Below are 461,373 nucleotides of genomic sequence, written 5' to 3' on the forward strand. Positions count from 1 at the left end.
CCTACGGCATGGTCGTCCCGGGCAGCGCCCAGAACGGCTACGCCGCCTGGTGGGGCGCCAGCTTCCTCTGGTCCGGCGGCGCGAAGATCATCGAGCCGGACGGCAAGGGTTACCGCCCCGCCATGGACTCGGCCGCCGCCGTGCGCACCGTCACCTGGATGAAGGACAACCTCTTCTGCGGTGACAACGGTGTCATCCAGCCCGGCGCCATCAGCGCCGTCACCGGCACGGCCACCAACTTCCAGGACGGCAACGCCGGGATGTACCTCACCGGCCCGTACAACATCGCCACCTACGACACCACACCCGGCAAGGACAAGTACGAGGTGGTCCCGTTCCCCGCGGGCCCGGCCGGGTCCACCGTGCTCGCCGACGGCGAGAACGTCTACTTCGGGGCCAGGACCGGCAAGACGAAGCAGGAACAGGCCCTCGCCGCCTTCCTGATCTCCCCCGAGGGCCAGAAGCTCGCCATGACGGGCAGGAACCAGCCCGTGGTCCGCATCCCCGTCAACGCCACGCTCGACGCGGCCCAGGTGCGCGACGACCCGCGCTGGAGCGTCGTACAGAAGGCGTACGAGGACGCCTCCGAGCAGTTCCCCAACGCACCCGACTTCGCACCGATCAAGCAGGACACCGCCGACGCCCTCAACGCCGTCTTCACCTACTGCGGCAGCGACGTCGGCACCGGCCTCAAGGAACTCAACGACACCCTCGCCGGTGACCTCAAGGACCAGGACCTGTTGAAATGACCGCGACCACCGCGACCACTATCGCTCCGGACCGGCGCAGAGCGCTCGCCAAGCGGGTCCTCTCCAAGAAGGCCGTCCTCCCCTGGCTGTTCCTGGCCCCCGGTCTGCTGCTTGCCCTCGTCTTCAAGTTCGTGCCGATGGGCAAGGGCATCTGGCTCAGCTTCTTCGACGTACGGCCGTTCCTGGGCGACCGGTGGGTCGGCCTCGACAACTACACGCGGGTCCTGACCGACCACCGCTTCCAGGACGCGGTCGGCCACACCCTCCTCCTCGGCATAGGGCAGTCGCTCGGCGCGATCGTCGTCGGCTTCTTCCTGGCGCTGCTGCTCGAGGGCCAGGCCCGCTCGCTGAAGATCATCCGCGCGGCCGTCTTCCTGCCGGTCGTCACCGCCACCGCCGTGGTCGGTGAGCTGTGGCGGCTGATGTACTACCCGACCTCCGACGGCCTCGTGAACAGCGCCCTCGGCGTCCTCGGCCTCGGCCCGACACCCTTCCTCGACAACCCCGACACCGCGCTCTGGGCAACGATGGTCATGGGCGTCTGGATGGCCGCCCCCTACAACATGGTCATCATCCTCGCCGGACTCGCGGGCGTGGACCGCACGTTGTACGAGGCCGCCGCGATGGACGGCGTCTCACTGTGGCAGCGGCTGCGGTACGTCACCCTGCCGGCGATCCGTCCCGCCCTCGGCATCGTCCTCACCCTGGCCGCCATCCGTGGTCTGCGCGTCTTCACCGAGGTGTACGTCCTCACGGGCGGCGGCCCCGCCGGGTCCACCGAGGTGTGGATGACCCGCGCCTACACCCTCGGCTTCACCCGCAACGACATCGGCGGCGCGTCGGCGGCCTCCGTCGTCCTGCTCGCGGTGACGCTGCTGCTCACCGTCTCCGTCAACCACTTCCGCAAGAGGGGAGACCTGCGATGAGCGCACCCGCCCTCGATCCCGTCCGGACCCCGTCCGACCAGGTCACCGCCACCCCGTCCAAACGGTCCGGCAAACCGGCCCGTACGACGCCCGCCCGTTTCGACACCGCGCTCGGCTGGAACGACAGGCCCGGCGTCTCCTGGGCCCTGCGGATCCTGCTGTGCGCGATCGCGCTCGGCATCTTCGCCGCGCCCTTCCTGACGATCGTCTCCGGCGCCCTCAGTACCCACCCCAGCGGCTCGTCGCTGACCTTCCTCCCGCACGACAGCACGCTGCTCAACTTCCGGGTGGCCGGGGAGCGCGGTATCTGGGACTACTTCACCAACTCGCTCGTCATCGCGGGCGGCGGACTGCTCCTGCAACTCGTGGTGTGCGTGCTCGCCGCGTACGCGCTGGCCCGGCACCGCTTCCGCGGCCAGGCGCTGATCATGACCCTGTTCATGCTGACGATGATGCTGCCCGAGGAGGTCATCGCCATCCCGCTGTCCCTGGTACTCGGCCATGTCCCGGTGGTCGGCATCGATCTGAAGGGCACCGTGTGGGGCGTGATCCTGCCGCTGGGTGCCTGGGGTTTCTCGGTGATGCTGCTGACCGAGTTCATGAAGGACATACCCAGCGAGATCGAGGAGGCCGCCCGCCTCGACGGCGTGGGCGAGCTGCGGATGCTGTGGCAGGTCGTCCTGCCGCTGTGCAAGCCCGCGCTCGGCGTGGCCGGGGTCCTCGGCTTCATCATGATCTGGGACCAGTACCTGCTGCCGCTCATCGCGGCCAAGGACCCGACCGACTACACGGTCACCGTGGCCCTCTCGATCCTGCGGACCGACCCCGAGGTCGGCTCGGGCGTCGTCCTCGCCGGCGCGGTCATCGCGCTGGTGCCCAGCCTTGTCGTCTACCTGCTTCTCCAGCGCTCGCTGGTCACCGGCATCGCCGCCGGGGCCACCAAGGGCTGACCCAACCCCCCACGTTTGAGGGAGACATGAAGTTCCAAGGAGTGCTGTTCTTTCCGGTCACGCCGTTCGGTTCGGACGGTTCGCTGGACGAGGAACGGCTCGCACAGCACATCGAGGCCGGGGTCGCGGCCGGTGCCGGGGGCGTGTTCGTCGCCTGCGGCACCGGTGAGTTCCACGCGCTGACGCCCGAGGAGATCGAGCGGGCCACGCGGGTCGCCGTGGCGGCGACGGCCGGGCGGGTTCCCGTGCTGGCCGCCGCCGGGGGCCCGCCCCCGGTCGCCCGCGACCAGGCCGCCCGGATCGAACGCGCCGGCGCCGACGGCATCCTGCTGCTGCCGCCCTATCTGGTGAGCGCGCCGCAACAGGGCCTGGTGCGGTACGTCAGGGAGGTCACGGCCGCCACCGGCCTGCCGGTCGTCTTCTACCAGCGCGGCACCGCCCGTCTCACCGCGGACACCGCCGCCGAGATCGCCGCCCTGCCCGGGGTCGTCGGCCTCAAGGACGGCATCGGGGACATCGAGAGGATGCACCGGATCGTGCGCGCGGTCCGGGCCGTGCCGGGCACGGAGGGCTTCCAGTTCTTCAACGGACTGCCCACCGCCGAGATGACCGCGCCCGCCTACCAGGGCATCGGCGTCGGCCTGTACTCCTCCGCCGTGTTCGCCTTCGCCCCGGAGATCGCCCTCGCCTTCCACCGGGCGCTGGCCGAGGGCGACGAGGCGCTGGTCGCCACGCTCCTCGACGAGTTCTACGGTCCGCTCGTCGAACTGCGCGACGAGGTGCCCGGATACGCCGTGGCCCTGGTGAAGGCCGGGGTGACCCTTCGCGGCCTGGACGTCGGCGGTGTACGGGCCCCTCTCGTCGACCCGACCCCGGAGCACATCGCCCGGCTGGCGAAGCTCATCGACCACGGCCTGGAGGTGGTGGGCGCGTGACCGAGAACCGCACCGGCACACCGGGGACCAGGATCCGGGAGCTGATCGTCACCCCGATCGCCTTCCGCGACCCGCCGCTGCTCAACTCGGTCGGCGTCCACGAGCCGCTCGCGCTGCGGACCGTGCTCCAACTCGTCCTGGAGGACGGGACGGTGGGGCTCGGCGAGTCGACGGGCGGCACCGTCCGGCTGGAGCGACTCTACGCCGCCGCGAAGGCGGTGGTCGGCCTGGACGTCTTCGACACGACCGCCGTCGCGGCCGCGATCGACGCCGTGCTGCTGCCGACCGTGCCAGGCTCCCACGAACGCGGCTGGACCACCTCGGCGGTCGAGGTGGCCTGCCTCGACGCGCAGGGCAAACTGCTCGGCCGCCCGGTCAGCGATCTGCTCGGCGGCCGGGTCCGCGACTCCGTGCCCTTCGCCGCGTACCTGTTCTACAAGTGGGCCGAACACCCCGCCCTCGACGGCCGCCCGGCGGTCGGCGACGACTGGGGCGAGGCCCTGGACCCGGCGGGGATCGTCGAGCAGGCCCGGTTGATGCAACAGCGGTACGGGTTCGGGTCGTTCAAGCTCAAGGGCGGAGTCTTCCCGCCGGACGAGGAGATCGCCGCGATCGAGGCGCTCGCGGAGGCCTTCCCCGGGCAGCCGCTGCGGCTGGACCCCAACACGGCCTGGACGGTGGAGACCTCGACGTACGTCGCCCGTCGACTGGACGGCGTACTGGAGTACTTGGAGGATCCCACCGCCACCATCGCCGGTATGGCGGAGGTGGCGAAGGACTCGCCGATGCCGCTCGCCACCAACATGTGCGTGGTCGCCTGGGAGCAGCTGAGGCCGGCGGTCGAGCAGGACGCGATCCAGGTGCTGCTCACCGACCACCACTACTGGGGCGGACTGCGCCGCACCCGTGAACTGGCCGCAGTCTGCGAGGCGTTCGGACTCGCCCTGTCCATGCACTCCAACTCGCACCTGGGCATCAGCCTGGCCGCGATGACCCATGTCGCAGCGGCCATTCCCAACCTCGACCACTCCTGCGACACGCACTATCCGTGGAACTCCGCCGACGACGTGATCGTCCCCGGCGTGCTGGAGATCCGGGACGGGGAGGTCGCGGTGCCGACAGGGCCAGGGCTGGGTGTGGAGCTGGACCACGACGCCCTGGACCGGCTGCACCGGCTGTATGTCGACTCCGGCACGCGTTCGCGGGACGACACCGGGTACATGCGCCGGATCGAGCCGGGGTACGAGCTGCGACTGCCGCGCTGGTGAATCACCGCTGATCAGGGGCCGCCTTGGGCGGCCCCTTCTCGTGCGGGCGGAATCGTGCGCCCTGCGCGCCGGTCGCGGGAGGCGGACGACCGGCGCGCAGGCACGGGTCGGCCGGTGCTGTGCCTCGGTACTTGGTTTCCGCATCACCAGGGTGCGAAGCCGCCCCTTTCACGCGGTGCCCGACCGGCCGTCCCGCCTGTTTGGCTTGGACCGCGACGCACACCACCCATCCGTACGTACCGCCTCACCGCCGCACGTACCGCCTCACCGCCGTACGTATCGCATCACCGCCGTACGTGCCGCCCCGGCGTCGCCGTTCCCGTGTCGATCGCCTCGGAATCCGCCCACGACCACGTCGTCAGCGCGCCACACGAATTCCGCGCCACACGAGTTCCGCGCCTCCCGAATCCCGTTTCTCCGCAGCACCCGGCGTCCGCCCGTGTCCAGGCGCGTCCACGCACACACTCGCTCGCACGTCCACGCTCATCGGCTCACCGATCGGGAGGGAATGTGACCGCCCCCGTAAGCTCCTCCGAAAGCGCACCGGAACCCGCCGACGAACAGCAGTTCACCAGCCTCAGCACCCGGGCCGCGCGACAGCTCGCGACGACCACCAAGTCCGCGCCGCAGATGCAGGCCATCACCTCGCGGTGGCTGCTCAGGATGCTGCCGTGGGTGGACGTCAAGGGCGGCACCTACCGGGTCAACCGCCGTCTCCAGCTGCGCATCGGCCGAGGCCGGGTGCAGTTCGACCAGAACGGCGCCGACGACGTCAAGGTCATCCCGCAGACCCTCACCGAACTCCCCGCACTGCGCGGCTACTCCGACCTCGCGGCCCTGCGGGAGATCTCCTCCCGGTTCCGGGTGCGTGAGGTACGCGCCGGCCAGGTGCTGGTGGACGCCGGGCAGCCGGTGACCGAGGCGTACCTCGTGGTGCACGGCCGGTTCACGCGCTACACCACCGGCAAGTACGGCGAGGAGGAGGTCCTCGGCATCATCAGCGACGGCGACGGTCTGGGCGACGAGGCCATCGGCCACGCCGACCCGCTGTGGCTCAGCTCGGTACGGGCCGACACGGCGGGGGTGGTGCTGGCGCTCAACTGGGACGTGCTGATGGCGTTCGTCGAGCGCTCGCCTTCCCTCGCCGCCCAGTTCGACGCCTTCGCCGAGCGGCAGCGCATGCCCGTGAACCGCAAGGGCGAGGCCGATGTGCCCCTGGAGGCCGGGCATGTGGGCGAGTTGACGCTGCCGGGCGGCTTCGTCGACTACGACCTCGCGCCGCGCGAGTACGAACTCTCCCTCACCCAGACGGTGTTGCGCGTCCACACCCGGGTCGCGGACCTCTACAACAACCCGATGAACCAGACGGAGCAGCAACTCCGCCTGACCATCGAGGAGATCCGCGAACGCCAGGAGTGGGAGCTGGTCAACAACCGCGAGTTCGGGCTGCTGCACAGCATCGACTACGGCCAGCGCATCAGCACCTTCTCCGGGCCGCCGACCCCGGACGACATGGACGAGCTTCTTTCCATGCGCCGCAGGACCCGGCTGTACCTGGCCCATCCGAAGGCGATCGCGGCCTTCTTCCGGCAGTGCAACCGGCGCGGTCTGGTGCCCGGCACGGTGAACGTCGACGGTCACGAGGTGCCCGCGTGGCGCGGGGTGCCGCTCTTCCCGTGCAGCAAGATCCCGATCAGCCCGCAGCACACCACGAGCATCATCGCGCTGCGCACCGGCGAGAAGGACCAGGGGGTCGTCGGACTGCACCAGACGGGCATCCCCGAGGAGTACGAGCCCTCGCTGAACGTGCGGTTCATGGGTATCGACACCACCGCGATCATGAGTTATCTGGTCACCGCCTACCACTCGTTGGCCGTACTGGTGCCCGACGCAGCCGGGATCCTGGAGAACGTGCAGATCGGGCGGATGCCGGAATGAGCGAGTCGTCAGTGGCGGACACTCCCTCGCGTACACGGCTGCCGGGGCCGCCGAGCATCGCGCGTTCCCGGCGGGACCGGCGCAAGGGCGCGGTCCCCGGGCTGCGGTACCGGCCCGCCGCTCCCGCCGACCCGGCGAAGGTCGCGGAGGTCGATCGCAGGCTGGAGGCCTGGGCGGAGCGGCTGGACCTGTTCCCCCGGGAATGGAAGGGGCAGTTCGCGGGGTTCGGTATGGGCCGGGCGATCGTGCTCGCGTATCCGGGCGGGGCGGGACCGGAGCATCTCACCGCTGCCGGGAAGTTGCTGCTCGCCGAGAACCTGGTCGACAACCTCTACTGCGAGGTCGACGAGGGCAAGGGCGGCTCCCCGCGCGGTCTCGGCGGCAGGCTGGTCATGGCCCAGTCGGCTCTCGACCCGCTCCACAGCACCCCGGAGATGGAGGAGCGGTGGGGCAGCGGCGTACGGGCCGACGGGCCGCTGCGGTCCTACCACCACGCGCTGCGGGACTACGCCGTGCTCGCCACGCCCAGCCAGACCGACCGGCTCGTCCACGATCTGGCCCGGCTGCACCTGGGCTATCTCGGCGAGGCCGCCTGGGCGGAGACCGGCCACATGCCACAGGTGTGGGAGTACCTGGTGATGCGGCAGTTCAACAACTTCCGGCCCTGTCTCGCGGTCGTCGACGCCGTGGGCGGCTGGGAGCTGCCGGAGGCCGTCCACGCCCGGCCCGAGGTCCAGCGGATCACCGCGCTGGCCGGGAACGCGGCCACGATCGTCAACGACCTGTACTCCTTCACCAAGGAGATGTCGAACGACCCCGACCATCTGAATCTGCCCATGGTGATCGCCACCAACGAGCGGTGCGGGCTGAAGGCCGCCTATCTGGAGGCCGTGGAGATCCACAACCGGATCATGGGGGCGTTCGAGGAGGAGTCCGCGGCCCTGTCCGCGACCTCGCCGCTGATCGAGCGCTACGCCACCGGTCTCGCAGCCTGGGCGGCCGGCAACCACGAGTGGCACGCCACCAACACCGACCGCTACAGCCTGCCCGACTACTGGTAACGCCCCGACACGGCCGACGGCCGACACCACCGGAGGAGCCACCGTTGACCATCATCGACGCCCTCAGCTCGACCGCCGCACCACCGCCGGCCCCGTCCCCTGCCACCTCCCCGGCCCAGTCCGTGTACCAGAACCGCGTCGCGGACTACTGGAACGCCGAGGAGAACCCCGTCAACCTCGAACTCGGCAGGATCGACGACCTCTACCACCATCACTACGGCATCGGCGACGCGGACTGGTCCGTCCTCGACGACGACCCCGATCCGGTGCGCCGCCGCGCGCGCATCACCGCCGAACTGCACCGCCTGGAGCAGGCCCAGGCCGAACTGCTGGCCCGCCACCTCGGCCCTCTCTCCCCCGCCGACCGCGTCTTCGACGCCGGCTGCGGGCGCGGCGGCGGCAGTGTGGTGGCCCATCTGCGGTACGGCTGCCAGGCCGACGGCGTCACGATCTCCCGCAAGCAGGCCGAGTTCGCCAACGAGCAGGCCCGCAGGCGGGACATCGACGACCGGGTCCGCTACCACCACCGCAACATGCTCGACACGGGCCTGCCCTCCGGGGCGTACGCGGCCTCCTGGAACAACGAGTCCACGATGTACGTCGAGTTGGACCTGCTCTTCGCCGAGCACGCCCGGCTGCTGCGCCGCGGCGGCCGCTACGTCACCGTCACCGGCTGCTACAACGACACCTACGGTCGGGCCTCCCGCGAGGTGTCCCTCATCAACGCCCACTACATCTGCGACATCCACCCCCGCTCCGAGTACTTCCGCGCGCTGGCCCGCAACCGCCTCGTCCCCGTCCACGTCATGGACCTGACCCCCGCCGCCCTCCCCTACTGGGAACTCCGCAAACAGGCCGACCACCTCGTCACCGGCATCGAGGACACCTTCATCACCGCGTACGAGAACGGCAGTTTCCAGTACCTGCTGATCGCCGCCGACCGGGTCTGACGCAGGGGTCGGCGGAGCCCGTACGGTCGGCGGATCCGGGCCCCCGGCCCGCCGACCGCACGCGTCTGCGCCGGGCCCGGAATTGCCGCCGCGGTGTTCCTGGCGCAGGCTGGAACGAGGAGGGGTGGCGGACAGTGGGCGCCGGAAGAAGGGCGCGTGGTCATGCCCTCGCTGAAGCATCTCGTCCGGGAGACCGGCCGTGTCGTGTGGTCGTGGCCGCCGACGGGGGCACGTCGGGGGCGGCGGATCGCCCGGCTCCTCAGGGCCGCGCTCAGTGTCAACGCGGTCTTCGTGCCGCTCGCCGCCGTGCTGACCGCGCTCGTCGTGACGGGCGTGGTCGACGAATTCTCCGGGAAGTGGTCCGTGGCGGGGTGGGTCACGCTCGTCGTGGCCGTGGTCCTGGTGCTGCTGACGGTCAGCCGACGCGGTTCGCGGCCGGTCCGGATCCTCTCGTTCAAGAACCTGGTCGCCGGGGACGACGTCGGTGAGCTGGACAAGGTCGCCGCGGGCTTCGCCGAGTTGCTGCACAGCGAGATCGAGCGGATCTCGGCGCTGGTCGTACAGGAGCCGTTCATCACGCCCGCCGATGTGCTCAACCCGGCCGGGGAGCGGGGCGAGAAGGTGCTGCGGTCGTCCGCGCGGGTGCCCTTCAAGTCCGGTGTCGCGGCGACCGGACTCCACGGTGACATCAAGGAGACCGAGATCGGCACGGTCGCCCTGGGCCCGCTCCAGCTCCAGGTGGGCACCGTGCTCACACTCGTGGAGCGCGCGTTCGGCCGCACCCTGCAGGGCTCGCTGGTGGAGGCGGACGGGGTCCTGCGGGTCGTCGCCTCACAGTCCGGTCATGGCGGGCGCACATGGTCCGCGCAGACCGACATCGCCGGCGCCGACGTACGCCGGGCCAGCGCGTCGCTCGCCCGGGAGCTGGCCCACCGCATCGAACTGGAGCGGCCCGGGGCCGCCGAGTCGGGTGCCGACGTCGACAGTTTCCAGCGTCTGGTGGACGGCCTGGAGAGCTACCAGCGGTTCCAGCGGGAGGGCCTGCTGCACCATCTCGACGCGGCGGAGGAGCACTTCCGCGCGGCTCTCTCACACAGCCCCGGCTATGCGGCCGCCTACCACAACCTGGGCCTCGTCTATCGCGAGCAGCGCCGCATCCGCAGCGACATCGGGCTCCGGGCGTCGGCCGTGGTGCGCAGCGCGGCCACCCTCATGTGGCAGAAGGCGGTCGCCCTCGACCCGACCCTCGCCCCCGCCCGTATCCAACTCGCCCGGGCGGCCCTGGAACAGGCCGAGCACCCGGACGTGGACGACTCGAAACGGGCCGAACTCCTCGGCCAGGCGGCCCAGTCGGCCCACAGTGCCCTGCGGCAGTCCTCCGGCGGCCATCCCATGGACGGCGCGCTCGCCTCGTACTGGCTCGGGGTGTCCCTGCTGCGGCAGGAGGCCCAACTGCAACGGGAGACGGGGCCGGATCAGCGGGCCGTGGAGGCACGGGCGGACGGCAAGGTCCGGGAAGCCCTCCCTCTCTTCCACCGCACCGAGCAGGATCTGATCGACGAACGGGCCCGCCGACTGGTCGAGGACGGTGACGAGGTCGCGGTACAGCCGTTGACGGAGCGGATCGCCCATGTGATCGCGATGCGCTCCGAATGCTGGTTCCGGCTGGCCCGGGGCGCGGACGACGGGCCGGGGCGCCGCGCACGCAAAAGGGCGGACCGGTACCTTCGTACAGCCATCCGCTGGGCCCCCGACATGGCCGAACTGCACGCGCTGCGGGGCCGCATGCTGCAGCAGCACGACAGCGAGGGCGCGCTCTTCGCGTGTCTGGAGGCGATCCAGCGGGACCCGCAGAACCATCACGTGGCGGTCCGGGACGTCGGCCTGTTCGCGGCCGCCTCCCCGCACGTCGACGGCACGCACGAGCTGGCCACCGCCCTGTTCACCGTCGCCGCGCACCAACACCCCGACGACGCCGAGGCCTGGCTCCTGCTTGCCGTCAACCAGATGTTCTGGCGGGACAACCGGACCGCCGCCCGGGCTCTCGCGGGCATGGCCCTGACCCTCGAGCCCGGCCGGGAGGACGTACGGCGGATCGTGAACGCGTACTGGCCGTCGCCCGACGGCTCCGACGGCTCCGACCGGAAGCCCTTCATCCTGCGCTGGGCGCGGGCCTGGGCCCATGCCCGGGAGGCGGAGCAGCACTTCGACGCGGTCGGTCTGCGAGAGGCGCTGGCCCAGATCGAGTCGCTGCGGTGCGCGCCGGGGGCGCACGTGCCCGAAGTCTCGCTGGCCGCACGGGAGATCGGGCTGCTGCACGGCTCGCTCGCCGGGCTGATCCTGCCCTCCGACCAGCAGCGTCACCACTGGGCGACGGCGGTCGAGGAGCTGACCAGGGCGGTCACCGAGGGTCTGCCCGCCGGGCTGGAGACGCCGCCGCAGTGGAACGTCGAACTGGGTGACGCGCACGCGGCTCTCGGCGACTCCCTGTCCGACGCGGAGCACCGGCAGTTCGCCGCGGGGAGCTACCGGCAGGCCGTCGGGCAGTACGACATCGTCCTCGACCGGCCGCCGAAGACCGTCTGTCCCCGCTATCGCTCGGGCCGCCGGGGCCAGGAGAGGCTGACGGAACTGTCCGCCGAGCCGCCCGACCTGCCCACGCGGGCCCGGGCCCTGGCCGGGCGCGCGGCGGTGTACGTCCGGCAGGGGCGGACGAGCGATGCCGTGCGGGACTGCCGGGACGCGTTGAAGCTGGCGCCCCTGTACGCGTATCCCCGCTTCACCCTGGCGCGGCTGTACCGCGACCACCGGGCCCAGTACGACCTCGCCGAGCAGACGCTGCTGCGGTTGATCGAACTCCTTCCGGCCGGGGAGCAACGGGATCTGGCCCGTCTGGAGCTGGCCGTCACCCATCGCGGGCAGGCGGAGACCTCGCAGGGCGACGAGCGCGCGGAACTCCTGGAGAGGGCGCGGGAGGAGTTGGTCGACGCCACGCGAGAGGCGTCGCTGAGCGCGGACCTGGACGCCCGGATGCACGAGGAGCTGGCCAACGTCCTCGATCTGCTGGGGCGTTGTGACGACGCGATCGTCGCGCTGCGCTCGATCGGCGCAACGGGCCGGCAGTCGGGCGCCGGCCGGCACCACGAGTGGATCGCCCATCTGATCGCCGGGCGTGAGCAGCCGTGGGAGGTGGAGCAGGAGCTTCTCGAGGCCCAGGACGCCTGCGCGGCCCGGCTGACCGAGTTCCGCGGCACGGACGAGGAACCTCCGCTGCGGGCCGCGCTGGTCATCCTCACCGCACGGCTCGCCATGTTCTACGCGGAGCAGGGCATCCGGCTCGACGAGGCACGTCTGTTGGCGGAGGGTGCCCTGCAGAGTGCGCGCCGGGTGCTGGAGCCGAGCCGGATGGCCGTGTGCGAGGACGCCTGCGGATGGGTCGCCTTCCGGCAGGGGCGCCTCGACGAAGCCGTCGACCTCCTCCAGGACGCCGTCGAGCACTCCGGCGGCCACGCCCAACAGTGGGCGCATCTCGCCCGGGCCCTCGAAGGCCGCGACGACCCCGAGGGCATCGAGCGCGCCCGCGACATCTGGCAGCAGATCGCCGAACAGTTCCCCCACAGCGGCACGGCCGAACAGGCACGACGCCACCTCGACCTGCTGACACAGGGCTGAGCGGCCGGCGGGCCCGTCAGCACGACACGACCTTCCTGTTTCCCCGACGAACTCCTGGCCGCGTCACCAGCGCGGCCACGACCCTGTCCCGGGGCGGGCGTCCTGCCCCTCGCCTCCCTCGGCGCGGGCCGGCTGCTCACCACGCTCGGACCGCTCGGCTCGGACCTCGTCCTGACCGCCGTCTCACTCCTCCTCTCGCTCGCCGCCACCGCCGGCCCGGCCGTACGGCACTCGCCACCGCTGCCCGTTCGGCCTGCCAGTGCTGCGGCAGACAACGTTCGCCCATGGAGGAGCGGAGTCCGGTGCGTGCTCTCGGCGTGCCGACGGAGGGCCCTTGTGCCGGATGTACTCGGGTCTTCGGCCGGTGCGGCGAGTGGGGCACCTCCCACGCCCTCAAGGCACGGGGGGAGCGTGCCGGGCGTCGCGACGGGGCGAACGTCGCCTGCGGCACCACCAGTTCGGCGAACACGTCGCGGTGACGTCCGAGCCGCGCCCAGGGTCACGGCTCCGACGTCTCCGATTCGAGCGAGGTGCGGGTCGCCTCGCCGTAGACGCCCGACTCGTCCTCCAGGAGGACACGGGTGAGCTGGTAGCCGCGGACCGCGCTCTGGACCTCCGGGTCGTAGTCGCCGTCGGCGTCAGCGTTGTAGAAGCCGATCTGGCGCAGGCGGAGCTGGAGTTCGGTGACCTCCGTCCCCCGGTCCCCGAGGCCGAGTACCGGCGGCTGCCCGGCGGTCGGGGGCGGCGCGGGGGCCGTCGTGACGGTGGCGTCGCTGTTGGACGGGGTCCTGGTCGAGGTGCCGGAGCCGGTGGGCGTGGCCGGGCTCTCGGTCGGGGTCGCCGTGGGCGAGGTGGAGGCGGTCTCGGACGGGGATGCCCCGGAGGCCGTGACGGACGGGGTCGCCGCCGACGGCGTCTTGGCACCGGCCGCCGCTTCCGGGAGCCCCGCCCTGATGTCTTCGGGGCCCGAACCGTCGCGCGAGGGGGCCTCGTACGAGAAGAGTCCGCCGATGATTCCCACCGTCACCAGGACGGCCGCCGCGACGGCGCCCACGGCCGCGCCCAGCACCGCCCTGCGCCGTCGGCGGCCGGCCCGGGCACGGTCGTCGGGAGGCTGTTCGTCGACGAAAGGCTGTTCGTCGAGGGGAGGTTGCTCGCCGGAGGGAGGTCGGTCACCGAGGAGGCTCTCGTCGTCGAAGGGAGCGGCCGGTGCGTGGTGCGGCTCGGCAGGGGTCGCCGTCGGCGCGTCGCCGTTTTCCGGGACACCCGGCTGCGGCTCGCGTTCGTCTGCCTGCGGGGCGGCGACCGGCTCGCTGTCGTCACCGACCTTCACGAACGGCCTTATGCGGACCGGGTCGAAGTCCTCCGCCGCCTCGGCCTGCGCCGTACGGATGTCCCGATGAGCTTCTGACGCCAGGCGGCCGCAGGAGCAGGCCGGGGTACCGTCCGCCGCCCGGGGCGTACCGCATCGCGGACAGGCAGAGGCTGTCGGTTCACTCACGCTTGGACTCTCTTCGGACGGATTCCAGAGTTTAAACAGATCTTCTCCACGGAATCCCCAAAACTTGCTTGAATCTCAAACTTTTCTCGGCCAAGTACCGTTCGGCGACGACGAGTTCGCGCTCGCGATGTCTTCATGTGACGGGGCTGGCGCGCGACCCCGTACTCGGTGTGTCATGCCTCTGACATCAACCCGGTTCGCCGGAGTGGAAGGAACCCCGTGAGCCTGTCCCGTCCCCATCCCCGTCCCCGCTCGCGCCCTCGCGCCCGTGCCCGCGCCCTGGGCGCGGTCGCCGTGCTCGCCCTGGGTGCGCCCGTCGCGTTCTCGGGGAGCGCCGCCGCGGCGGTCCCCGCGTACTCGGTCTATCTGCAGAACGTCGTCACCGGTCTCAACGCGGCGGACAGCAGCGGCACGGTCGCCGCGCACAACCCCAAGGGCAACGAGGACCACCAGCAGTGGACTCCGGTCGCCGTCGGCGGCGGCCACCAGTTGCGCAACGCCGACGAGTCGGGGATCTGCCTCGGGCGCAGCGGCACCTCGGCAGTGACCGCGGCCTGCGGCGCGGACGGCACCACGTGGACGATCGCCGAGGCCACGAACAGCGCGTACACGATCGGCGTGCCCGGCACCTCGCAGTACCTGACGGGCACCTCCGCCGACTCCTCCCTCGTGCAGATCGGGTCGAGCGGCGAGCACGCCCGCTGGTACCTGACACCGGTCACCCACGCCACGACGGCCATGCCGTCCGCCGACACCCGCACCTTCGACCAGGTCTCGTTCCTCACCTCGCACAACGCCTACGCCAACGGCGTCGACGGCAACTTCGCCTCGTTCCCCGTCAGTCTCCTCCCCAACCAGTCGCGTGGTCTCAGCCGGCAACTGACGGACGGTGTGCGGGGGTTCATGCTGGACGCGTACACCGTGTCGGGGCAGGCGATGCTCTGTCACAACAGCTGTGACGGGGTCGGCAGTCCGGTTCCGCTGGCCACCGACCTGCAGCGCATGGTCGACTTCCTCAAGGCCAACCCCGGTCAGTTCGTGACCGTCTTCCTGGAGGACTACACCTCCTCCGACGTCCTGAAGTCGTCGCTGGCCTCCGTCACCGGTCTGTCCGACGTGCTGTACCGGCCCGACCAGGAGGGCGTGGCGACGGCCGGCTGGCCGAAGATGGCGGACCTCGCCGCGCGGGGCAAGCAGTTGCTGATCTTCAGCGACCGCACGCGCGCGAGCGACGTCTCCGCCGGCCACGCCACCCGGAACACCTTCGGGGTGATGTACCAGCGCGAGTGGACCGTGGAGAACTACTGGTCCATGGGCGGTGGGCTCGGTGGCTCCGACTGGTCCTGCTACAGCCGCTGGGGCACGAGCAGACCGCTCACCACGGACTCGACCGCCTTCCAGCCGCTGTTCGTCATGAACCACTTCCGCGACTACACGATCAGCGGCACGGCCGAGACGGACAACGCCAAGCTCCTCAACCGCGCGCAGAACTTCTGCACTCCGGCCGCGCGCAAGAAGCCCAACTACCTCGCGGTGGACCGCTACGAGCTGGGCTCGCCGTCACCGCTCACGACGGTGGGGAACCTCAACACGTACGTCCTCACGGCGGGCCAGTAGGCGTCGCCCCGGCAGACGGCCGTTCAGCAGCGGACGGCCGTCCGCCGACCGTCGCCGTGCCAGCTGCGCGCCCATCCTGCGGGGCGCCGTGCGTATGCCCCGCAGGACGGGCAGCTGGCTCGGGGACAACCTCGCTCGCTCCCCGCCGCCCGCGATCAGGGCGTTGACCGAAGCCATCGGGTCACCGCCGACCGACCGGGCCACCAACGCGCCGACCACCAGCGGCAACAGCACCACCGCGAGGGCCGAACCGGTGGCGGTGGCCGTGGCGGTGACGTTCCGGAGGGGGCGCGGGCGCGAAGGGTGCGTGTCCATGACGACAGTGGACCAGCGGCCCGTGGTGCGGTGCATCGGGCCACATACTCAGTCGCCCCGGCCGAAGTACTCAGGCCGCCGCCACGGCCTCCCGCTCCCCCGCCTCCCGCTTCCCCGCCTCCCGGTGGATCGGCGTCCCCGACCCGGTCAGTGGTACGCCCGTGCCGCCACGCCGGGCCGCGACGATCTCCGCCGCGATGGACAGGGCGGTCTCCTCGGGAGTACGGGCGCCGAGGTCGAGCCCGATCGGGGACCTGAGCCGGGCCAACTCGCGCTCGGTGAGGCCGACTTCGCGCAACCGCCGGTCGCGGTCGGCGTGCGTGCGGCGGGAGCCCATCGCACCCACGAACGCGACCGGCATCCGCAGGGCCGTCGTCAGCAGCGGGATGTCGAACTTGGCGTCGTGGGTGAGCACGCACAGGACCGTACGACTGTCCGTCCCGGTGCGCCGGAGGTAGCGGTGCGGCCAGTCCACCACGAGCTCGTCGGCCTCGGGGAAGCGAGCCCGTGTGGCGAAGACCGGCCGGGCGTCGCACACGGTGACGTGATAGCCGAGGAACTTGCCCGCGCGCACCAGCGCCGCCGCGAAGTCGATCGCCCCGAACACGATCATGCGGGGAGGCGGCACCCGTGTCTCCACGAGGAGGGTGAGGCCGCCGGGGCAGTGTGATCCGTCCGCAGAGAGTTCGATCGTGCCCGTGCGTCCGCTGTCCAGCATGGCCAGGGCCTCGGCGACGGCCGCCCGGTCCAGGTCGGGGTGCCCTCCGAGACCGCCTTCGTAGCCGCCGTCACGCACCCCGTCGTACGAACCGTCACGCCCCCCGCCGTACTCCCCGTCGGCGCGCACGAGCAGGGCCTGCCCGAGGAGTTCGGCCGGGCCCCGGACGACGCGGGCGACGGCGGTCGGTTCGCCCCGGGCGGCGGCCGACAGCGCGGCGTGCAGTACCGCTCGGGCCGGTGACCCGGCGGTGACGGGGGTGACCAGGATGTCGATGACACCGCCGCAGGTCAGGCCTACGGCGAAGGCGTCCTCGTCGCTGTAGCCGAAGCGCTGGAGCACGGTCTCACCGTCTGCCAGCGCCTGTTGGCACAGCTCGTACACCGCGCCCTCGACGCACCCTCCCGAGACCGAACCGACGGCCGCGCCCCGGCTGTCGACGGCCAGGGCCGCGCCGGGGCCGCGCGGGGCGCTGCCGCTCACCGCCACGACGGTGGCGACGGCGAAGTCCCGGCCCTCCTCGGCCCACGCGCTCAGATCAGTGGCCGCGTCAAGCATCCCGGCTCTCCGTGAGGACGCGGTCGGGTCGGATGGGCAGGTGGCGGTGGCGTACGCCGGTGGCGTGCCAGACCGCGTTGGCGACGGCGGCCGCCGCGCCCACGATACCGATCTCGCCGATGCCCTTGATGCCGACGGGGTCCTCGGGGTCGGGGTCGTCCACCCAGTCGGCCTCGATGGCGGGCACGTCGGCGTGCGCGGCCACGTGGTAGCCGGCGAGGTCGGCGCCGTAGTGGCCGCCGGAGGCCCGGTCGCGCACCGCCTCCTCGTGGAGGGCCATCGAGATGCCCCAGGTCATACCGCCGATGAACTGGCTGCGGGCGGTGAGGGGATTGACGATCCTGCCCGCCGCGAAGACGCCCAGCATGCGGCGCACGCGTACCTCGCCCGTGGCGGGGTCCACGGCGACCTCGGCGAACTGGGCGCCGTAGGAGTGGCGTTCCTTCTGGGCGAGGGCGCCGATGGCGGCGGTGGTGTCGGAGCGGACGGTGACGCCCTCCGGGGGGATGATGCCGCCGCCCAGAACGAGCCGTTCCCTCAGTTCGGTGCCGGCGGCCGTGACCGCCCAGGCCCAGGAACGCGTACCCATCGAGCCGCCGGCGATCATGGCCGGTCCGAAGTCGCTGTCGCCGATCCGCACCCGGACCCGCTCCGGTGCCACCTCCAGCGCGTCGGCGGCGACCAGGGTGAGCGCGGTGCGCGCTCCGGTCCCGATGTCCGCCGCGTTGATCCGCACGGTGAAGGTGCCGTCGGTCTCGGCCGTCAGGGTTGCCGTGGACGGAGCGGCTCCCGCGCCGAAGGAGGCCGCCGCCGTGCCGGTGCCGAGCAGCCAGCGGCCGTCGCGCCGCAGGCCGGGGCGCGGGTCGCGGTCGGCCCAGCCGAACCGGCGGGCGCCCTCGCGGAAGCAGGCGTGCAGATTGCGGCCGGCGAACGGCAAGCCGGAGACGGGACCGCGCTCCGGCTCGTTGCGGGCCCGCAGCTCGATCGGGTCGATGCCCAGTTTCTCGGCCAGTTCGTCGAAGGCCGACTCCAGTGCGAACGACCCCGGCGCCTCACCCGGCGCACGCATGAACGTCGGTGTCGGCACGTCGAGCCGTACGACCCGGTTGGCCGTGTGGTGGGCGTCGGCGTCGTACATCACGCGGGCCGGTCCGGCGGCCGGCTCGACGAACTCGTGGACGGTCGAGCTGAGGCACTGGGAGCGGTGCTCCAGCGCGCGCAGCCGTCCGTCGGGGTCGGCGCCGAGCCGGACCCGCTGGGTGGTGGGGCTGCGGTAACCCGCCAGGGAGAACATCTGGCGCCGGGTCATGACCACCCGGACGGGGCGCTGGAGGACGGTCGCGGCCATGACGGCGGCGACCTGGTGCGCCCGGACGCCCTTGCTGCCGAAGCCGCCGCCGACGTGCTCGGAACGCACCCGCACCGAGGCGGGATCGAGGGAGAACAGGTTGGCGAGTTCGCCCGCGACCCACATGGTGCCCTGGTTGGAGTCGACGACGTCGAGCCGGCCCGAGTCCCAGCGCACCGTCACCGCGTGGGGTTCCATCGGGTTGTGGTGTTCCTCGGGGGTCGTGTACTCGGCGTCCAGCACGACGGCGGACGCGGCGAGTTCGGCCTCCAGGTCGCCCTTCCCGGTCACCGCGGGGCCGAAGGCGCCCGCGTCGTACGCCTCCGGGTGATCGGCGGCGAAGGCGATGTCGTGCGGCTCCTGCTCGTAGTGCACCACCAGCGCCTCGGCGGCCTCCCTGGCCTGCTCGGAGGTCTCGGCGACGACCAGCGCCACCGGCCAGCCCAGGTGCGGCACCCGGTCGTGCTGGAAGACGGCGATGGTCGGATCCGGTGTCATCCCCATGAGACCCGTGTAGTCGGTCGTGACACGCGGGGCGTTCTCGTGGGTCAGGACGGCGAGCACGCCCGGCATCGCGAGCACGTCGGCGCTCTCGATCGCGCGGATCCGGCCACGGGCCACAGTCGACAGCGCCAGCCAGCCGTGGACGAGCCCGGCGAAGGGGATCTCCCCTGCGTAGCGGGCGGCTCCGGTGACCTTGTCACGGCCTTCGACCCGGGTGTACGCGGTGCCGACGGCGCCCTGGTGTGCCGTGGGGGCGGTGGTCATCGGGTGGCCTCCTCGGTGAGTTCGGACAGGACGGCCACGACGAGGTTGCGCATGAGCGTCACCTTGTATCCGTTGTGCGGCAGCGGCTCCGCGTCGGCCAGTTCTGCGTCGGCGGCGGCCGCGAAGGTCTCGGCGTCGGCCGGTGCCCCGGTCAGCACCCGCTCCGCCTCGTACGCCCGCCACGGCCGGGAGGCGACCGCCCCGAAGGCCAGCCGCACCTCGTGCGTGATGCCGTCCCGGACGTCGAGCGCGGCGGCGATCGAGCCGATGGCGAAAGCGTACGAGGCGCGCTCGCGGACCTTGCGGTAGCGGGAGTGGGCGGCGACCGGAGCGGCCGGCAGGGTGACGCCGGTGATCAGGGCTCCCGGCGGCAGGGCCGTCTCGATGTGCGGGGTGTCGCCCACCGGAAGGTAGAAGTCGGCGACCGGCAACTCGCCCGGTCCGTCGGCTGTTTCGTAGGTGACGACGGCGTCGAAGGCGGCGAGCGCCACACCCATGTCGGAGGGGTGGGTGGCCACGCAGTGCCCGGAGGCCCCCAGGACGGCGTGGTTGTGGTGCTCGCCCTCGATCGCGGGGCAGCCGCTGCCGGGGGTCCGCTTGTTGCAGGGTTGGGTGACGTCGGCGAAGTAGCCGCAGCGGGTGCGCTGCAGGAGGTTGCCGCCGACGGTGGCCATGTTGCGCAGCTGCCCGGAGGCACCGGCCAGGACCGCCTGGGTCAGCGCCGGGTAGCGGCGGCGTACGTCGGGGTGGGCGGCGAGGTCGCTGTTGGTGACGGTCGCGCCGATCCGCAGTCCGCCGTCCTCGGTGGACTCGATCCCGCCGAGCGGGAGTTCGCGGACGTCGACGAGGCGGGTGGGCCGCTCGACGCCGGTCTTCATCAGGTCGACGAGGTTGGTGCCGCCGCCGAGGAAGCGGGCTTCGGGGTCGGCGCCGAGCAGGGCGACCGCGCCGGAGACGTCGTACGCCCGCTGGTAGTCGAACTCCCTCACGCCACGGTCTCCTTGGTCTTCGCGGTGCTGTCGGCGGCGGCGCGGGCGACGGCCTCGACGATCGACACGTAGGCGCCGCAGCGGCACAGGTTGCCGCTCATCCGCTCCCGGATCTCCCCGGGCGTGAGCGGTGGCGGTCCCGCCTCGGGACGGACGTCGTCGGTGACGGCGCTGGGCCAGCCCGCCGCGTGCTCCTCGATGACCGCGATGGCCGAACAGATCTGGCCAGGGGTGCAGTAGCCGCACTGGAAGCCGTCGAGATCGAGGAACGCCTGCTGCACGGGGTGCAGTGCGTCCCCGTCGGCGACGCCCTCGATGGTGGTGATCTCGCGCCCCTCGGCCGCCACCGCCAGCTGCAGACAGGAGACGTTGCGGCGTCCGTCGACGAGGACGGTGCAGGCACCGCACTGCCCCTGGTCGCAGCCCTTCTTGGTGCCGGTCATGTCGAGTCGCTCGCGCAGGGCGTCGAGCAGGGTGGTGCGGTGGTCGACGGAGAGCGTGTGCTTCTCGCCGTTGATGTTCAGGGTGATGGCGCTGTACGTCGAGGAGGTGGCTGGGGACATGATCAGCCTTCTTTCGCGTATCCGGGGCATGTCGAAGGGACTCGCTCCGGCAGGCGGTGGAATCAGGGATGTGGACAGCGGGGTTGTCGACGCCGGTCACGCCGACGCTACGATGAAGCAACCGGACAGCTGTCCTCTCCGGGAAAACGTAACGGACAGTTGTCCGCTTAACAAGGACGGGTTTCGGCCAGGGACCCGCGAGGAGGCCGCGTGTGGCAGAAGAAGGGCGCCGCTCTGCGCTCGGACGCGCAGCGGAATCGCGAACGCATCCTCGCGGTCGCACTGGCCGAACTGACCCGCTCCGCCGACGCGCCCCTGAGCCGGATCGCCAGGAAGGCATGCGTCGGACAGGGCACGTTCTACCGCCACTTCCCCACCCGGGAGGCCCTGGTCCTGGAGATCTACCGGCACGAGATGAGTCAGGTCGCCGACTCCGCCGCCGAGCTGCTCGCCACCCGTGAGCCGGACCTGGCGCTTCGCGAGTGGATGGACCGTCTCGCCCGGTTCGCCATGACCAAGGCGGGCCTCGCGGACGCGATCCGCCAGGCCACCTGCGGCCCCGACAGCACAGGCAGACCGGCACACACCCCGGTGGCCGAGGCCGCCGAACTCCTGCTCCGAGCGGGCGAGAAGGCCGGGACCGTCCGCACCGGAGTCACCCCGGACGACTTCCTCCTCGCGATCGCCGGCCTCTGGCAGATCGACCCCCGGGACGACTGGCAGCCGCGCGCCACCCGCCTCCTCGACCTCGTCATGGACGGCCTGCGCACGGGGACGGCGGGAACGGAGCAGTGAGCGCCGCCCGGTCCGGCCGAGCGGCGCACGAGCGGTACCGGCGAACGGCCTGCGTCAGAACCGCGCCCCGACGTCCGCACCGTTCACGGGCCGCAGGAAGGCCGAGGACAGCACGGACCATCTACGCACCGGGACCCCGCGACACCTGGACACGCCTGGACACACCGGGACACCGGGAACGAGCAGCGAGGAGCGAGCGCCACCCGAACCGGCTGGGCGGCGCACAGACAGCACCACCCGACACCGTCCCTCAGAACCGCGCCCCGACGTCCGCACCGTTCACGGGCCGCAGGAAGGCCGAGGCCGAGATGGAGCCGTCGGCCGCCCTGGCTCCGGTGATCGTGGCCGCGTCGGTGCTCGCGAAGGACCAGGTGCCGCCGAGGTTCCAGGAGTTGCCGCTGCCGCCGGAGTTCGAGCCCAGCGAGACGTTCGTGCCGTTGGCCACCGCGAGGTTCTTCGTCAGGGTGCCGTCGGCGTCGGCGAAGTCGAACCCCGTGCCCTTGTTGCGCCACGCCGTGCAGCGCTCGGCCACCAGCGCGCCGGGGTTGGCGTTGTCGATGAACCCGCCGGCCGAGTTGTCCCACGCCGCACTGTTGCGTACGACGTGCGCGGCGGGCGGGTCCTCGTCGCCGCCACCACCTAGCTTGAAGCCGTTGCCGTCACCGGTGTAGTCCGGCAGGCTCCAGCGGTTGTAGCCGTTCCCGTACGCGACGCTCCCCTCGACGGTCACCGGGGAGAGGAACTCCCAGAAGTCCAGCCCGTCGTCGGCGTTGTTCCACAGCCGGGCCCCGCGTACCACGTTGCCCGCCCCGGAGCCCTCCTTGATCGCCAGGCCGTCGGCGCTCTCGCCGTTCTTGCGGGGATCCCGGTTGCCATGACTGTCCAGGTTGATGATCTGGTTGGAGCTCGACGCTCCCTGGAGGTGCAGGCCGGACTCGTAGTTGTTCCGCGTGACGAGCCGCTCGAAGACATTGCCGCTGGTGTCCACGCCGAAGATCCCGTACGGCCCGTTGACGATCTCCAGCCCGCTCAGCCGCCAGTGCTCCCCCTCGATGTGGATCACGCCCCGCTGGGCCCGGGGAATGCTGGACCCCACCGCGCCGGGCGTGTACGGCATCCCCTCGCCGTCGATGACGACCCGCTCGCCGTTGTAGTTGGCCAGCCTGATGGGCTGACTCGCCGTACCGCTCTTGAGCAGCTGGATGTTCGAGGTGGGCGCATAGGTTCCACCCCGGACGAGGATCGAGTCGCCGGCCTGCGCCAGGTCCACGGCGCGCTGGATGGTGCGCAACGGAGCAGCCGACGTGCCGGCGTTGCTGTCACTGCCGTTGGTCGCCACGTAGAGGCTGCCGGCGGCGTGCGCGGCGGGGGCGGACAGGACGAGGAGTCCGCCGGCCAGGACGGTCGACAGGCTTGCACACACGGTGGATCGCAGTGGACGCATGGTTCGTCTCCCGGACAACCGAAGGGGAAAGCGCTTTCCATCCCGGAAGCTAGAGCTGTTGTCCCGGGCACGTCAATATCCATGCAAGTGATCCGTGTTCTCATTCTTGAACGCGACGATCGCCATCGCCGGCTCCGGGCGGCCGGTCCGGACCCGGGAGGGCGGCGGCCACCGCGCTGCCCGTGCAGGCCTGGACGCGAAGTCTTCTCACGCGAACTCCTTCGGATGTGGCGGGAGTTGAAAGGGGTGCGGGTGCGAACGAAGAGAGGCGCGTAAAGCCATCGAAAGGATGATCCCTTTCCGAGGTGGCCGACTCGCTCTCTCGCGGACACATCAAGCCACCCGTGCAGCCGTCTTGACGCGTCAATGACAACGATGGCAAGTTCGGATGGGAGCGCTCCCATATCACCCAGGGTAGGGACCCACCATGCGCAGAACCCGCCACTCCCCCTTACGGCACCTGCCACTTCTCGGCCTTCTGACCGCCCTGCTGCTCCCCTTGGCGCTGACGTTCGCGCCGGTCGCCACCGCAGCCGACACCACCGCGGCCCCCGTGCGCGTCATGCCGCTCGGCGACTCGATCACCGGCTCGCCCGGCTGCTGGCGGGCGGTGCTGTGGAACCGGCTGCGGAACGCCGGCCACACGGACATCGACTTCGTCGGCACGCTCGGCCCGCAGGGCTGCGGGCAGGAGCACGACGGCGACAACGAGGGCCACGGCGGCGAGTTGGTGACCAATGCCGCCGACCAGAACCTGCTGCCCGCCCGGTTGGCCGCGACGCTTCCGGACATCGTTGTCATGCACTTCGGCACCAACGACGTGTGGAGCAGCATCGCCCCCGACCGCGTTCTCGCCGCATACACCAAGCTGGTCGGGCAGATGCGGGCCTCCAACCCGCACATGCGGATCATCGTCGCCCAGCTCATCCCCCTGAACCCCGGTAGCTGCTCGGGCTGCGCGCAGCGCGTCGTCGACCTCAACGCGCGGATCCCCGACTGGGCTCGGGCCACGAGCACCGGCGACTCGCCCGTGACCGTGGTCGACCAGTGGACCGGGTTCAGTACGGCGACCGACACGTACGACGGGGTGCACCCGAACGCCGCGGGCGACGACAAGATCGCCGCCCGCTGGTTCCCGGCGCTGAGCGCGGTGCTGGACGCGGGGGTACCGGGTGACCCGGGCGACCCCGGCGATCCGGGTGGCGGTCAGCCCGCGTGCGGCGCGGCCTTCCGGGCCGGCAACGTCTGGCAGGGCGGATACCAGGGCGAGGTGACGGTGACGAATACGTCCACGTCCACCGTCTCGGGCTGGACCGTGACCGTCCTACCGGCCGACGGGGCCCGTCTCACCCAGGTCTGGAACGGGACCTCGACCACGGCGGCCGACGGCACGGTCACGGTCACCAACGCCTCGTGGAACGGCACGCTCGCGCCGGGCGCGAGCGCCACGTTCGGCTTCGTCGCCACGACGTCCACGACGGCCGGGACGCCGTCGGCGACGGTCGGCTGTACGGCGAGGGGGACGGCCTCCTCATAACGACCGAGGCCTCCTCCCCCGTTCCCCTCCCCTCCCCCCTCCCCCTCTCCCCCACTCGCCTCCTCCTGGAGCCGCCATGAGATTCCGTACGCGCACGCCGGCCCTCGCCCGCACACCCCGCACAGCCACCCTCGCCGCGGCCCTTCTCGGTCTGCTCCTCCCCCTGTTCGCCTTCGGCGCGCCGGCGCACGCCGCGGCGCCCGGCTTCCGTATCGAGAACGGCCGGCTCCTTGAGCGCTCCGGCAACGACTTCGTGATGCGCGGCGTGAACCACGCCCACACCTGGTACGCGAACCAGATGGGCTCGCTCGCCCACATCAAGGCCAAGGGCGCCAACACCGTGCGTGTGGTCCTCTCCAGCGGTGACCGGTGGACCCGTAACGACACCGCCGACGTGACGAACGTCGTGACGCAGTGCAAGCGGAACCGGCTCATCTGTGTCCTGGAGGTGCACGACACGACGGGCTACGGCGAGCAGAGCGGGGCGGTCACGCTCTCACGGGCCGCCGACTACTGGATCGGTGTGCAGAGCGCGCTGACGGGTCAGGAGGACCACGTCATCGTCAACATCGGCAACGAGCCGTACGGCAACAACAACTACGCGGGCTGGACGGCCGACACCAAGGCGGCGATCCAGAAGCTGCGCACCGCCGGATTCGACCACACGATCATGGTCGACGCCCCCAACTGGGGCCAGGACTGGGCGTTCACGATGCGTGACAACGCGGCTTCCGTCTTCGCCGCCGATCCGGACGCCAACACGATCTTCTCCATCCACATGTACGGCGTCTTCGACACGGCGGCGGAGGTGAACGACTACCTCAACCGGTTCGTGTCGGCCCGGCTTCCCATCGTGGTGGGCGAGTTCGGGCACGACCACTCGGACGGCAACCCCGACGAGGACGCCATCCTCGCCACCGCGCAGCGGCTCGGCCTCGGCTACCTGGGCTGGTCCTGGAGCGGCAACGGCGGCGGCGTCGAGTACCTGGACATGGTCACGAACTTCGACCCGAACCAGCTGACCAGCTGGGGCCAACGCCTCTTCAACGGCGCGAACGGCATCGCCGCCACGTCCAAGGAAGCGGCGATCTACTCGTCCTCCGGCGGCGACACCACTCCCCCGACCGCCCCCGGGACCCCGAGCGCCTCCGCGGTGACCTCCTCGTCCGCCACCCTGACCTGGTCCGCCGCCACCGACGCGACCGGCGTCACGGGCTACGACGTGGTCCGCGTCAACGGCACGACCGAGACCGCCGCGACCACCACCACGGGAACCTCGGCCACGCTCACCGGCCTGTCTCCCGCCACCTCGTACAGCTTCGCGGTCTACGCGCGCGACGCGGCAGGCAACCGCTCGGCGCGCTCGGCAGCGGTGACCGTCACGACCTCCTCCGGCGGTTCCACGGCGGCCTGCGCCATCGGCTACCGGGTGACGGGCGAGTGGCCCGGCGGGTTCCAGGGCGAGGTCGTCATCCGCAACACCGGCACCTCGGCGGTCGACGGCTGGACCCTCCGCTGGACCTTCCCCGACAGCCAGCGCGTCTCCAGCCTGTGGGGTGGCACGGTGGCACAGTCCGGCGCGGCCGTCACCGTCACCGCCGCGGCGTACACCGCGAACATCCCCGCGGCGGGCTCGGTCACCCTCGGCTTCACGGCCACCCGCGGGAGCGCCAACCCGGCTCCGACCGCGTTCACACTCAACGGGGCCGCCTGTACGACTACCTGATCCCCATGGCCCTCGGATCCCCTTGACTCCTCAGCCCGGACCCGGCCCCACCCCGCCCTTCAGTCGCTCCAGGTCGGAGGGCCGGACCTGGATGGCCAGTACGGCGATCAGGGCGGCGACGACGGTGAAGACGGCGGCCATGACGAAGGCGGCCGAGACGCCTGCGGTGAGTACCTCGTGGGACCAGGGCGGCGGGAGCTGCCCGGTCTGTTCGAACCGCAGGCGCTCGGCCGGCGTCGCCTGGGAGAGGAACTCCGGGACCTGGTTCTCCGCCTCGTTGGTGCTGGCCGTGCCGTACATCGTGACGAGGATGGAGAGGCCGAGTGAACCGCCCACCTGCTGGGTGGCGTTGAGGAGTCCGGAGGCCGCGCCGGTCTCGGCGGTCCGGACGTCGGAGAGCGCCATCAGGGTCAGCGAGACGAACTCCATGCCCATGCCGAGGCTGAAGACGAGCATCGGGCCGAGGACGCTGCCGACGTACGTGGAGTGCACGTCGGTCAGGGTCAGCCAGGCGAGCCCGACCGCGCACAGGATCGCTCCCCCCACCATGAAGGGTTTGGGCCCGTAGGTGGGCAGGAACCTCGAGGCCAGTGCGGCGCCGACCGCGATGACCGCGCTGACCGGCAGGAAGGCGAGCCCGGCCTGCAACGGGCTGAAGTCCAGCACGTTCTGCACGAAGAGCGTCAGGAAGAAGAACATGCCGAAGATGGCGGCCGCGAGACACAGCATGATTCCGTAGGTGCCCGCCCGGTTCCGGTCGCGGAACATGTGCAGCGGTGTGATCGGCTGCTTCGAACGCCGCTCGACCAGGATGAACAGGGTGAGGAAAACGACGGCGCCGGCGAACGAGGCCATCGTGAGACCGTCCCGCCAGCCCTCCTGCGCGGCCCGGATGAAGCCGTACACCAGGAGCACCATGCCCAGGGTGGAGGTCAGCGCGCCGGTGATGTCGAAGTGTCCCGGGTGGCGTTCGGACTCCTTGATCCAGCGCGGCGTCGCCAGCACGATCAGCAGTCCGATCGGCACGTTGACGAACAGCACCCACCGCCAGTTCAGCCACTCCACGAGGATGCCGCCCGCGAGGAGCCCGATCGCGCCGCCGCCGGCCGAGACGGCCGCGAACACCCCGAACGCCCGGTTGCGCTCCGGGCCTTCACGGAACGTCGTACTGATCAGCGCCAGGGATGTCGGGGACGCGATGGCGCCGCCGACGCCCTGAAGGGCGCGGGCGGCGAGGAGTTGGCCGGCGTTCTGGGCGAGGCCGCCGAGAAGCGAGGCCAACACGAAGAGCAGTACACCGAAGACGAAGACCCGCCGCCGGCCGAGAATGTCACCGGCCCGCCCGCCCAGCAGCAACAGCCCGCCGAAGGTCAGCGTGTACGCGTTGACCACCCAGGCCAGGCTCGTCGTCGAGAAGTCCAGTGAACGCTGGATGTCCGGCAGCGCGATGTTCACGATGGTGATGTCCAGCACCACCATCAACTGACACGACGCAAGGACGAACAACGCCATCCCACTCCCACCACCACCCGTTTCCCGGGTGGTGGTGCGCTGTGGGGAAGTCGGCTGAGGATTGCTCATGGCGTATCGCAAAGGCAGGGTCCGGTGAACGGTTCCGTCCACCGCCGCGTTCACTGTTCGACCGTACGCCGGTGCTCTGGGCACCACCACTTGAGCCCGGCGTCGCTTTGGCGAGCGTACGGTGACCGTGTCGAGGGGGCGTTCGACGGGGCGAGTGCGAGGGGCCCGTCCAGGGTGTCAGCGGTGCGTACGCGCACCCGCACGAAAAAACAGGTGCGGGATCGGCACGGGTGGAGTTACGGTCACCGCGATGACTACACATTCCCTCGGCAGAACAGGAGTCCCGTCCGCGCAAGGTGAGTGCTGATGCTCACTGATGTCGCGAACGGGGATTCCCGGATTTCCCTCTGGTTGCGGGTGCGCGAGTTCGCCGTGCCACCCTCCATGATCGAGACTGCGACCGCCCGCCGTGCCGTCGGCGACTGGGCCGGGGCATGTGCCGCCGCAGGGATCGACCTCGACCTCGACATGCGTTCCCTGGCAAGCGGTCACGGCAAGGAACTGGCGGCCCGAGTCCGAGCCGATCTCCGGCACTTGGCTCCGGATCTGCTGCGCTGGCACATGCCGCGGATCGCTCCCGACGGGCTGTTGCGTCCAGGCCTGACCATCACCCTGGCTCGTTACCACGCGGCGGGGCTCGACGGCCCGGACCCCGTGCACCTCGTGGCCCGCACTCCGCCCGCCTGGGCAAACGCCGGGCAGCGGATCGGCCTCGCGTTGTGGGACGGATCCCGCTCCGGGGCCGGCTCCCGCGGTCATCCGCATCCGCGCCCCAGCCGCCGGTACCGGCTCGATCTGCACCGCCATCTGTGGGATGCGCGCAGGGCGGGTGAGCTGCGGATTCGTTCTGGATCCGAGCGGCCCCCGGGCCCGCGACCGCCGGGATGGGAGGAGTGGGGGGCGCCTGCCACGGAGCGCGGCTGTGCCGTCGAACGGTGGGTGGAGGAGGCGGCGATCGTGTTGCGCGCCGAGGGGCGGTCCACCGGGACGGTCCTCGTGCGGTGCGGCACCCGGCGTCGATTCCTCATGGACCTGGCCCTGAGCCCGGCCCCGGACCTGAACCTGGGCCTGGACATGGACCTGGAACCGAGCCCGGGTTCGGGCGCGGAGGCCCACACGGATTTCGGCAACGGGTCACCCGCCCCTCGGATCACGGCCGTATCCGGCGACGACGGTGCTTTCACCTCGCTGCCGGTCCTGCCCGACGCCGCGACCTGGGTGCTGCCCGATCTGGAGCTGATCCGTGCCGGTGCGATCGACGTCGGGCGGCTGCATCCGCTGGTCGCGTCGGCCCTGACACCGGGTCAAGCGCGCTCGGGCCCGCCCGAGGCTCCGGACCCGGCGGGGCGCCCACGGATCGTGGAGTGCCGGGGAGAGCGGCACCGCATCGGCCTGGTCGGCGGGGCACTGGTGGCACTGGACCATGACCCGGCCGAGCTCCGGCGGGAGGAACTGCTGGTCGAACTGACCGGTACTCCCCTCCCCTGTCTGCGGGCCATCGACGAGGCACACCGTCGCCCGGACTGTCTCTCCGGCGTGCGCGAACGCCTGGACCACGGGGACATCCCCGGTGCGCTGGCCGTCGTCGAGGGGCTCCTCGGCCCCGAGGCGGTGCTGCGCGACGGCCCGCTGCGGGACGAGCTGGAGTCGGCCGCGCGACGACGGATCGCCTACGGCCTCTACCGGGCAGGCCTCGCCGATCCAAGTCGCGGCCGGGTCCGCGCCGATGTCGGCCGCCGCCCTCCCCGCCACCGCCGCCCCCGCGTCGCGACCTTCTTCTGACCGAGGACCTCGACCCGGGACCTCGACCCGGGACCTGGGTCCCACCCGCCTTCAGCCCGCTACACACCAAGGTGATCAGACATGCCCACTTGCGCCCCGTTCGCCATGCCCATCCCCTTCCCCGATGCCGGTACCGGCCCCGACCCCGACCACATCTCCTCCCAACTCGACATAGCGGGCGACCTGTTGAGCCTGCTGCGCACCACGACCACCGAACCGCGCCCCGACACACAGCTGGAGGCGCTGACCCTGGCCGTCGCCGCGGATCTGCCCGTACTGCTGTGGGGTGAGCCGGGGATCGGCAAGACCGCGGCGCTGACACAGCTCGCCGCCGCCCTGGATCTTCCGCTGACGACCGTGATCGCCAGCGTGCACGAGCCGTCCGACTTCTCGGGGCTGCCGATCGTGGGAGACGACCCGGCCGAGCAGGGTGTGCCGATGGCACCGCCGGACTGGGCGGTGCGGCTGGTGCGGGCCGGCCGGGGGCTGCTGTTCCTGGACGAGCTGTCGACTGCGCCGCCCGCCGTTCAGGCCGCGCTGCTCAGGCTGGTGCTGGAGCGGAGGATCGGCGCGCTCCAACTACCTCCCGGCGTGCGGATCGTGGCCGCCGCCAACCCTCGTTCCTCGGCGGCCGACGGCTGGGAGCTGAGCCCGCCGCTGGCCAACCGGTTCGTGCACCTGCAGTGGACGCACGACCACGAGGTCGTCGTACGGGGTCTCGGCGGGACCTGGCCGCGGGCCACCCTGCCGCGGCTCGCGCCGGAGCGGCTGTCGGAGGCGGTGGACTTCGCCCGCCGCGCGGTGTGCGCGCTGCTGGCCGCGCGCCCCAAACTCGTACATCAGCTGCCCAGCAGCGAGACCCGCCGGGGCGGGCCGTGGCCGTCGCCCCGCAGCTGGGAGATGACACTGCATCTGATCGCCTTCGCGACCGCCTCCGGCGTCTCACGCGATGTGCTCTCCCTGCTGGTCAGGGGCACCGTGGGCGACGGTCCGGGGCTGGAGCTGCTGGCCGGCCTGGACCGGCTCGACCTCCCTGATCCGGAAACCCTGCTCGCCGATCCGGCGGGGGCGGACCTGCCCCAGCGGGGCGATCTGCGGCAGGCCGTGCTCGACGGCGTGGTCGCCGCGGTCCGGGCGCGGCCGGAGAAGGACCGCTGGGACGCGGCGTGGGCGCTGCTGGTCCGGGCGCTGGAGACCGGGGCCCCTGATCTGGTGGTCGTCCCCGCGACCACCCTCGCCTCGCTGCGCCGCGACGACTGGGACGTTCCGGCGGCGATCGAGAGCCTCGCCGGAGTGGTCACCCTGTCCCGCAGGGCCGACGAGGCGGCGGCCCGTGCCAAGACGGCGACACGGGCCCGCCGATGAGCACCGACATGGGTACGGAGGTGAGCACCCTCACGGGTGCGGAGGCTGGTACCGGTGTGAGGCCCGGTTCGGCGGGCACGCGGGGCCTGGACTTCGACAAGCTCTTCACCGCCCGGCTGCAGGCGGCGCGGGCCCGCCCCTATCTGGCGACGGCGCTGTTCGCGCTGCACACCGTCGAGTCCCGGCAGGTGCCCACCATGGGGGTGGACCGGTACTGGCGGTGCTACGTCTCCCCGGACTTCGTGGACCGTACGCCGGTGGAGGAACTGGCCGGGGTGTGGGTGCACGAGGTGTCGCATCTGTTGCGCGACCATCACGGACGCAGCGACCGGGTCGCCAAGGAGCGTGGGCTGACCGGTCCCGGGGAGCGGCTGCGGATGAACATCGCCGCCGACTGCGAGATCAACGACGACGCGTTCGGCGACGGGCTGGTCAAGCCCCAGGGGGTCGTCGATCCGGCGTACCTGAGGCTGCCCGAGGGGCAGTTGATGGAGGACTATCTGCGCCGGTTTCAACTGGGGTCGCAAACACTGGAGTTCGCGTGGCTGGACTGCGGCAGTGGCGCCGACGGTCTGGAACGGGAGTGGGAGCTGGGGCCGGACGGGGCGCACGGCCTGAGCGAGCAGGAACGGGACGCGGTCCGGTTCCGGGTGGCTCAGGGCATCACCGGCCGTCCGGGGTCCGCGCCCGAGGGCTGGAAGCGCTGGGCGGAGGAGGCGTTCCATCCGCCGCAGCCGTGGCGCGCGTTGCTGGGCGCGGCGGTCCGGTCGGCGGCCTCCGCGCCCGGCGCGGGCGAGGACTACAGCTACGGCCGGCCGTCGCGGCGCTCGGCCGGCGTGCCGGGAACCGTGCTGCCGAGCCTGCGGCGCCGGCCGCCCCATGTCTCCGTGATCATCGACACCTCCGGGTCGGTGAGTGACACGGAGCTGGGCAGCGCGCTCCTGGAGGTCGCGGCGATCTCCCGCGCCGTGGGCGGCCGAAGGGACCTCGTCACCGTCGTCCCGTGCGACGCGGCGGCCCGGATCGCCCACCCGCTGTGCAAGGCCGAGGGGATCCCCCTGCTGGGCGGCGGCGGTACGAACCTGCGCGCCGGCTTCGCCAAGGCACTCCGCAGTCACCCCAGGCCCGACGTCATCGTGGTCCTCACCGACGGACAGACCCCCTGGCCCGGCTCCCGGCCACCCTGCCGGACGGTGGTCGGCCTGTTCCCGCGCCATCACCGGAGGAATACGTGGAACGAGGACGACCCCGACTACGTACCGGACTCACCGCCGGACTGGGCCCGTGTGGTCGAGATCGGTTGAGCCCCGCCGAGCGTACCGCTCGGCGAACCCGGGCCGGACCGGTCCCCACATCCGGGAACACTCCTCCACCTCCCATCACAACCCCCCCATGACAATGAAAACGATTATCGATAAGGTGGGCATGTCAAGCCGGGCGCCCCCTCCTCGTCGAGGTGCCGTCGGGCTGCCCTGACGCCTGTCCGCACCGCACGAAAAGGGGAGCTGTGGCTCATCTGTTGGTGGTCGAGAGCTGGGTCGGATCGATGAGCAGACTGCTGCCACGGGCCATCCGGGAGGGCGGGCACGAGTTCACCTTCCTCACCCGCAACCTGCACCACTACCTGCGCTCGGCCCCCGAGGGCACGGCCCATCCGCTGCTCGGCGCGCGGAACGTGGTCACGGCCGACACCAACGACGTCGACACCCTCCTTCCGGAGGCGGAACGCCTGCACTCGGTGTTCGCCTTCGACGGGGTCGTCTCGTCCTGCGACTACTACCTGCCGACGGTCGCCCGGATCGCCGGGCACCTCGGCCTCCCCGGGCCGGGCCCGGAGGCCGTCGAGAACGCCTGCCGCAAGGACGCCACCCGCCGCGTCCTCGCCGACGCCGACGTGCCCGGACCCCGTTTCGCCCTCCACGAGGAGTGGGCCGACATCGCCCGGGCGGCGCGGGAGATCGGCTATCCGCTGGTCGTCAAGCCCGTCGACCTGTGCGCGGGCATGTACGTGCGACGCGTGGACGACGAGGCCGAACTCGCCTCCGCCGTACGATCATTGGCCGACTTCCCACTGAACGCGCGCGGGCAGCGAAGGGTACCCGCCGTCCTCCTCGAAGAGCTGCTGACCGGGCCCGAGGTGAGCGTAGAGACCGTGTCGTACGCGGGAGCCGTGTACGTCGTGGGCGTGACCGACAAGAGCATCGGCGGGGCACCCGCGTTCATCGAGACCGGACACATGTTCCCCGCGGCCCTGACGGGCGCCGACGTGGAGGCCGCCGAGCAGACCGCCCTGGGCGCGCTCAAGGCGCTCGGGCTGACCGACGGCGTCGTGGCCCACACCGAGATCAAGCTGACCCCGGCCGGTCCGCGCGTGGTCGAGGTCAACCCCCGGCCTGCCGGGAACCGCATCACCGAGCTGGTCCGCCATGTCACCGGCATCGACCTCGCGGCGGCCGCCGTGGAGGTCGCCCTCGGCCGCGAGCCCGATCTGCGGCGCCGGGAGACGGGGCTGCGCAGTGCCGCAGTCGGCTTCCTCGTACCGGAGACCTCGGGCACGCTCGAAGCACTGGACGGCGGCGGGCTCGCCGACCTGGCGGACGTGTTGGAGGTTCAGCTCGCCGAGCCGGGGCGACAGGTCAGGTCGGCCGGCAGCAACAACGAGTATCTCGGCCATGTCATGGTGGGCGACCCGGCCGGGCCGGGCGCGCGCGGGCGGGTCGAGGAGCTCTTGGGCGAGCTGCGCTCCGGGCTGGTGATCCGGTGACCGCGGTCGCGCCGGTGGCCGGCGTCGCCACGTACGAGGAGCTGCTGGAGCACTCCCGTACCGGCCTGCTCGGCCCGGACCCGCGGACGTTGCGCGTCGCGGTGGCGTTCGTGACGCGGCAGGCGGTGCGGCACGACGGGCGGGGCACCGGCTATCGCAATGAGGTGCTCAGTCTGCGACTCGCCGGCGCCGTGGGGTCCTGTGCGGTCGAACCCGGTGCCCTGCCGGACGCCGCGATCGACGACTGTGTCGGCGCCGACATCGCCCGGCTCCTGGAGCATCCGCTCCTCCCGGTGCGGGTGGCCGCGCTGGACGCCTATCTGATGCATGTCGGCCCGCACACACCGGAGAACGGGGCACACCCCTTCCCGCTGTCGGGCGGTACGTCGCTGGAGAAGTCGCGGGCGCGGGCGCGGGCCGTCGTCGAGCTGCTCGATCTGCCGACGGGCGCCACGGTGCTCGTGGTCGGGGTCGTCAACTCCCTGCTGGAGGACTTGCGTTCACGGGGCCTTCGCTATGTGCCGTGCGATCTGAAGGGCGGGGTCACCGAGTGGGGCGAGGAGGTCGTCACCGACGCGCTCGGGGCGGCCGACCGATGTGACGCTCTGCTGGTCTCCGGGATGACGTTGGGCAACGGCAGCTTCGAGCCGCTGCGGCGGCACGCGCTGTCGCACGGCAAGCAGTTGGTGATGTTCGCGCAGACGGGCAGTGCGGTGCTGCCCCGGTTCCTCGGTCACGGGGTGAGCGCGGTGTGCGCGGAGCCGTACCCCTTCTTCTGGCTGGACGCGGGGCCGGGCACGCTGCACCGCTACCGCCTGGACGGAGCAGACGCCTGCTCGGCTTCCCGTCCGGCATCGGGGGACGGCCAGTGACGTCGTCGACCGTCCTGCGTGCGGTCGCCCGCCCGGAGTTGCTGTCCCTCGTCGGGCGGACGCCGCTGGCGCGCGTGACCGCCGATCTGCCCGGCCCCCAGCCGGGGTTCTGGGCCAAGTTGGAAGGGCTCGCGGCGGGCGGCATGAAGGCGCGGGCCGCCGTGTCCATGCTGCTGGGTGCCCGGGAGCGCGGTGAACTGCTGCCCGGTGCCCCCGTGGTGGAGTCGACGTCCGGCACGCTGGGCATCGGACTGGCCTTCGCGGGACAGGCGCTCGGCCATCCCGTCGTGCTGGTCGGCGACAGTGAACTGGAGCCGTCCATGCGGCAGTTGCTGCGCTCCCACGGAGTACGGCTGGAGCTGGTGGACCGCCCGGCACCCCAGGGCGGCTGGCAGGCGGCACGCCTCGCGCGGCTGCGGGAGCTGCTCGCCGTACTGCCGGGAGCATATTGGCCCGACCAGTACAACAACCCCGACAACACCGCCGGGTACGCCTCGCTCGCCGCCGAACTCGCCGTCCAGCTCGATCACTTGGACATCCTGGTGTGCAGCGTCGGCACCGGCGGCCACAGTGCGGGCATCATCGGCCCGCTGCGGCGGCACTGGCCCGCACTGCGCCTCGTCGGCGTCGACTCCACCGGCTCGACGATCTTCGGCCAGCCCGCCCGGCCGAGGCTGATGCGCGGCCTGGGCAGCAGCATCCATCCGCGCAACGTGGCCTACGACGCCTTCGACGAGGTGCACTGGGTGGGCCCGGCGGAGGCCGTCGACAGCTGTCGCCGTCTCGCGCGGGGCAGCTTCGTCAGCGGCGGCTGGAGCACCGGCGCGGTCGCGCTCGTCGCCGCCTGGGCGGCCCGCGTCCACCCGGGCGCCGTCGTCGCCACCGTCTTCCCCGACGGCCCGCACCGCTACCTCGGCAGCGTCTACGACGACGACTTCGCCACCGCCCACGGCATCGACCCCGCCTCCGCCGCCGTCCGGCCCGTCGAGATCCCCCATCCCGGCGCCGCCGAGGCCGTCGGCTGGGTCCGGTGCGGCAGGGTCCGCGACCCGCTCGAGGTCCCCCATGAGGTCCCCCGTCCGGAAGAGAGTCTGTGAAGGTCACCCAGCGCACCGTACGTCTCGAACTCGCCGAGCCGTTGCGCATCTCCCGCTCCACCATGGCCGCACGTGACGCGGTGTGGCTGACCGTCGAGGACGACGACGGGGTGCAAGGCCACGGTGAGGCCGTCACCAGCGTCTACTACGGCCTCGACACCGACACCCTGGAACGCCTGTTCGCGGACGTCGCCGCGGACCTCATACGGTTCCGCGATCCGCAGAGCGCGCTGGAGGCGCTGCGGGACGGCGGGACGGCCGGTTCCCCGCAGACTCCGCCGGCCGTGACCGCCGCCGTCGGCGCCGCGCTCCTCGATCTGGCCGGCAAGCGGGCGGGCAGACCCGTTCACCGTCTGCTGGGCGCTCCGTCCGCTCCGGTGGCCGCGACCGCCCGAACCATCGGCATCACCTCGCCGATGCGTGCCGCGGCCGAGGCCCGCCGGCTGGCCGCGAGCGGCTTCGAGGTCGTCAAGGTCAAGGCCGGGGCGCCGGACCCGGAGGACGACGTCGAACGCGTACGGGTCGTCCGCGACGCCGCACCCCGGGTGAGACTGCTTCTCGACCCCAACGGCGCCTGGACGCAGGCGCAGGCGGTCGCCCTGCTGCCGCGCTTCGCGGAACTGGGCGTGGAGGCGGTCGAGCAGCCCGTCGCTCCGGGCGATCCGGACGCGCTCGCCGCCCTGGCCGAGCACTCGCCGCTGCCCGTCATCGCCGACGAGGACGCCGTGGGGCTGGAGGACGTGCGTCGTCTGGCGGGGCGGGTGCACGGGGTCAACGTCAAGCTCGCCAAGTGCGGCGGCGTCCACGCGGCACTGCGGATCGCCGAGGCGATCGAGGGCAGCGGCACCGAGCTGATGCTCGGCTGCCTCACCGCCAGCAGCCTCGGTCTCGCACCGGCCGTCCACCTCGCCGACCGGGCCCGCTGGGTGGACCTCGACGGGCATCTCCTGCTCGCCGACGACCCGTGGACCGGGATAGGCGGCGCCGACGGGTTCGTACGGACAACCGACGCACCGGGACTGGGAGTTCGACTCCGCGCGACCGACGAAACGGGGGAGACACGCCGTGCAGACGTGGCATGAGATACGCCGCTTCCCGTTCGCGGTCCGCCTCCTGCTGGTCAATCAGCTCGGCGTCAACATCGGTTTCTACCTCCTGATCCCCTACCTCGCCACCCACCTCACCGAGAACCTGGGCATGTCCGCGGCCGTCGTCGGCATCGTCCTGGGCGTCCGGAACCTCAGCCAGCAGGGCCTGTTCATCATCGGGGGCTCCGCCTCGGACCGGCTCGGCGCGCGGGGCGTGATCATCGCCGGGTGCGCACTGCGGACCGTCGGGTTCGGGCTGTTCGCACTCGGCGACGGGCTGCCGGTGCTGCTTGCCGCGTCGGTGCTCAGCGGGCTCGCCGGGGCTCTGTTCAACCCGGCGGTGCGGGCGTATCTGTCGCAGGAGGCCGGGGAGCGCAAGGCCGAGGCGTTCGCGCTGTTCAACGTCTTCGCGACGACGGGGGCCCTGATCGGGCCACTGCTGGGCAGCGTACTGCTGCTCGTGGACTTCCGTACGTCCGCGCTGACCGCCGCCGCGATCTTCGCGGTCCTCACCGTCGCGCAGGCCCTCGTCCTGCCCGCGCGGAAGGTCGAGCCGAGCGGGGGCGGTGTCCTCGGGGACTGGCGGGAGGTTCTCGGCAACCGGGCCTTCCTGGCGTTCGCGCTCGCCATGATCGGCATGTTCACCCTGGAGAACCAGCTGTACCTGCTGCTGCCCGCCGGGGCACGGGAGGCCACCGGCTGGGACGGCGCGGCCGGTCTCGTCTTCCTCGTCGGCACGCTCGCCAATCTCACGCTTCAACTGCGCATCACCAAGGCGCTCAAGTCGCGCGGCGACAGGGCCCGTTGGATCGGTGTGGGGCTCGCCGTGACGGGCCTGGCGTTCCTGCCACCGGCCGTGGGGGCAGGTCTCGGCACCTCCGGGTGGCTCGCCGCCGTACCCGTCCTGCTCGGCGCGCTCCTCCTCTACCTCGGCCTCATGATCGCCTCGCCGTTCGTGATGGAGCTGATCCCCCGCTTCGGTCGCCCCGAGCTGACCGGCACGTACTTCGGGATCTTCTACGTCGTCTCGGGCATCGCCGCGGCCGTCGGCAACACCTTCGTCGGGTGGGCCATGGACGCCGGGGAGCGGGGAGGCCATGTGTGGCTGCCCTGGGTGTGCTGCGCGCTGTTCGGGCTGCTCTCGGCGGCCGGCGTCGCCCGGCTGCGCCGACTGGGGGCACTGCCCGCGAACCCCGCGGCCGTCCTCCCCGCCTCGGCCGGCGAGAAGAGCAGCGCATGACGCACGGCAACCTCCTCACCGACAACCCCGAGCTGTACGAGGCCCGTTTCCCCGACCCCGAGCGGCTGGCCGGGCGTTGGGCCGAGGACTGTCTGCGGCGCCACGGGGCCGGACCACGGGTCCTGGACATGGGCTGCGGCACCGGACGCGACGCCGCCCACCTGCACGGCGCGGGCCGTACGGTGACCGGCGCCGACCTCTCCGAGGCGATGCTCGCCCATGCCCGCGCCCGGCACCCCGGCCCGGCGTACGTGCGGGCCGATCTGCACGGCTTCGACCTGGGCCGGGCGGCCTTCGACGCGGTCGTCTGCCTGGACAGCTCACTCCTCTACTGCCACACCGACACCGAGCTCGACGGCTTCCTCTCCTCCTGCCGCCGGGCGCTCGCACCCGGCGGGCTGCTGGTCGCGGAGATGCGCAACGGCGCCTACTTCCTGGGGCGCACGGACCTGCTCGACACTCCGGCCGTCAACGCCTTCACCTGGCAGGGCACCGCCTACCGGTCCACCACCACCCTCACCGTGGACCGCACCGCCCAACTGCTGCGCCGTGTCCGCGTCTGGACCTCGGACGACGGGACGCCACCCACCGAACAGCGTTCCGCCTGGCGGCTGTTGTTCCCGCAGGAGCTGCGCCACGTCCTGGCCGCACACGGTTTCGAGGTGCTCGAACTGCACGACGGGCCGGGCCCGCGCACCGAACCGCCCTGGCAGGAGGGGCGGTTGCCCGGCCGCTCGGCGGACGCGGACCGGCTGCACGTCGTCGCGCGACTCGTCTCCGCCCACTGATCTCTCCTTCCCTTCTTCGCCCCTTCGCCCCTTCACACCCAAGGAACCCTCATGCACGACGAACGTTTCCCCGGTCTGCGCCGACGCGGTTTTCTCGCCGCCACGGGTGCCGTCACGCTCGGCGCGCTCGCCCTGACAGCGTGCGGCGAGAGCGGCGGTACGGATGCCGAGGCGGACGGCGGCTCCAGTACGCCCAGACGCGGTGGGCGGCTGCGGGCCGCGTTCGCCGGCGGCGGCGCCAGTGAGACCCTCGACCCGCACCTGGCCAGTCTGTTCGCCGACGTCGCCCGAGCCAAGGCACTGTTCGACAAGCTCGCCGACTACGGCGCCGACCTGTCCGCGCAGCCGCGCCTCGCCACGAAGTGGGAGTCGAACAAGGCCCTGGACCGCTGGCGGGTCACCCTGCGCGAAGCCACCTTCCACGACGGCAGGCCGGTCACCGCGAAGGACGTGCTGTACAGCTACCGCCGTATCGCCGACCCCGAGAAGGCGTTCCGCGCCAAGGCGTCCCTGGAGCCCATCGACCTCGAGGCGAGCCGGGCCACCGGTGAGCGCGCCATCGAGTTCGTGCTGAAGCGGCCGACCGCCGAATTCCCCAACGTGCTGGCCGCGTTCGGCGCGTACATCGTTCCCGAGGACACCGCCGACACGGACTTCGACAAGAAGCCGATCGGCTCCGGCCCCTTCCGCTTCGTCTCCTTCGCCCCCGGCCGCTCGGCCGTCTTCCGCCGCTACGACGCCTACTGGGAGGGCGCCCCGCACCTCGACGAACTCGAGTTCGTCGTCGCCAACGAGGAGTCCGCCCGCGTCAACGCGCTCCTCGGCGGCCAGGTCGAGTACGCCCACGAGCTGAACCCGACCACCGCCCGCGCCCATGAGGGCAAGGGACAGATCGAGATCGTCCGGCTGCGCAACAGCGCCATGCAGGCCTTCTGCATGAAGACCGACCGGGCGCCCTTCGACGACAAGCGGGTGCGGGAGGCCTTCTTCCTGATCGCCGACCGTCAGGAACTCGTCGACGGTGCCCTGTCGGGGGCGGGTGTGATCGGCAACGACCTCTTCGGCAAGGGCTACGAGTACTACGCCGCCGACCTCCCGCAGCGCGAGCAGGACCTCGACCGGGCCCGTGCGCTCCTGAAGCAGGCCGGTGCCGAGAAGCTGAAGGTCCGCCTGGACACCTCGGCCGTCGCCGCCGGGTTCACCGAGGCCGCCAGCATCTTCCGCGACCAGGCCGCGAAGGCGGGCGTCACGATCGACGTGAAGATGGGCAGCAAGGACTCGTACTGGAGCGACATCCTCGACTCCGGCACCCTCGCCTGCTACCGCTCCGGTGCCATGCCCATCGAGGCACACATCTCGCAGCGGCTGCTCACCGACTCCACCACCAACGCCACCAAGTGGCAGCACAAGGACTTCGACGCGCTGTACCAGCAGGCGCAGTCCACTCGGGACAAGGCGGAGCGGACCGCCGTCTTCGAGCGGATGCAGCGCCGACTGTACGCCGAGGGCGGCTTCCTGATCTGGGGGTTCGCCGACTGGATCATCGGAACGGGCAAGACGGTGAAGGGAGTTGAGGCCAAGGCCCCCGCCAACACGCTGGACTGGGCGCGCTTCGACAAGGTGTGGCTCGCGTGAGCGGAAGCGATCTACGTTTTTTCGTCGCCCGGCGGCTGCTCCTCGGTGTCGCGCAGACCGTGGCCGTCGTGCTGCTGGTCTTCGCGCTCACCGAGGCGCTGCCGGGCGACGCCGCGGTGGCCCTGGCCGGTGACCAGCCAGACCCGGCTCGCATCGCCGCCATCCGCGAGGCGATGCACCTGGACCTGCCGGTGCACGAGCGGCTGGCCGACTGGGCGTTCGGCCTGCTGCACGGCGACTTCGGCACCTCCCTCACCTCGGGCCGTCCGGTCGGCCGGTACATCGCCGACGGCTTCGGGCCGACCCTGCTGCTCGCCTCGCTCACCGTGGCCCTGCTCGTACCGGTCGGCTTCGGGCTGGGCGTGCTGGCCGCCCGCCACGAGGGCGGCCTCGTCGACCGGCTGATCAGCTCCCTGACCCTCGCCGTGTACGCGGTCCCCGAGTTCGCCCTCGGTGTCCTGCTGGTGACCGTCTTCGCGCTGAAGCTGGGCTGGCTGCCGCCGACCGCCGTCGGCTACGGCACCGACCTGCTCGCCCATCCGGCCGCGCTCGTACTGCCCGTCCTCGTCCTGCTCTCCCGGCCGGTCTGCTCCCTCGTCCGTCTGGTCCGCGCCGGCATGGTCGACGCCCTCACCTCCCCGTACGTCGCCCACGCCCGCCGGTACGGCGTCCCGGGCGCCCGCGTCCGTTATGCCCACGCCCTCCCCAATGCTCTCGCCCCGGCCGCACAGCAACTCGCCCGCACCGTCGACTGGTTGCTGTGCGGCGTCATCGTCGTGGAGGCCCTCTACGTGATCCCCGGACTCGGCACCGTCCTCCTCAACGCCGTCGCCGAACGCGACGTACCCGTCGTCCAGGGCCTGGCCGTGGTCTTCGGCGTCCTGACCGTCGTCCTCAACCTGGGCGCAGACGTGGTCGCCCGGCGGCTGGCACCCCGGGCGGGGGTGGCGGCGTGACCACCGGCGCGGACATCGGCACGGCCGGCACGGGCGTCGCCACCCGTACCCGGCGGCGACGTACGGGCCGTTTCGCGCTCGGCGTCGCGATCATCGCCGTACCTCTCCTGCTCGCCCTCCTGGGACCGGTGTTCGCGGGAGAGCCGGGGGCGCGGGCCGCGTCCTTCACGCTCGGCGACGGGCACCGGCTCGGTACGGACTTCGTGGGCCGGGACGTGTGGCAGCAGGTGCTGCACGGCGGCCGACCGGTCGTGCTGACCGCGCTCGGCGCCGGAGCGCTGGCCTATCTCGTCGCCCTGCCGGTCGGTCTGATCGCAGCGCTCACACACCGGCGCTGGCTGGAGGAGTTGCTGTTGCGGCCCCTGGACGTCCTGATCGCCATCCCGTCGCTGCTGCTGATCCTGCTGGTCGCGTCCGTGTTCACGCCCGGAGCCGTCGGCCTCGCCCTCCTCGTGGCACTGGTCAACGTGCCGGACGCGGCCCGCCTCGTGCGCGCCGCCGCCACGGAGGCCGCCTCCCGGCCTGTCGTCGAGGCGCTGCGCCTCCAGGGCGAGACCTGGTGGCGTACCGCGGTGGGCTACGTCGGCCGCACCATCCTGCGCACGCTGGGCGCCGACGCCGGCACCCGGCTGACCGGTGTGCTGTACCTGGTCGCCACGGCCGCGTTCCTCGGTGTCGGGGTGGCCCCGGACGCCGCCGACTGGGCGGTGATGGTCGACCGCAACCGCACGGGCCTGTTCGTGCAGCCCTGGGCCGTGGTCGTCCCCGCCCTGCTGATCGTCGCGCTGACCACGGGCACGAATCTCCTCTTCGACGCCGCGCTGGAGAAGCCCGGTGGGCGCGATGGGCGTGGAGGGCGCGTCGGGCGCCGCGAGCGCAATCGGTGGCGGGTACGGAAGGAACGACGTTCGTGAAGCAGTACGACAACGGGACCGGCCGGGCCGCCCCGGCACCCCTGGCCGAGATCACCGACCTACGGGTCGAGGTGGGCGACCGGGCGATCGTCGACCGGGTGAGCCTTCGCGTGCTGCCCGGCAGGGTCACCGCGCTGGTGGGTGCCTCGGGCAGCGGGAAGACCACGACCGGGCTGGCGCTGCTCGGCGAGTTCCCGCAGGGCGCACGCGTCAGCGGCGACGTCCAGGTGGCGGCTGCCGGCCGCGTCGGATACGTGCCGCAGCATCCGGCGGCCGTGCTCAACCCCGCCCGGCGGATCAGCGCCCTCCTCACCGACATCGCCCGCGCCCAGGTACGTCATCTCCCCCGGGGCGCACGCCGGACAGCCTCCCGGGAACGTGTACTGCGAGCCCTGGCAGATGCCCAACTCGCGGACGCCCAGCTCCTGTTGCGTCGCTACCCGCACCAGCTCTCCGGTGGCCAGCAGCAACGTGTCGTCCTCGCCCAGGCACTTCTGCTGGGCGCCCGGGTCATCGTCGCGGACGAACCCACCACCGGCCAGGACGCGTTGACCAAGAGCCTCATCGTGGAGCAGTTGGCGACGGTCGCGGCGCGCGGTATCGCGGTCGTCCTGCTCAGCCATGACCTCGACGTCGTACGAGCGCTCGCCGACGAGGTCCACGTCATGCGAGCGGGACACGTCGTGGAGTCGGGTTCCACGGAGCGGGTGTGGGAGGCACCCCGGCACGAGTGGACCCGCCAACTCCTCAGCGCACGAACGTCGTTCACGGGGACGGCGATGAACGGGGAAGGGGACTCCGGGGTGGACGCGGGGGTGGACGCCGACACGGCCGTCGACACGTCCACGGGCTCCCACGACCGGGGCGCACGGGCGGCCACCGCGCCCGTGCTGCGCGTACGCGATCTCACCGCCCGCCATCGCGACGGCTCACGCGGCGCGAAGGTGACCGTGCGGGCCCCCGACCTCGTGCTGCACGCCGGGGAGTTGCTGGCCGTGGTCGGGCGCTCGGGCAGCGGCAAGACCACGCTCGCCCGCTGTCTCGCCGGGCTCCACCGCGACCACGACGGCGACATCCTCCTCGACGGCACTCCCCTGCCGCGCAGCCTGCGCGACCGCGGGCGGGGGCAGTTGGCGGCGGTGCAGTACGTCTTCCAGGACGCCCGCGCCGCCTTCGACGAGCACCGCCCGGTCGTGCACCAGGTGGCCCGCACCGCGGTCCGGCTGCGCGGTGTCGACGACCGCACCGCCGAGGCCGAGGCGCTGACCACCCTGACGCGCCTCGGCCTCGCACCGGAACTGGTGGGCCGCAACCCCGACCGGCTCTCCGGCGGCGAACTCCAGCGCGCAGCCCTGGCCCGCGCCCTCCTCGCCCGCCCCCGCGTCCTGATCTGTGACGAGATCACCTCGGGCCTGGACACGGTCACCCGACGTGGCATCCTCGACGTCCTCACGGGCCTGCTCGACGACGGCGAGGGTGCCGGACCGGCTCTCGTCCTGATCACCCACGACCTGGACACCGCGGCCGTCGCCCACCGCATCGCGGTCATGGATGCCGGGGAACTGGTCGAACAGGGTCCCGCCCGACAGGTCCTCACCGCGCCGCAGCACGCCTTCACGGCCTCACTCGTCTCCACGAAGGGCTGGCTCAGTTGAAAGGCTGGCTCAGTTGAAGTGCTGGCTCAATGGACTCACGCACGGGCCGGTTCGGCGTCGCGGTGGCGGCGGCCCTGGCGGTGGTACTCACCGACTGCTGCGCTCAGGACGACGGTTCCTGGGAGTGGACGAAGCCGTCGTACACGACCTCCGACGCCGACGACAGGGACAGTGCCCCCGAACGCCCCCGCTGACAGTGACAGCGCCGGGGATCGGGCCCGGCCGACGGCACCGACGCCGGTGCCTGCTTCGACGGCCGGTGCGAAACAGGGGCTCCTGCCGGTCACCGAGTATCCGACGGGACAGGCCGCAACGGCAGAGGACCGTACGGAATGCGAGCGGCACCGTTCCGGTGGGCCCGGTCCGAGGAGACCGGGCTCCGACCGGCCGGACGACGGCGCCGCCCGCGGGAGGGTCAGAGGATCTCGACCAGCAGGTCGCCGCCCTCCACCTGCTGGATCTTGTTGATCGCCAGGCGGGACACCCGTCCGGCCTTCGAGACGGTGATGGTGGCCTCCATCTTCATCGCCTCGATGGTGGCGACCGTCGCGCCCGCCGCGACCTCGTCGCCCTCGGCGACCGCGAGGGTGACCACGCCGGCGAACGGAGCGGCGACATGGCCGGAGTTGGAACGGTCGGCCTTCTCCGTGACGGGAATGTCGGAGGAGGCGGCCTTGTCACGGATCTGGATCGGCCGCAGTTGGCCGTTCAGGGTGGACATCACCGTGCGCATACCGCGTTCGTCGGCCTCGCCGACGGCCTCCAGACCGATGAGGAGCCGCACACCGGGCTCCAGGTCGACGGCGTACTCCTTGCCGGGGCCGAGGCCGTAGAAGAAGTCCTTGCTGTCGAGGACGCTGGTGTCGCCGTACGTCTGGCGGTGCGTCTCGAACTCGCGCGTCGGGCCGGGGAACAGCAGCCGGTTGAGGGTGGCCCGCCGGTCCTTCTCCAGTCCGGCGCGGTCCTCGGCACCGAGGTCCTCGACGGGCTTGGCGTCGGCGCGGCCCTGGAGGGCCTTGCTGCGGAACGGCTCGGGCCAGCCGCCGGGCGGGGTGCCCAGCTCGCCGCGCAGGAAGCCGATGACGGAGTCGGGGATGTCGAAGCGGTCCGGGGTCGCCTCGAAATCTGCGGGGGCCACTCCGGCACCGACGAGGTGCAGGGCGAGGTCGCCGACCACCTTGGAGGAGGGGGTGACCTTCACCAGGTGGCCGAGGATGCGGTCGGCGGCGGTGTACATCGCCTCGATGTCCTCGAAGCGGTCTCCGAGGCCGAGCGCGACGGCCTGGGTGCGGAGGTTGGAGAGCTGGCCGCCGGGGATCTCGTGGTCGTAGACACGGCCGGTGGGTGAGGCGAGGCCCGCCTCGAAGGGGGCGTAGATGCGGCGGACGCTCTCCCAGTAGGGCTCCAGGTCGCCGACGGCCCGCAGGTCGAGGCCGGTGGGGCGGTCGGAGTAGTCGGTCGCGGCCACGATCGCCGACAGCGACGGCTGCGAGGTGGTGCCCGCCATGGAGGCCACGGCCCCGTCGACGGCGTCGGCGCCGGCCTGGATCGCGGCGAGGTAGGTGGCGAGCTGGCCGCCCGCCGTGTCGTGGGTGTGGATGTGCACCGGCAGGTCGAACTCGCGGCGAAGGGCGGTGACGAGCCTGGTGGCGGCGGGGGCGCGCAGCAGTCCCGCCATGTCCTTGACGGCGAGGACGTGGGCTCCGGCCTCGACGATCTGCTCGGCCAGCCGGAGGTAGTAGTCGAGCGTGTAGAGCTGCTCGGCGGGGTTGGAGAGATCGGAGGTGTAGCAGAGGGCGACCTCGGCGACGGCCGTTCCGGTGGCCCGTACGGCGTCGATGGCGGGCCTCATCTGGCCGACGTCGTTGAGCGCGTCGAAGATCCGGAAGATGTCGATGCCGGTCTCGGTGGCCTCCTGGACGAAGGCGTCGGTGACCTCGGTCGGGTACGGCGTGTACCCGACGGTGTTGCGGCCGCGCAGCAGCATCTGGAGGCAGATGTTGGGCGCGGCGGCACGGAACGCGGCCAGGCGCTCCCAGGGGTCCTCGGCGAGGAAGCGGAGGGCGACGTCGTAGGTGGCGCCGCCCCAGCACTCCAGGGAGAGCAGCTGCGGCAGGGTCCGGGCGACCACGGGGGCGACGGCGAGCATGTCCTTCGTACGGACCCGGGTGGCGAGCAGCGACTGGTGGGCGTCCCGGAACGTGGTGTCGGTGACACCGATGGTCGGGGACTCGCGCAGCCAGCGGGCGAAGCCCTCCGGGCCCAGCTCGACGAGCTTCTGCTTCGAGCCGGCCGGCGGTTCGGCGACGGTGGGGAGCGGCAGCTTGGTGGACGGGTCGATCAGGTCGGGTCGTGCGCCGTTCGGCTTGTTCACGGTCACGTCGGCCAGATAGGTGAGCAGCTTCGTGCCCCGGTCGGCCGAGTGGCGGGAGGTGAGCAGGTGCGGGCGCTGCTCGATGAACGAGGTGGTGACGTTGCCGGACTGGAAGTCGGGGTCGTCGAGGACCGCCTGCAGGAACGGGATGTTCGTGGCGACGCCGCGGATGCGGAACTCGGCGACCGCGCGGCGGGCCCGGTTGACGGCGGTGGTGAAGTCCCGGCCCCGGCAGGTCAGCTTGACCAGCATGGAGTCGAAGTGGGCGCTGATCTCCGTACCGGCGTGGGTGGTGCCGCCGTCGAGCCGGATACCGGAGCCGCCGGGCGAGCGGTAGGCGCTGATGCGGCCGGTGTCCGGGCGGAAGCCGTTGGCCGGGTCCTCGGTGGTGATACGGCACTGGAGGGCGGCGCCGCGCAGGGTGACCGTCTCCTGGGACAGCCCGAGGTCGGCGAGCGTGGCCCCGGCGGCGATCCGGAGCTGGGACTGCACGAGGTCGACGTCGGTGACCTCCTCGGTGACCGTGTGCTCGACCTGGATGCGGGGGTTCATCTCGATGAAGACGTGGTTGCCGTCGCGGTCGAGGAGGAACTCGACGGTGCCCGCGTTGCGATAGCCGATCTCGCGGGCGAACCGTACGGCGTCGGCGCAGATCCGGTCGCGCAGGGCCGGGTCGAGGTTCGGGGCCGGGGCCAGCTCGATGACCTTCTGGTGGCGGCGCTGCACCGAACAGTCGCGTTCGAAGAGGTGGATGACGTTGCCGTGGCCGTCGGCGAGGATCTGCACCTCGATGTGGCGGGGCTCGACGACGGCCTTCTCCAGGAAGACGGTGGGGTCGCCGAACGCGGAGGCGGCCTCGCGGGACGCCGCCTCGATGGACTCGCGCAGCGCGGCGGGGTCCTCGACGCGGCGCATACCGCGTCCGCCGCCGCCGGCGACGGCCTTGACGAACACGGGGAAGCCGACGTCGTCGGCGGCGCGGACCAGTTCGTCGACGTCGGTGGAGGGCTCGGAGGAGCCGAGGACCGGTACGCCGGCGGCGCGGGCGGCGGCCACCGCGCGCGCCTTGTTGCCCGTCAGTTCCAGAATGTGCGCGCTGGGGCCGACGAAGGTGATGCCCGCCTCCTCGCACGCCCGGGCCAGCTCGGGGTTCTCGGACAGGAACCCGTAGCCGGGGTAGACGGCGTCGGCGCCCGCAAGGCGGGCTGCGCGCATGATCTCCTCGACGGAGAGATACGCCCGCACGGGGTGTCCCGGTTCGCCGATCTCATAGGCCTCGTCGGCCTTGAGCCGGTGCAGCGAGTTGCGGTCCTCGTGGGGGAACACGGCGACTGTCCGCGCGCCCACTTCGTAGCCTGCACGGAACGCGCGGATCGCGATCTCGCCACGGTTGGCGACCAGTACCTTGCGGAGCATTCCGGATCCCTTCGGCCTGCCTGGTGAGGAACACCATGGTCGCGGCAATACGGCCGACGTGCCATGAGAGCCCCGTCACTGACAGGTGATCGGAGGTCTGGCCTACGTGACGGGGATCGTGCGGGCAGCATGCCCGCACTCCGGTCACCCCCGCACCGCGAACTGACTCCCCGTCTTCTCGCCGTCGTCCGTGACCGCCGCGGCCACACAGCGGAAGACGCGCAGCCCCTTGTCCCATTCGGCCGCCGACGGCGGGATGATGTCGACGTTCCACTCGTCCGCGATGTCACGGCCGGCGGCGGTCATCGTCGCGGCCATCACCTTCTGTGAGCACAGCGCCTTGACGTCCGGGTGTTTGATCAGGTCCCGCGCGTTGTTGGTCATGCCGTCCTCCGGCAGCGGCGCGATCGCGAAGGTCTCCCACACGTGCTTGGTCTGGCAGTCCGCACGGCTGACGGTGACGATGCCGGAGATGTCGACGATGCCGCTCCAGCACTCCGGGGTCGCGACGCACCGGCCACCCACGCCGTCGACGTCGGTCGCGGGGCAGTTCTCCGTGGTGGTCGCCGCCCCGAACCCAGAGGTGCCTTTGTCCTCGGCGGTGGCACCGGCGGACGGCGAGTCGGCGGTGGCGGAGCCGCCCCCATCACCGTCGTCCGTGCCGCCGTTCTGGTACGTCACCACGGTGACCGACACGCTCACGGAGACGGCCACGGCCGCCAGTACGGCGATCACCGCCGGCCGACGCCGCGCCGCCCCCTTCCGCCCACCGTCGCCGTCGCCACCGGGCCCGGGGACGACGGTGGTACCACCCGCACCGCCCGCCTCAGGGACCACGGTCGTACCGCCCCCGTACGGCGGCGCGTCCCCGTACGGCGGCTTCGTCGTGGGCGGCACGGCCCCGTACGGCGGCATCGTCGTGGGCGGGGCACCCCGGTAAGGGGGCATCGTCGTCATGCCGGGCGCCGGCCCGAAGCCACCGCCACCTCCCGCTCCCCCACCGCCGCCTCGCAGGTCCACTGTGTCGAGGTCGACGGCGGCGAGGGCGTCGCGGAACGCGCCCGCGTCGGACATGCGGTGGGCGGGGTCGGCCGCGAGGGCGTACCGGAGCGCCGAGTTGAAGGCGGGCGGCAGCCCGGGGAGGTCGGCGTACGGCCAGGTGTGGCGCACGATCAGTTCGGCGAGGCTGAGCTGGGTGCCGTCCTCCGGGTAGTGCGGCGGGCGGCCGCACAACAGGGCGTAGACGGTCGCGGCCAGTGAGTACACGTCGCCGGCCGGGGTGGGGTCCGCCATGTGGAAGGCCTCGGGCGGCGCGTACGCGGGGGTCAACGCCTCCCGGGTCACGGACAGTTCTCGTCCCGGCTGAGGCATGGCGGCCAGGCCGAAGTCGGTGAGGGCGACACCCCCGTACCGGTTGACCATGACGTTGCCGGGCTTGATGTCGCGGTGCAGCACCCCGGCGGCGTGGGCGGCGGCCACCGCGTCGGCCAGGCCCACCCCGATGTCGCGTGCCTCCTTGGCCGGGAACGCGCCCTGCCGGTGCAGCCGGTCGCCCAGGGAGCCGCCGGGGCACAGCTCCAGCACCATGTAGGGGCGGTTGTCGGCGAGGACCCCGGCGTCGTACACCGGAACCACATGGGGGTGTCCGGACAGTTGCCCGGCGGCCGTGACCTCGCGCATGAAGCGCTGCCGGTCGCGCGGTGTGGACAGCACCCTGCTGTCCACCTTCAGCGCGACCTCCCGACCCACGGCCAGCTGCCGCGCCCGGTACACCGTGGCGAATCCGCCCTGTCCCAGGACTTCGTCGATCTCGTATCCGGGCAGGTCCGTTCTTCCGGGCCCCATGGTGTCGTACCCCCAGCGCGCAGCCCCGGCCAGGACGTCCGCCCGAGGTGAGGCGAGACTCTAGCCGAGCCCGGTGACACCGGGACGCCGGGTTCGGCCACCGAGCGGCGCCGTCGTTCGGACCAGGGGGCCCAGGTCGCCCTCGAGGACGGTCCGGGTGATCTCCGGGTGATCGGGGGGCGGTCCCACAGGGCGAGGATCTCGGCGCTGGGGTCGACGGCCCGGAGGGGGTGCCGGTCGCCGTGCACCACGATGGAGGCAGCCGGCATCCGGCGAACGTGGCGAAGCGACCGTCACGGAGGGCCGTCCCCCGGCCGAGCCCACACCTCGCGAAGGCCCAGCTGAGCGCCACCACGCAGCTAGTTAAATCGTTTCATTCCCCGGGAATTCACTTGCGCCCCACCTATTGACCGGATTCGACGCGGAACCCTAACCTCCGGGCAATCGCATTGAAACCTTTCATGATGCGACTCTCATGAACCGGCCCCTACGACCGAAGGTGCACCATGGCTCAGGACGTCTCACGGCGAAGACTTCTCCAGTTCGGCGGCATCGCGGCCGCCTCCGTCGTCCTGTCCGGGCCCCGGGCCTTCTCCGCCTCCGGCCCGGTGGGCATGGCCGCTGCCGCGGAGGCGACGCCCGCGCCGACCGGGATGCTCACGGATCTGCTGCCGCAGGCCCTCGGTACCAGCGCCGGGCAGAACCCTCGCTTCAGCTGGCAGGTGCCGGACCTCCGCGAGGGCACCGTGCAGCGCGCCTACCAGCTCCAACTGGCGGCCACCCCGGGCGGTTTCGAGGACGACGACCAGTTGGTGTGGGACTCCGGGAAGCTGGACTCCGTCGACTCCACGGCCGTACCGTACGGCGGACCGGCGCTGAAGCCCCGTACGGCCTACTGGTGGCGGGTCAGAAGCTGGGTCAACAAGCGTTCGGCCTGGTCGGAGCCCGTCCTGCTGGCCACCTCGGTCGAGGACGAGTGGGAGGCGAAGCCGATCTGGGTGCCGGCCGGGCCGGTGATGACCGACGGCACCTTCACCGTCCGCGTGAAGATCACCGCCGTGGCGGCCGGCCTGTGGTTCCGGGCCACGAGCACCGCCAACAACTACATGTGGCAGCTACGCGCGGGCACCACCGGTGTGCTGCGCAAGCACGTCTGCGTGAACGGCACGTACACCGTGCTCGGTGAGGTGAAACTGCCGTTCGCGGTCACCGCCGGGGAGTGGGTCGACCTGGGCGTCACCATGACGGGAGCCACCTTCACCACCACCGTCAACGGCACCGTCGTCGACACCACCACCGACAGCCGCTACGCCTCCGGCAACGTCGGCCTGCGCAACGGCAGCACCGAGTCCCAGACCTATGACCGGGTCACCTTCACGGCGGCCGACGGCACGGTCCTCCTCGACGACGACTTCGCCTCCGACAAGGGCACCTTCGCCACCGGCACGGTCTCGGGGGGCGTTCTCACCTTCCCGACCGGTGCCTCCTCGCTCTCCTCCTACGGGGCCGACGACACATGGGCGCTCCTGCGCCACGAGTACGACACGAAGGCCGGCAAGGAGATAGCGGCGGCGATCCTCTATGTGGCGGCCACCTCGCCCGATCCGGCCCGGCAGTACGTCGCGAAGGTGTGGAGCAACGGCACGACGGTCGGCTACGCCTCCGTCCGCTCCGGCGCCGGGACCGCCTACCAGGCCTTCGACGTGACCTCCACCCTGCGGGCGGACGGGAAGGCCAACGCGCTGGCCGCACTGTGCTGGACCACCTCGCAGCAGAAGTTCCTCGCCCAGCTGGAGATCACGTACACCGACGGCAGCCGGTCGACGGTCGCCTCCGGGGACGGCTGGAAGGCGCGCCGCCAGGCCGGGCTGCTGCCCTCGAAGGGCAGTGCGGGCAGCAGCTACTTCACCGTTCCGCAGGAGTACTGGGACCTGCGCCGCGAGCCCGTGGGCTGGACGAAGCCCGGCTTCGACGACGGCGACTGGCTCAAGCCGGTGGTCCGTACCGCGATCGACGGTCTCGTCCCCGCGCTGATCGAGGCGATACGGCCGCACGACGTCACCCCCGCCTCCGTCACCGAGGTGGCCGACGGCCGCTGGCTGGTCGACCTCGGCCGGGAGATCGTCGGCGGACTGGCCCTGGAGGTCACCGGCGGGGCGGGCGACACCGTCGAGGTGCGGCTCGGCGAGGAGCTGAACACGGACGGCACGGTCAAGTACCAGCTGCGCGCCACCAACACCTACCGCGAGGTGTGGACCCTGCGGGACGGCGAGCAGCGCTTCGAGCACTGGGGCTACCGCGGCTTCCGCTGGGCCGAACTGCGCACCACGCTCGACCTGTCGAAGGCGGTCGTCACCGGCCGCGCCTGGAAACTCGACTGGAACGACTCGGACGCCTCGTTCCGCAGCTCCGACGCCGACCTGGACCGGGTGTGGGAGCTGTGCCGCTACTCCATCGAGGCCACCCGCGGCGACCTCTACACGGACACACCCACCCGTGAGCGCGGCCCCTACGAGGGCGACGCGCTGATCAACCAGCTCTCCGAGTACGGCGTGCAGCGCTCGTACGCCCTGGCCCGCTGGTCGAACGACTATCTGGCCCGCAAGGGCACCTGGCCCACCGAGTACCGGCTGATGTGCGCGATCTCCGCGTGGGAGGACTATCTCGCCACGGGCGACGACCGCCAGCTCGCCAAGGACTACGACCTGCTGACCGCGAAGAACCTCACCTCGTACCTGGACTCCCAGGGACTGGTCCGCAAGGCGCCCGGCAGCACCAGCCAGAACCTCGGCGACCTGGTCGACTGGCCCGCCGCCAGCAGGGACGGCTATGTGTTCACCAACGTCAACACGGTCGTCAACGCCTTCCAGTACGCGGCCTTCGAGGCTCTCGCCGGGTGCGCCGCGGCCCTCGGCAAGGACGCCGACGCGACCGCCCTGCGCGGCAGGGCCGACACCCTCGCCACCGCGATGCGCGCCACCCTCCTCGACAGTGCGGGCGGACGCTTCCTCGACGGCGTCGGCACCACTCACAGCGCCCAGCACGCGACCGCCTTCCCGGTGGCGCTCGGTGTCGCGGACGCCCTGGACGACAAGGTGCTGGCCAGGCTGGGCGACACCCTGGCGGCGGGCGGCATGAAGGTGAGCGTGTACGGGTCGCAGTTCCTGCTCGACGCGCTGTTCCGGCTGGGCCGCTCCGACGCCGCCCTCGCCCTGCTCACCTCCACGGCCACCAACTCGTGGCTGCACATGCTGGACGCGCTCAAGGCGACCATCGTCACGGAGGCGTGGGACCCCGCGCTGAAGTCCAACATGACGCTCTCGCACGCCTGGGCGTCCGCGCCGGCCAACGCCGTGGCCCGGCACATCCTCGGCGTGCAGGTCACCGAGCCCGGCGCGGCCGGGTTCCGGATCCGGCCCAGGACCGGGTCGCTGACCGAGGTCGACGGTACGGTGCCCTCCCTGCGCGGGCCGGTCTCGGTCCAGGTGCAGCGCTCCGGGGACACGCACACCACCCGGGTCACCTTGCCACCGAACTCCACTGCCGTGCTGGAGGTGGAGATCGGGGACGCCTCCCCGAAGGCGTACCGGGTGAAGGCGGTCACGCCGCGCGGGGAGGGAAGCGCGAAGGTCGAGTCGTTCACCGACCTCACGGGCACGGTGCTGCGGATAGGCCTGCTCGGCTCGGGTACGACGGAGGTGCGCCGCAAGACCTCCTGAGCCTCTCGCGGGGCGGAAGTGGCCGAAACCCGGAATGCGCGCCCCCGCTGAGCTAGCCTCAACATCCTTGGGGGCGAACTGACGTACGCCAAAAGTCATTTCGGGGGTGTTGTGTCAGACCAGCGGCCGGTGCCGCCATCATCGACGGCGGACAGGGCTCCGGCGCTGCGGCAGGCAGGTGCTCTGCCTCTGCGCCCCGGCGACCCGGACCGTATCGGTCCCTATGTGTCGCTGGGGCTGCTCGGCAGCGGCGGAATGGGGCGCGTCTACCTGGCGCGCCCCGCGGACGGCAAGCCCGACCTCGTCGCGGTGAAGGTGATCAGACCGGAATACGCGGAGGACATCCGGTTCCGCCGCCGATTCGAGCAGGAGGCGGCGGTGCACAGCCGGGTGCGCACGCCGCGCATGCCGCGCCTGGCCGGCACGGGCTTCCGGGACGAACTGCTGTGGATGGCCACCGAGTATCTGCCGGGGCTCGATCTGGCGGTGGCCGTGGACGAGGACGGCCCCCTGCCGGCCGTCGCCGTCCGGCGGCTGGTGGCGGAGCTGGGACAGGCCCTGGCCGACCTCTCCGCCGCGGGGATCGTGCACCGGGACCTGAAGCCGTCCAACGTGCTGCTGTCCGCCCAGGGCGCGCACGTCATCGACTTCGGCATCGCGAAGGCCGCCGACGCGAGCGCGATCACCGGCACCGGCAACCGGGTCGGCACCCCGGCCTACATGTCTCCGGAGTACCTGCGGACCGGCGAGTGCGACACGGCCTCGGACGTGTTCTCCCTGGCCTGCACCCTGGTCTTCGCGGCGACCGGCAGCGCCCCGTTCGGCGACGGCACCGGCGTCGACGTCATGCACCGGGTGGCGTTCGAGGAGCCCAACCCGGATGTGCTCGCCGAGATCGCGACGACCGACGCGAAGCTCGCCTCGCTGCTCTCCGCCTGCCTGGCCAAGGAGCCGGGACAGCGGCCGACACCGGGGCAGCTGATCGAGGCGGTCGCGTCCGGCTCCCCGGGCTCCGAGGCGGCCGGGCACGACTTCCCCGGTTCCGAGGCGGCCGTACCGTACGGGACGTTCGACTGGCCCGAACCACTGGGCGGCCGCGTGCTCGCCCGGCAGCGGGCGTGCGAGACGCTGCGCCGCGTCCCCCTCGAACAGCCCGGCCCCGAACCGCTGGGGAAGGCGGCGGGAGCGGCCGCCGCCGACGTGGCGCCGAGTCCGTCCGCCGACGTGTCGGCCCCGCCGTCACGTCCGACGCCGCGCGGCACCCGGCCCCGGAACCGCCGCAAGCGGGTGCTGATCGGCGCCGCCGGGCTGGCGATGTGCATGGCGGTCGCCGGTGGCGTTGCACTCACCCTCCTGAGCCCCGCCACCACCACGGCCTCACCACAGGGGGGTACGACGGTTTCCGCCGACGCCCTGCCCGGCGACGCGGCCTCGGCGTCGGCGACAGCGCGCTCGGACCGTACGGACACCACCCCCGACGGCGGATCGGGGACCTCGGAGGTGTCCGGCAAGGACGAGCGAGCCTCGGCCGACGGCGACACCCCGCGCCCCGACTCGTCCGCTTCCGGCACCGACTCCGGCACCGACGAGGACCCGGACACCGGGTCCTCCGCGCCCGCCCCGGGAACCAGCGCGCCCCCCGAGACCACGCCGACCCCGAGCGACGCGCCCACCGAGCCCACGACCCCGGCCTGGCTCACGGACTGCACGTACTACTACGGCAACGGACGCACCCGCCTCGGGGACAGCGGCCAACGCGTCCTACAGGTGCAGTGCATGCTGTCCAAGCGGGGCTACGGCCTCGGAGGCGGCGGTGTGGACGGCGAGTTCGACGACGGGACGAAGGCCGCGGTGCAGAGTTTCCAGCAGGACAAGGGACTGCTCGTCACCGACGGCGTCGTACGTCCGCGTGTCTGGAAGGCGTTGCGCTCCACGGAGTGAGGCGGGCGGCTCGCACAGCCGTGCCGGTCAGTCGACGAACAGTCCACGCGCCGCGGCCCGCGCGTCGAACTCCTCCAGGTGGGCCTGGGCGTCCGGGAGGGCGTCGCACATCGCCTCCAGCAGGACCTGACCCAGCAGCATGGGGGCGCCGACGGTGTCGAAGACCAGGCCGGTACCCACGGCGGCGGGGAGCAGCAGGTCGCTGTGGGCGGCGACCGGGGCGAAGGTCCCGTCGGCGACCGTCACCACCGTCAGGCCCGCGGCACGGGCATGGGCGAGGGCGTCGAGAAGTTCGCGCGGGTGGCGGGGCAGTGCGAAGCACAGCAACGCGCTCGCCCCGGCCTGCCGGGTAGCGTCGATGCGGTCGGCGAGCAGTGAGCCGCCCTCGTCGAGCAGCCGTACGTCGGTGTGGACCTTCGCCGCCAAGTAGGCGAAGCCGCGTGCCTGGGCGGCGGAGGCGCGCAACCCGAGCACCGGCAGCGGCCGGGAGGCGGCGAGCAGGCGGCCCGCGCGTTCGACGGGTTCGGGGTCGGTGAGCAGGGACGCCAGATGACGCAGATTGTCGATCTCGGCCTGCACGGCGCGCTGGTAAGGGTTGGCCGACCGTCCGTCGAAGCCCTGCCCCGCGGGTGCGACCGTTCGCAGATGGGCGCGCAGTGCCGGATAGCCGTCGAAGCCGAGGGCGACGGCGAAGCGGGTCACCGACGGCTGGCTCACACCGGCCAGGTGGGCCAGTGCCACGCTCGACAGATAGGGCACGTCCGCCGCCTGCCGGACGAGGCAGTGCGCGATGCGGCGCTGTGTCGGGGTGAGCCGACGGCCCTCGAAGAGCTGCTGCAGCCGCGCGGCCGCGCCGACTCCACCGTGTCCTTCGGTGCCGACGCCCTGAGGTCTCCCGGTGCCGACTCCGCCGGACCCTTGGGTGTCGACGGCGTCCGTCATCTGGTCTCCCGGCCGGTCGTCGTGTTCGGTCCCCTCCCCCTGCCCGGCGGGGTCCACGGTGCCGGGCAGGAGCGGGGGCGGACGGTGTGGGCGTGGCCGAGAACGGTCAGCCCGCGAGGCCGGTGGACGTCAGCCAGTCCTTGGCGACGATGTCGGCGTCCTCCTTGTCGTTGGCGAGCCTCTTCATCATCTCCAGCAGGTCCTCGGTGGTGAGCTTGGCGGAGACGGCGTTGAGCGCTTCCTTCGCCTTGTCGTTCACCGCGTCCTTGTAGACGAGTGGCGTGACGTTCTGCGAGGAGAAGAGGTTCTTCGGGTCCTCCAGGACGACCAGCTTGTCCGCGACGATGGCGGGGTCGGTGGTGTAGAGGTTGGCGGCCTGCACCTTGTCGTCCTTCAGCAGCTTCACCAGGGTGGCCTGGGCACCCGCGTCGAGCGGCTGGAACTTCCCGAACTCCACGCCGTAGACCTTCTTCAGGCCTACGCCTCCCTGCGTGCGGGTCTTGAACTCCGACCCGGCCCCGATCGTCATGTCCCCGGCGACCGGCTTGAGGTCGGCGAGGGTCTTGAGGTTGTACTCGGCGGCGGTCTCGGCGGTGACCGTCACCGAGTCCTTGTCCTCGGCCGCGGCGGAGTCGAGGATCTCCACCGACGCCGGCAGCTTCGCCTTCAGTTCGGCGTTGATGTCCTCGGTGCTGGTCGCGGTGCTGTTCTTGTCGACCGCCACCGTCAGCAGGGCGCCGTTGTACTCGGGGAAGACGTCTATGCCGCCCTTGACCACCTGGTCGTAGTAGACCTCGCGGGCGCCGATGTCGAACTTCCGGGTCACCTTCAGGCCCTTGCCCTCCAGGGCCTGTGCGTAGATCTCGGCGAGAAGCTGGTTCTCGGGGAAGTTCGCCGAGCCTACGACGATGGCGTCGCCGCCGGCGCCGGCGCTGTCGCCCGCCAGCGGATTGTCGTCGCTGTCACCGCCACCGCCGCAGGCGGTCAGCGTGAGCGCGGTGATGAGGCCGAACGCGGCGCCTCGGTACATGCCTCGCATGGGTTGTCCTCTCTCGGAGCCCGGAAGCTCGAAAAATTCAGAAACAGAAACAGAAACAGATTCGGGATGCGGGATGCGGGTCTGGGACGCGCGAATTCAGGACTTGGACGCCGTGGCCCTCAGACCCGGCGAGACGATCAGGCGCCGCAGCGCGGTGAACACCATCTGGACGACGAGCGCGAGGGCGACGACGACCGTGGAACCACCGATGACCAACTCGTAGTCGTTGCGGGAGAGTCCGTCGACGATGTAGCGGCCCAGGCCGCCGAGGCCGGGGTAGGCGGCGACGGTGGCGGTGGCCACGACCTGGATCGCGGCGACCCGCAGTCCGAGGAGGATCAGCGGCAGCGCCATCGGTACCTCGACCCGGGCCAGGACCTCCCACTCGGTCATGCCGACCCCGCGCGCCGCGTCCCGGGTGGCGGGGTCCACGCCCCGTACCCCCTCGAAGGTGTTGATGAGGATCGGCGGAACCGCGAGCGCGACCAGCGCGACCAGCACGGGCGCGGTGCTGAGCCCCGCGAGCGTGACCACGAGGACGACCAGACCGAAGGTGGGGATCGCGCGGGCGAGGTTCGCCACGCTGGCCACGGCGAAGGCGCCACGGCCGGTGTGGCCGACGAGCAGTCCGAATGTCAGCCCGATGACGGCGGCGAACAGCAACGACAGCCCGCTGTAGGTGAGATGCTCCAGCAGCCGCTGCGGGATGCCCTCGTCGCCGTGCCACTGCGCCGAGGACGTCAGCCAGTCCCCCACGAGCTCCATCTGGTTCAGGAAATCGTTCATGCCGACGTCACCTTGTTCCGGGACCACGGGGTGAGCAGCCGCTGCGCCAGGACCAGCAACGCGTCGGTGGCGAGCGCGAGCAGCATGATCAGGACGATCGCGGTGACGATCGGGGTGGGGAAGTCGAGCTGGAGACCGCGGGTGATGTAGTAGCCGAGGCCACCCTGTCCGATCAGCTGTCCTACGGCGACGAGGCTGATGGACGAGACGGCGGCGACCCGTACGCCGGCGATGACCACGGGTACGGCGATGGGCAGCTCGACCTGGACGACCCGGCGTACGGCGCCGAATCCCATGGCGGTGGCCGCGAGCCGGACGGGCTCGGGGACCGAGGCGAGGCCGTCGACCACGTTGGGGACCAGCACCGACAGGGTGTAGAGCGTCAGCGGGATCATCACCGTCTGTTCGGTCAGCCCGGTGTAGCGGACGAAGATCATGAACAGGGCGAGGGACGGGATCGAGTACAGGATGTTCGACACGGTCAGCACCGGCGGGTAGAGCCAGCGCCAGCGGTGGCACAGGATGCCGAGCGGCACGGAGATGATGAGCCCGAACAACACCGGCAGCAGGCCGAGTCTGAGGTGGATGCCGGTGTACTCGGCGAGTTCGGCCGTGTGGTCGGCTATCCACTGCCACCGGACCAGCGGTTCGTCGTCACTCATCGGTCACCTCCGCCCGGGGTGTCGGGGGCGGCCGTCCTGTCCACGGGCGACGCGGGTCCGGCCGGCGCGGGCTTCGAGGGTGTGGACTCGGCCGGCGCGGGCTTCGAGGGTGTGGACCCGGCCGGCGCGGACTCCTTCGAGGCGCTCGCCGTCGACTCCCTTTCCGTCGACGCGACTTCGGCCGGCGCGACTTCGGAATCCTTTGCGGCGGTTATCTCGGCAGTGGCGGCCCTGGCGGCGACCGCCCCGGCGGACAGCTCGTACGCGTCCGCGACTCCGGCGACCGCGCCCTGCGCGTCGACGGCCACCGCGAGGCGGGCGGGCGACAGGAGGGCGGAGTCGAGGGCGGCGCGTGCCGAGTCGCCCACGAGGCTGAAGGTGTGGCCGAGGGGGGCCAGGGACGCGTCCGCGAGGGTGCCGGTGTCCGGCAGCGCGGCGGTCTCGGCCCAGCCGAGCGGCCGTCGGGCGTCGTCGACGACGAGCACCCAGGGCGCGTCCACCGTCCGTGCCTCGGCGACGGAGGAGGTGGCCGGCAGCACCGGGCCGTCGCGCAGCGGCAGTGCGGCCGCATCGACGAAGGAGAGCCGGCGGATGCCCCGGTCCTGCCCCACGAAGTCGGCCACGAAGTCGTCGGCGGGGCCGGCGAGCAACCGCTCGGGGGTGTCGAACTGGGCGAGCTTGCCGCCGGTGCGGAACACCGCGATGTTGTCGCCGAGTTTGATCGCCTCGTCGATGTCGTGGGTGACGAACACGATCGTCTTGTGCAACTCCTTCTGCAGCCGGATGAACTCGGCCTGCAGCTCCGCCCGCACGATCGGGTCGACCGCGCTGAACGGCTCGTCCATCAGCAGCACCGGCGGGTCGGCGCCCAGCGCCCTGGCCACCCCGACGCGCTGCTGCTGCCCGCCGGAGAGCTGGTTCGGGTAGCGCTTGGCCATCTCGGCGGGCAGGCCGACCAGTTCGAGCAGTTCCGCCGCCCGGGACCGCGCCTTCTTCCTGCCCCAGCCCAGCAGCAGCGGAACGGTCGCTATGTTGTCCAGGATGGTGCGGTGCGGGAACAGCCCCGCGTGCTGGATCACGTACCCGATGCCCCGGCGCAGCTCGGGCGCGTTGACCTCCCGGATGTTCCGGCCGCGCAGGCTCACCGTGCCGACGGTCGGCTCCACCATGCGGTTGATCATGCGCAGGGTGGTGGTCTTGCCGCAGCCGGAAGGACCGACCAGGACCGTGATGCCACCCTCGGCCAGTTCCAGGGAGAGGTCGTCCACCGCTGTCGTGCCGTTCGGATATTTTTTGCTCACCGCGTCGAATCTGATCAAGACTGCCCCTTACCCGACTGCATATGGTCATGCAGAGTTGTCGGTGACTGAATGACAGTCAATGGAATTCAGTGAACGGCACGTTACGTTCACACCAAGCTCCACCGGGGATGCCTGGACTTTTCACCCTATGCAACTTTTGATCATCTTGATGACGAGGCGGCACAGAGGAAAGGGAGCCACCCCATGCGGTGCGTGACGGGGACGAACGAAGGCCCGCAGGTCGTCGCCGACGGGCGGACACCGTCGTACGAAGAGGTCATGTCCACCGCCCGGCACGGAGCCCGGGTCGTCCTCGCGGACGAGATGCTCCCCCGGCCGGCACATGACCGGGCCGTCGTCGAGGACGTCGTGGACCGCCGGGTACCGGCGTACGGCCATGCGCTCGTCGCCGAGATCCGCAAGCCGTCCGTCCGGGTGTCCACCGGCCCCCGGCACGGCGCGGCCGGCGTCGAGGACGAATCCACCGACGCGGCGCCGGGCGCCCGGCGCCCGACCACGATGCTCACCCGGCTGCGGCAGGTGCTCACCGTGGAGGCCGGGGGCGCCGCGCAGGCGGTGGATCCGGCGGTGCCGACCGTACTGGGGAGGGGACCGGAGTTCCTGCGGCGCTCGATCAGGGAAGTTCTTCCCCGCCTGGACGACGACCGACCGTGCGGGGTGGACGTGGAGACGGTACGCCGCGACATCCCCGAGTCCGACGACGTCCGGAGCACACTGCGCGCCCTGACCGGGGAAGCGTCGGCCTTGGTGGGAGGAGCGGCATGACCAACTGCGACGTGCACCAGCATCTGTGGACCCCCGCGCTGGTGACGGCCCTGCGGTCACGCCGCGAACCACCGTTCCTGGACGGCTGGACCCTGTTCCTCGACGGTGAGCCGCCCTACGCGATTCCGCCCGCCGACCACGACATCGACGGCCGTACACGGCTCGCCGACACCGACGGCCTCGGCCGGGCCCTCGTCTCGCTCTCCTCCCCGATCGGCGTGGAGTGGCTGCCCGCGACCGAGGCGCGCCCCCTGCTCGACGCCTACCACGAGGGCTCGGCCGCGCTCCCCGAACCGTTCGGCGCCTGGGCCGCCGCCTGCGTACGGGACGTCGACGCGAAGGCGACGGCCCAGGACCTCGACCGCGGCTTCGTCGGCCTCCAGCTCCCGGCGAACGCCCTTGCCGACGCGGCCGGTTACGCACGCTGCGCCCCGCTCCTCGACCTCCTCGAAGAGCGCGGCCTCCCGCTGTTCGTGCACCCGGGGCCCGCGCCGGGCGGCGCCGAGGGGCCCGGCTGGTGGCCCGCGATGGTCCCCTACGTCCAGCAGATGCACTCCGCCTGGTTCGCCTTCCGCGCCTTCGGCCGCCCCCGCCACCCCCGCCTGCGGGTGTGCTTCGCCCTGCTGGCCGGGCTCGCCCCGCTGCACGGGGAGCGCTTCGCCGCCCGGAGCGGCGGGAGCGACGCCGGGGTGGACCCGGACGTCTTCGTCGAGACGTCCTCCTACGGTCCGACGGCCGTCGAAGCCGTGGTCCGCGCCCTCGGCGTGGGCGCCGTCGTCCAGGGCTCCGACCGCCCCTACGCCGAGCCCCCGCAACAGCCCGGCTTCGGTCTGGGCGGGGCGGCGGCGTACGCCTTCCGCATCGCCAATCCACGGCGGCTGCTCACCGGGAAGGACAGCTGAAGCCGACGTGGTCACGGGCCCGAGGAGCCCGTGACCACGTGATGCCCCGGCGGTGACCTTCCAGCCGCCGGTGATCGCCCGTCAGCGGCCGGGGCGGATCAGCCCCGTGAGATAGCGCCACAGCGAGGAACGCTGTCGGGCGGACACGTCCGGCACCACCGTCTCCACCGTGCCCTCCACGCCCGCGTCCCCCGCCGGCTGCGGCGCCGGGTCGTCCACCGGTGGCCGTTCGGCCGTCGGCACGAGTTCGTACCGTACGGGCAGCGAGCGCAGGCCACGCATGAACGGCGAGGAGCGCCAGGGCAGTTGGTCGACGGGGAGCGCGAGGTCCAGGTTGGCGAACCGCTCGAACAGCCGGCCCACTCCGACGGCGGCGACCGTCGAGGCGAGCTCGCGTGCCGGGCACTGGCGCGGGCCCGCGCCCCAGGACAGGTGCGCCCGGGTGCTGACCGTGGTGCTGGGTGCCACGTGGTCGGCGAAGAGCGGGTCGGCGTGGGCCGCGGCGGAGGAGACCCAGACCGGGTCGCCCGCGCGGATCGTGTAGTTGCCGAGCCGGGTGTCCGCGGCCGCGAACCTCGGCACGAAGTTCACCAGCGGAGGCTTGCGCATGACGACCCGGTTCATGGCCTCCCGGACCATGCCGGCGGAGAGGCTGGCCCGGACGCTGTCCTCGCCCGAGAGGACCTCGACGACCGTGTTGGAGACGAGGATGCCGACGTGGTCGGACGTCATGCCCAGCAGCATGAACAGTTCGCGGGCCAGTTCGTCGAGCGAGAGGTCGGGGTGGGCGGCCAGCAGGTAGGAGGGGAAGTCCTCGCCCGGCGTCTTCAGCTTCAGCTCCGCCAGTTCCGCCAGCGCGCCCAGCAGCCGGTCCAGGGCGGGCCCCGCGTCCGGGCCCGCGTCCAGCACCCGCCACATGTCCATCAGGGCGTCGTCGCCCTGGGAACCGGGGAAGCCGAGCAGATGGCTGGCCACCATCAGCGGCAGGGGCCGGGAGAACTGCGCGGACAGGTCCGCGAGCCCCGTGCCGCCCGCCTGCCCCATCAGGGTGATCAGCTCGTCGGCGTAGACGGTCACGGCCGCCTTCAGCCGCTTCGCCTGGGGGTTGCGCGGGTCCTGGAACGGCTTGAGCGCCTGGTCCCACGCCATCCGCAGCGACCGGTAGCCGGGGCCGCCCTGGATCAGTACGTGGTTGACCTCCAGGGAGGGCCCGAGCGGCCAGTCGGCCGGGACCCTGCCCTCGGTCCGGGCCCGCCAGTTCTCCAGGCCCTTGGGCCATCCGGCGTCGTCCTGGAGCACCTGGAGCGCCTCGCGGTAGCCGAGCACCAGCCAGGCGGGCACGCCCAGCAGGTCGACCGGCGCCACCGCGCCGTGCCGCTGCCTCAGCCGCTCGTACACCAGCGAGGGGCGCGTCTCGTAGTCCCGGGTCAGCAGCGGTTCGGGAGACATCGCCTCCAACCCCGCGCCGTCCAGCTCCACGGACACACCCTCACCCGACTGGGTTTCCCTCACCATGCCGCCCCTCCGACACTCCCCGTACCGGACCACCTTCAGTCGGTAGCCGGAACCGTGGGGACCCTACCCCAGGGTCACTTCCGGGGGAACGCCGGGCATCACCACTCACAGGTCCAGCCCCGTGACTCACAGCCGTGAACCGGGCGGCGGCACAGCCACCCATCACTGCCCGGCGCGGGCCGCCTTGATGAAATCCCTGATCAGACCGGGGTCCTTGACGCCTCGACTCTGTTCGACGCCGCTGGAGACGTCCACGCCCCAGGGATCGGTGGCGGCGACGGCGTCGCGTACGTTCTCCGGAGTGAGACCGCCCGCGAGGAGCCACCTCTCCCCCGCGACCGCCAGCGGCCTGCTCGCCCAGTCCCAGGCGATGCCCGAGCCGGGGACGGGCGCGTCGACGAGGAGCATGTCCTCGCCGAACTCCCCGCAGCGCGGCACCGAGTCGCCGAACGCCGCGGCACGGATCAGGGTCCAGTCGCCGGTCGCCAGGTCGTCGTAGTAGGCGCGGTCCTCGGGGCCGTGCAGCTGGATCGCCCCGATCCCCGACTCGGTCGCCAGGGACCGCACGTCGCCGAGGGGCTCCTGGCGGAAGACGCCGACCGTCAGGACGTGCTCGGGCACACGGCGGCTCAGCCGGGCGGCGGTGGCGGCGTCGATCCGGCGCGGGCTGGCCGAGAAGACGAAGCCGATGGCGTCGGCGCCCGCCTCGACGGCCGTGTCGACGTCCTGCTCGGTCTTCAGGCCGCAGATCTTGATGAAGAGGGAGTCACTGGAGTTGCTCACGGCCACAGCCTGCCGTATCGGCGGCTGCGCGGGGACGGCGGCCACCTGGTCCGGCGCACCGGGCACGGTCAGCGCCACGCTCCCGACAGACGCCGGGTGACGACCGCGCTGAGCGTCCGCACACCCCGGGTCGAGCCCGGGTCGATGCCGGTGAGTTCCCTCACCCGGCGCAGACGGTAGTCCAGGGTGCGGGTGTGGACGTTGAGGGCGGTCGCCGTGGCGCCGCGGTGCATGTCGTGGCAGTAATACGCGTCGAGGGTGAGCAGCAGGTCCGGGCCGGAGTCCAGACGGCGGGCCAGCGAGCGCAGCCACACGTCGACGAACGGCACGTCCGCGGAGGCGAGTTCGACGAAGACGTCCGCCAGGGTGTGCGGCCGCAAACGGCCGGAGGCGGGTCTCAGCGGGGCCGCCCGGCTGATCCGCCGAGCCCGGTCCAGGGCGTCGGCCGGCGCGGACAGCGGCGCGGTGGCGGTGCCGACGGCGCAGGGGCGGCCGAGAGCGAGGGCGAAGTCCCGGACGAGATCCGGCAAGTGGTCGGGGGCCAAATCGGGCAAGAGGTCGGGAACGGCGTGCGGCGGGACGTTCTCCGTCCCCGCGGCGCCGGAGAACAGGGGCACCAGAGCGATCAGCTCACCGCTCCCGTCGCCGCCCTCCGGGCCCCACATGACCGGCGCCCGGTGGGCCTTCACCAGTGTCTCGATCTCGTTTTCCAGGAAACGGTCGACGGCGGGCGGGTCCGACAACCGGAACACCGTCACGGTGCAGTAGTCCGGCAGTTCCATGTCGACGGCTGCGGCGAGTTCCGTCGATATCGGATCGCCGTTCAGTAATGACCGGGCCAGCAGGGCGACCTGCTCGGTGTACGGCATTCGGCGGCGCAGTACGCGGACGAATCCCTGGCGGTAGGCGCCGATGCCGCGCTCACCCTGCGGGGCGAACCACGTCATCATCCGCATGAGTTCGTCGACACCGCCGCCACGCTGGGCGTCGGTCGCCTCGTTGATCTCGCGCAGCATGAGCGCGGTGTGCACACGCAGCACCTGCTGCCGCGCGTCGAGCGACATCCCCGCACCCGCCCGCAGCTCTCCCATGGACGCGATGCAGCCAAGATCGTCATCGCTCAACTCGCTGTTGTTCGGCGACAGTTCGACCGTGCGATGCCGTAGCCACATCGCGTGTTCCAGCGTCTCGGCCCGAGCCCGGGGGTCGTTGTCCAGAAACCCGAACTCCGGGATCTCGCGCGTGTACGTCTCGACCTCCCGGCGGGCGTTGGTCGACGCCTGACGGGCCAGTTCGGCGAAGAGGCTCCCCATGCAGGCGAGCATGCCATTCCGGACGAACGGGCCGACAGACGAGATCCGGACGGCGTTCATCACTGCGCATAAATCGGCGGCAAGTATGCCGACAGGGTTTTTGTCACAGTGCGCAAAATTCCCGGATCGGTGCGTTCCCCTCCCGGCTTCCGCTTGTGGAGGGGTCGTAAAGCGGCCTTAATGAGAACCGCGTGAACGCCCGTGGGGGAAGACCGGGACAATCATTCCGGCGCGACTCCGGAACGGCTCCGGCAATCAGTACGGGCGCGGATACGAAATTCCTCGGCCAGGCGCCCCGCAATGGCGCTCACCCAAACGGGAGGGAAACCCGATGAGAGCAGGCACGAGAAAGAGAATCACGGCGGCGATGGCGGTCGTGGTCACGTCGACGGCGCTCATGCTCGGCATGCCGGGCACCGCTTCGGCCGCCCCCGCCGCCGTACCCAGCTTGCGCGCGTTCGGGATCAGCGGCGACGGCACCCTGATGGCCACGTTCACGACGGACCGGCCGGACGTGCTCAACTGGGTGCGGGTCATCACCGGGCTCAGCGGCGACACGGCCCTGGTCGGGATCGACTTCCGGGTGCAGAACGGCGTGCTGTACGGCGTCGGCAACAAGGGCGGCATCTACACGATCAAGACCCCTCCGGCCACCGTGGACGTCGTGGTCACCAAGGTGTCACAGCTCCAGTACGCACTGCACGGCACGGTGTTCGGCGTCGACTTCAACCCGGCCGCCGACCGCCTCCGTGTGATCAGCGACCAGGGCCAGAACCTGCGGCACAACCTCAACGACCACACGACCATCCAGGACGTGAACCTCACCACCCCGCCTGCCGAGGGCACGACCAAGGGCGTCACCGCCGCCGCGTACACGAACAACGATCTCAACGGGTCCACCGCCACCACGTTGTTCGACATCAACACGACCTCCGACGAGGTCGTCATCCAGTCACCGGCGAACAACGGCACGCTCGCCCCGACCGGCAGCCTCGGCATCGACGCGCAGCTCAAGGCCGGCATGGACATCTACAGCACTCTGTCCGGCGGAAAGACGGTCGACAACGCCGCCTTCGCCTCCCTGACCCCGTACGGTGCCGGCACCCCGTCGCTCTACAGCGTCAACGTCCTCACCGGACAGGTGAGCTCCATCGGTCAGTTCCCACTGAACATCACGGACCTCGCCATCAGCCTCACCGGCTCCTGACCCCTCGACGACCCCGCCCTCGCCGCGGCCCGGCCACGACCGGACCGCGGCGAGCCACGTCCGGATCCCCCTTATGCTTCTACACATCTGTAGAGGAATGGGCCTCAACAGCACACGCACGTACGGACGTTGAAGGAGTGGACGCCACGATGGTGTTCAAACGACTGCTCGGTTCGCTCGGAGTGGGCGGCCCCACGGTCGACACGGTTCTCGATCCCGGCGCGGTCCTGCCGGGCTCCACGCTGACCGGCCGGGTCCGCCTCAAGGGCGGTGACACCGACTTCGAGATCGAGCACCTCACCCTGGAGCTGGTGGCGCGGATCGAGGCCGAGCACGAGGAGGGCGAGAGCGAGGGCATCGCCGTCTTCGACCGGACCACCGTCGGCGGCGGCTTCCGGCTGGCCGAGGGCGAAGTGCGCGAGGTCCCGTTCACCCTCGCCCTGCCGTGGGAGACCCCGATCACCGAGCTGTACGGGCAGGCCCTGGGCATCGTGCTCGGCGTACGCACCGAACTGGCCGTCTCCGGCGCGAAGGACAAGGGCGACCTCGACCAGCTCAATGTCACCCCGCTGCCCGCGCAGGAGGCGATCCTCGAAGCCCTCGGCCAACTCGGCTTCGGCTTCAAGTCCGCCGACCTCGAACAGGGGCGGATCCACGGCACCGGCCAGCAACTCCCCTTCTACCAGGAGATCGAGCTCACCCCGTCCCCGCGGTACGCCCACCTGGTCAACGAGATCGAGCTGACCTTCCTCGCCGGTCCCGGCGGCATGGACGTCGTCCTGGAGGCCGACAAGCGCGGCGGGCCGTACTCCGCAGGACAGGACACTCTCACCCGCTTCGCCGTCTCCCACGCCGAGGTCGCCCACCAGGACTGGAACACCCTGGTCGACGGGTGGATCGGGCAGTTGGCCGGACATCGCACCGCCGACGGCTCCACCTCTCCGTATGAGCAGGAGAGTTCCTACGACAACGGGTACACCGAACATCACGGCGACGACGGCCACCGCTCCGGCCCCCGCACGGCCGTCGCCGGCGCGGCCGGGCTCGCCGCAGGTGTCGTCGGGGGCATGGTCGCCGCCGAAGTCGTGGACGAGGTCGGGGACTTCTTCGAGGGCGAGAACGAGGAAGAGGGGGAAGAGGAGGAAGAAGAGAGCTGACGGGTCTACGGACCCGTCACCGCAGCTCCTCCAGGTCGAGGTCCGACCCGACGACCAGGGTCACCACCCCCGCGGCGGCGTCCGCGGACGGCGTGGCCTTGGTGTCGGGCAGCCGGGAGGCGAGGACCTTCGCATGCTTGGTGAGGTCGGCGGGATGGGCGACCGTGGTGGTGTCGGTGTTCTCGGGAGCGTTGCCCGTGCCCACGACGGTGAAGCCGGCCTCGCGGAGCTTCTCGGCGACGGCAGCGGCGCGCCCGCTGACACCGGTGCCGTTGAGGACCTGGACGCGTACCTTGGACGCGTAGATCAGGTCGTTCTTGGCCTCGGCCTGCAGCCGCTTCTTGTCGACCTCCTTGTCGTTGGCGAGGGAGGTGAACAGGTCCGCGGCCTGCGGGTACTGCCAGACGATGTTGGCCTTGTCGGTGGGGACGTCGGCCTCGCGCGGGTAGTTGGGGACGGTCAGGAAGGTCAGCCGGTCGCTCGGGATGCTCTTGAGCTCGGAGGCGAGGTCGTAGAGCGGGTCGATTCCGGCGAGATCCTCGTCCGCGGTCAGGGACTTGGTGGCGGACTGCATGAAGTCGTAGAGCGAAGTGGGGCTGGTCAGCTTCGACTTGGCCTTGGCCGCCAGTGCCTCCATGAACTCCTGTTGACGACCGATGCGTCCGATGTCGGAGCCGTCGCCGACGGCGTAGCGGGTCCGTACGTAGCCGAGCGCGGTCTCGCCCTGGACGGTCTGGCAGCCCGCCTCCATGTCGAGGCGAGCCTTCTCGTCGTAGATGGCCTGTTCGGGGCAGACCTCGATGCCTTCCAGGGCGTCGACCATTCCCTTGAAGCCCTGGAAGTCGACGGACATGAAGTTGTCGATGCGCAGACCGGTGTTGGCCTCGACCGTCCGGATCGAGCAGGCCGCCGCGCCGGCGACCTCACCACCCGAACCACCGATCGCGAACGCCTCGTTGATCTTCGCCAGGTGCGGACCGGATGTGCCGCCGTCACCCTTCTCGCACGCCGATATCTCCACCCACGAGTCACGCGGAAAGGACACCACGGTTGCCCATTCCCGGTTCGCGGGGAGGTGCAGCACCATCAGCGTGTCCGACTGCATGGTGGTCAGGTCCTTGCCGTACTTCGCGTTGGCCCCGTCACGGCTGTCCGAACCGACGACCATGATGTTCTTCGAACCCGGACTGAGATTGACCGGGCGGTCCCCGCCGATCTTGCCGTCCACGTCGGCGCCCGTGATGTTGTTGTCCAGGTCCTTGTAGACCCAGGCACCGACACCACCGACACCGAGGACGAGCAGGGCCGCGCCGCCGGCGAACCAGCTCACCCTCCGGCCCCGCCGCGTCAGCCGCGTACCCCCGCCTCCGGCACCCGCGCGCCGCCTTCCCGTACCACTCACCGGCCTTCCCCCGCCTCGGCCGCACCCGGCCGGTCGACTACCCCCTGGACGTCCGGTACTTGTGATCACCGAACCCGCAGGACTCTACATGCATGTAGATATACGGATCGGTGCCGCACACGTCTCATCACGCCCTGTGGTCACGAAGGTCGCAGAGGCGTCGCAGCGTACAGAATCAGGGCCACCGTCACGGCGGAGTTCGCCGATGCCATCGCCGAGAACACCGCCCCTACGGCCGCTCCGCCGTGTACGACACGGCCGTAGGCAGAACTCGCAGGAGCGCGCGGCCGACCGGACGCCCGGCAGCAACCGGTGGTGCCCGGCGCAGAGATGGGCCCGCTCGTGGGTGAACAGCGCGCGCCGCGCGGCCGGTTCCCGGTACCACCAGGGTCGTGGTGACCACCGCCCGGTCGTGCCGGTCACCCGGCAGCGCGTACGCGTTCGCGCACGGCGCATCGTCGGGCAGTACGGCCACCTCGGTGTCCGGCAGGCCTGCCAGGGCGCGGCGGCGCACCCGGCCGTGCCGCCGCGGGGGCCGGCCGCAGACCGGCAGCACGGTGAGGAGCGCCGGGACGGCCAGTCGCCCGGCGACCTCGTCGTACGGCACTGCCCGCGCGTCGGCGTCGGACCAGCCGTCGGGCAAGGGGTTGCCGGGCAGTCGGGCCGCGCCGACCACCATCAGCAGGGCGAGGCAGACCGTGCGGCACACCACCGAGAAGGACGAACACCCACGAGGCCTCAGTCGCCCCCTTCGGCCCTCGCCCGACCGAGCAGCTCGCGCAGCAGGCGCTCGTCATCCGGCTCCAGCGAGGTGACGAAGCTGGCCAGCACCGCCTCGCGGTCACTCTCGCCGTCGAGGACCCTGCGCATCCGGCGCGCGGCCAGGCCCGCCTGGTCGGAGGCCGGGGTCCACGCGAAGGAGCGGCCGGAACGCTCCCGGGTCACCGCGCCCTTGGCCAGGAGCCGGGTCAGGATCGTGATGACCGTCGTGTAGGCGAGGTCCCCGCCGAGGCGTTCCTGCACCCACCCCGCGCTCTCGGGGCCGTGCGCCTCGCGCAGCGCGGACAGGACGAGCGCTTCCAGCTCACCCTGGCCCCGCCGCCGGGGACGCTGCTGGTCCGTCACGCCTGTCCCCTTTCCGCCTGCCGGTCGATCCGCATCGTAGTCTCTACAGGATTGTAGAAGGGGGATTGCCGAAATACCCCCACCCATCTTCTACAGTGCTGTAGATTTCGAATCACGCGGAACGTCAGCAGTGCAACCAAGACATCAAGAAGGAGTCCACCGTGGGAGTTTCCCTGTCCAAGGGCGGCAACGTCTCGCTCAGCAAGGCGGCACCGGGCCTGACGGCCGTCCTGGTCGGTCTGGGCTGGGACGTACGCACGACCACCGGCACCGACTACGACCTCGACGCGTCGGCACTGCTGCTCGACGCCTCCGGGAAGGTGCTCTCCGACGGGCACTTCATCTTCTACAACAACCTCACCAGCCCGGACGGTTCGGTCGAGCACACCGGCGACAACCTCACCGGTGAGGGCGAGGGTGACGACGAGTCGGTCAAGGTGAACCTCGCGGCCGTGCCCGCCGAGGTCGACCGGATCGTCTTCCCGGTCTCGATCCACGACGCCGAGAACCGGGGCCAGAGCTTCGGCCAGGTGCGCGGCGCCTTCATCCGCGTCGTGAACCAGGCGGGCGGCGCCGAGATCGCCCGCTACGACCTGTCCGAGGACGCGGCCACCGAGACGGCGATGGTCTTCGGCGAGCTGTACCGCAACGGAGCCGAGTGGAAGTTCCGTGCCGTCGGGCAGGGTTACGCCTCCGGGCTGGCCGGGATCGCCTCGGACTTCGGCGTCAACATCTGAGGAGACCCGGTGACGGGGCCGTGTCGCCCGACCGGCCTCCGTCCCGAGGACCGGGCGGACTTCGGGGCCGTGCTGTGCCAGGCGCTGGACGCCCCGGACATCCGGGACGTCCTGCGCGCCGACCCCGGCGGTGTGGCCGTACGGCGGCTGCGGGTCCGGGCGTCGGCGGACGCGGACACGACCGTGGCGGCGGCGCGGGGTGAGTACCACACGTATCGCACCGCACTCGCGTCCGCCGCCGGTGCCGGGCGGAGGGGCGAGGACGCGAACGCGGTCGTGGCCGGGCGGACCGGTGACACACCGGATGCCGTCGCTGCCGAGGACGCCGAGGCGCGGATGTGGCGTCGCACCGCCGGCGCCGAGTCGCTGTAGCTGGTGGCGGTGCTCACGCCCTCCCTGGCCGCCTGTTCCGCCGCGGTCGTGCTCGCCCTCGGTCGCCTCCTCCGACTGGCGGGTGTGCGGGGCACGTTGCCCGGTGCGCTCGTGGCCGCCGGCTCGACCCTCGCCCTCTTCGCAGCCGCGCGCCCCTGCCGGCGTTCGCCGCGCTGTGCCGTACGGCGCTGCCGCGGTCCCGGTGACCCGGCGCCGCCCGCTCGGCCGGGGCAGGCCCGACTGGTCTGGCAGCAGGCGCTGTCGCACCGCGGCATGCTCCCTCAGCTGCGCCAATGTCTCCACGAGGACCCGTCCCTCCGTCCCCTGCGGCGGACAGGTCCCGTGGGTTCGGACTGAGCGGACGCACCGTCCGGCCGGGTCAGTTGAGCGAGCCCCCTAATCGTCCCGCTTGACCACGCACAAGGCCCAGATGATGAAGGCCGAGAAGGCGATCATCACGATGGACCAAACGGGGTAGTACGGCAGGGACAGGAAGTTCGCGATGATGATGAGGCCGGCGATGGCGACTCCGGCGACGCGGGCCCACAGGGACGCCTGGAAGAGACCCAGACTGACGAGGACGGCCACGGCGCCCAGGGCGAGGTGGACCCAGCCCCAGCCGGTGAGGTCGAACTCGAAGACGTAGTTGCGGGTCGTGACGAAGACTTCGTCCTCGGCGACGGCCATGATGCCCCGACAGACGCCGAGGACGCCCGCGATCATCAGCATGATCGCCGCGAAGACTGTCAGCCCCTCCGCGAAGGGCCGTGACCGCTTGGTCTGATGCATGTGCCCGGTGTGTGTGGCGGTCATACCGCTACCTCGATTCGGTGTCGTGCGGTGTGCTCAACGCCCGGCGGCGGACGGGCCTGCGCCCGTACCCGCCGAAGGGCCGTGGCCGCTCAGGACCAGTTCCTTCGCGCGGCGGAACTCGTCGTCCGTGATGTCACCGCGTGAGCGGATCTCGGACAGTCGGGCGAGTTCGTCGACACTGCTGGGGTGACCGTCTCCGCTCCTGGCCGTCTCCCGGACGTAGGAGTCGAAGGCCGCCTGCTGCGCACGCGCCTGTGCCACCTCGCGGCTGCCCATGTTCTTGCCGCGGGCGATCACATAGACGAACACGCCCAGGAACGGCAGCAGGACCGTGAAGACCAGCCAGCCCGCCTTGGCCCAGCCACTCATGTCGTCGTCGCGGAAGATGTCGACGACGACCCGGAAGAGCAGCACGAACCACATGATCCACAGGAACAGCAACAGCATGGACCAGAAGACGCTCAGCAGCGGGTAGTCGTACGCGAGGTACGTCTGACCACTCATGTCTCTCCTCCGTCCCCGGGCGATCACCCGGCAGGTGTTCTGCCGTCCCAGGCGCGCCCATGGCACCGTCCCCGGCGCCGGTCCCAGCGTGCACACGGCCGGGGCCGGGCGGCCTCACCCCGGGCGGGTGAGACCGGGCTCGTCCGGCGCGGGGTCCGCCGCGGCGGCGAAGACCGCCACGGCCGCCAGTACGACCATGACCAGGACGGCGACGAGCACGACCGCGCCGACCGTGGGCCGGTTCCACAGGAGGAGCGCCAGCGCGCCCGCCCCGAGGACGATGCCGCTGGTCCAGCGGGGGTGGGCGGCCAGCCGGCCACCGGTCCGCCCGGTGCTCACTCCGGCGCTGCGCAGCGCTCGCCCGGCTGCCGTGGTGCCGCGCCGGGCCAGGGCCCGCGCCCGGCGGGCGACCCGCCCAGGGCCGTACAGATAGGCGGCGAGTGCCGTGGCCAGGAAGACGACGAGAAGGGTGCGGGTGCTGTCGCGCAGGAAGCGCAGGAAGGTGTCGAAGATCGCCGAGGCGGCGTCGGGTGGCAGTACCGAGGAGGGTACGGCGTCCAGGTAGACACGTCGGACGACGGCCAGCGCGACGAGCAGCACCGCCATCATCAGGGTGAGGCCGAGGGCCGTGATCAGCAGCATCACCCGGTGGCCGGGTGCGGTCCACACGGCCAGGGCGGCGAGTGCGACGGTGATGACGGGCAGCCAGGTGCCGAGGATGTCCAGCAGCCGCATGGCGTCCTGTGCCTTGCCCAGTTCGTCGGTGTGGAACAGCGTGATCGTCCGGTCGCTGTCGGGGATGGCGGCGGCCTTGTCGAAGCCCGCGTCGACGAGGCGCTGCCGTACCTGGTCGACGACGGAGCCGACGTCGAGCTGGATCGTGTCGCCGGTGGCACGCAGGGCGCCCTCCTGTTCACCGGTGAGCATGTGCACCACCGCGGCGTGCGCCCGCCGGTTCGAGCCCTCCCATGCCTGCCGGAAGAGCTCGCTGTCGATGACCCGGGTGACGTTGCGCTCCACGACGGTGTGGACCACGGAGCGCAGCGGGCCGTCCAGGGCCCCGGCCCCCGCCACGACCTGTGATGGCGCGCCGTTCTCGGCGAGCACCTTGGTGAGGGCGTCCGTGACCGCCTTGACGTCCACGTTCTTGACCACCTCGTCGGTCAGCCGGTCGATCACGACCTGCTGGACGGCGGGTTCGGAGGCCAGCGGGGCGACCGTCTCGACGTACCGGTCGGTGTCGGCGACCGTCTCCTGCACCCAGGCCGCGACAACGGCGAGAGGCGCGAGGAGCAGGGTCACCACCAGCAGGACGGTGGCACCCGCCTTGCGCAGCCTGCGATGTCGTACGCCCGCGTGCCGGCGCAGCCGCTCGTACTCGGCGCGCTCCGCGGCGCTCAGCGCGTGACCCGCGCCACCGCCCGATCCGCTCTTGTCGTCCGAGCCGCTTTCGCCGCCCGGTCCGGAGTGGGGTGGTACGGATTCCTTGCCCGGAACCATGGCTCCTCCTTGCTCAGGCAGGGGTTCAGGCGGATCCGGCGGTGGTGTCCCGCAGGCCCGTGGGGGCCGCCCGGTGGAGGGCGGCCCGCCAGGCGAGGGCGACCGCCACCTCGGCAAGGCCGAGCAGGACGAGCCACAGGCCGAGCAGCCGGGTCAGCGCCGTGGCCGACTCGGTCGGCAGGGCCAGCACCACGATCCCCGCGACGATGCCGAGCAACGCGGCGACGAGGACGAACCCGCGGTGGGGCAGGCTCTTCGCGGCGAGGGCGGTGTGCAGGGTGAGGATGCCGGTCGCCAGCCAGACGATCCCGACGATCAGCGAGAGCGCGGCGATCGTCTGCAGCGGGTTCCGCAGGCAGAGCACACCGGCCAGGACGTACAGCAGCGCGAGGAGCAGCCCGGAAAGCCGCTCCCCCGGCTCCTCCCGGGCGAAGACGTCGACGAACCGGAAGGCTCCGATCGCGAGCAGGTACAGGCCGATGAGGACCGCAAGGACGTGCAGGGTCTCGTCCGGCCAGACCAGGACGACGATGCCCGGCACCAGCATGGCCAGCGCCGCGCCGAGGATCCATTTCCAGGACCGGCCGACCCGCGCCAGCGTCTCCGCCGGGTCTCCCATCGCTCCGGGTACCGCCCCACGGGGTATGGCGCCCGTTCCGCCGGGCCTGTCGGCGGCCCCGCCGGGCCGCTCGTCCGGCCCGGTACGCGGTTCCGGGCCACGGGACTCGGTCATGGATCCTCCTCGCGGCCGAGCGGGCCGCTTCCGCACCGTCGGCACGCGACGGTGTGCGCTGACCTCACGGGGCCAGCGTCCCGCCGCCCGCCGCCCGCCGGATCACCCCCGGCGGGTGATCCCCGCGTGCCGCGGGCACGGTGAGGTGGGAGACATGCCTGGCCGACGGTTCAGGAGGTGTGTCATGACGCAGTCGAGCGCATTCACGGCATCGTTGTCCGTGCCCGAGCGGGACTTCGACGCACTGGGCGTCGCTTCGCACACGGGCAGGGTTCGCGCGGAGAGCCTCTGACACGGCGTCTTCCGCGGCCCACTGAGCCACTGAGCCACTGACTCAGTGGCTCAGTGGCTCGCTGACTCACTCCGGCAGCTGGCGCATCTCCAGGACCCTTAGGCCCAGGGACTGGCAGCGGGCGAGCAGCCCGTACAGGTGCGCCTCGTCGACGACGTGTCCGAACAGGACGGTGTGGCCGGACATCTCGACGTGGTCCAGCTCGGGGAAGGCACTGGTCAGCGCCTTCGACAGCTGTCCGTCGACGCGGATCTCGTAGCGCATGAGCGGTGTTCCCCCATGGCTCGGTGCGGGCGGGCTGCGCCCCTTCTGTGCGATGTGTTCTGTGCGATGTGTTCTCTGCGATGCGCTCTTGCGGTGTGCTTGCGGTCCCTTCTCTGCGATCGTCCGTCCTGGAGGCACTGCCGGGCCTCACCCCCGGAAGGTGAGTCAGTGGGTCAGATAGAGCTTGAAAGCGATGATCAGGAGACCGAGCAGCAGGTTCACCGAGCCCGTGACGGCGACCAGCCCCCACGAGGCGTCGGCCCGGCGGGCAGCGGCAGCCGACCAGCCCACCTGTCCCGCCACGGCCACCGAGAGCGCCAGCCACAGGGCTCCTGACACGTCGAGACCGAGGACGGAGCTGACGGCCACGGCGGCGGCGGGTGGGAGGGCGGCGTTGACGATCGGCCACTCGTCGCGGCACACCTCCAGAACGATCCGGCGGTCCAGGCCCCGCTGCGCCAGCCGCGCTCCGAACAGCTGGGCGTGCACGTGCGCGATCCAGAACACCAGGGCGGTGAGCAGCAGCAGGAGAACGAGTTCCAGACGGGGATAGGACCCCAGAGTGCCGGCGCCGATGATGACGGAGGAGGCGAGCATGGATCCGTAGACACCGCCGGTGTAGTCGGCACGGGCCCGGTGCTCGGCGCCGCGCTCGGTATGGGACCTTGCAGACCCGGTCGCGGACATCGTCTCGGCCTCCTCCCGGGGCAGCGCGTCGAGCCGCGCTTCCGGTGTGCCGGCTCGGTTCCGGTCGGCCGCCGTCCCGGTTGCCGTCGCTGTTGCCTTCTGCAGCCCTATCGGCTTCCGTCCCGGTTGCCGTCCGCGTGGGTCGAGCCGCGTGCGGCCGGGGCAGCGCCGGTGCCGGGGGGTGGCTTCGAGTGGCCCGTCCCGGACGGTCGCGCACGGTCCGTCCGCCCGCTCGGCAACCGCGGGGTGACCAGGAAGGCGGCGAGGGTGATGCCGCCGGTGGCGAGGATGGCCGCCTTCAAACCGTCCAGCTGGGCCGACGCGTAGGACTCGGCGACGGCGTCGACCTCGGACGGCGGCAGCCCGGCGCGCTCCGCCGCCGTACGCACCTGCTCGGTGGAAACGAAGCTGATCCCGGCCTCGAGCGCGACACTCGTCTGCTGCCGGGCCTCCTGCGACAGCCTCGGGTCGTCCTCCACGTGCGCGGTGAAGGCATGGGCGAGGGAGCCGATGAGCAGCGATCCGATGAGCGCGGTACCCAGGGCGGAACCCAGGTTCTGGGCCGTGAACTGCAGCCCGCCGACCTCGCTGCGTTCCTCCTCGCCCACGCTGGACTGCACGACGTTGCCCAGTTGCGAGGCGAGCAGCCCCATGCCGACGCCGAGCAGGGCCATGGCGAGGGCGAACTGGGTGTCGTCGATGACGGGGTCGATGGTGGCGAGCAGCCACACGATGGCCGCGGCCAGGGTCGCCAGGGCCAGCCGCACCACCAGACGGGGTCCCGCCAGCCGGCCCAGCCGGGAGGCGACCAAGGAGGCGGCGAGCATGGTGATGGACACCGGGAGCAGCCGCAGTCCGGTCTGGAAGGCGTCGAAGCCCTGCACGACCTGTAGGTAGAGCGGGATGGTGAAGAACAGCCCGAGCAGGATGAGGTTCTGGCAGAGCAGGGCCGACAGGCCCGAGCGCAGCGCCGGTCGTCGTAGCAGGGGCAGGTGGACGAGGGGGTCGGTGCCGTGGGCGACCCGTCGGTGCTCCCAGTGCGCGAAGGCGGCCAGGACGAGCGCTCCGGCGCCGATGACGAACAGGGTCGGCGCGAAGCCCATGACGGTGAAGGGTGGGTTACGGGGCTGCACCCAGCCCCAGGTGCCGCTCTGCAGCACACCGAGCACGCCCAGTCCGAGGCCGGTCGCCGACAGTGCGGCACCGACGCCGTCCATCGCGGGACGTGGGCCGGTCCGGGGGGCTTCGGTGATCACGCGGCGGAAGCACAGGACGGCGACGACCACCACGACCTCACCGGCGAAGACCAGCCGCCAGGTGAGGTACGTCGTCACCCAGCCGCCCAGCAGCGGGCCGACCGCGATCCCCGCACCGGCCAGTCCGCCGATGACTCCGTAGGCGACGGCCCGGTCCTTGCCCCGGTAGGACTCGGCGACGAGGGCGGCCATGGCCGGCAGCACCATGGCCGCGCCCAGGCCTTCGATGACCGACCAGCCCAGCGCGAGGACCCACAGCGTGGGTGCGACGGCGGTCAGGGCCGAGCCGATGCCGTAGACCACGAGGCCGAGGAAGAAGAGCCGACGGCGGCCGAGGATGTCGCCGAACCTGCCTCCGATGATCATGAAGGCGGCCATGACCAGCGCGTACAGCGTGATGACGGCCTGAATGGCGGTGACCTCGGTGTCGAAGTCCTCGACGAGTTGACTGATGGAGACGTTCATGACGGACGTGTCCAGAACCATCAGGAACTGGGCTGTCCCCAGGACGATCAGAGCCCGCCAGTGCTTCACGGTGTTCTCCTCGCCGAGTGGGCCCGGACGCCGGTGGGCGCCCGCCGGTCAGCGACCGCAACCGACCGGTCGCCACCCTCCATCGCAGCTCAGAAACCTTTTCGGCGCCTCACCCGCCACGGGGGATCTGCCCACCGCGCTGCCGGTGACCGCAGACCGGCGGAGCCGAGAAGAGATCATGGCAACGGCAGCTCGCGTGCCAGGCGGCACGGCCTCGGAATCGCCCACGATCAGCCCTGGGGAGAATCTGGGGGAGCTTCGACCGGCAGGCCGGTCCCCCCTGCCTCCCGAGCAGTCCGTCGACGACGGTGCGCCCCTTGCTGCCGGCCTGCGGAATGAAGTGGGCGTAGTGACGAAGCGTCCGTTGTGGCAGGAACGGCATCAGGCCAGGCCGGCCTCCCGGCCGCGGAGGCGAGGCGTGGGCGCCGGTGCGAAGCACCGGCTGGTGTTCGTCGACCGGCGCCTGGCCACGCTCGTCCGTCCGGCGAGAGACCCGGTGCCTCCCCAACTCATTCGACATCACCCGACCGTGGATCGGGGCGCCTCCCGAACCGCCTCCCGAACCCATCGACAAGTGACGTCACGACACCACTGCTCGACAAGGCCATCGGCGAGGACGGTCAGACGGTGGGGACCCGTAGCTTGTCCCAACTGGTCTTGCCGGGGATGCCGTTGGCATCGTCACCTCCGAAGCCGAGCTTCTGCTGCCAGGTGGCGAAGGACTTCACATCGCCCGGACCCCATACGTCGGCACTGGCGCTCGACTGGTCCCGGTTGCAGCCTTCGGCGACGAGCCGATGGTGCATTGCGGCGATGATCGGCGACTTCTTTCCGGTGCGGAAGAACGACGCACCAGGGAACGGCTCGGTATCCGACCCGGGGACGGGGTGTGAATCCTTGAAGTGGTCGTACGCCTCCTGAGTCGCCGCGAGGACCTTGTCGTAGATCTTGTCCATGTGCGGGCCGGCGCATACGGTCGAGGACCAGTGGTGGTGGTAGAAGAGGTTGCTCTTGCTGGGGCGTTCGCCGATCACCTTGGCGAAGAGCCAGCCGGCGAGACGTGCGGCGTTCTTCCAGGTGACCTCGGCGACCGTCCAGGCGGGCGCGAGCGTTGCGTTCGCCATTTCGATGCTGATCGAGCGCTGGTTGCCGGCCGTGTTGCCGACGGCCCAGGCGTACTCGTTCACCTTGACGTACTGAGCGACGGCACCGACGGCGTCCACGTCGAAGTGGGCCGAAGCCGGACGCGTCTTCCAGAGGTCGAGCAATCCCTGGTGCGAAAACCGGCCGGCGTTGTGGTGCAGCGTGACCGACGTCTTCTTGTAGGACTTGTGAGTGACGTGGCCCGTCGCGCTGAGTTTGTCGATGAAGTTCGAGACGGGACGGTCGTAAGCGATGGTGGCGGTCGCTTGGGGGCCTCCGTCGTTCTCGACGCCGTCCTCGGCGAAGGCGACGAAGTCGCTCTCCGGAAGGGCATCCAGGTTGTCGGTGCCGGGTCCATCGGCGGTGTCGGTCCTCTCGAGGGCCGCCTTCAGGTCCTCGTAGTCGAAGTTCTTCTCGGGCATGACGCCGTCCTTTCACTTACCACAACTTTGCGTCGCCAGTTGTACGTTCGACGCGCGGCCGGGGAGGAATTCTTTCCTCGCCATGGTGAATGACATTGTGGGTTCGATGGGTTGCTGAGATCAGGTATTCAGGATCAGGGGTGCTCGCGTCACCGGTCGATGCCGTCAACCGTCATCGGATTCATTGTGGTGGATGCAGATACGGTCGCGAATTTCGCCGTCCACACCAACATCACGTCCGTTGCCACGGAATGACGATCTGTTTTCGAATCTGAGGTTCTGAGTCGAGGTGTAGAACTGCCGGTTGACACGGCAAGTCGCGTCATGCCCAAGTCCTAGACGTTGGGGACTTCACATCTGTCGTGCCGAGCTCAGGTCCATGGCCTGCTGGTGGGACAGCAGTCCGGCGATTACCTGGATGGTGTCGCTCATGACGATCCTGCGGGAGCCACTGGCCCCGACCGGCACCGCCCCTTGGCCGATCGAGGAAGCGGCGGTCACCGCGCGACACCCCTTGGGAATACGAAGAACGGGCCCGTTCCCTCACTTTGGTGAAGCCCACTGTTCGCCAAGGCGCGAATCAGACCTCACACTGCTCGTTGCAGAGGCCGTCGTCGTTGCGCGGCCACTCGCAACAGCCGCTGGAGGAACGCTCGGCCTTGTCGCGATCGAGGAACTCCGTGACGATGCGGCCGTCCTCGATACGCTTGACCCCTACTTGCTTGCTGAAGTCGATTTTCAGTACTTCGACCTCCAGCCTTCTGCACTTCACCGCATATCTGCCGGCGGCCTCAGGGTATTTGGCGAAGAGTCTGTCCACTTCGTCGAAGAACTCAGGGTCGCGCTCCGGCCCACAGGCAGGCTTGGTGCTCATGATTGCGCTCCCATGCGTCGAGTGCTTGGAGCCCCAAAATCATGGTCTCTCAACCTTGAACCCGGTGCCACCGAGACCAAGAACGTCACCCGTTCAACCATGCTTGGTCCCGACCTTGGGAGCTCTGTGCATACGTCGGCGCCGAGATTGATCACCAGTCAAACCGCGGATCTCCCGCGTTCGGGCCGGCTGGGCCTGGAGGGGCTCGACACCGCCGCCCGCAAGGGCGAGCACGGCGGCCGGCAACGGAGGACGGGGGCGCGATCTCGTGGCCCGCGCCACTTCTGTGAGGGGGACCCTTCAGCAGGAGGGGCTGAGCCCCGGTCGCTCGGCTGACCGGCATGAATGCGCCCCCGGGCTCACCGACGACAGCCCGGTCTGCGTCAGCGCCTGACGGAGGCCGGGCAGGACCGGTGCAGGACCGCGACATCGGTCCCGCCCCCCGAGCCACGTCCGAGATGACGTCGGCTCAGGGGACGAGTCCGGCTGTGCTCGTGGCGAGAGTGCGCACCAACGCTTCGGAGACCCCAGGACGAATGACGAACAGGACGAAGGCGCCCGCCGCCAGGCGTCACGCCGAGGAATCCAGAAGCGCGCCCCCGCCAGGCATGACGTCCCGGCGGCCTGTCGGCGCGCATCGCGTCGAAGAACTGGCCGCCGCCGTAGCTCGCGTAGAAGCGGTCCCAGCGGTACGTCGGCCGATGACCCGAGCGACGTGTCGGTCGTCTTGCTGCGCGTCCTGGCCACGGGCCGCCGCATGCCGGAAGTCACCGGTGAGCACGTGTGCGTGTACGACAGCACACCGTGCCCGTGACGGTCGAGCGGAACTGAGCGCACCCCTTCCGGGCACACGACGAAGCGGCGCCCCCGGCCGGTCGGACCGGGGGCGCCGCCTTCCCACGGTCGTGGACCTAGCCGCGGGTCCAGGTCTGGTTGGCGTTGCCGAGGCCGGTCCAGAGTTGGACCTTCGCGCCGTTGGCCGTGCCCGCGTTGGTCACGTCGATGACCAGTCCGTTGGACCGGTTGACGATGGTGCCGTCGACCCGGAAGGCCCACTGCTGGCTGGTCTTGCCGTTGCAGGCCCACAGGATGACCTTGGTTCCGGTGGTGGTGCCGTCGGCGTTGGCGGCGAGGCACTTGCCGGCGACGCGGAGCTCACCGGCCGCGGTCCGGGTGATGGTCTGGTTGGCGTTGCCCGAGCAGGCCCAGATCTGGACCTGGACGCCCGTCTGGCCGTTCGGGACGTCAAGGCAGCGCCCGGAGCCCGTGCCCGTCAGGGTGAAGGACGCGTCCGTGGGGAGCGGGTCGGCGACCGGCAGCCACTCCTGCGAGCCGTCGGAGTTGGACGCCGCCAGGGTGACGGAGTCACCCGCGGTCGCCCCGGTCATGTACAGGCTGGTGTTACGGACCGAGCGGAGCTTGTAGTACCCGTCGGAGGTCGCGACGAGGGTCCACTTCTTGTCGGTCGCACCCTCGTCGACCCACTGGGTCAGCTTCTGTCCGGCCGTCGCGCTGCCGTTCCAGATGCCGACCGCACGGCCCCCGGACTTGTTGAGCAGGGTGACGTCGTCGCCCTTCTCCGTCAGGTGCCAGCGCTGGGTGCCGGCGGCGGAGTCCGCGGCGAGGACGACGTCGGGGACGTTGCCGGTGAGGTTCGCGTCCTGTGTCTTGCCGGACGCGGTGGACAGGACCTGGCCGGTCAGCCGGTTGACGAGGCTGTAGTAGGTGCCGTCGGAGCGGCCGAGATCGACCTCGGCGTACTTCACGGGGCCGACGCTGCCGCCGCTCCAGGAGGCCTGGAGGACCAGGACGCGTCCCGTGCCGTCGACGTACTGCAGATTGCGGCTGTACCCGCCGGCGATCGGCGTCTGGTACTGCTTCCACGTGCCGGTGCTCAGCCCGGACTCGTTCACCCAGACGCTGCCGCTGCCGGAGGCGTTGTAGGCGATCCGGCCGTCGGGCAGGGGCAGGAGGACCGGGCTGCCGCCGGTGGACAGTCTGTTCCCGCCCGAGGGCACGGGCAGCGAGGTGATCGCGGCGTCCGTGGCGGAGAAGAACTTCGTCGGATCGTCGGAGATCCGGTAGCGGACGTTGGTGCCACCGCCCCACCACTCGTACGTCAGGAGCCACTTCCCGTCGGTCGTCGGGGCGATGGTCGTCATGCCCGGGCGGCCGCCGCCGATCTCCGTCTTGCCGCCGCCCATGCTCACCGTGGAGCCCGGGACGTCGACGACCGGGCTGCTCCAGGCCGTGCCGCTGCCGCCGTCCCAGGTCCGGTGGACGAGGATCTGCCCCCGGGAGTCCGTCGCCGTCTCGTTGTCCGGGTCCAGGGTCGGAGCGCCGGTGGTGGTGTTGTAGCCGGTGTAGTCCTTCTCGTCGGAGTAGTAGGCGATGAGCTTGCCCTGGTGGGCGAGCAGGTGGGGTTCCCAGATGGGGTCGACCTGGGCCTCGGTGTTGGCGCCGGAGACGCGGCCGATGCTGCCCGCGCTGCCGCCCTGCCAGCCGCCGGCGGCGATGATGTTCTTGAAGCTCCAGCTCGCGCCGTCGTCCATACTGGCGTACAGGGCGAGCGCGACGTCCTCGCGGTCGCCGTCACCGGTCGGCGTCCAGCTGGAGTTCGCGGCCTTCTGCTCCTGGTAGTAGTAGTCGTCGCCGGAGACGATGCTCGCGAGCAACAGTGTGCCGGCGCTCAGGGGGCCGACGTCCTGCGGGAGTACGTAGAGGTAGGGGTTGGTCCAGTTGCTCGTGTACTTCGCGTACTGGGGGTCGCCTGAGAGTTCGGCGGGAGCCTTGACGTCGGCCAGCTTCGCCCATGTCGTGCCATCGTCGTCGCTCTTGTAAACGGGCATCGTCTGCCCCACCGGAGCGGTCTGACTGTTCTCGAACGCCGCCACGATCCGCCCGCTCGGCAGCTGGGCCGACTTCGGGTAGAGCACGCACGGATTCTTGTTGCACGCGGCGGTGTTGTCCGCCGTATACAGATTCGCGGGACTCGGCTGATACGCCGTCGCGGTCGTCGCAGAGGCGATGGCGAATGCCGTACCTATCGCGAAAGCTGTCGCCGAGGCGAAAGCCTTTCGCGCCCAGGGTCTTGTCAACGGCGTTCCTTTCACAGGAGGGCGCACCCACGTTCCGTAAAAGGAGAACTCGGGATGCGGGGCAGGAGCCAGTATTCGCAGGCAGCCCCGCAGTGTCACCGGCATGTTGCGAAAGGGTTTCGCGGGAACGCGGGTCCCGGAGTATTGACGCGGCCGGGAACGGACGTCGAAGCAGGAACTCGTCACCACGGTGGTGGCATGGGGGAACTCCGCAACACCGTCGTCAAGGACCAGCCGTAGACCGGTCCGCGGCCGGCGCCCCGAGCCGTGCCCTGGCCGGGCAGAGCACACGGACCGCGCCACGCGGCAGGGGCAGCGAGAACAGATCCGTGCCCACCCGGTTCGTGTTGCCACGCACGATGGCCTCGGCAGCGCCCCAGCCGCGCTCGCCCCTGATAGGGACTCTGCCGGGCGGAACACAGCCGAGCACCGGGCGGCGGACGGACACGTGGGCCTGGAAACGCCGACTGCACAAATGGCCCGCCCCGAAGTGCCTGACAGGCCCGAGCTACTTAGCGTCGTCATGCGCAGACCGCGCGGATCGGGCAGACGACGCCTCGGCGCGTTGAGGCGATTGAGAGGCACTTCCATGGCAGTCGTGATGACTTTCGTCTGGCCCGAGATCACGCCCGAGTTGTACGCCGCGGTGCGCAAGAAGGTGCGTTGGGAGGAGGAATCCCCGGACGGGTGCGTGTTGCACGTGGCGTGGTTCACCGCCGACGGCTTCAACGTGCTGGACATCTGGGAGTCGCAGGAGCACTTCACCCGGTTCATCGCCACCAGGATCGAACCTGTACTCAAGGGCGAACTGGGCGTGAAGAGCGATCCGCAGCCGCAGTTCTTCCCGCTCCACAGACGCTTCGTGGCCCCCGGCGTCAGCGGCGCCGCCTGACGTCCGCGTCAGCAGAAGCCGCAAACCACAAACCGCAAACCGCAAACCGCGGCAACCAACACGTCTGATTCGCGGTCGACGCCACGAGCCTGTGCCGCTGTGCCGGTCGACAGCGCCCCGGCCCGCTGATCGGCGCCGGCTGCCGGATGGATCCGAGAGAGCCGGGGGCGCGTCGCATCGGGGCAACGTGACGCGATACGTGGTCGGAGTGTCGAAGGCTCCGACGCCATCCCGCCGAACACCGCCCGATGCGGTTCAACGTGGCCGGGGCACCGGGCCGCCTGGCGAACACCGCGCGGACACCGCCTAGCGGAGTCGGACGGGGTCGAGTGCCTGAGCCCCTCCGACCTCCGTCGCCCTGACGGGCTCAGCCCAACGTCGAGGGCTTCCCTGAGCGAGTCCGGGTGATGGCGAAGCCGAAAGCCGTCGCCAGTACGTACATGAGAACCGAGTAGACAGCACTGGGAACTGCCACCGCAGTGTTGTCGAGGATGCTCAGTGCGATGGTGAGGGCCACAGTGGTGTTGTGAATCCCCACCTCCATGGCGCTGGCGACAGCCTGGGGCTCACTCAGGCGAAGGGCCCTGGCACCGCCGTAGCCGATGCTGAGGCTCGCCAGACAGAAGATGCCGGTGACCAGGCCGACCTGGCGAAGGTAGTCCGCGAGGTTCTCCCGCTCTCCCAGCAGTGCCCCCAGGGACACCGCGACCAGGATGACGATGGAGAACACACGGACCGGACGGTCCGCCCGGGCGGCGAAGTCCGCGGAGCGTTTCCGGACGAGCATGCCGAGCCCGACCGGGATGAGCACGATGGCGATCACCTGCAGCACCTTGCCGAACTGCAGTCCCAGGTCGCCCTCGGCATCGAAGTGGCTGATGGCCAGGTTGGTGATGAGGGGAATGGTGACGGCTGCCAACACGGAATTGATCGCGGTGAGGGTGACGTTGAACGCCACATCCCCGCGGAACAGGTGGCTGAAGAGATTGGCGGTGGTGCCGCCCGGGGACGCAGCCAGCAGCATCACGCCCACTGCGAGCATCGGGTCCACGTCGAAGATTTCGACCAGGCCGAAGGCGAGCAGCGGTAGCACCACTGTCTGCACGGTCAGGGCGAAGACGACCGCTTTCGGGGAACGGGCCACGCGCTTGAAGTCGCCAGTGGTGAGCGAGAGCCCGAGGCCGAACATGATGATGGCGAGCGCTATGGGCAAGCCGGTCGTGATCAGCGCTGAATCGTTCATGCCTCACGCTTCCTGGATGACGGGCAGCGGAGACAGTGAAAGCGGCCGCACGGCCCGTGGGTCGCCACAGTGAAGCAGTTGCCGAGTCCATGTCACAAGGTTTGAGCTGGGCAGTTCGATGTGTGATCTGGTGCACTGCGCTGCGCGTGTTGAGTGACGTTCGGTGAGATCACTGTCGCGTGGGCTGCCAGTGGTTCGACCGAGGACAGCCGGCGCCCGCCTTCCCCCGGCGTTGCCCGGTCAGTGACCACACTGAAAGAGCCCGGCCCTTGCGGCGCCGCCCGATTCCGTACGAGCCGAACCGGCCTCATGCGATGAGGGTGAGCGTGAGCTTGACGGCACCGAGGGCCGCGGGCCCTGACGGGTGCTCAAGTTCGTCGGCCCGCTGCTTGCTGGAGGCCGTCGAGGACGAGGTCCAGGCCGAATTCGAACTCGTCGGCGTAGGCGTACCCGGGACGCATGACGTGATCGGTCGCGATCTCGGTCAGGTACGGGTACTCGCCGTCACCGAAACCGCTCATGATGGAGTCCGCCAGTTCGCCGATCTCCTCCGGGGAGCCGAAGGGCAGGGTCTTCTCCTGCAGGGCGAACCCGTAGATGTAGCTGTCGAGTACCGAGACGGCGTGGGCAGTGAGGGTGAGGGAGAACCCGCCCTGACGCAGGCAGCCGAGAACGGCGTCGTGGTGACGCAGAGTGGCCGGGCCCGGAGTGGAACGTGACTCCATCATCCCGATGGCCCAGCGGTGACGCGACAGCACGAGGCGCATGGAGATCGCCCGCTGCCGCATCGCCCGCCGCCAGCCATCACCCGGCGTGGGCAATTCGACCTCGCCGAACACCAGGTCGACCATGCCGTCGATCAGGTCCTCCTTGTTGGCCACATGGTTGTACAAGGACATCGCCTCGACGCCGACGGCCTCGCCGAGCTTGCGCATGCTGAGCGTCTCCAGGCCGCCGGCGTCGGCGAGTTCGACGGCGGCATGCAGCACCCGCCGCCGGGTGAGCGTCTCGCGGGTCGACTGCCGGACGGTACGTCGGGTCACGGTGGGTGTCACTTCCTCTCGGGGTCTCCCAGCGTTGACGAGCTTACGGCGTAAGTGGTGTACTTACGCCGTAAGTTTCGGCTTACGGCGTAAGTACGCGGGAGACGGAACGGGAGCAGTGACCATGCGGAACATGAACGAACCGATCGCAACCACCGACGGGACCAGGACGATGGCGGCCGTCGTGCAGGAGCGGTACGGCGCCGAGCCGGAAGCCGTGCTGCGCACAGCACGGCTCGCCCGGCCCAGCATCGGGCCTGGCGAGGTACTGGTGCGTGTGCGCGCCTCCAGCGTGGATCGCGGCACCTGGCACATGATGGCCGGTCTGCCCTACGCGATCCGGCCCGTGAGCGGGCTGCGCAGGCCGAGGCTCCCCAACCCCGGCCGCAACATCGCCGGTGTCGTCGAGGCGGCCGGCACCGACGTGACCGGGTTCGCGCCCGGCGACGAGGTCTACGGCACGGCAGTGGCCGCGTTCGCCGAATACGCCGCCACCCGTCCCGACAGGATCGCGCCCAAGCCTGCCGGACTCACCTTCGAGGAGGCGGCGACCGTACCCGTCAGCGCGCTCACCGCACTCCAGGCGGTTCGCGACAAGGGCAGAATCCGGGAGGGCCAGCAGGTCCTGATCACCGGAGCCGCAGGCGGCGTAGGCACCTTCGCCGTCCAGATCGCCCACGCCTTCGGCGCCCGGGTCACGGCCGTCGCGAGCACCCCCAAGCTCGACGCCGTACGAGCGCTGGGCGCCGACCACGTGATCGACTACACGTGCGAGGACTTCCTTGCCGGCCCGCGACGCTACGACGCCATCATCGACATCGCGGGCAACCGCGGCCTGGGAGACCTTCGCCACGCCCTCACGCCCCGCGGCAGGCTGGTCATCACCGGCGGCGAGACGAACGGCGCCTGGCTCGGTGGCACCGACCGGCAACTCCGCGCACAGATGCTGTCCCCGTTCACCGGCCGGCACCTGGGGACCTTCATTTCCTCGGAGCACGCCGACGGGCTGCGCGACCTGACCGTTCTCATCGACTCGGGCACGCTCAGCCCTGTCGTGGACCGCGTCTACCCGCTCGCCGAAACTGCCGCAGCCGTCCGGCACCTCCTCGCCGGCCGCGCCACGGGCAAGGTGGCGCTCGCCCTGCCCGCGGAGTGACGCCGTAGGCCGACGTCGGCAAGGTGCCATCCACTCGCCCACGAGGCGTGATCCGCCCCATGGATCCACGGCCGATCGCGGCATCACACCGGCGCGGTGGGAGATGGCGCTCCGGCACCGTCTCCACCCTGGTGGCGACGACGCCCTCGGACGGGGTGAGGTCCAAGTGCCGGTCGCGCACCGTCAGGCCGCCCGGCACCGTCGCACGCGCATCACGCCGACGGATCAGGAAGCGGGCGGTGCCCACCACCGCGGTGTCGGTCAGCAGCCACGGCGAGGGCAACGGCAGCAGCCCGATGTACGGGCCGACGCTCGGCAAGACCGCGCGAGCCGTCCACGAAGCCGCCCAGCGCGCCTGAGAGCCGGGACTCCTCCGTCCCGGAGCGGCGTGCCGCTCCGGGACCGGACCCGAAGGCTGTAGTGGCTGGGTCTCCGAGCCCCGTAGATGCGTCCGCCACAGGTCGCGCCCTCAGCTACACGGGGTACAGCTGTGGCGTGCCGCCCCATGCCTCGTTTCCGGCTTCACGGGCCTGGAAGCGTCATCCTCCGATGGGGACACGCATCAGGTGCGGGGCCAGGTACGCACAGCACCCAGGACCACGAGACAGGTCACCTCAACCCCAGCACCGGTCACCAGGCTGGAGATCGAGCGTGATGTCGCAGGCTGGAGATCGAGCGTGATGTCGACTGGCGGACCGGACGGTGTACCACCAGGCCGACCGCCTCGCGCACCTCACCCTCCCGGTCGTCCCGACCCGGACCGACGCGGTGGCTCAGGCCATGGGCGGGCGGCCCGCACCGGTCCGCCACAATGACCCCGGCCGTCAGGGGCCGGCGTCGGCACGTGCGACGAGATCGGCGATGCGGGCCCACATCCGCGGCGGGTTGGAGTACATCGGGAAGTGGGCGCAGTGGCTGATCTCCGCGAGCTCCACGCCGCCTGCGGCCAGAGCCGGGAGGTAGGACAGGGTGTTGTTCTGTTCCCCGTACATGAACATCCTCGGTGCCGGAAGTCCGAGGAACCGGTCGAGCAGCTTGCCGTGGTCGGAGAGGTCGACCATGGACTCGAAGATCGACCTGACGGCTGCGGCCCGGACCTTGTGCGCAAGGCTCGACGCGTACAGCGCGCCGCCGTGGAACCGGGAACCGCCGACGCGTTCGGCGAAGCGGGCCAGGAACGCGTCGGGGTCGTCGTCGGCGTGGGTGACGATCTGGCGGCTGAGGAAACAGTCCTCGGGGGCGACGTTTCCCTCGATGTTGGTGAAGCTCGCGACTCTGCCGGGGCCTTGGTCGGCGAGCAGCAGCGCGGTCAGGCCTCCCATCGAGTGCCCGACCACGTGGAAGCGGTCGATGTGCCGGGCCTGGAGGACCTGTTGGGCGACGGAGACCAGGAAGGGGATGGAGACGGCGCCGAGGTCGGAGCAGGTGCTGGCGCCGCAGCCGGGAGCATCGTAGGCCAGTACGGGACGGTCGGCGAGCCGTTCCTGCTGGACGACGTCCGCGTAGTCCTCCTTCGTCGAGCCGAAGCCGTGGAGGAACACCAGGGGCGCGCCGGTCCCACCGCGGTGGAGGCCGGCCACGTCGACGCGGGTGCCGCCGACGGTGAGCGGGAGCGTGAACGGTTCGAGTTTGTTGACGGGGCTCATCGGGCCTCCTCCAGCGTCGGTGTGCCGGCCTCGTACGCCGCCTCGGCGGGGGCGCCTGTGAGGGCGGTCCTCAGGCGGTCGATCGCGCTGATCAGTGTGTCGTCGTCGACGGCGAAGCACACGCGGATGCGCCCGGGTGCGTTGAACGCCTCGCCGGGTACGACCGCGAGACGTGCGGTGTCGAGGAGCCACGCGGCGAGGTCGGCGCTGCTGGTCCAGCCGCGGGCGCGGAGCAGGTCGTTGACGTCGGGGAAGGCGAACATGCCGCCGTCGGGCAGCGGGCAGTCGATGCCGTCGATGCCGTTCAGCGCATCCACGAGCAGCGCGCGTCGGCGCCGGTAGTCGCGGGCGGCCTCGACGGGTGTGCCGGTGTCGCCCAGGGCGGCAAGGGCCGCCCGCTGGTTGACCGTCGGGACGTGGGTGATGGTGCGGGACACGTGCAGCCGTGCCGAGGCGACGATCTCCGGTGGTGCCGCGAGCCAGCCGACGCGCCAGCCGGTCATGGCATGCTCCTTGGACACTCCGCCCACCACGACGGTACGGCCGCGCAGTTGCGGAGCCACCCGCAGGATCGACCGGTAGGTCCCGGTGTGGTCGAACGCCCGGTAGATGTCGTCGCTGACGACCCAGATGCCGTGCCGCTCGGCCCAGTCGGCGATCTGCCGCAGATGGGACTCGGGATGGACGGCGCCGGTGGGGTTGCCGGGGCTGGAGAGGATCACCGCGCGGGTGCGCGCGGTGCGGAGGCGGTCGAGGGCCTCGGCCGTGAGTCGGAACTCCTCGTCGGTGGCGACCGGGACGGCGACGCCGCCGGCGGCGGTGACGACCTCGGCGTGCCCGGGCCAGCCGGGTGCGGCGACCAGGACCTCGTCCCCGGCGTCGATCAGGGCCTGGACGGCGAGGAAAAGGGCGTGCTTCGCACCGAGGGCGATCTGGACGTCGTCCGCGCTCCAGGGGAGCCGGGTGTCACCGGCGACGGCGGTGGCGACGAGCGCACGCAGGGCGGGGTCGCCCTGGGCCGGTCCGTAGTGGTGGGTGGCGGGGTCGCGGACGGCCTCGACGGCGGCCTCCACGACCACGGCGCTGGTGGCCGCCTGGGGCTCTCCGGCGGCGAGGCTGATGACGTCCGCGCCCTGGGCCCGCAGCGCTTCGGCCCTGGCGGCCACGGCGAAGATCGGATTGTCCGTCATCGGTGTCGTCACCGCCCGGCGGTTTCGAAGTGGTTGTACAGGTCGAGGGTGCTGCGACCTTCCCGTAGCCGTTTCAGCAGCTCGTTCTCGTGGGCCACGCGCGCGTCCGCGCGGTCGAGGATCCGCTCGGTGTCGGCCGCGGGAAGCGCCACGACGCCGTCGACGTCGCCGACGACGAGGTCGCCGACGTGGACCGTGATGCCACCGACCCTGACGGGTCGTCCGAACACGCCGGGGAAGTCCTTACGGGTGCCGACGATGGAGTTGTTGCGGGAGAAGACCGGAAAGCCCAGGCCCTTGATCTCGTCGGCGTCGCGGACGCCGCCGTCGATGAGCAGGCCGACGATTCCCCGGTGCTGGGCGGCCACGGTGAGGATCTCGCCCCAGTGGCCGAAAGGGGCGGCGCCGAGGTCGGCGACCAGGACGGATCCGGGCGGGGCCTGGAGCACGGCGTGGTGCAGGGCGAGGTTGTCGCCGCCGGCGCCCTGCACGGTGAACGCCGGGCCGCACAGCCGGGCACCGGCCCACAGTGACCGGACCTCCGGGGCCAGCGCCACGGAGAGGCCGGACGCCTCGGACAGGGTCGCGCTGGAGTGGCCGCCAGCGGGGTCGTTCGTGCTCACGAGGGGTCCTTCCGGGTCTGGAGCGCGTGGTAGCCGTGCTGGGCGCGGGCCTCGGCGAGCGTGACGCCGTCGCGGACGGCGTCGACGATGGCGTCTTCGACGCGGTCGATGCGGCGGGCGAGGCCTGCGACCTCGTCCCAGCGGGCGGCCGGGACGACCACGGCTCCGTCGTCGTCGGCCACGAGGATGTCGCCGGGACGGATGAGGACGCCGTCGATGGTGACGGTCGTCTGCACCGCGGCCACGCGGACGCGGTCCTTGCCGGTGCGCATGAAGCGGGAGACCGACCAGATCGGGTAGCCGGTGTCGGTCGCGACGGCGACGTCGCGGCAGGTGCCGTGGATGACGGTGCCCGCGATGCCCCGTTCGTGGGCGGTCCGGCTCATGATGCCGCCCCACACCGTGCAGTCGGTGCGGCCGGCGTTGTCGATGAGGATCACCGCGCCGGCGGGGACGTCGTCGAGGAAGTCGCCCACCGTGCCGCCGGCCTCGTCGACCGGTTCGTAGGTGACGGTGAAGACCGGTCCCACGGTCCGCTGCCCCTGGCGCAGGGCACCGACGCCGTGGAGGGATCCGGGGAGCCCGAGCGAGTCGAGGGCGTCGGAGACCGACGCGGTGGACAGGTCGGTGGCGAGGTGGGAAAGGGCGGTGGGGTCACTCATCGGGTCGACTCCTGCTGTCCGGCGAGGCGGGCGTCGTGCATGGCCCGGGAGAGGGGCGCGCCCGCGCGCACCTCGTCCGCGATGGCTCGTTCCCGGGCGACGATCGCGGTGGCGATCTCCGCCACTTCCTCGGCCCGCTCCCGGGGGACCACGACTAGGCCCGTCTCGTCGGCGAGGACGACATCACCCTGCTCGACCACGAGCCCGGCCACACCGACCGGCTCGCCCGTGGAGCGCTGCTGCAGCCTGCCCCGCGCCGTGGCCGGGACCGCCCCCCGCGAGAACACCGGGAAACCCAGCTCACGGGCCTCCGCCACATCGCGGCACACACCGTCGGCGACGACGCCACGCACACCGCGGAGGGAAGCGCCCAGGCTCAGGATGCCGCCCCAGCAGGACACGTCGGTGCGGCCCTGGTTGTCGACGACGATCACGCTGTACTCGTCCGCGCTCTCGACGGCGGTGGTGGCGATGTGGGCGCCGGCCGGCCCTTCGGTACGCGGTTCGAGGCCCACGGTGACGGCGAACCCGACGACGGCCGCCGGGCCCCACACCGGACGGATGCCACCGACACCGGGGGGAAGCCCCAGCTGGTCGAGCGTGTCACTGACAGCGGCCGAGTCGAGTGCCGCGAAACGGTCCAGGAGAGATGAGCTACTCATGTTTCCACTGCAACACCCTCACGTTATATTGGGAAGGTCTGATTTCGTCTCTCAGTAAGAGGCACTGCGAATCATGGTCGAGATCCGGCAGGCCCGCTATTTCGTCGCGGTCGCCGAAGAACTGCACTTCGGCCGCGCCGCGCAGCGGCTGCGGATGTCCCAGCCGCCGCTCTCCCAGGCGATCAAACAGCTGGAACAGCGGCTGGGCTGCGAACTGCTGCACCGCACCCAGCGGTCGGTCGCCCTCAACGCCGCCGGGGCGGTGTTCCTGGACCACTGCCGCACGCTGATCCGACAGGCCGAGGAGGCGGAGATCGCCACCCGGCAGGCCGCCACCGGCCGCGGCGGGCGGCTGAGCCTGGGCGCGGTCGCCTCGGCGTTCTCCTGGCCGCTGCCGCTCGTCCTCGAGCGGTTCCACGAGGCGCTGCCGGACGTCGAGATCCGCACCCAGGAGATCGACACGCACGAAGCCGGGCCGGGCCTCCTCGACCGCTCGCTCGACTGGGCGATCGTCCGCCAGACCGCCCCGGTACGCGGCACCGCGACGACCTCGCTCTACGCCGACCGGTTCGTCGCCGCCCTGCCGTCCCGCCACCCGGCCGCCGACACCACCGGCCCGCTGGACCTGGCGGACCTCGCGGACGCCCCGTGGGTATGGCTGCACCGGCACATCTCACCCGACTACCACGACGCCATGGCGACCATGTGCCGAGCCGCCGGCTTCAGCCCCGCGCCCGCCCACTGGGCACGGTCGGTGACCTCCCAGATCGCCATGGTCGAGTGCGGTCTCGGTGTCACCGTCGTACCCGCCGCGGCCTCCGCGTCCCACCCCGCCGTGCGGTTCCGGCCGCTCCGCCACACGACGGCGACCATCGAACTCACCGCCATGACCCGCTCCGCCCCCGGTGCCCTGGCCGAACGCCTCACCGCCATCGCGACACGGCTGACCACGGCGGAAGCACCACCACCGCACGACTGATTCCGGTGTTGACGGAGGTGGACCACGGGACGCACGAGGGGCTGACCCCTCCCGAGATCCAGGCCTTCCTGCCCGGCCGGCTCATGTGACGCGACGGCATCCCCGAGAGGGAGACCCTTCGGCAGCTCTCCGCTCACGCGGACCAATGGCGGGCACGCCGGCTCCGACCGGCGCGCACACGGGTCCCCGGCGACCGCACCGGCACCGAGCCCGAACCGGCGTGACGTGCCGTCAGCGCTCGGAGACGCGGAAGTCGAAGGCCACGGCTCCCGGATCGACGACGGTGGTGCCGCCGTCGACGGTGAGTGTGGCGCCGTTGACGTACGAGGACTGCGGCCCCAGCAGCCACAGCACGGCGTCGGCGATCTCATGCGGCTCGGCGGGGCGGCGCTGGGGCACGAGAGCGGTGACCTCCGCGTAGGACTCCTCGATCCCGAGACCCAGCGGCCCGCCGAACTCCCGCATCTCCTCGTCGGCCATCTCGGTGCGGGTCCAGCCCGGGCACACGGTGTTCGCGCGCACCCCGCGCGGCCCGAACTCGGCCGCGAGGGTGGCGGTCAGCATGGCTGCACCGGCCTTCGAGGCGGCGTAGGCGGACATGCCCACAGGAGCACGCAGCCCGGCGATGGAGCCGACGGTCACGAAGGCCCCTCGTGACGCGAGAAGGTGGGGCAGTCCGGCGCGGGCGAGCAGGAACACGGAGGTGAGGTTGGTGCGCAGGGTCGTGTTCCAGTCCTCGTCGCTGAGGTCGAGCACTCCGCCGGGTCGCATGACGCCCGCGTTGGCGACGATGCCGTCGAGGCGGCCGTAGTCCCGCACCACGGCGGCCACCAGTTCCTCGACCTCGGTGCGGTCGGTGACGTCCGCGACGTAGGCGGTGGCACCACAGTCGTCCGCGACCTTGCGCAGAGTGTCGGGCCGCCGTCCGCAGATGGCGACGCGGGCCCCTGCGGCGGCGGCCCGCGCGGCCACGGCGGCACCGATACCGCTGCTGGCTCCCGCGACCAGATGGACGGGTTCGTGCGCAGCGGATCCAGGATGGTGGTGCACGAGTACTCCCTGCGTGAGAGGCGAGCCGGGTCCGCGCCCGCGTACGGCGACCCCGGACCCGGATGAACGGCCCTTCGGCTCAGATGCCCATAAGCCGCCCTGCGGTCAGGTACGGCGACTTCGGCGGAGGCGGGCGCCCGGGCGGGCGCCGCGCCGGGATGCGGCGCCATCAATGACCGACGGAGGAGAGGAGCCGAGGAAGCAGCACGGATTTTCGTTTGGACCCGTACGATATTCCGTCGACAGTCGTCCGCACAACACCCCAACCTCCGAACACCAGGAACGCGAACGACGGATCGGCACGATCAGCACTCGCTCGGCACCGCTGTCGCCGCGGCCGGGACCCACGCACGAGACCCGTCGGCGTCAGAGCGGCAGCGAGCCGCACGACCTGTTCGGCTCCCCGTTCACCGTCGGCCACCCGACGGAAGGGACCTGCTCGTGTCGGCGTGCCCGACGGTGCGACCGCCGCATTCGTCCCGTCCCCGGAACTCGGTGCCTCGCTGCGCAGCACCACGGACGCCAGTCCGAGCGCGTCACCTCACTGCCCTCGTCCGCAGTCGCTAGGTGATCTGCCCCAGCGGGTGGGCACCCCTCCGCCACTCCGGCGGCATGCCCGCCCGCCGACGGTGGGCGGGCATGAACAGCCGAACGGGCCATCGCCCAGGAGGGAGGGGGCCCGTCAGCCTCACCAGACAGCGGAGAGCTGTCAGTGGTGGGTGGAAGCATCGGGCGTATGACGGACACCACGACATTCGACTGGCGGCCCTTCCTGCTCAAATGGAGCGGGGAGTGGGCAGAATCCCTGCCGGACGGCGAGGCGCTGGGCGAGGACGACGAGGCCGCACGACGGGCGCGGTGGCTCGGGTTCCCACCCGCGTCGGAGGAGCGGATCGCAGCCATGGAGGAGCGCCTCGGCCGACGGATGCCCCCGTCGTACCGGGAGTTCCTCGCGGTCAGCGACGGCTGGCGGCACGCGGGCGGGTTCGTGTGGCTGCTGGCGGGGACCGAGGGCGCGCACTGGCACCACAACGAGTCAGGACTCGCGGACATGTTCGAGGAGTACCTGGACGAGGACGCCGGGCCCGAGGAGCGGCTGGAGGCGGACATCTGGCGGCGCGGGCTGCAACTCGACGTCGAATCCGACATCACCCATGTCCTCATGGATCCCGAGGACGTGGATGAGGACGGCGAGTGGGCCGTGTACACATGGGCGAGCTGGCGGGCCGCGCCACCCGAGCGGCACGCGAACTTCCCGGAGTTCATGCGGGAGATGTACCAGGAGTTCCACAGCCTGCGGGCGCACCGGGGCGACGGGGAGCCGGTGCTCGCCGACGACATACAGGACTGACTGTCCACCGCACCGAACCTGCCCACCAAGCAGCCCCCGGGACGATCGAGGCCCGCGGGTGTGCCGCCGTGTCCACGTCGTCGAGTCGGCCCGGGGAACCGTTGGGCGCCGGCCGGGAGGCGACCGTCCGGCGGCGACCGTCCGGCGACCGCCGCCGCCCCAGAGCGCGGCCCGTGCCTCAGGGCAGGGTCGCGGTCAGGTGGGGTCAGAGCAGGCGAAGCTCGCGGGCGCGGCGTACCGCGTCGTTGCGGCGGTTGACGGCCAGTTTCCGGAAGACGCTCTTGAGGTGGGTCTTGACGGTGTTCACCGACACACACAGGTCGGCGGCGATCTCCTCGGTGGACATCATCCGGTCCAGTCGCCGCAGCACATCGCGTTCGCGTCCGCTCAGCTCCTCCACAACCGGCGGCCGGTCCTCCGGCGTCGGCGCCCCGGTGCGCGGCGGCGGCCCGGGGGTGAGCCAGCCGGCCGCGAGACCCCTCAGCGGTGCGGTGTCGAGGACGGGCCGGAGCCACCCACCGGCTTCGGCGAAGGGGCGTCGCAGCCGCTCGCGCCGGGCATCGTGGAGCGCCTGGGCGACGAGCCTGCGCACGGCGGCCGAGTCCCCGACGGCGTGCGCGGCCTCCGCGCGGACCAGCAGGGCCCGCACGGTCACCGCGGGGCCGGTGCGGCTCTCGGGCAGCACCCCGTCCAGCAGGTCGACAGCCGCGCGGGGCGTGCCCGCGGCCAGCCGTGCCCGCGCCTCCCCCACGGCGCACACCGGCTGGTGGCCGGGCACGGCGTGCAGCACTTCGGCCGCCGCCTCGGGCCGGCCTCGGGCGAGGTGGGCGGCGGAGGCGACCAGCGCCGTGTGTCCCTCCGCCCAGGGGGACGCCACGTCGGCGGTCACGGCCGGTTCGGCCGCCGCCAGGGCGGCCCGGGTGTCCCCGTGGGCCAGCAGCAGGCGGGCGGTGGCGAGAGCACGGCCGGCCTCCGTCACCGGGTCCCGCATGGTGGGGTGGGCGCCCGCCGCCGCGTCGAGATGCGCCCGGGCCAGCCGCAGCTCGTCCCGGTCGACGGCCACGGCGGCCAGGACCAGCCGTCCGATGCCGAAGTCGGACGGCTGCGGCAGGCTGTACCGCTCGGCGACCGTCAGTGCCGCCATGGCTTTGCGTTCCGCCCTGCCGAGCCAGCCGTTCAGATAGTCGATGAGGGCCAGCCGGCCGAGGGAGTCCTCGCGCGGCAGTGCCGTCGACGCGTCCCCGGAGCCGTCCGCGACCAGGGACAGGGCGGCACGCGCCTCGTCGAAGTTCCCGGCCCACAGCCGTGCCGACCCCAGGTGGGACAGGAGCAGGGCCGTGAGTTCGGGGTGCTGGTCCAGGAGGTCGGCAGGGACCCGTTCCCACAGTCTCTCGGCCGTCCCGGCCGCCAGCTCCGCCCTTCCGGGTGAGCCGGTCAGCCGGGCCGCCAGCGCCTCCAGCATCAGGCAGCTCAGCCGGGCCGCCGCCGGACCCGGTTCGTCCGCCGCCTCCGCCCGCTCCTCCTCGCCCACCAGACTCCGCTCCGCGTGCCGCAGGTGGGCCAGACCCCGGTCGAGCTCGCACCGGGAGAGCTCACGGGCCGCCCGTACGAGGTTCGCGGCGGGGCTCGTCGCCTCAGGGCCCATACGCGAGAACAACTCGGCGAGGTCGTCGCAGCGCAGGCCCGTGAAGAGCTGACCGATGGCGAGGTCGTCGACGAGGGCGCCGGCGGTGAACTCCCAGTCGCCCGCGGCGGCACCGTGTCCGAGCGTCTCCGCGAGGGTCCCCGAGCGGCGCAGCCACTGGGCGGCCCGCCGGTGGAGTACGGGTTCCAGGCCGGGACGTCGCATCCGCAGATGGGCGCGGAGAATCTCCCCGAAGAGCGGGTGGAGGCGGTACCAGGCGTGCCCGAGGTCCTCGACGAACGCGTTCCCCCGGTGCAGCCCGGCCAGGATGCCCCCGGCGTCGGCGCGCTCCGTCAGCGCGTCCGCCAGCTCGGGGCGGAACCGGTCCAGGACGCTGACCCGCAGGAGGAGGTCCTGTGTCTCGGGGGTCTGTCGTTCGAGCACCTCCGCGAGCAGGAAGTCGGCGACGGCCGTGCGCTCGGCCTCGAAGCGCTTGAGATACGTCTCCGGGTCGGGGCTCTCCCGCGCGGCCAGTGCGCACAGCCGCAGACCGGCCGCCCACCCCCGGGTGCGCTCCACGAGTGCCTCCGCGACGGCCACCGGGAGCCGCAGGCCGTGCTGGCCCAGCAGGACGGCCGCTTCCTCGGGCGTGAAGGCCAGCTCGGCGTTCCTGATCTCCGTCATGTCGCCGGCCGTCCGGTGGCGGTGCAGCGGCAGCAGCGGTTCGGTGCGGGTGACGAGGATCAGGCGCAGGCCCCGCGCCGCGTGGTGCAGCACGAACTCCAGCTGGTCGGCGATCTCCGGATCGGTCACTCGGTCGTACTCGTCGAGCACCACGATCACGGGCCGCTCCCTGGCGCCCAGCTCCGCGGCGAGCCGCGTCAGGAGCGTCCGGTCCACCCGTCCGGCGTCGGCCGGGCAGCCGATCTCGGCCGGCAGCGGCACACCGGCGGCGCGCAGCGTCTGGAGGAAGTACGCCCAGAACATGCCGGGGCCCTGGTCGCCGGCCTCGGCGGTGAGCCAGGCGACCGGCCGATCCCGATGCGCGGCCCAGTCGGCGACCAGCAGGGTCTTGCCGGCACCGGCGGCCCCGTTGACCACGGTCAGCGGGGTCGTCAGGGCCCGGTCGAGGTGGTCGACCAGGCGCTTTCGCCGGAGGAACGTGGCGGGCCGGGCCGGTACGGCGAACCGGGTGCGCAGGAACGGGTCGCCCTGGGGATCGGCCCATGGGACGGCCGGCCCCGAACCCCTCTCCCCGGACCTTGCCATGGCTCTCACCACCACCGGTCGTCCAGAACTCGAGCAGCTCTCGTCCAGCATCAGCATCCCAGCGTTCCTCCGGGACCGCGCGCCGCGTCGCTCTGCGCGCCCGCGATCTCCTCACCTCGCCCAGGCGGGCGTGGCCGAGGCGGGCGGTCGGGGCTCCCGGACCGGGAGCCCCGAGGGCGCCCGGGAGTCGATGGCCCTGCCGGGCACCCTCACGGCGAGCCTGTCCCTCTGACACCCGGTACGGACTTTCTCGCCTGCGCCACGCCACCTCCCCGGGCGCGGCGGGGACAGGCCCCTGTGGTGCCTCCTCGACGACCTTCCAACCCTGGCACGGCCGCCGCCGAGTCTCCCGCATCACTCGATCACCGACCCGGCGCGGCCGCGTCCGGCCCTTGAGAAGATCCAGGTGTCGGGTCCGGCCCATGAGGAGCAGGAAGCCGTCCCGGGCCTGGGCTGTATCGCGGCCCCCGTCCGCGTCGGCGGCGCCGCGGTTGCCGTCCCGCGCTCCCGGTTCGGCCCCGCCCGACCGGCCACGGCGGCACGGACGGCGACCCCGGGCCTGTCACGCGTCCAGTGCCGGGCAGACCGAGGCGCACGCGCGCGCCGAGGGCGGTCAGTACGCGGGCGCCGGGGGGGCCGGTCAGTACACAGACGGCGACCCCGGATCTGTCACGCGTGCTGTGCCGGGCAGGCCGAGGCGTACGCGCGCGCCGAGGGCGGTCAGTAGGCGGGCACGGGGGGGGCCGGTCAGTAGGCGGGCACGGGGGGCCGGTCAGTAGGCGGGCGCCGGGGGTCCGGTCAGTAGGCGGGCGCCGGGGGTCCGGTCGGTACGCGGGCGCCGGGGGGCCGGTCAGTACGCGGGCGCCGGGGGCCGGTCAGTACGCGGGCGCCGGGGGCCGGTCAGTACGCGGGCGCCGGGGGCCGGTCAGTGCGACTCCCGGCTCACCTCGGAGCCGCTGGAGCCGATGAGGAAGTCGAGGTCTGCGCCGGTGTCGGCCTGCAGGACATGGTCGACGTAGAGGCGTTCCCAGCCGCGCCGGGGGGCGGCGAAGCCCTCGACCGTGACCCGGCTCGGCTCCCGGCGGGCGAGTTCGTCGGCGGGTACGTCGACGTCGATGCGGCGGGCCCCGACGTCGAGGGTGATGAAGTCCCCGGTACGCACGAGGGAGAGCGGGCCGCCGGCGGCGGCTTCCGGGGCGACGTGCAGCACAACCGTGCCGTAGGCCGTGCCGCTCATCCGGCCGTCGCAGACGCGGACCATGTCACGGACGCCCTGTTCCAGCAGCTTCTTCGGCAGCGGCATGTTGGCCACCTCGGGCATGCCCGGATAGCCCTTGGGTCCGCATCCGCGAAGGACGAGGACGGAGTCGGCGTCGACATCCAGGTCGGGGTCGTCGATGCGGGCACGGAAGTCCTCGATGGAGTCGAAGACGACGGCCCGGCCCCGGTGGCGCAGCAGCTGCGGGGAGGCGGCGGCCGGTTTGACGAGCGCGCCGTCGGGGGCGAGGTTGCCGCGCAGTACGGCGATGCCGCCCTCGGCGACCAGCGGTTCGGAGCGCGGGCGGATGACCTCGGCATCCCAGACGGTGGCGTCGTCGAGGTGGTCGACCAACGGCTCACCGGTGACGGTCAGCGCGTCGGGGTCGAGCAGGTCACGGACCTCGCGCAGGACGGCGAGCAGCCCTCCGGCGCGGTGGAGGTCCTCCATGAGGAAGCGCCCGGCCGGCTGGAGGTCCACGAGGACCGGCACCCGGGAGCCGACGCGGTCGAAGTCGTCGAGGGTGAGGTCGATGCCCAGGCGGCCGGCGATCGCCAGGAGATGGACGACCGCGTTGGTCGAACCGCCGATCGCGGCCAGAGCCACGATCGCGTTGTGGAAGGACGCCCTGGTCAGGAAGGTGCCCGGCCGGCGGTCCGCGCCCACCATGTCCACGGCCAGCCGACCGGTGCGGTGCGCGGCTTCGAGGAGCCGGCTGTCGGGCGCGGGTGTGCCCGCCACACCGGGAAGCACCGTGCCCAGCGCCTCGGCGACCAGCGCCATCGTCGACGCCGTCCCCATGGTGTTGCAGTGCCCCCGGCTGCGGATCATCGCCGATTCGGAGCGGGTGAACTGCTCCTGGGAGAGCGTTCCCGCCCGTACCTCCTCCGACAGCTGCCACACCCCGGTGCCGCAGCCCAGGAGGCCGCCGCGGAAGGTGCCGTTGAGCATCGGCCCGCCGGGGACCACGATCGCGGGCAGGTCCACCGACGCGGCGGCCATCAGCAGCGACGGGATCGTCTTGTCGCAGCCGCCGAGGAGGACGACCCCGTCGACGGGGTTGGCCCGCAGCATCTCCTCCGTGGCCATCGCGGCCATGTTCCGCCAGAGCATGGCGGTGGGCCGCACGTTCGTCTCGCCCAGCGACACCACCGGTAGGTCCAGCGGTATGCCGCCCGCCTCGTACACACCGTTGCGCACCGAGGCCGCGACCTCGTCCAGATGCGCGTTGCACGGGGTCAGGTCCGAGGCGGTGTTGGCGATGGCGATCTGCGGCCGGCCGGTGAAGGCGTCGCCCGGCACACCCCGCCGCATCCACGCCCGGTGGATGTAGGCGTTGCGGTCCTGTCCCCCGTACCACTGCGCACTGCGGAGCGTCACCCTCAGCCCTTTCCGGCAATCGGTACGGCGGTCTACAGTCTGGAACGCGATGAAGCATACGCAGCCGTACGAGGGATCGACAGACCTCGGTGAGGGCTCCCCGACGAGCGCCGGGGACAACCGACTTGTGGGGTCGGACCGGGTGCTGGCGGTTCTGAGAGAACTGGCCCGGTATCCCGACGGGGTGGGTCTCGACGAGCTGACCCGGGTGATCGGCAGTCCCAAGCCGACCGTGCACCGGGCACTCGGCGCGTTGCGCCGGGCCGGGCTGGCCGAGCAGGACGCGGGCAGCCGCTATGTGCTCGGCGACGAGTTCCTGCGCATGGCCTTCGCCCACCACGAGGCGCGGCCCGAGCACATCCGGGTCCGCCCGGTGCTCGAAGCGCTGGCGCACCGGTTCGGGGAGACCGCGCACTATGCGGTGCTCGACGGCCATGAGGTCGTCCACCGCGCCAAGGTCGACCCTCCGACCGGAGCCGTCCGGCTGACGTCGACGATCGGCGGGCGCAACCCCGCCCACCGCACCGCCGTCGGAAAGCTGCTGCTCAGCGCGCGGTTGGGCACCCTGGAGGAGGTCGAGGCGTGGAAGGGCGGCTCCCCCCTGGAGCGTCGTACGCCGCGGACGCCGTACACGGCCGACGATCTGCACCGCGAGCTGCGGGCCACCCGCGCGCGGGGCTACGGCGTCGACGAGCAGGAGAACGAGACCGGGGTCAACTGCCTCGCCCTGCCCGTGTTCCTCACCTCACCGACGGCCCCCTCCGGAGCGGTGAGCGTCAGCGCGCTGGCCTACCGGACACCCCTGGCGACCCTGGTCGACGCGCTCGACGAGATCCGCGCGCTCCTCGGTCGCCTCGGCGAGCCGCACCGGTGACACACGAGCCGAAGCTCCCCGACCCGCTCCCGGAGACCGACCCGTGAACACCATGCGCTCGTTCGTCCTCACCGCCCCCGGCACGTACGAGGTCCAGGAACTCCCGGCGCCGGTGGCCGGGGCCGGCGAAGTCGTCGTCGACGTCGAGCGGGCCGGGGTGTGCGGCACCGACATGGAGTTCTTCACCGGCACGATGGCCTACCTCCACCAGGGGCACGCCTCCTACCCGATGCGGCTCGGCCACGAGTGGGCGGGGCGGGTGTCGGCGGTCGGCGGCGGTGTCGACCCCGGCTGGGTCGGGCGACGCGTCATGGGCGACACCATGCTCGGCTGCGGGGGCTGTCGTCGCTGCCTCCGAGGCGACCAGCACGTGTGCGAGCGGCGCCGGGAGGTCGGCATCCGCGGGGGCCATGCGGGAGCCCTGGCCGAGCGGCTCGCCGTGCCGGCCTCCTCCCTGCACGCCCTGCCCGACTCCGTGGACGCGGTGCTCGGCGCGCTCGTGGAGCCGGGCGGCAACGCGCTGCGTGCCGCGGAGGCCGCCGCGACCCGGCCGGGGGACCGCGCCCTGGTCCTGGGGCCGGGGACGATCGGGCTGCTGGTCGCGCTGTTCCTCCGCGCCGCCGGTGCGGAGGTCCACCTGATGGGCCAGAACGCCGGTTCCCTCGACTTCGCCCGCGGCCTGGGCTTCGCGCACACCTGGACGGAGGACTCCCTCCCGGACCTCCCCTTCGACGCCGTCGTCGACGCCACGAACGCCGCCCATCTGCCGGGCGCCGCCCTGGAGTCGGTGGAACCCGGGGGCCGCGTCGTGTACATCGGGCTGGCCGCCGAGCCCAGCCGGATCGACACCCGCACGCTCGTCCTCAAGGACGTCACGGCAGTCGGCGTCCTCTCCGCCTCCCCGGGCCTCGACGCCACCATCCGCGCCTACGCCACCGGCACGGTCGACCCCCGACCGCTGGTCGCCGCCACGGTGGGCCTCGACGAGGCCGGCCCGGTGCTCGCGGGTGAACGCCCGGCCGGGGCCGGCGGCGGGCCGAAGATCCACGTCGACCCCGGCCGACGAGCCCTCTGAAGCTCGGCGGGCCGACAGGGCTGAGCCCGACGACCCCTCAGAGGCTGAGCAGGACGGCTTTCGATCGGCCGACTCGGCAGGCCCTCGGAAGCCCGGCTCGGCAGGCCCCCCTTGTCGGCTCGGCAGACCTCCGCGGGTCGGCCCGGCAGACCTCCTCAGATCGGCTGAGCAGGCCCTCGGAAGGCCGGCTGTGCTCACCCACTCAGGCTCCTGGGCCCGCCAGAACCTCCCCGCGTCGGCCCGGCGGGCCTTGGCGGGGCGGCCCGGCGCAGACACCCGCAGTTCGGCTCGACAGACCGTGAAAGATCAGCCCGGCAGACCTCCTCAGATCGGCTGAGCAGGCCCTCGGAAGGCCGGCTGTGCTCACCCACTCAGGCTCCTGGGCCCGCCAGAACCTCCCCAGCGTCGGCCCGGCGGGCCTTGGCGGGGCGGCCCGGCACAGACACCCGCAGTTCGGCTCGACAGACCGTGGAAGGTCGGCGCGGCGCACCCCCGCGGACTCCGCTCGGCAGCCTTCGGGAAGTCGGCTCGGCGCCTCCGCGAGCCCGGATCGGCGGGGCGCCTCCCGCACCTGACCGGGCCCGGCTTACCGTACGGGGAGATCACGATCTGCCCGGGAGTTCGCATGGCCGGTAGCCGCCGGAAGAGACCAGCCGAGGCCTTCGAGGCCATCGAGCCGCCGGGCAACGCCGAACTGGTCCTCGGCGTACTGGCGGTGACGGCCCTGGTGGAGGCGCTCGGGGTGCTGTCCGGGTCCGATGTGTGGCTCCTCGGGCTGCTGGTGTTCCTGCCGGGGACGGCGTCGGCGCTGTGCACCGTCCAGCAGACGGCGTTCGTCGCCGCGTGGACCACGCTCGTCGTCACCGCCACGGCGGTGGTGCGCAACGTCGACGCGGACCGCTGGATCGACCGGCTCCTGCTGGTCCTGCTCACCCTCACCCTGGGCGTGGCCTCGGTCTACGCCTGTCAGCGGCGGATCAGGCGCGAGCACGAGATGCTGCGGCTGCGGTCCACGGCCGCGGCCATGCAGCGACACATCCTGCACCCCCTGCCCCTGCTCACCGACGACGTCCTGGTCAACGGGATCTACGAGCCCCTCCAGGAGGACCGGCTCGTCGGCGGCGACATCTACGACGTCGTCGCCTCGCCCTGGGGGACCCGGGTGCTGATCGGCGACGTCCAGGGCAAGGGACTGGCCGCCGTGGGCGCGGCGTTCGCCGTCATCGGCGCCTTCCGCGAGGCCGCCCACCGCGAGCCCACGCTCACCGCGCTCGTCGACGCCCTGGACGCGGCCGTCGTCCGGCACAACTCCTACGCCGAGAACACCGGTGACGACGAACGCTTCGTCACCGCCCTCGTCCTCGGCATCGACGCGAACGGCGAGGAGGTGCAGGCCGTCAACTGCGGCCACATCCTGCCGCATGTGATGCACGAGGGTACGGTCACCACGGCCGAACTGGACTCCGGCGTCCCCTTGGGTCTCGCCGAGCTGGCGCTCGAACCGACGACCGTGGGCTGGTTCCCGTTCCCGGACGGCGCGACGCTGCTGCTGAGCACCGACGGCCTCACCGAGACCCGCGCCGCCGACGGCACGTTCTACCCGGTCGAGGATCGCCTCGCCAAGCATCTCGACCTCTCCCCCACCGACCTGCCCCGGGCCCTGTACGAGGACGCCGGCGCGTACGCGGGCAGCGGCGGCCGGCACGACGACGTCGCCGTCCTGACGGTCCGCCGGTCACCGCGTCACTGAACGAGTACCGAAAAGGGTTTCCGCGGAACGCGGCGGGCGTGAGTCGACGCCCGTGTGCCCTGAACCGATCGACCCACGAACTCGCCTCTCTTCCGCCTCCCTTGACACTTCAACAGCCCGCTTCTACGTTGCGAAAACCTTTTAGGTTGTTTTCCGCACTCCCCCGGTTCACGAACGTCGGTGCCATCGCGAGCGAACGCGTGTTGTCAACGGGACAGGGAGCATCCGATGAGAAGACCGCACGTCCTCCTGGTACGACGCCGGCGCACGAGGTGCCTCCTCGCCGCCCTGGCGCTGAGCGCATGTTCCGTCGTCGCCGCTCCCCCGGCCGCCGCGGCGCAGACCATCGGGTTCCCCACTTTCGGCGGGCCCGCGATCCCGGCACCACCCGTGGCGCACACACCCGGCGACATGATGAAGGCCATCTACGACGCGGAGAGCTCGGGGACCGACTTCTGGATGGACCGCCTGCTGGCCCGCTCCGGCAACGATCCCGCCGGGCCCTGGCTGATGAGCCGCGGGCGGGCGCTCTTCATGAAGGAGCACAACCCCGCCCAGCTCGGTTTCGGCGGCAAGGCCGCCTACTGGGAGAGCATCAACGACAGCAGCGCCTACACCGTCGCGCTCACTCCGGGGACCTTCACCGAGCAGGTCGCCCAGCGGCGGCAGACACCCAGCCACTGGAAGAGCGTCCACACCAGCGGCTCGGTCACGGTGGACCAGACGAAGTTCATCACCGACAACAACGTCGCCGTGACCAATCTGTCCATCAAGAACAACGGTTCCGGTTCCACGACGCTGCAACTGCGGGCGACCTCGCCGTACGCCACCACCGGCACCGGAAGCGAACTGACCGGCCAGGTCAACGCCTTCAACAACCTCACGACCCTCCGCCCCCGCCTCACCGGCGACGGCTTCGCCGTCTCCGGCGGCGGGCTCAACCGGTCCGTGACGATCGCGGCCGGCGCCACCGTGACGGCCAAGGTGGTCATGGGCTTCGTCACCGACGAGATCCCCCAGTCGCTGACCGAGTACAACACCTACGCGGGATACTCACCGGCGACCGCGTTCGCCACCCACGTCAAGGCCTACAACCTGTGGTGGGCACAGAACGTGCCGTACATCGACGTGCCCGAACCGGCGATCAAGAAGAACATCTACTACCGCTGGTGGCTGATGCGCTTCAACAGCCTCGACGCGGACATCCCCGGGCAGACCTTCCAGTTCCCGACCTCCACCGAGGGCGTCCTCGGCTACAACAACGCGATCGCGCTCACCCAGCCGATGCACATCGACGACCTCAAGTACCTGCGCAACCCGGCCTACGCGTACGGGGACTGGCTGAGCGTGGGCCAGACCTCCAAGGGCGGCCGTTTCCTCGACAACCCCGGTGATCCGGAGAACTGGTCCAACAGCTACACCCAGTACATCGCCGAGGCGGCCTGGAAGAGCTACCAGATCCATGGCGGCCAGCCGGGCATCGCCGCCAACCTGGCCCGCTACGCCGAGGGCGACGTCAAGGGACAGCTCGCGCACTACGACCACGACAACAACAAGCTCATCGAGTACGACTGGGGCGCCCTGACCGGCAACGACGCCGACGCCGTCTCCTTCCACTGGAAGCCCGGCAACATGGACCGCGCCGAGTCCGCCTACCAGTACAGCGGCGCGCTCGCCGCCGCCCAGGCCTACGAGGCGATCGGCAACACGGCCAAGGCCACCGAGATGCGCACGCTGGCGACACAGATCAAGGACGCGATCGTCAACGTGCTGTGGAACCCCGGCCGGCAGCTGTTCGAGCACCGGTTGAAGTCGACGAACGAGTGGGTGCCCTGGAAGGAGATCAACAACTACTACCCCTTCTCCGTCGGCGCCGTCCCCAACACCGCGACGTACCGGCAGGCCCTGCGGCTGTACGACGACCCGGCCCAGTATCCGATCTTCCCCTTCTACACGGCCAACCAGGTCGACAAGCAGGCGGCGGCCGACGCCGGGGAGCCGGGCTCCAACAACTTCTCCACGATCAACTCGACCGTGCAGTTCCGCCTGTACTCGTCGGTGTTGCGCAACTACCCCAACTCCTGGATGAACGCGACCGACTACAAGAAGCTCCTCTACTGGAACACCTGGGCGCAGTACGTCGGCGGCAACACCCAGTGGCCCGATGCCAACGAGTTCTGGGCGGACTGGAACGGCAGCTCCGTCAACTACCGCTCCTGGATCCACCACAACATCCTCGGCAGCAGCAACTGGACGGTCATCGAGGACGTGGCCGGGCTGCGGCCCCGCAACGACGCGAAGGTCGAGCTGTCCCCGATCGACATCGGCTGGAGCCACTTCACCGTCAACAACCTCCGCTACCGGGGTGCCGACCTGTCCGTCGTCTGGGACGACCCGGCCGACGGGGTGGTGCGTTACCCGGGCATCCCGGAGGGCTACTCGGTCTACGTCAACGGCGACCGGGTCGCCACCGTCGGCTCGCTGGTGCCCCTGACCTGGGACCCGGCCACGGGTGACGTCACCACGAGCGGCACGGTCACCCATCACAGCGCCAAGTCCGGGCTCAAGACCCCCGGCCAGGTCGTGCAGGACAGCCCGCAGATGGTCGACATGCTCGCCAAGGCCGGCGTCGACCTGACCGCCGACCTCACCAATCTCGCCGCAGGCGCGACCGTGTCCGCCTCCCACACCGGTTCCGGCAGCAACGTCTCGGGCGCGGTCGACGGCTACCCCACCAACGAACCGTTCTGGGGCGCGGGCGGCTCCACCAACAGCCAGGACTGGTACGAGCTGAACTTCGGCACCACCCGCACGCTCAACGAGGTCCGGCTGCACTTCAAGGACAGCCGCCCGGCGAACACCACCTACCGGGCGCCGTCCGCGTACACGATCCAGTACCACAACGGCAGTTCGTGGGTGAACGCACCCGACCAGACGAAGAGTCCGGTGGCGCCACGGGCCAACTACAACCGGGTGCAGTTCCCGGCGATCAGCGCCCAGCGCATCCGGGTCCTGGCCACCAACGCCTCCGGCGCGAAGACGGGCCTCACGGAGGTCAAGGTGTTCAATCGGGGCGGGGTCCAGCCGCCGGGCAACCTGGCTACGTCGGCCACGGCGTCGGCGTCGTACACCTCCTCCTGGGAGAGTGTCGCCGCCGTCAACGACGGGATCGATCCGCCGTCGTCCAACGACACCGTGAACCCGCGCTGGGGGACCTGGCCTGAGACGGGCCAGCAGTGGGCCGAGCTGACCTGGCCGTCCGCGAAGACCCTGAACAAGGCCGAGGTGTACTTCTTCGACGACGACCAGGGCATCGACATGCCCGCCTCGTGGAAACTCCAGTACTGGAACGGCAGCGCGTACGTCGATGTGCCGGGAGCCGGGTCCTACCCCCTGGCCAAGAACCAGTACAACACCGTCACCTTCAACGCCACGAGCACCACCCGGCTACGGGTGCTGCTCACCGGCAACGGCACGAACTCCGTCGGACTCCTCGAAGCAAAGGTGTACGGACCGTGACTCGTTCCAGATTCCTGTCCGCGTTCTTCGCGTCGGTCACCATGGCGGTCGCCTTCCTGGTGGCACCGCAGCCCGCTGCCGCCGCAGTCGCCTTCACCTCGACAGGGGTGAACCAGAACGGCGGCAACTGCCTCGATCTGCCCGGAAGTTCGACAACCAACGGCACACAGCTGCGCGCCTTCGCCTGCGGCGGCGGGGCCAACCAGAGCCTGAGTTTCACACCGGTGTCGGGGACGACCGACACCTATACGATCACCACCCAGTCCGGGCAGTGCGTCGACGTGTACGGCGCCTCCACGGCGGACAACGCCGCGGTCATCCAGTGGCCCTGCCACGGCGCGGCCAACCAGCAGTGGCGGCTCGCACCGGTGTCGGTCGCCGGCACGGACAGGACCTTCAACCTGGTCTCCGTCGGCTCGGGCAAGTGCGTCGCGCCGAGCGGCGGTTCGTCGGCCTCGAACACCAACCTGGTGCAGCTGCCGTGCGCCACCGCGAACGGCAGGGTGTGGCGGATGCCCGGCTTCACCGGCGGCGGCACGACCCCGAAGACGTTCACCAACCCGCTGGCCCAGCGCGGCCCCGACCCGTGGCTGACGTACTACGACGGCTTCTACTACCTCGCCACCACGACGTGGAACTCGACGGTCACCATGCGCAGGTCGAGCACCCTGGCGGGGCTTGCCACGGCCGGCGAACAAGTGGTCTTCAACCTGACCCGGCCCAACGGGGCCGGCACGATGTGGGCCCCGGAGTTCCATCTCCTCGACGGCCCCAACGGCAAGCGCTGGTACTTCTACTACACGGCCGGCCGGGAGCCGTACGACCTGGGCACCCAGCGGATCCACGTCCTGGAGAGCGCCGGGCTGGACCCCATGGGCCCGTACAGCTTCAAGGCCGACCTGCTCGACCCGACGCAGGACAACACCTGGGAGCTGGACCCCGGCATCCTGCAGCTCAACGGTCAGCTGTACCTCCTGGGCACGTTCTACAACGGCTCGCAGCCCATGTTCATCCGCCCGCTGTCGAACCCGTGGACCGCGAGCGGCACCCGCCGTGTGCTCTCCACGCCGACCTACAGCTGGGAGACGGTGGGCGGCGCGGTCAACGAGGGTGCCGAGGTCCTGCAACGGGGCGGCAAGACCTTCATCGTCTACTCGGCCAGCCACTGCTCGACGCCCGACTACAAGCTCGGCATGCTCACCTACAACGGCGGTGATCCGCTCAACTCCTCCTCGTGGGTCAAGTCCCCCAACCCGGTCTTCCAGCGGTCCAACGCCAACGGCGTCTACGGGCCCGGCCACAACGGGTTCTTCAAGTCACCCGACGGTACCGAGGACTGGATGGTCTACCACGCCAACAACTCCGCCTCCGGCGGCTGCGACATGAACCGGTCGACCAGGGCGCAGAAGTTCACCTGGAACGCCGACGGCACCCCGAACTTCGGCACCCCGGTCTCCCTCGGCGTCACCTTGACCGCGCCGTCGGGCGAATAGTCATACGGTTTCCCTCCCGATCGTCCCAAACCGCTTGCCCGGCGCGGGCCCCCTGCCCATCCTCGAGCGGTGATTGATGAGCAGGAGCAAGCCGGACCCGACCTCCCGACGACACTGCGCAAGCTGGTCGACGAACTGGGCCGGGTCCGGGTGCTCGGGCTGCTGCGGCTGCACGAGGCGGAGTTGGAGACGCTGCACGCGTGCGTCGCGGGCCGGTCGCCCGGCGCGGAGGCAGTCGCACCGGGCGAGCGTGGGGAGCCGGAGGCCGTCGAGCGCCTGCTGCACACCGTGGTGCTGGGCCTCGACGGGGAACTGATGCGCGACGCGGCCCTCCACTCGTTCGGGTTCGCCCCCGGTACCCGCGACCTGTCGGGCAAGGAACGCCGGGAGCGGGCGGCCCATGTCTACCGCGTCGGGGCGGAGTGCTTCCGCAAGCACCAGGAGAAGCCGATGCTCCAGCAGATGGCCAGAGCCGTCATGAACTTCGAGGGCCACGAGCCGGGGCCCGTCCCGGGCTCCCGGAAGAGTTCCGGGAGGAGTTCCCGGGGGAGTGCCGTCTCCCCCGTCCGAGCGGGACGTCATGTGTTACGAGCCGCCTTCGCCCACGGGGACGTCCTGCTCACTCTGCACATGGCACCCATCGAGCTGCACGGGCGTGGACGTCCTGGTCTCCTCGGAGAACATCTACTTCGAGATGTCGAAGACGTTCGGCCGCACGGTCTCCGGCAGCCTGCGGCGGGCCGGGGCCACGAAGGACACCGTCGGCCGCATCACGGATGACGTGATAGCACGGCAACTCGCGGACTGGGTACGCAGGTTCGGGGTGCCAGGACTTCCCGTCGCGGCGGGCACGGTCGCCGTCACCTCACCGGGCGCCCTGTCGGCGCAGGGGGTGCGGCGGATCCTCCACGCGGCGGTCGCCACACCCTCGGCGACGGGCGACGGGTACGAGACCGCGCCCGCGGCCGTCGCGGCGAAACCGTGCGGCGCGTCTTCCAACTCGCGGCGGCCCCGGAACGCGGTGAGGTCCGTGTACGGGTCGGCGACGATTCCGGTGACCCGGGGTGTCAATGTGAGTACCTGGGGCGTCAGTCCTGGACGAGCTGATCGGCCAGGCGAGGGGCCTGGCCAGTAGCGTGCCGTAGGGCGCCGCATGACCAACCCTTCCGTACGACTCGGACAAACAGCGACGGCCCGGCGTGGAGGAACAGAGCCGGCGCTGTCTGCTGCCTCAAGGCGACCGCAAGGGCCCGGAGTTCCACCGCGACGCCGCCGAACAGGCCTCCGACGCCGACTCCAGCTGCACGGTCGGCGAGGTCATCGCCGTGACCGGCGGATTCGTCGACACCCGATGCCCTCTTCACCGCGGCGAAGGACTCCCCGCTGCGCGACAGCGGCACGGGATCGGCCACGGTCCCGTGAACGCGGCGGTCACGGTCGTCTCATCGCGAGGCTCACATGCAAGGCTGGCACGAGAAATTTCCGGATGAGGACTTTCCGGATGAGGACTTTCCGGTTGAGGACTTTCCGGACGAAGACGAAGCGGAGGACGGTGTGGACTGGGATCTGTTCGCACAGCAGATGGCGTCGATGGCGCGGGATCTCCTGGCACAGCATTCGGTGGCCTCCACACTGGAGCGGATCACCGCCTCGGCCACCGAGCTGGTGGAGGGCTGCGACGCGGCCGGCATTCTCGTCCTGCACGGCACGACGGTGGAGTCGCTGGCCCCCACCGACCAGCTGGTGGTCGCCAGCGACCGGCTGCAGGAACGGCTGCGGGAGGGACCGTGCTTCGACGCCGCCCGCAGCTCGCTGGGAGAGAGGGTGTTCCGCATCCCCGACCTGTCCCGCGAGGAGCCGCGCTGGCCGGCCTACGCCCCGCAGTCCCGCCGTCTCGGCGTGGGCAGCATGATGGGCTTCCTGCTGTTCACCGAGGAGGAGGACCTCGGAGCCCTGAACCTCTACTCCCGGGCTCCGGGCGCGTTCACCGAGGTCAGCGAGCTGGCCGGCTGGCTGCTGGCCTCGCACGCGGCGGTCGCCTTCTCCAGCGCCCGCACGCACGCCCAGATGGAGCAGGCCGTCGCCACCCGTCATGCGATCGGCGAGGCCATGGGCATCCTCATGGGCAGCCACCACCTCAGCGAGGAGAAGGCTTTCGACGTGCTGCGCCGCTATTCGCAGGAACACAACATCAAGCTTCGTGAGGTCGCCCGTCGGATCTGCGAGCGGGGCACTCTCTGACGATGTCGAAGGACGGATCGTCGAAGGACGGATCCTCGAAGTACGGATCGTCGAGGGACGGCTCCTCCGGCACGTAGTCAGAACCAGAGAAGCCTGGCAGGGCCGACCCCCAGGGGAACGCCGTCGAACCCGGCCTACACACCAAGTCCCCCAACGTCCGCTCCCCACACCTCACCAGCCCGGTTCGCCGCGACGCGTCGTCCGTCGGCACGCTCGTGCCCGCCGGTTCGGCCGTGCCGACCAGCCACCCGCAAGGCTCACAGATCGCTGACCGGCGCCCGTAGACGCGGTGAAAGCCCTGGTCAGCAACTACACGTCGCCGTCGCCGACGTCAGTGGCGACCCCCGGGGCGACCGGCTTGGCTGGGCGCGGACGCCGTCTTCGGGCGGCCCGCCGCGCAGGGGCCCGTCGAGGAGGCGGTGCCGCGGCTGCCGGGGTAGCCGTCTGTCACCGCCGTTTACGCCCTCGGTCGCCGGGAACCCGGTGGGCGCACACGAAGAAGCTGAAGAAGCCGTTGCGAAAGCCGTCGGCGAAGCGGCTCGGGTCCGGAAGGAAGATGAGATGTCGTGAGCACGCACACCGTCGGGAAACTCGTCGTCCGCGAGAGCGGCTGGGCCAAGTCCCGGCGCCGGAGCGGGAAGGGTGTGCGTATGTGTCTTCCCGCCCTCAGGGACGGCACCGGCCCCCGCACGGCGGAGGCCGAGGCGGAGGCGCACATCGTCAGGGGTGACGACTGACGTCCAGATCCGCGGGCATGCCTCAGTGAAGGGGCCGGCCGGGACAGCCTCGCCTGTCCCGGCCGGCCCCTTCGCCCGTCCGAGACCGCTCCCGGTCGGGGGTACGGCCACGGCGGAACGGGAAGCCCGCCCGGTACGAGGAGTCAGCCGTCCTTTCCCCGGCCGGTCAGCGCGTCGCGCATCCGGTCGACGAGGCCCATGCCGGGGGCGAGCAGCTTGTTGGCCGGAGGAGTGTCCGGGGCCGCCGGGTGAGGCCGGGTCGGGGCCGTCTTCTTGGCCTTGCGGACCTTCTCACCGAGGCTGTTCAGGGCGTCGGCCGAACAGGACGCGCGCAGCCGGGGGAAGAGGTTGTCCTCCTCGTCCTGGATGTGGGACCTGATCTCGTTCATCAGCTGGGCGATCAGCAGGTCGAAGTCCGGGTCGTCGGCCTCGCACCGTTCCAGGGCCTTCAGGGTGCGCTCGGCCTCGGCGTGGTCCTCCAGTTCCCGGTCGGCGATCGCGTCACCTTCCGGGATGTGCTCCCGGACCGCCGGGTAGAGGTACGCCTCCTCGGCGACCGAGTGACGCACCAGCTCGATGGTGACCTTGTCCACGCATTCCTTGCGCCGGGGGTCCCCTGAGGGCAGCGCCTCGATCTCGCCGAACATCTCCTCCACTTCCCCGTGGTCCGTGGTCAGTTCCGCGATGACGTCTCCGCCGTGTCCCATGTCCTTCGCTCCTCTCCTGAGTGCAACGCATCCGCATCCGCATCCGTACCCGTCGGCCCGGCCGGCCTTGCGGCGCGCTCCCGAGTACCCGCGAACGGCCCAGCCACGCGACCCTCCGACCTGGGTGATCTCCAGGTCCTGGAGGACGGGAAGAGGGCACGGGGTGGGGTCTGTCGGTGCGGCGCGACGTCCACCAGGGTCGTGCCCCTGCGGAGCGATCGACGCCTACGACCGCGCGGGCTGGTCGGCGATCAGAAGGGTGCAGCCGACGGGGCGGAAGCCCAGGCGGGTGTAGATACGGGCGACGGTGTCGTCCGCATAGGCGAGGAAGACGGTGCGCACTCCGTGGTCGCGGGCGTGGCCGACCAGGGCGGCCGTGACGGCGGCGGCCAAGCCCCGGCGGCGGGCCGTGGGAAGGGTGCCGATGCCGCCGATCTCGGTGGTGCCGTCCACCGGGTGGTAGTGGCCGACGGCCAGCGGCGTACCGTCCGGGCCGACGGCTACGACGAGCACCTTGTGCCCGGCACGGACACTGGGGCGGACCGCCGCCACGGTGCCGTCCCCGGTCAGCACCTCGGCCACCGCCGACAGCTCCGCCCGCCCCGCCGCACCCACCGCGACGCCCTCGGCGGCGAAGGCCAGCCGCGGCAGAGCGAGGGCGGCGGGCAGGGCGGGGTCGTCGGCTGTCAGCGCACGGACCGTCACACCGTCCGGCAGCGGTCGCGGGTCGACCGGGTGATGCGGATCCAGTGCCATCAACGGGCGTTCGAGGACCGGGAGACCGCAGGCCTCGATCCCGGTTCGCAGTGTCGGCGCCGACTCGGCCAGCCACTCGAACGCTTCCGGCACACCGAGTTCGCGCTGCCGGGCCCGCACGCGCGCGATGTCGGCGGCCGTGACCGTCGAGCCGCACCCCGCAGCGGGTTGGGCGTGGCCGGGCCCGCCGTAGTAGGGGGCGCCCGGCTCCTTCCGCACGAACAGGCGCAGCGGGCCGAACTCCTCGACGTCGGCGAACAGCAGTGGCACGGTGGCGTAGTACCGCTCGATACGGGCCCGCAGTGTCTCGCTCATGCGACGCATCCCACCACGGGGCGGTGCCTCGCACCGACGAATTCGGCCTCCGGCCGAACTCCGGGTGGGCGGCAGGCGATCGACCGGCTTCGGTGTGGCCCTGCTAGCCTCCGGGCGTCCCCGGACTCGGCCGGACGATCACCGGCACCGCACCGCCCGCACGCTCAAAGGACTTCTTCACCGCGATGCTCCACGGCACCCGTTCGACGACGGCGCCCACCGGCTGGACCGACCGTCTGCGCCTGTTCGGGTACGCCGGACGCCCCCGGAGCGACATCCGTGAACGCCTGGTCCCGCCCTTCCCGGAGCCGGGCACCGGGCTCTGGGAACGTGTGGGGTTCGGCCCGGTGGCGGCGTACCGCGTCGTGAAGGCGATGGACTGGCTGGGGCCGCTGCTCGTCGCCCTGCTGGCCGGAACGATTCGCTTCTGGCGCCTCGACCGGCCGCACGAACTCGCCTTCGACGAGACCTATTACGCCAAGGACGCATGGTCCCTGCTGCGGCTCGGCTACGAGGGCACCTGGCCGGACCGCAAGGTCGCCGACCCGCAGGTCCTGGGCGACCCGCAGGTGATCCCGCTCTCCGACACCGGGAGCTTCGTCGCGCATCCGCCGACGGGCAAGTGGGTGATCGCCGTCGGTGAGTGGATGTTCGGCCTCGACCCGTTCGGCTGGCGCTTCATGACGGCCGTCCTGGGCACGCTGTCGGTACTGATGCTGTGCCGCATTGGACGCCGCCTGTTCCGTTCGACGTTCCTCGGCTGTCTGGCCGGCGCGCTGCTGGCGGTGGACGGCCTGCACTACGTGATGAGCCGCACCGCTCTGCTCGACCTGGTCGTCATGTTCTTCGTACTGGCCGCCTTCGGGTGCCTGCTGATCGACCGGGACCACGCGCGGGGGCGGCTCGCGGCGGCGTTGCCGGTGGGCGGGGACGGACACGTCGGCCCTGACAGGGACACCGGCGACCGCGCGGGGACGGGATGGCGTCCCTGGCGGCTCGCGGCCGGCGTCTGTCTGGGTCTGGCCGCCTCGACCAAGTGGAACGGCCTGTACTTCCTGGCCTTCTTCATGGTCCTGACCGTGCTGTGGGACGTCGGCGCCCGCCGCGTGGCGGGGGCAAGCCACCCGTACCGAGCGGTGCTCCGCAAGGACCTCGGCCGGTCGGTGGTGTCCCTCGTCCCGGTCGCCGTGGTGACCTATGTGGCGACGTGGACGGGATGGTTCCTGTCCGACGACGGCTACGGGCGCCACTGGGCGGACGGCCGTGGCGGCACCTGGTCGTGGATACCTGCACCGCTGCGCAGTCTGTGGCACTACGAGTACGGCGTGTACCAGTTCAACGTGGGACTGGACACGTTCCACAAGTACGAGTCGAATCCGTGGAGTTGGCTGGTTCTCGGCCGTCCCGTGCTGTTCTCCTACCAGTCGCCCGAACCCGGGGAGGCCGGCTGCCACGCGATCACCGGCTGCTCGCAGGCGATCCTCGCCCTGGGCACGCCGATGCTGTGGTGGTCGGCGTGCTGCGCCCTGGTCTATCTGCTCTTCCGGTGGGCCCTGCGCCGCGACTGGCGCGCGGGCGCCGTGCTGTGCGCCGTGGGCGCGGGGTATCTGCCGTGGTTCATGTACCAGGACCGCACGACTTTCTCCTTCTACGCCGTCGTCTTCGTGCCGTACCTGTGTCTGGCCGTGGCGATGACGCTGGGCGCGCTGCTGGGCCCCCCGGGTGCGAGCGCCGAGCGCCGCACCCGGGGGGCGGTGGCGGCGGGCACGCTCGTCCTGCTCGTCGCCTGGAACTTCATCCACTTCTTCCCCGTCTACACGGGGGACACGATCCCGTATCCCGACTGGCAGATCCGCATGTGGCTCGACACCTGGATCTGACTCGGCACCCGGATCCGTACCGCCACGGATGATCCGCTACCGTCTCGGGCCCGCGAGAGCGTAGGCCGTCGTGCCGGTGACCGCGAGGGTCAGGGCCGTCCAGGTGGCCGTCGGGGTGCCGGGCGGCATGAGCATCCAGGTCACCGCCCGCATCGGCACACTCGTCGGGGGCGGGGCGAAGACCGAGAAGGACAGCCAGGCGATCGGCAGGGTCCACGCGTACTGCGCCCCGCACACCACCGCCCCGAGGGCGACGAGGCCCATCAGCCCCGCGCTGTCGCGGACGACGAACGCGGTCGTGGCCAGGTCCTCGCCCCCCACCGTCTGCACCGCGAGGAGTGCGGCGCATGCCACCGCGCCGATGAGCAGCACATGTGCCCCCCTGCGGGGCCGCCAGCGGATCGAGGCCGTGCGGTCCAGCGCGTGGTCCTGCCCGCCGAGCCCGATCGATGCCGCCGTCACCCCCGCCACGAGGACGAACACGGGCAGCTTCGGATCGGCCGGTCCCCCGCCCCCGTCCCGGGCGGCGAGTGCCCACACCGCCACCGCGCTGATCACCACCGCGGCGAGCGACGCGGGTACCTGCCGGGAGCGCGCGTACAGCGTCAGCCATCTCACCGGGGCGTACCGCCGTCCAGGACGTCGAGCGGGTCGCCCTCGCAGGAGAGGGCGGCGGTGTGGGCCGCCTTGACGCGTGCGACCTGTTCGGACCAGGGCAGCGCCTTGAGTTCCGTCAACACCGGTCGGGCCGCGGTGAGTTGCTCGCTCGACGCGAATATGGCCCCGTTGAACGGCCTGAGGTCCCCGAGGACCCAGCCCGCAGCCACGCTCTGCGCGGCGATCTCGCCGAGCGTGCCGCTCTCGTTGGTGCTGCGGGCGGAACAGAGCGGCACCATGCCCTGTGCGAGCAGGACCCGGGTCAGTTCCTCGCCCTTCGCGTCGGCGATCACGTTGTCGTCGAAGTCGACGAGCACGGACGTGCGGGACCGTTCCGGCGGGTCGAAGATCCCCCGTGGGGCGGTGCTCTCCCGGACGGACGTCGGTGCCTCGCCGCCGAGGACGTCCCGCAGCAGGCGGAGCGCCTTCTTTCCGGGATCCGAGAAGCCGGGAAGGCGGTCCTGGTGCGCCGTCGCCACGCACACCGGACCGTCGCACACCTGGGCTGCGGCGGCCTTGTCGACGACGTACGTCCGGCGCGGGTCCGGGGGAAGGACGAGCAGGGCGATCGCCGCGCCCGCCAGGACGGGTACCAGGGCGAGCAGGCGGGCACGCGGGGTGGCGGCGGCCAGCAGCGCGAGGCCGGTCGCGGCCATGCCGATCAGCCAGACCGTCTGGCCCAGGTGCACGGGGGCGGAGAGTGTGACGAACACGTCGCGGACCTCGTCCACCGCCGGTGACAGCAGTGCGACCCGGTTCGGCGCCGCGACCGACGGCACCTCCGAACTCGTCGTCACCCGCAGGAGGTTGACGAACACGAACGCGGCCACGGCCAGCGCGGGCGGCATCAGCGGGGAGGGGAGGAGGCGCCCGAGTCCCATGCCGAGGAAGGCCCCCGCGACCAGGGCGAGTCCGCCGACGAGTGAGATCGGCAGCCAGCCGAGGTGCGTGTACTCGGTGGCGCCGAGCACCTGGACCGCGCCCAGGAGGACGAGAAGCGCGAAGGCCGAGGCCAGCGTGATCGCCGTCGCGCCCGCGGTCGTGGCCGCGCGGTGCCGGGCAGGGCGTGGTGTGCTCGTCAGCAGCTCGGACATCCTCGAACGGTGGTCGCGCAGCCCCTGGAGGGCCCCGAGGGCGATGGCGAGCGGCCACATGACGGCCAGCAGGAAGCGGGTCCACAGGGCCATGGACGTCCACTGACTCGTCCACAGCTCGGTGCCCTTCCACCACGGTCCGCTCACCAGGTACAGAAACGTCAGGGCGACGGTGAGGGTCACGACGCCGGCCCAGGGGGCGACGGAGCGTCTCAGCTCGATGCGCAGGACACGGGCGTTCACCAGGTTCCCCTTTCCTGCCGGGGGTCGGCCAGCAGCGCCGAGTAGCCACGCTCCAGCGGGCTGTCGCCGACGTGCTCGGGTCCGCCCGCGGCGGCCAGTTCGTCCGGGGTGCCCTGGAAGACCAGCCGGCCCTCGGCGAAGAGCACCACATCGGTGCAGGCGACGGCGACGTCCTCCACCAGATGGGTGGAGACGACCACACAGGTGTCCGTGCCCAGTTCCTGCAACAGCTCGCGGAAGCGCAGCCGTTGGGCCGGGTCCAGGCCGACGGTCGGCTCGTCGAGGAGCAGGACCGCCGGATCGTTGACGATGGCCTGGGCGATCCCGACGCGCCGCACCATGCCGCCCGACAGGGATTTCATCCGGTCGTCGGCGCGGTCCGCGAGGCCGACCCGCTCGACCGCGCGCTGCACCGCCGCCGGGATGTCCGCTTTCGGTACCTCCTTCAGCCACGCCATGTACTCGACGAACTCGCGTACCGTGAAGCGCTTGTAGTAGCCGAACTCCTGCGGCAGATAGCCGATCCGGCGGCGCAGCGCCCGGTGTTCGCCCAGGCCTCCCGCGGACTCGCCTAGCAGTTCCAGGGTGCCCTCGGTGGGGCGCAGCACGGTGGCCAGCGCCCGGATGAGGGTGGTCTTGCCTGCCCCGTTGGGTCCGAGCAGGCCGTGCACGCCGGTGCCCAGCGACAGGTCGAGCCCGTCGACGGCCATTCGTTTCCGGCCGACCCTCACCTTCAGCCCCGTGGCCCGGATCTCCCAGGCGTAGGACGTCGGTGCGAGGTCGGCCGCGCTCACCGCGGACATCAAGATGTGTTCCTTCCGATGGTTCGTCGTTGCGTTCATCGATGGGTTCCCAGCACGGCGTACGCGCCCCTGCGGGCGATCACGACACCGATGCCGAGGGTGAGGATCAGGCCCCAGACGGGCAGTCCGTCCGTCTGCAGGGCGAGGGGCGTACGGCTGGTGGCCAGGGCCGGCGCCACGACCACGGCGGCCCACACCGCGATCAGCGCGAGGGCGGCCCGGGTCACGCCGAGGACTCCGCCGAGCGCCAGGGTCGTCGAGGTGAACGCCAGACAGGGCAGCAGCCACTGCGCGGCCGTCACCCCCGTCACCCAGCCGCCCGCCAGCAGCGCGGGCACGACGACGGCGAGCACGGACGCGGTGCGCCGCAGCACCAGGGGAAGCCCGGCCCTGGGCACGGAGGCCGTCAGCTCGTACGCCGGGTCCAGGCCGCGCGACCACGACGCCGCGACGCCGAGCACGGGCAGGACGGGGGCGAGGAGCAGCACCAGCGACACCTGCCCCGGGCCGGAGCCGTACCCCGTGCCGGTGTCGGCCAGGTCGAGCAACAGCGCGAGCAGTGTCACGCTCATGACCATCACCAGCCACGGCGCCATCGTGGGTGTCAGCCACCTCGACAACCGTGCCGACCAGCGCCGGCGGCGGGGCATCGTGGGGGTGGTGGCCAGCCGGGGCTGGAGGTCGGACCAGACGGTGCCGATCAGTGCCGCCACGTCGGGCGCGCTCGCCTCGGCAGCGGCCGACAGCCGGTCCCGGCAGGCCCGGCATCCCTCCAGATGGGCTTCCAGGGCCCACACCTCGTCGGCGGCGATGTCCTTGTCGCCGCGCGCGTAGCCGTCGATGAGGCGCGTCGACGCGTGTTCCACGCTCATGCCAGGGCCCTCCGCATCTCGGTCCGGGCCCGGCGGGCACGGGTCTTGACCGTGCCCTCGGGCACGCCGAGCAGGACCGCGGTCTCCCGGACGGACAGCCCGTCGAGCACCATGGCCTGCAGTACCTGTCTGAGTTCGGGCGCGAGGCGCCGCAGCGCGTCCCCGACGTCACCGCCGACGGTGGCCGCGAGCGCCTCGTCCTCGGCGGCCGGCGCCATGGGCAGCCCGGCGGCCGCGGGCGGCGGCTCCGCGTGGTGGGCCCTGCGGCGGAACGCGTCGACGAGACGGCGTGCCGCGATCGTCCACAGCCAGCCGACGGCGCTCCCGCCGACCGCGGCCCCGGCGAACGCGCCCGCCGCGCGCCACACCGCCAGATACGTCTCCTGCATGACCTCGGCGACGATCTGCTCGTCGGCGCAGCGGCGCCGCAGCCGAACCGCCAGCCATGGCGCGGTGCGCCGGTACAGCTCCTCGAACGCCGCACGGTCGCCCTTGGCCACGAGCCGGACGAGACGTTCCTCGTCCGGCTCGGCCGGTGCCTTCCTGACTGATCTCACACCGACTAGACGCGGGGCCCGGTCGCCGGGTTTTCCGTCGGACGTGATCCCCGTCACATCTCCGTCGCGCCCAGTGACGGGCGAGGTGTTCACCTCGCGAAGCGGTACTTCAGGTGGGTGGCGAGAGGGGTGTCGACCACCCGGACCGGTTCGAGGTCGCGGCGCCCCGCGCCCAGGTCGTCGGCCGGGTGGGCCGCCTGGTGGCGTTCAGCCGTCCGCCAGGGCCGCGCCCAGCGGCGTGTGTTCGTAGCGGACGGCCCGGCCGACGCGGGTGCGGGTGACCAGGCCGGCATCGCGCAGCACCGCCAGATGGCTGCCGACGGTGCCCAGGCTCAGGCCGAGCTGGGCGACGAGCTGAGTCGTCGTCGCAGGCACGTCCAGCGCGCGCAGCACGTCCGCCCGGCGCGGGCCGACCAGTCGGCTCAGGGCCTCGCCGCCCGGTGCACGCGCCACAGGGCCGAGCAGGTCCGCGATGCCCCGGGCGGGATAGACCAGGGCGTAGGGCCATGGCGGTTCGGTGTAGCTGATCAGGGTGCCGAACACCGTCGGCATCAGGAGCAGGCCCTTGCCGGCCAGCCTGTGCCGGTCCCACTCGGTACGCGAACCCGTGCGCACCTCGATGGTCCCGACCTGCCCCTCGGAGCGCCAGCTCACCCGCGGGTCGAGATCGGACAGCGCTGCCGCCCAGCCGTACATCGCCAGGTACCCGGCGCGGCGGACCAGGTCACGCTCCAGCACCGCCCGCAGCCGCGGCCAGTCCGGCTCGACCAGGGCCTGCCAGCTCGCCTCGAGCGCGTCGGCGAGTCGGGTGACCACGTCCGGCGCGTCGAGGATGCGCTGCACGTAGCGAGGTGGCGTCCGCAGCCCGGCCAGGTTGCGGGCCAGTTCCAGGCGTGCACGGAGCAGTGGCGTTGCGCGTACGGCGGCCAGCTCGGCAGCGAAGTCGCCACCGGAGCCCGACGGCGGCGGATGGATGAAGTCGGCGTTGTAGCCGCCGCGGCGGAACAGCGCCGTCAGCGCCCCGACCGTGGGCACCTGCCGGCGCAGCCGCTCGTACCGGGGCGCGATGCGCTCGGCCCACGGCCGGAGCGGGCCGGCGGCCTGCACACCGGCTGCGACGCGCAGCGCCTGCATCGCCTCGCCCAGCGGCGAGATCGCGTAGCGGGTACGCGCCACGTCGACGGGTCCCACCTCGATGGCCAGCATGTTTTGCCTCCACACGAAAGCATAGTCACCGTGGCCGGGCAGCCGTGATGCTGTCGGCCATGACCACCACGTCCGTCGCGCCACGCCCGGCCACCTACCGCGAGGTGTTCGCCGTGGGCCAGTTCCGCGTGCTGTTCGGCAGCTACACGCTCTTCCTGATCGGCGAGACGGTGCGGATACTCGCACTGTCCGTGACCGTCTACGCGGCAACCGGGTCGCCGTTGATGTCGGCGCTGGCGTATGCGGCAGGATTCCTGCCCTATGCCCTGGGCGGCGCACTGCTGCTGGCCCTCGCCGACCGCCGGCCCCCGCGAACGGTCATGATCGGCTACGAGGTGCTGCGCGCCGCGGTCAGCGCCGTGCTCGCCGCCGGTCTGCTGCCCGTACCGGCCATGCTGGCGCTCGTGTTCGTCACCGGTATACCCAGCGCCGTCGCCTCCGCTTCGCGCACCGCCCTTCTGCCCGACCTGCTGGACGGCGACCGCTACGTGCTCGGCCGGGCCGTGTTCTCCATGACGGCCGGCGGCACGCAGGTGCTCGGCTTCGCCGCCGGCGGCATGCTGATCGCCGCTGTCGGCGCGCCGGGCGCGCTCTGGATCACCGCCGCGACCTGCCTGGCCTCGGCAGGCCTGCTGCGGCTGTGCCTGGCCGACCACCCACGCCGCCGCACCGGCGGTTCGGCCGGCATCGGCGAGACCTGGCAGGTGAACCGGGCGCTGCTGCGCCGGCCTGCGGTCCGGGCGCTGCTGCTGGCGCAATGGCTGGCACCGGCGCTGATGGTCGGCGCCGAGGGCGTGCTGGTCCCGTACGCCGCGCGGGTCGGCGCGCCTGACGCGGCCGGTCTGCTGTTCGCAGCGGTCGCCGCCGGGATGTTCGCCGGCAACCTGGTCGTCGGCCGCCTGGTGCGCCCTGCGGGCCGGGAGCGCCTGGCCGGACCCCTCGCGCTTGCGCTCGGATTGCCACTGCTGGGGTTCGCGCTGTGCCCAGCACCGGGATACGCCGCCATCCTGCTGACAGTGTCCGGTTTCGGCGTCGCCTACCAGCTCGCGCTGGCCCCCAGGTTTCTCGACGCGGTGCCCGAGACGCAGCGTGGTCAGGCGTTCGGCCTGCTGCTGACCGGAACGATGACGCTGCAGGGCCTCGCCGCGGCAGCCGGAGGCGCGCTGGGCGAGGTCGTGGCCCCGGCGCTGGTCGTCACACTGGCCGGCGCGGCCTCGGCCATCGCCGCCCTGATGTCCTGGCGAACGCTGTCGCCCACACGGCGCCCCTGACCGCGGCCCACGCACGACTGGACGCGGTGGCACACCGTGTCGACGGAGTGGACGCCCGGCCATGTGCGCTTCTTCGTGGGACGGCCGGCACGTGGGGCACGACACCCGGGACGTGCCGGGCCCGCCCCTGTCGTGGGTGCTGCGGAACGAGAGCGCTCCGCAGGGGCCGGGCACGGCTCCCGGCAGCAGCGCCCAGCTCGACATCAGGATGGGTCGCCGCCTACGCGTACGGATGGAACGATCGACTTGTCCCTACCGGGGGCGGCGAGGGCGCCGGGTCCGGCCGGCCGGAGCTTGCCCGCGCCGCGCGCCCGGCGCACGCTGGTCGTATGGCTGCGCACGACGGTCCCGGCCCCACGCTCATCACGTCCGTGCAGCGGGCCTTCCGCCTGCTGGAGGCGGTGAGCGCGCACGAGAACGGCGCGCCGGCGAAGCAGCTGGCCCGTGAGACGGGGCTGCCCCTGGCCACCGCTTATCACCTGCTGCGGACCCTGGTCCACGACGGATACCTGCGGAAGCTGGGCGACGGCGGGTTCGTCCTGGGCGACAAGGTGCAGGCGCTGCACACCACCGGCCGGGGGCAGGCGCTGCTCAGCCGGGTCCGTCCGACGCTCGCCGCGCTGCGGGACGAGCTGACCAGCGCCGCCTACCTCACCTTCTACGAGGACGGCGAGATCCGGGTCGCCGAGATCGTGGACAGCCCCCGCGCACCCCGGGTCGACCTCTGGGTGGGGTTCGAGGACGCCGGGCACGCCACCGCGCTGGGCAAGTCGGTGCTGCGCGAGCTGGACGAGGAGTCCCGCAGGGACTATCTCTCCCGGCACCACCTGGCGGATCTCACCCCGCGGACCATCACCGACGCCCCGGAGCTGCTCCGGCGGCTGGACTCCTCCCCCGTGGCGCCGGCCGTCACGGATCTGGAGGAGTACGCCCTCGGGACGGTCTGCATCGCGGTTCCCGTGTACAGCGGGGACACGCTCGGCTCGCTAGGTGTCTCGCTGCGGGCGGACCGGCTCTCCCGGCTGCAGGAGGTCCGGGAGCGGCTTCTCCCGATCGCGAGCCGCGTGACCAGGGGCCTGTCACTCACTATCTGAAAACCGTGACCTTGTGACGCCCGAGCCGATCCCCTTTCCTGGATGAAACGGACAATTCTGAGCTTAGGCTCCACTCACAAGTGAGGATCGCGGGCGATACATGAGTCAGACCCGAGAGCACGGCGCCGGCCACGGGCCGATCCGGATCCGGCCGTCCAGGAAGCGGGTGTCCGTCCCAGGGAGGCCGGCCCGCAATCGTGTCGCCGCGCAGTTGGCCTCGGGCACGCCCGTACTGCCTGTGCTGATCGTTTCCGTGATCGTGGTCGTCGGTCTCCTCTGCGGAGCCGGGCTGACCTGGCTGCCGCTGCTCGCCGCGGGGCCCGCGCTGGCCGCCACCACCAGCGGGCCGCGCGGGGTTCTCTGCGTGGGTCTCCTCGCCGGAGTGCTGGGCGCGATGCTCGGAGTCCGGGACGGTGCGCCGGGCCGCGAGCTGGCTTCCGTACTGTCCGCGCTGGTGGCGGTCACCCTGGCGAGCGGCCTGGCCAGCGCGTTGCGCGGGCGGCGCGAGCGGGTGCTGGCGGCCGTCCGCTCGGTCGCCGAGGCCGCCCAGCACGCGCTGCTCCAGCCGGTACCGGCGACCGTCGGCCCGTTCCAGGTGGCCGTCCGCTACAGCGCCGCAGCCGCCGAGGCCCGTATCGGCGGGGACCTCTACGCCCTGGTGCCCACCCCGTACGGGGTTCGGCTGATCGTCGGCGATGTGCGCGGCAAGGGGCTGCCCGCGGTCGGGATAGCCGCTCTGGTGCTCGGGGTCTTCCGCGAGGCGGCGTACGAGGAGCCCGATCTCCTCGCCGTCGTCGACCGGATCGAGCGGAGTCTGGCCCGCAACCTCAGCAGCGACGACTTCGTCACCGCCGTGGTCGCCGGACACCCCCGGCCGGGCTGTCTGGAACTGGTCAACTGCGGTCACGCGCCCCCGCTGCTGGTGCGCGACTCCGCGGTCGTGGCGGTGGAGCCCGCCTGCCCGTCCCCGCCGCTGGGGCTGCGCGCCCTCACGGGCGAGACCCCCGGTCTGCAGACACTGCACTTCGCCGACGAGGATCAGTTGCTGCTCTACACCGACGGCGTCACGGAGGCCCGCGACCGCGACCGCGAGTTCTACCCGCTCGCCGAGAGGCTGGCGCACCACCTGTCCGACGAGCCGGCCCACACCCTCACAGCCCTCCACGACGAGCTGCTCACGCATGTGGGAGGCCGGCTCCATGACGACGCGGCCCTGCTCCTGCTCCGCAGGCCGACCGCTCCCGAGGCGGCCGTGGTCGCGAGCGGCGCTCGGTCTCGGCCATGACCTCGGGCGGCCCGCCGGTGGTGGCCTCGGCCCGTCAGCGCAGCGCGACCTCACCCGCCCGGACGGCACCCATGGCCCGCTCGACGGTCCGCTCGTTCTCGCCGACCGGAGCGACGTAGTCGAGGACGTCGCGTGCGGCGTCGTCCCCGAGCGCCCGGGTGATCACCCATGTGGCGAGGTACTGGGACGCCAGGCAGCCGCCGGCCGTGGCGATGTTCCCCTCGGCGTGGAACGGCTCGTCCAGCACGGTGACACCCCGGGCCTCGACGAACGGCCGGCTCGTCCTGTCCGTGCACGCCGGCATGGAGTCCAGCAGGCCGAGCCGGGCGAGCACCAGTGCGCCGGAGCACTGCGCGCCGATCAGCTGCCGTGAGGGGTCGAGCGGCAGCCTGGCGATCAGCCGGTCGTCGGCGACGACGTCGCGTGCCTTCACCCCGCTGCCGATGAGCACGACATCGGCCTCGGTCACGAACTCCATCGGGCGCTGCCCGGTCACCTCGACGCCGTTCATCGACGTGACCACCGGCGTCGGTGTCGTGACGAAGGCTTCCAGGCCGTCCCTGCGGCACCGGTTGATCAGCGCCGAGGCGATGAAGCTGTCGAGCTCGTTGAACCCGTCGAAAGTGACCACGGCTACCTGCATCACAACTCCTCACGTACAGCACCGGGCCGTCAGTCTCACCGACGCGCCGCTCCGCGACGAGTGCCAATCAGCGGTGAGTGGCATGCCTGCCACGGTTGCCCCCCGCCCCGACCGCCGTTCGCCACGAGCCGGTGGAGGGGGCTCCCGGGCCTCGAAGCCGAGGCGCTCGTACAGCCGGTTCGCCGCGGGTGGCGGCACCGCGGTGCTCGACAGCTCAACCTGCTTGCGGCCCGGCGCACGGGAAGTCGTACACGGCGAAGTCGGTGACCGGGACATAGCCGATGCGCTGGTAGAGGGCGTTGCTGGTGGGGTTGGCCAGGTCCGCGAAGAGCAGGACCTCCTTCGCACCCGCGTCGAGCGCGGCACGGCTCGCCTCGGTGGTCACGGCACTCGCGTAGCCGCGGCCGCGCAGGTGGGCCGGGGTGTAGACGGGGGCCACCCGGATCTGGCCGGCGGTCATCGGGGTCAGGCCCGCCATGGAGACGGGCGTGCCGTCCGGGGTCTCCCACAGGGTGACGTGCCGGTCGGCGAAGCGGGCGGCGGCCCGGGAGCCGACGTCGGCGGAGGGTGTCTCTCCGATGGCGGCGACGAACTCGTGGTGCCAGCGGACGAGTTGCTCGCGGTCCTGCCCGCCCGCGACGCGGCCCCGGCCCGCCGGGAGCGGCCGCGGTGGAGTGAGCGTGCCGAGGCGGTAAAGACGTTGCCGTTCGCGGAGGGTCGAAGCCGCGCCCGTGTGCCGCTGCCAGGCGCGTGCGAAGGCGGTGGCGGTGGCGTGGTCGGCACTGACGCCGGGGAGGGGATGGCCGAGGCCGGCCAGCCGGGCGGCGAGGGCGTCGGCCTGCCCGGGGGTGAGGGGGGTGAGGGTCAGGCGGTGGGGCGGGGTGCGGAAGAAGGTGGCGTGGACCTCGCCGTCCCGTTCCAGCCGGCCGAGAACGGGGGCTCCGGCGCCGTACGCGTCCGCCCCGCTGGTGCGCAGTGTCTCGGTGACCGTCAGCTGCATGGTGTGCGCGGCGGGACGCGAGCGCAGGAAGTCTCCGGCGCGGGCGAGGAAGTCGTCGACGTCTTCGGTGAGGTGCCAGTCGTCCGGGCTCATGCTCGATGACTCCCTGTTCCCGTGAGTGTGCTCTCTCTTTCCTGGCGCCGGGAGGTCATTCGTTCTCCGTCATGGTCGTGTACGCCTCGTGGCGTACGTCGGTGTTCGCGTGCCGGCGCAGCAGGCGCAGCAGCGACCGCCACTCCTCGGGCCAGCCGAGAGCACCGCCCGTTCCCTTCACCAGGCCGACCGCCAGCAGGCCCGCCGCGGTACCGCCGTCTCGGGCGAAACGGTCGGCCGCGGTCAGCAGGGCTTCGGCACGCCGCGGATGAGCGAGATGTGCCGAGGACGGTCGCAACCGATCGGACGTGTGTACCGCGACGGTCACCCCGGCACCCTCGAAAGCGTCCGCGAGGTCGCGCAGTCGTTCGAGCAGCGCGGCCGGCTCCACGGTGAGGTCGATCAACTGGCCGAGCAGGCAGGCGCGTTCGGTTGCCAGCAGCGGCTCCGGCGCGAGCTGTTCCGCGACCGCTTCGAGCAACTCGGGGCGCGCTGCGTCGGCGTAGCCGAACGACGTCAGGTGCCGGAGCCGCTGCAGCGCCGGCAGATCCCGGCCCTCCACGGCGTCACTGCCGCCCTCCGTCGTGCGCGTGGCGGCCAGCAACTCGGCCACCGCACCGTGGAACGCACTGCCCGGGGCGGCACCGCCCACGGGATGCGGCAGCTCGGAGACGGCCAGATCGCGCAGCACCCACCCCGCGGACCGCCAGTGAGCACGCTCGCCGAGGTCGCAGACGGTACGGGAGATACGGACGGCCAGCTCGGGTGCGTAGCGGCACCACACCCCCATGGCGCGCAGCAGGGCATAGCCACCCCCGAAGCCCTCGGTGGGCGTGAGGGACGTCTCGTACGCCGCGACGACCACGGCGGCGTACGCGCGGCGATGCACTTCGGCCAACTCCCAGGGCGTGACGGCCAGGAAGGCTTCGTGTACGGCCTGGGCGTCGTCGCGTGCGACGTCGTCGAGCAACTGCCAGGCCTCCGGTTCGCCGAGCAACGGCGGCAGGGCACGGACGACGGCGGCCCGCACGTCCGGGTAGCGGTCGGGGGCGTGGAAGGTGGTCGCCAGCAGGGACACCGCCCGCCGGGGCGGCAGGAAGCGCGCGGCGAGCCGTACGGCCTCCTTGCGGGAGGTGACCTTCGCGGGCCGCTCCCCGGTGAGCAACGCGCCCAGCGCGAGGGCGAGTTCGGACGGTGCGGTGAAGCGCGCGGCGCGTGCCGCCGCGTACACGGCGACCCTGGCCCGGTCACTGCCCGCCTGCTCCAACAGCGCCGGCAGGGTGTCGTGGGGCCGGTCGGTCCAGGGCAGCGCGCCGAGCGCGGCCTCGGCGACGATCACGTCCGTGTCGTCCTTGTGCGCGAACGCCAGGGCCCTGCCGAACTCGGGCACCGGGGCCGCGGCCCGGATCAGGGCGGCCCGCTCGTCGAGCGGAAGCGCATCGTCCGCGACGGCCCGACCGGCCAGCCGGACCGCCGCCCGCTGCTGGCGGGGCAGCCACCGGTCGCTGTCACCGAGGTCCGGCAGCGGGCGCCGGGCCCCGTCCACCAGGAAGCGGCCGTACGGCGGGGAGGCGTCGAGCAGGGTGTCCAGCAGGTCCGTGCGCCTCCGGCCCAGCACCCGCCGTACGGGCGGCAGAACGACCGACGACGGTTCGAGCGCGACGATCCTGGCGACCCGTTCGTCGCGGGTCGCAGGTGCGGCCAGCCACAGTTCGGCAGCCGCCCGGAACGTGTCGTCGTCGCCGCGTTCCAGGGCCGTGGCCAGCCCGTCCTGCAGCTCGACCACCTGTCGGGCGCGCGGTCCCAGCGCGGCGGCCAGGCCCAGCAGCAGCCGGAAGTCGGCCCGCGCGGCCCCGGCGTCGAGCCGGGGGCGCAGAGCCTCGAACACCTGGTGTTCCTGGCCCCGCCGCAGGACGCGGTGGAGCGGGCCGAGGTCGGGTACGCCGACGCGGCTCGTGATGCGCTCCAGAGTGCGCAGCGCCCAGTGCCGCAGGGCCGTCGCCCCGTCCGTGGCGTGCTCGACGAGCAGCCGTACGGCGAGGGTACGCAGTGCCGTCATCGTGTCGGCCGAACTGTCCCTCGCCTCCAGGGCGTCGGTGGCGATCGTGTCCAGCAGCGGGGCGTGGTCGGGGCCGAAGAGCCGCGGGTGTGCTTCGGCGAGTGCGCCGAGCGCGGCGGCGCGTACCGAGTCCCGGTCGTTGCGCAGGCGGCGGCCCGCCGTGGTCAGCAGTTCGGTGATCGCCTCCCGGCTGCCGTCGCGGGCGGCGCAGGCCACGAACAGTGGCCAGACGGTGGCCCGGTCGTCGGCGTCGGACCGCCCGATCGCGGCGAGCAGTTCGGGACGTGCCTCGTAGATCGGGCCGTGGGCGAGGGTGTCGAGGTCGTCCCACCAGTAGTTGGTGCCGTCGAACTCGGCCGCGGCCCGCCGGACTTCCGCCCAGCGGCGCTCGCGGGGCAGCAGGCCGAGGACGCTCAGCGCCAGGTTCCACTGTGTCCCTCCGTCGGCGACCCCGTCCACGAACGCGGGACGCTTGCCGGGTGGTATGGCTTTCACCAGCGCGGCGAAGTGGACCCGGCGGTTCAGCCAGTGACGGCCCAGCGCGGTCAGCGACGCGGGCTCGGCCCGCACGAGCCTGTGCAGCACTCCGGGCGGCGGTACCGGCTCGTGGCGCTGTTCCCGGCGGTCGGGGGAGGTGATCCAGCGGATCACGCGTTCGGCGTCGGCGGTGGCCAGGGGGCCGAGCCCGTTGTTGAGCGCGGGCGGCAGACTGCCGGGGCCGTGGCGCTCCAGCAGGGTGAGTACCCGCTCGGGACGCAGGGGCGCGAGTGCCGCGACCGTGGTGGCGTGCAGGCGCCACCAGTCGTCCCGCTGTTGTCCGTCGGCCCGGTCGGCCAGGGTCTGCTCGGCGTGCTCCAGCACCGGGTCCGGATGCCGGGACGCGAGCCGCGTCCAGCCGTCGACGGCGTGCGCCAGCCCCGGCAGCTCCCGTGCCACGAAAGGGGTGGAGCAGGCCGGCAGCAACCGCGCGGCCTCGACGTCGCCCCACTCCGCGCGCAGTCGCGTCACCAGCCGCTCGGCGAGTTCGGTACGGCCTCCCGCGGCGAGCAGTCGGGCCAGCCGCTGCCGCTGCACGGCCGGTGCGTCGTCGTACGCCGCTTCCACCGCCCGGTCCGGTACGGGCAGGTCGCGTGCGGCGCGTTGCGCGTACCCGGCGACGACCGGGTCGGGGTCGGCCAGCCGCTCCGCGAGGAATCCCACGTCCCGTCCCACGAGGGCCGCCAAGGCCGCGAGCCGCCGCTCGTACGGTCCGCGCCCGTCCAGCTCGGTCAGGAGCGGGGAGAGCATCCCGTCGTCCGCGAGCCCGCGTGCGGTCCGCGCCGTCAGGGTCAGGCGAGCGGGGAACGGCAGCGGTTCGAGGGCGGAGAGCAGCTGCTCCGCGGCGGTCGGCATGCGCCGATTGTGCCCGGCAAGATCCGTTCAGGCGATCGAATAAGCGAGGGCGGGCGCGGCCCCGGGCGGCAGCCGCGTGCGGTTACCGCCCGCTCCGCACCAGTAGATGGAGGCAGTACGGCGTGCCGATCACCGCCGTCATCAGGTCGGCGCCCGGCTGGGCCGGGGCGTTCACCGTACGGCCGAGGAGGTCGGCCGCGCAGACGAGACAGGCGCCGAGGAGGACGGCGACAGGGACCACCCGTCCGTGCCGTCGGCCCACGAGGGCGCGCGCCGCGTGCCGTGCCACGAGTCCCACGAAGCCGATGGTGCCGACCGAGGCGACGGCGGTCGCGCTGAGCAGGACGCCCACCACCAGGAACCCGAGTCCGGCCCGGGACAACCGCAGGCCCAGGAGCCGAGGGGTGTGTTCGTCCAGGAAGACGAGGTCCAGCTCGGTGCGGCGGGCCACCGCGACGACGAGGCCCAGCGTCAGCACCGACGCGACGGGCAGGACGTCCGGCGTGGTCCGGCCGTACGTCGAACCGGACAGCCGGGTCAGCGCCTTGGCGGCGTTGAACGGGTCGGTGAGCACGATGAGCCGGCTGATCAGTGCGGTGGTGCCGGTGCCCACTCCGATGCCGACGAGGACCAGCCGGTTCTGCTGGTAGCCACCTCCGGTTTCAGCCGATCTGCCACGATCCCTGATCCCGAACCCCAGACCCCTGATCCCGAACCCCAGACCCCGGACCCCGGGCCCCGGAGCGGCGCAGCGGTTGCGGGCGGGACGGGCGGCGCCCCGCGTCATGGCATCGAAGACCGGAGCCTTCGTGCGTACGCGGGCCCGGCCGTTGATCCCAGGGCCTCCGTGCTGCCGGGGATCAGATGCAGCAGGCCTGCGTGCGGGGTGTCGACGATGGCGTGGAGGCTGTCGCCCCTCCGGTTCCCGGGGCGGTCGGGCAGGGCCTTCGCGCAGGGACCGACGACGCCTGACACCCGGCACCTCCCCGCGGGGGGAGACATCGCAGCCCCCGCGCGCCGGAGGTGGCCGGCGGGCAGCACGGCGGGCGGGCCGGTACGCCCGGTCCTGGCCGGTGAGCCGGTCGTGGGCCTTCTCCAGCACCACGGGCCAGGGCTCACCCGGAGGTTCACGCAACCCGTCGCACAACCCAGCCCCCTCGGCCACGGCCTCCGGTCCGGCCCTGTCCGTCTCTGTCCCTGTCCCTGCCCCTGTCCGTCTCCCTGCCCCTGTCCGTCTCCCTGCCCCTGTCCCTGTCCCTGCCCGCCTCCCTGTCCCTGTCCCTGTCCGCCTCCCTGCCCCTGCCCCTGTCCCCGGGTCTCGCGATCGGGACGCGGCCGGCCCAGGAGGTCGGGTCCGGTCCCACGATCGTCCACGTGCCGCCTCGTGCGCCGCCGGGCGAAGCTGCGGCCAAGGCCACGGGCCTGCGCACCGGCTCCCCCGCGCAGGCCTCGCCCAGGCCTCGCTCACGCCAGACCGAACCTCTCGGCGTGCACCTGCAGGTGGGGAACTCCCAGGCCGCGCGGGGCGCTGAGCACGGCCGAGGTCATCGCACGGCGGCGTGCAGCCCGAAGAACTTGGCAACCGTGAGCACCCCGTTCTTGCCGGTCCCGGCCGTGATGAACAGAACCTCGACGATCACCAGGTTGACCAGGACGAACGTCCACAGTGCCCAGCGCGCGGCGACCACCGGAAGTACGGTGCCCGGACGGACGGTTGGTGAGTTCGCAGCCCCCATGACTCGCCCTGGCGGATCGAGGCCGGAACGTGCGGCTGAGTACGCGCGCCGGTCCTCGAAACCGCGCGTACCGACGGCCGACCTCACCTCGACGGACGACCTCTACCCCGACAGCCGACCTCACCGGGCACGCGCGCTGGAAGGCCTACCCGAGGAAGAGTTGTTTCACGCCCCGACAGGCCCGCGCCACGCTCTGAACGTCAGTTCCATACCTTGGCGGAGTGCGTCCAGGCCCGGACCGCCGACGGCGACGGCCAGGTCGGCCGGCCTGGGAGGTCCGTGGACCCGCCGCGGCAGCGCCTGGGCCCTGCCCTGTGGACCGGGGCGCCGGCCTCCTGAGGCGACGCGAACGTGCGGACCGGCCGGGCGTAGGCTTCGCTCAGCATGGACACGGCGGGGGTGGAGCACATGACGGCTGAGCCGACACAGAGGTGGGGGTCGACCCTCGATTCGGTCGTGGTGTACGCGCAGGGCGCGGTCTGCCGCCGCCTGGCCCGTGGCATCGTGCCGCCCGACGGCCGGATACGGGTGACGGGACTGCCCCGCTCGCTGGACCCGGGTTCGCTGCGGGCCCGTGTCCTGGGCGCCCCCGGGCTACGTGTCACCGAGGCCCGGGTGGACGTCGAGGCCGAGCCGCTCAGTGCGGGCACGACCGACGAGTTGCGGCGCGAGGTCGATCGCCTGCGGGACGAGTATGCGGCGGCACAGGGACGCCGGGACCGGCAGTTGAGCCTGATCGAGGAGGTCAGGGCACTCCACCCGGTCCCACCTGCCCGCAAGCGCGAGGACCCGCACCGCCGCACCCCGGTCGACGCGTGGCTGGAGCTCGCGGACTTCGTCGACGAGAGGCTGGCCGGACTGCACACCCGCCTCGTCGAACTGGAGGAGGCGCTGCACCACGTCGGGCACGAGCTCACCGTCGCCGCCGACAGGCTGGCCCGCGCCTCCACCGACGCACCGTCGGCGTATGTGGAGACCACGGTCAGCGCGGTCCTGACCCTCGTCGGCGCCGACGACGCGGAGCCGGAGGTGGAGCTGGAGTACGGGGTGCCGGGCGCCGTCTGGGTACCGACCTACCGTCTCACGCATCGTCAGGGCGACGGCACCGGCCGTCTGGTGCTGCGGGCCTCGGTCGCCCAGCGGACCGGCGAGGACTGGACCGGCGTGCGCATCGCCCTGGCCACCGCCGATCTTCGGCGCCGTACCGACCTGCCGAGGCTCCGCTCGATCCGGATCGGACGCCGTCAGCCCGCCCCCGCACCCTCCGGCTGGCGCGAGCCTCCGGCCGGGCTCGCCGACCTGTTCACCGGGTACGAGGCAGCCGGCCCCCGCCCTGCCACGTCCTCCGCACCCGCGGCTGTCGTGGTCGGCTCCGCGTCCGTGGGTGCCGCGGGCGGCTTCGCGTCCACGACTGTCGTGTCCGGTCCCGTTCCGCCACCGCCGCCTCCCCCGGCACCGCAGGGCTACGGCGGTCCAGCCGCCGCGGTCCCGGCGCCCGGCGCCGCGTACGGCCCCGCCCCGACGTCGTTCGGCGGCGAGATGGCCGCCTTCGCGCAGGCGGCCCCCTCGCGACCGGCAGGCCGGCCACGGACCGGCGGGAGCTCCTTCGCGGGTGCCCCCGCCCCCATGGCGCCCGCGGCTCCCGGTCGGGCCGCACCGCCACCCCCTCCGGCACCGGTGGCCGGTCCGCCGCAGCCGAGCGACGCCGAGCTCGACTACGCCGCCCTCGTCCTGAGCGGCCCCGACGAGCACGGCAGTCGCAGAGGCCGGCTGTTTCCCGACTCTCCCTTCGACCCGGTGGCGGCCGAGTACCGCCGCCGCGCCGAAGCGGTGGCCGCGCTGCCGCTGCCCGGACAGGCCGTGCGGCCCCGGGAGTCGGCGGGTTCCTTCGACCACCGCTTCGATGCCACCGCCCGCGCCGACATTCCGTCGGACGGCACCTGGCACACCGTCACCGTCGGTGAGATCCCGGTCGGCCTGCGCACCGAGTACCTCTGCGTGCCGTCCGTGGAGCAGACCGTGTACGCGACGTTGGTGCTCTCCAACGCCACCGACCAGGCACTGCTGGCCGGACCGGTGGAGGTCACCGTCGACGACGACTTCCTGCTGACCGCCGCACTGCCCACGCTCGCACCCGGCGGTGTCCGCCGGGTGGGCCTCGGGCCGGCCGAGGGCATCCGGGTCACCCGTCGTACGAACCTGCACGAGTCGACCTCGGGCCTGCGCAACAACACCACCGTGCTCGACCACCGCGTCCACGTGGAGCTGGCCAACCGGCTCGCGGGGCCCGTCACCGTCGAGGTCCGCGAGCGGGTGCCGGTCACCTCCGAACCGGGCGTCCGGATCGACGAACGAGCCGACTGGACGACACCCGAGGAAGGCACGGGGCCCGATCGCCACGCCCCGGGCACCCGCGTCTGGCGCCTGGACCTGCCCGCAGGCTCCACAGCCGCCCTCGACGGCGGCTACGAGATCCGCATCCCGACCGGCAAGGCCCTGGCCGGCGGCAACCGCAGGAGCTGACACACGCCATGTCCACGGCCCCGAAGCCGATCGCCCTCCCCGTCACCGCCGTCACGTGCCTCGAGGATCGCGCCCACATCGAACGCGCCGCCGTCCTCGACCTGGAGGCGGGGGTCCAGCGGCTGCATCTCGGGCCGGTCAGTGCGCTGGCCGTCGACCGGACCCTCCATGCCGAGCTGACCGCCGATCACCCCGCGACCGTGCTCGACGCGCGGATCGTCCGCAGCTGGACGCCGCGCGGACCACTGACGTCCGACGACGACTCCGCCCTGCGCCGCCGTGTCGACACCCTCGAGGAGGAGCGGCTGGCTCTGGGACAGCGACGCGACCGGCTTCATGCCCGCCTCGGCCTGCTCGGCCGACTCGCCTCCGATCTGCTGCGGGAGATCGGTGAGGGCGCCGGCTCCGGGGAGAGCGAACGGCCCCGCTGGGCCCGCGAACTGGACCGGGTGGACGACGAGCGAGACGCGCACGGCGAGCAACTGCGCACCGTGGAGGCCCGGCTGGCCGAACTCGCTGCCGAACTCGACGAAGCCCAGCGGGCCATGGACCTCTCCGAGGAGGTGCCCGCCGAGCTGGTCGGCCATGTCGAGTTGACCGTGGAGGCCGCGGTCGCCGGGCCGGTCGGGCTGCGCCTGAGCCACCTCACCCCGTGCGCACTGTGGCGGCCCGCCTACCGTGCCGTGCTCGACGGAGACTCCCTGACGCTGGAGACCGATGCGATGGTCTGGCAGCGCACCGGTGAGGACTGGTCGGACGTACGGCTGACTCTGTCGACGGCCCGCTCGGCGCTGGCCGGCGATCCGCCGCGGCTGGGTGAGGACCGGCTGACGCTCGAGGACCGCTCCGCGGAGGAGCGCCGCACGGTCGACGTCGAACTGCGCGAGGAGGAGATCGGGGACCTCGGCCCGGCCCCGGTGCTCGGCCTGCCCGGCGTGGACGACGGCGGCGAGGCGCGGGTGCTGAGATCCCCCGCGCCGGTCTCCGTGCCCGGAGACGGCCGCGCCCACCGGGTGCCGCTCTCCGTGTTCACCACGTCCGCGAGCAGCGAGTACGCCTGCTCACCCGAGGTGTCGCCGCTGGTCACCCAGGTGGTGCGGTTCGACAACCTGTCCGGCCACGCGCTGCTCGCCGGGCCCGTGGACCTGGTCCGTGGCAGCGGGTTCAGCGGCCGCGGCACGCTGGACTTCACCGCCCTCGGCGCCCCCGTCGAGCTGGCCTTCGGCAGCTGCGACGACTACAGGGTGGCCCGGCATGCCGAGGAGTCCCGCGAGTCCGCCGGGATCACCCAGCGGACCGTGGTCACCCGCACGGTCCGGCTGCACCTGTCCCGGTTCTCCGCCCCCGGGGAGCACGGCGAGCGGCTCGTCGTCCTACGGGAGCGGATCCCGGTCTCCGAGGTCTCGGCGGTCGAGATACGCCTGCGCAGGGATTCGTGCTCCCCGGCGCCCGACGTGGTCGACGCCGAGGGCATCGCCCGCTGGGACGTCGCTCTCCCGCCCGACAGCCGCCGCACGGTCACCCTGGTCTACGAGTTGTCGGCGAGCGCCAAGGTCACCGGGCTGTGAGCGGTGCAGGCCATTGCCCGCCCGCTGACGCAGGCCTGGTCGAGTGGTGGTCCGCCCCCTTCGTCGGCGTGTCGTGCGTCTGCCGGTGGGACCTGAACGAGGAACAGGTGCGGTTCACCGGTCGGCGTGACGCGGCAACCGCGCCTGCGGGGGCAGCGTGCTCCGGGCACCGAAACCACGCGGTTGGTGTCCACCAGCAGCACTGCGAGCACACACCGCTGCCGGGCGTGGCCCAGATCAACGATTCTGCCGTTCACACGCGCCACGACGCTGCCGAGCACAGCGAACTCAACCGTCACACCACGCCCCCGAGTCTCAAGTGCCCACCCTGACACAGCACCTTCGACCAGCGCATTCAACGTTTGTCCAAGGTTCGCCGACGGCCGGCCGCGCACCTTGGTCCAGGACAGGAAACAACGCGTCACACGACCCGGAGGCCAGGCTCGGCAGGCATCCGGCCGCACAGCGAACAGACGTTCCCAACAAGTGGGCCCCACTGCAGGGTGCAGGCGCCAAGGCCATTGGGCCCCTGGCCCCTGTCCTGTCGTCCACCCTGCTGGGCCGTTCCCACCCACACCATCGACATCCAGGAGGACTGCCCTGGCCAATGGCATCACGCTCAAGGGCTTTCGGCGCAATCTGACGATCGCAGCCGCAGCCGCCGGACTCGTCATCTCCTTCGCCGGCTCAGCCCACGCGACCCAAGGTACGACCTGACTCCGACCACGGGGGACATCGGAGGCGCTTGGGCGCAGGCAGCTGGTGGCAGAGCTCGGACGGTCGCTACCACCTCAATGGCGAGCTCAAGGACACCGGGGACAACGACGGCAAGGGCGCCGCATTCAAGATCAAGGCGGTGTATGCCGATGGGGGAGTGCGCTACGAAGAGGTGTGGAACACTCGCGGCTTCGGCAAGACCGTGCCGATAGGCGAGTACAACTTCGCCTCCAGCCTGCGCTATTGGGAACTCCAGGAATGCATCCTGGTCCGGGCCGGTGACGGCAGCATCCACGTCGGATACTGCGCACCGGGCGTCTACACCCAGTATGTCTAGACCTGTCGGCGCGACGCGCGATCTCGCTTACTCCAAACCTCCGTGACGGTCCCGCCGGTTCGCCGGTTCGCCGGCGGGACCGTCACGGCTGCCCTGACTGGCTGTGGGCAGGGTGGTTGCCCGGCCACCGGATCCAGTGGGCGTATCACTCCTGGGCCACGACGACCTGTGGGTCCTGGCCCTTCTCGCCGAACACGACCAGCCGGCCGCCCGCGGCCCCTGTCGGTCAACGGCTTTCGGCACGGGCACACGTCGACGGGGCACGGCGGGCGGCGCCGGCCTCTTCGTGCCGAGTGAAGTCCGCGTCGTAGGAGGAGATTCACCGCCGCCGCATCACCGACGTCATGCCGTGAGAGGCCGCGTCAGTCCTGCGCGATCACGACCACCTCGTCGCGATCGGTCCAGCACCGTCGCTCGTTCTTGTCCGGGTTGATGCGCACTCCGTGGTCGGGAACGGCCGTGGCCCGGTCGTGGCGGCGGTAGCCGATGGCGCACTCGCCCCGCTGCCGAGCCGCGGCGACGACCGTGGCGAAGGACGCCTCACAGTCGGGCAGGACGTACGACGCCGCCGGTCGCAGGTGGACCTGACTGCCGGTGGGGGAGAACAGCTCCTCGAACACGGCGGCGAGGTGCCGGTTCTGGGAGATCTGCGCCATCAGCAGGCCGATGAGTTTTCCGCTGATGATCACGTCGGCTCCGGGGCTGACGGGCGCGAGCGTCCGGTTGCGGTCGTCCGTCATCTCGGTGACCACCGGCAGCTCCCGCCCGGACTCCTGTTCCAGTAGTTGCAGAACGAGGAGCGTGACGAGGGTCCGGTTGTCGGCCTCGTCGGGCTGCTGTCCCGGAACGGGGTCCGGGCCAAGAACGACGACGCTGTCGTACGAGTCCATCTCCAGGCACCGAAGTGTCTCGGGCCGGGTGACGTCTCCAGGCCGGAACGTGACGGTCAGCCGGGGTACGAAGGGTGCACCGATGTGCCGGACCTGTTCGGCCGTCACCTCCGCCCGGTCCGCCACCACGGCAATGGCCGAGCCGTACGCGGCGTACCGGCCCAACTGGTCGACAATGAGCGAGGCCCGCCGGTTCCAGCCGAGGATCAGGAGCCGTTCGGGCCGGGCGTTCGTCGGCTGCCAGGGCGTCATCACCGACTCGTCGACCAGCCCGGAACAGTCGCTGAGCCGTGCAGTGTCGTCGTCCCGCGTGATGACGATCAGCCGGTCTCCGGGGCCGATCAGGGTCTGCGCCGGCGGGTTGAGCAAGGGCCTGCCGTCGCGCAGCAGGCCGACCACGCTGGAGGTGGCGTAGGCCAGCAGCGTGTCGCCGAAGGAGCGGCTGGTCAGGGCCGGGTCGAAGGCGAGATAGAACTCGTCTCCTTCGAAGTCCAGGAGGTCGCGGTACACCAGCGAGAGTCCGGGACGGCGGGCGGACTGGACGATCAGCCGGGCAGTGATCGCGTCGCTCTCCAGGACGATGCCGCGCGCTCCCGCGGCGAGGGAGGCCGCCAACCGGTACCGGTCGTCTCTGACGGCGGCGACGACGGGCGGGCCTTCCTCATCGCCGAGAGCGGACCGCAGCGCCAGCAGCGTCTTGACCACCTCCGGGTCTGCCGACGGATCGTCGTGGGGCAGCACCAGCACAGCGCTGGCCGCGCCGGGGTTGGTCAGGGCGAGCAGGGCGGGGTCGGCGGGGGGACCGCTACGGCAGATCAGCCGGGTGCGGCCGCTGGTCCCCACCTTGCTCCTGAGGGCTTCTTCCATGGCGGTCTTGTTCCGGTCCGCCAGTACGGCCACCGCGCCGTACCGCTGGTTGGCGTTGGCGGCCACCAGTTCGCTCACCACCGTGAACACCTGTTCCGACCAGCCCAGCACCACCGAGTGCCCCTGCTCGATGACGGTGGAGCGCCCCCGCCGCAGCGCGGTGAGCCGCTCGGTGAGTCCGGTGGTGATCAGACCAACCAGGGTGGAGACGTACACCAGGGCGACCAGGGCGAGCAGTACCGACAACAGCACGCGCAGGAGTGGGCCGGTCGCCCCGCCGAGCCGCAGTGTCTCACCGGTGAGACGCCAGATCTCCACCAGCCTCCCCGAGCGGGACGCGGGCGCATGCGGGTCCGTCCACACCAGCACGGCGCTCACCGGGAAGACGACTATGAGGCAGCCCAGGGCCAGCCAGCCGACGAGCGCGGAGGTGCCGCGGGCCAACGTGGCGTCGAACCAGTAGCGCGCCCTGCCTGTGAATGAATCCCTTCGCCCCACGCCTGCCCCCTGTTCCGCCGCGTTCCGGCGGCGGCAGCCATGCCGCTCCGGTTCGCCGCCCCACTGCTCCCCCACCGACCGCACACGGCCACACGGCCACACGGCCACACGGCCACACGGCCACACGGAAGTGTGGCGCCAAGGCGGCCGTGACACGCGGATCACCGTCCGTCTTTCATCCCTTCGGGGACGCCGCCGAAGGCGGCGCTCCGTGCGCTTCCGACTCGGCGTCAGCGGCTCGACCTCGGCATCGCTCGTTCGGGGCAACGCCTCGGCGCAGGTGGGCGGGCCGGGTCGGCCGACCGGTACAAGTGCGTCATGACTGAAGATCACGAAGCCGTCGTGGCAGGTTCAGGCCTGTCCAGGCGCAGCTTCACAACGGCAGCGGGAACGGCTGCGGCGGCCACGACTCTGGCCAGTGGCGCGCCTGCCGCGGCGATGCCCGTACAGGCCGTCCCGGCCGCACCGGCGCCCACCCGGGGCGCGGACTTCGACAGGTGCCTGGCTGTGGCCCGGGCCCTGTTGGTCGTGGACGACCACGACCGCCCCTTGGTCCCACGCTACGAGCGGGTGCTCAAGGACGGACTGCCCGCTCAGCGGACGGCCACGCCCAAGAAGGTCCTCGTCATCGGGGCCGGCCCGGCCGGTCTGGTGACGGCGTTACTGCTGAAGCGCGCGGGCCATCACGTGACCGTTCTCGAGGCGAACGGCAACCGGGCGGGCGGACGCATCAAGACCTTCCGGCGCGGCGGCCACGAACGGGCGGCTCAGCCCTTCGCCGACCCCCGCCAGTACGCCGAGGCGGGCGCCATGCGCCTGCCCTCCAGCCACCCGCTGGTGATGGGCCTGATCGACCAACTGGACCTGAAGAAGCAGCGTTTCCACTACGTTGACGTCGACAGTGACGGTCGGCCCGCCAACCGCACCTGGATCTACGTCAACGGCATCCGGACGCGGCGTGCTGACTACGCCCGCGCGCCCCGGCGCATCAACCGGTCGTTCGGCGTGCCGCGCGCCCGCTGGGACACTCCCGCCGCGGCCATCCTTCGGTCGGTGCTGGATCCGGTGCGTGACGAGTTCAGCACCGTGGACGCCGACGGCAAGCGAGTCGACAAGCCGCTGCCGGAACGGGTGCGGGGCTGGGCCAGGGTCATCCAGCGATTCGGCGACTGGTCGATGTTCCGCTTCCTGACCGAGCACGCCGGGCTGGACGAGCGCACTGTCGACCTGATCGGCACCCTGGAGAACCTCACGTCACGCCTGCCCCTGTCGTTCATCCACAGCTTCATCGGCTCCTCACTCATCAGCCCCGACACCGCCTTCTGGGAGCTGGAGGGCGGCACGGCGGTGCTGCCGGACGCGCTGCTGGAGCAGGTGCGCGACACGGTCCGCTTCGACCGCCGGGTCACCCGCGTCGAGTACCACGATCCCGACCGTCCTTCCTCCGACACCCCGCACGTCGGCCGCAAGGGCCCTCAGGTGTGGGTGGACACGGTCTCCGAGGGACGCGACGGCCCGGTGGTGCGCGAGCAGTTCACCGCGGACGCCGCCGTGGTCACCGTGCCCTTCTCCGGTCTGCGGCACGTACAGATCAGCCCCCTGATGTCGTACCGCAAACGCCGCGCTGTCGCGGAACTGCACTATGACAGCGCCACGAAGGTGCTACTGGAATTCAGCCGCCGTTGGTGGGAGTTCACGGAGGCCGACTGGAAGCGCGAGCTGGGCCGGATCGACCCGAAACTGTACGACGCCTACCGCACCGGCCGCACACCCGCCGACGGCAGCCTCCTCGGCGCTCATCCCTCCGTACCGGCCGGCCACATCTCCCGGGGCCAACGCACCCACTACGCCGCCAACCGTGCAGTCTCCCGCGACCAGCCCCAGGCAACACACGTCGTGGGCGGCGGCTCGGTGTCGGACAGCGCCAACCGGTTCATGTACCACCCCTCCCACCCGGTGCCCGGCAGTTCCGGCGGAGTGGTTCTGGCCTCCTACAGCTGGGCGGACGACGCACTCCGCTGGGACTCACTGGACGACGAGGCTCGCTACCCGCACGCCCTGTGCGGACTGCAGCAGGTCTACGGCCAGCGTGTAGAGGTCTTCTACACCGGCGCCGGACGCACCCAGAGTTGGCTGCGCGACCCCTACGCCTACGGAGAGGCGTCCGTACTGCTGCCCGGCCAGCACACCGAGTTGCTGCCCTCCATTCCCGTGCCCGAAGGCCCGATGCACTTCGCGGGTGACCACACCTCCCTCAAGCCGGCCTGGATCGAGGGCGCCCTGGAATCGGCGGTCCGCGCCGCACTGGAGGTCCACACCTCGTGAGCTGATCGACGGCCTGCCTGAGAGCCTGCAAAGAATCGACCTGTTCTTCCCGCGCCCGGGTTCGTTCACGCGGTGGCAGGAGACCTGACGCGACTCATCAGCAGTCGGCCCGCCGTCCTTCGACTTGGGCGGCGGGCGTTCAGCCGGACACCGCGTACGCCGCTGTCCTGGGCCTGTTCGGCTCGTCGGCCGGCCGGTGACAGGACCACGAGTCGGTGGTTCGTTCCACGGCCCGGCCCGCCCCATCCGGCCCGGCCCGCCCCATCCGGCGCGGCCGGACCGACTTTGAAGCGGTTGTGCCGGAGGGGACGGGAGCCTTCCGCAGCTCGCTCGGCGGCCGTCCACAGCGGCTCCGAGGAGCGCTCGCCGATGAGGTGCCTCTCGACGGCGGGCAGCTTCCACGGCACGGTGCCCACTCCCCCGGCGGCGACCTTCGCCTCCCGGATCACCCCGGCCTGTTCACGATTCGGGGTGTTGCCCGGTCGCAGCAGGAGGTCGGCGAAGGGGACCTGGCGTTCCCCGTCCGGGCCCAGCAGATGCTCGGTCGCAGCGCCGGGCTTCGTCAGCGGTTGGTCACCGTGCCGGCTGTGGGGAAGTCGCTGCAGGTCACAGCCGTCGACGACGGGCGCGGGTCCGACGGCCTGGAGACCGGTGTGGGTCTGGCCTCCATGCGGCGGCGGGCGGAGACGCTCGGCGGCACGTTCCGCATCACGTCGAAGGCATACGAAGGCACCACCGTGGCCGCGACCGTGCCACTGAACGCCCGGTGACGGCGCCCGCCGGGAGGGGGCCGGCCGACGGGCAGGCTGGTTCAGGAGGTGCCGAGGCCCGCGTCCCTGGCCCGAGCGACGGTGGCGGCACGGTCGGTCGTTCCGATCTTGTTCATGACGGTCGACACATGGTTGCGGACGGTTTTCTCCGCCAGGAACAGACGCCGGGCGATGTGGTGATTGCTGTGGCCCTGGGCGACGAGTTCGAGGATCTCGCGCTCGCGTTCGGTGAGTTCGGGGAAGACCTGGGCGGCGTAGGCACGCTGCGCCTGAGTGAAGAAGGCGTTGATGCGCCGCGCCACCGCCTCGCCGTAGACCGCGTTCCCCGACGCGACGGCGAGCACCGCGCGGGCGATCTCGGTACGGTCGGCGCCTTTCAGAAGGTAGCCGCGGGCGCCCGCGCGGAGCGCTCCGATGAGGGCCTCGTCGTCCTCGTGCATCGTCAGGACCAGGACCCCGATTCGGTCGTCGCGGGCGTGGATCTCGCGGATCGCCTCGGTGCCGCCGAGGTTGGGCATGGCGAGATCGGTGAGGACGACGTCGGGGCCGGTCCGCTCGACCACTTTCAGGAGTTCCGCGCCGTCGGCCGCCTCCCCGACGATCTCGATGCCGTCGTGGCCTGCCAGGGCGGCCGTGAGACCGAAGCGGTACATCGGATGGTCGTCGGCGACGACGATCCGGACGGGCACTGCTCCGGTCATGATCCCTCCAGTGGCAAGGTGGCGGTGATGATCGTCCCGCGGGCCGCGGGCTCGACGATGAGGCTGCCACCGCGGGCTTCGGCACGGCGGCGCATCGACGGCAGGCCGACACCCGAGGGTGTCCCGGCAGGGATCCCGCGGCCGTCGTCGGTGACGGTGATCCTCAACAGTCCGCCGTGCGCCGCCACCGTCACCGTGGCCGCTCGCGCGGCGGCGTGCCGGGCGATGTTCGTGGTGGCTTCGGTGATGATGCGGTAGGCCGTGCTCTCCACCTCCGGTGGGAGCGTGGGCAGTTGGGCCGCCAGGATACTGATGGACACGGCCGGCGCCAGGGTCTCGGCGTGCCGCCGCACGGCCTCAGCGAGCCCCAGCCGGTCCAGGACGTCGGGGCGGAGATCGTCGATGATCCGCCGGATCTCCGCCACCGCAGTGACCACCTCTTCCCGGGTACGGGTCAGCAGCGCGCCGGCCTCCACGGTGTTGCCCAGCGACAACTGGTCCGTCGCCGCCTGCAGCCCGAGCCCCATGCCGGCCAGCGACGGCCCCAGACCGTCGTGGAGGTCATGGCGCAGTCGGTCGCGTTCCACCCGGGTGACCTCGACGACCTGGTCCCGTTGAGCGGTCACCACATCGGCGAGCTCCAACGCCCGTACGACCACGGCGACTTGCTGAGCCAAGGCCGCCAACAGCCGTTTGTCCTCCCTGCCGTACGCTTCGCCCGGCGTGCGGTCGGACAGCGACATGGTGCCGAGTGTCCGCCCCGCCAGGCGCAGTTCCAGGGTGAGCCCGACCGTCGTGCTTCGGCCGAGCGCCGCGAGCGTCGCACCCCGGGCGTCCGTCACCCGGATCCCTGGGGCGCGCACGGCCTGCGTGACGGCGTCCAACGCGGCGGGCAGCAGGTCGTGTTCGCCCGCGTCGGCCATTCGGCTGCCCAGCCGCGCCAAGGCCCGCAGTGGGTCCCGGCGCCCGCCGTAGACCCACCAGTCCACAGCCCGTTGCAGACGTTCCCGGGCCGGGGCGAGGCCCACCGCGACCACCGCGGCCGACAGCACTCCCGGCAAGGCACTGCGGTCCCACACCGCGCCCACGGCTGTCGTCACCAGTAGGTACACGGTGATCACGACAGCCGTGAGCAGTGCGTAGACCAGGCCGCGCCGCATCACCGTCTCGATGCCGAGCATCCGGTAGCGCAGTACCCCGACGGCCACCGCGACCGGGACGAGTACGCCGAGACTCGCGTGGACAACCGGTCCGGTGAAGAACAGGGCGGTCAGGAAGACCGCCAGCACGCACATCATCCACGCCAGTTGCTGTCGCATCGGGGGCTCGGACCGGATCAGCCGGACGACCGCCTCCACAGTGACGGCGAGCGCGCTCAGGCCGATGAGGAGAAGGCACACCGCGTCCAGGGCGCCGATCACGGCGGACGGCAGGGACGCCGGCGGGGTGCCACCGGGCACGATGTCGTCGTACGCCTGCGGGTCGAACGCCGTGCCCACTGTCAGCACCACGATCGCCGTCCCGGCAGCGCCGACCGGCCACCACAGCCACCACGTGTTCGGCCGGCCCTGCGGATAGAGCGCCAGCACGAGGGTGGGCAGCGCGAACAGGGACGGGACGTGCGCCCCGCCCGCCACGGCGGCGGCGACCGACGCCCCCGGCCAGTCCGGCTCCTCAACCGCCACACCGTGCCCGCCGTATGCCGCCAGGCCGACCTGCCAGGTCCCGGAGCCACCGATGGCGAGGAACAGCCACCCCAGAGGATTCCGCGGCCGTAGCGAGACCAGTACGGCCCCGGTCACGGCCCATGACACCAGCACCGCCCCCAGCAGAACCACCTGGAGACCGCCCCCGTCGCCCCCCGGCGTCCCACCGGCCGACCCCGACACCCACCCCGCGAACGCCACCGCCCCTACGCCCGACAACGGCACCGCCCACACGCCCCCGCGCACAGTCACACTCCATTCTGCGGCGGTCCGACCCTGACGCACAGCGTTCGTGGCGGCATCACCCCGGGTTGTCCCGCGATACAGGGCTGCGGTGACGGCCACCGTCGCCGCCCGGCCGTCGGGGAACACCTCGGGCAGCATGGTGCAGCGGCATCAGGCACAGGGCCCACAGCCATCCCGTCGGCCAAGCGGCCCAGGCTGCCCCCGGCCATCGCCACGCCATGGCTGCGGTCGTTCGCCGGACCCTGCTGTACGGCGGGCTCACCGCGCTGGTCCTGTGCCTGTACGCGGGCGTGACCGCCGCCGTCCCCGCCGCCGTCCCCACCAGCCCGTGCCCGCCGTCGCCGCCGCCGCGGTCGTGGCCACGCTGCTCGCCCCTGCCCGTGACCGTTTCCAACGGGTCGTCGACCGGGCGGTGACGGGGCCCGGAACGACCCCCTCCGGCCCTTCCACCGCCTGGGGACCGAAGTGTCGGCGGTGTCGGCGGCGTCCGTGGACATCCTGCCGACCGTCGTGGCCGCCGTCGCCGCCGCCGTGCGAGCTCCCTACGCGGCCGTCGTCACAGCCGAGGGCACCACTCTGGCCGCGACCGGAACGGTGGGCGCCCGGGCCGTGGTCCGTCCGCTCACCCTTGCCCGGACCCACCTCGCCGACCTCGTCGTCCGCCCCGCGGACGAGGACGGCCTCACCGCTGCCGACGCGCAGATCGTCGACGCGTTGACCGTCCCGGTCTCGCTGATCGTCCATGCCCAGCGCCTCAACGTCGAACTGGTCGCCGCACGGAAACGCGCCGTGGGCGCGGCCCTGGCCGAGCGGGACCGGATCCGCCATGACCTGCATGACGGACTGGGCCCCTCGCTGTCGGGCGTCGCGCTTGGCCTGCAAGCCGTCCTGGAAGCAGTACGGACGGGACGGCCGTCCGTGCCGGACGGCCACGATCAGCCGGGGCCGTGGCCAGCGCCCTCCAAGTCGAGGAACTGGTGAGCCGATTGCGGGCGGAGGTGGGTCGCGCGGTGGAGGACGTGCGGCGCATCATCGACGCCCTGCGCCCCTCGGCCCTCGGCCCTCGGCCCTCGGCCCTCGGCCCTCGGCCGCCAAGATTCTGGTGTCCGCCCTTCAGGAACGCGCCACCTCCATCACCGACCGGACAGGACGACGTCCGACCATCACGGTCGAGGCGACCGACCCCTTCCCACAGCTCCCGCTCCCCGCCGAGACCGCTGCCTACCGGATCACCGACGAGGCCCTCACCAACGTGGTCCGACACGCACAGGCCACACGCTGCGTCGTCCGCCTGTCCACCAATACCGGCACCGGCGCTGTGCTGACCGTCGAGGTGCACGACAACAAACGTGGGCCGACCGCACCTTGCCGTGGAAACGGCGGCGTCGGCCTGGTGTCCATGCGCAGGCGGGCCGAGGAACTCGGCGGCACATTCCGGATCGCAGTCGACGACACCGGCAACACCGTGACGGCGCAACTCCCCTTGAACACAGGCCAGTAGCTCCGCCAATCCGGGATCGTGCGCCCGCCCCCACCGGTCCTGGCCGGTCCCGGCCGACCCGGGCGAAGTGCCCAGAGGCGCCGGGACACACGCCTCAGGTGGGTCCGGGACCGGGCGCGGACGATGCGGATGTGAAGAGCCGGTGCGACGCATCGGCCCCACCGGAACGGAGAGAGGCCCAGATAATGCCCGTACCCCAGATCCGTGCGAGGACACCGGAGATCACCGGGTCCCGGAACGCGCAGCCGCCGGAGATCGCTCCGGTACCCGCAGGCGACCAGGCAGGCCAAGCGAACGGGATGGACCAGACGGCTGCACTCGCGGCCCGGCCGCCGTCACTGGAGCGCTTCTTCCCCGGCTGCTTCGAAATCCTCCTGCCCGCCATCAGCACCGCGCTCCCTCATATCTTCGCGGCGTTCCGCGTCGAGAACCACTCGCGTACGGCGGAGGCGGCGCTGTCCGACCAGGAACTGGACCGCGCCTTCGCGGAGTTGCTGTCACTCGTCGCCCCGCTGCTGTCGGAGGTGCTGCCCGTGCTGATCGAGCAGATCCACGACTTCGGCGAGCAGCGAGCCCGTGCGGGAGCGGGACCCGTCGACGACGAGGCCCTGGAACGTTTCCTTCCTCCGCTGCTCGGCGCGCTCGTGCCCGTTCTCGTCGAGGCACTCCCGCCGGCTCTGCAGGGCGTCGGCGGGCTGATCGGGGGCCTGTTCGGCGTTGGCCGCGAGGGTGAACCGCCCCTGCCCCACGTCATCGACAGCGAGGTGTCGAGCCGCTTCCTCGGCCCGATCCTCCAGGCCCTCCTGCCCGCCGTCGCCGAGAGCCTCCCGGTGCTCTTCTCACTGATCACCGGTCAGGGTTCACAGGTGTCGCGCGACATGGGCGTCAGCTGGGCGGACTTCGCGGACCGGCACCGTCTGTGGGACAACGACATGATCCGGGTCTGGACGGAGCCGATCGATGATCCGAACGCTGTGGAGATCGCACTCGAACTGGCGCGGCACAAGACATGGGGGAAGGCCATCCAGGTCGAGGACGACAGCGGTGGGTTCGTCGCCGAGGTCTCGGTGAAGGACAGCAAGAAGGTCGATGTCGTGCGTGTGGACGCCCGCACCATCGTCGACGCGGACGGTTACCTTCTCTTCAAGAAGGCCAAGCTGTTCGGTGTCATGACCGGCATGTACCGCCTGAAGACCGGCGGCCTCCAGCAACTCCGCGGACGGCGGGCGACGTTCTACTGGTCTGCGGACTGAGAGGAGCACGCACCGATGCGAACGCTCCGATGGGGAGACAGCGGCGACGACGTCGCCGCACTGCAACAGTCGCTTCAGGCACTCCGGTACTACGGCGGTGCCGTCGACGGCCGGTTCACGGCACTGACCAGGAGCGCTGTGGTGGCGTTCCAGCGCGCTCGCGGGCTGATCGCCGACGGTGCCGCCGGACCGGCGACACTGGCCGCTCTCGGTCTCGGTCTCGGTCTCGGGGAACCCGCCTCGCCGGTCCCGCAGTTCCCGCCGCCGCAGGACGGCGCGCAACAGCCACCGCCTGCGGGAGCCCGTGCACTGTCCCTGCACATCGGGCTCAACAGCGTCGACAAGTCCGCGTACGGCGGCTGGTCCGGCCGACTCAGCGGCGGCGAGCAGGACGCGCACACCATGACCCGGATCGCCAGGGCCGAGGGGTTCACCACGCGCCGGCTGCTCAGCGGGGACGCGACTGTCCCCAACGTGCTCGACGCGATCACGGACGCCGCACGCCGACTCGGCCCCGGGGACTTCTTCCTGCTCACTTATGCCGGACACGGCGGGCAGATCGCCGGCACCGACGGGGAAGACGAGACCGACCTGGAGAACGAGACCTGGGTGCTCTACGACCGGATGCTCGTCGACGACGAGTTGAGCGCCGCGTTCGCGGAATTCCGCGAAGGCGTGAACCTTGTCCTCGTCTCGGACAGTTGCCACAGCGGTACCCTCTACCGTCGCGGTCTCGAAGTGTCCGGCGTCGAGGAGACCGAGTACGCGGCGGTGAAGCGTGCATTCTACCAGAACCTCGGTGTGACTCGGGATCCGCTGAGTGCCGCCGGCATCGTCCAGCACCTGGTCGCGGACCTAAGGGACGAACAGCACGACGAACAACGCACCATGGCGCGTGTCGTGACACGGGAGATCCCGCTGGACGTCAACGCCGAGGTCGTTCTGGCCGATAGGCGGTTCTACCGGGACATCCAGAACAGAGCCCGCTCGCGCTCCTCGATCATGGCCAGTGGTGTGGCCTTGAGCGCCTGCCAGGACAACCAGCTCTCGCAGGAGGTCAACGGCGCAGGAGTCTTCACCACCGCCCTGCACCGCACCTGGGCCGACAACGGGTTCACCGGCTCCTACGACGTCTTCCACCGCGCGATCGTCGCGCAGATGGGCCCGAACCAGACCCCGGAACTGGGCCTGTTCGGCAGGCGCCCGGAAAGTCTGCTGTCCCGCACACCGTTCAACCCCGGCAACCGCGGTGCGACCGCCACCAGGAGATTGCGGTGGTGCTGAAGACAAGAGACCTGAGATGACTGAGCCTTCGGGACGGGGCAGGGCGGGGAGGCGGAGCGGGCTGTCCTCGCCCGCGAGGGTGTAGTCGTGCATCTGGCCCATCGGCAGGCGACGACGCTCCGCGCGGTTGCGGACCGCATCCGCGAGGGTGTCTCTGCCGCCATCGGTATCGGCGCCCGATCACGTGCGTCGGCCTTGCCCAGCAAAGCTCATGCCCCTGACCCGGCGTGGGTTGGTGTCCGCATGCGACGGCGCCGGAGTGCCTGCGGCGGGACGCGGGGACGTCATCGCGTCACCCCACGCCTGCCTGCTTCGCCGACGCTGTGGGCGGGGAGCGCCGGCCTCTCCCGACTTCGCGCAACTAATCCCTGTCGGCATGGGTCCGCGCGGCAATGAGTCCGCCGGTTCCCACAGGGCTAACTTTTGACCGGGACGACCATCTCATCGGGAGTAAGCCATGGGCCTCATCCACATCGAACTGTTCGCCACCCTCGACCTCGTCGGGCAGGCGCCCGGCGGCCCCGACGAGGACCCGGCCGCGTTCCCGTTCGGCGGCTGGCAGGCACCCCTGCTGGACGAGGTGGCGGGGGCACAGATCGGTGCCGCGTACGAGGGCACCGACGCCCTACTGCTCGGTCGGCGGACGTACGACATCTTCGCTGCCTACTGGCCGCACCGGAAGGGCGGCGAGGACGGCGCGATCGCCGCCCTCTTCAACCGTGTCCCGAAGTACGTGGCCTCCCTCGGAAGGCCCGACCTCTCGTGGGCCGGGTCCACGCAGGTCGGCTCGGATCTTGCCGCCGCGGTACGCGAGATCCGTGACCGGCACGAACACGTGAAGGTCGTCGGGAGCCTGGACCTGGTGCAGAGCCTTCTGCGTGAGAAGCTCTTCGACCGTCTCGACCTCTGGGTGCATCCGATCGTGCTCGGCGTCGGGAAGAAGGTGTTCGACGGCGGCGAGGTGCCTACGAACCTCACGCTCCTCGAACCACCGGCAGCCGGCCCCAAGGGCACCGTGTACCTGCGCTACGGACTCGCCGACGGCACCCCCGGCACAGGGGACATGAGCGCCCCCGATCGCGGGGTCGGGCGCGCCGACTGAGGCCGGGCTCCTGCCCCTGCGACCGCCTGTACCCGAGGACAACGGACCCCATGGGTCGGACATCCGAACGCGGCGATCACCATAAAGGCCGCGGCGGAACTGATCTGCCGGATTACCACAGCGTGAGCTGTACCTGGTCGTCCGGGTCCCACGGGCCCTCATGGCCGTGGGCGACGAGGAGCTTTCCCTCGTCCCCCGTCCTGTGGCCGGTGTTCAGACAATCCACGCCGTTGCGGCAGAGGCGGTCGGCAGCCGCGGCCACCGGGCCCTCGCGTGGTCCCCTCTCATCGCGGAGACAAAGGCCCAACCGGGGCCGGGTCATCGGGTCTGTGGCCCCTGAGACCTCCGAGTCATCGGCCCAGCCGATGATGTGGCCGGCGTCGGCTGCGGTGAGGATGTCCTCGCGCTGGCGCTCCGGGGACGACGTGGCGAGCTTCATCCGCGACAGCCGCGGCACCCCGAGCAGGCACTTGGCACAGCCGTCGCAGGGGGCGCGATCATGCTCAGCCCAGGAAGCTCAACCGAACCTGACGGTTGACATTGGAGATGTTGGTGTCCACCAGGCACACCGACTGCCACGTCCCCAGTTCCAGCCTCCCGGCAATGACCGGCAGGGTGGCGTGGGGTGGGACGAGGGCGGGAAGGACGTGGTCGCGGCCGTGGCCGGGGGTGCCGTGGCGGTGTTGCCAGCGGTCGTCGGCGGGAAGGAGGGTACGGAGGGCGGCGAGGAGGTCGTCGTCGCTGCCGGCACCCGTTTCGATGACGGCGATGCCGGCCGTGGCGTGCGGGACGAAGACGTTGAGGAGACCGTCCCGGCCGGCCGCCGCCTCACGGAGGAACGCCTCGCAGTCGTGGGTCAGGTCGACGACCCGTTCGCGGGAACCGGAGGCAATGTTCAGGACTCGGGTGGTGAAGGCATCGGACATGACTCCATCCTCGCGCACCCCGTGGGCGGCGTGCGGGAGCGACCACCCGCGCCGGTAGCGCTCACCTGGTGATATCTGGCATCCACTTCGCGAGACGCCATTGACCGGTGCCGGACCGGCTGGCCGGTTTCGCCGCATGTCGCGTTCATCCCTGCTCACTTCGCGGTCACATCGACCTCCTGCGGGTGGCCTCCGCCGCGTGTCGTCGCGGCTGCCGACGGCTCTCCACCTCCCGGTCCCCTCGGCCTGCGCATCGCCCCACCCGCACGTCCGGCCAACCGGGTCCACCGAGCGATCTGTCGACTGATGTCCGGCAGTGTGGCAGTACGCGGCCGGCCCCCCACCGGCGTTCTCCCCCGTGGAGCTCTCATGAGCACCAGCCATGTTCCGCCCGATCCCGAGGGGTCGGGTACTCGGATACTGCCGATACCCACAACGGCTCCCCGGCCCCGGCTCTTCCGGTTCTCTTTGACTCGACGCCGAACTCGGCCCGGTCCTCGGATCGGCGAGACCCCGAAGGTCGCGATCGCCACCCTCGATGTGTCGCTGTCCGCCTGATCGTCTACGCCCTCCTCGGCCTGGCCGCCGACTTCGTCGTCCGCTCCTTCGAAAGGCTGATGCCGCAATGGCGACCGATGTTCACCGGCCGGTGGCCAGGACGAAGGCCCACCCGACCCCCACGACCACCCCCACCCCCACCCCCCACTTCACCCCGCCCCTGCCCTCACTCCCACATCTGCCGCCTTCGCGCGCTACGCCATGCACATCGAGGGACTCACCCCCTCCTTCGACGGCCGTGCCGTCCTCGACGGTCTCCGACTCGACGTCCGGCCCGGCGAGTTCGTGGCCCTGCTCGGCCGCAGCGGCTGCGGCAAGTCCACCCTGTTGCAGGTCCTCGCCGGGCTCGACCGCCACATCGAGGGCACGGTACTGGTGCCACGCCGCAAGGCCGTCGCCTTCCAGGCACCACGCTCGACACCGTGGAAGAGGGTGTGGCGGAACGTCCTGCTCGGTCTGCCGGGAAGACCCGAACGCTCCCTCGCCGAGTGGAGATTCACCGGAGTCTCCGGGCGGAGGTCGGCCTCGTCCGCGGCGACGCGCGGTAAGCGGGAAGATCCGCACCCCCTCCACGGTTGGTAGAAGCGTGAACAACACGCGCGAGGTCGAGGTAGTCGTCATCGGCGCCGGACAGGCAGGTCTGGCCGGCGCCTACCACCTGCGCCGGACCGGTTTCGAGCCGGAGCGCGACTTCGTGGTGCTGGACCACTCCCCCGGCCCGGGCGGTGCCTGGCAGTTCCGCTGGCCGTCGTTGACGTACGGCAAGGTGCACGGGATGCACGCACTGCCGGGCATGGAACTGACGGGAGCCGATCCGGCGCGGCCGTCCGCCGAGGTCGTCAGGGAGTACTTCGACTCGTACGAACACGCCTTCGAGTTGCGGGTACGGCGTCCGGTGGACGTCCGCTCGGTGCGGGAGGGCGAGGGCGGGCGACTGCTGGTGGAGACCTCGGACGGTACCTGGTCGACGCGCGCGCTGATCAACGCGACGGGCACCTGGGACCGGCCGTTCTGGCCACGCTGTCCCGGCCAGGAGACGTTCCGGGGGCGGCAGTTGCACACGGCCCAGTACCCGGGGCCCGAGGAGTTCGCGGGACTGCGGGTGGTCGTGGTGGGCGGGGGTGCGTCCGGGACGCAGCATCTGTTGGAGATCGCCCCGTACGCCGCCGCGACGACATGGGTGACGAGGCGTCCGCCCGTCTTCCGCGAGGGGCCCTTCGACGAGGGCGCGGGGCGGGCGGCCGTCGCCCTGGTGGAGGAGCGGGTACGGCAGGGGCTGCCGCCGAAGAGCGTCGTGTCGGTGACGGGACTGCCGCTCAACGACGCGATCCGGCAGGGCCTCGCCGACGGCGTGCTGGACCGGCTGCCGATGTTCGACCGGATCACGCCCGACGGAGTGGAGTGGGACGACGGCCGCCACGTGGACGCCGACGTCGTCCTCTGGGCGACCGGCTTCCGCGCAGCCGTCGACCATCTGGCGCCCCTGCGGCTGCGCGAGCCCGGCGGCGGCATCCGAGTCGACGGCACCCGCGCGCTCGCCGACCCACGGGTCCACCTGGTCGGCTACGGCCCCTCGGCGAGCACCATCGGCGCCAACCGCGCCGGCCGTGCGGCGGTACGGGACATCAGGCGACTGCTGGCGAACGAACCGGCCGCCGCCGTCTGACGTCCCGAGCCGTCCCGGCAGAACCTCAGCGGGCCGCCTGCGAGGGGAGCGGGGTGCTCGCCTCGGCGGTGGGTGACGGCTTCTTCCGGTTCTGGTTGAACTCGGCGACATTGCGCAGATGTTCCTGGTAGTTCACCGTGAAGCGGGTGTCGCCCGGCTTGACCGTCACGAAGTACAGCCAGTCGCCCGACGTCGGATTGACCGCGGCGCGCATCGCCGCCTCGCCCGGGTTGGCGATCGGGGTGGGCGGCAGGCCCATGCGTCGGTACGAGTTGTAGGGGCTGTCGATCTTCGTGTCGTCGGCGGCGGTGTCCAGCGTGGAGCGGTTCAGCGCGTAGTTGATGGTGGAGTCCATCTGCAGCGGCATACCGCGCTCCAGGCGGTTGAAGACGACCCGGGCCACCCGGCCCATGTCCTTCTCGGTGGCCGCCTCGGCCTGGATGATGCTCGCGATGGTGACCGCCTGGTAGACGTTCATCGCGTTGCGCTGGGCCCCGGCCGTGACCTGGCCGCCGTTGAACTTCTTGTTCGCGGTCTCGACCATGGACGACAGCAGGGACTCGGGAGTCGACTTCTCCCGCAAGGGATACGTCGCCGGGAAGAGGTAGCCCTCCGGGTTGCCCTCGGCGTCGGCCGGGAGCGTCAGTTTGGCCTTGGCCAGGGACTTCTTGGTGGATCCGGCGGGCAGGGCGAGGGCCTTGTCGACGGCTTCGTAGACCTGTCCGGAGCGCCAGCCCTCCGGGATCACCAGTGACGTCGGGCGTTCGGCGACGCCGCCATCACCCTGAACGCTCAGCAGCGGCACCGCCACGGCGGTGGCCGCCACGACGGCTCCGGTCGCGATGAGGGCGGCCCGGCCCCTGCGCGTCAGTCGAATCGTGCTCCGTGGCGGAGTGTTCATCTGCATGCGGGCACGGTAACCCGCATATCACCTCAAACCCGGCATATCTTCATCTTGTCGGTTCCAGTTTCGGTGCCTCGATCACCTCGCGGTCCGGAGTCAGCCGCGTGTCCCGCCGTACGAGCGCCGCGTACCGCCCTCCGCGCTCCAGCAACTCCTCGTGCGTACCGCGTTCCACTGCGCGACCGGAGTCCAGTACGACGATCTGATCGGCTTCCCGGACGGTGGAGAGCCGGTGGGCGATGGTGACGGTGGTGCGGTTGGCGGACAGCGCGTCGATGGCCTGCTGCACCGCGTGCTCGGTACGGGTGTCGAGGGCGCTGGTCGCCTCGTCGAGGATGAGGACGGGCGGGTCGCGCAGGATGGTGCGGGCGATGGCGAGGCGCTGCTTCTCGCCGCCGGAGAAGCGGTGGCCGCGTTCGCCGACGACCGTGTCGTAGCCGTCGGGCAGGGCCGCGATGTGGTCGTGGATCTGGGCCGCCCGCGCCGCCGCGTGGAGTTCCTCGTCGGTGGCGTCCGGCTTGGCGAAGCGCAGGTTGTCGGCGACCGAGGCATGGAAGAGGTACGTCTCCTGGGAGACGACGCCGATGCCGCGGGCCAGGGTGTCGAAGTCCAGGTCACGTACATCGACCCCGTCGAGAGTGACCCGGCCGCCCGTGACGTCGTACAGCCTCGGCACCAGACAACCGAGCGTGGACTTGCCGGCGCCGGTCGGCCCGACGACGGCGAGGCTGCCGCCGGCCGGGACGGTCAGGTCGATACCGTCGAGGATCGGGCGTGCCTTGGCATCGCTGCCGGGGCTGCCGTGGCCGTCGCCGTCGTAACGGAACTCGACGTTCTCGAAGCGGACCTCGCCCTTGACCTGGTCGAGGTGGACCGGGCGCTCGGGTTCGGTGATGTCGATGGGCAGGTCGAGGTACTCGAAGATGCGCTGGAAGAGGGCGAGCGAGGCCTGGATCTGGACGCCGGTGGACAGCAGGCTCACGGTCGGCCGGAACAGGTTCTGCTGGAGCGAGACGAAGGCCACGAGCGTACCGACCGAGACGGACGGGCCACCGAGCTGGAGCGCGACGCCTGCGGTCCAGTAGATGACGGCGGGCATGGCGGCCATGACGACGGTGATGACGGCCATGCGCCAGCGCCCGGCCATGTTGACCCTGACCTCCAGGTCGACGAGCCGCTCGGACTCCCCGGCGAAGGACTTGGTGAGCGAGTCGGCGCGGCCCATCGTGCGGCCGAGCAGGATGCCGCTGACGGACAGCGACTCGGTGACCGTCGCGGCCATGGCCGCCATCTGGTTCTGGCGCTGGGTGGTGATCTTCTTGCGCTCGTTGCCGACCCGGCGGCTTATCCACACGAACAGAGGCAGCAGGAGCAGGGTGACCACGGTGAGCCGCCAGTCCAGGGCGACCATGGCGACGACCGTGGCGACCACGCTGGTGGTGTTGGAGACCAGGGACGTGGCCGTGGAGGTGACGGTCGCCTGCATGCCGCCGATGTCGTTGGCGATGCGGGACTGGACCTCGCCGGTGCGGGTCCGGGTGAAGAAGGCGAGCGACATGCGCTGCAGTCGGCCGTAGACGGAGGTGCGCAGATCGTGCATGACGCGCTGGCCGACGGTCGTGGAGATCAGCGTCTGCAGGACGCCGAAAATGCTGGTGAGCACCGCGCTCAGGATCATGCCGAGCGCGAGGAGGCTCAGCAGACCGGTACGACCCTCGGGGATCGCGGTGTCGAGTATCTCCTTGAGGAGGAAGGGCGTGGCGACCGACGCGAGCGACGCGGCGCCGACGAGCAGGCCGACGATGGCGAGCCGGCCGCGATAGGGGCGGAAGAGTTCCAGGATGCGGCGTACCTGTCGGGGCTGTTCCTGAGAGTCGCCGGACGGCCCCCAGGTGGGTTCGTGGTCGGGATGCATGGGCTCCTACGGGAGGTGAGGCGGATGAGGTGGATGCCTGGCGCGGATTTCCGGAGCCTAGCTCATTGTTACCTATGCTCACAATGAACATGGTCCTGATATTGTTCCCGTATGACCACCCCCGACGCCGACGGGCTGCTCGCCGAACAGTTGTTGCGGCTCACCCGCCGTGTGCACCGCATCCAGAAGCGCCACCTCCAGCAGAGTGGGTTGGACATCACCCCGGCGCAGTCCCGGCTGCTGCGCACCCTCGCGCACTACGACACACCGCCACGCATGGCCGATCTGGCGGCGCGGCTGGAGGTCGTGCCCCGGGCCGTGACGACCCTGGTCGACGCGCTGGAGGAGAGCGGCCGGGTGCGCCGGGCGCCCGATCCCACCAACCGGCGGGTGATCCGGATAGAGGTCACGGACGAGGGCCGCAAGGTGCTGCGGGAGCTGCACCATGCTCGACGTGCGGCGGCGGAGGAGATTCTGGCGCCGCTGCCCGACGATCAGCGGGGGGTGCTCGGGGGGCTTCTCGACACACTGATCGACGGGGCACCGGCGGCAGAGCGGCGCTGCTGAGCGGCGCTGCTCCGTGGGCGCGAGCGAAGGGCCCGGCGCAGAGTGCTGCGCCGGGCCCTTCGTCATGGGGGTTTGGAGACGGAATGGTCAACTCGCTTCAGGTGCGGGTTCCTTCGCCTCGGCCTTGGAGAGCGCGGGGGCCTCCGCCTTCGCGGGTGTCTCGGCAGTCTTCGCGGGGGTCCCGGCAGTCGTGACGGGGGTCTCGGCAGGCCGGTCCCCGTCTTCGGCGGGCTCGTCCTCCTCCACGAACTGGATCTCCCCGTCGAGCATCTTCTTCGCCCGTTCGGTGTCCAGTGCGCCCTCCCACTTCGACACCGCGAAGACGGCGACGCAGTTGCCGAGAAGGTTGGTGACAACGCGCATCGAGTCCATGATGCGGTCGACGCCGAGGAGAAGGGCGACGGCTCCGGCCGGGATGGCTCCGAGCGAGGACGCGGTCGCCGACAGGGCGAGGAAGGCCGAACCGGGGATGCCGGCCATGCCCTTGCTGGTCAGCATCAGGACCAGGATGACGGTGATCTGCTGGCTGAGGCTGAGGTCCACACCCACGGCCTGCGCGATGAACAGCGTGCCGATGGAGAGGTAGATGGACGCGCCGTCGAGGTTGAAGGAGTAGCCGGTGGGCAGCACGAGACCCACGGCGTCGTCACGGGCGCCCGCCTGCCTCAGCTTCTGCATCATGCGCGGCATGACGCTCTCGCTGGAGGCGGTGCCCAGTGCGAGCAGCATCTCCGCGCGGGTGTAGCGGACGAATTTCCACAGGCTCAGCCCGGTCACCAGCTTCAGCGCGACGCTGAGCAGCACGAGGAAGACGAGGGCTACGGCGTAGCAGAGGATGATCAGTTTGGCGTAGGTCTTCATCACGCCGAGGCCGTACTCGCCCACCAGGTGGACCATCGCGCCGAACACGGCGAGCGGGGCCAGCTTCATGACGAAGCCGACGATCGCGAAGATGACCTCCTGGGCCTGCTCGATGGCGGGCAGGATCTTGGGCACCTTGGTGTGGCCGAGGTGCAGCAGCGCGGCGCCGACGAGGCAGGCGAGCACGAGCACCTGGAGCAGCGAGTTCTCGGCGAACGCGCCGATCGCGCTCTGCGGCAGCGCGTTCAGGATGAACTCGCCGGTCGTCGGCAGCTCACCGCCGGCGGTCTTCGCGTCGACCGCCGAGGTGTCGAGCTTCGAGGGGTCGACGTTCATGCCCGCGCCGGGGCCGACGACGTTGGCGGCAATCAGACCGATGAGCAGCGCGGCCGTCGAGGCGACCTCGAACCAGATCAGGGCCTTGAGCCCGATCCGCCCGAAGGCCTTCAGATTGCCGGCCTTGGCGATGCCCACGACGACCACGCAGAACACCAGGGGCGAGATGACCGTCTTGATGAGGCGGATGAAACCGTCGCCGAGCGGTTGGAAGGTCGTGGCCGTGTCCGGCCACAACCTTCCGACGACGATGCCGAGCACAAGCGCGACGGCGACTTGCGTGAACAGTGAGGTACGCAGCATGCGTGCGACGCGTCGCGGCAGGGACGGTACGGACTGCGGCACGGGCACTCCTCCGAGGTGGCTTTCTGGCATGCGGAAAAGTGCTTCCGCGCCGATCACTATCGGGGAGTTCTCGCTCGCGGGGAAGACCGCCGCGTTTCGTCGATGTAAATCATCGAACAGACGTCACATCGCACGCATTCGGCCTCAACAGCCCATCCGGTCCTCCGTCAGCACTCCCTGTACGGAGACCAGCGAACGGTCGTAGCACCCGCCCGATCCGTGCGTTCGGTAGCGCTCACTCGTCGTCCCGACCGCATGCCGCTGGTCACGCGGCACGTTCGCCGTGTACGTGGCGTCACCCGTGTAGGTGTCGTCGAGCCAGGACCACGCGGTACGTCGTCCGCCCCGCGTCTCGGTGACCGTGGCCCGGTCGCCGAGCGTGAGCACGGTCCGCAGCCGGTCGCCCGCGCCGAGCGTCGTCGTTCCGTCCATCGTGTACGACCGCTTGACGCGCGCCGTCCGGGCGGGTCCGCGGCCGTCGACGGTGACCGTCTCGTCGTCGCTCCACCTCGCGTCGAGCGCGTCGGGGTTCTCGCCGTCCGACCACGTGTGCGTGGAGGTGTTGACGAGGCTCCGACGCACGGTCGTCGTCACCCGGCCGTGCGAGGTGTCCACGTACCCGGCGACGGTCAGCCGGTGGTTGCCCTCGGTGTCGAGGCGGTGCTCCGCGCCGGGCGTGTATGTGGACGAGGTCGCGAGGCCGCCCGCCTGGACCTTGGTCAGGGCGCCGGTGACATGCGCTCTCTCCGCGTCCTGCCACACGAGGACGTTGACCGGGGTGCTCCAGCCGGTCTGCCCTTCGGGCACGCCGACGACGGAGACCTCGATCCGGTGCGGGCGGCCGTCGTTGAGGAGGCCCGCGAAGGGGGTCAGGTCATAGCGGAGGGGTTGGATGTCGAAGGCGCGGGGTCCGGGGACGACGTACCAGAGGAAGGGGTTGGACCAGCCGCCGGTCCAGACGTTCGGGAACGGGGCGGCGATTCCGGCCAGTTGCCCGTCCACCGCGATCTGCACCTCCCGGTACGGCCCCTCGTCCGCCTTGCATGAGTACGGAGCCTCCTCGGGCACCGTCAGATACCAGTACTCCTCGCAGCCGCCGCCGGAACCGGTCGCGTACACCTCGGCGACGACGCGCTCGCTGTTGCGCGGGGTGGTGAGGGTGTTGCCGTCCTGGAGGGTGAGGACGCGGTCGGGGACGGTCTTCGCCGTCTCGGCGTCGGGCCTGCCCGCGTAGAAGGTCAGGGTGACCTTGACATCGAGGATTCCGGTGTACGTGTCGTCCACGACGTTGCCGATGAGCATCTCGACCGGCTGTGCCGTGCGCAGGGTGTCGCCGTAGCGAGTGACGTCCTTCTCCACGGACCACTCGATCCCGTCGGGCGAGGGCTGCGGTGTGGACGTCCGGAACACCTCGACGCCGCCGATGTGCAGATGGCCGAGGCGGTCGAACTGGCGGCCCTTCACCTTGCCGTCGAGCCGCAGGACGACCTTGCTCCACCTCTTGCCGCAGCCCTGCGGCGGCGCATAGGTACCCCGGTACGGCGTGAAGTCCCTGAACTGCGCCTCGGCGACCGTCACTTCGCACGACTTGGCGTGGTCGGGTCGGGTGACGGGCGGGGCTGCCGTGATGGGGTCGTGCCAGTCGGTGCCGAACTCTGCGGGGATGTCGGCGGATCGGGCTGGGGCGGCCCCGAGGAGGGTACTCACCAGGAGGGCCGCTCCGGTGAGCACGGACATGATGATCCGACTTCTCATGGCCGGAGTTCTACGGGGAGTCGGCACCCCTCCGCAATGAGATCTCCGGCCACAAGAGTGCACGCACGTGCCCGGCGAGCGTGCGGCGGTGCCTGGTGGGTCAGGCCTTCAGCTCCGCCCTGTCTCCCATGACGATCACCGGGTGCCGGGCCGGGTCGAGGGTACGCAGCAGGTACTCCATACCTGACTTGGACAGACTGACGCAGGCCGAGGTGCCGCTGCCGTGGTCCATATGCAGCCAGATGCTGCCGCCCTTCGACTGGCCCTCGGGGCGCGTCGGGTCGATCGGCGAGGTGCCCTTGACTCGGTTGTAGTCGATGGCGATCACATAGTCGAAGTCGTGCCAGTGCGACTTGGCCCAGTAGTGCGGCGCCTGGAACGACGCCGACCGACTGTACGGGAGCTTGGCACCCGGGTCGGCGAGGACGCCTCCCGCGTCGCTGAGCGTGAACACCCCCACGGGGCTGCGCCGGTCGCCCTCCCGATGGTCGGCCGTCCAGCCCTTCTTGCCGTTGTGCCCCTCCCAGCTGCGGGCCTTCTTCCAGGTGGATCCACTCTTCGTGTACAGCACGACCGTGGCGTCGGCGTCGTTCTCGCCCTCCCCGTAGACCGCCACGACCTGGCGGGACTCGGCGGGGATCTGCTTCTGGAGACGGTCGCCGACGTCCGGGATACGGGTCGGGTCCTCGGTTCGCGCCTCGGAACGGTCGCTCCTGTCCCCTGACTTCGTGGCGCCCGTGTCGGCCTTGGCTCCGCCGTTCGTGCCGCCCGAACCGCCGCACGCCGCCAGGGGCATCACCAGCGCACCACAGACCACCGCCGCGAGCCGGACGCGAGCCGTGCCCCTCACCCCACCCTTGCTGTTCGCACAGCCCGCATCCACATCGCCCACCACGCCGGTTCGTCCCCGCCTCGTACCGCCTATTCGCATACGGTCCATCGTCGCACCGTGCACCGGACGAATGCGCCCGCCGCCCCGCCGGCCGGGCCTCGCACGGATGGTCCAGGCCGAAACTTTGCCCGGCGCCGGAAAACCGTTTGCTTCCGACCGCGCTGCGACGCGAACCTTTCACGGCCGGTCGTCGACCCTCGCCACCCTATTTCTCCCCACTTCTCCCCCACTCTGACACGAGCATCTGGGACGTCATGCAGATTCAAGACCTTCCGTACAAGGACCCTGGTGTGCCGGACGCACGCTCGGGTCCCCGATTCCTGTGGTGGCTCGGCCGGAATCAGCTAGGCGGACAGTTCAAGGCGCTGGCATGGGGGTTGTTGCACTTCACCTCCGTGGCCGGACTCCCGTTCTGCGTCGGCTCCGCCATCCAGGCCGTGGTCGACCGCTCCGGCTCCCGGCTCGCCCTCGCGGGCGTGCTGCTGATGCTGTGCGGGTTCACCATCGCGTTGGGCGACACCTTCCTGCACCGGTCGGCGGTCACCAACTGGATCACCGCGGCCGCGCGCGTCCAGCAACTGCTGGCGCGCAAGACGGCCCAGCTCGGCTCGGCGCTGACTCGGCGGGTGGCGGCCGGTGAGATCGTCGCGGTCTCCACGGGCGACGTCGAGAGGATCGGCTGGTTCGTCGAGGCCGTCTCCCGGTTCACCGCGGCGGCCCTCACCGTGGTGCTGATCTGTGTCGGCCTGGTCGTCTACCAGCCCGCGCTCGGCATCATCGTCGCCGTCGGTGTCCCCGTCCTCGCCCTCTCCGTGCTGCCGCTGCTGCCTCGCGCGACCCGGCGTGCCGACTTCCAGCGCGAGAAGGCGGGCCGCGCCACCGAGCTGGCCTCCGACACCGTCGCGGGCCTGCGCGTCCTGCGCGGCATCGGTGGCGAGGAGCTCTTCCTCGAACGCTACCGCCGGGCCTCCCAGGAGGTCCGCCACGCCGCCGTCCGCAGCGCCCGTATGTGGGCCCTCATCTCCGGCGTCCAGGTCCTGCTGCCGGGCCTGCTGATTATCGCGGTCGTCTGGCACGGCGTGGGTCTCGCCCGCGAGGGACGGATCACGATCGGCGAACTGGTCACCGTGTACAGCGCGGTCATGCTGCTGGCATACCCCCTCCGGCACTTCGAGGAGATCGCGATGGCGTACTCCTTCTCCCGTCCGTCCGCCAAACGGGCCGCCGGGGTGCTGTCTCTGGAACGGGCCACGGACACGGAAGGGTCCCGCGAGGCCGCCGTGCCCACCGGGGACCTGTACGACCCGGCGACCGGGCTGCTCGCTCCCGCCGGGTGTCTCACCGCCGTGGTGTGCGGCGACCCGGACGCGGCCGGACGACTGGCGGAACGGCTGGGCGGCCATGCCACCGAGGAGGGCACCTCCGTGCTCCTCGACGGCGTTCCGCTCGACGAACTGCCCCTCGACTCCGCCCGCACGGCCGTCCTCGTCCAGGACAAGGACCCCGTGCTGCTCTCCGGCACGCTGCGCGAACTCCTCGACGTCCCCGCCTCGGGCGAGGTCACCACCGAGGAGGCGCTGGCCGCCGCACAGTGCGGTGACGTGCTGGAAGCCCTGATCCAGGGGTCGCTCGGCGCCGAGGACGCACTGGACGCACGGATCACCGAGCGCGGCCGGTCCCTGTCCGGCGGCCAGCGCCAGCGGCTCGCACTGGCCCGGTCGCTGATCACGGACCCGGGTGTACTGGTCCTGGACGAGCCGACCTCGGCCGTCGACTCGCACACCGAGGCCCGGGTCGCCGACGGCATCCGGTCACTGCGGGCGGGCAGCACAACGATCGTCCTCACCTCCTCACCCCTCCTCCTGGACCTCGCCGAGCACGTCGTCCTGGTACACGAGGGCAAGGTCACGGCGGTCGGCCTGCACCGCGACCTCATCCACAAGGAACCCCGATACCGAGCCGTCGTCACCCGCGAGACCGACGAGGAGACCGCCCCGGCCGACGGGCCCGAGAGGCAGGCGGCAACGACCGGCGAGGCGGACGCGGAACCCACAAGGGTCAGCGGTGCGGAAGCGAAGGCCGTGCCGGGAGGCGGGCCGGAGCCGAAGGAGACCGCGACGGCTGCTGGGCCGGAGGCGAAGGACGCGTCCGCAGGCGGGCCCGACGGTAAGGCCGCTCCGGCTGCCGGGCCCGCCAGGAGGGCTGCCTTCGCGGGTCGGCCGCCTGACCGCAAGACCGCCCTCAGCGACGTGCTGGACGAACTGGAAGAGATCGAGGAGACCGCATGATCGGCGTAGCGCCCCCGGCCTACGACCCGTCCGCCCCGACGACCGCGAACACCCTGCCCGTCGGCGCCCCCGCGACCGTACGCGCCTACGTGGCCGAACTGTTCCGCCGGCACCGCAGGGCCTTCGTCCTGCTCATCACCGTCAACACGATCGCCGTAGTGGCCTCGATGGCGGGCCCCTACCTGCTCGGCGCCCTCGTCGAGCGCGTCTCCGACGGGGCGCGCGAACTCCATCTGGAGCTCACGGCGACGGTGTTCGTCGTCGCCCTCGTCGTCCAGGCCGTCTTCGTACGGGAGGTGCGGCTGCGCGGCGCCATGCTCGGTGAGCGGATGCTGGCCGACCTCCGCGAGGACTTCCTCGTACGGTCGGTCGGGCTGCCGCCGGGCGTCCTGGAACGCGCCGGCACGGGTGACCTGCTCTCCCGCATCACCACGGACATCGACCGGCTCGGCAACGCCATGCGCGAAGCCGTGCCCCAGCTGGCGATCGGCGTGGTGTGGGTGGCCCTGCTCATCGGCGGGCTCGCCGTGACCGCACCCCCACTGGCCCTCGCCGTACTGCTGGCCCTGCCGCTGCTGGTGCTCGGCTGCCGCTGGTACTTCAAGCGTGCCCCCTCCGCCTACCGCTCGGAGTCCGCCGGGTACGCCGCCGTCGCCGCCGTGCTCGCGGAGACCGTGGACGCCGGCCGCACGGTCGAGGCCCACCGTCTCGGCACGCGCCGCATCGACCTGTCGAACCAACGCGTCCGGGAGTGGACCGCCTGGGAACGGTACACACTGTGGCTGCGGTCGGTGCTCTTCCCGGTCATCAACCTCACGCACACCACGGTCCTCGGCTCGGTCCTGATCATCGGCGGGGTGTTCGTCCTGCAGGGCTGGATCGGGCTCGGCCAGCTGACCACGGGCGCGCTCATCGCCCAGATGCTCGTCGACCCGGTCAACCTGATCCTCCGCTGGTACGACGAGCTGCAGGTCGCCGAGGTGTCGCTGGCGCGCCTGGTCGGTGTGCGGGACATCGAACCGGACGCGGGTGACCCGGCCGTGACCCCCGAGGGACGCCATGTCCACGCCGACCGGGTGCGCTTCGGGTACCGCGAAGGCGTCGACGTGCTGCGCAAGGTGTCCCTGGAGGTCGCGCCCGGCACCCGGCTCGCCCTCGTCGGTCCGTCCGGCGCGGGCAAGTCGACCCTGGGCAGGCTCCTGGCCGGGATCTACGCACCCCGCGACGGCCGCATCACCCTGGGTGGCGCGGAGCTGTCCCGGATGCCCGCCGAGGACGTCCGCTCCCATGTGGCGCTGGTCAACCAGGAACACCATGTGTTCGTCGGCTCCCTGCGCGACAACCTGCTCCTCGCCCGCACGGGTGCGCGGGACGCCGAGCTGTGGGCGGCTCTGGGGGCGGTCGACGCCGACACCTGGGCACAGGCACTGGACGAGGGGCTGGACACCGAGGTCGGCTCCGGCGGGTTCGCGCTCACGCCGGCGCAGGCCCAGCAGATCGCGCTGGCCCGGCTGGTCCTCGCCGACCCGCACACGCTGGTCCTGGACGAGGCGACCTCGCTGCTCGACCCACGTGCGGCCCGCCATATGGAACGCTCCCTGGCCCGCGTCCTCGACGGCCGCACCGTCGTCGCCATCGCCCACCGTCTGCACACCGCCCACGACGCCGACGTCATCGCCGTCGTCGAGGAGGGCCGTATCAGCGAACTGGGCAGCCATGACGAACTGGTCGAGGCGGACGGCGCGTACGCCGCCCTGTGGAGGTCGTGGCACGGCTGACCGGCACGGGGCCACGGCCGTCGCGGGTGCGGTGGCTCTCGCCGGGGAGCCGGCCTGAACCAGGGCCACGAGCGGTCGCGGGACCGCACGGGACATGCCGTGCCGCCGGGCCCGGAACGGACATGACCAGGACGGGCGGCGGCCTGGTGGTCCGGCGGTCTCCCGCCCCCTGCCGTTGCGCGGTGCCGAACGCGAGTGGAAGGCTGGTGGTGGGCACTGATTCGGGGGACGCCCGTGAGCCGCCCGGTTCGCGGGGTTCGGGCCGTCGCCCAGCGGTCCGCGCGCCCACCGTCGCCGAAGCGGTGGCACCGGGCCCGTCCCACCACTGGAGGTACCCGTGGACAGAGCCGGCGGTTGGGGAGACGACGTCTACCAGCCAGACGGATCCGAGATCCAGGACGACGCGGGGCTGCTGGACGCCGAGGACACCCTGGTCGCCGACGGTGTGGCCGACCCCCTCGACCGGGGCTGGTCCCCACCGGAGCGGCCATGGGCGGTGGAGCACACCGGTGTGACCGCGGCGGAGCGGCTGCGCGGCGAGACCCTGGAGCAGCGCCTCGCCGAGGAGCTTCCGGACATCGCCTACCCCGACGGGGACGGCATCGGCGATTCCCAGGACACCGACGGCGAGCCCCTGGACAACGAGGTGGGCAACCTCCGCTCCGGCCGTCTCGTCGCTCCCGACGAGGGCGCGCACGAGGACGAGGAGAGCGGGCTGATCGCCAGCGACGTGGGCATCGACGGGGCGGCCGCCTCCGCCGAGGAGGCGGCGATGCACATCGTGGACGAGGGTTCCCCGTCCGGCTGACCTGGTTTCGAAGGGCTCGGCCGGGGCCGAGCGGCGCGTCAGATGAAGTTCAGCGCTGCCGCCGCGCCCACTCCCCCGAGCACCATGAACACCGGCATCAGCACCCGCAGCTCCACCCAGCTGCCGGCCCGGAACCGCATGGCCTTCGGCGGGCCGATGGGGTACCAGCGCTTGCGCCCGATCGGTATGGGCCACAGGACCGGGCAGCCCGACACGGTCAGCGAGTCCCCGATGTCGTGCACCAGGGCGCCGAGCACGATCGGCAGCCCGAGCCACAGATACTCCTGGCCCGGCTGTGTGAACAGCCAGTCCGCCCCATTGCCCGGCTTGTCCAGGACACCCGCGAGGATCCAGGCACTGGTCGCGGCCAGCAGCCACACCAGCACATCGCTGCTCGAGCCACGGGCCGCCCGCCACAGCAGACCCTCGATGGCCAGCACCATGTGCACGAAGAGGATGGCCAGCACCGCCCAGCGTCCGCCCGTGATGGCGATGGCGGAGGCCCCGGCGCCGAGCAGTGCAGCCCACAGCCAGGTGTGCGTGAGCGTGCGATGCCCGCCCGAGCGGCGCGGGTCGCCCTGCTTCTTCGTCGCCTTGTAGACGGCGTACGAGAGCTTGTCGACGATCTCGCACACCCAGCGTGACAGGGGACCGAAGGAGCGCGAGATCGTGGCCGCCTTGTGGTCCAGGTCCGGGGCGAGCGCGGCACCCGCGCAGATCAGCGCACCGACCAGGAGGACCGGCCAGGGCATCGTGTGCCCGGCGGCGGCCGCTGCCGCCCCTACGCCGAGCCAGGCCGCGGCTCCCGACAGTGAGTGTGCTGGTCCCATCATGGCCCTGCCCCGTCCCATTCCGTTCGTGCCGCTGTCCAGGCGCCTTGTGCCGCTGTCCAGTTGTCCAGGTGCGCTGACGTTCCGTCGGCGCCACAGCGTAGCGTTCGCGATCTTCGGTCCGGCATCCGATTCCCCCATCGGCCGCGCGGGCAGGCAAGATGGGGGCGTGACCCTCATCGATCAGCTGCCGCGGACCGCCGACCCCGATGCCCTCTACGAAGCCTTCGAGTCGTGGGCCCAGGAACGCGGTCTCACCCTCTACCCGCATCAGGAGGAGGCGCTCATCGAGGTGGTCTCCGGCGCGAACGTGATCGTGTCGACGCCCACCGGCTCCGGGAAGAGCATGATCGCGGCGGGCGCGCACTTCGCGGCCCTCGCCCGGGACGAGGTCACCTTCTACACGGCCCCGATCAAGGCTCTGGTCTCGGAGAAGTTCTTCGAGCTGTGCAAGATCTTCGGCACCGAGAACGTCGGCATGCTCACCGGCGACGCCTCCGTGAACTCCGACGCCCCCGTCATCTGCTGCACCGCCGAGGTGCTGGCGTCCATCGCGCTGCGCGACGGCAAGCACGCGGACGTCGGCCAGGTCGTGATGGACGAGTTCCACTTCTACGCGGAGGCCGACCGCGGCTGGGCCTGGCAGATCCCGATCCTGGAGCTGCCGCAGGCCCAGTTCATCCTGATGTCGGCGACGCTCGGCGACGTCGCGATGTTCGAGAAGGACCTCACCCGGCGCACCGGCCGCCCCACCTCCGTGGTCCGCTCGGCGACCCGCCCGGTGCCCCTGTCCTACGAGTACGTGCTGACCCCGCTGACGGAGACGATCACGGAGCTGCTCGCCACCAAGCAGGCTCCCGTCTACATCGTGCATTTCACCCAGGCGCAGGCCGTTGAGCGGGCGCAGGCGCTGATGAGCATCAACATGTGCACACGGGAGGAGAAGGACCGGATCGCCGCGCTGATCGGCAACTTCCGCTTCACCACCAAGTTCGGCCGCAACCTCTCCCGTTACGTGCGGCACGGCATCGGTGTGCACCACGCCGGCATGCTGCCCAAGTACCGGCGGCTGGTGGAGAAGCTGGCCCAGGCCGGTCTGCTGAAGGTCATCTGCGGCACGGACACACTCGGCGTCGGTGTCAACGTCCCTATTCGCACCGTGCTGTTCACCGCCCTCACCAAGTACGACGGCAACCGGGTGCGGACGCTGCGCGCCCGTGAGTTCCACCAGATCGCGGGCCGCGCCGGGCGGGCCGGCTTCGACACGGCGGGCTACGTGGTGGGGCAGGCGCCCGAACACGTCGTCGAGAACGAGAAGGCGCTCGCCAAGGCAGGCGACGACCCGAAGAAGCGCCGCAAGGTGGTCCGCAAGAAGGCGCCCGAGGGGTTCGTCGGCTGGACCGACAGCACCTTCGAAAAGCTCATCGCCGCCGACCCGGAGCCCCTCACCTCCCGCTTCCGTGTCACCCACACGATGCTGCTGTCGGTGATCGCCCGGCCGGGCAACGCCTTCGACGCGATGCGCCATCTGCTGGAGGACAACCACGAACCGCGTAAGCAGCAGCTGCGGCACATCCGCCGGGCGATCGCGATCTACCGGTCGCTCCTCGACGGCGGCGTCGTCGAGAAACTCGACGAGCCGGACGCCGAGGGCCGCATCGTGCGGTTGACGGTCGATCTCCAGCAGGACTTCGCGCTCAACCAGCCGCTGTCCACCTTCGCGCTGGCCGCGTTCGAACTGCTGGACCCGGAGTCCCCGTCGTACGCACTCGACATGGTCTCCGTCGTCGAGTCCACGCTGGACGATCCGCGCCAGATCCTCGCCGCTCAGCAGAACAAGGCGCGCGGTGAGGCCGTCGCAGCGATGAAGGCGGACGGGGTCGAGTACGAGGACCGCATGGAGCGGCTCCAGGACGTCAGCTACCCCAAGCCCCTGGAGGAGTTGCTCTTCCACGCGTACAACACGTACCGCAAGAGTCACCCCTGGGTCGGTGACCATCCGCTGTCGCCGAAGTCGGTGATCCGCGACATGTACGAACGAGCCATGTCCTTCACTGAGTTGACGTCGTACTACGAGCTGGCGCGCACCGAGGGCATTGTGCTGCGCTACCTCGCCGGCGCCTTCAAAGCCCTCGATCACACCGTCCCCGACGACCTCAAGTCGGACGACCTGGAGGACCTGATCGCCTGGCTCGGCGAGATGGTGCGCCAGGTGGACTCCAGTCTCCTCGACGAGTGGGAAAAGCTGGCCAACCCCGAGGAGATGACGGCCGAGGAGGCCCAGGAGAAGGCGGACCAGGTCAAGCCGGTCACCGCCAACGCACGCGCGTTCCGGGTTCTCGTCCGCAACGCCATGTTCCGCCGTGTCGAGCTCGCCGCCCTCGATCACGTGGGCGAGCTGGGTGAGATGGACGCCGAGTCCGGCTGGGACGCCGAGCGGTGGGGCGAGGCGATGGACAAGTACTGGGACGAGTACGAAGAGCTCGGCACGGGCCCCGACGCCCGTGGCCCCCGGCTGTTGATGATCGAGGAGGAGCCGCAGAACGGGCTGTGGCGCGTCCGGCAGACCTTCGCCGACCCGAACGGCGATCATGACTGGGGCATCAGCGCGGAGATCGACCTCGCGGCCTCCGACACAGAGGGACGAGCCGTCGTCAAGGTCACCGACGTCGGTCAGCTGTGAGCACAGGAGAGGCCCGTACATGACCACCAACCCCGCCGAGCGGCTCGTCGACCTGCTCGACCTGGAGCAGATCGAGGTCAACATCTTCCGTGGGCGCAGCCCGCAGGAGTCCCTGCAGCGGGTCTTCGGCGGCCAGGTCGCCGGCCAGGCGCTGGTCGCCGCCGGACGCACCACGGAGGGCGACCGGCCGGTGCACTCGCTGCACGCGTACTTCCTGCGCCCGGGGCGTCCGGGGGTGCCGATCGTGTACCAGGTCGAGCGGGTCCGCGACGGGCGGTCGTTCACCACACGCCGGGTCACCGCCGTGCAGCAGGGCCGCACGATCTTCAATCTGACCGCCTCCTTCCACAAGCCTGAAGAGGGGAGCTTCGAGCACCAGCTGCCGCCGGCCCGGAAGGTTCCGGACCCCGAGTCGCTGCCGACGGTGTCGCAGGAGATCACCGAGCATCTGGGCGCGCTCCCCGAGCAGTTGGAGCGCATGGCCCGGCGCCAGCCCTTCGACATCCGGTATGTCGACCGGCTGCGCTGGACCCCCGAGGAGGTCGAGAACGCCGAGCCGCGCAGCGCGGTGTGGATGCGGGCCGTGGGACCTCTGGGGGACGACCCGCTGGTGCACACCTGTGCGTTGACGTACGCCAGCGACATGACCCTTCTGGATGCCGTCCGTATCCCGGTCGAGCCCCTCTGGGGGCCCCGTGGATTCGACATGGCGTCGCTGGACCACGCCATGTGGTTCCACCGGCCGTTCCGCGCGGACGAGTGGTTCCTGTACGACCAGGAGTCGCCGATCGCCGTGGGTGGCCGCGGGCTGGCCCGTGGCCGCATCTACGACCTGGAGGGACGTCTGCTGGTGTCGGTCGTCCAGGAAGGGTTGTTCCGCAAGCTCGGAGCCTGATCGGTTCAGGTCAGTGGTGTCTGCGCCGGAGCCAGCCCAGCATGCCGCGTCGCCCCTCGGGAGCCGTGCCGGCCGTCGGCTGCTGGTTCCCGGGACGCCGCCCGCCCTGGGGTGGGTGCGGCGCCGGTCCCACTGCCACCACCGGAGTCTCGTGCCGGGCGGCGGCGCTCGACGCCGGCACCTTCCGGCGGGGCCTCGGTGCCAGTCGGTGGGCGCGGGCCTCGGCGAGGGACTGCCGGAGGTCCGTTTGCAGCCATTCGATCTCATCGGGGTCGTCGGCCGTCATGATCCGCGCGGTGATCTGCGCGGCGGGCGAGTCGGGCGGCCCGTGGTCGGCCCGTGCGGGCCGGTGGCGGTTCAGGTGGGCGCGCTCGTAGGGGTCCCCGACGATCTCCGCGACCTGGATCGGATCGAGCAGGGCGGCCGGGGCTGCGGCACGCCTCCAGGAGTCGTCGGCCTGCCGCAGCAGGAATCCGAGATACCGCCCTCGCCAGTTCCGGGGGCGCAGGTCCAGCCCCGCGTCCAGCTGACGCCTCCGGTCCTCCGGCATACGCCCCGTCAGCCATCGGGCGTTCTTCCCGTCGGCCGCGAACCGTCGCAGTTCGGCCGCCAGATAGAGCCAGACCACGGCGCGGTAGCGGTTCAGGGAGAACGTGACCGGCGTGAGCAACCCCAGCCGTGCGAGGCGCATGAACCGAGAATGCGGCACGCCCAGGATCTCGGCGGCCGCGTGGGAACCCACGGCGTCGACCCGTCCCCGCAGCGCTTCCGGGAAGCCCTCCTCGGCACGGAGCCGGTCGATCTCCGCCCGCGTGATCCGACGGCCTCGGCCTCGGTCGTCGACTACTGTTCGCAGGCATCCCAGTTGTACGGCGAGGTCCAGTTCGCTTCGTTTCAGGCCCAGCTCGCGGGCGGCGCGGCTCAGTGCGAGGGTCCGGCCGGTCGCTCCGGCCGCGGCGACGCTCGGCGTGGTGAGCGTGGCGGGCTCGATGATCGTGGCGGGTGTGGCGGACTGTGTGACGGTGTCGCCGGACATGACGGTTCTCCCCCGTGTGGTGCGGTGCTCGCGCCGGTCTCGCGCTCGCCTCGGGAAAAACCGTAGCCCGTTCGCCGAAAGTCGTGGCGGGCCTGTGGATAACTCTGTCCGCAACCATGAAACCAGCAGGTCAGCGGTCTATCGTGGCCGAGCGTTCGGGCTGGCGGGCGTCCACTCGGAGGTGCTCGCCCACGCGATTCACCAGCAGCGTCATCTCGTAGGCGATCTGCCCGATGTCCGCCTCCGCGGCGCTGAGCACGCACAGGCAGCTACCCGGTCCGGCCGCGGTGACGAAGAGCACCGCGTCGTCGAACTCGATCATCGTCTGCCGTACGCCACCGGCTCCGAAGTGGCGGCCCGAGCCCTTGGCGAGGCTGTGCAGTCCCGACGAGACCGCGGCAAGGTGTTCGGAGTCCTCGCGCCGCAGGCCGGTGCTCGCCGCGGTGACGAGCCCGTCGTTGGACAGCACCAAGGCGTGCCGTATGGGGTCCACGCGCTCGGTCAGGTCGTCCAGCAGCCAACCGAGTCCCGCGTTCTGCACCATCGTTCCTACTCCCCGTTTCGTCGTTCCCCCCTGGCAAGGAGGATCCGACGATTCAGCCTTCCCCACTGCTGCCGTCGGAGCAAGCAGAAGGGGGACATGGCAAGGAAGATGACCGACAAGGCACGGCGGCTCTTCTTCCCGAACGGCGACAACAGGTGCTTCCCCAACCGAAACAGCGGTGTCAAGGGACGGAAACCGGCCAGGAACGGGCGTGTTGACGCCGGTTCAGCCCACGGAGTCGAGCAGCCGGGCCGTGTGCATCCGTCCGGCGTATTCGACGAGCCGTATCAGTACTTCCTTCCCCGAGTCTCGGTCCCGGGCGTCGCAGAGGACCACGGGGGTGCCCTGGTCGAGGTCGAGGGCGCGGGAGACGTCGGGGGCGTCGTGCGCGCGGGCTCCCGAGAAGCAGTTGACGGCGACCACGAACGGGATGTGGCGGTGCTCGAAGTAGTCCACGGCCGGGAAGCAGTCCTGCAGTCGCCTCGTGTCGGCGAGGACGACGGCACCTAACGCTCCTTGTGCCAACTCGTCCCACAGGAACCAGAACCGGTCCTGGCCCGGTGTGCCGAACAGGTAGAGCGAGAGCCCGGACCTGATGGTGATGCGCCCGAAATCCATGGCGACGGTGGTGGTGACCTTCTGATCCACCCCGTCGGTGTCGTCCACCGACTGGCCCACCTCGCTCAGGAGTTCCTCGGTGCGCAGAGGCCTGATCTCGCTGACCGCGCCGACCAGGGTGGTTTTGCCGACGCCGAATCCACCGGCGACGAGGATCTTCAATGCCAGGGCGCCCGTGTCGCCCTGTGTCTCATCGGAGTGCTCGGAGACCATCGATCACTTCTCTCGGGAGTGTCGGCCGCGGTCGACATCGGTACGGCTGCATCCGTACGGCTGTGAGGAGTCAGCATCATGGCAACTGCCACTCCTTCGCGTGGCGTTGGACCGTTTTTTCATATCAACGACCGCTTTGTTCATGTTCGGTACCGGGTGGAGGCACAACTCGGTACGTGCTGGACCCGACTGCTCGTTCATCTACAGCGCCCGCAGCCCCTCGATCACCTCACGCAGGATCCGTTCGTCCGGCAACTGCGCGGGCGGTACGGGGCGGCTGACGGTGACGCGGCCCAGTTCCAGGAGGTCGCCGAGGAGTACCCGCACCACTCCGACGGGCAGATCGGCGCCCGCGGCAAGTTCGGCGACCGACTGGGTCTCGGTGCGGCACAGTTCGGCGAGTGCGCGGTGTTCCGGGCCGAGCGAGGTGTCAACGTCGGCACCGGGTGCACCGCTGTCGAGCGAGACCAGTGCGATCAGGTCGAAGTGGGCCCCGTTCGGGCCGGGCCGGGTACGGCCGCCCGTCATGGCGTAGGGGCGGACGAGGGGTCCGGCCTCGTTGTCGTACCACCGGCTGCCCGGCGGCTCGTGCGAAGCGCCTGTGCTTCCTTCGGTCATGAGCACGGCCCGTCCCTGGTTCATCCGGCCGCGGGCGGACGCGCGCCGGAGCGGGTCGGTGTGTAGAGGTGCTCCCCGACGCGTTTCACCAACCGCGCCATCTCGTAGGCGACCAGCCCGATGTCGGCCGTGACCGAGGTCAGGACGGCGAGGCAGGAGCCGTCGCCGGCTGCGGCCACGAAGAGGAAGCCGTCGTCCATTTCCACCATGGTCTGACGTACGCCGCCGGCACCGAAGTGGCGGCCCGTGCCCTTGGCGAGGCTGTGGAAGCCGGAGGCGACGGCGGCCAGGTGCTCGGCGTCCTCGCGCTTGAGGTCGCTGGAGGCGCCGACCGCAAGTCCGTCGTTGGACAGCACCACGGCGTGCCGTACCTCGCGTACGCGCAGTACCAAGTCGTCCAGCAGCCAGTCGAGTTCACCGGACCGCTCGGTGGCCCTGGTGCTCGGGTCCTGGATCATGCGGGGTCTCCTTCGCTGCTGTCGCTGCCCGTCGCAGGGCCGCGGGTGACGCCTGAGCCGGGTGCTCTGCCGCCGCCTCGTACCCAGCCGTCGCGGTAGGCCGCCATGCGGTCCCGTACGAGTTCCGGGGTGCGTTCGTCGTCGGCCCGGGAGGGTGCCGTCGACGTGGGTTGACCAGCGCGCTGTTCGCGCAGCTGGGGTGCGAGGTGCGCCTGGCGTACGCGCCGCGGCAGTTCGTCGGTGCGTTCCGGTTCCGGCGGGTGGCGGTGCGGCCGGAGAGCGGTGACGCCGGGCGGCGGCTCGGGCGGGCCGTCGGCCGTGGTCCGCCCGGCGGAGGCGACCGGGGCCATGAGGGCGCGCCGGTCGGCGGACCGTTCGACGGGTTCCTGGTGCGGGACGGCGGCCACACGCGCGTACTCGCGTTCCTCGGGCTGCGGCCGTGCTTCGGCGGTGGCGCCGGGGGAACGTTCCGGCAGGCCGCTGTGGAGCAGGGGGGTGGGGAGGAGGACCACCGCGGTGGTGCCGCCGTAGGGCGAGGTCCGAAGGTGGACCTTGATGCCGTGGCGGGCGGAGAGGCGGCTCACCACGAACAGGCCGAGCCGGTCGCTGTCGAAGAGGTCGAGCGCCTCGGACTGTTCGATGCGGCGATTGGCTTCGGCGAGGGTCTCCTTGCCCATGCCGAGCCCCCGGTCCTCGACCTCCACGGCGTATCCGTTGCCGACCGGTTCCCCGGTGATTCGCACGCGCGTGTGGGGTGGCGAGAACTGAGCGGCGTTCTCCACGAGTTCCGCCAGGAGGTGGGTGAGGTCGGCGACCGCGGTGCCGACGATCTTCGCCTCGGGGAGTTGCCGTACCTCCACGCGCGCGTAGTCCTCGATCTCGGAGACGGCCGCGCGGACCACGTTCGTCAGGGAGACAGGCAGGCGCCAGGCGCGTCCAGGAGCGGCTCCGGAGAGGATGATCAGGCTCTCCGCGTGGCGTCGCATACGCGTGGTGAGGTGGTCGAGGCGGAAGAGGTCGCTGAGTTCGTCGGGGTCGTCGGAGCGTCGTTCCATGCTGTCGAGCAGGCTCAGTTGGCGGTGCACGAGGACCTGGCTGCGGCGTGCGAGGTTGACGAAGACGCCGGAGATGCCGCCTGCGAGTTCGGCGCGCTCGACCGCCGCTCTCAGGGCCGCTCGGTGCACGGTGCCGAGGGCCTCGGCGACCTGACCGGTCTCGTCCTCCGCGAGGGGTCCCGACGGGGCCTCGCCGTCGATGTCGATCTCCTCTCCGGCGCGCAGTCTTCGCATGGCGTGGGGGAGTTTGCGGCGGGCGATCTCCAGGGCGTCGTTGCGCAGGCTGACCAGCTCGACGACCAGTCCGCGTCCGATGCGTACGGAGATGACGAGGGAGGCTGCGACGGCGGCAAGGCCCAGGAGCACCGCGGCCCCCGCCGGGGTCAGCAGGGCGCGGGTGAACGGGTCGGCGCGGTCGGCGACGTCTCGTCCGGCGTCGGACTCGATGGCGCGCATGTCGTCCCGCACGCGCGCGTGGGCAAATTTCCAGGCTGCCTCGGGAGCGGCTTGGAGCGCCTGGGCTCCGGGGTGGCTCGCGAGTACCTCGTCCTCGACGGCGCGCAGGTCGGCGTAGGCGCTTCCTCCGGCGAGTTCCTGCCAGGCGGCACGTTCGGGGCCGCGCAGATCGACACCGGCGGCTTCGGTCAGAGTGCGACGGGTGTCGACGGCGCCGGTGAACAGGCGCAACCGTTCGCGGTCGAGGGTTCCGGCCAGGTGGGCGCCGGCCAGGACCGCGTCCTCCTGGGCCAGTGCCTCTCCCGCGCGGGAGAACTCGAGCAGCACGCGCGCGTCGGAGCCGAGGTCGGCGTCCTGGATGCCGGTGAGCGCGCCGCCCACACCGAAGGCCGTGGAGATGGTCTTGCTGTACCGCTCGTAGGTCTCGGTCCAGCTGCTGCTGCGGTCGAGCACCGCCGTTCGCAGCACTCGCAGTTGTCCGGCTCCGGTCACGAAGCCGGTGAGGCGTTCGGCCACTCCTGGGGGCAGGTCGGTGCCGTCGGCGATGGTGTGCCGGTCCCCCAGGCGCAGGGCGTCGACCGCCCGGTCGGTACGTCGCGCCAGTTTCCGCAGCACGCTCTCCCGCTCGGCGGAGGGCCCGGTGGCGTAGCGTACGGCGGCCACACGCTCGGCCTGGAGCGCCGCGACGGCGTCGGCGACGGGGCCGCGCACGGAGGCGTCGACGCGCTGCGACTGCCGGATGCGGGCGACGTCCTGGGCGGTGGTGACGGTGGCGTACGCCCACAGGGCGAGCAGGGAGACGACGGGCACCATGAGCAGGCAGACGATCTTGGCCCGGACGGTGCGGGGGCGTATGTGCCATCGTCCCGCGCGTGTGGGCGGCCCGATCGTCGGGGCGCCACTCTCGTCAGGGTCGATGCGCTCGTCGGCGGGAGGTCCGGCATGGGCGCGGCGGCCGCGTATCGCGGGCTGGGGCGGCGTCTCGGCGCCGGCTGTCGGGGTCCTGCGGGGTGTACGCATGGCCTCCTCGCTCGGAGTGGTTCGGGGGCGGGCCTCGAAGGCCGCCGCGCGCGGCTAGCGGCTAGTGGGCGGCGGCGCTCTCGACCGGCCGCTGGGCCGACTCGGATGCCTCGCGCTCGCCGGCCGTCGGCGACAGAGCGACGAACGCCGAGGTGAGGAAGAGGTAGGACCCGAGGCCGACGGCGAGGGGGAAGATGAACTGCATCGCCGTGGCCCCGGGCAGGACCGCCCCGGACGGAGTGACCTCCACACGCACCGCCCACATCGCGGTGTAGTGCATGCTGCTCACCGCCGCACCCATGACCAGGGACGCGACGGTGACCGCGATGGGCGACTTGATGTTGAGTGCCGCCCAGAGGGCGGCGGTCGCCGCGACCACGGCGATCACGACGGACAGTGCGACGAGTGCCGGGTCGTAGGTCACGTCACCGTGCAGCCGAACGGCCGCCATGCCCAGGTAGTGCATGCTCGCGACGCCCAGGCCGGTGGTCAGCCCGCCCAGGAGGAGCGCTCGTGCGCGGTCCTGGCTGTAGCCGACGGCGAAGACTCCGGCACAGACCACGATCATGGCGACGAGGAGGCTCAGGATGGTCAGCGGCACGTTGTAGCGGATCTCGGTGCCGCTGACGCCGAAGCCGAGCATCGCCACGAAGTGCATGGTCCAGATGCCGGTGCCGATCGCCGAGGCAGCGGTCACGAGCCAGTTGCGGCGGGACCTGCCGGTCGTGCCGAGCGCGCGGACCGTGCAGCGCAGGCCGAGCGCGGCGCCGATGGAGGCCATGACGTACGACAGTGCGGGGGTCAGCCAGCCGAAGGTGGCGTGGTCCAGGTGTCCCATGGCTCCGGGACGCTAGTGGGGGCACGGGAGCACGGAGGGGGCGCATTTCGAAAGGTGCCGGAATGTGGCGCATATATGCACTGCAACGATCGCCTGCCGTCCGAACGTGTACGTCGTTTCCCGGACCTTTCCGGTGAGAGATCATGCGGAGCATGAGCGACGACCACACACACGTCCAGGAGTTCTTCACAGCACGAGCGGCCCACTGGGACGCCCGGTTCCCCGACGACGGACCCCCCTATGCCGCAGCGGTCGCCGAGCTCGGTCTGGGCACGGGTGACCGGGTGCTCGACGCGGGGTGCGGTACGGGACGGGCCCTGACGCCGTTGCGCGCCGCCGTGGGGCCTTCCGGAGTGGTGCTCGGTGCCGATCTGACACCCGCCATGCTGGAGGCCGCCGTACGGGCCGGACGGGACCGCGACGGGCAACTGCTGCTCGCCGACGTGGCCGGGCTGCCGCTGCGTGACGAGTCACTGGACGCGGTGTTCGCCGCAGGGCTCGTCGCGCATCTCCCGAACCCCACCGAGAACCTGCGGGAGCTGGCGAGAGTGGTCCGGCCGGGCGGCACTCTGGCGCTCTTCCACCCCATCGGCCGCGCGGCACTCGCGGCGCGTCAGGGGCGGCAGATCACCCCGGCCGACCTGCGCGCCGAGGCGAACCTCGGCCCACTGCTGACCGCTTCGGGCTGGCACATGACGTCGTACGTCGACGAGGACACCCGTTTCCTAGCGCTCGCCGCGCGCGTCGGCTGAGCCCCGGCACCGTCCGGGAGGGTCCCGCCACGCCGCGTCCTGAATGCGCCGTTCGCAGGGCTTCACCCCACCCTTCCCTCTTCTGCGGCCGCAGCTCCGTCTCTACGTTGAGTAGGACGGCTGTGATACCGACGCGGGGGGTAGGTAGTCCGTATGTTCGACAATGCTCGCAAGTCCTTCGGTAGATTTTTCGACTCGTTGCGCACGGAGAGCACCGCACAGGAGGCGAAGCGCACGCACAACCTGTTCGAGGCAGCCGCCGCCTACATCTCGGCGTGCGCCGAGGACGACCAGGAACAGATCGACGAGGCCGTGACCTGGGTGTCGCCCGAGGCCCTGTCGTTCGGGGTCAGCGAGCTGGCGTGCCGGGCGGTCATCGCGCTCGCACGGGAGCGGGACGAGTCGCCGCAGACGGTCGCGCGGTCACTTCTGGGGCTGCCCGCCGCCTGAACGAATGAGGATCTCCGGCCGATTCGCCCCGGTCCACCCGGTCACCGCAGCTCCGCACGGGGTTCGCACCCGTGACAAGGGCCCGTCGGGCGCATTAGGGTGCGCCGACGAACGAGCGAGAGCCAGGGGAGGCCGGCATGGCCGGGACGGACGACGACGCCGTCACCGCCGGGGACGACGACGCGCTGTATGTGCTGACGGCGGTACTGCTCACGCCCGCGAACTTCCCCAGCGTGCTGGGCGACGACTATCCGGAGGCCTGCGCGGCCCTCGGCCTCGCACCGCTCGCCGACGGGTACGGAATCGTCCTGGGGCAGGACGGCGAGGGTGCCAGGTGGACTGTGGCGGTGGACGACGTGTCGCTGGTGGCCGTGGCCATCGCGTCGTGGGACTGCGGCATGGAGTACGACCTGTCACCCGACGAGGACTCGGTCGTGGCCGCGCTGCCCGGCTGGCCCCTCGCGGTCGCGGTCGCGGCCCCCGGGGTGCCCGCCCCGCACGACCCCGATCCGGAGGTCTCGGACCTGCCACCGCTGAGCCCACCGGACACCGGCACCTGGGGTCCCGCCCAGCGGCGTCTGGGCGCAGACGAGATCGCGCTGCAGTGGGCCAGGTGGCGGGAGCAGATCGACGACTCCGCGTTCGCCGGGCAGGACGGGGCGAGCCGGTCGGCGACCGGTGACGCGACTGATTCGGGGGTGGCGACGGACTCCGGTGAGGGAGACCGGGGCGTTCCCCGCACGGGCATCCGGCGCGTTCTCGCGGAGGCACGCGCGTACGTGGAGTCCCCTCCGCCCCTCGGGCGGGTGCGCTCCTCGTTCGCGCCGGGCGACGCCCGGACCCTCCGTGCCGACGGTCCCGGCTGGTCGCTGGTGGCCAGGACCGATGACATCGCGTTCGTCCTTCTCGACGACGAACCCGGCGAAGTACTGCCGGTGGGCCGAGGGCCGGAGCTGCCCGGTCTCCTGGAGTCCCTCGACAAGATCGCCGTACGCCCGAACTGAGCCGATGTGCCGCCGCACCGGCCCGCACACGCGGGCCGGTGGCACCTTCAGCGACCGAGCTCCTTGCGGCCGACCCGACGCAGCCTGCGCCGCTGCGAGGGGTCCAGCGCGAGGTACGCGGCCGTGGGGATCCCCAGGACTATCAGGAGATTGGCCCAGAAGGGGAAGGGCAACAGGATCAGCAGGACGATCCCGATTGCCGCACCCCCCGCGACGATCTTCGTGCTCTTCGACATCTCCGTCGCCTCCTTCGCGGCCACTGCCGCTCTCTGTCCTGAAAACGGGAGCGAGCCCCCCGCAGTTCCGGACCACGACCCTGACACGTCCCTGAGTCGAACCCCCGTACAACCCTGAGATGCCCCCGCCACCGAGCGAGAAAAGTGACTCACATCACCCCACGGCCGGCCGGTCAGAGGTTTGAAGTGATGCACCTTCGGCGATCCTGGGTACGGTAGTCAAATTTGAGGAGTCCAGTATCCCTGTGCCGACGATTTCAGTGGCAGCCCCCTCCGAAGTCTCCGAACTGATCCGCTGCCGCGCCGTGTTCGTGGCCGCCGACCCTGCCCGCGCCGGCCACGTCGCCTTCTGGCGGTCGGACGGCTCGGCACCGCCCCTGGTCGCGCCCGGCTCCCCCGGGGAGCTGACGGTCGTCCTGCCCGGCGGTGAGGGCGTCGAAGAGGTGACGGTGCCAGCCGTGTCGCTCCCGGTGCGCGCCGCGCTCCCGGTGCTCACGCGTGCGCGTGCCGCCGCGATCGCCGACCGGTCGACGGCGTTCTGGGGCGCGGCCGCCGTACTGGCGCTCCAGTTCGCCGCGCGCGGACTGCTGTTGCCCGGTGTGACCGCGAGCGGCCATGACGCCTGGCGAGCGGGGCCGCTGCGGGCGGAGGACGTGGACCGGGTCAGGGACCTGGCCGCCGCGATGCCGCCCGAGGCACATGCGGTGCCCGTCGACCACTGCGAGCCGTTGCGACTGCCCGGCCCGGAGCGGCTGCTGCGCGATTTCCTCGACGCCGTCATGGACTCGCTGCCCCGCTCCCCCGCCGCGGGCGTCGCGGCGGGCGGCCCTGCCTTCGCCGCACCGGAACCCCAGTACGTGCCCGAGCAGCGCGCCTGGGCCGCCGATGTCGCCTCCGGGCACGACGCGGGGGTCCGCGTCTCGCTGCGGGTCGAGATTCCCGGACTCGCTTCGGTCCGCGCCGACGACTCGGGCGGGACGCAGCCGGCGTTCCGTGTCGTCCCGCAGGTGCACAGTGTGAGCGATCCCGCGCTCGTCGCGGACGCCTCCGCCGTGTGGGCCGGCGCCGAGCACTTCGACCCCCGCGCGCGGATGGACGCCCTGCTGGCACTGCGCCGCGCGGCCCGCGCCTGGGCCCCGCTCACCCCGCTGCTCTCGGCAGCCGTGCCCGACGCCGTGGAGCTCGCCGACGAGGAGGTCACCGACCTGCTCGGCGAGGGCGCCCGGCTACTGGCGGCGGCCGGCGTCGACGTGCACTGGCCGAAGGAGCTGGCGCGCAAGCTGACCGCCCGCGCGGTCATCGGCCCACCGGACGAAGAGCAGGGCCCTGACAAGGCCACGTCGGACACGCCGTCGTATCTGTCGTCCGACGCGCTGCTCGCCTTCGACTGGTGGTTCGCACTGGGCGACCAGCGGCTCACCCGCCAGGAGCTCGACCTGCTCGCGGAGGCGAGCCGCCCCATGGTGCGACTGCGCGACCAGTGGGTCCTGGTGGACCCGGAGGAGATCCGTCACGCCCGAGCGCAGCAGGACCGCAAGGTGTCGCCCGTCGACGCACTCAGCGCCGCGCTGACGGGCTCGACGGAGGTCGACGGCCGGATGGTCGACGTGCGGCCCACGGGGTGGCTGGCGACGCTTCGGGAGCAGCTTGCGGACCCTGAGGGCCAGGAGCCGGTCGGGCAGCCGTCCGGGCTCGCCGCGACACTGCGGGACTACCAGTTGCGCGGCCTCGACTGGCTGGCCCGGATGACCTCCTTGGGGCTCGGCGGCTGCCTCGCCGACGACATGGGCCTCGGCAAGACCATCACCCTGATCGCCCTGCATCTGCACCGGCAGGCGGACACCTCGTCGGCGGGGCCCACCCTCGTGGTCTGTCCGGCGTCCCTGATGGGCAACTGGCAGCGGGAGATCGAGAAATTCGCGCCAGGAGTGCCGGTGCGCCGCTTCCACGGGGCCGGGCGCAGCCTGGACGGGCTCGCCGACGGGGAGTTCGTCCTCACCACGTACGGCACGATGCGGCTCGACGCGCCCCGCCTGGCCGACGTGTTCTGGGGCATGGTCGTGGCGGACGAGGCCCAGCACGTGAAAAACCCCTACTCGGCCACGGCGAAGGAACTGCGCACGATCGGGGCACGCGCGCGCGTGGCGCTCACCGGCACGCCGGTGGAGAACAACCTGTCCGAACTGTGGGCGATCCTCGACTGGACCACTCCGGGCCTCCTCGGCAGGCTCGGCACCTTCCGGACCCGGTACGCGCAGGCCGTCGAGGGCAGGCGGGATCCCGTCGCGGCGGAGCGGCTCTCCCGTCTCGTACGGCCGTTCCTGCTGCGCCGCCGCAAGTCGGACCCGGGCATCGCGCCGGAACTCCCGCCGAAGACCGAGACCGACCGGGCCGTGTCGCTCACCGGGGAACAGGTGGGGCTGTACGAGGCGTTGGTCCGCGAGACCATGGCGGAGATCGCCGATGCCGACGGCATGGAACGGCGCGGACTGATCGTGAAGCTGCTGACCGGGCTCAAGCAGATCTGCAACCACCCCGCCCAGTTCCTCAAGGAGGAGCGGCCCCGGATCCCGGGCAGATCAGGGAAGTTGGAGCTGCTGGACGAGCTGCTGGACACCATCCTCTCCGAGAGGGCGAGCGTCCTGGTGTTCACGCAGTACGTCCGCATGGCACGCCTTCTGGAACGCCACCTGGCGGCGCGTGGCGTGCCCACACGTTTCCTGCACGGCGGGACACCGATCCCCGAGCGCGAGGCGATGGTCGAACGCTTCCAGGACGGCGAAGTGCCCGTCTTCCTGCTGTCGTTGAAGGCCGCCGGCACGGGTCTGAACCTGACCCGGGCCGAGCATGTCGTGCACTACGACCGCTGGTGGAACCCGGCCGTCGAGGCGCAGGCCACGGACCGGGCGTACCGCATCGGTCAGACGCGGCCGGTGCAGGTGCACCGGCTGATCACGGAGGGAACGATCGAGGACCGCATCGCGGACATGCTGCTGCGCAAGCGGGAGCTCGCCGACGCGGTGCTGGGTGGCGGCGAGTCGGCGCTCACCGAGTTGTCCGACGCCGAACTGGCCAACCTGGTGGAGCTTCGAGGGGGCGCACGATGACAGAACGTACGGAGCATGACGACGAGCGCACGTTCGCGGCGTCGACTCCAGTCAATACGCGGGGTTTCGCGCAGACGTGGTGGGGCCGGGCCTGGTTGAAGGCGCTCGAGGACGCGGCTTTGGACGGGCAGCAGGTGAAGGCGGGGCGCAGGCTCGCCCGCGCGGGAGCCGTGGGCGCGATGTCGGTGCGCCCCGGGCGCGTCACCGCCGTCGTCCAGGACCGCGACGGCACCGCCCATCGCGCCGACGTCCTGCTCCAGGAGCTTTCCGAGGACCACTGGGACCGCTTCCTGGGCATGGCTGTCGAGCGGGCCGGGCACATTGCCGCCCTGCTCGACCGCGAGATGCCGCCGCACCTGGTCGAGGACGCAGCGACCGCCGGAGTCGAGCTGTTGCCCGGCCTCGGTGATCTGGAGGCGGAGTGCGACTGCGGCGCCTGGGACCACTGCGGTCACACCGCGGCCCTGTGCTACCAGGTGGCCCGGCTGCTGGACCAGGACCCGTTCGTCCTGCTGCTGATGCGGGGCCGCGCCGAGCGCGCGCTTCTGGACGCACTCCAGGTACGCAGCATCGCTCCCGTGGCGGACTCGGACGGGGAGATGGCGCCGGAAGGTCTGCGGGACAGGCGCCGGGACGGGGTGGACGCCGCAGAGGCGTTCGCGGCGGGCGAGATCCTTCCGCCGCTCCCCGAGCCGCCCCGGCCTCCGGTGGAACCCGGTCTGGCGGCCTCGCTGGAGACCGAGGCCCCGCCCGCGCCCGGGGTGGATCCGACCGCGCTCGAGTTCCTGGCGGCGCAGACAGCCGGGGAGGCCCACCGAATGCTGTCCGAGGCTCTCCGCCCCGGACACGAGCAGCAGCCACTGGACGACGAGTTGACGCTCCATCAGGACACGGTGCGGCTGGCCTCCGGTGAGCCGGGGCCGAGCATCGGGGCCCGGCTCGGCCGGGGTTCCGAGCGGGGCATGGAAGGGCTGGCTCTGGCCGTCCGTGCCTGGCGGTACGGCGGGGTGGCGGGTCTCTCCGTGCTGGACGAGGAATGGCACATGCAGGCGGAATCGCTCGCACGCGCGCGTGCCGCTCTGGACACGGCCTGGGACGAGGACGAGCGGCCCGTGCTTCGGTCCGCGCACAACCGCTGGACCGTGGCCGACGGCTCGGCCCAGCTGCGCCTGGGACGGGACGGCCGCTGGTGGCCCTACCGCAAGGAGCGGGGCCGGTGGGCGCCCGCCGGCCCGGCAGCGCACGATCCGGCGACGGCGCTGGCTTCGGTCGGCGCCGAAACCGACGCCTGAAGCCGGTCCCGGGCGAGTGAGACCACCGTCCTGGGCGTGCGGGCCGGATGCCGTACGCGCGTGAGCCGACATGCGGTCCGCGCACAGCCACATTCGGTCCACGCGCGCGTGGGCGTCCTCACCTCAGCCCGGCGGTTCGGTGGCCTTCCTCACCCGGCGTCGTCGGCCGGGGCCGGAAAGAGCGAGCCGAGGTCGCTGGGGATCTCGCTCGGGAACTCGCTGGGCAGGTCACTCGGCAGAGTGCTCGGGATGCCCGAGGGCAGCGTCGGAAGGTCGCTGGGCAGTGAGGACGGGAGGCTCGGGGACGGGGTGGGCGAGGGGCTCGATCCACGGCCGGTCTCGCCCGGCGCCTTCTCGTCCGGCGATCCCTCGCCCCCGGTGGCCGCGAGTACGACGGCGACGACGGCGCCCAGGGTGATGATCACGGCAAGCACCATGAGCGCGACCTTGCGACGCCCGCCGGGAGGTGGTCCTTCGGGCGGATCGGGTGGTCGGCAGCCCCCGCCCTGACCCGGGGGCTGCCGGCCACCACCCTGCCCCGAAGGAGGCAGGCCACCACCCTGTGAAGGCGGGCCGAAGCCCCCGGGCGGTGGTGCGTGTGCCCCGGTCGGATCACCCGGCGGCGGGCCGTAGCCCCCTGATGGCGGCCCGAAACCACCGCCGCTGGACGGCGGTGTGCCGTCCGGCGGCCGGGGCGGACGGGACGGTGACGGCGGCATGCCCATACGACCAGAGTCGCCGCGAAGCGGCCAAGGCGCGAGCCCTGCGCGGGGGTTGATACGGACTCATGCCACGGATCGCATGATTCCGGAGAATTCCGCGCAGGGATCGAACGGAAGAGGCGCAGGAGGCGGCCGAGACCGGAGCCCGGCCGGGGCAGGAGGAGGCCCCTGCCCCGTCAGCGGCAAGGGCCTCCCCCGGCGCGAGTGATCAGCCGCGCGCACCCAGCAGGTGGTCCATCGCCAGCTGGTCGAGCTGCTCGAAGGCCATGCCGCGAGCGGCGGCGGCCTCGGCGTCGAACTCCTCGAAGGCCGTACGGTCCGCGAGCAGGGCCTGCAGGCCGTCGGCGGCCGTGGGCTGGGCCAGCTGGTCCAGCCGTGCGGCACGCAGAGCCTCCTGGACCGCCGGGTCCGCGCGGAAGGCGGTCGCACGCTCCTTGAGGATCAGGTAGTTGCGCATGCAGCCCGCGGCCGACGCCCACACGCCGTCGAAGTCCTCGGTACGCGGCGGCTTGAAGTCGAAGTGCTTGGGGCCCTGGTAACCGGCGGTCTCCAGGAGGTCGACCAGCCAGAAGGCGGAGCGCAGGTCGCCGGCGCCGAAGCGGAGGTCCTGGTCGTACTTGATGCCGGACTGGCCGTTGAGGTCGATGTGGAAGAGCTTGCCCGCCCACAGGGCCTGGGCGATGCCGTGCGGGAAGTTCAGCCCGGCCATCTGCTCGTGGCCGACCTCGGGGTTGACGCCGTACAGCTCCGGGCGCTCCAGGCGCTCGATGAAGGCCAGGGCGTGGCCGACCGTGGGGAGCAGGATGTCGCCGCGCGGCTCGTTCGGCTTGGGCTCGATCGCGAACTTCAGGTCGTAGCCCTGGGAGGTCACGTACTCGCCGAGGAGGTCGAAGGCCTCCTTCATACGGTCGAGCGCGTCCCGGACGTCCTTGGCGGCGCCGGACTCGGCGCCCTCGCGGCCGCCCCAGGCGACGTAGATCTTGGCACCCAGCTCGACCGCCAGGTCGATGTTGCGGATCGTCTTGCGCAGTGCGTACCGGCGGACGTCGCGGTCGTTGGCGGTGAACGCGCCGTCCTTGAAGACGGGGTGCGTGAACAGGTTGGTGGTGGCCATGGGCACGGTCATGCCGGTCGTGTCCAGGGCCGCACGGAAGCGCTTGATGTGCTCCTCGCGCTCACTGTCCGAGGACCCGAAGGGGATCAGGTCGTCGTCGTGGAAGGTCACACCGTAGGCGCCGAGCTCAGCCAGACGCTGCACCGATTCGACCGGGTCGAGGGCGCGCCGGGTGGCGTCGCCGAACGGGTCCCTTCCCTGCCAGCCGACGGTCCACAGGCCGAAGGTGAACCTGTCGTCGGGGGTGGGCTGGTAGTTCATGCCGCGGCTCCTTGCGCTCCGACTATTTCGTCATGGCGATTTACAAATTAGTATGCGGACGCGTCTCCGGGAAGGCAAGATGTCGCCGGACAGAGGCGCGGCCGCATCAGCGGCAGTCACGAGCCGCGTGAGAGGGAGAGCCCGATGTCAGCAGCCGAGGGTCCGCTCGTCGTCGGTGTGGACTCGTCCACACAGTCCACCAAGGCCCTGGTCGTCGACGCGACGACCGGACGGGTGGTGGCGAGCGGGCAGGCGCCGCACACCGTGTCCTCCGGTGCGGGCCGGGAGAGCGATCCCCGCCAGTGGTGGGACGCGCTGCGCGAGGCGCTGCATCAGTGCGGGGAGGCGGCGCGAGAGGCCTCGGCGGTCTCGATCGGTGGCCAGCAGCACGGCCTCGTCACCCTCGACGCCCAGGGCGAGCCGGTCCGTCCGGCGCTGCTGTGGAACGACGTGCGCTCGGCACCGCAGGCCGCCCGTCTGGTGGAGGAGCTGGGCGGCGCGAAGGCCTGGGCGGAACGCGCCGGCAGTGTGCCGGGCCCGTCCTTCACCGTCACGAAGTGGGCCTGGCTGGCCGAGAACGAGCCCGAGGCGGTCCGCGCGACCGCCGCCGTACGCCTGCCGCACGACTACCTCACCGAGCGCCTCACCGGTCAGGGCACGACCGACCGCGGCGACGCCTCCGGCACGGGGTGGTGGGCATCGGCGACCGAGGCGTACGACGCGGAGGTCCTCGACCGGGTGGGGCTGGACCCGGCGCTGCTGCCCCGTGTGGTCCGGCCGGGCGAGGTCGCCGGGACCGTACGGGACGCCCACGATCTGCCCTTCGCCAAGGGCACCCTGGTCGCCGCCGGTACCGGTGACAACGCGGCCGCCGCGCTGGGGCTCGGGCTGCGCCCCGGCACCCCGGTGCTGAGCCTAGGCACCTCCGGCACGGTGTACGCCGTCTCCAAGCACCGCCCCGCGGACCCGACCGGCACGGTGGCGGGCTTCGCCGACGCGCACGGGGGCTGGCTGCCGCTGGCCTGCACGCTGAACTGCACCCAGGCCGTCGACCGGGTCGCCGCCCTGCTGGGCCTGGACCGCGAGGCCGTCGAGCCCGGCACGAGTGTCACCCTCCTCCCCTACCTGGATGGCGAGCGCACCCCGGCTCTGCCGCACGCCTCCGGCCTGATGCACGGGCTGCGGCACGACACGACCGGCGGACAGCTGCTCCAGGCCGCTTACGACGGCGCCGTCCACTCGCTGCTCGGCGCCCTCGACCTGGTGCTCGACGCCGGCGCGGACACCTCCGCGCCGCTGCTGCTCATCGGCGGGGGCGCGCGCGGCACGGCCTGGCAGCAGACCGTGCGTCGTCTGTCGGGGCGCACCGTGCAGGTGCCCGAGGCCAAGGAACTGGTCGCGCTGGGCGCCGCCGCGCAGGCCGCCGGGCTGCTCACCGGCGAGGACCCGGCCGCGGTCGCCCGCCGCTGGGACACCGCCCGGGGGCCGGTGCTGGAGGCCGTGGAGCGGGACGAGGAGACACTCGCCAGGATCTCCGGGGTACTGTCCGACGCGGCACCGCTGCTGGAGCGTGAACCGGGCGGCAGCTGACCGGGCCAGGGGGTGTCCGACGTGGGAAAATCCGATTCCGGCATGATCTACAGGACACCCACCAGGACACATCGACGGGAGCCGGGGGAGGCATGACCGCACCACTGCACGAGACCCACACGGGCGGTTCCGGCCGTCACCTGCCCGACAACCAGCAGGGCATGCGGCGCCGCAACCTCTCCCGGGTCATGCATTCCGTCAACGCCGAGGGACCGCTGTCCCGGGCCGCCGTGGCCTCGCGCATCGGCCTCACCCGGGCCGCCGTGTCGACTCTGGTGGACGAGCTGATCCGCTCGGGACTCCTGGAGGAGCTGGGTCCCGAGCGCCCCGGCCGGGTCGGGCGGCCCGGCTCGGCGCTCGCCCTCAGCGGGCGCGGGCCCGCGGGAATCGGCGCGGAGATCGGTGTCGACCACCTCGCGGTCTGCGCCGTGGACCTACGCGGTGAGGTACGGGCTCGGGCGGTACGGCACGGCACCAACCGCGGCCGGTCGCCCGAGCCGGTCATCGACGACCTGACCGAGCTCGTCCGGCGGGTCGTCGCCGAGGCGGAGAGCGACGGCCTGTGGCCGGCGGGGCTCGCGGTCGCCGTGCCCGGGCTGGTGGCGCGCGACGCCCGAACCGTGGTCCGCGCCCCCAACCTCGACTGGCACGACACGGACCTGGGCGCGCTGTTGCCCGGCGGTCTGCCGGTGACCGTGGACAACGAGGCCAACTTCGGCGGCCTCGCCGAACTCTGGCTCGGCGACGGCACACCACCGGACTTCCTGCATGTCTCCGCGGAGATCGGCATCGGTGGCGCGGTGGTCGTGGACGGCCGGCTGCTCCGCGGGACGCATGGTTTCGCGGGCGAGCTGGGGCATGTGCCCGTGCGCCCTGAGGGCCCCGCCTGCGCGTGCGGTGGACGCGGCTGTCTGGAGCAGTACGCCGGTGAGGAGGCCGTGCTGCGCGCGGCCGGCCTGGAACCGGGCGAGCACCGTGTCGAGTTCCTCGCGGAGCGGGCCGCGGCCGGTGACGAGGACGTGCACCGGGCCCTGCGCGGCGCCGGCACGGCACTGGGCATCGCACTGACCGGCGCCGTCAATCTGCTGGACCCCGAGACCGTGGTGCTGGGCGGCGCCCTGGCCGCACTCGCGCCCTGGTTGCTGCCCTCGCTGGAGCGGGAGTTGGCGCGCCGGACGGCCGGTCCGGCATGTGCCGTGACCGTGTCCCGGCTGGGCTCCGAGGGACCACTGCTGGGTGCGGCCCACTCGGTGGTGCGGGCTGTGCTGGACGATCCGGCGACGGTCGGGGTACGGCCGTAACGCAGCCGACGCGCGACACCGTTCAGGGGCTGGAGCCACTTCCCCCTTCCCCCTTCCGGGTGACGAAGTTATCCACAACTCACTGCTTTTCCACCGTTTTCCACACACTCGGACAGCCCGATCGGTAATCGCCGTACCGTGATTCACGTGAGGCGCAGCCATTCGACCCGCGGACGCGTCTTCGAGTGACGACGTCCGAGTGGAATCCGATCGATCCCATCCCCTGAAAGGCGGACCCAGATGGAGCGAGCCAGGCCGCTGCCGAGCAGGCGACGGCTGTTGCAGGGCGCCGCCCTCGCCGCGATCCCCTACACGTTGCTCCCGAGCCCGCAGGCCGACGCCCGACCTCCGGCTGTCGACCACACCCCTGCCCGATGGGATCCGGCGAGCGCGGCCAACTACACCGCGGCCGACCGTCCGACCGGCCAACCCGTCGACCTGGTGATCATCCACGTGACACAGACGACGTACAAGAACACCATGCCCGTCTTCTGGAACCCGGCGAGACAGGTCTCCGCGCACTACGTGCTCCGGTCGGCCGACGGGCGGGTCACCCAGTGCGTCCGTGAGCGCGACATCGCCTGGCACGCGGGCAACTGGGAGTACAACGCGCGGAGCATAGGTATCGAGCACGAGGGCTGGGTGGACCGGCCCGAGTACTTCACCGGCGCCATGTACGAGCAGTCGGCGGCTCTCACCTCGGCGATCTGCGACACGTACGGCATGCCGAAGACGCGCGCCCACATCATCGGCCACCACGAGGTGCCGGGCACCGATCACACCGATCCGGGGCCGCACTGGGACTGGGACCGCTACATACGCCTGGTCAACGCCGTCTGACGTCGTCCGGACCGACGCCGCCCCAGGCGGCGGGGCCGACGCGATCCGAGGCCGTCCGCGCTGTCCCGCGGGGTCGCGTGGCTTGTCGGGGCGTGTGTTCGGCGGTGACGATGGTCCCAGCTGCGCATGCATGCTTTCCGGGGAGGCCGAGTTGAGCGATCCGTGGGTGGCTCTGGAGCCGGGAGCCGACCCCGTCGAGCGGGTGCGGGTGCTGCGCCGCGCCCATGAGACGTTCACGCAGCAGGGCACGGTGGCACGACCGGTGCGGTCCGTGGTGGCGGACTCGTGGCGCCGTTCGGCGAGGGCAGGTGTCGGGCCCGAGGGCACCGCGCGCGTGGAACTGACGGACGGCGACCTCTGTTCCTACCGCGCGGAGCATCCGCTGGCCCGGGTGATGCCGTTGGTCCGCGAGTTGCTGGGCACGTTCGCCTCGGACGGCGAGCATCTGCTGGCCGTGTGCGATGCGCAGGGCAGGCTGCTGTGGGTGGAGGGGGATGCCGCGACCAGACGGCGGGCTGACCGGATGAACTTCGTGCCGGGGGCGCGCTGGGCGGAGTCCGCGGTCGGGACGAACGCGCCGGGCACCGCGGTCGCGTTGGACCGGTCGGTGCAGGTCTTCGCGGCCGAGCACTTCATACGGCGGGTGCAGCCGTGGACGTGCGCGGCGGCGCCGGTGCACGATCCGCGCACCGGGCGGGTGCTCGGCGCCATCGACATCACGGGCGGCGACGGCCTGGCGCATCCGCACAGTCTCGGCTTCGTCCAGGCGGTGGCGAGGGCAGCCGAGTCCCAGCTCGCGCTGCTCACCCCACCCGGGGCTTCGGCCGACGCACTCGAACTGGCGGCTCTGGGCCGCGACGAGGCCCAACTGGTCGTCGGCGGACGAAAAATCAGGCTCAGCCGCCGGCACAGCGAGATTCTGGTACTGCTCGCCCGGCACCCGGAGGGACTGTCCGGCGACGAGTTGCTCTGCGCGCTGTACGAGGACGAGTCGGTGACGCCGGTGACACTGCGGGCCGAACTGGCCCGGTTGCGGCGGCTGCTCGGGCCGGGGTTGCTGGGGTCACGGCCGTATCGGCTCACGGTGCTGGTCGAGTCCGATGTGTCTGTCGTGGAACGGAGGTTGGAGACGGGCGCGGTGACGGCGGCCGCGTCGGCGTACGGAGGTCCGCTGCTGCCGGGCTCCCAGGCCCCGGCCGTCGTACGACTGCGGCACAGGCTCGCCGACGGGCTGCGCACCGCCCTGATAGCCCGCCGCGATCCCGACCTGCTGGCGGACTGGGCACACTCCCCCTGGGGCGAGGACGACCTGGAGGTGTGGCGGGCGCTCGCCACCGTACGACCGACACCGGCGGTACGGTCCAGGCTGCGCGAGCTGGAATCGGAGCTGTCGGCACCACCGGGGTGGGGGCACCTTCGGTGTCCCTGAGGAATGCCCTCAGGTGACGGCCGGGACTGCCGGTACGGCGCCCCGCAGTTGGTCGGCGGGCGCGGGGCGGGGCGGGGCGGGGCGGGGCGGGGCGGGGCGGGGCGGGGCGGGGGCGCAACGTCGTTGCAACATTCGGGTTTCTAGCCTCTTCGCGAGAGCCGCCCAACGGCGGGTGGCGCTTCTCGGGAGGCAGGCATTCATGACCCGTTTCGCAGCGCCCGGTACGGACGGCGCGGTCGTCTCCTTCGAGGCGCGTTACGACCATTTCATCGGGGGTGAGTACGTGCCGCCGGCGCGGGGGCAGTACTTCGAGAACCCGAGTCCGGTGAACGGGCTGCCGTTCACGGAGATCGCGCGGGGTACGAGCGAGGACGTGGAGCGCGCGTTGGACGCGGCGCACGCGGCCGCGCCCGGCTGGGGCCGTACGTCCGTGACGGAGCGTTCGGACGTTCTTCGGAAGATCGCCGACCGGATGGAGGCCAACCTGGAGCAGTTGGCGGTCGCGGAGAGCTGGGAGAACGGCAAGCCGGTGCGGGAGACCCTGGCCGCCGACATCCCGCTTGCCATCGACCACTTCCGGTACTTCGCGGGGGCGATCCGCGCACAGGAGGGTTCGCTGGCGGAGCTCGACGACGACACGGTGGCGTACCACTTCCACGAGCCGCTGGGTGTGGTCGCGCAGATCATCCCGTGGAACTTCCCGATCCTCATGGCGACCTGGAAGCTGGCACCCGCGCTGGCGGCGGGCAACGCGGTCGTCCTCAAGCCGGCCGAGCAGACCCCTGCGTCCATCCATGTCTGGCTGAGCCTGGTGGCGGATCTGCTGCCGCCGGGTGTGCTGAACATCGTCAACGGGTTCGGGGTGGAGGCGGGCAAGCCACTGGCGTCGAGTTCGCGGGTGGCGAAGGTGGCGTTCACGGGCGAGACGACGACCGGGCGTCTGATCATGCAGTACGCCTCGGAGAACATCACGCCGGTGACTCTCGAACTCGGCGGAAAGTCTCCGAACATCTTCTTCGACGACGTGTGGTCGGCGAACGACGACTTCCGTGACAAGGCCCTGGAAGGCTTCACGATGTTCGCGCTCAACCAGGGCGAGGTGTGTACCTGCCCGTCGCGGGCGCTGGTGCAGCGCGGCAACTACGCCGAGTTCATGGAGGCGGCCGTCGCCCGCACCGAGCAGATCAAGACGGGGCATCCGCTGGACACCGACACCATGATCGGCGCCCAGGCCTCCAACGACCAGTTGGAGAAGATCCTCTCCTATCTGGACATCGGCCGTCAGGAGGGCGCGAAGATCCTCACCGGCGGTGAACGCATCGAGCATGACGGTGAGTTGAAGGGCGGGTACTACGTCCAGCCGACGATCTTCGAGGGCGACAACCGGATGCGGATCTTCCAGGAGGAGATCTTCGGGCCGGTCGTCTCCGTGACTTCGTTCAACGACTTCGACGACGCCATCAAGATCGCCAATGACACGCTGTACGGTCTGGGGGCCGGTGTCTGGACGCGGGACACCAACACCGCCTACCGCGCGGGCCGTTCGATCCAGGCGGGCCGCGTCTGGACCAACTGCTACCACGCCTACCCGGCCCATGCCGCGTTCGGCGGCTACAAGGGTTCGGGCATCGGCCGCGAGACCCACAAGATGATGCTGGACCACTACCAGCAGACGAAGAACGTTCTTGTTTCATACAGTCCGAAGAAACTTGGCTTCTTCTAGAGCCTGAAGTCGGTTGCCTGGAGGCATCGTTGCGCTCCAGGCAACCCGACACGATAGCTACCCAATGTATTGAGTTGGATTCTTCTCGTTATTCTATGGCGTCCCGTGGAGTTCCACCCGGACCAGTCGCGGACCAATTGGCGCCGGAGAACATCACCCCGCGAGCCGTCGGCTCATGAGCGCGGCGACCCGACGAATACCCGTGGGCAGCACTCGAACCACCGACGCCGCTGGGAGAGGTCTTCGACCTCTTGGCGGCCCTGAACTAATCCGTATCGCCAGCGAAGGCTCCTCGCGGCGGCAGGAGCGGGCCTGGCGACGTTTCCGAGCTGCCGGGAAGACAGCAGCTCGGAGACGGCCGGGCAAGAAAGCCGCCGCGAGTACGCCCGCCCCCAAGCTCCAGACGTGAACAAGGCCGTTGTCAGTGCCGCGTGCGATCCTCACCTCGGAAGTGGGCACTGCAGAAGGAGGCCGCGTGGCGACGGGACGCCCGCGGAAGGATCCACGTGATCCGGTGCTGACTATGCGGGATGCCGGACTCGAACCACTGAAGCCCTATCCAGGAAGTGATAAGCCCTGGCGTTGCCGCAATGAAGCGTGTGGGAGCGAAGTGACACCGCGGCTGGGCGACATTGCTGCGGGCCGGCAGGGCGGCTGCGGCTACTGCTCAGGCACGGCGCCGATTCCTCCAGAGGAGGCGGTGGCGTTGATGCGCTCGGCAGGCCTGGAACCGCTGGAGCCGTATCCCGGTGCGACACTCCCTGGGCTCTGCCGGCACGTGTCGTGCGGTCGGGAGGTCAAGCCACGCTGCTCGTACACCAGGCGCGGAGGGAGCCCGTGCAGATGGTGCGCGCATAACGCTCCGGTCGATCCCGACCAGGCCACCGCGCTCATGAGGTCGGCGGGTCTGGAACCACTGGAACCCTATGCCGGCACCGACGTCCCCTGGCGGTGCCGCTGCACAACCTGCGGAACGATCGGGACCCCCACTCATGGGTCGGTCAAGCGCGGACAAGGCGGCTGCGGCCCGTGCGGACGCAAGAACGCCGGGCGGGGCATCAGCCGGGCATGGTCGCGTCGCCGCGAACTGCCCCGCACGGACGGCGACCGGGCCGCAGCTGAGGCGAAGGATTTCGACCTGGAGCCCGCTGCAGTCCTACCCGGGACCGAGCGGGCTGTGACACTGCCGCCACCTCGCCTGCGGCCGAGACGTCGAGATCAGGTTGAGCAACCTCAGGCGCGGCCTTCGGGCCTGCCGGTACTGCTCTCCCTCCCCGGATGGCCGACGCCGCTGGCCCGCGGACGAAGCCGAGGCCCTCGTGCGCGCCGCCGACCTGGAACCGCTCGAACCGTACGCCGGGCGTCGCGACAAGGCGTGGCGGTGCCACTGCAACGGCTGTGAGCGTGAGACGTCACCGACGTCTGAGCGGCATTCTGGCGGGCCAGGGCGGCTGTCGGCACTGTGCCGACGTGAAGGCTGGAGCGGTGTCGGCTCGCGGACGAGCCCGAGCCAGGAATGCGCGCGTTGTGGGAACTGGCGGAAACGGCCTGGAGCCGACGCACCGCGATCCGTGTGCTTCCCCCGGCAGACGGGGTGCGGGAGGCGCCGCGATCCACGGCTTCGAGCGGCGCGGACTGGGCCGGGGCAGCCGCACCGCCCGTACCTGCGGCTCCGGTCGCGGCACCGGCCTGGAAGTTCCGCAGGCGACTCATGGTGTGTGCGGCCGTCGCCGTTGTCGTTGTCGTTCTGCGCACCCGACAACACCGGTCCGTTCATCTGCACCGACCTGGCCGCCGTGCCCGGGCAGGGCCCCGACATGAAGGCATGCGCGACACCTGGCCCAGGCCACGGGGCCACGTGCTACACAGCGCCCCAGCCGTGACGAGGCTTGGAAGAGATCGGCCATCCGGTAGGCCTCCCGCAGAAGTTGGGACATCTTGGGGTCTCCGTCGGCTTGGTCACAGCACTACACGGAACAGGTTCCCGGACGGGTCGACCACGGCGTCGAGGCGGAGGCCCACACGGAGGGCGGGATGCTGCGAGCGCTTCCAGGTGGCCTCGAACGTCCGGAAGCCCAACCCGCTGACCCGCAGGACGACCACGGCACCGCCGTCGTCCCCGGTGTCCCATTCGGTCAGCTCGGTGATCTCCGCGGTCGCCGGAACCCCGAAGGCGTCGAGCCGCCGGTTGTGCCTCCGTTCGGCGGCGACGGTGAGCCCCACCACGAAGCCCAGGGGAACGAGGACCACCGTGCACACCATGCCGGTGACCACCAGGCCTTGGCCGACGAGGACGCCGAGGACCATCAGGAACGGTCCCAACAGCCCGATCGCCACGAGAAAGAGGTATGTCCAGGCGGCCGCCCAGGGACCGACCTTCGACACCTGTGTCGGCGCGGGGCCGTTCTCCCCGTCGCTCACGTCAGAGCCGCGGTCTCTCGGCCACGCCCCGCGCCAGCCGCGCCGCGAAGGCGCGCAGGGCGTCGAGGCGCTCCGGGTCGTAGGGGAAGGAGTGTCGGTGCACTCCCGGCCGCTCGATGACGATCTCCGTCCTGGGCTTGCGGCCGGTGCCGAACTCCAGCCGGGGTTCCTGCCAGATGTGCAGGCGGTGCGCGTCGCCGAAGCCGAACAACTCCAGCACCCGGCCGTCGAAGGTGAGCAGGGTGGTGTCGTTCGCCAGCACTTCGTACGGCGGTGACGTCACGGCGTCTCTCCGTCTCCCGCGTAGAGATAACCGCCGGGGTTGGCGGGGTCCGCGATCAGTAGCACCTGATCACCGGCGCGGGGGACGCGCAGTTTCGAAACGATGGTCTGGAGGGTGAACGGGTCGGCGGTGACCCCGGTCAGCTGGAGGACCAGGTCGACGACCGGGTCGAAGTTGACCAGCTTGCCGGTGTCACTGATCGACACGACGACGGCGGGGACCGTCGGTACGCCCATGGCGAGCAACTGCCGCACGGTGGCACCGGAGTGGTACGCGCCGAGCGACTGCTGGAGCTTGGCGTAGTCCTCGCCGCCGAGTGTCGCGCGCGTCATACGGCCGTAGAAGCCCTTGCCGCCGGCCACCTGCTCCGCGATCTTGGCGGCCTTCTCCTCGCGGCTCTTGCCCTTGCCGAAGATTCCCATGCTGTGCCTGCCCTTCCGGTCCGTTCTGCCTGGTGGTGTGGACGTTAGGAGGCGGGCAGCGCCTACCGATCCCAGGTTCGACCGCCAGTTCCCCCAGGACGTACGCTCTGCCCATGCCGTCCCCGAGCCAGCCGTCGACCGGCGAGCGCCGTCCGCGCGCCATGGTCATCGACACGGCTTGGCGCGGCCTCGGGCCGGGTCCCCAGGCGCTGAGCGGGCCCGGTGGCGCGCCGCTGACCCGGACGGTCAAGCTGATCGTGCTGCCGCTGATCGTCCGGCCCGCGCTGCGTCCGGAGCTCGCCGCCGACTTCCTCGACGCGCGGCAGGCGGAGCGACTCGACGCGCTGATACGGGAGTCCGGTGCGGTTCTGGACGCGACGGCACGGTGGTTCACGCTGCTGAAGAAGACCCGCCGGGCACTGGGGATCGTGGCGGGCAACCCCCAGGACCTGTACTTCCAGCGGTGCTTCGAGCTGGCGATCGAGCACGGGGCGCCGGGGCCCGGCGCGGACGCGGTGGCGAGGGCGGTACTCGAAGACGTCGTGGACGCTTCCGGCGGACGGACAGTGGAGGCGCTGAAGGAGTATCTGGCGGACGCCGCCCGGCGCGCCCGGCTCGACGCCGAGCTGGTGGCGGCGTGGGACGGACGTGAAGCGATACCGCTACCGGGCGCCGCCGATACAGGGCTGGCGGCCGAGGTTCTCGACGTCTGCGGTGCGGCGGGGACGGCGGGAGCTGATTCGCCGGCCTTCGCCACCATGGTCCGCGCCGGGCACGGCAGCCTGCTCGGGCGAGCCCTGTGGGCGGCGCACCCGGCCGATGTCTGGGACTGCGCCGACGTACCCCCGCACCTCGGACTGACCGCGCACCGCGTGCCGCCGCGCCCCGAGGTCGGCCGGAGCGCCTCGACCGCCACGCTTCCCGCGCCGTTCGACCGCACGCTCTTCGAGCGGCTCTTCACCGTGCTCCAGGCGTCGACCCACCGCGAGCAACTGGCGACCGTGCCGGAGCTCGTGCGGCGGGAGGCCGGCCGCAGCTGCGCCCCGCTGGGCCTGTACGACGAGAGCCTGCGCGTCGCCGTCGTGCTCGGCGGCCGACTCGCGGTGGGCCTCGATCCGCTGGGCGCCGGGACCTCCGTGGCGGGGTCGACGGCGGCACACCGCATCGTCAACAGCCGCTGGCAACGGGAGGCTTCGGTCCTCCGGGCCCGCAGGATGACCGTCTCCCCCCGCCCCGACCCGGACGGCGGTGTGCTGAACGCTCTCGCCCAGGACCTGCGCACGCCGTGGGCCGCGTACATGCGGCGCCTTTGGGTACGGCTGCACGGGCGCGACGTCCGCGACGCGGCACTGCCCGACGCGGCATCGGCCTGGGGCGTGCTCGACGGGGTCGCCCGCTCGGTGATCATGGACCACCGTGCACGAGTCCGTACGGCACTGCGCACCCTGTCGGCGACCACCGAGCCCGCCGCCGAGCCGAGGAGTGCGTGATGCCTGAACGGCGCTGTGCCATCACGCGAGCCGAGGGCCGCGCCGTACGCATCGCGGGACCCTCCGCCGGTCCCCCCTTCACCCGGGCCGTTCTCGAAGTCGCGGGCGCCGTCCTGACCTGGCCCGTCCTCGGCCCGACAGGTCTTCCGGCAGCGGAGATCCACGATGTGGGGCAGGCCCAGCAGTGGCTGTGGGCGGTCTACGGCGAGCGTACGGCCGCCGCTGTCGACGCCGTCGCGTCGGGAACCCCGGCCGCCGAGCTGACGCTGCCCGAGCAGCCGACCGCCCTCGCCGAGGCTGCCGCCCGCCTCGCCCTCGGGCTCTGGGCGTCCCGCTGGTGGCCGACGTCGTACCTGGACGGGATCCCCGCGCTCGACCCAGACGTACTGGGGCTGGAGTTGGCCACGCTGACTCACGAATGCCAGCAACTCCTCGACGAGTCGGGCGAGTTGGAGGGTGCCGAACTGCTGGAGGAGCACCTGGCCGCGCTCGACCCGCTGATCCGTTGGCGGCAGTCGGCGGCATCGCCTCGCCAACTGGACCGTGTCCTACGGCTGATCGATGACACGGCCGACAACGTCGGGCTGGACGGGGAGGCACTACGGCGCCTCCGGTCGGCGCTGGAACCGGACCGCAGGCCGACCGCTACGCCGCTCGACGTCGCCGAACTCTTCGTACGGCAGCAGCAGGAGTTCGCCCTCGCGGCAGGTGGCCTCCGCACCGCGACCGGCCGCGTGATCGCCCGGGGCCCGGGGACCAACGACTGGTGCCGCTATCCTCCAGGCTTCGTGGACGCGGCCGAGGACGCCGTGTCCTGGACGGCGTACGCGCTCGGCGCCGGGCGGCGGATCGAGGTCGAGGTCGTCGCCGACATCGCGGCCCCCGTGGGCGGGGCGCACCTCGCGGCGGAGGTCCACGTGGACGGCAGTCCGCCGAACCGCGTTCCGCTGGCCAGGCGGGACGACGTGTGGACCGGCCGGGCGGACCTGGACATCCCGGCCTCGACGACACCGGGCATCGAGGTCGGCATCCTGCTGCCGGGGTTCGACCCGGGACCGGGTGCCGATGACCGTGCGGCACGTGAGGCGGTACGAGCCCTGGCCCGGCACCGGCTCGGCGTCGCGGCGGCGCCGCACGACAGCGAGGCCGCACGCCAGGACCCGTTCCTCGCCGAGATCGCGGCCGCCGCTGCCGTGGAGGAGGACTTCTAGCCCATGCCGGAAGACCCGGAAGACCCGAAAGGCCCGGAAGGCGCGGAAGGCGCGGCGGAACAGGGGGAACAGGAGGAACAGGCGGCGGGGCTCAGCTACGGCGAGCCCTTCGACAGCGGCTTCGCGCTCGCCGAAGACCATCAACTCATCCCGGATCTCCCAGCAGCGCTGGCCGTCTACGGCGAACTCCTCGCCGTGGCCGAGTCGTTCGAGGACTCCCCCGACGTACGACTTCTGCGCGGGCACCTGTTGTCCGACATCGGGACGGTTCAGCTCACGGCCACGGATCTGCCCGGGGCGGCCCTGTCCATCGAGCGGTCCCTCGATCTGGTGCGGGGCGTCGCGTCCGTGCCGATGGGACCGAACGGCCGCCGACTGTGGCTGGAGATCCTGCTGAAGACAGTGCTGGCCAGGGTCGAACTGCTGCGCAGGACCGGGCGGTTCGACGAGGCGCAGGAGGCGATGGACGAGGCGACGGCCCTGTTGTCGGAGTTCGACGACCCCGAGGGGCTGCGCACCGCCGAGATCGGCCTGAGCCGGGTGCATCTGCTGATGGACCGCAGCGCGTGGGGCGCGGCCGAGGAACTGGCCTCCGCGCTGGTGGCCGACGCGCCATTGGCCGAGCCGTATCTGCTGGACTGCCTGGGGGTCGTCTGCGCCTCGACCGTGCGGTTCGAGCAGGCGGAGGACTACTTCGCCCGCGCGGAGGAGGCCTATCTGGCGCTGGGCCACCACGCGGGGCGCCAACAGGTGCTCTCCCACCGAGCGTACGCGGCGCTGCGGGCCGGCGACCTCGACCGCGCGGAGGAGTTGTACGCGGAGGCCGCCGAGATCTTCGAACGGCAGGGCCAGGCCGAGGACTTGGCGGTCTGCGAGCAGGCCCGTGCCGCCATCGCCGCACACCGCGGGGACGCGGCCGGCGCTGCCGCTCTGACGGCGTCCAGCCTGGCCCGCTTCCAGCAGGTCGGTGCCGCGATCGCCGCCGCCGACACCATGCTGATGGGCGCCCGGCACGCGTACGAGCGGGGCGACATCGACGAGATGAAGCGGCTCGCCCAGGGCGCGCGGGACGTGTACCAGGAGCGCGGGGTGTACGAGCGGTGCGCCCAGGTGGACCTGATGCTCGCGCGAACCCTTGAGGACAACCTGAGCCGGACCGACCACGGCGTCCACGAACGCACCTCGCTCGCAAGCGCGCTCTCCCTCGCTCTGCCCGCCGCCCTGACACTGGAGGCGGCCCGCTACGACTTCGCCACCGCCCACGCCCGCAGCCAGTGGCTTCAACTGGCCGACGAAGCCATGCAGTTGGTCTTCCGCCTGGCTCTCCGCAGCAACGACCAGGGGTTGATCTTCGAGCTGGTGGAACACCGGTGCGCGGGCGCCTCCCTGGCGCTGAGCCGTACGTCCACCGCCGACAAGGCAGCGGCGGTCTTCCCGGACGCCGCCATGAAGACGTACGCCCCCGATGACGACGCTCCCCTGACGCTGGGCGGCATCGCGGCCGAGGCCGCCGCCTGTGTCGGCCTGCGGGTCGCACCGCCACCGAGGATCGTCATGTCGGCGGAGGCGGGCGGCCGTACCGCGCTCCAGGAGTACGTCCAGGCAGCCGAGTTCCGCTATCACCGGCGGATCGTGAGCGAGGAAGAGGTGCCGTTCTGTCCGCCGACGATCTGACCGACCCGAACCGTCCGGTGGTCCAGGTCCGCCTCGCCGACGCCGGTGACCTGCACATGACCTGGACGTGGACCCGTGGGGCCCAGGGCTTCGGCACCGGGTACACCCCGGGGCCGGACGTGGACGAGGCCGTCCGCGCGCTGGCCGCCGAACTGCCGGGCGGCGGCACGGAAGGCATGCGGCGCGCGTTCGAATCCGGCGCGCTGGCCACGTACGAGGAAGAGCGCCGCCTCTCCCGCATGCTGGCCGAGGTGCTGTGGCCGCCGGGCCTGACCGACCAGATCCGCCAGGTGTCCGCCCACCTGGGCCGTCCGCTGATGCGGCTCCAGCCGTCGCCCCGGGTCGCCCAGGTCCCGTGGGAGCTGCTCGCCGTGGACGGTGACGACAGCGACGTACGGCTGCTCGACCTCGTGGACATCGCCACCACGGCACCGGCATCGCTGCGCCGGGCAGGTACCACCCCGACCGATCAAAACCCGGACTCGGACGCCGTGGTTCTCGTCCTGGACCCCCGCGTCCCCGGCTTCCGCGCCGACTCCCCGCTCGGCTCGGTTCTGGGGCAGCCCGGCTCGGACCCGGCGCTGCTGTCCCTCGTAGAACGGAGGCTCGACGCGGGCTCCGTCGTACCGTCCGTCGCCGCCCCCGCCGAGGCCTTCCGCCGCACCGACCTCGACCGCGACTGGCTGGGCGAGGCGCTGCGCAAGGGTGCCCGTCGCCTGATGTACGTCGGTCACGTCAGCGGCGCCCCCGTCGAGGGCGGGCAGAGCGAGGACGTCACCCTCCACCTGTGCTGCGGCCCGGAGACCACCGGGATGACCGAACCGGTGCGCACCCACCGCCCGTTGTCCGCAAAGGACCTTCTCCTGGGCACGCTCCCGCTGCGCGCGGACGGAGTACCGGGCGCTCGACTCTGGCCCGCACCGCCGCGCGTCGCGCTGATCGCCTGCGAGAGCGGCGGCGATCTCCGCTTCGCCGAGTCCTTCGGCCTGGCGACGGCAATGATCCACAACGGCGCCCAACTGGTCACCGCCACCCGCTGGGTGCTCCCCACCAGCTTCGCCTTCCACCGCCTGGCCGGTCTGCCGGAGTCCGTACGTCCGCTCACGGAGGCCGTGGTCGCCGTGGACGCGGCCCACGAGGACCACGACCCGGTCCGCCGTCTCGGCGCCTGGCAACGACAGCGGCTCGACCAATGGCGCGCCGACCGCCGGATCGAGCACTCGCCCCTCCTCTGGGCGGCCCTGACCTGCATCGTCAGGTGAAGGGCCAGGGGTGGTGGAGGCAGTAACCGCCCAGTCCGATCAAGGCGATCCCGGTGGCCAGCAGGGTGGCGACGAACCTGATGTGCGCCGTGCGCTCACGGCGTTCGTGGTCGGGGTCTGCGGTGAGGAGGGACGGGTCGGCGGGGGCGTAACGGAGGGGGATGTCACGGCCGAGGGACTTGGCGACGTCCCGGATGCCCTGCGCACACAGCGCGGTGACCTCGACACCCTCGTGGGTGGTGAAGGCAACGACGGAGGCGTGGCTGACGCTCTCGCCGCCTTCGCCGTCGGAGTGGACGTCCCTGGTGACGGCGACCACGCGGCCCTGGACGGGGACGCCCGCGGCCAGTTGAGCGGCGCGGGCGCGGGCGTACTCGCCGTCCCGGCTCAGCGCGACGACGAGGAGCAGCAGGCCGCCGACGCAGATCAGCCCCCACTGCCAGCCCCACGCGAAGAACGACTGGACGACCAGCCCCAACACCAGCAGGATCACCATGCAGGTCGGCCCGCCGGCCCCGGAGGTCCGCCCTTCGCTGTCCAGCATGAGGTAGAACCGCTCCGGCCGCCGCCGCGGAAACCGGACCGGGAACTCCTGCCCCACCCAGGCCACTTGCACCCGGTCGCCACGCTTGTTCTCGTGCCGCATCCTGAACTCCCGCCCGGTGCCGGGGTCCTGGTACGCGATCGTCACCGGTATCCCGCGATCCCCCGGCTCACCGTGTCCCGGCGGATGCACCTCCACGACCCGAGCCGTCACCCACACCGCCCGCTGCGGCCGGGTCAGCCCGGCCAGCGAACACGCATAACCCAACAACGCCAGCCCAGCGGGCACCGTCCACCACAGCCCGAGCATCTTCTGCAGGTCCATGCGGCGAGGCTCTCGCTGCCGGGACTCCTACCGATCCCAGGTCCGGGTCGGGCCGGCCATCTCTTTCGACCCGTGGGGGATCCCATGCGTGTCCGTGCGTTCGCCGTCTTCGCGTGCCTTGTGGACAGCCGCCATCACGCGGGCGCCGAAGCGACGATCAAGATCCGGACCATGCCCGGGCCGACGTCTGCCGCCCACCCTCCGTGGTCCGCATCGCCGCTGGTCAGAGACACACTGACGGCACACCACCAGCAGACGAAGAACCTTCTGGTGTCGTATTCGCCGAAGAAGCTGGGCTTCTCCTAAAGGCACGAAAAAAGGCGCCTGACCTGGGCTTTTGCCCGCCAGGCGCCTTCCTCTCGGCCCGCCCAGAGCAGGGACCGACTTACGTCAAAACTCCCGGTTCCTCCCACCGCTGTCCCGCTCCTGACCAGTACTTCCGGACCAGTCGGTCACGTCCGCCGACACCACTTCATGGGACGCGATCAGGCACTGGACAGACGGGTGCAGCGGAACGGTGTTTCGGCCGAGTGATATGCCGTCAAGGCCAGGCAGGGTTGCTCACGCCTGGCCCTCCCGCTTCGCAAAGTGCTCGTCCACCAATCTGCGGACGAGGCGCGAAACTTCCTCCGGGCGATGCCCGAAGAGCGAGCCGTGCCCCATACCCGCCAGCTCGTGATATCGGGCCCGTGGCGCGAGGCTCGCGATTTCGGCGCTGAAGGCCGGGGGTGCGCACACGTCCTCGGAGAAGCTCACGACTTCCAGCGGCACGGTCGACTCAGGAAGCCGGTCTGACACGTCGAAGTCGATGCAAGGCTGCCACTGGGTGAGGACGGTGGACTCGCTGTTCTCCACGACTGCTGGCGATTCGAGTCCCTCTCGCAGGGTTGACCAAAGCGCTTCGTCCTGCAGCGCCTTGGCTGGGTACATCATGGCGGCGTAGTGGACCGCGGAAAAGGCGGGCTCAAGATGCCCTCCGCCTTCCCGAAGGGCCACTTCGGCCCGCATGTAGTCGCCAATCCATCCTCGGTCGCCGCGGGCCGCACCAGCGAGCGAGATGCCCAATTCGACCAGGTCGGGCCGGTCCACCGCGAGCTGCAGCATGATGAGCGCCCCCAAGGAGTGGCCGACCACCACGGCGGGGCCGTCGCAGAACTTGGTGATGACCTCGGCGGCATCACCAGCCATGTCGGCCACCGACCAGGGTCCCGGCTCGGAACAGCTTGTGCCCATCGAGCCACGGTTGTCGAAGGCGAGAGACCGGTAGTGGTCGGCGAACGGCGTGATGTAGTCCGGCTCCCAGTCGATGGCACGACAGCCTCCTCCGGACAGCCACAGGACGGCCGGGCCGATTCCTGCCACAACGCAGTTTGTGCGCAACGCGCTCAACTCGATGTGTGGCATCGGATCACAGCTCCTGTCGCTGCTGGGCATGCTCGTGCGTATCTACAGTCACGTCTATTTCTGGCTCTGGGGTCACATCCAGGGCCGACTCTGTGGTCGCTTCGAGATCCGCATCAGCGATCGCGATGAGCTCTCGTTCACCATCGAGATCCATTCCTTTGGCAAGTACGAGGTAGACCAGGGCAGAGACGGCCATGCCCACGAAGGGCGCTATGTCATACCCGAGCTGGCGTGCTAGAGAACCGGTCCACCAAGCGGTGACGGCAAACGGTGCCATCGCGGCGAACGCTGCGATGTAGGCAGCGTAGCCTCGCCAGTTCCACCGGCCGTACATGCCATCGGGATTGAAGATCTCGCGAACCGAGTAGTGCCCGCGCCGGACGAAGAAGAAGTCGGTCAGGTTCGTGGCGGTCCACGGCGCAAGCGCGTAGAAGAGGATCGTCAGGAAGTTCGAGAAGTTCTGCAGCAGGGCGCTCGAGGCCCGGAAGGCCAGGAACAGCGAAAGCGCTCCGAAGGCCACCGCGATCATCGGGCGGACGAGCGGTCGCGGCTCCGACGGGCGGAACGAGTCGGCTACGCTCATCAAGGTGAGCGAGGCCCCGTAGGTGTTCATCGACACCAGCAGGGCGGTACCGAAAAGCGTGACGCCCAGAGCGATCGCACCGAAACGAGGAAACACGTCGTTGCCGACAGCATAGAGCGCCGACACGATGTCTCGACCGGGAGTCCCAGCGGTGATCACGGCGGCAATGCCTGAAACGGCCACTGCGGTCAACGCCATCCCGAGATACGTGCCGAAGAAGGACGCGCGCGTGCTCAGATGAGGCAGGTACCGGGTGTAGTCGGACACGTAAGGCGCCCAGGAGAGGGTGGCGACGGCCATCGTGCTCGCCTGCAGCATGAAGCCGACGATCGTGAAATGTCCCGTACTCACGCTACCCGCCGGCAGGTGCAGAACGATGGGCGCGGCGACTCCCAGGACCGTGAGCACGACAACGAAGGCGATCGTCGAATACCGCGAGACCCTGTGCACGAGATCGTATCCGCCTATTGCCAAAGCGATGGCGAGGACCGAGATGACCACCATCCCCGCGGACGTCGGGACGTTGAGCAAGATCGCGACGGCCTGGCCGGCCAACACGATGGCGAAGATGTTGATCCCCAGGTAGGCGATGATCGCGACGACGTAGATCAACGCGGCACCGCGATAGCCGTACTGCGGCCGCGACTGGATCATCTGCGGGATCCCCATCTGGGGCCCCTGGGAAGCGTGAAACGCTGCGAAGAACGTGCCGAACAGGGCGCCTACGACGATCGCGACGAGCGACCACAGCAGATTCAGCCCGCTGATCAGCCCGATGCTGCCGACCGCCAGCCCGGTGAGGTTCGAGGAACACGCGATCCAGACGGGTGTGACGTGCCACGGCCTACCGTGGCGCTCTCGGAGCGGAATGTATTCGATGGCCCGTTTCTCAATGAGACCCCCGAATTCCGCGCCCCCCGACAGCAAATTCTTCCGACCAGCCATCAGACCGCTCCTTTGCGTTTGGAATGCTCCTGGCACCGAACTGCGCTCAACCGAAAGAAGCGGTGAACTTTCGAGTGCCAAGCCTGCCTGGTGGGCCGTTAGTGTTCCACAAACCCACGAAGCCCCCATCCTGACGGTGTCGGAAATTCGCTCCCAATATTCCTACTGGTTGAGGAAGCGAAGGAACCCACTCACTCGCGCTCCCCACTCGGCGGTGACCTGCCTCGACTCGCATGCCGGTCTTGCCCGGTCATGCGTCGCGCCTGGTTCCCAGTTATGGAAGGGCGCGCAGACAGGCGGCCGAAGGCAATCGTCCACGCACACCAGGGTGCGACAAGACCCGCAGGTGCGCGGAGGTGCGGTGACGTTGTCGGTCGGTCAGCGCCGGATGAGGGGACTCGACAGCGGCAGCCGACGAGGCTGAACTGCGCGACCGCTGAGAACACCCGCGGGTATCCGGATCCCAGCAACCGACGGGCCAGTCCTGGGAGTTTCGACGTCGAGACCAAGGTGCCCGAAATGCCCACCCTGAACCCGCTCATCGCCACCATCTGCACTCCCGCCTCGATGCCCGCGTACGGGCCGGCCAGAAGGGCAAGCCCTCTCCATGGGGCGGCGAAGCCGGAACGATTCCATGTCGGGCAGGCTCCACCAGCCCAACCGTCACCGAGAGCAGTAGCCCGTCAACCAACAGAAGCCAAGGTCACGGGGCTCGCCTCGCCTGCACCACGTTGAAGGGCCAACGCCCTCTCGTGAACGCAGGAGGCACCCGCTGCCATTGGCGATGCTACCTGGAACGTCCCGAGCCTCACCGTGGCCGCAAGGCCGGCGGAACGAAAGCCACCCTTGCGGGCCGCTCGGGAGTCTCACTGACGATCACCGCCCCTGCGGCGGCGCTGCTCCAGTGACTCCATTCTTCTCGGAGAGAACCAGCTCCCCGCGATACCGTGGTCGTCAAGGTCGCAGGGAGCAGGTGAAGACAGATGTACGAAGTTCAACGCCTCACAGACGCTCTCGCCCAGCGGCTGCGGCGCTCCGTCGAAGTGGATGACCTGAACCTGCACCCGTTGGCCATCAGCGAGCAGTTCGAGCCCGTCGACGAGGTGCGGGTGCGCTCGGTGCTAGCGCGCCGGTCCTCCGACGACGTCATCGCGTTCGCGTTCTCCGCTGACATCGCGCATGCGACCCACCCAGTCCGGTACCAGGCCAACTCCGGCCTGGGAACCCTCCCCCGCATCTGCATCCCCCTGCTTGCCGACGACAAGCGCTTCGGCTACCTCTGGCTGATCGACAGCCCGAGCGTGTTGGACGACGAACTCGATGACGCCCGCCGCACTGCGGCTGAGATCGCGACACTCCTCCATGACAGCGCGAGCCACGAGCTGAACTCCCTCGACCACGAAATCGAACTGACGGCAAAGCTGGCTTCCGGTGAGAGTCCGGGCTCGGAGCTGCTGGGAAAGGTTCCGGCAGCGGAGATCCTCACTGGCGGGAAACAGCTCGTGGTGGTCGCCGTACGCATGCTCGCGACCGAGGCAGACGTCGGGGGGGACCAGATACGGCGTCTCCTGCACGAGGTCACGTGGGCCCGCCCGACCGGAAGATCGCTGCTGGGTCACTCCGCCGGCACCGTCACCCTAGTGTTGCCGGACAATGGTCCGGTCGGCGACCGAGTGCGGTCGTTCATCCGCGCTGTGACCGACGCCGCACTGCACCATGGCTGGTCGGCACACGGAAGCGGCATTGGTCCTGTCGTACGCAGCGCTCTGGAACTCGCCGACGCCAGAGCGAAGGCGGCCTACGCGGCAGCCGTCGCGAACGGCCGCGGCGAGGAACTACTGATATGGGACTGCCTCGGCAGCGATGCGGCCTTCTACGGCCTCCCCTGGGACCGAGCGACCGTGCTCGTGTTCCACCCCGGCGTCGGTCCCCTGCTCGAGCCGCGAAACCGGCAACTCCGCGAGACCGTTGAGGTCTACCTCGCCTCCGGTGGTGACACCCAGGCCGCGGCGAAACAGCTGGCGATCCACCGCACAACGCTCTACTACCGCCTCAATCGCGCGAACGATCTCCTCGGCGCGGACTGGTCAACCAGCGGCGACCGGGTGGGGCTGCACCTCGCACTCCGCCTGGATCACCTGATGCGCAACAGTTCGAGGGCGCCGGACTCGGTGCGCACTGCGGCCGTCCTACAGAAAGATAAGCCGAGGACGTAATCCTTCGAATCCGCGAGGATGACGAGCCCCCGTCATGGCCACTAACGTTTCACTGCATCCAGCGTCACGTTTTCGGCATGTTTATGTCGCATGTCATGGCAATTCCGTAAGGATTCAATGGGAGCTGAATCTCTCCTCAATGATGCGAAATGGTCAAGGTTTCATCTCAAGACTGCGTCGTATGGCACCAACGGCCATTCTGTGACGGCCCGCGACACCGTCTGACCAAATGAATTTTCCCAACAGAGGTTCGCGCCAACGCGACAGGCATCTGCGTCTCGGTGAGCCGTACAGGAACGGCGGCAGGAACACTGCTCCTGCCGGTGGGTATCGACCGATTCGGTACTTACGGTGTCACACTGTGCACCGCCGCCTCGCCTTCGTTGGGCTTGTGCACCCCTTCGCCTGGGTGCCCGAAACGGCGAACCTCCCCCTTGCTCAGGCCGGCGGCAGTGAGCCCAGCCCGTTTCCGGTGATGGGCCCCGCGTTCACCGTCAGCGCTTCCGAGCCGTCCTACCATCGCCCATCGAAAGAGGAGTCGCGGTCGCATGATCAACGTCATCAGCACCGTCAGCGATCTTGATCTTGATCTAGTCGCCCGTGTCGCCTGGAACGGCGAACCGTGTGAACTCGGAGAGCAAGCGCTCGACGCGCTCCGCCTGCGCCGTGCAGAATTCGAGAACTTCGTCGCTGCCAACCAGGACCGCCGACTGTACGGCATTACCACCAAGCACCACCTCGGGGCCAAAACGCTCCTTGAATCCGACGCCCGCGCGGAGTTCTCGCTGCGGCTTCCTTCGACACCGGCGACGGTCGGGGAACCTCTTCCTGAACGACTTGTCCGCACCATTGTGCTGACGCGTCTGTCTGACGTCCTGAACGGAACGGCGTGCCTGCGCCCTGAAACCGCTGTGCGCCTGGTGCGGATGCTCGACTCCAAGATGCCGACGGTACCGACGCGCGGGCACGGGGAGCCCGGCGACATCATCGCCCTGGGTCACTTGTTCCGTGCTCGTTTCGATGGCACCCTGCAGCTCGGCGAAGGAATGGCGCTCATCAACGGCTCCCCTGTCGCTGCTGCGGCCCTGACCGACGCGGCCCTGGCCGGGCGCCGCCGCGTCACCGTCGTCGAGCGGTCCCTGGCACTTGCAGCAGTCGCAGCGGAGGCCCCCGCCGACCACTTCGCCCCGGAGCTCGGTGCGCTGTGGAAGGACGAACATCAAGAGGCCGCTCTTCTTTCCGTTCACCGTCTCATCGAGCGTGATCGGAGTTCCCGTTACACGTCCTACCAGGCACCTGTGTCGTTCCGGAGCGGGCCAAGGGTGGCCGGATGGGTGCGTCGCGCCCAGGCAGCCGCCGAGGAGTGCGTCCGCATCGCGTTGCAGGCATCCTCGAACAACCCTGTCTTCGTCGGACCGGATGTCTTTCCGCCGGACGGCGCCGTCCTCTCCAACGGCGGCTACCACAATCCGATGATCGCCGCGACGCTGGACTCCCTCGCTCGCGCCTGGGCGGACGCCAGCCAGCTGGTGGCATCGCAGGTGAACCGCCTGGTCGAGGACCCGGCGGGACTGGCCGCAACGGAGCCTGAGGCTCAGGTCAGCCTGCTGTACATGACTTCGGCCGGCTGGGCGGAGGAGGCACGGGCCGCAGCCGGCAGTGCATCGCTGATCGGACTCGGCTGCGGCGGACAGACCGACACGGGTACGCCCGACCTGCTGGCCTGGAAGAAGGCTACGACCGCAGGTGAGGCCCTCGACGTCAACCTTTCTGTCCTGAGCATCGTCGCGGCGCACACTATCGCCAGCAAGGGTCTCGACGTACCGCCGAATCTCTCCGGCTTCTGCGCAGAGGTGCTCACCGCTTTCCCGGTCGGGACCGCGCCCGTCGATTTCGCTGGTCGGACGAGCGACGTTATCAAGGTCCTGGATCAGGACGCCTGGCAGTAAGGATGGGGCCATGGGCATGGCCCGGAGGTCCGACTCTCCGCCTGACTGGTGCTCCGGCTGTCCTTGTGGTGGATCGTCGGCGCGCCGGAATGTGAGCTTTTCCAACCTCACGCTCATGCGTGGTGAAGGACGAGGACGGCCTTGACCAGTCCACGGTTGCTGCTCGGAGGATGAGTCGCAGGCCGGACCACCGACTCCGGGTACACAACGCGGACTCTACTCACGCAGTAGAGCTGTACGACTCCCAGGAAAAGCGCGATCTCCCCTCCTGATCACCAGTTCGTCTCTCCGGCGAAATACTTGGCCGCCTTGCGGAGGATGTCCCGCTCGGTGGCGAGCTTGCGCTCACTCGCCTCGAGTTCTGCCACCCTCACCTCCAGCTGCCGGACCCGCTCGTCCGGATCAGCCGACGGCACCGCCTTCCGAGGCGGGCCGCCCGGCTTCGCAGCTGCGGCGGTGACGCCACGGTGTTCACGGTCCCTCAGCACCCACTCCCGCAGGGTCGCCCGGTTGACGCCCAGGTCGGCGGCGATGCTCTTGTAGGTCGCCCCGGGTGTGGACTCGTACAGGGCCACGGCATCGGCCTTGAACTCGTCCGAATAGTCCTTCATCGCCATCGGCGGTCTTCTCGCTTCCTCCGGATCAAGCAGATCCAGTATCAGCGTGTCCACCACCACTCAGGGGGAGGCCCCATCACCGAGTGGCCGTCGATACACCACGCCAGCGGAACGTGACCAAAGGTAGTTCACAGTGGCAACGATCCTCATGCGTCCAGACCACCGCGTTTGACGAGCTGGCTCGCGATGACGTTCCGCTGAATCTCGTTGGTGCCCTCGCCGACGATCATCAACGGAGCGTCACGGAAGTAGCGTTCGACGTCGAACTCCGTGGAGTAGCCGTAACCGCCATGGATGCGCACGGCGTTGAGGGTGATCTGCATGGCGGTCTCGGAGGCGAACAGCTTCGCCATCCCGGCCTCCATGTCCACCCGACGTCCGGCGTCCGCCTCCCGGGCCGCGTACAGGGTGAGCTGGCGGGCCGCCGTCAACGAAGTGGCCATGTCCGCGAGGTAGTTGCCGATCGACTGGTGTCTCCAGATCGGCTTGCCGAACGACTCCCGCTCCTGGGCGTAGGAGAGAGCGTCCTCGAACGCCGCCCGGCCGACGCCGAGCGCGCGGGCGGCGACCTGGAGGCGGCCGGTCTCCAAACCCTTCATCATCTGCGCGAAGCCCTTGCCCTCCGCACCGCCGAGTACGGCGTCGGCCGGGGCCCGGTAGTCCTCGAAGGACAGCTCGCAGCTCTCCACCCCCTTGTAGCCGAGCTTGGGCAGGTCACGGGAGACGGTCAGCCCCGGACCGTGCTCCACGAGCAGGATCGAGATGCCGTGGTGAACCGGCGTGGCGTCCGGGTCGGTCTTGCACAGCAGGGCGATCAGGCCGGACCGGCGGGAGTTGGTGATCCAGGTCTTCGCCCCGTCGACCAGGTATCCGCGAGCGCCGTCCTTGTGGGCGACCGTGCACATGGCCTGCAGGTCGGAGCCGCCGCCCGGTTCGGTGAGGGCCATGGTCGCGCGAATCTCGCCGGTGGCCATCTTCGGCAGGTACCGGCGCTTCTGCTCCTCGGTCCCGAAGTGCTGCAGCAGCTTGGCGACCACGGTGTGGCCGCCCATCGCGCCGGCCAGGCTCATCCAGCCGCGCGCCAGTTCCTCGGTGATCAGGACATAGCACGGGGTGGAGACGGGGGTGCCGCCGTACTCCTCGGGGACGGCGAGGCCGAAGACGCCGAGCCGCTTCATCTGCTCGATCAGAGCCTCGGGGTAGGTGTTCGCGTGCTCCAGTTCCCGGACGACCGGTTTCACCTCCTTGTCGACGAAGTCGCGCACCGTTCGGACGATGAACTGCTCGTCCTCGGACAGGATGTCGAGGGTGCTCATTGGGCGGGGCTCCTTGCTGAACTGGCGGGTGGCGAAGGGCGGTTCAGATGACGCGTTCGGCCCTCAGGCTGTCGATGTCGGCCGTGTCGTACCCCAGCTCGGCCAGGACCGTCTCGGTGTGTTCGCCTGCCGCGGGGACGGGATCCATACGCGGCGCGAGGCCCGCCAGGTCCGTCGGCGGCAGCAACGCCGGCACCGTGGCTCCGCCGGGAATCCGTACGTCCCGCCAGCGGTCCCGGCCGCTGAGGACCGGGTGCTCCAGGAACTCCGTCACGTCGTTCACCCCGGCGTTGGCGATGCCCGCCGCGTCCAGCAGCTTCATCACCTCGTCGCCGTCCAGCTCACCGAACCGCTCGGCCACGATCGCGTTCAGCTCCTCGCGGTGGGCGACCCGGGAGGAGCCGCCGGCGAAACGTGGATCGGCGGCGAGCCCTGGCAGACCGAGGAACCGGTCACACAGTGCAGCCCATTCGCGCTCGTTCTGGACGGAGAACAGCACCGCCTTGCCGTCGGCGGTGGTGTAGGTGCCGTACGGGGCGATGGTGGCGTGCTGGGTGCCGAGGCGCGGGGGCTGGGTGCCGCCGAAACGGGTGTAGTAGGCGGGCTGGTTCAGCCACTCGGCCAGTGCCTCGAACAGCGAGACCTCCACGGCACGGGCGATGCCGGTGGTGGCGCGCGTGAGCAGCGCGGTAAGGATGCCGGAGTAGGCGTACATGCCTGCGGCGATGTCGGCGATCGAGACGCCGACACGGGCCGGGCCGTGCTCGTTGCCGGTGAGCGAGACCAGGCCGGTCTGGCACTGCACCAGCAGGTCGTAGGCCTTGCGGTCGGCCCACGGGCCGCTGGAACCGTAGCCCGAGATGGAACACGGGATGAGAGAGGGAAAGCGTTCGGCGAGCGCATCAGCGCCCAGGCCCATGCGTGCGGCTGCGCCGGGGGCGAGGTTCTGCACGAACACGTCCGCGTCTGCGAGGAGTTGCTCCAGGACGGCTCTTCCCGCGTCCGACTTCAGGTCGAGCGTGACGGACTCCTTGGACCGGTTGAGCCACACGAAGTAGCTGGACTCGCCGTGCACGGTGGTGTCGTAGCGGCGGGCGAAGTCGCCTCCGCCCGGCCGCTCCACCTTGATGACCCGGGCGCCGAGGTCGGCCAGCTGGCGGGTGGCGAAGGGGGCGGCGACCGCCTGTTCGAGGCTGACGACGGTGAGGCCGGCCAGCGGCAGCGCTTCGGCGGGCTCGGTCATGGGTGACCTCCAGGGGGATGCGGGTCCCGAACCGGGGCTACCATCATGAATGCTTATGGTGGTGCCAGTGAAATAGCATTGCGTGATACCCCCATGCACACACCGGATGGCTGCGGAAGGAAGGCCCCTCTTGGACGTCAAGCAGCTCAAGGCGATCGTCACGGTCGCCGAGGTGGGCAGCGTCACGCGTGCCGCGGCGCTGCTGCATCTGGTGCAGCCCGCGGTGACCCGGCAGATCCGCACCCTGGAACAGGAACTCGGCGTCGACCTCTTCGAGCGGACCGGGACGGGCATGCGCCCCACCGAGGCGGGCTCGATCATGGTCGACCGTGCCCGGCGGGCCCTGAACGAGCTGGAGCGGGCCCGCGCCGAGGTGCAACCGGCCCCGGGCGAGGTGTCCGGCATCGTCACCGTCGGCCTGCTGGAGAGCACCAGCGACCTGCTTTCCGAGCCGCTGGTGACCGCTGTCGCCCGCAGCCATCCCGGCGTCGAGCTTCGACTGATGACCGCCTACTCGGTCCACCTCCAGCAGTGGCTCGACGACGGCGACCTGGATCTGACCCTGCTCTACAACCTGGACAGCACGCCCTCGCTCAACGCCCACCCACTGGTGCGCGAGCGTCTGTGGGCGGTCGCTCCGCCCTCGGCCGGCCTGCGTGCCGACCGTCCGGTGCCGTTCGCGGAGGCGGCGGGGCATCGGCTCGTCATGCCCGCCTCGGGGCATGCGCTGCGCCGGCTGATCGACGCGGCGGCGGTGCGCGCCGACTCCGCCCTGGACGTCGTCGTGCAGACCAACTCCATGCGGGTGCAGAAGCAGCTCGTCCGTGCGGGGCACGGCTGGACGGTGCTGCCCGGCGTGGGCATCGCCGAGGACGTCGCACAGGGCATCCTGAGCGCCGCGCCGCTGTGCGAGCCCGACGTGTGGCGGTCGATCGTCCTCGGCACTGCGCGGTCCGGGCGCACCCCGCCCGCCGTGGAGGTCGTCGCGCGTGAGCTGGTCCGCAGGATCAACTCGGCGGTGGCCCAGGGCAGATGGCCGTCCGCCCGGATCCAGGGCACTGACGTCGCCGAGGACGAGTGACGCGCTGCACCCCGAGAACACCGTCGAAGGAACCTCCATGAACGACACCGGCCCCCGGTCGACCGCCATCGCCCGCGCCCAGGACGGCATCGCGCTGTCCTACCAGCGCCAGGGCTGCGGATATCCGCTCGTCCTCCTGGCCGGGCAGGCGAACAATCACCACTGGTGGGACGCCGTACGCGGGGACTTCCACGCCACGCACTCCACCATCACCCTCGACCAGCGCGGCACCGGTGACAGCGACAAGCCACGAGGGCCCTACTCCACGCAGCAGTTCGCCGAGGATGTCATCGCCGTCCTCGATCACGCGGGCGTCGAGCGGGCCGACGTCTACGGCACCTCCATGGGTGGCCGCGTGGCCCAGTGGGTGGCCGCCCGCCACCCGGACCGCGTGCGGCGGCTCGTCCTGGGCTGCACCTCGCCAGGCGGCCCGCACGCCGTCGAGCGCGACAGGTCCGTACGACGGGCCCTGGCCCAGCCGGACCCGGAGGCCGCCCGGCAGGCGCTGACCGACCTGATGTACTCCCCCGCCTGGCGCGCCACCCACCCCGGCCCGTACACCACCCTCGGCGATTCCGGCATGCCCCCGCACGCCCGCCACGGCCATCTGATCGCCAGCAACGGGCACGACGCCTGGGAGGCCCTTTCCCTCATCGCCGCGCCCACCTTGATCCTGCACGGCGACCAGGACCGGCTCACTCCGCCGGACAACCTCCCCCTGCTCGCCGCCCGCATACCCGACGCCCGGACGCATCTGTTCCCTGGCGCCCGCCACGCCTACTTCGAGGAATGCCGCACGGAGGCCGGTCCGCTCGTCGAGGCGTTCCTCGGCGAAGGCGAACGGTCGTAGCCGAACCACGGGCCATCGAGGCCCGCGGCTCCAGCTATGCGAGCAAGGCATGCGGATATCACGCATTTCTATTGTCCAACCTCATCCATCAGCATCCATGATGTGTGGCACCTTGAGCCGACCGATCAGCGGAGTCGCTACGGATGAGCCAGACACATGCCCCGGCACCCTCCTGGCAGGAGGACGTGTTCACCGCGCTGAAGAAGCACGGAGTCCAGCAGATCGCCTACGTCCCGGACTCCGGTCACTCCCACACCATCCGTGAGGCCCGACGCGATCCCGCCATCCACGACGTGGTACTGACCACCGAGGAGGAGGGGGTCGCCGTGGTCAGCGGGGCGTGGCTGGGCGGTCAGCGGGCGGTGCTGCTGATGCAGAGCAGCGGCGTCGGCAACTGCGTCAACATGTTCTCCCTGCCGCAGATGGCCCGGTTCCCCTTCCTCACGCTGGTGACGATGCGCGGCGAGTACGCCGAGTTCAACCCGTGGCAGAGCCCCATGGGCCGCACCACCCAGCAGGCACTCGAACTCATGGGCATCACCGTCCTGCGGGCCGACGACCCCGAGGACGTCGCGGAGACCGTCGAGGCCGCCCTGGACTCGGTGTTCGAGGCCGGTGAGCGCGTCGCCGTGCTCCTCGGACAGAAACTGATCGGCCGCAAGAAGTGGGAGCGCAACTGATGACCGCCGCTCCCCCCCGCCTCGACCGGCGCCGCTTCGTCGCCGACCTGATCGGCCGCCTCCCCGAGGACGCCCTGATCGTCACCGGCCTCGGCTCGCCCAGCTACGACGTGTTCGCCGCCGGCGACCGCCCCGGCACGTTCTACCTCTGGGGCGCGATGGGCGCTGCCGCCCCGCTCGCCCTCGGCCTCGCCCTGGCCCGGCCGGACCGCCCGGTCGTCGCCATAACCGGCGACGGCGAACACCTCATGGGCATCGGCGCCCTGGCCACCATCGGGGCCGTACTCCCGCCCAACCTGACGGTCGTGGTGCTGGACAACGCCCACTTCGGCGAGACCGGTATGCAGCCCAGTCACACCGGGCTCGGCACCGACCTCATGGCTGTCGCCCAGGGCTTCGGCATCCGCGATGTCGTGCGGATCACCGACGCCGACCGGACGGAGGACCTCGCCCTGCGGATCAAGGCGCGCGCGGCGACGACGTACGCGCAGGTGCTGATCACCACCGACGAGCCGCCGCGCGCCCTGCCGCCCCGCGACGGCGTCGCCAACAAGAACTCCTTCCGCGCCGCACTCGGTCTGAGCACCTTCTAGCTGACAGGACTCTCCATGCAGCGCTACGAGATGTTCATCGACGGGGAGAACCGGAAGCCCGGCGCGGGTGAATGGTTCCCCACCGACAACCCCTACCTGGGCACCCCATGGGCCGAGATCGCCAAGGGCACCGCGGAAGACGTCGACGACGCCGTCCGAGCTGCCCACCGCGCCCTGCACAGCGGCCCCTGGTCCGAACTCACCGCCGGCGCCCGCGGCTCGCTGCTCCGGCGGCTCGGCGACACCATCGCCGCGAACGCCCGCCGCCTCGCGGAGACCGAAGTCCGCGACAACGGCAAGCTGTTCACGGAGATGTACGGCCAACTTACCTACGTGCCGCAGTGGTTCCACTACTACGGCGGGCTCGCCGACAAGATCGAGGGCACCGTCCCCCCGTTGGACAAGAAGGGCTACTTCGCCTACACGAAGAAGGAGCCCGTCGGGGTCGTCGCGGTCATCACCCCGTGGAACTCCCCGCTGTTGCTGCTTGCCTGGAAGATCGCCCCGGCCCTGGCCGCCGGCTGCACGGTGGTGGTCAAACCGTCGGAGTTCGCCTCGGCCTCCACCCTCGAACTGGTCCGGCTCCTCCACGAGGCGGGACTGCCGCCCGGCGTGGTCAACGTCGTCACCGGCTTCGGCGAGGACGTCGGCGCCGCCCTCGTCGAGCACCCCCTCGTCCGCAAGATCACGTTCACCGGCTCGGACACCACCGGCCGCCGCATCAACGAGGCCGCCGCACGCGGCTTCAAGCGCGTCAGCCTCGAACTCGGCGGCAAGTCGCCCAACATCGTCTTCGCCGACGCCGACCTGGACGCCGCTGTGAACGGCGCCGTCTCCGGCATCTTCGCCGCCACCGGGCAGACCTGCATCGCCGGCTCCCGGCTCCTGGTGCAGCAGAGCGTGCACGACGAGGTCGTGGGCCGCCTGGTCGACCTCGCGCGCACCGCCCGGATGGGTGACCCGATGGACGAGGCAACCCAGGTCGGACCCATCACCACTGCGGCCCAGTACGCCAAGGTCCTCGACTACATCGACATCGCTCAGCGCGAAGGCGCCCGGCTCGCCCTCGGCGGCAAGGCCGCGGACGACGGAGGCCGGTTCGTCGAGCCGACCGTCTTCACCGGCGTACACAACAGCATGCGCATCGCCCAGGAGGAGGTCTTCGGTCCCGTCCTCGCCGTGATCCCCTTCCACGACGAGGACGAGGCCGTCACCCTCGCCAACGACAGCCGCTACGGCCTCGGCGCCGGCGTCTGGACCAGCGACATCGGCCGCGCCTTCCGCATGACCGACCGCATCCGCTCCGGCACCGTCTGGGTCAACACCTACCGCGCGGTCAGCTACCTGACGCCCTTCGGCGGCTTCAAGGACTCCGGCATCGGCCGCGAGAACGGCATCGGCGCCGTCACGGCGTACCTGGAGGACAAGAGCGTCTGGATCAACACCGGCGCGGCCAGCGGCAATCCGTTCGTCCTGCGCTGAAAGGCCCCACAAAGACATCTCCCCGGCGGCACGAGCAACGGAGCTTCCCATGTCGCAGTCCAGCACCCCTGTCCCCGCACCGACCCGGGTCACCGCCAACGTCGTACGTGGCTGTCTGGGCAACCTCGTCGAGTGGTACGACTGGTTCATCTACGCCACGTTCAGCATCTACTTCGCGTCCGTGTTCTTCCCCAAGGGCAACCAGACGGCCCAGCTCCTGTCCACAGCGGTCGTCTTCGCCGTCGGCTTTCTGATACGTCCGCTCGGCGGCTGGCTGCTCGGCGCATACGCCGACCGGCACGGCCGCCGCCAGGCACTGACCCTGTCGGTCACACTCATGAGCATCGGCTCGCTGACCATCGCGTTCACCCCCTCCCACGACGCCATCGGCCTCTGGGCACCGGCCCTCCTGGTGCTGGCGAGGCTCGCCCAAGGACTTTCCGTCGGCGGCGAGTTCGGCTCCAGCGCCTCCTACCTCGCCGAGATCGCCCCGCCCGGCCGACGGGGCTTCTACTCCAGCTTCCAGTACGTGTCCATCGTGCTCGGCCAGCTGGCCGCGCTGCTCGTGATGATCGTGCTGCAGAACCTGCTGACCGAGGGCCAGTTGCAGAGCTGGGGCTGGCGCATCCCCTTCGTGATCGGCGCCGTCTCCGGACTGGTCGTGATGTACCTGCGCCGCACCATGGAGGAGTCGCAGCACTTCCAGGAGGAACAGGCGAAAGCCGCCGCGCAGGAGCCGGACGCCAAGGAGCGCAAGGGGTTGCGGGCTCTGTTCGCCGAGTACCCGCGCCAGCTGATCGCCGTGTTCGGGCTGGCCATCGGCGGCACCGTCGCCTTCTACACCTACACCACCTACCTGCAGAAGTACCTGGTGAACACGGCGGGCATCCCCAAGTCGACGGTCTCCGTCATCGGCTTCGCCGCCCTGTTCGTGTTCATGCTGCTCCAGCCTGTGGCCGGCCATCTGTCCGACCGCGTGGGTAGACGCCCGGTGATGCTCGTCTTCTGCGTCGGCGGCATGCTGCTCACCGTCCCGATCATGACCGTCCTCGGCCACACCGGTAGTCCGTGGATCGCCTTCCTGCTGATGACGATCGCCCTCACCTTCGTCAGCTGCTACTCGGCCCTGGCCGCCATCATCAAGGCGGAGATGTTCCCCACCAAGGTCCGGGCCCTGGGAGTCGGCCTCCCGCACGCCCTGGTCGCCGCCACCTTCGGCGGGATGACCGAACCCATCGCCCTGGGCCTCAAGAACAGCGGCCACGAGACGGTCTTCTTCTGGTACGTCACCGGGTGCATCGCGCTGACCTTCCTGGCCACCCTCCTCGTACCCGAGCCGTCCCGCACCTCGCTTCTGGAAACCGCCGAGACCCCCGCCTCCCGTCCCCGGCCGAAGACGGCACCGCTCGCCTGACCACAGCCCAGCCGCACGCCAGACCTCAAGGACAGAAGGACGATGCAGCCCACCCCACCCCCGCTCAGCACCTACGTGGAGTCGTGGACTCCGGGGCCGGTCGAGGAGGAGGACCTGCTGGGCCCCGGCACGGCGGCGGCCCTGTCGGCGGTCCTGAACCTCCCCGGCCCCGGCCCGAAGGCCGACGAGCCGCTCCCTCCGCTGTGGCAGTGGCTCTACTTCCTCAACTGGCCCGCCGGGCGGGAACTCGGCGCCGACGGCCACCCCTCGAACGGCCACTTCCTGCCGCCCCTTCCCCACCGGCAGCGCATGTGGGCGGGCGGCCGCTGCGAGATCACCGAGCCGCTCCGCCTCGGCGTACCCGCCGAACGTCACAGCTCCCTCGCCTCCGTGACCGCCAAGCGGGGGCGCACCGGGGAGATGCTGTTCGTCACCGAGCGCCGCGAGTTCCGCCAGCACGGGCGGACCTGCCTCGTGGAGGAGCAGGACATCGTCTACCGCTCCGGACGCAGCGCCGGACAACACCCTTCCGGCGTCGACGAGTTGCCCCGCCCTCACGGGGACGAGCCGTGGCAGCTTCCCCTGCACCCCGACCCTGCCCTGCTCTTCCGCTTCAGCGCCCTGACCGCGAACGCCCACCGCATCCACTACGACGCCCCGTACTGCCGGGGTGAAGAGGGCTACCCCGGACTCGTCGTCCACGGCCCCCTGCTGGCCCTGCTGATGCTGGAACTCGCCCGCCGTCACGCCCCCGACCGACAGGTGCGCTCCCTGTCGTACCGGCTGCGTCGGCCCGTGTTCGCCGGTGAACGCCTCCTGGCCTGCGGCACGCCCCGCGGCGACCGTGCCGAACTGCGCATCGCCACCCACCGGGAGGAACGGCACGCCGAGGCGGAGGTGACCTTCGCATGATCCCGGTCCTGTCCGCCCGCAGCCTCCTCTTCGTGCCGGGAGACCGGCCCGACCGCTTCGACAAGGCCGCCGCCTCCGGCGCCGACGTGGTGATCATCGACCTCGAGGACGCGGTCGCCGCCGAGGACAAGGACCGCGCCCGCGACAACGCCGCGGCCTGGCTCGCCCTCGGCAACCGCGCGATCGTACGGATCAACGCGCCCGGGACCCGGTGGTCCGAGGCCGACCTGCGCGTGGCCGCCGACCACGGCTGCCCGGTCATGGTGCCCAAAGCGGAGGACTCCGCCGTACTGGCAGAACTGGCTGCCCGGACGGCCGGCCGATGCGACCTCGTCCCACTCGTCGAGACCGCACTCGGCGTGGAACGGGCGCGCGAGGTGTGCGCCACACCGGGCGTCGCCCGTGCCGCCTTCGGCAACGTCGACCTGGCCACCCAGCTCGGCGTCGCCCAGGACGATCACACGGCCCTGGCCCACGCCCGCTCCAGACTGGTCGTCGCCTCGGCCGCGGCGAACATCGCCCCACCCGTCGACGGCGTCACCACCGCCGTACGGGACCTGGACAGGCTCGGCGCCGACATCGAACACGCCCGACGGCTGGGCTTCACAGGCAAACTCTGCGTCCATCCGCACCAACTCCATCCCGTGACCGAAGGGTTCGCCCCCTCGGCCGAGGAAGTGCGGTGGGCCCGCGCGGTCCTCGGCGCCGGGGAGGCGGTCACCACGGTCGACGGGCAGATGGTCGACAAGCCTGTGCTGGAACGCGCACGACGCGTCCTGGCACTGGTCCACGGACCGCACCGCGCAACCTGACAGGGCTGGCGCTCCGAGCGCGGGTGCGACGAAGTTCGACGCACGTGCCGGGCCGCGGCGGCGGAGTCGGTGTGGTTCACGTGTGCTTGCGCCGCCTCGCTCGTGAGGCTGACTATGGCCAGGTGGCCGGGACCGCACATTGCCCCTCGCGACGGGCGTGGCCCAAGGACGGGTTCCAGGCGCCATCTTTGAGAAGCCCGTCCTGAGGATCGGCGAGTTACGCCGCCTCGCATTGAGTCTTTCCCAGTAAGCGCCCGTCGCTCGGCGTGATCACGATGCTGGTGCCGCGGCCCGTGAGCTCCCCAAGTCCGGGCAGGCGTAAGGCCCCTGGTAGGAACGATCTTGCGAAGGAAAGTTCTGAACAAGGGGTCTCACGTGCCGATCAGTGTCACATATACCGCCACGCTCGACGTGAAGCGGTCCACCGCCGAGCACCTGGCCCGGCTACTGCGCGACCACCGAACCGTGGTCAAGACCCGCAGGGGGCGGCGTGTGCTGAGCTGCTTCAAGCAGTCGGTAGTCATCCTGCGCTGGTTCCTCGACGGTACCCGTCTGTCCCAACTCGCCCGCGACAACGGTCTGTCGACCTCCACCGCCTACCGGTACCTCCACGAGGGGCTGACCGTGCTGGCCTCCGGAGCCCCGGACCTCGCGACCGCACTGGAACGCGCGAAAGCGGCCGGGCTGACGCATCTGAACCTGGACGGCACCGTCATCCGCACCGACCGCGTTGCCGCCCCCGGTCCCAACGGCGCGGACCTGTGGTGGTCCGGAAAACACAAGCACCACGGAGGAAACATGCAGGTCATCGCTACCCCGGATGGCTGTCCGATCTGGGTCTCGCTCTGCGTGAGCTGGCCGAGGCCACCGACGAGTACGAGCGCGCGAAAAAACACCGCCGCCAGCCCGCTGCCGCCAGGAACCCGCGAGAAGATCACTGCGCTGGCCGCCGACTTCCCCCGCCTGTGGAACGACCCGGCCACCCCTATGCGTGAACGCAAGCGCATGGTCCGACTCCTGCTCACCGACGTCACCCTCACCAAGACCGACCACATCCGTCGGCGTCGTCCTGCGCGGCGGCCAAGGCCACCAGCTCACGCTGCCCCGCCCGCTGAACTGCTGGGAACTGCGGCAGACCGCCCCCGCCGTCGTGGCCGTCCTGGACGAGCTGCTGGAAGAGCACACACTGACGCCCAGACCGCCGAGCTCCTCAACGAGCGAAACCTGACCAGCGGCACCGGCAGCCCGTTCACACCCGGCATCGTCGTCCACCTGCGAAACGCCTACCGCCTACGCATCCACCGCCAACGACTGCTCGACTCCGGACTGCTGACCGTCTGCGAACTCGCCCGACACCTCGATGTCCACTTCCAAACCGTCAAGCACTGGCGCCGGGACGGCATCATCACCGGCGTCCTGGCCAACGACAAGGGCGAGTACCTCTACCCCCTGCCCGGCCCCGACCTGGTCCGGCCGATCATCGGCCGACCACGGAAATCCGTCCTCGATCCCGACCACTGTGCAACGACCCGATGATGTGCAGTGTGATGACAGATGTTTGGCCAACGGGTCGCGGGGCCGGCACAGGATCACCTTGCAGGCCGGCAGCCCGGCCAGCGCCGCGAACTCATGACCGAGCACGGCCCGCCCCTCCTGGCGGCGTCCGATGGCCGGCTCGTTGTCCCAGACCAGCGCACGGGGCACCGCATTCCAGCCGGACAGCAGGTCCCAGTGCCCGCTCACGAGATCGGCGGCCTGCCTCGACGGCAGCATCCGCGCGGCGATCATCCGGGAATAGCCGGACACGATCACCAGCACTCACAGTCGCCGGACAGGCCGTCGAAGTCGAGGCGCCCCATCACCTTCCGATAGTCCACGGAGACCACCGAGTCGGGCAGAAGGATCGGCAGGGGAACTTCGTCCTCGTAGATCTTCTCGGCGTCTGCCGAGTACCGGATGTAGGGCAGCAGCACGGAGCTGTACATCGCCTCTGCCGCAGCCGTGGCGCGGCGGGCCGCCACCTGGTCCTTCCAGGTCAGCGGCGACGTGCCGGTGAGGATCAAGTGCTTGAGTGTCGGCCGGCCGGGGACGGACCGGCTGCCGCGCTCCTTGTCGCGGACTCGCTCCAGTTCGTCCGTGAGCCGCTTGACCAGCTTGACGGCCTTGGGGTCGGCCTTGATCGACGGAATGACGGAGTCCAACTCGTCCAGCATGCGCAGCACGGAGTAGGCCATCTTGCCGTAGCTCGCCGGGAAGTCCACGTAGAAGACCGAGTCGATGCCTTCGTAGGAGCGCAGGATCTCGGCGAACCAGTCGTTGCGGTCCGCGTCCTCTGCGATGGCGAGGTCCGCGCCGGCCATGGTGGGGCTGCCGGGCACGACGCGCAGGTTCTCGATGGGCTCGAAGTCCTCTTCGGGGTCGTCGCCGTCGCCGACGCGATAGCGGGCGGGCAGCGCGACCTCGTCCAGGGTGGCCCTGCCGTAGAGCAGGTCGATCGCGGTCTTCTTGCCCTTGAGGGCGGTCTCGTCGTAGCCGAGGACGGTGGTCGCCGACATGTTGCTGTCGAGGTCGAAGACGACGCCTGGGAAGCCGTCCAGGGCGGCAATGACGGCCATGGACGTGGCGCTGGTGGTCTTGGTGGACCCGCCGCCTTCGATGATGTACGCCCAGATGAGGGGCCAGTTCCGGCCCGGGGGGCGGAAGGAGGAGTCGACGGTGTGGAGCCACCACATAGACAACAGCTCCAGCTCCAGGGTGTCCCCGCTGCGGTCCGTGTCGGTGTACAGGACCTCTTCGGGAGCCACTTCGGGCTTGGACTTGGTGCTTTCACGCTTGGGCCGCGGGAGCCCGCCTGCCATGAGATCTCCAGGACTGCGGTGGGCACGGGGGGCGAGACTAGCGTTTACGGACCCTTCCCCGCCCAGATTTTGCGCTGGATGCGGCGGGAGGTGGCTTGCTCCTGGATGGCGGGGTGGATCGACAACGCCGCGTTGACGCTTCGGTGTTGGCCCGGGTGTCGCGCGTTTCCACTGGAAACGCAAAAAGGGCCCTGGCCTCCAAAGTGATGGAGGCCAGGGCCCTCGTCTTCGCGTGCTCAGCCGCGTCAGGCTGCCCGGGTGGCGGGGCTGCCCGCGTCGGGGTTGGGGATGTCGGCGGCGGTTGCCGATGCGGCTGGGTGTCGCATGGCGGTGATCGGGACGGCGCCGGGTTCGGTGTCGGGTGCTCAGACCATTCGCCAGGTGTCGTCCCACTCGCAGCCACAGCCGTGGTCTGGGTGGGGGTGCCGTAAGAACACGCCCCACGTCAGAACGGCTCGCGGAATGCGCGGAATGAGCACCGAGGGGTCGTCGCCCGGGTACAGGTGCAGGTTCCGCCATCCGTGGACCCGGGCCATGTATGCGGCGGCGGCCTCGATGGTGTCATCCCACCGATGGTGACCGAGCTCGAGGAACGCGATCGGGTACAGGTGATCGTCGGCGGGGTCGACGGCCGGACCGGAGCTACCTCAGGTGCCCAGAGTCGGGGACTACCACCAAGGGGTGCAGGTGATGCCGCTGACGGGGGAGGCGCTGGTCACCTGCGCGCAGACACGGAAGGCCCGACTCGCCGAGCTGCTGGTCGGGTAGGCCGGGGTCGTGATCCTGGCGCCCCTCGCGGTCGTGGTGAACGGGCCGCACTGGATACACGAATTCTTGCCGTCGTTGGTGACATCCATCCAGACCGATCCGATGGCACCGGCGCCCCATGTGCTGGAGTTGGTGCTCAGGACACCCCACCCCATCGCTCTGCCGCCGACGTTGCCGGTGTGCATGTCGTAGGAGGCGACGGCCCACGGCCTGCCGCCGAAGTTGGCGATCACTGCCCCCGCCCCCGCCACACCGCGACCGCTGACGCAGCGTCGTGATCCATTACTGGGAAAGGCTCATTGTGAGACGAGATCAGACCTTCTCCATATAAATGGCTTGCCCTTTAAGGGTGCCCACTCCATGCCGGAGCCCCAGCCTCTCGCCTCTCAGGAATTCCAGCATCCAGGGAACGTGATTTGAGCGAGGAGTCCAGAACGAGACGCAAGCCAAGCAGTATATAGCTGAGGCGCGCCGGAACTCTTCCCTGCCCGGAGGAATTCCATGCGCAATCCGTCGCCAACTCCACCTGACTACATTCCGTCTCTTCCGGGGTCATCGAGCTCTCCACCGGAAGGGGGATCGGCCGCGGAGAGGTCGGGATATCAAAAATCCCTGAAGAATCGTCAGATCCAGATGATCGCGATCGGTGGCGCCATCGGAACGGGTCTCTTCATGAGGGCCGGGGCGGACGCCTGAACCAGGCGGGCCCGTCCCTCATCCTCATCTACGCCGTCTGCGGGTTCTTCGCTTTCCTCATGCTTCGGGCGATGGGCGAAATGATTCTGCACCGTCCGTCATCTGGGTAGGTTCGTCTCGTACGCCCGTGAGTTCTACGGCGAGAAGGCGGCGTACACCGCCGAGGAGGTCATCCCGGCGACCTGGACCGGCACCACCGTCCAGATAGGTGGCGGCATCCATCTCCTGCTCACGGTCTTGAATCATCCGTGCCGCGACCTTCGCGCTGATCGACGTTTCGCATGAGCCAGTTGATGGCACCCCGCCGTGGTCGACGAACCAGATGACAGGTGCGTCATAGTGGGACGCGGAGCCTCCGATCGGAAAGCAGAGCAGGCGCGTAGTGATCCAGGTCATCGCCTACGAGGTGTAGTCGGCCTTCGTTGAGATGGTGCTGAAGGCCCCAAGACAAATGAGTCTGGACTGCCGTAGAGCACCAGGTATTTGTTTCCCCTCGCCGATCCCCGTCCCTGATCCGCTGATGGGGACGTCGCTGTGGGCAAGGTAGTCACGCCCTGCTCGCCGACTCGTTGAGCGTTGTGTCGATCGACGATCGGCGGAAGTCGGTGCGCCAGGCGTCGATCACCTCGCCGTGGTTGTTGGTGACGAGGTACTCGGGCCACCGGTCAAATGCCGAGCACGGGTGCGAGATCCCGAACTCGACGACATCCGTCACCTCGAGATTCCGTGCGTCGGAGAGCACCGTGTGGTGGTCGTACAGCGCACTGACGCGTCCGTGGACATCCGCCTTCGCCTGTCCGGCGGCCGTGCTGGCGGACAGAAGGATCGGCGTCTGGGTGTCGTAGGGAAGGTCGCGCTTCCCGGCTCCGACCACGGCGGTGCCGTCCTCGGCGGCGGACACGACGACCGCGCGCACGGCCAGCGCTGGGACGAGGCCGGGAATCGGGCTCACCCGGGCGTAGACACCGTGATCGTGCGTGACGTAGCAACCGGACCTGAGCAACCGGATGGTGCCCGGAACGTCGTCGTTCATCGGGAGGAAGTCGACGACACGGTCAGGAAAGGCCGATCCACCCATCGAGTACACTGGGCGGTCGGTCTCGAAGAGTCCGGCGACATCGAGGTAGACGTCGCGGACCCGGCGGCAGTGTTCGTCCACGGCCGCAAGCGTTTCGTCGGTCCTTGTGTTCGGGGCGACGCCCTCGTACCCGGCGACTCCCACGAGCCGAAGTCCGGGAGTCGCTCGGACGAGCTCCGCTGTGCGGCGGGCCTGCCTCGGGTCACGGATACCGGTGCGGCCACCCGGGGTGCCAACGTCCAGAAGCACTTCAAGAGCGGGACCGTGCGCGCCGAACACCTGCTTCGCCGCGGCGATCCCGGCCGCGGAGTCGACGAAGCACCGGATGCTCCGTTCCGTCTCGCCGGTGAGCCAGGTCCGAAGTCGTGCCAGTCCGAACGGGTCGACGATCTGATTCGCGACGAGGACGGTGTCGTGTCCCCAGCCGAGCACGGTCGCGACCTGGTCGACGGTGGCCACGGTGACGCCGACGGCGCCGGCCGCGATCTGTCGTTCGATGATGGGAGCGGACATCGTCGTCTTGACATGGGGGGCGAGCGCGACGTCATGGGTCTTGCACCAGTCGGCCATGACGCGGATGTTGTGATCGAGGGCGGCGGCGTCGAGACGCAGTTGGGGGTATGCGGCGGGAATCACGGCTGTTCCTTCGGGTGGCTGCTCGGCAGGGCGTCAGCGCCAGTGGACGGACTCACGGCTCACAGCGCGCTCGGTGCCCGGGCCGGCATGGGCTCCTCGCGGGCGGCGTTTCGCGACGACATCCGGTAGCCGCCGATGAGAACCGCTGCCCAGACCGGCAGGGCGTACAAGGCGATGCGCTGGCCCTCGTCGAACGCGAGGAGAACCGTCAGGGCTGCGAGGAAGGCGAGAGTGGCCCAGCACAGGGCCTTGGCGTAAGGGAGCCGGAACGTACTCGCGGGTGCCTCACCGCGTTCGACGCGACGCCGGTAGACGAGGTGGCAGACGACGATGACCCCCCAGCTCCAGATTCCTCCCAGGGTGGCGACCGACGAGATGTACGAGAACGCCTTCTCCGGGACGATCGCGTTGACCGCGACGCCGACGAGCATCAGAGTGCCGGAGGCGATGATGGCGGCCGCAGGCACGTGACCACGGCTGGTCTTCTTGAACACCTTGGGCGCGAGCCCGTCCGCGGCGAGCTTCTTGAGCAGGCGTCCGTTGCTGTACAGCCCGGCGCTGCACGCCGACAGGGCGGAGGCGAGGACAACGAAGTTCATGACGCCGGCGGCCGCGGGAAGACCGATCTGGGAGAAGCTCTTGACGAAGGGGCTCTCGTCCGCGCTGAACTGGTCCCAGGGGAACAGTGACATCAGCACGATCAGGGTGCCGACGTAGAAGATCCCGATACGCCAGGGTACGGAGTTGATCGCCTTCGGTATCACGGTCTCCCGGTCCTTGGTTTCGGCCGCGGTCATGCCGATGAGTTCTACGCCCTGGTAGGAGAAGACCACGATCTGGAAGGCCAGAAGGACCGCGAGCAGCCCGTGCGGGGCGATGCCTCCGTGATTCCAGAGGTTCTCGATCCCGCCTGTCCGGCCGGCTTCGCCGACGCCGAAGGCCAGGGCGAAGATGCCGCCGCCGATCAGGGCGAGGATGGTGACGACCTTGATCGATGCGAACCAGAATTCTGCCTCTCCGAAGAATCCGACCTTGGCCAGGTTCAATCCGACGAGTGCGAGCAGGGCGATCAGTGCCGTGAGGTATTGCGGCATCGACGGGAACCAGAACTTGACGAAGACCCCCGCCGCGGTGAGCTCGGCCATCCCGATGATGGTCCACGTGATCCAGTAACCCCAGCCGGTGACGAAGCCATATGCGGGGCCCAGGAACTCGCGGGCATACTCGGCGAAGCTCCCCGAGACGGGCCGGTACATCAGCAGCTCGCCGAGGGCACGCATGATGATGAAGATGAACACACCGGTGACTGCGTAGACGCCGATCAGGGCGGGCCCGGCGTAGGAGATGCCTTTCCCGGATCCGAGGAAGAGCCCGACTCCGATGGCACCGCCGATCGCGATCATGCGGATGTGCCGCTTGTTGAGTCCTTGCGCGAGGCCGTCCTCGTTCGCCCCACCGGGGGAGCTGACGACTGTCATGATGTGTCCTCTTTCATGATCGGTATTCGGATTGAGGCGTTATGGGTCGACGGGGGCAGCCATGGCGGACCGCGCCGGGCGTCGCTAGGTCGGGTCCGGCTGGGTATGGGGGTCAGGCAACCTCGACGATGAGTTCGACTTCGACGGGGGCGTCGAGTGGCAGTTCGGCGACGCCGACAGCCGAGCGCGCGTGTGTACCGGCATCGCCGAAAACGCTCGCGAGCAGATTCGATGCGCCGTTGACGACGTCGGGCTGGCCGGTGAACTCGGCGGCGGAAGCGACGAACCCGGTCACCTTCACGACCCGTACGACGGCGTCGAGGCCGACGAGGGCATCTATCGCGGCAAGTGCGTTCAGAGCGCATATTTCCGCTGCCCTCGACGCGTCCGCCACCGAAACGTCGCGGCCGACCTTTCCCGGTCGTTCGATCGATCCCCGCACCGACGGCAACTGGCCAGAGGTGTAGACCAGGTCACCGGCCCGTACCGCCGGAACATAGACACCGATCGGCGTGACCGTCGACGGCAGTTGCAACCCGAGCGCGGCGAGGTTGTCCACCCATGACGACATCGACGACGCGGACGCAGTGCTCCGCGCGTGGTCGGATGCACCGTTGGTGGATGGTGTCGCGAGCATGTGAACACTGCCTTCTTTCGGGGTGGGGCTGTCTACGTGCATCAGCGTGCTGTGCGTCACCACGACGTGCATCGTGCGGCTGCACCAATCACGGCCGATGAGTGGTGTGGATTCATGAACGACGTACCGTTGGGGCAGCGGGAAGCAAGCGGAGGGTGCCGATCATGACCAGCCCTGGAGCCAGGCTCGACAACGTCGTGAGCAGGCTCGTCGGCACCCTGCTGGAGGTTCTTGCGGGGAGCGTCGACGGAAGTGCGTTGATCACGGACGTCGTCGTCGACGATCCGCGGGAACAGGCGCCGGTTCGCCCCGGGGCCATGCTTCTGTGCACCGCCGCCGACGTCCGAGATCTGCCGACGTTGCTCGATCGTGCGGTCACACGTCAGGCGCCCGCCCTCGTGGTACGTGCGCCGCTGGATCTCGAGCCGGAGCTGCGTGCTCGCATCGAACGCAGCGGTGTGGTCCTGCTCGGCCTCGCCGGCGGAGCAACGTGGGCACAGTTGGTCGTTCTGCTCCGCTCGCTGCTCTCCAGCAGTGGGAGCGGTGAGGAACTGCTGGCCGGAATGCCCGCGGAAGACTCGTTCGCCCTGGCCAACGCGATCGGATCACTACTCGACGCGCCGATCACCATCGAAGATCGCGACTCACAGATTCTGGCGTTCTCCGATCGCCAGAACGAGGCTGATCAAACACGGATCGAGACGATTCTCGGACGGGGCGTCCCTCAGCACGCGCGCCTAGCGCAGGAACGAGCGGGCGTCTTCAAAAGGCTCTACGCCGGCGAGAAACCGATCTTCATCGACACCCCGCGGATCGAAGGAGTGCCAGGTCTTCCGCGCGTGGCGATTGCTGTACGCGCAGGTGACCAAGTACTCGGTTCGATCTGGGCGGCTGTCGCCGGGCCCTTGAGCGACGAGAAGGAGCAAGTACTCGTCGATGCCGCGAAAGTTGTTGCGCTGCAGCTGCTGCGGCACCGTATCGGTACGGACATCGACCGGCAGATTCGCGCGGACCTCGTCGCAACCGCATTGTCGGCAGACGCCCCGGCGTCGGGCGCGATCGAGCGTCTTGGGCTTGCGCACCGGACCGTGGCGGTGCTCGGACTGTCCCTTCCGCATGGGAACTCGACCGACACGGCGGCCGCCGGGCAGACGCGACGGCAGACCTTGGAACGGATCACCGACTCCTTCGCGTTTCACCTGTCGGTCGCGGTCCCCGGCGCGGTCGCCGCATTGGTCGGCGACGTGTGTTATGCGATCGTGCCGACGCCGATCCGGAAAGGAAAAGAAGACGTCACGGCCATGGCCCAGCGAGTTTCGAACGATTTCCTCGACCGTGCACGGGGCAGACCTGGAGGAGTGGAGATCGGCATCGGCCGCGAAGTCTCGTCGTCCGATCCGGCCGACCTCGCCCGCTCGCGGCACGACGCGGACAGAACCCTACGTGTCCTGCGCCAGGAACCGGCCGGCCGAGTCGCCACGGTCGCCGACGTCCAAGTCGACGCACTCTTGCTGGAGATCGGTGACCAACTGCGCAACGAGGGCGGACTGCTGGACGGCCCCATCGCCCGGCTGCGTCACCACGATCGAGAAAATGGAACCACGATGACGGAAACCGTGGCTCTATGGCTCGACCACCTCGGCAACACCCTGAACGCGTCTGCGGCCATGGATGTACATCCCAACACATTCAGATACCGCCTTCGTCGGGCGGCAGAAATCGCGCAACTGAACCTGGATGATCCCGACGAGCGCTTTGCGGCGATGCTCGAGTTCCGGCTCACTCGGCAACGACCGTCCGCGGAAGACAGCTGACCCACCGGCGCGGGCGCGATCGCCGTACCGGTGGAGCCGAGGAGGGTCGGCTCTCACCGGGACGTCACCGTGCACCAGGCCTCCGGCCTGTACGTTGCCTCAATCAGCCGGGCGAATGTGGATATCTGGCCACTGACGCACACGGCCGACGGGGGCGACGGCACCGGCTGTGAGGGCGAGGTACGTCGCCCTCACCTTCGATGACGCTCCGGTCACACGCGCGAGATGGACGTACATACTGAGCACTCCGGCCGCCCGCGGATTCCACTCGTGACGGTCGGCCACCCAGACGGGTCTCCGGCGGCGAATCAGTACGCGACGGTGATACGGCGCCGGGTCGGTGCGCTCTTCTCCACCTCGTCGACCAGCGCCACGGCGCAGTCCTCGGCACTGATGAAGCTGCTGCCGTCCTCCACGGTCAGCAGTTCGTCGCCGCCGAGCCGGAAGGTACCGGTGCACTCGCCAGGGCTATGTCGTCCAAGAGGATCTTCGCAGAGGTACTCCGCTTGTTTCCGGATGCGCTTCAGGTCGGGAGAGGCTGGAGGGTGGCGCGAGGACGGGTCACGGTCGTGCGTGGCCCTGCACCGTGCCGCGCGCGGAGTGGGCCAGCAGCTTGGTCACGAGCTCGCGAGGATCAGCCGCTCGACCGGGGTGAGCGGCTCCACTAGGTCGGCGGTGACCTGCGGGACGTGCACGGCGAGGGCGCGTTCCATCCGTTCGCGACCCTGCTGAGTGGCTTCCAGGAGCGCGGCCCGGCGGTCGTCGGGGTGGGGGTGGCGGGTGAGCAGCCCGGCCTCCTCCATGCGGGCGATCAGACGGGTCAGCCCGCCCGAGGTGAACGACAAATCCTCGGCCAGGCGGGCGCTGGTGGTCCGGTTCTCCCGGTGGCGGGCCAGACGCAGGAGCACCCCGAACTCGGAACCGCCCAGTCCGGCGGCCTCACTGATGATGCGCTCGGCCCGTCCGCCGATCGCATCCGTCAGCCGCAGGATGTCGCCGTACAGGACGACTGCCTTGTCGTTCAGCTTCTCACTCATGAAGCTGAAGATGCAGCTACTTTGAGCCTCTCCCCATGGCACATTAGTGAGGAATCATGCTGTATCACCAATCTTGAAGACTGGAATAAAGCTGCCGACACAGGTATCTTTCCTTCCGGCCAGTGCACTGAAGCACCGCACTGAAGGGGAACGTCCATGTCGGTCGGACGACGTCAGGTACTCGCCGCAGGTTCACTCATGGCCGCCGGGGTCACACTGGGCGCTGGAACGGGCTACGCCGCGGCGAACACGGTCCGCCCATGATCGTGTTACGAGCTCTGGGTGCGGCCAGGTGACGACCCATCAGAACGTGGAAAGCCGAGTCTTTTCGTCTGGGTGAAAAGGGGCCGTCGTCTCGCGCAGCCGCAACCGCAGCTGCAGCTGGGCCAGCAGCAGCTGATCGGCGTCATGGAAGTCCAGACCTGACACCTCCCTGATCCGGCGCAGCCGGTATCGCAAGGTGTTGACGTGCACCCGCAGTTGGGCAGCAGCGTCCTCGGTCAGGCATCCCGCGGCCAGGTAGGCGGCGAGGGTCTCGGTGAGGACGCCGTCTGGGCCGTCGTGCTCGGCGAGGCGGCGCAGCGGGCCGGTGGTCGGCGGCAGGCCGAGCGACTGGGCGACGTCGCCGAGGCGGTCGAGCAGCACCTGGAGTGCCGTCTCGTCGAGGGTGGCCACGGCGGGCGCCGAGCCCCCGGCACCGCGCAGGGCGCGCAGCACGGCGTCGGCCTGGGCCCGGACGGCGGGCACACGGCCGGGCTCGGCGGCGGGCCCGGCGACCGCGGCCAGATAGTCCCCTCCAGGCCCTCCCGGCGACCGGGAGACGAAGTCCGCGGCCAACGAGCGGGCCGCGGCCAGAATCTCGTCTCTGGACGGCTGCGGCCAGGCCACCAGCACGTACACCGCACGGTCGCCGCGCACGGCCACCGCCGAGGGGCGCACTGCGGTGAGGTAGAGCGTCAGGGCGTCCTCGAGCCTGCGAAGGCCGGCGGCTGCGACGGCGGCCTCTGCGGAGGCGGCGTCCGAGGCGGCGTCCGAGGCGATGTCCGAGGCGGTGTCCCGTGGGCGCAGGCCCACGGCGATCAGGCACAGGGCCCCGGTGTGCAGCTGGAGCTCACGGGCCGCGCCCTCCCCGGCCGGGCCTCCGGCGAGCACTGCCGCGGCCAGTTCGCGGCGCTGCTGCCGGGCCCAGGCGGAGCCGTCGGAGCGGGTGTTGGCCAGGTGCAGGGCGACGACCGGGGCGAACAGTTCGAGCCATCGGGTGTGTTCTTCCGGCAGCGGGGCGGTGACGACCGCCCAGACGTAGCCGAGGACTTCGGAGTTGGCACGTACGGCAATCGCCACCCGGGGCAGGAGGCCCGGTTCGTACGATTCGATGTACACCGGCGCGGTGGAGGAGTGCAGCCGTTCGAAGGCGCCCTGCTCCGCGAGCTTGTGCAGCCGGCTCGGATGCACCGCGCGGCTGAGGATCGTCTCCACCCTCGATTCGTCCGTGTCGTCCTGTCCTGCCGACCAGGCCAGCACCGCCGAGGCCGCGTCCTCGATGGTGACCGGGGCCTGGATCATCGCGCTGACCGTGTTGGCCAGCGCGAACAGGTCGCTGGTGGCGCCCGCGGGCTCCCACTGCGCCCGCGAGTGGTCCAGCAGGCGCTGCCGCAGGATCGTCGCGACGTGCATCCATGAGGCGTCAGGGTTGACCTCGACGACCGGCACCGGGCAGTCGGCTGTCTCGGCGGGGACCGGTCCCTTCACTGCGAGGCCACGCGCACCGGCGCGCTGCGCGGCGCTGCCGAGGGTGAGCAGTTCTGCCCCCCGGGTCACGCCCACGCACAGCACCAAGCACCCCGCCTCCATTGCCTCCGCGTCGGCCGGGTCGTGAATGGCCACCCCGGCGAGGGGTTGGTCCGCGCCGCCCGGATCGACGGCGAGCCGCAGCAGGGGCTCACCGATGTCCTGGACGAGGCGGTGCAGGGTGGGGGCTTGCTCCATGGAGCCACCCTAGCCGAATTGTCGTAGACACCCACTCGACGACCTCATGTTTGACGCTCAGCACAAAACCTGGTGGGGCGTGATCCGGCAGGCTACAGCCCATGGTCGTGAACACGGAGGTACGGGAGCTGACCGGCGTCGAGGAACTGCTGGCGGCGACCGACCTGATCACCGAGGTATGGCAGGCGGAGATTCCGCCGGTGCCGTTTCCCTTCATGCGGGCACTCAGCCAAGCCGGGGCACAGGTGCTCGGCGGCCTCGTCGACGGGCGGCTCGCCGGAGTGGCGGTGGGCTTCCTCGGCTCCGATCCGGACGGGCCCCTGCTGCACTCGCATGTGGTCGGCGTCGGTAAGGAGTGGCGGAGCACGGGTGTGGGCCGGGCGATCAAGCTCGGCCAGCGCGACTGGTGCCTGGAGCGCGGCATCAGGCGGATGGCCTGGACCTTCGATCCGCTGCGGACCGCCAACGCCTCCTTCAACCTGGCCGGACTCGGCGCCACGGGCGTCTCGTACCACGCGGAGTTCTACGGGCCGATGAACGATGCCTTCAACCGCGGGATCCCGACGGACCGGGTCCTGGTGCACTGGGATCTGGCGGCCGCCGAGCCCGGCCGCTCGCCCGCTCCGGCCCGTTCCGACAGCCCCCTGTTGGATATCGGTGAGGCGGGAGGGCCGGTGCGCCGGGCCGTGGGCCCCCGGCCCGGCGAGGAGGTGCGGCTGCGCGTCCCGGCGCTGCTGCCTGATGACGTTTCCCTGGTCCTGGACTGGCGCCTCGCTCTGCGCGAGGCGATGCGGCCGCTGCTGCGGTCCGGATACCGATGGACGGGAGCCGACCGGAACGGCACATACGTCCTCACCACCCCCCTTGACCTGAAGATCCCGACGAACCCGAGGGACCAATGAACCTGAACATCGAAGCTGTCGAACTTCGGCGGGTCGCCATCCCGCTGGCGTCCCCGTTCCGCACCTCGTTCAGCACCCAGACCGAGCGCGACGTGCTGCTGGTACGGGTGATCACCGACCAGGCCGAGGGCTGGGCCGAGTGCGTCGCGATCGCCGACCCGCTGTACTCGAGCGAGTTCACCGACGGTGCGCACCGGGTTGTCGCGGACCATCTGCTGCCCCGCCTGTTCGCCGCAGACCGGCTCAACGCCGATCTGGTGGCCCCACTGCTGGAGCCGGTGCGCGGGCACCGGATGGCCAAAGCGGCGGTGGAGACGGCTGTGCTCGACGCCCAGCTGAAGGCCGCCGGAGTTCCGCTGAGCCGCCACCTGGGGGCGACCGCGACGCATGTCGACTCCGGCGTGTCGGTGAGCATCTACGACGCCGTACCGGAGCTGCTCGACGCGGTGGCGGGCTACCTGGACGCCGGATACCGCCGGATCAAGCTCAAGATCGAGCCGGGCTGGGACATCGAGCCGGTCGCCGCGGTGCGGGAGCGATTCGGCGACGACGTGCTCCTCCAGGTGGACGCCAACTCCGCCTACACCCGCTCCGACGCGCGCCACCTCGCGCTCCTCGACGCGTTCGGGCTCCTCTTGATCGAGCAGCCACTCGACGAAGAGGACATCGCCGGCCACGCCCAGCTCGCCCGCGTCGTGCGGACCCCGATCTGTCTCGACGAGTCGGTCGTCTCCGCCCAGGCCGCGTACGAGGCGATCCGCACCGGCGCCTGCAGAATCGTCAACATCAAGCCCGGCCGGGTCGGCGGATACCTCGAAGCGCGGCGCGTGCACGACGTCTGCGCGGCAGCCGGCATCCCCGTCTGGGCCGGCGGCATGCTGGAGACCGGCATCGGCCGGGCGGCCAACCTCGCCCTGGGCGGCCTGCCCAACTTCACCCTGCCCTCGGACATCTCGGCCTCCGACCGCTACTTCAAGCAGGACCTGACCGAGCCGATCACGATGACCGAGGACGGCCGCATCGCAATCCCGACCGGGCCCGGCATCGGCGTCGCCCCGCTCCCCGAAGTACTGGCGGAACTCACTGTCACCACACAGGTGCTCAAGCCGTGACCCTCCTGGACGAACTGACCGCGCGCACCGAGGAGATGGCCCGGGCAACCCTCGACCTGTGTCTGGTGGAGTCGCCGTCCGAGGATTTCGGCCGACTGGCCCAGGTCGCGGAGCATACCGCCGAGCTGGGCACCCGCCTGCTCGGCCGCGCGCCCGAGTGGATCACCGAGCGGGACCGGCCGGCGCTGTACTGGGAGCCGGCGCCGGGTGGCGTGCTGCTGCTCGGCCACCTCGACACGGTGTGGCCGGTCGGCACCCTGGCCCGCTGGCCGAAGCCGTTGTGCACTCCGACCACCCTCAGCTGCCCCGGCGTCTTCGACATGAAGGCCGGGGTCGTGCAGGGCCTGTACGCGATGGCGGCGCTCGGCTCCCCTGCGGGCTGCGGCATGCTGCTGACCACCGACGAGGAGATCGGCTCACCCGTCTCCCGACCGCTGATCGAAAAGGTCGCCGCCCGTGCCGGGGCGGTTCTGGTGCTGGAGGCCAGCGCGGACGGCGCGCTCAAGACCGGCCGCAAGGGCGTCAGCCAGTATGTGGTGCGGGTCCTGGGGCGGGCCGCGCACGCCGGCCTCGAACCCGAGAAGGGCGTGAACGCGCTCCTGGAGCTCGCCGAACAGGCGCGCACCGTCGCCTCGTTCGGTTCCGGCGGGCTCACCGTCACTCCCACTCTCGCCGCCGCGGGCACCACGACCAACACCGTCCCGGCCGAGGCCCACTTCCACGTGGACGCCCGCGCCACCACCCGCGCCGAGCAGGACGCCCTGCATGCCCGGATGGCCGCACTGTCCCCGGTGCTGCCCAGTGCCTCGGTCACCGTCGAGGGCGGCCCCAACCGCCCGCCGATGGAGGCGGGCCAGGCCCTGCCCCTGCTGGATCTCGCGCGCCTCGCCGCCAGGGACCTCGGCCTCGGAGACATCCGCGCGGTCGGTGTCGGTGGCGCGTCCGACGGCAACTTCACCGCCGGGATCGGCATCCCCACCCTCGACGGCCTCGGCGCGGTCGGCGCACACGCGCACGCCGAAGGCGAGTACGCCGTCATCGCCGAAATGCCCCGCCGGGCGGCCCTCGTCGCCGGCCTCGTCGCCCGCCTGCTGCCACCTGTGTGACGTCGCCGCAGCCCTGTCGTCCATCCCTCGGCCCGGGAACCGGCGATGTCGAGGCTCTCGGGCCACGGCGTACCACGCACCGTAGGTACGGACGAGGCGCCGGACCGCCCGCGGCGTGTAGCGGGACGCACCCCGGTGCGCAACGGGCCGACGTACCTACCCGCGGCGGCGCAATCCAGGCCGACAGCATTGTGTGCCGAAGTCGGCTCTCCGCGCCCGCTGCGCCCATCATGGATCTGAGCGGCCTACCGGTAACCGACGCGGGCCCGCTGGGCGTCCTGCTGGACACGGACTTGGCCGACCGCCATCAACGCGCACACTTCGGGCACCTCGCCGACAGCGAGACGTACACGAACGAGTCGACACCAAAAGCTCGCCGCCCGGCGCGTCGCGGCGGCACACATCGGCCCGGTGCCGGCCGCGTGGGAGTGGCACCGTCCAGGCCTGCTCCGCGTCCTCGTCGCCGTCCTGGACGCCCACAAGCACTCTGCGCTCGCCCGCACCCGGGCCTGCGACGGCACCATGCCGACCGTCTCGACGTACCGCCGTACGCCTTCGGGGCGAGCTACGCCGAGGCCGTCGATCGAGGATGCGGCGCGCACGGCGGTGGCGAACTCTCATCCCGTACGTCGCTGTGCTCGCCCTTCTTCCACGCCCTGCCCGGGTGACAGACGAGGCGCGCACGGGATCAGCGGGATTGCTTCCTGTGGCAAATGGGACATGCGGAACAACATCGGGGTTGCCGTCGTCGTTGCATCGAGCCGGATCCGCACAGATTCGGCCCCACCGACCAAGGGGAGAGACCGGGCATGTTCAAGGCGGGATGGTCGAGGGTTTCGCGGCACGATCAGACGCTGGGCAGCGGAACGGAGTACCGGTTGGATCGTGATGCACCGCCGACTCGCCCGCGACTACGAGACCCTTACCGCCAGCTCCGAAGCCATGATCCACGTCGCCTCGATCGACAACCTCACCAAGTGCATAACGAACAGGACCACACCAATCTGACGATTGACCTACCAGGCCATTAGTGTCAATTCAGCCACATCAAACGCTCCCCCAGTACACAACTGAGTGATGTGCTTGAGGAGTTGGCCTGCCTAGTGTGGCGAGGTGCGGCGATGGGGATCCCGTGCCTACCGAAGTCGCACGCTGACGGGCCCGGCAGACGATCTTGGGCTCGGACAACCGCCCTGACCAGTACGAGTACACGATCACTCACTCGCACCAGCCCCAACGTCCTGCGGATTGGGAGTTGGTGGATTTCCGTGACGGGACGGCCGCCCGGCCCTGGCACTTCGACGAGGATGTCCTGGACGCCCAGGCCGCAGCCGACGGCTGGTACGCGTTGCTGACCAACTTGATCCCCGAACAGGCCAGCGCCCAGGAGGTGTTCCTGCGCTACAAGGAGCAGGGGCTGGTCGAACGCCCGCTACCACGACTGCAAGGGCCCGCTCGCAGTCGCACCGTGTTCTTGCAGCACAACCGCCGCATCGCTGCCCTGATCACCGTGATCTGCTTGGCCCTGCCGGTGTTCTGCCTGATCGGACGCCAGGTCCGCCAAGCCCTGGGCTCCGAGCAGACCATGCGCGGTCTCTACCCCGACAACTGCGCCGTCCGCCCCACTGGCCGCATGATCTTCGGCCAGCTGTCCAGCCTGACTCTCCGCCCCGGCAGCGTGACCGACGCACCTGTGCGCCTCATCAGCCGTGGGGTTCAAGCACGCCTCCTTGAACCCCTCGGCGTCGACGAGACACGACCCCGTTGGCTGGGGACCTGACTCCCTGTGTGCGAAGTCTCCGGCCAGCAGGAGGCCCGGCAGAAGCGCCGGGCCGATCCGGGGTGCGGCCCGGGGTGCGGCCCGGGGTGCGGCCCGGGGTCCCGGAGCCAGCTATGCCGCGCTCGGCGGGGTTGACTGGAAGTGGCGCCGTCGCGCGCGAAGGAAGGGCACCGCGCCGCTGAGCAGGACCAGGAGCAGGACAAGCACGCCCTCGGGGATGAGCTGGACCGTCACCTGCAGTGTGGTGGGCAGCACGGCCACCGCCACGCCCGCGACGGTCAACCGGTCACGCGTGCCGAAGAGCAGGGCGATCGCAAGGAGCCCCGCCCACAGGACCCCGGCCCGCAGCGGGCCGATGACGCTGAGAATGCCCAGCGTAAAGGGGTAGTGCATTTCGACGAGCTGCACGCCCGACACCAGGACGGCCGCCAGGGCGGTGGTTCCCATGATCGTCCGGCGTTGTGGCAGGGAGGGGCCGAGCAGATCCCTGGGTGCGGCGAGGACGACGGCGCCGGTGAGCAGCGGCACGGCCAGTCGGATCACCGCGGTTGAGGGGGCGCCGAGCAAGCCGGAGGAGGTGAACGCGGCCAGCAGGACGTCGGCCAGGCACAGCACCATCGCCGGCACGACCAGTGCACGGGCCACGGTCCAGCGCCCGGTCCAGACGGCCGCGAGCGCCGCCAGCCAGAGCAGCGGCGTGAGGCCCGTGTTGGCCAGGCTCAGCACATTCGGCGAGGACGCCGACAAGGTCCGGACGTCGGGGGCGAAGAGCCACAACCGGCCCGCCACGAAGCTACCCGTCGCCACGGCGACAGCCAGCGGGGCCGCCTGCGCCAGGACCTGACCCGCCATCCGGTCGGAGCCCAGGCCGGTGCGCCGCCGCAGGCCATGGCCGGCGACATCGAGCGCCTCGCGCAGCCGACCGAGCGGGCCGGCATCCTGCGTCGCCTCGGCATAGATCGCGGTCAACTCGGCTTCGTGCTCAGCGCGGTAGGCGGCCGGATGGAGGCGCAGCGCCCAGCGGAACGCGAGTGAGCTGTGCTGCTGCGTCATGCCAGGGCCCCCTGCGGGCGGACGGCGTGGGCGCGACGGGCGGCCAGCCGACGCTCCGCCTCGGCGACGACAGCACGCAGCCGCTCCGTCTCGGCGGCCAGCACGTCTTGGCCGGCCTCGGCGAGGGCGTAGACCTTGCGCGCCCGACCGTCCACGATCTCCTCGCGCTCGACCCGGATCAGGCCCTGTTGGGCCAGCCGGTCCAGCGCGCCGTAGAGAGTACCGGTGCGCATCCGCACACGGCCCTGGGAGATCGCGTCGATCTCCTGAATCAGTCCATAGCCGTGCCGTGGCTCGTCGGCCAGGGCAGTGAGCAGGAGCAGCGTCGGCTCCTGAAGCGGTCGCTCATTCATGCCGCCTATATATATCAGTGACCGACATATGTTGTCGATCGATTCATCGTTCTGTCGCCCGGAAGCCCGATCCGCCGCCTGGGGGCCTGGCCGCTGTGGCGGCGGCACGTCAGCGAGCCGATACGCCCAGTACCCGATCGCGCAGACAGTCGCCGGCCGGCTGCACCTCGGCGCCGGAATCGTCGACTACGGCATACCGCGGCACTCCATCCGGGAGCGCGACCGCGCCGCCCACGCGAGGCAGGACTCGACGACCACGCAGAGCTGGTCACGGCGCTCGCGCTCCTACCACCAAGCGCACGGCGAACGGTAGCGAGGCCATCAGCCCGGCGGGCGAGAAAGTGCGGCGTCAGTCCTTGGTCTGCGTGGCCGGATGCGACGTGTTCCGGCCATGGCCGGCATCGGGGCCGAGGGTCCGTCGGGTCGCGGCTCGGCCGGCCCCTTCGCCCGCCGCGAGGAACAGCACGGCGAACAGCAGCAGGGCCGTGCCGGTGAGGACGACCGCGTTGAGCCGCTCGTCGAAGACCAGGACGCCGATGACCGCCGCGGTGAGCGGCTCGACCAGGGCGACCACGGAGGCCGTGGTCGCCCGTACGGCTGCGAGGCCGACGAAGAACAAGGTGTACGCCAGCGCCGTCGGCACCGCCCCCAGGTAGAGGATCAGGCCCAGGGTCCAGGCCCCACGCTCCATGTCGGGCAGCATGCCCTCCAGCAGAGCCATCGGCAGAAGGCAGACCGTGCCCACCGCGAAGCCGGTCACCGTCGCCTCGAACGCGCCACCGGCGTTCTTCCGGCCGGAGAAGCGGCCCAGCAGAGTCACGCCCGCGTAGCCGACTGCGGAGAGCAGCGCGTACCCGATACCCAAGAGGGGTGCGGGGCCGGTACTCCCGTCCGCGCCGCCCATCAGCAGCACCAGGCCGATGACGCCGCTCACCACGGCGGCGGTTCCGGCGGCGCCGGTACGCTCGCCCAGGGTGAGCCGGGCTCCGACGGTGACCAGTACGGGACCCGAGCCCAGGGTCACCACCGTGGCCACGGTCAGTCCGGCCTGTTGCACGGAGGCGAAGTAGGCCGTTTGATACACGGCCAGCCCGAATCCTGTGAGCAGGGCTCGCCGTGGATTCGCCGCGTACGTTGCGCGCAGCGAGAGCGCCGTCTCCGGCCGCCGGGTCCGCCGGACCAGATGAACGGTCAGGAGAAGCCCTAGTCCGGTCAGGAATCGCCAGAAGGAAACGGAGATGGGGCCGATCCCGCCGACGTCGTACAGTTCGGCGGCCACAGCACCGCCAGTACCCCACGCTGTGGCCGCGATCGCGACGTAGAGAACACCCTGCCGAACAGCCAGGGCAGAAGATGACTGCAACTGAGATCTCCTCGAGTGATTGCCGACACGATCTCCTCCGTGGGCAACCCACACAGCCATCCCGGCACCTCGGGATGGCTCTGGACGACTGCGGACAGACAAGGCAGATCAGACAGGCGCGACGCGACGCCGGTCGTCGACACATTCGATCACCGGCCGACCTGCCTTTACGATCAATACCGTTGCTCTGCAAGGGTATTGACAACGGGCCGTGCTGCGCCGCGGGCCGGAGGGGCGGGTACATGACGCGCGACGAGCTGATCCGGCCGCTGCCCGAACTGTTGAAGGCGCACGCCGAGAGGTCACCGTCGCGGGTGGCGTACGCCGACGACGAACGGGACGTCACCTACACGGAGTTGGAGCGGCGCACCGGTCGGCTGGCCGTGTATCTCGCGGGGGTGGGTGTGCGGCGCGGGGACCGGGTCGCGATCCTGCTGGGCAACCGGGTGGAGATGGTGGAGAGCGTCCTCGCCGGTGTCCGGGCGGGTGCGGTCGGCGTGCCCCTCAACCCCCGGTCCTCGGACGCCGAACTGGCCCATTTCCTGGAGGACAGCGGGGCCTCGGTCGTCGTCACCGACCGCGCGCACCTGGCCCGCCTGAACCGCGCGGGGGGCCTGCACGACCGTACGCGCGTCCTGCTCACCGGCACGGATCCGGTGCCGTCGGACGCCCCCGACGGCACGGTCCTCTTCGAGGAGGCGGCCGAGGCGGAGCCCGCCGTCGCGCCCCGCGACGATCTCGGGCTCGACGAGCCGGCCTGGATGCTCTACACCTCCGGCACCACCCATCGGCCCAAGGGCGTGCTGTCCACGCAGCGTGCGGCCCTGTGGTCGGTTGCGGCCTGCTACACGCCGATCTTCGGGCTCTCCCCCGAGGACCGGCTGCTCTGGCCGCTCCCGCTGTTCCACAGCTTCGGGCACTCGCTGGCGATCCTGGGGGTCGCCGCGGTCGGCGCGAGCGCACGGATCACCGGCGAACTGCTGCCTCCCGGCGGCTTGTTGAGGGAGCTGCGCACGCCTCGCGCATCCCTGGGCGGCTCCTACACCGTCCTGGCCGGGGTGCCCGCCGTGTACCACCAGCTGGTGGCGTCGGCGGCCGAGGACACCTCGCCCGTACCCGCTCTGCGGACGTGTGTCGTGGCGGGCGCCCCGAGCGCGCCGGCCCTGCGACGGGCGGTGGAGGACCTGCTGGGGGCGCCGCTGCTCGACGCGTACGGCAGTACCGAGACCTGCGGGATGATCGCGGTGAACCGACCGGACGGGCCGAGGGTCGACGGTTCCTGTGGGCCGCCGGTCCCGGGGATGGACGTACGGCTGGTCGATCCGGGCTCCGGCAACGATGTCGCGGACGGCGACGAGGGCGAGATCTGGGCGCGTGGGCCGAGTCTGATGAGCGGCTACCACCATCAGTCCGAGGCGACGGCGGCCGCGCTGCGGGACGGCTGGTACCGCACCGGTGACCTGGGGCGACGCGTCGCGCACGGGCATCTCGTCCTCACCGGCCGGGTCAGCGAGCTGATCATCCGGGGCGGGGAGAACATCCACCCCACCGAGATCGAGCAGGCCCTGCTGCACTGTCCCGGCGTGCGGGACGCGGTGGTGGTGGGCAGGCCGCACGACGTCCTCGGCGAGGTCCCGGTGGCGTACGTCGTTCCGGGGCCGGACGGGTTCGACCCTCGGCGGATACTGGCCGCGTGCCGGGAGCGGCTGGCCGCGTACAAGCTGCCCGTCGAGATCCACGAGATCGCGGCCGTCCCGCGTACGGCGTCCGGCAAGATCACCCGCCACGCGGTCCTGCCGGACCTGGCCCGACCGGTACCCGAGGTCCGCCCCGCCTCCCCGACGGCGACCGACGGTGCCCTGCGCCGACGCCTGCTCGCTCTCCCGCCGGAGGGGAGGGAACGCGCCCTGCGCGAGGCGGTACTCGCGCAGACGTCCGCGGTGTGCGGCGACGGATCGTACGAAGGACTCGACGCCGACGGATCGAACGAGCGGCCCGACACCGACGGTCCGCACGAACGGCTCAACACCGACGGTCCGCGTGAACGGCTCGACGCCGACCGCCCGTTCACCGATCTCGGGCTGACGTCCGAGGGAGCCGTCACGCTGATCGAGCGGCTCGGCGAGGCGACCGGGCTGCGGCTCCCCTCGACGCTGGTCTTCGACCATCCCACGCCGGACGCCCTGACCCGGCACGTGCACGACATCCTCTTCACCCCGGCGCCCGTACCCGTGCCGCACCTCGGCTCCGCGACGGAGGCGGACGACCCTGTGGTGATCGTCGCCATGGGCTGCCGTTACCCCGGGGACGTGTACTCCCCCGAGGACCTGTGGGACCTGGTGGCGGAGGGCCGGGACGCGGTCTCGGGCTTCCCCACCGACCGGGGCTGGGACCTGGCCGCCCTGTACGACCCGGACCCGGACCGGGTCGGCACGTCGTACACCCGCAGCGGCGGATTCCTGCACCGGGCCGCCGAGTTCGACGCGGGCCTGTTCGGGATCTCGCCGCGGGAGGCACTGGCCATGGACCCGCAGCAGCGGCTGCTGCTGGAGACCTCGTGGGAGGTGTGGGAACGGGCGGGCATCTCCCAGGCGGCGCTGCGCGAGAGCGACACGGGTGTGTTCGTGGGCGTGATGCACGGCGACTACTCCACGCGCCTGGACAAGCACGAGCTGGAGGCCCATCTGGCCCTGGGCTCGGCGGGCAGCGTGGCCTCCGGCCGGATCAGTTACGTGTACGGCCTGCGCGGACCGTCGATCACGCTCGACACCGCATGCTCGTCCTCGCTGGTGGCCCTGCACTGGGCGGCGCGGGCGCTGCGCTCCGGCGAGTGTTCCCTGGCCCTGGCCGGGGGTGTCACCGTGATGGCGACTCCCAAGGCGTTCGCGGCTTTCAGCCGACATCGCGCTCTGTCGCCCGACGGCCGCTGCAAGTCGTTCTCGGCCTCGGCGGACGGCACCGCCTGGGGCGAGGGCGCGGGCCTCGTGCTGCTGGAGCGGTTGTCCGACGCCCGCCGGGGCGGCCACCCCGTCCTGGCCGTGCTGCGCGGCTCCGCCGTCAACTCCGACGGCGCGTCCAACGGCCTGACGGCACCGAACGGCCAGGCCCAACAGCGCCTGATCACCAGGGCGTTGACCGACGCCGGGCTCGGCGCCGGCGACGTGGACGTGGTGGAGGCGCACGGTACGGGCACCACGCTGGGTGACCCCGTCGAGGCAAGCGCCCTGCTGGCCACCTACGGACAGGGGCGGGCCGGGGACCGGCCGCCGCTGTGGCTGGGCTCGGTCAAGTCCAACCTGGGGCACACCCAGGCCGCCGCCGGTGTCGCCGGGGTCATCAAGATGGTGCAGGCCATGCGCCACGAGCAGCTCCCGCGCTCGCTGTACGCGGAGGAACCCAGCCCGCACGTCGACTGGTCGGCAGGCCGGGTGGAACTGCTGGCCGAGTCCCGCCCCTGGCCGGTGACGGGCTCCCGGCCACGCCGGGCCGGGGTGTCCGCGTTCGGCATCAGCGGGACCAACGCCCACGTGATCCTGGAGGAGGCCCCTCAGAAACTGGAGGAGGCCTCTCAGCGACCCGACACCGGGCCGAGCACCGTACAGGTCCCGGTGCCCTGGCTGCTGTACGGCGCCGACGAGGCCGCCCTGCGCTCCCAGGCCCGGCGTCTCGCCGCCCACCTGGCGTCCCGGCCCCACCTGTCGCCCACCGACGTCGGCGTCTCCCTGGCCGTGCCGAGGTCCCCCCTCGCCCACCGGGCGATGGTTCCGGCCGACGACCGGGCGCGGATGCTGACCGCCCTCGATGCGCTCGCCGACGGGAGAGGAGCGGATCGTGGCGTCGCCGATCCCGGCGTCCGTACGGCCTTCCTGTTCACCGGTCAGGGCTCTCAACGTAACCGTATGGGTGCGGAGTTGCGCGACGCCTTCCCCACCTTCGACACGGCGTTCGAGGGGGTCTGCCGGGCACTGGACGGCCGCCTGGAGCACCCTCTCGACGTGGTGCTGTCCGCGGAGCCGGGCACGCCGGAGGCCGCCCTGCTCGACCGTACGGACATCACCCAGGCCGGTCTGTTCGCCTTCGAGGTGGCGCTGTTCCGGCTGTTGGAGTCCTGGGGAGTACAACCCGACTTCCTGGCCGGGCACTCCGTGGGGGAACTGGCGGCCGCCCATGTCGCCGGAGTGCTGGACCTGGCCGACGCGGCGGAACTCGTCGCGGCCCGGGGTCGGTTGATGCATACCCTGCCGGGCGGCGGGGCGATGGTGGCGCTGCACGCGACGGAGGAGGAGGTCCTCGCCGAACTCCCCCCGTTCGACGGCCGGGTGGCGATCGCCTCGGTCAACGGATCTCGTGCGGTGGTCATTTCGGGGGCGGAGGACGCGGTGCTGGCCGTGACGGCCGGATTCGAGGCGCGAGGTCGAAGGACCGTTCGACTGCGGGTCGCTCACGCCTTCCACTCCCCACTCGTGGAACCGATGCTCGACGACTTCCGCCGGGTCGCCGAGGGGCTGACGTTCCGGCCGCCGCGGATCCCGGTCGTCTCGGCCGTGTCGGGCCGCCCGGCCGAGGCCGGGGAACTGTGTTCGCCGGAGTACTGGGTGCGGCACGCCCGTCTGCCGGTGCGTTTCGCCGACGCCGTGCGATGGCTCGGGGACAACGGGGTGTCGGCGTTCCTGGAGATCGGCCCGGGGGCGGCGCTCACCGCCGCCGCCGAGGACTGTCTGACCGGCCCGGACGGCGAGGGCCCCGCCCCCTTGTGCGCCGCCGCCGCCCGTGGTGGCGATCCCGAACCGAAGAGCCTGCTGGCCGCCGTGGCCCGCCTCCATGTGCGCGGAACGCCCGTCGACTGGCCCGTCGTGTTCACGGGCAGCGGTGCACGGCACCTGGAGGATCTGCCGACGTACGCCTTCCAACGGCAGCGGTACTGGCTGGCCGCGCCGAGCGCTCCTCTCGCCGCCCCGGACCCGCACGAACACCCGCTGCTGGGACCGGCGTTCACCGTGCCGGACACCGGCCGGACGGTGTTCTCCGGCCTGCTCTCCAGTACCGCTCACCCGTGGCTCGCCGACCATGTGGTCGGCGGACGAGTCCTGGTCCCCGCGACGGGGTTCGTGGAGCTGGCCGTACGGGCGGGTGACGAGGTCGGCTTCGGCACGCTCGACGAACTCGTGGTCCTGGCCCCGCTCATCCTGCCCTCGGCCACGAGCGTTCACGTCCAGGTCGTCGTGGCCCCGGCGGACGACTCCGGCCGGCGCCCGGTCGACATCCACGCCCGGCCCGCCACGGACGACTCCGAGCCCGACTGGACCCGGCACGCCACAGGCCTCCTCCGCACCACGGAAACCACCCGGCCGGAGGCGGAACCGGCGGTGTGGCCGCCGCGGGACGCGACCGAGGTCGACCTCGCCGACGCGTACGACAGCCTCGCGGAGGTCGGCCTCTCCTACGGCCCGGCGTTCCGGGGCGTGCGGGCGGTCTGGCGGCGCGGCGACGAGATGTTCGCGGACGTCCGCCTGCCCGAGGCGGAGTCGGAACACGCCGACCGGTTCGGGATCCATCCGGCGCTGCTGGACGCGGCCCTGCACGCCCCGATGCTCACGGGCTCGGCTCCCGGCTCCGGCACGGTCCGGGTGCCGTTCGCGTGGAACGGCGTACGTCTGTACGCGACGGGTGCGTCGGAGGTACGCGTACGGATCGCCCCGAGCGGGACGGACTCGGTCACGGTCACCCTGGCCGACCCGTCGGGACGCCCGGTGGCTCACGTGGACTCCATGACCACGCGTGAACTCCCCGCCGAGGCGGTCGAGTCGACGGCCGACGCCGTGCGCCGGGCCCTGCTGCGCCCCGAGTGGACCGGCGTCGAGGAGCCGGAGGGCGAGCGGCGACCCGTGACCGGCGGACGCTGGGCGCTGGTCGGCCCGGACGAGCTGGACCTGCGCGGGGCACTCCCCGACCTCGTGGGAACCGACGCCCCCGAACCGGACACCGTCGTCCTCACGGCCGTCGACGGCGGCCCGTGGGCGGATGCCGATCCGCTCCCCGCCGTACACCGGCTGACCGGCAGGGTGCTGCGTACCCTCCAGGACTGGCAGGACGACCCATCGACGGCGGGCTCCCGTCTGGTCGTGCTGACGCGGAACGCGACCGCACCCGAGCCTGATCCGGCCGGGGCAGCCGTGTGGGGGCTGGTACGTGCCGCACAGACGGAGCTGCCCGGACGTGTCGTTCTCGTCGATGTGGACGGGCGGCCGGAATCGCTGCGGCTGCTCCCCGCTGCGGTTGTCGGCGATGAGGGCCAACTCTCCGTACGGAACGGACACTTGGCGGTGCCGCGTCTGGTCGCCGCCGGTGAGGCCTCCACTCGGGGCGACAGTTTCGGGCCCGACGGCACGGTCCTGATCACCGGCGGTACCGGCGCGCTCGGCGCGGAGGTCGCCCGCCATCTCGTGACCGCCCATGGCGTACGACACCTGCTGCTCACCGGTCGGCAGGGGCCCCAGGCACCCAATGCCGAGGAACTGCGCGTCATGCTGGAGGAGTTGGGCGCCGAGGTACGGATCGTGGCCTGTGATGCGGCCGACCGCGCCGCGCTGGCCGAGGTGATCAAGGAGTGCTCGCCCGCGCTGACCGCCGTGGTGCATGCGGCAGGGGTGCTGGACGACGGTGTCCTCGCCGCGCTGACACCCGGGCGGATGGCGGCCGTGCTGCGGCCGAAGGTGGACGCGGCCTGGCATCTGCACGAGCTGACCCGGGACCTGGACCTGTCGGCGTTCGTCCTGTTCTCCTCGGTGTCCGGCCTGCTGGGCCGCGTCGGCCAGGGCAACTACGCGGCGGCGAACGCCTTCCTGGACGCCCTGGCCCGGCACCGCTCCCAACTGGGTTTGCCCGCCGTGTCCTTGGCCTGGGGACCGTGGGACCACGGGGCCGGCATGGCCGGTGCGGCCGATGGGGCCGATGGGGCCGATGGGGACGCAGGGGTCCCGCACCGGTCGGCCGGTGAGGTGCTCCGAGCGCTCTCCGTGGAGCAGGGCCTGGCCCTCTTCGACGCGGCGCTGCGCGCGGGCGAACCCGTGCTGGCGCCGGTACTGCTGGACCGGGGGGCACTCAGGTCCGCTCAGGGGCTCCTGCCGCCGCCGCTGCGCGGACTCGTGCCTGCCCGCAGGCCGGCCGCCGGGACCGGGGAGGGCGCCGGTTACGGCTCCTCGCCCGGTGCGGAGCAGCCCTGGGAGCCGGGTGCCTGGCGCAAGGTGCTGGCCGGGCTGCCCGCCGACCGACGGGAGGACTCCCTCGCGGAGTTGATGCGCGCCGACGTGGCCACGGTCCTCGGCTACCCGGACGCCGACGCGCTGCCGGCCGCCAGGTCCTTCGCCGAGCTGGGCTTCGACTCCCTGATGGCGGTCCAGGTCCGCAACCGGCTGAGCATGGCCTTGCGGCTGAGGTTGTCCGCCGCCGTGGTGTTCGAGCACCCGACGGCCCAGGGGCTGGCCCGCCACGTACTCGGTCTGCTGGACGACCTGCCCGACGTCGCACCGGAGCCGGAGCGCGCTCCCGCGCAGGACCGGCCCGCGCAGACGGAGGAGGACCGGCCCGCGCAGACGCTCTCCTCGCTCTACCGGCGGGTCTGCGAGGCCGGGCAGGTGGTCGCGGCGATGCACATGCTGGTCACGGCTTCCTGGGCGCTGCCGACCTTCGGCCCGGACGCCGACCGGGAGCACGCCCTGGCCCCGCTGCGGCGCGCCGACGGTTCCCAAGCCGGGCCGGTACTCGTCTTCCTCAACGGCTTCCATCCACCCTTCGCCGCCCCCGGTGGTGAATTCGCCGCATTCCACGCCCACTTCCAGGGCGAACTGGACGTCCTCGAACTCCCGCACCCCGGCATCGGGGCGGGCCGTGCCGTGCCGGCCGACCGGGACACGCTCGCCCGGACACACGCGGAGACGGTGCGACAACACGTCGGCGACCGGCCCTTCGTGATCGTCGGCGTGAGCACCGGAGGCGCGGTCGCCCATGCGGTGACCCGGCGGCTCGAAGCCATGGGGAGCCCGCCCGTCGGACAGGTGCTGCTCGACACCTACCTCATCAACGACGGCAACAGCGACAAGGACTGGCTGCTGTCCCTGCCCGCCGTGATCGCGCCGCGTCTGGGCGGAAACCAGTTCACGGGGGACGAGGACACCGGGGTGGCCGCGCTGGGCGCGTACACCCGGATGTTCCTGGACTGGGAGCCGGAGCCGGTCGCCGCCCCCACCCTGCTGGTCCGGGCCACCCGGCCGACGCCCGCGATGGCGGCGGGCGCGGCCCCGGACGCGTGGCGCACCTCCTGGCCGCTGCCGCACACCCGGGTCGACGTCCCCGGCGACCACTTCTCGCTCATGCGGGAACACACCCCCACCACGGCGGCGGCCGTCCGCACCTGGATCGATTCCCTCGGCCGTACGGGCGCCGCGTCGGCGCCGAACACAGGAACAGAAGGAGAGCGGTGAACCCCGACCACGAGGCAGGGAAGACAGGGAAGTCGGTGGAGACCGAGGAGTTCGACGTGATCGTCGTGGGCGGCGGCCCGGCCGGGTCGACCGCCGCCACGGCCGTCGCCCTGCGGGGTCACCGCGTCCTCCTGCTGGAGCAGCAGACGTTTCCCCGGTACCAGATCGGCGAGTCGCTGCTCCCCTCCACCGTGCACGGGGTGTGCCGCATCCTGGGCGTCGAGGAGGAGGTCGCGCGGGCCGGCTTCAAGACGAAGCGCGGCGGGACCTTCCGCTGGGGCCGGAACCCGGACCCGTGGCAGTTCTCCTTCGCCCTGTCCCCCCGGCTGGCCGACCCGACCTCCTTCGCCTACCAGGTCGAGCGGTCCCGGTTCGACGCGATCCTGCTGGACAACGCCCGCCGGGTCGGCGTCGACGTTCGGGAGGGCTGCCGGGTCAAGGGCGTGCTCGGCGACGAGGAGCGCGTCAGGGGCGTCGGCTGGACGGGCCCCGCCGGGGAGACCCGTGAGGCCCGGGCCCGTTACGTCGTGGACGCGTCCGGCAACGGCAGCCGGATCCACGGCGAGGTCGGCGGCAGGCGGACGTACTCCGACTTCTTCCGGAACATCGCGGTGTTCGGCTACTTCGCCGGCGGCAAGCGGCTCCCGAAGCCCAACGACGGCAACATCTTCTGCGCCGCCTTCGACGAGGGCTGGCTCTGGTACATCCCGCTCCGCGACGACCTCACCAGCGTCGGAGCGGTGGTCGGCCGGGACAACGCCGCCGCGATCCAGCGGGACCCGGTGACGGCCTGGCGCGGGCTGATCGACTCCTGCCCGGAGGTCCGGGGCCTCCTGGACGGGGTGCCGCAGGCCACCGAGGCGCCGTACGACCAGGTGCGGGTCCGCAAGGACTGGTCGTACTGGAAGTCACAGCTGTGGCGGCCCGGCATGGTGCTGGTCGGCGACGCGGCGTGCTTCGTCGACCCCGTGCTGTCCTCCGGAGTGCACCTCGCCACGTACGGGGCCCTGCTCGCGGCCCGCTCCATCAACAGCGGCCTGGCCGGAACCCTCGACGAGGACCGCCTCTTCGACGAGTTCGAGGCACGCTACCGGCACGAATACGGCCTGTTCCACGAGTTCCTGGTCTCCTTCTACGACATGCACCAGGACGAACGGTCGTACTTCTGGAAGGCCCGCAAGGTCACCCACGTCGACGCGACGGAAATGGAGGCGTTCGTCGAACTGGTGGGCGGACTGGCCTCCGGCGACACGTCCCTCGCCGGGCCCGGACAGGCGGGCACCCGGCTGACTGTCACCGCCTCGGAACTCGACCACGCGGTCGGCCGGCTCCCGGACTCCGACGGCCTGCGCAATCCGCTCTTCGAGTCCGCCTCGATCCGCCAGGTCTTCCAGGAGGGCACGATCCTCCAGGAACGGGGTGTCTTCGGTGGCCCGCTGGAGAAGGAGACCCCGCTGCACCCCGGCGGCCTGATGGCCTCGGAGGACGGACTCACGTGGGTGACCGAGTGAACCTGCCCATGTCAAAAGGGCCCCTGGAAACCGCCCTCGCCTGTGGGGGCCCTTCGTCGAGCACCGTCGGGACGACAGGTACCGCGTGGTCCCCAACTGGTCATCCGGGGCGTACGCGTCGATGTGCCGACGGGGTACGACGGCGCCGAAGATGAAGGCGCCGAACACCGTGTGCAGCCCCATCGCGTCGGTGGCCCAGGCGGACAGCAGCAGTCCGCTGAAGACCACCCCGTGGACCAGCGTGCTGTCCCGGTTCCAGGACCGTTCGGGCGCCAGCAGCCAGCGCGGGCCGGGCCGGATCACGTACATCATGCTGAGGACGAAGAGGGCGGACAGCACGGCCATCCGGGCCAGCGGCCAGGAGCCGGTGGCATTCACCACCACGACCACGACGGCGAGCACGGCCCACGCCAGCAAGTCCTGCAGGGCAGCGCTGGCGAGCGCCACCTGCCCGACGCGCTCCCGGGACAGACCGTGGTCGGAGAGGATGCGGGCCAGCACCGGAAAGGCTGTGATGGACATGGCCGCCCCGAGGAACAGCGCCGGGCCGACCAGCCCGGTCCGCTCCTGCTCCGAGAAGGTCCAGGGCGCGAGCACGAGGGCCAGACCCGTGCCCAGCGCGAACGGCAGGGCAACGGAGCTGAGCGAGACCGCCACTACGTGGCGTCCCTGGCCGCGCAGATCAGCGAGGTCCAGGTGATAGCCCACCTGGAACATGAAGACAACGAGGCCCAGTTGGGCCAGTATCTGCAGAAATGGCCGGGCCTCGGTCGGGAACAGGACCGCGGTCGGATTTCCGGGGAGCAGACCCAGCAGGCTCGGTCCCAGCATCAGTCCCGCGGCTATCTCCCCCAGCACCGCCGGCTGCCGCAACCGCTGGGCGATCCGGCCGCACAACAACGCCGCGGGCACCACCACGGCAAGGCCGACAAGCACCTGCCGAATGGTTCCATCCGCCGCGCTACTACTGATCAGCATGACCCCTCCCCCATCACCGGTCCACCTCAGTTTCGAGGAGCCAACGGCCGGACAGAAATGCCCACTTCGACATGTGAACGGGGTTTCGGAGCGGCTGTGTGCACCATGCCGACGTGAAGCAGGAGCCTGCCGGCACCAGCAGGAAGGGGGTCCACAGACCTGGCCCTGCGCACGGTGCTGCGCGGGCGGCGGTGTTCACCCGGCGCAGCCGCGACGTACATGTCAACCGCGCCCCGCTCCCGGACAGCCGAGAGCCCGGCACCGCGGCGGGGGATTCCGCGGTGCCGGGCAGCTCGGTCAGACCGTCCGCAGCGCCTCCGTGGGCTGCATCCGGGCCGCCCGTGGAGCGGGCAGCAGTCCGGCGATGGCTCCGACAGCCTGGGAGGCCGTCGTCCCGATGCTCGCCTGGGCCCGGGGGCTCGGCGCGGCCGTGGCTCACACAAGTCTCATCAACTGTGCGGACTCCCCCGGTCAGTGAGCCCTGACCTGGCATTACGCGCCTGTCCTGGATTAGCTGGACGCCTCTGGACAGTCTCTACAACCTGTGCCAGGTGGGGCCGTCTCATCAGAGCGATTGGCCACCTTCTGCGGCCACTGGACGACGGATTGTCGCCCTGCGGTAGCAGCGTGCAGGCCGCCGCCGTGTGACCGCGCAGGTAACCCAGTCCCGTCAAGCGGGTGGAACCCCTACCCGGCCGACACCTCCGATGACCGGCTCGGCCCTGTCGGCGCAACTGGTAGGAGGCCACGAGCCGGCTCCCCGGCCGGGATTCTTGGCGGCGATGCCACGGTCTTCGGGTCGACGTTGCACACGGAGGCAAGGACGAGAGACTGGTGCGATTGGTGGCCACCCGCTCATGTGCCGTACCGGGCCTCTGCTCGCGTCCCTACCCCCTGACCGAAGCGAGCCCGATGACCTCAATCACCGGACCCGGCCAACCCACCAGACTGATGCTCTTTGCTCATCGCGCATTACCGAGACGACGCTTGCTGCCGTCACCGTGTGCCTCGTCCGCCTGTACGGGAACGGTGGCGGTCCTTGGCATCGAACACCGCCAAGGACAGCGCCCCAGGCAGAAGCGCTCGCTCCAGCGGGCGTAGGAGTGTGTCTTCCAGGCCTCCCAGCGCTTCGGCGAGCTCCTCCGAAACATCCCGTGTGATCTCCTCCGCCACAGCGTCCACCGGAGTGCGGGGGCCCAACTTGCTGACCACGGCGGCCGCGCGAGCGGGAGTGAGGAGTGCCGAGGCCTGGGCCAGGAGCCAGGCGGGAACCCCGGCCGCTCCCTGCGGCGGCGGCAGATAGGGACGTGCGCCGTCGAACCGCTCGTCCTCCGCGAAAGACTTTTGCTTCACCTTGACAACAGGACGTATACCTGTGCACGCAGCCTTCGTCTCCGACCATTCGTCGGCTGGCTTGAGGACGTACCCTTCGGCAAGATTGTCTGCCAACTCGGGCAGCTCAAAGAGGGCTGGGACCCTTGTGGGGAAGGCACACGGCAGATCCTGGAGCTTGTTCAGCGCACCGTTCCCCAGAGCGGGAGGACAGACGAGCCCTGCGGCGGCCGCGGCGTCACGTAGAGCACGGTCAGAGATCCAGCGGCGTCCCTCGGTCGTCTCGACCGAGGCGTCGAATGGCAGCCACTGCAGGCCCGGCGCGTACCACACACCCGTCTGCACTGGCTCGGCCCCGGCGATGGCGGGAACATCCGGGTGCGGATAGCTTCCACCGGCCAGCTCACCGTAGACCGTCACCATCGCAGCGTCGCCCCACGAACCGTGCAGTGCGGAAGCGAAACGGGCCGCCGCTACCGACAGCACCGGCCAAATTCTGCTCACGCCGAAGAAACCGTCCAGCGCATCATCGCCCAACAGCTCACGCCGCTTCGCCGGACGAACCCCCGTGCCATCACACACCACCGCAAAGTGCGCTCCATGCACTTTTTCCACCGCGACCCACTCCCGGACTCCGGACACGCCAAGCCCTCCCCTTGCAGAGATCTTGGGATACGGCCGTAGTGCGGGACCCGCAGACGCAGCATCGAGCATGAGGAGGATCATCGCTGCCTGCCCAGCCCCGGGCAACCAGAATTCACCGCGACAACTCCGAATGATCAACCCATGCGAGGCAGCTGCAGCTGTCCTTGCAACTCGACGGGCACCTGAAGACCCAGTGACCTTCGGTTGCGTCCAGGGAAGTGGTGTACGGGTTCGACCTGATCCGGGGGTTTGCTCCGGCATCGGGATGGTGCCCGCATAGACGAACGGCCACCGGCTGATCTTTCAAGACGACCAAGTCTTTGAAGGAGATCAGCACGATGACCGCACCCGACAGTCTGCCCCTGCACGCCCTTGCCGAGGACAATCTCGCCTCGGCGAGTCCGGACCCGCGGCGCGCGATGGTCAAGACGTTCGCCGACGCGCTCATGGCGGCGGAGGCCGACACCCTCTGCAACGCCGAGTACGGGCAGGTCAGCGAGGAACGCGTCAACCACCGCAACGGCTATCGCCCGCGCGAGTGGGACACGAGGGCCGGGACCGTCGAGCTCGCCGTTCCCAAGCTCAGGCAGGGCAGTTACTTCCCGCACTGGCTCCTCGAACGCCGCCGCCGGGCCGAGCAGGCCCTCATCTCGGTGGTCGCCACCGCCTACCTGCTGGGTGTCTCCACTCGCCGGGTCGAGAAGCTCGCCAAGTCACTCGGCGTCACCCAGCTGTCGAAGTCCCAGGTCAGCGTGATGGCCAAGCACCTGGACGAACAGGTCGCCGCCTTCCGCAACCGGCCCCTGGACGCCGGCCCGTACTCGTTCGTCTGGATCGATGCCCTGACCCAGAAGGTCCGCGAAGGCGGCCGCATCATCAACGTCCACGCCCTGATCGCGGTCGGCGTCAACGCCGACGGACACCGCGAGATCCTCGCCTGGACGTCGCAACCGCCGAGGACGGCGCGGGCTGGCTCGCCTTTCTGCGTTCTCTGATCGCCCGCGGCCTGTCCGGCGTCCAGCTCGTCATCTCCGACGCACACGCCGGCCTGGTCAACGCGATCGGGGCGGTGCTGCCCGGCGCGTCCTGGCAGCGCTGCCGCACCCACTGAAGCCGTCAAGAATCAACCTGTTGCTTCGCGGTCAGCGGCTCGTTGGCCTGGTATGGCGATCACGGAGGAGTTGCTGTCCCAACTCGACCACCGTTTCGCGGTGTTGCTGCCGCATCTGAACGAGCGTCAGCGGCGTCTGATGTTGGCGCAGGAGGCGCGACTGCTCGGACACGGTGGGGTACGGGCCGTGGCGCGGCTGGCCGGAGTGAGCGAGACCACGGTCCGCAGCGGTGTGTTCGAGCTGGAGGCCGGTGAGGATCCGCTGCGGGACGGCTGTGTCCGGCGCCCCGGGGGTGGCCGCAAGTTGGCCGAGGAACAGGATCCTTGCCTGGTTCCGGCGTTGCTGAAGCTGGTGGAGCCGGACGAACGGGGCGATCCGATGTCACCGCTGCGCTGGACCACCAAGTCCCTGCGCAACCTCGCCGAGGAGCTGACCAGGCAGGGACACCCGATCTCCGCCCCGACGGTCGGTCGGCTGCTGAGAGAGCAGGGTTTCAGTCTGCAGACCAGCGCCAAGACGCTGGAGGGCAAGCAACACCCCGACCGGGACGCACAGTTCCGCTACATCAACGAACAGGTCAAAGAGCACCAGTCCGGCGGTCAGCCGGTGATCAGTATCGATGCCAAGAAGAAGGAGCAGATAGGACAGCTGCCGAACCCCGGGCGGCAATGGCGCCCCGCAGGCGATCCGGTGCAGGTCGAAGACCACAGCTTCTACTTCATCGGCCCCGACGTCGACGTGGCGATACCCTTCGGCATCTACGATCTGGCCCACGACAGCGGCTGGGTGAACGTCGGTACCGATCACGACACCTCGGTGTTCGCCGTCGAGTCGATCCGCCGCTGGTGGCGGGCCCGTGGCCGGGTGGACCACCCGGATGCCGACAGGTTGTTGATAACCGCGGACTGCGGAGGGTCCAACAGCTACCGCTACCGGTTGTGGAAGGCCGAACTCGCCGCGTCCGCCGCCCAGACGGGTCTCACGGTGAGCGTCTGTCACTTTCCGCCGGGCACTTCGAAATGGAACAAAATCGAGGTGCGCCACGAGGCGTCACTGTTACCGGGCAGGGGTGAAAGAACCCTGCCGCCGGGCTGTCGCAGCAGCCCGGTGAAGCTGAGGGCAGCCGATCCGTGGAGACGCACGGAGAGGTGGGAGCAGCCCTGACAACGACGGAGCGCGTCGGTACTTCCAGACGGCGCGTGTCCGGCAAGCAAGACGAGACGCCGTACGAGAGGAACCAGTGCCTGACGTCCCGTAAGTGTTCCACCGGCTCCAATCTGGAGGATATGGGCCGGGTGCAGCGCACGCCGCCTTCTCGTGGGCGGCGACTTCGAAGCCGGTCTTTCGATGCTGGTGAGGAGGCCACGCTGAATGCCTGCGGCGTAGGTGTGGCGATGCTGTCGGGGTAGAGCTGGGCGGCTCACTCGTCGACCGGAGAGTGGTGAACGTGGGAAGCGTGCTGGAGGCGCCCTTCCCGGCTGACATCCAGTCAGCCGGTGGGCAGGCCCGTTGTCGGCCGACGGCTCCAGGACGTGGCGGAGGCCCCGTAGTAGTCCGAGCGCACGAGAGGTGCGCACATGGCGAAGGGGGCCAGCAAGTCAGTGGCCGAAGTACTGGAAGACCAGGAGGTTTTCGCCGGTGAATACCGACGAACTTGAGGCCGTCACGTATGTGGCGGAGCGACGGGTACTGGAGATCCAGACCAAGCTGCACCGTTGGGCCCGTGATGATCCTCATCGCAGGTTCGAGGATCTGTTCAACCTTGTCGCCGATCCCGCGTTCCTGCTGGTCGCGTGGGATCGGGTGCGGGGCAACAGGGGTGCGAAGACCGCCGGGGTGGATGGCCGTACTGCGGCCTCCATCGTGGAGCGGACGGGCGTCGAGGAGTTCCTCGGCGGGCTGCGGGACAGCATCAAGGACCGTAGTTTCCGTCCGCTGCCGGTGCGGGAGCGGATGATCCCCAAGCCGGGGGGCAAGTTGCGCCGGCTGGGGATCGCCACGATCGCGGACCGGGTGGTGCAGGCATCCCTGAAGCTGGTGCTGGAGCCGATCTTCGAGACGGATTTCCTCCCGTGCTCCTACGGGTTCCGTCCGAACCGCCGGGCTCATGACGCGGTGGCCGAGGTGCGCTTCTTCACGTCCAAGTCATATGAGTGGATCGTGGAGGGTGACATCAAAGCCTGCTTCGACGAGATTTCACACTCCGCTCTGATGGATCGGGTGCGCAATCGCGTCGGGGACAACCGCGTCCTGGCCATGGTGAAGGCGTTCTTGAAGTCGGGCATCCTCGGGGAGGATCGCCTGCTTCGGGAGACCACCGCCGGTACCCCACAGGGTTCGATTCTCTCGCCGTTGATGAGCAACGTGGCGCTGTCGGTCCTGGACGAGTACATCGCCCAGTCACCGGGAGGGCCGGGGTCCACGCCCTGGGCGAGGGCCAAGCGGCGTCGTCAAGGTCTCCCCAACTACCGGCTTTCCAGGTACGCGGACGACTGGTGCCTGATGGTCTCCGGCACCAAGGACGACGCCGAAGCTCTGCGCGAGGAGATCGCGGAGGTGTTGTCCACGATGGGTTTGCGCCTGTCCGTGGAGAAGACTTTGATCACCCATATCGACGAGGGGCTGGACTTCCTCGGGTGGCACATCCAGCGCCACCGCAAACGGGGCTCCAGCCGCAGCTACGTCTACACCTATCCCTCGCGCAAGGCCCTCAAGGCCGCGATGGACAAGGTCAAGACGATCCGCCGCGGAACAGCCACCGGCCTGCCGCTGGACGAACTGCTCATCCAGATCAACAAGATGCTGTTCGGCTGGTGCATGTACTTCCGCCCCGGGGTGTCCAGCGCGACCTTCCAGTACCTCAGCTCGTACACATGGAGCCAGGTCATGAAATGGCTGCGCCGCAAACACCACCGGATCAACAGGAAGGACCTCCGCCGCCGCTACTGCGGTGGAGGTTGGTGGCCATCAGGAGAGGAACGGACATTGTTCGATCCCGGCAAAGTGCGCACCACGCGCTACCGATACCGGGGAACGGTCATCCCTTCACCCTGGCCGACCACCGGATGAAGACAACTGTCCATGGTTGAACGGGACTTGTGGAGCGCCCGGTGCCGTGAGAGCGGCACGCCGGGTGCGGGAAGCGGCTCCGGGGAAACGGCTCGATCGAAAGACGAGACCGCGCCCCGGGCCGACTTCACCACCGGCTGTTCTCCCACATCTCCATGAACTGGCGTGGCAGGCCCCTGACCAGCCACGAAGTCGTGGTCAACAGCATCGCCGCGACCCGCACCCGCACCGGCCTGCGCGTTCACGCCGAGTTGGACACCGGGTCCTACCCGGTGGGAATCTCCGTCAGCCGCGAGCACCTGCGCTCACTGCCGATCACACACCATGACCGGCACGGATCCTGGAACTACACGATCGCCCCGGTCAACACCACCGGCGACTGCGCGATCAACACCAGCGATCGCGACCACACCAGGTCACAGGTCCTGGCGATGCTCGCCGACCCGCGTCTGAGCGGCATGACCTCACCCGAACTGGACGCACTGTGCGCCCAGTTGGCTCCCGCGCAGGCCGCCCAGGCCGAACAGCGCAAGTTCCAGCAGCGCGGCGGCCGACGCCTGCAGGCCCCCGGAGCACACGGCAAACCCCTGCTCTCGAACGCCGACCGCACCCTCATCACCGTGATCTACCTGCGCCGCGTCTGCTCCCAGAAGGTTCTGGTCGACCTGCTCGCCATCAACCCGGTCACCATCGGCAAGGCCATCGGCGAGACGCGCCCACTCATGGACGCCCAGAAGATCACCGTCTCGCAGACCGCGCACTACTTCTCCTCCGCCCAGGAACTGCACGACTGGGCGCAGGACGGCGCGACCACCAGCCGAATGGATCTCTCCCAGACTCTGTCCCACCCCACCCTCACCGGCATGCCCCGCCCGGACTTCCAGGCGCTGATCGACCGGATCACCGTGCCCTACCAGGCCGCGCTCGAACGACGCCGGCATCACCAGCGCGGCGGCGCCCGGCGTCCGGGAACCCGTGGCGGCGTCTTCCGCCAAAAGATCACTGACGCGGACCGGATCCTGGCGACGGTCCTCTCGCAGCGAGATCTATGCAACCAGCAGACCCTGGCCGACTTGTTCGGTGTCAGCCGCGGCACCATCCGTAACGCCATCGAGGATGTCCGTCCCCTCCTCGAACAAGACCCGTACGTCCCGATGCCCGCCGAACGACGCTTCGCCACGGCCGCCGACGTACTCGCATCCGTCACAGAAGACAGGGAAACACCATGTTGAATCCTTACGGCTTCACTACGCAAGAAACTTGCTGAGCCAGGTGCCGAAGTCAGCTCAGCCGTGGGTGGCCACCCTGCTGCGGAGCGATCACGCCGCGTACTTCCTGTGTCATGTGGTCAGTTGCCCTTCTCGGAGTAGTCGTGGAAGCCGCGGCCGGATTTACGGCCGAGCAGACCGGCCTCCACCATGCGCTGCAGCAGGGGCGGCGGGGCGTGCTGCGGGTCCTTGAAGTCCGCGTACATCGCGTCGGCGATGGCGGTGAGGGTGTCCAGGCCGATCAGGTCGGCCAGGCTCAGCGGGCCGATGGGGTGTGCGCAGCCGAGGACCATGCCGGTGTCGATGTCGTCCGCGGAGGCATGGCCCGACTCCAGCATCCGGATCGCGGAGAGCAGGTAGGGCACCAGCAGGGCGTTCACCACGAACCCGGCCCGGTCCTGGGCCCGTATCACCTTCTTGCCGAGCACCCGGGTGACGAAGTGCTCGGCTCGGAGCTGGGTCTGAGGAGCGGTCAACAGTGACGGAACGATCTCCACCAGTTCCAGCACCGGCACCGGGTTGAAGAAGTGCACTCCGATCACCTGATGCGGGCGTGCCGTGGCCATGCCCAGTTTCATGATGGGCAGGGAAGAGGTGTTCGACGCGAGCAGCGCGTCCTCGCGGGTGACGACCCGGTCGAGCTCGGCGAACAGCGCGACCTTGACCTTCTCGTCCTCCGTCGCCGCCTCCACCACCAGGTCCCGGTCGGCCAGGTCCGCCAGGTCGGTGGTGACCCGCACCCGGTCGAGGGCGGCGTCGCGTTCCGTCCCGGAGAGTTTGCCACGCCGTACGCCGCGCTCCAGCGAGCCGGCGATCCGGGACCGGCCGGCCTCGGCGGCGTGCGCGCTCACCTCGTGCACGACCACGTCCAGCCCGGCCCGGGCGCAGACCTCGGCGATACCCGCGCCCATCAGACCGCAGCCGACGACACCGACGCGGCGGATACCGGGCGACGGCCCATCACTCACCGGAACGCCGCCTGGCCCGTCAGCGCCTGCCCGATCATCAGGGTGTGCATCTCCACGGTGCCCTCGTAGGTGAGGATCGACTCCAGGTTGTTGGCGTGCCGGATCACCGGGTACTCCAGCGAGATGCCGTTGGCGCCGAGGATCGTCCGGGCGGTGCGGCAGATCTCCAACGCGGAACGGGTGTTGTTGAGCTTGCCGTAGCTGACCTGCTCGGGGCGGAGTCCTCGGTCGTCCTTGATGCGCCCGAGGTGGAAGGCGAGCAGCGTGCCCTTGGTCAACTCCACCGACATGTCGGTGAGCTTGGCCTGGGTCAGCTGGAAGGAGCTGATCGGGCGGTCGAACTGGACGCGGTCGCCAGCATAGGCCAGCGCGGTCCGGAAAGCCGACCGGGCGGCGCCCATCGCACCCCACGCGATGCCGTAGCGCGCCTCGTTCAGGCAGGACAGTGGGCCGCGCAGCCCCCGTACCCCGGGCAGCACCGCGGATCCGGGCAGCCGTACCGCATCCAGCACGAGTTCGCTGGTGACCGAGGCTCTGAGGGACATCTTGTGCTTGATCGCGGGGGCCGAGAAGCCCGGGGTGTCGGTCGGGACGACGAAGCCGCGCACGCCGTCGTCCGTACGGGCCCAGACGACGGCCACGTCGGACACCGACCCGTTGGTGATCCACATCTTGCGGCCGTCGAGGACCCAGTCCTCGCCGTCGCGGCGGGCCGCGGTGCGCATGCTGCCCGGGTCGGAGCCCGAGTCGGGCTCGGTGAGTCCGAAGCAGCCGATGGCGGTGCCGGCGGCGAGGCGGGGCAGCCACTCCTCCTTCTGCTCCTCCGAGCCGAAGGCGTGGATCGCGTACATGGCCAGCGAGCCCTGGACCGACACCAGGGAGCGCAGCCCGGAGTCGGAAGCCTCCAGTTCCAGACAGGCGAGACCGTAGTCCACGGCGCTCATGCCCGCACAGCCGTAGCCCTCCAAATGCATACCCAGCAGGCCGAGTTCGCCGAGTTCCTTGGTCAGGCCGCGGATGTCCTCGATCGCGCCCTGTTCGAACCACTCGGCGATGTGGGGATCCACACGCCGGTCGCAGAACGTGCGGACGGTATCGCGGACGGCGCGCTCGTCCGGGGTCAGCAGGCTGTCGAGCTCGACGAGGTCGAGAGGGTCGGCCGGGCGTGGGGCGTGCTGGGCGTGCATCAGGTGTCTCCAGGGTTCGGGAGGTTACGAGGTGAGGGGAGGCCGCCGTTCAGGGGAGGGCCGGCGGCCTCCGGCCGGTGGGAGGCCGCCTGGTCGCTCACGGGGTGGCGGTCGGGCTGATGACGAAGTTGCTGAAGCCTCCGTTGCGCACGGCGATCCCGCCGATGGCCTCGTTGACCTGGTCCAGGGGGTACACGTGGTGCTCCAACGGGCTCAGGTCCAGCAGGCCGGCCTCCGCCATGTCGGCCATGGTCTGGCCCTCGGCGGAGGTGAACCAGGCCGAGCCCATCAGTCGCAGCTGCTGGTCCATCATCCGGTGGATGTCGATCGGCAGATCACCGGCGACGGCACCGATGTTGACGGCGATGCCACCGCGTGCCATCGCCCGCATGCCCGCCCGGAACGTCTCGTGCGGGGCACCCGGACCGAGGGCGTCGATGTAGATGTCGACGCCGTAGCCGCCGGTCTCCCCGCGGATCCAGTCGTCGAGCGGGCCGTCGTCCAGGGAGTGCAGGCGCAGCCGGCCGCCCGCGAGCTTGCCGACCTGGTCGAGCAGGGCTCTGTCCCGGCCGGTGCCGTACACATGGGTGAGGCCCATGGCGGGCGCGAGGAGCGCGGCGGCGATGCCGAGGGTGCCGCTGATGCCGTTGATCAGGATCCTCTTGCCCGGCCCGGCCTCGGCCTTGCGCAGCGCCGAGTACATGGTGCCGATGTAGCCGAAGCGGGCGGCGGCCTCGAAGGAGAGTGAGTCGGGCAGCTTCACCAGGCTGTACGCGGGGGCCACCATGTACTCGGCGAGGCCGCCCTGGTAGCGGTCGAGCAGGTCCACGGCGGTCGACGAGAAACCGAAGTATCCGGCGAAGGCGTAGCTGGCGCAGTTGATCGAGTCGCCGCTGCGGCAGGAGCGACAGGACCCGCAGGAGCGGCCCGGGTTGACGTACACGCGGTCGCCCGGCTTGAACGCCTGGACGCCCGCGCCGACGGACTCGACCACACCCGCCGGGTCGAGACCGAAGATGGCCGGCAGGGTCGGCAGGGGGCTGTGCGGGAACCAGGTGGTCCACATGTTCAGGATGTTGGCGAGGTTCGGAACGATGTTGACGGCGTGGACGGCCACGCGGACGTCACCGGGGCCGGGCTCGGGAAGGGGAACCTCGTCGATTCTCATCGGCTCACCGACGGCGTGCATCCGCGCGGCTCGCATGGTCGCACTCATGGCGTCTCCTCGGGTTCGGGTACGACTGAGGGAGACAGCGCCAACAGAGGCGCGGTCCCTGGGAGTTGTGGAAGGTGGGTCAGTTGTCCAGCAGCGTCGTCAGCCGCGCGCGCTGCAGCTTTCCGGTGGCCCCGCGGGGCAGGGCGGGTACGACGGACAGCCGCCGGGGCCACTTGTGCCGGGCGAGCCTGCCGTCGAGGTGGGCGCGGATGTCGTCCAGGGTGGGGGCGCCGGAGTCGGTGACCAGGAAAGCGGTAACCAGCTCGCCCCAGACCGGGTCCGGCGCCCCGGAGACCGCGACTTCGACGACACCCGGGAAGTCGGCGAGCGCGTTCTCGACCTCGGTGGGATCGATGTTCTCTCCGCCGGTGATGATGGTGTCCTTGAGCCGCCCGACCACCGAGAGCCTGCCCTCCGTGTCGAACAGCCCCCGGTCGCCGGTGTGGAACCAGCCCTCCTCGTCGGTCACGGGCACCGGCCCGGAGGTGCTCCAGTACTCGGCCGCCACCGAAGGCCCGCGCGCCCGGATCTCACCGGCCACGTCCGCCGGAACGGCTGATCCGGCCGTGTCCACGACCCGCAGCTCGATCTGCGGGACGGGCGATCCGGTGGAGGCGGCCGGCTCGTCGGGCGCGGAGTAGGTCACCCCGGCCGCCGTCTCGGTCAGGCCGTAGGAGTTGACCACGCCGACCCCGCGTGCCCGGAACTGCTCGCGGGTGGCGGTCTGGGCGGGTGAGCCGCCGGAGAGGATCCAGCGCAGGGTGTCCAGGTCCTCGCTGCCGAACCGGGGGTGGCGGGCCAGCAGGGCGGACATGGCCGGTACGGCGAAGGCGCAGGTGACCTTGTGGTCGCGGACCAGGTCGATGAAGAGGTCCGGTTCGAAGCGCGGAGCCAGGATCACCGTGCCGCGCCTCGCCCATGTGTACTGCGGAAGCCCGCCCAGCACGGCGACATGCGCCAGCGGGGTGGAGACGAGCGCGGTGTCGTCCGCGCCGAAGGGCAGGCGCGCCAGCCCGCCCACCATGCTCCAGTACAGGTTGTCGTGGGTCAGTGCCACGCCCTTGGGACGGCCGGAGGTGCCGGACGTGAACGCGATGATCGCGATGTCGGAGCCGACGGGGGTGGCGTGCGCGACCGCCTCGGGTCCGTCGTCCGCGGGGTGCAGTTCCTCCCAGGCCAGGCGGAGACCGGAGACCGGCGGGAACGTCTCGTCGGCGACCAGGGCCGTCGGGCCGGTCTCCTCGCACACGACGGCGAGTTCGCCGTCGGTCGTCTGTGGGTGCAGTGGTACGAGCACCGCCCCCATACGCGTCACCGCGAACAGCGTGATCAACGCCTCAGGCCGGGCCGCCCCCTGCATCACCACCCGATCGCCCTTGCGCACCCCGACCTTGTCGAGCCGGGCGATGGTGCGCCGTACCGCGAGGTCGAGTTCGGCGTAGGTCCAGGTCCGGTCCTCGAAGACGAGGGCGATCCGGTGGCCGGCCTCGGCCGCGCCGACGGCGAGGTGCGCGCCGAAGGTGCTGGTCATGTCCTCACCTCCGTGGTGCGTCCGGCGCGGGCGAGCGCGCCGAGGGTCGTCCCGGTCAGGTCGGCGGCCGACACCGGCGTGTGCCGCTCCAGCAGCCGGCGGGCGGCCAGGTGCTCGGCGGGCCAGTTCAGCGTCTCGACAGCCACGAGCCGGTCCGAACGGAACGCATACGTGGCCAGCCGCTCGGGGGATTCACCCGGCATCAGCAGCACTTCGTCGGAAGGAGAACGCAGCCCGGCGATCTGCAACTTGACGTCGCCCTGGTCGCTCCAGAACCACGGCAGGCTCTCGTACGAGGCAGGTGACCCCGCGATACGACGGCCCACCAGCATCCCCTGGTCGATGGCGTTCTGCACGGACTCCAGCCGCACCAGCCCCTCCGCGCGCGGATGCGGATGCCGGGCGCAGTCGCCGACGGCCGAGACCCGCGGATCGGTGACCGAGCGCAACTGCTCGTCCACGACCACGCCGTCGCCCACCTCCAGCCCGGCCTCCCGGGCGAGTTCGTCCCTGGGCACCGCGCCGATGCCGTAGACCACCAGGTCGGCGGGCAGCACGCCGTGGGAGGTGACGACCCGCTCGACCCGTCCCGCGCCTTCGAGGGCGCGTACGGCGGTCCCGGTGAGCACCCGGACACCGGCGCGCTCGTGCCGTTCCCGCAGTCGCGGTTCCAGTTCCGGCGACACGGCCCGGCTCAGCAGCCGGTCGGCCAGTTCCACGACGGTCACGCGGGCGCCGCGGTCCAGGGCGACCCGGGCCAGCTCAAGACCGATGAACCCGCCGCCGACGACCACCACGTCACGGGCCGTCTCCAGCGCCCGGCCGATCGTCAGGGCGTCGTCGAGGGAGCGCAGGGCGTGGACGTCGGCCAGTTCGGCGCCGGGGACGGGCAACCGACGGTTGTGCGCGCCCGTCGCCAGCACCAGGTGGTCGTAGGAGAGACGGACGCCGGCCCGGGTGAGGACCGTGCGGGCCTCGGTGTCGAGGGCGATCACATCGTCGCCGAGCCGGAGGTCGATGTCCCGCTCGCCGTAGAAGGACTCCGGCACCAGTTCGACGCGTACGCCGTTCGGCTCGGTGTGTGCCTTCTTCGACAACGGGGGCCGCTGGTAGGGCAGATGGGGTTCCGCGGCGCACACGGTGACGGGGCCGTCGTAGCCGGATGCGCGCAGCGTCGAGGCGACACTGAAACCGGCCTGCCCACCACCGACGACGACCACGCCCGCTGCTGTGCTCGTCATACCTGCTCCTCGGGCACATGGACAACCAGGCCTTCGAGCGCGTCGGAGAGCTGGATCTGGCAGCTGAGCCGGCTGGTGGGCCGGCGTTCGGCGGCGGTGAAGTCCAGCATCTCGTCCTCGATGTCGCCGGGCGGCCCCACCAGTTGGGACTGGGCGTCGGCGACGTAGACGTGGCAGGTGGCGCAGGAGGCGTTGCCTCCGCACTCGGCGACGATGCCCTCGACGCCGTTCGAGACGGCCGCCTGCATGAGGACGGTCCCTGATTCGGCGGTGACCTTGCGTTCGGTCCCGTCGGGCGACCGGAAGATGACGGTGGGCATGGAGTTCTCCCGATGGGGACGGCTCAGAGGGCTTGCCAGGTGACGTTCAGTGAGGTGAGTCCGCGGAACACCCAGCCGTCCATGCGGCCCGCGCCGGAGCCGCTGTCGGATGCTGTCGCGCCTTCGACGAGGCGCAGTCCCTTCAGACGGCTGAAGACGAGGGGCCAGGCGATCGCGCTGACCTCGTGGCGCGCGACCCACGCGCCCATGCAGAAGTGCGGACCGCCGCCGAACGCGAGGTGAGGGCGGTGCGGTCGGTCCGGGTCGAACTCGTCGGCCCGCTCGAAGACCGACTCGTCCCGGTTGCCGGAGGCGATGACGAGGGCGACGCGGCTGCCGGCGGGCAGGGTGACGCCGGCGATCTCGTAGTCCTTGGTGAGCTGGCGGGGGTACATGCCGATCGGCGAGATCCAGCGGGCGGTCTCCTCGAAGACCCGTTTCCAGGACGCCGGGTCCCCCAGCACCTTCTCCAGTACCTCGGGGCGTTGCAGGAGCGCCTGGGCGCCGACGCCGAAGACGTCGCGCGGCTCGTTGACGCCTCCGCCGACGATGACCTTGATGTTGTTCTGGATCTCGGCGAGCTCCAGCGGCTCGGCCGCTTGGACCATGGAGGAGATCACCGAGCCGTCCGGCTCACGGCGTACGGCCTCGGCCGTCTCGGCCACCGCTTCCTCGATGGCCCGGGTCGCTTGCTCGGCACGGCGCCAGAGGTCCGCGTCGTCGGCGTAGTTGCCGTTGCCGGCCATCATCGCCCGCGACCAGTCGGCGATGTCGTCTGCGCCGACGTCGCGCAGGCCCAGCACCAGGGCCAGGTTGGTGGCGACGAGCGGCTCGGCGAAGTCGGCGATGAGGTCGGCCTCGCCGCGGCCGGCGATGCGGTCCAGCAGCTCGTGGGCGGTGCGCTCGAAGGAAGCCGCCCACTGGTCGCGGACCTGGCGGGGACGGGTCGGCGGCTCGGCGGCGGCCCGCAGCCGCCGGTGCTCGGGGTCGTCCTCGCGGAGCATGTTCGGGCCGACCGTGCGCAGCAGCAGCGAGCCGTCCTCGCGGGAGCTGAACACCTCGGGCAGCTTCTCGGCGTGGACGATGTCCTCGTACCGGGTCAGCAGGTGGCGCCCGATGGACGGGACCCAGGCGAGCGGTGCGGTGCGGCGCAGCTCGGCGTAGGCGGGATACGGGTCACGGCGCAGCTCGGCCAGGTCGAGCTCGACGACGGGCGCGCCGGGTGCCGCCGTCTTCGCGGTGCTCATGGCGTGGCGCCCGCGCCGATCAGGACGAAGAACGCCGTGGCGGGCTCGGTGCCGTTGTTGCGCCAGGCGTGGCGCGTGGCGTTCTGCACGACGATGTCGCCGGGCTTGAGGACCGCGGTCTCGCCGCCGTCGAGGTCGAGGACCAGCTCGCCGGAGAGCACGACTCCGTAGTCGACGGTGGGCGTCGTGTGCATGCCCGGGTTGTCGGGCTCGAAGAGCTCGGCGAGACCGGGGCTGAACTCCAGCTGCTCGGCCGCCGCGGCGGCGGGGTCCCAGCCGGGGTCGGCGTAGACACCGGCGGGCGCGAAGGTGACGGTCAGCGCGACCGTCTCGCCCGGCGCGGGGACGAAGGAGTGCAGGGATGCCGTCGGATCGGCCGACGGGACGGCGGGAGCCGCAGTGTTCCACACGAGGGAGCGTGCGAAGCCGGGGGTATGGACGGACTGATTGGTACGCGGCGGCTCGCCGTCGCTGACGATCACGGGCTTGCCGCTCGGGCTGACACCGGTGACGATTCGACGGACCATGATTCTCTCCCTTGAGAAACCAACCTACTGTCAGATGCTTGACGGTAAAGGTTCTAACTGATTTCGGCGGTCGCCTTCAGGCGGCTCCGCACGAGGTGGTGGGTGGCCGGTCCCCCAGGGCCCGGTCACTCTGCGGGCGGGGTCTCCTGATGCACCAGCGTACGCAGCAGATGTACCAGCTCACCGAGCTGGTCGTCACGGAGTACGCCGGTCCAGGCGCGCTCTCGCTCGGTCTGGGCCTCGATGGCCCGGCGAAGCGTCTCGCGGCCCTCCGGGGTGAGTTCGACGAACAGCTGGCGCCGGTCGGACTCGACCCGCTCGCGAGTGACCAGGCCCCGGCTTTCCAGGGTCGCGAGCGCGCTGGAGATGCTGGCGCGGGTGGAGCCGGAGACCCTGCCGATGTCCTGCTGGCCGAGCGGGCCGTAGATCCACAGGGCGTTCAGGATGCGGAAGCCCGCCCAGGTCAGGCCGAGCGGCCGGTGGACGTGCTTCTCGAAGTCCTTGGTGAGCCGGGCCTCGAGGCGGGTGAGGTCGGTGACCATTTCGATCGCGTCGAGGTCCCGGGGGTCTGTCGTGCCCAGTTCACGATGGTGGTGGCGCAGCAACTCCGAGAACTCCCGGGTCCGGCTCACGCCGGCCCCCGTCTCGCGCACGGTGTCCGTCACGGTCTCCCGCCCTTCCCTCTGCCTAGCCGGCCACGACCGGATTGACCATAGTGCCCACGCCGGTGACCTCGGTGCGCAGGACCTTGCCCTCGGTCAGGTACAGCCGCGGAGTGCGGCGGACACCGCAGCCGGCCGGCGTGCCGGTGAAGATCAGGTCACCGGGCTCGAACGTCACGCGCTTCGACAACCAGGCGATCAGCGCGGGCACCGGAAAGATCAGGTCCGAGGTGCGACCCCGCTGCACTTCGAGCTCGTCGACCCACCCGGCCACCTCGATGTCGTCCGGGTCCTCGAACTCGTCGACGGTCACCAGGTAGGGGCCGATCGGGCTGAAGGTGTCGTACGACTTCGGCAGCGTGAACTGGTTGATCGGCTTGCGCCACTGCTCCCGCCGGTCGCTGACGTCCTGCCCGGCGGTCACGCCCGCGACGTAGGACCAGGCGTCGGCCTCGGAGATGTTCTTGCCCACCCTGCCCATCACCACGACGAGTTCGGCCTCGTAGTCGACCTTGTCGTACTGCGGCTCCACGACGATCCGGTCGTAGGGACCGACGACGGACGAGGCGAACTTGGCGAAGACGGAAGGTTCGTCGGGCACGGGGAGGTTGGACTCCTCTGCGTGCGCACGGTAGTTGAGCGCCACCCCGATCGCCTTGTACGGCTTGGCGACCCGGCCCAGGTCACTCGGCTCGAACGGCTTCCAGTCCGCCTCGTCGACGCGCTCGGCGAGCGCGCGCAGCTCCTCGTGGAGAGACAGGTCGGACAGGACCTCCGGGCGCGGCTCGATCGCTCCCTTGCTCGCGTCCGCGATGTCCAGGGCGCGCTCGCCCCGCACGAGGACGGGACGGCCGGCGAGGTTGGCGAGCTTCATGCGGGTACTTCCTTCCGGGCGGCGGGCCGGGGGAGGGGAAGCGCGAGGTCGCCCTCCGTCCGGACGCCGAGCGTGTTGATGACGGTGGCGATGGTCAGGTACTGACCGACGGTGTAGAGGACGTCGATGACCTGCTCGGTGCTCAGGTGCGCGGCCAGCCGGGTCCACAGTTCGTCGTCGACGCCCTGCCGGTCGACGAGTGAGTCGGTGGTCGTGAGCAGTACCCGGTCGAGGTCGTCGAGGCCGTCCCAGTCGCCGGCGGCGGCGGCCAGGATCGTCTCGTCGGCGAGGCCCGCGCGGCGGGCGATGCGGACGTGCTGGTCCCATTCGTAGGCAGCCTGCGCCCGGGCGGCGATCCGAAGGATCATCAGTTCCCGGGACCTCAGCGGCAGGGTGTTCTTGCCCAGCACGTGGTTACTGAAGACGAGGTAGCGGCGCAGCGCGTCCTCGTGGTGGGCCAGGGTCGCCCAGATCGTGTAGATCCGGCCGTCCTGGTCACGGTAGGGCGCCAGTGACGCCAGTGTCTTCTCCTGCAGGTCGGCCTCGTCGACGGGTTGCAGGCGGGGCTTCTCCGACATCGGAGTCCTCCTCGGCTCGATGGCGTCAACGTATTAGTCAGAGCCTTGACCGTCAAGGGTCTAACAAATATCGTCTTCGGCATGACGATCCAGAGCCTTGGTTACGTAGGGATCGGCGCGCCCGATCCGACGGCGTGGGCGGAGTACGCCCGCACGGTGATCGGCCTCGCGGTCGAACCCGGAGCCGCATCCGACAGCGGCTCCACCCCGGGCCAAGGGCCCGCGCGCTATCGCCTGCGGATGGACCAGCATCCGTTCCGCATGTGGCTGACCGAGGCGGAGACCGGGGGCGTGACGGTCATCGGCTGGGAGGTCCGGGACGGGGCGGCGATCGACGCGATGACGGGTCGGCTCAAGGAGGCCGGCGTCGACGTCACGGCGGGCACCGAGGAGGAGTGCCTGGACCGCCAGGTGACCCGCATGGTGCACTTCGGCGGCCCGCTCGGTATCCGCACCGAGCTGTTCTGCGGCCGCCGCCTGGCCCCCAGCCAGTTCGTGTCGCCGCTGGGCGTCGACTTCGTGACCGGGGAGCAGGGGCTCGGGCACGTGGTGATGAAGACGCCGCACGTCCAGGAGGCGGTCGACTTCTACTGCGACGTCCTGGGCTTCCGGCTCAGCGACACCGCCGACTACCCGTGGGGAACCTTCTACTTCCTCGGCTGTAATCCGAGGCACCACAGCGTCGCCTTCATCCGCTCGTACAAGAACGAGGGCACCCACCACATCCTGTGCGAGGTGACCACCCCGGAGGAGGTCGGCCGCGCCCTGGACCGCACGCGCGAGCACGACGTCGAACTCATGGCCACGCTCGGCAAGCACGCCAACGACGGGATGTTCTCGTTCTACATGACCTCACCCGCCGGCTTCGGCATCGAGATCGGCGCGGGCGGCGTGCAGGTCGACGAGAGCACCTGGGTCAGCCGTACGTACACGGCCGACATCTGGGGTCATCACCCGGTCCCGTAGTCCGACTTCGCGTTCCTCGACCCCTCCGAAAGAAAGCGGGCCGTATCCCATGCTTCTCGAGAGCTATCTGCAGGACATCTGGCTCACGCCATCCGCCGCCGGTTCGAATGCAGTTGACGTGCACGACGCTGTCACCGGCAGGACGGTCTGCCGCGTCTCCTCCCAAGGCCTGGACCTCGCGGGCGCGTTCGACCACGCGCGCCGCGTCGGCGGCACAGCCCTGCGGGCACTGACGTTCCACCAGCGCGCCGATCTCCTGGACGCGCTCGCCACGGCCGTCCGCGCCCGCCGTGAAGAGCTTTACGCCCTCTCGATCCGCGCCGGAGCCACCCTCAACGACGCCCGCTACGACGTCGACGGCGGCATCCGTGTCCTGCGCGACCACGCGGCCCGCGCCCGCACCGAGCTGCCCGACTCACCCCACCTCGTGGAAGGTCCCGCCGAACGCCTCGCCCGGGGCGAGGACTTCCTGGGTGTCCATCTCGTCAGCCCCTCCCCCGGCCTGATGCTTCAGGTGAACGCCTTCAACTTCCCGGTGTGGGCGCCGCTGGAGAAGCTCGCCCAGGCACTGCTGGCGGGCATGCCCAGCGTGGTGAAGCCGGCCACCCCGACCGCGTACCTCACCGAGCACCTGGTCCGGATCGTCACCGACGCCGCCGTACTCCCGCCCGGAGCCCTGCAGATGGTCGTCGGCTCGGTCCGCCCGGCCCTCGACCTGCTGGGCGAGCAGGACGTCCTCTCCTTCACCGGCTCCGCCGCCACGGCAGCGACGCTGCGCACACACCCCGGCATGGTGGCCCGTTCCGTCCGTTTCAACGCCGAGGCCGACTCCGTCAACGCCATCGTCCTGGCCCCGGACGTCACCCCGGGTTCCCCGCTGTTCGAGGCGTTCGTACGCGAGGTGGTGACCGAGATGACCGTCAAGGCGGGTCAGAAGTGCACCGCGATCCGCCGTGTCCTCGTCCCGCGCGAGCACGAGGCCACAGCGCTCGACGCGATCGCCGCCGAGCTCGCCGGTGTCGCCATCGGGAACCCCGCCTCGGAGGGTGTGCGGATGGGGCCTGTCGTCAGCCTCGCCCAACGCGACGACGTACGACAGGCGGTGCGGAAGATCGCCGAGTCCGGCCGGTTCGTCCACGGCGACCCCGAGAAGGTGCGCCCGATCGACGCCGACCCCGATCGGGGGGCGTTCCTCGACACCCTTCTCGTCTCCGCCGACCCGGACGCCGCCGCACCGCACGAGGTGGAGCCGTTCGGACCGGCCGCGACCGTGCTGGCCTACCGCGACACGGCCCACGCGACGAACCTGCTGGCGCGCGGACGGGGCAGCCTCGTGGCCTCCGTGGTCGGTGACGATCTCGCCTGGACGACCGCCTTCGTCCGAGCGGCGGCTCCCTGGCACGGGCGAATGCACCTGCTGGACTCGACGAACATGGCGCAGACCACCGGCCACGGATCGCCGCTTCCGGCCCTGAAGCACGGGGGTCCCGGCCGGGCCGGCGGCGGATCGGAGATGGCAGGCACCCGTGGTGTCGTGGACCTCATGCAGCGCACGGCGCTTCAGGCCTCGCCACGGGTTCTCGACTCGCTGCGGAGCACCCCGTCGTCCTCACCTTCGGACGACGCCTGACGTCTTGCGGGCCGGACCTGTACACGTCTTGTCCCACCCAAGTTATGCGTATAACTTGATTCGGGAGAGCAGAGTCATGCCTCCGCAGATCACGGAGAGGAGGTTCCCATGAACACGAGCCAGGGGAGCCGCCATCTGTGGATCTTCGGCGACCACTCCTTCCGCAGCGAGTTCTACGGCTGACGAGGCACCCGACGTCGAGGGCACACGTGTGTCCTCGGCTCCGGCTCCACGGCACCTGAGGTGCCCTGTCCTCGTCCTTCACAGCCAAGGAACTTCACCATGTCCCAGTTCTCCCCTGCCCACTTCCCGATCCCGCACGACGGCACGCGGTGGGCCGCCCGCCACATGCCGATGCTGGCAGCCACCATGCGGACGCACGCGGCGGCGTTCGCGGGCCGCCGCATCGGCATCTGCCTGCACATCGAACCCAAGACCGCCGTACTGGTCGGCTACCTCGCCGAGGCCGGCGCCGAGATCGTCCTCACCGGGTCCCCCGGTACCACTCAGGAGGACACGGCGGACGCGCTGCGCGACTACGGCGTCACGGTCGTCGGCCACCGTTCCGACGACCTCGCCCAGCACCGCGACAACGTCGCGCGCGTCCTGGACGCACAGCCCGACCTCATTCTCGACAACGGCGCCGACCTGATCGAGGGCGTTCTCGCCCGTGGCGGCCTGCCCGGTCTGGTCGGCGCCACCGAGGAGACCACGACCGGCGGCCTGCGTATCCGCTCCTGGGACGCGCAGCCGGACTTCCCGGTGATCGTCATCAACGACAGCCGCCTCAAGCTGCTCGTGGAGAACGAGTTCGGTGTCGGCCAGAGCGTCGTCCAGGGCTTCATGAACGCCACCAACCTCATGATCCCGGGCGCCCACGCCACCGTCGTCGGCTACGGCCCCTGCGGACGCGGCGTCGCCGACACCCTCGCCCACCTCGGCGCCCGCGTCTCCGTCGCCGACACCGACCCCTACCGCGCGCTGGAGGCCGTGATGGCGGGCCACCAGGTCGGCGAACTCGTCGACCTGCTCCCGCGTACCCGGTTCCTCTTCCTGGCCACCGGCCATCCCGGTGTCATCGGTGCGGCGGAGCTCGGGGCCCTGCGGGACGGGGCCATCGTCGCCGGTGTCGGACACATGCCCTGGGAACTGAACGCGAACGTGCTCGCCGAGCACACGGCCTCCGTACACCGTTCCGGACCCAGCGGGCAGGAACGCGCCGTGCACCGTCTGCACGACGGCCGCGAGATCGTGATCCTCGCGGACACCAAGATGATCAACCTGACGGCCGCCAGGGGCAATCCCATCGAGGCCATGGACCTCGGCCTCACCCTGCAGGCGCGCAGTCTCGCCGCGATCGCCGCCGGTCACGACTCGTCGCTCGCCTCCGGCGTCCAGGCCGTGCCCGCGCCCGTCGACCGGCAGATCGCCGCCGATCTGGTCGCCACCCTGTCCCGTATCTGAGTTCCCGCACACGGCGACGTACGGCGACCGGAACCTCACCTGCCCGGCCGTCCCCAGGCAGGTGAGCCCGTCCTGTCGAGGGGCGACCACAAGGTTCGACACCGGCCGGAGCACGGATCACCGGACGGGCGGGCTCGTCGTGCTCCCCTCTGCCGAACCGGCCCCGGGGCCGGGCCGGTTCGGTTCGGCAGAGGCCGGGGGCCGGTTCGGCAGAGGCCGGGGGCCGGTTCGGCAGAGGCCGGGGGCCGGGGCAAGGTGGGGTGAGGGCCGGGGCAAGGTGGGGTGAGGGCCGGGGCAAGGTGGGGTGAGGGCCGGGGCAAGGTGGGGTGAGGGCCGGGGCAAGGTGGGGTGAGGGCCGGGGCAAGGTGGGGTGAGGGCCGGGGCAAGGTGGGGTGGGGTGGGGTGGGGTGGGTGAGCGGACTTCAGTCGCAACGAAACGGGGCAGGTCCGAGCCATGCCCCGCTCACACACCGTCCGCCGAGCGGTTCAGAACGGCTTCTCCTCCTGGTTCGCGATGAAGTCAGCGGGCATCTCCGGACTCCACACGGCCGGCGGGCAGTCCCAGTCGTTCGCCTTCCAGTTCTCCGTGATGCGGTCCATGTCGCTGGAGTACTCGATCCAACTGCCCCACGGGTCCCTGACGTAGTGGAAGAGATTGGATCCGAGGGTGTGCCGGCCCAGCCCCCAGCCCTGCTGATGCCCGGCCGCCGCCATCGCCTGGGCACCCCTCGCGATCTGGTCGATGTCGGCGACCTCCCAGCTGGAGTGGTGCAGGCCGGGATGCGTGCCGGGTACGAATCCGAAGACGTGGTGGTCTCCGGGGCCGGAGTTCATGAAGGTGGCCATACCCCGGATGCGGTCGGACAGGCGCAGTCCGAGTGTGCGGGCGTAGAAGGCCTCGGACTCGTCCAGGTCCGAGCTGAAGATCAGCATGTGTCCCAGTCGGCGGGGCTTGGGCGCCTCGTCGGCGTTGAGCCATCGAGCCTGGTCGACGCGCCGGATCCGGTCGCCGAAGTTGACGTCGTGGGCATCGGTCGTGCCGAAGTCGCGCCACGGCGCGAGCCGCTCGTCACGCAAATTGATCAGGTTGCCCTCGTGATCACGCAACCACAGCCCTTCGGCGACTTCGGCCGGCCCGTCGACCAGCCTCACCCCCAGCCCTTCCAAATGACGCTGCCACTCCGGAAGAGAGCCCTCCTCCACTGCGAAGGCGACGTGATGGAGCCTCTTCACCGGCCCCTCGACGAGAACCGTCTGGTCCTGCTCACGCCCCTCGCATCGGACCACCACGGAATCGCCGCGCTCGGCGGTCTCCAGCCCGAAGGTCCGGTAGAAGCTCTCGCCCACTTCCAGGGAGGGAACCTGGAGCCCGTAATGCACAAGGCCTTTCACACGCAACATGTGTCACTCCTCGGGATGTCGGCACCGGCGTGCGTCCCTGCACCCGACCCCATATAGAGTGTGTACACCTATCGGCCGTGAAGTCCAGGGCTCCCCGGGAATCCACCTATCGAGCACGTCCGAGGACCCCAGGCCGCCTCCCCGTCGGGGACAGCCTCGGGCCCGCACACCACGGCCAGGGCCTGCTCGACATCACGCAAGGCACGGTCGGGCGCGAGGTCGCCGAGGACCCAGCCGACCGTTCGCGCCAGATGCCCCGCAGTCCGCCGCGCCGCCCGTTCGGACTGCCCGCCACGACGGCGGTGAACAGGTCGCAGTGCCCTTGACGCCGCTGCGCGAAGGCGTCCGGGCACCGGGCCTGGTCGGCCCGCACATAGCGCTCACGGCGCTCCGCGTACGACGTGATCGTCCGCAGGACCGAGGGGGTGCAGCTCACCACGAGCAGCCGCTGGAACATGCGGTGCGCCTCGTGCCAGGCCGACGGATCCCGCCCGCTTCAGCCCTGTCCATGCCATGGAGCCGGGCGGACGCCTCCTGCACCTACGAACGTGTGAGCCGCCCCGCGCTCAGCCGGACCCACAAGCTCTCCAGCGCGATCCGGGCCGCGTACAGACAGTCCAGATCCGCCGCGTCCAACCCGGTGACCCGTGCGCGGTGGTTGATTGCCGGTATCGATCAACCCCTCTTCCTGGAGCATCCGGAAGGCCTCGCGCAGCGGGGTGCGACCGACCTCGGACCTGCGGGCCGGTTCCGCCTGCCGCAGCTCCGCACCCACGGGCAGGACATCCTCAAGGATCAGCCGCCGCAGGCGGTCGTGGATCTCGACGCTTGTACGCCGGGATGCGACATGACCGGCCGCGACACACCGGGAAGCCTCTCCGGAAAGCCGGTTCCGTCCACCGTTCGCACCCGCGCCTTCCCTTCCGGGCCTGGCCGTCAAGCTGTCTGGAGCTTACTCCGGGTCCGAGAATGTGGATACACATATCCTTGCTGGCCTCCGCGGGGCTGCACCAGGTAATCAGGAGCACCGGAAACCACGGGTGAGATCTTCACCACCGGCCAATAGGCGGGAGCTCCCGGGACTGACTCAGCTCCGTGTGCGCCGGCGTCACTGTGCCGTGCTTTCGATGCCGAGGACGTCGTAGAGGTGCTCGCCGTGGGCCCATCGTTTTCGATCGCATCGCCAGAGGGAGCGACGAAAGTGTCATCCGCGTCGGCTTAGGCGTTGGCACCCAACAGGACTGACAGGGTTCTGCCAGCAGGAGCAGCATGGGCAGTCCGCCGACCACGAAGAGCCCGGTCCACCACGGGTGATCGGCTATCAGCCCCCACAGATCTACGGTGATCCACTGGCCGACGTCCTCCTGTGGAGCCAGGGTGACCCTGGCTCCACTCCTCAGTGGTGCGGGCGTGTCACTGGAACTGTGCGAAGAACCTCCAGATCTCTGCCTTGGTCCAGGTGGTGACGCCGCTTTCGCCGGAGGAGCCGTCGACCGGACCGGGTATGTGGCCTCCGTCGAAGGCGGCCCATTGGACCGGGTATCCGGCACGGCAGCCCGAGTAGCTGGTGGTGGTGTGCGTTCGGCTGCCCGGGGCGGGCTCGCGCGGGCTTTGGCCGGTGCAGCCGTTGTTGGCGACGAACTTGTCGCGCAGGGACCGTCCTTGCGCGATGCTGAGGACGTTGTCGCCGACGCCGTGGATTCCGAGGTAGGCGATGGGCTGAGTGCCGCCGCTGCATCCGCTGATCTGAGCGCCGGAAATGACCGCGACGGCCCTGAAGACGTTCGCCCGGCTGCATGCGAGTGCGTAGCTCATACCGCCGCCCCAGCTGAATCCCGTGGCGAAGCGCTGTGCCGGGTTGACGCAGAGGCCGCCCTCGATTCGCCGGATCATGTCGTCGACGAAGGTGACGTCCTCACCGCCCGCATTGGCCCAGCCGTTGCCGAGGCCCTGGGGGGCGACGAGGATCGCTCCGTTGTTCGACTGTTCCTGTTGGCCGTAGTAGGACCAGGCGTTCCCGCTCGTGCCGCCCGAGGCGACCTCGCCGGCGGTTCCGCCCCGCCAGTGGAACGCGAAGATCAGCCGGTAGGGCCGGCTGTTGTCGTAGTTGGCGGGAACCCTGAGGATGAAGCTGCGGCTCTTGCCGCCGCTCTGAATCGTGTGTGTACCGCTCGCCAGCGTCGGGGCGCTGCCGCATCCACCGCCGCCACCACCGCCGGACGACAGCTTGATCATCTGCCATTGCTGGTTGGCGCCGCCCCAGTCGGAGTACTGGACGACGGTGCCGCCGTCGGTGGTGGAGGCTCCCTGCACCTCCACCGCCTTGCTGCTGGTGCGGTTGATCAGCCGGACGTTGCCCGCGTCGGAGTCGGCCAGGCGGAACTGCTGGTTGGCCCCGTTGCCGTCTGCCCACTGCTGGATGGCGGCACCGTCTGCGGTCGAGGCTCCGGCCACGTCGAGAACCTTGCCCGAATGCCGAGCCTTGAGGCGGTAGAAGCCGCCGCCTGAGTCCACGAACTGCCACTGCTGGTTGGCTCCGTCGTTGCGCGTCCACTGGTTGACCCGCGCGCCGTCGGCGGTGGCCGCGCCAGAGACGGCCAGCGCTTTGCCGCTGTTGCGATTGACCAGGACATACCAGGCATTGGTGTCCACCGTCGCCGCCTCGGCGGGCGCCGGATTCACCGCGGCGAGCATGCCGATCGCGAGGGTCGCCGCCACCACGGCGGCGACCCGGAACCACCAGCGGCGCCTTCGTGGAGGGGCGGGGGAAGCCGCACCGTAGGTCTTCATCCATTCACCCTTTCTCTCGTTGGTGGCAGGTCCCATCAGGTGCGGGTCCAGCGTTGGTTGCTGCCGTTCGAGCAGGAGTGGAGCTGGATCAGGGTGCCGTTGGCGGTGCCGCCTGCGACGGCGTCGAGGCAGAGGCCGGACTGGACGCCGACGACGGATCCGTCGGAGTGGAGGCGCCATTTCTGGTTGTCGCCGCCCCAGCAGCTGTAGATCTGGACTTTGGTGCCGGTGGCGGCACCGGCGGCGTCCAGGCACTTGTTGCCGTAGACCCTGAGCTCGCCGGCGGAGGTGTACGTCCACTGCTGGTTGGTGCCGTTGTGGCAGTCCCACAGGTTGAGCTGGGTGCCGTCGGTGGTACTGGTGCCGGGCACGTCCAGGCAGCGGCCGGAGCCGACGCCCTTGATCGGTCCGGAACCCGAAGGAGGCGTAGGAGAACCGCCGTTGAGTGCGTTGAGGACGGCCGCGTAGGCGGGCTTCTTGCTGCCGTCACCGTTGAACAGCAGCGGCGTGTGCTCCGGTCGCCAGGAGTCTGTGTCGCGCACACCCCAGACGGTGATGCCGAGGCAGCGCGGGACGGCCAGGCAGTCGTTCGTCACGTTGGCGTAGGTCGTGGCCGGGGCGCCCTGGATGTCGAGTTCGGTGATGGCCACGTCGACACCGAGGGCGGCGAAGTTCTGCAGGGTGGTACGGAAGTTGCTGTTGTAGGGGCTGCCGCTGTTGAAGTGCGACTGGAAGCCGACGCAGTCGATCGGCACGCCGCGCTGCTTGAAGTCTCGGACCATGGCGTACATGGCCTGGGTTTTGGCCCAGGTCCAGTCCTCGACGTTGTAGTCGTTGTAGCAGAGCTTGGCGGCCGGGTCGGCGGCGCGCGCGGTGCGGAAGGCGACCTCGATCCAGTCGTTGCCGGTGCGTTGCAGGTTGGAGTCGCGCCGGGCTCCCGAACTGCCGTCGGCGAAGGCCTCGTTCACGACGTCCCACTGGGCGATCTTGCCCTTGTAGTGGGCCATCACGCCGTTGATGTGGCTGATCATCGCCTGGCGCAGCGTGCTGCCGCTGAGGCTCTGCATCCAGCCGGGCTGCTGGGAGTGCCAGGCCAGGGTGTGGCCGCGCACCTGCTTGCCGTTCTGCACCGCCCAGTTGTAGACGCGGTCACCGGCGGTGAAGTTGAACTGGCCTCGCTGCGGTTCGGTGGCGTCGATCTTCATCTCGTTCTCGGCCGTCACCGAGTTGAACTCACGGCCCGCGATCGTCGTGTACGCCGAGTCGCCCAGCCTGCCCGAGGCGATGGCGGTGCCGAAGTAGCGGCCGCTCTGCGCCGCCGCGGCGCCGAGCGTGTTCTCGGCGGCGTGTGCGGTCGGCGGCGCGACCAGTGTGGCGACCGCAGCGAGGACGCCGACGACCAGCGCCAACAGCAGGCCGCGGATCTTCTGGCGGACAACGGGTCTGGGAAGGGCATACGAGCCCATGGCTGTGCCTCCAAGGTAGAAAATCACGGAAGGACCGAAGCGCAGGGGAATGCGTCGTCCGCTCCCACTCGGCAGACGGACGGGGCGGGCCGGAACCCCACCCGCACGGAATCACCGGACACCGCGGTCATGGGACCGGGACGATCTCAACCGGCACGGACGGCCCCCGGTCGGCGGTCGGCGGTCGGCGGGCGGCGGGCGGATGACGTACGGCGGGCGGCGGCGGTGTTTCGACACAGGCATGGGGGTACTCCATGGCGGCTCGGGCGGGGACCGCCACGCGGCGTCGCACACCTCTCCAACTGCGCGAAGAGCCACGATGCGCTGGTGCGAACCTCACCGGAACGAGACGGGGTGGCGCAGGTGCTTTGGTGCGCGGATCTGCCGTGCAACTGTGCGCGGATCTGCCATGCAGTCGTGCGTGGCTCTGCCATGCAGCCATGCGTGGCTCTGCCATGCAGCCATGCGTGGCTCTGCCATGCAGCCATGCGTGGCTCTGCCGTGCAGCCATGCGTGGCTCTGCCGTGCAGCACAGAACGCTCAGAGTCGACGCGGTTCGACATCTCGAACTATGGCCGGGTTCTCAGACAGGGATGATTGAGGCATTGACGATGGATCGTCAATACTCCCCGCAGAAGAAGTTTCCGTTCCTTGCCCGAAACTTTCTGGAATCCCGACAAGCCGGACGGCGAACCCCCGGCGCTACCGTCGGCGGATGCCGCAGGGCCGGGGCCGGGGCCAGGCCAGGACGAGTGAGCGTATGCCGCTTGCTCGACTTCTTTCCTCCATGCGGACACCTTGGACTCGTGCGTGTGTCGCAAGACCCGGAGCACTCCCGGCCGGCGTGACAGCTTGCCAAGCCCAAAGGGGAGGCGCTGTTTGTAGACAGATCAGCGACAGCCCTTGACCGGAGGGCAGCACATTCCTAGCTTGTGGCGTCGAAGCATTCGGGAATTCTTCGAAATATTTCGAGCTTGTCCCTGCCCCCGGCACGTCCGCTCCGCGGTCGATCGGTGTCACCTCACCCCCGCCCTCAAGGAGGCCCTCTGATGTGGCTTCGCCAACCGTCCCCGGTCCACCTAAGACGCTTACTCGCCGTCCTTGCGCCCTTGCTGCTCGTGGCTACCTTCCTCGGTGCCCAGCCCGCCAGCGCGGCGACCGTAGACCCCAACGCCTCGTATGTGCTGGTCAACCGCAACAGCGGCAAGGCCCTGGATGTCTACAACATGGCGACCAACGACGGCGCCCGCATCACCCAGTGGACCAGGAACGATCAGAACCAGCAGCAGTGGCAGTTCGTGGACTCCGGCGGGGGCTTCTACCGCATCAAGTCCCGCCACTCGGGCAAGGTGCTGGACGTCCACAACTTGTCCACCGCGAACGGCGGCTCGATCGTCCAGTGGGCCGACCTGAACGGCACCAACCAGCAGTGGCGGCTGGCCGACAGCTCGGATGGCTACGTGAGGTTCATCTCGCGCCACAGCAACAGGGCCCTCGAAGTACAAGGCGCCTCCACCGCCGACAACGCGAACATCGTCCAGTACGACGACTGGGGCGGCACCAACCAGCAGTGGCAGCTCGTCAAGGTCGGCGGCGACAATCCCGGCCCGTGCGATCTTCCGTCGACATACCGCTGGACATCAACGGGCGCGCTGGCGCAGCCCAAGCCGGGGTGGGTCTCGCTCAAGGACTTCACCGTCGTCCCCTACAACGGCAGGCAACTCGTCTATGCGACGACGCACGACACGGGGACGAGTTGGGGTTCGATGAACTTCGGCCTGTTCACCAATTGGCCAGAGATGGCCTCGGCCAGCCAGAACACGATGTCGGCTTCCACCGTCGCGCCCACCCTCTTCTACTTCGCGCCGAAGAACATCTGGGTGCTCGCCTACCAGTGGGGTAGTACCGCCTTCTCCTACCGGACGTCGAGCGACCCGACCAACCCCAACGGCTGGTCCTCACCGCAGGTGCTCTTCACCGGGAGCATCACCGGCTCCGGTACAGGACCCATCGATCAGACGCTCATCGCCGACGGGTCGAACATGTACCTGTTCTTCGCCGGCGACAACGGCAAGATCTACCGGGCCAGCATGCCGATCGGGAACTTCCCGGGCAGCTTCGGCTCGACCTACACAACGATCATGAGCGACACGACGAACAACCTGTTCGAAGCCCCACAGGTCTACAAGCTCCAGGGCCAGAACCGCTACCTCATGATCGTCGAGGCGATCGGCTCGCAGGGCCGCTACTTCCGGTCGTTCACGGCCACCAGTCTGAACGGCTCATGGACACCCCAGGCCGCGACCGAGAGCAATCCCTTCGCCGGCAAGGCCAACAGTGGCGCCACCTGGACCAACGACATCAGCCATGGCGAACTGATCCGCACCAGCGCCGATCAGACGATGACCGTCGATCCCTGCAATCTGCAGTTGCTCTACCAGGGGCGCAGTCCCAACTCCGGCGGTGACTACGGCCTCCTGCCCTACCGTCCGGGTCTGCTGACACACCAGCGCTGACGGCGTGGCACGAGTCCGGCTCCGGTATGGAGCCGGGCGTGGCGGGCTCGGCGGAAGGCCGAGCCCGCCCGGGTCACGCGACAACGTCAGCGCTCATACGGCGACGGATCGCGGGGTCGGGTAACGCCCCCCGAGGGCCATTCCATAACGCTCAGGCCATCGTCCCGTCGGCGCGCACTCGACTGGCAGCAGTACCAGGCCGGGGCGGCAGCGCCCTGATCACGGGTCATGCCGAGGGAGGTGTCTGCGGCGGAGTCCCGCCGTCCCGCAGAGAACCCTTCGCCCCAAGGGCCCGTGCCCATGAACGCCGGTCCGGCCGGCCCGAGGGCTACCGGATACAGTGCGCGGGACGGCAGCCTGGTCCGGGAGGGAAGCGTGACCGACACCAGCGACACCCGACCCGCCGACAGCGAAGCGCCAGCTCCGCGGCGGCAGAGTCGACTGCACCGCCTGATGCGCTACATCCCCCTGATCGCCCCCGTCCTGCTGTGGGCCGTGCCCTGCTGGGTGCTCCTGCACACCGGCCAGCACTGGCCGCTGCCCGTCACGCTGGTCGGCACCGCCCTGTTCGCCCTCGGCCTCGTCGGTATGCCGCTCGCGATGGTGCGCGGCCACGGCCGGCGCCAGCAGGACCGGGCGGCGATCGTCGGTGACACCCTGCTGGGCACCGGCTGGGTTCTGTTCACCTGGTCCATTCTGCTTGGCGTCCCCTTGCGGCTCGCCCTGACCGTGGCCGGCGTCGGCGAGAGTCAGGACCGTGCCCGAGTCGTCACTTGGGCCGTCCTCGGCACAACCGCCGCGCTGCTCGCCTGGGGGTACGCCGAGGCCCGCCGGGTGCCACAGGTGCGCCAGCTCGACGTGCAACTCCCGCGCCTGGGTGCCGGGTTGGACGGTACGCGCGTCGTCCTCATCACCGACACCCACTACGGCCCGCTCGATCGCGCCCGCTGGTCGGCGCGGGTATGCGAGACGGTGAACACTCTGGAAGCCGACCTGGTCTGCCACACCGGCGACATCGCGGACGGCACGGCCGAACGCCGCCGCGCCCAGGCCGTCCCACTAGGTACCGTGCGGGCCACCCGGGCCCGCGTATACGTCACCGGCAACCACGAGTACTACAGCGAGGCTCAGGGCTGGGTCGACCTGATGGGCGAGCTGGGCTGGGAGCCGCTGCGCAACCGTCATCTGCTGCTCGAACGCGGAGGCGACACCCTCGTGGTCGCCGGCGTGGACGACGTCACCGCCGAGTCCTCAGGCCTGGCAGGCCACCGCGCCCACCTCGCCGGAGCCTTGCACGGCGCCGACCCCGACCTGCCCGTCCTGCTCCTGGCGCACCAGCCCAAGTTCGTCGACCGTGCGGCAGCCGACGGCATCGACCTCCAACTCTCCGGTCACACCCACGGCGGCCAGATCTGGCCCTTCCACCACCTGGTCCGCCTCGACCAGCCCGCCCTCGCCGGCCTCACCCACCACGGCACCCGCACCCTCCTCTACACCAGCCGCGGCACCGGCTTCTGGGGCCCGCCGTTCCGCGTCTTCGCCCCCAGCGAGATCACCCTGCTCGTGCTCCGCTCCCCGCACCTGCCCATCTCGCCGTAGCACCGGGCGGGCCAACACATCCGCTTGGAGCAGTCCACGAGCATGGGGGCGGCGTAGGCAGATGACCAGGCGCGTCTCGCTGAGGAAAAGATCCGGACCATTCCCGGGCCGCTCGGCTCCAACGAGCCATACCTGGCCACGTTTTACGCAGGTCGGCGAAGCGTGACGCCTCTACCGCCAGCAGACGAAGAACACTCCTTGTTCCAGCCACAGCGGGTCAAGTGCTTCGGTCGGCGCCACCAATTGCTACCAGCCCTCCGCGGGGCACCGCGATGGCTTTGACTCCCGATTGCCGATCTGCCGAGGCATGTGCGAGGACGAACCCTGACAGCGCGTCGGTCTCGAACCGCTCCGGTTCCTGCGCCGACGCCGACGCCCGGTGTTCACGTGGGCCCCGTACGGCTCCCGGCGCCGCCGACCCGAGGAAGCTCACCGGGGCTCAGGGGAACTCACGGGATGTCGTCGCACACGACTGGACGCTCTCCAAAGCCTCGATCAGCAGCGTGACCAACTCGTTGATGATCGGGGGGCGGGTTCCGGGTCTGCTCACGGCGAGGATCTCGCGGTGCAGGGGCGTGGCTCCGGGTGGAAGGACAACCCGTTCGGCTCCGGACCGGTCGCTCTCTTCGCCGATGAGAGTGGCCGGGATCAGGCCCACCGCCAAACCGGCTCTGATCATGGCCAGCATGCTGTGGAGGTCCTCGGTTTCCAGCGTGACGTCGGGAGAGATCCCCAGTTCTCCGGCCCAGCGACGCAGCAGACGCCGATCGGGGCTGTGTGCGTGGCCCGAGGTCCATTCCATCTCGAGGCATTCCGCCAGTTCCAACGGGCGACGGCCCGGCCGGGTGCCCGCGACGAGGACCAGCGGCTCGTGCCCCAGGGAGGTGATGGTCCACTCTCCGGAATCGGCCGGTGGGTCCTCGGGCAGGTAGCGGTAGGCGATGAGCAGGTCGAGGTCTCCTGATTTGACCTTGGGCAGCCCTTTGTCCGTCTCCACGATGATGAGGCGGATGCGGGGGCCGCGGCCGCGGGGCTTGAGAGCGGACAGAATCGCGGGGAGCAGGTGGCTCATCGCGCTGGGGTAGGCGCCGACGCGCAGTTCGGCGATCTCACGGTTCGAGATGCCGTTGGCGGCGTCCTGGAATCGGGCGGTCGCGTCGAAGAGCGTCTCGGCCGCTTGCGCGAGGGAGCGGCCGGCCGCGGTCAGGATCAGCCGGCTGCCGGGGCGGCGGATGACCAGCTCGATGCCCATGTCACGCTCCAGCGCGGCGATGTGCTGGGACACCGCGGAGGGTACGTAGCCGAGGGCCGCCGCGGCCTCGGCCATGGAGCCACGGTCCACCACGGCCATGAAGGTGGACAAAAGCTTCAGATCCGGCTGGGACTTCATGACTCGTGAACTTTCCCTTCTCGATCCATCGCTTTACGTGTTCTGTCGCCGGTGCCAGAGTCTAGGCAACCGGCCGGAAGGACGCGCCCCATCTGCGCTGCCGTCCGCGCTGTCGCCGACCGTCGGCAGCCGTTCGCAGGATCGGTCCCACTTCTGCAGAAAGCCGAGGCCGTGGCCATCGACCTGACCGCCCTCCGGGCCCACTTCCCCTCCCTCGACCTCGGCCTCGCCTTCTTCGACGGCCCGGGCGGGACCCAGACGCCCCGCCCGGTCGCCGACGCCATCACCGCGACGTTGACCGGCCCTCTCTCCAACCGGGGTGTTGTCAGCCCGTCCGAGCTGAACGCCGAGCGCGCCGTCACGGAGTTCCGCGCCGCCTACGCCGACCTGCTCGACGTGCCCGCCGACGGCATCGTCCACGGGCGCAGCGCCACCCAGCTCACGTACGACTTCTCCCGTCACCTGGCCAAGGGCTGGAAGGCGGGTGACGAGATCGTCCTCAGCCGCCTGGACCACGACTGCAACGTCCGCCCCTGGGTCCAGGCGGCCGAGCGCGCCGGAGTGACGGTCCGTTGGATCGAGATCGACGCCGGGACGACGGAGCTGGACCTCGATTCGTTCGAGCGGGCGCTGTCGCCGCGGACGCGGCTGGTCGCGGTCACGGCTGCCTCGAACGTGCTGGGCACCAAGCCGCCCGTACGCCGGATCGCCGACCGGGCGCACGAGGTCGGCGCCCTGGTGTACGTGGACGGGGTGCACTACGCCGCCCATCACTTGGTGGACGTGCCCGCGATGGGTGCGGACCTGTTCGTCTGCTCGCCGTACAAGTTCCTCGGACCGCACTGCGGCGTGCTCGCCGGAGCGCCCGAACTCCTCGCGACCCTCCAGCCGGACAAGCTCCTGCCGTCCCCCGACACCGTGCCGGAGCGCTTCGAGTTCGGCACGCTGCCCTACGAGATCCTGGCGGGCGCCACGGCCGCCGTGGAGTTCCTCGCCGCGATCGACCCGGGCGGGGGCGCCACGCGCCGGGAGCGGCTCGCACGTTCGCTGGGCTCTCTGCACGAGCACGAGTGGGCACTGCGTACGAGGCTGCAAGACGGTCTGCGCGCTCTGGGCGATCTCGTCACCGTGCACTCGAAGGCGGCCGACCGTACCCCGACCCTCCTGATGACCCTCGACGGCCGCGACGCCCGCGAGGCCCAGGTGCACCTGGCCGCACGCGACGTCCTGGCCCCCGCCGGGTCGTTCTACGCGTACGAGCCCTTCGCCGCCCTGAAGCTGCAGGACCCCGCCCTGCGGGTGGGCCTGGCCCCGTACAACACCGCCGACGACGTGGACAGGCTCCTCGACGGTCTTTCCTCCTTCCTCCGAGGCTTGTCCCGAGTGTGACCGACCGAGTCCCGGTCCTCCGGTCAACAGCCGGATCAGAGCCCGGGCATGAGGGCGCGGATGCCCTCTGGCAGTCCCTTCGAGGCGTGGGGACGTTGTCGTGCCGCTTCGGCCCGCGCCCGGGAAGCCGCCGCCGGCCACTCCATCGTCCTCGCGCGGAACCGCTCCGTGAATACCCCTCCGCACGCATCAGCAGTGCCCGCTTCATATCGCGAGCGGGGCACTGCCGGGCTCCTGGGGAAGTCGCCCGTCGCACCGGTCCGGCAGCGAAGGCCGCCCATGTCCGGGCCGACACCTGCTGATGCTCGAACCGCCCGACCTGGCGACGTTCTCCACCGCCACATGCCTGCCCCGGACACAGGTCGGCCACCTCACCCGGGAGGTCGCGCCCGCCGGGGCCGCCCCGACCCGCGTACGGACATGGCTGCTCTAGGGATCTCCTGGTGCGATCCACGCGAGCATGAGGTTGACCGCCGATCATGGGCCGCCGCCGGTATCACCTGGAGAGCCGTGACCATCAACTACGTCGTTCAGGGCGTCGCCCTGTCACTCGTTCTTCCGGGCTCGGCGGCGGGCAAGCTGACACGGCGGAAGTCGATCGTCACCTCGATGCGCGGGGTCGGCGTGGCCGGGTCCTGGCTGCCGCGGCCGGCCTGCTCGTCGGGCCGGCCCTGCCGCCTCTGGCGGTGGCCGCCGCCGCGGGGGTGTTCCTGTACTGCTGCGGCGCCGTGGTCTTCCGCGTCCGGGCGCACGACCGCAGGGGCATGATCGCCCCCACCGCACTCGCGGTGACGGCACCGGCGGCCAACCTGCCTGCCGTCCAGAACGCCTGACCACCGCGCCCAGAACGCCTGACCGGCCGCACTGTGCCGACCCACACTTCCCGGACTGGATTCCATGCTGTTCTCTCCCGAGGCCGTGCCCTCCTTCACCGTCCCTCTCCGAGGCGAGATACGCCCCGATCGACCGCTGATCGTGACGGCCGCGGAGGCGGAGGCGGCATGTTTCGACGACACGTTCCCCGTGCTGATCACGGGCATGGGGAAGGTGCGGGCCGCCATGGAACTGACGCTGGCACTGTCGTCGGCACGGCCCCGGGAGATAGTGAATCTCGGTACGGCCGGAGCCCTCAAGGCATCGCTGAGCGGGCTGCTGGAAGTGTCCCGGGTCATCCAGCACGACCTGCCGGACGACGTGTTGCGCGGGCTCAGCGGGGTCTCCTACGGCCGTCCGCTGACTCTGCGCCCCGAAACCGGGCCCACCCTGGCCACCGGTGACGTCTTCGTCACGGACGGCCGCGTCCGCGATCTGCTGGCCGAGCGCGCCGACCTGGTCGACATGGAGGGCTATGCGATCGCCTCCGTGGCCGAGCGGTTCGGCCTGCCGGTACGGATCGTGAAGTACGTGAGCGACCGGGCCGACGAGAGCGCCGAAGCGGCCTGGCCCGAGGCCGCGGCGGCGGCCTCGGACGTACTGGCCCGCTGGATCAGGGACCATCTCGTCTGACGGGCCGCAACAGCGGGCGCGGGGGCGGGATCCCGACCTGTTCATTCGTGCGGTGGCCCGCCCAGGCGCCGCGGACCACTGGAGGATCATGTCTCGTCGCCTGTTCACCTCGGAGTCTGTGACCGAGGGGCACCCCGACAAGATCGCTGACCAGATCAGCGACACCATTCTCGACGCCCTGCTGCGCGACGACCCGGCGTCCCGGGTCGCGGTCGAGACCCTGATCACGACCGGTCTGGTGCACGTGGCCGGCGAGGTCACCACCAAGGCCTATGCGCCGATTCCGCAGCTGGTGCGGGACAAGATCCTCGAGATCGGCTACGACTCCTCCGAGAAGGGCTTCGACGGTGCCTCCTGCGGCGTGTCGGTGTCCATCGGCGCGCAGTCCCCGGACATCGCGCAGGGGGTCGACACGGCGTACGAGTCCCGGGTCGGGGGCTCTTCCGGCGAGGGAGAGGAGGACGAGCTCGACAGGCAGGGCGCGGGCGACCAGGGCCTGATGTTCGGGTACGCCTCCGACGAGACGCCGACCCTGATGCCGCTGCCGATCTTCCTGGCGCACCGACTGTCGAAGCGCCTGTCGGACGTCCGCAAGAACGGGACCATCCCCTACCTGCGTCCCGACGGCAAGACCCAGGTCACCATCGAGTACGACGACGACAAGGCCGTCCGCCTCGACACGGTCGTCGTCTCCTCGCAGCACGCCGGCGACATCGACCTGGACTCCCTGCTGGCCCCCGACATCCGCGAGTTCGTCGTGGAGCCGGAGCTGAAGGCGCTCCTGGACGACGGCATCGAGATCGACACCGCGAACTATCACCTGCTGGTGAACCCGACCGGCCGCTTCGAGATCGGCGGCCCGATGGGGGACGCCGGCCTCACCGGCCGCAAGATCATCATCGACACCTACGGCGGCTTCGCCCGCCACGGCGGGGGCGCGTTCTCCGGCAAGGACCCGTCCAAGGTCGACCGCTCGGCCGCCTACGCGATGCGCTGGGTGGCGAAGAACGTGGTGGCGGCGGGTCTGGCGGCCCGCTGCGAGGTCCAGGTCGCCTACGCGATCGGCAAGGCCGAACCGGTCGGCCTCTTCGTGGAGACCTTCGGCACCGCCGAGGTCGACGTCGAGAAGATCGAGAAGGCCATCGACGAGGTCTTCGACCTCCGCCCGGCCGCGATCATCCGCGACCTCGACCTGCTGCGGCCGATCTACGCCCAGACCGCCGCGTACGGCCACTTCGGCCGTGAACTGCCCGACTTCACCTGGGAGCGGACCGATCGCGTGGCGGAACTGCGCAAGGCCGCGGAAGCATAGCGAGCCGACGCCACGCAGGGAGACGGGCCTTGTTCCCCATGGGGGACGGGGCCCGTTTCCCATGGGAACGGTGGAGGAACGGGGCCCGTGGTCAGCGAAGGCCGTGGCAGCCGGCGGGGTCGCGCAGACGCGCGGACCACTCAGGGCCGCGCAGGGCGTCCGCGGCGTCGCGGGGAACGCTGAGGTGGACATCGCGGCTGTAGTCGTCGTCCGGAGTGGGCGTGACGAGGACGGTCCATGGGATGAGGCTCGCCGGATACTCGAACCAGAACGGTCGCCCGGCGCCGAACTCGACGGCGTAGACCGGAAGCCGGCTGACGTTGTTCAGGGCGACCGTGCCCTCGAAGGCATCCAGCGCCATCGTGCTGAGCACTCGTCCGGAGCGTCCGGCACGGCGCTGGGCATCCAGGAACGCCGTCTCCTGGCACACCCGGGCCAGGGTGACGCGGTCCACGGCGGACCGCACCGCCTGGACGGCGTGGGCGAGGGGTTCCTCGCGCAGCTCGCGGGACGGGAGCACGGCCGTGGTGTTGGACACGGCGTTGCCTCCGTAGTCGTCCGGCAGGCGCTCCTTGAGCGCTTCCCGCAGGCCGACCACGATCCCCAGGCGTTCCTCGGCCTCCGGAGCCCGGTCGCGCAGCGCGCCGAGGACCCGCCACAGATGGGCCCCGAGAGCGTCGCCGCTGGAGGCGGGCGCCCGGTCGCGGTCCTGTCCGTCCCGTGCCGCCTCCCGCAGCGCCAGTACCTCCCTCGCCGTGAACCTGACGGTGAGTGTGCGTACGTGACGGGCGCGGGCGTTGACCGTCCAGAAGAAGCCGAACTTCTGCCGGCCGGTGACCACGGTGTACTGGGGGTCGTCCGGCGCGGGACGCGCTTCGTCGGCGAGACCGTCGATGACGCTGCGGTCGTAGGCGGGTGCGGGCCGGTCCTGACCCGCATGGACGCGGGACCAGTGGAGCAGGAATCCGAGGTACCCGGCCCCGTCGACGACGCTGTGGTTGACGGAGACGCCGAGAACGGAACCTCCGCCGCGCATGTGGGTGACCTTGACGGTGAGCAGCGGGGTGTTGTGGCCGACGACGCGGAAGGGGTTGACGGAGCGCACGTACCGGCGCAGATCCCGGCCGGCGGGTCGGTCGGGCCCGTGGTCCGGCATGGCGTGGTCGGAACGGGACACCTCGAAGACCGCTCCGGCGTCGCCGCACACGACGCTGAGGCCGCCGTCCGTGTCCCGTTCGAGGCGGCCGGTGAGCAGCGGGTAGTGGGCGAGGGTGCGTCGCAGGGAGTCCTGGAGGGCGTCGGCGTCCAGCGTCTGCCGGTAGTAGAAGGTACGCAGCGTGGCGAAGGTGCCGTTCACCAGGTCGTGGACACCCAGCCGGACCCGCCCTCCGGTCGGGCCTCCGCCGCGCAGGACGACGGTGCGCCCGGAGGTTCCGGGCCGTGGGCCATGTCTCATGACGCGTCTCCAAGTGTCCGCGGGCCGGCGGCCGGGCGCTCTTCAGCGTGCAGGACCGCGAGTGATGAAATCCCTAGATCATGCGCGGGGATGTCTCGGTGAGGGGTGCCGAGGACCCCGATGCTTTTGGTGGATCCCTAGAGTTGCCCGGCCTTCCTGGCCAGCGGCCGGGCACGCGTGCTGGTCTGGAGTTCCCCCGATCGATCGATACGGGCGTGGGGACCCGCTTCGACTGCAAGCCGGCCGTCCGTCTCGTCCCCACCGGCACACACAGGAGGCCATCAGCCGATGGGGAACGACAAGACCGAGATCCTCGATCTGGTGCGTGAGTACCACCGCTCCACCGTCTCGTCGGGGTTCGTGCCGGGTGTCACCCCGGTGCTGGCCTCGGGTGCGGTACTCACCGAGGACGACCGGGTGGCGCTCGTGGAAGCGGCGCTCGACATGCGGATAGCCGCGGGCGTCAGCTCGCGCAGGCTGGAGCGATCCCTGGCGAAGTACTTCGGTCTGCGCAAGGCCCATCTGACCAACTCCGGCTCGTCGGCGAACCTGCTGGCGCTGAGCAGTCTGACCTCGCCGCAACTGGGTGAGGACAGGCTGAAGCCGGGTGACGAGGTGGTGACGGTCGCCGCCGGATTCCCCACGACGGTCAACCCGATCCTGCAGAACGGTCTGACACCCGTCTTCGTCGATGTCGAACTGCACACCTACAACGCCTCGCTGGAGCGGGTGGAGCAGGCGATCGGCCCGCGCACCCGGGCGATCATGATGGCGCACGCGCTGGGCAACCCCTTCCAGGTGCGGGAGATCGCCCAACTGGCCGAGGACCGCGGCCTGTTCCTCATCGAGGACAACTGCGACGCCCTGGGCAGCACCTACCAGGGGCAGCTGACCGGAACCTTCGGAGATCTCGCGACGGAGAGCTTCTACCCCGCGCACCACATCACGATGGGCGAGGGCGGCTGCGTGGTGACGGACAACCTGATTCTGGCCCGGATCGTGGAGTCGATGCGCGACTGGGGTCGTGACTGCTGGTGCGAGCCGGGCGAGGACAACCGCTGCTTCAAGCGTTTCGAGCACCAGATGGGGTCGCTGCCGCAGGGATACGACCACAAGTACATCTTCTCCCACGTGGGCTACAACCTGAAGTCGACGGACGTCGCCGCGGCGCTCGGGCTTCAGCAGCTGAGCCGGATCGACGAGTTCGGCACAGCTCGCCGGCACAACTGGGCCCGGCTGCGGGAGGGTCTGGACGGGTTGCCGCACCTGCTGCTTCCGGAGGCAACGCCGGGCAGTGACCCGAGCTGGTTCGGCTTCGCCATCACCGTCCGGCCGGACGCGCCGTTCGCGCCGGGCGCGCTCATCGACCACCTGGAGACCAGCAAGGTGGCCACCCGGCGCTTCTTCGCCGGCAACCTCACCCGCCACCCCGCCTACGAAGGGCGCGAGTTCCGCGTGAGCGGGCCGCTCACCAACAGCGACATCACGACCGAGCGGACGTTCTGGATCGGGGTGTACCCGGGGCTCACCGACGAGATGATCGACCACAGCATCGACACGGTGATCGAGTACGTGACGCTGCCCCACTGAGCACGCGAACGGGGCCCGGGGCCGTGTGGGACGCACCGACAGCGTCCCGCACGGCCCCGGGCCCCGTTCGGCGGCCTCGTGCCGTTCAGCCGACCGCGGGCACCGGGCGGGCGGCGGCCCAGGCCTCCAGCAGATCAGCGGCTCGGACGGCACCGCCCGCCGTGCGCACGGCCTGCCGCATCCGGGCACGGGCGGCCGGCCCCTCGGGGTCGGTGAGCAGCTTGGTCACCGACTCCGCGAGGACCTGGGCGGTCAGTCCGGCCCTGGGCAGGCTGCGGCCCACTCTGCACTGCTCCAACCGTCCGGCGCTGAGAGCGAGTTCGTGGGCGCGGGGCACGGCCACCACGGGAGTGCCGTGGAACAGTGCCTCCATGAGGCTGCCCATCCCGGCGTGGCAGACGAACACGTCGGCATGCGGCAGCACGGCGGGATGCGGCAGCCAGGGGTGTGCCTCGACGTGGGTGGGCAGTGGTCCGAGGAGCGAGGGGTCGCTACCGCGGCCGAGTGTCATCACCACGTGCCAGTCGTCGGGGTCGAACGCCTCCGCGCACAGCCGGAAGAAGCCGCCTCGGTCCCCGGACTCCGTGCCCAGCGAGACGAGCGCGGTGCGGCGTCCGTCGGCGGGCGGGGACCACAGGTCCTGGGCGGGTTCGGTGAAGGTGGGGCCGACGAAGGCGAACCGTTCGTCGAAGCTGTCGCCCTCGATCTGGAAGGCGCGCGGCAGGAACACCAGGTTGCGCTCGTCCCACTCGGCGCCGTAGCGGCCCATCTCGTCCAGGCCGATGCCGTGCCGGCCCATGAACTCGATGATCGTCTCGGCGCCCTGGGTCATCAGTGGATGCCCGGGGTCCCACATCTGGGCGCGCAGCGAGAACGTCTCGTTGGCCGCGTGGCTCGGGCAGACCTGCACCGGTACGGCGCCGAGGACTCGGGCGGCGACCCGGCCGGCGGCGACCGTCTCGAAGTCGTAGAGCACGACGTCCGGCGGATCGGCGGCCAGGGCGTCCCGGGCGAGGGGGAACACGGTGCGGATGGTGTCGAGGAGGAGGTTGTAGCCGTCGTGGGCGAGCCGGTCGGGGCTCGGGTCGGCGGCGCGGTAGAAGTCGCCGCGCGCGGAGGCGTAGGTGACGGCGCGGGCGCCGCTCTCCTCGACCGCCGCGGCGAAGGTCTCGTCGACGACGTAGGTGACGCGGTGCCCCCGGGCGAGGAGTTCGCGGGTCACGCCCAGGGTGGGAGCGATGTGGCCGAAGTCCCCGAACAGCAGCATGGCGTAGTGCCAGGCGGGATCGGGCGTACTGGACGGCATCGGCTCTCCTGGGGTTCGGATGGGCGGGCGCCGCCCGCGGCTGCGGGAGTTCCCGGCGCGGCGCTGGTCAGCGGGCGGCCTCGCGGAGCGCCGCGTAGTGCGTCAGACAGTCCTCGTAGCCCGCCAGGAGTCCGGTTTCCCTGGCCTGGGCGACGGTCATCGCCGACGAGTCCTTCACCGACATCAGGGGCGTCTCCGTCAGGCCCCAGGGCAGGGCGAGCTCGGGGTCGAGGGGGTCGATGTCCACCTGGGTGCCGGGCACGAACTCGGTGGAGCACAGGTACGACACACAGGTGTCGTCGGTGAGGGCGAGGAAGCCGTGCACCAGGCCCTCGGCGACGAACAGCGCCTCGCCCGACTCCGCGGACATCCAGTTCGCCTCGTGCACGCCCCAGGTCGGGGATCCGACCCGCAGGTCCACGACGATGTCGAGGACGGCGCCGCGCACCACGCACACCACTTTGGCCTGGCCCGGCGGCAGGAGCGTGCCGTGCAGCCCGCGCAGGGTACGGCGGCGCGAGACCGAGTAGTTCACCTGCGCCACCGGCACGGGGCGGCCGATCTCCGCGGCCAGCCGGTCGTGCCGGAACGACTCGTAGAAGCTGCCTCGTTCGTCCCGGAACTGATGCGGCGTGATGTGGTAGGCGTCCGGCACAGCCATCTCTCGAACCTTCATGATGAGCACACCGTAGAGCGTCGTGATCGAGAACCGGTCGAGTTCCGGCGGTGGGCGGATGGAGTCGACGGAGCCTGGAGGAGTCCTCGATCCGCGGCTGCTTCAGTGGGCGGGTGAGGTCCGTGTGCCCGCGTCGCAAGGCCTGAGAGGCCGACGGATGTGCGGGCGAAGAGGCCGACGGACGTGCGGGCAGCGGGCCCGGAAGGAGCGGTGGCATGGCGGAGATCGGTGCGCTGGAACGGCCGGACGGCCCGGACACGGGGACCGGCCGGGTGGTACTCCTCGGAGCGACCGGCTTCGTGGGCCGCCACGTGGGGGCCGCGCTGGAGCGTGCCGGGCACGAGATTCTCGCCGTGGCCCGTCATCCGCGAAAGACACCCGCGTCCTGGCGCTTCCACCCCATGGACCTGGTCGCCGACGGGCCGCGGGCCCTGACCGAACTGATCGACGCGCAACGGCCGGTGGCCGTCGTCAACGCCGCCGGCGAGGTCTGGTCCCCCACCACCGACGGGATGCGCAGCAACAACCGGCTGCTGGTGGACAGGCTGCTCGCGGCTCTCGCCGTCGCCGGGCCCCGGCCACGGTTGGTACAGCTGGGTTCCGTGCACGAGTACACGCCGCAGCCCAACGGGGTGTGGCTCACCGAGTCCTCGCCGGAGGAACCGACGACGGACTACGGCCGCACGAAGCTGCAGGGCAGCCGCGCGGTGCTGCAGGCCGTCGAGAAGGGCACCGTGGACGCGGTGGTACTGCGGTTGTCGAACGTGATCGGCGCGGGAACCCCGCGCGGCAGCCTCCTCGGCCAGGTGGCCGCGCAGCTGCTCGACGACGCCGCGGACGGGCGGCCCGCGCAGGTGCGGGTGTCACCGCTGCGCAGCGTCCGCGACTTCGTGGACGCCCAGGATGTCTCGCGGGCCGTCGTGGCCGCGCTGCGCGTCCCCGGCGCCGAAGGGCACGTGCTGAACATCGCGAGCGGGGCCTCGCAGCACGTCCGGGACATGGTGGACCTGCTGATCACGCTCAGCGGGCGGCCGGCCCGGCTGGTGGAGGGTTCCGTCGCGGGGCCGCGGCCGCTGACGGACACGGACTGGATGGCCGTGGACGTGTCGGCCGCACGCACGGTGCTCGGCTGGGAGCCGCGGTGCACGCCCCGCGACATGGTGGCGGACCTGTGGCGGGCAGCCGTGGAGCACCACGGCTGATCCGCCGTCGGCCGACGGCGGACCTGAGGAGAACCTGCTGCCCCGGCGGGCGGACATCAGCCCGGCAGGAGGTCCAGGTCGGCCGTGCTGACGCGGTCGGTCAGCACGTGCTGACGCAGGTGCTGGAGACCGGGTGAGGGATCGAGGCCCAGTTCGTCCCGGAGCATCGCGCGCAACCTCTGGTACACGTCCAGCGCCTCGCTGCGCCTGCCACACCGTTCCAGGGCGATGATGAGGCTGCCCTGGAACCACTCGTGCAGCGGGTGGGCGCAGGCGAGTTCCTTGAGCTCACCGACGAGTTCACGGTGCCGGCCGAGGCGCAGGCCGACCTCGACGCGCAACTCCTCGGCCTGAAGGTGGAGTTCTTCGAGGCGCAGGACGTGTCCGTGCAGCGCCGGGCCCTGTGGGACGTCCGCGAAGGGCGGTCCGTCCCACAACAGCAGGGCCCGCTCGACCAGCGCGGCGGCGCCCGGCGGGTCGTCGGCGGCGAGTGCCGTCCGCGCCCGGCCGGTGAGCAGCGCGAACTCCTCCGCGTCGCACTCCCCGGGCCCGACCCGCAGCAGGTAGCCGTGGGCGTGGGTGACCAGCGGCCCCTCCTCGCCCGAGCCAAGTCCGTCGCCACCGTGCAGCGCCTTGCGCAGCTGGTAGGCGTAGGTCTGCACGGTCGCGGTGGCGCTGCGGGGCGGGCGGCCCGGCCAGAGTTCGGCCGTGAGGGCGGCGAGCGGTACGACGGTGTTGCGGCGAGCGAGCAGCAGGGCCAGCACCTGGCGCACCTTCGGCGCCGACGGGGTGACGTCGTGGCCGTCGGCCGATGCACGCACGGAGCCGAGGGTGCGCCAGGTCAGCACGGGGCGGTCCCGGTCCGCGGATCGGGACGGGCTGCGTCTGCCGGAACCTGCGGGTTGTCCCGGTACCAGGCGACGGTCTCGGCGAGGCCCTCGGCGAAGTCCTTCTGCGGTTTGTATCCGAGTTCGACGTGGGCCTTGCGCCAGTCCACGGAGTAACGGCGGTCGTGGCCCTTGCGGTCGATGACGTACTCCACCCTGTCCCAGCCGACGTCGCAGGCCTCGAGAAGGAGTTCGGTGAGGCTGCGGTTGTCGAGTTCGGTGCCGCCGCCGATGTTGTAGATCTCGCCGGACCTGCCGCCCGTGCGGACCAGTTCGACGGCGCGGACGTGGTCGTCGATGTGCAGCCAGTCGCGCACGTTCAGGCCGTCGCCGTAGAGGGGAACCCGGCCACCGGCGAGGAGCCGGGTGACGAACAGCGGGATGATCTTCTCCGGGAACTGGTGGTGCCCGTAGTTGTTGGAGCAGCGGGTGACGCGCACGTCCAGGCCGTGCGAGCGGTGGTAGGAGAGCGCGACCAGGTCGCTGGCCGCCTTGGACGCGGCGTACGGGGAGTTGGGGTGCAGGGGCTGTTCCTCGGAGCAGGAGCCCTCGGGGATGGAGCCGTAGACCTCGTCGGTGGAGATGTGCACGAACCGGTCGGTGCCGTGGCGCAGGGCGGCGTCCAGCAGGGTCTGGGTGCCGAGCACGTTGGTGCGCACGAACTCGGTGGCGCTGGCCAGGGACCGGTCCACGTGGGACTCGGCGGCGAAGTGCACCACCTGGTCGTGCTCGGCCATCAGGCTGTCGACGAGAGCGCTGTCGCAGATGTCGCCGACGACGAGCCGGTAGCGGTCGCTGTCCGCGACGGGGTCGAGGTTGGCGAGACTGGCGGCGTAGGTGAAGGAGTCGAGGACGGTGACGGTGACGTCGTCGGGGCCGAGGGGTCCGAGCAGGGTCCGGACGTAGTGGGAACCGATGAAGCCGGCACCGCCGGTCACCAGGATGCGCGTCTGACTCATCTGGGTGCGGCGCGTCTCAGGGTGTGCCGAGGGGGCGCCGTCCTCCTTCCTCAAGGTGGGCGAATGGGGGTCGGGCCGGCACCGGGGATTCAGCCGGCTGCGGTGAGGCGTTCCAGTTCCTGGACGAGGTCGTGTGGCGTGGGCATGGCGGCCGACTCGTCGCGCAGACGGCGTGCCTCGGCGGCGTAGGAGGGGTCCTCCAGGAGGCGCCGGGTGAGGTCCGCGACCCGGTCGGCGTCGGCGTCGGTGTGGTGCACGTGGAGTCCGGCCCCGCTGTCCTGCAGTGACCGGCCGCGCAGTTCCTGGTCGGCCACCAGGGTGGACAGGGCGAGCTGCGGCACTGCGTTGACCAGGGCGGTGGAGAAGGTGCCCCAGCCGCCGTGGTGGACGATGGCGGTGCAGCTGGGGAGCAGGGTGCTGAGGGCGAGACCGCTGACGGCCCGGACGTTGGGGGGCAGGTCGCCGAGTCTCTCGGCCTGTTCGGGCATGAGGGCGGCGACGATGTCGGCGTCGAGCCGGGACAGGGCGCGCAGGATGTCGGCCACGGCCACGTAGTCGCCGCCGTAGGCCTCGGTGTTGGTACGGCCCAGAGTGACGCACACCCGGGGCCGCTTGGGCTGCTCGCGCAGCCAGGGCCACTGCACGGACGCGCCGTTGTAGGGCACGTACCGCATGGAGAGCCGGCGCAGGTCGGAGGGAGGGCGCAGGCTCGGGGGCAGCGTGTCGATGGTGAACTGTCCGTTGAGGAGTTCCTCGTCGCAGCGCACGCCGTAGGCGCTTCCGCGTTCGTCGATCCAGTCGGCGAGCGGATCGGCGCGCTGGTCCTCGGGCATGTCCTCGGCGAGTTCGACGAACGTGGCGCGGGCCTGGCCGTAGACGTCGGCGCACCACAGCAGACGGGCGTGGGCGGCGCCGCAGGCGCGGGCGGCGATTCCGCCCGCGTAGGCGATGGGGTCGCGGACGACGAGGTCGGGCCGCCAGTCACGGGCGAGGCCGACGAGGTCGTCGAGGATCGGGTCGTTGTAGCGGGCGAACCCGTACGGGACGCTGATCCTGTAGCGGGCGAGCAGGCTCGCGTGGTCGACGTCGCCGTAGCCGAGACGGCTCCAGTTGGCGACGTCCGCGTCCTGCGAGTCGCGTGCGACGGCCATGTCGCGGTGCAGGTCGTGGTCGCTGCCGACCGGGGCGGCCACCAGTCCGGCGCCGGTGATGGCGTCGGTCAGGGACGGCGCGTTGGCCATCAGCACCTCGTGCCCGGCGGCCGTCAGAGCCCAGGCGAGCGGAACCATGGTGAAGACGTGCGACTTCTCCGGCAGGCCGGCGAACAGGACGCGCATCGGTTGATCTCCTCCTCAGGGGGCGGCCGGGACGGCGCTCAGGCCGGGGGCCTACGGTCCTCGCCCACGGAAAGGGCACTCATCGGGCAGGACTCGACGGCCTCCCGGACGGCGTCGAGCCCAGCGTCGTCCGGGCGCTCGACCAGCAGCAGCACCAGTCCGTCGTCGCGCTGGTCGAAGACCTCGGGGGCGATGAGGGCGCACTGACCGGCGCCGATGCACCTGTCGTGGTCGATCGCGATGTCCATGGGAGGCCTCCTGCGTGCGTGCCGGTCCGGTGGGATGCCGGGGCGAGCCCATCTTGCGGTGCGGGAGCGGGGGTTCGGCCGCCGGGAGACCGCTGTCTGGGATTTCCTCCAGAAATTCGGCAGCCGCGGCGCCGGGCCGTCGGTCGGCCGCGACGGCCGGTACTCGGTGAATCCCTAGATTGCGCGGCCTTCCCTGGTCCGCCGCGGGGCCGCCGTGCTGGAGTGACCGGCGGACGGAGGGCGACGGCGCGGCCGCAGTGGCACGGCGCCGTCCGGAACCGTCGTACGACATCTGCGAAAGGGGAATCCGGGTGGCGCAGCAAGGCACCTCGGACGTGCTCGACCCGACACCCGAGGCCGGTTCCTGGACCGAGCGTGAGCCGGCCGTGGCGCCGGACGGTGGCGCCACCCTGCTGGCGTGGGCGGCGCGGATGCGCGAGGAGCAGCCGGCGTGGCGGGACGGCGCCGGCAGGGTCCATGTCTTCCGGCACGCGGACGTGCAGCGGATCCTCGCCGATCCGGCGACGTTCTCCTCGGACACGGTGGGCAGGCTGTCGGGCGGCGAGAAGCAGGCCCCGCGCGGCACGCTGCTGCTTCTCGATCCGCCCCTGCACGGCAAGATGCGCCGTCTGGTGAGCCGGGCGTTCACCCCGGGGCTGATCGCCGGTCTCGAACCGTGGATCACCGATCTGACCGGTGAACTGCTGGACGCCGCTCCCGAGGGCGCCTTCGACCTGGTGGACACGCTCGCCAACCCGCTGCCGGTGACGGTCATCGCACGCATGCTGGGGGTGCCGGTCGAGGACCGGGACCGTTTCCAGGGCTGGGCGGACCAGCTGCTGTCCACCGATCCGGAGGATCCGGAGAGCGTGCGCCGGATGGAGGAGACCGCGGTCACCATCTCCGCCTACCTCCAGGGCTTCATCGAGGCCCGGCGCAAGGAGCCGGACGGGAACCTGCTGAGCACCCTGGTCGGCGCCGAGGTCGACGGTGAGCGGCTCGACGACGAGGACATCGCGAGCTTCGCGACGCTGCTGCTGCTGGCCGGGCACATCACCACGTCGGTGCTCCTGGGCAACGCGCTGATCTGTCTGGACCGGGATCCGGATCTGTTCGCGCGGGTGCGGGCGGACCGCTCGCTGGTGCCCGCGGTGATCGAGGAGGCCCTGCGTCTGCGCCCGCCGTTCACCCGGATCGAGCGGGTCACCACGGCCGGGACGAACATCGCCGGTCTGGACGTCGGCAAGGACTCCCTGCTGTACCTGTGGCTACTCTCGGCCAACCGCGACGAGCAGGTCTTCGAGGACGCGGACGAGTTCCGCCCCCACCGCGCCAACGCCCGCCAGGCCGCGTTCGGGCACGGCATCCACTACTGCATCGGGGCCCCGCTGGCCCGGCTGGAGGGCCGGATCGCGCTGGAGGCCCTGCTGGACCGGTACGCCCGCATCCGTGTGGACCCGGAGGCGCGGCTGGCCTGGCACGGCACCAACGTCTTCGGCGCACGGCATCTGCCGCTGCTCGTGGAACGCACCTGAGGCGTCCGCGGACGTCCTCCCTTCCCGTGCGGCGCCCGCGGACGCCGTCCCCTCCCGTACTCGACTCCCGCTTCGCGCCTCCCTATGGAGTGACCTCATGAAGACCAGGCCCGAGCCTCCCGTGATTCCCTCGGAGCGGGGGAAGTGCCCGTTCGACCCCCCTGCCGAGTACGCCCGGTTGCGCGCCGAGCAGCCGGTCAGTCCCGTCACGTTCCAGGTGGCGCCGAAGGACACCTCCGGCTGGCTGGTGACGCGGCACGACCTGGTCCGGCAGATCCTCGCCGACGACCGGTTCAGCCACCGCAACGAACTGCTCGCGCATGTGGTCGCGCCGCCGTTCCCGATGACCGAGTACGCGCCGCAGCCCTCGCCCCCCGGGTCGTTCGCGAAGATGGACGCCCCGGACCACACCAAATACCGGCGGCTGCTGGCGGGTCACTTCACACTGCGGCGCATCCAGCAGTACGAGCCCCACCTGAAGCGCATCGTCGACGAGACACTGGAGGAGATGGCGGCCGCGGGCTCACCCGCCGATCTTCTGGGCGACTTCGCGGAGAAGGTCAGCCTGCGGTCGGTGTGCTCGCTGATGGGCGTCTCTCCGGAGCTGATGGACGGCATCCAGGAGCACTTCTCGGCACTGATGACGCTCACCTACACGCTGGAGGAGTTCATCCATCACCTGGAGTCGATGGACGGGCTCATCCGGCCGATGGTGAGGGAGCGGATGGCCCAACAGGGCGAGGACTTCTTCGGGCGGCTGGCGGCGACCGGCGAGCTGACCGAGGACGAACTGGTCAACCTGGGGGTTCTCACCCTGGGCGGCTCGCTCGACACCACGCCGAACATGCTGTCGCTGAGCACCTTCGCGCTGCTGGAGCACCCGGACCAGCTGACGCTGCTGCGCGAGCGGCCGGAGCTGTACGAGACGGGTGCGGTGGACGAGCTGCTGCGCTATCTGACGATCTCCCAGATGGGGTCGAGCCGGTGTGCGCTGGAGGACGTGGAGATCGGCGGCACCACGATCAAGGCGGGCCAGACCGTGGTGCTGTCCCTGCCCGCCGCCAACCGTGACCCGGAGGTCTTCAACGCCCCGGACGAGTTGGACGTCACCCGTGTCCCCCGCAAGCACCTGGCGCTGGGCTTCGGCGCCCACCAGTGCCTGGGCCAGCATCTGGCCCGGGCCAGTCTGCGCATCGGGCTGCGCGCCCTCTTCGAGCGGTTCCCGACGCTGCGGCTGGCGACGCCGGCCGAGGAGGTGCCGCTGCGCGACCGCGCCGTGCACTACGGCGTCGACAGGCTGCCGGTGGCCTGGGACTGAGGCGGCCGGGAAGAGAGCACCGCGTCACACGCGGAGCGGAGGGCCTCACGTCGGTGCGGCCCTGCGCCGGCAGCCCGCCGCGGCGCGAGCGACAGGGCTGCCCCCCATGGAGGCAGCACGGAGGAATTGTGGAGAGTTCAAGTACCTCTCATTTATCGGAACTAGGAGATCTGCCAGGCCTGTATAGGCAAAGATGACCTTGGCCGGACAGTATCCGGCCGGACACCGCCCGTGGCCTCCATGGACGGTGTCCGAGTTTTGGGCGCAGATGTCCCGGTGGCGTCGGCGGCACTCCGGGAGAGAGGGACACGCTGATGACCACTGCGTGCGCGAGCGGTTCTCCTGAGGCACGGCCGCACGGATCCCGCCCGAAGCCGGTGGAGCGCGAGCGCGAGCTCGCTGTCCTCGGTGAGCTCGCCCGGCGAACCGCGGCGGGCGCCCCCGCCCTGGTGATCCTGGAAGGCCCGGACGGCATCGGCAAGACGACTCTGCTGTGCGCGCTGGCAGCGCAGGCCCGCTCCCTGGATCTGCGCGTCGTGCGGACCCGGGCCGGGCGGGAGGGGCATCGCCTGCCCCTGAGCACCGCGCTCGCCCTGCTCGCCGAGCTGCATGAGGGTGGACCCGACGGGTTGCCCGTGGCTCCTCGGCCCGGCATACCGAGTGGTTGGGACATCGAGACCGGCCCGCCCGGGCCGGCGTGGTACGACCTGGATGCGGGCAACCCTTCCTTCAGCGTCCTGGCCGAACTGCACGGGTGTGTCCGGTCCGCAGCCGCTCGCGGACCGTCGCTGATCATCGTCGACGACGCGGACGACGCCGACCAGGCGTCGCTGCGGTTCCTCGCGCACACCGCCCGACGGCTGGCCGGACTGCCGGTGTTCCTGGTGCTCGCCCGGCGCGGCGGAACCGACGTCCCGGCACTCGACGAGGTGGCCGCGTCCCCGCTGTGCCAGGTCCTGCGGCTCCGCCCGCTCACCCGCGACGGTGTCGGTCTGCTCACCCGTCGGCTCATCGGGGCGGAGACGGGCCCCGAGTTCCAGAACGCGTGTCTGGCCGCCACCAACGGAAACCCGCTGACGGTGACGCAGTTCCTCATGGAGCTGCGGGACGAGGAACTCCCGCTCACCACCGACCATTTAACGCCGATGGGCGAGCAGGACGTTCCCGCCGTCCGGCTGCGGGTGACAAGGATGCTGCGTCGGCAGCCGGAGGCGACCGTCCAGGGAGCGCGGGCACTGGCCGTGCTCGGCGACGGCGCCTCCCTGGAGACATGCGCACGGCTGGCCCATCTGGACAACTCCGTCTTCGACCGCTCCCTGCTCGTCCTGATCTCCCTCGGGCTGATCAGTGCGGCCGACAGCACGAACTGGTACTTCGCCCACGCCCTCATACGCAACGCGGTGCTCGCCGACATGTCGGACGAGGAACGCGCCGCATCGCACGGCCGGGCCGCCCGGCTGCTGCACGACGGCGGGGAGAGCGCCGCGGACGTGGCCGAGCATCTGTGCCGGGCCCCGGCGGCAGCGGCCCAGCCGTGGGCGCGGGTCGTGCTGCGGGAGGCGGCTCGGGAGGCGATGCTCCACCTCTCGGCGGAGCGAGCGGTGGAGCTGCTGCGGGCGTGCGTGCCGGAGGGCACCGAGAGTGACTGCGACCCGAGCCTGCTGACCGAACTGGGCCTGGCGGAGACATGGGTGGACCCGGAGGCAAGCATCCGCCACCTGACGTCGGCGCTGGAGCGGGCCCCCTACTCCGATCTGCGGCTGCGGACGCTCAGCCCGCTCACGGGGACGCTGACCCGGCAGGGACAGGTGGCCCGCGCGCTGGATCTGCTCGCCCAGTACCGTTCCGACGCGGCGGCGTCCCTGTCCGCCGCCAGTGCCCCTCATCTGCTGGAGGCCCAGGTGCTGCTGGCGGCCACCGCCAACCGGGCCTCCATCGCCGAGCTGCTCGGCACCGCGTCGTTCGACCTCTCGCTGCCCGGCGAAACGCCCGACGAGCGCGCCCTCCTCGCGGCCCGCGCCCTCATCTCGGTGACACGTGCGAACCGTGTCGGGGAGGCGCTCGCCGCGGCCCGCACGGTGTGCCGCCACGGCACACCGGCCACGGACTCCCCCGGCCACCTCGCCTGCGCCGCCTCCGTGCTCCTCTACGCGGATCGGCCGCATGAGGCCGAGCTCGTCTGCCGGCAACTGATCGAGGCCACCGACGCGCCGCTCGACCGTACCTGTCCCGATCTGCTCGCGCTCAGCGCGGACGCCCACCTCCGGCTCGGCTCTCTCGACGCGGTACTGCGCACCACCGCCGGTGCCCTCGCGAACGCCACGGTCGAGCGCGGCAGCCCACAACGGGCGCTTTCACTGGCCGTCCGATTGCACGCCCTTGTCGACGTCGGGGGTCCGGCGGAGTTCGCCTCCCTGGAAGCGGAGTTGCACGACCCGCTTCGGGACTCCTGGCAGTGGAACGAACTCCTCTGCGCCCGGGGCCGACTGCACCTGGTGCGCCAGGAACCGAAGCAGGCCCTGGAGGATCTCCTGGAGTGCGGACGCAGGCAGACGGCGTGGCAGCGCACCAACCCGGCCGTCTCGTCGTGGTGGTACTGGGCCGGGCACGCTCATCTGGCTGTGGGCGACAGTCGCGCGGCCCTCGCACTGGCCGAGGAAGCCGTCGCCACGGCCCGGTCCGCGGACCTGCCGTGCGTCCTCGGGGCGGGGCTCGGTCTGTGGGCGGCGGCGGTGGGCGAGGACGAGCGGCCGCCCCTGCTGGAGGAAGCGGAGCAGGTACTCATGGGCACCCGGGCGGCGCTGCTGCGGGCGCGGGTACGGGTCGCCCGGGGGGTGGAACTCCACCGGCTCGGATACCGGAAGGCCGCCCGCGAAGTAGCGCGCCAGGGCTGGGAGGAGTCGTACGCCATCGGCGCCCGGTCCCTGCACGCCGACGCCCACCGCGCCCTGCTCGCCACCGGCGCTCGGCCGCGCCAGCCGGTCTCCCGTGGGCTGGACGCGCTGACACAGAGCGAGTCACAGGTGGCCCGCCTTGCGGCGGACGGCAGGTCCAACGCGTGGATCGCGGAGAAACTGTTCGTGACGCAGCGGACGGTCGAGGCCCATCTCACCTCGGCGTACCGCAAGCTGGGTCTGTCGGGGAGGCGGGAACTGCGCACCGCCCTGGAGATGTCGGAAATGGACGGGGCAGCCGCCCACGAGCTATAGCGCCATTCAGGCCGAGAAACCTGGAGGTCATCCCGTTGTCCGCGCCTCGGCCGTCCAGTATCCGTTCCGGCCGCTGTCGCCTTTTCGTCAGGCGGTGGGCTATCAGATGAATTGATGTCGGCCCACGGGATCGCCGCGCCACCGCGGCCCGAAACGATTCAACCCCCCAGCTCATTGCGGGGGGTCTACGCGCGATGCATTGGCCCATTCCTCGGCATTCTCTAGGCATGCGAGAGGGAAGACCCCAGGATACAAAAACGAACCTACCACCTTCCCGGCCGGCCGCGCACATCGATCGACTTTCAGACTTTCACCCCCCAAATTGACACACAGGGGTACTTTCGAATCACGATTGACCGGCTGTTCGTTTTCCCTTGCTGACACCCCCCTCTCCATGGTCTGCTGATGCTCAAGATTTCAAGGACAAGTGGGTCACCTCCCCGGGACAATTCCGGATTTCTTCTGCATGGGCGATTCCGAGGAGCAGTACGATGCTTTGGGAACGCGAGTCGGAGCTGGCACAGGCCACCGAGGCTCTCCGCCGGGCCAGGAGCGGGCGGGGTTCACTCCTGGTCGTCCGCGGCCCTCTGGGCGTGGGCAGATCGTCGTTTCTGGAGGCCCTGGCGGCGCTCGCGGGTGAGCAGGGGGCACTGCTGCTCAGGGCCCAGGCCTCGGAGGCCGAGGAAGACTTCGGGCTCGGGGTGGTCCGGCAGCTGGTGGACTCGGCGCTGGGACCGGGCGACGGCAGCAACCGCTGGCTGCGGGACGCGGCCGCCTCATTGCCCGAGGGCGCGTCGTCCTCGATCCCGTCCGGCCTGTCGGCGGACTCCGACCGTAAGCTCTCGGCGGTTCCCTCGTGTTCCGCACCGTGCCGGCGGCATGCTCCCCGGTGGCTGGCGGCGTTGCTGGACTCGATGTCCGCGGACCGGCCGGTGGTGCTCATGGTGGACGACCTCCAGTGGGCGGACACGGAGTCGCTCCAGGCACTGGCCGTGTCCCTGGCGCGGCGCCGGCAGCAGCGGATCCTCTTCGTCTTCTCCGTGCTGCCGGGCGACGTGGGTGGCACCCGGCAGCACGTCCGACAACTGCTCACGCCCGCCAAGGACTCTCCCGCGTCCGCGGGCGAGGCCGCCGACCGGACGGTGGAGCTGTCGGCGCTCGGCCGCGACAGCGTGCGCCCGCTGGTGGAGGAGAGCTTCGGGGACTCGGCAGACGCGGCCTTCGTCGAGACGGTGGCCACGCGTTCCGGCGGCAGTCCCCTGTTACTGCGGGCGTTGCTGGACGAGGCGCAGTACCTGGGGCTGCGTCCCGCCTCGACGCACGCCGCCATCGTCGCCGCCCTGCGCCCAGAACGCATACGACAGCGCCTGGCCGCGTTCCTGCGGTCGCAGCCGGACCACGTACGGCGGGCGGCGTACGCGCTGACCGTGCTCGGCGCAGTCGCGGACTCGCGGTTCGTGGCATGCCTCGCCGCACTCGACGAGGCACAGGAGGCGGAGGCGATCGACGTGTTACGGCTCGCCGGTCTCGTGGATCCGCACTCCTGCAGACTCACCTCGGGGACCGTACTGCGGGACCTGCTCGAAGAGCACATGCCGCCCCAGAAACGCACGGCGATGCGCAAGGTGGCTGCCGAACTGCTGCACCGTACCGGCCATCCTGCCGAACTCGCCGCGGAGCAGTTCATGGCGGCGAGCACCCTGCGGGGCCAACGGGCGGTGCGGATCCTGCGGACCGCCGCGGACAGCGCCCTGCGTCGCGGCTCGCCGCGGGACTCGGCCCGATATCTGCGACGTGCTCTGCTGGACGGCTCGCTCGCCGCGCGCGACCGAGCCCGGCTGCTCGTCGACCTGGCGACAGCCGAACGCGCTTTCGCCACCGCCGCCTCGGTGCGGCACGTCGTGGAGGCCGTACCCCTGCTCGAATCGGTTGTGGAACGTGCTGACGCGGTGGCACGGCTGGGACCGCTGCAGATGGATCCGCCGACCTTCCGTATCGACGACGTCCGGGCCGAGGTCGCCGGCACACTGCGCCGCGGCCACAGCGACGACTGGGTGGAGCAGGAACTGATGCTGCGCCTGGAGGCGCACGAGCACATCCTCTCGGCGCAGGACCCCGCGCACATCAAGCGGGCGCTGCGCAGGTTCCGCGACCTCGGACCCTCTCCCCGGCTCGGTACCAGAGGAGAAAGAGAGCTGGTCACCTCCCTGATGTACGTAGCCTTCCTCGCCAACGCCGCCCCCGCCGACCAGTTGGCGGGCCTTGCCGCCCGGCTCCTGGAACAGGAACCGCCCGCACCCGAGCACGTCCACTCCACCATCCCGCTGGCCGTGACCGTTCTGGCCGCGGCCGGGCGGACGGAGGGCACGGCCGACTGGCTGCACGAGGCGTACCGGCTGGCTCAGCGCCGGGGCGGTGACGTCGAGCAGGCCGTCATCCGGTGCGAACAGGCCGTGGTCGCGCTGGCCGACGGGCATCCGGCCGACGCCGGGGACAAGGTGCTGCGGGCCGACGCCCTCGTGGGGCCCGAGAGCAGTGGTCTGCCCAGCATGTGCGTGGGGGCTCTCGCGAGGGTCGCGCTCGCCACCGGCCAGCCGGAGCTGGCGAAGGGGCTCCTGACACATCACCGGCTGGACGCCGAGAACCAGTATCTGACGGCGCTGCTACACATGGCCCGCGGGTCCCTGGCCGCCCGGCGCAACGAGCCCCGCGGCGCGCTCTACCACTACCGGATGGCGGGCCTGCACACGGAGCAGATCGGCTGGAGCAACCCGATCGTCCTGCCGTGGCCGTCCAGCACAGCCCTCATGCACCACCGGCTGGGCGAACATGACGAAGCCCTGGCCGTGGCCCGGACGGACGTGGACAGGTCCCGCGTCTGGGGGGCGCCCGCCGGCGTCGGCCGCTCTCTCGTGGTCCTGGGCAGGATCACCGTCGGCCAGGAGAGCACCGAGTGTCTCGAAGAGGCCGTCGCGGTCCTGGAGAAGGGCAGCAACGGCTACGAGCTGTGTCGTGCGCTGTACGCGCTGGGAACCCATGAGGAAACGGGTCGCACCAGGCGGACCGCCGCCCTGAAACGGGCACAGGAGCTGGCCACCGAATACGGAGTCCACAGTCTCGCGAAGAGCATTCGCGAGCAGTTGACGGGCGGCCGCTCGAAGGTCACCGAACAGGCGGGGCATCGGCTCACCCCGTCCGAACGGAAGGTCGCGGAGCTGGCCGCGGCCGGCCTCAGCAACTCCGAGATCTCCAGCCGGCTGGGCACGTCGTCACGCATGGTGGAGAAACATCTGACCCGATCGTATCGGAAGCTTGATATTTCGGGACGCTCCGACCTCATTAAGGCACTTGAGGCCCTCGGGGACGACCAGCCGTCGTGAACCCGCTCACAACGGGCAGCAGCGATAGACGCCAACCGTGGCCGAATATCAACCCGCCCACCGCACCACCGAACCACCGAACCACAATGTTTTGCAGCCACGCAAAAGTTTGCTTGACCCTCCGCAGACGCATTCTTAGGCTCGACACAGTTGATCAGGTGCGATCACGATCGTCCCAGGTGGGTCAGATCTCGATCCAGCACTGACCATCTCCGCTCAGATCCCTCGGGGCGAACCCCCCACATCGGAATGCAGAAAGACGGTGCGGCGCATTGAGCACGCGAATAGAAGGCACCTCGCACAACAGAGACAGAACGGCAGAACCGCAACATGGCCTAGCCCCCAACCGGCCTCCGCACGATGTGCGCCCACGCGGAGAGGACGGCCGCCGCGTATACACGGCACAGATCGATACCGCTATGCACATCGTGGCAGCGGAGCCCGCCTTTTCCCGCCAGTTCGGCCGCAGCTCGGCCGACACCTGTGGACGGAGTCTCTACGAGCTGCTGCACCCCAGCTCTCCCTCGCTGCTCACCCGGCACTTCAACCGCCTCTCGGAGGGACGCTCCAACCGCTTCGCCGAGCGTATGGTCGGCATGGGCTGTTCGGGCCGGGCCTTCTCCGGCGAGCTGACCGGCATCGCCGTGCAGAACACGACGGGGCACCTCGCGGGGATCGTCGTGCAGGTGCGGCCCGACGAGGGCACGACGGGCAGCGAGCCCGAGGCCGTCGTCGGCTCCCGGGAGGCACTGCTCAGCAAGCTGGACGCGCGGGTCCTTGAAGGGGTCGCCAGCGGCGCCTCCACGGTTCAGCTCGCCGCCCGGCTCTACCTCAGCCGGCAAGGTGTCGAGTACCACGTCGGCCTCATGCTGCGGAAGCTCAAGGCGCCGAACCGGGCCGCGCTCGTGGCGCGCGCCCACTCCATGGGCATGCTGACGGTAGGCCAGTGGCCGCCGCGGGTGCTGCCGGAATTCATCAAGTAGGCGACGCCCCGCCGCGCGAGGAACACGCGCAACTCGCCCCCGCCGACACACTCCCGGTGGCGGCAGCAGGTCCGCCGTGGCATCCGACCACATCTTCTTTCAGCGGCCGCACCTCTTCCGGTGCGGCCGCTGACTCGTATCACCAGGCCCTTCGGCCGCCAATGCCGGGAAACCCGCCGCTCACGGCTTCCCGGCGTCGGCTCGCGCCACTACTGCTCCAGCTCGCGGCTGATGAGGTCGAACAGTTCCTCGTCACTGGCGTCGTCCAACCGGGCGCCGAGAGCCGGACCACCCGCGTCGTCACCGTCGACGGCGCCGGTGTCCTCCATCTCGCTGAGGAAAGCCCTGAGCCGGGTCCCCAACAAGGTCCGTACGTCCTGGTCCGGATCCGTCTTCATGATGCGGGCGATGCTGCTCTCCACCTCGGCGAGCATGGCCGTGACGGAGCCGCCCTCTCCCGCCAGCGCGCCGTCGAGATACCGGGAGAGCACGGCCGGGGTCGGATGGTCGAACACCAGCGTCGCGGGCAGCCGTAGACCGGTGTCAGCGAGGAGGGAGTTGCGCAGTTCCACTGCCGTGAGCGAGTCGAACCCCATGTCGCGGAAGGCGCGGTCGGGGGCGACGGCGGTGGTCTCGGCATGCCCGAGGGCTCTGGCCGCGGCCCTTCGCACGTGGTCCAGGAGCGCGGTGGTGCGCCCCTGGGGCGACAGAGTGGCGAGGTGCTCGACGAGGGCGGGAAGCACGCCGCCGGAACCGTGCGCCTCATGCGACGTGCCGGTGCCCGGCCTGTCGAGCGCGGCCAGCGCTTGCGCCGCCTGGGGGAGGCTGGTCAGCAGGGGGCTGGGACGACGACCGGTGAACGCGGGAACGAACCGCTCCCACTCCACATCAGCCACCACCACCGCACCACCACCACCCTCCAACACACTCCCCAACCCCACCAGAGCACACCCCGGATCCATCACCCTCAACCCACGACGCCCCAACTCCACCGCACCCACATCCGACACCATCCCCCCACCCGACCACGGCCCCCACCCCACCGAAGCCCCCACCAACCCACGACCACACCGAGCCTCCACCACCGCATCAGCCCACGCATTCGCCGCCGCATACGCCCCCTGCCCCCCACTCCCCCACACACCCGCAACAGAAGAAAACACCACAAACGCATCCAGATCCCAGCCCCGCGTCAACTCATCCAGATACACCGCACCCCACCCCTTCGCACCCAACACGCGATCCACATCGTCGGGGGTCGTGGCGTCGATCGGGTCGACGTCGAGGACGCCGGCCGCGTGCGCGATCCCGTCGACAGGGTGCGCGTCGAGCAGTGCGGCGACCTGGAGCCTGTCGGCGACGTCGCACGCGACGACCTCCACCCGCTCCGCGCCCGCCGCCCGTAGCCGGGCGACCGTGTCGGCCACACCGGGGGCGTCTGGGCCGCTCCGGCTCGTCAGCACGAGCTGCGTGGTACCGCGCCCGGCGAACCATTCGGCGACGCGTACCCCGAGCGCACCGGTGCCACCGGTGACCAGGAGCCGCTGCGGGATCCTGCGGTCCGCGTCCCGGGCGGCGGTAGGAGCCGAGGCGGGCAACGGGGCCGGGCGGAGACGGCGGGCGTACGTCGCCGCGCCGCGCACGGACACCTGGTCCTCGCCCGCGTGGGACAACACCGAAGCCAGGGAGCCGAGTTCATCCGGATCCGGATGCGGCGGCACATCGACCAGACCGCCCCAGCGGTCGGGGCACTCCAGCGCCGCCACCCGGCCGAACCCCCAGACGGCGGCCTGCGCCGGTTCGTCGGGCGCGCGGCCGGGCCCGAACCCCGCATGCGTGACGACCCACAGCGGTGCGGCTGCCCCGGCGTCGCCGAGCGCCTGGACCAGCGCCATCACGTTCTCCACAGCGCGGCCCGCCTCCGACACGGGCCGGCCGTCCCCGAGCGGGGGCAGGGACAGGCAGGAGAGCATGCCGGCCGGCTCCTCACCTTCGACGGCCTGCTCCAGGAGACGGGCGAGCCCCTTACGGTCCAAGGCGTCGCAGGTCAGCCGCTCCAGCCCCGGAATGAACTGCTCAAGCCCCGCGAGTGGCACGTCATCGGGCATCTGTAGGAGCAACCACCGTCCGGTGACGGGCTTTTCGTCCGGCACAGCCACCGGTTCCCAGTCGACGCGATAGCACCAGCCCTCGACCTCGGCGCGTTCCAGCTGCTCGCGGCGCAATGCCGTCAGCGCGGGAAGAACGGCGTTCATCGCCTCCTGCGAAACCCCGAGCGTGTCCGCCAGCTCCGACGCTCCCTCCTCGACGACCGCCCAGAAGGAGGCATCGGCCTCGGAGAGCGACGGGTACGCCGACGCCGCGCCCTGCGCGGTGACCGTCGGCCAGTAGCGTTGGCGTTGGAACGGGTAGGTGGGCAGGTCCACCGCCGGGGCACCGTCGCCGCTGCCCAGCAGGACACTCCAGTCGACCTCTCCACCGTCGACATGGAAGCGGGCCATCGCCCGCAGCACGGCCATGTGCTCGGAGACATCCTTGCGGAGCAGCGGTGCGAAGAGCGCGTCGTCGACGTCACCGAGCACGGTTCGCGCGAGGGCGGTGAGAGTGCCGTCCGGGCCGATCTCCAGGAACCGCGTCACCCCCTCGGCCGCCAGAGCACTCACACCATCAGCGAAGCGGACCGCCTGACGGACATGACGCACCCAGTACTCCGCCGACCCCAACTCCCCCTCAGCGGCCAGGCATCCCGTCACGTTCGACACAACTGGGATGACGGGTGTTCCGTAGGTGATCCTGTCCGCGACCTCACGGAACGCGCCGAGCATCGGCTCCATCAACGGGGAGTGGAACGCGTGCGAGACCCGGAGGCGGGAGGTACGCCGGCCCTGCGACTTCAGTACCTCGGCGACCTCGCTCACGGCGGCCTCGACACCGGCGATCACCACCGACCGCGGACCGTTCACCGCCGCGACCGACACCAACGCCGCATCCAGCAAAGGCAGGACCTCGTCCTCGGCGGCCTCCACCGCCACCATCGCCCCACCGGAGGGCAGCTCCTGCATCAGCCGGCCACGCGCCACCACCAGAGCGCACGCATCCTCCAGCGACAACACCCCCGCCACATGCGCCGCAGCAATCTCACCGACCGAATGACCGATGACAAAGTCCGCACGCACCCCGAACGACTCCACCAACCGGAACAGAGCCACCTCGACCGCGAACAACGCCGGCTGCGTCCACTCCGTACGACCCAACCGCCCGGCGTCCTCGTCGAAGACGACATCCCGCAACCCGGATCCGACATGCGCACACACCGCGTCGAAAGCATCCGCGAAAACGGGGAACGCCTCATACAACTCCCGCCCCATCCCCGCACGCTGCGCACCCTGACCCGAGAACAAGAACGCCGTCCGGCCGCCCTCCCGGGTAACGCCCGTGACCGTGCGCAGGCCGGTCTCGCCCAGGTGCAGGGTTTGCAGCTCCTCGACGAACTCCTCCCGTGTGGCAGCGAGTACGACGGCTCGCTGCTCGAACGAGGTACGGGTGGACGCGAGTGCACGGGCCAGTCCCACGGGAGCAGAGTCGTGCCGCTCCCCCAGTACGGTGAGCAGCCGTCCAGCCTGAGCCCGCTGGGCCTCGGCGCTCCGGGCGCTCACAAGCCAGGGCAGCACGGCTCCGTCATCTGTCCCGGACTTTTCGGGAGCCGGATCCGCAGGCGCCTCTTCGAGGATGACGTGGGCATTGGTACCACTCAGACCGAACGACGACACCCCCGCACGACGCGCACGCTCCACCGACTCCGGCCACTGACGCGCCTGGGTGAGCAACTCCACTCCGCCTGGCAACCAGTCGACCTGCGACGACGGCTCATCCACATGCAACGTCGCCGGCACCACCCCATGCCGCAACGCCAGCACCATCTTGATCACACCGGCCACACCCGCGGCCGCCTGCGTATGACCCACATTCGACTTCACCGACCCCAGCCACAACGGCCGACCCCCGGCCCGCTCCCGGCCGTACGTGGCCAGCAACGCCTGCGCCTCGATCGGATCACCCAACCGCGTCCCCGTACCGTGCGCCTCCACCACATCCACCTCGGACGCCGACACACCCGCACCCGCCAACGCAGCACGAATCACCCGCTGCTGAGCCGGACCGTTCGGCGCACTCAAACCGTTCGACGCACCATCCTGATTGACCGCCGAACCACGCACCACCGCAAGAACCCGATGACCATTGCGGCGCGCATCCGACAACCGCTCCACCAGCAGCACACCCGCACCCTCACCCCACCCCGTACCATCCGCCGCATCAGCGAACGCCTTACACCGGCCATCACCCGCCAGACCCCCCTGACGCGCGAACTCCACGAACGCACCCGGCGTCGACATCACCGTCACACCACCGGCCAACGCCAGATCGCACTCCCCCGAGCGAAGCGACTGTGCGGCCAGATGCAACGCCACCAGCGAAGAGGAGCAGGCCGTGTCGACCGTCACCGCGGGACCCTCCAGCCCCAGGACGTACGACACCCGCCCCGACACCACACTCGCCGCATTGCCGGTGCCCACATAACCGCCGAAGTCACCTTCCGACACACTCAACAACGCCGGATAGTCCTGACCGTTCGTCCCCGCGAACACACCCACCCGCGAACCACGCAACGACCGCGGATCAACACCCGCCCGCTCCACCGCCTCCCAACACACCTCCAACAACAACCGCTGCTGCGGATCCATCGCCAACGCCTCCCGCGGCGACACCCCGAAGAACTCCGCATCAAAACCACCGACACCGGACAAGAAGCCACCACGACGGACGAAGTCCGTGGTTCCGCCGTCGCCCTGTGCGTAGCGGTCGTAAACGGACTCGATGGCGGCCCAGCCTCGGTCGGTGGGGAAGTCGGCGATGCCGTCCCGGCCGTCCACCAGCATGTCCCACAGATCCTCCGGGGACTCCACACCACCCGGGAAACGACACGCCATACCGACGATCGCCACCGGCTCGTCCAGTACCGCCACGGCCGCCACATCCGACACCGCAGGAGCGGCACCGTCCGCACCGAACAACTCCCCGTACAAGAACTCCGCCAGCGCCCGCGGAGTCGGATGATCGAACACCACCGTCGCAGGAAGAGCCACGCCCACAACAGCTGCCAGGACGTTGCGCAGCTCCACCGCGATCAACGAATCCACACCCAGATCACGGAACGCCCGCTCAGCGCCCACCTGCCCCGGACCCGTGTGCCCCAGCATCATCGCCGCGAGCTTCTGCACTTCGTCGAGTACGAGGCGTTGCCCGGCCTCGCGCGACAGGCCCGCGGCACGGGAGCGCAGGTCGTCTCCGGCCGTACCGCTGTGCGCGCTGCCACCAGGTGCGGGGCCGACGGCCGGAGGCGGGGCCATGGGGGTGAGGAGGGCGCTGGGGCGAGTCGTGGTGAACGCGGGGATGAAACGGTTCCAGTCGGCGTCCACGACCAGTTGGGTGGTGATGTCGCCGTCGAGAACCGCGCCCAGCGCGGACAGGGCGAACCCCGGGGCGAGCGCGGTCACGGCACCCTGGCCACGACGTCGGCCACCGGAATCGGCGGCCATGCCGTCGCCCGCCCACGGGCCCCACGCGATCGACGTGGCCGGCAGACCCTCGCCCCGGCGCCGCTCGGCGAGGGCGTCGAGGACGGCGTTGGCGGCGGCGTAGGCGCCCTGTCCCGGGCTGCCCAGCGTTCCGGCCAGGGAGGAGAACAGGACGAACGCCGAGAGGTCGCGGTCCCGGGTCAGCTCGTCCAGCAGAAGGGCCGCCGTGGCCTTGGGGCCCATGACCCGCTCGACACGACCGGCATCCGTCGTGAGCAGCGTGCCGTCGTCCAGAACACCGGCTGTATGGAACACCGCGTCGACAGGATGCTCGGACAGGAGCGCGGCGAGGTCGTCGCGTTCGGAGACGTCCAGGGCTGCCAGCGTGACCTGGGCCCCCGCCTCCTGCAGTTCCGCGCGCAGTTCGGCCACGCCGGGGGCCGCTTCGCCACTGCGGCTCACCAGGAGCAGGTCGCGGGCGCCGCGCGCCACCGCCCAACGGGCCACGTGTGCGCCAAGAGCGCCGGTTCCGCCGGTGATCAGCACCGTACCGCGAGGCTCCCAGCCATCGGCCGTGAGCTGCGGCAGTGGCGCGGCCTGGGACAGTCGGCGGCCGAAGATGCCATGAGTCCGGATGGCCAGTTGGTCCTCATCCGGCCCGAGGCGGGTCAGTGCGAGGGCGAGACGTGCGCTCACGCGGTCGTCCACCTGGTCGGGCAGATCGATCAACCCGCCCCAGGTATCCGGGTGTTCCAGAGCCGCGACGCGGCCCAGTCCCCATACGGCGCTGTGCGAGGTGCGGGTGACGCGATCAGGACTTCCGACGGCGACGGCCCCGTGGGTGACGACCCAAAGTCGTGTACCGAGAGGCTCTGACTCGGCAAGCGCGCGGAGCGCGGCAAGTGTCCCCACGACCGGATCGGCGGACGCGTCGAAGCTCAGCAACGACAGGATCCCGTCCGGCGCCCGTGTGCCGTCCGCGGCGCCGGTCTCGCCAAGCGCGAGTCTGAGTCCCTCCCGGTCCGCGAGATCCGTCTCGACGACGTGCGGGGTGAGTCCCTGTCTGTGGAGGCCCGCGACGAGGCTGTTCACCCTGCCGCGCGAGGCGACGTCCAGGTCGGCCGGTACCAGGACGGTCCAGTTCCCGGTGCGGGAGGACCCGGCGGCAGGGGGGATCTCGTCGTCCCTGGTCAGAGGCTTCCAGGACACCGCGTATCGCAGCGCGTCGACCGTGGCCCGGTCCTGTCGCTGCCTGTACCACTTCGAGAGGGCCGGAACCACCGGGCCGAGGAGGTCCGGTGCGAGGTCGAGATCCGCCGCCAGCGCAGGTAGATCCTCGCACTCGACAGCGGCCCAGAATGCGTCGTCGATCACCGCGGAGGCGTGCACGGGTACGGCCGGGACGCCGGGCGCCGGCTGGTTCGGGGCGAGCCAGTAGCGTTGGCGTTGGAACGGGTAGGTGGGCAGGTCCACCGCCGGGGCACCGTCGCCGCTGCCCAGCAGGACACTCCAGTCGACCTCTCCACCGTCGACATGGAAGCGGGCCATCGCCCGCAGCACGGCCATGTGCTCGGAGACATCCTTGCGGAGCAACGGGACGAAGAGCGCGTCGTCGACGTCACCGAGCACGGTTCGCGCGAGGGCGGTGAGAGTGCCGTCCGGGCCGATCTCCAGGAACCGCGTCACCCCCTCGGCCGCCAGAGCACTCACACCATCAGCGAAGCGGACCGCCTGACGGACATGACGCACCCAGTACTCCGCCGACCCCAACTCCCCCTCGACAGCCAAGCGTCCGGTCACATTAGACACGACGGGGATGACGGGTGCTCCATAGGTGATCCGCTCCGCCACCTCACGGAACGCGCCGAGCATCGGCTCCATCAACGGCGAATGGAACGCGTGCGACACCCGGAGGCGGGACGTCCGCCGACCCTGCGCCTTCAGTACCTCGGCGACCGCGCTCACAGCAGCCTCGACACCAGCTATCACCACCGACCGCGGACCGTTCACCGCCGCGACCGACACCAACGCCGCATCCAGCAAAGGCAGGACCTCGTCCTCGGCGGCCTCCACCGCCACCATCGCCCCACCGGAGGGCAGCTCCTGCATCAACCGGCCACGCGCCACCACCAGAGCGCACGCATCCTCCAGCGACAACACCCCCGCCACATGCGCCGCAGCGATCTCACCGACCGAATGACCGATGACAAAGTCCGCACGCACCCCGAACGACTCCACCAGGCGGAACAGAGCCACCTCAACCGCGAACAACGCCGGCTGCGTCCACTCCGTACGACCCAACAACCCCGCGTCCCCGCCGAAGACGACATCCCGCAACCCGGATCCGACATGCGCACACACCGCATCGAAAGCATCCGCGAAGACAGGGAACGCCTCATACAACTCCCGCCCCATCCCCGCACGCTGCGCACCCTGACCCGAGAACAAGAACGCTTGTCGTGACTCTCCGCGGTCCTGGCCGACCATGGTGTCTGCCGAGGTGACGCTGTCGGCGAGACCGTTCAATGCTTCGGTGAGGCGAGTGGGATCGTCAGTGACAACGACCGCCCGATGCTCGAAGTGTGTGCGTGTCGTCGCGAGGGCGAGACCGGTCCGGCTCGGGGCGGCCTCGGGGTGTCGGTCGGCGAAGGCCGCAAGGGCGCGGGCCTGGGCACGCAGGGCGTCCTCGGTGCGGCCGGACAACTGCCATACGAGGGGTGTGGAGTCCGCGGGGGCGGCCAGAGGCTCACCCGGTGATTCCGGAAGGGGGGATTGTTCCAGGATCACGTGGGCGTTGGTGCCGCTGACCCCGAAGGCCGAGACACCGGCCATGCGCGGACGGCCGGTGTCGGGCCATGGCTGCTGTTCGGTCGGCAGTCGTACCGAGCCCGACGCCCAGTCGACCTGCGACGACGGCTCATCCACATGCAATGTCGCCGGCACCACCCCATGCCGCAACGCCAGCACCATCTTGATCACACCGGCCACACCCGCAGCCGCCTGCGTATGACCCAGATTCGACTTCACCGACCCCAGCCACAACGGCCGCCCCCCGGACCGGTCTTGGCCGTACGTGGCCAGCAACGCCTGCGCCTCGATCGGATCACCCAGCCTGGTACCGGTGCCGTGCGCCTCCACCACATCCACCTCGGACGCAGCAACCCCCGCACCCGCCAACGCAGCACGAATCACCCGCTGCTGAGCCGGACCGTTCGGCGCCGTCAGCCCGTTGGACGCACCATCCTGATTGACCGCCGAACCACGCACCACCGCAAGAACCCGATGACCATTGCGGCGCGCATCCGACAACCGCTCCACCAGCAGCACACCCGCACCCTCACCCCACCCCGTACCATCCGCCGCATCAGCGAACGCCTTACACCGGCCATCACCCGCCAGACCCCCCTGACGCGCGAACTCGGTGAAGACGTCCGGGGTGGACATGACCGTCACACCACCGGCGAGGGCGAGGTCGCACTCTCCGGCTCGCAGGGCCTGTACGGCCAGATGCAGGGCCACCAGCGAAGACGAGCAGGCGGTGTCGACCGTCACCGCGGGACCCTCCAGTCCCAGGACGTACGACACCCGCCCCGACACCACACTCGCCGCGTTGCCGGTGAGCAGGTGGCCCCCGATGCCTTCGGGCAGGTCGTCGCCGGAGACGGCTCCGTAGTTCTGGTTGCTGCAGCCGACGTACACGCCGGTGCGGCTGCCGCGCACGGAGGTGGGAGCCAGGCCCGCGTGTTCCAGGGCCTCCCAGGACGTTTCCAGGATCAGGCGCTGTTGGGGGTCCATCGCCAGCGCCTCACGCGGCGACACCCCGAAGAAGCCCGCGTCGAAATCGGCGGCCGTGGTGACGAATCCGCCCTGGTGTGTGGTGGCCGTGGACGCGTCACCGGTCGTGTCCCAGCCTCGATCCGCAGGGAAGGGCGTGACGGCGTCGGCGCCGGCCGCGACCAGCTCCCACAGCTGTTCCGGGGTGGTGACGTCGCCGGGAAAGCGACAGGCCATGCCGATGATGGCAATCGGTTCGGTCGCCGTCCGCACGAGTTCGTCGTTGTGCCGGCGCAGGCGCTCGTTCTCGGTCAGGGACGCGCGTAGCGCGGCGACGACACGCTCTTCGGAGGTGGACATGCTCAGCTCCACTGGTTCGTGGGCCCGTACGCGGGCGGCCGGGGAGAAGGAGGGGGTGGGGTGGTGCCTCAGGAAGCGGAGTCGCCCAGGGCCAGTTGTACGAGTGCGTCGACATCCATCTCGCCGATCGCACCGTGGGCAAGGTCCCCGTCGTCCTCGGGCGTGCCGGACGCGTCGGACTCCGCCAGTGTCAGCACCGCCGTGAGCAGACCGCTCTGCTGCCACTGGGAGAACGGGATGGCGGCGAGGGTGCTGCGGAAGCGCGCTTCGTCGCTGCCGTAGGACGCGGCGGGTGTTGCGGACCCACCCGGCGCGGCTTCCGGCCCTGCGAAGAGTTCGTCGTGCAGGTGGTCGGCGAGGTGGCGCGGTGTCGGATGGTCGAAGACGAGGGTGGACGGCAGTCGCAGACCGGTCTCGGCGTTGAGCCGGTTGCGGAGTTCCACAGCGGTGAGGGAGTCGAACCCGACCTCCCGGAAGGCACGGTTGACGTCCATGGAGGAGTCGGCGGAGCGACCCAGCACGAGGGTGGCCCGCTCGCAGACCAGTTCCCGCAGGGCCCGGCGGCGTTCCGTCTCGGGCCGGCCCGCGAGGCGGGCGGTCAGGGCGGCGCGGGCGTCTCCCGTCGTCTTCTCCCCGTCGGAGTCGGTCTCGGTTCCATTGAGGCCGGGGAGGCTGGTCAGCAGGGGGCTGGGACGACGACCGGTGAACGCGGGAACGAACCGCTCCCACTCCACATCAGCCACCACCACCGCACCACCACCACCCTCCAACACACTCCCCAACCCCACCAGAGCACACCCCGGATCCATCACCCTCAACCCACGACGCCCCAACTCCACCGCACCCACATCCGACACCATCCCCCCACCCGACCACGGCCCCCACCCCACCGAAGCCCCCACCAAACCACGACCACACCGAGCCTCCACCACCGCATCAGCCCACGCATTCGCCGCCGCATACGCCCCCTGCCCCCCACTCCCCCACACACCCGCAACAGAAGAAAACACCACAAACGCATCCAGATCCCAGCCCCGCGTCAACTCATCCAGATACACCGCACCCCACCCCTTCGCACCCAACACCGCAGCCAGATGGGCGTTGTCGATCTCGTCGAAGGGCTTGTGGTCCGGGACACCGGCCACGTGGAAGACGGCGTCGACACGGTGCCGGGAGAGGAGCGCGGCGACCGATGCCCGGTCGGCCATGTCGCAGGCCTCGACACTCACGTGACGCGCCCCCAACTCCCTTAGCTCTGAAACGAGTTCGGCGGCTCCGGGAGCCTCGGGTCCTCGACGGCCGGTCAGAACCAGTTCGCTCGCGCCGTTTCGGGCGAGCCAGCGTGCCACGTGGGCGCCGAGGGCTCCCGTACCCCCGGTGACCAGAACTCGTCCGGAGGGCTTCCAGCCCTGACCGGTGGCCCGTGGCGCCGGATCCTGTCGCAGGCGCCGGGCGAAGGCACGGTCGTCGCGCAACGCGAGCTGGTCCTCCGCCGCGGAGGCCAGTGCCGCCGCGACCAGGCCGGCCACGTCCCGGTCCGGGTTCTGCTGCAGGTCGATCAGGCCACCCCAGCGGTCGGGGTGCTCCAGCGCCATCACCCGTCCGAGCCCCCAGACGGCGGCCTGCTCCGGATGCGGGGAGCCGTCGTCGTGGTGCTGTGCGACTGCTCCACGGGTGATCCACCACACAGGCTCACCGATCTCGGCGTCGCCCAGTGCCTGTGTGACGATGAGCGCCTGCGCGACGGTGTCGGGCAGGACGACCACTCCGGCGACGACCACTCCTGTGAGAGCAGTGCGGATGGCTCGGGCGAGCTCCACCCGGTCGTGCTGATCGGGGACGGGCAGGACCAGGGCGTCGGGCAGGGCTGCGGTGACCGTGTCGAGCCGCGTCGAACCTCCGGCCGGGTGCAGCACGAGCCACCGCCCGGCAGGTACGGATCCGGGAGCAGGGGACACCGCCTCCCAGGCGACGCAATACCGCCAGCCGTCGACCTCGGCCCGCACCGTCCGTTCCCGACGCCGGACGGAAAGCCCTGACAGGACGTCTTGGACGACGTCTTCACTGATGTCCAGCGCGTTCGCCAGCTCGCGCGCATCTTCCGGTTCCGTCGGCTCCCACGATGCGAAGTCCTGCGCACTGCGCTTCGTCTGTGGCCAGAACCGCTCGCGCTGGAAGGCATACGTGGGCAGATCGACTTCGGCCGTGGGACGCGTGCCGATCATGGCGGCCCAGTCGACGGGTACGCCCACCGTGAACCCGGCGGCGACACAGCTGACGACGGAGTCCACTTCGTCTCGGTCCTTGCGGAGCAGCGGTGCGAAGAGCGCGTCGTCGACGTCACCGAGCACGGTTCGCGCGAGGGCGGTGAGAGTGCCGTCCGGGCCGATCTCCAGGAAACGCGTCACCCCCTCGGCCGCCAGAGCACTCACACCATCAGCGAACCGCACCGCCTGACGGACATGACGCACCCAGTACTCCGCCGACCCCAACTCCCCCTCAGCGGCCAGGCATCCCGTCACGTTCGACACCACGGGGATGACGGGTGTTCCGTAGGTGATCCTGTCCGCGACCTCACGGAACGCGCCGAGCATCGGCTCCATCAACGGGGAGTGGAACGCGTGCGACACCCGTAGGCGGGAGGTACGCCGACCCTGCGCCTTCAGTACCTCGGCGACCGCGCTCACAGCAGCCTCGACACCAGCTATCACCACCGACCGCGGACCGTTCACCGCCGCGACCGACACCAACGCCGCATCCAGCAAAGGCAAGACCTCGTCCTCGGCGGCCTCCACCGCCACCATCGCCCCACCGGAGGGCAGCTCCTGCATCAACCGGCCACGCGCCACCACCAGAGCGCACGCATCCTCCAGCGACAACACCCCCGCCACATGCGCCGCAGCAATCTCACCGACCGAATGACCGATGACGAAGTCGGGGCGCACCCCGAACGACTCCACCAGGCGGAACAGAGCCACCTCAACCGCGAACAACGCCGGCTGCGTCCACTCCGTACGACCCAACCGCCCGGCGTCCTCGTCGAAGACGACATCCCGCAACCCGGATCCGACATGCGCGCACACCGCATCGAAAGCATCCGCGAAGACGGGGAACGCCTCATACAACTCCCGGCCCATCCCCGCACGCTGCGCACCCTGACCCGAGAACAAGAACGCCGTCCGGCCGAAGCCCGGAGCCGACCCTTCGACGACATTCGTAGCGGGCTCGCCCTGGGCCAGGCGGTCGAGACCAGCCAGAAGTCCGCCACGGTCATGGCCTCGGACAACTGCCCGGCTCTCGAAAGGCGTCCGGGTCGTGACCAGGGCGGTCGCTACGGCAGCGGGGTCGAACTCCGGGTTCGTCTGTGCATAGGCATGCAGGCGGGCGGCCTGGGAGCGCAGGGCCTCGGCGCTGCGGCCGGACAGCACCCACGGAACCACCGGAGGCACCACGGACTCCACCTGCTCGACGACGCTCTCCACCGGGCTCTCCACCGGCGCCTCTTCGAGGATGACGTGGGCGTTGGTACCACTCAGACCGAACGACGACACCCCCGCACGACGCGCACGCTCCACCGACTCCGGCCACTGACGCGCCTCCGTCAGCAACTCCACCGCACCCGACGACCAGTCGACGTGTGACGACGGCTCCCCCACATGCAATGTCGCCGGCACCACCCCATGCCGCAACGCCAGCACCATCTTGATCACACCGGCCACACCCGCGGCCGCCTGCGTATGACCCACATTCGACTTCACCGACCCCAGCCACAACGGCCGGTCGCCGGAACGGTCTTGGCCGTACGTGGCCAGCAAGGCCTGCGCCTCGATCGGATCACCCAACCGCGTCCCCGTACCGTGCGCCTCCACCACATCCACCTCGGACGCCGACACACCCGCACCCGCCAACGCAGCACGAATCACCCGCTGCTGAGCCGGACCGTTCGGCGCACTCAAACCGTTCGACGCACCGTCCTGATTGACCGCCGAACCACGCACCACCGCAAGAACCCGATGACCATGACGACGCGCATCCGACAACCGCTCCACCAGCAGCACACCCGCACCCTCACCCCACCCCGTACCATCCGCGCCCTCACCGAACGCCTTACACCGGCCATCCGCCGCCAGACCCCCCTGACGGCTGAACTCGGCAAAAGCAGCCGGCGTCGACATGACGGTGACGCCCGAGACGAGGGCCATGGGGCACTCTCCCGAGCGAAGCGACTGTGCGGCCAGATGCAACGCCACCAGCGAAGAGGAGCAGGCCGTGTCGACCGTCACCGCGGGACCCTCCAGCCCCAGGACGTACGACACCCGCCCCGACACCACACTCGCCGCGTTCCCCGTGCCGACGTAACCGCCGAAGTCACCCTCCGACACACTCAACAACGCCGGATAGTCCTGACCGTTCGTCCCCGCGAACACACCCACCCGCGAACCACGCAACGACCGCGGATCAACACCCGCCCGCTCCACCGCCTCCCAACACACCTCCAACAACAACCGCTGCTGCGGATCCATCGCCAACGCCTCACGCGGCGACACCCCGAAGAACTCCGCATCAAAACCACCGACACCGGACAAGAAGCCACCACGACGGGTGTACGTCGGTGTGTCGGGGCCGGTGCTGTCCGAAGCGGCGAGGGCGGTGAGGTTGTCCCAGCCGCGGTCCGCAGGGAAGTCGCCGATGGCGTCCTCGCCCTGCAGAAGCAGGTCCCAGAACTGTTCGGGGGTTTCGACGCCGCCCGGGAAACGGCAGCCCATGCCGATGATGGCGATGGGGTCGTCGGCGAGCGCGGCACTCTCGGAGCCATGGGGCGTGGTGGACGTGGACACGGGATCGTCGGCCCGCTCCGCAGGAGCCAGGCCGGCCAGGAGGAGATCCACGACGGCTTCGGGGGTGGGGTGGTCGAAGACCAGGGTCGCCGGCAGGGTGGTGCCGGTCGCGTGGGAGAGCGAGTTACGCAGTTCGAGGGCCGTCAGGGAATCGAGGCCCAGCTGTGTGAAGGGGGTGTCGGGGCGGATCGGGGTCTCCGGCGCGTGTCCGAGCACGGCGGCCAGGGTGGTCCGTACGAGGTCGGCGACCGCGTCACGCCGCCGGGACTCGGGCAGATGGGACAGGCCGAGCGGCGAGGCAGCGCCGACGGCCGGCCGCGCCGCGGCCTCGCGCAGGGCCGGGCGGCCGGTCAGGGACCGCAGCAGCGGCGGCAGTCGGTCGACGGCGCGGCGCAGTGCGGTGCGGTCCAGGCAGAGCGGGAGCGGGGTGCCCTCGGTGTGGGTCAGGGCACGGTCGAAGAGGACGAGGGCGTCACCGGTGGGCAGTGCGTCCACCCCGCTGCGGGCGGCACGCCTGTGCGTGGCGTCGGCGAGCCCGCGGGTCATGGCGCTGTCGGTCTCCCACAGGCCCCAGGCGATGGACACCGCCGGGTGGCCGTCGGCACGCAGGCGGGCGGCGTAGGCGTCGAGGAACGCGTTCGCGGCGACGTAGTTGCCCTGGCCGGGACTGGACAGCGTGGCGGCGGCCGAGGAGAACATGACGAACGCCGACAGACCGAGGTGGCGGGTGAGTTCGTGCAGGTTGACCGCGGCGTCGGCCTTGGGCCGCAGCACCCGGGTCAGATGCACGGGGGTGAGGGAGGTGATGACGCCGTCGTCGAGGACTCCGGCGGCATGGACCACGGCACCGATCGGATGCTCCGGCGGCAGGGCGTCGATGACGTCGGCAAGGGCCTCGCGGTCGGCGGCGTCACAGCTCACGACGGTGGTCCGGGCACCGTGGGCGGCGAGTTCGTCGACCAGCTCGGCGGCACCCGGGGTCTGCGGACCGCGCCGGGTGACGAGAAGCAGATGGCGGACGCCATGCCGGGTGACGAGATGACGGACGACGGCGGCACCCACGGCGCCCGTGCCGCCGGTGACGAGGACGGTCCGGTCCGTGGGGAAGACCACGGCAGCCGGGTGCGGTGGTGTGTCCCTCACCCGGCTGAGTGAAGGAGCGAACAACTTCCCATCGCGGAGGACGAGTTCGTCATGGCCGCGCCGTACGGCGTCCGCGAGCTGGTCGTCGGTGGGGGTGACGTCGGTGTCGAGGAGCAGGAACCGCCCGGGGTTCTCCGATGCCGCGGACTTCAGCAGTCCCCGGACCGCCGCGGCCGACAGGTCGGTCACGGTCTCACCGGTGTGTGCGGCCACCGCGCCCCGGGTGAGCACCAGGAGACGGGAGCCGGCCGCGCGCGTGTCGGTGAGCCAGTGCCGAAGCAGGGTGAGGGCACGCGCTGTGGCGTCGTGGACGCCGGGCACGAGAGCGGTCTCCGGGTCGGACTCCGGGTCGGACTCGGGCGTCTGCCAGGGGACGACGACCAGCTCGGCGTAAGGGGTGTCCGACGGGACGGTCGAGGAGGCGGTCGAGGAGGCGGCGAGGAGGCCGTCCGGGCCGGTGTGGCGGGTCGTCGACACCGGTTCGGGGAGGGAGGGGGCGTCGGCCGGGATCCAGGTGACCGTGTACAGGTCGCTGCCGCTTTTGCGCACGGTGCCGGGGAGTTGCTCGTGGTCGAACGGCAGGACGGCGACGCTTCGAGCGGTGAGTACGGGGGCGCCGGTGACGTCCAGGATGCGGAGCGCGGATTCCGTCGCCGAGCGCGGGACGACGTGCAGGCGGACGGCCGTGGCGGCGCTCGCGTGAAGGGTGAGGCCGGACCAGGACACAAGGTGCGGAACGGGTCGGCCGAGCGCGCGGAGCGTCAGGAGGGCGCCGTCCAGTAGTGCGGGGTGCACGACGAACCCGGCCGCCTCGGCCGTCTTCGTCTCGGGGAGAGCGGCCTCGGCGAACACCTCGTCGCCCAGGCGCCACACGGATGTCACGACCCGCCCGGCCTCGTCCGCCGGGACTTCGAGGGCGTCGTACAGCTCGTCCGGGTCGACGGGCGTCGCGCCGGGCGGGGGCCAGGCACCGGCCTCGTCGGTGTCCGCAGCAGCGGACTCCACGGGGCCGCCGGCCAGCGTGCCGTGAGCGTGCCGGGTCCAGGGCCGGGCATCGTCGGAGGGGTCGGCGTCCGGGTCGTAGGGGCGTGCGTACAGGGCGAAGGTCCGGCGTCGGTCGCCGTCCGCCTCTTCGGTGACGGTCTGCACCTCGGTCTCACCGGTCGCGGGGAGCCGCAGTGGCTCGTCGACGTGCAGCTCGGTGAGGTGGTGCGCTCCGAGGCTGCGTCCGGTGTGCAGGGCCAGGTCGGTGAGGACGGACGGAGCCACGATGGTGCCGCCGCCGGTGGCGAGGTCGCCGAGCCAGGGCTGTGTGCGCCCGGACAGACGACCTGTCGCCACCACGGTGCTGGAGTCGGCGACGCCGATCCCGGAGGACAGCAGCGGATGCTCCCCACGGTGTCCGAAACGGTCCGCCACCGGATCCAGCCAGTAGCGCTGCCGCTGGAACGGATAGGTCGGAAGATCGACCAACTCTTGGGAGCCGGGCAGAAGAACGTCCCAGTCGACGGTCCTGCCCGTGGTGTGCAGCGCGGCCAGCGCGGCGATCACCGCCGACGGTTCGTCGCGGTCCTTGCGCTGGGCGGGAACGAAGAGCAGGTTCGACGCGTCGGGTACGCAGTTCTGGGCGAGGGCGGTGAGGGTGCCGTCCGGGCCGATCTCCAGGAAACGCGTCACCCCCTCGGCCGCCAGAGCACTCACACCATCAGCGAACCGCACCGCCTGACGGACATGACGCACCCAGTACTCCGCCGACCCCAACTCCCCCTCAGCGGCCGCACGTCCGGTCACATTAGACACGACCGGGATGACGGGTGCTCCGTAGGTGATCCGCTCCGCCACCTCACGGAACGCGCCGAGCATCGGCTCCATCAACGGCGAATGGAACGCGTGCGAGACCCGGAGGCGGGACGTACGCCTACCCTGCGACTTCAGTACCTCGGCAACCTCGCTCACGGCGGCCTCGACACCAGCTATCACCACCGACCGCGGACCGTTGACCGCCGCGACCGACACCAACGCCGCATCCAGCAAAGGCAGGACCTCGTCCTCGGCGGCCTCCACCGCCACCATCGCCCCACCGGAGGGCAGCTCCTGCATCAGCCGGCCACGCGCCACCACCAGAGCGCACGCATCCTCCAGCGACAACACCCCCGCCACATGCGCCGCAGCAATCTCACCGACCGAATGACCGATGACAAAGTCCGCACGCACCCCGAACGACTCCACCAACCGGAACAGAGCCACCTCGACCGCGAACAACGCCGGCTGCGTCCACTCCGTACGACCCAACCGCCCGGCGTCCTCGTCGAAGACGACATCCCGCAACCCGGATCCGACATGCGCACACACCGCATCGAAAGCATCCGCGAAGACAGGGAACGCCTCATACAACTCCCGCCCCATCCCCGCACGCTGCGCACCCTGACCCGAGAACAGGAACGCCGTCCGGCCGCCCCTCCTGGCTGTGGCGGTGACGACGTCCGGGGACTTGCGGCCCTCGGCGAGGGTCCGCAGGCCTGCGGCGAGGGTGTCGCGGCCGGTGCCGACGACGACGGCACGCTGCTCGAAGAGGGAGCGTCGGTCGGCGAGGGTGCGGGCGACGGCCAGGTCGTCGGTGTGCGGGTGGCCTTCGAGGTGGGCTAGCAGGGCGGCTGCCTGGGCCTTGAGGGCGTCGGTGGTGCGGGCGGAGAGGATCCACGGGATCACCGCCGGCATCGGGCGCTCGGGGGCGGGGGCAGGGTCGCCGTCGTGCCTCTCCTCGGTCTGCGGGTCGGCGGGCGGGTCGGCGGGCGGGGCCTCTTCCAGGATGACGTGGGCGTTGGTGCCGGAGACTCCGAACGCGGACACTCCGGCGCGCCGGGGCCGGTCGGTGTGCGGCCAGGAGACCGGTTCGGTGAGGAGACGTACGTGGCCCTCGGTCCAGTCGACCTCGGTGGTGGGCGCGTCGACGTGCAGGGTGCGCGGGAGGACGCCGTGGCGCAGGGCCATGACGGTCTTGATGACGCCGCCGACGCCGGCGGCGGCCTGGGTGTGCCCGATGTTGGACTTGAGCGAGCCGAGCCACAGCGGGCGTTCGGCGGGCCGGTCCTGGCCGTAGGCGGCGAGGAGGGCCTGGGCCTCGATGGGGTCGCCGAGGGTGGTGCCGGTGCCGTGCGCCTCGACGGCGTCCACGTCCTGCGGGGAGAGCCCGGCGGAGGCAAGTGCCTGCCGGATGACGCGCTGCTGGGAGGGGCCGTTGGGGGCGGTGAGACCGCTGCTCGCGCCGTCCTGGTTGACGGCCGAGCCACGGATCACGGCGAGCACCTGGTGGCCGTTGCGGCGGGCGTCGGAGAGGCGTTCGAGCAGCAGGACGCCCGCGCCCTCGCCCCAGCCGGTCCCGTCGGTGGCGTCGGCGAAGGACTTGCAGCGCCCGTCGGGCGAGAGTCCCCGCTGACGGCTGAACTCCAGGAAGGTGACCGGAGTCGACATGAAGGCGACGCCGCCGGCCAGGGCGAGGTCGCACTCGCCCTGGCGCAGGGACTGCACGGCGAGGTGCAGGGCGACGAGGGAGGAGGAGCAGGCCGTGTCGACGGTCAGGGCCGGGCCCTCGAAGCCGAAGGTGTAGGAGATGCGGCCGGAGGCGATGCTTGCCGCGCTGCCGTTGCCGAGGTGGCCCTCGACGCCGGGGGGCGGCTCGGGGAAACGAGTGGCGTAGTCGTTGTACATGACCCCGGCGAAGACGCCGGTGGAGCTGCCCCGCAGGTCGGCGGGGCGCAGTCCGGCGCGTTCGAGGCTCTCCCAGACGATTTCGAGAAGGATGCGCTGCTGCGGGTCGGTGGCGAGAGCCTCGCGGGGTGACATGCCGAAGAAGGCGGGGTCGAAGTCGGCGGCGTCGTGGAGGAAGCCGCCTTCCCGGGTGTAGACGGTGCCGGGGTGGTCGGGGTCGGGATCGTAGAGGGCGTCGAGGTCCCAGCCTCGGTCGTCCGGGAACGTGGAGATGCCGTCGGTGCCGCTGTCGACGAGGTGCCACAGGTCCTCGGGGGTGCGCACCCCGCCGGGATAGCGGCAGCTCATGGAAACCACGGCGATCGGTTCCGTGGCCCTGCCCTCGACCTGGCGCAGCCTGGTGCGGGTGCGCTGGAGGTCGCTGGAGACTCGGGTCAGGAAGTCGTGCAGCCTGTCCTCGCTCACGGATCGGTCTCCCTTCGGCGGCGGGCACGCTGGCTCGCCGGTGGGGCACGGGGCATGGGGTCGGCCCCAGCACCGAGGGGCGCCGGGGCCGGTGAGGGGCGGGCGCACTGCCCGACGCCCCCTCGTGGGGCAGGGCAGGCCAGGCCTCACCGGTCCCGGGCCTGCCCCAGGGGCCGATTATGGGAGGGGTTCCGCCCGTTTTCGGGGTGCCGACCGAGGGCTCTAAGAGAACTTCTAGCGTTGTGGCAGGTCTTGGAGGTGGCAGGCCCTTCGAGGCTGTTCCCGCGGAGCGCCGCTCACAGGCGGCGGGTCGGGTCCAGTGCGTCGGCGCGCACGCGGGGCATCAGGCCGAGCTCGGCCGACCGGTCGAGGAGGGTGCGTACGGCGTGCAGTCCTTCCTCGCCGAGCCGGTCCGTGAACTCGTTGACGTACAGGGCGATGTGCTGGTCGACGACGGCCGGTTCCATTTCCTGCGCGTGCCGCAGGACGTAGGCGCGGGACGCGGCCGGGTCGTCCCAGGCCGCGCGGGTGGAGGCGCGGAGGGTGTCGGTGAGGCGGCTCAGCAGGGGTTCGCCGAGGGAGCGGCGGGCGACGATGGCGCCGAGGGGGATGGGCAGCCCGGTGCGCTTCTCCCACTCGTCACCCATGTCGGCCGTGCGGTGCAGGCCGTAGCGGTCATAGGTGAAGCGTGCTTCGTGGATGACGAGTCCGGCATCCACGAGGCCGTCGCGGACGGCGGGCATGATCTCGTGGAAGGGCAGGACGACGGTCTCGCCGATGCCGCCGGGCACGGCATCGGCCGCCCACAGCCGGAACAGCAGGTAGGCCGTGGAGGTGGTGCTGGGCACCGCCACGCGGGCCCCGGAGAGGGCGGCGGGTTCGCCCGGTCGGGCGGTCAGGACGAGCGGGCCGCAGCCGTGGCCGAGGGCGCCGCCGCTCGGCAGGAGCACGTAGTCGTCGAGGATGTGCGGCAGCACGCCGTAGGAGACTTTCAGGACGTCGAGTTCGCCGCGTCGGGCGAGGCCGTTGGTGACGTCGATGTCGGCGAAGGTGAGCCGCACGTCGGGGGCGTCGGGAAGCAGTCCCTCGGTCCAGGCGTGGAAGACGAACGTGTCGTTGGGGCACGGCGAGTGTGCGAGGGTCAGCGGTGTCGTCATGGGCGGGCGCTTCCTTCTTGTCGGCGGGCGGCGGCGGAAGCCCTCAGCAAACCCGTTGCGGATGTGGGGTTTTCCCCAGACTGCCCTCCGCGAGGATGGGCAGGCCCCACCGACGCGGCGTCGGTGCCCGCCGTTCCCGGCCAGGGCCCGTGGGTCCCGGATCGTTGGCCGGTTCCCCCGGGTCCGTTGTGGCCGGCCGCTTCAGCGGAGCCGTTCGTGTGGTGCGGCTCCGCTCCGTTCCGCCCGAACGTCCCCGGGCGGAACGGGCGGTCCGCTGTTCTTCCCAAGCTGATACGTCCCGGGGCGTGTCGACGAGTCGGGCCGCACCGCGTGCTCACACTCACCACGTGTGCCGCCAGGCACTGAACGAGGAGGTTCCCGGCCATGGACGCTGGGCTCAAGCGCGAGCTGGAGGAGAAGGTCTTCTCCGGTGAGCGGCTGTCCCGCGAGGACGGCATCGCGTTGTACGAGTCGGACGACCTGGCGTGGCTGGGCGGTCTGGCACATGAGGTGCGCACCCGCAAGAACGGTGACGTGGTCCACTTCAACGTCAACCGTCACCTCAACATGACGAACGTGTGCACCGCGTCCTGCGCGTACTGCTCGTTCCAGCGCAAGCCGGGCGAGCAGGACGCGTACACGATGCGCATCGAGGAGGCCGTCCGGCTGGCCAAGGCGATGGAGAACGAGCACCTCTCCGAACTGCACATCGTCAACGGTCTGCACCCGAACCTGCCGTGGCGGTACTACCCGCGTTCGCTGCGGGAGCTGAAGAAGGCGCTGCCGAACGTCGGTCTGAAGGCGTTCACGGCGACGGAGATCCACCACTTCGAGACGATCTCCGGACTGACCGCCTCGGAGATCCTGGACGAGCTGATCGACGCCGGTCTGGAGTCGCTCACCGGCGGTGGCGCCGAGATCTTCGACTGGGAGGTCCGGCAGCACATCGTGGACCACCGCACCCACTGGGAGGACTGGTCGCGGATCCATCGCCTGGCGCACGAGAAGGGTCTCAAGACCCCGTGCACCATGCTCTACGGACACATCGAGGAACGCCGGCACCGGGTGGACCACGTGCTGCGGCTGCGTGAGCTGCAGGACGAGACGGGCGGCTTCCAGGTCTTCATCCCGCTGCGTTACCAGCACGACTTCGTGGACATGAAGGACGGCAAGATCCGCAACCGGCTGCAGGCACGGACGACGATGGCGACCGGCGCCGAGGCACTGAAGACCTTCGCCGTCTCCCGGCTGCTCTTCGACAACGTCCCGCACGTCAAGGTCTTCTGGGTCATGCACGGTGTCCAGACCGCCCAGCTGGCCCTCCAGCACGGCGCGGACGACATGGACGGCTCGGTCGTCGAGTACAAGATCACCCACGACGCGGACAACTACGGCACGCCGAACAAGCTGACCCGCGAGGACCTGTTGGACCTCATCCGCGACGCCGGCTTCCGCCCGGTGGAGCGGAACACCCGGTACGAGATCATCCGGGAGTACGACCGCCCCGACCCGGCGCGCCGGGAGTCTCCGCAGCCGATGCGCGTCTGACCCCGGCAGGCCCCCGAGGCCGGGAACTCCTTCGTGCACGTCGTGCACGACTCCTTTCGTGCACGACGTGCACGACTCCCCTCGTGTACACGGTGCGCGCGCCGCCGTTCAACCGTGGTGCGCGCACCGTGTCCGCATCATGACGACCCGCCAGGCAGGTGTTTATGTCCACGCAGACGACGAACGACGAGGACCTGGAAGTCTGGATCGACCAGGGCCTGTGCACCGGTGACGGAATCTGCGCCCAGTACGCGCCCGAGGTGTTCGAGCTGGACACCGACGGGCTCGCCTACGTCAAGGACGACGAGGACGAGCTGCTCCTGGAGCCGGGTGCGACGGCCCTGATCCCCCTGGAGGTGCTCGCCGACGTGGTCGACTCGGTCAAGGAGTGCCCCGGCGAGTGCATTCACGTGCGCCGCGTCTCCGACGGGGTCGAGGTGTACGGGCCCGTGGCCGACGACTGACGCCGGCCCTCTCGGACAGGTCACCGTGGCGATCGGCTCGTCGCCCCGGTGACGTCCTCCGCTCCGCGCTCTCCTGGCCACCCCCGTCCGCCTGTGGACGGGTCAGAGCACCTCGCCCCCTGGGAAGGACACGCACGTCCCATGAGTTCCCCCACCGCCGACGACCTGTGGATCCGCAGGTTCCGGCCCTCCCCCGACGCCACTGAGCGGCTGGTGTGCTTCCCGCACGCGGGTGGCTCGGCCAGCTTCTACGTGCCGGTCGCCACCGCGCTCAGCCCCGGTGTCGATGTCGCCGCCATCCAGTACCCCGGCCGTCAGGACCGACGGCACGAACCGGGTCCCGCCTCGGTCGCCGACCTCGCCGACCAGGTCGCCTCGGCCCTGACGGGCTGGGCCGACGACCGTCCGCTGACGTTCTTCGGGCACAGCATGGGCGCGCTGGTGGCCTTCGAGGTGGCGCGCCGCCTGGAGCGCCTGGGGCGGGGCCCCGTCCGGCTGTTCGCCTCCGGACGCCGCGCTCCGTCCCGCACCCGCGACGAGCATGTGCACACCCTCGACGACGACGGGGTGATCGCCGAGCTGCGCAAGCTGGCCGGCACCGACGCCCAGGTCCTCCAGGACGAGGAACTGCTGCGCATGGTGCTGCCCGCCATCCGCAGCGACTACCGGGCCGTGGAGACCTACCGCTGCGCCGCCGGTGCGGTGGTGCGGTGCCCGGTGACCGTCCTCACCGGCGACGCCGACCCGCGCACGTCGCTGGAGGAGGCCGGCGCCTGGAGCGAGCACACCGAGGCCGGATCGGACCTGCGGGTCTTCTCCGGCGGACACTTCTTCCTCTCGGAGCGTCCCGCCGAGGTGCTCGCCGTGCTCCACGAGCACTTCGCCGCGACGGCCCGCCGGGCCTGACCCGTCTTCCCCCTCGACCCGTTCCGGGAGTTGTGCACGATGACCGAGCAACTCGCACCCACGACCACGCAGTCGGCGCCGGCGCGCCGACGCCGTCCCCGGGTGGGCCACATCCAGTTCCTCAACTGCCTCCCGCTGTTCTGGGGGTTGGCCCGCACCGGCAGCCTCCTCGACATGGACCTGCGCACCGACACACCCGACGGTCTCAACGACGCGCTCGCCGCCGGTGACCTCGACATGGGGCCGATCAGCCTGCTGGAGTACCTGCGGCACGCGGACGACCTGGTGGCCCTGCCGGACATCGCGGTCGGCAGCGACGGCGACGTCATGTCCTGTCTGATCATCAGCCAGGTGCCGCTGGAGCAGCTGGACGGGCAGCCCGTCGCGCTGGGTTCCACCAGCCGTACGTCGGTGCGGCTGGCGCAGCTGCTCCTCGCCGAGCGCATCGGCGTGCACCCCGAGTACCACGTCTGCCCGCCCGATCTGCGCACCATGATGGCCGAGGCGAAGGCCGCGGTGGTCATCGGTGACGCCGCGCTGCGCGCGGCCCTGTACGAGGCGCCCCGGATGGGTCTGCAGGTGCACGACCTGGGCCGGATGTGGAAGGACTGGACGGGACTTCCCTTCGTGTTCGCGGTGTTCGCCGCGCGCCGTGACTTCCTGGCCCGCGAGCCGGAGCTGGCGCGCCGGGTCCACGCCGATCTGCTGGCCTCCCGCGACCTGTCGATGACGGAGGTGTCCAAGGTGTGCGAACAGGCCGCCCAGTGGGAGGAGTTCGATGCCGCGACGCTGGAGCGCTACTACACCACGGCCCTCGACTTCAGCCTCGGCGAGGCGCAGCTCGCCGGCATCGCCGAGTTCGCACGCCGGGTGGGCGGCGGGGCCGAGGGCTTCCCGCCCGACGTCTCCGTCCGGCTGTTCGACCCCTCCTCCTGATCCGTACCCCGTCACCGAAAGGCCCGGCCACCATGTCCCGACCTCCGAAGTCCCCGCTCCAGCCCGTTCTCGACCGTGCCGCCGAGGGTGGGCGGATCACGCCAGAGGAGGCGCTCGACCTCTACCGCGACGCCCCGCTGCACGCGCTGGGCGCCGCCGCCGACGCCGTACGCAAGCGGCGGTACGCGGGCACGGAGCACATCGCGACGTACATCATCGAGCGGAACATCAACTACACGAACGTGTGCGTCACGGCGTGCAAGTTCTGCGCGTTCTACGCCCCGCCTAAGGACAAGGACAAGGGCTGGACCCGCGACCTCGACGACATCCTGCGCCGCTGCGCGGAGACCGTCGAGCTGGGCGGCACACAGATCATGTTCCAGGGCGGGCACCACCCGGACTACGGGGTGGAGTACTACGAGACGCACTTCGCCGCCATCAAGAAGGCGTTCCCGCAGCTGGTCATCCACTCCCTGGGCGCGTCCGAGGTCGAGCACATGGCCCGGATCTCCAAGGTGGGCGTGGAGGAGGCGATCACGCGGATCCACGCGGCCGGTCTGGACTCCTTCGCGGGCGCCGGCGCGGAGCTGCTCCCCGCACGCCCCCGCAAGGCCATCGCGCCGCTGAAGGAGTCCGGTGAGCGCTGGCTGGAGATCATGGAGATCGCGCACGGGCTGGGCGTGCAGTCCACCTCCACCATGCTCATGGGCACCGGCGAGACCAACGCCGAGCGCATCGAGCACCTGCGGATGATCCGTGACGTACAGGACCGCACCGGCGGCTTCCGCGCCTTCATCCCGTACACCTACCAGCCCGAGAACAACCACCTCAAGGGCCGTACGCAGGCCACGCTCTTCGAGTACCTGCGGATGATCGCCATCGCCCGGCTCTTCATGGACAACATCGCCCACATCCAGGGCTCCTGGCTGACCACCGGCAAGGAGGTCGGCCAGCTCTCCCTGCACTACGGCGCGGACGACCTCGGCTCGATCATGCTGGAGGAGAACGTCGTCTCCTCCGCCGGCGCCAAGCACCGCTCCAACCTGGGCGAACTGATCACCCTGATCCGGGGGGCGGACCGGGTCCCGGCGCAGCGTGCCACGACGTACGAGCACCTGCTGGTGCACGACGACCCGGCGAACGACCCCGTCGACGAGCGCATCGTCTCGCACATCTCGTCCACGGCGATCGCGGGCGGCACCGCGCACCCCGAGCTGAAGCTGATCGCCGCGACCTGAGCCCCGGCCCGTGTGTCCGGAGCTCGCGCGTGCCGGTGCCCCGGACACACGCGCCTCGCCCCGCACGCACTGCCACATCCCTGCACAAGGACGGAGAGAGCCCATGGCGGGCGCCATTCACGCCACGGGTCTGGTGAAGACCTTCGGTGAGATCCGGGCCGTTGACGGAGTAGACCTGGATGTGCCGGAAGGCGGCGTGCTGGGACTGCTCGGCCCCAACGGAGCGGGCAAGACCACCACGGTACGGCTGCTCACCACCCTGCTGCGCCCGGACTCGGGCACGGCCACCGTGGCCGGCCACGACGTGGTGCGCGAGCCGGACCGGGCCCGGCTGTCGATCGGCCTCTCGGGCCAGTTCGCGGCCGTGGACGACCGGCTGACGGGCCGGGAGAACCTCCGCATGATCGGCGAACTGTACGGTCTGCGGTCCCGGCCGGCCCGCCTGAGGGCCGACGAACTGCTGGACCAGTTCGACCTGACCGCCGCGGGCGACCGCGTGTCGAGCACGTACTCGGGCGGGATGCAGCGGCGTCTCGACCTGGCCGGCGCCCTCGTCGTACGACCGTCGGTGATGTTCCTCGACGAGCCGTCCGTCGGACTGGACCCGACCAGCCGTTTGATGCTGTGGGACGCGATCGAGGACCTGGTCGGGCAGGGCACGACGCTTCTGCTGACCACCCAGTACCTGGAAGAGGCCGACCGGCTGGCAAGGGACATCGCGGTCGTCGACCACGGGCGGATCGTGGCCCGGGGCACACCCCGCGAACTGAAGGCGCAGGCGGGCGGACAGCGCGTCGAGGCGACGGTCGCCCGGCTCGAACAGCTCGACACGGCCGCAGCCGTGCTGGCCAGGTTCGGCATCCGTCCCCCGGACGTGGACCGGCCGCGGAGCACGGTCTCCGTGCCCGTCGACGGCGGCGTGCGACTGCTGACGCAGGTCGCCGCCGCGCTGGACGCCGACGGGATCGAGATCACCGACATCGGGCTGCGCCGTCCCACGCTGGACGAGGTCTTCCTCGCCCTCACCGAGGACACCCGCCGGGACACCAGGCGCCCGGCGCTCGTCGCCGCCGCGCCGAGCGAGAAGGAGTGATGACAGTGTCGGCAACGGCGCCGCCCGTACCCGAGCTGAAGCCGGGCACGGCCGCCAAGTCCGTGCGTGACGTACTGGTCGTGACACGGCGCAACGTGATCCGGACGGTACGGATCCCCGAGGTGGTCGTCCTCAGCCTCGTGCAGCCCATCGTGTTCGTCCTGCTCTTCGCCTACATCTTCGCGGGGTCCTTCGCCCTGCCCGGAGCAGACGGACCGGCGGCCTACCGCGAGTACCTGATGCCGGGCTTCTTCGCCCAGACCATCGCCTTCTCCACGGCCAGCAACAGCAGTGTCAGCATCGCCAACGACGTGCAGAGCGGCATGGTGGACCGGTTCCGGTCCCTTCCCATGGCGCGCAGCGCGCTGCTCACCGGCCGCACCCTCGCGGACCTGGTGCAGAACGCCGTCATGATCGTCGTGATGATCTCCTGCGCGCTGCTGGTCGGCTGGCGCATCCACCACGGGGTGCTGCGGGCCGCCGCGGCCTTCGCCCTGCTCCTGCTCATGGGACTCGCGCTGTCGTGGGTGGGCGTCGTCGTCGGGCTGACGGTGCGCGCCCCGGAGGCGGCGGCCAGCGGCAACTTCCTGTGGCTGTTCCCGCTGACGTTCCTGTCGAACGCCTTCGTGGCGCCCTCGACGCTCCCGACGGTGCTGCGCTGGGCTGCGGAGTGGAACCCGCTGAGCGCGACGGTACAGGCGGCACGCGAGCTGTTCGGAAACCCGGGACTCACTGCCACGGGCGGCTGGCCCGCGCAGCATCCGGTGCTGGTGTCGTTGGTCTGGTCCGTGCTGATCATAGTGGCGGCGCGCGCGGTGGCGGTGCGCCGCTACCGCGCGATGGGTGCGTAGGGGGATCTCGTGACCGCGGACGCGGCGTTCCGGGCGGAGCTGATCCGCCCGTTGCACGAACTGCTCGCCGAACACGCCGCCCGGCAGCCGCAGCGGACCGCGTTCAAGGACGCCCGCCGCTCGGTGACCTGGGCCGGGCTGGACCGGCGTACCGCGCGGGTCGCCGGTCATCTGGTGGGCCTCGGGCTCGCGCGGGGCGCGGCGGCGGTGATCTGCCTGCCGAACCGGGTGGAAGCGGTGGAGAGCTGTCTGGCCGTCACCCGGGCCGGTGCCGTGGGTGTACCGCTGGACCCTCGGTCGGCCGGCACGGAACTCGCGCGGGTGCTGGACGACTGCGCGGCCCGGGTGGTGATCACGGATGCGGCGCGGCTGCCACAGGTGCGCCGGGTGCTCGCGGACCGGCCGGAGGTCACGGTGATCCTGGTCGGGGACGACTCCGAGCCGGGGTTCGCGGCGGCCGCCGACGACGACGCCGGGCTGCCGCGCTGGGAGGATCTGGCGTCGGCATGGTCGCTGCGCGACCCGCCCCGGGACGACCTGGGGCTCGACGAGCCGGCCTGGTTGCTCTACACGTCCGGAACGGCCGGACACCCCAAGGGAGTCGTGGCCACCCAGCGGACGTCGCTGTGGACGACGGCCTCCTGCGGCGCTCCCCTGCTGGGCATGTCGCCGCAGGACCGGCTGGTGTGCCCGATGCCGCTGTCCCACGTCGTGGCGCACAACGTGTGCGTGCTCGGCGTCGTCGCGGTCGGCGCCATGGCCTGCCTCACCGACGGCCCGGACGCCGAGGAAGTGCTGCACCGCGTACGCGAGGAGGACGCCACCTTCCTCGTGGGCGCGCCGGCGATGTACCGCCGGATGGTCGAGGTGGCACGGTCCGGGGCGGTGCGACCGCCACGGCCACGGGTGTGCCTGGTCGCGGGGTCGTCATGCCCGCAGCCCCTGCACGAGGAGTTCCGGTCCGTCTTCGGCGTCGCGTTGCTGGACGGCTACGGCTCGGCGGAGACCGGCGGCGCGATCACCACGAACCTGCCGCGGGGCCCGCACGTGCCGGGCTCGTGCGGGGTGCCACTGCCCGGGCTGACACTTCGACTGACGGACGCGCGCACCGGCGAGGAGGTCGAGCGGGGCGCCGAGGGCGAGATCCGGGTGTCCGGTCCGGGGCTGATGCTGGGCTACCACGGGCGGCCGGAGGAGACCGCGGCCGTGCTGGCGGAGGGCTGGTACCGCACGGGTGACCTCGGCCGGCAGGACGCGGACGGGCACCTGACGATCACGGGCCGGCTCACGGAACTCATCACCCGCGGGGGCGAGCACCTTCACCCCCGCGAGGTCGAACAGGCACTGGTCCAGGCGCCCGGGGTCGCGGACGCGGCCGTGGCGGGCGCCCCCGACGAGGCTCTCGGCGAGATACCGGTGGCGTACGTGGTACCGGTGCCGGGGTCGGGCGGAATCGATGTGGAGACGGTGCTGGCCGCCTGCCGGCGGCGGTTGCCGCCGTACAAGCTGCCGGACGAGATCCACGAGATCGCCGAGGTGCCCCGCGACCCGGCCGGGGAGATCGTCCGCGGACTGCTGGCCGATCTGCCGGCCCGGTTGTTGTGGCGCGGGTCCCGGCGGACGGCCGAGGAATCGGCCCGGTACCGCGGCGCCGTCGATCTGGGGCTTCAGGATGCCGGGCACCCCCTGCTGTCCGCCGCCGTCGAACTACCCGGACGGGACGAGCCGACGTACACCGGACGGCTCACCGTGGCCGGGTCCGACCCCTCCCTGCTGCGGCGCGTCGACGGCACGACGGTGGTCACCGCGGCCGTCCTGCTGGACCTGGTGCTGCACGCGGCGGGGCGGGCGGGCTGCGCCCGGGTGCTGGAGCTGACCGCGGACGAGCCGCTGGTGCTGCCGCGGGACGAGGGCGTGCAACTGAGGGTGGGGGTCGGTGCCCCCGACTCCCAGGGCGTACGAGAAGTGACGGTGCACGGGCGCCGGGACGCGTGCGAGGCGGCACGACGCCCGTGGACCCGGCACGCGGTGGCGTCGGTGTCACCCGTCTCCGGGCCGGAGTCGGCCATGGGTTGGGCGGTGTGGCCGCCGCAGGGCGCACGTCGGACGGGCGGGGACACCGGTGCCGGGCGACCGGACACCGCGCGGACGCCGCGTGGGGTGTGGCGGCGCGGCGACGAGGTCTTCGTCGAGGTGGCGCTGCCGGACCGGGCTACGGCGCGGGACCGGTTCGCCCCGCACCCGGCGCTGCTGGACGCGGCACTGGCCTGCGCCGTGCGGCAGACGGCGGAGGGCACGCGGGAGGACGCCGCGGACGTGGTGGCGGTGCGCTGGCGCGATGTGTCGCTGTACGCCGTGGGCGCGTCCGTGCTGCGAGTGGGGCTGCGACGATCGGCGGACGGCACCTGGGACGTGGCCGCGGCCGACGGTGCCGGGGATCCGGTACTGACCGCTCGGTCGGTGACGTGCGCGCCGTGGGAGAAGCGCGCCGTGCGGGCCGCTTCGGCGGCCCGGCAGGACGGCCTGTTCGAGGGCTCCTGGGTACCTTTCGAATTCTCGACACCGGAGGAGTCGGCCCACCTCCTGAGGAACGAACTGCTCGCCGACTGAGTCGGGCCCGCACTTCCAGGCCACCCGGGCGGGTACGGCACCGATCGGTGCCGTACCCGCCCGGTGTCGTACCCGCCCGATGTCGTACACGGATGTGGGGGCACTCCTTGCGTCACCGTCCAGGCCGGCGGGGCTGTACACGCGCGGCAGCCTTCTCCTCTGCCCGCATCATGCCTGCGGCCGGGCCACCCGCTCCGCATGCTCCCGGGGGCGCAATGCCGGACACTCCTGTGTAAGGGCCGGCGTATTTCGCGCGGGCCATGGTGAAGGTGTTCGGCGTGCTTGAGGTCCCGCTCTGGCTGTGGGGGGCGTTCGCCGCGACGGTGGTCGTGTCGCTGGCGGTAGACCTGCTGTCCCACCGCACCGCGCACGTCATCCGCTTCAAGGAGGCGGCCGCCTGGAGCGGCCTGTGGGTGAGCCTCGCCCTGATCTTCGGCGCGGTCGTCTTCCTCGTCCTCGGCAGCACCGCCGGCACCGAGTACACGACGGCCTGGCTGCTGGAGAAAAGCCTGTCGGTCGACAACCTCTTCGTCTTCGCCGTGATCTTCGCGTACTTCAAGGTGCCCCGGGCGTACCAGCACCGCGTGCTGTTCTTCGGCGTCATCGGCGCGCTCGTCTTCCGCGGGATCTTCCTCTCCCTCGGTGTGGCCGTGGTCAGCCGCTTCACCGCGGTGCTGTTCGCCTTCGCGGCGGTCCTCTTCTACAGCACCTACAAACTCCTCAAGGACGAGCAGGACAGCTTCGACCCGGGCAAGAGCTTCGCCGTACGGATGCTCCGCAAGATCATCCCGGTGCGGGACGAGTACGCCGGGGCGAAGTTCTTCGTCAAAGAAGCCGGCAAACGGATGGCGACCCCGCTGCTCGCAGTGGTCGCCGCGATCGAGGCCGCCGACCTGATCTTCGCCGTCGACAGTGTCCCGGCCGTCCTCGCAGTCAGCGATGACGCCTTCATCGTCTACACCAGCAACGCGTTCGCCATCCTCGGCCTGCGGGCCCTCTACTTCATGCTCGCCGGCCTCCTGGACCGCTTCCACTACCTGAGCAAGGGCCTGGCGATCATTCTCGCCTTCATCGGCGTCAAGCTCATCCTCCAGGCATCCCACAAGATGATCAGCCCCGGCATCCCGGAAATCCCCTCACCGATCAGCCTCGCAGTCATCGTCATCGTCCTGGCGGGTTCCGTGGTGCTCAGCCTCAGAAGACCCGCCCCGGCAGGCGATGCGAAACAGACCGGCGAACAGAGGGACACCTCCCAGGCCACCGAACAGCCCAGCTCACCGGCTGTGGTGGATGCCCCTGAGCCCCCCACCGTTTCACCAGCTCGGGACGCTGAATCCCGTCCGCACCCAGGGCGGCGAGGCGGGGCACTTCCTGATGCACCAGTACGGGCATATGGTAAAAATATGGTCAAAGTAAAGCGCAAGCCCGAAGTGTACGTGTGTCCGACCTGCAAGCAATCCGTGCCTGCCGCAGTCCACCGGCACAAGAGCCTTGGCGTCTTCGTCCCCGTGTGGGGCCCGGGCGCATGTCAAAACCGAGACTGTCCCGACTACCGGCTGGACCCCCACCGTGGGGACCAATCGAGCAGCCGTTGACGGCAGTGACAGTTCCGCCCTCGACCACGACCGGCAAACCCTCTCCTGACCGGCAGCGCGGGGGTGTACGGGGTACGCAGCGCGGACCGGCCCGAGCTACCCCTACGGGCGCGGGGACGACACGCGGCTGCGGTTGTGCAAGGTGAACCACCAGGAGCTACCCCCGCGGGCCGCCAGGACGACGCATAGCTGCGCTGGTTGCCGGTCGCCGTGTACGAGCACCGCGGGCGCGGAGACGACGCGACGCTGCGCGGCACGGACACAGGGTTCTACGAGCTACCCCCGCGGGCGCGGGGACGACCGTCACGGGAGCTTGTGGCGTCACCGCCCGATGTCGTACCCGCCCGGCGTCGTACCCGCCCGATGTCGTGTTCGGGCGTCGTGGCGGACACCGGGTGAACCGTCCCGACCAGGTGCCGCCGGCCTTCCGTGCTCGCCCAGAACCACACGCAGTACACGCAGAACACGGCAACACGCAGAACCAAGGGCCCGCCCTCTGTCAGGAAGAGGCGGGCCCTTGGCGTGGGGCGGGCGTGGGTCAGACGCCGCGGTCGGTGAGCCAGTCGTCGGAGGCTTCGGCGGTGGAGCGGGCGTAGGTCTCCATCATGGTGAAGTGGTTGCCGGGGACGTCGAGGACTGTCTGGGCCCGGTCCCAGGACGTCTGCCACTCCTCGGGCCGCATCGACGTTCCGGGTTCCGCGGGCACCGGGGGTTCACTGGAACGCACCAGCAGGACGGGGCAGTCCAGGGGGCCCGGCTCCCACTCACCGATCATCGCCACGTACCAGCTCATCGCGGTGAGCCGGTCGGAGTCCATGTGGGCGAACATCGACTCCCGTTCGAACATGCCGCCCAGCATCTGCTGGGAGAAGCGCAGGAACGGGGAGTCCGCGCGCGGCATGTAGGTGTCCAGCAGGACCACGGCGGCCGGCGCGGACCCGCGCTCCTGCATCCGCCGGGCGGCGGAGAGCGCGAGGATGCCGCCGGACGACGAGCCGAGCAGGACCGCCGAGGCGTCGCCGACGGTGCGCCGCACGGCGTCCGCGTGCAGATCGGCGACGGCGTCGAAGGTGGCGGGCAGCGCCTCCCCTGTGCCGAAGCCCTGCGTGGGCAGCGCCCACACGTCGCGTCGGCCGCGGAAGCCGGAGGCGAACCGGGCGTACTGATGGACTCCGGCGAGGGCGACGTAGGAACTGAAGCAGACCAGCGGTGCGGCGGCGGTGCCACCGGTGGCGAGGCGGATCGCCCCGGGGAGGGTGTCGAGCTCCTCCGGTGAGGTGAAGGTGGGCCGCAGTGCCGCCGCGGCGTGGAGCAGGGTGAAGCCGTCGTCGACCCGGCCGTCCAGGCATGCCTTCTTGAACAGGCCGCCGAGAGTGTCCTCGGCCCGTGCCTCGGGCCCGGCGGTCGCCGTCCGGGGTGTGCCCGCGTCCTGGGGGGACGGCTCCTCGCCCAGCCTCCGGTGGAGGTGGGTGGCGAGGGCCTCCGGGGTGGCGTGGTCGAACAGCAGGGTCGGGGCCAGCTTCAGACCGGTCGCGGTGGCGAGGTGGTTGCGCAGTTCGACGACGGTGAGGGAGTCGAAGCCCTGCTCGGTGAAGAGCCGGTCGGCCTCCACCTCGTCGGCGGTGGCGTGTCCGAGGACGGTGGCGGCGAGGTCGCGCACCATGCGGAGCAGCAGGGCTCGGCCCTCCTCGGGGCCGCGTCCGGCGAGGAGCGACGCGGCGGCGGCCGGTCCCAGGGAGCCGGCAGCGGCCCGGCGGGCCGCTGCCGGGGCGGCCGGCCTCAGCAGCGCCCGCACTCCGGCCCGGCCGGAGCCGGTGGCGACGGCGATCACCGCCGGTTCGGTGGCGCACAGGGCCTCGTCGAGGAGGCCGAGGGCGTCCTCGGTGGCCAGGGGGCGCAGACCGCCGCGGGCCAGGCGGCTCCGGTCGGCGTGGGACAGGCGGGCGGTGATGCCGCTGTCGTCGTCCCACAGGCCCCAGGCGACCGACGTGGCCGGAAGGCCCAGGGAGTGCCGGAGCGCGGCGAGACCGTCGAGGAAGGCGTTCGCGGCGGCGTAGTTGGACTGGCCGGGGGCACCGAAGGTGCCCGCGGCGGAGGAGAACAGCACGAACGCGGCCGGGTCGAGGCGGGTGGTGAGGTCGTGCAGGTGCCAGGCCCCGTCGGCCTTGGGCCGCAGCACGGTGTCGAAGCGGGCGCCGTCGAGAGCGGTGAGGACGGCGTCGTCGGCGACCCCGGCCGCGTGGACGACTCCGGTCAGCCGTGCGCCGGCGGGCAGCCGTGTCAGCAGGCGCTCCACGTCGGCGCGTTCGGCGACGTCGCAGGTCTCCAGGGACACCTGGGCGCCCAGTGCGGTGAGCTCGGCGACGAGGGTGTCGGCGCCGTCGGCGGCGGGGCCGCGCCGTGACACCAGCAGCAGGGACCGTACGCCGTGCCGGGTGACGAGGTGGCGGGCGACGGACCGGCCGAGGGTGCCGGTGGCGCCGGTGACGAGCACAGTACCCGCGGCGAGGTCCGGGGTGCCCGCGCCGGTGGCGGCGGGTGCGGCGTCGGGGTGCAGGACCCGGCCGTCACGGACCGCGCTGTGAGGGCGTGCACGGGCGACGGCGGCGAACAGGGCCGTGCCCTCGGCGTCCTCCGCGTCACCGGACAGGTCCACCAGCTGGAAGCGGCCCGGGTGTTCGGCCTGGCCGGAGCGGACCATGCCCCACAGGGCGGCGCCCGTGACGTCCGGGCTCCCGGTGTCAGGGCCCGCGTTCACCGCGCTCCGGGTGACGAACACCAGCCGTGAGTCGGTGAACCGGTCGTCGGCCAGCCAGCCGCACATCAGGTCGTGGGCGCGGGTCAGGTGGCCGCGGACCGTCTCGGGCATGCCGGGGCCGCCCGTGCGGTACGGCGCGGGAGCGACGAGGACCACGTCGGGCATGGTCATGCCGGTGTCGACGGCCTTGCCGAGGGCTTCCAGGTCGGCGTAGGTCTCCAGGTGGACGCCGGTCGCGTCGAGTGCGGCGGCGGCCCGGTCGTCGCCGGTGCCGAGCACGATCCAGCGCGTCGACTGCGGGCGCGGCGTCTCGGGGGCCGGGAGGGTCTCCTGCCAGTCCAGGCACAGCAGTTCGGGCCGGCCGGCCCCGGTACCGGGTGCGGCGGACACGGTGCGCAGGGTGATCGCGTCGGCGGTGGCGACGGGCTGCCCGGTGGTGTCGGTGACGAGAACCCGGTAGCCGTGGTCGTGGCCCGCCGGGGTGAGCCGCACCCGCAGCGCGGTCGCACCGGTGGCGTGCAGGGTCAGTCCGGTCCAGGCGAACGGCAGCATGGGCGCCGTCTCCCCGTCGTCACCCCGCAGGCCGGGGCGACGGACCAGGAGCGCCTGGACCGCGGCGTCGAGCAGCGCCGGGTGCAGCGCGTACCGCGCGGCGTCCTCCCGGTACGGCTCGGGCAGCGCGGCCTCGGCGTACACCTCGTCGCCGCGCTCCCACACGGTGCCGAGGCCTTGGAAGCTGGGCCCGTAGGCGAACCCTGCGGCGGCGAACGCCGCGTAGGGGTCCTGACCGGGAACCTGCTCGGCGCCGGGCGGCGGCCAGGCGGCCAGGTCGTCGGCGGGGGCGGGGGCGGACGGGGAACGTGGGGCCAGGGTTCCCTGGGCGTGCCGCTGCCAGTCGCCGTCGTTCCCGGCGGGTGCGGACCACACGGCGAAGGCGCGCTGCCCGCTCTCGTCGGCGGCGTCGACGGTGACCTGGAGGTCGACGGTGCCCTCGGCGGGGACGACGAGCGGGCTGAGCAGGGTGAGTTCGCTCAGGTGGCCGCAGTCGGCGCGGTCGCCGACGTGCACGGCGAGGTCGAGGTAGCCGGTGGCGGGCAGGATGGCCTGGCCGAGGACGGTGTGGTCGGCGAGCCAGGGATGGCTGCGCAGGGACAGACGGCCGGTGAACAGCAGGTCGTCGGAGCCCGCGCGGGTGACCTCCGCGCCGAGGAACGGGTGGTCCGCGCCGCGCAGGCCGGCGCCGGCGGGGTCGCCCGCGGGGGCCACGGTCGGCAGCCAGAAGCGCTGCCGCTGGAAGGCGTAGGTGGGCAGCGGCACGGTGCGGGCGCCGGGCAGCAGCGCGGCCCAGTCGGGTTCGGCGCCGTGCGCGAAGAGCGCGCCGACGGCCGTGAGCAGACGGTCCGTCTCGGGCTTGTCGCGCAGGACGGCCGCGACGAACAGCGCCTCGTCCGCGGTGTCCGGCGCCGTCTCGGCGAGGGCCGTCTCGGCCAGCGTGCTGAGGGGGCCGTCGGGTCCGGCTTCCAGGAACCGGCGGGCTCCGAGACCGTGGAGCCGCGTCACGCAGTCGTGAAAGCGGACCGGTTCGCGCACGTGCCGGACCCAGTACTCGGGGTCGGTGAGCAGGCCGGTCGCCGCGGGCTCGCCGGTCAGGGCGGAGACCACGGGCACACGTGGCTCGGCGTAGGAGATCGCGGTGGCGACGGTTCGGAAGTCGTCGAGCACCGGGTCCATCAGCGGTGAGTGGAAGGCGTGGCTGACCCGCAGCCGGGTGACGCGTCTGCCGGCTGCCGCGAAGTGGTCGCGGATCTCGGCCACGGCGGCCTCGGTGCCGGAGACCACGGTCGCGGCGGGCCCGTTGAGGGCGGCGATACCGAGTTCGTGCTCGCGTCCGGCGAGCAGCGGCAGCACCTCCTCCTCGGTTGCCGCGAGCGACGCCATCGCGCCACCGGCCGGAAGCGCCTGCATCAGTCGGCCGCGGGCGGCGACGAGGGCACAGGCGTCGTCCAGGGAGAACACGCCGGCGATGTGGGCGGCGGCGATCTCGCCGACGGAGTGCCCGGCGACGAAGTCGGGCCGTACGCCCCAGGATTCCAGCAGGCGGTAGAGGGCGACCTCGAAGGCGAACAGGGCGGGCTGGGCGTGCTCGGTGCGGTTCAGCAGCTCGGCGTCGTCGCCGAGGACCACCTCGCGCAGTCCGGGGACGCGCTCGCACACGGCGTCGAAGGTTTCGGCGAACACCGCGTGGGCCGCGCGCAGTTCGCGACCCATCCCCGGCCGCTGGGCGCCCTGCCCGGTGAACAGGAACGCGGTCCTGCCGCCGGTGCGGGCGGTGCCGGTGACCGTGCCGGGCAGCGGCGCTCCGTCGGCCAGAGCCCGCAGTTGGGCGGCGAGTGCGTCCCGGTCGGCGCCGACGAGGACGGCCCGGTGGGAGAACGGGGTACGGGTGGTCGCCAGCGCCAGGGCCGTGTCGGCGAGCGGAAACCCGGGGTGCCCGGTCACATGGTCGAGGAGTTGTGCGGCCTGGGCGCGCAGCGCGTCCCGGCTGCGGGCACTGACCACCCACGGCACCGGACCACCACCACCCGGCACCCCGCCCGACTCCTCGGTCACCGACTGCTCGGTCACCAACTCCTCGGTCACCGGCTCCTCGGGAACGGCCTCCAGCACCACATGCGCGTTCGTCCCACTGATACCGAACGACGACACACCCGCACGACGCGGACGCTCCACCACCTCCGGCCACTCACGCGCCTGAGTCAGCAGTTCCACCCCGCCCGACGACCAGTCGACGTGCGACGAGGGCGCATCCACATGCAACGTCGCCGGCAACATGCCATTCCGCATCGCCAGCACCATCTTCATCACACCAGCCACACCCGCACCCGCCTGCGTGTGACCCACATTCGACTTCACCGACCCCAGCCACAACGGCTGTCCCTCGGCCCGCTCCCGGCCATACGTGGCCAGCAACGCCTGCGCCTCGATCGGATCACCCAACCGCGTCCCCGTACCGTGCGCCTCCACCACATCCACCTCGGACGCAGCAACCCCCGCATCCACCAGAGCCGCACGAATCACCCGCTGCTGAGCCGGACCGTTCGGCGCACTCAAACCATTCGACGCACCATCCTGATTCACCGCCGACCCACGCACCACCGCCAACACCGGATGGCCGTTCCGCCGCGCATCCGACAACCGCTCCACCAGCAACAGACCACCACCCTCCGAGAACCCCGTCCCGTCCGCCGCATCAGCGAACGCCTTGCACCGACCATCCGCCGCCAACCCCCGCTGACGACTGAAGTCCACGAACAGACCGGGTGTCGACATCACCGTCACGCCGCCGGCGAGCGCCATGTCGCACTCACCGCTGCGCAGCGACTGCGCGGCCAGATGCAACGCCACCAGGGAGGAGGAGCAGGCCGTATCGACGGTGACCGCCGGGCCCTCCAGGCCGAAGGTGTACGACAACCGGCCCGACAGGACGCTGGCGGAGGTGCCGGTGCCCAGGTGGGCGCCGGCCTCGTCGCCCGGGTCGATCGGGCGGGAGGTGTAGTCCTGGTAGTTGGTGCCGGCGAAGACGCCGGTACGGCTGCCGCGCAGCGCACGCGGGTCGATGCCCGCCCGCTCGAACGTCTCCCAGGCCATCTCCAGCAGCAGACGCTGCTGCGGATCCATGGCCAGTGCCTCACGCGGCGAGATGGTGAAGACACCCGGGTCGAAGTCGGCGAAGCCGTCGAGGAATCCGCCGACGAGAGTGGAGGTACGGCCGGCCTTGCCGGGCTCGGGGTCGTACAGGGCGTCCAGGTCCCAGTCGCGATCCTGCGGGAAGGGGCCCATCGCGTCGGTGCCGTCTGCCAGGAGCCGCCAGAACCGCTCGGGGGTGTCGGCGTCGCCGGGGAAGCGGCAGGCCATCCCGACGATCACGACGGGGTCCTCGGCCCTCTCGCCGCGCGCCACGGCGACAGCGCCGCCGGATGCGGCCGGTGTGGCCGGGGCGAGCAGCTCGCCGAGGTGGTCGGCGAGCGCGGCGGGGGTCGGGTAGTCGTAGACGAGGGTGCTCGGCAGCCGCATGCCGGTCGCCTCGCCGAGGGTGTTGCGCAGTTCGACGGCGGTGAGGGAGTCGAAGCCGAGTTCGCGGAAGGCGCGGGCGGGTTCGACGTCGTCGGGGCTGGGGTGGTTGAGGATGTACGCGATGTGCGCGCGGACCAGTTCGAGCAGGGCGTGGCGGCGGTCGGAGTCGGTGAGCGCGGCGAGCCGGGTGAGGAGTTCGTTGCCACCGTCGGAGGTGCTCGGGGCGGGGGCGGGGCGCCGGGCACGCAGCCGTTCGATCTCCGGGAGCCCGGCGTAGAGGCGGCGCGGGCGGCCCTTGTCGAGCTCGGCGCCGAACACCTCCCAGTCGATGTCGGTGACCACGAGCGCGGTGTCGTCGTGGTCGAGGGCGTCCTGCAGGGCGGTGACGGCGACGGCGGGGTCCATCAGGCGTACGCCGTGGCGCTGGAGACGTTCACCGACGGCGCCTGAGGCCATGCCGCCGTCGGCCCAGCCGCTCCAGGCGACGGCGGTGGCGGGCAGGCCGCGCAGCCTGCGGTCCTCGGCGAGGGCGTCGAGGTAGGCGTTGCCGGGGGCGTAGTTGCCGTGGCCGGGGCTGCCGAACACGCCCGAGGAGGAGGAGAACAGGACGAACGCGGACAGGTCGAGGTGCGCGGTGGCGGCGTCGAGGTTGAGTGCTCCGCCCACCTTGACCCGCAGGACCTCGGCGAGGCGCTCGGGGGTGAGGGAGCCGATGACGCCGTCGTCGAGGACCGCGGCGGTGTGGAAGACGGCGGTGAGGGGCCGTTCCTCGGGGATGGACGCGAGGAGGGCGGCGAGATCGGTGGGGTCGGCGACGTCGCAGGCGACGATGTCGGCGTGAGCACCGGTGGCGGTCAGGTCGGCGAGGAGAGCGGCGGCCCCTTCGGCGTCGGGCCCCGAACGGCTGACGAGGAGGAGGTGTGCGGCGCCCGTGCGGGCGAGCCAGCGTGCGACGTGGGCGCCGAGGGCGCCGGTGCCGCCGGTGACGAGGACGGTGCCCCGCGGGTCCCAGCGGCGGCGGCCGGGCAGGCCGCCGACGGCGGCGCGTTCCAGACGGCGGCCGAGGGTACCGGTGGCGCGCACGGCGACCTGGTCCTCGTGGTCGGTTCCGGCGAGGACCGCGACGACGCGGTCGGCGGTGCGCGCGTCGAGCCGCTCGGGCAGGTCGACCAGGCCTCCCCACAGGTCGGCCTGTTCCAGGGCGACGACGCGTCCGAAGCCCTGGACGAGGGCCTGGGCGGGGTCCGGCGCGGGGTCGGCGCCACCGACGGCCACGGCCCCTCGGGTGAGGAACCACACCGGAAGGCGGGCGTCGAGGTCGTCCAGCGCCTGGACGAGGGCGACGGAGGCCGCGAACCCGGTGGGCAGCAGGGGGTGTGCCGGGTGGGGTGTGTCGTCCTGGGCGAGGAGGGAGATGAGGCCACGGGCTCCGGCGACGGTCTCGCCGAGGGCAGTGGCCAGGGCGGCGCGGTCGGCCGTGGCGTCCACGACCACGGGGACACAGGTGGCGCCCGCGCGTGTCAGGGCGGCCTGGACGGCGGTCGACTCGGGGCCGTCCTCCTGGCCGCCGGGGACGGCGAGCACCCAGCGGCCCGTGAGGGCGGGGACGGTTCTGTCCTCGATCGGGCGCCAGGTGATCCGGTAGCGCCAGCGGTCGGCGGTGCCGCGTTCCTCGCCGCGCCGCCGGTAGCCGGCGAGGGCGGGGGCCAGCGTGGCGACGGTGCCCTCGTCGAGGGCCAGCGCGGTGGCGAGGGTGGTGACGTCACCCGAGTCGACGGCCTGCCAGAACGGGGCGTCCGCGGTGGCGTCGGCCGGGCCGCCGCTCTCGGCGGGGGTGAAGGCGGGCCAGTAGCGGCGGCGTTGGAAGGCGTAGACGGGCAGGTCTGCGCGGCGGGCGGGCTCGTCGTGGACGGCGCCGAAGTCCGGGGATCCACCGCGTACGGCGAGGGCGGCCACGGAGGTGAGGAACCGCTGCTTGCCTCCGTCGGAGCGGCGCAGGGTGCCGAGGACGACGCCGTCGGTGATGTCGAGGTCTTCGAGGATGTCGCCGACGGCCGAGGTGACCACGGGGTGCGGGCCCACCTCGACGAAGACGCGGTGTCCGGCGTCGGCGAGGCCGCGCACGGCGGGTTCGAGGCGGACGGTGCGGCGGGCGTTGTCGTACCAGTAGGAGGCGTCGAGGGTGGTGGTGTCCTCGATGCGGGCGCCGGTGACGGTGGAGTGGAAGGGGATCTCGGCGGGGCGCGGGCGGACCGGTGCGAATCCGGCGAGCAGGGCGTCCCGGACCTCCTCGACCTGGGGGCAGTGGGAGGCGTAGTCCATCGGGACGCGGCGGGCCCGGACGCCGTCGCCGGTGAGGCGGGCGAGAAGCGCGGCGAGGGACTCGGTGTCGCCGGCGACGGTGACGGAGCGGGGGCCGGTGACGCCGCCGACGCAGATCCGGCCGTCGTACGGGGCGATGAGCCGCTCGACCTCGGCGAGCGGCAGCGGAACGGCGACCATGCCGCCGCGGCCGGCGAGGGCCATGAGTTCACGGGAGCGGACGCCGATGACGCGGGCGGCGTCCTGCAGGGTGAGGGCGCCCGCGATGTGGGCGGCGGCGACCTCGCCCAGGCTCTGCCCGGCGACTGCGGCGGGGCGGATTCCGCACGCCATCCACAGACGGGCGAGGGCGACGCAGGTGACGAACAGGGCGGGCTGGACGACGTCGAGACGGTCCAGCGGCGGCGCACCGGGCGTGCGGCGCAGGACGTCGAGGACACGGAAGTCGGTGTATTCCTCGACGGCGGCGGCCGCTTCGTCGAAGAAGGCACGGAACCGGGCGTCGGAGGAGTGGAGTTCGTCCGCCATGCCCTCCCATTGCGGGCCGTGGCCGGGGAAGAGGAAGACCGGGTCACCGTCGGTGTCGGCGACGCCCCGCACCACGGCGGGGTCGGGGGCGCCGTCGGCGAGCGCGGTCAGGCCGCGCAGGAGTGTCCCGTGATCGGCGGCGACGACCACGGCGCGGTGTTCGAGTGCGGGCCGGGTGGCGGCGAGGGACCAGGCCAGGTCGGCGGGGCGGACGGTCCCGTCCGGGGCGGTGCGCAGCCGGGCGGCGAGCCGGCCGGCCTGGTCGCACAGGGCGGCGGCTGTACGGCCGGAGACGGCGAAGGCCCGGGCGCGGGGGGTGTCGTCGGCGGATGCGACGGTGTCGTCCGGCTCGGCCGGCGGGGCCTGTTCGAGGATGACGTGGGCGTTGGTGCCGCTGACGCCGAAGGACGACACGCCCGCGCGGCGCGGACGGTCGCCGGGGGCGGGCCAGGGGCGGGCCTCGGTGAGCAGTTCGACGTGGCCGGCGGACCAGTCGACATGGCGGCTGGGCCGGTCGACGTGGAGGGTGGCGGGCAGTCGTCCGGCGCGCAGGGCCAGGATCATCTTGATGACGCCGGCGACACCGGCGGCGGCCTGGGTGTGGCCGATGTTCGACTTCACCGAGCCGAGCAGCAGCGGCCGGTCCGCGGGCCTGTCCTGACCGTACGTCGCGAGCAGGGCCTGCGCCTCGATCGGGTCACCGAGGCGGGTGCCTGTGCCGTGCGCCTCGACGGCGTCCACGTCGGCGGGGGCGAGCTTCGCGGAGTTGAGCGCCTGCCAGATGACGCGTTCCTGGGAGGGGCCGTTGGGCGCGGTCAGGCCGTTGGAGGCGCCGTCCTGGTTGACGGCGGAGCCGCGCAGCACGGCGAGGACGGGGTGGCCGTTGCGGCGGGCGTCGGAGAGCCGTTCGACGACGAGGACTCCGGCGCCCTCGCCCCAGGCGGTGCCGTCGGCGGCGTCCGCGAAGGCGCGGCAGCGGCCGTCGGCGGCCAGACCGCGCTGGCGGCTGAACTCCAGGAACACCGTGGGCGTCGACATGACGGTGACGCCCCCGGCGAGCGCGAGGTCGCACTCGCCCGCGCGCAGCGCCTGCGCGGCCAGGTGCAGGGTGACCAGGGAGGAGGAGCAGGCGGTGTCGACGGAGACGGCCGGGCCCTCCAGCCCGAGGGTGTACGAGACGCGGCCGGACAGGACGCTGGCGGAGTTGCCGACGCCGTCGTCCCCCGCGTTGTCGGAGAGGCTGAGCAGGGTGGTGTAGTCCTGGAGGTTGGTACCGGCGAACACGCCGGTACGGCTGCCGCGCAGGGCGAGCGGGTCGATCCCGGCGCGTTCCAGGGCTTCCCAGCAGATCTCCAGCAGGAGCCGCTGCTGCGGGTCGGTGCCGACGGCCTCGCGGGGGGAGATGCCGAAGAAGCCTGCGTCGAAGTCGGCGACCCGGTCGACGAATCCACCGACGCGGGTGTAGCTGCGGCCCGGAGTACCGGGCGTCGGGTCGTACAGCGCGTCGGTGTCCCAGCCGCGGTCGCGCGGCCATTCCGTCATGGCGTCGGCACCCTCGTCGAGCAGCCGCCACAGGTCGTCGGGGTCGCTCACACCGCCGGGGAAGCGGCAGCCCATCGCGACGATCGCTATGGATTCGTGCTGCCGGGCCTCGGCCGCGGCCAGGCGCTGCCGCGTCTGGTGGAGATCGGCCGTGACCTTTTTCAGGTAGCCGAGGAGCTTGTCCTCATCGCTCATGGTTTCACCCGTTCTCAGGTCCCGTGGCCGTGCCATCAGGAGATGCCGAGGTCGTTCTCGATGAAGCTGAAGATCTCGTCCGCGCCCGCGGACCGGATCCGGTCGCCGATGTCGTCGCCGGTGCCGGCCGTGGTGACGGCGGCGGCGGAGGTGGTGCCGGTGAAGTTCCCGAGCAGGGACTGCAGGCGGGAGCCGATGCGGTCGCGTCGGGTGTCGTCCTCGGGCAGCGCGTCCAGGAGCGTCGCCAGGGAGTCCAGTCCGGCGAGGACGGCTCCGGCGGCGTTGGTGTCGTCGGTGAGCCGACCGCGCAGATATGCGGCGAGCGCGCTGGCGTTCGGCTGGTCGAAGAGGAGTGTGGCGGGCAGGGCCAGGCCGGTGGCGGCGCCGATCCGGTTGCGCAGTTCGACGGCCATCAGGGAGTCGAAGCCGAGGGCGTTGAAGGCCGTCGCGGCGCCGACGCGGTCGGTGCCGGCGTGGCCGAGGACGACGGCTGCCTCCGTACGCACCAGGGCGGTGAGGGTGCGTTCGCGCTCGGCGGCGGACTGCCCGGCGAGCCGCTCCCGCAGGGCGTGCGGGGCTGCCGCGGTGGTGTCCGGACGCTGGGCCAACAGATCGCGTACCTCGGGGAGTTCGGCGAGCAGCGGGCTGGGCCGGGAGGTGGTGAACCCGGGCGCGAAGCGGGCCCAGTCGATGTCGGCGACGGCGAGGACGGCGTCGGCCCGCGCGGCGGCCCGGCCGAGGGCGTCGGCCGCCCGCTCGGGTTCGAGCGGGTTGATGCCGCTGCGGCGCATCCGCGCCTCGCTGTCGGCGTCGGCGGTGGCCATGCCTCCTCCGGCCCAAGGTCCCCAGGCCAGCGAGGTGGCGGGCAGTCCGGCGGCCCTGCGCTGTTCGGCGAGGGCGTCCAGGTAGGCGTTGGCCGCCGCGTAGTTGGCCTGGCCGATGGTGCCGAGGGTGCCGGAGACCGACGAGTACAGGACGAACGCGGTGAGGTCGCGGTCGCGGGTCAGCTCGTCGAGGTTGCGGGCGGCGGCCAGCTTGGGCCGCAGGACGCGGTCCAGGGCGGCGGAGTCCATGCCGTCGATGAGCCGGTCGTCGAGGACGCCCGCGGTGTGCACGACGGCGTCGACCGGGTGTTCGGCAAGCAGCGCGGCGAGCGCGTCCCGGTCGGCGGTGTCGCAGGCGGCGAGGACGAGTTCGGTACCGGTGCCGACGAGGGTGTCCTGAAGGCGGGCTGCGCCTTCGGAGCCGGTGCCGGAGCGGCTGACGGCGACGATGCGTGCGGTGCCCCGGGCCGCGAGCCAGGCGGCGGTGCGCAGACCGAGCGCGCCGGTGGCGCCGGTGAGCAGGACGGTTCCGGTCCAGTCGGGGGTGGTCGGTGCGGGCGCGCCGGCCGGGGCGTGTTCGAGGCGGCGCAGGAAGGTGGCCGAGGGTCGGACGGCGATCTGGTCCTCGGTACCGTCGGCGAGGGCCGCGGCGAGGCGGCGGGCGACGTCGGCGGGAACGGCGGTGGCGGTGCCGGCGGGCAGGTCCACCAGTCCGCCCCAGAGCTGGGGGTGTTCGAGGGCCGCGGTGCGGCCGAGGCCCCACACGGCTGCCTGCTCGGGTTCGGCGGGCGCCTCGCTCCCGAGGACTCCTACCGCGCCCGCGGTGAGCGCCCACAGGCGGACCGGGTCCGTGCCCGCGGCGCCGTCGGCGAGGGCCTGGACGAGGGCGGTGGTCGCGGCGAGGCCGGCCGGGACCGCCCGGTGGCCGGGCAGCGGTGCGGTGTCGGCCGCGAGCAGGGACAGCACGCCCGTCCAGGCCGGCCCGTCGTCCTGCCGCAGGGCGGTGAGGGCGGAGGCCAGGAGGGCGCGGTCGGCGGTGGCGCATTCGACGGGCAGGACGTGGACATGGGCGCCGTGCGCGGTGAGAGCGTCGGCGACGGAGGTCGCCCAGGGGCCGCCGTGGACGCGGTCGGGGACGGTGAGGACCCAGGTACCGGTGAGGGTGGCGGCGCTGCCGTCGGCGGCGGGGCGCCACACCGCGCGGTGCTCCCAGCGCCCGATCTCCGCGTCCTTGCGGTCCTCGTCGCGCCAGGCGGCGAGGGCGGGCAGGACGGCGCTGAGCGGGGCGTCGGTGTCGACGTGGAGCCGTGCGGCGAGGGCCGTGGGGTCGGCGGCCTCGACGAGTTCCCAGAACGCGCTGTCGTGGGTGCGCGCGGCGGGCGGCGCGGACGGCTCCAGCCAGAAACGCTCGCGCTGGAAGGCGTACGTCGGCAGGGCCACGGGCCGGGCTTCGGCGTCGTCCTGAGCGGCGGGCGCCTTCCCGTGTCCGTGGGCGTGCAGGGTGGCGGCCGCGAGCAGCGCGGCGCGGTTCTCGGGCACGCCGCGGCGCAGCAGGGGTACGGCGGTCATCGCCGCCGGGTCGGTGAGGCCGTCCTGGACGAGGGTGGTGAGGGTGGCATCGGGGCCCAGTTCGAGGCAGTGCGTGATGCCGTCGGTCTCCAGTGTGCGGACCGCGTCGGCGAAGCGGACGGCCTGGCGGACGTGACGGACCCAGTAGTCGGGGGTGATCAGGTCGTCGCCGGTGGCGGGGGCGCCGGTCAGGTTGGAGACGACGGGGACGGCGGGGGCGGTGTAGCGGACGCGGGCGGCGACGGCGCGGAAGTCGTCGAGCATGGCTTCCATCAGGGGCGAGTGGAAGGCGTGGCTGACCCGCAGGCGTCGGGTTCTGCGTCCGCGTGCGGTGAACTCGGCGGCGATGTCCTCCACGTCCTTCTCCTCGCCGGAGACGACCACCGAGACCGGTCCGTTGACCGCGGCGATCGCGACGCGGTCGGCGCGGCCCTCCAACAGGGGCAGGACCTCTGCCTCGGTGGCTTCCAGGGCGGCCATGGCGCCGCCCTCGGGCAGGTTCTGCATGAGCCGGCCGCGGCCGGCGACGAGGGCGCAGGCGTCGGCGAGGTCGAAGACCCCGGCGGCGTGCGCGGCGGTCAGCTCTCCGATGGAGTGTCCGGCGAACACGTCGGCGCGGATGCCCCAGGACGTCGCCAGGGCGTGGGCGGCGGTGCCGAACGCGAACAGGGCGGCCTGGGTGTGGGCGGTGCGGTCCAGGAGCGCGGCCCCGTCGCTGTCCTCGGCGGCGAAGACCACGTCGCGCAGCGGCGGTCCGTCGAGGTGACGGTCGAGTTCGGCGCAGACGGTGTCGAACGTCTCGGCGAACACGGGGTGGGCGGCGTACAGGTCGCGGCCCATGCCGGGGTGCTGGGCGCCCTGGCCGCTGAACAGGACGGCGAGGCGGCCGCCGGCGGCGGTGCCGGTGACGACGTGCGCGGCGCCTTCGCCGGAGGCGACGGCGGCGAGTCCGGTGAGGAGTTCCTCGCGGTCGGTGGCGACGACGGCGGCGCGGTGCGGGTGCGGGTGGCGGGCGGCGGTGAGGGTGTGGGCGAGGTCGCGGGGGTCGTCGTCGTGGTTCAGCAGGTGGGTGCGCAGCCGGGCGGCCTGGGCGCGCAGTGCCTCGGGGGTGTGCCCGGAGACGGGGTGGACGCGGGGCAGGGCGGCCGGTGCCGGCCGGTCGGGGGCGGGCTCGGGGGCGGGCGGTGCCTCCAGGACGACGTGGGCGTTGCTGCCGCTGATGCCGAAGGACGACACGCCCGCTCGGTGCGGGCGGCCCTCCCGGGCGGGCCAGGGGCGGGCCTCGGTGAGCAGGTCGATGGTTCCGCTAGACCAGTCGATGTGCGGGGAGGGCTCGTCGACGTGCAGGGTGGGGGGCAGTTCGCCGTGGCGCATGGCCATGACCATCTTGATGACGCCTGCGGCGCCAGCGGCGGCCTGGGTGTGCCCGAAGTTGGACTTGGCGGAGCCCAGCAGCAGGGGCTGTCCCTCGGGCCGTTCGCGGCCGTACGTGGCGAGGAGGGCCTGGGCCTCGATGGGGTCGCCGAGGGTGGTGCCGGTCCCGTGGGCCTCGACGGCGTCGACGTCGGCCGGGGAGAGCCCGGCCGAGGCGAGCGCCTGGCGGATGACACGTTCCTGGGAGGGGCCGTTGGGGGCGGTCAGGCCGTTGGAGGCGCCGTCCTGGTTGGTGGCGGAGCCGCGGACCACGGCCAGTACCCGGTGACCGTGGCGGCGGGCGTCGGAGAGGCGTTCCAGCAGGAGCATGCCGACGCCCTCGGAGAAGCTGGTGCCGTCGGCGGAGGCGGCGAAGGCCTTGCAGCGGCCGTCGGCGGCCAGGCCGTTCTGGGCGGTGAACTCCGTGTAGGTGCCGGGGGTGGCCATGACGGTGACCCCGCCGGCCAGGGCCATGGTGCATTCGCCCTGGCGCAGGGCGTGGGCGGCGAGGTGCAGGGCGACCAGGGCGGAGGAGCAGGCGGTGTCGACCGTCATGGTCGGCCCCTCCAGCCCGAAGGTGTAGGCGACCCGGCCGGAGATGACGCTGCCGGAGACGCCGAGTCCGATGTAGCCCTCCATGCCTTCGGGGATGTCGGCCAGTCCGGAGGCGTAGCCGGAGCCCATCGCGCCGACGTAGACGCCGGTGCGGCTGCCGCGCAGGGACAGCGGGTCGATCCCGGCGTGTTCGAGGACCTCCCAGGAGCTCTCCAGGAGCAGTCGCTGCTGGGGGTCCATGGCGAGGGCCTCGCGGGGTGCGATGCCGAAGAGGGCGGCGTCGAAGTGGGTGGCGCCGTGCAGGAATCCGGCTTGCAGGCCGGGCAGCCGGTCCAGGTCCCAGCCGCGGTCGGTGGGGAAGGCTCCGATGGCGTCGCCGCCCTCGGAGACGAACCGCCACAGGTCCTCCGGCGAGTTGACACCGCCGGGGTACTGGCAGGCCATGCCGACGATGACGACCGGGTCGTCCTCCGCCGCGGCGACCGTGGTGGGGGCCGACTGCTCGGTGGTGCCCGCGAGTTCCCGGGCCAGGTGGCGGGCGAGGGCGCTGGGGCGGGGGTGGTCGAAGACGAGCGTGGCGGGCAGCCGCAGTCCGGTCTCGGCGTTCAGGCGGTTGCGCAGGTCGACGGAGGTGAGCGAGTCGAAGCCGAGGTCCTTGAAGGACTGTTCGCCGTCGACGGCGCCGGCCGAGCCGTGGCCGAGGGCCACGGCGGTGTGGCGGCGCACAAGGTCGAGAAGCAGCCGTTCCTGTTCGGGCCCGGACTGTCCGGCCAGGGTGCGGCCGAGCGCGGAGGAGCCGCCGTCGGCGGCGCGGGCGGCGCGGCGGACGGGTGCCGGGACGAGGCCGTGCAGCAGGGCGGGCAGGCGTCCGGTCGCGGCGGCGGAGCGCAGCGCGGCGGCATCGGTGCGCAGCGGCGCGAGGAGGGGTTCGCCGGTGGTGAGGGCCTCGTCGAGGAGGCGCAGTGCACGGTCGGGGGCGAGGGCGGGCAGCCCGGAGGCCGCGATGCGGCGCCGGTCGTCCTCGCCGAGCCCGCCGGTCATGCCGCTGTCGTGGTCCCACAGGGTCCAGGCCAGGGAGGTGGCGGGCAGGCCGGTCGCCCGGCGGTGGTGGGCGAGGGCGTCCAGGACGGTGTTGGCGGCGGCGTAGTTGGCCTGTCCGGCTCCGCCGAGGAGGCCGGAGGCGGAGGAGAACAGGACGAAGGCGGTGAGGTCGGCGTGGAGGGTCGCCGTGTGCAGGGCGAGCGCGGTGTCCGCCTTGGCCCGCAGCACGGGAGCGAGCCGGTCGAGGGTGAGTGAGTCGAGGACGCCGTCGTCGAGGACGCCCGCGGTGTGGACGACGGCGCGCAGTGGCCGGTCGGCGGGCAGCGCGGCCAGGGCGGCGGCGAGGGCGTCGGGGTCGGCGGCGTCGCACGCCTCGACGCGGACGACGGCGCCGTGGGCGGTGAGTTCGTCGGCGAGGGCGCGGGCGCCCGGGGCGTCGGGGCCGCTGCGGGAGAGCAGCAGCAGGGAGCGCACGCCGTGGGTGGTGACGAGGTGGCGGGCGACGAGGGCGCCGAGCGCGCCGGTGCCGCCGGTGACCAGGGCCGTGCCGTCGGCGTCCCAGACGGGCGCGGCGTCGGCGGCGGGCGTGCGGACCAGCGCCGGGGTCAGCAGCCTGCCCTCCCGCAGCGCGAGTTGGGGTGCGCCGGTGGCTACGGCGGCGGTGAGCGCGGCGCGGGACGCGTCGGTGTCGTCGAGGTCGGCGAGGACGAGGCGGCCGGGGTTCTCGGTCTGCGCGGCGCGGACCAGGCCCCACACGGCGGCGGCGGCGAGGTCGGTGACGTCCTCACCGTCGTCGGCGGCGACGGCGCCGCGTGTGACGACGACGATCGGGGCGCCGTCGGTGCGTGGGTCGGCCGGCAGTGTCTGCAGGGCAGTGAGGGCGCGGGCGGCGAGGTCGGCGGGGGTCTCGTCGGGGCGGGAGGCGTACGGCAGGACGGCGGCGGCGCAGGAGTCCTCGTCGGCGCCGAGCCGCGGCCAGGACGGAAGCAGGCCCGCCGGGTCGTCCCCGGCCAGGCGCCAGCCGTCGGTGCCCGGCGTGGCCGGGAGTTCGGCGGCGGTCCAGCGCACCGCGTACAGGGCGCCGTCGGCGGGGCGTGCGGTGTCGAGGGCGCCGGCGGCGACCGGGCGGCTGACGAGGGAGTCGACGGTGGCGACGGGGCGTCCGGTGCCGTCGGCGAGGTGCAGGCGTACGGCTCCCGAGGTGCCGCGCTCCAGGCGGACCCGCAGGCCGGTGGCGCCGACGGCGTGCAGGGTGACGCCGCTGAACGCGAACGGCAGGCCCACGGCGCCCGGTTCACCGGCGTCGTCGCCACCGCCGGCGAGCTGGACGTGCAGGGCGGCGTCGAGGAGCGCGGGGTGCAGTCCGTAGCGGGCGGCGTCGCGGTGCTGGTCCTCGGGGAGGGCGACCTCGGCGTACCGGACGTCACCGGACTGCCAGGCGGCGCGCAGGCCCTGGAAGACGGGCCCGTACTGGTAGCCCTGGTCGGCGAGTGCCTGGTAGAAGCCGTCCAGGGGGACGGGCCGGGCGTCGGCGGGCGGCCATGCGGCCGGTTCGGCCTCGGTGGCGGCGGGTGCCGGGGCGAGTACGGCGGTGGCGTGCCGGGTCCACGGGGAGTCGTCGTCGGCGTCGGGACGGGAGTGCACGGTGACGGGGCGGTGGCCCGTGGGGCCGGGGGCGCCGAGGGCGATCTGGAGCTGGACACCGGCGGTGTCCGGGAGCACCAGCGGGGCTTCCAGGGTGAGGTCGTCGAGGAGGCCGCAGCCGACCTCGTCGCCGGCGCGCAGGACGAGTTCGACGAACGCCGTACCGGGCAGCAGGACGGTGCCGGACACGGTGTGGTCGGCGAGCCAGGGCTGGGCGCGGGTGGACAGGCGGCCGGTGAGCAGCACCCGGTCGTCGTCGGCGACGCGGACGACGGCGCCGAGCAGCGGGTGCCCGGTTCCGGTCAGGCCTGCGCCGGTGACGTCGGCGGTGGTGAGGGCGGGGGGCAGCCAGTAGCGGTCCCGGGTGAAGGCGTAGGTGGGCAGGGCGATGCGCGGGTCGGCCGGGTCGGCGCCCAGCAGCGCGTCGAGGTCGACGCGGACGCCGTGCACATGGGCGGCGGCGACGGCGGCGAGCAGGGTGCCGCGTTCGGGGCGCTCCTTGCGCAGCAGCGGCACGCAGACCCGGTCGGTGGTGTCGTCGGGCAGGCAGGAGCGGGTGAGCGCGGTGAGGGTGGCGTCGGGGCCGAGTTCGAGGTAGCGGGTGACGCCGTGGGCGGCGAGCCAGCCGACGCCGTCGGCGAAGCGGACCGTGTGGCGCAGGTGCCGCACCCAGTAGTCGGCGGAGGCCAGTTCCTCGGCGGTGGCGGGGCCGCCGGTGAGGTTGGAGACGACGGTGAGGCGCGGCGGATGCGCGGTGACGCTCTCGGCGACGGTACGGAACTCGTCCAGGGCGGCGTCCATGCGCGCCGAGTGGAAGGCGTGCGAGACGCGCAGCCTGCGGGTGGTCCGGCCGCGGGCGGCGAGTTCGGCGGCGACGGCCTCGACGGCGGCGGTGTCGCCGGAGACGACGGTGGCGCGCGGGCCGTTGACGGCGGCGACCGACACGGCGCCGGCGTGCCCGGCGAGCAGCGCGGTCACCTCGTCCTCGGCGGCCTCCACGGAGACCATGGCGCCGCCCAAGGGCAGGGCCTGCATGAGCCGGCCACGGGCGGCGACCAGACGGCACGCGTCGGGCAGCGACCACACTCCGGCGACGTGCGCGGCGGACAGTTCGCCCAGGGAGTGCCCCAGGACGTACTTGGGGGCGATGCCCCACGACTCCAGGAGGCGGAAGAGGGCGACCTCGACCGCGAACAGCGCCGGCTGGGCGAGGCCTGTCTCCCGCAGCGCCTCGTCGTCCTGGGCGCCGTCGAGGACCGTCTCCTTGAGGGACTTGGGGGACAGTCCGAGTTCGGGGTCGAGGTGGGCGCAGATCTCGTCGAAGGCGCGGGCGTACGCGGGGAACGCGGCGTACAGGTCGCGGCCCATGCCGGGACGCTGGGCGCCCTGCCCGGAGAAGAGGAAGGCGGTCGCGCCGCGCAGGGTGCGGCCGGTGACGACGGCGGGGTGTTCCTCTCCCGCGGCGAGGGCCCGCAGGGCGTCGCGGGCGGTGGCCGTGTCCTCGGCGAGGACGACGGCGCGGTGCTCGAACGACTGCCGGGTGGCGGCGAGAGCACGGGCGGTGACGTGCGGGTCGTCGCCGGGGTGGGTGTCGGTGTGGTCGAGCAGGCGGGCCGCCTGGCCGCGCAGGGCCTCGGCGCCGCGCGCGGACAGCAGCCAGGGGGCGAGGGGCAGCCGTACGGCGGCCGCGGGGGCCGCCTCGGTCTCCTGGGCCTCCTCTTCCGGCTCCTCGGGGGCGGCCTCCAGGACGGTGTGCGCGTTGGTGCCGCTGATGCCGAAGGAGGACACGGCCGCGCGGCGCGGGCGTCCGGGGGTGAGGGGCCAGTCGACGGGCTCGGTGAGCAGCCGGACGTGACCGGCGTCCCAGTCGACGTGCGTGGACGGCGTGTCCACGTGCAGGGTGAGGGGCAGTCGGCCGTGCTGGAGCGCCATCACCGTCTTGATGACGCCCGCGACGCCGGCGGCGGCCTGGGTATGGCCGAGGTTTGACTTCAGGGAGCCGAGGAAGAGGGGCCGTTCGGCGTTCTTGGCGCGGCCGTAGGTGGCGAGCAGCGCCTGGGCCTCGATGGGGTCGCCGAGGGTGGTGCCGGTGCCGTGCGCCTCGACGGCGTCGACGTCTGCGGCGGTGATACCGGCGTTCGCGAGGGCCTGTTCGATGACGCGCTGCTGGGCGGGTCCGTTGGGTGCGGTCAGCCCGTTGGAGGCGCCGTCGGAGTTGACGGCGGAGCCGCGGACCACGGCGAGGACCGGGTGCCCGTTGCGGCGGGCGTCGGAGAGGCGTTCGACCAGGAGCAGGCCGACACCCTCGGACCAGCCGGTGCCGTCGGCGGCGTCCGCGAAGGCCTTGCAGCGGCCGTCGGGGGCGAGCCCGCGCTGTCGGCTGAACTCGAACAGCAGGCCGGGGGTGGCCATGACGGCGACGCCGCCCGCCATCGCGAGGTCGCACTCCCCGGCGCGCAGCGCCTGTACCGCCCAGTGCAGGGCGACCAGGGAGGACGAACAGGCGGTGTCGACGGTGACGGTGGGGCCTTCGAGGCCGAGGACGTAGGAGATGCGGCCGGAGGCGACGGAGGTGGCGTTCCCGGCGAGCATCAGGCCGTGCAGGTCCTCGGGGACCTCGACCGGGCCCTGCCCGTAGCCGGCGGTGGCGGCGCCGACGAACACTCCGGTGGCGCTGCCGCGCAGGGTCTGCGGGCGGATCCCGGCGCGTTCCAGGAGTTCCCAGGACGCCTCCAGCAGGATCCGCTGCTGCGGGTCGGTGGCCAGTGCCTCACGGGGGCTCATGCCGAAGAAGGCGGCGTCGAAGGAGGCGGCGTCGTGCAGGAAGCCGCCCTCGCGGGTGGAGAAGGTACCGGGCCGGTCGGGGTCGGGATCGTAGCGGTCCTCGATGTCCCAGCCGCGGTCGTCGGGCAGTGCGCCGATGGCGTCGCCGCCCTCGTCGACGAGCCGCCACAGATCCTCGGGGGTGCGGATGCCGCCGGGGAACCGGCAGCTCATCGCGACGATGGCGATCGGCTCACGGCCCCGGTCCTCGACCTCGCGCAGCTTGCGGCGGGTCTGCCGGAGTTCGCCCGTGACCCGCTTGAGGTATTCCACGTACTTGTCGTCGTCAGCCACGTGTGTCACTTCCTTGAACCGGGCGGGCCGGGGCGTCGGGGGCGTGCGGGACCGGCGGGGTGCTCACGCGTCCCCCAGCTCTCGGTCGATCAGGTCGAAGAGGTCGCCCGCGGTCTCGGCCAGGGCCAGTTCCTCGTCGTCCTGTCCAGCGGGGGTGTCGGCTTGTCCGGCGGGGGTACCGGCCGGGGTGACGGGCTCGCCCTGCCAGCGGGAGAGCAGCTCACGCAGCCGGGCGGAGACCTTCTCCCGGTCCTCGCCGGCCACGTCCGAGTCGAGCAGCGCGCTCTCCAGGCGGTCCATCTCGCCGAGCAGGGCCTGCGTGGTGCCGGGAGGTTCCGGCAGGGACAGCTCGCCGAGCAGGTAACGGACCTGGGCGAGGGCGGTCGGGTAGTCGAAGACCAGGGTGGCGGGCAGTCGCAGGCCGGTGGCCGCGCCGAGCCGGTTGCGCAGCTCGACCGCGGTCAGGGAGTCGAAGCCCAGTTCCTTGAAGGTCTGCTCGGGGTCGATGTCGGCGGCCGAGCCGTGTCCGAGGACGGCCGCGGCCTGTTCGGCGACCACGTCCAGGAGCAGGTGCTCGCGGTCGGCGGCGGGCAACGGTGCCAGCCGTTCGGCGAGCGGCTGCGGGGCCTGCGCTGCGGGCGCCGCTCCCACGGCGGCCTGGGCCCGGCGTCGGGCGGGGGTGCGTACCAGGCCGCGCAGCAGCACCGGCAGGACGTCGTGGTGTTCGCGCAGGGCGGCCGGGTCGATGTCCATCGGCAGCAGCGCGGCCCGGTCGGAGTTTGCGGCGGCGTCAAGGAGACGCATGCCCTCACCGGCGTCGAGCGGCACCATGCCGGTACGGGCGTGGCGTTCGCGGTCGGCGTCGCTGAGCTCCCCGGTCATGCCGGCGTCCGGCAGCCAGGTGCCCCAGGCGAGGGACACCGCGGGCAGACCCTGGGCGCGCCGGTGGTGGGCGAAGGCGTCCAGGAACGCGTTGGCGGCCGAGTAGTTGGCCTGTCCGGCGCCGCCGAAGGTTCCGGCGACCGAGGAGAAGACCACGAACCGGGCGAGGTCGAGGTCGCGGGTGAGGTCGTGCAGGGCGGCCACCGCGTCGGCCTTCGGGCGCAGCGCCTCATCGAGCCGCTGGGGTGACATCGAGGACAGCACGCCGTCCGCGAGGACGCCGGCGGAGTGCACCACGGCGGTCAGCGGCCGGTCGGCGGGAATGCCCGCGAGGAGCGAGGCGAGCGCGGTGCGGTCGGCGATGTCGCAGGCGATGACGGTGACCTCGGCGCCCAGGGCGGCGAGTTCGGCCCGCAGTGCGGCCGCCTGCGGCGAGTCGGGGCCGCGCCGCCCGGCGATCAGCAGATGCCGTACGCCGTGCTCGGCGACGAGATGGCGGGCGGTGATCCGGCCGAGCCCGCCGAGCCCGCCGGTGAGCAGCACGGTGCCCGCGGGGTCCGGCGCGGCCGGCAGGGTCAGGACGACCTTGCCGATGTGCCGGGCCTGGCTGAGGAAGCGGAACGCCTCCGGTGCGCGGCGGACGTCCCACACGGCCATCGGCAGCGGCTTGAGGGCGCCGCGGTCGAAGAGGTCCACGAGGACGGCGAGCATCTCGCCGATCCGGTCGGGTCCGGCCTCGACCAGGTCGAAGGCGCGGTAGTCGACGCCCGGGTGGTCGGCGGCGACCCGGGCGGGGTCGCGGACGTCGGTCTTGCCCATCTCCAGGAACCGGCCGCCGCGCGGCAGCAGCCGCAGCGAGGCGTCCACGAACTCCCGGGCCAGCGAGTCGAGGACGACGTCGAAGCCGCGGCCCTCGGTCGCGTCGAGCAGCCGTTGCTCGAACCCGAGGTCGCGGGACGAGGCGAGGCGGGCGTCGTCGAGTCCCGCGGCCCGCAGCGCGTCCCACTTGGCGGGCGACGCGGTCCCGTGGACCACGGCGCCGAGGTGGCGGGCGAGCTGCACGGCGGCCGATCCGACGCCTCCGGCCGCGGCGTGCACGAGGACGTTCTCGCCGGGCTTCAGCCCGCCGAGGTCGACCAGCGCGTAGTACGCGGTGAGGTACACGATCGGGACGGTGGCGGCCTCCGCGAAGCTCCAGCCCTTCGGGATCCGCGCGACCATGCGGGCGTCGGCGACGGCGACGGGCCCGAAGGCTCCGGCGAACATGCCCATCACCCGGTCGCCGGGGGCGAGACCGGTGACGTCGGCGCCTACCTCGGTGACGACGCCCGCGCCCTCCAGACCGATCCCGGTGGCGTCACCGGGGTACATGCCGAGCGTGGTGAGGACGTCGCGGAAGTTGACGCCGGCCGCGCGCAGCGAGAGGCGCACCTCGTTCGGGGCGAGCGGGGCGGTGACCTCCGGGCAGGGCGCGAGCCGCAGCCCCTCCAGCGTGCCCTGCCGCTCCACCGCGAGCCGCCAGGTGTCCGCGCCGGCCGGCGGGACGAGGGTCCGGCCGGCGTCGAGCGGCACGATGTGCGGCACGGTCACCGTGCCGTCCTGTACGGCGAGTTCGAACGCGGTGTCGTCGAGTGCGGCGGGCAGCGCCGCCGTGGAGGCGTCGGTGCCGTCGGTGTCGGCGAGGACGAACCGGCCGGGGTTCTCGGTGCGGGCGGCCCGCACCAGACCCCAGACCGCCGCCTGCGCCGGGTCCGCGGGCCGGGGACCGGCCGGGACGGCGCCGCGTGTCACGACGGCGAGCCGGGCGTGCGCGAACGCCGGGTCGTCCACCCACCGCTGGAGGAGGGCCAGCACCTCGCCGGCGGTGGTTCGGGCAGCGTCGGCGAGGGTGCCGCCCACGGTCCCCTCGCCCGTCGCGGCCACGAGCGGCACGGCGTACAGGAGGGTGTCGGGCACCTCGTCGGCGTCCGCAAGGGCGTCCAGGCCGGGTACGGACCGCGCGGTGTGCCCGGCGGCGCGCAGGGCGGCGGCCAGTTCGTCGGCCTCGTCCGCGCCGACGACCGTCACCGTCGACGGGGCGGGCGTTTCGGAGTCGCCGGGGGTGACGGGACGCCAGTCCAGTTCGTACAGGCCCCGGTTGCCGGGCGCGCCGACGGTGGAGCCGGCGAGGTCGCCGCTGAGTTCGCGCAGGGTGAGCGAGCCGACGGAGGCGACCGGACGGCCCGCCGGGTCGGCGAGGGCGAGGCCGACGGCCTCCGGGCCCTCCTGGACCATCCGCAGCCGCAGCGCGGACGCGCCGACGGCGTCGAGGCGCACGTCGCTCCAGGAGAAAGGCAGCCGTCCGGCGTCCTTCATCGGCACGAACATCACCGCGTGCAGCGCGGCGTCGAGCAGTGCCGGGTGCAGGTCGAAGGCGTCGGCCGCGGGGGCGGCGTCGGCGGGCAGCTCGACCTCGGCGAAGACCTCCTCGCCGCGTGTCCAGACCCGGGTCAGGCCCTGGAACAGCGGGCCGTAGAGGTGGCCGCGGTCGGCGAACGCCTCGTAGAAGCCATCGAGCGGCACTTCCTCACCGCCCTCGGGCGGCCAGGCGGTGAAGTCATAGGGGGTGGCGGCCGTTTCGGTGGCCGCCGTTTCGGTGGCGACCGTGAGCAGGCCGCCGGCGTGCAGGGTCCATGGTGTGCCGGGTTCGGCGTCGTCGGGGCGGCCGTGCACGGTCAGCGGGCGGGCCCCGGTGGCGTCGGGTTCCTCGACGCGGACCTGGACCTGCACCCCGCCGTGCGCGGGCAGGGTGAGCGGGGCCAGGATCGTCAGCTCGGCGACCTGCTCGCAGCCGGTGCGGGCGCCCGCGTGCAGGGCCAGGTCGAGGAAGCCGGTCGCCGGGAACAGGGCGGTGCTGGTGAGGGCGTGGTCCTTCAGCCAGGAGTGGGAGCCCAGCGAGAAACGGCCGGTGAACACGTGGGTGGCGCCGTCGGCCAGCTCCACGGCCGCGCCGAGCAGTGGGTGACCGCTGGTGCCGAGGCCCGCGGCGGTGACGTCACCGAGCAGCACGGGCGGCTTCGGCCAGTACCGGCGGCGCTGGAAGGGGTAGGTGGGCAACTCGGCGGTGCGGGCGCCGGTGCCGTCGAAGAGGCGGGGCCACTCCACAGGCACGCCGTGGGCGAAGGCGCGGGCGACGGCGTCCAGGAGCGTCTCGCGCTCGTCGCGGTCCTTGCGCAGCGACGGCACGAACAGGGTGTGCTCGTCGTCCGTCGGGCAGCTCTGCGCCATGGCGGTCAGGGTGCCGTCGGGGCCGACCTCCACGAACCGGCCGACGCCGTGCGCGGCGAGCCAGCCGACGCCGTCCGCGAAGCGGACCGCCTCCCGCACGTGCCGCACCCAGTACTCCGGGTCCTCCAGCTCGCCGGGGGCGGCGCCGCGCCCGGTGACGTTGGAGACGACGGCCATGCGCGGCGGGGCGTAGGAGATGCTCGCGGCGACCTCGCGGAAGGCGTCGAGCATGGGCTCCATGAGCGGTGAGTGGAAGGCGTGGCTGACCCGCAGCCTGGTGGTGCGGCGCCCGTCGGCGGCGAGCCGCGCGGCGATGCCGGCGACCACGTCCTCGGTGCCGGAGACCACCACGGAGCGCGGCCCGTTGACGGCGGCGATGCCCGCGTCCGGGTGGCCCTCCAGCAGCGGCCGTACGTCGTCCTCGGCCGCCTCCACGGCGAACATGGCGCCGCCGGCTGGCAGTTCCTGCATCAGGCGGCCGCGGGCGGCGACGAGGGCGCAGGCGTCCTGGAGCGACATCACGCCGGCGATGTGGGCGGCGGCGATCTCGCCGACGGAGTGCCCGGCGACGAAGTCGGGCCGTACGCCCCAGGATTCCAGCAGGCGGTAGAGGGCGACCTCGAAGGCGAAGAGGGCGGGCTGGGCGTGCTCGGTGCGGTTCAGCAGCTCGGCGTCGTCGCCGAACACGAGTCCGCGCAGGTCGTCGCCGAGATGGGCGCAGACCGCGTCGAAGGCGTCCGCGTAGACGGGGAAGGCCTCGTACAGGCCGCGGCCCATCCCCGGGCGCTGGGCGCCCTGACCGGAGAAGAGGAAGGCGGTCTTGCCTTCGCCGCGTTGGACGCCGGTGACCGTGTGCGGGCCGATCTCGCCGGTGGCGAGCAACCGCAGCCCGTCGGTCAGCGCGGCGCGGTCGGCGCCGAGGACGACGGCGCGGTGCTCGAACGCGGCGCGGGTCGCGGTGAGGGAGAGGCCGAGGTCCGCGGGGGTGAGGTCGGTGAACTCACCTATGTGGTCGAGGAGTTGTGCGGCCTGGGCGCGCAGCGCGTCCCGGCTGCGGGCACTGACCACCCACGGCACCGGACCACCACCACCCGGCACCCCGCCCGACTCCTCCGCCACCGACTCCTCGGTCACCGACTCCTCCGCCACCGACTCCTCGGTCACGATCTCCTCGGTCACCGGAACGGCCTCCAGCACCACATGCGCGTTCGTCCCACTGATACCGAACGACGACACACCCGCACGACGCGGACGCTCCACCACCTCCGGCCACTCACGCGCCTGAGTCAGCAGTTCCACCCCGCCCGACGACCAGTCGACGTGCGACGAGGGCGCATCCACATGCAACGTCGCCGGCAACATGCCATTCCGCATCGCCAGCACCATCTTCATCACACCCGCGACACCCGCACCCGCCTGCGTGTGACCCACATTCGACTTCACCGACCCCAGCCACAACGGCTGTCCCCCGGCCCGCTCCCGGCCATACGTGGCCAGCAACGCCTGCGCCTCGATCGGATCACCCAACCGCGTCCCCGTACCGTGCGCCTCCACCACATCCACCTCGGACGCAGCAACCCCCGCATCCACCAGAGCCGCACGAATCACCCGCTGCTGAGCCGGACCGTTCGGCGCACTCAAACCATTCGACGCACCATCCTGATTCACCGCCGAACCACGCACCACCGCCAACACCGGATGGCCGTTCCGCCGCGCATCCGACAACCGCTCCACCAGCAACAGACCACCACCCTCCGAGAACCCCGTCCCGTCCGCCGCATCAGCGAACGCCTTGCACCGACCATCCGCCGCCAACCCCCGCTGACGACTGAAGTCCACGAACAGACCGGGTGAGGCCATGACGGTGATGCCGCCGGCGAGGGCGAGGTCGCACTCGCCGCTGCGCAGCGACTGCGCGGCCAGGTGGAGGGCCACCAGGGAGGCGGAGCAGGCCGTGTCGACGGTGACCGCCGGGCCCTCCAGACCGAAGGTGTACGACAACCGGCCGGAGACGACGCTGGCGGCGTTGCCGGTCAGCATGTAGCCCTCGAAGTCCTCGCCGGAGGCGGCGAGCATGCCGGTGTAGTCCTGCCCGTTGGTGCCGGCGAAGACGCCGGTGCGGCTGCCGCGCAGCGCACGCGGGTCGATGCCCGCCCGCTCGAACGTCTCCCAGGCCATCTCCAGCAGCAGACGCTGCTGCGGATCCATGGCGACGGCCTCACGTGGCGAGATGTTGAAGAACGCCGGGTCGAACCCGCCCGCGTCGCTGAGGAATCCACCGGTCCGGGTGTAGACGGTGCCGACCTTGCCGGGGTCGGGGTCGTAGAGGGTGTCGAGGTCCCAGCCGCGGTCCTCGGGGAAGGGCACCAGGCCCTCCTCGCCTTCCAGGAGCATCCGCCACAGTTGTTCGGGGGTGCGGATGTCGCCGGGGAAGCGGCAGCCCATGGCGACGATGGCGATGTCGTCGTCGAGGGCGGCGGAGCGGCGTGGGGTGTCGTCCGGGGTGGCGGGCACGGTGTCGGCGGCGACCTCGGCGAGCAGGAAGTCGGCGAGGGCGCGGCAGTTGGGGTGGTCGAAGACGAGGGTGCTGGGCAGGCGCAGGCCGGTGATGCGGTTCATGCCGTTGCGCAGTTCGACGGCGCTGAGCGAGTCGATGCCCAGGTCGGTGAAGGGGCGTTCCGGTTCGACGGCGTCGGCGGCGGGGTAGCCGAGGACGCCCGCTACATGGCCGCGCACGATCTCCAGGACGGCTCCGGCCCGTTCGTAGTCGGGCAGGGCGGCCAGGTGGGTGTGGAGCGATGAGGCGTCGGCGGTGGCGGACGCGCTGTCCTGGCGCGTGGTGTCCAGCGCCCGGCGGGCGGCGGGCAGTTCGTCCAGCAGGTGGCTGGGGCGGGGCGCGGTGAAGGACGGGGCGTAGGTGTCCCAGCGCAGGTCGGTGACGACGACGTGGGTGTCGCCGAGGTCGAGGGCGTGGCCGAGGGCCTCGCAGGCTGCGGCGGTGTCCATGGGGTGGACTCCGTGGCGCCGCATGCGGTCGCCGGCCGCGTCGCCGACCATGCCGCCGTCGGCCCACAGTCCCCAGGAGACGGCGGTGGCAGGCAGTCCGGCGGCGCGGCGTTCGGCGGCGAGGGCGTCGAGGTAGGCGTTGCCGGGGGCGTAGTTGCCGAGGCCCGCGCCGCTGAGGACGCCCGCGGTGGAGGAGAACAGCACGAAGGCGGAGAGGTCGAGGTCCCGGGTGAGCTCGTGCAGGGCGCGGGCGGCGGTGGCCTTGCCGCGCAGGACGGGGTCCATGCGGCCGGGGGTGAGTGAGTCGATGACGCCGTCGTCGAGGGACCCGGCCGCGTGGAACACGGCGTCGAGGGGCCGGTCGGCGGGCACGCCCGCGAGCAGTCGGGCGAGGTCGGCGCGGTCGGACACGTCGCAGGCGGCGAGGGTGACGTCGACGCCGCGGGCGGCGAGTTCGTCGCGCAGGCCGGTGGCGCCGGGCGCGTCGGCGCCGCGGCGGCCGGCCAGCACCAGGTGGGTGGCGCCGCGGTCGGCGAGCCAGCGGGCGACATGACCGCCGAGGGCGCCGGTGCCGCCGGTGACGAGGACCGTGCCGCGGGGCCGCCAGGTCTCGGCGGGGACGTCGGCGCCGGGGGCGTGGACCAGGCGGCGGCCGTGGGCGCCGGTGGCGCGCAGCGCGATCTGGTCCTCCTGGCCGGGATCGGCGAGAACGGTGGCGAGGCGGGTGGCACTGCGGGCGTCGAGGTCGGCGGGCAGGTCGATGAGGCCGCCCCAGCGGTCGGAGTGCTCCAGGGCGGCGACCCGGCCGAAGCCCCAGACGAGGGCCTGGGCGGGGTCCGGCGCGGGGTCGGCGCCACCGACGGCCACGGCGCCTCGGGTGGCGCACCACAGGGGGGCGTCGAGGCCGAGGTCGCCGAGGGCCTGGACCAGGGCGAGGGTTCCGGCGAGCCCGACGGGGACGGCCGGATGGTCGGGGTGCGCGCGGGTGTCGAGAGCGAGGAGGGAGAGCACACCCGCGGGGCGTACGGCGTCCTCGTCGGTGGCGAGCAGGCCGGCGAGGGCGGCGCGGTCGAGGGCGCCGTCGGGCACGGTGATCAGCCGGACGGTGCGTGCGCCGCCTGCGGAGAGTGCGTCGGCGACGGCGTCGGCAGTGCGGGCGTGCCCGGTGGTGTCGGCGGGGGCGAGGAGCAGCCAGGTGCCGGTGAGGGTGGCCGGGCCGGGGGTGAGGGGGCTGAACGCGACGCGGTAGCGCCAGGCGTCGGTGGTGGCGCGTTCGCGCTGGGTGCGCCGCCAGTTCGACAGGGCGGGCAGGACGCTGCTGAGGGGGGCGTCGGCGGCCAGGTCCAAGGCGTCGCTGAGGCTCTGGAGGTCCTCCTGCTCGACGGTCTCCCAGAAACGGGCCTCGACGGAGTCCGTGTCGGGCGCGCCGTCGGCGTGACCGGCCGCGGCGGTCTCACGGAGGGTGGGCCAGTAGCGCTGGTGCTCGAACGGGTAGGTGGGCAGGTCGGTACGGGCGGCGCCGGTGCCGCCGAAGACCGTCTCGAAGTCGATGTCGACGCCGTGCGCGTGAGCTTCGGCGAGCGCGGTGAGGAACTGCCTGAGGCCGCCCTGGTCGCGGCGGAGGGAGCCGAGGACGGCACCGTCCACGCCGGCCGCGTCGAGGGTGTCGCGCAGCCCGACGGCGAGCACGGGGTGCGGGCCGACCTCGACGAAGGTGCGGTGGCCGGCGGCGATCAGGCCTTGTACGGCCTCCTCGAAGCGGACGGTCTCGCGCAGGTTGGTGTACCAGTAGGTGGCGTCGAGCCCGGTGGTGTCCTGCCAGTCGCCGGTGAGGGAGGAGCGGAAGGGGATCTCCGCGTCGCGCGGGGTGATGCCGTCCAGGGCATCGAGGACGGTGTCCCGGATGGCCTCGACCTGCGCGGAGTGCGAACCGTAGTCGACGTCGACCTTGCGGGCGCGGATGCCGTCCGCGGTGAGGGCGGCGTGCAGTTCGTCCAGGGCCTCGGCCTCGCCGGAGACGACGACGGTGGCGGGCCCGTTGACGGCTGCGACGGCCAGGCGGTCCGCCCAGGGCGCCATGCGGGCGCGGGTGTCCTCGGCGGACAGCGGCACGGACATCATGCCGCCGGTTCCGGCGATGCGGGTGATGGCGCGGCTGCGCAGGGCGACGACGCGGGCGCCGTCCTCCAGGGTGAGCGCTCCGGCGGCGCAGGCGGCGGCGATCTCGCCCTGGGAGTGGCCGACGACGGCCGCCGGGCGTACGCCGTGGGCGCGCCACAGAGCGGCGGTGGCGACCATGACGGCCCACAGGGCGGGCTGGACGACATCGACGCGGGCGAGGTCGGCGGCGTCGGCGTCGCCGCGCAGCACGGCGCTCAGCGACCAGTCGACGTGCGGGGCCAGTGCCCGTTCGCAGCGGTCGATCCAGTCGGCGAACACGGTTGACTCCGCGAGGAGTTCGCGGGCCATACCGGCCCACTGGGCGCCCTGTCCGGGGAAGACGAGGACGGGTTCGGCGCCGCCCGGCACGGCGTCGGCGACCAGGGCGGGCGCGGTGAGCGGTCCGTCGGCGGCGAGTGCGGAGAGGGTCTCGTCGAGGCGGGTGACGTCGTCGGCGAGGACGGCGGCCCGGTGGGTGAGGGCGGCCCGGCCGACGGCGAGGGTGTAGGCGAGGTCGGTGAGCGGTGTGCCGGGCCGGGCGCGCAGGTGGGCGCGGAGCCGGGCGGCCTGGGCGCGCAGCGCGGCGGGGGTGCGGGCGGAGAGCACCACGGGTACGGCGGGCAGCGCGGCCCGCGCGGCGGGCCGGTCGGGGGTGTCGGGGGCCTGTTCGACGATGACGTGGGCGTTGGTGCCGCTCATGCCGAAGGAGGAGACTCCGGCGCGGTGGGCGCGGCCGGTGTCGGGCCAGGGGCGTTCCTCGGTGAGCAGGCGCACGTGTCCGGCGGTCCAGTCGACGTGCGGCGTGGGGTTGTCGGCGTACAGGGTGCGGGGCAGGACGCCTTCGCGCAGGGCCATCACCATCTTGATGACGCCGCCGACGCCGGCGGCGGCCTGGCTGTGCCCGATGTTGGACTTCAGGGAGCCGAGCCACAGCGGCCGGTCCTCGGCGCGGTCCTGGCCGTAGGCGGCGAGGAGGGCCTGGGCCTCGATGGGGTCGCCGAGGGTGGTTCCGGTGCCGTGCGCCTCGACGGCGTCCACGTCCTGCGGGGAGAGCCCGGCGGTCGCGAGGGCCTGCCGGATGACGCGCTGCTGCGAGGGGCCGTTGGGGGCGGTCAGGCCGTTGGAGGCGCCGTCCTGGTTGAGGGCGGAGCCGCGGATGACGGCGAGTACCTGGTGGCCGTGGCGGCGGGCGTCGGAGAGCCGTTCGAGGACGATCATGCCGACGCCCTCGGCCCAGCTGGCGCCGTCGGCGTCCGCGGAGAAGGGCTTGCAGCGGCCGTCCTCGGCAAGCGCACGCTGCCTGCTGAACTCGATGAGGGAGCCCGGCGTCGACATCACGGTGACGCCGCCGGCCAGGGCGAGTTCGCACTCGCCCTGGCGCAGGGACTGCGCGGCGAGGTGCAGGGCGACGAGGGAGGAGGAGCAGGCGGTGTCGACGGAGACGGCCGGGCCCTCCAGGCCGAGCGCGTAGGAGATGCGGCCGGACAGGACGCTGGGCGAGTTGCCGGTGCCGACGTAGCCCTCGAAGTTGTCGTCGGAGGCCGCGAGGATCGTCACGTAGTCCTGGTAGGTGACGCCGGCGAAGACGCCCGTGGCGGAGCCGCGGGCCGCGGCCGGGTCGACGCCCGCGCGTTCCAGGGCCTCCCAGGAGACCTCCAGGAGCAGGCGCTGCTGGGGGTCCATGGCGAGGGCCTCGCGGGGCGAGATGCTGAAGAACGCGGGGTCGAAGCGGCTGGCGTCGTGCAGGAAGCCGCCTTCCCGGGTGTAGACGGTGCCGGGGTGGTCGGGGTCGGGGTGGTAGAGCCGCTCGGGGCTCCAGTTGCGGTCGGTGGGCAGCGGCGAGATGCCGTCGGCTCCGGCGCGCACCAGGTCCCACAGGTCCTCGGGTCCGGCGATGCCGCCGGGGTAGCGGCAGGCCATGCCGACGACGGCGATCGGGTCGTCGTCGACGGCGCGGCGGGCGGCGACGGGGGTGCCGTCGCCGGCGGTGCCGAACAGGTCGTCGGCGAGGTGCCGGGCCAGTACGGCCGGGGTCGGGTGGTCGAAGACGAGGGTGGCGGGCAGGGTGACGCCGAGGGCGGTGCTGAGCCCGTTGCGCAGTTCGACCGCGGTCAGGGAGGTGAGGCCGAGGTCGGTGAAGGGCAGGGCCGGTTCGACGTCGTCGGGGCCGGCGTGTCCGAGCACGGCGGCGACACGGTCGCGGACGGTGGTGAGCAGGACGCGTTCGCGTTCCGCGGCGGGCCGGCCGGCCAGGCGTTCCAGGAGGCTGCCGGGCGGCTGGGTGCGGGCGGCGCGGCGGCGGACCTGCTCGGCGGGCGCCGCTGCCGAGTCACCGGTGGTCACCGGCGCGGCTGCGGGCGTGAGGGGCGCGCCGGGAACCGGACGCAGCAGCAGGGAGCCGATGGCCAGGACGGGTTCGCCGACCGCGTCGGCGGCGGTGAGGGCGAGGGTGTCGGGGCCGGTGCGCTCCAGACGGACGCGCAGGGTGGTGGCGCCGGTGGCGAACAGTCGGACCGGGCCGGCGGAGAACAGCATGCGCCCGTCGCCGAGGCCGTCGAACGCGCCGAGGCCCAGCGGGTGCAGGGCGGCGTCCAGAAGCGCCGGGTGCAGGTCGTGGCGGGCGGCGTCGGCGGAGGCGGACTCGGGGAGCGCGACCTCGGCGTACACGGCGGTGTCGTCCTGCCAGGCGGCCAGCAGGCCCTGGAAGACGGGCCCGTAGTCGAGTCCGGCCTCGCGCAGGCGGACGTAGAGGCCGTCGGTGGCGATCTCCTCCGCACCCGGCGGCGGCCAGGCCGTGAGGTCGTGGGCCGGGTCCGGTCCGGTCTCGGCGGTGAGGACGCCGGCGGCGTGCCGGGTCCACTCGGCGCCGGCGTCGGCCGCGGGGCGGGCGTGCACGGCGAAGGCACGGTCGCCGCGCGCGTCGGGTGCCTCGACGCGCAGTTGCAGGGCGACTCCGTCGTGCTCGGGCAGGGCCAGCGGGCGTTCCAGGACGAGTTCGCGGATCTGCGGGCGGGCGGCGTGGGCGCCGGCGGCCAGGGCGAGTTCGAGGAAGGCGGTGCTCGGGACGACGGCCGTGCCGCCGAGGCGGTGCGCGGCGAGCCAGCCCGTGGTGCGGGCGGTGAGGCGGCCGGTGAGCAGCAGGGTGTCGTCCACGGCGGACGGGACGACCGCGCCGAGCAGCGGATGACCGGCGGCGACGAGTCCGGCGGCGGCCGGATCACCCGTGGAGGGGGTGGTCTCGATCCAGTAGGGGTGGTGCTGGAAGGCGTAGGTGGGCAGGTCCACCGGGCGGGCGCCGGGGGCGGTGGCGGCGAGCACGGCGTGCCAGTCGACGGGTGCGCCGTGGGCGTGCAGGGCGCCGACGGCGGCCAGCAGCGTCTCCGCCTCGTCGCGGTCCTCGCGCAGGGTGGGCACGGCGAGTGGGGCGGTGCCCTGCCAGCCGCCCTGGGCGAGGGCGGTCAGGGTGGTGTCGGGGCCGAGTTCGAGGAGGCGGACGACGCCGCGTTCCTCCAGGGCGGTGACGCCGTCGGCGAACCGTACGGCATGCCGCACGTGCCGTACCCAGTATTCCGGGTCGGTGAGGTCGCCGGGCCCGGCGAGGCGGCCGGTGAGGTCGGAGACGACCGGGATGCGCGGCTCGGCGTACTCGACGGCGGCGGCGACGGCCCGGAAGTCGTCCAGCATGGCGTCCATGCGCGGGGAGTGGAAGGCGTGGCTGACCCGCAGACGGGTGGTCTTGCGGCCCTGTGCGGCGAAGTGGGCGGCGACCGCGAGCGCGGCGTCCTCGTCACCGGAGACGACCACGGAGCGGGGGCCGTTGACGGCGGCCACGCCAAGGACGTCCTCGCGTCCGGCGAGCAGCGGCAGCACTTCGTCCTCGGCTGCCTGGAGGGCGATCATCGCGCCGCCCTCGGGCAGTGCCTGCATCAGCCGGCCGCGGGCGGCGACCAGGCGGCAGGCGTCGGGGAGGGTGAGCACCCCGGCCACGTGGGCGGCGGCGATCTCGCCGACGGAGTGGCCGAGAAGGTGGGTGGGGCGCACCCCGAACGACTCCAGGAGCCGGAAGAGGGCGACCTCGGCGGCGAACAGGGCGGGCTGGGCGTACTCGGTGCGGTTCAGGGTGTCGGCGTCGTCCCCGTGCACGACCTCGACGAGCGGGCGCGGCAGCAGTCCGTCGAAGTGGCCGCAGACGGCGTCGAAGGCGTCGGCGTAAGCGGGGAACGCCTGGTACAGGCCGCGGCCCATGCCGGGACGCTGGGTGCCCTGGCCGGCGAACAGGAACGCGGTCCCACCCGTGGTGAGGGTGTTTCCGGTGACGACGGCGGGGTGTGTCCGGCCGTCGGCGAGCGCGCGGAGTCCGGCCAGCAGGGTGTCGCGGCCGGTGCCGGTGACGGCGGTGCGGTGCTCCAGCGGGGCGCGGGTGAACGCGAGGGCGTGTGCGACGTCGGCGGCGTCCAGGCCGCTGTGCTGTTCGAGGTGGGCGAGGAGCCGGCCGGCCTGGTCGCGCAGGGCGGGCGCGCTGCGCGCGGCGAGCAGCCAGGGCAGGGCGGTGCGGTCGGTGTCGGTGTCCCCGCGTCCGCGGGTGGGCGCGGTGGACGCGTCCGGCGTCGCGGGCGGTTCGGCGAGGATGACGTGGGCGTTGGTGCCCGAGACGCCGAACGCGGAGACACCGGCGCGGCGGACGCTCTCGCCGGCGGGCCAGGCGACGGCCTCGTGCAGCAGTCGGATCCGCCCGCTGTCCCAGTCGACGCGGGACGAGGGCTGCCCGGCGTGCAGGGTGCGCGGGAGGGTGTCGTTGCGCAGGGCGAGGATCATCTTGATGATGCCGACGGCTCCGGCCGCGGCCTGGGTGTGCCCCAGGTTGGACTTGACCGAGCCGAGCCACAGCGGCCGGTCCTCGGGCCGCTCCTGGCCGTACGCCGCCAGCAGCGCCTGCGCCTCGACGGGGTCGCCGAGGGTGGTGCCGGTGCCGTGCGCCTCCACCACGTCGACGTCCCGGGGGGAGAGCCCGGCGAAGGCCAGCGCCTGCCGGATGACACGTTGCTGGGAGGGGCCGTTGGGGGCGGTGAGGCCGTTGGAGGCGCCGTCCTGGTTGACGGCCGAGCCCTCCACCACGGCCAGCACGCGGTGACCTGCTCGGCGGGCGTCGGAGAGCCGCTCCACGACGAGTACGCCGACGCCCTCCGCCCAGCCGGTGCCGTCGGCGTCGTCGGAGAACGCCTTGCAGCGGCCGTCGGGTGCGAGGCCGCCCTGAAGGCTGAACTCGACGAACGCGCCCGGGTCCGCCATGACGGTGACGCCGCCCACGAGCGCCAGGTCGCACTCGCCGCCGCGCAGCGACTGCGCTGCCAGGTGCAGGGCCACCAGGGAGGAGGAACAGGCGGTGTCGACGGTGACGGCCGGGCCCTCCAGGCCGAGGGAGTAGGCGATACGGCCGGAGATCACGCTGCCCGCCTGACCGGTCAGCAGATGTCCCCCGAGCCCCTCGGGAATCTCGGTCAGACCGGTGGCGTAGCCGGAGCTGCCGGCTCCGACGAAGACGCCGGTGCGGGAGCCCTTCAGCGCGGTGGGGGCGATCCCGGAGTGTTCCAGGGCCTCCCAGGAGGTCTCCAGGACGAGCCGCTGCTGCGGGTCGAGGGCCTGGGCCTCGCGGGGGCTGATGCCGAAGAACGCGGCGTCGAACGCGGACGCCTGCGCCAGGAAGCCCCCGGACCGGGTGTCGCTGGCCTCCAGCAGGCCGGTCAGGTCCCAGCCGCGGTCCTCGGGGAAGGCGCCGACGGCGTCACCGCCGGCCGCGAGGAGATCCCACAGCCGGTCCGGGCCGTCGATGCCGCCGGGCAGACGGCATCCCATGCCGACGATGACGACGGGGTCGGTGTCGGTCGCCCGCACCGGGGCTTCCTGCCGCTCCCGCTCGGCCCCGTACAGCTCGTCCCGCAGGCGGGCGGCGACGGCGAGCGGCGTGGGGTGGTCGAAGACGAGGGTGCTGGGCAGGGGGACGCCGGTCTCGGCGGTGAGGGCGTTGCGCAGTTCGACCGCGGTCAGCGAGTCGAAGCCCATCTCGCGGAAGGCCCGGCCGACGGCGACGGCGGCCGGGTCGGTGTGGCCGAGCGCGGCGGCGGCCCGGCGGCGCACCAGGTCGAGCAGGGCGGCGTCGCGCTCCTCGGTGGTGAGCGGGGCGAGCCGGTCCCTCAGCGCGGCGCCGACCGCGTCGACGGCGGTGTCGGTCGCCGCCGCGACGGCCGCGCCGGGCAGGGCGGCGAGCAGGGGGCTGGGGCGTCCGGTGGTGAACGCGGACGCGAACAGTGCCCAGTCGACGTCGGCGACGACGACGGTGGTGTCCTGGGCGGTCAGGGCACGGTCGAGCGCGGTCAGCGCGGCGTCGGGGTCGACCGGGCGCAGGCCGCGGCGGTTCAGCAGGTGCTGCGCGGCCTCGTCGGCGGCCATGCCGGTGCCGCCCCACGGGCCCCAGGCCACGGAGGTGGCGGCCAGGCCGCGGGCGCGCCGACGCTCGACGAGCGCGTCCAGGTGGGCGTTGGCGGCGGCGTAGCCGGCCTGCCCTCCGCTGCCCCACACGCCGGCGATGGAGGAGAACACCACGAACGCCGACAGGCCGCTGTCGCGGGTCAGTTCGTCCAGGTGGTCGGCGGCGTCCGCCTTGGCGCGCAGCACGGCGGCGAGCCGGTCGGGCGAGTACGAGGCGATCACGTCGTCGTCCAGGACGCCCGCGCAGTGCACGACGGCGTCGACGGGGTGTGCGGCCAGCAGCCGCGCCACGGTGTCCCGGTCCCCCATGTCGCAGGCGGCCACGGTCACCCGCGCACCCAGCCCGACGAGTTCGCCCCGCAGGTCGTCGGCGCCGGGCGCGTCCGTACCCCGACGGCTGGTCAGCACCAGCTCCCGGGCACCGCGCGCGACGGCCCAGCGGGCGACTCGGGCCCCGAGAGCACCGGTGCCACCCGTGATCAGGACACGCTCCGGAGCCGCCCACGCGCCGGTGGCGCCGGGGGCGGGAGCGGGCGTCAGACGGCGGGCGTACGCGTCGGTTCCGCGTACGGCGACCTGGTCCTCGTCGCCGGCGGCGAGCACGGCGACGGTCCGCGCGAGGGTGCGTCGGTCCGGCCGGACGGGCAGGTCGAGCAGTCCGCCCCACACGTCGGGGTGTTCGAGCGCGGCGACCCGGCCCAGCCCCCATACGGCGGCCCGTCGTGGATCGACGGCGGCCTCGGTGCCACCGCCCACGGCGACGGCACCGCTGGTCACGAGCCACAGCGGCGCGGCGACCGCCGCGTCGCCGTATGCCTGCACGAGGGTGAGGGCGCTCTGTACACCGGGCAGGCAGGACAGCACACCGGCGATCGGCGCCCCGTCGGCGACGGCCGCGGCGAACACCTCGCCCAGGGCGGCGCGGCCGAGGTCGGCGCAGATCACGCGTTCGAGTCCCGGCAGGAACTCCTCGATGCCGGAGAGGACGGAGTCGCCGTCGGTGCCGGCGTCGGTGCCGGTGTCGGCCTGCAGCAGCAGCCACCGCCCGTCGGCCGTGCGGGGCACGGCCGGGGCGAGCCGCTCCCAGCGGACCCGATAGCGCCAGGCGTCCGCGGTGGTCCGCTCCGCCTCGGCACGCCGCCACGCGGTCAACGCGGGCACGACGCTCTCCAGTTCGGTGCCGTCGAGATCCAGCACGCCGGCCAGCTCTTCGGCGTCACCACGGTCCACGGCCTGCCAGAACGCGGCCTCTCCGGCCGTCGCCACGGAGGCCGTACCGGTACCCGTCCCCGTCCCCGTCGCACCACGCCGTGGTTCGGGCCAGTACCAGGTGCGCTGGAAGGCGTAGGTGGGAAGCGGGAAGGCGGGCCGCACCGCGCCGAGCACCATGTTCCAGCCGACCGGTACTCCGGCGGCGTGCAGCACGGCCAGCGCGGCGGTCAGCGCGTCGGCCTCGGGCCGGTCCTTGCGCTGGACGGGTACGCAGACCGCGTCGTCGACGTCACCGAGCACGGTCCGGGCGAGGGCGGTGAGGGTTCCGTCGGGGCCGATCTCCAGGAAACGCGTCACCCCCTCGGCCGCCAGGGCGCTCACTCCGTCGGCGAACCGAACGGCCTGACGGACGTGCCGTACCCAGTACTCGGCCGACGCCAACTCCCCCTCGGCGGCGAGGCGTCCGGTCACGTTCGACACGACGGGGATAGCGGGTGCTCCGTACGCGATCCCTTCCGCGACGGTACGGAAGGCGTCGAGCATCGGCTCCATCAGCGGGGAGTGGAAGGCATGCGACACCCGCAGACGCGAGACACGTCGGCCCCGCGCCTTCAGTACCTCGGCGACCGCGCTCACAGCAGCCTCGGCTCCGGCGATCACCACCGACCGCGGACCGTTCACCGCCGCGACCGACACCTGCGCCGGGTCCAGCAAAGGCAGGACCTCGTCCTCGGCGGCCTCCACCGCCACCATCGCCCCACCCGACGGCAACTCCTGCATCAGCCGGCCACGCGCCACCACCAGGGCACACGCATCCTCCAGCGACAACACCCCCGCCACATGCGCGGCAGCGATCTCACCGACCGAATGACCCACCACGAAGTCCGCACGTACCCCGAAGGACTCCACCAGCCGGAACAGAGCCACCTCGACCGCGAACAACGCCGGCTGCGTCCACTCGGTGCGGTTCAACCGCTCCGCGTCGTCACCGAGAACCACGTCCCGCAGCCCCGAACCCACCTGCGCGCACACCTCGTCGAAGGCATCCGCGAAAACGGGGAACGCCTCGTACAACTCCCGGCCCATCCCGGGCCGCTGCGCACCCTGACCGGAGAACAGGAACGCCGTCCGGCCCTCGCCCGCGATCCCGCTCACGACATGGGGGGTCGGCTCGCCGTCCGCCAACGCGGCCAGCGCAGCAACGAGTTCGGCACGGTCACGGCCCCGGACTACGGCCCGGTGCTCGAACGCGGTACGCGTGGTGGCGAGCGCCGAGGCGATCTCCATGGGGTCGGCCTCGGGCGCGGACCTTACGACGTCCAGCAGGCGGGCGGCCTGGGCACGCAGAGCGTGAGCACCTCGACCGGACAGAACCCATGGGATCACGGGCAGCCCGGCGGGCTCTGTCGGCTCTGTCGGCTCTGTCGGCTCGACGCTCTCGGCAGGCGCCTGTTCCAGGATGACGTGGGCGTTGGTACCGCTCAGACCGAACGACGACACGCCCGCACGACGCGCACGTCCCACCTCAGGCCACGGCCGCTGCCCGGTCAGCAGCTCCACGCCACCCGACGACCAGTCGACCTGCGACGACGGCTCATCCGCGTGCAACGTCGCCGGCAGCACACCGTGCCGCAGCGCCTCAACCATCTTGATCACACCGGCCACACCCGCGGCCGCCTGCGTGTGACCCAGATTCGACTTCACCGACCCCAGCCACAACGGCCGCCCCCCGGACCGGTCTTGGCCGTACGTGGCCAGCAACGCCTGCGCCTCGATCGGATCACCCAGCCTGGTACCGGTGCCGTGCGCCTCCACCACATCCACCTCGGACGCAGCAACCCCCGCACCCGCCAACGCAGCACGGATCACCCGCTGCTGAGCCGGACCGTTCGGCGCCGTCAGCCCGTTGGACGCACCGTCCTGATTGACCGCCGAACCACGCACCACCGCAAGAACCCGATGACCATTGCGGCGCGCGTCCGACAACCGCTCCACCAGCAGCACACCCGCACCCTCACCCCACCCGGTCCCGTCCGCACCCTCACCGAACGCCTTGCACCGGCCGTCACCCGCCAGACCCCCCTGACGGCTGAACTCCACGAACGCACCCGGCGTCGACATCACCGTCACACCACCGGCCAACGCCAGATCGCACTCCCCCGACCGCAGCGACTGCACCGCGAGATGCAGGGCTACCAGCGATGACGAACACGCGGTGTCGACGGTCACCGCCGGACCCTCCAGGCCCAGCACGTACGACACCCGGCCCGAGGCCACACTCGCCGCGTTGCCGGTGCCCACGTATCCGCCGAAGTCGCCCTCCGACACGCTCAGCAACGCCGGATAGTCCTGACCGTTCGTCCCCGCGAACACACCCACCCGCGAACCACGCAGCGACCGCGGGTCAACGCCCGCCCGCTCCACGGCCTGCCACGACGCCTCCAGCAGCAACCGCTGCTGCGGATCCATCGCCAACGCCTCACGCGGCGACACTCCGAAGAACTCCGCGTCAAAACCACCGACACCGTCGAGGAAACCGCCTCGCGCGGTGTGGCTGGCGTAGGGGTTGTCGGCATCCGGGGCGAAGAGGAGGTCGAGGTCCCAGCCACGGTCGGTGGGGAAGTCACCGATGCCGTCCCGGCCGTCCGCCAACATCGCCCACAGATCCTCGGGCGACTCCACACCACCCGGGAAACGACACGCCATCCCGACGATCGCCACCGGCTCGTCGACCACAGCCACCGCAGCAACCACCGGCGCGGCCGCACCCTCGTCCCCGAACAGCTCTCCGTACAAGAACGCAGCCAGCGCCAGCGGAGTCGGGTGGTCGAAGACCACCGTCGTCGGAAGAGTGGCACCCGTGGCAGCCGCCAGGACGTTGCGCAGCTCGACCGCGATCAACGAATCCACACCCAGATCACGGAACGCCCGCTCAGCGCCCACCTGCGCGGGGCCGTCGTAGCCGAGTGCGGCGGCGGCCCGGGTGCGGACCTCGGTGAGCAGTTCGCGCTGTCGGGCCTCGGGGGTGAGGCCGGCCAGGCGGGCCCGGAGTCCGGTGGTGGCTGTGGCCGCGGTCTGAGGAGCCTCCGGAGCGTGGTAGACCTCGGCGAGCAGCGGACTGGGGCGGACGGCGGTGAAGGCGGGACCGAAGCGTGACCAGTCGATGTCGGCTATGAGAACCGCTGCCGGACCGTCAGTGGCGCAGGCCCCCAGCGCGTCGAGCGCCTGTTCGGGGTCGAGGAGGCCGACGCCGCCGCGCTGCTGGCGGCCCTCGGCGTCGGTGTCGGCTGCCATGCCGCCGCCCGCCCACGGGCCCCACGCGATCGATGTGGCCGGCAGCCCCTCGCCCCGGCGCCGCTCGGCGAGGGCGTCGAGGACGGCGTTGGCGGCGGCGTAGTTGGCTTGTCCGGCGGAGCCGACGGTGCCGGCGAAGGAGGAGAACAGGACGAAGGCGGAGAGGTCACGGTCCCGGGTCAGCTCGTCCAGGTTCCGTGCCCCGGCGGCCTTCGCCGCGAAGACGGTGCGCAGCGCACGCGGGGTGAGCCCGTCGAGGACCCCGTCCTGAAGCACTCCGGCCGTGTGGACCACGGCGTCCACCGGGTGAGCGTCGAGCAGTGCCCGCAGCGCCTCTCGGTCGGTCAGGTCGAGTGCGCCGAAGGTGACTTGGGCGCCGAGTTCGCGGAGTTCGGCGTGCAGTGCGTCGGCGCCCGGGGCCTGGGCGCCGGTGCGGCTCACCAGGAGCAGGTGGGCGGCGCCGTTCCGGGCCGCCCAGCGGGCCACCCGGGCGCCGAGAGCACCGGTGCCGCCGGTCACCAGGACCGTTCCGGTGGGCCGCCAGGCCGCCTCGGGCTGCGGCGGCGCGGGAACGAGGCGGCGGCCGAGGAGTCCGCCGGTACGGACGGCGGCCTGGTCCTCGCGCGGACCGCCCGCCGCGCCGTCGGCGAGCAGGCTGACGAGACGGGTGGTGGACCGCCGGTCAAGCGTGTGCGGCAGGTCGATCAGGCCGCCCCAGCGGTCGGGGTGTTCCAGAGCGGCGACGCGGCCGAGGCCCCAGACTGCGGCCTGGTCCGGGTCCGGCGCCGAATCGCCCTCCGCAGCGGTGACGGCTCCGCGGGTGAGTGTCCAGAGCGGGGCCGTGACACCGGCGTCACCGAGGGCCTGCACGAGCACGGCGGTGGAGGCGACGCCGTCGGGCACGTCCCTGCCCTCTCGCCCATTCAGTGCGAGCAGGGAAAGAACGCCGGCGAGCGGGGCGTCACCGGCCGTGGCGGCGATACGCCGGGCGAACTCGGCACGGGCGTCGCCAGGATGGTGGTCGACCGTGACCGGCTCGGCGCCCGCGTCGAGCAGGGCGGCCGTCAGCGCGCCGTCCCATCCGTCGTCGCCGTGCAGGGAGACGGGACGCAGGACCAGCCAGCGCCCGGACAGCCGGGCCGCCTCGGGCAGGCCCACGACAGGGCGCCAGACGGCGCGGTGGTACGGCCCCGAGGCGGCGACGGCCGAGCCGTCCTCCGCGTAGGAGCGCTCCAACCAGTAGCGGTCGCGTCGGAAGGCGTAGGTGGGCAGTTCGACCGGGCGGGCCCCGGGGAAGAAGGCGGACCAGTCCACCGCCGCACCACCCAGATGCAGGCGCGCCAGGGCCGTCACCAGGGTCCCGCTCTCCGTACCGTCCTTGCGGAGCAGCGGGACGAACAGCCCGTCCGACAGGCAGTTCTGGGCGAGGGCGGTGAGGGTGCCGTCGGGGCCGATCTCCAGGAAACGCGTCACCCCCTCGGCCGCCAGGGCGCTCACTCCGTCGGCGAACCGAACGGCCTGACGGACATGCCCTACCCAGTACTCGGCCGACGCCAACTCCCCCTCGGCGGCCAGGCGTCCGGTCACGTTCGACACAACTGGGATGGCAGGGGTTCCGTAGGTGACCCGCTCCGCGACCTCACGGAACGCGTCGAGCATCGGCTCCATCAACGGGGAGTGGAACGCGTGCGACACCCGTAGGCGGGAGGTACGTCGGCCCCGCGCCTTCAGTACCTCGGCGACCTCCGTGACAGCAGCCTCGACACCGGCGATCACCACCGACCGCGGACCGTTCACCGCCGCGACCGACACCAACGCCGCATCCAGCAAAGGCAGGACCTCGTCCTCGGCGGCCTCCACCGCCACCATCGCCCCACCGGAGGGCAGCTCCTGCATCAACCGGCCACGCGCCACCACCAGAGCGCACGCATCCTCCAGCGACAACACCCCCGCCACATGCGCCGCAGCAATCTCACCGACCGAATGACCGATGACGAAGTCGGGGCGCACACCGAACGACTCCACCAGGCGGAACAGAGCCACCTCAACCGCGAACAACGCCGGCTGCGTCCACTCCGTACGACCCAACAACCCCGCGTCATCACCGAACACCACATCCCGCAACCCGGATCCGACATGCGCACACACCGCATCGAAAGCATCCGCGAAAACGGGGAACGCCTCGTACAACTCCCGGCCCATCCCGGGCCGCTGCGCACCCTGACCGGAGAACAGGAACGCCGTCCGGCCCTCACCCGCGGTACCGGTGGTGACCTGGGAGGCGGAGTCGCCGTCCGCCAACGCTGCCAGCGCGGCGACGAGTTCGGCACGGTCGGTGCCGAGAAGGACGGCACGGTGGGGGTGGGCGGTGCGGGTGGTGGCCAGGGAGGCGGCCAGGTCGTAGGGGTCGGTGTCCGGGTGTTCGGTCACGTGAGCGGTCAGGCGGTGTGCCTGGGCTCGCAGGGAGTCCTCGTCGCGGGCGGACAGGAGCCAGGGCAGCACGGGGAGGGCGGCACGCGGCGCCTCATCCGGGGCGGGCTCGTCACCGGCGGGTTCGGGTGCCTGTTCGATGATGGCGTGGGCGTTGGTGCCGGAGACACCGAAGGCCGAGACGCCGACGCGGCGCGGGTGGTCGGAGCCGGGCCAGTCGACGGCCTCGGTGAGCAGCCGGACGTGACCGGCACTCCAGTCGACGTGGGTGGAGGGGCGTTCGGCGTGCAGGGTGGACGGCAGGACGCCGTGGCGCAGGGCGAGAACGGACTTGATGACGCCGACGACGCCCGCGGCCGCCTGGGTGTGGCCGATGTTGGACTTGGCGGAGCCGAGCAGCAGCGGACGGTCGTCGGGACGGCCCTGACCGTAGGTGGCGAGGAGGGCCTGGGCCTCGATGGGGTCGCCGAGGCTGGTGCCGGTGCCGTGCGCCTCGACGGCGTCCACGTCCTGCGGGGCGAGTGAGGCGTTGGCGAGCGCGGCGAGAATGACGCGTTGCTGGGACTGTCCGTTGGGGGCGGTGAGTCCGTTGGAGGCACCGTCCTGGTTGACGGCGCTGCCGCGCAGGACGGCGAGGACCCGGTGGCCGTTGCGGCGGGCGTCGGAGAGCCGCTCGACGACGATCGTTCCGGCGCCCTCGGACCAGCCGGTGCCGTCGGCGTCGTCGGAGAACGCCTTGCAGCGGCCGTCGCCGGCGAGGCCGCCCTGCCGGTCGAACTCGATGAAGGCGCCGGGGCTGGACATGACGGTGACGCCGCCGACGACCGCGAGGGAGCACTCGCCGGAGCGCAGCGACTGGGCGGCCAGGTGCAGGGCGACGAGGGAGGAGGAGCAGGCGGTGTCGACGGTGACGGCGGGGCCCTCCAGGCCGAGGGCGTAGGCGACGCGGCCGGAGAGGACGGACATGGAGTTGCCGGTGAGCAGGTGGCCCCGGACGTCGTCGGGCACCTCGCGCAGGCCGGAGGTGTAGCCCTGGTCGCTGCATCCGACGAAGACACCGGAGCGGCTGCCGCGCAGCGTGAGGGGGTCGATGCCGGCGCGTTCGAAGGCCTCCCAGACCACTTCGAGCAGCAGGCGCTGCTGGGGGTCCATGGCGAGGGCCTCGCGCGGGGAGATCCCGAAGAAGGCAGGGTCGAAGCGGTCCGCGTCGTGCACGAAACCGCCACGGTGACGCCCGCCCCCGGTACCGGCCGGTGTCCCCGGTGCCGTGGGCCAGCCGCGGTCGGCGGGCCAGTCCGTCACCGCGTCGGTCCCGGAGACCAGCAGGTCCCAGAAGTCGTCGGGGGTGCGCACGTCGCCGGGCAGACGGCAGCTCATGCCGACGATGGCGACGGGCTCCTGCTCGCGGGTCTCCAACTGCCTCAGTTTGCGGCGGGTGTTGTGGAGATCGAGGGTGACCCGCTTGAGGTAGTCCCGAAGCTGCGCTTCCTTCGTCATGGACTGCCCCCATGGTGTGCGGTTTCGGTGATGGGACGGGTGTCCGCGCGGGGCCGTGTGCAGCGGCCGGGCGCCCGGTGGCGGCCTGGCCGGCGGTGTGCTCCTCGTGCGGTGGGGACAGCATGACCCGGGCCGCGATCCTTTTTCGGCCCCCGGCGGGGTTCTCTGGGGAAACCCTTGGAAATCCCGCCCGGTCCGCCGTTCACGCAGGCAGGAGCGGTGACCGGGAGGCGACGGGGATCGGGTGGTACCCCGGACGGCCGTAGGGCGCGCACGGAGGCCGGGGCACGGGCGGGCTCAGGTGTACGGGGGCGGGGCGCCGCGGGAGAGCAGGTCGGTCAGGACGGCGAAGGCGTCCCGGAGGGCGGCGAGGGCTTCGGGAACGCGCCAGGCCGCGCGGTCACGGGGCCCGACCGCGTTGGAGATGGTGCGGATCTCCAGCAGCGGTACGCCGTGGACGGCGGCGGCCTCGGCGACGCCGAAGCCCTCCATCGCCTCGGCGGCGGCGGCGTGGCGCCGCCGCAGGGCGTGCGCGCGTTCCGCGGTGCCCGTGACGGTGGAGACGGTCAGCACGGGTGCGTGGACGGCGCCGAGGGCACGGGCGACGGCCGCGGCCAGATGCGGCGCGCACGGGTGCTCGCAGACGCCGAACCCGAGGCTGTCGGCGGACAGGAACCCGTCGGGGGTCTCGCAGCCCAGATCGGCGGCGATGACGCGGTCGGCGACGACGACGGAGCCCGGGGCGGCGACGGGCACGAACCCGCCCGCGATGCCGGCGGAGACGACGAGGTGGTACGGGTCCCGGTGGACGGCCGCCGCGGTGAGAGCCGCGTCGGTGGCCCCCGCCGCGGCGGCGGGGCCTACTCCCCCGGCCACCAGGTCCGCGCTCAACCGCTGGTGCCGGACGGGTGACGGTTCGCGGGCGGCAGGTTGGCCTGTGCTGCCCGGGGTGTGGTCGACCCTGATCATCTCGCGGCCCGGCAGACCGGGGCAGCGGACCGGCACGGTGGGGCCGAGGCCGCGCGCGACGGCGTCGCGTTCGGCGTCGACGGCGGTGACGACGAGCAGGCGGATCGGGTTCATGAGGAGATCTGGACCTGCCCGTGGTCGCCGATGACGAGGCGGTGGGTGGCGGGCAGCCGGGGTGCCAGGGTGACCTTGACATTGCGTCCGACGAGGGATGCGGCCACGCGGCGGATGCGGTCGAAGGACGACTCTCGCAGCACGATGGAGTACTCGATCTCGCTGTGGGAGATGTGGCACTGCTCCGCGACCGACGTGGAGGGACCGATGTAGGAGTCGGTGACGATGCTCCCGGCGCCGATGATCACGGGGCCGACGATGCGGGAGCGGTGGACCTCGGCGCCCTCCTCGATCCGGACGCGTCCGATGATCTCGCTCTCCTCGTCCACGAAGCCGTCGACGCGGGGCTGGAGGCGCTCCAGGAGGGTGCGGTTGACCTCCAGCATGTCGGTGACGTTGCCGGTGTCCTTCCAGTAGCCGGTGATGACCGTGGAGCGCACGGTCATGCCCTGGTCGATCATCCACTGGAGGGCGTCGGTGATCTCGAGTTCGCCCCGGGGAGAGGGTCGGATGGCCCGGACGGCCTCGTGGACGGCGGTCGTGAAGAGGTACACGCCCGCGACGGCGAGGTCGCTGCGCGGTTTGCGGGGCTTCTCCTCGAGGTCGACGACGTTGCCCTGGTCGTCGATGACCGCGACACCGAAGGCCGTCGGGTCACTGACGCGGGTGAGGAGGACCTGTGCGTCGGGCGGGTCCTTGCGGAACTCGTCGACGACGTCGCTGATGCCGTCGAGGACGAAGTTGTCTCCGAGGTACATGACGAAGTCGTCGTCGCCCAGGAAGGGTTCGGCGACGAGGACGGCGTGGGCGAGCCCGAGGGGTTCGTTCTGCTGGATGTAGGTGATGTTCAGGCCGAAGGCGGAGCCGTCGCCGACGGCGGCCCGGATCTCCGGGGCGGTGCTGCCGACGATGACGCCGACGTCGGTGATGCCCGCGGCGGCGATGGCTTCGAGGCCGTAGAAGAGGATCGGTTTGTTGGCGACCGGGACCAGCTGTTTGCTGGAGGTGTGGGTGATCGGTCGCAGTCGCGTACCGGATCCCCCCGCGAGCACGAGAGCCTTCACTGTTCCATCCAGGTGGTGGGTGGGAGGTGGTGGGTGGGAGGTGGTGGCCCGTCCGGGCCCTGACGGTGTGTCAGGGCCCGGACGGGCCGGCCTGTCGGTTCAGGCCTCGTCGAGGTCGCCCTCCAGGAAGGCGCGCAGCTCGTCGTCGGAGACTTCGTCGGCCGACGCCCCTGCCGCCGGGGTTCCCGCAGTGTCGGCGGTCGCGGTGGGCGCCGGGACGCCGTCCAGCCGGGCCAGCAGGCCGTGCAGTCGGCTGCGGAGCCTGTCCTGGAGGGCCTCGTCCACCGCTGATCCGGTGAGCTGGGCCTCCAGCGCGTCGAGCTGGTCGAGTACCGGGGACGCGACGGGCAGGTCGGCGGGGGCGATGCGCTCCAGGAGATGCGCGGCGAGCCGCTGCGGCGTGGGGTGGTCGAACATGAGCGTCGCGGGCAGTCGTACGCCCGCGAGGGCACCGATGCGGTTGCGGAGTTCGACGGCGGTCAGCGAGTTGAACCCGCTGTCGAGGAAGCCTCCTTCGGGGTCGAGGGCGTCGGGGCTGTCGTGGCCGATGACGAGGGCGGCCTGGGCGAGCACGGCGTCCAGGACGGCGTCGTGCCGGGCGCTCGGGGCGAGTGCGGCGAGGCGTGCGCGCAGCTCGCCCTCGGCGGGCGCCGCGGGTGTGGCGGCCGCCTGGGCGGCGAGGCGTCCGGTGCGGGCCCCGACGAGGTCGCGGACCAGGTCGGGCACGGAGCCGTCGGAGGCGCGCAGGGCGGCCGGGTCGAGGTCGGCGGGCGCGTACCAGGGCTCCGGGGAACGCATCGCGGTGTCGAGCAGGGCGAGCGCGTCGGCGGTGTTCATCGGGCGCAGTCCGCTGCGGGCGATGCGGCGCAGGTCGGCCTCGCCGAGCTTGCCGGTCATGCCGCTGCGTTCGGCCCACAGGCCCCAGGCGAGGGACTGGACGCGGCGTCCGTGCGCGGCGTGGCGCGCGGCGAAGGCGTCGAGGAAGGCGTTGGCCGCCGAGTAGTTGCCCTGGCCGACGCCGCCGAGTGTCCCCGCGAGCGAGGAGAACAGCACGAGTGCGGCGCCGGTGTCGCGGGTGAGCTGTTCCAGCAGCACGGTGGCGTCGGCCTTGGCGCGCAGTACCGTGTCGACGCGCTCGGGGGTGAGGGACTGCACGATGCCGTCGTCGAGGACGCCGGCGGTGTGGACGACCGCGGTCAGCGGGCGGTCGGCGGGGATGCCGTCGAGCAGTGCGGTCAGGGCGGCAGGGTCGGCGACGTCGCAGGCCGCGACGGTCACGTGGGCGCCGTGGCCGGTGAGTTCCTCGTGGAGTTCGGTCATGCCGTCGGCGGCGGCGCCGCGTCGTCCGGCCAGCACCAGGGAGCGGACGCCGTGGACGGTGACCAGGTGGCGGGCGATCCGCCGGCCGAGGACTCCGCCGGCCCCGGTGACCAGGACGGTGCCGTCGCCGGGTGTGCCCGCCGGGGTGCCGGCGGGTGTGTCCGCCGGGGTGGTGCGGGTGAGGCGGGAAGTGAGTGCGGTGCCCTCACGCAGGGCGATCTCACTGTCACCCAGGGCCAGTACGGCGGGCAGCAGGGCGAGCGAGGCCGCGCTGCCGTCGTGGTCGACGAGGGCGAAGCGGCCGGGGTTCTCCGCGCGTGCCGCGCGGATCAGGCCCCAGACGGCCGCCTGGGCGGGGTCGGTGTGCGGCGCGTCGCCGGGTGAGGTGCTGACGGCGTGCCGGGTGAGCACCACCAGCCGGGAGCCGGCGAGGCCGTCGTGGGCGAGCCAGTCCGTGACCAGGCCGAGGGCGTGGTGGGAGGCGTGCCGGGCAGCGACGGCGGGATCGGTGTCCTCGCCGGTGTCGGGCAGCGCGGCGAGGACGGTCGCGGGTACGGCCGTGTCGGCCACGGCCGTCAGGAGCGCGGCGGCATCGGCGTGGTGGACGGCGTCCGCGAGTGCCGGTGCGGCGGGCGGGACGGCGCTGCCGACGAGGTGCCGTGGGCCGGCGGGGGGTGCGCCGAGGGCGACGGGTGTCCAGCGGATGCGGTGCAGTGCCCCGCGGCCGGGGGCGGCCGGCAGCGCGTCGGTGTCGACGGGGCGCAGGGCGAGGGTGTCGATGTCGGCGACCGGGTTGCCCGTCTGGTCCAGGAGGGTCACCCGGTAGGTGTGCTCCTCGGCGGCCGGGACGAGACGGACGCGCAGGGCGGTGGATCCGGCGCTGTGCACGGTGATGTCCGAGAAGGTGAACGGGACGACCGTGCCGGTGTCTTCGGCGGCGGCGAGAGCCACCGTGTGCAGGGCCGCGTCCAGCAGGGCGGGGTGCACGCGGAAGCGGTCGGTGCCCTGAAGGTGTTCGCCGTCCGCGGGGGCGATCTCCGCGTACACGGTGTCGCCGTCGCGCCAGGCCGCGCGCAGGCCGCGGAAGGCCGGGCCGTAGGCGAAGCCGCCCTCGGCGATGCGCTCGTACAGGCCGGTCACGTCGACGGGCGTGGCCGTCGGCGGCGGCCACGCGGCGGCAAGGGGTACGGCGGCGGCCGCCGGGGTGTCGCTGAGGGTGCCCTCGGCGTGCCGGGTCCAGGGGTCCTGGGCGGTGTCGCCGCCGGTGGCGGGCCTGGAGTGCACGGTCAGGGCTCGGTTGCCGTCGCCGTCGGGTGCGCCGACGGCGACCTGGAGGTGGACGCCTGCGTGCCCGGGGAGGACCAGCGGGGTCTGCAGGGTGAGGTCGGTGATGCGGGCGGCTCCGACATGGGCGCAGGCCTCCATGGCGAGGTCGAGGAAGGCGGTGCCGGGGAAGAGGACGCGGCCGGCGAGCGCGTGGTCGGCGAGCCAGGGCCGGTCCTGGACGGAGACGGTTCCGGTCAGGACGACTCCGGAGCTGTCGGCGAGGGGGACGGCCGCCGTCACCAGCTGGTGACCCACCTGTTCCAGGTCGGTGCGGAGGGTGTCGGCGCCGGTGCTCTCCAGCCAGTAGGTGCGTCGCTGGAAGGGGTAGGTGGGCAGGTCGGTGCGGCGGGCTCCGGTGGGGGCGAACCAGCTGTCCCAGTCGACGCGGTGGCCGTGGGTGTGCAGCCGGGCCAGGGCGGAGGTCAGTGACGCTCCCTCCTCGGTGTCCCGGCCCAGGGTCGGCACGAGGGTGGCGTCGTCCTCGACGCAGTCGCCGGCGAGCGCGGTGAGGACGTCACCCGGTCCGATCTCGACATAGGTGGTGATGCCCTGTTCCTCGAGGGCGCGGATCCCGTCGCGGAAGCGGACGCCCGCACGGACCTGACGCACCCAGTAGGCGCCGTCGAAGGGTTCGTCGGCGGTGACGGGGCGTCCGGTGAGGGTGGACACCACCGGCACGGCGGGGGTGGCGTGGCCGAGCTCCGCGGTGTGCGCGGCGAACGTGTCGAGCATGCCGTCCATGTGGTGCGAGTGGAAGGCGTGGCTGACCTTGAGGCGGTGCGTCCTGCGGCCCTGGGCGGCCAGTTCGGCGGCGACCGCGAGGACGGCGTCCTCGTCTCCGGACAGGACGGTGGCGAGCGGGCCGTTGAGCGCGGCGACGGCGACCCGGCCCTCGTGGGCGGCGAGCAGCGGGGCCACCTCGTCCTCGCCGGCCTGGACGGAGACCATGGCTCCGCCCGCCGGGAGGTCCCCCATCAGGGTGCCGCGTACGGCGACGAGGCGGCAGGCGTCCTCCAGGGCGAGGACGCCCGCGACATGGGCCGCGGCGATCTCGCCCACGGAGTGGCCGAGCAGCGCGTCGGGCCGTACGTCCAGGCTCTCCAGGAGCCGGTACAGGGCGACTTGGACGGCGAACAGCGCGGCCTGGGTGTAGGCGGTGCGGTCGAGCAGGGCGGCCTGCGGGGTGCCAGGCTCGGCGAACATCACGTCCCGCAGCGGCTGGTCGAGGTGGGCGTCGAGGTGGGCACAGACCTCGTCGAGGGCGTCGGCGAACACCTCGTACCGCTCGTACAGGGTGCGGCCGGCGGCTGCCCGCTGGGCGCCCTGACCGGAGAAGAGGAAGGCCGTCCTGCCGCCGCGAGCCCGGCCGGTGACGAGGAGCGGGTTCTCGCGTCCCTCGGCGAGGGCGGTGAGCGCCTCGGCGAGGGCGTCGGTGCCGTCGGCGACGACGGCCGCCCGGTCGTCGTGGTGGGCGCGGGTGGTGGCCAGGGACAGGGCGAGGTCGGCCGGCTCCGTCTCCGGGCGGGCGGCGATGTGGTCGAGGAGGCGGCGGGCCTGGGCGCGCAGTGCGGCCGTGCCACGGGCGGACAGCAGCCAGGGCAGGGCCCCGGAGGTTGTGCCGGCCGGGCGCGGCTCCGCAGGCGCGGGGCTGTCCGGCTCCTGGAGGATGACGTGGGCGTTGGTTCCGGAGACGCCGAAGGAGGAGACGCCCGCGCGGCGCGGGGTGTCACCGGGCGTCCAGTGACGCTCCTCGTGCAGCAGGCGTACGGCGCCGGAGGACCAGTCGATGTGCGGGGAGGGGTCCTCGGCGTGCAGGGTGCGCGGCAGGACGCCGTGCCGCATCGCCATCACCATCTTGATGACGCCCGCGACGCCGGACGCGGCCTGGGTGTGGCCGATGTTGGACTTCAGCGCGCCCAGCCACAGCGGGCGTTCGGCGGGCCGGTCCTGGCCGTAGACGGCGAGCAGGGCCTGGGCCTCGATGGGGTCGCCGAGGGTGGTGCCGGTGCCGTGCGCCTCGACGGCGTCCACGTCCTTGGGAGAGAGCCCGGCGGAGGCCAGCGCCTGCCGGATGACGCGCTGCTGGGCCGGTCCGCTGGGCGCGGTCAGGCCGTTGGAGGCGCCGTCCTGGTTGACGGCGGTCGCGGCGACGGTGGCGAGCACGGGGTGCCCGTGTCGGCGGGCGTCGGAGAGGCGCTCCAGCAGGAGCAGGCCGACGCCTTCGGCCCAGCCGGCGCCGTCGGCCTCGGCGGAGAAAGGCTTGCAGCGTCCGTCGGGCGAGAGGGCGCGCTGCCTGCTGAACTCGACGAAGGTGTCGGGGGTGGAGATCACGGTGACGCCGCCGGCCAGGGCGAGTTCGCACTCTCCGGACCGCAGTGCCTGCGCGGCGAGGTGCAGGGCGACGAGGGAGGAGGAGCAGGCGGTGTCGACGGTGACGGCCGGCCCCTCCAGGCCGAAGGTGTAGGCGATGCGCCCGGAGGCGACACTGCCGGCGCTGCCGGTGGCGAGGTAGCCCTCCAGTCCCTCGGGGGCTCGGCGGACGCGGCTGCCGTAGTCGTTGTAGTTGGAGCCGATGAACACGCCCGCCCGGGCGCCGCGCATCCGGTCGGGTTCGATCCCTGCGCGTTCGAACGCTTCCCAGGAGGTCTCAAGGAGCAGCCGGTGCTGCGGGTCGATGGCGACGGCCTCGCGGGGTGCGATCCCGAAGAACGCGGGGTCGAACTCCGCCGCGTCGTGCAGGAATCCGCCGTGCCGGGTGTACGAGTGGCCGGTGCGGTCGGGGTCGGGGTCGTAGAGGTGGTCGACGTTCCAGCCGCGGTCGGCGGGGAAGGGGGTGATGGCGTCGGTGCCCTCGGCGACCAGTCGCCACAGGTCTTCCGGGGAGGTGACGTCGCCGGGGAAGCGGCAGCTCATGCCGACGATGACGACGGGGTCGTCGTCGACGGCGGCCGTCGGCAGCTGCTGCAGGGCTTCGGCGGTCGCGTCGGCGGCGAACAGCTCCTGGTCCAGGTGGGCGGCGAGGGCGTTCGCGGACGGGTGGTCGAAGGCGAGGGTGACCGGCAGTCGCAGCCCGGTGGCCTCGGCGAACCGGTTGCGCAGTTCGACCGCGGTCAGCGAGTCGAAGCCGAGGTCCCGGAAAGCACGCCCGTCGGGGACGGCGTCGGGGTCTGCGTGCCCGAGGACGGCGGCGGCCTGCGCGCGTACCTCGGCGAGCAGCGCGGCGCGGCGCTCGGCGGGGGCCAGCGCGGCCAGCCTGCGCACGAGCGGCGGCCCGTCGGCGGCGTCGGCCTCCTTCTCCTCGTCGCCGCCCGCCGCGACGGTCTTGCGGGCCTCGGGGAAGTCGCGCAGCGCGGCGAACGCGCGGACCGTGACGAGCTTCCAGTCGACGTCGGCGACGATCAGGAACTCCTCGTCCTGGTCGAGGGCCTTCTGCAGGGAGGCGATGGCCAGGTCGGGATCCATCGGCGGCACACCGTCGCGGCGGAGCCGCTCGGCGACCTCCTCCCCGACCATGCCGCCGCCCGCCCATGTGCCCCAGCCGACGGAGGTGGCGGGGAGTCCCTCGGCCCGGCGGCGGGCGGCCAGCGCGTCGAGGAAGGCGTTGGCTGCGGCGTAGCTGCCCTGTCCGGGGCCGCCGAGGGTGCCGGCCATGGACGAGAACAGCACGAACGCGTCCAGGTCGAGGTGGCGGGTGGCGGCGTCGAGAGCGAGTGCGGCGTCGGCCTTGGGGCCCATGACGCCGTGGGCGCGCTGTGGAGTGAGCGCGTCGATGACACCGTCGTCGATGACGCCCGCGGTGTGCACGACCGCGGTGAGGGTGCCGCCGCCGGGCAGGTCGTCGACGAGCCGTCGTACCGCGTCGGCGTCGGAGACATCGCAGGCGACCACCGTCGCGGGGGTGCCCAGTTCGGCCAGTTCCGCGACGAGTTCGTCGGCGCCGGGGGCAGCCGGGCCGCGCCGTGAGGCGAGCACCAGGTGCTCGGCGCCGCCGCGGGCCAGCCAGCGGGCGACGTGCCGGCCGAGCCCGCCGGTGCCTCCGGTGACGAGGACGGTGCCGGACGGCTGCCACCGGCCGTCGGGGCGCGGTCCCTCACCGGCGCGCACCAGTCTCCGGGCGAAGATGCCCGACCCGCGCACCGCGAGGTGGTCCTCCTCCATGGTCCCGGACAGCCCGTCGACCAGCCGGGAGGCGGCCCGGTCGTCGAGCGCGTCGGGCAGGTCGATCAGGCCGCCCCAGCGCTGGGGGTACTCCAGGGCCGCGATCCGGCCGAGACCCCAGGTCATCGCCTGGAGCGGATGGTTCAGCCGCTCGCGGCGGTGGACGGAGACGGCACCGCGCGTGGCGCACCAGACGGGCGCGTCGAGCCGGACGTCACCGAGCGCCTGGAGCAGGGAGGCGGTCAGGACCAGGCCGGTGGGCAGGACGCCTTCCCCGGACCAGGGTGACTCGTCCAGGGCGAGCAGCGAGAGCACTCCGCCGATCTCGGTGCCGTCGGTCTGCTGCCGGATCATGTCGGCCATAAGGTCGCGCTCGGCGGCAGGTCCCCCGGCGACGAGGAGAAGCGCTCCGGCCGACCGCTCGTCGAGCGCCGCGAACACCTGCCGGACGAGGGGGTCGGTCTCGTGTCCTGCGGGGACGACGACCAGCCAGGTGCCCATGAGGTCTGCGGCCCGTGCGGCTCGCGCGGTGCTGGGCCGCCAGGCGATCCGGTAGCGCCAGGCGTCCAGGGTGGAGCGGTTGATCCGGTCGCGCCGCCACGACGACAACGCGGGCACGACCTCGGCCAGCGACCGCACGTCCTCCATACCGAGGCTCTCGGCGAGGGAGTCCAGGTCGTGGTTGTCGACGCTGTTCCAGAAGCCGTCGTCGAGCACACCCGGGCTCCCGTCGACGGCGGAGTCCCGGACCGCGGGCTCCAGCCAGTAGCGGCTGCGCTGGAAGGCGTAGGTCGGCAGGTCCACCCGGCGCGGGGACAGCCCCTCGAAAGCCGGCGCCCAGTCCACGGAGACACCATGCGCCCACGCCTGGGCCAGGGAGAGATGGAAGCGCTCCAGACCGCCCTCACCACGGCGCAGTGAACCCACCACGACCGCGTCCGCGCCGGCCGCCTCGACGGTCTCCGTCACCGGCACCGTCAGCACCGGGTGCGGACTCATCTCCAGGAAAGCGCCGTGCCCCTCCGCGACCAGCTTGGCCACCGCGGGCTCCAGACACACCGTCCGACGCAGGTTCCGGTACCAGTACCCCGCGTCCGTCTCCGCCGAATCAATCCACTCGCCGGTCACCGTCGACAGGAAAGGAACGGACGGCTCCAACGCCACCACCGGCGCCAGAACCTCCGCCAACTCCCCCTCGATCAACTCCACATGAGACGAATGCGACGCATAATCCACCTCGATCCGCCGCACCCGAACACCCGACTCCTGGGCGAACAGCACCAGTTCATCCAGCGCATCCGCATCACCCGAGACCACCGTGGACACCGGACCGTTCACCGCCGCCACCGACACCCGACCCGGCCAACGCCCCGCCAACCCAGCCGCACCCTCAGCGTCAAGGGCGACCGACACCATCCCCCCACGCCCCGCCAACGCCACAATCGCCCGCGAACGCAACGCCACCACCCGCGCACCATCCACCAACGACAACGCACCAGCCACCACCGCGGCAGCGATCTCACCCTGCGAATGCCCCACCACAGCAGCCGGCCGCACCCCGAACGACTCCCACAACGCAGCCAACGACACCATCACCGCCCACAACACCGGCTGCACCACATCCACCCGGTCCAACCCGGGCGCACCCTCCACCCCCCGCACCACATCCACCAACGACCACTCAACAAACCCATCCAGAGCAGCCCCACACTCCGCAAACCGAGCCGCGAACACCGGCGAGGAATCCAACAACCCCACCGCCATCCCCACCCACTGCGACCCCTGCCCCGGAAACACAAACACCGCATCCACCACATCACCAGGACGCCGCACACCACCCCGGACCACATCCGGAACAGCGGTTCCGGCGCCCAGAGCGCGCAACGAAGCGGCCAGGCTCTCGCGGTCGGCGCCGACGACGACGGCCCGCTCCTCCAATGCCGCACGACCCACCAGCAGGGAGTGCGCGATGTCGACCGCATCGGCGTCCGCGCTCTCCAAGTGGGCAGCCAGCCGCGCCGCCTGAGCACGCAGGGCCTTCTCCGAGCGGGCGGAGAGCAGCCACGGAACGACCGCACCCGACCGGTCCGCACCAGTCCTCGCCGGTTCCTCCCCAGCGACCTGACCGGCCTCTTCGAGGATCACGTGCGCATTCGTACCGCTCACGCCGAACGACGAGACACCCGCCCGACGCGGCCGCCCGACGCTCTCCCAGGGCCGGGCCTCGGCGAGGACCTCGACCTGTCCGGTCGGCCAGTCGACGAACGGGGAGATCTCCTCGGTGTGCAAGGACCTGGCCAGGGTGCCGTGTCGCATCGCCTGGACCATCTTGATGACACCGGCCATACCCGAAGCGGCCTGCGTGTGACCGATGTTGGACTTCACCGACCCCAGCCACAGCGGCCTATCCCCGGCCCGCTCCTGGCCATAGGTCGCCAACAACGCCTGCGCCTCGATCGGGTCACCCAACTTCGTCCCCGTACCGTGCGCCTCCACCACATCCACATCCGCAGCCGACAACCCCGCATCAGCCAAAGCCGCCCGAATCACCCGCTGCTGGGAGCGGCCGTTGGGTGCGGTGAGACCGTTGGAGGCACCGTCCTGGTTGATCGCCGAACCACGCACCACCGCCAGCACTTGGTGGCCGTTGGCCCGCGCGTCCGAAAGCCGCTCAAGGAGCAGCACACCCACACCCTCGGCCATGCCCATGCCGTCGGCGCCCGCGCCGAACGCCTTGCAGCGGCCGTCCATCGCGAGACCGCGCTGGCGGCTGAAGCCGACCAGCCCGATCGGCTCGCCCATGACGGCGGCGCCGCCGGTCAGGGCGAGGGAGCACTCCCCGGACCGCAGGGAGCGCATGGCCAGGTGCATGGCGACGAGTGCGGAGGAGCAGCCGGTGTCCATGGTCACGGCGGGGCCTTCCAGGCCGAGCGTGTAGGAGATGCGGCCGGAGGCGATGCTGGTGACGGTGCCGGTGATCAGATGGCCTTCGAGGCCGTCCGGTACGTCGCCGGTCGCACCGTAGCCCTGGTGGGAGACACCGACGAAGACTCCGGTGTCGCTGCCGTGCAGGCTGTCGGGCGCGATACCGGCACGCTCAAGGGTCTCCCAGGTGGTCTCCAGGAGGAGCCGCTGCTGCGGGTCCATCGCGGTCGCCTCACGCGGCGAGATACCGAAGAACCCGGCGTCGAACTCGGCCGCGTCGTGCAGGAACCCGCCCTCGCGGACATAGCTGGTGCCGGCCCGGTCGGGATCGGGGTCGTACAGGGTGTCGAGGTCCCAGCCGCGGTCGGCGGGAAGCGACGATATGGCGTCGGTCTCGTCCAGGACGAGCCGCCAGAAGTCGTCGGGCGAGTGCGCTCCGCCGGGGAAGCGGCAGCCCATGGAGACGATCGCGATCGGCTCGTCCTCGTGCGCAGGTCGGCCCGCCGCGATGATCGGGAGTACCGCTGCCTGCTCGTCGGCGGAGTCGTCGACGAGCTGTCCGCGCAGGTGGCGTACGAGGTCGCGGATGTTGGGGTGGTCGAAGACGATCGTGGCGGGCAGGGCCAGTCCGGTCGCCTCGTTGAGCCGGTTGCGCAGTTCGACCGCGGTGAGGGAGTCGAAGCCGAGTTCACGGAAGGCCCGGGTGGGGGGGATGTCGTTGCTGTCGCTGTGGCCGAGGACGGCGGCGACCTGGCCGCGTACCACGTCGGCCAGGGCACGGTCACGTTCGGCGGCCGACAGGGCGGCGAGTTCCGCGCGCAGTCCCCCGCGGCGGTCGGCGGCCCGGTCGAGGACGGCCTCGTCGGCCTTCATCGCCTCGGCGACCTCGGGGACCTCGTGCAGCAGCGGCCGGGGGTGCGTCGCGGTGAAGACGGGGACGAAGCGCTCCCAGTCGATGTCGGCGACGGCGAGGAAGGTCTCGTCGTGGTCGAGCGCCTGCTGGAGGCCGGCGACGGCGAGTTCGGCGTCCATGAAGGGGATGCCGCGCCAGCGCAGTTGCTCGCGTACGACGTTGACGGCCATGCCGCCGCCTTCGGGGCTCCAGATGCCCCACGCCAGGGACGTACCGGTCAGGCCACGGGCTCTGCGGTGCTCGGCGAGGGCGTCGACATAGGCGTTGGACGCGGAGTAGGCGCCGTGGTCGCCACTGCCCCAGGTACCGGCGACGGACGAGTACAGGACGAAGGCGTCCAGCCGGTCGTGGTCGAAGATCTCGTCGAGGTTGGCCGCCCCGAGCAGCTTGGCGCGGGCTCCCTCGGCGAAGAAGTCGAGGTCGGTGTCGGCGAGGGGGGCGAGCATGCCGACACCCGCGGTGTGCACGACCGTGCGGATGGCGGGCCCGTCGGACTCGGCCTGTTCGACGAGGCGGCGCAGTGCCTCCCGGTCGGCGACGTCGCAGGCCGCGATGGTGACCCGGCAGCCGAGACCGGTGAGTTCGCGCTCCAGCTCCGCCGCGCCGGGTGCTTCGGCGCCGTGCCGGCTCGTCAGCACCAGGTGCTCGGCGCCGTTGCGGGCGAGCAGCCGGGCGGTGTGGGCGCCGAGTCCGCCGGTGCCTCCGGTGACGAGCGCGGCGCCACTGGTGCGCCAGGTGCGCGGCGCGGCGCGGCCGGCGAGGGGCGCGCGGACCAGTCTGCGGATGTGGGCGCTCCGGCCGCGCAGGGCGATCTGGTCCTCGTCGCCCCGGGCGGCGAGGACGGCGATGAGCCCGCGTGCGCTGTCGTCGTCCAGTTCACCGGGGAGGTCGACGAGTCCGCCCCAGTGCCGGGGCTGTTCCAGGGCCATCACGCGGCCGAGTCCCCAGAGAGCCCCCTGCAAGGGGTGGACGACGGTGTCATCGCCGCTGCCGGTGGCGGCGGCGCCGCTGGTCAGGAACCACGTCCTGGCCTCGATACCGGCGTCCAGCAGGCCCTGGATCAGGAGCAGCGAGGAGATCATGCCCACGGTCGCGCCGGAGTGGGCCGGGGCCAGGCGCTCATCGAGGGCCAGCAGGGAGACGACGCCCCGCACGGAGGCGGGCTCGGTGTCGGCCAGCCGTGCGGCGATCCGCCCGCGGTCCAGGTCGTCCGCGGCCATGCCGAGGGTGACGGTGGTCGCGCCCGCGCGGTCCAGAGCACGGGTGACATGGGTGACCAGCGCAGACGTCAGGTGTTCTTCGGGTACGGCGAGCAGCCAGGTGCCGTCGAGCGTGTCCGTCCCGGGAAGTTCGTACGGCCGCCACACGACCCGATAGCGCCAGTTGTCGAGCCGGGCGCGGCCCCGCCGCCCCTGGTGCCATGCGGAGAGCGCGGGAATGATGTCGCCGAGGCCGTCGGTGGTGTTCAGGCCGAGAGCCTGGGCGAGTCCGTCGGCATCGCCTTCCTCGACGGTCCGCCAGAACTGCTCCTCGGCGGGATCCGTGACGGCCTTGGCCTTGGGCACGTCCAGCCAGTAGCGGCTGCGCTGGAAGGCATAGGTCGGCAGGTCCACCCGGCGCGGGGACAGCCCCTCGAACGCCGGCGCCCAGTCCACCGATACGCCCCGTGCCCACGCCTGGGCCAGGGAGAGATGGAAGCGCTCCAGACCGCCCTCACCACGGCGCAGTGAACCCACCACGACCGCGTCCGCGCCGGCCGCCTCGACGGTCTCCGTCACCGGCACCGTCAACACCGGGTGCGGACTCATCTCCAGGAAAGCGCCGTGCCCCTCCGCGACCAGCTTGGCCACCGCGGGCTCCAGACACACCGTCCGACGCAGGTTCCGGTACCAGTACCCCGCGTCCGTCTCCGCCGAATCAATCCACTCGCCGGTCACCGTCGACAGGAAAGGAACAGACGGCTCCAACGCCACCACCGGCGCCAAAACCTCCGCCAACTCCCCCTCGATCAACTCCACATGAGACGAATGCGACGCATAATCCACCTCGATCCGCCGCACCCGGACACCCGTGGATGCAGCGAACGCCACCAGTTCGTCGAGTGCGTCCGCGTCACCCGACACCACTGTGGACACCGGACCGTTCACCGCCGCCACCGACACCCGACCCGGCCAACGCCCCGCCAACCCAGCCGCACCCTGCGCGTCGAGGGCGACCGACACCATCCCCCCACGCCCCGCCAACGCCACAATCGCCCGCGAACGCAACGCCACCACCCGCGCACCATCCACCAACGACAACGCACCAGCCACCACCGCGGCAGCGATCTCACCCTGCGAATGCCCCACCACAGCAGCAGGCCGCACCCCGAACGACTCCCACAACGCAGCCAACGACACCATCACCGCCCACAACACCGGCTGCACCACATCCACCCGGTCCAACCCGGGCGCACCCCCCACCCCCCGCACCACATCCACCAACGACCACTCAACAAACCCCTCCAGAGCAGCCCCACACTCCGCAAACCGAGCCGCGAACACCGGCGAAGCATCAAGAAGCTCCACCGCCATCCCCACCCACTGCGACCCCTGCCCCGGAAACACAAACACCGCATCCACCACATCACCGGGGCTCTCGGTGAGGCCGCGGGCGACGGTCGGGGGCTGTTCACCGCGGGCCAGGGCACGCAGACCGTTCAGCAGTGTGTTGTGGTCGGAGCCGACGACGACGGCCCGCTCCTCCAGCGCGGCACGACCGGCCAGCAGGGAGTGGGCGATGTCCGCAGGGGACAGATCGGCGGACTCGACACGGTCGGCCAGCCGCCGTGCCTGCTCCTTCAGCGCGGTCTGCGAGCGGGCCGACAGCACCCAGGGCAGGACGGCGTCGGACGCCTCCTTCTCCTCGACGGCAGGTTCGGGAGCCGGTGCCTGCTCGAGGACGACGTGGGCGTTGGTGCCGCTGCCGCCGAAGGAGGAGACGCTGGCGCGGCGGGGCCGCCCGGTCTCGGGCCAGTCGACGGCCTCGGTGAGCAGGCGCAGGGTGCCGGAGGACCAGTCGACGTGCGGGGTGAGCTCCTCGCCGTGGAGCGACTGGGGGACGGTGCCGCGCCGGAGCGACTCGACCATCTTGATCACGCCCGCGACACCGGATGCGGCCTGTGTGTGGCCGATGTTGGACTTGAGGGAGCCGATCCAGAGCGGATCGTCGCCGTGGCGTTCCTGCCCGTAGGTCGCCAGCAGCGCCTGCGCCTCGATCGGGTCACCCAACTTCGTCCCCGTACCGTGCGCCTCCACCACATCCACATCCGCAGCCGACAACCCCGCATCAGCCAAAGCCGCCCGAATCACCCGCTGCTGCGAAGGACCATTCGGAGCCGTCAGACCGTTCGACGCACCGTCCTGATTGATCGCCGAACCACGCACCACCGCCAACACCTGATGCCCATTGGCCCGCGCGTCCGACAACCGCTCAAGCAACAGCACACCCACACCCTCGCCCCAGCCGGTGCCGTCGGCTCCGGCGGCGAAGGGCTTGCAGCGGCCGTCGGCGGCAAGGCCGCGCTGTCGGCTGAACTCGATGAAGTTGCGCATGGTCGCCATGACGGTGGCGCCGCCCGCTACGGCCATCGAGCATTCGCCGGAACGCAGGGCCCGTACCGCCAGGTGGAGGGCGACCAGGGAGGAGGAGCACATGGTGTCGAGGCTGACGGCCGGGCCCTCGAAGCCGAAGCTGTAGGCGATGCGGCCGGAGAGGACGGCCGCGGACCCGCCGGTGAGCAGGTGGCCCTCGACGCCTTCGGGAGCGTTGGTGCCGTCGATGGCGTACGCCTGGTTGCTGGCGCCGACGAAGACGCCGGTGTCGCTGCCGCGCAGGGCCGTCGGGTTGATACCGGCCCGCTCGAACGCCTCCCAGGTGGTCTCCAGCAGGAGCCGCTGCTGCGGGTCCATCGCGGTCGCCTCACGCGGCGATATCTCGAAGAACCCGGCGTCGAACTCGGTCGCGTCGTGCAGGAAGGCGCCTTGGCGGACGTAGCTGGTGCCGACGCGGTCGGGGTCGGGGTCGTAGACCGCCTCGATGTCCCAGCCACGGTCGGACGGCAGGTCGGAGACCGTGTCGACGCCGTCGGCGACTACCTGCCACAGGTCCTCGGGGGTGCGCACCGCACCGGGCATGCGGCAGGCGGTGGCCACGATGGCGATGGGCTCGTGCGCCCGCGACTCCAGGTCGGTGAGCCTGCCGCGGGTCTTGCGCAGGTCCGTGGTGACGCGCTTGAGGTAGTCGCGGAGCTGGTCCTCGGTGTTGCCCGCGTTGCCCGCTTTGCCCGCGTTGCCAGTGTTTCCTGTGTTGCCCATGCCAGTCAGCCCTTCGAGAATCGGGAAGTCGTGTCGGGGGGACCGCTCAGGAGATCCCGAGTTCCTTGTCGATCAGGTCGAACATGTCCTGGTCGGAGGCACCGACCAGCTCCTCGTCGACGGCCGCGTGGGCGGGCTCGTCGGTGGGTGGCGCCCAGGTGTCGAGCAGGCCGCGCAGAGCATCGGTGAGCTCCTGCCGGGCGGCCGGTTCGGTGGTGGCGCGGTAGGCCGCCTCGATCTCCCTCAGCCGGGGGTCGAGGGCGCCTACGTCCGTGTCCGCGGGGAAGAGCTCGGCGCCCAGGTGGTCGGCGAGCGCGTTAGGCGTGGGGTGGTCGAACACGAGGGTGACGGAGAGTCTGGTACCGAGCGCGGCCCCGAGCCGATTGCGGAGTTCGACGGCGGTGAGCGAGTCGAAGCCCATGTCGCGGAATGCCCTGCCGGGTTTGACGCCGTCGCCGGCCCCGGCGCCGAGGACCGCTGTGACGTGGGTACGGATCAGGTCGGTCAGCCTGCGCCTACGCTTGGCCTCGGGCAACGCGGCCAGTTCACCGCGCAGTGCCGTCAAGGCCCCGTCCCGGCCCTCCACGGCGGCGTCCTCGGCCTGACGTGCGGTCAGCATGGCCTCCACGTCGGGAATCTCGTCGATGAGGGGGCGGTGTCCGTGGGCGCAGTACGCGGGTACGAACCGGTCCCAGCGGATGTCCGCCACCACTACGGCCGTGTCATCCGCCGCCACCGACTCCCGCAGGGCACGCACGGCGAGCCGCGGTTCCATCGCGGGCACACCGCGCCGCAGCAGTCGCTCCCCCACCGCAGCGTCGACCATGCCGCCGCCCGCCCAGGCACCCCAGGCGATCGAGGTGGCGGGCAGGCCCGCGGTGCGGCGCCGTTCGGCGAGGGCGTCGAGGTGGGCGTTGGCGGCCGCGTACGGGGCCTGGCCGCCGTTGCCCCACACGCCGGCGCCCGAGGAGAAGAGCACGAAGGCGTCCAGTGGACGACCGGCCAGCAGTGCGTGCAGGTTCTCGGCGCCGACCACCTTGGCGTGCATCAGGTCGACGGCCTCTTCGACGTCGACCCGGGTGAGTGGCCGCGCCTGGTCGACGGCGCCCGCGGTGTGGACGACGGCGGTCAGCGGAGGATCGGCGGGGAGGCTCTCCAGGAGCGCGGCGAGCGTGTCACGGTCGGCGACGTCACACGCGGCGACGGTCACCCGGCAGCCGAGGCCGGTGAGTTCGCGCTCCAGCTCCGCCGCGCCTGGCGCGTCCGGGCCGCGTCGGCTGGTCAGTATCAGGTGCTCCGCGCCCTCGCGGGCGAGTTCCCGGGCCACGTGGGCGCCGAGCGCGCCGGTGCCGCCGGTGACGAGGACGGTGCCATGGGGCCTCCACACCGGTGGGACGACGGAGCCCGCGCCGGCGAGGGGCGAGCGCACCATCCTTCGGACACGCACGCCCACGGGGCCGGCGCGGAGCGCGAACTCGCTGTCCCCACCGGTCGCGTGGCCCGCCGCCAGCAGTGCGGGCAGGTGCGACAGCGGTTCGACCGAACCGTCCGCGGGGAGGTCGACCAGCCCGCCGGAGCGCTCGGGGTCGTCCAGCGCGGCCACCCGGAGCAGGCCCCACACGGCGGCCTGACCACTGTTGGGCGTCTCATCACCGTCCCGTACGGACTCGTCGTCGACCGCGACGGCTCCGCGCGTCAGCGTCCACAGTCCGGCGGGGAGCGCGATGTCGGTCAGCGCCTGGCTCAACGCCATGGATGCCAGCAGTCCGCAGGAAACACCGGCGCTGCGCTTGTCCGGCTCGTCGTCCAGGGCCAGCAGCGACAGCACACCGGCGGGCGGGGCTCCCGCGCTTGCGGCGGCGTCCAGGAGTTCGGCGAGGACCACCCGGTCCGCCTGCTCCGGCACGACGACCGGTACGACACCCGCTCCCGACTCCTCAAGGACGCGTCGCGTCCGCGCCGTGACGTCGTCGCCGGTCAGCGCCTCGGGCACGACGAGCAGCCACTCGCCGTCCAGGGCACCGCCCTCGGGAGCCGTGTAAGGCCGCCACGCGACGCGGTAACGCCAGTCGTCCAGGGTGCTCCGCTCTCGGCGTGTGTTTCGCCAGGCGGCCAGGGCCGGCACCACGGACTCCAGCCCGTCCTCGATACCGAGCGTGCCCGCCAGCTCCTTCAGGTCGCCTTCCTCAACGGTCCGCCAGAACTCGTCCTCCACCGGATCCGTGCCGCCCTGGGCCTTGGCCTTGGGCACGTCCAGCCAGTAGCGGCTGCGCTGGAAGGCGTAGGTCGGCAGGTCCACCCGGCGCGGGGACAGCCCCTCGAACGCCGGCGTCCAGTCCACCGATACGCCCCGTGCCCACGCCTGGGCCAGGGACAGGTAGAAGCGCTCCAGACCGCCCTCACCACGGCGCAGCGAACCCACCACCACCGCATCCGCGCCGGCCGCCTCGACCGTCTCCGTCACCGGCACCGTCAGCACCGGGTGCGGACTCATCTCCAGGAAAGCGCCGTGCCCCTCCGCGACCAGCTTGGCCACCGCGGGCTCCAGACACACCGTCTGCCGCAGGTTCCGGTACCAGTACCCCGCGTCCGTCTCCGCCGAATCAATCCACTCACCCGTCACCGTCGACAGGAAAGGAACGGACGGCTCCAACGCCACCACCGGCGCCAAAACCTCCGCCAACTCCCCCTCGATCAACTCCACATGAGACGAATGCGACGCATAATCCACCTCGATCCGCCGCACCCGAACACCCGACTCCTGCGCGAACGCCACCAGTTCATCCAGCGCGTCCGCATCACCCGACACCACCGTGGACACCGGGCCGTTCACCGCCGCAACCGACACCCGACCCGGCCAACGCCCCGCCAACCCAGCCGCACCCTCAGCGTCAAGGGCGACCGACACCATCCCCCCACGCCCCGCCAACGCCACAATCGCCCGCGAACGCAACGCCACCACCCGCGCACCATCAACCAACGACAACGCACCAGCCACCACCGCGGCAGCGATCTCACCCTGCGAATGCCCCACCACAGCAGCAGGCCGCACCCCGAACGACTCCCACAACGCAGCCAACGACACCATCACCGCCCACAACACCGGCTGCACCACATCCACCCGGTCCAACCCAGGCGCACCCCCCACCCCCCGCACCACATCCACCAACGACCACTCAACAAACCCCTCCAGAGCAGCCCCACACTCCCCAAACCGAGCCGCGAACACCGGCGAAGCATCCAACAACCCCACCGCCATCCCCACCCACTGCGACCCCTGCCCCGGAAACACAAACACCGCGGAAGCAGCCGCACTCAGCGCCGCCCCTGACGACACCGGCTCACCCGCCACCATCACCGACCGGCACTCGAACACCGACCGGGATCGCCACAACGACCAGGCCACATCCACCGGATCGAGAGAACCGGCCGCGGTGAACTCCGCGAGCCTGAACTCCTGTTCCGCCAGCGCGGCCGGAGTCCGGGCGGAAAGAAGCCAAGGCGGGACGACACCGACGCTCCCGGACCTTTCCGCGGCAACGGAGGACTCAGCCACCCCTTCCAGGACGACGTGAGCGTTGGTACCGCTGATACCGAACGACGACACCCCTGCCCGACGCGGCCGGCCGTCGCTCTCCCCCCACTCCCGCGCCTGTTCCAACAACTCCACCGCACCCGCCGACCAATCCACGATCGGGGAAGGCCGGTCCGCTCGCAGGGACTTGGGCAGGGTGCCGTGTCGCATCGCCTGGACCATCTTGATGACACCGGCCATACCCGAAGCGGCCTGCGTGTGACCGATGTTGGACTTCACCGACCCCAGCCACAGCGGCCTATCCCCGGCCCGCTCCTGACCATAGGTCGCCAACAACGCCTGCGCCTCGATCGGGTCACCCAACTTCGTCCCCGTACCGTGCGCCTCCACCACATCCACATCCGCAGCCGACAACCCCGCATCCACCAACGCCGCCCGAATCACCCGCTGCTGCGAAGGACCATTCGGAGCCGTCAGACCGTTCGACGCACCGTCCTGATTGATCGCCGAACCACGCACCACCGCCAACACCTGATGCCCATTGGCCCGCGCGTCCGACAACCGCTCAAGCAACAACACACCCACACCCTCGGAAAGCGCGAAGCCGTCCGCGTCGGCCGCGAAGGGCTTGCAGCGGCCGTCGGGGGCGAGGGCCCTCTGGCGGCTGAAGGCGACGAACGCGCCCGGTCCCGACATCACGGTGGCGGCGCCGGCCACCGCGAGGCGGCACTCCCCTGCGCGCAGGGCGCGGACCGCGAGGTGCAGGGCGACCAGGGACGAGGAACAGGCCGTGTCGACGGTGACCGCCGGACCCTCCAGACCCAGGACATAGGCGATGCGCCCGGACGCCACGCTCGCTGCAGCGCCGGTGGCGAGGTATCCCTCGTTGTCGCCGGACGCGGCGCGCAACTGAGTGGCGTACTCCTGGTCGGTGAGACCGACGTAGACACCGGTGTCGCTGCCCCGCAGGCCTTTCGGGTCGATGCCCGCGCGTTCCAGGGTCTCCCAGGTGGTCTCCAGCAGGAGCCGCTGCTGCGGGTCCATCGCGATCGCCTCACGCGGCGAGATACCGAAGAACCCGGCGTCGAACCCGGCCGCGCCCTCCAGGAAGCCGCTGTCACGGACGTAGCTGGTGCCGGTGCGGTCGGGGTCCGGGTCGTAGAGCGCGTCGAGGTCCCAGCCGCGGTCGGTGGGCAGCGGGGTGATGGCGTCCACGCCGTCGGTGACCAGGCGCCAGAAGTCCTCGGGTGTACGGACACCGCCGGGGAAGCGACAGCCCATCGAGACGATCGCGATCGCGTCGTCCTCGGGGGCGTCACCGCTGCCGGGCGCGCGGACGCCGTCCGCCGACAGTGCCGGGGCCGGGTGATCCCCTTGCCCGCCGCCGAACGCACGGTCGTCGAGATGGACGGCGAGGGCGGAGATGCTGGGGTGGTCGAAGACGACGGTGGTGGGGAGTTTCAGGCCGGTGGCCCGTTGCAGCCGGTCGCGGAGGGCGACGGCGGTGAGGGAGTCGAAGCCCAGCTCCTTGAAGGCGGCCTCGGCGCTGACCACTCCGGCGTCGGCGTGTCCCAGCGCGGCAGCCGCATGTGTGCTGACCAGGGTGCGCAGGGCGGCGGCGCGGCGTGCCGGTTCGAGGCCGCCGATCTCGCGCAGCGCGGCGGAGGTACCGTCGTTCCCGTCCCGGCCGGTCTCCGCGTCCGGCTGCGCGGGGCGGAGGCCGGACAGTTCGGTGAGCAGGGCGCTGCCGCGCACGGAGGTGAAGACCTCGGCGAACCGGCGCCAGTCGACGTCGGCGACTGCGACGGCCGTGTCGTCGTGGTCCAGCGCCTGCTGCAGGCCGATGATCGCGGCGGCCGGTTCGATGACGGGGACGCCCCGGCGGCGCAGGTCGTCCTGGACGGTCTCGGCGATCATGCCTCCGCCTGCCCAGGGGCCCCAGGCGACGGAGAGCACGGGGGCGCCGTCGGCTCGACGGCGTTCGGCGCGGGCGTCCAGGATCGCGTTGGCCGCGCCGTAGGCGGCGTGGTCGGCGACTCCCCAGGTGCCGGAGATCGACGAGAAGTAGACGACTGCGTCCAATTGGGCGGCGTCCAGTACGTCGTCAAGGTGGTCGGCGCCGAGGACCTTGCCGGAGAGGGTCGCGGCGAGGTCCTCGACGTCGGTCTCCGCGACCGGGCCGAGGACGCTCACTCCTGCCGCGTGCACGACGGAGCGCACGGGGCTGCCCTCGTCGGCAAGGCGGGTGACCAGGTCGGCGAGTGCCTCGCGGTCGGCGGTGTCGCAGGCTGCCACGGTGAGCCGGGTGCCGTACGGCGTGAGTTCGCGCCGCAGGTCGGCGAGGTGCCGGCCCTCGCCGCGCCGACCGGTGAGGACGAGGTGTTCGGCGCCACGCGCGGCCAGCCAGCGGGTCACGTGGGCGCCGAGCGCGCCGGTGCCGCCGGTGACAAGGACGGTGCCGCGAGGCTTCCAGTCCCGTGCGGCCGCCTTGCCAGCGGTGGCCGCCTGCACGAGCCTGCGGCCGTACGCCGTGCCGCCCCGCAGGGCCACCTGGTCCTCCTGCGTGCCCGCGGCGATGACGTCGAGCAGCAGGTCGACGCCGCGGTCCGGGCCGGTCGCGGGCAGGTCGACGAGACCGCCCCATCGCTTGGGGTGCTCCAGGGCGGCGGCCCGGCCGAGGCCCCAGACACCGGCCTGCGCGGGTGCCGTCGGCGCGTCGTCACGGTCACACCCCACGGCTCCACGGGTCACGCACCACAGGGGCGCCTCGATGCCCGTGTCGCCGAGTGCCTGTACGAGCGTGAGGGTTGCGGCCAGCCCCAGCGGCACCGCTGCCCACTGCGGGTGCGGCCGCTCGTCGAGCGCCAGCAGCGAGAGGACCCCGGTGAACGCGACGCCGACGGACTCGGCGGCAGGTGTGAGCAGGGCGCCCAGGCCGGCCCGGCTCAGGTGGTCGGCGTCGACGATCACGACGGCCGCGTGGGCGCCGCGGGCCTCCAGTGCGGCCACGGTCTCGGTGACCGACTCGTCGTCCGCGAGCGGCGCCGGGACGGCGAGCAGCCAGGTTCCGTCGGTGGCGGTGCGGGCCAGAGCAGGCAGCGCACGCCACTCCACGCGGTGCCGCCAACCGTCGACCCGTCCCTGCTGACGGCGTGTGTTTCGCCAGGCGGCCAGGGCCGGCACCACGGACTCCAGCCCGTCCTCGATACCGAGCGTGCCCGCCAGCTCCTTCAGGTCGCCTTCCTCGACGGTCCGCCAGAACTCGTCCTCCACCGGATCCGTGCCGCCCTGGGCCTTGGCCTTCGGCACGTCCAGCCAGAACCGGCTGCGCTGGAAGGCATAGGTCGGCAGGTCCACCCGGCGCGGGGACAGCCCCTCGAAAGCCGGCGTCCAGTCCACGGAGACACCATGCGCCCACGCCTGGGCCAGGGAGAGATGGAAGCGCTCCAGACCGCCCTCACCACGGCGCAGTGAACCCACCACGACCGCGTCCGCGCCGGCCGCCTCGACGGTCTCCGTCACCGGCACCGTCAGCACCGGGTGCGGACTCATCTCCAGGAAAGCGCCGTGCCCCTCCGCGAGGAGCCGCCGCACCGCGGGCTCCAGACACACCGTCTGCCGCAGATTCCGGTACCAGTACCCCGCGTCCGTCTCCGCCGAATCAATCCACTCACCCGTCACCGTCGACAGGAAAGGAACAGACGGCTCCAACGCCACCACCGGCGCCAAAACCTCCGCCAACTCCCCCTCGATCAACTCCACATGAGACGAATGCGACGCATAATCCACCTCGATCCGCCGCACCCGAACACCCGTGGATGCAGCGAACGCCACCAGTTCGTCGAGTGCGTCCGCGTCACCCGACACCACTGTGGACACCGGACCGTTCACCGCCGCCACCGACACCCGACCCGGCCAACGCCCCGCCAACCCAGCCGCACCCTGCGCGTCAAGGGCGACCGACACCATCCCCCCACGCCCCGCCAACGCCACAATCGCCCGCGAACGCAACGCCACCACCCGCGCACCATCCACCAACGACAACGCACCAGCCACCACCGCGGCAGCGATCTCACCCTGCGAATGCCCCACCACAGCAGCAGGCCGCACCCCGAACGACTCCCACAACGCGGCCAGGGACACCATCACCGCCCACAACACCGGCTGCACCACATCCACCCGGTCCAACCCAGGCGCACCCCCCACCCCCCGCACCACATCCACCAACGACCACTCAACAAACCCCTCCAGAGCAGCCCCACACTCCCCGAACCGAGCCGCGAACACCGGCGAGGAATCCAACAACCCCACCGCCATCCCCACCCACTGCGACCCCTGCCCCGGAAACACAAACACCGCGTCACCGGCATTCCGGGCAGTGCCCCGGGTCAGACCTGTGTCGTCGGTTCCGGCGGCCAGAGCACGCAGTGAAGCCGCGAGGCTCTCCCGGTCGGCACCGACCGCGACGGCCCGCTCCTCCAGCGCGGCACGACCCGCCAGCAGGGAGTGCGCTATGTCGACCAGGTCGGCGTCCGTGCTCTCCAAGTGGGCAGCCAACTGCGCCGCCTGAGCACGCAGAGCCTTCTCCGAACGAGCCGAGACCAGCCACGGAACGGCCGCGCCCGACCGGTCGACGACAGCCCGTGCCGGTTCCTCCGCATCCAGGCGACCGGCCTCTTCGAGGATCACGTGCGCATTCGTACCGCTCACACCGAACGACGAGACACCCGCCCGACGCGGCCGCCCGTCACTCTCCTCCCACTCCCGCGCCTGTCCCAGCAACTCCACCGCACCCGACGACCAGTCGACCAGCGTGGAGGGAGCCTCGGCGTGCAGGGACTTGGGCAGGGTGCCGTGTCTCATGGCCTGAACCATCTTGATGACACCGCCGACCCCGGCGGCGGCCTGTGTGTGACCGATGTTGGACTTCACCGACCCCAGCCACAACGGCCCATCCCCGGCCCGCTCCTGCCCATAAGTCGCCAACAACGCCTGCGCCTCGATCGGGTCACCCAACTTCGTCCCCGTACCGTGCGCCTCCACCACATCCACATCCGCAGCCGACAACCCCGCATCAGCCAACGCCGCCCGAATCACCCGCTGCTGGGAACGGCCGTTGGGGGCAGTGAGACCGTTGGAGGCACCGTCCTGATTGATCGCCGAACCACGCACCACCGCCAACACCTGATGACCATTGGCCCGCGCATCCGACAACCGCTCAAGCAACAGCACACCCACACCCTCGGCCCAACCGGTGCCGTCCGCTCCGGCGGCGAAGGGCTTGCAGCGGCCATCGGCGGCAAGGCCGCGCTGCCGGCTGAACTCGACGAACATCCCCGGGCCTGACATCACGGTCGCGCCCGCGGCGACGGCGAGGGAGCACTCCCCTGCGCGCAGGGACCGTGCCGCGAGGTGCAGTGCGACCAGGGACGAGGAACAGGCCGTGTCGACGGTGACCGCCGGACCCTCCAGACCCAGGACATAGGCGATGCGCCCGGACGCGACACTGGCGGTCGTACCGGTGAGGACGTGGCCCTCGACGGCCTCGGTCGCCTCGTGGAGGCGAGGGCCGTACTCGGGGGCGGTGGCGCCGACGAAGACGCCGGTGTCGGTCGCGTGGAGGGCGCGGGGGTCGAGGCCCGCGCGTTCGACGGTCTCCCAGGTGGTCTCCAGGAGGAGCCGCTGCTGCGGGTCCATCGCGGTCGCCTCACGCGGCGAGATACCGAAGAACCCGGCGTCGAACTCGGCCGCGTCGTGCAGGAACCCGCCCTCGCGGACATAGCTGGTGCCGGTGCGGTCCGGATCGGGGTCGTAGAGCGCGTCGAGGTCCCAGCCGCGGTCGGCGGGGAAGGCGGAAACGGCGTCGGTCTCGTCACGGACCAGGCGCCACAGGTCCTCGGGGTCACGGACGCCGCCGGGGAAGCGGCACCCCATGGACACGATGGCGATCGGTTCGTCGGCGGCGGGGCGGCGGGTGAGAGGCGCCGCGTCGGCGGGCGTGGGGGTGCTCAGGTGCTCGGCGAGCCGGGCGGGCGTCGGGTACTCGTAGACGGCGGTCGCGGGCAGGTGGGCACCGGCGAGGGTGTTGAGGCGGTCGCGCAGCTCGACGGCGGTGACGGAGTCGACACCGAGATCCTTGAACGAACTGAGGGGGTCCACCGCGGCGGGACCCGGGTGGCCGAGGACCACCGCGGCGCTCTCCCGGACCAGGCGCAGCGCCCCGGCGGCATCGAGTGCGGTGGCAGACTCGCCGACCGGTTGCGGGGGCGATTGCGGGGCCGGCTCGGCGGCAGTGTCCGTGGCCCGCGCCGGGGCGGTCACGGGGGTGCCGGTGACCCAGTGGCGGCGGCGCTGGAAGGCGTAGGTGGGCAGGGTGACGCGGCGGGGGGCGAGGCCCGTGAAGACGGGGCTCCAGTCGACGTCGGCGCCTGCGCCCCACAGGGCGCCCACGGAGGTCTGGAGGCGGGCGGTGCCGCCGTCGCCGCGGCGCAGGGTACCGGTGACGACGGCGTGCCGGGGGCCGGCGGCGGCCTCGACGGTCGCCTGGACCGGCGCGGTGAGCACGGGGTGCGGGCTGACCTCGACGAAGGCTCCGTGGCCCGCAAGTGTCAGGGCACGTACGGCGGGTTCGAGGAGGACGGGCTTGCGAAGGTTGTCGTACCAGTACCGGGCGTCCGTGGCGGCGCCGTCGAGCCAGTCGCCGGTGACGGTGGAGAAGAAGGGCACCTCGGGGCGGCGCGGGGTGACGGGGGCGAGAAGGTCGAGCATCTCCTCGCGGACGGGTTCGACGTGCGGGGAGTGGGAGGCGTAGTCGATTCCGACGCGGGCGGCGCGGACGTCCTGCCGTGCGGCGGTGGCGAGGATGTCGTCGACGGTGTCGATGTCGGCCGAGACGACCGTGGAGGAGGGACCGTTGAGGGCGGCGATGGTGACGCGGTCGCCCCACTGCTCGGTGAAGCGGCGGGTGGCCTCCTCGGAGAGGCCGAGCGAGACCATGCCGCTGCGGCCTTCGAGGGGAACGAGGATCTGGCTGCGCAGGGCGACGACGCGCGCGGCGTCCTCCAGGCTGAGCGCTCCGGCGACGCAGGCGGCGGCGATCTCGCCCTGGGAGTGGCCGACGACGGCGGCGGGGTGCACGCCGTGGGCCCGCCATGCGGCGGCCAGGGACACCATGACGGCCCACAGGGCGGGCTGGACGACGTCGGAGCGGTCCAGGGACGGGGCGTCCGCGTCGCCACGCAGGACGGCTTCGAGGTCCCAGTCCACGTGCGGGGCGAGGGCGTTCGCACACTCGGCGAGGCGGGTTGCGAAGGCGGGTGAGTCGGTGAGGAGTCCGGCGGCCATGCCGGCCCACTGGCTGCCCTGGCCGGGGAAGACGAAGACGGGCCGCTGCACGTCGCCGTCGACGGGGCCCGCGGGAACGGCGGTGGCGACGGCGTCGAGCAGAGTGTCGGTGTCCGCGGCGACGGCGAGGGCGCGGTGGGTGAGGGGCGTGCGGGTGGTGAGCAGGGACCACGCGGTGTCGACGGCGTCGGCTCCGGTGTCACGGACGTGCGAGGCGAGGCGGTCGGCCTGGGCGCGCAGTGCGTCGGGGGTACGGGCGGACAGCAGCCAGGGAATGGTTACCGGAGTGGTCCGGGGCGGCTGTTGCGCGGCCTTCGCAGCCTTTGCGCTCTTCGTCGTCTTCACGTTCTTCGTGGTCTTCGCGGCCTCGGTGGGCGGAGCCTGTTCGAGAACGAGGTGGGCGTTGGTGCCGCCCATGCCGAAGGAGGAGACGCCCGCGAGCAGGGGGGTTCCGGGGGTGGCCGGGGTCCAGACGCCGGTCTCGCGCTGGACGCGCAGGCCGAGGCGGTCGAGGTCGATGGCGGGGTTCGGCTCGTGGTGGTTGAGGCTGGGCACGAGCCGGCCGTGCGCCAGGCACAGGACCGTCTTGAGGAGTCCGGCGATTCCGGCCGCGCCTTCGAGGTGACCGATGTTGGTCTTCACGGAGCCGACGGCGAGCGGGGCGCGGCGGCCTTCGGCGGTACCGAGGACCGCGCCGAGGGCGGTGGCCTCGACGGGGTCGCCGACGCGGGTTCCGGTGCCGTGCAGTTCGACGTAGCCGATGTCGCCGGGGTCGACACCGGCGCGGGAGCAGGCCGCGCGCAGAACGGCGGCCTGGGCGTCGGCGTCCGGGGTGGTGAGGGCGGCGCCCGTGCCGTCGTTGTTGAGGGCGCCGCCGCGGATGACGGCGTACACGTCGTCGCCGTCGGCGAGGGCACGGGAGAGAAGCTTGAGGACGACGACGCCGCCCCCTTCGCCGCGGACGTAGCCGTTGGCTGCGGCGTCGAAGGTGTGGCAGGCGCCGTCCGGGGAGAGTGCGCCGAACTGGGCGGCGGCCAGGGAGCTTTCGGGGCTGAGGTTGAGGTGCACGCCGCCGGCCAGAGCGAGTTCACAGTCTCCGGTGCGCAGGCTGTCGCAGGCGAGCTGGACGGCGACGAGGGAGGACGACTGCGCGCTGTCGACGGTCAAGCTGGGGCCGCTGACGCCGAGCGCGTACGAGAGCCGGTTGGCGATCAGGGAGCGGTTGAGGCCTGTGAGGGTGTGGTGTCCGGGCTGTTGTCCGGAGTTGCGGACGACATCGGCGTAGTCGCACGCATCGGCGCCGAGGTGGACGGCCGTGGCGCGCGGGACGGAGGCGACGGGGATCTTGGCGTGCTCCAGCGCCTCCCAGCCCAGTTCGAGGGCGAGGCGGGCCTGCGGATCCATCGCGTCGGCCTCGCGGGGCGAGATACCGAAGAACGCGGCGTCGAAGTCGGCGGGGGCCGAGACGTATCCCCCGCGCAGGGGTGCGGTGCCGCCGTGCGGAGTGGGCCAGCCGTCGGCGGGCACGCCCTCGCGCCGGTCCTGTGGCGTGTCGGTGACGGCGCTGCGGCCCTCGGTGAGCAGGGCCCAGTACGCGGCCGGACCGTCGGCTCCGGGCAGCCGGCACGCGAGGCCGACGACGGCCACGGGCTCGTGGCCCGAAGCGGTGTTCCGTACGTCGGTGGGCACCGGCTCGTTCATCGATGGCACTCCAAACACCAGGGGCGAGGGGCGGGGGTGGCTCACACATTCGCACGCGGCCAGGGGGCGTCCGGCAGTCCGGGGAAACGCTCTAGGGGAATCTCTAGGCACGCCCTGGGCTGGGCGGGGACGGTGACCGGGAGGGTTCTGCCCGTGGCCGCCCGGGGGCCCGCGGCGGGTCATAGCCAGTGGACCGGCGGCCCGCAAGGGGGCGCACTCTAGGCGAATCCTCGAATCCGAGCGTGCAGTCTGGAGGGCCGCGTTCGGCTCCCGTGTCCTCCGGGTGCGGATGCGGATGGTGGCACCCCGCAGCCGAAGGGCGCGTGGGCCACGCTCCTGGACCGAGAGAAGGGCAGACCGATGAGTCCGACAACCGCGCCTTCGCCGTCGCGCGGCCAGAAGGCCGCCACCCTCGCGGCGCTGGCAGCGTCCGCGGCGGCCGTCGCGGACGGTGTGATGAGCGACGTGGAACTCGCGGCGTGGCTGGAGGACCGGCGCCGTACGCAACCGCAGCGGGTCGAACGGGTGCCGTTCGCGGAGCTGGACGGCTGGCGGTTCGAGCAGCGGACCGGTGACCTGCGGCATGCGAGCGGTCGTTTCTTCTCGGTGCACGGGCTGCGGGTCCGCTCGGACTTCGGGCCGGTGCCCGCCTGGGAGCAGCCGATCATCGATCAGCCGGAAATCGGGATCCTCGGCATCGCGCTGCGTGAATTCGACGGAATTCCCCATCTGCTGATGCAGGCGAAGTCGGAGCCGGGAAACATCAACGGGATGCAGCTGTCGCCGACGGTGCAGGCGACGAAAAGCAACTATCTGAGGGTGCACGGCGGTTCGGCCGTGAAGTATCTGGACTGTTTCCGTCGTCCCGCGCCGGGGTCGGTGGTGGCCGACGTGCTCCAGTCGGAGCAGGGCTCGTGGTTTCTGCACAAGCGGAACCGGAACATGATCGTACGGGTCGGTCCGGAGGTCGAGGCGGGCGAGGACTTCGCCTGGTTGACTCTCCGGCAGGTCAATGCGCTGCTGCGCCAGGACAACGTCGTCAACATGGACGCCCGTACGGTGCTGTCGTGTCTGCCGGACTGGCGGACCGACGTCACCGGGGCGGCCGGATCGCTGCACACGGACACCGAGATCCGCAGCTGGATCACGCGTCGGCGGGCCGAGCACGAGGTCAGCGTCACCCCGATCGGGCTGGCGGACACCAGCGGCTGGCGCCGCGACCCCAACACCGTGTCCCATGTGCGCGGGCACCACTTCAGTGTCGTGGCGGTGGACGTGTCCTCCGGCCGCCGCGAGGTCGCGGCGTGGTCCCAGCCGCTGCTGGAGCCGCACGGAACGGGCCTGGCGGCACTGTTCGTGCGGCGGGTGAAGGGCGTACCGCACGTTCTGCTGCGGGCACGCGCGGAGGCCGGGTTCCTGTCGGTGGTCGAGCTGGGCCCGACGGTGCAGTGCACGGCCGAGAACTACGCCCATCTCCCACCCGCCTCCTGGCCCCCCTACCTGGAAGAGGTGCGCGCGCGGCGCGCCGGAGCCGTGTACGACGTGCTGCTGTCGGAGGAGGGCGGGCGTTTCCTGAACGCCCTGAGCCACTACGTGATCATCGAGGTCGAGGACGAGGTGCCCGTGGTGTCGGACGAGTTCCAGTGGGTGTCTCCGCGGCAGGTGGACGAACTGCTGCGCTACAGCCACCACCTGAATGTGCAGGCACGGACGCTGATCACCGCGCTGAGGTCGCTGTGACGACGGCGGGGGCGCGGCCGCTGCGTCTGGGAGCGCTGGGTACGTCGTCGATCGCCTGGCGGCGGGTGCTGCCCACGGTGGCGCGCATGCCGGAATGGGACCTGGTGGCCGTCGCCGGGCGCACGGCGAAGAAGGCGGTCCGGTTCGCGGAGCAGTTCGGGTGCGTGGCCGAGGAGGATGCCGAGGCGCTGCTCGAACGGCCGGACGTGGACGCGGTGTACGTGTCGACGCCGACGGCCCTGCACCACCGGTGGGCCGAGCGGGCGTTGCGTGCGGGCAAGCACGTGCTGGTGGAGAAACCGATCGGGGTGAACGCCGCCGAGGCGCGTGACCTGTACGCGCTGGCCGCGGAGCGGAGTCTGGTGCTGCGGGAGAACTTCATGTTCCTCCACCATCCGCAGCATGCGCGGGTGCGCGAGCTGGCCGAGAGCGGCCGGCTGGGACAACTGGCCTCCCTGCAGGCGGCGTTCTGCATCCCTCCGCTGCCGGAGGACGACATCCGCTACGACGTGGGGCTGGGCGGCGGCGCACTGCTCGACGTCGGCGTGTATCCGCTGCGGGCCGCCTCGCTGCTGCTCGGTCCGGGCCTTGAGGTGGCGGGGGCGACGTTGCGCACCCGGGCCTCGGACGGACTCGACCTGTCCGGGCAGGTACTGCTGGTCTCGCCGTCCGGAGTGCTGGTCGAGGTGGCGTTCGGCTTCGAGCACGCCTACGCCTCCACGTACACGCTGTGGGGCGACCGGGCGCGGCTGACCGCGACGCGGGCGTTCACCCCTCCGCCCACCCATCAGCCGCAACTGGTGCTGGAGGAACAGGACCGCGAGGAGCGGCTCGCCCTGCCCGCCGCCGACCAACTGATGCTTCTGCTCGCGGAGTTCGCCAGAGCCCTGCGCGGGGACGGCGGCAACGACGCGGAGCCGGGCTCGGAGTCGGTCGCGGCGATGACACTCGTGGACACCGTCGCCGCCACGGCGCGGCGGACCGTGGTGCGCTGACCGAGTGCCGTACGGCGAGGCCCGGCCACGGAATTCTCGAACGCTAGGAAAATCTTGATCATGATCTGGTTAATCTGACACCATGACGGCCAACAAAGACAGGGTGAACACCCGCACATTCACGCAGAACGCACGACGTGCCCAGATAGTTCAGGCGGCTATCGAAACGCTCGCCGAAACCGGTTATGCGAAGACATCGTTCAACAAGATCTCCCAGCAGGCGAAACTCAGCAGCACCGGAATGATCTCCTATCATTTCTCCGGTAAGCCCGAACTCTTCGCCGAAGTGGCTCACACGGTCGTCGTGAAGGCCGACACGCTGGCGGCCGCGCGCATGGAGGACGAGAAAACCTACCGCGGCAAGCTCACCGCGTACATCAGGTCGAACTTCGACTTCATCGCCCGCTACCCGTTGTACGCCCGGGCGTTGACCGAGATCATCGGGATGATCCGCGACCGGCACATCACCGGCCTGGACAACATCGAGCGCAGCATCATGTCCGTCGATCGGCTGGTCACCCTGCTCGAACAGGGCCGCAGAGCCGGAGAGTTCGGCAGTTTCGACTGTTTCACCATGGCCCTGGTCATCCGCGGAGCCATCGACGGCGTCGTGTGCCAGCACCTGCGGGTCGTGGCGATGGACCTGGATCGGTGTGCCCACGAGGTGTCGAACGCCTTCGACCGCTGCACCCAGCCCGCGTAGGACCCGACACCGGCCGGCAAGGGCCCGCCGGCCACGCCTCAGGAGTGCCATGGTTTCCCCCACACCCAGCTCCGAACCCGCGGCCGCTGTCCCCACCGCGGCCGAACGCCCGTCCTCCTCATGGGGTTTCGTCGTCCCCGTGGTCTGCGACATCGTGTTGCCCGTCGGGCTCTACTACGCGCTCCGCGCGGTCGGCGTGGGAGAGATCACGGCGCTGCTGCTGGGCGGCTCGGCACCCGCCCTGCACACGCTCCACTCCGCGATACGTCATCGCAGGCTGGACGCCCTCGGGGTGTTCACCATCGCGCTGCTGCTGGTGAGCGCGCTGGGCTCGCTGCTGACCGCGGACCCGCGCCTCGCGCTCGCACGCAACGGCCTGTTCACCGCGCTGGCCGGACTGTGGCTGCTGATCACTCTGTTCACCGCACGCCCTTTCACCTACCAGGCGTTGCGCTCTCTGCTGCCGGGCCGGGCGACGTTGCTGGAGCACCTGTGGGAAACGGATGCGTCCTTCAGAGGAGTGTGGCGCGGTCTGACGGTGCTGTGGAGCGTGGGCCTGTTCTGTGACGCGCTGCTGCGGGTGGCGATGGCCTACACCCTGCCCGTCGACACCGTGCCCGCGCTGGACGGCGTCCTGTACGCGGTGTCGTGGATCCTGCTGCAGGTGATCACCCAGGTCACCCTGTACCGGTCGGGCACCATGACCAAGATCTTCGGCCGCCGCCGGCCGGGCCGGTGAGCCGGTCCGTTGAGCGGGACCGAAACCGGCAGGCACTGCTGCGCGGATCACCCTGTCGAGCGGCGTTTCCGGCAGCGGACCGAACGCGGCGTACCGCACGTCGGTGGACGCCCTGACCCGAGCGGCCCGACTCCAGGAGGCCGCACGTCAAGCCGCATGTACCGGTCCGTCACCGGTGCGAGCGGCCGCCGCATCCGCCGCGCCGCGTACGTCCAGGACGAGGGCGGGCAGGGCACCGTGATACGACGGTGCCACAGTCGGCGCCGTCGGCCGACAGAGCCGGGCCTGTGATGACGAGACCCTGCGCGCCCTGCGCGAAGCCATGGTGCGGTGGTCCGTGACCGTGCTCATGAGCGGCCGTCTCCCCGGACTCCGCCCGGATGCTTTCAGCCGACCGGCATGGCGTGCGCGGTGAACAACCCCCGCCGCACGCCCACCCGTTCCACTTCCACATTCGGCACCGCCAGTGCCAGTGCCACTGGCACTGGCACTGGCACTGGCACTGGCACTGGCACCCATCACAGCCGTCGTGTGCGCGCCGTCAAGTCAGGCTGCCTACGGCCGGACCGTCAGCCCGTGATCCGGATGACAAACGTGGGAACGGCGCGGCGGACCGCGTCGACGAATGAATCGCTCACCCTGCGTTCCGGGCCAGTGCGAGAACCGGACAGGCGGCGTCGAGGACATCACCCTGCCGGGTTTAGAAAAAGACCTAGCGCACCCCTCGACATACTGCTTGCCAAAGGTCGGGGAAAGATCTCTGCCGCTCCATGTGCCGGCGGTGCCTGGAGGATGGCGGCCCGGATTGTCAGAGTCCGTCCATTGTCCATGTGATTGGAAGTCGAGCTGTGACTGAAGAGCCCTCTGTCGCACTTGTCCGCCCGCTGCACCAGATCCTCACGGACCACGCCTCGCAGCGAGCGGACGAGCGGGCTTTCCAGGACTCTCGGCGTTCCGTCACCTACGGCGCTCTGGAGCGGCGCACCCGGTTCCTGGCCGGGCACCTCGCCGCACTCGGGGTCGGCCGCGGCGACCGCGTCCTGCTGCGCATGGGCAACCGGGTCGAGATGGTCGAGAGTTATCTCGCCGTCACGCGCGCGGGAGCCGTCGGCGTGCCGGTCGACCCGCGGTCCTCCGACACCGAGCTCGCCCACCACCTGGCCGACAGCGGCGCCCGCACGGTGATCAGCGGCGCGGCACAGATACCCCAGGTGGTACGGACCGTTCGGAGCAGCGGCCTGGACTGCGGCCTGATCGTCGTCGGTGCCGCCGAGCCCATGGCGGGTGCCACAGACTTCGAGCACCTCGCCGTCACCGCGCCGCCCGCCGACGCGCGGGACGACCTGGACCTGGACGAGACGGCCTGGATCCTGTACACGTCCGGCACCACCGGACGCCCCAAGGGCGTGGTCACGACCCAGCGCAAGTCCCTGTGGGCCACGGCCGCGTGCACCGGGCCGATCCTCGGTCTGTCCCCGACCGACCGCCTCGTGTGGCCCATGCCGCTGTACCACGCCGCCTCGCACAACATCGGCGTCCTCGCCACGCTGGCCGTCGGCGCCTGTGCCCACATCATGGAGGGCTCGGCACCGGACGAGATCATGGAGACCGTCCGCAGCCAGCAGGCCTCCTTCCTCGTCGGCTCCCCCACCACCTACCACCGCATGGTGGACCTCGCGCGCGAGCGCGGGCTCGAACTGCCCGAGCTGCGGGTGTGCATGGCGGCCGGTTCGGCCTGCCCTCCCGCGCTGCACGAAGCCTTCGAAGACACCTTCGGCATCCGCCTCCTGGACAGCTACGGCAGCAGCGAGACCGGAGGCGCCATCACCACACAGGCGCCCACCGGGCCACGCGTCATGGGCACCTGCGGCACCCCGCTGCCCGGCCTGACACTGCGTCTGACGGACCCTCAGACCGGCGAGGAGGTGGCTGCCGGGCAGGAGGGCGAGATCTGGGTGCACAGTCCGGCCACCATGACCGGTTACCACAACGACCCGGAAGCGACCCGGGCCGTGCTCGTGGACGGCTGGTACCGCACCGGTGACCTCGGCCGACAGGACCCGGCCGGCCTGCTCACCATCACCGGCCGGGTCAAGGAACTCATCGTCCGCGGCGGCGAGAACATCCACCCCGCAGAGGTGGAGCGCGTTCTGGCCGGGGTTCCCGGCGTGGCCGAGGCCGCGGTGGCGGGCAAGCCCCACGCCGTACTGGGCGAGGTGCCCGTCGCCTACCTGGTGCCGGGACCGGATGGCCCCGGAGGCATCGACGCCCGCAAGCTTCTGGAGACCTGTCGCCGGGAACTCTCCTACTTCAAGGTGCCCGACGAGTTCCACATCGTCGACGGCATCCCGCGTACATCGACGGGGAAGACCGCCCGTCGGCGGCTGGCCGAGCTGCCCGGAACGCTGCTCGTCGTCAATCCGTCGGTGAACGTCCGCCCCGATCTTGCCGCCGAAAGCCCGACCGGAACAACGCCCGCCGTGCCCCCGGTGTCCGCCGGCGCCGGCCTCCTGACGGCACAGCACGGGCTGCTCGGCCTGGTGCGCTCCGTGGTCGCGGACGTCCTCGGTCTGCCCTCCGAGGAGGTGACCGCCGATCGGCCCCTGCACGAACTCGGCTTCACCTCCCTGTCCGCCGTGACCCTCCGCGACCGGCTGTCCGCCGCCTCCGGCCACCGTCTCTCGGCCGCTGTGGCCTACGACTACCCGACCCCGCAGGCTCTCGCGCGGTACCTCGACGGCCTGGCACAGGACGGCTCCGGCGCCGAGGATGCGGAGGACGCTGAGGGAACGGCTGTGACGGGGCAGTCGGACGAGCCCATCGCCATCGTGGCGATGGGCTGCCGTCTGCCCGGCGGCACCCGGACGCCCAAGGACCTGTGGGACCTGCTCATGGCGGGAACCGACGCGGTCGGCCCGCTCCCCGACGACCGGGGCTGGGATCTGGACCGGCTCCTGGACGACGAAAGCCGCGGCGGTGGAAAGTCGTCCGCCCGGCAGGGTGCGTTCCTGGACGATGCCGGGCGGTTCGACGAGGCGTTCTTCGGGATATCGCCGCGTGAGGCACTGGCAATGGATCCGCAGCAGCGGCTGCTGCTGGAGACGGCCTGGGAGACCTTCGAGCGCGCGGGCATCGACCCGGTCTCGCTGAAAGGCAGCCGGACTGGTGTCTTCGCCGGTGTGATGCACGGGGGCTACGGCCCCGGCCTCCACGAGCGTGCCCCCGAGAACCTGGAGGGCTACCTCGGCAACGGTTCGGCCGTCAGCGTCGCCTCCGGCCGCATCTCCTACACGCTGGGGCTGCTGGGGCCGGCGATCACGGTGGACACGGCGTGTTCGTCGTCGCTGGTGGCGATCCATCTGGCGGCGCAGTCACTGCGGCAGGGCGAGTGCTCCCTCGCCCTCGCGGGCGGCGCCACCGTCATGTCGACGCCCGGCGCGCTCGTGGAGTTCAGCCGCCAGGGGGCACTCTCGGCCGACGGTAGGTGTCGGGCGTTCGCCGCCGGGGCCAACGGCACCGGCTTCGCCGAGGGCGTCGGCCTGGTCCTGCTGGAACGACTCTCGGACGCACGACGGCTCGGACACCCCGTACTCGCCGTGGTACGAGGCTCCGCCGTGAACCAGGACGGCGCCTCCAACGGCCTCACCGCCCCCAACGGCCCCGCACAACAACGAGTCATCCGCACCGCCCTCGCCCAGGCCGGCCTCACCCCCGCCGACATCACCGCCGTCGAAGCACACGGCACCGGCACCACCCTCGGCGACCCCATCGAAGCCCAGGCCCTCCTCGCCACCTACGGCCAGGACCGACCAGCCGGAAACCCCCTCCTGCTCGGCTCGGTGAAGTCCAACATCGGCCACACCCAGGCCGCCGCAGGCGTCGCCGGCGTCATCAAGATGGTCATGGCCATGAGCCACGACACCCTCCCACGCACCCTCCACATCGACGCACCCTCACCCCACGTCGACTGGCACACGGACCGGCTCCAGCTCCTGACCGAGTCCCAGCCCTGGCCGCGCACCGGGACACCGCGCCGCGCCGGCGTCTCGTCGTTCGGCGCCAGTGGTACGAACGCGCACCTGATCCTGGAGGAAGCACCCCCCGAGCACGTACTCGCGGCCGCTCCCCAAACACCCGACACGATGCTGCCGATGCTGCTGTCGGGGCGCGGTGAGGGCGCACTGCGAGCCCAGGCCGAACGCGTCGCTGACTTCCTGGAACGCCACCCGGACCTGCCGACCGACACCGCAGCACGCATGCTCGCCGGCACACGAACCATGTTCGAACACCGCGCCGCCATCACCGGAAACAACCGCACCGAACTCATAACACGCCTGCGCACACTCGCCGACACCGACGCGGACACGCAGACCGACCCGGACACCGAGACCGGCGTCATACGCGGCACCGGCCGCCCCCTCGGCAACCCCGCACTCATCTTCCCCGGCCAAGGCGCCCAATGGCCCACCATGGCCGTCAAACTCCTCGACGACAACGGCCCCTTCGCCCAACGCCTCCAAGAATGCCGCCAGGCACTCCAACCCTTCGTCGACTGGGACCTGTTCGCCGTACTACGCGGCGAACCAGACCAACCCGACTTCAACCGCGTCGACGTCGTCCAGCCCGCACTCTGGGCCGTCATGGTCTCCCTCGCCGCACAATGGCACGCCACAGGCATCCACCCCGCCGCAGTCATCGGACACTCACAAGGCGAAATCGCAGCCGCCACCGTCTCCGGCGCACTCACCCTCTCCGACGGCGCACGCGTAGTCGCCCTACGATCACAACTCATCACCCACATAGCCGGCAACGGCGGCATGACCTCCCTGGCACTACCACGCGACGAAGCCGAAACCATCGCCACCCACCTCGGACTCGAAATCGCCGCAGTCAACAGCCCCGCCAGCACCGTCCTCTCCGGCCCCGCACAAGCACTCGACCAACTCGCCACCTGGTGCGAAGAGCACCAGACACGCTTCCGACGCGTCCCCGTCGACTACGCCTCCCACTCCTCCCACGTCGAAGCAATACGCGACCAACTCCTCCAAGCACTCGCACCCGTCACACCACGCACCGGCGAACTCCCCTTCTACTCCTCACTGACCGGCGGCCCGGTCGACGGCACCGAACTCGACGCCGACTACTGGTACCAAAACCTCCGCCACACCGTCGACTACCAAACCGCCACCCACACACTCGCCCAAACAGGCATCACCGCCTACATCGAAGTCAGCCCCCACCCCGTCCTCACCCTCCCGACCCAGGAAACACTCCAAACCCTCGACCACCCCACAGAAGAACCCGCCGTCCTCGCCACACTCCACCGCGACCACGGCGACACACACGACTTCACCCACGCCCTCACCACCGCATGGACCCACGGCATCACCCTCCGCCCCACCACACCACCCATCCACCCCAACCTCCCCACCTACCCCTTCCAAGGCACCCACCACTGGCTCAACACACCATCAGGCGGCGACCCGCAGTCGTTCGGCCTGCGCCCCGTCGTTCACCCGCTGCTGGGCGCCGCGATCCACCGCGCGGACGAGGAAGGTGTGGTGTTCACCGGGCGGGTCTCCACGGCCACGCATCCATGGCTGGCCGACCACGTGGTGCGAGGGTCCGTCCTGTTTCCCGGAACGGCTTTCGTCGAGGCCGCGATACGGGCGGGTGACGAGGTGGGCACTCCCTGCCTGGAAGAACTGGTCCTTGAGGCCCCGCTCGTGGTCGCGGCCCAGCAGACCGTCAGCCTGCAGGTGACCGTCGGGGCGCCGGATGGGTCGGGACGCCGTGCGGTGAGCGTCCACTCCGCGCCGCAGAGCGGCGCCGAGTCGACGGCCGACCCGCTGTGGTCCCGGCATGCCAGCGGCTTCCTGGTCCCCGCCCTGCCGGATGACACCGACGCCGCCGAAGCGCTGGCGACCTGGCCGCCGCAGGGCGCGGAGGCGGTGCCCGTCGCGGACGCCTACGAGCGGATGGCCCACGCCGGATACGGCTACGGCCCCGCGTTTCGAGGCCTGCGAGCCGTGTGGCGCAGGAACGCGGAGGTCTTCGCCGAGATCACCCTGCCCGAAGGGGAAAGGACCGACGACTGGGGTCTGCACCCGGCGTTGCTGGACGCGGCCCTCCACCCCGACGTCCTGGGCGAGGTGGACAAGGACGAGTCCCAGCCGCTCAGCCTGCCGTTCTCCTGGCGCGGTGTCCGGCTGCACGCTTCCGGGGCCACCACGCTGCGCGTCCGGCTGACCTGGCCGGAGCCGGAGGGCGTCGCGCTGCTCGCCGTGGACCCGGCAGGAGCCCCTGTCGTCTCCGTGACCACCTTGTCGACGCGGCCCATGGGGGAAGGAACGGCATCCGCAGCGGACGAGACCGTCCGGCAGATGCTGCTGCACACGCAGTGGAAGCCCGTGACAACCCCACCCGTGCCGCAGCCCGCGGGCCGATGGCTCGCGGTGGGACCCGACGCCGCGCGTTTCGCCTCCGTCCTCACCGACGCGGGCTTCGACGCGCACGGTGTGCCGGACCTGGCGGCGGACACCATGGGGCCCGCGCCCGACACCCTGCTCCTGCTCTGTGACCGTCCCGGGCCGGAAGCCGCCGACACCGCGGTCGCGGCCCGAGCACGCGTGCAGGCCGCCCTCGCACAGGTGCAGCGCTGGTTGCGCGAGGAACGGTACGAGGCCACGCGTCTCGTCCTCGCGACCCGTGGCGCCATGGCGGCCGATCCCGCGTCCGGCGTGGCCGACCTGGCAGGGGCCCCCGTGTGGGGTCTCGCCCGGACTGTGCAGGCCGAACACCCCGGACGCCTCGTCCTGATCGACCTGGACCCCGAGGCGGACTCCCCGGCCGGCGCCGCGGACGTGGCGGGGCTGCGCGCCGCCGTCGCGTCCGGTGAGCCGCAGACTGCCGTTCGCGCAGGCCTTGTGCTGGTCCCCCGCCTGACGCGCGCGGCCGACCTGGCGTTCGGAGAACCTCGGACGCTCGATCCCGAGGGCGTCACCCTCGTCACCGGCGGGACCACCGGCCTGGGCCGGCTCGTCGCCCGGCACATGGTCGCCACGCACGGCGCCCGCCACCTGCTGCTGCTGAGCAGAAGCGGACCCACAGCCGAGGGCTCCGCCGACCTGATCGACGAACTCGCCGCCCTGGGCGCGTCCGTGACCGTCGAAGCGTGCGACGTGGCCGACCGGGACGCTCTGGCCACTGTGCTCGGCGGCCTCGACCGGCCCCTGACCGCCGTGGTGCACAGCGCCGGCGTCCTCGACGACGGGACGGTATCCGGTCTGTCCCCGGAGCAGGTCGACGCCGTGTTGCGGCCCAAGGTGGACGCGGCCCTGCACCTGCACGACCTCACGCGCGACGCCGACCTGACGCACTTCGTCCTGTTCTCGTCGGTCGCCGGCACGCTCGGCGGCGTCGGACAGGCCAACTACGCCGCGGCCAACGCCTTCCTCGACGCCCTCGCGGAGCACCGGCGCTCGCTCGGACTGCCCGCCACCGCGGTGGCCTGGGGCCTCTGGGAGGACGGCGGCCTGACCGAGCATCTGGGTGCCACCGACCGCGTCCGCATCGCCCGCAACGGCGTCCGGCCGCTCGCCGCCGATCAGGGACTGGCGCTGCTCGACGCCGCCGTCGCCCGCCGAGGTGCCGCCTTCGTCGCCGCGCGCTTCGACCACGCCGCCCTGCGGCGGCGATCCGGCGGGGTGCCCACCCTGCTGAGCGGTCTCGTCCGCGCTGTCACGCGGCGTACCGCCGCCGGCGAAGCCGGTGACGCGGGGGACGCCGGCGCCTGGCTCGCCGGACTCTCGTCGCAGGAGGCCGAACGCGCCCTGCTCGACGTGGTGCGCCGACACGCCGCAGCGGTCCTGGGACACGAGTCGCCGCAGGCAGTACGCGCCGACAGCGCGTTCAAGGACGTCGGCTTCGACTCGCTCTCCGCCGTCGAGCTGCGCAACCGCCTCAACACCGCGACCGGTCTCCGGCTGGCCCCGACCGTCGTCTTCGACTATCCGACCCCGCAGGTCCTGGCGGAGCACCTGGCCGAGAGCCGCGACGGAGTCACGGCAGCGGCGGCGGCCGTCCCGACGCTCCGGGCGAGCGGCACGACGGACGCCGACCCCATCGCCATCGTCGCGATGGGGTGCCGCCTGCCCGGTGGGGTCGCGGGCCCGGAGGACCTGTGGGAGCTGCTGCGGTCCGGAACCGACGCGATCGGCGAGTTCCCCACCGACCGCGGCTGGGACCTGGACACCCTGTACGACCCCGACCCGGACAAGCCTGGCACGTCCTATTCCCTCAACGGTGGCTTCCTGGAGGGTGCCGGGCGGTTCGACGAAGCGTTCTTCGGGATATCGCCGCGTGAGGCACTGACGATGGATCCGCAGCAGCGGCTGCTGCTGGAGACGGCCTGGGAGACCTTCGAGCGCGCGGGCATCGACCCGACGTCCCTGGGCAACAGCACGGCCGGCGTGTTCGTCGGCGCGATCGCCCAGGAGTACGGCTCGACCCTGCTGCACGAAGCCCCTGAAGGGCTGGACGGCATGCTCCTCACGGGCAACGCCACCAGTGTGATCTCCGGTCGGCTCTCGTATCTGCTAGGGCTGCTGGGGCCGGCGATCACGGTGGACACGGCGTGTTCGTCGTCGCTGGTGGCGATCCATCTGGCGGCGCAGTCACTGCGGCAGGGCGAGTGCTCCCTCGCCCTCGCGGGCGGCGCCACCGTCATCGCGACCCCCGGTACGTTCACCGCCTTCAGCCGACAGCGCGCCCTGTCCTCCGACGGTAGGTGTCGGGCGTTCGCCGCCGGGGCCAACGGCACCGGCTTCGCCGAGGGCGTCGGCCTGGTCCTGCTGGAACGACTCTCGGACGCACGACGGCTCGGACACCCCGTACTCGCCGTGGTACGAGGCTCCGCCGTGAACCAGGACGGCGCCTCCAACGGCCTCACCGCCCCCAACGGTCCCGCACAACAACGAGTCATCCGCACCGCCCTCGCCCAGGCCGGCCTCACCCCCGCCGACATCACCGCCGTCGAAGCACACGGCACCGGCACCACCCTCGGCGACCCCATCGAAGCCCAGGCCCTCCTCGCCACCTACGGCCAGGACCGACCGGCCGGGGAACCGCTGCTGCTCGGCTCGGTGAAGTCCAACATCGGCCACACCCAGGCCGCCGCAGGCGTCGCCGGCGTCATCAAGATGGTCATGGCCATGAGCCACGACACCCTCCCACGCACCCTCCACATCGACGCACCCTCACCCCACGTCGACTGGGACACAGGCCAAGCCCGGCTGCTGACGGAGAATGAGCCCTGGCCGCGCACCGGCACACCGCGCCGCGCCGGCGTCTCGTCGTTCGGGATCAGTGGTACGAACGCGCACCTGATCCTGGAGGAAGCACCCCCCGAGCACGTTCCCACGGCCGCTCCCCAAACACCCGACACGATGCTGCCGATGCTGCTGTCGGGGCGCGGTGAGGGCGCACTGCGAGCCCAGGCCGAACGCGTCGCTGACTTCCTGGAACGCCACCCGGACCTGCCGACCGACACCGCAGCACGCATGCTCGCCGGCACACGAACCATGTTCGAACACCGCGCCGCCATCACCGGAAACAACCGCACCGAACTCATAACACGCCTGCGCACACTCGCCGACACCAACACCGACCCGGACACCGAGACCGGCGTCATACGCGGCACCGGCCGCCCCCTCGGCAACCCCGCACTCATCTTCCCCGGCCAAGGCGCCCAATGGCCCACCATGGCCGTCAAACTCCTCGACGACAACGGCCCCTTCGCCCAACGCCTCCAAGAATGCCGCCAGGCACTCCAACCCTTCGTCGACTGGGACCTGTTCGCCGTACTACGCGGCGAACCAGACCAACCCGACTTCAACCGCGTCGACGTCGTCCAGCCCGCACTCTGGGCCGTCATGGTCTCCCTCGCCGCACAATGGCACGCCACAGGCATCCACCCCGCCGCAGTCATCGGACACTCACAAGGCGAAATCGCAGCCGCCACCGTCTCCGGCGCACTCACCCTCTCCGACGGCGCACGCGTAGTCGCCCTACGATCACAACTCATCACCCACATAGCCGGCAACGGCGGCATGACCTCCCTGGCACTACCACGCGACGAAGCCGAAACCATCGCCACCCACCTCGGACTCGAAATCGCCGCAGTCAACAGCCCCGCCAGCACCGTCCTCTCCGGCCCCGCACAAGCACTCGACCAACTCGCCACCTGGTGCGAAGAGCACCAGACACGCTTCCGACGCGTCCCCGTCGACTACGCCTCCCACTCCTCCCACGTCGAAGCAATACGCGACCAACTCCTCCAAGCACTCGCACCCGTCACACCACGCACCGGCGAACTCCCCTTCTACTCCTCACTGACCGGCGGCCCGGTCGACGGCACCGAACTCGACGCCGACTACTGGTACCAAAACCTCCGCCACACCGTCGACTACCAAACCGCCACCCACACACTCGCCCAAACAGGCATCACCGCCTACATCGAAGTCAGCCCCCACCCCGTCCTCACCCTCCCGACCCAGGAAACACTCCAAACCCTCGACCACCCCACAGAAGAACCCGCCGTCCTCGCCACACTCCACCGCGACCACGGCGACACACACGACTTCACCCACGCCCTCACCACCGCATGGACCCACGGCATCACCCTCCGCCCCACCACACCACCCATCCACCCCAACCTCCCCACCTACCCCTTCCAAGGCACCCACCACTGGCTCAACACACCATCAGGCACCTCTCGTGGTGCGTCCGGGCTGGGCGCGGTCCCCACCTCGCATCCCTTGCTGGGTGCGGCCGTGGAACTGCCCGGCACCGAGACCGTGGTGTTCACCGGCCGGCTCTCGGCGGGCAAGCCCGCATGGCCGGCAAATGAGGGCACCGAGGGTGCGGAGCGGGAACTCGACTGGCTCGCCGCGGAGTTGGCCCTCTCGGCCGGTGAGCAGCTGGGCAGGGGCCGACTGCGTGCCCTGACCGCGCAGGCACCGTTCGTGATGCCGGCGTCCGGCGCCGTTCAGGTCCGCGTCACGGTCGGTGAGGGTGAGGAGCCCGGCGTACGCACGGTCCTGGTGCACTCCCGGCGCGGCGACGACGTCCTGGGGCTGCCCTGGACCTGCCACGCGACGGGTGAGCTGGTCGCGGCGGCAGCCGAGCCGGACTGGGATCTCGAGGCCTGGCCGCCCGCGGACGCCCTCCCGATGCCCGAGCCCGAACTGCGCCTGGAGTACGGGGCCGTGCACTCCGCCGTACACGGCGTGTGGCGACGGGACAGCGAGGTGTTCGCGGAGATCTCCGTACCGGACGCGCTGCGTGAGGAGGCTCGACGGTTCGGTCTCCACCCGGTGCTGGCGCAGGCCCTGCTCAGCCTGGCGGGTATGAAGGGCGTCGCGCCCGAGACCGCCGCATCCTGGCGGGTACGGGCCTGGGGGGAGGTCTCGCTGCACGCGTCCGGCGCCTCCATCCTGCGCGCCCGTGTCTCCCCGGGGCCGGACGGCTCGGTGTCGCTGGCCGCCGCCGACGCCACTGGAGCCCCTGTTCTCTCGGTCCCGGCCGTGCGGCTCGAACCCGTTGCGCGTGAGGTGCTCAGGGCCGCGGACGTGGCGCGGCAGGACAGCGTGTTCGGCGTCGAGTGGACCGCCGTGGACACGCGGGCGAACACCTCCGACGCCGATGCCACATGGGCCATCGTGGGCGAGGACCGTGTGCGCATGCGGTCCTCGCTGATGACGGCGGGACGCTACACGGAGACCTACCCGGACCTGGCGGCGTTGACAGCCGCTGTGGAGGGGGGCCGAGACGTCCCCGACATCGTCGTGGCCCCCTTCCTGGAGAAGTACGGCGAGCTGTCCGGGCAGGAGCTGGTGGACGCCGTCCACGCCACGACGGTCCGTGCCCTGGAGACAGCCCGTGCCTGGGTGAACACACCGGTCTTCGACCGCTCCCGGCTGGTGTTCCTCACCAGTGGTGCCGTCCCCGCGGTGGCCGGGTCCGACGACGCGTCACCGCTCGACCTCGTGGGGGCCGGCATCTGGGGTCTGATCCGCAGCGCGCAGTCGGAGTACCCGGACCGCTTCGTGCTCGTGGACACCGACCTCGCCAAGCCCACCTGGCGTGCCCTGGACCGCGTGGCGTCCTCCACCGAGCCGCAGTGGACGCTGCGCGGGCGGACGGCGCGGGTCCCGAGGATGGCCCGTCTCGTACCGGGCAGTGCTCTCCCGAGGCTGGACGTCGGCCTGGACGGTACGGTGTTGATCACCGGCGGGACGGGCATGCTGGGCTCCGCGGTTGCCCGTCACCTGGTGACCGAGCACGGTGTGAAGGACCTGCTGCTGACGAGCCGTCAAGGGCCGGACGCGCCTCGGGCGGCGGTTCTCGAAGCCGAACTGACGGAGCTCGGGGCCCGGGTCCAGGTGGCCGCCTGCGACGTGACGGACCGCGAAGCTCTGGCCGGCCTGCTCACGAACCGGCGGATCGGCGCCGTGGTGCACACGGCGGGCGCGACGGACGACGGGATCCTCCCGTCTCTGACTGCGGAACGCCTGAGCAAGGTGCTGCGCCCCAAGGTGGACGCGGTCGTGAACCTGTACGAACTGGTCCGCGAGGCGGGGGTTGGGCAGTTCGTGCTGTTCTCCTCGATGGCCGGCATCCTGGGCGGTCCCGGACAGGCCAACTACGCGGCGGCGAACACCTTCCTGGACGCGTTCGCCCACCACATGCGCTCCCGGGGTGTCGCCGCCACCTCGATCGCATGGGGTCTGTGGGCCGGGGCGAGCAGCCTGTCGGGCCCGTCCGGGAAGGACCGGCAGCCGGTGGTGCTGCGCGGAACGCATCCGCTCGTCAAGGAGCAGGGTCTCGGACTCTTCGACGCGGCATGGGCGGCCGGGCGCAGTCTCGTGATCGCGTCCCGGCTGGACTTCGCCCAACTGACCGCCGACGCGGAGACCGGCGACGCGGCCTCCGTGCTGCGGGCTCTCGTGCCCGTCGGCACCCGCCGCACGGCCCGGGACACCCCGGCGGAGAACACGGACCTCCGGCAGCGGCTGGCGGCGATGAGCAGGGCGGAGCGGGAGACGGTGGTGACCGACCTCGTACGGGACCGGGCGGGTGCCGTCCTCGGGCACACCGCACCGGGCAGCGTGGCCGCGGACGCCCCGCTGAAGAACCTCGGATTCGACTCGCTCACCGCTCTGCAACTGCGCACGGCCCTCGTCGAGGCGACCGGGCTGAGGCTGTCGGCGAGTGTGGCGTTCGAGTTCGACACACCGGTGGACCTCGCGGAGCACTTGATCGAGCGGATCCTTGCCTCCGCATCTTCAACTCTCGGCGGAATCGAAAGGCCCTCGGATGAGAATTGACAATGTGTTCATCGACTCGCTCGGTGTCGTGCTGCACGAGTTCGAGCCCGTCGAGCGGGCTGTGGCCCAGGGGCTGATCAGCCAGGAGACCGTGGACGCGAACGGGCTGACCGGGACCCACCTGGCGCACGACATTCCGGCCGTGGAACTCGCGGTCTCCGCCGCGCGCGTCGCCATGGAGCGGTCGAAGCTGCAACTGGAAGACATCACGGACCACGTGCACAGCGGTGTGTATTACCAGGGCCCTCAAGGCTCCTATCCACCGGGATACATCCTGCGCGAGCTGGAGGTGGAGCCGGTCTCGTCGCTGTACCTGCGTCAGGGCTGCAACGGCATGCTGGGTGCCCTGGAGGTGGCGGTCGGCCAGATGACGGGCGCCGCCCAGGCGGAGACCGTACTGCTCACGTCGGGTGAGAACTTCACCGCCACGGGCCTGAACCGTTACTCGGGACTCGGCCAGGCGTACTTCCTCGCTGACGGCGGCGCCGCGGCCCTGATCAGCGCGGACGAAGGTTTCGCGCAGATCAGGTCGCTGAGCTCGGGCATCCTGCCGGAGCTGGAGCGGTGGCATCGTGGTGACGGCTCACTGTTGCCGGACGAGGGCCGGGAGAGCGACGGGGACATGGCTGAGCGGGCCACTCGCTACAGCGAGACCGAGACCCCGCTCTCCGAGACCCTGGAGAAGCTCACCCTCTTCAATCTCGGCGTCATTCGCCGGGCACTCGTCGACGCCGACCTGAATGCCGACGACATCGCCAAGGTCGTACCGATCAACATGGATGGCCGGATGATCGAGTACTCGGTCATGATGCCTCTCGGCCTGACCATGGACCGCTCCACGTGGGACTTCGGCAGGGGCATCGGGCATGTGGGCGGCGCCGACGTGTTCATCACCCTGGAGCACCTGGTCCGTACGCGCGAGGTGGCTCCCGGTGACCACGTACTGTTGATCTCCCAGGGCCCGGGCTGGATGTGCACGGCCTGTGTCGTCACCCTCGTCGACCTTCCCACCTGGGCGATATGACGTCTCTCCGCCACCGCAGGATCGTCTTCGACACGTCGAGGTCGCCGGTGGCGGCGGTGCAGGACACGGCAGGCGGTGAGCACACGGATGCCCTCGCACTCAATGGGCCAGGAGATCCGCGGCTCTCGGATTCGATGACGAGAGACGCCACGTCCCCGGACAAACCCAACCAGGGTCTCCCCGAACCTCTGCAGGAAGCCCCGGCCGAGGACGAGAGCCGACCGGAACGAGATGTCGGCGTGGGCAGGTCGTGCGGGCGCCGCGCCGGCTCCGGGGCGGCTCGTCGACGGCCTACGGAAGCGGGCCCGGTGCCGGGGCGGGCTGTCGCCCCGGCACCGCCGCGTCACTCCTCGTCGCGCAGCTGGGCCGCGAGGGAGATCAGCGGCTCGGTCTCCTCGGTGTGGCCCAGGGCGGTCAGCCGGGAGACCGCCGCGTCGAGGCGGGTGAGGGCGGGGGCGGGGCGTTCCAGGTAGAGGCCCTCCACGGCGCCCGCGAGGCGGACGCACTCGGCCCATTCTCCGGCGCGGTCGTCGTCCCGTCCGGGCTCGCCGAGCAGCGCGAGGGCCTTCTCCAGGGCCGCCAGGGCGGCCTCGTACTCGCCGGCGTAGGCGTTGACCCGTCCGTGTTCGTAGGCCAGGGCGGTGTCCAGGGAGTGGCCCTGGGTCTCGTACGCGGCGGCGCGGGCCTCGTCGGCGATCCGGTCGGCGTCACCCAGGAGGGCGAGGGCGTCGGCCAGGCCGTCGGGGCCCTGCCGCTGGGCCTGGAGCCGGGCGAGTTCGCGCAGGCAGTTGCTGAGCTGCTCGTAGCGCGGGGCCCGGGCGTGGGCGGCGATCGCCTGGTCCACCACCTCGCGGGCCCGGTCGAACTCGCCGGCCTGGCCGAGAAGTACGGCCGTCTCCGCGGCGATCATGGCGTGGCTTCCCGGGTCGTCGTCCCAGCCGGCCGACTCGGCCGCGAGGGCGACGAACTCCGCCGTGGCGGCCTTGAGGTCGTCCCCCTCCTGCAACGCGCGGGCGCGGGTCAGGCGCAGTTGGGCGACGAGCCGGTCGTCCACTTCTCCGGCGGTGACGTCCGGTTCGGCCAGCAGGGAGTCGAGCAGAGCGATGCAGTCCTCGACGCGGCCCAGGTCGAGGCTGAGCTGGGCCGCGTTGCTGTAGGCGCAGAACGCGTCCGTACGGCTGCCGCGGCGCAGGTCCACCTCCGCCGAGCGCGTCAGGTGCCGCAGTGCCTCGTCGGGGCGGCCCAGGTGCATGCAGGCCTGGGCCAGATCAGCGTGGAGGCGGCTGGTGCCGACCGCGTCGGCCGGCCAGTCGGCGGCCAGCCGCAGGCCCTCGGTGAGGTCCGCGTAGGCGCTCTGGGCGTCCCGGAGGCCGAGTTGGAGCCGGCCGCGCAGTCCGAGCGTGCGGGGCAGGTGCCAGGCGGGGCCGTGCGCCTTCAGCCGGTCGAGGAGGGCGTCGATCTCGGTGACCGCGGTGGGCAGGTCGCCGGAGATGGCGTGGGTACCGGCCCGCAGCAGCAGCGCGCCGGAGAGCTGCCCCGCGACATCGTGGCGGGTGGCGAACTCCTGCACCAGGTCCACTTCGGCGAGGACCGGCGCGAAGTGCTCCTCGCTGCCCGAGGTCTGCAGGCGCAGGCCGAGCGTGGTCGCCCGTAGCCGCAGCAGGCGGGCCTCCTGGTAGGGAGCGAGGCCGGTGGTCTCCTCGTGGAGGCGGACCATGGCGGCGTGGGCTGCGGTCAGGGCGGCGGTCCTCGCCTCGGCCTCGTCGGCGCCCGGCGCGGGGATCTCGGCGGTGGCGAGCAGGGCGCAGGCGCGGGCGAGCGTCGCGTGGCCCGGCGCCCCGGCGTCGTCGTACAGGGCCGCGGCCTCCTCGTGGAGAGCGGCGGCATCGGCGTACTCGTCCCTCTCACCGGCCCGGCTCGCCTCTTCGGCCAGCAGGTCCGCGCGCAGTCGTACGAGCGGGCCCACGGCCGGGTCGTCGGGGTGGGTGTGGTCGCGGGCGGCGACGAGCGTACGCAGTCGCGCCCAGCAGGCGTGTGCGTCCGGGTGCCCCTGCTCCTCCAACTCTCTTGCCCGCAGGATGAGTTCGGGCAACGCGTCAGGGACGTCTGTGGCCGTTCGGGCGGCGGGCGCGGAGAGCGGGGCGGCAGGGGCCACGTCGTCGAGGGTGCGGGGGCGCAGGGTCAGTTCGAGCGCGTCCAGCAGCGGAGCGCGGTCGAGCCGGGCCCTGCGACGGTCGGTGTGGGCCGTGGTTCCGTTGCGGGCGTCGAAGCGGGCGGCGAGGTCGTCGGCACGGCCCTTCACCTCGGCGCGCAGGCCGGCCACCGTCCAGGTACGGCCCGCGTATCCGGCGGCGGGCAGTTGGTCGTGGCCGAGGAGTGCGACGCGCTGGAGGAGGACTTCCACGCCGGTGAGGAAGTCGAGTTGGTCCAGCGGTGATTCGACCTCTTCGAACAGGTTCCGGTTCTCGGCGAGCAGTTCCAGGCCGCGTGCCTCGTTGCCGGTCAGCGCGCAGAACTCCAGGTGCCGGCCGACCTCCCCGGACATCGAGGGGTTGCGGCGGCAGCCGCGGTGGCCGGCGAGGTGCACTTCGCGTGCCCGGTCGGTCCTTCCGGTGCGCAGCAGGGGCAGCAGTGCGTACGAAAGGGAGCGGGCCGGCTCCTCCTGGCAGGACGACTTCCCGGCCAGGACGGGCTCCCAGGTGCTCAGCGCCCGCTCGTCGTCGCCCGCGGTGAGGTGGTGCAGGGCGCACTCGCAGATCTCGCAGGCTTCGCAGTCGCTGAGCCGGGTGCGGGTGCGGCCCGCCCACAGCTCGTAGGCGAGGGTGGTGTCCTCGCCGACGTGGGCGGCGAGCTGGTAGGCCTGTCCGTAGTAGGGCTGAAGGCCGAGTCCGGCCTTCTCGTAGCGGTCGCGCATCTCCGTCAGCCATTGGCGCAGGCCGGCCAGCGGTATCTCGGGCAGCGCGCGCAGGGCGTTGGACACCCACTTGAACCGCCAGAACAGCATGTGGCGCAGGCGCTCGTCGAAGACGTCGGGCTGCTCGTCGAAGAGGTTGAGCAGGCGGGCGAAGACGACAGGCGACTTCCGGGGTTCGGAGCCGTAGGTGTAGGCCTCCTGGAGTTCGAGGAGGGCACGGACCAGGGGGACGGGCTCCGCGAACCGCTCGGCGGCGTCGACGAGTTCCTCGGCGGTGACGGTGCGGGTGCGGCCGTAGGGGCGCTGGTGGTTCTCCTGGAGCGCCTGGTGCAGTTCGTCGGTGGTCTGGGGATGGGGCACGGGTGCGGTCGGCATCGTCAGCTGTCCTTGCGGAGGGCGTGGGCGAGCAGGTCGAGGAAGGAGCGATTGATGAGGCTCGATTCGGCGGGCCTCAGCGGGCGCCGGGACAGCATCGCGGCCTGCCCGTAGAGGGCTTCGGCGCTGGTGCGGGCGAGCTCGGGTTCGTCGATGGTGACGGCGGTGCGGACCAGCGGGTTGAGCTGGTTGAGGATCAGTTGGGCCCGCGGGGCCTCCTGGCGCAGATGGCCGAGGATGTCGCCCCACAGGCCGCCCTCCTGCTCGCGGGCGAGCTGGGAGCGGGTGCGCTCGTGCCGGGCCTCGCGGCTGTCGACGAGGAGGGCAGGGGCGGAGGCGGGCTGGAAGGTGCGCAGCGCGACGTCGCAGTCGAAGACGGCGAGGGCGTCGCGGGCCTGGGCGAGGTAGGCCGCGGCGGCGAGTTCCGTCTCCCGGTCGACGGGGTCGAGGTGGGCGGTGAGGGTGGCGGGGTCTAGGTCGGCGACGGTGGCCTCGGGCCTGATCTCGGGCAGCCGGTGGACCAGTTCACGGTCGTAGGTGTAGCCGCCGTTGACGACGCCGAGCCCGGCGGCCGAGGCGATCGCGGCGACCTGCCGGAACTCCTCGACGCTCGATGTCACGAGCACGGTGCGGTGGGTGCGCGCGAACTCGTCGAGGGTGGTGTGCCCGTCGGTGGTCTCGAACGGCAGCCAGGGCAGCAGCATCCGCAGGATGTCGTCGTCGTGCACCGCGAGCGACTTCACGGCCAGGTGGTGGGCCTGGAGGAAGCGTGCCAGCAGGTCCGGGTCGGTGGCTGCGGCTCGGGCGATCCAGGAGCGCAGCCGCTCGGCGAGGGCGTCGCGGACGGCGGCGAGGGTGTCGTCCTCGTACAGGGACTCGCGGGATGCCGTCGGGCGCAGGCTCTCGGCGTCGACGACGCAACGGACGAAGAAGGCCCACTCGGGCAGGATCTCCTCGGCCTGTTCGGACAGCAGCATGCCCTTGACGTGTACGCGATGGCCGTGGCGGCGCCCGGCTGGCACCGCCTCGGGCAGCACGCACGCGATGCCCTTCAGACCGACGGCCGGCAGGTCCAGCTCGATGGTGTCCAGCGGCGTGAATCCGAAGACGTCCGCGCCGTACGCGGCCAGCGCGCGGGACCGGGCTCCCGGTGTGGGGTGTGTACGGGTCCAGGGTGCGGGCTCGGGGTTGACGGCCGCACCCTGGCCGCCCGTGCCGTCGTCGAAGGTCACCGGGTGGCGCAGCAGGGAGCCGAAGTGCCGGGCCAGCGCGTGCACCTGTGCCGGGCGGGTCCACTCGCCCGCGTCGGCGCGTGGTGTCAGCGTGACGGTCGTGCCGGGCCGGGGGTGGGCGGAGGCGGGCAGGGTGCGGACGGTGTAGCTGCCGTCGCCGCGTCCTCGCCACTCCACGGCGGGGGCGTCGGGGGTGCGGGCGGAGCGGCTCAGGACATGGATCTCGTCCGCGACGAGGAAGCAGGAGAGCAGGCCGATGCCGAACTGGCCGATGAAGTCGGCGCGTTGCTCGGCGATGCCCTCGGTGCGCTTGCTGCTGCGGCCGATCGTGGCGAGGAAGGTGTGGACGTCGGCCTCGGTGAGACCGATGCCGTCGTCCTCGACGCGGACCACCGAAACGTCGGCGTACAGGCGGATGCCGAAGGCGTCGGCGGAGGCGGCCGGTTCGAGGCCGTGCCGGGCGGTCAGCGCGTCGACCGCGTTCTGCATCAGTTCGCGCAGGTAGACGCGGGGGCTGGAGTAGAGGTGGTGGGAGAGGAGGTCGACGAGGCCGCGCAGGTCCACCTGGAAGGTGCGGTCGGCGCCGGCCGGGTCGACGGTGGTGTCGGGCAGAGTCATCGGGCAGTCCGGGGTGGAAGGGGTGACGGATGGCGGGCGGGCGGCACCGGGGCCGGCGGGTACTCAGGCACGGCGGTGGCGGCCGGGCGGGACCAGGAGCGGCGGGCGCTCAGGCACGGCGGTGGTGGCGGGCGAACTGCTTCTCGGGCTCGCCGAAGTAGGTCCACGGCCACTTGGTGTAGGCGCCGTCCAGTGTCTGGAAGACGCGCCGGACCGTGTGGCGTTCACCGGCCAGCGACAGGGCCATGGCGAACATGTTGAAGTCGTACTGCCAGCCGGGGCGCCACACGTAGGCGGGGTGGAGGATGCTGTGGTCCGCCGCTTCCCGCAACTGCGCCTGGATCTCGGAGGTTTCGAGGTGGTCCCCGCGGTCCGACTCGACCCACTCCTCGATGTACGCCATGGCGATCACACAGCCGAGGCGGTGCCCCTGCGGGGCGCGGGCGGAGGCCTCCTGGGCGAACGCCAGTGCCTGGCCCGGCTCGCCGCCCCAGCGGGGCTGCAGCTGCGACACCCATTCGAGGTGGGTCTCCAAGTCCAGCGGGTCGCGGCGCAGGGCGGCGTCACGGCGGGTCTCGTTGACGGCGCGGCCGAGCGACATGCCGCGACCGGAGGTGAGCAGGCGGCGCCACGGCGTGACCCAGTCCGGCCGCAGCTCGGCGGCTTCGAGGAGTTGTTCCTCGGCGATGCGCAGGCGGTCGTGGAAGACCTTCCACTGCTCCTGCGTGACGTTCACGGCGCGCTCGGCGGTGCGGGCCTCCCAGCCCCAGCTGATGTGGCGCGCCCCGGATATCAGTAGGGCGGTCGCCCGGTGCTCCTTGTCCTCCTCGACGGCCCGGCCGATCCAGTCCTGCACACCGTCCAGGTCGTCCAGCTCACCGAGAATGTGGTGGTCGCGGCCGAGGTCGAAGGGGGCCAGCGCCGCCTTGACCGCCTCCCAGTCACCCGCGTCGGCGGCCTCCACCAGTGCGAGCACCCGCGTGTCCCCGAGCGCGCGCAGTGTGTACATCCCGTTCTTCTGCCTGCGCGGGACGGGCAGGGCGTGCGGATCCGCCGTCGGTCTCTCCGCCCCCCTGCCGAACAGCTTGCCGAACATGCCGCGCCCTCCCCTGGTCCCGCGTGATCGTCCGGTGCAGCATAAACGGCCCCACCGACACCGCTTCCACAGGGTTTTCACCGGCGCTTCACGGGCCCGGTCCCGCCCTTTCGCCCTTTCCGGTCTCTGATGCCTCGTTCACCTGATGCCGTGTCAGGCGGTGTCGGCCCTGGTGTCGGCAGGTGTCGGCTCGTGCCGAGGGGGCCGGCCGCGACCGACTCGGGCGGTCTGCTCGGCGTCGAGCTGGTGGTCGGCCCAGACGTAGGTTTCGGGCAGCAGGTCGGTGATGGGGACGGTGCGGATGCGATCGGCTTCGCCGACGATGACCTTGAGGGCGGGAAAGTAGTCGAGAAGGACCTGACGACACCGGCCGCACGGGGGCACGACCCCTCGGTCGCGGTCGCCCACGGCGACCATGGTGTCCAGCTCGTAGGCGCCCTGGGCGGCAGCCGCGCCGATGAGGACCAGCTCGGCGCAGGGACCTCCGGTGAAGTGGTAGGCGTTCACGGCCGTGACGATCCGGCCGTCCCGGGCGCGGGCCGCGGCTGCCATGGTGTGGTTGTCGCCCCGGCAGCGGGTGCGTGCGACGTCGGTCGCTGCCTTGATGAGTTCGTGATCGACGGGTGGGTCTCGGTGGTCATCTTCTCCGCCTTCGTCCGGTGTCAGGGCGACGCTGACCCGAGTGACGAGGTCGTGCAAGCGAATATCGGCGGTGCGTGTTCCGCCGGACATCCCGCCGCCCCGTGTCGCGGCGGGAGGGCGCTGCCCCGGCGGAGGGTGAGGTCACTCCGCCGGGGCGTCGAGGTCGCGGCCCGACGCGGCGTCCCGGGCCCGGGCGCGTGGCCGCCGGTGGCGGCGGCCGACGGGCCGATGCCACCGGGCAGCACTGTCGAGCGCTCACTTCGGCGCGTCGACGTCTCCGGCCGGGGATGTCCGGCAGGTCCGTCACCCGTGCGGGAGGTCCGAGACGCCTGTGGGACTGCTTCAGCCGGTCACGGGCTGCAGTTTGGCCCGGAAGTGCCGCAGGATCGGGGACTGCTCCACGATCCGGTAGCCGTGGACGGAGTCCGCTTCCTTGGCGATCTGTTCCAGGGTCCTGCCGACGTGGTCGTAGTGACTACGGGTGTAGACCCGGCGTGGGAGCGCGAGCCTGACCAGTTCGTACGGCGCGCTCTTGACGGGGTTGCCGTCCTCGTCCTCCTCGCCGAGGTAGAGGGAACCGAGTTCGGCCGAGCGGATGCCGCCTTCGAGGTAGAGGCGGCAGGCGAGGGCGTGGCCCGGGTAGTGGTGGGGCGGTATGTGCGGCAGCAGGCGGCCCGCGTTGAGGTAGAGGGCGTGCAGCCCGGGGGGTTCGAGGATGTCGACGCCCGCCGAGCGGACGCGGTCGGCGAGGTGGGAGGCGACGTCGGCCCGCTCCGCGAGGTACGCCGGCTCGGTCACCTCCAGTAGGCCGGTGGCCATCATGTCCAGGTCGCGGCCCGCGAGACCGCCGTAGGTGGCGAAGCCCTCGGTGGCGATGAGAAGCCGTTCGCACTTCTCGGCGAGTTCGGGGTCGTTGAGCCCGATGAAGCCGCCGATGTGGACGATGCCGTCCTTCTTGGCACTCATGACACAGCCGTCGGCCAGACGGAACGCCTCTTCGGCGACCTGGCGCGGGGTGCGGTCGCGGTACGCCTCCTCGTGGCGGGTCACCAGCCAGGCGTTCTCGGCGAACCGGGCGGCGTCCAGGATCATCGGGACGCCGTGCCGACGGCAGATCTCGGCGGTCTGCTTCAGGTTCTCCATGGAGACGGGTTGGCCGCCGCCGCCGTTGTTGGTGATCGTCATGATCACCACGCGGACGCGGGGGCCGTCCGGTCCCTCGAGTGCGGTCCGGAGTGCGTCCAGGTCGATGTTGCCCTTGAAGGGCCGCTCGCTGTCGAGGTCCCGGGCCTCCGCACAGGGGATGTCATGCGCCTGACATCCGGAAAGTTCCACGTTCGCCCGTGTGGTGTCGAAGTGGGTGTTGGCCAGGACGATGCCGCCGGGTTCGAGGAGCGTGTTGAACAGGATGCGTTCGGCGGCACGCCCCTGGTGGGCCGGCAGGATGTGCCGGTAGCCGGTCAGCTCGGTCACGGTCTCGTGGAAGCGGTAGAAGGAGCGTGAGCCCGCGTAGGACTCGTCGCCCTCCATGCCCGCGGCGAGCTGCGCGGCCGAGATGGCACCGGTGCCCGAGTCGCTGAGCAGGTCGATCGTCACCTCCTCGGCGCGCAGGTCGAAGAGGTTGTAGTGCACCCGCTCCAGCGCGGCCTCGCGCTGTTGTCGAGTGGTGAGCGCGATGGGCTCGACGACTTTGATGCGGTAGGGCTCCATGCTGATCCTTGCTCCTGAAGTACTGCGGATTGCTTCGTCGTTGCCGTGCCGGAGGCCGAACTCGAACCGTCCGAAGGACGGCGTGGCGTGGTCCGCCGACGGGGTGTTCGCCGTAGAGGTGTTGGGCGGCCGGACCTCGTAGGCCTCCGACGAGATGTACGTGGTCACCCGGGGCGGCTGGTTCTGCTCGTGGGCCAGCGCCACGTACGCGATGAGTCCGGCGCCGTCCCGCAGTGGCCGTGGGGTGACGGCGGCCAGTGGCCGGTCGAGCGCGCCGGTGTCCAGCCCGTGGCGGCCCAGGACGGTCCCGGCCCGCCGGAGGGCCTCCCCGTCGTCCCGGGCGTAGTCCCTGACCGGGACATGGAGGGTGAAGCCGGTGGGGCCGCCCGTCGTCCGGGTGAAGGAGTGGCAGGTGAGAACAGGGCGCCGGTCGAACCGGGCCGCCGGGGCCGACGATTGCCCCGTTCCCTCGCCGAACCCACCCGCCGTGCGCAGGAACTCCTCCAGCATCTCGCTGTCGGGCCCGGATTCCATCCGGCACAGACCGCCGGTGCCGGTCACCGGCAGTCCGTGGTGCGTGGCGTAGATCTTCACTCGGGGCGCCGCCCAGTCGCCCAGGTCGAGGGCGAAGAACGGGTAGCCGTCGGCCGACGGCAGCATGCCGAAGGCCTGCCGGTGGCCCAGCCGGTCCAGTGCTTCCCGTACCGTCTCGGCGGCTCTCGTCGCGCCGGTCGCCGCCGGGTTCAGATACACCTTGACCTTGGGGACACCGCCGGGGCGCAGCTCCAGCGCGATCCACAGCGCCAGGGAGCCCTGAGGGTCGGGAGGGAGGAAGAGGTCCTCCAGGGCGTCGAGTTGCTCGGTGGCGAAGCCCCAGCGCCGTGCCATCGACCGGACGACGCGCAGTCCGGTGCGGCCGTTCTCCCGAAGGCCGTCCGCGCCGCATCCCGGTTCCAGCAGCACCCGCACCCTGGGGGGCGCGTCCGGTGTGAAGGAGAGCGAGAACTCCACCGGCGTGGAGTCGTCGGACAGGAAACTCAGGGAGGGGGGCGGCAGGTCGAGGGACCGTTCGGCCACCGCTCCGAGAGAGTCGGTCAGTACGTGCGCGTAGCTCTCGGCGTCGGATCGTGAGAGCCCCGACACCTGGCACAGCCGCAGGAGTTGACCCGCCACGAGTTCGCCGAGCGTCCGGTCTCTCCGGGTCCTCCCGGTGCCGGACCCGGTGGCGCTCACCGGTGCTCCCGCCGCTGCTCGGAGTGCAGGGGCGGGGCTTGGGGCAGGGCCCCTGCCCCAGGGGCCCCGAGGGCGCGAGAGGACACAGAAAGATACCCGCCGACCTGGGCGGGTATCTCGTGTCGCGGCGGCTGGTCGCGGGTCTCGCCCCTGGTGGCCTCCGCATGGGATAAGGCGGTGCGCCTGGAGCGGCGGGAAATGTCCGTATGTCGAGCAGCGGCGCCGGTGGATATGTGGTCCACGACACCTCCCTTTGTTCGTTGGTCACCACGAATGCCGCCGCGTTACTACCCCTTTGGTTGAAGTCTCATGCAGTGCCTTCTGTCACAGGCTGCTGCATGCGTCACCCCTTCAACCAGGACAGGAAGGAGCCCCACACACCTCGCTCCGTTTTCCGGCCCGCCGGGGCGTTGTCGCCGCGTGCGGATGTATCCGTCGCACGGGGCGGGTTCGGCCGCTGCATCACCTGCGGGGTGAAGCGGCAGGGCAGCGCGGCGAGCGCACGGTGGAAGGGGCCCGGACGCCAGGTCAGGCTGTCCTCGGGCACCGCGAGTTCGATGTCGTGCAGCCGGTTGAGCAGGTTCTCGATGGCCACCATGGTGACGAGCCGGGCGAGTTCCTTGGAGGGGCAGGCGTGCGGGCCTGCGCTCCAGGACAGGTGGGCCCGCCTGCCGCCCGTCTGACGGGCCGCAGCGAGCGCCGGGTCGGTGTTGGCGGCCGTCATGCTGACGAGGACCAGATCGCCGGCCCGCATCTTCGTCCCGCCGAACTCCAGGTCGGTCGCGGGGTAGTGCGGCGCGAAGTTCGCCATGGGCGGGTTCTCCCACAGCGTGTCGTCGATGGCCTCCTCGATGAGGCCGCCGTCGGCGTACCGGTCGTGGATGAGCAGCCGGTGCAGGGTGTTGCCGATGAGGTTGCGCAGCGGTTCGGCGCCCGCGCCCAGCAGCAGGATCAGCTGGTGGACCAGTTCCTCGTCGGACAGCCGCGCCTCGTGCCGCATCAGGTACGAGGTGACGTCGTCGCCCGGCCGGGCCCGCTTGAGCGCGACCAGTTCGAACACGGCCTGGCCCAGCACCTCGTTCGCCTTCTCGGCGTTGACGCCTTCGAAGACCCCGGAGATACCGAAGACGACCCGGTCGCCGATGTCCGCCGGGCAGCCGAACAGCTCGTTGAACACGAGCAGCGGCAACTGCTTGACGTAGTCGTTCATCAGGTCGATGGAACCGCGGGCCGAGACCTGGGCCAGGAGGTAGTCGGAGGCCCGCTTGGTCATGTCGCTGATGCGGCGGGAGTCGACCTTGGCCAGGCTGTCGGTGATGGCCTGGCGGAGCCGCGCGTGCTCGGCGCCGTCGGTGAACATGGCGTTGGGGCGGTACCCCAGCATCGGTACGACCGGGCTTTCCGGGCCGATCTTGCCTTCGGCGACGTCCCGCCAACGGCGCGCGTCCTTGCGGAAGTTGCCGGAGTCCTGGAGCAGTCTCAGGGCGGTCGCGTGGTCGGTGACGAGGGTCGCGTCGACGCCTGGCGCGATCTCGACCGGAGCGGTCTGCCCGTAGTGCCGCATGTACGCGTAGTACGCCTGGGGGTCGGCCGCGTACTCCGGCCCGTACAGCGGAACCCGCAGTCCACTGCCGTGGGCCGGGCAGCCGGGCGGGGGTGCGGGAAAGGTGGAATCGGAGGTCATGTCTGCTCTGCTCCTAACGGGCACGGTCCATCAAGTAGCGGACGAGCGTGATCAGTGCTTCGGCCGACGACCGCTCGTCACGTGCGTCGCACGTGACGATGGGAGTGTCGTCGAGCAGATCCAGCGCTTCACGCAGTGCCCTTGCGTCACGTATGGACGTACCGTCGAAATGGTTGACCGCGATCGCGTAGTCGAGTCCGTACTGCTCGATCAGGTCGATCACGGCGAACGAGTCGGCCAGCCGCTCGGGGTCGACCAGCACCAGCGCCCCGAGGGCGCCGCGTGCCATGTCCTCCCACATCTGCACGAAGCGCTGCTGGCCGGGTGTGCCGAAGAGATACAGCACGACGCGGTCGCTGACGGTGAGCCGGCCGAAGTCCATGGCGACCGTGGTGGTGGTCTTGCCCTGGACGCCCTTGAGATCGTCGATCGCCTCGCCCGCCTGGGTCATCGTCTCCTCGGTGGAGAGCGGCGAGATCTCGGAGATCGACCCGATGAACGTGGTCTTCCCCACCGCGAAGTGCCCGACGACCAGGATCTTCACGGCGGTCTGCGTCTCTCCGCCCGGGACGTACGCCCGCTCATCCAAACTTGGACTGGAGACCATTGAGCACCTCCTCGAGAATCTTCAGGTTGGCGACGGGAGCACGCGTCTCCGGCGGGCGGGTGACGAGGTAGCCGGCCTCGGAGAGGGCGGCCAGCAGGATCTTCACCACCCCCACCGGCAGGTGGAGGTGTCCCGAGATCTCGGCGACGGAGAGATAGCCGCCGACGCACATCCGCAGCAGGTTCTGCTCCTCGGGTGAGAGGCGGGCAGGCCGCTGCTGCTGGTCGGTCACCGCTGTGACCAGTGTGATCAGCGAGAACTGACTCTCGCCGGGAAGGCTGCGGCCGCCGGTGATGACGTACGACCGCACTAATTCGGTGGCCTCGGGCTCCTGCTTGTCGAAATCGTTCACGGGCCTACCACGCTGCTCTCCCGGGGCGGAGCGGTCATGACCTTGCCCAACTGGCCGACGAGCTGCTGCATCCGGAAGGTGATGTCCGCCATGTCGACGTCGGAGGAGGCCGACACCGCGAGGTAGGCGCCGTCACCGGCCGAGATCAGGAAGATCCAGCCGCCGTCGAACTCGACCAGGGTCTGCTGCCAGCGCAGATCCGACCGGGAGCAGAAGAACGCCAGCGATCGGCTGAGCGACTGCATGCCGCTCATCGCGGCGGCGGCCTTGTCCGCGTCGTCCTTGTCCACCCCCTTCGAACGGGCCCTGAGCAGCCCGTCGGAGGAGACCAGAACCGCGTGGAGAGCTCCGGGGATCTCCAAGGCGCTGTCAAGCATCCAAGAAAGATCGTTGTTCATTGGATCTCGTGCCCTTCGCTGCTTGCGTCACGGGTACCGCCCGGACGCTCCCCCGCCTCCGGATGTGTGGCGCGGCCGGCGTCCGTGCCCTGCTTGAAGGCGGCCATGATCGCTGCCGTCTCCTCGCTGCGACGCTTGGGGGCCGACGAGACGGACGGGCTGGTCGAGACCAGGGCCATCGGCCGCTTGCGCCGCCGCTTGGGCAGCCCGTCCTCGGTCGTGGCGACGGGCAGCGAGGGCTCGGGGGCGGACTCGTACACCGAGGGGCGCGTCTCGACGGCCGACGGCTCCTCCCTCGGCGCCACCGAGTCCATCGACACCGCCGGCTGCTTGGGCTCCGGCATGTCGGTGAGCAGCTCGTCGGGCAGCAGCACGACCGCCCGCACCCCTCCGTAGGGGGAGGTGGAGTCCACCGACACCGTGAAGCCGAACCGCTCGCAGAGCACACCGATCACCGCGAAGCCGAACTGCGGAGGGTTGCCCAGCCCTGAGACGCCCGTGGCCCGCTCGCTCGTCAGGAGCTTCTCGGCCCTGGCCTTCTCCTCCTCGTTCATGCCGACACCGGCGTCGTCGACGATGATGCAGACGCCCTTGGGCACGGAACGGACGTTGATCTCGACCACGGTGTCCGGGCTGGAGTAGCTGGTCGCGTTGTCGAGCAGCTCCGCGAGGGCCAGTGCCACCGGTTCGACGGCCCGGCTGGTGACACCGAAGTCGACCTTGGACAGGATGTGCGCCCGCTGGAAGTGGCGGATCCTGCCCTGGGCGCTGCGGACCACGTCGTAGACCGAGGCCACGTCGCGGTGCCGGCCGAGCCAGCCCTCGCACAGCACGGCGATGGACTGGGCACGCCGGCCGAACTGCGCGTTCATGTGGTCGATCTCCAGGAGGTCCTGGAGCATGACGGAGTCGCCGTACTTGCGCTGCAGCCCGGAAATGATGCGCTGCTGCTCGGCGGCGAGACCCTGCAGTGTCCGCATGGCGGACTTCAGGGCTGTCCTCGTCGCCCCCTCGGCTTCCTGCTGGGCCGAGCGGACGGACTCCGAGTACTGGCTCTCCAACTCACCGTAGTGATTCCTGAGCCCTGCGATCTCCTGCCGTAATTTCCGCGCCGCCCGTCGCTGACGAACGACGAGGGCGGCGGCGACAAGGGTTACGACAAGAAGTGCCCAGAGCGCCGGATTTTGTATGTATTGCGTCATGAGACCCTCTTCAGGCGGCCGATAGCCAGCTACTGAATTCCTGTCAATTCATACGTACCGAAGGTCAGCCATTCCAGGGTTGTCACGAGGAATTCACCAAAGACGATGGATGCTCCTTTTGCACCCATCCGTCCATTCGGTAAGTGCGGTGATCGTATCATCACTCCTGCTGGCGACGGGGCGTCAACCTGGGCGGTCCTCGCGACAGTTGAGCCCAACCGGAACGCCTTGAAACGGGCACAAGCCGCATTGCCGCAGCCGACTGCCGTGCGTGCGGACGGCGTTGACGCGTGTATGCGTTCACCGGCCCGGAATCCGGCCGTAGTTGGCGATGCGGACCATCGCGCGGCGAGCCTCCCGGAAGCCATGATGGGCAGTAAGCGGAACTTCAGGGGGAGATCGCTGTGAGGGAGAACCACCGGCTCGGTCCCGGGCTCGGGCCAGGGCGCTCGTTCCGGAGCGCGGCCGTCGGCCCGCACGGCTCGCCCCGCTGATTTCGCTCCATGGATTGGACGACGAACGCGAGCGGCGTGCCGACGATCCGCCGCGTCAACACCACGGAGGCTGTCATGTCGCACAAAGAGCACGGTGCCGTCAACAGGCGGCAGTTCCTGACCCGGTTCGGAGCCGGGACCATAGCGCTCGTGGCCGGCTTCGATCTGGTCTCGCGGCAGTGGGTGACCGAGGCCGCGGCAGCGGAGAACTCCACTTTCGCCACAGCGCCCTCTCTCGACGGCACTCTCACGTTCGACGCGGCGTCCCTCGCGGCGAATTCGCACGACCAGGGCAACATCGTGTTCCAGAGACCGTGCGCGGTACTCCGGCCGGGTTCCGTCCAGGACATCCGGAAAATGGTCGGCTTCTGCGCCGACCACGGCATCGAGGTCGCGCCGGCCGGCGCGCACCACGCGATGTTCGGCCAACCGCTCGTGAGTGGTGGCCTGGTCATCGAGATGCGGTCGCTGGACACGATCCACTCGATCGGCACGGACGGCGCCGACGTCGACGCCGGCGTGCTGTGGAAGGACGTCATCGAGGCCGCGTACGAGCAGGGCCTCACGCCGGCGTCGATCACCAGCTACATCGGGACGACGATCGGCGGGACCCTGTCCATGGGCGGCATCGGAATGATGTCGGCCTACCGGGCGGGTGCGCAGGTCGATCACGCCCGGCGCCTCCAGGTGGTCACGGGCGAGGGCCGGCTCAAATGGTGCTCCGACACACAGAACAGTGACCTGTTCGAGGCGGCGCTCGCCGGACTCGGCCAGTGCGGTGTGATCACGCGAGCGACCATCGACCTGGTGCCGGCCAAGCAGCTGGCCCGCACGTACCGGATCGGGTACACGGACATACCGACGTTCTTCCGGGACATCCGCGTCCTGGCGAACCGGGGCGAGTTCGACTCGCTCGGCAGCATTCCCCAGCCGGGCACGGCACAGCCGCTGACGCTGTGGGCCACCGTCTTCCACAACCCGGGTGACGCACCCGACGCGTCCCATCTGCTCCGCGGGCTCAGCCCCGCCGCGGACGCGGCGGCGTTCGAGGACTCCCCCTATCTCGACTACATCTCGCTGGTCACGAACATGTACGACTCCTTCGCGGCGAACCTGGACTGGGACGCGAAGGTCAAGCCCTGGTCGGACCTGTTCCTGCCGGACGACGCCGTCGAGTCCTACGTCGAGTCGGTGTTCTCGTCGTTGACCCCCGAGGACCTGGGCCCGACCGGTTTCGGGCTGGTCTTCCCGATGCTGCGTTCCAGCTACGGCCGGCCGCTGCTGCGGCTTCCCAGCGGGGCGAGCGGGCCCTGGGTCTGGCTGGTCAGCGTGCTGACCGACGCCGCGCAGTCCGGCCCCGACCCCGAGTTCGCGGAACGCATGATGGACCGCAACTACCGCTTCTACCAGGAGGCGGCCGCCGTCGGCGGCGTCCGCTACCCGCACGGCGCGTGCGCGTTCACAGAGGCCGACTGGCAGGCACACTACGGCTCGATGTGGGCGCAGTTCGCCTCGTGGAAGAACCAGTACGACCCGTACGGCATCCTGACTCCGGGTCCGGGCATCTTCTGACGCGTCCGGTCCGGGGCGCCGGGGCAACCCACCTCGGTCTTCGAACCGTGATCCCGGCCTGGGCCGCGGCGCGGCCCAGGCCGGGATCACGGGCACACTCGGGCTTCACTCTTTCGGTGCCTGCCTCGGCCCGGTGCACGCGGCCGGTCGGGGGCCCGGAAGGCGGCCGATGCGCTGTGGTGGCTCAGGGGCGCGGGACATCCGGAGCGACGGGCGGGAGAAGCTCCGCACCGATGCTGCGGATCTGCCGGGTCTCGCAGCCCGTTCACGCCTATCGTGGAATGGCACACCGACGCTCGGCGCCAAGGCAGGCTGGACATGAGGGAACCGCATATCGACTATGCGGAGGTCTTCCGGGCGCTGCCCGGCATGGTGGCGCTGCTCACGCCCGACCTCGTGTACGCCGACGCCAACGAGGACTTCCTGCGGCTGGCCGGGCGCTCCCGCGAGCAGCTCCTGGGCCGCTACATCTTCGACGTCTTCCCCGAGAACCCGAACGAACCGGCCGCGGCCGGCATGCGCGAGACCCGGGAGTCGATGCTGCGGGCGGTGGCCACCGGCGAACGCGACACGATGGCGCTGCTCCGCTACGACATCGAGGACCCGCAGCGCCCCGGCCTCTGGCAGGAGCACTACTGGAGCCCGGTCAACGCACCCGTCCTCGGCCCCGACGGGAAGGTGGCGCTGATCGTCCACCGGGTGGAGGAGGTCACCGAGCTCATCCGCGCCCGGGGCGGCCCCGGTGGCGACAGCCGGGCCCAGGTGCTGGAGGCCGAGCTGTACACCCGCGCCCGCGAACTGCAGGAGGTCAACGAACGGCTGCGCACCGCGCACGCCCACGAGCGCGAGGTCGCCCTGGCCCTGCAGGCGGCGATGCTGCCCCCGCCCGGCCCGACCGGACAGCACGACGCGGCCGTACGGTACCGGCCCGCCATCGGTGCGCTGAACGTGTGCGGCGACTGGTACGACCTGGTCGGCCTGCCCGGCGAGGGCCTCGCGGTGGCCGTGGGCGATGTCGTCGGCCACGGCCTGGCGGCGGCCTGCGCCATGGGGCAGCTGCGCAGCGCCCTGAGCGGGGCCACCCGCCTCTCCGAGGGCCCTGCCCAGGCCCTGGAGGCCCTGGACCTCTACGCCCGCTCCGTCGAGGGCGCCGAGTCGACCACGGTCGTGACGACCTTCATCGACTGGGACAGCCACACCATCACCTACAGCTGCGCGGGCCACCCGCCGCCCGCCCTCGTGCACCCCGACGGCACCGTCACCTTCCTCAACGGCGCCACCGACCCGCCGCTCGCCGCCCGGCCCGTCCACGCCGCCCGCCCCCAGGCCCGCATGCCCTTCGTCGAGGACTCCACCCTGGTCCTGTACACGGACGGGCTGATCGAACGCCGTACCGAGGGCATCGACACGGGTCTGGAGCGCCTCGCCGACTCCCTGGCCCACCACCGCAAGCACGACCCGGAGACCCTGGCCGACGCCCTCCTGGCCGATCTTCTTCCGCCCTCCGGCAACACCGACGACACCGCGCTGATCGTCCTGCGGCTGTGACTGGCACGGCGTCCTGAGCCGATAGGGGCCCTGCGATACGGGCCCGGCGGGGCAGGTCCTGCGCGGCATCCCGCGGTGCGGTCACCTGCCCCAGATCTTCCGGTACCCCTCCCGGTAGCCCGACGGGTCCCAGCTCGTGGCGCCTGCGCTGTTGTCGGCTGTACTGACGTGGACGGGCGCCACATAACCGCTGGCCGGGCGGTCGGCGAAGGCGCGGTTGAACTCGTCGATGATCTGCCACCCCTGCAGGGAGAGCGGCTCGGGGACGGTGGCCGCCTGGTACTGGTCGCTGTTGACGCGCTGGAAGGCGGAGGGGTCGCCGTCCCCCGCACCGATGTTGAAGGGCGGGCCCGCGCCGTCCTTGCCGGCCGCGCGGAAGGCGGGCGCGGCGTCGGCGAAGTACAGGTCGTTGATGGCGACGGAATGGGTCCACCGGCCCTGGAAGCGGGAGAGGAGCGAGGAGACCTCGCGGGGCGTACGGCTGCTCGCGTCGGAGATCGGGATGTTCACGTACGACAGGAGTTTCACGCCCGCGCAGGTGGCGAGTTCCTTTCTGATCAGGTCGGACTTGTTCTTGGCGAAGGGGATCGAGGCGTCGGTGAAGATCACGACTCCGGCGTCACCGTCGGAGGTCGAGATGATCCATTGCGCGCTGATCCCGGCCACGTCCTCGACCTGGGTGGTGACGTTGGTGAACAGGGCGGGGCGCCGGCTGGGGCCGGGTGCGGCGACCGCGTGCCAGCCGATGAGGGGGATGCCCGCCTGCTCGGCGCGTGCGATCTGCTGCGAGGTCGCCTCGGGGTCGAAGCCGCCGATGACGATGCCCGAGGGGCGGAGGGTCACGGCCTCGCTCATCGCCGCCTGGATGCCGGCCGGGGTGCCGCCGCCGTCGATCACCCGGACGTTCCAGCCGATGACCCGCGCGGCTTCCCGGACGCCCTCGGCGGCGCCCGCGACCCCCGGGTTGGTCATGGTCTGGGCGACGTACACGATGGTTCTGCCGGTCACGGCTCGGGGACCGGTGGTCGGGCCGTTCCAGGGGATGTCGGTCCGCTCCGCCCGGCTGACGGCGCCCCGGGCCTCGGCTTGGACCTCGGGGCAGCCGCTCGGGCCCGAGGCGGACTCCTCCGGGTCACCGGACGAGCCGCGTTCGCAGCCGGCGAGCAGGGCGGTGGTCACGGTCAGCAGGGCGGTCGCCACGTACCGGGCTCCGGACGCGCGGGAGTTGGTCTTGCGTTTGTGGTGCACGAAAGGCTCCTCGCGGAGGGACGAGCGGGAGGACGCGGCAGGGCCGGGCGATCGTGCGGCGGTGCCCGCGGCCGAGGTCATGACGTACCGCCCGGTGGCGGGGCGGGCGGCGTATCCGGTGTCTCGGCGGGCGCGTCGCGGGCCGCGAAGACGCCGGTGCGCGTCCGGCGGCGGGCTGCGTATCCGGCGAGGCCGACGGCGAGGAGCAGGGTGCCGCCGTGGAACAGGGGCACCGTCCAGAAGTCGGCGCCCATCTGGGCGATGCCGGTGAGACCGACGGCGAGGACGGCGACGGCGACGAGGGTGCCCAGGGCGTTGGGGCGGCCGGGTTTGATCGCGGTGGAGCCGAGGAGGGCCCCGACGAAGGCGGGGAGCAGATAGTCGAGGCCGACGCTCGGATTGCCGATCTGCTGCTGGGCCGCGAGCAGCACCCCGGCGAGGCCGACGATCAGACCGGATGCGGCGAAGGCGCAGACGGTGTACCTGCGGACGGGGATGCCGACGAGGTCCGCGGCGCGCGGGTTCGACCCGACGACGTACAGGTAGCGGCCGATCGGCAGCCGCTCCAGCACCAGCCAGAGGGCGACCGCGAGCGCCAGCACGTAGAAGGCGGGGACCGGGAGGCCGAGGAACGTGGAGGTGTAGAGGTCGGTGAAGGCGGGCGGGAGGCCCTGGGGGCCGGGGACGATCCGGCCGCCGTCGGTGATCCAGCCGGTCACGGCGTACATCATGCTGCCGGTGCCGAGGGTGGCGATGAAGGAGTCGATCCGGCCGAACTCGACGATGACGCCGTTGAGGACGCCCATGACCGTCCCGCCGACGACCACGGCGAGGCAGGCGAGCGGCCAGGGCCAGCCGGCGTCGACGATGAGGTACAGCACCATGACGTGCGCCAGGCCGAGTCCGTAGCCGATGGAGAGGTCGAACGCGCCGGTCACGATGGGGACCGTGGCGGCGAGCGCGAGGAAGGCCGGGATCGACTGGGCGGAGAGGATCGAGTCGACGGTGTCCAGGGTGGGGAAGGTGCGCGGCAGGGCCAGGGAGAAGATCAGGACGAGCAGGGCGGTGAGGGCCAGAAGGCCGTAGGCGCCGATGACGTGCCCGCCGGGGCGGCCGCGGGGGCCGAGCCTTCTTGGCGGGCGCGGTCGACGCGGGCGCGGTGCCGACGGGGAGGGTGGGGTGGTCACGGGTTCGTCGCGGTTCCGGCGGGGGGCATGGCCGAGGCGGCCCGGGTCAGTCCCGCGACCGTGAGGGCCGGCCCGGTCAGCTCGGCCGTCACGGCTCCGCGGACGAAGACCAGGGCACGCCCACACACTCCCGCGACCTCCTCGAAGTCGGTGGAGATGAGGAGGACCGCGAGGCCTTTGGCCAGCGCCTCGTCGAGCAGGCGATGGACGGCCGCCTTGGCGCCGATGTCCACGCTCGCCGTCGGCTCCTCCAGGATCAGCAGGCGCAGACCGGTCCGGAGCCAGCGGCCGATCATGACCTTCTGCTGGTTTCCGCCGGACAGCGTGGCGATGGGGGCCTCGCTGTCGCGGGGCCGCACCGAGAACCGTTCGATCAGGGCGGCGGCCTCGGCGCGTTCACGGCGGGGGCCGATCCAGCGCGGCGTCGGCCCGTCTCCGGCGCGGGGGTTGGCCAACAGGTTCTCCCGTACGGTCAGTTCGGCGAGGCAGCCCTCCCGCTGCCGGTCACCGGGTACGAAGGCGACACCGTGTCCGACGGCGTCGGCGACCGTACGGGGGCGGTACGGGCCGCCGTCGAGGAGGACCCGGCCGCCCAGGAGGGGCCGGGCGCCGGCGAGGGCCCGGCCGAGGTCCATGTGCCCGGCGCCCGAGAGACCGACCAGGCCAAGGGTCTCCCCGGCTCGCAGCTCCAGGTCCACCGGGCCCGCGCCGGAGGTCCGTACGCCGCGGAGGGCCAGGACCGCGGGGCCGCCTGCCGGTGCCCTGGCGGGGCGGTGGCCGGCCGGTGCGGGCGTGGGGCGGTGGCCGGCCGCCTCCTCGCCGGTGATGTCACGCACCAGGCGGACGGGGCTGTGGCCCGCCGTCGAACCGTGGCTGACGAGGCGGCCGTCGCGCAGGACGGCGAAGGAGTCGGCGACCTCGTACACCTCGTCGAGGCGGTGGCTGACGTAGAGGATGCCGTGGCCGCGGTCGCGCAGGGCGTGCAGGACCCGGAAGAGGCGGGCGCAGTCCGCGGCGGGGAGGCGGGCGGTCGGTTCGTCGAGGACGATGAGCTTCGCGCGGGTGGCCAGAGCCCGGGCGATGGCGACCAGGGACCGCTCGGCGGGGGCGAGGCGGGCGATCGGCGCGTCGGGGTCGAGGTGTCCGCCGACGAGCGCCAGGGCCTCGGTACAGCGGTCCCGGGTGCGCCGCCAGGAGATCAGTCCGGCGCGGCGCGCGTACCCGGTGCTCAGGGCGATGTTCTCGGCGACCGTCATCCACTCGACGAGGCCGAGGTCCTGGTGGATGAAGGACATGTGGGCGGCGGCGTGGCTGCCGAGCGGGTGCCCGTCCACGGTGATCCGGCCCGCGTCGGCGTGGTGGACGCCGGCGAGGATCTTGATGAGGGTGGATTTTCCGGCTCCGTTGGGGCCGAGGAGCGCGAGAACACTGCCCGCGTGGACATCGAGGTCGACCCCGGCCAGTGCGAGGGTGCCGCCGAACCGTTTGGAGAGGCCGCGGACACGGACAAGTGGTTCCGGCCCACCGGGCGGGGCCGGCTGCGCAGAGGTGTCGTGAGCGTCGTGCACGGACAGCTCCGGGGGTCGGCCTGGCAAGTTCTTCCCTGGTTCGACTTGCGCCAGCGATACTAGCCGCCCATATCACCTCATTTGCGGCATTGAGTCACACTCTCTGCCCCCAACGGGCCAGTGCGCCGCTCCGGCGCCGACGCGTCGGCCACCTGGCACCGGTCGCGTCAGCCGCCGTCGAGCCCGCATTCGGCCCAGATGACCTTGCCCTCCGGGGTGTAGCGCGTGCCCCAGCTCTGGGACAGCTGGGCGACGAGGAACAGGCCGCGCCCGCCCTCGTCGGTGGTCGCCGCCCGGCGCAGGTGCGGGGCGGTGCTGCTGGTGTCGGAGACCTCGCAGATCAGGGAGCGGTCATGGAGCAGCCGTACCCGGATGGGCCCGGTGCCGTGGCGGATGGCGTTGGTGACCAGCTCGCTGAGCATCAGTTCGGCGGCGAACGCTGCCTCGTCGAGCCCCCAGTCGGTCATCTGCCGGAGGGCGGCGGCGCGGACCTCGCTGACGCGGGCCGGGTCGGCGGGCAGCTCCCAGGTGGCGATCCGCCGCGGGTCGAAGGCGTGGGTGCGGGCGACGAGGAGGGCGATGTCGTCGCCCGGGTGGGCGGGCGCCACGGTGTCCAGGACGACCCGACAGGTCTCCTCCGGGGTGTGCTCGGGGTGAGCCAGGGCCCCGCGCAACTGTTCGAGGACCACGTCGACGTCACGGTTGCGGTCCTCGATGAGTCCGTCGGTGTAGAGGACCAGCCGACTGCCCTCGCGCAGGTGGATGTCGACGGCTTCGAAGGGCAGCCCTCCGAGGCCGAGGGGAGGTCCGGCGGGCAGTTCGGGGAACGACACGGCGCCGTCGGGGTCGACCACGGCGGGCGGCGGGTGGCCGGCGCGGGCCAGGGTGCACTGCTGCGACGTGGGGTCGTAGACGGCGTACAGACAGGTCGCGCCGATGATGCCGCCGCCGTCGGAGACGGGGTCCTCCCGGTCCAGTCGGCCCACGAGGTTGTCGAGGTGGGTGAGGACCTCGTCCGGCGGAAAGTCGAGTTCGGCGAAGCTGCGGGCGGCCGTGCGGACGCGGCCCATGGTGGCGGCGGAGAGCAGACCGTGGCCTACGACGTCGCCGACGAAGAGGCCGATACGGGTGCCGGAGAGCGGGATGACGTCGTACCAGTCGCCGCCGACGTCGGACTCGGCGGGCAGGTAGCGGTGGGCGACCTCGACGGAGTCCTGGTCGGGGAGCCCCTGCGGGAGCAGGCTGCGCTGCAGGGCCAGGACCATGGTGCGTTCGCGGGTGTAGCGCCGGGCGTTGTCGATGGACAGGGCGGCGCGGGTGGCGAGTTCCTGGGCCAGCGAGCGGTCGTCGTCCCCGAAGGGGGCGGGGTCCTGCGCGCGGTAGAAGGCGGCGACGCCCAGGACGACGCCGCGGGCGACCAGGGGGACCGCGATGAGGGAGTGGACGTGGCTCAGCAGGCGGTCGGTGTGCTCGGGGTCCTGCGCGAGCCAGCCCGCCGCCGCCTTCAGGTCGGGTTCCAGCACCGCTTCCCGGCTGGTCAGACAGCGCAGCTGCGGGACGGTCGGGCCGTAGTCGACCTGCTTGCCGACCGGGCTGAAGGGGAGGTCGTCGCGGATGCCGTGGACCACCGTGCGGCGCAGGTCGCTGCGCGGGTCCGCGGCCTCCTCGCCCCGAAGCACGGGCTCGGCGAGATCGATGGTGACGAAGTCGGCGAGGCGCGGGACCACCGTCTCGGCGAGTTCCTGGGCGGTGCGGCGCACGTCCAGGGTGGTTCCGATCCGGGCACTGGCCTCGGACAGCAGCTCCAGCCGACGGCGCGCGGCCAGGGCGTAGCTGCCGACATGGGGCTCCCCCACCATCAGCAGACCCCTTTCGGGGGCCGACGAGCCGTTGGCGGTGAGGTCGTCGGCGGTGGCCCCATCAGAGGGGACTCCGTCGGTGGCGATGCCGTCGCTGGTGAGGCCGTCACTGACGATGCCGTCACTGGTGAGGCCGTCACTGGTGAGGCCGTCGACGGCTGCGGGGGTCCTGGCGGGTGGTGCGGTGTCGCGCAGATGACCGGGGGCCGGGACGGCGGCGAGCGGGCCGGGCGGCTCGGCGAGGAGGGTGCTCCGGAAGCGCCGCAGGGGCGGGGTGTCGGCGGGCGCGGTGGGCCGCCCGGGCTCGACGGGGAGGCTCAGCACCGTCCCGGCCTGGCGCGGGGCGGTGAGGGGCTCGTGCCGTGCGGCGCCGGGAAGGACGGCCTCGACGGCGATGCCCTCCACTCCGGAGGCACTGGTCATCGGGCGGCTCACGAGCGTGACCCGCCGACCGTCCGTCAGGGGTACGTCGACGGCGGCCCGCTGCCCGCGGGAGATCAGCTCGGCGGCCTTCTCCAGCAGGGCCGCCCGGTCCACGGGGCGCAGCCCGAGAACCAGTTCGTCGACGCCGACTCCGTGGTGCGGACCCGCACCGGCCCCGACCCCCGCGTCCAGGTAGGCCCGCAGCAGGGAACGCTCACGTACGGAGCTCTGTCCCAGCAGTCGCCTCTCGATGGCCGCGGCCGCCTTGCGGATCACGGCGTCCAGCGCCGGGTGCTCGAAGCCGCGCGGATATCCGAAGCACAGGACACCTTCGATGCGGCCGCTGAGCGGGTCGCGCACGGGAAGCGCGCGGCAGGCGCTGGCCTGGGAGCGTTCGGCGAAGTGCTCGGCACCGTAGACCCGGATCAGTCGGCGTTCCGCCAGGGCGAGACCGATGCCGTTGGTACCGGCGAACCGCTCGGCGAACACGAACCCGGGGACGGTCTGGATGTC

Annotated in this window: 271 protein-coding genes and 16 pseudogenes (2 of these 287 only partly in view); 142 read left to right on the forward strand and 145 right to left on the reverse strand. The window is 71.4% G+C overall.

From position 1 onward, the window contains the following. The 9 genes from OG858_RS04770 to OG858_RS04810 form a co-directional block, all read left to right on the forward strand. On the forward strand, positions 1-749 hold the 3' portion of the coding sequence (locus tag OG858_RS04770; protein WP_086750634.1) for an ABC transporter substrate-binding protein. It extends 577 nt beyond the left edge of the window; 749 of the gene's 1,326 nt are visible here — the last part of the coding sequence; its start codon lies off the left edge, out of view; its stop codon occupies positions 747-749. Continuing rightward, positions 746-1,675 carry a carbohydrate ABC transporter permease gene (locus tag OG858_RS04775; protein WP_086750633.1) on the forward strand — a complete coding sequence of 310 codons (930 nt, stop codon included), beginning with the start codon at positions 746-748 and terminating at the stop codon, positions 1,673-1,675. The genes OG858_RS04770 and OG858_RS04775 overlap by 4 nt, the downstream gene beginning before the upstream one ends. Continuing rightward, positions 1,672-2,625 carry a carbohydrate ABC transporter permease gene (locus tag OG858_RS04780; protein WP_086750632.1) on the forward strand — a complete coding sequence of 318 codons (954 nt, stop codon included), beginning with the start codon at positions 1,672-1,674 and terminating at the stop codon, positions 2,623-2,625. Before OG858_RS04775 ends, OG858_RS04780 begins: the two co-directional genes overlap by 4 nt. Before the next feature lie 26 nt (positions 2,626-2,651). Beyond that, on the forward strand, positions 2,652-3,560 hold the full coding sequence (locus OG858_RS04785) for a 5-dehydro-4-deoxyglucarate dehydratase (protein WP_086750631.1): 909 nt from the start codon (positions 2,652-2,654) through the stop codon (positions 3,558-3,560). Next, positions 3,557-4,828: an enolase C-terminal domain-like protein gene (locus OG858_RS04790; RefSeq protein ID WP_328545118.1), complete on the forward strand. Its 1,272-nt coding sequence runs from the start codon at positions 3,557-3,559 to the stop codon at positions 4,826-4,828. Before OG858_RS04785 ends, OG858_RS04790 begins: the two co-directional genes overlap by 4 nt. A 510-nt stretch (positions 4,829-5,338) precedes the next feature. After that, the gene (locus OG858_RS04795; protein ID WP_086750629.1) at positions 5,339-6,766 is read left to right on the forward strand and encodes a family 2B encapsulin nanocompartment shell protein; all 1,428 of its coding nucleotides are present in this window, start codon (positions 5,339-5,341) and stop codon (positions 6,764-6,766) included. Then, positions 6,763-7,827 (forward strand): family 2 encapsulin nanocompartment cargo protein terpene cyclase, encoded by a 1,065-nt coding sequence (locus OG858_RS04800; RefSeq protein ID WP_086750628.1) that lies wholly within the window; start codon positions 6,763-6,765, stop codon positions 7,825-7,827. Before OG858_RS04795 ends, OG858_RS04800 begins: the two co-directional genes overlap by 4 nt. A gap of 50 nt (positions 7,828-7,877) precedes the next feature. Beyond that, complete coding sequence (locus OG858_RS04805; RefSeq protein WP_406201594.1) at positions 7,878-8,777, forward strand: geranyl diphosphate 2-C-methyltransferase; 900 nt, start codon at positions 7,878-7,880, stop codon at positions 8,775-8,777. Positions 8,778-8,939: 162 nt separating this feature from the next. After that, the gene (locus tag OG858_RS04810; protein ID WP_086750200.1) at positions 8,940-12,449 is read left to right on the forward strand and encodes a tetratricopeptide repeat protein; all 3,510 of its coding nucleotides are present in this window, start codon (positions 8,940-8,942) and stop codon (positions 12,447-12,449) included. Between the two features lie 499 nt (positions 12,450-12,948). On the opposite strand, the gene OG858_RS04815 is transcribed toward OG858_RS04810, so the two are convergent. Then, positions 12,949-13,950, reverse strand: a complete 1,002-nt coding sequence (locus tag OG858_RS04815) for a peptidoglycan-binding protein (protein WP_328545117.1) — start codon at positions 13,948-13,950, stop codon at positions 12,949-12,951. A gap of 219 nt (positions 13,951-14,169) precedes the next feature. Here OG858_RS04815 and OG858_RS04820 point away from each other — a divergent pair, with 219 nt between their 5' ends. After that, a complete protein-coding gene (locus OG858_RS04820; RefSeq protein WP_328545116.1) occupies positions 14,170-15,567 on the forward strand; it encodes an RICIN domain-containing protein in 1,398 nt (465 codons plus the stop codon). Here the strand turns inward: OG858_RS04820 and OG858_RS04825 are convergent. The 5 genes from OG858_RS04825 to OG858_RS04845 all read right to left on the reverse strand — a co-directional run bounded on the left by OG858_RS04825 (position 15,511) and on the right by OG858_RS04845 (position 20,826). Next, the gene (locus OG858_RS04825; RefSeq protein ID WP_086750199.1) at positions 15,511-15,882 is read right to left on the reverse strand and encodes a hypothetical protein; all 372 of its coding nucleotides are present in this window, start codon (positions 15,880-15,882) and stop codon (positions 15,511-15,513) included. The two genes, OG858_RS04820 and OG858_RS04825, sit on opposite strands and share 57 nt — an antisense overlap. A gap of 70 nt (positions 15,883-15,952) precedes the next feature. Next, positions 15,953-17,158 carry an XdhC/CoxI family protein gene (locus OG858_RS04830; protein WP_327743140.1) on the reverse strand — a complete coding sequence of 402 codons (1,206 nt, stop codon included), beginning with the start codon at positions 17,156-17,158 and terminating at the stop codon, positions 15,953-15,955. Further along, a complete protein-coding gene (locus OG858_RS04835; RefSeq protein WP_086750194.1) occupies positions 17,151-19,274 on the reverse strand; it encodes a xanthine dehydrogenase family protein molybdopterin-binding subunit in 2,124 nt (707 codons plus the stop codon). Before OG858_RS04835 ends, OG858_RS04830 begins: the two co-directional genes overlap by 8 nt. After that, entirely contained in the window at positions 19,271-20,263 is a 993-nt protein-coding gene (locus OG858_RS04840) for an FAD binding domain-containing protein (protein ID WP_327743142.1), read from the reverse strand. The genes OG858_RS04835 and OG858_RS04840 overlap by 4 nt, the downstream gene beginning before the upstream one ends. Beyond that, positions 20,260-20,826 carry a (2Fe-2S)-binding protein gene (locus OG858_RS04845; RefSeq protein ID WP_037691025.1) on the reverse strand — a complete coding sequence of 189 codons (567 nt, stop codon included), beginning with the start codon at positions 20,824-20,826 and terminating at the stop codon, positions 20,260-20,262. The genes OG858_RS04840 and OG858_RS04845 overlap by 4 nt, the downstream gene beginning before the upstream one ends. Positions 20,827-21,036: 210 nt before the next feature. Here OG858_RS04845 and OG858_RS04850 point away from each other — a divergent pair, with 210 nt between their 5' ends. Continuing rightward, positions 21,037-21,621: a TetR/AcrR family transcriptional regulator gene (locus OG858_RS04850; RefSeq protein ID WP_086750995.1), complete on the forward strand. Its 585-nt coding sequence runs from the start codon at positions 21,037-21,039 to the stop codon at positions 21,619-21,621. A 250-nt stretch (positions 21,622-21,871) separates the two neighbouring features. On the opposite strand, the gene OG858_RS04855 is transcribed toward OG858_RS04850, so the two are convergent. Continuing rightward, on the reverse strand, positions 21,872-23,065 hold the full coding sequence (locus OG858_RS04855) for a right-handed parallel beta-helix repeat-containing protein (protein WP_327743144.1): 1,194 nt from the start codon (positions 23,063-23,065) through the stop codon (positions 21,872-21,874). Between the two features lie 427 nt (positions 23,066-23,492). Here OG858_RS04855 and OG858_RS04860 point away from each other — a divergent pair, with 427 nt between their 5' ends. After that, positions 23,493-24,602 carry a GDSL-type esterase/lipase family protein gene (locus tag OG858_RS04860; RefSeq protein ID WP_319065148.1) on the forward strand — a complete coding sequence of 370 codons (1,110 nt, stop codon included), beginning with the start codon at positions 23,493-23,495 and terminating at the stop codon, positions 24,600-24,602. Between the two features lie 76 nt (positions 24,603-24,678). Further along, positions 24,679-26,328, forward strand: coding sequence for a cellulase family glycosylhydrolase (locus OG858_RS04865; RefSeq protein WP_319262066.1), 1,650 nt, complete (start codon positions 24,679-24,681; stop codon positions 26,326-26,328). Between the two features lie 30 nt (positions 26,329-26,358). On the opposite strand, the gene OG858_RS04870 is transcribed toward OG858_RS04865, so the two are convergent. Then, a complete protein-coding gene (locus OG858_RS04870; protein WP_319065146.1) occupies positions 26,359-27,840 on the reverse strand; it encodes an MFS transporter in 1,482 nt (493 codons plus the stop codon). Positions 27,841-28,215: 375 nt separating this feature from the next. Between OG858_RS04870 and OG858_RS04875 the strand changes: the two genes are divergently transcribed. From OG858_RS04875 to OG858_RS04940, 14 genes and pseudogenes are all read left to right on the forward strand, one after another. After that, the gene (locus OG858_RS04875; protein ID WP_327743146.1) at positions 28,216-29,691 is read left to right on the forward strand and encodes a hypothetical protein; all 1,476 of its coding nucleotides are present in this window, start codon (positions 28,216-28,218) and stop codon (positions 29,689-29,691) included. Between the two features lie 105 nt (positions 29,692-29,796). Then, the gene (locus OG858_RS04880; RefSeq protein WP_319065246.1) at positions 29,797-31,056 is read left to right on the forward strand and encodes an AAA family ATPase; all 1,260 of its coding nucleotides are present in this window, start codon (positions 29,797-29,799) and stop codon (positions 31,054-31,056) included. Then, positions 31,053-32,360: a vWA domain-containing protein gene (locus OG858_RS04885; RefSeq protein ID WP_406194839.1), complete on the forward strand. Its 1,308-nt coding sequence runs from the start codon at positions 31,053-31,055 to the stop codon at positions 32,358-32,360. Before OG858_RS04880 ends, OG858_RS04885 begins: the two co-directional genes overlap by 4 nt. 203 nt (positions 32,361-32,563) lie before the next feature. Continuing rightward, entirely contained in the window at positions 32,564-33,820 is a 1,257-nt protein-coding gene (locus tag OG858_RS04890; protein ID WP_328545115.1) for an ATP-grasp domain-containing protein, read from the forward strand. Then, positions 33,817-34,692 (forward strand): Rossmann-like domain-containing protein, encoded by an 876-nt coding sequence (locus OG858_RS04895; RefSeq protein ID WP_319065141.1) that lies wholly within the window; start codon positions 33,817-33,819, stop codon positions 34,690-34,692. Before OG858_RS04890 ends, OG858_RS04895 begins: the two co-directional genes overlap by 4 nt. Further along, on the forward strand, positions 34,689-35,789 hold the full coding sequence (locus tag OG858_RS04900) for a PLP-dependent cysteine synthase family protein (protein ID WP_086749977.1): 1,101 nt from the start codon (positions 34,689-34,691) through the stop codon (positions 35,787-35,789). The genes OG858_RS04895 and OG858_RS04900 overlap by 4 nt, the downstream gene beginning before the upstream one ends. Beyond that, a complete protein-coding gene (locus OG858_RS04905) occupies positions 35,786-36,871 on the forward strand; it encodes a mandelate racemase/muconate lactonizing enzyme family protein (protein WP_328545114.1) in 1,086 nt (361 codons plus the stop codon). Before OG858_RS04900 ends, OG858_RS04905 begins: the two co-directional genes overlap by 4 nt. Further along, positions 36,855-38,117 (forward strand): MFS transporter, encoded by a 1,263-nt coding sequence (locus OG858_RS04910; protein ID WP_086746398.1) that lies wholly within the window; start codon positions 36,855-36,857, stop codon positions 38,115-38,117. Before OG858_RS04905 ends, OG858_RS04910 begins: the two co-directional genes overlap by 17 nt. After that, entirely contained in the window at positions 38,114-38,905 is a 792-nt protein-coding gene (locus OG858_RS04915) for a class I SAM-dependent DNA methyltransferase (RefSeq protein ID WP_319262079.1), read from the forward strand. Before OG858_RS04910 ends, OG858_RS04915 begins: the two co-directional genes overlap by 4 nt. Positions 38,906-38,956: 51 nt before the next feature. Beyond that, positions 38,957-40,540: an ABC transporter substrate-binding protein gene (locus tag OG858_RS04920; RefSeq protein WP_319065138.1), complete on the forward strand. Its 1,584-nt coding sequence runs from the start codon at positions 38,957-38,959 to the stop codon at positions 40,538-40,540. Beyond that, entirely contained in the window at positions 40,537-41,496 is a 960-nt protein-coding gene (locus tag OG858_RS04925; protein WP_328545113.1) for an ABC transporter permease, read from the forward strand. Before OG858_RS04920 ends, OG858_RS04925 begins: the two co-directional genes overlap by 4 nt. 251 nt (positions 41,497-41,747) lie before the next feature. Continuing rightward, a pseudogene (locus OG858_RS48080) lies at positions 41,748-42,251 on the forward strand (ABC transporter permease subunit); the annotation flags it as partial. Beyond that, the gene (locus OG858_RS04935) at positions 42,197-44,065 is read left to right on the forward strand and encodes an ABC transporter ATP-binding protein (protein WP_406201597.1); all 1,869 of its coding nucleotides are present in this window, start codon (positions 42,197-42,199) and stop codon (positions 44,063-44,065) included. The pseudogene OG858_RS48080 and the gene OG858_RS04935, both read left to right, overlap by 55 nt. A gap of 29 nt (positions 44,066-44,094) precedes the next feature. Continuing rightward, positions 44,095-44,259 (forward strand): hypothetical protein, encoded by a 165-nt coding sequence (locus OG858_RS04940; RefSeq protein WP_327743149.1) that lies wholly within the window; start codon positions 44,095-44,097, stop codon positions 44,257-44,259. 221 nt (positions 44,260-44,480) lie between these two features. Here OG858_RS04940 and OG858_RS04945 read toward each other — a convergent pair whose 3' ends face one another. Continuing rightward, positions 44,481-47,855, reverse strand: coding sequence for a pyruvate carboxylase (locus OG858_RS04945; RefSeq protein ID WP_319065134.1), 3,375 nt, complete (start codon positions 47,853-47,855; stop codon positions 44,481-44,483). Positions 47,856-47,999: 144 nt separating this feature from the next. After that, a complete protein-coding gene (locus OG858_RS04950) occupies positions 48,000-49,700 on the reverse strand; it encodes a serine/threonine-protein kinase (RefSeq protein WP_319065133.1) in 1,701 nt (566 codons plus the stop codon). Positions 49,701-50,206: 506 nt separating this feature from the next. Between OG858_RS04950 and OG858_RS04955 the strand changes: the two genes are divergently transcribed. Both OG858_RS04955 and OG858_RS04960 read left to right on the forward strand, forming a co-directional pair. Further along, entirely contained in the window at positions 50,207-53,419 is a 3,213-nt protein-coding gene (locus OG858_RS04955; protein ID WP_328545111.1) for a family 78 glycoside hydrolase catalytic domain, read from the forward strand. Between the two features lie 129 nt (positions 53,420-53,548). Next, a complete protein-coding gene (locus OG858_RS04960; protein WP_319065131.1) occupies positions 53,549-55,360 on the forward strand; it encodes a protein kinase domain-containing protein in 1,812 nt (603 codons plus the stop codon). 27 nt (positions 55,361-55,387) lie between these two features. Here the strand turns inward: OG858_RS04960 and OG858_RS04965 are convergent, their stop codons facing one another. The 5 genes from OG858_RS04965 to OG858_RS04985 all read right to left on the reverse strand — a co-directional run bounded on the left by OG858_RS04965 (position 55,388) and on the right by OG858_RS04985 (position 60,108). Continuing rightward, positions 55,388-56,302, reverse strand: a complete 915-nt coding sequence (locus OG858_RS04965) for a MurR/RpiR family transcriptional regulator (RefSeq protein ID WP_086749674.1) — start codon at positions 56,300-56,302, stop codon at positions 55,388-55,390. Positions 56,303-56,408: 106 nt separating this feature from the next. After that, on the reverse strand, positions 56,409-57,332 hold the full coding sequence (locus OG858_RS04970; RefSeq protein WP_086749673.1) for an ABC transporter substrate-binding protein: 924 nt from the start codon (positions 57,330-57,332) through the stop codon (positions 56,409-56,411). Positions 57,333-57,437: 105 nt separating this feature from the next. Beyond that, complete coding sequence (locus OG858_RS04975) at positions 57,438-58,127, reverse strand: ABC transporter permease (protein WP_086749672.1); 690 nt, start codon at positions 58,125-58,127, stop codon at positions 57,438-57,440. Next, positions 58,124-58,789: an ABC transporter permease gene (locus tag OG858_RS04980; protein WP_086749671.1), complete on the reverse strand. Its 666-nt coding sequence runs from the start codon at positions 58,787-58,789 to the stop codon at positions 58,124-58,126. Before OG858_RS04980 ends, OG858_RS04975 begins: the two co-directional genes overlap by 4 nt. After that, positions 58,786-60,108: an ATP-binding cassette domain-containing protein gene (locus OG858_RS04985; RefSeq protein ID WP_319065130.1), complete on the reverse strand. Its 1,323-nt coding sequence runs from the start codon at positions 60,106-60,108 to the stop codon at positions 58,786-58,788. Before OG858_RS04985 ends, OG858_RS04980 begins: the two co-directional genes overlap by 4 nt. Before the next feature lie 195 nt (positions 60,109-60,303). On the opposite strand from OG858_RS04985, the gene OG858_RS04990 reads away from it, so the two are divergent. Both OG858_RS04990 and OG858_RS04995 read left to right on the forward strand, forming a co-directional pair. Then, a complete protein-coding gene (locus OG858_RS04990; protein ID WP_319065129.1) occupies positions 60,304-60,876 on the forward strand; it encodes a hypothetical protein in 573 nt (190 codons plus the stop codon). Then, on the forward strand, positions 60,873-61,778 hold the full coding sequence (locus OG858_RS04995; protein WP_319065128.1) for an amidohydrolase family protein: 906 nt from the start codon (positions 60,873-60,875) through the stop codon (positions 61,776-61,778). The genes OG858_RS04990 and OG858_RS04995 overlap by 4 nt, the downstream gene beginning before the upstream one ends. A gap of 81 nt (positions 61,779-61,859) precedes the next feature. Here OG858_RS04995 and OG858_RS05000 read toward each other — a convergent pair whose 3' ends face one another. The 3 genes from OG858_RS05000 to OG858_RS05010 all read right to left on the reverse strand — a co-directional run bounded on the left by OG858_RS05000 (position 61,860) and on the right by OG858_RS05010 (position 65,389). Further along, positions 61,860-63,293: a cytochrome P450 gene (locus OG858_RS05000; RefSeq protein WP_086749668.1), complete on the reverse strand. Its 1,434-nt coding sequence runs from the start codon at positions 63,291-63,293 to the stop codon at positions 61,860-61,862. A gap of 162 nt (positions 63,294-63,455) precedes the next feature. Further along, positions 63,456-64,082, reverse strand: coding sequence for a phosphoribosylanthranilate isomerase (locus tag OG858_RS05005; protein WP_256960596.1), 627 nt, complete (start codon positions 64,080-64,082; stop codon positions 63,456-63,458). Positions 64,083-64,144: 62 nt separating this feature from the next. Next, positions 64,145-65,389, reverse strand: coding sequence for a PucR family transcriptional regulator (locus tag OG858_RS05010; protein WP_179201132.1), 1,245 nt, complete (start codon positions 65,387-65,389; stop codon positions 64,145-64,147). A 331-nt stretch (positions 65,390-65,720) separates the two neighbouring features. Here OG858_RS05010 and OG858_RS05015 point away from each other — a divergent pair, with 331 nt between their 5' ends. Both OG858_RS05015 and OG858_RS05020 read left to right on the forward strand, forming a co-directional pair. Then, positions 65,721-66,596, forward strand: a complete 876-nt coding sequence (locus OG858_RS05015) for a DUF4394 domain-containing protein (protein ID WP_086749666.1) — start codon at positions 65,721-65,723, stop codon at positions 66,594-66,596. A 149-nt stretch (positions 66,597-66,745) separates the two neighbouring features. Then, on the forward strand, positions 66,746-67,753 hold the full coding sequence (locus OG858_RS05020; RefSeq protein WP_319065127.1) for a sporulation protein: 1,008 nt from the start codon (positions 66,746-66,748) through the stop codon (positions 67,751-67,753). A 16-nt stretch (positions 67,754-67,769) separates the two neighbouring features. On the opposite strand, the gene OG858_RS05025 is transcribed toward OG858_RS05020, so the two are convergent. From OG858_RS05025 to OG858_RS05035, 3 genes and pseudogenes are all read right to left on the reverse strand, one after another. Further along, entirely contained in the window at positions 67,770-69,155 is a 1,386-nt protein-coding gene (locus tag OG858_RS05025; RefSeq protein ID WP_179201131.1) for an LCP family protein, read from the reverse strand. A 246-nt stretch (positions 69,156-69,401) separates the two neighbouring features. Beyond that, positions 69,402-69,864, reverse strand: a pseudogene (locus OG858_RS05030) (M48 family metalloprotease); the annotation flags it as partial. A 29-nt stretch (positions 69,865-69,893) separates the two neighbouring features. Further along, on the reverse strand, positions 69,894-70,280 hold the full coding sequence (locus OG858_RS05035; RefSeq protein WP_086749663.1) for a BlaI/MecI/CopY family transcriptional regulator: 387 nt from the start codon (positions 70,278-70,280) through the stop codon (positions 69,894-69,896). A 161-nt stretch (positions 70,281-70,441) separates the two neighbouring features. Here OG858_RS05035 and OG858_RS05040 point away from each other — a divergent pair, with 161 nt between their 5' ends. Together OG858_RS05040 and OG858_RS05045 are read left to right on the forward strand one after the other, a co-directional pair. Beyond that, entirely contained in the window at positions 70,442-71,017 is a 576-nt protein-coding gene (locus tag OG858_RS05040; RefSeq protein WP_060892213.1) for a TerD family protein, read from the forward strand. Positions 71,018-71,026: 9 nt separating this feature from the next. Beyond that, complete coding sequence (locus OG858_RS05045) at positions 71,027-71,389, forward strand: hypothetical protein (protein WP_256960593.1); 363 nt, start codon at positions 71,027-71,029, stop codon at positions 71,387-71,389. Positions 71,390-71,785: 396 nt separating this feature from the next. Here the strand turns inward: OG858_RS05045 and OG858_RS05050 are convergent, their stop codons facing one another. The 11 genes from OG858_RS05050 to OG858_RS05100 form a co-directional block, all read right to left on the reverse strand. Next, entirely contained in the window at positions 71,786-72,202 is a 417-nt protein-coding gene (locus OG858_RS05050; RefSeq protein ID WP_037690962.1) for a DUF7144 family membrane protein, read from the reverse strand. Positions 72,203-72,235: 33 nt separating this feature from the next. Further along, positions 72,236-72,706 carry an SHOCT domain-containing protein gene (locus tag OG858_RS05055; protein ID WP_086749662.1) on the reverse strand — a complete coding sequence of 157 codons (471 nt, stop codon included), beginning with the start codon at positions 72,704-72,706 and terminating at the stop codon, positions 72,236-72,238. A 114-nt stretch (positions 72,707-72,820) separates the two neighbouring features. Next, on the reverse strand, positions 72,821-74,206 hold the full coding sequence (locus OG858_RS05060) for a hypothetical protein (RefSeq protein ID WP_319314815.1): 1,386 nt from the start codon (positions 74,204-74,206) through the stop codon (positions 72,821-72,823). 25 nt (positions 74,207-74,231) lie between these two features. Continuing rightward, positions 74,232-74,939, reverse strand: a complete 708-nt coding sequence (locus OG858_RS05065; protein WP_328545110.1) for an HdeD family acid-resistance protein — start codon at positions 74,937-74,939, stop codon at positions 74,232-74,234. Positions 74,940-75,297: 358 nt separating this feature from the next. Next, a complete protein-coding gene (locus tag OG858_RS05070) occupies positions 75,298-75,495 on the reverse strand; it encodes a hypothetical protein (protein WP_037690953.1) in 198 nt (65 codons plus the stop codon). A gap of 165 nt (positions 75,496-75,660) precedes the next feature. Beyond that, entirely contained in the window at positions 75,661-76,182 is a 522-nt protein-coding gene (locus OG858_RS05075; protein ID WP_086750206.1) for a hypothetical protein, read from the reverse strand. 107 nt (positions 76,183-76,289) lie between these two features. Continuing rightward, positions 76,290-77,972: an MFS transporter gene (locus OG858_RS05080; protein ID WP_319065125.1), complete on the reverse strand. Its 1,683-nt coding sequence runs from the start codon at positions 77,970-77,972 to the stop codon at positions 76,290-76,292. Between the two features lie 620 nt (positions 77,973-78,592). After that, complete coding sequence (locus OG858_RS05085) at positions 78,593-79,537, reverse strand: peptidoglycan-binding protein (protein WP_086750208.1); 945 nt, start codon at positions 79,535-79,537, stop codon at positions 78,593-78,595. Positions 79,538-79,888: 351 nt separating this feature from the next. Then, positions 79,889-80,038, reverse strand: a complete 150-nt coding sequence (locus OG858_RS05090; RefSeq protein WP_319065124.1) for a hypothetical protein — start codon at positions 80,036-80,038, stop codon at positions 79,889-79,891. A 79-nt stretch (positions 80,039-80,117) separates the two neighbouring features. Beyond that, a complete protein-coding gene (locus tag OG858_RS05095) occupies positions 80,118-80,411 on the reverse strand; it encodes a hypothetical protein (protein WP_319065122.1) in 294 nt (97 codons plus the stop codon). 911 nt (positions 80,412-81,322) lie between these two features. Beyond that, positions 81,323-83,347 (reverse strand): RICIN domain-containing protein, encoded by a 2,025-nt coding sequence (locus OG858_RS05100; protein ID WP_086750210.1) that lies wholly within the window; start codon positions 83,345-83,347, stop codon positions 81,323-81,325. A 751-nt stretch (positions 83,348-84,098) separates the two neighbouring features. Between OG858_RS05100 and OG858_RS05105 the strand changes: the two genes are divergently transcribed. After that, entirely contained in the window at positions 84,099-84,401 is a 303-nt protein-coding gene (locus tag OG858_RS05105) for a hypothetical protein (RefSeq protein ID WP_086750211.1), read from the forward strand. Positions 84,402-84,768: 367 nt separating this feature from the next. On the opposite strand, the gene OG858_RS05110 is transcribed toward OG858_RS05105, so the two are convergent. Together OG858_RS05110 and OG858_RS05115 are read right to left on the reverse strand one after the other, a co-directional pair. Next, on the reverse strand, positions 84,769-85,644 hold the full coding sequence (locus OG858_RS05110; RefSeq protein WP_319262109.1) for a bile acid:sodium symporter family protein: 876 nt from the start codon (positions 85,642-85,644) through the stop codon (positions 84,769-84,771). A gap of 368 nt (positions 85,645-86,012) precedes the next feature. Beyond that, positions 86,013-86,687 carry a TetR/AcrR family transcriptional regulator gene (locus tag OG858_RS05115; RefSeq protein WP_086750213.1) on the reverse strand — a complete coding sequence of 225 codons (675 nt, stop codon included), beginning with the start codon at positions 86,685-86,687 and terminating at the stop codon, positions 86,013-86,015. Positions 86,688-86,820: 133 nt separating this feature from the next. On the opposite strand from OG858_RS05115, the gene OG858_RS05120 reads away from it, so the two are divergent. After that, the gene (locus OG858_RS05120; RefSeq protein WP_319262112.1) at positions 86,821-87,843 is read left to right on the forward strand and encodes an NAD(P)-dependent alcohol dehydrogenase; all 1,023 of its coding nucleotides are present in this window, start codon (positions 86,821-86,823) and stop codon (positions 87,841-87,843) included. 824 nt (positions 87,844-88,667) lie between these two features. Here the strand turns inward: OG858_RS05120 and OG858_RS05125 are convergent. The 5 genes from OG858_RS05125 to OG858_RS05145 are packed head-to-tail and all read right to left on the reverse strand — an operon-like array spanning position 88,668 to position 92,626. Next, positions 88,668-89,489, reverse strand: coding sequence for an alpha/beta fold hydrolase (locus tag OG858_RS05125; protein ID WP_086752706.1), 822 nt, complete (start codon positions 89,487-89,489; stop codon positions 88,668-88,670). After that, positions 89,486-90,679 carry an aminotransferase class I/II-fold pyridoxal phosphate-dependent enzyme gene (locus OG858_RS05130; RefSeq protein ID WP_319065119.1) on the reverse strand — a complete coding sequence of 398 codons (1,194 nt, stop codon included), beginning with the start codon at positions 90,677-90,679 and terminating at the stop codon, positions 89,486-89,488. Before OG858_RS05130 ends, OG858_RS05125 begins: the two co-directional genes overlap by 4 nt. An 8-nt stretch (positions 90,680-90,687) precedes the next feature. Continuing rightward, positions 90,688-91,302: an RraA family protein gene (locus OG858_RS05135; protein ID WP_319314805.1), complete on the reverse strand. Its 615-nt coding sequence runs from the start codon at positions 91,300-91,302 to the stop codon at positions 90,688-90,690. Next, positions 91,299-91,964, reverse strand: coding sequence for an RraA family protein (locus OG858_RS05140; protein ID WP_086752956.1), 666 nt, complete (start codon positions 91,962-91,964; stop codon positions 91,299-91,301). Before OG858_RS05140 ends, OG858_RS05135 begins: the two co-directional genes overlap by 4 nt. Beyond that, the gene (locus tag OG858_RS05145; protein ID WP_086752954.1) at positions 91,961-92,626 is read right to left on the reverse strand and encodes an RraA family protein; all 666 of its coding nucleotides are present in this window, start codon (positions 92,624-92,626) and stop codon (positions 91,961-91,963) included. The genes OG858_RS05140 and OG858_RS05145 overlap by 4 nt, the downstream gene beginning before the upstream one ends. Before the next feature lie 73 nt (positions 92,627-92,699). Between OG858_RS05145 and OG858_RS05150 the strand changes: the two genes are divergently transcribed. Beyond that, positions 92,700-93,605 carry a LysR substrate-binding domain-containing protein gene (locus tag OG858_RS05150; RefSeq protein ID WP_086752952.1) on the forward strand — a complete coding sequence of 302 codons (906 nt, stop codon included), beginning with the start codon at positions 92,700-92,702 and terminating at the stop codon, positions 93,603-93,605. Positions 93,606-93,836: 231 nt separating this feature from the next. On the opposite strand, the gene OG858_RS05155 is transcribed toward OG858_RS05150, so the two are convergent. Then, on the reverse strand, positions 93,837-94,655 hold the full coding sequence (locus OG858_RS05155) for an SDR family NAD(P)-dependent oxidoreductase (protein ID WP_086752950.1): 819 nt from the start codon (positions 94,653-94,655) through the stop codon (positions 93,837-93,839). Between the two features lie 736 nt (positions 94,656-95,391). On the opposite strand from OG858_RS05155, the pseudogene OG858_RS05160 reads away from it, so the two are divergent. Next, positions 95,392-95,994: pseudogene (locus OG858_RS05160) on the forward strand (SMI1/KNR4 family protein); the annotation flags it as partial. Between the two features lie 217 nt (positions 95,995-96,211). On the opposite strand, the gene OG858_RS05165 reads toward OG858_RS05160, so the two are convergent. Both OG858_RS05165 and OG858_RS05170 read right to left on the reverse strand, forming a co-directional pair. After that, on the reverse strand, positions 96,212-98,899 hold the full coding sequence (locus OG858_RS05165) for a LuxR C-terminal-related transcriptional regulator (RefSeq protein WP_327723309.1): 2,688 nt from the start codon (positions 98,897-98,899) through the stop codon (positions 96,212-96,214). Positions 98,900-99,824: 925 nt separating this feature from the next. Then, complete coding sequence (locus OG858_RS05170) at positions 99,825-101,537, reverse strand: IlvD/Edd family dehydratase (RefSeq protein WP_319065115.1); 1,713 nt, start codon at positions 101,535-101,537, stop codon at positions 99,825-99,827. 49 nt (positions 101,538-101,586) lie between these two features. Here OG858_RS05170 and OG858_RS05175 point away from each other — a divergent pair, with 49 nt between their 5' ends. The 8 genes from OG858_RS05175 to OG858_RS05210 all read left to right on the forward strand — a co-directional run bounded on the left by OG858_RS05175 (position 101,587) and on the right by OG858_RS05210 (position 113,226). Beyond that, on the forward strand, positions 101,587-102,411 hold the full coding sequence (locus OG858_RS05175; RefSeq protein ID WP_319065114.1) for an IclR family transcriptional regulator: 825 nt from the start codon (positions 101,587-101,589) through the stop codon (positions 102,409-102,411). A 52-nt stretch (positions 102,412-102,463) separates the two neighbouring features. Next, positions 102,464-103,486, forward strand: a complete 1,023-nt coding sequence (locus OG858_RS05180) for a zinc-dependent alcohol dehydrogenase (protein ID WP_319065245.1) — start codon at positions 102,464-102,466, stop codon at positions 103,484-103,486. A 625-nt stretch (positions 103,487-104,111) separates the two neighbouring features. Further along, positions 104,112-105,236 carry a PP2C family protein-serine/threonine phosphatase gene (locus tag OG858_RS05185; protein ID WP_328545109.1) on the forward strand — a complete coding sequence of 375 codons (1,125 nt, stop codon included), beginning with the start codon at positions 104,112-104,114 and terminating at the stop codon, positions 105,234-105,236. A 228-nt stretch (positions 105,237-105,464) separates the two neighbouring features. Then, on the forward strand, positions 105,465-108,755 hold the full coding sequence (locus OG858_RS05190; RefSeq protein ID WP_086748352.1) for a discoidin domain-containing protein: 3,291 nt from the start codon (positions 105,465-105,467) through the stop codon (positions 108,753-108,755). Further along, positions 108,752-110,248 (forward strand): family 43 glycosylhydrolase, encoded by a 1,497-nt coding sequence (locus OG858_RS05195; protein ID WP_086748353.1) that lies wholly within the window; start codon positions 108,752-108,754, stop codon positions 110,246-110,248. Before OG858_RS05190 ends, OG858_RS05195 begins: the two co-directional genes overlap by 4 nt. A 69-nt stretch (positions 110,249-110,317) precedes the next feature. Beyond that, the gene (locus tag OG858_RS05200; RefSeq protein ID WP_319314795.1) at positions 110,318-111,028 is read left to right on the forward strand and encodes a hypothetical protein; all 711 of its coding nucleotides are present in this window, start codon (positions 110,318-110,320) and stop codon (positions 111,026-111,028) included. Positions 111,029-111,829: 801 nt separating this feature from the next. Next, positions 111,830-112,489 (forward strand): GAF and ANTAR domain-containing protein, encoded by a 660-nt coding sequence (locus tag OG858_RS05205; protein ID WP_086748360.1) that lies wholly within the window; start codon positions 111,830-111,832, stop codon positions 112,487-112,489. 566 nt (positions 112,490-113,055) lie between these two features. Continuing rightward, positions 113,056-113,226 (forward strand): hypothetical protein, encoded by a 171-nt coding sequence (locus OG858_RS05210; protein WP_327723313.1) that lies wholly within the window; start codon positions 113,056-113,058, stop codon positions 113,224-113,226. 143 nt (positions 113,227-113,369) lie between these two features. Here the strand turns inward: OG858_RS05210 and OG858_RS05215 are convergent, their stop codons facing one another. Both OG858_RS05215 and OG858_RS05220 read right to left on the reverse strand, forming a co-directional pair. Next, the gene (locus OG858_RS05215) at positions 113,370-113,933 is read right to left on the reverse strand and encodes a hemerythrin domain-containing protein (protein WP_086748354.1); all 564 of its coding nucleotides are present in this window, start codon (positions 113,931-113,933) and stop codon (positions 113,370-113,372) included. 225 nt (positions 113,934-114,158) lie between these two features. Continuing rightward, positions 114,159-115,004 (reverse strand): GNAT family N-acetyltransferase, encoded by an 846-nt coding sequence (locus OG858_RS05220; protein WP_373420806.1) that lies wholly within the window; start codon positions 115,002-115,004, stop codon positions 114,159-114,161. A 185-nt stretch (positions 115,005-115,189) separates the two neighbouring features. Here OG858_RS05220 and OG858_RS05225 point away from each other — a divergent pair, with 185 nt between their 5' ends. Further along, positions 115,190-116,884, forward strand: coding sequence for a dolichyl-phosphate-mannose--protein mannosyltransferase (locus OG858_RS05225; protein WP_319262140.1), 1,695 nt, complete (start codon positions 115,190-115,192; stop codon positions 116,882-116,884). A 36-nt stretch (positions 116,885-116,920) separates the two neighbouring features. Here OG858_RS05225 and OG858_RS05230 read toward each other — a convergent pair whose 3' ends face one another. From OG858_RS05230 to OG858_RS05255, 6 genes are all read right to left on the reverse strand, one after another. Continuing rightward, complete coding sequence (locus tag OG858_RS05230; protein WP_086748357.1) at positions 116,921-117,502, reverse strand: hypothetical protein; 582 nt, start codon at positions 117,500-117,502, stop codon at positions 116,921-116,923. Beyond that, the gene (locus tag OG858_RS05235) at positions 117,499-118,878 is read right to left on the reverse strand and encodes a hypothetical protein (protein ID WP_319262143.1); all 1,380 of its coding nucleotides are present in this window, start codon (positions 118,876-118,878) and stop codon (positions 117,499-117,501) included. The genes OG858_RS05230 and OG858_RS05235 overlap by 4 nt, the downstream gene beginning before the upstream one ends. Further along, entirely contained in the window at positions 118,875-119,681 is an 807-nt protein-coding gene (locus tag OG858_RS05240; RefSeq protein WP_086748359.1) for an ABC transporter ATP-binding protein, read from the reverse strand. The genes OG858_RS05235 and OG858_RS05240 overlap by 4 nt, the downstream gene beginning before the upstream one ends. 35 nt (positions 119,682-119,716) lie before the next feature. Then, positions 119,717-120,553, reverse strand: a complete 837-nt coding sequence (locus OG858_RS05245) for a zf-HC2 domain-containing protein (RefSeq protein ID WP_328545108.1) — start codon at positions 120,551-120,553, stop codon at positions 119,717-119,719. Then, entirely contained in the window at positions 120,550-121,110 is a 561-nt protein-coding gene (locus OG858_RS05250; protein WP_086747432.1) for an RNA polymerase sigma factor, read from the reverse strand. Before OG858_RS05250 ends, OG858_RS05245 begins: the two co-directional genes overlap by 4 nt. A gap of 207 nt (positions 121,111-121,317) precedes the next feature. Beyond that, the gene (locus OG858_RS05255; RefSeq protein ID WP_256960280.1) at positions 121,318-122,316 is read right to left on the reverse strand and encodes an ArsR/SmtB family transcription factor; all 999 of its coding nucleotides are present in this window, start codon (positions 122,314-122,316) and stop codon (positions 121,318-121,320) included. A gap of 59 nt (positions 122,317-122,375) precedes the next feature. On the opposite strand from OG858_RS05255, the gene OG858_RS05260 reads away from it, so the two are divergent. The 3 genes from OG858_RS05260 to OG858_RS05270 all read left to right on the forward strand — a co-directional run bounded on the left by OG858_RS05260 (position 122,376) and on the right by OG858_RS05270 (position 125,966). Then, entirely contained in the window at positions 122,376-123,587 is a 1,212-nt protein-coding gene (locus tag OG858_RS05260) for an MFS transporter (RefSeq protein WP_319314792.1), read from the forward strand. 329 nt (positions 123,588-123,916) lie between these two features. Beyond that, positions 123,917-124,681 carry an IclR family transcriptional regulator gene (locus OG858_RS05265; protein WP_086747435.1) on the forward strand — a complete coding sequence of 255 codons (765 nt, stop codon included), beginning with the start codon at positions 123,917-123,919 and terminating at the stop codon, positions 124,679-124,681. Between the two features lie 100 nt (positions 124,682-124,781). Beyond that, complete coding sequence (locus tag OG858_RS05270) at positions 124,782-125,966, forward strand: PP2C family protein-serine/threonine phosphatase (RefSeq protein ID WP_256960278.1); 1,185 nt, start codon at positions 124,782-124,784, stop codon at positions 125,964-125,966. Between the two features lie 34 nt (positions 125,967-126,000). Here the strand turns inward: OG858_RS05270 and OG858_RS05275 are convergent, their stop codons facing one another. The 5 genes and pseudogenes from OG858_RS05275 to OG858_RS05295 all read right to left on the reverse strand — a co-directional run bounded on the left by OG858_RS05275 (position 126,001) and on the right by OG858_RS05295 (position 132,841). Then, the gene (locus OG858_RS05275) at positions 126,001-126,609 is read right to left on the reverse strand and encodes a DJ-1/PfpI family protein (protein ID WP_328545107.1); all 609 of its coding nucleotides are present in this window, start codon (positions 126,607-126,609) and stop codon (positions 126,001-126,003) included. 214 nt (positions 126,610-126,823) lie between these two features. Next, positions 126,824-127,702: a GNAT family N-acetyltransferase gene (locus OG858_RS05280; protein ID WP_328545106.1), complete on the reverse strand. Its 879-nt coding sequence runs from the start codon at positions 127,700-127,702 to the stop codon at positions 126,824-126,826. A gap of 55 nt (positions 127,703-127,757) precedes the next feature. Continuing rightward, on the reverse strand, positions 127,758-131,153 hold the full coding sequence (locus tag OG858_RS05285; protein ID WP_328545105.1) for a hypothetical protein: 3,396 nt from the start codon (positions 131,151-131,153) through the stop codon (positions 127,758-127,760). Between the two features lie 82 nt (positions 131,154-131,235). Further along, positions 131,236-131,808, reverse strand: a pseudogene (locus OG858_RS05290) (iron chelate uptake ABC transporter family permease subunit); the annotation flags it as partial. A gap of 889 nt (positions 131,809-132,697) precedes the next feature. Then, positions 132,698-132,841 (reverse strand): hypothetical protein, encoded by a 144-nt coding sequence (locus OG858_RS05295; protein ID WP_256961145.1) that lies wholly within the window; start codon positions 132,839-132,841, stop codon positions 132,698-132,700. Positions 132,842-133,297: 456 nt separating this feature from the next. Here OG858_RS05295 and OG858_RS05300 point away from each other — a divergent pair, with 456 nt between their 5' ends. From OG858_RS05300 to OG858_RS05310, 3 genes are all read left to right on the forward strand, one after another. Beyond that, a complete protein-coding gene (locus tag OG858_RS05300; RefSeq protein ID WP_328545357.1) occupies positions 133,298-135,412 on the forward strand; it encodes a DUF4139 domain-containing protein in 2,115 nt (704 codons plus the stop codon). Between the two features lie 8 nt (positions 135,413-135,420). Continuing rightward, a complete protein-coding gene (locus OG858_RS05305) occupies positions 135,421-136,980 on the forward strand; it encodes a mucoidy inhibitor MuiA family protein (protein WP_327723321.1) in 1,560 nt (519 codons plus the stop codon). 745 nt (positions 136,981-137,725) lie between these two features. Then, positions 137,726-138,034, forward strand: a complete 309-nt coding sequence (locus OG858_RS05310; protein WP_319262158.1) for a hypothetical protein — start codon at positions 137,726-137,728, stop codon at positions 138,032-138,034. A gap of 362 nt (positions 138,035-138,396) precedes the next feature. Here OG858_RS05310 and OG858_RS05315 read toward each other — a convergent pair whose 3' ends face one another. After that, complete coding sequence (locus OG858_RS05315) at positions 138,397-140,289, reverse strand: CASTOR/POLLUX-related putative ion channel (protein WP_319262160.1); 1,893 nt, start codon at positions 140,287-140,289, stop codon at positions 138,397-138,399. Between the two features lie 318 nt (positions 140,290-140,607). Here OG858_RS05315 and OG858_RS05320 point away from each other — a divergent pair, with 318 nt between their 5' ends. Continuing rightward, entirely contained in the window at positions 140,608-142,614 is a 2,007-nt protein-coding gene (locus OG858_RS05320) for a flavin monoamine oxidase family protein (RefSeq protein ID WP_319262162.1), read from the forward strand. 281 nt (positions 142,615-142,895) lie between these two features. Here OG858_RS05320 and OG858_RS05325 read toward each other — a convergent pair. Continuing rightward, a pseudogene (locus tag OG858_RS05325) lies at positions 142,896-143,162 on the reverse strand (FAD binding domain-containing protein); the annotation flags it as partial. A 39-nt stretch (positions 143,163-143,201) separates the two neighbouring features. Between OG858_RS05325 and OG858_RS05330 the strand changes: the two are divergent. Further along, the gene (locus OG858_RS05330; RefSeq protein WP_179201220.1) at positions 143,202-143,384 is read left to right on the forward strand and encodes an ATP-binding protein; all 183 of its coding nucleotides are present in this window, start codon (positions 143,202-143,204) and stop codon (positions 143,382-143,384) included. 41 nt (positions 143,385-143,425) lie between these two features. Here OG858_RS05330 and OG858_RS05335 read toward each other — a convergent pair whose 3' ends face one another. After that, positions 143,426-144,085 (reverse strand): response regulator transcription factor, encoded by a 660-nt coding sequence (locus OG858_RS05335; RefSeq protein ID WP_319314779.1) that lies wholly within the window; start codon positions 144,083-144,085, stop codon positions 143,426-143,428. Further along, complete coding sequence (locus tag OG858_RS05340) at positions 144,082-146,037, reverse strand: sensor histidine kinase (protein WP_328545104.1); 1,956 nt, start codon at positions 146,035-146,037, stop codon at positions 144,082-144,084. Before OG858_RS05340 ends, OG858_RS05335 begins: the two co-directional genes overlap by 4 nt. A gap of 218 nt (positions 146,038-146,255) precedes the next feature. Between OG858_RS05340 and OG858_RS05345 the strand changes: the two genes are divergently transcribed. The 6 genes from OG858_RS05345 (at position 146,256) to OG858_RS05370 (ending at position 151,177) form a co-directional block, all read left to right on the forward strand. After that, the gene (locus tag OG858_RS05345; protein ID WP_328545103.1) at positions 146,256-146,453 is read left to right on the forward strand and encodes a hypothetical protein; all 198 of its coding nucleotides are present in this window, start codon (positions 146,256-146,258) and stop codon (positions 146,451-146,453) included. A gap of 58 nt (positions 146,454-146,511) precedes the next feature. After that, a complete protein-coding gene (locus OG858_RS05350) occupies positions 146,512-147,018 on the forward strand; it encodes a histidine kinase (RefSeq protein ID WP_328545102.1) in 507 nt (168 codons plus the stop codon). A gap of 121 nt (positions 147,019-147,139) precedes the next feature. Further along, positions 147,140-147,538: a sensor histidine kinase gene (locus OG858_RS05355; protein WP_328545101.1), complete on the forward strand. Its 399-nt coding sequence runs from the start codon at positions 147,140-147,142 to the stop codon at positions 147,536-147,538. Between the two features lie 185 nt (positions 147,539-147,723). Continuing rightward, positions 147,724-148,791: a hypothetical protein gene (locus OG858_RS05360; RefSeq protein WP_327723328.1), complete on the forward strand. Its 1,068-nt coding sequence runs from the start codon at positions 147,724-147,726 to the stop codon at positions 148,789-148,791. Between the two features lie 15 nt (positions 148,792-148,806). Beyond that, complete coding sequence (locus OG858_RS05365) at positions 148,807-150,075, forward strand: peptidoglycan-binding protein (protein WP_319065102.1); 1,269 nt, start codon at positions 148,807-148,809, stop codon at positions 150,073-150,075. Positions 150,076-150,532: 457 nt separating this feature from the next. Then, positions 150,533-151,177, forward strand: coding sequence for a dihydrofolate reductase family protein (locus tag OG858_RS05370; protein WP_319065101.1), 645 nt, complete (start codon positions 150,533-150,535; stop codon positions 151,175-151,177). Positions 151,178-151,289: 112 nt separating this feature from the next. On the opposite strand, the gene OG858_RS05375 is transcribed toward OG858_RS05370, so the two are convergent. Next, positions 151,290-151,616: a recombinase family protein gene (locus tag OG858_RS05375; protein WP_319065100.1), complete on the reverse strand. Its 327-nt coding sequence runs from the start codon at positions 151,614-151,616 to the stop codon at positions 151,290-151,292. Between the two features lie 64 nt (positions 151,617-151,680). Continuing rightward, positions 151,681-152,103 carry a secondary thiamine-phosphate synthase enzyme YjbQ gene (locus tag OG858_RS05380; protein ID WP_319065099.1) on the reverse strand — a complete coding sequence of 141 codons (423 nt, stop codon included), beginning with the start codon at positions 152,101-152,103 and terminating at the stop codon, positions 151,681-151,683. Positions 152,104-152,728: 625 nt separating this feature from the next. Here OG858_RS05380 and OG858_RS05390 point away from each other — a divergent pair. Together OG858_RS05390 and OG858_RS05395 are read left to right on the forward strand one after the other, a co-directional pair. Further along, positions 152,729-153,150: pseudogene (locus OG858_RS05390) on the forward strand (ATP-binding cassette domain-containing protein); the annotation flags it as partial. A gap of 97 nt (positions 153,151-153,247) precedes the next feature. Then, a complete protein-coding gene (locus tag OG858_RS05395) occupies positions 153,248-154,327 on the forward strand; it encodes an NAD(P)-binding domain-containing protein (protein WP_319065244.1) in 1,080 nt (359 codons plus the stop codon). Between the two features lie 25 nt (positions 154,328-154,352). Here the strand turns inward: OG858_RS05395 and mltG are convergent, their stop codons facing one another. Continuing rightward, positions 154,353-155,234, reverse strand: coding sequence for an endolytic transglycosylase MltG (gene mltG / locus OG858_RS05400; RefSeq protein WP_319065098.1), 882 nt, complete (start codon positions 155,232-155,234; stop codon positions 154,353-154,355). Positions 155,235-155,277: 43 nt separating this feature from the next. Further along, on the reverse strand, positions 155,278-157,146 hold the full coding sequence (locus tag OG858_RS05405; protein ID WP_328545100.1) for an ABC transporter ATP-binding protein: 1,869 nt from the start codon (positions 157,144-157,146) through the stop codon (positions 155,278-155,280). A 111-nt stretch (positions 157,147-157,257) separates the two neighbouring features. On the opposite strand from OG858_RS05405, the gene OG858_RS05410 reads away from it, so the two are divergent. Further along, positions 157,258-157,713 (forward strand): MarR family winged helix-turn-helix transcriptional regulator, encoded by a 456-nt coding sequence (locus tag OG858_RS05410; protein WP_086751676.1) that lies wholly within the window; start codon positions 157,258-157,260, stop codon positions 157,711-157,713. An 87-nt stretch (positions 157,714-157,800) separates the two neighbouring features. Here OG858_RS05410 and OG858_RS05415 read toward each other — a convergent pair whose 3' ends face one another. The 3 genes from OG858_RS05415 to OG858_RS05425 form a co-directional block, all read right to left on the reverse strand. Beyond that, positions 157,801-159,255, reverse strand: a complete 1,455-nt coding sequence (locus tag OG858_RS05415; protein ID WP_319065095.1) for a cation:dicarboxylate symporter family transporter — start codon at positions 159,253-159,255, stop codon at positions 157,801-157,803. A 144-nt stretch (positions 159,256-159,399) separates the two neighbouring features. Beyond that, positions 159,400-161,010: a peptide-N4-asparagine amidase gene (locus OG858_RS05420; RefSeq protein WP_328545099.1), complete on the reverse strand. Its 1,611-nt coding sequence runs from the start codon at positions 161,008-161,010 to the stop codon at positions 159,400-159,402. Between the two features lie 100 nt (positions 161,011-161,110). After that, positions 161,111-161,806 carry a L,D-transpeptidase family protein gene (locus OG858_RS05425; protein ID WP_179201326.1) on the reverse strand — a complete coding sequence of 232 codons (696 nt, stop codon included), beginning with the start codon at positions 161,804-161,806 and terminating at the stop codon, positions 161,111-161,113. Between the two features lie 350 nt (positions 161,807-162,156). Between OG858_RS05425 and OG858_RS05430 the strand changes: the two genes are divergently transcribed. The 3 genes from OG858_RS05430 to OG858_RS05440 all read left to right on the forward strand — a co-directional run bounded on the left by OG858_RS05430 (position 162,157) and on the right by OG858_RS05440 (position 166,776). Beyond that, the gene (locus tag OG858_RS05430) at positions 162,157-164,190 is read left to right on the forward strand and encodes an ABC transporter transmembrane domain-containing protein (RefSeq protein ID WP_328545098.1); all 2,034 of its coding nucleotides are present in this window, start codon (positions 162,157-162,159) and stop codon (positions 164,188-164,190) included. Continuing rightward, entirely contained in the window at positions 164,187-165,968 is a 1,782-nt protein-coding gene (locus OG858_RS05435; protein ID WP_319065093.1) for an ABC transporter ATP-binding protein, read from the forward strand. The genes OG858_RS05430 and OG858_RS05435 overlap by 4 nt, the downstream gene beginning before the upstream one ends. Before the next feature lie 337 nt (positions 165,969-166,305). Next, on the forward strand, positions 166,306-166,776 hold the full coding sequence (locus OG858_RS05440) for a DUF5709 domain-containing protein (protein WP_086751683.1): 471 nt from the start codon (positions 166,306-166,308) through the stop codon (positions 166,774-166,776). A 38-nt stretch (positions 166,777-166,814) separates the two neighbouring features. On the opposite strand, the gene OG858_RS05445 is transcribed toward OG858_RS05440, so the two are convergent. Continuing rightward, entirely contained in the window at positions 166,815-167,609 is a 795-nt protein-coding gene (locus OG858_RS05445; RefSeq protein WP_086751685.1) for a metal-dependent hydrolase, read from the reverse strand. Positions 167,610-167,775: 166 nt separating this feature from the next. On the opposite strand from OG858_RS05445, the gene OG858_RS05450 reads away from it, so the two are divergent. Together OG858_RS05450 and OG858_RS05455 are read left to right on the forward strand one after the other, a co-directional pair. Beyond that, a complete protein-coding gene (locus OG858_RS05450; protein ID WP_086751687.1) occupies positions 167,776-170,289 on the forward strand; it encodes a DEAD/DEAH box helicase in 2,514 nt (837 codons plus the stop codon). Between the two features lie 19 nt (positions 170,290-170,308). Then, a complete protein-coding gene (locus tag OG858_RS05455; RefSeq protein WP_005475120.1) occupies positions 170,309-171,184 on the forward strand; it encodes an acyl-CoA thioesterase in 876 nt (291 codons plus the stop codon). Between the two features lie 10 nt (positions 171,185-171,194). Here OG858_RS05455 and OG858_RS05460 read toward each other — a convergent pair whose 3' ends face one another. From OG858_RS05460 to OG858_RS05490, 7 genes are all read right to left on the reverse strand, one after another. Next, positions 171,195-172,220 (reverse strand): DUF6397 family protein, encoded by a 1,026-nt coding sequence (locus OG858_RS05460; protein ID WP_086747492.1) that lies wholly within the window; start codon positions 172,218-172,220, stop codon positions 171,195-171,197. A gap of 130 nt (positions 172,221-172,350) precedes the next feature. Further along, positions 172,351-172,764, reverse strand: coding sequence for a roadblock/LC7 domain-containing protein (locus OG858_RS05465; protein ID WP_086747491.1), 414 nt, complete (start codon positions 172,762-172,764; stop codon positions 172,351-172,353). Positions 172,765-172,989: 225 nt separating this feature from the next. Further along, the gene (locus tag OG858_RS05470; protein ID WP_319262182.1) at positions 172,990-173,595 is read right to left on the reverse strand and encodes a GTP-binding protein; all 606 of its coding nucleotides are present in this window, start codon (positions 173,593-173,595) and stop codon (positions 172,990-172,992) included. Positions 173,596-173,796: 201 nt separating this feature from the next. Continuing rightward, positions 173,797-174,213 (reverse strand): DUF742 domain-containing protein, encoded by a 417-nt coding sequence (locus OG858_RS05475; protein ID WP_086747494.1) that lies wholly within the window; start codon positions 174,211-174,213, stop codon positions 173,797-173,799. A 20-nt stretch (positions 174,214-174,233) separates the two neighbouring features. Then, on the reverse strand, positions 174,234-174,671 hold the full coding sequence (locus OG858_RS05480) for a roadblock/LC7 domain-containing protein (protein ID WP_037705141.1): 438 nt from the start codon (positions 174,669-174,671) through the stop codon (positions 174,234-174,236). After that, positions 174,668-177,202, reverse strand: a complete 2,535-nt coding sequence (locus OG858_RS05485; RefSeq protein ID WP_086747489.1) for a sensor histidine kinase — start codon at positions 177,200-177,202, stop codon at positions 174,668-174,670. Before OG858_RS05485 ends, OG858_RS05480 begins: the two co-directional genes overlap by 4 nt. A gap of 61 nt (positions 177,203-177,263) precedes the next feature. Next, positions 177,264-178,040, reverse strand: a complete 777-nt coding sequence (locus OG858_RS05490; RefSeq protein WP_086747488.1) for an MHYT domain-containing protein — start codon at positions 178,038-178,040, stop codon at positions 177,264-177,266. A 152-nt stretch (positions 178,041-178,192) separates the two neighbouring features. Between OG858_RS05490 and OG858_RS05495 the strand changes: the two genes are divergently transcribed. The 3 genes from OG858_RS05495 to OG858_RS05505 all read left to right on the forward strand — a co-directional run bounded on the left by OG858_RS05495 (position 178,193) and on the right by OG858_RS05505 (position 180,246). Beyond that, entirely contained in the window at positions 178,193-178,792 is a 600-nt protein-coding gene (locus tag OG858_RS05495) for a class I SAM-dependent methyltransferase (RefSeq protein ID WP_086747493.1), read from the forward strand. A 153-nt stretch (positions 178,793-178,945) separates the two neighbouring features. Further along, entirely contained in the window at positions 178,946-179,242 is a 297-nt protein-coding gene (locus OG858_RS05500) for a hypothetical protein (protein WP_086747487.1), read from the forward strand. Between the two features lie 137 nt (positions 179,243-179,379). After that, positions 179,380-180,246: a hypothetical protein gene (locus OG858_RS05505; protein WP_086747486.1), complete on the forward strand. Its 867-nt coding sequence runs from the start codon at positions 179,380-179,382 to the stop codon at positions 180,244-180,246. Between the two features lie 47 nt (positions 180,247-180,293). Here OG858_RS05505 and OG858_RS05510 read toward each other — a convergent pair whose 3' ends face one another. Next, complete coding sequence (locus tag OG858_RS05510; protein ID WP_037705135.1) at positions 180,294-180,482, reverse strand: hypothetical protein; 189 nt, start codon at positions 180,480-180,482, stop codon at positions 180,294-180,296. Between the two features lie 245 nt (positions 180,483-180,727). On the opposite strand from OG858_RS05510, the gene OG858_RS05515 reads away from it, so the two are divergent. Both OG858_RS05515 and OG858_RS05520 read left to right on the forward strand, forming a co-directional pair. Beyond that, on the forward strand, positions 180,728-183,589 hold the full coding sequence (locus OG858_RS05515) for a DEAD/DEAH box helicase (protein WP_328545097.1): 2,862 nt from the start codon (positions 180,728-180,730) through the stop codon (positions 183,587-183,589). Continuing rightward, positions 183,586-184,881: an SWF or SNF family helicase gene (locus OG858_RS05520; RefSeq protein WP_319262191.1), complete on the forward strand. Its 1,296-nt coding sequence runs from the start codon at positions 183,586-183,588 to the stop codon at positions 184,879-184,881. Before OG858_RS05515 ends, OG858_RS05520 begins: the two co-directional genes overlap by 4 nt. A gap of 149 nt (positions 184,882-185,030) precedes the next feature. Here the strand turns inward: OG858_RS05520 and OG858_RS05525 are convergent, their stop codons facing one another. Next, complete coding sequence (locus OG858_RS05525; protein ID WP_319262193.1) at positions 185,031-185,318, reverse strand: hypothetical protein; 288 nt, start codon at positions 185,316-185,318, stop codon at positions 185,031-185,033. Positions 185,319-185,811: 493 nt separating this feature from the next. Then, entirely contained in the window at positions 185,812-186,978 is a 1,167-nt protein-coding gene (gene xylA / locus OG858_RS05530) for a xylose isomerase (protein ID WP_086752725.1), read from the reverse strand. Between the two features lie 144 nt (positions 186,979-187,122). Here xylA and xylB point away from each other — a divergent pair, with 144 nt between their 5' ends. The 5 genes from xylB (at position 187,123) to adh (ending at position 193,861) form a co-directional block, all read left to right on the forward strand. Continuing rightward, positions 187,123-188,568 (forward strand): xylulokinase, encoded by a 1,446-nt coding sequence (gene xylB, locus OG858_RS05535; RefSeq protein WP_319262195.1) that lies wholly within the window; start codon positions 187,123-187,125, stop codon positions 188,566-188,568. Positions 188,569-188,660: 92 nt separating this feature from the next. Then, on the forward strand, positions 188,661-189,869 hold the full coding sequence (locus tag OG858_RS05540; RefSeq protein WP_328545096.1) for an ROK family transcriptional regulator: 1,209 nt from the start codon (positions 188,661-188,663) through the stop codon (positions 189,867-189,869). 240 nt (positions 189,870-190,109) lie between these two features. Further along, positions 190,110-190,709: an N-acetylmuramoyl-L-alanine amidase gene (locus OG858_RS05545; RefSeq protein WP_086753300.1), complete on the forward strand. Its 600-nt coding sequence runs from the start codon at positions 190,110-190,112 to the stop codon at positions 190,707-190,709. Positions 190,710-190,839: 130 nt separating this feature from the next. Further along, a complete protein-coding gene (locus OG858_RS05550) occupies positions 190,840-192,138 on the forward strand; it encodes a GAF domain-containing protein (protein ID WP_319262197.1) in 1,299 nt (432 codons plus the stop codon). Positions 192,139-192,337: 199 nt separating this feature from the next. Continuing rightward, complete coding sequence (adh, locus tag OG858_RS05555) at positions 192,338-193,861, forward strand: aldehyde dehydrogenase (protein ID WP_086753947.1); 1,524 nt, start codon at positions 192,338-192,340, stop codon at positions 193,859-193,861. Between the two features lie 1,959 nt (positions 193,862-195,820). Here adh and OG858_RS05560 read toward each other — a convergent pair. The 3 genes from OG858_RS05560 to OG858_RS05570 are packed head-to-tail and all read right to left on the reverse strand — an operon-like array spanning position 195,821 to position 196,987. Further along, positions 195,821-196,282 carry a hypothetical protein gene (locus tag OG858_RS05560; protein WP_086753098.1) on the reverse strand — a complete coding sequence of 154 codons (462 nt, stop codon included), beginning with the start codon at positions 196,280-196,282 and terminating at the stop codon, positions 195,821-195,823. A gap of 1 nt (position 196,283) precedes the next feature. Beyond that, complete coding sequence (locus OG858_RS05565) at positions 196,284-196,565, reverse strand: hypothetical protein (RefSeq protein ID WP_086753096.1); 282 nt, start codon at positions 196,563-196,565, stop codon at positions 196,284-196,286. Continuing rightward, positions 196,562-196,987, reverse strand: coding sequence for a hypothetical protein (locus OG858_RS05570; protein WP_086753094.1), 426 nt, complete (start codon positions 196,985-196,987; stop codon positions 196,562-196,564). Before OG858_RS05570 ends, OG858_RS05565 begins: the two co-directional genes overlap by 4 nt. A gap of 113 nt (positions 196,988-197,100) precedes the next feature. Here OG858_RS05570 and OG858_RS05575 point away from each other — a divergent pair, with 113 nt between their 5' ends. The 4 genes from OG858_RS05575 to OG858_RS05590 are packed head-to-tail and all read left to right on the forward strand — an operon-like array spanning position 197,101 to position 202,624. Next, positions 197,101-198,477 (forward strand): hypothetical protein, encoded by a 1,377-nt coding sequence (locus OG858_RS05575; RefSeq protein WP_319315495.1) that lies wholly within the window; start codon positions 197,101-197,103, stop codon positions 198,475-198,477. Further along, on the forward strand, positions 198,477-199,688 hold the full coding sequence (locus OG858_RS05580) for a hypothetical protein (RefSeq protein ID WP_328545095.1): 1,212 nt from the start codon (positions 198,477-198,479) through the stop codon (positions 199,686-199,688). The genes OG858_RS05575 and OG858_RS05580 overlap by 1 nt, the downstream gene beginning before the upstream one ends. Positions 199,689-199,691: 3 nt before the next feature. Continuing rightward, positions 199,692-201,362 carry a hypothetical protein gene (locus tag OG858_RS05585; protein WP_256960663.1) on the forward strand — a complete coding sequence of 557 codons (1,671 nt, stop codon included), beginning with the start codon at positions 199,692-199,694 and terminating at the stop codon, positions 201,360-201,362. Between the two features lie 17 nt (positions 201,363-201,379). Continuing rightward, on the forward strand, positions 201,380-202,624 hold the full coding sequence (locus tag OG858_RS05590; RefSeq protein WP_319315485.1) for a CHAT domain-containing protein: 1,245 nt from the start codon (positions 201,380-201,382) through the stop codon (positions 202,622-202,624). Here the strand turns inward: OG858_RS05590 and OG858_RS05595 are convergent. The 3 genes from OG858_RS05595 to OG858_RS05605 all read right to left on the reverse strand — a co-directional run bounded on the left by OG858_RS05595 (position 202,617) and on the right by OG858_RS05605 (position 206,424). Beyond that, positions 202,617-203,492: a DUF3592 domain-containing protein gene (locus OG858_RS05595; protein ID WP_086750244.1), complete on the reverse strand. Its 876-nt coding sequence runs from the start codon at positions 203,490-203,492 to the stop codon at positions 202,617-202,619. The two genes, OG858_RS05590 and OG858_RS05595, sit on opposite strands and share 8 nt — an antisense overlap. Positions 203,493-204,053: 561 nt before the next feature. After that, a complete protein-coding gene (locus OG858_RS05600; RefSeq protein ID WP_327723396.1) occupies positions 204,054-204,896 on the reverse strand; it encodes an alpha/beta fold hydrolase in 843 nt (280 codons plus the stop codon). 4 nt (positions 204,897-204,900) lie between these two features. Continuing rightward, positions 204,901-206,424, reverse strand: a complete 1,524-nt coding sequence (locus OG858_RS05605) for a purine-cytosine permease family protein (RefSeq protein WP_327723397.1) — start codon at positions 206,422-206,424, stop codon at positions 204,901-204,903. A gap of 983 nt (positions 206,425-207,407) precedes the next feature. Between OG858_RS05605 and OG858_RS05610 the strand changes: the two genes are divergently transcribed. Both OG858_RS05610 and OG858_RS05615 read left to right on the forward strand, forming a co-directional pair. After that, positions 207,408-208,640 (forward strand): PucR family transcriptional regulator, encoded by a 1,233-nt coding sequence (locus OG858_RS05610; protein WP_328545094.1) that lies wholly within the window; start codon positions 207,408-207,410, stop codon positions 208,638-208,640. A gap of 548 nt (positions 208,641-209,188) precedes the next feature. Continuing rightward, the gene (locus tag OG858_RS05615; protein WP_319065082.1) at positions 209,189-210,589 is read left to right on the forward strand and encodes an aromatic amino acid lyase; all 1,401 of its coding nucleotides are present in this window, start codon (positions 209,189-209,191) and stop codon (positions 210,587-210,589) included. A gap of 272 nt (positions 210,590-210,861) precedes the next feature. Here OG858_RS05615 and OG858_RS05620 read toward each other — a convergent pair whose 3' ends face one another. The 3 genes from OG858_RS05620 to OG858_RS05630 form a co-directional block, all read right to left on the reverse strand. Continuing rightward, the gene (locus OG858_RS05620) at positions 210,862-211,206 is read right to left on the reverse strand and encodes a transposase (protein WP_328545093.1); all 345 of its coding nucleotides are present in this window, start codon (positions 211,204-211,206) and stop codon (positions 210,862-210,864) included. 146 nt (positions 211,207-211,352) lie between these two features. Continuing rightward, positions 211,353-212,522, reverse strand: a complete 1,170-nt coding sequence (locus OG858_RS05625) for an acyl-CoA dehydrogenase family protein (RefSeq protein WP_086750251.1) — start codon at positions 212,520-212,522, stop codon at positions 211,353-211,355. Between the two features lie 43 nt (positions 212,523-212,565). Next, a complete protein-coding gene (locus OG858_RS05630) occupies positions 212,566-213,765 on the reverse strand; it encodes a CaiB/BaiF CoA transferase family protein (RefSeq protein WP_086750252.1) in 1,200 nt (399 codons plus the stop codon). A gap of 130 nt (positions 213,766-213,895) precedes the next feature. Between OG858_RS05630 and OG858_RS05635 the strand changes: the two genes are divergently transcribed. From OG858_RS05635 to OG858_RS05675, 9 genes and pseudogenes are all read left to right on the forward strand, one after another. Continuing rightward, a complete protein-coding gene (locus OG858_RS05635; RefSeq protein WP_319315471.1) occupies positions 213,896-214,846 on the forward strand; it encodes a LysR family transcriptional regulator in 951 nt (316 codons plus the stop codon). A 37-nt stretch (positions 214,847-214,883) separates the two neighbouring features. Further along, complete coding sequence (locus tag OG858_RS05640) at positions 214,884-215,696, forward strand: alpha/beta fold hydrolase (RefSeq protein ID WP_327723402.1); 813 nt, start codon at positions 214,884-214,886, stop codon at positions 215,694-215,696. A 143-nt stretch (positions 215,697-215,839) separates the two neighbouring features. Then, complete coding sequence (locus OG858_RS05645) at positions 215,840-216,376, forward strand: thiamine pyrophosphate-binding protein (RefSeq protein ID WP_059081763.1); 537 nt, start codon at positions 215,840-215,842, stop codon at positions 216,374-216,376. Beyond that, positions 216,376-216,969 carry a thiamine pyrophosphate-dependent enzyme gene (locus tag OG858_RS05650; RefSeq protein ID WP_327723403.1) on the forward strand — a complete coding sequence of 198 codons (594 nt, stop codon included), beginning with the start codon at positions 216,376-216,378 and terminating at the stop codon, positions 216,967-216,969. The genes OG858_RS05645 and OG858_RS05650 overlap by 1 nt, the downstream gene beginning before the upstream one ends. Positions 216,970-216,984: 15 nt before the next feature. Continuing rightward, positions 216,985-218,451, forward strand: coding sequence for an aldehyde dehydrogenase (locus tag OG858_RS05655; protein WP_319315464.1), 1,467 nt, complete (start codon positions 216,985-216,987; stop codon positions 218,449-218,451). Positions 218,452-218,500: 49 nt separating this feature from the next. Next, positions 218,501-219,865: an MFS transporter gene (locus tag OG858_RS05660; protein WP_086749659.1), complete on the forward strand. Its 1,365-nt coding sequence runs from the start codon at positions 218,501-218,503 to the stop codon at positions 219,863-219,865. 42 nt (positions 219,866-219,907) lie between these two features. Beyond that, complete coding sequence (locus tag OG858_RS05665; protein WP_328545092.1) at positions 219,908-220,777, forward strand: hypothetical protein; 870 nt, start codon at positions 219,908-219,910, stop codon at positions 220,775-220,777. Continuing rightward, complete coding sequence (locus OG858_RS05670; RefSeq protein WP_328545091.1) at positions 220,774-221,589, forward strand: HpcH/HpaI aldolase/citrate lyase family protein; 816 nt, start codon at positions 220,774-220,776, stop codon at positions 221,587-221,589. Before OG858_RS05665 ends, OG858_RS05670 begins: the two co-directional genes overlap by 4 nt. Positions 221,590-221,964: 375 nt before the next feature. Next, positions 221,965-222,432, forward strand: a pseudogene (locus OG858_RS05675) (transposase family protein); the annotation flags it as partial. Positions 222,433-223,397: 965 nt separating this feature from the next. On the opposite strand, the gene OG858_RS05680 reads toward OG858_RS05675, so the two are convergent. Then, positions 223,398-224,447 carry a ParA family protein gene (locus OG858_RS05680; protein WP_328545090.1) on the reverse strand — a complete coding sequence of 350 codons (1,050 nt, stop codon included), beginning with the start codon at positions 224,445-224,447 and terminating at the stop codon, positions 223,398-223,400. Between the two features lie 668 nt (positions 224,448-225,115). Then, complete coding sequence (locus tag OG858_RS05685) at positions 225,116-225,448, reverse strand: hypothetical protein (protein WP_328545089.1); 333 nt, start codon at positions 225,446-225,448, stop codon at positions 225,116-225,118. A 400-nt stretch (positions 225,449-225,848) separates the two neighbouring features. On the opposite strand from OG858_RS05685, the pseudogene OG858_RS05690 reads away from it, so the two are divergent. Beyond that, a pseudogene (locus tag OG858_RS05690) lies at positions 225,849-226,112 on the forward strand (amino acid permease); the annotation flags it as partial. Between the two features lie 346 nt (positions 226,113-226,458). On the opposite strand, the gene OG858_RS05695 reads toward OG858_RS05690, so the two are convergent. The 3 genes from OG858_RS05695 to OG858_RS05705 form a co-directional block, all read right to left on the reverse strand. Next, a complete protein-coding gene (locus OG858_RS05695) occupies positions 226,459-227,625 on the reverse strand; it encodes an alanine racemase (RefSeq protein ID WP_218779620.1) in 1,167 nt (388 codons plus the stop codon). Positions 227,626-227,684: 59 nt separating this feature from the next. Then, a complete protein-coding gene (locus tag OG858_RS05700; RefSeq protein WP_086748393.1) occupies positions 227,685-229,103 on the reverse strand; it encodes an amino acid permease in 1,419 nt (472 codons plus the stop codon). 112 nt (positions 229,104-229,215) lie between these two features. Next, entirely contained in the window at positions 229,216-229,674 is a 459-nt protein-coding gene (locus OG858_RS05705; RefSeq protein ID WP_086748394.1) for a RidA family protein, read from the reverse strand. 230 nt (positions 229,675-229,904) lie between these two features. Here OG858_RS05705 and OG858_RS05710 point away from each other — a divergent pair, with 230 nt between their 5' ends. Continuing rightward, positions 229,905-231,554, forward strand: a complete 1,650-nt coding sequence (locus OG858_RS05710) for a PucR family transcriptional regulator (RefSeq protein WP_328545088.1) — start codon at positions 229,905-229,907, stop codon at positions 231,552-231,554. A gap of 617 nt (positions 231,555-232,171) precedes the next feature. On the opposite strand, the gene OG858_RS05715 is transcribed toward OG858_RS05710, so the two are convergent. Next, complete coding sequence (locus OG858_RS05715; RefSeq protein WP_328545087.1) at positions 232,172-232,591, reverse strand: MarR family winged helix-turn-helix transcriptional regulator; 420 nt, start codon at positions 232,589-232,591, stop codon at positions 232,172-232,174. A 303-nt stretch (positions 232,592-232,894) separates the two neighbouring features. After that, positions 232,895-234,577, reverse strand: coding sequence for a PucR family transcriptional regulator (locus OG858_RS05720; protein WP_328545086.1), 1,683 nt, complete (start codon positions 234,575-234,577; stop codon positions 232,895-232,897). 101 nt (positions 234,578-234,678) lie between these two features. On the opposite strand from OG858_RS05720, the gene OG858_RS05725 reads away from it, so the two are divergent. The 5 genes and pseudogenes from OG858_RS05725 (at position 234,679) to OG858_RS05745 (ending at position 239,477) form a co-directional block, all read left to right on the forward strand. Further along, positions 234,679-235,479: a GNAT family N-acetyltransferase gene (locus tag OG858_RS05725; protein ID WP_086749073.1), complete on the forward strand. Its 801-nt coding sequence runs from the start codon at positions 234,679-234,681 to the stop codon at positions 235,477-235,479. Continuing rightward, positions 235,476-236,591, forward strand: coding sequence for an o-succinylbenzoate synthase (gene menC / locus OG858_RS05730; protein ID WP_456243133.1), 1,116 nt, complete (start codon positions 235,476-235,478; stop codon positions 236,589-236,591). Before OG858_RS05725 ends, menC begins: the two co-directional genes overlap by 4 nt. Beyond that, positions 236,588-237,697 (forward strand): M20/M25/M40 family metallo-hydrolase, encoded by a 1,110-nt coding sequence (locus tag OG858_RS05735; RefSeq protein WP_256960523.1) that lies wholly within the window; start codon positions 236,588-236,590, stop codon positions 237,695-237,697. Before menC ends, OG858_RS05735 begins: the two co-directional genes overlap by 4 nt. A gap of 828 nt (positions 237,698-238,525) precedes the next feature. After that, positions 238,526-238,705 (forward strand): annotated as a pseudogene (locus tag OG858_RS05740) (IS5/IS1182 family transposase); the annotation flags it as partial. 247 nt (positions 238,706-238,952) lie between these two features. Further along, on the forward strand, positions 238,953-239,477 hold the full coding sequence (locus tag OG858_RS05745; protein ID WP_328545085.1) for a hypothetical protein: 525 nt from the start codon (positions 238,953-238,955) through the stop codon (positions 239,475-239,477). Positions 239,478-239,588: 111 nt separating this feature from the next. Here OG858_RS05745 and OG858_RS05750 read toward each other — a convergent pair whose 3' ends face one another. The 3 genes from OG858_RS05750 to OG858_RS05760 all read right to left on the reverse strand — a co-directional run bounded on the left by OG858_RS05750 (position 239,589) and on the right by OG858_RS05760 (position 242,306). Then, entirely contained in the window at positions 239,589-240,530 is a 942-nt protein-coding gene (locus tag OG858_RS05750) for a hypothetical protein (RefSeq protein WP_179201063.1), read from the reverse strand. Then, positions 240,527-240,883 (reverse strand): PadR family transcriptional regulator, encoded by a 357-nt coding sequence (locus OG858_RS05755; RefSeq protein WP_328545084.1) that lies wholly within the window; start codon positions 240,881-240,883, stop codon positions 240,527-240,529. The genes OG858_RS05750 and OG858_RS05755 overlap by 4 nt, the downstream gene beginning before the upstream one ends. A 349-nt stretch (positions 240,884-241,232) precedes the next feature. After that, on the reverse strand, positions 241,233-242,306 hold the full coding sequence (locus tag OG858_RS05760) for a DMT family transporter (RefSeq protein WP_319315442.1): 1,074 nt from the start codon (positions 242,304-242,306) through the stop codon (positions 241,233-241,235). Between the two features lie 182 nt (positions 242,307-242,488). Here OG858_RS05760 and OG858_RS05765 point away from each other — a divergent pair, with 182 nt between their 5' ends. Both OG858_RS05765 and OG858_RS05770 read left to right on the forward strand, forming a co-directional pair. Next, on the forward strand, positions 242,489-250,726 hold the full coding sequence (locus OG858_RS05765; protein WP_328545083.1) for a type I polyketide synthase: 8,238 nt from the start codon (positions 242,489-242,491) through the stop codon (positions 250,724-250,726). Then, positions 250,723-252,237, forward strand: coding sequence for a tryptophan 7-halogenase (locus OG858_RS05770; RefSeq protein ID WP_086749400.1), 1,515 nt, complete (start codon positions 250,723-250,725; stop codon positions 252,235-252,237). Before OG858_RS05765 ends, OG858_RS05770 begins: the two co-directional genes overlap by 4 nt. Before the next feature lie 189 nt (positions 252,238-252,426). Here OG858_RS05770 and OG858_RS05775 read toward each other — a convergent pair. Then, positions 252,427-253,215: pseudogene (locus tag OG858_RS05775) on the reverse strand (cation:proton antiporter); the annotation flags it as partial. A 996-nt stretch (positions 253,216-254,211) separates the two neighbouring features. Then, positions 254,212-255,189 carry an RNA ligase family protein gene (locus OG858_RS05780; RefSeq protein WP_319268615.1) on the reverse strand — a complete coding sequence of 326 codons (978 nt, stop codon included), beginning with the start codon at positions 255,187-255,189 and terminating at the stop codon, positions 254,212-254,214. 341 nt (positions 255,190-255,530) lie between these two features. Between OG858_RS05780 and OG858_RS05785 the strand changes: the two are divergent. The 4 genes and pseudogenes from OG858_RS05785 to OG858_RS05800 form a co-directional block, all read left to right on the forward strand. Continuing rightward, positions 255,531-256,300, forward strand: a pseudogene (locus tag OG858_RS05785) (IS256 family transposase); the annotation flags it as partial. 55 nt (positions 256,301-256,355) lie between these two features. Beyond that, positions 256,356-257,345, forward strand: a pseudogene (locus OG858_RS05790) (ISAzo13 family transposase); the annotation flags it as partial. A 597-nt stretch (positions 257,346-257,942) separates the two neighbouring features. Beyond that, complete coding sequence (ltrA, locus tag OG858_RS05795; protein ID WP_328543946.1) at positions 257,943-259,373, forward strand: group II intron reverse transcriptase/maturase; 1,431 nt, start codon at positions 257,943-257,945, stop codon at positions 259,371-259,373. A gap of 122 nt (positions 259,374-259,495) precedes the next feature. Next, positions 259,496-260,605: pseudogene (locus tag OG858_RS05800) on the forward strand (ISAzo13-like element transposase-related protein); the annotation flags it as partial. A 116-nt stretch (positions 260,606-260,721) separates the two neighbouring features. Here OG858_RS05800 and OG858_RS05805 read toward each other — a convergent pair. The 11 genes from OG858_RS05805 to OG858_RS05855 form a co-directional block, all read right to left on the reverse strand. After that, positions 260,722-261,609, reverse strand: coding sequence for a 3-hydroxybutyryl-CoA dehydrogenase (locus OG858_RS05805; RefSeq protein WP_319268613.1), 888 nt, complete (start codon positions 261,607-261,609; stop codon positions 260,722-260,724). Next, a complete protein-coding gene (locus OG858_RS05810; RefSeq protein ID WP_086749397.1) occupies positions 261,606-262,796 on the reverse strand; it encodes an acyl-CoA dehydrogenase family protein in 1,191 nt (396 codons plus the stop codon). Before OG858_RS05810 ends, OG858_RS05805 begins: the two co-directional genes overlap by 4 nt. Positions 262,797-262,893: 97 nt before the next feature. Then, complete coding sequence (locus tag OG858_RS05815; RefSeq protein ID WP_328545082.1) at positions 262,894-264,012, reverse strand: alcohol dehydrogenase catalytic domain-containing protein; 1,119 nt, start codon at positions 264,010-264,012, stop codon at positions 262,894-262,896. A 79-nt stretch (positions 264,013-264,091) separates the two neighbouring features. After that, a complete protein-coding gene (locus tag OG858_RS05820; RefSeq protein WP_328545081.1) occupies positions 264,092-265,543 on the reverse strand; it encodes a class I adenylate-forming enzyme family protein in 1,452 nt (483 codons plus the stop codon). Further along, the gene (locus OG858_RS05825; protein WP_328545080.1) at positions 265,540-266,784 is read right to left on the reverse strand and encodes an NAD(P)/FAD-dependent oxidoreductase; all 1,245 of its coding nucleotides are present in this window, start codon (positions 266,782-266,784) and stop codon (positions 265,540-265,542) included. Before OG858_RS05825 ends, OG858_RS05820 begins: the two co-directional genes overlap by 4 nt. Then, a complete protein-coding gene (locus OG858_RS05830) occupies positions 266,781-267,104 on the reverse strand; it encodes a 2Fe-2S iron-sulfur cluster-binding protein (RefSeq protein WP_086749393.1) in 324 nt (107 codons plus the stop codon). Before OG858_RS05830 ends, OG858_RS05825 begins: the two co-directional genes overlap by 4 nt. 23 nt (positions 267,105-267,127) lie before the next feature. Next, a complete protein-coding gene (locus OG858_RS05835; protein WP_319268605.1) occupies positions 267,128-268,351 on the reverse strand; it encodes a cytochrome P450 in 1,224 nt (407 codons plus the stop codon). Further along, the gene (locus OG858_RS05840) at positions 268,348-268,878 is read right to left on the reverse strand and encodes a cupin domain-containing protein (protein ID WP_086749391.1); all 531 of its coding nucleotides are present in this window, start codon (positions 268,876-268,878) and stop codon (positions 268,348-268,350) included. Before OG858_RS05840 ends, OG858_RS05835 begins: the two co-directional genes overlap by 4 nt. Positions 268,879-269,003: 125 nt before the next feature. Continuing rightward, a complete protein-coding gene (locus OG858_RS05845; protein WP_256960555.1) occupies positions 269,004-269,543 on the reverse strand; it encodes a MarR family winged helix-turn-helix transcriptional regulator in 540 nt (179 codons plus the stop codon). Positions 269,544-269,565: 22 nt separating this feature from the next. Further along, positions 269,566-270,414, reverse strand: a complete 849-nt coding sequence (locus OG858_RS05850) for a fumarylacetoacetate hydrolase family protein (RefSeq protein ID WP_086749390.1) — start codon at positions 270,412-270,414, stop codon at positions 269,566-269,568. Then, positions 270,411-270,992: a carboxymuconolactone decarboxylase family protein gene (locus tag OG858_RS05855; protein ID WP_086749389.1), complete on the reverse strand. Its 582-nt coding sequence runs from the start codon at positions 270,990-270,992 to the stop codon at positions 270,411-270,413. Before OG858_RS05855 ends, OG858_RS05850 begins: the two co-directional genes overlap by 4 nt. Positions 270,993-271,073: 81 nt before the next feature. On the opposite strand from OG858_RS05855, the gene OG858_RS05860 reads away from it, so the two are divergent. From OG858_RS05860 to OG858_RS05870, 3 genes are all read left to right on the forward strand, one after another. Beyond that, entirely contained in the window at positions 271,074-271,958 is an 885-nt protein-coding gene (locus tag OG858_RS05860) for a VOC family protein (RefSeq protein WP_319268601.1), read from the forward strand. A gap of 49 nt (positions 271,959-272,007) precedes the next feature. Continuing rightward, a complete protein-coding gene (gene paaZ / locus OG858_RS05865; RefSeq protein ID WP_328545079.1) occupies positions 272,008-273,588 on the forward strand; it encodes a phenylacetic acid degradation bifunctional protein PaaZ in 1,581 nt (526 codons plus the stop codon). Positions 273,589-273,870: 282 nt separating this feature from the next. Then, positions 273,871-275,052 (forward strand): adenosylhomocysteinase, encoded by a 1,182-nt coding sequence (locus OG858_RS05870; protein ID WP_327723416.1) that lies wholly within the window; start codon positions 273,871-273,873, stop codon positions 275,050-275,052. A 486-nt stretch (positions 275,053-275,538) separates the two neighbouring features. Here OG858_RS05870 and OG858_RS05875 read toward each other — a convergent pair whose 3' ends face one another. From OG858_RS05875 to OG858_RS05890, 4 genes are all read right to left on the reverse strand, one after another. Beyond that, positions 275,539-276,453, reverse strand: a complete 915-nt coding sequence (locus OG858_RS05875) for a VOC family protein (protein WP_319268595.1) — start codon at positions 276,451-276,453, stop codon at positions 275,539-275,541. 496 nt (positions 276,454-276,949) lie between these two features. Then, positions 276,950-277,393 (reverse strand): GntR family transcriptional regulator, encoded by a 444-nt coding sequence (locus OG858_RS05880; RefSeq protein ID WP_086747561.1) that lies wholly within the window; start codon positions 277,391-277,393, stop codon positions 276,950-276,952. Positions 277,394-277,866: 473 nt separating this feature from the next. Then, the gene (locus OG858_RS05885) at positions 277,867-279,243 is read right to left on the reverse strand and encodes an RICIN domain-containing protein (RefSeq protein WP_408059377.1); all 1,377 of its coding nucleotides are present in this window, start codon (positions 279,241-279,243) and stop codon (positions 277,867-277,869) included. Between the two features lie 35 nt (positions 279,244-279,278). Then, entirely contained in the window at positions 279,279-280,709 is a 1,431-nt protein-coding gene (locus OG858_RS05890; RefSeq protein ID WP_327723417.1) for an endo-1,4-beta-xylanase, read from the reverse strand. 1,049 nt (positions 280,710-281,758) lie between these two features. Here OG858_RS05890 and OG858_RS05895 point away from each other — a divergent pair. Then, on the forward strand, positions 281,759-283,225 hold the full coding sequence (locus OG858_RS05895) for a non-reducing end alpha-L-arabinofuranosidase family hydrolase (protein ID WP_327723418.1): 1,467 nt from the start codon (positions 281,759-281,761) through the stop codon (positions 283,223-283,225). A 375-nt stretch (positions 283,226-283,600) separates the two neighbouring features. After that, positions 283,601-284,824, forward strand: a complete 1,224-nt coding sequence (locus OG858_RS05900; protein ID WP_328545078.1) for a metallophosphoesterase — start codon at positions 283,601-283,603, stop codon at positions 284,822-284,824. 439 nt (positions 284,825-285,263) lie between these two features. Here OG858_RS05900 and OG858_RS05905 read toward each other — a convergent pair whose 3' ends face one another. Beyond that, positions 285,264-286,214: a LysR family transcriptional regulator gene (locus OG858_RS05905; protein WP_319317067.1), complete on the reverse strand. Its 951-nt coding sequence runs from the start codon at positions 286,212-286,214 to the stop codon at positions 285,264-285,266. A 171-nt stretch (positions 286,215-286,385) separates the two neighbouring features. On the opposite strand from OG858_RS05905, the gene OG858_RS05910 reads away from it, so the two are divergent. The 5 genes from OG858_RS05910 to metK all read left to right on the forward strand — a co-directional run bounded on the left by OG858_RS05910 (position 286,386) and on the right by metK (position 290,421). After that, positions 286,386-287,603 (forward strand): cysteine desulfurase-like protein, encoded by a 1,218-nt coding sequence (locus OG858_RS05910; protein ID WP_086747555.1) that lies wholly within the window; start codon positions 286,386-286,388, stop codon positions 287,601-287,603. A gap of 301 nt (positions 287,604-287,904) precedes the next feature. Further along, positions 287,905-288,036: a hypothetical protein gene (locus tag OG858_RS05915; protein WP_256960301.1), complete on the forward strand. Its 132-nt coding sequence runs from the start codon at positions 287,905-287,907 to the stop codon at positions 288,034-288,036. A 46-nt stretch (positions 288,037-288,082) separates the two neighbouring features. Next, entirely contained in the window at positions 288,083-288,436 is a 354-nt protein-coding gene (locus OG858_RS05920; RefSeq protein WP_327723420.1) for a DoxX family protein, read from the forward strand. A gap of 64 nt (positions 288,437-288,500) precedes the next feature. Further along, positions 288,501-289,109: a nucleosidase gene (locus OG858_RS05925; RefSeq protein ID WP_086747554.1), complete on the forward strand. Its 609-nt coding sequence runs from the start codon at positions 288,501-288,503 to the stop codon at positions 289,107-289,109. 88 nt (positions 289,110-289,197) lie between these two features. Then, positions 289,198-290,421: a methionine adenosyltransferase gene (gene metK / locus OG858_RS05930; protein WP_086747553.1), complete on the forward strand. Its 1,224-nt coding sequence runs from the start codon at positions 289,198-289,200 to the stop codon at positions 290,419-290,421. A gap of 91 nt (positions 290,422-290,512) precedes the next feature. Here the strand turns inward: metK and OG858_RS05935 are convergent, their stop codons facing one another. Then, positions 290,513-291,877: an acyltransferase gene (locus OG858_RS05935; RefSeq protein ID WP_327743209.1), complete on the reverse strand. Its 1,365-nt coding sequence runs from the start codon at positions 291,875-291,877 to the stop codon at positions 290,513-290,515. Positions 291,878-292,165: 288 nt separating this feature from the next. On the opposite strand from OG858_RS05935, the gene rfbH reads away from it, so the two are divergent. Next, positions 292,166-293,467: a lipopolysaccharide biosynthesis protein RfbH gene (gene rfbH / locus OG858_RS05940; protein WP_086747551.1), complete on the forward strand. Its 1,302-nt coding sequence runs from the start codon at positions 292,166-292,168 to the stop codon at positions 293,465-293,467. An 85-nt stretch (positions 293,468-293,552) separates the two neighbouring features. Here the strand turns inward: rfbH and OG858_RS05945 are convergent, their stop codons facing one another. Together OG858_RS05945 and OG858_RS05950 are read right to left on the reverse strand one after the other, a co-directional pair. After that, positions 293,553-294,773: a macrolide family glycosyltransferase gene (locus OG858_RS05945; protein WP_319065047.1), complete on the reverse strand. Its 1,221-nt coding sequence runs from the start codon at positions 294,771-294,773 to the stop codon at positions 293,553-293,555. Between the two features lie 67 nt (positions 294,774-294,840). Next, on the reverse strand, positions 294,841-295,449 hold the full coding sequence (locus tag OG858_RS05950; protein WP_218779640.1) for a dTDP-4-dehydrorhamnose 3,5-epimerase family protein: 609 nt from the start codon (positions 295,447-295,449) through the stop codon (positions 294,841-294,843). A 215-nt stretch (positions 295,450-295,664) separates the two neighbouring features. Here OG858_RS05950 and OG858_RS05955 point away from each other — a divergent pair, with 215 nt between their 5' ends. Continuing rightward, entirely contained in the window at positions 295,665-296,651 is a 987-nt protein-coding gene (locus OG858_RS05955; protein WP_086750235.1) for an NAD-dependent epimerase/dehydratase family protein, read from the forward strand. 56 nt (positions 296,652-296,707) lie between these two features. On the opposite strand, the gene OG858_RS05960 is transcribed toward OG858_RS05955, so the two are convergent. From OG858_RS05960 to OG858_RS05975, 4 genes are all read right to left on the reverse strand, one after another. Beyond that, complete coding sequence (locus OG858_RS05960; RefSeq protein ID WP_143677336.1) at positions 296,708-297,472, reverse strand: AfsR/SARP family transcriptional regulator; 765 nt, start codon at positions 297,470-297,472, stop codon at positions 296,708-296,710. 20 nt (positions 297,473-297,492) lie between these two features. Beyond that, positions 297,493-298,497: a dTDP-glucose 4,6-dehydratase gene (gene rfbB, locus OG858_RS05965; RefSeq protein WP_086750233.1), complete on the reverse strand. Its 1,005-nt coding sequence runs from the start codon at positions 298,495-298,497 to the stop codon at positions 297,493-297,495. Positions 298,498-298,586: 89 nt separating this feature from the next. Continuing rightward, positions 298,587-299,834: an activator-dependent family glycosyltransferase gene (locus tag OG858_RS05970; protein WP_086750232.1), complete on the reverse strand. Its 1,248-nt coding sequence runs from the start codon at positions 299,832-299,834 to the stop codon at positions 298,587-298,589. A 38-nt stretch (positions 299,835-299,872) separates the two neighbouring features. Beyond that, the gene (locus OG858_RS05975) at positions 299,873-300,082 is read right to left on the reverse strand and encodes a ferredoxin (protein WP_319065046.1); all 210 of its coding nucleotides are present in this window, start codon (positions 300,080-300,082) and stop codon (positions 299,873-299,875) included. A gap of 311 nt (positions 300,083-300,393) precedes the next feature. Here OG858_RS05975 and OG858_RS05980 point away from each other — a divergent pair, with 311 nt between their 5' ends. From OG858_RS05980 to OG858_RS06000, 5 genes are all read left to right on the forward strand, one after another. Next, the gene (locus tag OG858_RS05980; protein WP_256961093.1) at positions 300,394-301,617 is read left to right on the forward strand and encodes a cytochrome P450; all 1,224 of its coding nucleotides are present in this window, start codon (positions 300,394-300,396) and stop codon (positions 301,615-301,617) included. A 97-nt stretch (positions 301,618-301,714) separates the two neighbouring features. Next, positions 301,715-302,935, forward strand: coding sequence for a cytochrome P450 (locus OG858_RS05985; RefSeq protein WP_086753684.1), 1,221 nt, complete (start codon positions 301,715-301,717; stop codon positions 302,933-302,935). A gap of 314 nt (positions 302,936-303,249) precedes the next feature. Next, positions 303,250-306,144 carry an ATP-binding protein gene (locus OG858_RS05990; protein WP_319065045.1) on the forward strand — a complete coding sequence of 965 codons (2,895 nt, stop codon included), beginning with the start codon at positions 303,250-303,252 and terminating at the stop codon, positions 306,142-306,144. A 491-nt stretch (positions 306,145-306,635) separates the two neighbouring features. Further along, positions 306,636-309,524, forward strand: a complete 2,889-nt coding sequence (locus OG858_RS05995; protein ID WP_086753937.1) for a helix-turn-helix transcriptional regulator — start codon at positions 306,636-306,638, stop codon at positions 309,522-309,524. Positions 309,525-309,943: 419 nt separating this feature from the next. Next, the gene (locus tag OG858_RS06000) at positions 309,944-310,507 is read left to right on the forward strand and encodes a helix-turn-helix transcriptional regulator (RefSeq protein WP_086753939.1); all 564 of its coding nucleotides are present in this window, start codon (positions 309,944-309,946) and stop codon (positions 310,505-310,507) included. A 209-nt stretch (positions 310,508-310,716) separates the two neighbouring features. Here OG858_RS06000 and OG858_RS06005 read toward each other — a convergent pair. From OG858_RS06005 to OG858_RS06015, 3 genes and pseudogenes are all read right to left on the reverse strand, one after another. Beyond that, positions 310,717-320,184: pseudogene (locus OG858_RS06005) on the reverse strand (type I polyketide synthase); the annotation flags it as partial. Between the two features lie 101 nt (positions 320,185-320,285). Next, on the reverse strand, positions 320,286-330,371 hold the full coding sequence (locus OG858_RS06010; protein WP_328545076.1) for a type I polyketide synthase: 10,086 nt from the start codon (positions 330,369-330,371) through the stop codon (positions 320,286-320,288). 296 nt (positions 330,372-330,667) lie between these two features. Further along, positions 330,668-331,528: a 1,4-dihydroxy-6-naphthoate synthase gene (locus OG858_RS06015; RefSeq protein WP_086750808.1), complete on the reverse strand. Its 861-nt coding sequence runs from the start codon at positions 331,526-331,528 to the stop codon at positions 330,668-330,670. Positions 331,529-331,912: 384 nt separating this feature from the next. Here OG858_RS06015 and mqnE point away from each other — a divergent pair, with 384 nt between their 5' ends. The 9 genes and pseudogenes from mqnE to OG858_RS06060 all read left to right on the forward strand — a co-directional run. Beyond that, on the forward strand, positions 331,913-333,076 hold the full coding sequence (mqnE, locus tag OG858_RS06020; RefSeq protein ID WP_086750807.1) for an aminofutalosine synthase MqnE: 1,164 nt from the start codon (positions 331,913-331,915) through the stop codon (positions 333,074-333,076). 164 nt (positions 333,077-333,240) lie between these two features. Beyond that, on the forward strand, positions 333,241-333,540 hold the full coding sequence (locus OG858_RS06025; RefSeq protein WP_086750806.1) for a ferredoxin: 300 nt from the start codon (positions 333,241-333,243) through the stop codon (positions 333,538-333,540). 141 nt (positions 333,541-333,681) lie between these two features. After that, positions 333,682-334,446, forward strand: coding sequence for a thioesterase II family protein (locus OG858_RS06030; protein WP_086750805.1), 765 nt, complete (start codon positions 333,682-333,684; stop codon positions 334,444-334,446). Positions 334,447-334,485: 39 nt separating this feature from the next. Further along, complete coding sequence (locus OG858_RS06035) at positions 334,486-335,382, forward strand: menaquinone biosynthetic enzyme MqnA/MqnD family protein (RefSeq protein WP_086750804.1); 897 nt, start codon at positions 334,486-334,488, stop codon at positions 335,380-335,382. A gap of 32 nt (positions 335,383-335,414) precedes the next feature. Beyond that, the gene (mqnC, locus tag OG858_RS06040) at positions 335,415-336,620 is read left to right on the forward strand and encodes a cyclic dehypoxanthinyl futalosine synthase (protein WP_328545075.1); all 1,206 of its coding nucleotides are present in this window, start codon (positions 335,415-335,417) and stop codon (positions 336,618-336,620) included. Between the two features lie 103 nt (positions 336,621-336,723). Next, positions 336,724-337,713 carry an ATP-binding cassette domain-containing protein gene (locus tag OG858_RS06045; RefSeq protein ID WP_086750802.1) on the forward strand — a complete coding sequence of 330 codons (990 nt, stop codon included), beginning with the start codon at positions 336,724-336,726 and terminating at the stop codon, positions 337,711-337,713. Continuing rightward, positions 337,713-338,564, forward strand: a complete 852-nt coding sequence (locus OG858_RS06050) for an ABC transporter permease (RefSeq protein ID WP_086750801.1) — start codon at positions 337,713-337,715, stop codon at positions 338,562-338,564. Before OG858_RS06045 ends, OG858_RS06050 begins: the two co-directional genes overlap by 1 nt. A gap of 9 nt (positions 338,565-338,573) precedes the next feature. Further along, entirely contained in the window at positions 338,574-341,174 is a 2,601-nt protein-coding gene (locus OG858_RS06055) for an AMP-binding protein (RefSeq protein WP_327743215.1), read from the forward strand. Between the two features lie 278 nt (positions 341,175-341,452). Continuing rightward, positions 341,453-342,406: pseudogene (locus OG858_RS06060) on the forward strand (TerC family protein); the annotation flags it as partial. Positions 342,407-343,307: 901 nt separating this feature from the next. Here OG858_RS06060 and OG858_RS06065 read toward each other — a convergent pair. From OG858_RS06065 to OG858_RS06095, 7 genes and pseudogenes are all read right to left on the reverse strand, one after another. Beyond that, positions 343,308-354,152, reverse strand: a pseudogene (locus OG858_RS06065) (type I polyketide synthase); the annotation flags it as partial. Positions 354,153-354,223: 71 nt separating this feature from the next. Continuing rightward, positions 354,224-364,351, reverse strand: coding sequence for a type I polyketide synthase (locus OG858_RS06070; protein ID WP_328545073.1), 10,128 nt, complete (start codon positions 364,349-364,351; stop codon positions 354,224-354,226). 63 nt (positions 364,352-364,414) lie between these two features. After that, positions 364,415-388,585 carry a type I polyketide synthase gene (locus OG858_RS06075; RefSeq protein ID WP_328545072.1) on the reverse strand — a complete coding sequence of 8,057 codons (24,171 nt, stop codon included), beginning with the start codon at positions 388,583-388,585 and terminating at the stop codon, positions 364,415-364,417. Positions 388,586-388,882: 297 nt separating this feature from the next. Then, positions 388,883-389,659: a futalosine hydrolase gene (locus OG858_RS06080; RefSeq protein WP_327745750.1), complete on the reverse strand. Its 777-nt coding sequence runs from the start codon at positions 389,657-389,659 to the stop codon at positions 388,883-388,885. Positions 389,660-389,664: 5 nt separating this feature from the next. Beyond that, positions 389,665-390,732: a glucose-1-phosphate thymidylyltransferase gene (locus tag OG858_RS06085; protein ID WP_086754136.1), complete on the reverse strand. Its 1,068-nt coding sequence runs from the start codon at positions 390,730-390,732 to the stop codon at positions 389,665-389,667. 99 nt (positions 390,733-390,831) lie between these two features. After that, a complete protein-coding gene (locus tag OG858_RS06090) occupies positions 390,832-405,729 on the reverse strand; it encodes a type I polyketide synthase (protein WP_328545071.1) in 14,898 nt (4,965 codons plus the stop codon). Positions 405,730-405,775: 46 nt separating this feature from the next. Further along, positions 405,776-418,309 carry a type I polyketide synthase gene (locus OG858_RS06095; RefSeq protein ID WP_330346561.1) on the reverse strand — a complete coding sequence of 4,178 codons (12,534 nt, stop codon included), beginning with the start codon at positions 418,307-418,309 and terminating at the stop codon, positions 405,776-405,778. Positions 418,310-418,669: 360 nt separating this feature from the next. Here OG858_RS06095 and OG858_RS06100 point away from each other — a divergent pair, with 360 nt between their 5' ends. The 6 genes from OG858_RS06100 to OG858_RS06125 all read left to right on the forward strand — a co-directional run bounded on the left by OG858_RS06100 (position 418,670) and on the right by OG858_RS06125 (position 436,898). After that, the gene (locus OG858_RS06100) at positions 418,670-420,049 is read left to right on the forward strand and encodes an NDP-hexose 2,3-dehydratase family protein (protein ID WP_086751965.1); all 1,380 of its coding nucleotides are present in this window, start codon (positions 418,670-418,672) and stop codon (positions 420,047-420,049) included. Continuing rightward, positions 420,046-421,044: a Gfo/Idh/MocA family protein gene (locus tag OG858_RS06105; RefSeq protein WP_319065029.1), complete on the forward strand. Its 999-nt coding sequence runs from the start codon at positions 420,046-420,048 to the stop codon at positions 421,042-421,044. Before OG858_RS06100 ends, OG858_RS06105 begins: the two co-directional genes overlap by 4 nt. Before the next feature lie 82 nt (positions 421,045-421,126). Continuing rightward, positions 421,127-421,747 carry a TetR/AcrR family transcriptional regulator gene (locus OG858_RS06110; protein WP_037705048.1) on the forward strand — a complete coding sequence of 207 codons (621 nt, stop codon included), beginning with the start codon at positions 421,127-421,129 and terminating at the stop codon, positions 421,745-421,747. A 49-nt stretch (positions 421,748-421,796) separates the two neighbouring features. Continuing rightward, complete coding sequence (locus tag OG858_RS06115; protein ID WP_086751967.1) at positions 421,797-422,486, forward strand: VC0807 family protein; 690 nt, start codon at positions 421,797-421,799, stop codon at positions 422,484-422,486. Between the two features lie 848 nt (positions 422,487-423,334). Then, positions 423,335-435,874 carry an SDR family NAD(P)-dependent oxidoreductase gene (locus OG858_RS06120; RefSeq protein ID WP_328545069.1) on the forward strand — a complete coding sequence of 4,180 codons (12,540 nt, stop codon included), beginning with the start codon at positions 423,335-423,337 and terminating at the stop codon, positions 435,872-435,874. Then, positions 435,864-436,898, forward strand: a complete 1,035-nt coding sequence (locus OG858_RS06125; protein ID WP_179201092.1) for a ketoacyl-ACP synthase III family protein — start codon at positions 435,864-435,866, stop codon at positions 436,896-436,898. Before OG858_RS06120 ends, OG858_RS06125 begins: the two co-directional genes overlap by 11 nt. Before the next feature lie 343 nt (positions 436,899-437,241). On the opposite strand, the gene OG858_RS06130 is transcribed toward OG858_RS06125, so the two are convergent. From OG858_RS06130 to OG858_RS06175, 10 genes are all read right to left on the reverse strand, one after another. Beyond that, a complete protein-coding gene (locus tag OG858_RS06130; protein ID WP_086753074.1) occupies positions 437,242-440,187 on the reverse strand; it encodes a hypothetical protein in 2,946 nt (981 codons plus the stop codon). Positions 440,188-440,189: 2 nt separating this feature from the next. Then, positions 440,190-442,037: an HSP90 family protein gene (locus OG858_RS06135; protein WP_319068430.1), complete on the reverse strand. Its 1,848-nt coding sequence runs from the start codon at positions 442,035-442,037 to the stop codon at positions 440,190-440,192. Between the two features lie 109 nt (positions 442,038-442,146). Continuing rightward, positions 442,147-443,133, reverse strand: coding sequence for a hypothetical protein (locus tag OG858_RS06140; protein ID WP_327749244.1), 987 nt, complete (start codon positions 443,131-443,133; stop codon positions 442,147-442,149). A gap of 153 nt (positions 443,134-443,286) precedes the next feature. Beyond that, positions 443,287-443,799 carry a cytidine deaminase family protein gene (locus OG858_RS06145; RefSeq protein WP_327749579.1) on the reverse strand — a complete coding sequence of 171 codons (513 nt, stop codon included), beginning with the start codon at positions 443,797-443,799 and terminating at the stop codon, positions 443,287-443,289. A gap of 318 nt (positions 443,800-444,117) precedes the next feature. Then, on the reverse strand, positions 444,118-446,718 hold the full coding sequence (locus OG858_RS06150; protein ID WP_319319955.1) for a tryptophanase: 2,601 nt from the start codon (positions 446,716-446,718) through the stop codon (positions 444,118-444,120). 343 nt (positions 446,719-447,061) lie between these two features. After that, the gene (locus OG858_RS06155) at positions 447,062-448,402 is read right to left on the reverse strand and encodes a cytochrome P450 (protein WP_086752969.1); all 1,341 of its coding nucleotides are present in this window, start codon (positions 448,400-448,402) and stop codon (positions 447,062-447,064) included. A gap of 13 nt (positions 448,403-448,415) precedes the next feature. Then, the gene (locus tag OG858_RS06160; protein ID WP_013005331.1) at positions 448,416-449,009 is read right to left on the reverse strand and encodes a GTP-binding protein; all 594 of its coding nucleotides are present in this window, start codon (positions 449,007-449,009) and stop codon (positions 448,416-448,418) included. Continuing rightward, positions 448,984-449,361 (reverse strand): DUF742 domain-containing protein, encoded by a 378-nt coding sequence (locus OG858_RS06165; RefSeq protein ID WP_086748650.1) that lies wholly within the window; start codon positions 449,359-449,361, stop codon positions 448,984-448,986. Before OG858_RS06165 ends, OG858_RS06160 begins: the two co-directional genes overlap by 26 nt. Next, positions 449,358-449,759, reverse strand: a complete 402-nt coding sequence (locus OG858_RS06170; protein WP_086748649.1) for a roadblock/LC7 domain-containing protein — start codon at positions 449,757-449,759, stop codon at positions 449,358-449,360. Before OG858_RS06170 ends, OG858_RS06165 begins: the two co-directional genes overlap by 4 nt. Beyond that, complete coding sequence (locus OG858_RS06175) at positions 449,756-450,961, reverse strand: sensor histidine kinase (protein ID WP_086748648.1); 1,206 nt, start codon at positions 450,959-450,961, stop codon at positions 449,756-449,758. Before OG858_RS06175 ends, OG858_RS06170 begins: the two co-directional genes overlap by 4 nt. A 569-nt stretch (positions 450,962-451,530) precedes the next feature. Between OG858_RS06175 and OG858_RS06180 the strand changes: the two genes are divergently transcribed. Beyond that, positions 451,531-453,027, forward strand: a complete 1,497-nt coding sequence (locus OG858_RS06180; protein WP_086748651.1) for an FAD-binding protein — start codon at positions 451,531-451,533, stop codon at positions 453,025-453,027. Between the two features lie 318 nt (positions 453,028-453,345). Next, a complete protein-coding gene (locus tag OG858_RS06185) occupies positions 453,346-454,575 on the forward strand; it encodes a PP2C family protein-serine/threonine phosphatase (RefSeq protein WP_328545068.1) in 1,230 nt (409 codons plus the stop codon). A gap of 81 nt (positions 454,576-454,656) precedes the next feature. Here OG858_RS06185 and OG858_RS06190 read toward each other — a convergent pair whose 3' ends face one another. The 4 genes from OG858_RS06190 to OG858_RS06205 form a co-directional block, all read right to left on the reverse strand. Beyond that, positions 454,657-455,823 carry a substrate-binding domain-containing protein gene (locus OG858_RS06190; RefSeq protein ID WP_319068447.1) on the reverse strand — a complete coding sequence of 389 codons (1,167 nt, stop codon included), beginning with the start codon at positions 455,821-455,823 and terminating at the stop codon, positions 454,657-454,659. A 77-nt stretch (positions 455,824-455,900) separates the two neighbouring features. Beyond that, the gene (locus OG858_RS06195; RefSeq protein ID WP_086748957.1) at positions 455,901-457,010 is read right to left on the reverse strand and encodes an ABC transporter permease; all 1,110 of its coding nucleotides are present in this window, start codon (positions 457,008-457,010) and stop codon (positions 455,901-455,903) included. After that, on the reverse strand, positions 457,007-458,578 hold the full coding sequence (locus tag OG858_RS06200) for a sugar ABC transporter ATP-binding protein (protein WP_328545067.1): 1,572 nt from the start codon (positions 458,576-458,578) through the stop codon (positions 457,007-457,009). Before OG858_RS06200 ends, OG858_RS06195 begins: the two co-directional genes overlap by 4 nt. A gap of 167 nt (positions 458,579-458,745) precedes the next feature. Continuing rightward, positions 458,746-461,373 carry the 3' portion of a SpoIIE family protein phosphatase gene (locus OG858_RS06205; RefSeq protein WP_086748959.1) on the reverse strand. Its footprint extends 378 nt past the window's final position, so the window shows 2,628 of its 3,006 coding nt (coding positions 379-3,006); its start codon lies beyond the right edge, outside the window; it ends in the stop codon at positions 458,746-458,748.

Source organism: Streptomyces europaeiscabiei (assembly GCF_036346855.1).
GTDB lineage: Bacteria > Actinomycetota > Actinomycetes > Streptomycetales > Streptomycetaceae > Streptomyces > Streptomyces europaeiscabiei.

Excerpts from the sequence above, each read along its gene's own strand:
- OG858_RS04865 (WP_319262066.1), top strand. The coding sequence starts at position 24,679 with ATGAGATTCCGTACGCGCACGCCGGCCCTCGCCCGCACACCCCGCACA.
- OG858_RS05585 (WP_256960663.1), top strand. The coding sequence starts at position 199,692 with ATGCCGGAAGACCCGGAAGACCCGAAAGGCCCGGAAGGCGCGGAAGGC.
- OG858_RS05335 (WP_319314779.1), bottom strand. The coding sequence starts at position 144,085 with ATGACCGGAGCAGTGCCCGTCCGGATCGTCGTCGCCGACGACCATCCG.
- OG858_RS05140 (WP_086752956.1), bottom strand. The coding sequence starts at position 91,964 with ATGAGTGACCCCACCGCCCTTTCCCACCTCGCCACCGACCTGTCCACC.
- OG858_RS05300 (WP_328545357.1), top strand. The coding sequence starts at position 133,298 with ATGACGGCTGAGCCGACACAGAGGTGGGGGTCGACCCTCGATTCGGTC.
- OG858_RS05475 (WP_086747494.1), bottom strand. The coding sequence starts at position 174,213 with ATGACCGAAGGAAGCACAGGCGCTTCGCACGAGCCGCCGGGCAGCCGG.
- OG858_RS06015 (WP_086750808.1), bottom strand. The coding sequence starts at position 331,528 with ATGACGACACCGCTGACCCTCGCACACTCGCCGTGCCCCAACGACACG.
- OG858_RS04950 (WP_319065133.1), bottom strand. The coding sequence starts at position 49,700 with ATGGGGCCCGGAAGAACGGACCTGCCCGGATACGAGATCGACGAAGTC.
- OG858_RS05725 (WP_086749073.1), top strand. The coding sequence starts at position 234,679 with ATGGTCGTGAACACGGAGGTACGGGAGCTGACCGGCGTCGAGGAACTG.
- OG858_RS05435 (WP_319065093.1), top strand. The coding sequence starts at position 164,187 with ATGATCGGCGTAGCGCCCCCGGCCTACGACCCGTCCGCCCCGACGACC.
- OG858_RS05670 (WP_328545091.1), top strand. The coding sequence starts at position 220,774 with ATGATCCCGGTCCTGTCCGCCCGCAGCCTCCTCTTCGTGCCGGGAGAC.
- OG858_RS06110 (WP_037705048.1), top strand. The coding sequence starts at position 421,127 with ATGACGGCCAACAAAGACAGGGTGAACACCCGCACATTCACGCAGAAC.
- OG858_RS05070 (WP_037690953.1), bottom strand. The coding sequence starts at position 75,495 with ATGCGCTACGAGATCCGCGTCGACGGACAGCTGTCGAAGGCGCTGACC.
- OG858_RS06045 (WP_086750802.1), top strand. The coding sequence starts at position 336,724 with ATGGCGGGCGCCATTCACGCCACGGGTCTGGTGAAGACCTTCGGTGAG.
- OG858_RS05490 (WP_086747488.1), bottom strand. The coding sequence starts at position 178,040 with ATGGGACACCTGGACCACGCCACCTTCGGCTGGCTGACCCCCGCACTG.
- OG858_RS05995 (WP_086753937.1), top strand. The coding sequence starts at position 306,636 with ATGCTTTGGGAACGCGAGTCGGAGCTGGCACAGGCCACCGAGGCTCTC.
- OG858_RS06185 (WP_328545068.1), top strand. The coding sequence starts at position 453,346 with ATGAGGGAACCGCATATCGACTATGCGGAGGTCTTCCGGGCGCTGCCC.
- OG858_RS05870 (WP_327723416.1), top strand. The coding sequence starts at position 273,871 with ATGTCCCAGTTCTCCCCTGCCCACTTCCCGATCCCGCACGACGGCACG.
- OG858_RS05810 (WP_086749397.1), bottom strand. The coding sequence starts at position 262,796 with ATGCACGCCCAGCACGCCCCACGCCCGGCCGACCCTCTCGACCTCGTC.
- OG858_RS05600 (WP_327723396.1), bottom strand. The coding sequence starts at position 204,896 with ATGCCACACATCGAGTTGAGCGCGTTGCGCACAAACTGCGTTGTGGCA.
- OG858_RS05105 (WP_086750211.1), top strand. The coding sequence starts at position 84,099 with ATGGCAGTCGTGATGACTTTCGTCTGGCCCGAGATCACGCCCGAGTTG.
- OG858_RS06025 (WP_086750806.1), top strand. The coding sequence starts at position 333,241 with ATGTCCACGCAGACGACGAACGACGAGGACCTGGAAGTCTGGATCGAC.
- OG858_RS05275 (WP_328545107.1), bottom strand. The coding sequence starts at position 126,609 with ATGCAGGTAGCCGTGGTCACTTTCGACGGGTTCAACGAGCTCGACAGC.
- OG858_RS04915 (WP_319262079.1), top strand. The coding sequence starts at position 38,114 with ATGACGCACGGCAACCTCCTCACCGACAACCCCGAGCTGTACGAGGCC.
- OG858_RS05380 (WP_319065099.1), bottom strand. The coding sequence starts at position 152,103 with ATGTCCGATGCCTTCACCACCCGAGTCCTGAACATTGCCTCCGGTTCC.
- OG858_RS05360 (WP_327723328.1), top strand. The coding sequence starts at position 147,724 with ATGCCCGTACCCCAGATCCGTGCGAGGACACCGGAGATCACCGGGTCC.
- OG858_RS04980 (WP_086749671.1), bottom strand. The coding sequence starts at position 58,789 with ATGAGTGACGACGAACCGCTGGTCCGGTGGCAGTGGATAGCCGACCAC.
- OG858_RS05645 (WP_059081763.1), top strand. The coding sequence starts at position 215,840 with ATGAGCCAGACACATGCCCCGGCACCCTCCTGGCAGGAGGACGTGTTC.
- OG858_RS05850 (WP_086749390.1), bottom strand. The coding sequence starts at position 270,414 with ATGAAGCTCGCCAACCTCGCCGGCCGTCCCGTCCTCGTGCGGGGCGAG.
- OG858_RS05405 (WP_328545100.1), bottom strand. The coding sequence starts at position 157,146 with ATGCATCCCGACCACGAACCCACCTGGGGGCCGTCCGGCGACTCTCAG.
- OG858_RS06155 (WP_086752969.1), bottom strand. The coding sequence starts at position 448,402 with ATGACCTCCGATTCCACCTTTCCCGCACCCCCGCCCGGCTGCCCGGCC.
- OG858_RS05010 (WP_179201132.1), bottom strand. The coding sequence starts at position 65,389 with ATGGGGAGCCTCTTCGCCGAACTGGCCCGTCAGGCGTCGACCAACGCC.
- OG858_RS05220 (WP_373420806.1), bottom strand. The coding sequence starts at position 115,004 with ATGAGCGAGACACTGCGGGCCCGTATCGAGCGGTACTACGCCACCGTG.
- OG858_RS05920 (WP_327723420.1), top strand. The coding sequence starts at position 288,083 with ATGGGCCGCCGCCGGTATCACCTGGAGAGCCGTGACCATCAACTACGT.
- OG858_RS05410 (WP_086751676.1), top strand. The coding sequence starts at position 157,258 with ATGACCACCCCCGACGCCGACGGGCTGCTCGCCGAACAGTTGTTGCGG.
- OG858_RS05610 (WP_328545094.1), top strand. The coding sequence starts at position 207,408 with ATGTACGAAGTTCAACGCCTCACAGACGCTCTCGCCCAGCGGCTGCGG.
- OG858_RS05720 (WP_328545086.1), bottom strand. The coding sequence starts at position 234,577 with ATGGAGCAAGCCCCCACCCTGCACCGCCTCGTCCAGGACATCGGTGAG.
- OG858_RS05540 (WP_328545096.1), top strand. The coding sequence starts at position 188,661 with ATGACCGCACCACTGCACGAGACCCACACGGGCGGTTCCGGCCGTCAC.
- OG858_RS05145 (WP_086752954.1), bottom strand. The coding sequence starts at position 92,626 with ATGAGTAGCTCATCTCTCCTGGACCGTTTCGCGGCACTCGACTCGGCC.
- OG858_RS04970 (WP_086749673.1), bottom strand. The coding sequence starts at position 57,332 with ATGTACCGAGGCGCCGCGTTCGGCCTCATCACCGCGCTCACGCTGACC.
- OG858_RS05180 (WP_319065245.1), top strand. The coding sequence starts at position 102,464 with ATGCGCTCGTTCGTCCTCACCGCCCCCGGCACGTACGAGGTCCAGGAA.
- xylB (WP_319262195.1), top strand. The coding sequence starts at position 187,123 with ATGTCAGCAGCCGAGGGTCCGCTCGTCGTCGGTGTGGACTCGTCCACA.
- OG858_RS05830 (WP_086749393.1), bottom strand. The coding sequence starts at position 267,104 with ATGCCCACCGTCATCTTCCGGTCGCCCGACGGGACCGAACGCAAGGTC.
- OG858_RS05270 (WP_256960278.1), top strand. The coding sequence starts at position 124,782 with ATGAGTCAGACCCGAGAGCACGGCGCCGGCCACGGGCCGATCCGGATC.
- OG858_RS05580 (WP_328545095.1), top strand. The coding sequence starts at position 198,477 with ATGCCTGAACGGCGCTGTGCCATCACGCGAGCCGAGGGCCGCGCCGTA.
- OG858_RS05615 (WP_319065082.1), top strand. The coding sequence starts at position 209,189 with ATGATCAACGTCATCAGCACCGTCAGCGATCTTGATCTTGATCTAGTC.
- OG858_RS04810 (WP_086750200.1), top strand. The coding sequence starts at position 8,940 with ATGCCCTCGCTGAAGCATCTCGTCCGGGAGACCGGCCGTGTCGTGTGG.
- OG858_RS05285 (WP_328545105.1), bottom strand. The coding sequence starts at position 131,153 with ATGCCGACCGCCGCGGAGCAGCTGCTCTCCGCCCTCGAACCGCTGCCG.
- paaZ (WP_328545079.1), top strand. The coding sequence starts at position 272,008 with ATGCTTCTCGAGAGCTATCTGCAGGACATCTGGCTCACGCCATCCGCC.
- OG858_RS05225 (WP_319262140.1), top strand. The coding sequence starts at position 115,190 with ATGCTCCACGGCACCCGTTCGACGACGGCGCCCACCGGCTGGACCGAC.
- OG858_RS05855 (WP_086749389.1), bottom strand. The coding sequence starts at position 270,992 with ATGTCGGAGAAGCCCCGCCTGCAACCCGTCGACGAGGCCGACCTGCAG.
- OG858_RS05260 (WP_319314792.1), top strand. The coding sequence starts at position 122,376 with ATGACCACCACGTCCGTCGCGCCACGCCCGGCCACCTACCGCGAGGTG.
- OG858_RS05630 (WP_086750252.1), bottom strand. The coding sequence starts at position 213,765 with ATGACCGAGCCCGCCGAAGCGCTGCCGCTGGCCGGCCTCACCGTCGTC.
- OG858_RS05370 (WP_319065101.1), top strand. The coding sequence starts at position 150,533 with ATGGGCCTCATCCACATCGAACTGTTCGCCACCCTCGACCTCGTCGGG.
- OG858_RS05345 (WP_328545103.1), top strand. The coding sequence starts at position 146,256 with ATGGCTGCGGTCGTTCGCCGGACCCTGCTGTACGGCGGGCTCACCGCG.
- OG858_RS05120 (WP_319262112.1), top strand. The coding sequence starts at position 86,821 with ATGAACGAACCGATCGCAACCACCGACGGGACCAGGACGATGGCGGCC.
- OG858_RS05605 (WP_327723397.1), bottom strand. The coding sequence starts at position 206,424 with ATGGCTGGTCGGAAGAATTTGCTGTCGGGGGGCGCGGAATTCGGGGGT.
- OG858_RS05215 (WP_086748354.1), bottom strand. The coding sequence starts at position 113,933 with ATGGGACACGGCGGAGACGTCATCGCGGAACTGACCACGGACCACGGG.
- rfbH (WP_086747551.1), top strand. The coding sequence starts at position 292,166 with ATGGGGAACGACAAGACCGAGATCCTCGATCTGGTGCGTGAGTACCAC.
- OG858_RS04940 (WP_327743149.1), top strand. The coding sequence starts at position 44,095 with ATGGACTCACGCACGGGCCGGTTCGGCGTCGCGGTGGCGGCGGCCCTG.
- OG858_RS04880 (WP_319065246.1), top strand. The coding sequence starts at position 29,797 with ATGCCCATCCCCTTCCCCGATGCCGGTACCGGCCCCGACCCCGACCAC.
- OG858_RS05480 (WP_037705141.1), bottom strand. The coding sequence starts at position 174,671 with ATGATCCAGGACCCGAGCACCAGGGCCACCGAGCGGTCCGGTGAACTC.
- OG858_RS06095 (WP_330346561.1), bottom strand. The coding sequence starts at position 418,309 with ATGAACGAGCCGGTGCCCACCGACGTACGGAACACCGCTTCGGGCCAC.
- OG858_RS05190 (WP_086748352.1), top strand. The coding sequence starts at position 105,465 with ATGAGAAGACCGCACGTCCTCCTGGTACGACGCCGGCGCACGAGGTGC.
- OG858_RS05150 (WP_086752952.1), top strand. The coding sequence starts at position 92,700 with ATGGTCGAGATCCGGCAGGCCCGCTATTTCGTCGCGGTCGCCGAAGAA.
- OG858_RS05915 (WP_256960301.1), top strand. The coding sequence starts at position 287,905 with ATGCTCGAACCGCCCGACCTGGCGACGTTCTCCACCGCCACATGCCTG.
- OG858_RS06175 (WP_086748648.1), bottom strand. The coding sequence starts at position 450,961 with ATGACGCAATACATACAAAATCCGGCGCTCTGGGCACTTCTTGTCGTA.
- OG858_RS05455 (WP_005475120.1), top strand. The coding sequence starts at position 170,309 with ATGACCACCAACCCCGCCGAGCGGCTCGTCGACCTGCTCGACCTGGAG.
- OG858_RS05510 (WP_037705135.1), bottom strand. The coding sequence starts at position 180,482 with ATGTCGAAGAGCACGAAGATCGTCGCGGGGGGTGCGGCAATCGGGATC.
- OG858_RS05650 (WP_327723403.1), top strand. The coding sequence starts at position 216,376 with ATGACCGCCGCTCCCCCCCGCCTCGACCGGCGCCGCTTCGTCGCCGAC.
- OG858_RS04855 (WP_327743144.1), bottom strand. The coding sequence starts at position 23,065 with ATGCGTCCACTGCGATCCACCGTGTGTGCAAGCCTGTCGACCGTCCTG.
- OG858_RS05550 (WP_319262197.1), top strand. The coding sequence starts at position 190,840 with ATGCTTTCCGGGGAGGCCGAGTTGAGCGATCCGTGGGTGGCTCTGGAG.
- rfbB (WP_086750233.1), bottom strand. The coding sequence starts at position 298,497 with ATGAGTCAGACGCGCATCCTGGTGACCGGCGGTGCCGGCTTCATCGGT.
- OG858_RS05055 (WP_086749662.1), bottom strand. The coding sequence starts at position 72,706 with ATGAGTGGTCAGACGTACCTCGCGTACGACTACCCGCTGCTGAGCGTC.
- OG858_RS04845 (WP_037691025.1), bottom strand. The coding sequence starts at position 20,826 with ATGTCCCCAGCCACCTCCTCGACGTACAGCGCCATCACCCTGAACATC.
- OG858_RS05835 (WP_319268605.1), bottom strand. The coding sequence starts at position 268,351 with ATGAGCACCGCGAAGACGGCGGCACCCGGCGCGCCCGTCGTCGAGCTC.
- OG858_RS05840 (WP_086749391.1), bottom strand. The coding sequence starts at position 268,878 with ATGGTCCGTCGAATCGTCACCGGTGTCAGCCCGAGCGGCAAGCCCGTG.
- xylA (WP_086752725.1), bottom strand. The coding sequence starts at position 186,978 with ATGAACTACCAGCCCACCCCCGACGACAGGTTCACCTTCGGCCTGTGG.
- OG858_RS06050 (WP_086750801.1), top strand. The coding sequence starts at position 337,713 with ATGACAGTGTCGGCAACGGCGCCGCCCGTACCCGAGCTGAAGCCGGGC.
- OG858_RS06160 (WP_013005331.1), bottom strand. The coding sequence starts at position 449,009 with ATGGTCTCCAGTCCAAGTTTGGATGAGCGGGCGTACGTCCCGGGCGGA.
- OG858_RS06180 (WP_086748651.1), top strand. The coding sequence starts at position 451,531 with ATGTCGCACAAAGAGCACGGTGCCGTCAACAGGCGGCAGTTCCTGACC.
- OG858_RS05015 (WP_086749666.1), top strand. The coding sequence starts at position 65,721 with ATGAGAGCAGGCACGAGAAAGAGAATCACGGCGGCGATGGCGGTCGTG.
- OG858_RS05500 (WP_086747487.1), top strand. The coding sequence starts at position 178,946 with ATGTTCGACAATGCTCGCAAGTCCTTCGGTAGATTTTTCGACTCGTTG.
- OG858_RS06090 (WP_328545071.1), bottom strand. The coding sequence starts at position 405,729 with ATGGGCAACACAGGAAACACTGGCAACGCGGGCAAAGCGGGCAACGCG.
- adh (WP_086753947.1), top strand. The coding sequence starts at position 192,338 with ATGACCCGTTTCGCAGCGCCCGGTACGGACGGCGCGGTCGTCTCCTTC.
- OG858_RS04975 (WP_086749672.1), bottom strand. The coding sequence starts at position 58,127 with ATGAACGATTTCCTGAACCAGATGGAGCTCGTGGGGGACTGGCTGACG.
- OG858_RS04965 (WP_086749674.1), bottom strand. The coding sequence starts at position 56,302 with ATGACGGACGCCGTCGACACCCAAGGGTCCGGCGGAGTCGGCACCGGG.
- OG858_RS05420 (WP_328545099.1), bottom strand. The coding sequence starts at position 161,010 with ATGAGAAGTCGGATCATCATGTCCGTGCTCACCGGAGCGGCCCTCCTG.
- OG858_RS04875 (WP_327743146.1), top strand. The coding sequence starts at position 28,216 with ATGCTCACTGATGTCGCGAACGGGGATTCCCGGATTTCCCTCTGGTTG.
- OG858_RS05460 (WP_086747492.1), bottom strand. The coding sequence starts at position 172,220 with ATGTCCGGCGACACCGTCACACAGTCCGCCACACCCGCCACGATCATC.
- OG858_RS05760 (WP_319315442.1), bottom strand. The coding sequence starts at position 242,306 with ATGGCTGTGTGGGTTGCCCACGGAGGAGATCGTGTCGGCAATCACTCG.
- OG858_RS05375 (WP_319065100.1), bottom strand. The coding sequence starts at position 151,616 with ATGAAGCTCGCCACGTCGTCCCCGGAGCGCCAGCGCGAGGACATCCTC.
- OG858_RS04955 (WP_328545111.1), top strand. The coding sequence starts at position 50,207 with ATGGCTCAGGACGTCTCACGGCGAAGACTTCTCCAGTTCGGCGGCATC.
- OG858_RS06030 (WP_086750805.1), top strand. The coding sequence starts at position 333,682 with ATGAGTTCCCCCACCGCCGACGACCTGTGGATCCGCAGGTTCCGGCCC.
- OG858_RS05465 (WP_086747491.1), bottom strand. The coding sequence starts at position 172,764 with ATGGTGCAGAACGCGGGACTCGGTTGGCTGCTGGACGACCTGACCGAG.
- OG858_RS04995 (WP_319065128.1), top strand. The coding sequence starts at position 60,873 with ATGACCAACTGCGACGTGCACCAGCATCTGTGGACCCCCGCGCTGGTG.
- OG858_RS06000 (WP_086753939.1), top strand. The coding sequence starts at position 309,944 with ATGCACATCGTGGCAGCGGAGCCCGCCTTTTCCCGCCAGTTCGGCCGC.
- OG858_RS05205 (WP_086748360.1), top strand. The coding sequence starts at position 111,830 with ATGGCGTCGATGGCGCGGGATCTCCTGGCACAGCATTCGGTGGCCTCC.
- OG858_RS06035 (WP_086750804.1), top strand. The coding sequence starts at position 334,486 with ATGACCGAGCAACTCGCACCCACGACCACGCAGTCGGCGCCGGCGCGC.
- OG858_RS05710 (WP_328545088.1), top strand. The coding sequence starts at position 229,905 with ATGACCAGCCCTGGAGCCAGGCTCGACAACGTCGTGAGCAGGCTCGTC.
- OG858_RS05625 (WP_086750251.1), bottom strand. The coding sequence starts at position 212,522 with ATGAGCACCCTCGACATCCTGTCCGAGGACGAGCAGTTCATCGTCCGA.
- OG858_RS05365 (WP_319065102.1), top strand. The coding sequence starts at position 148,807 with ATGCGAACGCTCCGATGGGGAGACAGCGGCGACGACGTCGCCGCACTG.
- OG858_RS05820 (WP_328545081.1), bottom strand. The coding sequence starts at position 265,543 with ATGACCAGCACCTTCGGCGCGCACCTCGCCGTCGGCGCGGCCGAGGCC.
- mqnC (WP_328545075.1), top strand. The coding sequence starts at position 335,415 with ATGTCCCGACCTCCGAAGTCCCCGCTCCAGCCCGTTCTCGACCGTGCC.
- OG858_RS05895 (WP_327723418.1), top strand. The coding sequence starts at position 281,759 with ATGTGGCTTCGCCAACCGTCCCCGGTCCACCTAAGACGCTTACTCGCC.
- OG858_RS05955 (WP_086750235.1), top strand. The coding sequence starts at position 295,665 with ATGGCGGAGATCGGTGCGCTGGAACGGCCGGACGGCCCGGACACGGGG.
- OG858_RS05935 (WP_327743209.1), bottom strand. The coding sequence starts at position 291,877 with ATGAGACATGGCCCACGGCCCGGAACCTCCGGGCGCACCGTCGTCCTG.
- OG858_RS05050 (WP_037690962.1), bottom strand. The coding sequence starts at position 72,202 with ATGACCGCCACACACACCGGGCACATGCATCAGACCAAGCGGTCACGG.
- OG858_RS05705 (WP_086748394.1), bottom strand. The coding sequence starts at position 229,674 with ATGTCGTCATGGGTGGACAACCTCGCCGCGCTCGGGTTGCAACTGCCG.
- OG858_RS05655 (WP_319315464.1), top strand. The coding sequence starts at position 216,985 with ATGCAGCGCTACGAGATGTTCATCGACGGGGAGAACCGGAAGCCCGGC.
- OG858_RS04920 (WP_319065138.1), top strand. The coding sequence starts at position 38,957 with ATGCACGACGAACGTTTCCCCGGTCTGCGCCGACGCGGTTTTCTCGCC.
- OG858_RS04870 (WP_319065146.1), bottom strand. The coding sequence starts at position 27,840 with ATGGCGTTGTTCGTCCTTGCGTCGTGTCAGTTGATGGTGGTGCTGGAC.
- OG858_RS04825 (WP_086750199.1), bottom strand. The coding sequence starts at position 15,882 with ATGGACACGCACCCTTCGCGCCCGCGCCCCCTCCGGAACGTCACCGCC.
- OG858_RS05125 (WP_086752706.1), bottom strand. The coding sequence starts at position 89,489 with ATGAGCCCCGTCAACAAACTCGAACCGTTCACGCTCCCGCTCACCGTC.
- OG858_RS06140 (WP_327749244.1), bottom strand. The coding sequence starts at position 443,133 with ATGTTCGGCAAGCTGTTCGGCAGGGGGGCGGAGAGACCGACGGCGGAT.
- OG858_RS05000 (WP_086749668.1), bottom strand. The coding sequence starts at position 63,293 with ATGGTGAGGGAAACCCAGTCGGGTGAGGGTGTGTCCGTGGAGCTGGAC.
- OG858_RS05875 (WP_319268595.1), bottom strand. The coding sequence starts at position 276,453 with ATGTTGCGTGTGAAAGGCCTTGTGCATTACGGGCTCCAGGTTCCCTCC.
- OG858_RS05990 (WP_319065045.1), top strand. The coding sequence starts at position 303,250 with ATGACCACTGCGTGCGCGAGCGGTTCTCCTGAGGCACGGCCGCACGGA.
- OG858_RS05255 (WP_256960280.1), bottom strand. The coding sequence starts at position 122,316 with ATGCTGGCCATCGAGGTGGGACCCGTCGACGTGGCGCGTACCCGCTAC.
- mltG (WP_319065098.1), bottom strand. The coding sequence starts at position 155,234 with ATGCAGATGAACACTCCGCCACGGAGCACGATTCGACTGACGCGCAGG.
- OG858_RS05245 (WP_328545108.1), bottom strand. The coding sequence starts at position 120,553 with ATGAGCGTGGAACACGCGTCGACGCGCCTCATCGACGGCTACGCGCGC.
- OG858_RS05595 (WP_086750244.1), bottom strand. The coding sequence starts at position 203,492 with ATGGACCTGCAGAAGATGCTCGGGCTGTGGTGGACGGTGCCCGCTGGG.
- OG858_RS05885 (WP_408059377.1), bottom strand. The coding sequence starts at position 279,243 with ATGAAGACCTACGGTGCGGCTTCCCCCGCCCCTCCACGAAGGCGCCGC.
- OG858_RS05445 (WP_086751685.1), bottom strand. The coding sequence starts at position 167,609 with ATGATGGGACCAGCACACTCACTGTCGGGAGCCGCGGCCTGGCTCGGC.
- OG858_RS05860 (WP_319268601.1), top strand. The coding sequence starts at position 271,074 with ATGACGATCCAGAGCCTTGGTTACGTAGGGATCGGCGCGCCCGATCCG.
- OG858_RS05570 (WP_086753094.1), bottom strand. The coding sequence starts at position 196,987 with ATGGGAATCTTCGGCAAGGGCAAGAGCCGCGAGGAGAAGGCCGCCAAG.
- OG858_RS05660 (WP_086749659.1), top strand. The coding sequence starts at position 218,501 with ATGTCGCAGTCCAGCACCCCTGTCCCCGCACCGACCCGGGTCACCGCC.
- OG858_RS05925 (WP_086747554.1), top strand. The coding sequence starts at position 288,501 with ATGCTGTTCTCTCCCGAGGCCGTGCCCTCCTTCACCGTCCCTCTCCGA.
- OG858_RS06075 (WP_328545072.1), bottom strand. The coding sequence starts at position 388,585 with ATGACGAAGGAAGCGCAGCTTCGGGACTACCTCAAGCGGGTCACCCTC.
- OG858_RS05495 (WP_086747493.1), top strand. The coding sequence starts at position 178,193 with ATGAGCGACGACCACACACACGTCCAGGAGTTCTTCACAGCACGAGCG.
- OG858_RS05485 (WP_086747489.1), bottom strand. The coding sequence starts at position 177,202 with ATGCGTACACCCCGCAGGACCCCGACAGCCGGCGCCGAGACGCCGCCC.
- OG858_RS05075 (WP_086750206.1), bottom strand. The coding sequence starts at position 76,182 with ATGTCCGCGACCGGGTCTGCAAGGTCCCATACCGAGCGCGGCGCCGAG.
- OG858_RS05520 (WP_319262191.1), top strand. The coding sequence starts at position 183,586 with ATGACAGAACGTACGGAGCATGACGACGAGCGCACGTTCGCGGCGTCG.
- menC (WP_456243133.1), top strand. The coding sequence starts at position 235,476 with ATGAACCTGAACATCGAAGCTGTCGAACTTCGGCGGGTCGCCATCCCG.
- OG858_RS05665 (WP_328545092.1), top strand. The coding sequence starts at position 219,908 with ATGCAGCCCACCCCACCCCCGCTCAGCACCTACGTGGAGTCGTGGACT.
- OG858_RS05890 (WP_327723417.1), bottom strand. The coding sequence starts at position 280,709 with ATGGGCTCGTATGCCCTTCCCAGACCCGTTGTCCGCCAGAAGATCCGC.
- OG858_RS04835 (WP_086750194.1), bottom strand. The coding sequence starts at position 19,274 with ATGACCACCGCCCCCACGGCACACCAGGGCGCCGTCGGCACCGCGTAC.
- OG858_RS05470 (WP_319262182.1), bottom strand. The coding sequence starts at position 173,595 with ATGGTCTCCGAGCACTCCGATGAGACACAGGGCGACACGGGCGCCCTG.
- OG858_RS05680 (WP_328545090.1), bottom strand. The coding sequence starts at position 224,447 with ATGGCAGGCGGGCTCCCGCGGCCCAAGCGTGAAAGCACCAAGTCCAAG.
- OG858_RS06130 (WP_086753074.1), bottom strand. The coding sequence starts at position 440,187 with ATGCCGACCGCACCCGTGCCCCATCCCCAGACCACCGACGAACTGCAC.
- OG858_RS04800 (WP_086750628.1), top strand. The coding sequence starts at position 6,763 with ATGAGCGAGTCGTCAGTGGCGGACACTCCCTCGCGTACACGGCTGCCG.
- metK (WP_086747553.1), top strand. The coding sequence starts at position 289,198 with ATGTCTCGTCGCCTGTTCACCTCGGAGTCTGTGACCGAGGGGCACCCC.
- OG858_RS05545 (WP_086753300.1), top strand. The coding sequence starts at position 190,110 with ATGGAGCGAGCCAGGCCGCTGCCGAGCAGGCGACGGCTGTTGCAGGGC.
- OG858_RS04780 (WP_086750632.1), top strand. The coding sequence starts at position 1,672 with ATGAGCGCACCCGCCCTCGATCCCGTCCGGACCCCGTCCGACCAGGTC.
- OG858_RS05185 (WP_328545109.1), top strand. The coding sequence starts at position 104,112 with ATGGCCGGTAGCCGCCGGAAGAGACCAGCCGAGGCCTTCGAGGCCATC.
- OG858_RS05060 (WP_319314815.1), bottom strand. The coding sequence starts at position 74,206 with ATGGTTCCGGGCAAGGAATCCGTACCACCCCACTCCGGACCGGGCGGC.
- OG858_RS06170 (WP_086748649.1), bottom strand. The coding sequence starts at position 449,759 with ATGAACAACGATCTTTCTTGGATGCTTGACAGCGCCTTGGAGATCCCC.
- OG858_RS05905 (WP_319317067.1), bottom strand. The coding sequence starts at position 286,214 with ATGAAGTCCCAGCCGGATCTGAAGCTTTTGTCCACCTTCATGGCCGTG.
- OG858_RS06135 (WP_319068430.1), bottom strand. The coding sequence starts at position 442,037 with ATGACTCTGCCCGACACCACCGTCGACCCGGCCGGCGCCGACCGCACC.
- OG858_RS05430 (WP_328545098.1), top strand. The coding sequence starts at position 162,157 with ATGCAGATTCAAGACCTTCCGTACAAGGACCCTGGTGTGCCGGACGCA.
- OG858_RS05975 (WP_319065046.1), bottom strand. The coding sequence starts at position 300,082 with ATGGACATCGCGATCGACCACGACAGGTGCATCGGCGCCGGTCAGTGC.
- OG858_RS04785 (WP_086750631.1), top strand. The coding sequence starts at position 2,652 with ATGAAGTTCCAAGGAGTGCTGTTCTTTCCGGTCACGCCGTTCGGTTCG.
- OG858_RS05815 (WP_328545082.1), bottom strand. The coding sequence starts at position 264,012 with ATGAGTGCGACCATGCGAGCCGCGCGGATGCACGCCGTCGGTGAGCCG.
- OG858_RS05085 (WP_086750208.1), bottom strand. The coding sequence starts at position 79,537 with ATGCCCGAGAAGAACTTCGACTACGAGGACCTGAAGGCGGCCCTCGAG.
- OG858_RS04830 (WP_327743140.1), bottom strand. The coding sequence starts at position 17,158 with ATGCTTGACGCGGCCACTGATCTGAGCGCGTGGGCCGAGGAGGGCCGG.
- OG858_RS05505 (WP_086747486.1), top strand. The coding sequence starts at position 179,380 with ATGGCCGGGACGGACGACGACGCCGTCACCGCCGGGGACGACGACGCG.
- OG858_RS05750 (WP_179201063.1), bottom strand. The coding sequence starts at position 240,530 with ATGACGCAGCAGCACAGCTCACTCGCGTTCCGCTGGGCGCTGCGCCTC.
- OG858_RS04775 (WP_086750633.1), top strand. The coding sequence starts at position 746 with ATGACCGCGACCACCGCGACCACTATCGCTCCGGACCGGCGCAGAGCG.
- OG858_RS05825 (WP_328545080.1), bottom strand. The coding sequence starts at position 266,784 with ATGACGAGCACAGCAGCGGGCGTGGTCGTCGTCGGTGGTGGGCAGGCC.
- OG858_RS05110 (WP_319262109.1), bottom strand. The coding sequence starts at position 85,644 with ATGAACGATTCAGCGCTGATCACGACCGGCTTGCCCATAGCGCTCGCC.
- OG858_RS05970 (WP_086750232.1), bottom strand. The coding sequence starts at position 299,834 with ATGCGCGTCCTGTTCGCCGGCCTGCCGGAGAAGTCGCACGTCTTCACC.
- OG858_RS06125 (WP_179201092.1), top strand. The coding sequence starts at position 435,864 with ATGAGAATTGACAATGTGTTCATCGACTCGCTCGGTGTCGTGCTGCAC.
- OG858_RS06115 (WP_086751967.1), top strand. The coding sequence starts at position 421,797 with ATGGTTTCCCCCACACCCAGCTCCGAACCCGCGGCCGCTGTCCCCACC.
- OG858_RS05020 (WP_319065127.1), top strand. The coding sequence starts at position 66,746 with ATGGTGTTCAAACGACTGCTCGGTTCGCTCGGAGTGGGCGGCCCCACG.
- OG858_RS05755 (WP_328545084.1), bottom strand. The coding sequence starts at position 240,883 with ATGAATGAGCGACCGCTTCAGGAGCCGACGCTGCTCCTGCTCACTGCC.
- OG858_RS04945 (WP_319065134.1), bottom strand. The coding sequence starts at position 47,855 with ATGCTCCGCAAGGTACTGGTCGCCAACCGTGGCGAGATCGCGATCCGC.
- OG858_RS05620 (WP_328545093.1), bottom strand. The coding sequence starts at position 211,206 with ATGGCGATGAAGGACTATTCGGACGAGTTCAAGGCCGATGCCGTGGCC.
- OG858_RS05175 (WP_319065114.1), top strand. The coding sequence starts at position 101,587 with ATGAAGCATACGCAGCCGTACGAGGGATCGACAGACCTCGGTGAGGGC.
- OG858_RS05700 (WP_086748393.1), bottom strand. The coding sequence starts at position 229,103 with ATGACAGTCGTCAGCTCCCCCGGTGGGGCGAACGAGGACGGCCTCGCG.
- OG858_RS05525 (WP_319262193.1), bottom strand. The coding sequence starts at position 185,318 with ATGGTGCTTGCCGTGATCATCACCCTGGGCGCCGTCGTCGCCGTCGTA.
- OG858_RS05065 (WP_328545110.1), bottom strand. The coding sequence starts at position 74,939 with ATGACCGAGTCCCGTGGCCCGGAACCGCGTACCGGGCCGGACGAGCGG.
- OG858_RS05945 (WP_319065047.1), bottom strand. The coding sequence starts at position 294,773 with ATGCCGTCCAGTACGCCCGATCCCGCCTGGCACTACGCCATGCTGCTG.
- OG858_RS05165 (WP_327723309.1), bottom strand. The coding sequence starts at position 98,899 with ATGGCAAGGTCCGGGGAGAGGGGTTCGGGGCCGGCCGTCCCATGGGCC.
- OG858_RS05280 (WP_328545106.1), bottom strand. The coding sequence starts at position 127,702 with ATGAGCCCGGACGACTGGCACCTCACCGAAGACGTCGACGACTTCCTC.
- OG858_RS05425 (WP_179201326.1), bottom strand. The coding sequence starts at position 161,806 with ATGCCCCTGGCGGCGTGCGGCGGTTCGGGCGGCACGAACGGCGGAGCC.
- OG858_RS05640 (WP_327723402.1), top strand. The coding sequence starts at position 214,884 with ATGAACGACACCGGCCCCCGGTCGACCGCCATCGCCCGCGCCCAGGAC.
- OG858_RS05130 (WP_319065119.1), bottom strand. The coding sequence starts at position 90,679 with ATGACGGACAATCCGATCTTCGCCGTGGCCGCCAGGGCCGAAGCGCTG.
- OG858_RS05265 (WP_086747435.1), top strand. The coding sequence starts at position 123,917 with ATGGCTGCGCACGACGGTCCCGGCCCCACGCTCATCACGTCCGTGCAG.
- OG858_RS05950 (WP_218779640.1), bottom strand. The coding sequence starts at position 295,449 with ATGAAGGTTCGAGAGATGGCTGTGCCGGACGCCTACCACATCACGCCG.
- mqnE (WP_086750807.1), top strand. The coding sequence starts at position 331,913 with ATGGACGCTGGGCTCAAGCGCGAGCTGGAGGAGAAGGTCTTCTCCGGT.
- OG858_RS05575 (WP_319315495.1), top strand. The coding sequence starts at position 197,101 with ATGCCGTCCCCGAGCCAGCCGTCGACCGGCGAGCGCCGTCCGCGCGCC.
- OG858_RS04860 (WP_319065148.1), top strand. The coding sequence starts at position 23,493 with ATGCGCAGAACCCGCCACTCCCCCTTACGGCACCTGCCACTTCTCGGC.
- OG858_RS05715 (WP_328545087.1), bottom strand. The coding sequence starts at position 232,591 with ATGAGTGAGAAGCTGAACGACAAGGCAGTCGTCCTGTACGGCGACATC.
- OG858_RS05240 (WP_086748359.1), bottom strand. The coding sequence starts at position 119,681 with ATGTCCGCGGTGAGCGCGGCCGACCTCGCACCGACGTCCTACGCCTGG.
- OG858_RS05320 (WP_319262162.1), top strand. The coding sequence starts at position 140,608 with ATGACTGAAGATCACGAAGCCGTCGTGGCAGGTTCAGGCCTGTCCAGG.
- OG858_RS06100 (WP_086751965.1), top strand. The coding sequence starts at position 418,670 with ATGAGTCCGACAACCGCGCCTTCGCCGTCGCGCGGCCAGAAGGCCGCC.
- OG858_RS05095 (WP_319065122.1), bottom strand. The coding sequence starts at position 80,411 with ATGAGCACCAAGCCTGCCTGTGGGCCGGAGCGCGACCCTGAGTTCTTC.
- OG858_RS04885 (WP_406194839.1), top strand. The coding sequence starts at position 31,053 with ATGAGCACCGACATGGGTACGGAGGTGAGCACCCTCACGGGTGCGGAG.
- OG858_RS05765 (WP_328545083.1), top strand. The coding sequence starts at position 242,489 with ATGACGCGCGACGAGCTGATCCGGCCGCTGCCCGAACTGTTGAAGGCG.
- OG858_RS05985 (WP_086753684.1), top strand. The coding sequence starts at position 301,715 with ATGAAGACCAGGCCCGAGCCTCCCGTGATTCCCTCGGAGCGGGGGAAG.
- OG858_RS05305 (WP_327723321.1), top strand. The coding sequence starts at position 135,421 with ATGTCCACGGCCCCGAAGCCGATCGCCCTCCCCGTCACCGCCGTCACG.